This is a genomic window from Roseicyclus persicicus (assembly GCF_012395815.1).
GTDB lineage: Bacteria > Pseudomonadota > Alphaproteobacteria > Rhodobacterales > Rhodobacteraceae > Roseicyclus > Roseicyclus persicicus.
In genome coordinates this window covers 1-333,017 of sequence record NZ_JAAZQQ010000004.1, presented here as the reverse complement: position 1 = coordinate 333,017, position 333,017 = coordinate 1, and the positions used below count along the sequence as shown (strand labels likewise).

326 protein-coding genes, 3 tRNA genes and 3 pseudogenes are annotated in these 333,017 nt (G+C 69.9%); 213 read left to right on the top strand and 119 right to left on the bottom strand.

The features are described from left to right. Positions 1-119: 119 nt before the first annotated feature. A complete protein-coding gene (locus tag HCU73_RS13770; RefSeq protein WP_168624032.1) occupies positions 120-1,100 on the bottom strand; it encodes a LacI family DNA-binding transcriptional regulator in 981 nt (326 codons plus the stop codon). 155 nt (positions 1,101-1,255) lie between these two features. Between HCU73_RS13770 and HCU73_RS13765 the strand changes: the two genes are divergently transcribed. From HCU73_RS13765 to HCU73_RS13710, 12 genes are all read left to right on the top strand, one after another. Further along, positions 1,256-1,332, top strand: a tRNA-Arg gene (locus HCU73_RS13765). Positions 1,333-1,507: 175 nt separating this feature from the next. After that, positions 1,508-3,925 (top strand): sulfatase-like hydrolase/transferase, encoded by a 2,418-nt coding sequence (locus HCU73_RS13760; RefSeq protein ID WP_210730643.1) that lies wholly within the window; start codon positions 1,508-1,510, stop codon positions 3,923-3,925. A gap of 180 nt (positions 3,926-4,105) precedes the next feature. After that, on the top strand, positions 4,106-5,137 hold the full coding sequence (locus tag HCU73_RS13755) for a UDP-glucuronic acid decarboxylase family protein (protein ID WP_168624030.1): 1,032 nt from the start codon (positions 4,106-4,108) through the stop codon (positions 5,135-5,137). 4 nt (positions 5,138-5,141) lie between these two features. Continuing rightward, positions 5,142-6,140, top strand: coding sequence for a UDP-glucose 4-epimerase GalE (galE, locus tag HCU73_RS13750; protein WP_168624029.1), 999 nt, complete (start codon positions 5,142-5,144; stop codon positions 6,138-6,140). Beyond that, the gene (locus tag HCU73_RS13745; protein WP_168624028.1) at positions 6,124-8,007 is read left to right on the top strand and encodes a glycosyltransferase family 2 protein; all 1,884 of its coding nucleotides are present in this window, start codon (positions 6,124-6,126) and stop codon (positions 8,005-8,007) included. Before galE ends, HCU73_RS13745 begins: the two co-directional genes overlap by 17 nt. Then, entirely contained in the window at positions 8,004-8,894 is an 891-nt protein-coding gene (locus HCU73_RS13740) for a glycoside hydrolase family 26 protein (protein WP_168624027.1), read from the top strand. The genes HCU73_RS13745 and HCU73_RS13740 overlap by 4 nt, the downstream gene beginning before the upstream one ends. Positions 8,895-9,442: 548 nt before the next feature. After that, the gene (locus HCU73_RS13735) at positions 9,443-9,700 is read left to right on the top strand and encodes a hypothetical protein (RefSeq protein ID WP_168624026.1); all 258 of its coding nucleotides are present in this window, start codon (positions 9,443-9,445) and stop codon (positions 9,698-9,700) included. A 22-nt stretch (positions 9,701-9,722) separates the two neighbouring features. After that, the gene (locus tag HCU73_RS13730) at positions 9,723-10,583 is read left to right on the top strand and encodes a glycosyl hydrolase (RefSeq protein WP_239025570.1); all 861 of its coding nucleotides are present in this window, start codon (positions 9,723-9,725) and stop codon (positions 10,581-10,583) included. A 119-nt stretch (positions 10,584-10,702) separates the two neighbouring features. After that, the gene (locus HCU73_RS13725) at positions 10,703-11,701 is read left to right on the top strand and encodes a Gfo/Idh/MocA family protein (RefSeq protein ID WP_168624025.1); all 999 of its coding nucleotides are present in this window, start codon (positions 10,703-10,705) and stop codon (positions 11,699-11,701) included. A 3-nt stretch (positions 11,702-11,704) separates the two neighbouring features. Next, positions 11,705-13,276 (top strand): acyl CoA:acetate/3-ketoacid CoA transferase, encoded by a 1,572-nt coding sequence (locus HCU73_RS13720; protein ID WP_168624024.1) that lies wholly within the window; start codon positions 11,705-11,707, stop codon positions 13,274-13,276. Beyond that, positions 13,273-14,040 carry an enoyl-CoA hydratase-related protein gene (locus tag HCU73_RS13715; protein ID WP_168624023.1) on the top strand — a complete coding sequence of 256 codons (768 nt, stop codon included), beginning with the start codon at positions 13,273-13,275 and terminating at the stop codon, positions 14,038-14,040. Before HCU73_RS13720 ends, HCU73_RS13715 begins: the two co-directional genes overlap by 4 nt. 3 nt (positions 14,041-14,043) lie before the next feature. Further along, on the top strand, positions 14,044-15,564 hold the full coding sequence (locus tag HCU73_RS13710) for an aldehyde dehydrogenase family protein (protein WP_168624022.1): 1,521 nt from the start codon (positions 14,044-14,046) through the stop codon (positions 15,562-15,564). Positions 15,565-15,566: 2 nt separating this feature from the next. Here the strand turns inward: HCU73_RS13710 and HCU73_RS13705 are convergent, their stop codons facing one another. Further along, on the bottom strand, positions 15,567-16,595 hold the full coding sequence (locus HCU73_RS13705) for a LacI family transcriptional regulator (protein ID WP_168624021.1): 1,029 nt from the start codon (positions 16,593-16,595) through the stop codon (positions 15,567-15,569). A 240-nt stretch (positions 16,596-16,835) separates the two neighbouring features. On the opposite strand from HCU73_RS13705, the gene HCU73_RS13700 reads away from it, so the two are divergent. The 11 genes from HCU73_RS13700 (at position 16,836) to HCU73_RS13650 (ending at position 28,817) form a co-directional block, all read left to right on the top strand. Continuing rightward, positions 16,836-18,086, top strand: a complete 1,251-nt coding sequence (locus HCU73_RS13700; RefSeq protein WP_168624020.1) for an ABC transporter substrate-binding protein — start codon at positions 16,836-16,838, stop codon at positions 18,084-18,086. A 96-nt stretch (positions 18,087-18,182) separates the two neighbouring features. Next, the gene (locus HCU73_RS13695) at positions 18,183-19,082 is read left to right on the top strand and encodes a carbohydrate ABC transporter permease (RefSeq protein ID WP_168624019.1); all 900 of its coding nucleotides are present in this window, start codon (positions 18,183-18,185) and stop codon (positions 19,080-19,082) included. Further along, on the top strand, positions 19,082-19,963 hold the full coding sequence (locus HCU73_RS13690; RefSeq protein ID WP_168624018.1) for a carbohydrate ABC transporter permease: 882 nt from the start codon (positions 19,082-19,084) through the stop codon (positions 19,961-19,963). The genes HCU73_RS13695 and HCU73_RS13690 overlap by 1 nt, the downstream gene beginning before the upstream one ends. A gap of 103 nt (positions 19,964-20,066) precedes the next feature. Next, complete coding sequence (locus HCU73_RS13685) at positions 20,067-21,182, top strand: ABC transporter ATP-binding protein (protein ID WP_168624017.1); 1,116 nt, start codon at positions 20,067-20,069, stop codon at positions 21,180-21,182. Positions 21,183-21,278: 96 nt separating this feature from the next. Next, positions 21,279-22,754 (top strand): FAD-dependent oxidoreductase, encoded by a 1,476-nt coding sequence (locus tag HCU73_RS13680; protein WP_168624016.1) that lies wholly within the window; start codon positions 21,279-21,281, stop codon positions 22,752-22,754. Next, positions 22,751-23,491, top strand: a complete 741-nt coding sequence (locus HCU73_RS13675) for a 3-ketoacyl-ACP reductase (protein WP_168624015.1) — start codon at positions 22,751-22,753, stop codon at positions 23,489-23,491. Before HCU73_RS13680 ends, HCU73_RS13675 begins: the two co-directional genes overlap by 4 nt. A gap of 9 nt (positions 23,492-23,500) precedes the next feature. Continuing rightward, entirely contained in the window at positions 23,501-25,087 is a 1,587-nt protein-coding gene (locus tag HCU73_RS13670; protein WP_168624014.1) for a GMC family oxidoreductase, read from the top strand. Between the two features lie 2 nt (positions 25,088-25,089). Continuing rightward, on the top strand, positions 25,090-26,253 hold the full coding sequence (locus tag HCU73_RS13665; protein WP_168624013.1) for a dihydrodipicolinate synthase family protein: 1,164 nt from the start codon (positions 25,090-25,092) through the stop codon (positions 26,251-26,253). A gap of 9 nt (positions 26,254-26,262) precedes the next feature. Next, positions 26,263-27,276, top strand: coding sequence for a LacI family DNA-binding transcriptional regulator (locus HCU73_RS13660; RefSeq protein ID WP_168624012.1), 1,014 nt, complete (start codon positions 26,263-26,265; stop codon positions 27,274-27,276). After that, on the top strand, positions 27,273-28,505 hold the full coding sequence (locus HCU73_RS13655; protein ID WP_168624011.1) for a glycerate kinase type-2 family protein: 1,233 nt from the start codon (positions 27,273-27,275) through the stop codon (positions 28,503-28,505). The genes HCU73_RS13660 and HCU73_RS13655 overlap by 4 nt, the downstream gene beginning before the upstream one ends. A 3-nt stretch (positions 28,506-28,508) precedes the next feature. Further along, a complete protein-coding gene (locus tag HCU73_RS13650; RefSeq protein ID WP_168624010.1) occupies positions 28,509-28,817 on the top strand; it encodes a Dabb family protein in 309 nt (102 codons plus the stop codon). Positions 28,818-28,907: 90 nt separating this feature from the next. Here HCU73_RS13650 and HCU73_RS13645 read toward each other — a convergent pair whose 3' ends face one another. After that, positions 28,908-29,831 carry a ribokinase gene (locus HCU73_RS13645; RefSeq protein ID WP_168624009.1) on the bottom strand — a complete coding sequence of 308 codons (924 nt, stop codon included), beginning with the start codon at positions 29,829-29,831 and terminating at the stop codon, positions 28,908-28,910. A 122-nt stretch (positions 29,832-29,953) separates the two neighbouring features. Here HCU73_RS13645 and HCU73_RS13640 point away from each other — a divergent pair, with 122 nt between their 5' ends. Together HCU73_RS13640 and HCU73_RS13635 are read left to right on the top strand one after the other, a co-directional pair. Further along, entirely contained in the window at positions 29,954-31,468 is a 1,515-nt protein-coding gene (locus tag HCU73_RS13640; RefSeq protein ID WP_168624008.1) for a class I adenylate-forming enzyme family protein, read from the top strand. Continuing rightward, positions 31,465-32,268, top strand: coding sequence for a 3-hydroxybutyrate dehydrogenase (locus HCU73_RS13635; RefSeq protein WP_168624007.1), 804 nt, complete (start codon positions 31,465-31,467; stop codon positions 32,266-32,268). The genes HCU73_RS13640 and HCU73_RS13635 overlap by 4 nt, the downstream gene beginning before the upstream one ends. Before the next feature lie 7 nt (positions 32,269-32,275). On the opposite strand, the gene HCU73_RS13630 is transcribed toward HCU73_RS13635, so the two are convergent. Then, positions 32,276-33,487 (bottom strand): TIGR03862 family flavoprotein, encoded by a 1,212-nt coding sequence (locus tag HCU73_RS13630; protein WP_168624006.1) that lies wholly within the window; start codon positions 33,485-33,487, stop codon positions 32,276-32,278. On the opposite strand from HCU73_RS13630, the gene HCU73_RS13625 reads away from it, so the two are divergent. Further along, positions 33,486-33,791 (top strand): HNH endonuclease, encoded by a 306-nt coding sequence (locus tag HCU73_RS13625; protein WP_168624005.1) that lies wholly within the window; start codon positions 33,486-33,488, stop codon positions 33,789-33,791. The genes HCU73_RS13630 and HCU73_RS13625 overlap by 2 nt on opposite strands. Here the strand turns inward: HCU73_RS13625 and HCU73_RS13620 are convergent. Both HCU73_RS13620 and HCU73_RS13615 read right to left on the bottom strand, forming a co-directional pair. Then, positions 33,788-34,414, bottom strand: a complete 627-nt coding sequence (locus tag HCU73_RS13620; protein WP_168624004.1) for an enoyl-CoA hydratase/isomerase family protein — start codon at positions 34,412-34,414, stop codon at positions 33,788-33,790. The genes HCU73_RS13625 and HCU73_RS13620 overlap by 4 nt on opposite strands. Further along, positions 34,411-35,169: an SDR family oxidoreductase gene (locus tag HCU73_RS13615; protein WP_168624003.1), complete on the bottom strand. Its 759-nt coding sequence runs from the start codon at positions 35,167-35,169 to the stop codon at positions 34,411-34,413. Before HCU73_RS13615 ends, HCU73_RS13620 begins: the two co-directional genes overlap by 4 nt. A 168-nt stretch (positions 35,170-35,337) precedes the next feature. Between HCU73_RS13615 and HCU73_RS13610 the strand changes: the two genes are divergently transcribed. The 5 genes from HCU73_RS13610 to lpxK all read left to right on the top strand — a co-directional run bounded on the left by HCU73_RS13610 (position 35,338) and on the right by lpxK (position 41,734). Next, positions 35,338-36,834: a DUF2125 domain-containing protein gene (locus HCU73_RS13610; protein ID WP_168624002.1), complete on the top strand. Its 1,497-nt coding sequence runs from the start codon at positions 35,338-35,340 to the stop codon at positions 36,832-36,834. Positions 36,835-36,955: 121 nt separating this feature from the next. Continuing rightward, positions 36,956-38,302: a TldD/PmbA family protein gene (locus HCU73_RS13605; protein WP_168624001.1), complete on the top strand. Its 1,347-nt coding sequence runs from the start codon at positions 36,956-36,958 to the stop codon at positions 38,300-38,302. Next, entirely contained in the window at positions 38,289-39,074 is a 786-nt protein-coding gene (locus HCU73_RS13600) for a 3'(2'),5'-bisphosphate nucleotidase CysQ (protein WP_168624000.1), read from the top strand. The genes HCU73_RS13605 and HCU73_RS13600 overlap by 14 nt, the downstream gene beginning before the upstream one ends. A 369-nt stretch (positions 39,075-39,443) precedes the next feature. Beyond that, positions 39,444-40,739, top strand: coding sequence for a 3-deoxy-D-manno-octulosonic acid transferase (locus tag HCU73_RS13595; RefSeq protein ID WP_168623999.1), 1,296 nt, complete (start codon positions 39,444-39,446; stop codon positions 40,737-40,739). After that, on the top strand, positions 40,739-41,734 hold the full coding sequence (lpxK, locus tag HCU73_RS13590) for a tetraacyldisaccharide 4'-kinase (RefSeq protein ID WP_168623998.1): 996 nt from the start codon (positions 40,739-40,741) through the stop codon (positions 41,732-41,734). The genes HCU73_RS13595 and lpxK overlap by 1 nt, the downstream gene beginning before the upstream one ends. Here lpxK and HCU73_RS13585 read toward each other — a convergent pair. Genes HCU73_RS13585 through HCU73_RS13575 form a run of 3 tightly spaced genes read right to left on the bottom strand, consistent with a single transcriptional unit; the run spans position 41,731 to position 44,081 of the window. Beyond that, positions 41,731-42,867: a CaiB/BaiF CoA transferase family protein gene (locus HCU73_RS13585; RefSeq protein WP_168623997.1), complete on the bottom strand. Its 1,137-nt coding sequence runs from the start codon at positions 42,865-42,867 to the stop codon at positions 41,731-41,733. The genes lpxK and HCU73_RS13585 overlap by 4 nt on opposite strands. Then, positions 42,864-43,535: a DsbA family protein gene (locus HCU73_RS13580; protein WP_168623996.1), complete on the bottom strand. Its 672-nt coding sequence runs from the start codon at positions 43,533-43,535 to the stop codon at positions 42,864-42,866. Before HCU73_RS13580 ends, HCU73_RS13585 begins: the two co-directional genes overlap by 4 nt. Before the next feature lie 15 nt (positions 43,536-43,550). Then, complete coding sequence (locus HCU73_RS13575; protein WP_168623995.1) at positions 43,551-44,081, bottom strand: DUF721 domain-containing protein; 531 nt, start codon at positions 44,079-44,081, stop codon at positions 43,551-43,553. An 82-nt stretch (positions 44,082-44,163) separates the two neighbouring features. Between HCU73_RS13575 and mutY the strand changes: the two genes are divergently transcribed. From mutY to HCU73_RS13560, 3 genes are read left to right on the top strand one after another with little or no spacing between them, the layout of a single operon-like run. Then, complete coding sequence (mutY, locus tag HCU73_RS13570; protein WP_168623994.1) at positions 44,164-45,237, top strand: A/G-specific adenine glycosylase; 1,074 nt, start codon at positions 44,164-44,166, stop codon at positions 45,235-45,237. 56 nt (positions 45,238-45,293) lie between these two features. Next, positions 45,294-46,427, top strand: coding sequence for an alkane 1-monooxygenase (locus HCU73_RS13565; RefSeq protein ID WP_168623993.1), 1,134 nt, complete (start codon positions 45,294-45,296; stop codon positions 46,425-46,427). Between the two features lie 10 nt (positions 46,428-46,437). Beyond that, positions 46,438-47,061, top strand: a complete 624-nt coding sequence (locus tag HCU73_RS13560) for an NYN domain-containing protein (protein ID WP_168623992.1) — start codon at positions 46,438-46,440, stop codon at positions 47,059-47,061. A 21-nt stretch (positions 47,062-47,082) separates the two neighbouring features. Here the strand turns inward: HCU73_RS13560 and HCU73_RS13555 are convergent, their stop codons facing one another. From HCU73_RS13555 to HCU73_RS13535, 5 genes are all read right to left on the bottom strand, one after another. Beyond that, positions 47,083-48,318 carry a DUF6596 domain-containing protein gene (locus HCU73_RS13555; RefSeq protein ID WP_168623991.1) on the bottom strand — a complete coding sequence of 412 codons (1,236 nt, stop codon included), beginning with the start codon at positions 48,316-48,318 and terminating at the stop codon, positions 47,083-47,085. After that, positions 48,315-48,677 carry a YciI family protein gene (locus HCU73_RS13550; protein ID WP_168623990.1) on the bottom strand — a complete coding sequence of 121 codons (363 nt, stop codon included), beginning with the start codon at positions 48,675-48,677 and terminating at the stop codon, positions 48,315-48,317. The genes HCU73_RS13555 and HCU73_RS13550 overlap by 4 nt, the downstream gene beginning before the upstream one ends. Positions 48,678-48,700: 23 nt before the next feature. Then, a complete protein-coding gene (locus HCU73_RS13545) occupies positions 48,701-49,072 on the bottom strand; it encodes a YciI family protein (protein WP_168623989.1) in 372 nt (123 codons plus the stop codon). A 93-nt stretch (positions 49,073-49,165) separates the two neighbouring features. Next, positions 49,166-49,801, bottom strand: coding sequence for an NAD(P)-dependent oxidoreductase (locus HCU73_RS13540; RefSeq protein WP_168623988.1), 636 nt, complete (start codon positions 49,799-49,801; stop codon positions 49,166-49,168). A gap of 61 nt (positions 49,802-49,862) precedes the next feature. Beyond that, entirely contained in the window at positions 49,863-50,444 is a 582-nt protein-coding gene (locus tag HCU73_RS13535; RefSeq protein ID WP_168623987.1) for a YqgE/AlgH family protein, read from the bottom strand. Positions 50,445-50,571: 127 nt separating this feature from the next. On the opposite strand from HCU73_RS13535, the gene HCU73_RS13530 reads away from it, so the two are divergent. Then, complete coding sequence (locus HCU73_RS13530) at positions 50,572-51,396, top strand: protein-disulfide reductase DsbD domain-containing protein (RefSeq protein ID WP_168623986.1); 825 nt, start codon at positions 50,572-50,574, stop codon at positions 51,394-51,396. Positions 51,397-51,512: 116 nt separating this feature from the next. Here the strand turns inward: HCU73_RS13530 and HCU73_RS13525 are convergent, their stop codons facing one another. From HCU73_RS13525 to HCU73_RS13505, 5 genes are all read right to left on the bottom strand, one after another. Further along, positions 51,513-54,908, bottom strand: a complete 3,396-nt coding sequence (locus HCU73_RS13525) for an efflux RND transporter permease subunit (protein WP_168623985.1) — start codon at positions 54,906-54,908, stop codon at positions 51,513-51,515. A gap of 3 nt (positions 54,909-54,911) precedes the next feature. Further along, the gene (locus tag HCU73_RS13520) at positions 54,912-56,369 is read right to left on the bottom strand and encodes an efflux RND transporter periplasmic adaptor subunit (protein ID WP_168623984.1); all 1,458 of its coding nucleotides are present in this window, start codon (positions 56,367-56,369) and stop codon (positions 54,912-54,914) included. Positions 56,370-56,465: 96 nt separating this feature from the next. Beyond that, positions 56,466-57,008: a molybdenum cofactor biosynthesis protein B gene (gene moaB / locus HCU73_RS13515; protein ID WP_168623983.1), complete on the bottom strand. Its 543-nt coding sequence runs from the start codon at positions 57,006-57,008 to the stop codon at positions 56,466-56,468. Beyond that, positions 57,005-57,622 carry a LysE family transporter gene (locus tag HCU73_RS13510; protein ID WP_168623982.1) on the bottom strand — a complete coding sequence of 206 codons (618 nt, stop codon included), beginning with the start codon at positions 57,620-57,622 and terminating at the stop codon, positions 57,005-57,007. The genes moaB and HCU73_RS13510 overlap by 4 nt, the downstream gene beginning before the upstream one ends. Continuing rightward, positions 57,619-58,416, bottom strand: a complete 798-nt coding sequence (locus HCU73_RS13505; RefSeq protein WP_168623981.1) for a uracil-DNA glycosylase — start codon at positions 58,414-58,416, stop codon at positions 57,619-57,621. The genes HCU73_RS13510 and HCU73_RS13505 overlap by 4 nt, the downstream gene beginning before the upstream one ends. A gap of 54 nt (positions 58,417-58,470) precedes the next feature. On the opposite strand from HCU73_RS13505, the gene HCU73_RS13500 reads away from it, so the two are divergent. The 8 genes from HCU73_RS13500 to HCU73_RS13465 all read left to right on the top strand — a co-directional run bounded on the left by HCU73_RS13500 (position 58,471) and on the right by HCU73_RS13465 (position 64,169). Then, entirely contained in the window at positions 58,471-58,923 is a 453-nt protein-coding gene (locus HCU73_RS13500) for a hypothetical protein (protein WP_168623980.1), read from the top strand. A 63-nt stretch (positions 58,924-58,986) separates the two neighbouring features. Next, complete coding sequence (locus tag HCU73_RS13495) at positions 58,987-59,937, top strand: aspartate carbamoyltransferase catalytic subunit (protein WP_168623979.1); 951 nt, start codon at positions 58,987-58,989, stop codon at positions 59,935-59,937. Further along, positions 59,934-60,437, top strand: coding sequence for a hypothetical protein (locus tag HCU73_RS13490; RefSeq protein WP_168623978.1), 504 nt, complete (start codon positions 59,934-59,936; stop codon positions 60,435-60,437). Before HCU73_RS13495 ends, HCU73_RS13490 begins: the two co-directional genes overlap by 4 nt. Beyond that, positions 60,437-60,889: a hypothetical protein gene (locus HCU73_RS13485; RefSeq protein ID WP_239025569.1), complete on the top strand. Its 453-nt coding sequence runs from the start codon at positions 60,437-60,439 to the stop codon at positions 60,887-60,889. The genes HCU73_RS13490 and HCU73_RS13485 overlap by 1 nt, the downstream gene beginning before the upstream one ends. Continuing rightward, positions 60,886-61,494 (top strand): hypothetical protein, encoded by a 609-nt coding sequence (locus tag HCU73_RS13480; RefSeq protein WP_168623977.1) that lies wholly within the window; start codon positions 60,886-60,888, stop codon positions 61,492-61,494. The genes HCU73_RS13485 and HCU73_RS13480 overlap by 4 nt, the downstream gene beginning before the upstream one ends. Next, positions 61,491-62,774, top strand: a complete 1,284-nt coding sequence (pyrC, locus tag HCU73_RS13475) for a dihydroorotase (protein ID WP_168623976.1) — start codon at positions 61,491-61,493, stop codon at positions 62,772-62,774. Before HCU73_RS13480 ends, pyrC begins: the two co-directional genes overlap by 4 nt. Next, the gene (gene plsY, locus HCU73_RS13470; protein ID WP_168624049.1) at positions 62,774-63,382 is read left to right on the top strand and encodes a glycerol-3-phosphate 1-O-acyltransferase PlsY; all 609 of its coding nucleotides are present in this window, start codon (positions 62,774-62,776) and stop codon (positions 63,380-63,382) included. Before pyrC ends, plsY begins: the two co-directional genes overlap by 1 nt. Positions 63,383-63,494: 112 nt before the next feature. Further along, a complete protein-coding gene (locus HCU73_RS13465; protein WP_168623975.1) occupies positions 63,495-64,169 on the top strand; it encodes a DUF805 domain-containing protein in 675 nt (224 codons plus the stop codon). A 42-nt stretch (positions 64,170-64,211) separates the two neighbouring features. Here the strand turns inward: HCU73_RS13465 and HCU73_RS13460 are convergent, their stop codons facing one another. From HCU73_RS13460 to HCU73_RS13445, 4 genes are all read right to left on the bottom strand, one after another. Then, positions 64,212-64,556: a hypothetical protein gene (locus tag HCU73_RS13460; protein ID WP_168623974.1), complete on the bottom strand. Its 345-nt coding sequence runs from the start codon at positions 64,554-64,556 to the stop codon at positions 64,212-64,214. A 110-nt stretch (positions 64,557-64,666) separates the two neighbouring features. After that, positions 64,667-66,037, bottom strand: a complete 1,371-nt coding sequence (locus HCU73_RS13455; protein WP_168623973.1) for a glutamate--cysteine ligase — start codon at positions 66,035-66,037, stop codon at positions 64,667-64,669. A gap of 54 nt (positions 66,038-66,091) precedes the next feature. Further along, positions 66,092-66,613, bottom strand: a complete 522-nt coding sequence (locus HCU73_RS13450) for a hypothetical protein (protein WP_168623972.1) — start codon at positions 66,611-66,613, stop codon at positions 66,092-66,094. After that, positions 66,610-67,365 carry a 16S rRNA (uracil(1498)-N(3))-methyltransferase gene (locus tag HCU73_RS13445; RefSeq protein WP_168623971.1) on the bottom strand — a complete coding sequence of 252 codons (756 nt, stop codon included), beginning with the start codon at positions 67,363-67,365 and terminating at the stop codon, positions 66,610-66,612. Before HCU73_RS13445 ends, HCU73_RS13450 begins: the two co-directional genes overlap by 4 nt. Before the next feature lie 12 nt (positions 67,366-67,377). On the opposite strand from HCU73_RS13445, the gene ubiA reads away from it, so the two are divergent. The 3 genes from ubiA (at position 67,378) to HCU73_RS13430 (ending at position 70,698) form a co-directional block, all read left to right on the top strand. Next, positions 67,378-68,340: a 4-hydroxybenzoate octaprenyltransferase gene (gene ubiA / locus HCU73_RS13440; RefSeq protein ID WP_168623970.1), complete on the top strand. Its 963-nt coding sequence runs from the start codon at positions 67,378-67,380 to the stop codon at positions 68,338-68,340. Positions 68,341-68,407: 67 nt separating this feature from the next. Next, on the top strand, positions 68,408-70,360 hold the full coding sequence (locus tag HCU73_RS13435) for an OmpA family protein (protein WP_168623969.1): 1,953 nt from the start codon (positions 68,408-68,410) through the stop codon (positions 70,358-70,360). A gap of 5 nt (positions 70,361-70,365) precedes the next feature. Further along, on the top strand, positions 70,366-70,698 hold the full coding sequence (locus tag HCU73_RS13430) for a hypothetical protein (RefSeq protein WP_168623968.1): 333 nt from the start codon (positions 70,366-70,368) through the stop codon (positions 70,696-70,698). A gap of 103 nt (positions 70,699-70,801) precedes the next feature. Here the strand turns inward: HCU73_RS13430 and HCU73_RS13425 are convergent, their stop codons facing one another. The 13 genes from HCU73_RS13425 to HCU73_RS13365 form a co-directional block, all read right to left on the bottom strand. Beyond that, positions 70,802-71,263: a molybdenum cofactor biosynthesis protein MoaE gene (locus HCU73_RS13425; RefSeq protein WP_168623967.1), complete on the bottom strand. Its 462-nt coding sequence runs from the start codon at positions 71,261-71,263 to the stop codon at positions 70,802-70,804. Positions 71,264-71,268: 5 nt separating this feature from the next. Beyond that, positions 71,269-71,520: a molybdopterin converting factor subunit 1 gene (gene moaD, locus HCU73_RS13420; RefSeq protein ID WP_168623966.1), complete on the bottom strand. Its 252-nt coding sequence runs from the start codon at positions 71,518-71,520 to the stop codon at positions 71,269-71,271. Then, on the bottom strand, positions 71,517-72,182 hold the full coding sequence (gene pgsA, locus HCU73_RS13415) for a CDP-diacylglycerol--glycerol-3-phosphate 3-phosphatidyltransferase (RefSeq protein ID WP_168623965.1): 666 nt from the start codon (positions 72,180-72,182) through the stop codon (positions 71,517-71,519). The genes moaD and pgsA overlap by 4 nt, the downstream gene beginning before the upstream one ends. A gap of 53 nt (positions 72,183-72,235) precedes the next feature. Beyond that, complete coding sequence (gene uvrC / locus HCU73_RS13410) at positions 72,236-74,116, bottom strand: excinuclease ABC subunit UvrC (protein ID WP_168623964.1); 1,881 nt, start codon at positions 74,114-74,116, stop codon at positions 72,236-72,238. Positions 74,117-74,418: 302 nt separating this feature from the next. Further along, a complete protein-coding gene (locus tag HCU73_RS13405; RefSeq protein ID WP_168623963.1) occupies positions 74,419-75,195 on the bottom strand; it encodes an SDR family oxidoreductase in 777 nt (258 codons plus the stop codon). 10 nt (positions 75,196-75,205) lie between these two features. Next, the gene (locus HCU73_RS13400) at positions 75,206-76,153 is read right to left on the bottom strand and encodes a calcium/sodium antiporter (protein ID WP_338052122.1); all 948 of its coding nucleotides are present in this window, start codon (positions 76,151-76,153) and stop codon (positions 75,206-75,208) included. Positions 76,154-76,160: 7 nt separating this feature from the next. Beyond that, positions 76,161-76,352, bottom strand: a complete 192-nt coding sequence (locus HCU73_RS13395) for a hypothetical protein (RefSeq protein ID WP_210730641.1) — start codon at positions 76,350-76,352, stop codon at positions 76,161-76,163. Continuing rightward, complete coding sequence (locus tag HCU73_RS13390; RefSeq protein WP_168623961.1) at positions 76,352-77,155, bottom strand: S49 family peptidase; 804 nt, start codon at positions 77,153-77,155, stop codon at positions 76,352-76,354. Before HCU73_RS13390 ends, HCU73_RS13395 begins: the two co-directional genes overlap by 1 nt. 90 nt (positions 77,156-77,245) lie before the next feature. Further along, positions 77,246-77,839, bottom strand: a complete 594-nt coding sequence (locus HCU73_RS13385; RefSeq protein ID WP_168623960.1) for a glutathione S-transferase family protein — start codon at positions 77,837-77,839, stop codon at positions 77,246-77,248. 73 nt (positions 77,840-77,912) lie between these two features. Then, positions 77,913-78,935: a DNA polymerase III subunit delta gene (gene holA, locus HCU73_RS13380; RefSeq protein WP_168623959.1), complete on the bottom strand. Its 1,023-nt coding sequence runs from the start codon at positions 78,933-78,935 to the stop codon at positions 77,913-77,915. After that, the gene (gene lptE / locus HCU73_RS13375; RefSeq protein ID WP_168623958.1) at positions 78,932-79,423 is read right to left on the bottom strand and encodes an LPS assembly lipoprotein LptE; all 492 of its coding nucleotides are present in this window, start codon (positions 79,421-79,423) and stop codon (positions 78,932-78,934) included. The genes holA and lptE overlap by 4 nt, the downstream gene beginning before the upstream one ends. Next, positions 79,410-81,977: a leucine--tRNA ligase gene (gene leuS / locus HCU73_RS13370; RefSeq protein ID WP_168623957.1), complete on the bottom strand. Its 2,568-nt coding sequence runs from the start codon at positions 81,975-81,977 to the stop codon at positions 79,410-79,412. Before leuS ends, lptE begins: the two co-directional genes overlap by 14 nt. Positions 81,978-82,071: 94 nt before the next feature. Next, on the bottom strand, positions 82,072-82,584 hold the full coding sequence (locus tag HCU73_RS13365) for a DUF3576 domain-containing protein (protein WP_168623956.1): 513 nt from the start codon (positions 82,582-82,584) through the stop codon (positions 82,072-82,074). Positions 82,585-82,833: 249 nt separating this feature from the next. Between HCU73_RS13365 and HCU73_RS13360 the strand changes: the two genes are divergently transcribed. Beyond that, positions 82,834-83,805, top strand: coding sequence for a porin (locus HCU73_RS13360; protein WP_168623955.1), 972 nt, complete (start codon positions 82,834-82,836; stop codon positions 83,803-83,805). 73 nt (positions 83,806-83,878) lie between these two features. Beyond that, entirely contained in the window at positions 83,879-84,538 is a 660-nt protein-coding gene (locus HCU73_RS13355) for a YggS family pyridoxal phosphate-dependent enzyme (RefSeq protein WP_168623954.1), read from the top strand. A 22-nt stretch (positions 84,539-84,560) separates the two neighbouring features. Here the strand turns inward: HCU73_RS13355 and HCU73_RS13350 are convergent, their stop codons facing one another. Both HCU73_RS13350 and ribA read right to left on the bottom strand, forming a co-directional pair. Beyond that, complete coding sequence (locus HCU73_RS13350; RefSeq protein WP_168623953.1) at positions 84,561-85,073, bottom strand: L,D-transpeptidase family protein; 513 nt, start codon at positions 85,071-85,073, stop codon at positions 84,561-84,563. Further along, complete coding sequence (ribA, locus tag HCU73_RS13345) at positions 85,070-86,161, bottom strand: GTP cyclohydrolase II (RefSeq protein ID WP_168623952.1); 1,092 nt, start codon at positions 86,159-86,161, stop codon at positions 85,070-85,072. The genes HCU73_RS13350 and ribA overlap by 4 nt, the downstream gene beginning before the upstream one ends. 142 nt (positions 86,162-86,303) lie before the next feature. Between ribA and HCU73_RS13340 the strand changes: the two genes are divergently transcribed. The 6 genes from HCU73_RS13340 to HCU73_RS13315 all read left to right on the top strand — a co-directional run bounded on the left by HCU73_RS13340 (position 86,304) and on the right by HCU73_RS13315 (position 90,290). After that, the gene (locus HCU73_RS13340; RefSeq protein WP_168623951.1) at positions 86,304-86,990 is read left to right on the top strand and encodes a response regulator transcription factor; all 687 of its coding nucleotides are present in this window, start codon (positions 86,304-86,306) and stop codon (positions 86,988-86,990) included. 272 nt (positions 86,991-87,262) lie between these two features. Then, positions 87,263-87,589 carry a hypothetical protein gene (locus tag HCU73_RS13335; RefSeq protein WP_168623950.1) on the top strand — a complete coding sequence of 109 codons (327 nt, stop codon included), beginning with the start codon at positions 87,263-87,265 and terminating at the stop codon, positions 87,587-87,589. 64 nt (positions 87,590-87,653) lie between these two features. After that, complete coding sequence (locus tag HCU73_RS13330) at positions 87,654-88,442, top strand: exodeoxyribonuclease III (RefSeq protein ID WP_168623949.1); 789 nt, start codon at positions 87,654-87,656, stop codon at positions 88,440-88,442. A gap of 70 nt (positions 88,443-88,512) precedes the next feature. Next, positions 88,513-89,436 (top strand): thioredoxin family protein, encoded by a 924-nt coding sequence (locus HCU73_RS13325; RefSeq protein WP_168623948.1) that lies wholly within the window; start codon positions 88,513-88,515, stop codon positions 89,434-89,436. Positions 89,437-89,463: 27 nt separating this feature from the next. Further along, positions 89,464-90,108: an LON peptidase substrate-binding domain-containing protein gene (locus tag HCU73_RS13320; RefSeq protein WP_168624046.1), complete on the top strand. Its 645-nt coding sequence runs from the start codon at positions 89,464-89,466 to the stop codon at positions 90,106-90,108. 29 nt (positions 90,109-90,137) lie between these two features. After that, a complete protein-coding gene (locus tag HCU73_RS13315) occupies positions 90,138-90,290 on the top strand; it encodes a Trm112 family protein (RefSeq protein WP_168624047.1) in 153 nt (50 codons plus the stop codon). Between the two features lie 69 nt (positions 90,291-90,359). Here the strand turns inward: HCU73_RS13315 and HCU73_RS13310 are convergent, their stop codons facing one another. Next, positions 90,360-91,586, bottom strand: a complete 1,227-nt coding sequence (locus tag HCU73_RS13310) for an FAD-dependent monooxygenase (protein WP_168623947.1) — start codon at positions 91,584-91,586, stop codon at positions 90,360-90,362. A gap of 87 nt (positions 91,587-91,673) precedes the next feature. Here HCU73_RS13310 and HCU73_RS13305 point away from each other — a divergent pair, with 87 nt between their 5' ends. The 4 genes from HCU73_RS13305 to HCU73_RS13290 all read left to right on the top strand — a co-directional run bounded on the left by HCU73_RS13305 (position 91,674) and on the right by HCU73_RS13290 (position 97,909). Next, complete coding sequence (locus tag HCU73_RS13305; protein ID WP_168623946.1) at positions 91,674-93,023, top strand: amidase; 1,350 nt, start codon at positions 91,674-91,676, stop codon at positions 93,021-93,023. Between the two features lie 111 nt (positions 93,024-93,134). Then, entirely contained in the window at positions 93,135-94,313 is a 1,179-nt protein-coding gene (locus HCU73_RS13300; RefSeq protein ID WP_168624045.1) for an aminotransferase class I/II-fold pyridoxal phosphate-dependent enzyme, read from the top strand. 12 nt (positions 94,314-94,325) lie between these two features. Further along, positions 94,326-97,238, top strand: coding sequence for a DNA translocase FtsK (locus HCU73_RS13295; protein WP_168623945.1), 2,913 nt, complete (start codon positions 94,326-94,328; stop codon positions 97,236-97,238). A 74-nt stretch (positions 97,239-97,312) separates the two neighbouring features. After that, positions 97,313-97,909, top strand: coding sequence for a LolA family protein (locus tag HCU73_RS13290; RefSeq protein WP_168623944.1), 597 nt, complete (start codon positions 97,313-97,315; stop codon positions 97,907-97,909). A gap of 10 nt (positions 97,910-97,919) precedes the next feature. On the opposite strand, the gene HCU73_RS13285 is transcribed toward HCU73_RS13290, so the two are convergent. Next, on the bottom strand, positions 97,920-98,504 hold the full coding sequence (locus tag HCU73_RS13285) for a transglycosylase SLT domain-containing protein (RefSeq protein WP_168623943.1): 585 nt from the start codon (positions 98,502-98,504) through the stop codon (positions 97,920-97,922). 84 nt (positions 98,505-98,588) lie between these two features. Then, positions 98,589-99,470, bottom strand: coding sequence for an AEC family transporter (locus HCU73_RS13280; RefSeq protein WP_168623942.1), 882 nt, complete (start codon positions 99,468-99,470; stop codon positions 98,589-98,591). 86 nt (positions 99,471-99,556) lie between these two features. Between HCU73_RS13280 and hspQ the strand changes: the two genes are divergently transcribed. Next, a complete protein-coding gene (gene hspQ, locus HCU73_RS13275) occupies positions 99,557-99,883 on the top strand; it encodes a heat shock protein HspQ (RefSeq protein WP_168623941.1) in 327 nt (108 codons plus the stop codon). A gap of 7 nt (positions 99,884-99,890) precedes the next feature. Here hspQ and HCU73_RS13270 read toward each other — a convergent pair whose 3' ends face one another. From HCU73_RS13270 to HCU73_RS13255, 4 genes are all read right to left on the bottom strand, one after another. Next, positions 99,891-100,271 carry a rhodanese-like domain-containing protein gene (locus HCU73_RS13270; RefSeq protein ID WP_168623940.1) on the bottom strand — a complete coding sequence of 127 codons (381 nt, stop codon included), beginning with the start codon at positions 100,269-100,271 and terminating at the stop codon, positions 99,891-99,893. A 12-nt stretch (positions 100,272-100,283) separates the two neighbouring features. Then, complete coding sequence (locus tag HCU73_RS13265) at positions 100,284-101,867, bottom strand: gamma-glutamyltransferase family protein (protein ID WP_168623939.1); 1,584 nt, start codon at positions 101,865-101,867, stop codon at positions 100,284-100,286. Between the two features lie 190 nt (positions 101,868-102,057). Next, positions 102,058-102,585, bottom strand: a complete 528-nt coding sequence (locus HCU73_RS13260; RefSeq protein WP_210730638.1) for an ATP-binding protein — start codon at positions 102,583-102,585, stop codon at positions 102,058-102,060. A gap of 7 nt (positions 102,586-102,592) precedes the next feature. Then, positions 102,593-102,937: an STAS domain-containing protein gene (locus tag HCU73_RS13255; protein WP_168623937.1), complete on the bottom strand. Its 345-nt coding sequence runs from the start codon at positions 102,935-102,937 to the stop codon at positions 102,593-102,595. 83 nt (positions 102,938-103,020) lie between these two features. Here HCU73_RS13255 and HCU73_RS13250 point away from each other — a divergent pair, with 83 nt between their 5' ends. Beyond that, positions 103,021-104,199 carry an acetyl-CoA C-acyltransferase gene (locus HCU73_RS13250; protein ID WP_168623936.1) on the top strand — a complete coding sequence of 393 codons (1,179 nt, stop codon included), beginning with the start codon at positions 103,021-103,023 and terminating at the stop codon, positions 104,197-104,199. A gap of 73 nt (positions 104,200-104,272) precedes the next feature. On the opposite strand, the gene HCU73_RS13245 is transcribed toward HCU73_RS13250, so the two are convergent. From HCU73_RS13245 to HCU73_RS13215, 7 genes are all read right to left on the bottom strand, one after another. Next, entirely contained in the window at positions 104,273-105,760 is a 1,488-nt protein-coding gene (locus HCU73_RS13245) for a DNA recombination protein RmuC (RefSeq protein WP_168623935.1), read from the bottom strand. A gap of 3 nt (positions 105,761-105,763) precedes the next feature. Further along, a complete protein-coding gene (gene mutL / locus HCU73_RS13240; RefSeq protein ID WP_168623934.1) occupies positions 105,764-107,584 on the bottom strand; it encodes a DNA mismatch repair endonuclease MutL in 1,821 nt (606 codons plus the stop codon). Positions 107,585-107,632: 48 nt separating this feature from the next. After that, positions 107,633-108,946 (bottom strand): M16 family metallopeptidase, encoded by a 1,314-nt coding sequence (locus HCU73_RS13235; protein ID WP_168623933.1) that lies wholly within the window; start codon positions 108,944-108,946, stop codon positions 107,633-107,635. Further along, positions 108,943-110,307 (bottom strand): M16 family metallopeptidase, encoded by a 1,365-nt coding sequence (locus tag HCU73_RS13230; protein WP_168623932.1) that lies wholly within the window; start codon positions 110,305-110,307, stop codon positions 108,943-108,945. The genes HCU73_RS13235 and HCU73_RS13230 overlap by 4 nt, the downstream gene beginning before the upstream one ends. Before the next feature lie 85 nt (positions 110,308-110,392). Further along, entirely contained in the window at positions 110,393-110,911 is a 519-nt protein-coding gene (locus tag HCU73_RS13225; RefSeq protein ID WP_168623931.1) for a DUF3035 domain-containing protein, read from the bottom strand. A gap of 45 nt (positions 110,912-110,956) precedes the next feature. Continuing rightward, on the bottom strand, positions 110,957-111,439 hold the full coding sequence (gene lspA / locus HCU73_RS13220) for a signal peptidase II (protein ID WP_168623930.1): 483 nt from the start codon (positions 111,437-111,439) through the stop codon (positions 110,957-110,959). A 71-nt stretch (positions 111,440-111,510) separates the two neighbouring features. Then, a complete protein-coding gene (locus HCU73_RS13215) occupies positions 111,511-111,996 on the bottom strand; it encodes a VOC family protein (RefSeq protein ID WP_168623929.1) in 486 nt (161 codons plus the stop codon). A gap of 160 nt (positions 111,997-112,156) precedes the next feature. Here HCU73_RS13215 and HCU73_RS13210 point away from each other — a divergent pair, with 160 nt between their 5' ends. Next, complete coding sequence (locus HCU73_RS13210) at positions 112,157-112,777, top strand: YitT family protein (protein WP_168623928.1); 621 nt, start codon at positions 112,157-112,159, stop codon at positions 112,775-112,777. A gap of 14 nt (positions 112,778-112,791) precedes the next feature. Here the strand turns inward: HCU73_RS13210 and purH are convergent, their stop codons facing one another. The 3 genes from purH to HCU73_RS13195 are packed head-to-tail and all read right to left on the bottom strand — an operon-like array spanning position 112,792 to position 117,459. After that, positions 112,792-114,375, bottom strand: a complete 1,584-nt coding sequence (purH, locus tag HCU73_RS13205) for a bifunctional phosphoribosylaminoimidazolecarboxamide formyltransferase/IMP cyclohydrolase (protein ID WP_168623927.1) — start codon at positions 114,373-114,375, stop codon at positions 112,792-112,794. 16 nt (positions 114,376-114,391) lie between these two features. Beyond that, a complete protein-coding gene (locus HCU73_RS13200; RefSeq protein WP_168623926.1) occupies positions 114,392-116,149 on the bottom strand; it encodes a heparinase II/III family protein in 1,758 nt (585 codons plus the stop codon). Positions 116,150-116,208: 59 nt separating this feature from the next. Then, positions 116,209-117,459 carry an RsmB/NOP family class I SAM-dependent RNA methyltransferase gene (locus HCU73_RS13195; RefSeq protein ID WP_168623925.1) on the bottom strand — a complete coding sequence of 417 codons (1,251 nt, stop codon included), beginning with the start codon at positions 117,457-117,459 and terminating at the stop codon, positions 116,209-116,211. Positions 117,460-117,537: 78 nt separating this feature from the next. On the opposite strand from HCU73_RS13195, the gene HCU73_RS13190 reads away from it, so the two are divergent. After that, complete coding sequence (locus HCU73_RS13190) at positions 117,538-117,717, top strand: DUF1674 domain-containing protein (RefSeq protein WP_168623924.1); 180 nt, start codon at positions 117,538-117,540, stop codon at positions 117,715-117,717. Between the two features lie 37 nt (positions 117,718-117,754). On the opposite strand, the gene HCU73_RS13185 is transcribed toward HCU73_RS13190, so the two are convergent. Beyond that, on the bottom strand, positions 117,755-118,132 hold the full coding sequence (locus HCU73_RS13185; RefSeq protein WP_239025568.1) for a dihydrodipicolinate reductase: 378 nt from the start codon (positions 118,130-118,132) through the stop codon (positions 117,755-117,757). A gap of 91 nt (positions 118,133-118,223) precedes the next feature. Further along, positions 118,224-119,036: a 4-hydroxy-tetrahydrodipicolinate reductase gene (gene dapB / locus HCU73_RS13180; RefSeq protein WP_168623923.1), complete on the bottom strand. Its 813-nt coding sequence runs from the start codon at positions 119,034-119,036 to the stop codon at positions 118,224-118,226. Between the two features lie 121 nt (positions 119,037-119,157). Between dapB and rbfA the strand changes: the two genes are divergently transcribed. From rbfA to HCU73_RS13150, 6 genes are all read left to right on the top strand, one after another. Beyond that, positions 119,158-119,574: a 30S ribosome-binding factor RbfA gene (rbfA, locus tag HCU73_RS13175; RefSeq protein ID WP_168623922.1), complete on the top strand. Its 417-nt coding sequence runs from the start codon at positions 119,158-119,160 to the stop codon at positions 119,572-119,574. Beyond that, positions 119,571-120,317: a phosphodiester glycosidase family protein gene (locus tag HCU73_RS13170; RefSeq protein ID WP_168623921.1), complete on the top strand. Its 747-nt coding sequence runs from the start codon at positions 119,571-119,573 to the stop codon at positions 120,315-120,317. The genes rbfA and HCU73_RS13170 overlap by 4 nt, the downstream gene beginning before the upstream one ends. Before the next feature lie 33 nt (positions 120,318-120,350). Further along, positions 120,351-121,256, top strand: a complete 906-nt coding sequence (gene truB, locus HCU73_RS13165; RefSeq protein ID WP_168623920.1) for a tRNA pseudouridine(55) synthase TruB — start codon at positions 120,351-120,353, stop codon at positions 121,254-121,256. Positions 121,257-121,361: 105 nt separating this feature from the next. Beyond that, the gene (locus HCU73_RS13160) at positions 121,362-121,643 is read left to right on the top strand and encodes a PepSY domain-containing protein (protein WP_168623919.1); all 282 of its coding nucleotides are present in this window, start codon (positions 121,362-121,364) and stop codon (positions 121,641-121,643) included. Between the two features lie 46 nt (positions 121,644-121,689). Beyond that, positions 121,690-122,199: a DUF1643 domain-containing protein gene (locus HCU73_RS13155; RefSeq protein ID WP_168623918.1), complete on the top strand. Its 510-nt coding sequence runs from the start codon at positions 121,690-121,692 to the stop codon at positions 122,197-122,199. Position 122,200: 1 nt separating this feature from the next. Further along, positions 122,201-123,094 (top strand): alpha/beta fold hydrolase, encoded by an 894-nt coding sequence (locus HCU73_RS13150; protein WP_168623917.1) that lies wholly within the window; start codon positions 122,201-122,203, stop codon positions 123,092-123,094. A gap of 6 nt (positions 123,095-123,100) precedes the next feature. Here the strand turns inward: HCU73_RS13150 and HCU73_RS13145 are convergent, their stop codons facing one another. Further along, complete coding sequence (locus tag HCU73_RS13145; RefSeq protein ID WP_168623916.1) at positions 123,101-124,654, bottom strand: calcium-binding protein; 1,554 nt, start codon at positions 124,652-124,654, stop codon at positions 123,101-123,103. 411 nt (positions 124,655-125,065) lie between these two features. Here HCU73_RS13145 and rpsO point away from each other — a divergent pair, with 411 nt between their 5' ends. The 3 genes from rpsO to HCU73_RS13130 all read left to right on the top strand — a co-directional run bounded on the left by rpsO (position 125,066) and on the right by HCU73_RS13130 (position 128,368). Continuing rightward, complete coding sequence (rpsO, locus tag HCU73_RS13140) at positions 125,066-125,335, top strand: 30S ribosomal protein S15 (protein ID WP_168623915.1); 270 nt, start codon at positions 125,066-125,068, stop codon at positions 125,333-125,335. 257 nt (positions 125,336-125,592) lie between these two features. Beyond that, a complete protein-coding gene (gene pnp, locus HCU73_RS13135; protein WP_168623914.1) occupies positions 125,593-127,731 on the top strand; it encodes a polyribonucleotide nucleotidyltransferase in 2,139 nt (712 codons plus the stop codon). Between the two features lie 346 nt (positions 127,732-128,077). Continuing rightward, a complete protein-coding gene (locus HCU73_RS13130) occupies positions 128,078-128,368 on the top strand; it encodes a DUF1330 domain-containing protein (protein ID WP_168623913.1) in 291 nt (96 codons plus the stop codon). 127 nt (positions 128,369-128,495) lie between these two features. Here HCU73_RS13130 and HCU73_RS13125 read toward each other — a convergent pair whose 3' ends face one another. Then, positions 128,496-130,424 (bottom strand): PhoX family protein, encoded by a 1,929-nt coding sequence (locus HCU73_RS13125; RefSeq protein WP_168623912.1) that lies wholly within the window; start codon positions 130,422-130,424, stop codon positions 128,496-128,498. Positions 130,425-130,675: 251 nt separating this feature from the next. Here HCU73_RS13125 and HCU73_RS13120 point away from each other — a divergent pair, with 251 nt between their 5' ends. Then, the gene (locus tag HCU73_RS13120) at positions 130,676-131,308 is read left to right on the top strand and encodes a L,D-transpeptidase (RefSeq protein ID WP_168623911.1); all 633 of its coding nucleotides are present in this window, start codon (positions 130,676-130,678) and stop codon (positions 131,306-131,308) included. A 63-nt stretch (positions 131,309-131,371) separates the two neighbouring features. Here the strand turns inward: HCU73_RS13120 and HCU73_RS13115 are convergent, their stop codons facing one another. Further along, complete coding sequence (locus tag HCU73_RS13115) at positions 131,372-132,025, bottom strand: peroxiredoxin (protein ID WP_168623910.1); 654 nt, start codon at positions 132,023-132,025, stop codon at positions 131,372-131,374. Between the two features lie 246 nt (positions 132,026-132,271). On the opposite strand from HCU73_RS13115, the gene HCU73_RS13110 reads away from it, so the two are divergent. Then, positions 132,272-133,705, top strand: a complete 1,434-nt coding sequence (locus HCU73_RS13110) for an aldehyde dehydrogenase family protein (protein WP_168623909.1) — start codon at positions 132,272-132,274, stop codon at positions 133,703-133,705. A gap of 89 nt (positions 133,706-133,794) precedes the next feature. Then, positions 133,795-134,592: a hypothetical protein gene (locus HCU73_RS13105; protein WP_420853585.1), complete on the top strand. Its 798-nt coding sequence runs from the start codon at positions 133,795-133,797 to the stop codon at positions 134,590-134,592. On the opposite strand, the gene HCU73_RS13100 is transcribed toward HCU73_RS13105, so the two are convergent. Genes HCU73_RS13100 through HCU73_RS13090 form a run of 3 tightly spaced genes read right to left on the bottom strand, consistent with a single transcriptional unit; the run spans position 134,510 to position 136,175 of the window. Beyond that, a complete protein-coding gene (locus tag HCU73_RS13100; RefSeq protein ID WP_168623908.1) occupies positions 134,510-135,172 on the bottom strand; it encodes an RluA family pseudouridine synthase in 663 nt (220 codons plus the stop codon). The genes HCU73_RS13105 and HCU73_RS13100 overlap by 83 nt on opposite strands. Beyond that, positions 135,169-135,465 (bottom strand): DUF1244 domain-containing protein, encoded by a 297-nt coding sequence (locus tag HCU73_RS13095; RefSeq protein WP_168623907.1) that lies wholly within the window; start codon positions 135,463-135,465, stop codon positions 135,169-135,171. Before HCU73_RS13095 ends, HCU73_RS13100 begins: the two co-directional genes overlap by 4 nt. 23 nt (positions 135,466-135,488) lie before the next feature. Continuing rightward, the gene (locus tag HCU73_RS13090) at positions 135,489-136,175 is read right to left on the bottom strand and encodes an N-formylglutamate amidohydrolase (protein WP_168623906.1); all 687 of its coding nucleotides are present in this window, start codon (positions 136,173-136,175) and stop codon (positions 135,489-135,491) included. Positions 136,176-136,399: 224 nt separating this feature from the next. Here HCU73_RS13090 and pyk point away from each other — a divergent pair, with 224 nt between their 5' ends. From pyk to HCU73_RS13075, 3 genes are all read left to right on the top strand, one after another. Then, positions 136,400-137,848 (top strand): pyruvate kinase, encoded by a 1,449-nt coding sequence (gene pyk, locus HCU73_RS13085; RefSeq protein ID WP_168623905.1) that lies wholly within the window; start codon positions 136,400-136,402, stop codon positions 137,846-137,848. Beyond that, positions 137,845-138,372 carry a hypothetical protein gene (locus HCU73_RS13080; protein ID WP_168623904.1) on the top strand — a complete coding sequence of 176 codons (528 nt, stop codon included), beginning with the start codon at positions 137,845-137,847 and terminating at the stop codon, positions 138,370-138,372. The genes pyk and HCU73_RS13080 overlap by 4 nt, the downstream gene beginning before the upstream one ends. Before the next feature lie 64 nt (positions 138,373-138,436). Beyond that, positions 138,437-138,670 carry a hypothetical protein gene (locus HCU73_RS13075; RefSeq protein WP_168623903.1) on the top strand — a complete coding sequence of 78 codons (234 nt, stop codon included), beginning with the start codon at positions 138,437-138,439 and terminating at the stop codon, positions 138,668-138,670. On the opposite strand, the gene HCU73_RS13070 is transcribed toward HCU73_RS13075, so the two are convergent. Continuing rightward, positions 138,667-139,146, bottom strand: coding sequence for a type II 3-dehydroquinate dehydratase (locus HCU73_RS13070; RefSeq protein WP_168623902.1), 480 nt, complete (start codon positions 139,144-139,146; stop codon positions 138,667-138,669). The two genes, HCU73_RS13075 and HCU73_RS13070, sit on opposite strands and share 4 nt — an antisense overlap. Before the next feature lie 189 nt (positions 139,147-139,335). On the opposite strand from HCU73_RS13070, the gene rpmI reads away from it, so the two are divergent. The 12 genes from rpmI to mscL all read left to right on the top strand — a co-directional run bounded on the left by rpmI (position 139,336) and on the right by mscL (position 155,141). Continuing rightward, positions 139,336-139,536, top strand: coding sequence for a 50S ribosomal protein L35 (gene rpmI / locus HCU73_RS13065; protein WP_168623901.1), 201 nt, complete (start codon positions 139,336-139,338; stop codon positions 139,534-139,536). A gap of 12 nt (positions 139,537-139,548) precedes the next feature. Beyond that, positions 139,549-139,908: a 50S ribosomal protein L20 gene (gene rplT / locus HCU73_RS13060; protein ID WP_168623900.1), complete on the top strand. Its 360-nt coding sequence runs from the start codon at positions 139,549-139,551 to the stop codon at positions 139,906-139,908. A gap of 78 nt (positions 139,909-139,986) precedes the next feature. Continuing rightward, the gene (locus tag HCU73_RS13055; RefSeq protein WP_168623899.1) at positions 139,987-140,718 is read left to right on the top strand and encodes a class I SAM-dependent methyltransferase; all 732 of its coding nucleotides are present in this window, start codon (positions 139,987-139,989) and stop codon (positions 140,716-140,718) included. Between the two features lie 74 nt (positions 140,719-140,792). Beyond that, positions 140,793-141,863: a phenylalanine--tRNA ligase subunit alpha gene (gene pheS, locus HCU73_RS13050; RefSeq protein ID WP_168623898.1), complete on the top strand. Its 1,071-nt coding sequence runs from the start codon at positions 140,793-140,795 to the stop codon at positions 141,861-141,863. Positions 141,864-142,425: 562 nt separating this feature from the next. Further along, positions 142,426-144,834, top strand: a complete 2,409-nt coding sequence (pheT, locus tag HCU73_RS13045; RefSeq protein ID WP_168623897.1) for a phenylalanine--tRNA ligase subunit beta — start codon at positions 142,426-142,428, stop codon at positions 144,832-144,834. An 89-nt stretch (positions 144,835-144,923) separates the two neighbouring features. Continuing rightward, positions 144,924-145,370: a YtoQ family protein gene (locus tag HCU73_RS13040; protein ID WP_168623896.1), complete on the top strand. Its 447-nt coding sequence runs from the start codon at positions 144,924-144,926 to the stop codon at positions 145,368-145,370. Between the two features lie 136 nt (positions 145,371-145,506). After that, on the top strand, positions 145,507-148,854 hold the full coding sequence (locus tag HCU73_RS13035) for a transglutaminase family protein (RefSeq protein WP_168623895.1): 3,348 nt from the start codon (positions 145,507-145,509) through the stop codon (positions 148,852-148,854). A 17-nt stretch (positions 148,855-148,871) separates the two neighbouring features. Continuing rightward, positions 148,872-151,244: a circularly permuted type 2 ATP-grasp protein gene (locus HCU73_RS13030; protein WP_239025566.1), complete on the top strand. Its 2,373-nt coding sequence runs from the start codon at positions 148,872-148,874 to the stop codon at positions 151,242-151,244. An 11-nt stretch (positions 151,245-151,255) separates the two neighbouring features. Further along, positions 151,256-152,131, top strand: coding sequence for a transglutaminase family protein (locus HCU73_RS13025; protein ID WP_168623893.1), 876 nt, complete (start codon positions 151,256-151,258; stop codon positions 152,129-152,131). 89 nt (positions 152,132-152,220) lie between these two features. Next, a complete protein-coding gene (locus HCU73_RS13020; RefSeq protein WP_168623892.1) occupies positions 152,221-152,964 on the top strand; it encodes a lysophospholipid acyltransferase family protein in 744 nt (247 codons plus the stop codon). Between the two features lie 49 nt (positions 152,965-153,013). Further along, a complete protein-coding gene (locus HCU73_RS13015) occupies positions 153,014-154,624 on the top strand; it encodes a GMC family oxidoreductase (protein ID WP_168623891.1) in 1,611 nt (536 codons plus the stop codon). A 91-nt stretch (positions 154,625-154,715) separates the two neighbouring features. Beyond that, positions 154,716-155,141 (top strand): large conductance mechanosensitive channel protein MscL, encoded by a 426-nt coding sequence (gene mscL, locus HCU73_RS13010; protein ID WP_168623890.1) that lies wholly within the window; start codon positions 154,716-154,718, stop codon positions 155,139-155,141. A gap of 38 nt (positions 155,142-155,179) precedes the next feature. Here the strand turns inward: mscL and ald are convergent, their stop codons facing one another. Further along, positions 155,180-156,298: an alanine dehydrogenase gene (gene ald / locus HCU73_RS13005; protein ID WP_168623889.1), complete on the bottom strand. Its 1,119-nt coding sequence runs from the start codon at positions 156,296-156,298 to the stop codon at positions 155,180-155,182. A 116-nt stretch (positions 156,299-156,414) separates the two neighbouring features. Between ald and HCU73_RS13000 the strand changes: the two genes are divergently transcribed. Further along, complete coding sequence (locus HCU73_RS13000) at positions 156,415-156,894, top strand: Lrp/AsnC family transcriptional regulator (protein WP_168623888.1); 480 nt, start codon at positions 156,415-156,417, stop codon at positions 156,892-156,894. A 109-nt stretch (positions 156,895-157,003) separates the two neighbouring features. Here HCU73_RS13000 and HCU73_RS12995 read toward each other — a convergent pair whose 3' ends face one another. Then, positions 157,004-158,053, bottom strand: a complete 1,050-nt coding sequence (locus HCU73_RS12995) for an ABC transporter ATP-binding protein (protein ID WP_168623887.1) — start codon at positions 158,051-158,053, stop codon at positions 157,004-157,006. 36 nt (positions 158,054-158,089) lie between these two features. Further along, positions 158,090-158,878 (bottom strand): IclR family transcriptional regulator, encoded by a 789-nt coding sequence (locus HCU73_RS12990; protein ID WP_168623886.1) that lies wholly within the window; start codon positions 158,876-158,878, stop codon positions 158,090-158,092. A 147-nt stretch (positions 158,879-159,025) separates the two neighbouring features. Here HCU73_RS12990 and HCU73_RS12985 point away from each other — a divergent pair, with 147 nt between their 5' ends. From HCU73_RS12985 to HCU73_RS12945, 9 genes are all read left to right on the top strand, one after another. Next, on the top strand, positions 159,026-160,279 hold the full coding sequence (locus HCU73_RS12985; protein ID WP_168624043.1) for an ABC transporter substrate-binding protein: 1,254 nt from the start codon (positions 159,026-159,028) through the stop codon (positions 160,277-160,279). A 142-nt stretch (positions 160,280-160,421) separates the two neighbouring features. After that, positions 160,422-161,342, top strand: coding sequence for a carbohydrate ABC transporter permease (locus tag HCU73_RS12980; RefSeq protein ID WP_168624042.1), 921 nt, complete (start codon positions 160,422-160,424; stop codon positions 161,340-161,342). A gap of 10 nt (positions 161,343-161,352) precedes the next feature. Further along, positions 161,353-162,201, top strand: a complete 849-nt coding sequence (locus tag HCU73_RS12975; protein ID WP_168623885.1) for a carbohydrate ABC transporter permease — start codon at positions 161,353-161,355, stop codon at positions 162,199-162,201. Beyond that, on the top strand, positions 162,198-163,541 hold the full coding sequence (melA, locus tag HCU73_RS12970) for an alpha-galactosidase (protein ID WP_168623884.1): 1,344 nt from the start codon (positions 162,198-162,200) through the stop codon (positions 163,539-163,541). The genes HCU73_RS12975 and melA overlap by 4 nt, the downstream gene beginning before the upstream one ends. Further along, positions 163,538-164,302, top strand: a complete 765-nt coding sequence (locus HCU73_RS12965; RefSeq protein ID WP_168623883.1) for an SDR family NAD(P)-dependent oxidoreductase — start codon at positions 163,538-163,540, stop codon at positions 164,300-164,302. The genes melA and HCU73_RS12965 overlap by 4 nt, the downstream gene beginning before the upstream one ends. After that, positions 164,299-165,222, top strand: coding sequence for a 2-dehydro-3-deoxygalactonokinase (locus tag HCU73_RS12960; protein WP_168623882.1), 924 nt, complete (start codon positions 164,299-164,301; stop codon positions 165,220-165,222). The genes HCU73_RS12965 and HCU73_RS12960 overlap by 4 nt, the downstream gene beginning before the upstream one ends. Beyond that, positions 165,219-165,839, top strand: a complete 621-nt coding sequence (locus HCU73_RS12955) for a 2-dehydro-3-deoxy-6-phosphogalactonate aldolase (protein WP_168623881.1) — start codon at positions 165,219-165,221, stop codon at positions 165,837-165,839. Before HCU73_RS12960 ends, HCU73_RS12955 begins: the two co-directional genes overlap by 4 nt. After that, on the top strand, positions 165,836-166,696 hold the full coding sequence (locus HCU73_RS12950; RefSeq protein WP_168623880.1) for an SMP-30/gluconolactonase/LRE family protein: 861 nt from the start codon (positions 165,836-165,838) through the stop codon (positions 166,694-166,696). The genes HCU73_RS12955 and HCU73_RS12950 overlap by 4 nt, the downstream gene beginning before the upstream one ends. After that, on the top strand, positions 166,693-168,648 hold the full coding sequence (locus HCU73_RS12945; protein ID WP_168623879.1) for a beta-galactosidase: 1,956 nt from the start codon (positions 166,693-166,695) through the stop codon (positions 168,646-168,648). Before HCU73_RS12950 ends, HCU73_RS12945 begins: the two co-directional genes overlap by 4 nt. Before the next feature lie 35 nt (positions 168,649-168,683). Here HCU73_RS12945 and HCU73_RS12940 read toward each other — a convergent pair whose 3' ends face one another. The 8 genes from HCU73_RS12940 to HCU73_RS12905 all read right to left on the bottom strand — a co-directional run bounded on the left by HCU73_RS12940 (position 168,684) and on the right by HCU73_RS12905 (position 176,320). Further along, a complete protein-coding gene (locus HCU73_RS12940; protein WP_168623878.1) occupies positions 168,684-169,607 on the bottom strand; it encodes an isopenicillin N synthase family dioxygenase in 924 nt (307 codons plus the stop codon). Further along, positions 169,604-170,230 carry an NAD(P)H-dependent oxidoreductase gene (locus HCU73_RS12935; RefSeq protein WP_168623877.1) on the bottom strand — a complete coding sequence of 209 codons (627 nt, stop codon included), beginning with the start codon at positions 170,228-170,230 and terminating at the stop codon, positions 169,604-169,606. Before HCU73_RS12935 ends, HCU73_RS12940 begins: the two co-directional genes overlap by 4 nt. Further along, on the bottom strand, positions 170,230-170,811 hold the full coding sequence (locus HCU73_RS12930) for an NAD(P)H-dependent oxidoreductase (protein WP_168623876.1): 582 nt from the start codon (positions 170,809-170,811) through the stop codon (positions 170,230-170,232). The genes HCU73_RS12935 and HCU73_RS12930 overlap by 1 nt, the downstream gene beginning before the upstream one ends. 97 nt (positions 170,812-170,908) lie before the next feature. Continuing rightward, positions 170,909-172,321: an FAD-binding oxidoreductase gene (locus tag HCU73_RS12925; protein WP_168623875.1), complete on the bottom strand. Its 1,413-nt coding sequence runs from the start codon at positions 172,319-172,321 to the stop codon at positions 170,909-170,911. Beyond that, positions 172,322-173,599 carry a cytosine deaminase gene (locus tag HCU73_RS12920; protein ID WP_168623874.1) on the bottom strand — a complete coding sequence of 426 codons (1,278 nt, stop codon included), beginning with the start codon at positions 173,597-173,599 and terminating at the stop codon, positions 172,322-172,324. Beyond that, the gene (locus HCU73_RS12915; RefSeq protein ID WP_168623873.1) at positions 173,599-174,462 is read right to left on the bottom strand and encodes an ABC transporter permease; all 864 of its coding nucleotides are present in this window, start codon (positions 174,460-174,462) and stop codon (positions 173,599-173,601) included. Before HCU73_RS12915 ends, HCU73_RS12920 begins: the two co-directional genes overlap by 1 nt. After that, positions 174,459-175,253: an ABC transporter ATP-binding protein gene (locus HCU73_RS12910; protein WP_168623872.1), complete on the bottom strand. Its 795-nt coding sequence runs from the start codon at positions 175,251-175,253 to the stop codon at positions 174,459-174,461. Before HCU73_RS12910 ends, HCU73_RS12915 begins: the two co-directional genes overlap by 4 nt. 68 nt (positions 175,254-175,321) lie before the next feature. Continuing rightward, the gene (locus HCU73_RS12905) at positions 175,322-176,320 is read right to left on the bottom strand and encodes an ABC transporter substrate-binding protein (RefSeq protein ID WP_168623871.1); all 999 of its coding nucleotides are present in this window, start codon (positions 176,318-176,320) and stop codon (positions 175,322-175,324) included. 239 nt (positions 176,321-176,559) lie between these two features. On the opposite strand from HCU73_RS12905, the gene HCU73_RS12900 reads away from it, so the two are divergent. The 5 genes from HCU73_RS12900 to HCU73_RS12880 all read left to right on the top strand — a co-directional run bounded on the left by HCU73_RS12900 (position 176,560) and on the right by HCU73_RS12880 (position 179,789). After that, complete coding sequence (locus tag HCU73_RS12900; protein WP_168623870.1) at positions 176,560-176,976, top strand: RidA family protein; 417 nt, start codon at positions 176,560-176,562, stop codon at positions 176,974-176,976. 57 nt (positions 176,977-177,033) lie between these two features. After that, positions 177,034-177,110: transfer RNA gene (locus HCU73_RS12895), tRNA-Met, on the top strand. A 125-nt stretch (positions 177,111-177,235) separates the two neighbouring features. Further along, positions 177,236-178,162 (top strand): aminotransferase class IV, encoded by a 927-nt coding sequence (locus HCU73_RS12890; protein WP_168623869.1) that lies wholly within the window; start codon positions 177,236-177,238, stop codon positions 178,160-178,162. 290 nt (positions 178,163-178,452) lie between these two features. Then, positions 178,453-179,457 (top strand): TerC family protein, encoded by a 1,005-nt coding sequence (locus tag HCU73_RS12885; RefSeq protein WP_168623868.1) that lies wholly within the window; start codon positions 178,453-178,455, stop codon positions 179,455-179,457. After that, on the top strand, positions 179,454-179,789 hold the full coding sequence (locus HCU73_RS12880; protein WP_168623867.1) for a hypothetical protein: 336 nt from the start codon (positions 179,454-179,456) through the stop codon (positions 179,787-179,789). The genes HCU73_RS12885 and HCU73_RS12880 overlap by 4 nt, the downstream gene beginning before the upstream one ends. 18 nt (positions 179,790-179,807) lie before the next feature. Here the strand turns inward: HCU73_RS12880 and HCU73_RS12875 are convergent, their stop codons facing one another. Then, complete coding sequence (locus HCU73_RS12875; protein ID WP_168623866.1) at positions 179,808-182,054, bottom strand: molybdopterin-dependent oxidoreductase; 2,247 nt, start codon at positions 182,052-182,054, stop codon at positions 179,808-179,810. A 118-nt stretch (positions 182,055-182,172) separates the two neighbouring features. On the opposite strand from HCU73_RS12875, the gene HCU73_RS12870 reads away from it, so the two are divergent. Then, positions 182,173-183,165 carry a type I glyceraldehyde-3-phosphate dehydrogenase gene (locus HCU73_RS12870; RefSeq protein WP_168623865.1) on the top strand — a complete coding sequence of 331 codons (993 nt, stop codon included), beginning with the start codon at positions 182,173-182,175 and terminating at the stop codon, positions 183,163-183,165. After that, positions 183,162-184,610 (top strand): NAD-dependent succinate-semialdehyde dehydrogenase, encoded by a 1,449-nt coding sequence (locus HCU73_RS12865; RefSeq protein WP_168623864.1) that lies wholly within the window; start codon positions 183,162-183,164, stop codon positions 184,608-184,610. Before HCU73_RS12870 ends, HCU73_RS12865 begins: the two co-directional genes overlap by 4 nt. A 150-nt stretch (positions 184,611-184,760) precedes the next feature. Here HCU73_RS12865 and HCU73_RS12860 read toward each other — a convergent pair whose 3' ends face one another. The 12 genes from HCU73_RS12860 to HCU73_RS12805 form a co-directional block, all read right to left on the bottom strand. Further along, complete coding sequence (locus HCU73_RS12860) at positions 184,761-185,447, bottom strand: GntR family transcriptional regulator (RefSeq protein WP_168623863.1); 687 nt, start codon at positions 185,445-185,447, stop codon at positions 184,761-184,763. A 51-nt stretch (positions 185,448-185,498) separates the two neighbouring features. Further along, positions 185,499-187,496, bottom strand: a complete 1,998-nt coding sequence (locus tag HCU73_RS12855; protein WP_168623862.1) for a 3'-5' exonuclease — start codon at positions 187,494-187,496, stop codon at positions 185,499-185,501. Between the two features lie 84 nt (positions 187,497-187,580). Continuing rightward, complete coding sequence (locus tag HCU73_RS12850) at positions 187,581-188,114, bottom strand: hypothetical protein (RefSeq protein ID WP_168623861.1); 534 nt, start codon at positions 188,112-188,114, stop codon at positions 187,581-187,583. A gap of 10 nt (positions 188,115-188,124) precedes the next feature. Beyond that, positions 188,125-189,939 carry a DUF294 nucleotidyltransferase-like domain-containing protein gene (locus HCU73_RS12845; protein ID WP_168623860.1) on the bottom strand — a complete coding sequence of 605 codons (1,815 nt, stop codon included), beginning with the start codon at positions 189,937-189,939 and terminating at the stop codon, positions 188,125-188,127. 101 nt (positions 189,940-190,040) lie between these two features. After that, the gene (locus tag HCU73_RS12840) at positions 190,041-191,810 is read right to left on the bottom strand and encodes a sodium:solute symporter family protein (RefSeq protein WP_168623859.1); all 1,770 of its coding nucleotides are present in this window, start codon (positions 191,808-191,810) and stop codon (positions 190,041-190,043) included. Positions 191,811-191,825: 15 nt separating this feature from the next. Further along, the gene (locus tag HCU73_RS12835; protein WP_168623858.1) at positions 191,826-192,086 is read right to left on the bottom strand and encodes a DUF4212 domain-containing protein; all 261 of its coding nucleotides are present in this window, start codon (positions 192,084-192,086) and stop codon (positions 191,826-191,828) included. A 95-nt stretch (positions 192,087-192,181) separates the two neighbouring features. After that, positions 192,182-192,871, bottom strand: coding sequence for an adenylate kinase (locus tag HCU73_RS12830; RefSeq protein WP_168623857.1), 690 nt, complete (start codon positions 192,869-192,871; stop codon positions 192,182-192,184). An 8-nt stretch (positions 192,872-192,879) separates the two neighbouring features. After that, positions 192,880-194,823: an acetate--CoA ligase gene (acs, locus tag HCU73_RS12825; RefSeq protein ID WP_239025564.1), complete on the bottom strand. Its 1,944-nt coding sequence runs from the start codon at positions 194,821-194,823 to the stop codon at positions 192,880-192,882. Between the two features lie 536 nt (positions 194,824-195,359). Further along, a complete protein-coding gene (locus HCU73_RS12820) occupies positions 195,360-196,355 on the bottom strand; it encodes a LysR family transcriptional regulator (protein ID WP_168623856.1) in 996 nt (331 codons plus the stop codon). Continuing rightward, complete coding sequence (locus HCU73_RS12815; RefSeq protein WP_168623855.1) at positions 196,355-196,990, bottom strand: Ldh family oxidoreductase; 636 nt, start codon at positions 196,988-196,990, stop codon at positions 196,355-196,357. The genes HCU73_RS12820 and HCU73_RS12815 overlap by 1 nt, the downstream gene beginning before the upstream one ends. A 45-nt stretch (positions 196,991-197,035) precedes the next feature. Beyond that, positions 197,036-197,974 (bottom strand): hydrogen peroxide-inducible genes activator, encoded by a 939-nt coding sequence (locus tag HCU73_RS12810; protein WP_168623854.1) that lies wholly within the window; start codon positions 197,972-197,974, stop codon positions 197,036-197,038. A 255-nt stretch (positions 197,975-198,229) separates the two neighbouring features. Further along, positions 198,230-199,150 (bottom strand): hydrogen peroxide-inducible genes activator, encoded by a 921-nt coding sequence (locus tag HCU73_RS12805; RefSeq protein WP_168623853.1) that lies wholly within the window; start codon positions 199,148-199,150, stop codon positions 198,230-198,232. Positions 199,151-199,251: 101 nt separating this feature from the next. On the opposite strand from HCU73_RS12805, the gene HCU73_RS12800 reads away from it, so the two are divergent. From HCU73_RS12800 to mnhG, 8 genes are all read left to right on the top strand, one after another. Next, on the top strand, positions 199,252-200,217 hold the full coding sequence (locus tag HCU73_RS12800; protein ID WP_168623852.1) for a universal stress protein: 966 nt from the start codon (positions 199,252-199,254) through the stop codon (positions 200,215-200,217). Positions 200,218-200,300: 83 nt separating this feature from the next. Next, positions 200,301-202,607: a putative monovalent cation/H+ antiporter subunit A gene (locus HCU73_RS12795; protein WP_168623851.1), complete on the top strand. Its 2,307-nt coding sequence runs from the start codon at positions 200,301-200,303 to the stop codon at positions 202,605-202,607. Further along, complete coding sequence (locus HCU73_RS12790) at positions 202,604-203,035, top strand: Na+/H+ antiporter subunit B (RefSeq protein WP_168623850.1); 432 nt, start codon at positions 202,604-202,606, stop codon at positions 203,033-203,035. The genes HCU73_RS12795 and HCU73_RS12790 overlap by 4 nt, the downstream gene beginning before the upstream one ends. Positions 203,036-203,037: 2 nt before the next feature. Further along, entirely contained in the window at positions 203,038-203,400 is a 363-nt protein-coding gene (locus tag HCU73_RS12785) for a Na+/H+ antiporter subunit C (protein ID WP_168623849.1), read from the top strand. Then, positions 203,397-204,941 (top strand): Na+/H+ antiporter subunit D, encoded by a 1,545-nt coding sequence (locus HCU73_RS12780; protein ID WP_168623848.1) that lies wholly within the window; start codon positions 203,397-203,399, stop codon positions 204,939-204,941. The genes HCU73_RS12785 and HCU73_RS12780 overlap by 4 nt, the downstream gene beginning before the upstream one ends. Continuing rightward, positions 204,938-205,417 carry a Na+/H+ antiporter subunit E gene (locus HCU73_RS12775; protein ID WP_210730637.1) on the top strand — a complete coding sequence of 160 codons (480 nt, stop codon included), beginning with the start codon at positions 204,938-204,940 and terminating at the stop codon, positions 205,415-205,417. The genes HCU73_RS12780 and HCU73_RS12775 overlap by 4 nt, the downstream gene beginning before the upstream one ends. A gap of 3 nt (positions 205,418-205,420) precedes the next feature. Further along, positions 205,421-205,747: an MrpF/PhaF family protein gene (locus HCU73_RS12770; protein ID WP_210730636.1), complete on the top strand. Its 327-nt coding sequence runs from the start codon at positions 205,421-205,423 to the stop codon at positions 205,745-205,747. Continuing rightward, complete coding sequence (mnhG, locus tag HCU73_RS12765) at positions 205,740-206,069, top strand: monovalent cation/H(+) antiporter subunit G (protein WP_168623847.1); 330 nt, start codon at positions 205,740-205,742, stop codon at positions 206,067-206,069. Before HCU73_RS12770 ends, mnhG begins: the two co-directional genes overlap by 8 nt. A 120-nt stretch (positions 206,070-206,189) precedes the next feature. On the opposite strand, the gene HCU73_RS12760 is transcribed toward mnhG, so the two are convergent. Genes HCU73_RS12760 through HCU73_RS12750 form a run of 3 tightly spaced genes read right to left on the bottom strand, consistent with a single transcriptional unit; the run spans position 206,190 to position 210,265 of the window. Continuing rightward, entirely contained in the window at positions 206,190-206,987 is a 798-nt protein-coding gene (locus HCU73_RS12760) for a metallophosphoesterase (protein ID WP_168623846.1), read from the bottom strand. Between the two features lie 60 nt (positions 206,988-207,047). Beyond that, positions 207,048-209,573: an ABC transporter permease gene (locus HCU73_RS12755; RefSeq protein WP_168623845.1), complete on the bottom strand. Its 2,526-nt coding sequence runs from the start codon at positions 209,571-209,573 to the stop codon at positions 207,048-207,050. Next, entirely contained in the window at positions 209,570-210,265 is a 696-nt protein-coding gene (locus HCU73_RS12750) for an ABC transporter ATP-binding protein (RefSeq protein ID WP_168623844.1), read from the bottom strand. The genes HCU73_RS12755 and HCU73_RS12750 overlap by 4 nt, the downstream gene beginning before the upstream one ends. Between HCU73_RS12750 and HCU73_RS12745 the strand changes: the two genes are divergently transcribed. Beyond that, entirely contained in the window at positions 210,264-210,956 is a 693-nt protein-coding gene (locus tag HCU73_RS12745) for an arylesterase (RefSeq protein ID WP_168623843.1), read from the top strand. The two genes, HCU73_RS12750 and HCU73_RS12745, sit on opposite strands and share 2 nt — an antisense overlap. Here HCU73_RS12745 and HCU73_RS12740 read toward each other — a convergent pair. Next, positions 210,931-211,701, bottom strand: coding sequence for a DeoR/GlpR family DNA-binding transcription regulator (locus HCU73_RS12740; protein ID WP_168623842.1), 771 nt, complete (start codon positions 211,699-211,701; stop codon positions 210,931-210,933). The two genes, HCU73_RS12745 and HCU73_RS12740, sit on opposite strands and share 26 nt — an antisense overlap. A gap of 104 nt (positions 211,702-211,805) precedes the next feature. Between HCU73_RS12740 and glpD the strand changes: the two genes are divergently transcribed. The 8 genes from glpD to HCU73_RS12700 all read left to right on the top strand — a co-directional run bounded on the left by glpD (position 211,806) and on the right by HCU73_RS12700 (position 222,162). Then, positions 211,806-213,374, top strand: a complete 1,569-nt coding sequence (gene glpD / locus HCU73_RS12735; RefSeq protein WP_168623841.1) for a glycerol-3-phosphate dehydrogenase — start codon at positions 211,806-211,808, stop codon at positions 213,372-213,374. A 54-nt stretch (positions 213,375-213,428) separates the two neighbouring features. Next, complete coding sequence (gene glpK, locus HCU73_RS12730; protein WP_168623840.1) at positions 213,429-214,916, top strand: glycerol kinase GlpK; 1,488 nt, start codon at positions 213,429-213,431, stop codon at positions 214,914-214,916. After that, entirely contained in the window at positions 214,913-215,764 is an 852-nt protein-coding gene (locus tag HCU73_RS12725) for a carbon-nitrogen hydrolase family protein (RefSeq protein WP_168623839.1), read from the top strand. The genes glpK and HCU73_RS12725 overlap by 4 nt, the downstream gene beginning before the upstream one ends. A gap of 63 nt (positions 215,765-215,827) precedes the next feature. Then, on the top strand, positions 215,828-218,170 hold the full coding sequence (locus HCU73_RS12720) for a tetratricopeptide repeat protein (RefSeq protein WP_168623838.1): 2,343 nt from the start codon (positions 215,828-215,830) through the stop codon (positions 218,168-218,170). Between the two features lie 140 nt (positions 218,171-218,310). Beyond that, positions 218,311-219,735, top strand: a complete 1,425-nt coding sequence (locus HCU73_RS12715; RefSeq protein WP_168623837.1) for a mannose-1-phosphate guanylyltransferase/mannose-6-phosphate isomerase — start codon at positions 218,311-218,313, stop codon at positions 219,733-219,735. A gap of 7 nt (positions 219,736-219,742) precedes the next feature. Then, entirely contained in the window at positions 219,743-220,522 is a 780-nt protein-coding gene (locus tag HCU73_RS12710; RefSeq protein WP_168623836.1) for a class I SAM-dependent methyltransferase, read from the top strand. A 100-nt stretch (positions 220,523-220,622) separates the two neighbouring features. Further along, the gene (locus HCU73_RS12705; protein ID WP_338052113.1) at positions 220,623-221,516 is read left to right on the top strand and encodes a WcbI family polysaccharide biosynthesis putative acetyltransferase; all 894 of its coding nucleotides are present in this window, start codon (positions 220,623-220,625) and stop codon (positions 221,514-221,516) included. Positions 221,517-221,535: 19 nt separating this feature from the next. Then, positions 221,536-222,162: a glycosyltransferase gene (locus tag HCU73_RS12700; protein ID WP_168623834.1), complete on the top strand. Its 627-nt coding sequence runs from the start codon at positions 221,536-221,538 to the stop codon at positions 222,160-222,162. Between the two features lie 27 nt (positions 222,163-222,189). On the opposite strand, the gene HCU73_RS12695 is transcribed toward HCU73_RS12700, so the two are convergent. Genes HCU73_RS12695 through HCU73_RS12685 form a run of 3 tightly spaced genes read right to left on the bottom strand, consistent with a single transcriptional unit; the run spans position 222,190 to position 226,938 of the window. After that, positions 222,190-223,029: a hypothetical protein gene (locus HCU73_RS12695; RefSeq protein WP_168623833.1), complete on the bottom strand. Its 840-nt coding sequence runs from the start codon at positions 223,027-223,029 to the stop codon at positions 222,190-222,192. Between the two features lie 2 nt (positions 223,030-223,031). Continuing rightward, on the bottom strand, positions 223,032-223,745 hold the full coding sequence (locus HCU73_RS12690) for a sulfotransferase family protein (protein WP_168623832.1): 714 nt from the start codon (positions 223,743-223,745) through the stop codon (positions 223,032-223,034). A gap of 13 nt (positions 223,746-223,758) precedes the next feature. Next, positions 223,759-226,938 carry a glycosyltransferase gene (locus HCU73_RS12685; protein ID WP_168623831.1) on the bottom strand — a complete coding sequence of 1,060 codons (3,180 nt, stop codon included), beginning with the start codon at positions 226,936-226,938 and terminating at the stop codon, positions 223,759-223,761. 260 nt (positions 226,939-227,198) lie between these two features. Between HCU73_RS12685 and HCU73_RS12680 the strand changes: the two genes are divergently transcribed. The 3 genes from HCU73_RS12680 to HCU73_RS12670 all read left to right on the top strand — a co-directional run bounded on the left by HCU73_RS12680 (position 227,199) and on the right by HCU73_RS12670 (position 229,622). Beyond that, on the top strand, positions 227,199-228,356 hold the full coding sequence (locus HCU73_RS12680) for an NADH:flavin oxidoreductase/NADH oxidase (protein WP_168623830.1): 1,158 nt from the start codon (positions 227,199-227,201) through the stop codon (positions 228,354-228,356). 87 nt (positions 228,357-228,443) lie between these two features. Further along, positions 228,444-228,971 (top strand): universal stress protein, encoded by a 528-nt coding sequence (locus HCU73_RS12675; RefSeq protein ID WP_168623829.1) that lies wholly within the window; start codon positions 228,444-228,446, stop codon positions 228,969-228,971. 9 nt (positions 228,972-228,980) lie between these two features. Continuing rightward, the gene (locus tag HCU73_RS12670; RefSeq protein ID WP_168623828.1) at positions 228,981-229,622 is read left to right on the top strand and encodes a phosphoribosyltransferase family protein; all 642 of its coding nucleotides are present in this window, start codon (positions 228,981-228,983) and stop codon (positions 229,620-229,622) included. 29 nt (positions 229,623-229,651) lie between these two features. Here the strand turns inward: HCU73_RS12670 and HCU73_RS12665 are convergent, their stop codons facing one another. Then, entirely contained in the window at positions 229,652-230,428 is a 777-nt protein-coding gene (locus tag HCU73_RS12665; protein ID WP_168623827.1) for a Crp/Fnr family transcriptional regulator, read from the bottom strand. Positions 230,429-230,846: 418 nt separating this feature from the next. Between HCU73_RS12665 and HCU73_RS12660 the strand changes: the two genes are divergently transcribed. Together HCU73_RS12660 and HCU73_RS12655 are read left to right on the top strand one after the other, a co-directional pair. After that, positions 230,847-231,653, top strand: coding sequence for a helix-turn-helix domain-containing protein (locus tag HCU73_RS12660; RefSeq protein WP_168623826.1), 807 nt, complete (start codon positions 230,847-230,849; stop codon positions 231,651-231,653). A 109-nt stretch (positions 231,654-231,762) separates the two neighbouring features. Then, the gene (locus tag HCU73_RS12655; protein ID WP_168623825.1) at positions 231,763-232,410 is read left to right on the top strand and encodes a BON domain-containing protein; all 648 of its coding nucleotides are present in this window, start codon (positions 231,763-231,765) and stop codon (positions 232,408-232,410) included. A gap of 32 nt (positions 232,411-232,442) precedes the next feature. Here HCU73_RS12655 and HCU73_RS12650 read toward each other — a convergent pair whose 3' ends face one another. Further along, entirely contained in the window at positions 232,443-233,339 is an 897-nt protein-coding gene (locus HCU73_RS12650) for a helix-hairpin-helix domain-containing protein (RefSeq protein WP_168623824.1), read from the bottom strand. 174 nt (positions 233,340-233,513) lie between these two features. Between HCU73_RS12650 and secE the strand changes: the two genes are divergently transcribed. The 47 genes from secE (at position 233,514) to rplQ (ending at position 272,000) form a co-directional block, all read left to right on the top strand. Continuing rightward, complete coding sequence (secE, locus tag HCU73_RS12645; RefSeq protein ID WP_168623823.1) at positions 233,514-233,705, top strand: preprotein translocase subunit SecE; 192 nt, start codon at positions 233,514-233,516, stop codon at positions 233,703-233,705. A 181-nt stretch (positions 233,706-233,886) separates the two neighbouring features. Further along, a complete protein-coding gene (gene nusG, locus HCU73_RS12640; protein ID WP_168623822.1) occupies positions 233,887-234,420 on the top strand; it encodes a transcription termination/antitermination protein NusG in 534 nt (177 codons plus the stop codon). 97 nt (positions 234,421-234,517) lie between these two features. After that, a complete protein-coding gene (locus HCU73_RS12635) occupies positions 234,518-235,720 on the top strand; it encodes an MFS transporter (protein ID WP_168623821.1) in 1,203 nt (400 codons plus the stop codon). A 179-nt stretch (positions 235,721-235,899) separates the two neighbouring features. Next, a complete protein-coding gene (gene rplK, locus HCU73_RS12630; RefSeq protein ID WP_168623820.1) occupies positions 235,900-236,352 on the top strand; it encodes a 50S ribosomal protein L11 in 453 nt (150 codons plus the stop codon). Between the two features lie 3 nt (positions 236,353-236,355). After that, on the top strand, positions 236,356-237,057 hold the full coding sequence (gene rplA, locus HCU73_RS12625; protein WP_168623819.1) for a 50S ribosomal protein L1: 702 nt from the start codon (positions 236,356-236,358) through the stop codon (positions 237,055-237,057). A 251-nt stretch (positions 237,058-237,308) separates the two neighbouring features. Beyond that, on the top strand, positions 237,309-238,397 hold the full coding sequence (locus HCU73_RS12620; RefSeq protein WP_168623818.1) for a Hint domain-containing protein: 1,089 nt from the start codon (positions 237,309-237,311) through the stop codon (positions 238,395-238,397). 313 nt (positions 238,398-238,710) lie between these two features. Beyond that, complete coding sequence (rplJ, locus tag HCU73_RS12615; RefSeq protein ID WP_168623817.1) at positions 238,711-239,223, top strand: 50S ribosomal protein L10; 513 nt, start codon at positions 238,711-238,713, stop codon at positions 239,221-239,223. 63 nt (positions 239,224-239,286) lie between these two features. Continuing rightward, positions 239,287-239,661, top strand: coding sequence for a 50S ribosomal protein L7/L12 (gene rplL / locus HCU73_RS12610; RefSeq protein WP_168623816.1), 375 nt, complete (start codon positions 239,287-239,289; stop codon positions 239,659-239,661). Between the two features lie 265 nt (positions 239,662-239,926). Next, the gene (gene rpoB / locus HCU73_RS12605) at positions 239,927-244,063 is read left to right on the top strand and encodes a DNA-directed RNA polymerase subunit beta (protein ID WP_168623815.1); all 4,137 of its coding nucleotides are present in this window, start codon (positions 239,927-239,929) and stop codon (positions 244,061-244,063) included. 96 nt (positions 244,064-244,159) lie between these two features. Continuing rightward, complete coding sequence (gene rpoC, locus HCU73_RS12600) at positions 244,160-248,374, top strand: DNA-directed RNA polymerase subunit beta' (protein ID WP_168623814.1); 4,215 nt, start codon at positions 244,160-244,162, stop codon at positions 248,372-248,374. Between the two features lie 147 nt (positions 248,375-248,521). Next, a complete protein-coding gene (locus HCU73_RS12595) occupies positions 248,522-249,370 on the top strand; it encodes a glycosyltransferase (protein ID WP_168623813.1) in 849 nt (282 codons plus the stop codon). Further along, complete coding sequence (locus HCU73_RS12590; protein WP_338052109.1) at positions 249,367-250,296, top strand: DMT family transporter; 930 nt, start codon at positions 249,367-249,369, stop codon at positions 250,294-250,296. Before HCU73_RS12595 ends, HCU73_RS12590 begins: the two co-directional genes overlap by 4 nt. Then, on the top strand, positions 250,289-251,122 hold the full coding sequence (locus HCU73_RS12585; protein ID WP_168623812.1) for a glycosyltransferase: 834 nt from the start codon (positions 250,289-250,291) through the stop codon (positions 251,120-251,122). Before HCU73_RS12590 ends, HCU73_RS12585 begins: the two co-directional genes overlap by 8 nt. 253 nt (positions 251,123-251,375) lie before the next feature. Then, entirely contained in the window at positions 251,376-251,747 is a 372-nt protein-coding gene (rpsL, locus tag HCU73_RS12580) for a 30S ribosomal protein S12 (RefSeq protein ID WP_085835153.1), read from the top strand. Positions 251,748-251,759: 12 nt separating this feature from the next. After that, on the top strand, positions 251,760-252,230 hold the full coding sequence (gene rpsG / locus HCU73_RS12575; protein ID WP_168623811.1) for a 30S ribosomal protein S7: 471 nt from the start codon (positions 251,760-251,762) through the stop codon (positions 252,228-252,230). 64 nt (positions 252,231-252,294) lie between these two features. Further along, a complete protein-coding gene (fusA, locus tag HCU73_RS12570) occupies positions 252,295-254,418 on the top strand; it encodes an elongation factor G (protein WP_168623810.1) in 2,124 nt (707 codons plus the stop codon). Between the two features lie 81 nt (positions 254,419-254,499). Beyond that, a complete protein-coding gene (gene tuf / locus HCU73_RS12565; RefSeq protein WP_168621663.1) occupies positions 254,500-255,675 on the top strand; it encodes an elongation factor Tu in 1,176 nt (391 codons plus the stop codon). Positions 255,676-255,881: 206 nt separating this feature from the next. Further along, a complete protein-coding gene (gene rpsJ / locus HCU73_RS12560; protein ID WP_168624037.1) occupies positions 255,882-256,190 on the top strand; it encodes a 30S ribosomal protein S10 in 309 nt (102 codons plus the stop codon). A 14-nt stretch (positions 256,191-256,204) separates the two neighbouring features. Then, on the top strand, positions 256,205-257,035 hold the full coding sequence (rplC, locus tag HCU73_RS12555; protein ID WP_168623809.1) for a 50S ribosomal protein L3: 831 nt from the start codon (positions 256,205-256,207) through the stop codon (positions 257,033-257,035). Next, a complete protein-coding gene (gene rplD / locus HCU73_RS12550) occupies positions 257,032-257,652 on the top strand; it encodes a 50S ribosomal protein L4 (protein WP_168623808.1) in 621 nt (206 codons plus the stop codon). The genes rplC and rplD overlap by 4 nt, the downstream gene beginning before the upstream one ends. Beyond that, the gene (locus HCU73_RS12545; RefSeq protein ID WP_168623807.1) at positions 257,649-257,945 is read left to right on the top strand and encodes a 50S ribosomal protein L23; all 297 of its coding nucleotides are present in this window, start codon (positions 257,649-257,651) and stop codon (positions 257,943-257,945) included. The genes rplD and HCU73_RS12545 overlap by 4 nt, the downstream gene beginning before the upstream one ends. A gap of 145 nt (positions 257,946-258,090) precedes the next feature. Continuing rightward, positions 258,091-258,933 (top strand): 50S ribosomal protein L2, encoded by an 843-nt coding sequence (gene rplB / locus HCU73_RS12540; RefSeq protein WP_168623806.1) that lies wholly within the window; start codon positions 258,091-258,093, stop codon positions 258,931-258,933. A 3-nt stretch (positions 258,934-258,936) separates the two neighbouring features. Then, positions 258,937-259,215 carry a 30S ribosomal protein S19 gene (gene rpsS, locus HCU73_RS12535; RefSeq protein WP_168623805.1) on the top strand — a complete coding sequence of 93 codons (279 nt, stop codon included), beginning with the start codon at positions 258,937-258,939 and terminating at the stop codon, positions 259,213-259,215. A gap of 3 nt (positions 259,216-259,218) precedes the next feature. After that, the gene (gene rplV / locus HCU73_RS12530) at positions 259,219-259,599 is read left to right on the top strand and encodes a 50S ribosomal protein L22 (protein ID WP_168623804.1); all 381 of its coding nucleotides are present in this window, start codon (positions 259,219-259,221) and stop codon (positions 259,597-259,599) included. After that, positions 259,599-260,303: a 30S ribosomal protein S3 gene (gene rpsC / locus HCU73_RS12525; RefSeq protein ID WP_168623803.1), complete on the top strand. Its 705-nt coding sequence runs from the start codon at positions 259,599-259,601 to the stop codon at positions 260,301-260,303. Before rplV ends, rpsC begins: the two co-directional genes overlap by 1 nt. Positions 260,304-260,315: 12 nt before the next feature. Further along, positions 260,316-260,729 carry a 50S ribosomal protein L16 gene (rplP, locus tag HCU73_RS12520; RefSeq protein WP_168623802.1) on the top strand — a complete coding sequence of 138 codons (414 nt, stop codon included), beginning with the start codon at positions 260,316-260,318 and terminating at the stop codon, positions 260,727-260,729. A gap of 183 nt (positions 260,730-260,912) precedes the next feature. Beyond that, positions 260,913-261,533 carry a TIGR02466 family protein gene (locus HCU73_RS12515; RefSeq protein WP_168623801.1) on the top strand — a complete coding sequence of 207 codons (621 nt, stop codon included), beginning with the start codon at positions 260,913-260,915 and terminating at the stop codon, positions 261,531-261,533. Positions 261,534-261,634: 101 nt separating this feature from the next. Next, positions 261,635-261,910 carry a BrnT family toxin gene (locus HCU73_RS12510; protein WP_168623800.1) on the top strand — a complete coding sequence of 92 codons (276 nt, stop codon included), beginning with the start codon at positions 261,635-261,637 and terminating at the stop codon, positions 261,908-261,910. Positions 261,911-261,932: 22 nt separating this feature from the next. Beyond that, entirely contained in the window at positions 261,933-262,121 is a 189-nt protein-coding gene (locus tag HCU73_RS12505) for a BrnA antitoxin family protein (RefSeq protein ID WP_239025562.1), read from the top strand. A 129-nt stretch (positions 262,122-262,250) separates the two neighbouring features. Further along, positions 262,251-262,457 (top strand): 50S ribosomal protein L29, encoded by a 207-nt coding sequence (rpmC, locus tag HCU73_RS12500; RefSeq protein ID WP_168623798.1) that lies wholly within the window; start codon positions 262,251-262,253, stop codon positions 262,455-262,457. 4 nt (positions 262,458-262,461) lie between these two features. Further along, on the top strand, positions 262,462-262,695 hold the full coding sequence (gene rpsQ / locus HCU73_RS12495) for a 30S ribosomal protein S17 (protein WP_168623797.1): 234 nt from the start codon (positions 262,462-262,464) through the stop codon (positions 262,693-262,695). Between the two features lie 82 nt (positions 262,696-262,777). Continuing rightward, entirely contained in the window at positions 262,778-263,146 is a 369-nt protein-coding gene (gene rplN, locus HCU73_RS12490; protein WP_107975769.1) for a 50S ribosomal protein L14, read from the top strand. Further along, a complete protein-coding gene (gene rplX / locus HCU73_RS12485; protein ID WP_168623796.1) occupies positions 263,146-263,457 on the top strand; it encodes a 50S ribosomal protein L24 in 312 nt (103 codons plus the stop codon). The genes rplN and rplX overlap by 1 nt, the downstream gene beginning before the upstream one ends. After that, positions 263,450-264,010, top strand: a complete 561-nt coding sequence (rplE, locus tag HCU73_RS12480; protein ID WP_168623795.1) for a 50S ribosomal protein L5 — start codon at positions 263,450-263,452, stop codon at positions 264,008-264,010. The genes rplX and rplE overlap by 8 nt, the downstream gene beginning before the upstream one ends. Before the next feature lie 18 nt (positions 264,011-264,028). Continuing rightward, positions 264,029-264,334 carry a 30S ribosomal protein S14 gene (rpsN, locus tag HCU73_RS12475; RefSeq protein ID WP_168623794.1) on the top strand — a complete coding sequence of 102 codons (306 nt, stop codon included), beginning with the start codon at positions 264,029-264,031 and terminating at the stop codon, positions 264,332-264,334. Positions 264,335-264,346: 12 nt separating this feature from the next. After that, a complete protein-coding gene (gene rpsH, locus HCU73_RS12470; protein WP_168623793.1) occupies positions 264,347-264,739 on the top strand; it encodes a 30S ribosomal protein S8 in 393 nt (130 codons plus the stop codon). A gap of 13 nt (positions 264,740-264,752) precedes the next feature. Then, positions 264,753-265,286 (top strand): 50S ribosomal protein L6, encoded by a 534-nt coding sequence (gene rplF / locus HCU73_RS12465; protein WP_168623792.1) that lies wholly within the window; start codon positions 264,753-264,755, stop codon positions 265,284-265,286. Between the two features lie 11 nt (positions 265,287-265,297). Next, positions 265,298-265,657 (top strand): 50S ribosomal protein L18, encoded by a 360-nt coding sequence (gene rplR, locus HCU73_RS12460; protein WP_168623791.1) that lies wholly within the window; start codon positions 265,298-265,300, stop codon positions 265,655-265,657. A gap of 149 nt (positions 265,658-265,806) precedes the next feature. Then, positions 265,807-266,418 (top strand): 30S ribosomal protein S5, encoded by a 612-nt coding sequence (gene rpsE / locus HCU73_RS12455; protein ID WP_168623790.1) that lies wholly within the window; start codon positions 265,807-265,809, stop codon positions 266,416-266,418. A 5-nt stretch (positions 266,419-266,423) separates the two neighbouring features. Then, on the top strand, positions 266,424-266,612 hold the full coding sequence (rpmD, locus tag HCU73_RS12450) for a 50S ribosomal protein L30 (protein WP_168623789.1): 189 nt from the start codon (positions 266,424-266,426) through the stop codon (positions 266,610-266,612). 124 nt (positions 266,613-266,736) lie between these two features. Continuing rightward, positions 266,737-267,210, top strand: a complete 474-nt coding sequence (rplO, locus tag HCU73_RS12445) for a 50S ribosomal protein L15 (RefSeq protein ID WP_168623788.1) — start codon at positions 266,737-266,739, stop codon at positions 267,208-267,210. A gap of 133 nt (positions 267,211-267,343) precedes the next feature. Continuing rightward, positions 267,344-268,717 (top strand): preprotein translocase subunit SecY, encoded by a 1,374-nt coding sequence (secY, locus tag HCU73_RS12440; RefSeq protein ID WP_168623787.1) that lies wholly within the window; start codon positions 267,344-267,346, stop codon positions 268,715-268,717. 2 nt (positions 268,718-268,719) lie between these two features. Then, a complete protein-coding gene (locus HCU73_RS12435) occupies positions 268,720-269,292 on the top strand; it encodes an adenylate kinase (RefSeq protein WP_168624036.1) in 573 nt (190 codons plus the stop codon). Between the two features lie 227 nt (positions 269,293-269,519). Further along, positions 269,520-269,888: a 30S ribosomal protein S13 gene (gene rpsM, locus HCU73_RS12430; RefSeq protein WP_168623786.1), complete on the top strand. Its 369-nt coding sequence runs from the start codon at positions 269,520-269,522 to the stop codon at positions 269,886-269,888. Between the two features lie 15 nt (positions 269,889-269,903). After that, positions 269,904-270,293 carry a 30S ribosomal protein S11 gene (rpsK, locus tag HCU73_RS12425; protein WP_168623785.1) on the top strand — a complete coding sequence of 130 codons (390 nt, stop codon included), beginning with the start codon at positions 269,904-269,906 and terminating at the stop codon, positions 270,291-270,293. Between the two features lie 110 nt (positions 270,294-270,403). Next, positions 270,404-271,420 carry a DNA-directed RNA polymerase subunit alpha gene (locus tag HCU73_RS12420; RefSeq protein ID WP_168623784.1) on the top strand — a complete coding sequence of 339 codons (1,017 nt, stop codon included), beginning with the start codon at positions 270,404-270,406 and terminating at the stop codon, positions 271,418-271,420. 157 nt (positions 271,421-271,577) lie between these two features. Further along, positions 271,578-272,000 carry a 50S ribosomal protein L17 gene (rplQ, locus tag HCU73_RS12415; RefSeq protein WP_168623783.1) on the top strand — a complete coding sequence of 141 codons (423 nt, stop codon included), beginning with the start codon at positions 271,578-271,580 and terminating at the stop codon, positions 271,998-272,000. 66 nt (positions 272,001-272,066) lie between these two features. Here rplQ and HCU73_RS12410 read toward each other — a convergent pair whose 3' ends face one another. After that, the gene (locus tag HCU73_RS12410) at positions 272,067-272,255 is read right to left on the bottom strand and encodes a hypothetical protein (protein ID WP_168623782.1); all 189 of its coding nucleotides are present in this window, start codon (positions 272,253-272,255) and stop codon (positions 272,067-272,069) included. Positions 272,256-272,346: 91 nt separating this feature from the next. Between HCU73_RS12410 and HCU73_RS12405 the strand changes: the two genes are divergently transcribed. The 11 genes from HCU73_RS12405 (at position 272,347) to HCU73_RS12355 (ending at position 282,853) form a co-directional block, all read left to right on the top strand. Beyond that, the gene (locus HCU73_RS12405) at positions 272,347-272,958 is read left to right on the top strand and encodes a helix-turn-helix transcriptional regulator (RefSeq protein ID WP_168623781.1); all 612 of its coding nucleotides are present in this window, start codon (positions 272,347-272,349) and stop codon (positions 272,956-272,958) included. 84 nt (positions 272,959-273,042) lie between these two features. Next, on the top strand, positions 273,043-273,630 hold the full coding sequence (locus HCU73_RS12400) for an acyl-homoserine-lactone synthase (protein WP_168623780.1): 588 nt from the start codon (positions 273,043-273,045) through the stop codon (positions 273,628-273,630). A gap of 44 nt (positions 273,631-273,674) precedes the next feature. Further along, positions 273,675-274,988, top strand: coding sequence for a replication-associated recombination protein A (locus HCU73_RS12395; RefSeq protein ID WP_168623779.1), 1,314 nt, complete (start codon positions 273,675-273,677; stop codon positions 274,986-274,988). Positions 274,989-275,123: 135 nt separating this feature from the next. Next, positions 275,124-275,498, top strand: coding sequence for a fluoride efflux transporter CrcB (crcB, locus tag HCU73_RS12390; RefSeq protein ID WP_168623778.1), 375 nt, complete (start codon positions 275,124-275,126; stop codon positions 275,496-275,498). Continuing rightward, entirely contained in the window at positions 275,495-276,538 is a 1,044-nt protein-coding gene (locus tag HCU73_RS12385; protein ID WP_168623777.1) for an RluA family pseudouridine synthase, read from the top strand. The genes crcB and HCU73_RS12385 overlap by 4 nt, the downstream gene beginning before the upstream one ends. Continuing rightward, positions 276,535-277,215: an HAD-IA family hydrolase gene (locus tag HCU73_RS12380; protein ID WP_168623776.1), complete on the top strand. Its 681-nt coding sequence runs from the start codon at positions 276,535-276,537 to the stop codon at positions 277,213-277,215. The genes HCU73_RS12385 and HCU73_RS12380 overlap by 4 nt, the downstream gene beginning before the upstream one ends. Further along, the gene (locus tag HCU73_RS12375; protein WP_168623775.1) at positions 277,212-277,928 is read left to right on the top strand and encodes an ATP12 family chaperone protein; all 717 of its coding nucleotides are present in this window, start codon (positions 277,212-277,214) and stop codon (positions 277,926-277,928) included. The genes HCU73_RS12380 and HCU73_RS12375 overlap by 4 nt, the downstream gene beginning before the upstream one ends. A gap of 236 nt (positions 277,929-278,164) precedes the next feature. Beyond that, positions 278,165-279,187, top strand: a complete 1,023-nt coding sequence (locus tag HCU73_RS12370) for an amino acid ABC transporter substrate-binding protein (protein WP_168623774.1) — start codon at positions 278,165-278,167, stop codon at positions 279,185-279,187. Between the two features lie 140 nt (positions 279,188-279,327). Next, on the top strand, positions 279,328-280,542 hold the full coding sequence (locus tag HCU73_RS12365; protein ID WP_168623773.1) for an amino acid ABC transporter permease: 1,215 nt from the start codon (positions 279,328-279,330) through the stop codon (positions 280,540-280,542). A 1-nt stretch (position 280,543) separates the two neighbouring features. After that, positions 280,544-282,040, top strand: a complete 1,497-nt coding sequence (locus tag HCU73_RS12360) for an amino acid ABC transporter permease (RefSeq protein WP_168623772.1) — start codon at positions 280,544-280,546, stop codon at positions 282,038-282,040. Between the two features lie 12 nt (positions 282,041-282,052). Then, a complete protein-coding gene (locus HCU73_RS12355; protein WP_168623771.1) occupies positions 282,053-282,853 on the top strand; it encodes an amino acid ABC transporter ATP-binding protein in 801 nt (266 codons plus the stop codon). 106 nt (positions 282,854-282,959) lie between these two features. Here HCU73_RS12355 and HCU73_RS12350 read toward each other — a convergent pair whose 3' ends face one another. The 8 genes from HCU73_RS12350 to ttcA form a co-directional block, all read right to left on the bottom strand. Beyond that, the gene (locus HCU73_RS12350) at positions 282,960-283,460 is read right to left on the bottom strand and encodes a SixA phosphatase family protein (protein ID WP_168623770.1); all 501 of its coding nucleotides are present in this window, start codon (positions 283,458-283,460) and stop codon (positions 282,960-282,962) included. Then, positions 283,457-284,110, bottom strand: coding sequence for a ferredoxin (locus HCU73_RS12345; RefSeq protein WP_168623769.1), 654 nt, complete (start codon positions 284,108-284,110; stop codon positions 283,457-283,459). Before HCU73_RS12345 ends, HCU73_RS12350 begins: the two co-directional genes overlap by 4 nt. An 84-nt stretch (positions 284,111-284,194) precedes the next feature. Then, positions 284,195-285,055, bottom strand: coding sequence for an acetylglutamate kinase (gene argB, locus HCU73_RS12340; protein ID WP_168623768.1), 861 nt, complete (start codon positions 285,053-285,055; stop codon positions 284,195-284,197). 91 nt (positions 285,056-285,146) lie between these two features. Continuing rightward, entirely contained in the window at positions 285,147-285,803 is a 657-nt protein-coding gene (gene yihA, locus HCU73_RS12335) for a ribosome biogenesis GTP-binding protein YihA/YsxC (protein WP_168623767.1), read from the bottom strand. After that, on the bottom strand, positions 285,800-286,543 hold the full coding sequence (locus tag HCU73_RS12330) for an MOSC domain-containing protein (RefSeq protein ID WP_168623766.1): 744 nt from the start codon (positions 286,541-286,543) through the stop codon (positions 285,800-285,802). The genes yihA and HCU73_RS12330 overlap by 4 nt, the downstream gene beginning before the upstream one ends. Then, positions 286,540-288,363: a membrane protein insertase YidC gene (gene yidC / locus HCU73_RS12325; protein ID WP_168623765.1), complete on the bottom strand. Its 1,824-nt coding sequence runs from the start codon at positions 288,361-288,363 to the stop codon at positions 286,540-286,542. The genes HCU73_RS12330 and yidC overlap by 4 nt, the downstream gene beginning before the upstream one ends. Before the next feature lie 318 nt (positions 288,364-288,681). Beyond that, complete coding sequence (locus HCU73_RS12320) at positions 288,682-290,238, bottom strand: putative bifunctional diguanylate cyclase/phosphodiesterase (RefSeq protein ID WP_168623764.1); 1,557 nt, start codon at positions 290,236-290,238, stop codon at positions 288,682-288,684. Positions 290,239-290,309: 71 nt separating this feature from the next. Beyond that, positions 290,310-291,200: a tRNA 2-thiocytidine(32) synthetase TtcA gene (ttcA, locus tag HCU73_RS12315; protein WP_168623763.1), complete on the bottom strand. Its 891-nt coding sequence runs from the start codon at positions 291,198-291,200 to the stop codon at positions 290,310-290,312. Positions 291,201-291,334: 134 nt separating this feature from the next. Here ttcA and HCU73_RS12310 point away from each other — a divergent pair, with 134 nt between their 5' ends. Then, the gene (locus tag HCU73_RS12310; protein WP_168623762.1) at positions 291,335-292,252 is read left to right on the top strand and encodes an alpha/beta hydrolase; all 918 of its coding nucleotides are present in this window, start codon (positions 291,335-291,337) and stop codon (positions 292,250-292,252) included. Between the two features lie 62 nt (positions 292,253-292,314). Then, positions 292,315-292,842 carry a DUF3833 domain-containing protein gene (locus HCU73_RS12305; RefSeq protein WP_168623761.1) on the top strand — a complete coding sequence of 176 codons (528 nt, stop codon included), beginning with the start codon at positions 292,315-292,317 and terminating at the stop codon, positions 292,840-292,842. Between the two features lie 6 nt (positions 292,843-292,848). On the opposite strand, the gene yidD is transcribed toward HCU73_RS12305, so the two are convergent. The 4 genes from yidD to HCU73_RS12285 all read right to left on the bottom strand — a co-directional run bounded on the left by yidD (position 292,849) and on the right by HCU73_RS12285 (position 294,229). After that, on the bottom strand, positions 292,849-293,070 hold the full coding sequence (gene yidD, locus HCU73_RS12300) for a membrane protein insertion efficiency factor YidD (RefSeq protein ID WP_168623760.1): 222 nt from the start codon (positions 293,068-293,070) through the stop codon (positions 292,849-292,851). Further along, a complete protein-coding gene (gene rnpA, locus HCU73_RS12295; RefSeq protein WP_338052107.1) occupies positions 293,067-293,450 on the bottom strand; it encodes a ribonuclease P protein component in 384 nt (127 codons plus the stop codon). Before rnpA ends, yidD begins: the two co-directional genes overlap by 4 nt. 14 nt (positions 293,451-293,464) lie before the next feature. Then, complete coding sequence (gene rpmH, locus HCU73_RS12290; RefSeq protein WP_168624034.1) at positions 293,465-293,602, bottom strand: 50S ribosomal protein L34; 138 nt, start codon at positions 293,600-293,602, stop codon at positions 293,465-293,467. Between the two features lie 123 nt (positions 293,603-293,725). Continuing rightward, positions 293,726-294,229, bottom strand: a complete 504-nt coding sequence (locus HCU73_RS12285; RefSeq protein ID WP_168623759.1) for a 2-thiouracil desulfurase family protein — start codon at positions 294,227-294,229, stop codon at positions 293,726-293,728. A 164-nt stretch (positions 294,230-294,393) separates the two neighbouring features. Here HCU73_RS12285 and HCU73_RS12280 point away from each other — a divergent pair, with 164 nt between their 5' ends. The 4 genes from HCU73_RS12280 (at position 294,394) to HCU73_RS12265 (ending at position 298,086) form a co-directional block, all read left to right on the top strand. Continuing rightward, positions 294,394-295,128, top strand: a complete 735-nt coding sequence (locus tag HCU73_RS12280) for a TVP38/TMEM64 family protein (RefSeq protein ID WP_168623758.1) — start codon at positions 294,394-294,396, stop codon at positions 295,126-295,128. Then, complete coding sequence (locus HCU73_RS12275; protein ID WP_168623757.1) at positions 295,128-296,540, top strand: dihydrolipoyl dehydrogenase family protein; 1,413 nt, start codon at positions 295,128-295,130, stop codon at positions 296,538-296,540. The genes HCU73_RS12280 and HCU73_RS12275 overlap by 1 nt, the downstream gene beginning before the upstream one ends. Before the next feature lie 27 nt (positions 296,541-296,567). Next, entirely contained in the window at positions 296,568-297,953 is a 1,386-nt protein-coding gene (locus HCU73_RS12270) for an ATP-binding protein (protein ID WP_168623756.1), read from the top strand. A 56-nt stretch (positions 297,954-298,009) separates the two neighbouring features. Next, positions 298,010-298,086: transfer RNA gene (locus HCU73_RS12265), tRNA-Arg, on the top strand. Between the two features lie 139 nt (positions 298,087-298,225). Here the strand turns inward: HCU73_RS12265 and xylB are convergent. After that, complete coding sequence (xylB, locus tag HCU73_RS12260) at positions 298,226-299,683, bottom strand: xylulokinase (RefSeq protein ID WP_168623755.1); 1,458 nt, start codon at positions 299,681-299,683, stop codon at positions 298,226-298,228. Between the two features lie 212 nt (positions 299,684-299,895). Here xylB and HCU73_RS12255 point away from each other — a divergent pair, with 212 nt between their 5' ends. The 7 genes from HCU73_RS12255 (at position 299,896) to HCU73_RS12225 (ending at position 307,440) form a co-directional block, all read left to right on the top strand. Next, positions 299,896-300,927 (top strand): LacI family DNA-binding transcriptional regulator, encoded by a 1,032-nt coding sequence (locus HCU73_RS12255; RefSeq protein ID WP_168623754.1) that lies wholly within the window; start codon positions 299,896-299,898, stop codon positions 300,925-300,927. Positions 300,928-301,024: 97 nt separating this feature from the next. After that, positions 301,025-302,341, top strand: coding sequence for an ABC transporter substrate-binding protein (locus tag HCU73_RS12250; RefSeq protein ID WP_168623753.1), 1,317 nt, complete (start codon positions 301,025-301,027; stop codon positions 302,339-302,341). A gap of 105 nt (positions 302,342-302,446) precedes the next feature. Next, a complete protein-coding gene (locus HCU73_RS12245) occupies positions 302,447-303,325 on the top strand; it encodes a carbohydrate ABC transporter permease (RefSeq protein ID WP_168623752.1) in 879 nt (292 codons plus the stop codon). A 10-nt stretch (positions 303,326-303,335) separates the two neighbouring features. Continuing rightward, positions 303,336-304,166 (top strand): carbohydrate ABC transporter permease, encoded by an 831-nt coding sequence (locus tag HCU73_RS12240; RefSeq protein ID WP_168623751.1) that lies wholly within the window; start codon positions 303,336-303,338, stop codon positions 304,164-304,166. Between the two features lie 12 nt (positions 304,167-304,178). Next, on the top strand, positions 304,179-305,183 hold the full coding sequence (locus HCU73_RS12235) for an ABC transporter ATP-binding protein (protein WP_168623750.1): 1,005 nt from the start codon (positions 304,179-304,181) through the stop codon (positions 305,181-305,183). Then, the gene (locus tag HCU73_RS12230; protein ID WP_168623749.1) at positions 305,180-305,953 is read left to right on the top strand and encodes an L-iditol 2-dehydrogenase; all 774 of its coding nucleotides are present in this window, start codon (positions 305,180-305,182) and stop codon (positions 305,951-305,953) included. The genes HCU73_RS12235 and HCU73_RS12230 overlap by 4 nt, the downstream gene beginning before the upstream one ends. Further along, positions 305,941-307,440 carry a mannitol dehydrogenase family protein gene (locus HCU73_RS12225; protein ID WP_168623748.1) on the top strand — a complete coding sequence of 500 codons (1,500 nt, stop codon included), beginning with the start codon at positions 305,941-305,943 and terminating at the stop codon, positions 307,438-307,440. Before HCU73_RS12230 ends, HCU73_RS12225 begins: the two co-directional genes overlap by 13 nt. Before the next feature lie 19 nt (positions 307,441-307,459). Here HCU73_RS12225 and HCU73_RS12220 read toward each other — a convergent pair whose 3' ends face one another. After that, complete coding sequence (locus tag HCU73_RS12220) at positions 307,460-308,113, bottom strand: response regulator (protein ID WP_168623747.1); 654 nt, start codon at positions 308,111-308,113, stop codon at positions 307,460-307,462. Continuing rightward, positions 308,110-310,308 carry an ATP-binding protein gene (locus HCU73_RS18880; RefSeq protein WP_168623746.1) on the bottom strand — a complete coding sequence of 733 codons (2,199 nt, stop codon included), beginning with the start codon at positions 310,306-310,308 and terminating at the stop codon, positions 308,110-308,112. Before HCU73_RS18880 ends, HCU73_RS12220 begins: the two co-directional genes overlap by 4 nt. 184 nt (positions 310,309-310,492) lie before the next feature. On the opposite strand from HCU73_RS18880, the gene HCU73_RS12210 reads away from it, so the two are divergent. After that, positions 310,493-310,909, top strand: a complete 417-nt coding sequence (locus tag HCU73_RS12210) for a hypothetical protein (protein ID WP_168623745.1) — start codon at positions 310,493-310,495, stop codon at positions 310,907-310,909. 96 nt (positions 310,910-311,005) lie between these two features. Next, positions 311,006-311,608 (top strand): hypothetical protein, encoded by a 603-nt coding sequence (locus HCU73_RS12205; protein ID WP_168623744.1) that lies wholly within the window; start codon positions 311,006-311,008, stop codon positions 311,606-311,608. Between the two features lie 13 nt (positions 311,609-311,621). On the opposite strand, the gene HCU73_RS12200 is transcribed toward HCU73_RS12205, so the two are convergent. Then, the gene (locus tag HCU73_RS12200; RefSeq protein WP_210730634.1) at positions 311,622-312,107 is read right to left on the bottom strand and encodes a hypothetical protein; all 486 of its coding nucleotides are present in this window, start codon (positions 312,105-312,107) and stop codon (positions 311,622-311,624) included. A 142-nt stretch (positions 312,108-312,249) separates the two neighbouring features. Next, positions 312,250-312,918 carry a TetR family transcriptional regulator C-terminal domain-containing protein gene (locus HCU73_RS12195; protein WP_210730633.1) on the bottom strand — a complete coding sequence of 223 codons (669 nt, stop codon included), beginning with the start codon at positions 312,916-312,918 and terminating at the stop codon, positions 312,250-312,252. 119 nt (positions 312,919-313,037) lie between these two features. Between HCU73_RS12195 and HCU73_RS12190 the strand changes: the two genes are divergently transcribed. From HCU73_RS12190 to HCU73_RS12140, 11 genes are all read left to right on the top strand, one after another. Continuing rightward, positions 313,038-314,438 carry an aminotransferase gene (locus tag HCU73_RS12190; protein ID WP_168623741.1) on the top strand — a complete coding sequence of 467 codons (1,401 nt, stop codon included), beginning with the start codon at positions 313,038-313,040 and terminating at the stop codon, positions 314,436-314,438. A 452-nt stretch (positions 314,439-314,890) separates the two neighbouring features. Beyond that, positions 314,891-317,386 (top strand): hypothetical protein, encoded by a 2,496-nt coding sequence (locus HCU73_RS12185; RefSeq protein ID WP_210730632.1) that lies wholly within the window; start codon positions 314,891-314,893, stop codon positions 317,384-317,386. A gap of 104 nt (positions 317,387-317,490) precedes the next feature. Continuing rightward, entirely contained in the window at positions 317,491-318,888 is a 1,398-nt protein-coding gene (locus HCU73_RS12180; protein WP_168623739.1) for a hypothetical protein, read from the top strand. Continuing rightward, positions 318,881-321,127, top strand: coding sequence for a glycosyltransferase family protein (locus HCU73_RS12175; RefSeq protein WP_210730631.1), 2,247 nt, complete (start codon positions 318,881-318,883; stop codon positions 321,125-321,127). Before HCU73_RS12180 ends, HCU73_RS12175 begins: the two co-directional genes overlap by 8 nt. Positions 321,128-321,254: 127 nt before the next feature. Next, a complete protein-coding gene (locus HCU73_RS12170; protein WP_168624033.1) occupies positions 321,255-322,250 on the top strand; it encodes a KpsF/GutQ family sugar-phosphate isomerase in 996 nt (331 codons plus the stop codon). Continuing rightward, a complete protein-coding gene (locus HCU73_RS12165; RefSeq protein ID WP_168623737.1) occupies positions 322,247-323,041 on the top strand; it encodes a 3-deoxy-manno-octulosonate cytidylyltransferase in 795 nt (264 codons plus the stop codon). Before HCU73_RS12170 ends, HCU73_RS12165 begins: the two co-directional genes overlap by 4 nt. Further along, on the top strand, positions 323,038-323,874 hold the full coding sequence (gene kdsA / locus HCU73_RS12160; protein WP_168623736.1) for a 3-deoxy-8-phosphooctulonate synthase: 837 nt from the start codon (positions 323,038-323,040) through the stop codon (positions 323,872-323,874). The genes HCU73_RS12165 and kdsA overlap by 4 nt, the downstream gene beginning before the upstream one ends. 40 nt (positions 323,875-323,914) lie before the next feature. Continuing rightward, positions 323,915-324,610, top strand: coding sequence for a glycosyltransferase (locus HCU73_RS12155; RefSeq protein WP_168623735.1), 696 nt, complete (start codon positions 323,915-323,917; stop codon positions 324,608-324,610). Positions 324,611-324,614: 4 nt separating this feature from the next. Then, positions 324,615-325,766, top strand: a complete 1,152-nt coding sequence (locus HCU73_RS12150; protein ID WP_168623734.1) for an NAD-dependent epimerase/dehydratase family protein — start codon at positions 324,615-324,617, stop codon at positions 325,764-325,766. Between the two features lie 173 nt (positions 325,767-325,939). Beyond that, complete coding sequence (locus HCU73_RS12145) at positions 325,940-326,656, top strand: glycosyltransferase family 2 protein (protein WP_210730630.1); 717 nt, start codon at positions 325,940-325,942, stop codon at positions 326,654-326,656. Positions 326,657-326,733: 77 nt separating this feature from the next. Further along, positions 326,734-327,492 carry an IS5 family transposase gene (locus tag HCU73_RS12140; protein WP_168623732.1) on the top strand — a complete coding sequence of 253 codons (759 nt, stop codon included), beginning with the start codon at positions 326,734-326,736 and terminating at the stop codon, positions 327,490-327,492. Positions 327,493-327,519: 27 nt separating this feature from the next. On the opposite strand, the gene HCU73_RS12135 is transcribed toward HCU73_RS12140, so the two are convergent. After that, the gene (locus HCU73_RS12135) at positions 327,520-328,032 is read right to left on the bottom strand and encodes a polysaccharide pyruvyl transferase family protein (protein WP_168623731.1); all 513 of its coding nucleotides are present in this window, start codon (positions 328,030-328,032) and stop codon (positions 327,520-327,522) included. Positions 328,033-328,683: 651 nt separating this feature from the next. Beyond that, a complete protein-coding gene (locus HCU73_RS12130; protein WP_168623730.1) occupies positions 328,684-331,101 on the bottom strand; it encodes a tetratricopeptide repeat protein in 2,418 nt (805 codons plus the stop codon). Between the two features lie 151 nt (positions 331,102-331,252). Between HCU73_RS12130 and HCU73_RS12125 the strand changes: the two are divergent. Then, a pseudogene (locus tag HCU73_RS12125) lies at positions 331,253-332,402 on the top strand (IS3 family transposase). 58 nt (positions 332,403-332,460) lie between these two features. Here the strand turns inward: HCU73_RS12125 and HCU73_RS12120 are convergent. Together HCU73_RS12120 and HCU73_RS12115 are read right to left on the bottom strand one after the other, a co-directional pair. Beyond that, a pseudogene (locus HCU73_RS12120) lies at positions 332,461-332,703 on the bottom strand (transposase); the annotation flags it as partial. Positions 332,704-332,825: 122 nt separating this feature from the next. Then, positions 332,826-333,017: pseudogene (locus HCU73_RS12115) on the bottom strand (glucose-1-phosphate thymidylyltransferase); the annotation flags it as partial.

The window sequence follows — 333,017 nt, the reverse complement described above, 5'->3', positions numbered from 1 at the left end:
CCGGGCCCATTCCGCGTCGCTCATCCAGTAGTGCCCCTTGCCCATGATCCCCCTCCCGGATGGTCGCGGACACTGAATCACCACAGGAGATACTTGGGAATCCCTATTGAGTACGGAGCCTAGCGGATGGTGTCGCCCGGCAGGAACTGCGGCTCCAGCGTCAGGATCTCGTCGGTCAGGGCATTGGCGGCGACGAGTTCCGCGGCGCGGCGGCCGATCTCGTGGCGCTGGCTGTCCATGGTGGCGATGCGCATCGGCAACCCGTCCAGCACCTCGAAGGAGTTGAACCCGGCGAGTCCGATCTGCCCCGGGATGCTCATGCCCTTTTCCAGACAGTAGAGCAGCCCGCCGGCCGCGTTGATGTCGCTGTTGTAGTAGAGGAAATCGAGGTCGGGCGTGCGCGTCAGGATCTCGGCGGTCATGCCCCGGCCGGTGCCGAAGCCCGAGGCGCCGGCATAGAGGCAGGTGTCGGCCAGCGACAGACCCGCCTCAGCCAGCCCCTGCTCGAAGCCCTGCCGCCGCTTCTGCGCGCGGTGGTCGGCGATGGAGGACGACCCGCAATAGCCGATCCTCCGGTAGCCGCGGGCGGCGATCTCCTGCGCCATCTGGCGGCCGGCCTCGATGTGGCTGATGCCGACGCAGGCGGCGACCGGGTCGCCGTCGACGTCCATCACCTCGACCACGGGAATGCCGGCGTTGGCCATCATCGCGCGGGCGGCCTCGTTGTGCTCGAGGCCGGCGACGATCAGGCCCGAGGGGCGCCAGCTGAGCATCTCGTAGATGACCTTCTCCTCCAGCGCGTCGTCGTATTTCGACGTCCCGATGACGGGCTGGAGCGGCGTCTCGTCGAGCACCTCGCCGATGCCGGCCAGCACGTCGGGGAACACCATGTTGGACAGGGACGGGATGATGACGCCCACCAGGTTCACCCGGTTCGAGGCCAGCGCGCCCGCGATCTTGTTGGGCACGTAGCCCAGCTTGCGCGCGGCGGAATAGACCCGGTCGCGGGTCTGGGCCGAAACGTCGCCGCGGTTGCGCAACACCCGGCTGACCGTCATCTCGGACACGCCCGCGGCCTCGGCCACGTCGCGGAGCGTCATCTGCGGTTTGCCGTCGAAAGGGTTGCGTCCGCGCAAGAAATCGGTCCTTCAGGCTGGGCCCCTGAGCTTTTGGTAGGGGATGCCCGGGGCGCCTGCAAGCGCCGCGCGAATTGCGGGTTGCCCGGGGGCGGCGAATGCCCGAGAAGGACACCGGCGGCCCCGTGGCTCAAATGGATAGAGCAATCCCCTCCTAAGGGATAGGTTGCAGGTTCGAATCCTGCCGGGGTCACCAGGCGCATCCCTTGGCGATCCCGACGCGCCCCGCCCACCCCCGAGCCAGCCGTTGCCGCCCGCCGGGCCGATGATCCGCGTCAATGCAGGGGGCACGTCCGCTCCGCTATCCTCCCCGCTTGGGAACATGTGCCGGGGGCAGCCGTTGGCGTTTGCCCGGCATGGGGGAGGCATCTGTGGACCAGTACCTGGCAGCTTGGCGCGCCTGTCGTGCGCAGCGGGAACGGATGCTGGCCGCGGCCGTCCTCCTGGTGCTGGCCGCCGTGGCGTGCCGCTGGGCGATCCTGGGCGAGAATGTCCCGCCGGCGGGGCCGGTCACGCGGCTGGCCTGGCTGCTGACGGCGGTCCAGGCGGATGTGCTGGTGGTGGGGGCTCTGCTCCTTGTGGGCGTTCTGGTGGCGCCGGCGCTGCCCGCGGGCTGGGCCCGCCAGGTCTGGGGCGCGGTCTGGATGGCGCTGGCGCTGGTGCTGCTGATGACCGGCTTCGCCAACATCTTCGCGGTCGAGATCCTGGGCGGCCCGGTCACGCGCGACTGGATCCGCTATTCCGACATCGGCAACACCGACGTGATCCTCGATTCGGTGCTGTTTCTCGCCACCCCGTCCCGGCTGGGGCTGCTGGCGGCGGGCGTGGCGGTGTTTGTCCTGGGCGCCCGCGCGCTGCCCGCGCTGGTCCCCTCGCCCGAGGCGCGGCGGATGGTGCCGGTGGTAGGGCTGGCGCTCGTGACGCTGCCGGTCTTCGTGCCGGCGGACAGGCTCGGGGTGCCCGAGGGGCGGCTGGCCAACCCTGTGCTGGCGCTGGCGCTGTCCTACCTCGACCCGGGCGGCTTTCCCCTTGGCGAGGTCGCGGGGGACACCGCGCCGCGCGACCCGCCGGACATGGGCCGCGCCGACCTGATCCCGCGCCCCGAGCTGCCCGACGGCGCCATCCGCAACGTCGTCGTCATCGCGATCGACGCGGTGTCCACGCGCTACATCGAGGGCTTCGGGGGCGAGTACCCGATCACCCCGAACATCCGGCGCTACCAGGCGCAGGGGATGACCTTCGACAACGCCTACGCCCATGTGCCCGCGTCGAACTATTTCCTCGTGACGCTGCTGGCGGGCATGGTGCCCGAGCTGACGCCCGACAGCATGACCTACGCCTACGAGGCGCTGGAGCTGCCCACGCTGTCGGGGGCGCTGGCGGCGCGGGGCTACCGGACCGGCTTCTTCAACTCCAGCGACAACCGCTTCCAGAATACCGAGACCTTCGTCCGGCAGGCCGGGTTCGGGCTGGTGCGCGACTACCGAGACTGGGACTGCGACCAGGGCGTCTACGAGACCGAGGGCTTCGCGGACAGCTTCCTGAACACCTCGAACGACCACTGCACGGTCGACGCGATCACCGGCTGGATCGCCGAGGCGCCCGATGACCCGTTCTTCGTCGTGATGCGGACGGGCATGTCGCATTACCCCTACTACCCGGGCGAGAACCCGCAGCGCTTCGTCGAGGACGACACGCTGAACAACTACCTCAACGCGATCCGGGTCAGCGACGCGGCCTTCGGGCAGCTGATGGGCTGGCTGGAGGCCGAGGGGCTGGCCGACGAGACGCTGGTGATCGTGCTGGGCGACCACGGCGAGGCCTTCGGCGAGCACGGCACCCACGGCCACGCCTCGGGCATCTACGAGGAAAACGTGCACGTGCCGCTCCTGTTCGTGAACCCGGTGGCCTTTTCCGGCGAACGGGTGGCGCAGATCGTGGGGCTGTCCGAACTGGCGCCGACGATGGCGGACCTTCTGGGCCTGCCGCCCTCGCCGCGGTGGCAGGCGCGCAGCGTCTTTGCCCCGGGCCGCTCCGACGGGGTGATGCTGTTCTCGCCGTGGAACGGGTTCCTCATCGGGTTCCGGCAGGGCGACCGGAAGTTCATCTACAACGGCAACACCGACGAAAGCTGGCTGTTCGACTTGGCCGCGGACCCGGGCGAGACCGTGAACCTGGTGGCCGACGACCCCGAGGCCGACGCCGCCGCCCGGCAGCTGGTGGCCGACTGGGTGGCCTATCACACCGGCTGGGTCGCGCGGGTGATCGGGGGGCAGGTCACGCCCACCAGCGCCGCGCCCGTGCCCGAGGGCCCGGGCGAATTGGTCCTCTGGGCCACCGGCACCTACTACGAGACGCCGCCGGAGGCCGACATCTACCTCGACGGGGCCTACCTCGGGCGGGCCACCGTCTCGCAGGCGCCGTCGAACGCGGGGGGCGCCGTGCCGGCGGAGCAGGTCGTGGCCGCCGTCGCCGGCTTCCGGTTCGACATCCCCGAGATCCGCTGCGCCACCCGGGTCGAGATCCGGTTCCTGAACGACGCCTGGGCGGGCGAGGGCCAGACCGGCGACACCGACTTCTACATCGCCGGGCTGGAGGTCGCCGGGCAGGGCTACGCACCCGCCCAGGTGCGGCCCCTGACCGAACGCGCCGGCGGCCTGCGCGACGGCTACTTCGTGCTGTGGCGCAACGGCGCCGCGGCGCTCGACCTCTACGTGCCGCCCGAGTGCGTCACCGAGCGCCTCGCGGCGGGGGCGCCGGCCGACGCCGAGGGGGTGCCTGGGGAGTGACCGGATTGACTGATTGTCGGTCAGTAAATTTGACAGAATCAAATATGGTGACAAGTTGTGGAAAACTGATAAACTCCTGAAATTCAAGGGAAGGCATTGCCAACTTCCGGGGGGGAGGGGCGGGCGCGACCAAGCACCCGATCATCTGTCACCCGCGCCGGAGGGCAACGGGGGAACATGATGAACAGAACCACAGACGTGGAGTTCACCACAAGACTGCGGGCCGTGCCGACGCAAGGCGCGGCCGGTCGGACCGTGCTGATCGCCGGGGGGGCGGGCTTTCTCGGCTCGCACCTGTGCCGCCAGCACATCGACCTGGGCGCGCGGGTGCTGTGCGTCGACAACCTGTCGACCGGGCGCATGGCCAACATCGCCCTTCTGCTGGATCACCCCAGCTTCCGGTTCCTGCGCCACGACATCGTGACGCCCTTCGATCCGGGCGAGCCGGTGCATTTCATCTTCAACATGGCGAGCCCCGCCTCGCCGCCGAAATACCAGATCGACCCGATCGCCACCTTCGAGACCAACGTCATCGGCTCGGAGAACCTGCTCAAGCTGGCCGAGCGGACGGGCGCGCGCATCCTGCAGGCCTCCACCTCGGAGGTCTACGGCGAGCCCGAGGTCACGCCGCAGGCCGAGGGCTACCGCGGCAACGTGCAGACCATGGGGCCGCGCGCCTGCTACGACGAGGGCAAGCGCGCCGCCGAGACGCTGTTCTACGAGTTCCACGCCCGGCGCGGCGTCGACATCCGGGTGGCGCGGATCTTCAACACCTACGGGCCCAACATGGACCCCGACGACGGGCGCGTGGTGTCAAACTTCATCGTGCAGGCCCTGTCGGGCGAGGACCTGACGATCTACGGCGACGGCTCGCAGACGCGGTCCTTCTGCTATGTCGACGACCTCGTCGCGGGGCTGATGACGCTGATGTACCACGACGAGGGCGACATCGACCGCCCGGTCAACCTGGGCAATCCCGGCGAGTTCACGGTGCGCGAGCTGGCCGAGATGGTGCTGAAGGTCACGGGCAGCCGCTCGGGCCTCGTCTCCCGCGACCTGCCGGCCGACGATCCGACCCAGCGCCGGCCCGACATCGACCGCGCCCGCAAGCTCTTGGGCTGGGTGCCCAAGGTGCCCCTGCGCGAGGGGCTGGCGCTGACCGCCCCCTATTTCGCGGCCGAGCTGAAGCGCAACGCCCACGTGGGGAGTTGAGGCCATGGCCGCGCCCGCCGTCCTCGTCACCGGAGGTGCCGGCTTTGTGGGCAGCCACGCCTGCAAGGCGCTGGCCGCGGCGGGCTACCTGCCGGTCACGGTCGACAACCTCAGCACCGGCCATGCCGACGCGGTGAAATGGGGGCCGCTGGAGCGGGTCGATGTGCGCGACCGCGCCGGGGTCGAGGCGGCGCTGCGCCGCCACGGGGCGCAGGCGGTGATGCATTTCGCCGCCTTCGCGGTGGTGGCCGAATCGGTCGCGCATCCCGACCGCTACTATGACAACAACGTGGGCGGGCTGATCGCGCTGCTGGCCGCGATGCGGGCCGCGGGCGTCGGCCGGCTGGTGTTCTCGTCGAGCTGCGCGACCTACGGCGTCCCGCCCCAGCTGCCGATCCGCGAGGACAGCCCGCAGGCACCGATCAACCCCTACGGGCGCACCAAGCTGATGGGCGAGCAGATGATCCGCGACCATGCGGCGGCCTTCGGGCTGCGGTTCGCGCTCCTGCGCTACTTCAACGCCGCGGGCGCGGACCCCGGCGGCGAGCTGTCGGAACGGCACGACCCCGAGACGCGGTTGATCCCGCTGGCGCTGATGGCGGCGGCGGGGACGCATCCGGCGCTCAAGGTCTACGGCACCGACTACGCCACGCCAGACGGCACCTGCATCCGCGACTACATCCACGTGGCCGACCTGGCCGAGGCGCATCTGCGGGCGCTGCGGCACCTGGAGGCGGGGGGCGAGGATCTGGCCCTCAACCTCGGCACCGGGCAGGGGCGGTCGATCCGCGAGGTCTGCGCCGCCGTCGCACGCCTCACCGGCAAGACCGTGCCAGTGGAGGACGCCCCGCGCCGGCCGGGCGACCCGCCCGAGCTGGTGGCCGACCCCTCCGAGGCCGCGCGCCTCCTGCGGTTCCGCGCGCGGATGTCGGACCTCGACAGCATCGTCCGGGATGCGGCGCCGCATTTCGGGCTCGAGGTGCGCCATGGTTGCGATGCCTGACACGCTGCCGGGGTCCGTCGCGCCGCCGCTGCGGGCGCAGGCCGGACCGCCGCGTGCCACGCGCCGGCTTCTGACCGGGTGGGCGCGGGTGCGCTACGACGCGCTGGTCCTGTTCTGGGCGGCGGCGACGCTGTGGTTCTGGGACTGGTGGCTCGACCCCGCCCATATCCTGCCCGGCCCGCAATACTGGGTGGCGACGGTGGCCTTCGGGTGGCTCCTGTTCATGCAGGCGTACTTCGTGCTGATCTTCCGCCGCGCCGTGGTGCCCGCCGCCGACCCGCCGGATCCGGCCGTCACCCGCGTCGCCATGATCGTGACCAAGACGCCGTCCGAGCCCTTCGCCGTGGTGCGGCGCACGCTCGAGGCGATGCTGGCGCAGACCTATCCGCACGACACCTGGCTCGCCGACGAGGACCCGCAGCCCGAGACCATCGCCTGGTGCGCGGCCCATGGCGTGCGCATCTCCACCCGCAAGGACCGGCCCGACTACCACAGGGCCACCTGGCCCCGGCGGACCCGCTGCAAAGAGGGCAACCTTGCCTTCTTCTACGACCATTTCGGCTACGACCGGTACGACTTCGTCTCGCAGCTCGACGCCGACCACGTGCCGAGCCCCACCTACCTGGCCGAGATGCTGCGCGGCTTTGCCGACCCCGCCGTGGGCTATGTCAGCGCGCCGTCGATCTGCGCCGCCAATTCCTCCATCAGCTGGGCCGCGCGGACGCGGCTGCACACCGAGGCGGGGTTTCACGGCATCTTCCAGGCGGGCTATGCCGCGGTGCTGGCGCCGATGTGCATCGGGTCGCACTACGCCGTCCGCACCCGCGCGCTGCGCGAGGTGGGGGGGCTGGGCCCCGAGCTGGCCGAGGACCATTCCACCTCGCTTCTGCTGAACGCGGGCGGCTGGCGGGGGGTGCACGCACTCGACGCCATCGCGGTGGGCGACGGGCCGGCCACCATCGCCGACCTCTGCACGCAGGAATTCCAGTGGTCGCGCAGCCTGCTGTCGCTGCTCCTGTCGCACACGGCGCGTTACCTGCCGACGCTGCCGCCGCGGCTGAAGTTCCAGTTCGTGTTCTGCCAGATGTGGTACCCGCTTTTCGCGGTGTTCATGCTGGTGCTCTACCTCATGCCGATCGCCGCGGTGGTGTTCGACATGCGCTATGCCGACGTCACCTACCCGGCCTTCCTGGTCCACGCGATCTGGCCCGCGGTCGCCGTCACCCTGATGGCCTACACGATCCGGGCCGACGGGCATTTCCGGCCCCGCGACGCCAAGGTGCTGGGCTGGGAAAAGGCGCTGTTCCTCGCGATCCAGTGGCCCTGGGTGCTGTGGGGCTGCGCCATGGCGGTGCGCGACCGGCTGGCCGGCGGCTTCGTCGATTTCCGCATCACCCCCAAGGGCGAGGCGGCCGAGGCCGTGCTGCCGCTCCGGGTGGTGGCGCCCTACGCGGCCCTGGCGCTGGGCTGCATCCTGCCCGTGCTGCTGGTCGACGAGGTCGACGAGGCGCTGGGCTTCTACTTCCTCACGTTGCTGAACGGCTCGATCTACGCCGTCATCACGCTTGTCATCGTCATCCGGCACCTGCGGGACAACCACGTCCCGCCGGGCCGCGCCGTGGCGACCCTTCCCCTCCAGATCCTCGCCGTGCCGGTGCTGTCCGTGCTGGTGGTCTGGGCCCTCGTGTTCCGCGGGCCCGAGAGCATCCTCGCGCTCAGCGTCGGTTTGGTGGACGCCGATCTCGTGACCTACGAATACGTGGTTTCGGGCGCCGGCATGGGGGGCAACGACAATGTCAGGTTCCGATGGGATCCGGAATTCTGGCGCAACCTTCTGGGCCACACAGGGGAGGAGGATATCCCATGACCCTCAACTCACGAAAAAGGCTGTTCCCGGCCGTGCTTGCCGGGTCGCTCCTGTGGACGGCCGCAGGCCTCGCGGCGCCCCCCGGCACCCTGCCCTTCGGCGTCTACGACCCCTACGGCGCGTTCAGCGACGATCCGGATGTCAGCATCGAGCACCTGTTCCTGCCCTGGCAGGACGTCTACCTGCCCTCGCTGGCCGAGGCCGACGCCTATGCGAGCGAACGGGGGCGGTCGGTGCTGGTGACGATCGAGCCCTGGACCTGGACGCGCGACGAGCGCAACCGGCCCGAGGTGCTGATCGCCGGCATCCAGGCCGGCGACTTCGACGGCAACATGGCCACGATCTGCGGCATCCTCGGCGGCTTCCAGAGCGCGGTGACCGTGCGCTGGGCGCACGAGATGGAGGACCGCTCGGGCCAGTTCATCTGGGCCGGCTGGACGCCCGAGACCTACATCGCCGCCTACCGGCGCATGGTCGACGTCTGCCGGGCCGAGGCGCCCGAGGTCGATTTCATGTGGTCGCCGCTGGGGCTGGACCGGTTCGAGGAGTATTACCCCGGCGACGACTACGTCGACGTGGTGGGCCTGTCGGTGTTCGGCCTGCAGCCCTGGGAACAGCGCGTGCTGGGCGGGGAGCGCAGCTTCCGCGAGATCCTCGAGCCGCGCTACGAGCGGGCGCTGCAGTTCGGCCGGCCGATCGTGGTGGCCGAGCTCGGCTATGTCGGCGACCAGGCCTATGTCGACCGCTGGACCGACGACGTCCGGCAGGACATCGAGGGGATGCCGGCGCTGGTCGCGGTGATCTACTTCAACCAGACCGAGGTCTATCCCTGGCCCGACGGGTTCGGCCTGCCGGACTGGCGGATCGGGTTCAACGTGCTCGACTGAGTCCCCCGGACCGGGCATTCGGCGGGCATCGGCAGGATTTCGCCGATGCCGCCGCGCCGCCCCGGCGCGGAATACGGGCGATTGTAAAGCAATGACTTGGTAAACAATCGGCAGGTCCCTCGCGGCCTGCGCGACCGGAGCCTCGCGCTCCGGGCGGCGGGATTTCCGCCCATCCCCTCGGCAAGAAGCGGACAGACCTGCGCGCGGCCCTAGCTCCGTGCTAGGCTGAGGCATCGGCAATGAGCGTGCAGCGGTGAAAACCGACTGTGCCGGTCGAGGTAGGACCGAGAGGGACAGGCATGAGAGCAGGCACCGCCTGCGCGCTGCTGCGCGCATCCGGTAGGGTGACTCAACACCCGACTGTTTCCAGATCATCATCAATGCGCGGCAGACAGCCGCCGTCCGCCCTGTTCCCCACAGAGCCGCGACGGGGCCTCTGCCCCGGTTTTGCCGCCCTTTCGCCCGTGAAAGGGCGCCCCTCCCTGCTTGGCTTCAGGGGGGCTGCCGCCACCCGTGCCAGGCGCGCAGATCAACCGGAAAGGACTTCCATGACCCGCATCCTCCTTCTCGCCCTCGCCCTGGCCGCCGCGCCGATTGTCGCCGCCCCGGCAATGGCCGACACCGTGTCCAAGCCCGCCACGCCGCTGCAGACCACGACCTCGACCCGGTCGCCGGCCGCGGGCCTGAACCTGCTGGCCGCGCCCCGCGAGGGCGCCCCCGTCGTCCGCGTCAGCCGGATGGGCAGCGGCAGCTGGGTCTGCTCGCCCGCGGGCTTCGGGCAGCGCTCGCGCTGCTACCGCAACTGATCCGGGCACGGGGCGCGACGCCATGGGCCTCGGTCTCATTCGCGCGGGTCTGGCCTGCGTCGCGGCGGTGATGCTGATGGCGCAGGCGGCCCTTGCCCAGCAGGCCGGCGTCGGCGCCTGGGAGAATTCCCGCTACACCACGCTGGATTGGATCGAGAGCCAGCCGGGCCTCGATTGGTACTACAACTGGCGCACCGACGAGATCCGGCAGAACGGCAACCGCCGCCGCACGGTGGAATTCGTGCCGATGATCCACAGCGCCGACAACATCGGCGACGCGATCCGGTCGAGCCGGCGGCCCCGCGTGCTGCTGGGCTTCAACGAACCCGACGGGCATGGCGGCGACCACCAGGCGGGGATGAGCGTCGAGCAGGCCCTCGCGCTCTGGCCGCGGCTGGAGGCGACGGGGCTGCGGCTCGGCAGCCCCGCCACCACGCAGGCCGGCACGCTCGGGCCGAACTCGTGGCAGGGCCGCTTCATGGCCGAGGTCGAGCGCCGGGGCCTGCGCGTCGATTTCATGGCGGTGCACTACTATTCCACCAACGGCGACGTGACCGCCTTCCGCAACTGGCTGGTCGCGGTCCACAACGCCTACCGCCGCCCGATCTGGGTGACGGAATTCGCCTACATCGACTGGTCCCGCCCGCGCCGGGCAACCTACGAGGCCAACGCGCGCTTCGCCCATGAGGCGATCCGCATGATGGAGACGCTGCCCTTCGTGGAACGCCACGCCTGGTTCGCGGCCAACCCCTACCGCTGGCAGGGCACGATCCCCGAGATCAACCTCGTCGACAACGACATGCGGCCCACCCCGCTCGGCCGGGCCTTTGCCCAGGTGCTGGCGGGCGGTGCCCCCGGCGATGTCGCAAGCCTGACCGACTGATCCCCCCGCCCGCCCGAACCGCGCAGTTCCTGTTGACACGGGAATTGGAACGATCCAAAACGCAGGTGACAGGATCACGGCCCGCCGAGTCGGGGGCCGACGAAAGGGGAGGGCCGCCCATGCGGTGGGGATTGATCGGGGCGAGCAACATCGCGGCGAACCACATGATCGGGGCGATCCGGGCGGCCGGGGGCGAGATCCGCTCGGTCCTCAGCGCCAGCGCCGACCGGGCTGCATCCTACGCCGCCCAGCACGGCATCCCGCACGGCTACGCCGATCTCGACGCGATGCTGGCCTCCGACGACCTTGATGCCGTCTACATCTCGACCACCAACGAAAAGCATCTCGCGCAGGCGATGGCCGCCATCGCCGCGGGCAAGCACGTGCTGTGCGAGAAGCCGCTGGCGATGACGGTCGCCGACGCCATCACCATGGTGCGCGCGGCCGAGGCTGCGGGCCTCGTCTTCGCCACCAACCACCACCTGCGCAACGCGGGCTCGCACATTGCGATCCGCGAGGCGGTGCAGGCCGGCCGGATCGGCAAGGTGTTGAGCGCGCGGGTGTTCCACGCGGTCTACTTGCCGCCGGTGCTGCACGGCTGGCGCCTCGACAACCCGGCCGCGGGCGGCGGCGTGATCCCCGACATCGTGGTGCATGACGCCGACACCGTGCGCTTCCACCTCGGCGAAGACCCGGCCGAGGTCGTGGCGATCAAGGCCGCCTCGGGCCTCGGCCAGGGGGTCGAGGACAGCTGCATGTCGGTCTGGACCCTGCCCTCGGGCGTGATGGTGCAGACCCACGAGAGCTTTACCCACGCCTACGCCACCACGGGCTTCGAGCTGCACGGCACCGAGGGGTCCATCGTCGCCCGCAACGTGATGACGCAACAGCCGGTGGGGCAGATCACGCTGCGCACCGAGGCGGGCGAGGCGGCGCTGCCCTTCGCCGACCACAACCTCTACGTCCGCGCGCTGAACCTGTTCCATGCCGCCATCCGGGGCGAGGGGCGGCCCGCCGCCGACGGGGTCGACGGGGTCAAGTCGCTGGCCGTCGCCGCCGCCGTGGCCGAGGCCGCGGAAACCGGCCGCCGCGTGGCGGTGAATTACGGGGGCATCTGAGCCATGGGCAAGCAGGTCAGTGCCGCCGAGGCCGTCGCGCGCATCCCCGACGGGGCGGTCGTGACGGTGTCGTCCTCCTCCGCGCTGGGCTGCCCGGACGCGGTGCTGAAGGCGCTGGGCGCGCGCTTCGACGCCGAGGGGCACCCCCGCGGCCTGACCACGCTGCACCCCATCGCCGCGGGCGACATGTACGGCGTCAAGGGCGTGGACCACATCGCCAAGGACGGGCTGCTGGCGCGGATCATCGGGGGCAGCTACCCGTCGGGGCCGTCCTCGCTGCCCATGCCCGAGATCTGGAAGATGGTCGTGGAGGACCGCGTCGCGGCCTACAACGTGCCCTCCGGCATCCTGTTCGACATGCACCGCGACGTCGCCGCGCGGCGGGCGGGCGTGCTGACCAAGGTGGGGCTGCAGACCTTCGTCGACCCGGTGCGCGAGGGCTGCGCGATGAACGCCCGCGGGGCGGCGGCGCCGATCGTGTCCCGCGTGGAATTCGGCGGCGAGACGTGGCTGCATTTCCCCAACATCGTGCCCGAGGTCGCCATCATCCGCGCCACCACGGCGGACGAGAAGGGCAACCTGACCTACGAGCACGAGGGCGCCTATCTGGGCGCGCTGGATCAGGCCATCGCCGTGCGCAACCACGGCGGGCTGGTCATCGCGCAGGTCAAGCGGATGACGGCGGCGGGGTCGCTGCGGCCGCACGACGTGCATGTACCGGGGCACCTGGTGGACCTGATCGTGGTGGCGCCGGACCAGAAGCAGACGACGGAAACCGTCTATGACCCCGCGATCTCCGGCGAGATCATGCGGCCGTGGGACTCGTTTTCCCTCGCCGAGCACGGGGTGGAAAAGGTCATCGCGCGGCGCGCGGCGATGGAGCTGAGGCGCGGGCAGACGGCGAACCTCGGCTTCGGGATTTCCGCGATGGTGCCGCGGGTTCTTCTGGAAGAAGGCCACGCGCAGGCGGTGACCTGGGCCATCGAGCAGGGCGCGGTGGGGGGGATGCCGCTGACCGGCTTCGCCTTCGGCTGCGCGTCGAACGCCGATGCCTTCGTGCCGTCCCCGAACCAGTTCACCTATTTCCAGGGCGGCGGCTTCGACCTGACCTTCCTGTCCTTCCTCGAGGTGGACGTGGAGGGCAACGTGAACGTCTCGAAGCTGGGCAAAAAGCCCTACCTGACGGCCGGTTGCGGCGGGTTCGTCGACATCACCGCCCATGCGAGAAAGATCGTGTTCTCGGGCTATTTCGAGGCCGGGGCGGAGCTGGAGCTGAGCGACACGGGGCTGCGCGTCGTCAAGCCGGGCAGGTTCACCAAGATGGTCGACGCGGTGGAGCACGTCACCTTTTCCGGCGCCCGCGCGGTCGCGCAGGGGCAGGACGTGATCTACGTCACCGAACGCTGCGTGATACGCCTGACGGCCGACGGGCTGGTGGCGACCGAGATCATGCCGGGGATCGACCCGGCGCGCGACATCGTGGCGGCGAGCGAGGGGCGCGTGCGCGTGGCCGAGGCCGCGACAGTCATGCCCCTGTCGCTCCTGCGCGACGCGCCGATGGGGCTGTCGCTGTGAGCGCGGTGCACCTGCATGTCGACGGCGCGCTTGCGCGGATCGTGCTCGACAACCCCGGAAAGCTGAACGCCTTCACGCCCGCGATGCTGGCCCAGCTGGAGGCCCATTGCGCCACGCTGGAGCGCAGCCCCGAGGTGCGCGGGGTCATCCTCCGGTCCGAGGGCACCCGCGCCTTCTGCGCCGGGGCGGACATCACCGCCTGGGCGCCGCTATCGCCCTTCGACTTCGCCCGCCACTGGGTGCGCGAGGGGCACCGGGTGTTCGACCGCCTCGCGCGGCTGTCCAAGCCCACCATCGCCGTGCTGCAGGCCCATGCCTTCGGCGGCGGGCTGGAACTGGCCGCCTGCTGCGACATCCGCGTGATGGCGCCGGGTGCGACGCTCGCCCTGCCCGAGGCGCAGGTCGGCATCGTGCCGGGCTGGTCGGGGACGCAGCGGCTCGCCCGGCTGATCCCCGAGCCGGTGTTGAAGGAAATGGCGCTGTTCGGCCGCCGGATCGACGCCGCCCGCGCGCAGGCGCTGGGATTTGTCGCCGAGGTCGCCGACGACCCGCTGGCCGCCGCCGAGGCAATCGCCGGGGGTCTGGCGAAAGCGTCGCCGCGCGCCGTCGAGGTGGCGAAATACCAGATCCACGCCGCCGTGGGCGAAGACCCCGCTGCCATGATCGAGGCGCTGGGCGCGGGCATGATCGGCGCCAGCGCCGACAAGGCCGAGGGCGTCGCGGCCTTCGCCGCCAAACGCAAACCCGAGTTTCCCGGAAGTTAAGCCATGCAGGACCTGACCGTCATCCCCGCCACCAACGCCGCGCTGCCGGATGCGCCGAAGCGCCTGCAGCACTGGATCGGCGGCGGCTGGGTCGACAGTGCCGACGGGGCAACGTCCGAACGCCGCTCGCCCGCCCATGGCGTGCCCGTGTCCGTCGCGGCCAAGGGCGGCGCGGCCGAGGCCGGGGCCGCCATCGCCGCCGCGCGGGCGGCCTTTGACGCGGGGCACTGGTCGCGGTCCTCGGGCAAGGACCGGGCGACGCTGCTCCTGAAGGTGGCCGACCTGATCGACCGCGACCGGGACGCCATCGCCCGGCAGGAGGTGCTGGAATCGGGCAAGCCGATCACGCAGGCGCTGGCCGAGATCGAGGGCGCCGCCGACCTCTGGCGCTATGCCGCGGCGCTGGCGCGCACGATGCATGGGGACAGCCACAATTCCCTCGGGCCCGACATGCTGGGGCTGGTGCTGAAGGAGCCCATCGGGGTCGTGTCCCTCATCACGCCGTGGAATTTCCCCTTCCTCATCATCTCGCAGAAATTGCCCTTCGCGCTGGCCGCGGGCTGCACGGCGGTGGTGAAACCCTCGGAACTCACGCCCGGCACGACCGTGATGCTCGGCCATCTTCTGCAAGAAGCGGGCCTCCCCGCCGGGGTCTGCAACATCGTGCTGGGCTATGGCGACCCGGTGGGCGAAATCCTGTCGTCGGATCCACGGATCGACATGGTGTCCTTCACCGGCTCCACCGGCGTCGGCAAACGCATCAGCGCGGCGGCCTCCGCGACGCTGAAGAAGGTCTCGCTGGAGCTGGGCGGCAAGAACCCGCAGGTGGTGTTCCCCGACGCCGACCTCGACGCGGCCGCCGATGCCATCGCCTTCGGCGTCTATTTCAACGCCGGCGAATGCTGCAATTCGGGCAGCCGGATCATCGTGCACGAAGACGTGGCCGAGGCGCTGGTCGCCAAGGTCGCCGCCCTCAGCCGCCGGGTGCCGTTCGGCGAGCCGCTCGACCCCCGCACGCAGGTGGGCGCGATCATCTCGCCCGAGCACCTCGCCAAGATCGACGGCTATGTCCGCGGCGCGGTGGCGGCCGGTGCCCGTGTCGCGCTGGGCGGGGCGGCGCTGGAGGTGGGCGGCCTCGGCGCGCAGTTCTACCAGCCGACCATCGTCACCGGCGTCACCCCCGACATGCCGATCGCGCGCGAGGAGGTGTTCGGCCCGGTCCTGTCCGTCCTGACCTTCCGCGACTTCGACGAGGCCATCGCGCTGGCCAACGGCGCCGCCTATGGCCTGTCGGCGGGCGTCTGGAGCCGCGATGTCTCCACCTGCCTCGACTTTGCGCGGCGGGTTCAGGCGGGGACGGTCTGGACCAACACCTGGATGGACGGCTTTGCCGAGCTGCCCTTTGGCGGGTTCAAGGAAAGCGGGCAGGGGCGGGAGCTGGGCCGCTACGGGCTCGAGGAATTCCTCGAGGTCAAGACGGTGCAGATGCGCATCGGCGCCACCCGGGGGGCCTGGGTGGCATGACCTCAGCCGACCGGATCGGGCTGGAACAGGCGGTTGAGCGCCTCGGGCGGTTCGCCCGCCATGCGGCGCAGCAGCATCTCGGCCATGGCGCGGCCGGTTGCGCGCAGGTCCTCGAACACGGTGTCGATGCGGGGCCGGATGTTGTCGAAGATCGGCGAGGCGCGTTTCGCCACGATGTCGGCGTCGACGCCATGCACCGCCCCGGTGTCGGCCAGCGCGGCCAGCGCCACCAGCGCGGTCACCTCGCCGACGCAGACATAGCCGTCGGGCGGCGCGGGGCTGCGGCGGGTGCGCATCAGCGCCTCGGCGATCATGGCCGTGGGGCTGTCCAGTGTCACGCCCGGCACGATCTCGTGCTCGATCCCCGCCGCGCGCGTGGCCGACAGGAAGCCGTAGCGCAGGTGCTGGGTAAAGGTGAACTGCTCGCCGGGCAGGACCAGGCTGAGGCGGCGGCGGCCCTTGGCGACCAGGTGCTCCACCGCCTGCCGGGCAAAGGCCTCGTTGTCGAAATCGACCCAGGGGTGGGGCGTCGTGAACTCGGTCCGGCCGTGGCTGACAAAGGGGAAATCCGCCTCCATCAGCAGCCGCACCCGGGGGTCGAAGGCCTCGGTCCGCGTGAACAGCAGCCCGTCGGCCAGGTTGTTGCGCAGGATGGTGCGCACGGGCGCCAGCCGGTCGTCGCCCGGGCTGTCGGGCACGACCGTCACGGAATAGCCGGTGCCGGCCAGCACCTCGGTGATTCCGGTCAGGAATTCATGGGTGAAGCCGAGGAATTCATGCTCGGTGTTCAGCAGGAGCGAGATCACCTGCGTGCGCCCCGTGCGCAGGCGCCGCGCGGCGCGGTCGGGCACGTAGCCCAGCCGTTCGGCCGCCTCGGCGACCTTGGCGCGCGTCGCCGCGGCGATTCGCGGATCGCCGGACAGGGCGCGCGACACGGTGGCCACGGCGAAGCCCGTCGCCTGCGCGACGGTGCGCAGCGTGGGCTTGTCGCCCTGGTTCTGCGGCAGGAGGCCCCGGCCCTCGTCGCTCATCTGGATGCATCGCCCTCTGGTTGTAGCCGGGGCCATATTGACCCGTATTTCAAACGTTTCAATACCCAAGATGAAGCCGCAGACAATGCTGCGCTGCAGAAAAATGCTGCGTTACCGAAGGGTTCGCGGTGCAGATGTGTCTGTCCGCCATGCAATTTATGGTTGACGTGACGCCGATTTATAACGTTTTAATCTCGCAAGCCCGATAAGGGCGATGGTCTGACAGGGAGGAACCGAACCATGACCATGATGAAGAAACTGCACATGACCGCCGCCGTGGTGGCGCTGTCGACCACCGCGGTCGCCGCGCAGGAAGTGGAAGTCCTGCACTGGTGGACCTCGGGTGGTGAAGCCGCCGCCGTGGGCACGCTCCGCGACACGCTGGCCTCGGGTGGCGTGGGCTGGCTCGACATGCCCGTCGCCGGTGGCGGCGGCTCCGACGCCATGACCGTGCTGCGCGCCCGCGTCACCGCCGGCGACCCGCCGACCGCGGTGCAGATGCTGGGCTTCTCGATCCAGGACTGGGCCGCCGAGGGCGCGCTGGCCAACCTCGACGCGCTGGCCGCCGAGCAGGGCTGGGCCGACGTGGTCCCCGCCGCGCTGCAGCGCTTCTCGACCTATGACGGCAGCTGGGTTGCCGCGCCCGTGAACGTGCACTCGACCAACTGGGTCTGGGCGAACACCGCGCTGATGGCCGAGCTGGGCATCTCGCAGCCCACCACCTGGGAAGAGTTCGTGGCCGCGATGGAGGCCGCCGAGGCCGCCGGCCATATCGCGCTCGCCCATGGCGGCCAGGCCTGGCAGGACGCGACCATCTTCGACTCGATGGTGATGGGCGTCGGCGGGCCGGAGTTCTACCAGGCCGCGATGGTCGATCTCGACCCCGAGGCGCTGGGCTCCGACACCATGGTCGAGGTGTTCAACCGCATGGCCACCCTGCGCGGCTTCGTCGATGACAACTTCTCGGGCCGCGACTGGAACCTCGCCACCGCCATGGTCATCAACGGCGACGCGCTGTTCCAGATCATGGGCGACTGGGCCAAGGGCGAATTCGTGAACGCGGGCCTGACCGCCGGCAACGAGTTCACCTGCTTCCGCGTGCCCGGCACCGAAGGCACCGTGACCTTCAACTCGGACCAGTTCGCCATGTTCAACGTGACGGACCCCGAGGCGCAGGCCGCGCAGCTCGCCATGGCCTCGGCGGTGATGAGCCCCGAGTTCCAGGTCGCCTTCAACCTCGTGAAGGGCTCGGTGCCCGCCCGCACCGACATCCCCAGCGACCAGTTCGACATGTGCGGCCAGATGGGCATGGCACAGCTGGCCGAGGCCGCCGCGGCCGGCACGCTGTTCGGCTCGATGGCGCATGGCCACGCCAACCCGCCGTCGGTGCAGAACGCCATGTATGACGTGATCACCGCCCACTTCAACGGCGAGTACGACGCCGCGACCGCCGCCGCGGAGCTCGTCACCGCCGTCGAGATCGCCCAGTAATCCTGGGTCGACCGGACCGGCCCCCCCGCGGGGCCGGTCCATCCCGGCACCGGCCGCGTGCCGACCATCACACCGCGAAACAGGGGAGGGGGCCCGATGGCCGCAACAACCGACACGGGGGCGGATTTCCGCACGCGTCTCCAGACCTGGCTGCCCAAGCTGGTCCTGTCGCCGTCCCTCGCGATCATGCTGGTGTTCGTCTACGGCTTCATCGCCTTCACGATCTACCTCAGCTTCACCGACAGCCGGATGCTGCCGTCCTTCGGCTGGGTCGGCTGGGAAAACTACGACCGCCTGTTCCGCATCCGCGAATGGAACGTGGCGCTGACCAACCTCGCCATCTTCGCCTCGCTCTACATCGTCATCTCGACCGCGATCGGCCTGTCGCTGGCCATCTTCCTCGACCAGAAGATCCGCGGCGAGGGCGTGCTGAGGCCGATCTTCCTCTACCCGATGGCGCTGTCCTTCATCGTGACCGGCACGGCGTGGAAATGGTTCCTCGACCCCGCGATCGGGCTTGAGAACACGATGCACCTGTGGGGCTGGGAAAGCTTCACCTTCGGCTGGATCAAGGACCGCGAGATGGCGATCTACACCGTCGTCATCGCCGCGGTCTGGCAGTCGTCGGGCTTCGTCATGGCGATGTTCCTCGCGGGCCTGCGCGGCATCGACAACGAGATCCTCAAGGCCGCCCAGATCGACGGCGCGTCGAACTGGAACCTCTACCGCCGGATCATCCTGCCGCAGCTGCGCCCCGCCTTCCTGTCGGCCTTCGTGATCCTGTCGCACCTGGCGATCAAGTCCTACGACCTGGTCATCGCCCTGACCGGCGGCGGGCCCGGCAACGCCACCGCGCTGCCCGCGACCTTCATGTATTCCTACACCTTCACGCGGAACCAGATGGGCATCGGCGCGTCCTCGGCCGTCATCATGCTCATGACCATCGCCGCGATCATGGTCCCCTACCTCTATGCCGAACTGAAGGAGAAGAAGTGATGGCCGTCGCCTCTCCCGAGACCGCCATCCGCACTTCCCGGATCACGCGGGCCTTCATCTACCTGTTCCTGCTGCTCTTCGCGCTGTTCTACCTGCTGCCCTTCGGGATCATGCTGATCAACTCGGTCAAGCCGCTGTCCGAGATCACCGGCGGCAACATGATCGCCCTGCCGCGGGACTGGACCATCCAGCCCTGGCTGTCGGCCTGGTCCACGGCCCAGATCGGGGTCGAGCCCACGGGCCTGCGCCCCTACTTCATCAACTCGCTGATGATGGCGATCCCGGCGGTGATCCTGTCGACCGTGGTGGGCGCCCTGAACGGCTACGTCCTGACCAAGTGGCGGTTCCGCGGCGACACCATCATCTTCGGGCTCTTGCTGTTTTCCTGCTTCATCCCGTTCCAGATCGTGCTGATCCCGATGGCCCGCATCCTCGGCATCCTGCAGATCGCGGGCACGACGCCCGGCCTGATCCTGGTGCATTTCGTCTACGGGATCGGCTTCACCACGCTCTACTTCCGCAACTACTACGCCGCCTTCCCGACGGAACTGGTGCGCGCGGCGCAGATCGACGGGGCGGGTTTCTTCCAGATCTTCTGGCGGATCATGCTGCCGTCGTCCGGGCCGATCATCGCGGTCAGCTTCATCTGGCAGTTCACCAACATCTGGAACGACTTCCTGTTCGGCGCCTCCTTCGCCAGCGGGGACGCCGCGCCGATGACGGTGGCGCTGAACAACCTCGTCAACTCGTCCACGGGGGTGCGCGAATACAACGTGCATTTCGCCGGCGCCATCATGGCCGCCGCCCCCACGCTCCTCGTCTACATCGTCGCCGGCCGCTACTTCGTGCGCGGCCTGATGGCAGGGAGCGTGAAAGGATGAGCCACCACCCCCCGCAGACCCTACAAAATCTTCTAGAAGATTTTGCCCGTCCCGAGTTTTCTAGAAAACTCGGTCCTGCCCGAGACAAGACCGGAGAACGCTGATGGGTTTCCTCGACATCGACAACGTCACCAAGTCCTACGGCGCCGTCGAGGTGCTGCACCGCGTCGACATCGACGTGCAGGAGGGCGAGTTCCTGGTCCTCGTCGGCCCCTCGGGCTGCGGCAAGTCCACGCTCCTCAACATGATCGCGGGGCTGGAGGGCATCACCTCCGGCGAGATCCGCATCAAGGACCGCGTGATGAACGGGGTCCACCCGTCCAAGCGCAACATCGCGATGGTGTTCCAGTCCTACGCGCTCTACCCGAACATGACGGTGGGCAAGAACATCACCTTCGGCCTCGAGATGCACGGCACGCCGGCGCCCGAGCGCGAGAAGGCGATGAAGGAGGTCGCGCAGCTGCTGCAGATCGAGCACCTGCTGGATCGCAAGCCCGGCCAGCTGTCGGGCGGTCAGCGCCAGCGCGTCGCGATGGGCCGGGCGCTCGTGCGCAATCCCGACGTGTTCCTGTTCGACGAGCCGCTGTCGAACCTCGACGCGAAACTCCGCGTCGACATGCGGACCGAGATCAAGAAGCTGCACCAGCGGCTGGGCACCACCATCGTCTACGTGACCCACGACCAGATCGAGGCGATGACCCTCTCGACCCGGATCGCGGTGATGTACGACGGCTACGTCCAGCAGCTCGGCACGCCCAAGGAGATCTACGACAGCCCCGCCAACCTGTTCGTGGCGACCTTCATGGGCAGCCCGGCGATGAACGTGCTGCCCGCGAAGCTGGCCGAGAGGAACGGGGCGCTGCACGCGGTGCTGACCGGCGCCGACGGGCAGGAGCGCGCGCTGAGGATCGAGAACGCGCCGGCCGCCTACGCCGCCTACAAGGACGCGCCCGTCATGCTGGGCATCCGCCCCGAGGCGATCACGGACCCCGAGGGCGCGGACCGCAACGCCCGCAACATCCAGATGCTGACCAACCGCGTGACCGTCACGGAACCCGCGGGCGCCGACACCTTCGTGACCATGACCCTGTCGGGCAAGGACTGCATCGCGCGGATGCGGGCCGATGCCGACGTGCACCCGGGCCACGACTTCGAGTTCGCGATCAACATGGACAAGGCGGTCCTGTTCGACCCCAAGACCGAGGACCGCATCGCCTGAGCCAATGCCGCCCGCGCGCCCCGGCCCGCGGGCGCATTTTTCCGCTAGAATTGGAACGATCCAATAGCTATGAAGAAGCCGTCAGGGGAGGACAGGATGGGCGACGCCGACATCCTCATCATCGGCTCCGGGATGGGGGGCGCGACGCTGGCCGCGGGGCTGGCGCCGACGGGGCTGCGCGTGCTGATCCTCGAACGCGGCGAGCGGCTGGAGGATAGCGCCGAGGCGCGCGACCCGGTGGCGATCTTCGGGCGCGGGCACTTCCGGCCCGCCGAGACATGGCTGGCCCCGGACGGCACCCGCTTCAACCCCGGCAACTACGCCTGCGTCGGCGGCAACTCCAAGTTCTACGGTGCCGTGATGATGCGCTACCGGGCGGCCGATTTCGGGCCGCTGCGGCACATGGGCGGCACCACCCCCGGCTGGCCCTTCGACTACGACACGCTCGCCCCGTGGTACGACCGCGCCGAGGCGCTCTACCAGGTGCGGGGCGACACGGGGACGGACCCGACCGAGCCGCCCCATGGCGCGCCCTACGCCTTCCCGCCGGTCCCGCACGAACCCGCCATCGCCGACCTCGCCCGCCGCCTGACCGCCGCCGGCCTGCACCCCTCGCCCCTGCCGCTGGCCGTGGACCTCGACCGCTGGCTCGCCCGCGCGGCGACGCCCTGGGATGCCTTTCCCGACACCACCGGCGGCAAGCTCGACGCCGAAACCGCCGCGCTGACGCTCGCGTTGCAGCACCCCAATGTCCGCCTGCAGACCGGCGTCCGCGTCGACCGGCTGGAGGTGGAGGGCGGCCGCGTCACCGGCGTCCTGACCGACAAGGGCCGCTTCACAGCCCCGCGGATCGTGCTGGCGGCCGGCGCCGTCCACACCGCCGCCCTGCTCCTGCGCTCGGCCGATGAGGTGCATCCCCGCGGCCTCGCCAACCGCTCCGACCAGGTCGGGCGCAACTTCATGAACCACAACGCCTCGGCCGTCCTCGCCCTGTCGCCGCGCCGGAACAGGTCGGTCTACCAGAAGACGCTGCAGGTCAACGACTGGTACCTCACCGGCGGGCCGAAGGGCGAACCCCTTGGCAACGTGCAGCTTCTGGGCCGCGTCTCGGCCCCGATCCTGGCCGCGCAGACCGGCCTGCCCGGCCCGCTCGCGCGCCTGATCGCCGACCGCGCCATCGACTTCTACGCCATGTCCGAGGATCTCCCCGACCCCGACAGCCGCGTGACCCTGAAGGGCGGCGAGATCGTGCTCGACTGGCGCCGCTCGAACTGGGACGCGCATCTGGGGCTGGTGGCGACGCTCAAGGGCGCGCTCAAACGCGCCGGCTTCCCCGTGGTCCTCGCCCGCGCCTTCGACCGCTCCACGCCGTCGCACCAGTGTGGCACCGCGCGGCTGGGGTCCGACCCGGCGACCAGCGTGGCCGACCCCTTCGGCCGCACCCACGACCACCCAAATCTCTGGATCTGCGACGCGTCCCTCCTGCCGACCTCGGCGGCGGTGAACCCGTCGCTCACCATCGCGGCGCTGGCGCTGAGGCAGGCCGACCGCATCGCGGAGGAAGCGGCATGAAACGTGCGCTCATCACCGGGGGGCAGCAGGGCATCGGTCTGGGCATCGCGCAGGCGTTGCACGGCGCGGGCTGGCAGGTGGCGCTGGCCGCCGAGCAGCCGGCGGACGCGCCGGCGGTGCAGGCGGCGCTGGCCGCGATGCCGGGCGCGACCTACCACCGCCACGACCTGTCCGACATCTCGTCGGTCGCGGCGCTGATGGAGGCGGTCGGCCCGGTGACGACCTTCGTCTCCAACGCCGGCGTCCCCGCGATGGTCCGCGGCGACCTCCTCGACATGACCGCCGAGAGCTTCGACCGCTGCATGGCCATCAACCTGCGCGGCGCCTTCTTTCTTGCACAAGAGGTCGCGCGCCGGATGCTGGCCCTGCCGCCCGACCCCTTCCGCTCCATAATCTTCGTCACCTCGGTCAGCGCCACCATGGTCTCGCCCGACCGCGCGGAATACTGCATGTCCAAGGCCGGTGCCGCGATGATGGCGCAGGCCTTCGCCGCCCGCCTCGCCGCCGACAACATCGGCGTCTACGACATCCGCCCCGGCATCATCGCCACGCCGATGACCGCCCCCGTGGTCGACCGCTACGACCAGCGCATCGCCGACGGCCTTGTCCCCGCCCGCCGCTGGGGCACGCCCGCCGACATCGCGCAGACCATCCTGCCGCTCGCCCGCGGCGATTTCGCCTTCGCCACGGGGGCCGTGATCCCCGTCGATGGCGGGCTGTCCATCCCCCGGCTCTGAGGAAAGACCATGGCCGACGGCTACGACTACATCATCATCGGCGGCGGCAGCGCCGGCTGCGTGCTGGCCGGCCGCCTGTCCGAGGACCCCGCCGCGCGCGTCCTGCTGCTCGAGGCCGGGGGGCGCGACCGGCACCCCTTCTACCACCTGCCCGCGGGCTTCGCGAAGATGACCAAGGGCATCGGATCCTGGGGCTGGGAGACGGTGCCACAGCGGCACATGAAGAACCGCGTGTTCAACTACACGCAGGCCAAGGTGATCGGCGGCGGCTCGGCCGTGAACGCGCAGATCTACACCCGCGGTGCCGCGCAGGATTACGACGACTGGCGGCAGATGGGCTGCGACGGCTGGGGCTACGAGGATGTCCTGCCCTATTTCCGCAAGGCCGAGGACAACGACACCTTCGACAACCTGTATCACGGCAAGGGCGGCCCCCTGGGCGTGTCGCAGCCCATCGCGCCGCTGCCGATCTGCGAGGCGTATTTCGAGGCCGCCGCGGCGCTGGGCATCCCGCGGAACATGGACGTGAACGGCGAACGGCAGGACGGGGTCGCCTACTACCAGCTGACCCAGCGCAACGCCCGACGGTCCTCGGCCGCCATGGCCTATGTCGCGCCGAACGAGGGCCGGGCGAACCTGACCGTCCGCACGGGTGTGCAGGTCCGGCGGATCACGGTGGAGGCGGGGCGCGCGACGGGCGTGGAGCTGGTCGACGGCACGCGCATCACCGCGACGCAGGAGGTGCTGCTGTCCTCCGGCGCCATCGGCTCGCCGCGGCTGTTGCAGCTGTCGGGGATCGGGCCTGCTGATCATCTACAAGATCTTGGGATCCCCGTCGTCCTCGACCAGCCGCAGGTGGGCGAGAACCTGCAGGACCACCTCGACCTCTACTGCATCGTCGAGCTCAAGGGCCCCTACAGCTACGACCGCTACGCCAAGCCCCACATGGCCGCGCTGGCGGGGCTGCAATACCTGCTGACGCGCAAGGGCCCCGTCGCTTCGTCCCTCTTCGAGACCGGCGGTTTCTGGTATGCCGACCCCGACGCGCGGTCACCCGACATCCAGTTCCACCTCGGCCTCGGCACCGGCATCGAGAAGGGCGTCGCCGCCATGCCGCAGGGCGGCGTGACGCTGAACAGTTGCCACCTGCGCCCCCGGTCGCGCGGCACCGTGCGGCTTGCCTCGAGCGACCCCGCCCGCGCCCCGCTGATCGACCCCAACTACCTGCAGGACGCCCGCGACCGCGAGATGTCGATCCGCGGCCTCAAGCTGACGCAGGAGATCATGGCGCAGGCGCCACTTGCCAAATACGTCAAGGCCGAGCGCCTGCCCGGCCCCGACGTGCGGACCGAGCAGGACTACTACGACTTCGTCTGCGAGCATTCCAAGACCTCGCACCATTGCGCGGGCACCTGCCGGATGGGCTCCGACCCCGCCGCCGTGGTGGACACGCGCCTGCGGTTCAACGGGATCGACCGGCTGCGCGTGGTGGACAACTCCATCATGCCGACGGTGATTTCCTCCAACACCAACGCCGCGGCGATCATGATCGGCGAAAAGGCCGCCGACATGATCCGCGCAGACGCGAGGGCCTGACGATGCTGTTGCCGACCTATGCCGGGACGCTGGAGGACTACCGCCTGACGGGCGCGCCGCTGGTGCCGCGCGCGCCATCCGTGCCGCTCACCCGCACCGCCTTCGCCGCTGCCCACGTCATCTCCGACCCGCTGGCCGAACGCGCCCCGTGGCAGGGCCGCCCGGCGGTGGACTGGGACGCGACGCTGGCCTTCCGCCACGGCCTCTGGGACCAGGGGCTGGGGCTGGCCGAGGCGATGGACACCGCGCAGCGCGGGATGGGCGTGGACTGGCTGACCGCGAAGGAGCTGATCGAGCGCACCATGCGCGACGCCAGGGCCCACCCGATGAAGCCGCGCGTCGCCTGCGGGGCGGGGACGGATCACAAGACGCTGGCGGAGCTGACCAGCCTCGACACCATCCTCGACGCCTACCGCACCCAGATGGCCGCCATCGAGGCCGCGGGCGGGCAGCTGATCCTGATGGCCACCCGTGCGCTGCCCGCGCTCAAGGCCGGGCCCGAGGACTACGCCCGCGTCTACGATACTCTTATAGAAGAATCGGCAAGCCCGGTGATCCTGCACTGGCTCGGCGACATGTTCGACCCGGCGCTGACCGGCTACTGGGGCGCCTATGACATCGCCACCGCCAACACCGTCGTGCTCGACCTGATCCGCCGCCACGCCGCCAAGGTCGACGGCATCAAGATCAGCCTCCTCGACCAGTCCCACGAGGAGGCGTTCCGCGCCCAGCTGCCCGAGGGCGTCCGCCTCTACACCGGCGACGATTTCAACTACGCCGCCCTCATCGAGGGCGACGGCACCCACTTCTCCCACGCACTTCTCGGCATCTTCGCTGCCATCGCGCCGGCCGCCGCGCAGGCGCTGGAGGCGCTGGCGACAGGCGACCGCGCCACCTACCACGCGCTCCTTGCCCCCACCGTCCCGCTCAGCCGCGAGATCTTCAAGGCGCCCACCCAGTTCTACAAGGCCGGCGTCGCCTTCCTCAGCTGGCTCAACGGCACCCAGTCCCACTTCGTCATGCCCGCAGGCTTCCAGTCCTCGCGCGAGATCACCCATTACGCCGAGGTCTACCGGCTTGCCGACCGTGCCCGCCTGCTGCGCGATCCCGACCTGGCGCAGGGGCGGATGCGAACGCTCTTGGCGCTGCACGGGATCGGCGGCTAACAAGGGCGCATGAAACGCCGCCCCACCATCATGGATGTCGCCGCCCGCGCGGGCGTGTCGAAATCCACCGTCTCGCTCGTGCTGCAGGGCTCGAAGCAGGTCCGGCCCGAGACCCGCAAGACCGTCGAGGCCGCGATGGCCGAGATCGGCTACGTCTACAACCGTGCCGCCGCCAACCTGCGCTCGGCCTCGGTCGGGCTGGTGGGCCTCGTGATCAACGACCTGCGCAACCCCTTCTTCACCGAGTTCGCCACCTCGCTGCAGATGGCGCTGGCCGCCGAGGGCTACGCCACCGTCATCGCCAATTCCGACGAGGACCCCGAGCTGCAGGCGAAACTCGTCGGCTCCATGATCGAACACGGCGTCGCCGCGCTGGTGATCTCGCCCGCCTATGGCGAGGCGTCCGACACCTTCGACCAGCTGGCCCGCACCGGCCTGCCCGTGCTGCAGGTGCTGCGCCGGATGGACGAGCGGACCGACCTGTTTCCCTTCGCCAGCTTCGACTACGCCGCCGGCAGCGCCGAGGCGACGCGGCATTTGCTGGACCAGGGCGCGCGGCACATCGCCTTCGTCGGCGGCTTGCCGGGCCGGGCGATCACGCGCGAACGGAAATCGGGCTGGCGCGAGGTGCTGAAGGCCGAGGGGCTGGACCAGGTCGCGCTGCACGGCAAGTCCACCCGCGCCTTCGGGATGCAGGCCGCCGACACGCTGCTGGCCGATCACCCCGAGGTCGACGCGGCCGTCTGCTTCAACGACCTCGTCGCGCTCGGCCTGATGGCCGGCTTCGCCCGCGCCGGGCGGCCGGTGGGGCAGGGGTTCCGCGTGGTCGGCTTCGACGACATCGAGGAGGCCGCGCAGAGCTGGCCGCAGCTGTCCTCCGTCTCCTGCGACATCGCCGGCTTCGCGCGGGACACCGCCGCGCGGCTGCTGGCCTGGATGGTCGAGGGGCAGCGGCCCGAGCCCGAACTGCGCATCCCCGTGCGCCTCGTTCCCCGCGCCTCCAGCCTCGGACCCGCCGCATGACGCCCGACAACCTGCTCCGCGCCCTCTTCGCCAAGGCGGTCGAGGTGGCCGACCCGATGCAGAGCCTCGCCCGCGCCCTGCCTGCCAAGCCCGAGGGCCGTGTCGTCGTGGTCGGCGCCGGCAAGGCCAGCGCCCGCATGGCCGAGGCGGTCGAGGCCGCCTGGGGCCCCTGCGAGGGGCTGGTCATCACGCGCTACGGCTATGCCCGCCCCTGCGCAGGCATCGAGATCGTCGAGGCCGCGCACCCGGTGCCCGACGCCGCCGGCGTCGCGGCGACGCGCAGGATGCTCGACCTGCTGGCGGGCGTGGGCGAGGGCGACTTCGTGCTGGCGCTGATCTCGGGCGGTGGCTCGGCGCTGCTTTGCGCGCCTGCGGACGGGATCACGCTGGCCGAGAAGCAGGCGCTGACCCAGGGGTTGCTCGCCTCGGGCGCGCCGATCGGCGAGATCAACGGCATCCGCAAGGAGATCTCGGCCGTGAAGGGCGGCCGCCTCGCCGCGGCGGCCTACCCCGCGCGGATGCTCGCCCTGATGATCTCGGACGTCCCCGGCGACAACCCCGGCGACATCGCCTCGGGCCCCACCGTCGGCCACCGCGGCGATGCCGCCCGCGCGCTGGCCGCCCTTGCCCGCTGGGGCGTCGCGCCCGCGCCTGCCATCCGCGCCTTCCTCGAGGCCGGCGGCGACCCCGTCCTGCCCGACGATCCGCGCCTGTCCCGCGTCGAGAACGTGATCTACGCCGCGCCCGCCCAGTCGCTCGCCGCCGCCGCCGATCTTGCCCGCGCCCATGGCTATACCGTTGAGATCCTCGGCGACGCGCTGGAGGGCGAGGCGCGCGAGGTCGCCGGAGCCCATGCCGCGCTCGCGCTCAAGGCGACGGGCCCCCGCCTGATCCTGTCGGGCGGCGAGCTGACGGTGACGAAACGCGGCGACGGCGTCGGCGGGCCCAACGCGGAATACGCGCTGGCCCTCGCCCTCGCGCTGAACGGCGCACCCGGCATCCACGCCATCGCCTGCGACACCGATGGCGTCGACGGCGCGGCTGAGGTCGCGGGCGCGGTGATCGGCCCCCACACGCTTGCCCGCGCCGCTGCGGCGGGCGTCGATCCCGCGCTGGCCCTCGCCCGCAACGACGCCCACACATTCTTTGACAAGATTGACGCGCAGGTCGTCCCCGGCCCCACGCTCACCAACGTCAACGACTTCCGCGCCATCCTGATCGAGGGCTGAGCCATGCTGCACCACATCGTCCTGATGGACCCCGACGGCCCCGAGGGCCTCGCGCGGATCGAGGCCGCCATGCCGATCCTCGCCGCGGTCTGCGACGCGCTGCCCGGCGCCTCGCACTTCACCCACGGCCCGAACCGCGATTTCGAGGGCAAGTCCGCGCGCTATGCCTACGGCTTCTCGGTCTTCTTCACGGACCGCGCCGCGCATCTGGCCTACAAGGCGCACCCCGACCACGTCCGCGCCGGCGGAATGCTGGTCGCCGCGTCGAAGGGCGGCCACGCGGGCATCTTCGTCGCCGATCTTGAGCTCTGACGGGCGGGCACCGCAGAGCCGTCGCCGGCGGCCCGGCTTCATCTTTCCCCAAATACGCACTCCCGGCGGCGCCGACCGCGCGCCGCCGCTTCAGCGCGCCAGCAGCGCCTCCACCTCCGCCCGCGTCGGCATGGACGCCGCCGTGCCGTGTCGCGTCACCGACAGCGCCGCCACCGCCGTGCCGAAGCGCAGCGCGGCGTCCAGGTCCATGCCCGCCGCCAGCCCCGCCGCGAAGCCGCCGTTGAAGGCGTCGCCCGCCCCGGTCGTGTCCACCACCGGCCCCGCCTGCATAGCCGGCACATGGCGCACGCCGGCCGCGTCGCGCACCAGCGCCCCGTCGCCGCCCAGCGTCACGATCGCCGCCCGTCGCACGCCCTGCGCCAGCAGCGCGTCGGCCGCCACCGCCGCGCTGGCGCGGTCGGTGACCGGGATGCCGGTCAGCTCCGCCGCCTCGGCCTCGTTCGGGGTGACGTAGTCGCAGAGCGCCAGCATCCCCTCGGGCAGGGGTGCCGCGGGCGCGGGGTTCAGGATCGTCGCCGCCCCGCCGGCCGCCGCGATCCGCAGGAACCGCTCGGCCACCGCCACCGGCTGCTCCAGCTGCGTCACCGCCACCTTCGCCCCCGCGATGGTCGCCGCCTGCGCCTCCACGTCCGCCACGGTGATCGCCGCCGCCGCGCCGGGGCTGATGACGATGGCGTTCCGCCCCTCAGTCTCCTCGATGAAGATGCCCGCCGCCCCCGTGGCGCGCGTGGCGTCGCGGATCACCAGCGGCGTCACCCCCGCCGCCTCCCAGGTCGCCATGCCCATCGCGCCGAAGGTGTCGTCGCCGATCCGGGCGAGGAACCCCACGTCGCCCCCGGCCTTGGCCGCCGCCACCGCCTGGTTCGATCCCTTGCCGCCGGGGCCGAGGGTAAAGCCCGTCCCGATCAGCGTCTCGCCCAGCCGCGGCAGCCGGTTGCAGCGAAAGGCGGCATCGGCGACGAAGACGCCGAGGATCACGATGTCATGCGGCATGGGCCCTCCCGGTTCGCGGTGTCGCACGGAACCCTAGCCGGGCGCCCGCGGCCCCGCCAGCACCCCCTTGCGCCGTCGCCGCGCGCGCGGAACACTCGGGGCAGGAGAGGAGAGGCCACGCCATGAACATCGCCCATTGGCTCGCCCGCACGGCCCAGGTCGCCGGCGACGGCCCCGCGATCCTGATGGGCGGCGAGGTGGTGGAGAGCTACGCGCGTTTCCACGCCCGCGCCGGTGCGCTGGCCCGGTCGCTGGCGGCGGATGGCCTCGCCCCCGGCGACCGCGTGGCGATCTTTTCCAGGAACTGCCCCGACTACCTCGTGGCGATGTTCGGCATCTGGGCCGCCGGCGCCGTCGCCGTCCCGATCAACGCCAAGCTGCACCCGAAGGAGGCGGCGTTCATCCTGCACGACAGCGGCGCGGCCCGCGTCTTCACCAGCGCCGACCTGACCGCAGCCCTCGCAGCGGAAACCGGCCTCCCGATGACCGCGCTGCACTCCGATGCCTTCGCCGCCCTCACCACCGGCGCGCCCCTGCCCGTGGCCGACCGGCAGGCCACCGATCTCGCCTGGCTCTTCTACACCTCGGGCACCACCGGCAAGCCCAAGGGCGTGCAGATCACCCACGGCATGATCGCCGCCACCTCCACCTGCTACCCCATCGAAGTCGACCCCGTGTCGCCCGCCGACGCCGCCCTTTACGCCGCGCCCATGAGCCACGGCGCGGGCCTTTACGCCGCGATCCACGTTCGCATGGGCGCCCGCCACATGGTCCCGCCCTCGGGCGGCTTCGACCCGGCCGAGGTGCTGGCGCTGTCGGCCGACCACGGCCCGACCTCCATGTTCATGGCCCCCACCATGGTCCGCCGCCTGACCGATACGGCCAGGGCCACCGGCCAGCGGGGCGACGGGATCAAGACCATCGTCTACGGCGGCGGCCCGATGTACCGTGCCGACATCGAGGAGGCGGTGGACTGGTTCGGGCCGCGCTTCGTCCAGATCTACGGGCAGGGCGAATGCCCGATGGCGATCACCGCGCTGTCCCGCGCCGACGTGGCCGACCGAAGCCACCCGCGCTGGCGCGAGCGTCTCGCCTCGGTCGGCCGCGCGCAATCCCTCGTCGAGGTCGCCATCGGCGACGCCGAGGCCCGCCCGCTGCCCCCCGGCGAGATCGGCGAGATCATGGTGCGCGGCGCGCCCGTCATGCCTGGCTACTGGCGGAACCCCGGGGCGACCGCCAAGGCACTCAAGGACGGCTGGCTGATGACCGGCGATGTCGGCCATCTGGATGCCGACGGCTACCTGACGCTGGCCGACCGCTCCAAGGACGTGATCATCTCGGGCGGCACCAACATCTACCCCCGCGAGGTGGAGGAGGTGCTGTTGACCCATCCTGCGGTCCACGAGGTGTCGGTCGTCGGCCGCCCCTCGGAGGAATGGGGCGAGGATGTCGTCGCCTTCGTCGTCGCCACCCCTGGGCAGACCCTCGACCCCGCCACGCTCGACGCCCACTGCCTGTCGCAGATCGCCCGGTTCAAGCGGCCAAAGGCCTACTACCCGCTGCCGGACCTGCCCAAGAACAACTACGGCAAGGTGCTCAAGACCGAGCTCCGCAAGCTGCTGGAGGACATGACATGACCGACCTCACCGGCAAGACCGCGCTTGTCACCGGCTCCGTGCAGGGCATCGGGCTGGCCATTGCCGAGGCCTTCGCCCGCGCCGGCGCCCGCATCGCCGTCCACGGCCTCGCCGGCGACGCCCAGATCGAGGAGGTCTGCACGCATCTCCGCCGCATCGGCAGCCCGCAGGCCGAATTCTTCCCCGGCAACCTGCAGAACCCCGACCGCATCGCCGAGCTGATGGCCGCCGTCGCCGCCTGGGGCGGGGCCGACATCCTGGTCAACAACGCCGGCATCCAGCACACCGCGCCGCTCAAGGACATGCCCCGCGATGCGTGGGACCGGATCATCGCCATCAACCTGTCGGCCGCCTTCCACACCATGCAGGCCGCGCTGCCCGTCATGGCGGCGCGGGGATATGGCCGCGTCATCAACATCGCCTCGGTCCACGGCCTCGTCGCGTCGAAGGACAAGGCGCCCTACGTCGCCGCCAAGCACGGCCTGATCGGCCTGTCCAAGGTCGCCGCCCTCGAATACGCCGCCGCCGGCGACCGGGCGAAGGGCGGTGTCACCGTCAACTGCCTCTGCCCCGGCTGGACCGAGACCGCCATCCTGACCCCCCAGATCGAGGCCCGCGCCGCCGCCCATGGCGGCGACCGCGCCGCTGGCATCGCCGACCTGCTGTCGGAAAAGCAACCCTCCCGCCGCATGTCGGACCCCGCGGAGATCGGCGCGCTGGCCCTGTGGCTCTGCGCCCCGGTGGCCCACAACGTGACCGGCACCGCGATCCCGGTGGACGGGGGCTGGACGGCGCAGTAGCGCGCCCTCAGCGTCCCCAGCCGGCCGCGTGCCGCCCGGCCCACAGCCCCGTCGCCAGGCAGCCGGTGATCAGGTAGCCGCCCGTCGGCGCCTCCCAGTCCAGCATCTCGCCCGCCACGAACACGCCCGGCAGCGCGCGCAGCATCAGGCCCTCGTCCACGGCGGCCCGCGTCACGCCGCCCGCGGTGGAGATCGCCTCGTCCATCGGCCGCGGCCCCGCTTGGCGCAGCTCCAGCCCCTTGATCAGCCGCGCCAGCGCCGCCTCCTCGGGCAGGGGCCGGCCGAATTCCTGCAGCAGCGCCCGCTTCACCGGGTCGAGCTTCAGCGCCTTGTCCAAGTGCTGCGCCAGCGTCCGCTTCCTCGGACGCTCGGCCAGCCGCCGCGCCACCTCCGCCTCGGTCAGATCGGGCAGGAGGTCCACCACCAGCGGCGCCCCGTCGCGCACGTCTGCGGCGACGGCGTAGATGCCCCCGCCCTCGACGCCCCGAGCCGAGACCACGAACTCCCCGCGATGCCAGCCGCCGGCCGCGTCGCGCAGGGCGACCCCCTTCACCGGCTGGCCGAAGACCGGGCGCATGTGCGGCGACCAGTCCACGACGAACCCCATGTTCGCCGGCCGGAACGGCGCCACCTCGACGCCGCGCGCGGCCAGCAGCCCCGCCCAGGCCCCGTCCGAGCCCAGCCGCGCCCAGCTGGAGCCCCCCAGCGCCAGCACCACCACGCGCGGGGCGATCCGCCGCTCCCCCCCGCGCGTGGCGAATACCCAGTCGCCGCCGTCCCAGCCGGTCCAGCGCCATCCGGTGCGGGCCTCCGCGCCGATGCGCCCGAGCCAGGCGCGGAGCAGCGGGCTCGCCTTCATCGCCACCGGGAACACCCGCCCCGACGACCCGGTGAATACCGGCTGGCCCAGCGCCTCGGCCCAGCCTTTCACCTCCTCGGGGCCCATGTCGGCCAGCATCGGCCCGAGCCACCCGGCCGCCGCGCCGTAGCCGGCGACGAACCGCTCGGCCGGCTCGTCCTTGGTCAGGTTCAGGCCCGACTTGCCCGCCATCAGGAATTTCCGCCCCATCGACGGCTTGCCCTCGGCGATCACGACCGCGCGCCCGGCCCGCGCCAGCACCTCGGCCGCCATCAGCCCGGCGGGCCCCGCCCCGATCACCAGCGCGTCGACCGGCTCGCCCTTGCCGCCGCCCGCCCCCGCGCCAATCTCACCGCCCATGGACGACATGCCCCTTTGCCCGCTCTGCGACCGCCCGATCCCGCCCGGCGCGAAGCAGAGCCTGCACCATCTGACGCCCAAGCTCCGCGGCGGCAAGGGCGGGCCCACGGTGCTGCTGCACCAGATCTGTCACAACGAGATCCACGCCACTCTGTCCGAGGCCGAGCTTGCCCGCAGCTACAACACCGTCGCGGCGCTGCGCGCCCATCCGCGGCTGTCGACCTTCCTGGCCTGGGTCGCGAAACGCCCGCCCGACTTCCATTCCAAGACCCCCGGCGCGCGGCGCGGCTGGAAGCGGCGCTAGCGGCCGCCGCACATCTCCTTGATCCGCTGCAGCACCTCGGGCTTGCCGGCCAGCGCGTCGGCGGCGAGGTGGCGGGCCTGGTCCATCAGGTGCTCGGGCAGGGTGATCCGGTCGACCAGGCCGAAGGCATAGGCCTCGTCCGCCGTCAGCTTCTGCCCGCCCATCAGCAGCAGTTTCGCCCGCGCCGGCCCCATCAGCGCCACCAGCCGGCCGGGGTCTGACGGCTGCGGCAGGAAGCCCAGCTTGGCCACCGGGTAGAAGAACCGCGCGTCGGGCACCGCAAGGCGCAGGTCGCAGGCCAGCGCCATCCCGAAGGCCCCGCCCGCCAGCGTCCCGTTCAGCGCCGCGATGGTGAGGCAGGGCAGCGCGGCGATCCCGCCCGACACCTGTTCCCACAGCGGCGAGGTGGCCAGCCCCGCCCGCGCCTCGTCGAGGTCGGCACCGGCGGAAAACACCTTGTCCCCCGCGCCGGTCAGCACCAGCGCCTTGATGTGCGGGTCGACCGTCGCCTCCATCACGATGTCGGTCAGCCGCTCCAGCATCGCGGCGGTCAGCGAATTGGCCTTGTCGGGCCGGTTCAGCGTGACGACCCACAGGTCGCCCTCGCGGTGGCAGTCGATCATGGCCCCACCCCCACCAGCGCGCGCACCTTGGGGTCGCGCAGCGAGATGTCGTCGCCGAGCCACGGGTCCGCCCCCGGCCCGCACATCCAGACCAGCGCCTGCGCGGGCCACTCGGGCGGGATGTGGTCCGTCCACTCCAGCTGGCTCACCGGGTTCACGCCCGAGGCCTTGATCTCTCGCTGCATGTCGGTGGCGACCGTGCCGGGCGACAGGCCCAGCGCCCGGATGCCGCGCTCGCCCAGCTCCTTGTGCAGGCAGGCGGTGAACATCTTGGCCCCCGCCTTGGAAGAGCAATAGGCGCTCCAGGCCTCCAGCGGGTTCACCGCCGCGCCCGAGCTGACGGTGATGATCGTGCCGCCGCCCTGCGCCAGCATCAGCGGCACCGCGGCGCGGGCGCCGTGGAACACGCCCTTGAGGTTGATGTCGATGAGCTGCCCCCACGCCTCGGGGTCGGCGGCCTCGATCCGGGCGATCGGCTCGATCACGCCGGCGTTGTTGATCAGCACGTCGAGCCCGCCGAAGGTGTCCGCCGCGGCGCCCAGCGCCGTCTCGACCTCGCGGTAGCGGGTCACGTTGCAGGGCACCGCCAGCGCCGCCGGCCCGATCTCGCCCGCCAGCGCCGCGATGGCGTCGCCGTCACGCGCCATCAGCACCACGTTCGCGCCCGCGGCGGCAAAGGCCCGCGCCGCCGCCGCGCCGATGCCGCGACTCGCCCCGGTGATCGCCACGGTCTTTCCGCTCAGTGTCGCCGCCATCGCCCCGGCCCTCCCTGCGTCCTGATCCACCTTGCCCCAGTGCTAGCGCCCCGCGCCGCGCGGGGCCAGACCAAAGCCGCCGGGGTCGGGGTATCCCCACTTGACCCAAGGGGGCCGGCCCGCGAACATCCCCGCCATCGCGCGTGCCCAACTCCCCGGAGGGACCCCATGCCCCAGACCACAGCCTTTTCCGTAACCCTGTCCGTGCTCGCCCTGACGGCGGCCACCCCCGCGCTGGCCGTCACGGCCGAGGAGCTCTGGGCGGAGTGGCAGACGCAATCGGCCGCCATGGGCCAGGTCCTGTCGGCCGCCTCGGTCACGCCCGGCGCGGGCAGCCTGACGCTGTCGGGGTTCACCTCCAGCTTCACCGACGGCGAGGTCTCGAGCGTGGGCCGCATCGACGAGATCGTGATGACCGAGAACGCCGACGGCAGCGTCACGATCACCATGTCCGACACCTACGCCTTCACCATCACCTTCGTGCCGGAACCGGGCATTCCGCCGGTGAACCTCGGGCTCAACCTGATCGCCCCCGACCTCGTGATGACCGCCAGCGGCGAGCCCGGCGCGCGGCTCTACGATTACAGCGCGTCCCGCATCACCATCGAGGACGGCCCGATCTCGGGCGGCGACGGCCCGCCGCCCACCATCGACCTGAACATCGGGATCGTGGATTTCGCGGCGACCTACCAGATCGACGGCACCGATCCCGCCAACATCGGCTATGCCAGCACCACGACGATGGGGGGCATTGCCGGGGCCGCCGACATCCTGCCGCCCCCGGACGAGATCGGGCGGATGAAGCTGTCCTTCTCCGTCGGCGCGACCACCGCCTCGGGCGAGGGCCGGCTCGGCAACTTCATGGAGGTCGCCTCCAACCCCGACCTCGTGCCCTCGGGCTTCGACCTCAACGGCGAATTCGTCTATGACAGCGCCCGGATGGAACTGACCTTCGAGCATCCCTCCGACGGCTTCAGCCTGTTCGCCTCGAACGCCGGCGGCAGCCTGTCGGCCACCTTCTCCGAGACCGAGATCGACTACCGCGTCAGCGCCCGGCGCAGCGCGACCTTCTTCGCCGGGCCCGACCTGCCGGTGCCGATCCAGTTCTCGGTCGGCAGCGCCGAGATCGCCTTCGCCTTCCCGCTGGTCGCCGCCGCCGATCCGCAGCCGATCTCGGCCCGCCTCGCCTACCAGGACGTCGCGGTCAGCCCGCAGATCTGGGCGATGGCCGACCCGGCCGGCAACTTCCCCCGCGATCCGGTGACGGTGATCGCCGACCTGACCGGCTCGGTGCAGGTGCTGGCCGACCTGATGACGATGGACCCCGAAGGCATGGGCCCGCCCCCGGCCGAACTGCGCGACCTCACCCTGAACGAGCTGCGCGTCTCGGTCGGCGGCGCGACGCTGACCGGCACCGGCAGCGCCACCTTCGCACCGGGGCCGGTCCCGATGCCGGTCGGCTCGGTCGACCTGCAGCTGGCCGGCGGCCTCGGCCTGATCGACCGCCTGCAGGCCACGGGGATCGTGCCGATCGAGCAGCTGGCCATGGTGCGCGGGATGCTGGGGGCCTTCGCCCGGCCCGGGGCCGCGCCCGACACGCTGGAATCGACCATCGAGTTCACCGAGGGCGGCGGCATCAGCGCCAACGGCGTGCCGCTGCAGTAACGCCCCCCCGAACCCTTGCCGCGCCCCGCCCGCCGACCCGGGCGGGGCGCGGCTTGTCTTGCGCAGGCGCCCCCGCGGCACTAGGTCCGAAGGCACGCCACCCCAGCAGGTCCGAAGCCCCATGACGCAGCCCCTCGCAACCCTGACCGAAGCGGCCCTGGACGCCGCGCGCCGCGCCGGCGCCGAGGCGGCCGACGCCATCGCCATCGACGGCACCTCGCTGTCGATCGGGGTGCGCGCGGGCGCGCTGGAACAGGCCGAGCGGTCCGAGGGGGTCGAGATCGGCCTGCGCGTGCTGGTTGGCCGGCGGCAGGCCTGCGTCTCCGCCTCCGACACCCGGCCCGAGACGCTGCGCGAGATGGCCGAACGCGCCGTCGCCATGGCCCGCCTCGCCCCCGAGGACCCGACCGTGGGCCTGGCCGACCCCGACCAACTGAGCCCTATGCGCGACGGCGCGGGCCTCGACATGTCCGACCCCGCCGCCGACCCCGACCCCGCCGCGCTGGAGGATGCCGCCCGCCGCGCCGAGGCCGCCGCGCTGGCGGTCAAGGGCATCAGCCAGGTGCAATCCGCCACCGCGGGCTTTTCGCGCCGGCGCGTCCATCTGGCCGCGACCAACGGGTTTTCGGGCGGCTACGCGCGGTCCGATCATGGCCTTGGCTGCGTCGCCATCACCGGCGAGGGGCTGGGGATGGAGCGCGACTACTACGGCGACGGCCGCATCCACGCCGCCGACCTGATGGCGCCCGAGGAGGTCGGCCGCCTCGCCGGCGAGCGCACCGTCGCCCGCGCCGGCGCGCGCAAGCCCAAGACGGGCGCCTACCCGGTGATCTACGACGAGCGCATCTCCTCGGGCCTGATCGGCCACCTGCTGGCCGCGACCAACGGCACCGCCGTCGTGCGCGGCGCGTCCTGGGCGCGCGGGCTGATGGGCGAGCAGGTGCTGCCCCGCGGCCTGTCGCTGGTCGAGGACCCGCACCGCCCCCGCACCTCCGGCTCCCGCCCCTTCGACGGCGAGGGGCTGCCGACCGCGCGCCGGCTGCTGGTCGAGGACGGCGTGCTGCAGAGCTGGACGCTCGACCTCGCCACCGGGCGCAAGCTGGGCCTGCCCTCCACCGCCAACGCGAGCCGCGGCATCTCGGCTCCGCCCTCCCCCAGCGCGGGCAACCTCGCGCTGACGCAGGGGGACCAGAGCCTCGACGAGTTGATGCGCGAGATGGGCACCGGCCTTCTGATCACCTCGATGATCGGCGCCTCGATCAACGCGACCACGGGTGACTATTCCCGCGGCGCCTCGGGCTTCTGGGTCGAGAACGGCGAGATCGCCTATCCGGTCAACGAATGCACCGTGGCGGGCAACCTGCGCGACATGCTCCTGACGATCCGCCCCGCCAACGACGCGCGCCCGCACCTCAGCCGGGTCGTCCCCTCGCTCCTCGTGGAAGGGCTCACCCTTGCCGGCGCCTGACCCACGGGAGGACCTCGGGCTGCTGATCGACGCGGCCCGCGGCGCCGGCCGGATCGCGGCGCGTTATTTCCGCGACGAGCCCGAGGTCTGGGACAAGCCCGGCGGCGCCGGCCCCGTGACCGAGGCCGACCTTGCCGTCAACGACATGCTGCGCGACCGGCTGACCGATGCGCGGCCGGGCTACGGCTGGCTGTCCGAGGAAACCCCCGACGACACCGCGCGGCTGGGCAAGGCGCGGGTCTTCGTCATCGACCCGATCGACGGCACGCAGGCCTTCATCGAGGGCTCGTCGTCCTTCGCCCATTCCCTCGCCGTGGTCGAGGAGGGCGAGGTGATCGCCGCCGTCGTCTACCTGCCGATCCGTGGCAAGCTCTACGCCGCGGCGCGCGGCCACGGCGCGACGCTGAACGACACGGCCATCCGCGCCTCGGCCACCCGGCACCTCTACCAGGCCGAGGTGCTGGCGACCAAGCACACCCTCAGCCCCGCGCACTGGCCGCAGGGCGTGCCGCAGGTGACGCGCGCCTACCGCCCGTCGCTGGCCTATCGCATGGCGCTGGTGGGCGAGGGTCGCTTCGACGCGATGGTGACCTTTCGCCAGACCTGGGAATGGGACATCGCCGCGGGCGCGCTGATCATCGCCGAGGCCGGCGGGCGGGCGACCGACGCCACCGGCGCGCCGCTCAGCTTCAACCGGGCCACGCCGCAGGTGCCCGGCGTGCTGGCCGCCGCCGCGGACCTGCACGGCGCGATCCTCAAGGCGCGCGGCTGACGCGGCTCAGGGCTGGGCGGCCGCAGCGACCGGCGCGGCCGCGGCGGGCTGCGCCGACGCCCCGTCGATCAGCAGGAGCGTCAGCAGCGCGACCACGGACACGAGCGAGACAAGGGTGCGGATCATGGCAGGGCCTCCGGGGGCGGATACCTCTCCGGGATACGCCCTTGGGGGCCGTGCGGCGATTGCGGGAAACCCCACCGGCGGGCCTGCGGCGGGTGCGGGTTTCCCCACCGTCCCCGCCCACCTTGACCCCGCCGCCCCGTTGCCTAGGGTGCGCCGCGATCGCCCGCCCGCCCGGCGGCCCGGAAAGGACATGGCCATGACCCATCCCGCCCCCGCCCGCGCCCGCCGCCCAAGGGCCCGCGCATGAGCCGGTCCCTCACGCTCGGCCTCTACCTGGCGTGGTCCGCGGGCCGCGGCCGGCGTTTCGCCGAGCGCAAGCTGGCCGAGCGCGTCGCCGAGGGCAAGGAGGACCCCGCCCGCCTGGACGAGCGCCGCGGCATCGCCGCCCGGCCCCGCCCCGAGGGCAAGCTGATCTGGTTCCACGCCGCCAGCGTGGGCGAGTCGCTGGCCCTCCTCGAGCTGATCCGCCAGCTGCTGGCCGAACGGCGCGACCTCACGATCCTCGTCACCACCGGCACCGTCACCTCGGCCGGGGTGATGGCCGAACGCCTGCCGCCGCGCGCCCTGCACCAGTACGTGCCGCTGGACGCCCGCGCCTTCGTGCGGTCCTTCCTCGACCACTGGCGCCCGGACATCGCGGTCTGGACCGAGAGCGAGCTCTGGCCCAGCCTGATCTGCGAGACGCATTCCCGCGGCATCCCCATGCTGCTCCTCAACGCGCGCATGTCCAAGGCCAGCCACGACCGCTGGCGCTTCCTGCGCGGGATGGTGCGCAGCCTGCTGAACCGCTTCGAGCGGGCGCTGGTGCAGGACGACCTGACCGAGATCTACCTGCGCCGCCTTGGTCTGCCGTCCGACCGGATGGAGGTCACCGGCACGCTCAAGGAAGGCGCCGCCGCCCTGCCCGTGAACAACGCCGAGCTGGAGAGCATGCGCGCCGAGATCGGCGGCCGCCCGGTCTGGGTCGCGGCCTCGACCCATCCGGGCGAGGAGGAGAAGGTGCTGGAGGCCCATCGCCTGGCGATGAAGACGAACCCGCGGCTCCTGCTGATCCTGGTGCCGCGCCACCCCAACCGGGGCGACGAGATCGCCGCGCTGCTGGACGCCGGCGGCTGGGCCTTCACCCGCCGCAGCATCGGCGAGGGGCCCGAGGCCGAGGCGCCGGTCTACCTGGCCGACACCATGGGCGAGCTGGGCCTGTGGTACCGCCTCGCGCCCGTCAGCTTCGTCGGCGGGTCGTGGGAGCCGATCGGCGGCCACAACCCGTTCGAGCCCGCCGCGCTGGGCTCGGCCATCCTGCACGGGCCCTACGTCACCAACTTCGTCGACATCTACCAGCGCCTGACGGAATCGCGGGCCGCGCGCCTCGTCTCGGCCCCGCAGCGGCTGGCCGAGGCGGTGGACGAGCTCCTGTCACCCGACCGCGCCGCGGCGATGGCCCACGCCGCGTGGGAGGTGGTCTCGGCCGGCGCCGACGTGACCGAGCGGGCGAAGACGGTCCTGCTCGCGCGGCTCGACGCGGCCGGGGCGCAGGGCTGATGCGCGCGCCCGGGTTCTGGACGCAGGAGCCGGGGATCCTGTCGGCGCTGCTGTCGCCGCTCGGGGCGCTCTATGCTGGGGCCACCCGGCGGCGGCTGGCACGGGGCCCGCGGGACCGCGTGGGCGTGCCGGTGATCTGCGTCGGCAACCTGAACGCGGGCGGCACCGGCAAGACCCCCACGGTGATCGCGCTGGCCGAGCGGCTGCGCGACCGCGGCATCGCCGCCCACGCGGTGACGCGCGGCCATGGCGGGGCGCTGGAGGGGCCGGTCGCGGTCGACCCCGTCCGGCACCGGGCGGACCAGACCGGCGACGAGGCGCTGCTGCTGGCGGCCTTCCTGCCGACCTGGGTGGCCAAGGACCGCGCGGCGGGCGCGCGGGCGGCGGTGGCCGCGGGGGCGCAGGCGATCCTGCTCGACGACGGGTTCCAGAACCCCGGCCTCGCGCATGACCTGTCGCTGGTGGTGGTGGACGCCCATGTGGGTTTCGGCAACGGCCAGGTGATCCCGGCGGGGCCGCTGCGCGAGCCGGTGGCAGCGGGCCTCGCCCGGGCCGACCTCGTGCTGTCGATCGGTGACGCCGCGGCGCAGGCGCGGTTTGCCGGGCGCTGGGGCGATGCGGTCGGGGTGCCGCATGTGACCGGCGCGCTGGAGCCGTTGCCGACCGGCCTGCCGATCAAGGGGCTGAAGGTGGTGGCCTTCGCCGGGATCGGACGGCCCGAGAAGTTCTTTCAGACGCTCCGCGCGATGGGCGCCGACATCCGCGCGGCCCATGCCCTCAGCGACCACCAGCCGCTGACCGACGCGCTGATGGCGCGGATGCTGCGCGAGGCCAAGGCCATCGGTGCGCAGGTGGTGACGACGGAAAAGGACGCGGTGCGCCTGCCGACCGCGCTCCGGGTGCAGGTGATGACGGTGCCGGTGCGGTTGCGGATTTCGGATTGGGCGGCGGTGGATGCGGCGCTGGACCGGGTGGTCGCGCCGCGCCGACCCTAACGCTCGGACCAGCCGGCGATCCCGTCGTGCTGCCCGAGCGCCGGCCCCGGCCGCTCCAGCGCCACCTCGGCGTCCGAAAACCGGAACGGCGGCCGCACGCCGGGCACGCCGCCCAGCTCGATCCGCATTCCGCGCGCCTGCACCTGCGGGTCGGCGAACACCTCGGCCAGGTCGTTGATCGGCCCCGCCGGCACGCCCTCGGCCTCGCAGGCCGCCAGCAGATCGGCCTTGCCCCAGCCCAGCGTGGCCGCGGTCAGCCGCCGGGTCATCTCGTCCCGGTTGGCAATGCGGTCGGCGTTGCTCAGGAAGGCCGGGTCCGCCGCCATCTCCGCCACCCCGAGGATGCCGCAGAGCCGCCGGTACTGCGCGTCGTTGCCGGTGGCGATGATGATCCAGCCGTCGCGGCAGTCGAACACCTGGTAGGGCGCGAGGTTCTGGTGCGCGTTGCCGATCCGCTGCGGCGCGACGCCCGTGGTCAGGTAGTTCATCGCCTGGTTCGCCATGAAGGCCGTGGCGACGTCCATCAGGCTCATGTCGATGTGCTGGCCCCGGCCGGTCGACTGCCGCAGGTGCAGCGCCGCGAGGATCGCGTTGACGGAATAGAGCCCGGTCAGGATGTCGGTGACCGCCACCCCCACCTTCTGCGGCTGCCCCTCGGGCGCGCCGGTGACGGACATCAGGCCCGACATGCCCTGGATGATGTAATCGTAGCCCGCCCGGTGCGCATAGGGCCCGGTCTGGCCGAAGCCGGTGATCGAACAGTAGACGAGGCCGGGGTTGATCGCCCTCAGGCTGTCGTAATCCAGCCCGTACTTCACCAGCCCGCCGAGCTTGAAGTTCTCGATCACCACGTCCGCGCCGGCGGCCAGGTCGCGCACGCGGGCCTGCCCCTCGGGCGTGCGGAAATCGGCGATGACCGATTTCTTGCCGCGGTTGCAGGCGTGGAAATAGGCGGCGGTCCTGTCGCCCTCTCGCTCGACGAAGGGCGGGCCCCATCGGCGGGTGTCGTCGCCCTCGGGGGCCTCGACCTTGATCACCTCGGCGCCGAGGTCGGCCAGCGTCTGGCCGGCCCAGGGGCCGGCCAGGATGCGCGCGAGTTCCAGGACGCGGACGCCCGTCAGCGGTGCGGTCATTGCGCGGCGGCGATGGCTTCGTCGATGAGCGCCGACATGTCGGCATAGCTCATGTTGGAATGCAGCGTGCCGGCGATGACGAAGGCCGGCGTGCCCGAGATGTCGTGCTCGGCCATGTTCGCCTCGTAGGTGTCGATCATCGCCTGCGCCATGGCGGCGTCGGTCATGCAGGCGTCGAGCTGTTCGTTGGTCAGCCCGGCGATGCGCCCGATCTGGCGCAGGTTCTCGGCCACCTCGGCGGGCGAGCCCTGGGTCCAGTCCGCCTGCCGCTCGTAGATCAGGTCGGAGATGCCGAAGTAGCGCTCGGGCCCGCCGCAGCGGGCGACCATGCCGGCCCAGAGGCCGAAGCGGTCGAAATACACCTCGCGGTAGACGAAGCGGATCAGCCCGGTGTCGATGTAGTCGGCCTTGAGCAGCGGCAGGGTGTTGTCGTGGAAGGTCTTGCAATGCGGGCAGGTGAAGGAGGCGTATTCGATCACCTCGACGGCCGCGTCGGGGTTGCCGAGCACCATCTCGACCACCTCGGGCGCGGGGCCCTCGGCGGTCTGCGCCCGCGCCGGCTGCGGCAGGAGCGGCAGCCGCGCCGCCTGCTCGGGGCGCAGCAGCGCGTAGGTTCCAAGGGCCATGGCGCCGGCACCGGCGCCCATCAACAGGGTCCTGCGATCCATCGTCGGGTCGTCTCCTTAGGTTTCCCGCGGGGTTAACACGTTCCGGGCAAGGCGCGTAAGGGCCTGTTTCAGCCCCTCGTCCTCGACCCCCTCGACCCCTTCCAGCACCCGGGCGAGCCGCGCCGGGTCGGGCTCGGGCCGCGGCGTCAGTGCGGCGGGGCGAAAGGCGACCTGCCCCTCGGCAAAGCCGGTGGGCGCGGTCTGGGTGATGTGCACATGGGCGACGGCGCGGTAGCCGTAGCTGGCGTTCACGCGCTCGGCGATGCGGTCCTTCTGCATCTCGAGCACGGGGGCATGGCCGCCCGTGGTCAGCAGCACCAGCGTCCCGCCGAAGCCCCGGCCCCAGGTGATCTTGACCGGCCGCGCGATCGCCGCGATCTCGGCGCCGACGATCTCGGGCCAGTGGGTCAAGAGCTTGGCCTCGCCGAAGCCGCGCTTTTCCGCCGGCGCCTTCAGCTCGCGCGCCAGCAGCGCGGACGCCGCCTCGAACCCGCGCTTGCGGCGCGCGGGCGGCTCGGGCTGGCGGGGTATGGCGGGGCGTGGCATGGGTTGCTTTCCTGACGTTGCAGGCAATCTATGCCGTAACGCGATGCTAACCAATAACAGGCGGCCGGGGGGCAGATAAACCTTGCGTGACGGGTTTTCCGATCGGGCGCCGGCGGCGGCGCTGCTGCCATGGTACGACCGCCACGCCCGCGCGCTGCCCTGGCGCACCGGCCCCGAGGCGCTGGCCGCGGGCGAACGGCCCGATCCCTACCGCGTCTGGCTGTCCGAGATCATGCTGCAGCAGACGACCGTGGCGGCGGTGAAGGACTACTTCCGCCGCTTCACCGACCGCTGGCCGACCGTCACCGCGCTGGCCGGGGCCGAGGACGCCGCCGTCATGGCCGAATGGGCGGGCCTCGGCTACTACGCCCGCGCCCGGAACCTCCTGAAATGCGCCCGCGCGGTGGCGGCGGACCATGGCGGCGTCTTTCCCGACACCGAGGACGGCCTGCGCGCGCTGCCCGGCATCGGCCCCTACACGGCCGCCGCCGTCGCGGCCATCGCCTTCGACCGCCCGGCGGCGGTGATGGACGGCAACGTGGAGCGCGTGCTGGCGCGGGTGTTCGCCGTGCAGACGCCGCTGCCGGCGGCGAAGCCCGAGCTGCGCGCGCTGGCCGAACGCCTCACGCCCGCCACCCGCCCCGGCTGCTACGCGCAGGCGGTGATGGACCTCGGCGCCACGGTCTGCACGCCGAAATCGCCCGCCTGCGGCATCTGCCCCCTGATGGGGATGTGCCGCGCCCGCGCCCTCGGGATCGCCGCCGAGCTGCCCCGCAAGGCGCCGAAGAAGGCCAAGCCGACGCGGCAGGGCATCGCCTATCTCGTGCGGCGGACGGACGGCGCGGTGCTGCTGGAAACCCGGCCCGACAGCGGCCTTCTCGGCGGAATGCTCGGCTGGCCCGGCACCGTCTGGGCCGAGGACGCGCCGCAGGAGGCGGCCCCGATCGACGCCGCGTGGCATGACCCCGGCCTCGAGGTGCGCCACACCTTCACCCATTTCCACCTGCGCCTCGCGCTCCGCCTCGCCACCGTGCCGCCCGATGCGACACCGGAGCGCGGCGAATTCCATCCCCGCGCCACATTCCGGCCCGCGAGCCTCCCCACCGTCATGCGAAAGGCGTGGGACATCGCGTCAGGCGCCTGGCCCGAGGATTGACGGGCCGCGCGCCCCAAGCGATTCTGCAACCCGTGGGAGACAAGGAGAGACCGGCCATGATCCCCGCCGCACAGGTTGCCCGGCTGACCCGCGCGCTGCCCTTCTGGATGTCGCTGGGGCTGTTCCCCCTGATTCTCGTCGTCGCGCAGACGGGGGGCTGGTGGCTGCTGCTCCTGCCCGCCTCGACCTGGTGGCTGTTCACCGCGCTCGACGCCGCACTCGGGCTGGAGCTGGAGAACGCCGACCTCGACACGCGCGAGGACCAGCTGCGCTGGTATCGCCTCGTCACGCTGATCTGGTTCCCCCTGCAGCTGGTCACGATCTTCGGCCTGATCTGGTACGCGACGCGGGCCGAGCACCTGTCGACGGTCGAACAGGTCGGCCTGTTCTTCGGCGTCGGCATCCTGTCGGGGACCATCGGCATCAACTACAGCCACGAGCTGATGCACCAGCGGAACCGGCTGGAGCGCACGCTGGCCGACCTGCTGCTGGCGACCGTCCTCTATTCCCATTTCCGGTCCGAGCACCTGCTGGTCCACCACCGCTACGTCGGCACGACCCGCGATCCGGTGACGGCGCGCTACAACGAGGGGTTCCACCGCTTCTTCCCCCGCGTGCTGCGCGAAAGCCTGGTCAGCGCCTTCGCGGCGGAAAAGGCGATGCTGGCGCGCAAGGGCAAGCCCTGGACCGACCCGTCGAACCCGTTCTGGCGCTACTGGTCGCTGCAGGTCGCCTGCCTCGCGCTGGCCTACGCGCTGGGGGGCGGCCTTGGCGTCGCGCTGTTCATGGTCCAGGCTTTCGTCGCCGTCTGGCAGCTGGAGCTGACCAACTACATCGAGCATTACGGCCTGACGCGGAAGCACCTTGGCGACGGGAAATACGAGCACGTCCTGCCGCGCCATTCGTGGAACGCGGCGCAGAAGGCGTCGAACTGGCTCCTGATCAACCTGCAGCGCCATTCCGACCACCACTACAAGCCCGACCGGCGCTTTCCCTTGCTCCAGAACTACACCGAGGACGAGGCGCCGCAGCTGCCCTACGGCTACCCGGTGATGACGCTGGCCGCGATGGTGCCGCCGCTCTGGCGCCGCGTGATGAACCCGCGCGTGCGGGCGTGGCGCAAGGCGTATTATCCCGAGATCACCGACTGGACGCCCTACAACAAGGGCCTCAACCCCGCGCCGCGCTGAAGGTCGGGCGATGGTCGTTCCGCTGATCCTCCTGGCGCTGTCCGCCGCGGGCCTCGCGGCGGCGCTGATGGTGCCGGGGCTGTCCGACCTCGTCCTTCTCGCCGCGCCGATGGTGGTGGCGAGCCTCTTCCTCCTCCTCCGCGCCGCGCTGGCCCGCCGCCGCCCGCAGAAGGCGCCGCAGCCGCCCGGCACGCGCAGCTGGCGGGTCAAGCCGCCCCGGGCGAAATGGATCGTGGTGGACGGCTCGAACGTGATGCACTGGGCCGACGAGACACCGCGCATCGAACCCCTGCGCGAGGTGGTGGCCCATCTCGAGGCGCAGGGCTACGCGCCCGGCGTCGTGTTCGACGCCAATGCCGGCTATCTCGTCGAGGGGCGCTATCGCCATGACGGGGCCTTTGCCAGGCTGCTGGGCCTGCCCGAGGACCGGATCATGGTGGTGCCCAAGGGCACGCCCGCCGACCCGATGATCCTGACCGCCGCGCGCGATCTCGGCGCGCGGGTCGTGACCAACGACCGTTACCGCGACTGGGCGGCGGAGTATCCCGAGGTCAGGCGCGACGGGTTCCTGGTGCGCGGCGGGTATCGGGACGGGCGGCTGTGGCTGGACCTGGAGACGCAGCCGGCGGGGTGAGCCGGCGGGACACGTCCCGCCCTACCGCGCCTTGAGCCAGGCCTGCACGGCGGGGTCGTCGGTCAGCGCGATGGCATGCGCGCGGGCGGCCTTGGCGCCGGCGCTGTCGCCCGCCTGCAGGCACAGCTCCAGCCGCGCGGCCCACCACGGCTGGTAGCCCGCCACCCGGTCTGCGGGCATCGCGTCGAGCAGTTGCAGGCCGCGTTCCGGCCCGCGGGCGGCGGCGTGGACCACGGCGCGGGCGACCTCGGCCCCGAGGCTCGGCCAGCGCGTCACGAGGTAGTCGTAGAGCGCCGACAGCACGGCCGGATCGCCCGCCTGCCCGCGCGGGGCCTGCACCTGCACCGACTGGATCGCCGCCTCGGTCTGGAACCGCCCCGGCCGGCCCAGCCGCGCCGCGGCCTCCAGCACCCGTTCCGCCTCGGCCACCATGGCCCCGTCCCACAGCGCGCGGTCCTGCTCGGCCAAAGGCACGAAGCCGCCGTCCTCCGCACGACGCGCCGAACGCCGGGCCTCGCAGTAGAGGATCAATGCCAGGAGGCCCAAGGGCTCCGGCTCCCCCGGCATCAACGCGGTGACGAGCCGCGCGAGGAACAGCGCCTCCTGCGCCAGATCCTCGCGCGCCCGGCCCGCGGGCAGCCCGCCCGGCACCTCCCAGCCCAGACCATAGGCCGCGTAGACGGCCATCAGCACGTCGTCGAGCCGCCCCTCCCGCTCCTCGGCCTCGGGCACGCGGAAGGGGATGCCGGCGGCGCGGATCTTGGCCTTGGCCCGCGACAGGCGCTGGCCCATCGCGGCGGGCTGCACCACGAAGGCGCGGGCGATGCGGGCGGCATCCAGCCCCAGCACCGTCTGCAGGATCAACGCGCTGCGCACCGACCGGTCGATGGCCGGGTGGGCGCAGGCGAACATCAGCTTCAGCCGGTCGTCGGGAAACTCGGGCGCGGCGGTCTCCATCGCCTCCTCCATCAGGATGTCGAGCGTCGCCTGCGCCGCCTGCGCCGTGCCGCGGGCGCGCGCGCCCTTGCCGGCGGCCCGCCGCGCCACGGTCAGCAGCCACGCCTCGGGGCTGTCGGGCACGCCCGTTTCGGGCCAGCGGCGCAGCGCGGTGGCGAAGGCGTCGGCCAGCGCGTCCTCGGCGGCGGCGATGTCGCGGGTGCGGGCGGCCACATAGGCCAGAAGCCGCCCGTAGCCGTCCCGCGCGGCGCGCGCGACCGCGGCCTGGGCCGCGGCGTCACGCGCCGCGCCGTCACTCACAGGAGCATGTCGGCCGGCATCACCGGCCGCACCTCGACCGACCCGACCAGCGCCGCGGGCGACCGCCCGGCCCAGTCGATCGCGGCATCGAGGTCGGGCACCTCGATCACGAAATACCCGCCGAGCTGCTCCTTCACGTCCGGGAAGGGGCCATCCTCGATCAGCCGGGCGCCCTCGCGCTGGCGCACGATGGTGGCGGTGGCGGGCGGCAGCAACCCGTCGCCCTTCACGATGATCCCGGCCTCGCGCATGGCGCCGATGTAGGCCCCCCAGGCGCCCCAGTAGTCGCCCATCTGAGACGGGTCCTCGCGCTTTTCGAACTCGGACATCGGTTCGCGGAAGACGATCATGTACTGCATGGCGGTTACTCCTTCCGCACGGGTCACTGGGACATGCCGGGCACCGCGAGGTGCGGCACGACGAGGGTCTGCCCGCCGCGCGTCGCGGTGGGGGCGAGGGCGGCCAGCGCCTCGGCCTCGGCCAGGCTGGGGGCCTCGAGGATGAAATACCCCGAAAGCGTCACGCCGTCTGCCCCCGTGATGGCCAGCGGCGCACCGCCGCGGACGGTGCCCGACTGTTCCAGCGCGGCACTGAAGGCAGCCCATTCCGCCCAGTAGGCGGCGCCCGCCTCGGTCCTGTCGGCGCGGAGCGCGATGTCCTCGGGCGTCTCGTAGATGAACATGGTGAAGGGCTCGGCCAGCGCTGGGCCGGCGAGGGCCAGCAGCGGAACGGCGAGAAGGGTCTTGCGGATCATGGGTCAGCTCCCTGTGGGTGGCGACGGCACCGCGCCGTCATGACAGAGAGCCGGGGGGCGGGGGCATTTCGACAGCCCGCCCGAAAAAAATCATCAGCGCTGGATCGCGGGGGTCTGGTGGACCCAAAGCCCTTCCTCCGCCGCGCGGACGAGGCAATGGGCGACGTCGGCCCGCGAGATGAGCCCGTTGCGCCAGCTGTCGGGCTCGACCAGCACCTTGTAGCGCCCGGTCATCGCGTTGTCGGTCAGGAAGCCCGGGCGCAGGATCGTCCAGTCGAGGCCCGAGGCGCGGATCAGTTCCTCCTGCCGGGTCTTGTCGGCATAGGCCCGGCCGAGGAACGCCGATTGCCCCGCGCGCTCCAGCGCCGACAGCTTCGCCCGGCTGTCGCCCGCGCCGAACCCCGTGACGGCCAGCAGCCGCCCGACGCCCGCCGCCTCCATTGCCGGGATCAGCGCGCGGGTCGCGTCCGAGAACAGCGTCGTGGCCTTCAGCGCGCGCAGGTCGCGCGGCACGCCGAGGGTCAGGATCACGGCGTCGGCCCCGGCCACGGCGCGGTCCAGCAGCGCGGGGTCGGTGGCGTCGCCCGCCACGGCGTCGAACCCGGGCGCGTCGATCCCCATGGCCCCGGCGCTGCGGGCGACGGCGCGGACGCCGTGGCCGCGGGACAGGGCGTGGTCCACCACCTTGCGGCCGATGCCGCGGCTGGCGCCGATGACGGTGATCTGCATGGTCGGTCTCCACTTTCCCGGTGAAGGTAGCGCGCCGGCGCGCGCGACCCAGCCCCGGGGGTCAGGCGCGCCCGGCCTGCGCGGACAGGGTCAGCGGCGAGATCCCGAGCGAGGCCAGCGCCGCCTCCCACTTGGCCGCCATGGGCCGGCCGAAGACCAGCTCGGGCGTGGCGTCGGCGGTGAGCCAGCCGTTCTGCCGGATCTCGTCCTCCAGCTGCCCCGGACCCCAGCCGGAATAGCCCAGCGCCAGCAATGCCTCGGCCGGGCCGGCGCCGCGGGCGATGTCCTCGATCACGTCCAGCGTGGCGGTCATGGCAAAGCGGTCGTCGATGCGCAGCCCGTCCTCCATCCGCCCGCGATAGCCGGCGGCGTGCAGCACGAAGCCGCGGCGCAGTTCCACCGGGCCGCCGTAGCAGACGGGCAGCTCGGGGGTATCGGGGCCGCGGGGGATGTCGAGCTGTTCCAGCATCTCGCCGAAGGTCACCTCGGACATCGGCTTGTTCACGATCAGCCCCATCGCGCCGTCCGCCGAATGGGCGCACAGGAACACGACGCTGCCGTGGAACCGCGGGTCGCCCATGTCGGGCATCGCGATCAGCAGCTTTCCGGTCAGGTCTTCGCGGGGGGGCGGTGTGTCGGCCATATGTGACAGGATGGGCCTTCGCCCGCGCGCGATCAAGCGCCGCCCGCGCGGCGCCGCGGCCACAGCGGGCGCGGCGTCGCCAAAACGTGACTTCCCATTTCAGGCGGCGCTTCCTACCTCGGTCGGGATGATTGACGCTGCCCGCCATAGCCTCGCCGCCCTGTTCGCCTGCGCCGTCGCGCTGACCGCCACCCCGTCGCTTGCCGATTTCGAGGGGCGGACGGCGGACGACGTTGTGCAGGTGTCGCTGCTGCCCGGCTGGCGGCTGCCGAACGGCAACCACATGGCCGCGATCCACATCGCGCTGGCGCCGGGGTGGAAGACCTACTGGCGCGCCCCGGGCGAGGGCGGCGTACCCACGGTGCTGCGGCTGACCGAGGCCGACGGCGTGACCGGCATGGCGATCCACTGGCCGCGGCCGCAGGTCTTCGTCACCAACGGGATGCGCTCGATCGGCTACCGCGACGACGTGGTCCTGCCGGTGGAATTCGCGCTGAGCGGGACCGGCGCGGTGGAGATCGCCGGGCGGCTGGACCTCGGCGTCTGCCTCGACGTCTGCATGCCGGTGACGCTGGAGGTGTCGGGCGTGCTGCCGCCGGGGACGGAGCGGGTGCGCGAGATCGGGCTGGCCCTGTCGGACCGGCCCCTGACCGCGGGCGAGGCCGGCGCGGGCGCCGCGACATGCTCGGTCGAGCCGATCAGCGACGGGCTGCGGGTGACCGTGACGGCGCCGATGCCCGCGCTCGGCAACGACGAGACGCTGGTGCTGGAACACCGCGACCCGGACGTCTGGGTGTCGGAGGCGACGACCCGGCGCGACGGCGGCACGATCCGCGCCGTCGCGGACGTGGTGCCGCCCGACCACGGGCCTTTTGCCCTCAGCCGGTCGGACCTGCGGATCACGGTGATCGGCAGCCGCATGGCGGTGGAGCTGGACGGCTGCAGCGGGTGACGTGGTTTGGCGGGCCAGAGGCCCGCCCTGCGGGCCGGTGATGGCCGCAGGCGCTACGCTGGCGCGGCGCAATCCCAGGGCAATCAGGGCGTGAGATCGACGGGGGGGCCGCGCTGTCAGGACCCGCCCGTCGCCGCGGGCCGGCGCAGGACGGCATGGACGGCGACCGCCACCAGCCAGCCGGCGACACAGAGCGCGGCGGTGCCCCCCAGGAACACGGCGAAGGCCGCCATCTGGCCCGACCCCAGCGCCGCCAGCGGCCCCGCCATCGCCCCGGTCAGGAGCGCGCTGCCCAGCGTCGCGGCGAAGAGGGCGGCCACCGCCACGGCCAGCGCGCCGATGCCCAGCGCCACGCCGGGCCGCCGCGACAGGGTGCCGAAGGCGCGGCGCAGCGCGGTGACCTGCTGCTTCACGTCCTGCTGCATGGCAAGGATCGCGGGCACCACCAGCAGCACGATCACCATGCCGAAGCCCAGCCCGTAGACCAGCGTGATCACCGTGGGCCGCAGGAACTGCGCGTCCTGCGAGCCCTCGTAGAGCAGCGGCGCGAGGCCCAGCACGGTGGTCAGCGTCGTCAGCAGCACGGGCCGCAGCCGGTCGCAGGTGCCGTCGATGATGGCCGGGATCAGCCCGCGTTCCTCGGCGTATTCGTCGACCGTGGTCACCAGCACGATGGAATCGTTGATGATGATGCCCGTCATCCCGATCAGGCCCACCACGGTGAACATCGACAGCGGCACGTCCCACAGCGCGTGGCCCCAGATCGCGCCGACGAGGCCGAAGGGGATGATCGCCATGACCACCAGCGGCCGGGTCCAGCTGGCGAAGATCCAGGCGAGGACAAGGTAGATGCCGACAAGGCACAGCACGAAGCCCGTGGCCGCGTCGCCCAGAAATTCCTGCTCCTGCTCGGCCAGGCCTGACAGGCGGGTGGCGACGCCGTAGCGTTCCTCGATCCGCGGGATGATGACCTCGGCCAGCTCGGCCATGATCTCGGCGGCGCGGGCGGGGTCGTCCTCGGACAGGTCGCCGGTGACGGAGATCAGGCGCACCCCGTTCTCGCGCTGGATGGTGGAAAAGCCCTGCCGCGCGGTGACGGTCACGATGTCGGCGAGCGGCACATACTGCCCCGAGGCCGAGCGCAGCAGCGTCCGGTCAAGGAAATCGGCGGTCAGCTCGCCGGCCGGCAGCTCCACCCGGATCGCGGCGGTGCGGGGCCCGTCGGGGTAGGTCGCGGCCTCGATCCCGCCCAGCCGGTCGCGCAGCACGCGACCCAGCGCGCCGATCTCGAAGCCCAGCGCCTCGCCCTGCGGGGTCAGTTCCAGCGACAGCTCCTCACGGTCGTAGGCCATGCTGTCCTCGACGCCCGAGACCTCGGGAAAGCGCGCCAGTTGCGCCTGCAGCGATACCGCGGCCTCCTTCAGCGTCGCGGTGTCGGCGCCGTAGATCTGCACGTCGATGGCGTCGCCCCCCGGCCCGCCGCGGAAGCCGCGGAAGCTGACGGTTTCAGCCAGCGGCAACTGCCGCACCTCGTCCTGCAGATCGGCCACGAAGGCGAAGGCGGAATAGGGGCGCAGGTCGGCGTCGACCAGTTCGATGGCGATGGAGCCGAGCAGGTCGGGGTCCTTGTCGTCGACGCCGGACAGGCCGCCGCCGGTGTTGCCGCCGACCTCGGCCAGCACGTAGAGGATCGGGTTCAGCCCGTGCTCGGCCTCGAGCCGGGCGGCGACGGCCTCGGCCGCGCGCTGCATCTCGCGCATCATGGCGAGGCTGTCCTCGCGGGTCGCGCCGTCGAGCATGGCGAAGTTGCCCGAGACCGAGCTGAGTTCCGGCGCGTTGAAGAAGCGCCAGGTCACGTCGCCGCGCAGGAAGCTCGCCACCTGCGTGGACAGGAGCAGGATCATCGCCGCCAGCACCGGGTAGCGGGCCCAGATCACGGCCCGCATCGCGGGGCGGAAGGCGCGGTCCTTGATCCAGTCGAAGCCGCGGTTCACGACCCGCGAGGGCAGGTCGTACCAGTGCGTCTTGGCGGAATGCGCCAGCGCGTGGGCCATGTGGTTCGGCAGCACGAGGAAGCATTCCACAAGGCTTGCCAGAAGCACCACGATCACCGTGAACGGGATGTCGGCGATCAGGTCGCCGAAGCGGCCGCCGATGGCGATGAGGGCGGCGAAGGCGAGCACCGTGGTGATGGTGGCCGAGAACACCGGCGCGGCCATGCGGCGGGCCGCGTTCTCGGCGGCCGTGACCGGGTCCTCACCCAGATGGCGCGCGCGGTAGTCGGCGTGTTCGCCCACCACGATGGCGTCGTCCACCACGATGCCCAGCGTGATGATCAGCGCGAAGAGCGAGATCATGTTGATCGTCAGCCCCGCCACCCACATCAGCGCGATCGCCGCCGTCAGCGCCACGGGGATGCCCGCCGCGACCCAGAAGGCGGTGCGCGCGTTCAGGAACAGGAACAGCAGGCCCACCACCAGCGCGAGGCCCATGATGGCGTTGTCCATCAGGATGTTGAGCCGCCCGGTGATCGCCTCGGCTCGGGTGCGGATCAGGTCGATGGTGGTGCCGGCGGGCAGCGTCGCCTCCATCTCGGCGGCGACCCCCTCGACGAGGCGCTGGATGGCGATGGCGTCGCCGTCGGGCGAGCGGTCGACGCGGATCGAGACGGCGGGGTTGTCGCCGACGAAATAGGCGCGCTCCCGGTCCACGCCCTCGACCCGGACCACCGCGACGTCCCCGATGGTGAGGGCAGATCCGTCGGCGTTGGTGCGCAGCGTGAGCGCCGCGATCTCGGCGGCGCTGCGCTGGGCGGCGCCGGTGCGGATGCGCGCGTTGGCGGCGTCGATGTCGCCTGCCGGCGCGGTCGAGGCCGCGGCGGCGATCACCGCGGCGATCTCGGCCATCGACACGTCGTAGCGGACCAGCGAGGCCGAGGGCACCTCGACCACGGTCGAGGGGGCGGCGACGCCGCGAATGGTGGCCCGCGTCACGCCCGCGTCGAACAGGCGGGCGACGAATTCGTCGGCGAAGCGGCCCAGCTGGTCGGGCGCGACGGGGCCGGTGATGACCACGTCGGTGACGCGGTCCCACCATGCGCCGCGGCGCACCTCGGGGTCGTCCGCATCCTCGGGCAGGTCGGTGACGGCGTCGAGCGCGGCCTGCACCTCGTCGGCGCCGCGGCCCATGTCGTAGCCGGGCTCGAACTCCAGCGCGATCGAGGCGCGGCCCTCGCGGCTGGTGGCCTCGGAGCCGACGACGCCGGGCACGGCCAGCAGAACGGGCTCCAGCACGGCGACGATGGCCTCGTCCACGTCCTCCGCCCCGGCGCCCTGCCAGGCCACGACGATGTCGACCTCGTCCGAGATCACGTCGGGAAAGAACTGCGCCCGCATCTGCGGGATTGCGGCCAGCCCCGCGACCAGCATCAGCATCAGCAGCAGGTTCGCCGCGGTGCGGTGGCGGGTGAAGTAGCCGAGGATGCCGACGCCTGCGGGGGGAAGCTGGCGCATCGGTCAGCTGCCCATCCGGCTTTCGAGGCGGGCGACGACCTGCGCCGGCACCTCGTCCTGGTTCAGCTGGTTCAGGAGCCGCGCGCGCACGTCGTCGGGGATGAAGCCGTTGCCCTCGACATAGGCGATCAGCCGCGCGCGCCGCTCGGGGTCGAGCGCGATGGTCTCGGGCTCGGCGGGGGCAGCGGCGCCGGCGTCGCGGATCGGGTTCACGCGGATGCCGTCGCCCAGCACCGGGGTGCGGGCCAGCACCACCTCGCGGCCGGCCAGCCCCTCGGCGCGGATCAGCACGTCGTCGCCCTGCCGGCGCAGCAGCGTCACGGCCACGGCCTCGATCCGGTCCTCCGCGCCCAGCACCAGGATGCGGCCGTCCGAGCCATAGGCGGTGGCGGGCAGGCGGGCGACGCCCTCCAGCGGCGGCTCCTCGACCTCGACCCGAACGAAATCGCCCACGCGCAGGCCGCGCGGCGCCTCGATCCGGGCAAACAGCAGGCGGCCCGACTGCCCCTCCTCCACCGCGCCGCTTTCGCGCGTCAGCACGGCGGTCGCGGTCAGGTCGAGGCCGAACACATCCAGGATGACGCGCACCGGCGCGGCGGGGAGCGCGCCGTTGTCCCCCAAGAGCTGCGCATATTGCGCGGTCGAAATGCGGAAGGCGACCTCGAGCGCGTCGGGGTCGATCAGCCGGGCGACCTGTTCGTTGCGGTTGACCAGACGGCCGGCGACCACGTCGACCTCGGCCAGCACGCCGTCGAACTCTGCCCGCAGTTCCGTGCGCGCCAGCATCCGCTCGGCCTCGGCCAGCGCGATGCGGCGGCGGTCGAGGGCGGTTTCCGCCTGCGCCAGCCGCGCCTCGGCCTGCGCCAGCGCCTGGCGGCGGGACAGGACCGACTGCGCGGCGTTGGCGGCGGCCAGCTCCGCCTCCTCCACCGCCGAGGCGCTGCCGACGCCGCGGGCGGCGAGATCCTGCTGGCGCGCCAGCGCGCGGTCGCGCAGCTCGGCCTGGGTGCGGGCGGCGGCCACGTCCTCGCGCGCAAGCTCCAGCGCGCGGGCGGCCTCGGCCAGCTCGTTCTCGGCATCCTGCAGGTCGGCGGCGGCGGTGTCGCGGGCCGATTGCGCCTCGGCCGGGTCGATCCGCATCAGGAGCTGCCCGGCGGTCACGGCGCCGCCGTCCTCGAAGCCATCGGCCAGCGCGATCACCGTGCCCTCGGCCGGCGCGCGCAGTTCCAGCGTGCGGCGCGAGCGGACCTCGCCGAAGGCGGTCAGCACCGGTGTCTCGGTGCCGAAGGTCAGCGGCGCCACCTCGGCCGAGAACACCCGTTCGCGCACCGGCGGGCTGCCGCCGTCCTGCGCCATGCGGGTCTGCACCGCGTCCCACACGGTGTTGCCCGCCAGCGCGAGCAGGCCGGCGGTCAGCGCCAGAAGGAACAGGCCGACGAGGGCACGGCGGAAGAAACGCATCGGGTCAGGGCCTCACGGGGGTGGCTTCACACAACCTAGGCCCGCGGCGGGGCAGGTCCAAGTGACTCTGTCACCGCACACGCACGCGTGAGGCGATCACTTCCGTCGGAGGTGTTCGTCCAGCCGCGGCAGGATTTCCACGAAGTTGCAGGGCCGGTGCCGGTAGTCGAGCTGCCAGCGCAGGATCTCGTCCCAGGCGTCCCTGCAGGCGCCCGACGACCCCGGCAGCGCGAAGAGGTAGGTGCCGTTCGCCACCCCGCCGGTCGCCCGCGACTGCACGGCCGAGGTGCCGATCTTCTGGAAGGACACCATCGTGAACACGGTCGCGAAGGCCTCGATCTCCTTCTCGTAGACGTCGCGGTGCGCCTCGATGGTCACGTCGCGGCCGGTCAGGCCGGTGCCGCCCGTGGTCAGGATCACGTCGATGCCGGGATCGGCGACCCAGGCGCGCAGCTGCGCCGCGATCTCGGCGCGCTCGTCGCGCAGGATGTGGCGGGCGGCGAGGATGTGGCCGGCCGAGGTCAGGCGCTCGACCAGGAGGTCGCCCGACTTGTCCTCGGCCAGGCCACGGGTGTCGGAGACGGCCAGCACGGCGATGCGGACGGGGTGAAAGGGGCGGGTGTCGTCGATGCGGCTCATGCGCGGAGGGCCTCCCAGCCGATGCGAGCGGCAAGCGCCGCGAAGATGCCGGAGCTGGCGCCGCGCAGGCCGCGCTCGGCGCGGGGCGACTGCAGGAGCGCGCGGCCGATCCGGCCGGAGAAGACGCCGACGAGCCCGTTGATGACGAAGCCCCCCACCGCCAGCACCGCGCCGCAGGCGAGGAACTGCGGCAGGACGGGCAGGTCGGGGTCGATGAACTGGGGCACGAGGGCGAGGATGAAGAGGATGACCTTGGGGTTCGACAGGTTCACGATCAGCCCGTCGCGGAAGGCGCGGGACGAGGCGCGGACGGGGCCCTGCGCCATCAGGGGTGTGGCCCATGTCTTCCACGCGAGCCACAGGAGATAGGCCGCGCCCACCCACCTGATCGCGCCGAACAGCCACGGAAAGGCCGCGACCAGCGCGCCGAGGCCGAGACCTGCGAGCAGGACATGGACCAGCGACCCCGCCGAGATGCCAGCGGACGCGGCCAGCGCGGCCTTTGGCCCGCTGCGCACCCCCTGGGCAAAGCAGAACATCATGTCGGCCCCCGGCGTCAGGTTCAGGGCGAGCGCGGCGGGGAGGAAGGCGAGGAACAGGACCGGGTCGATCACGTCAGGCTCCGCAGGCGGGCCTTGAGGGACAGGAGGTCCTCCCAGGCCTTCGCCTTGTCGTGGGGTTTGCGCAGCAGGTAGGCGGGGTGGAACATGGGGATCGCGGGGCGGCCCATGACCTCGGCCCATTGCCCGCGCAGGCGCGTGATGCCCTTGCGGCCCATGAGCCCCTGGCAGGCGTGGTTGCCCATCAGGACGAGGATATCGGGGTCGGCAAGCTCGACATGGCGGCGCACGAAGGGGCCGAGCATCGACAGCTCCTCGGGCGTCGGGTCGCGGTTCTGGGGCGGGCGCCAGGGCAGCATGTTGGTGATGTAGACGGCCTGCGCGGCGTCCCCGGCCGTGCGCGACAGGCCGATCGCGGCGAGCATCCGGTCGAGGAGCTGCCCGGCGCGGCCGACGAAGGGCTTGCCCTGCAAATCCTCCTCCCGGCCCGGGGCCTCGCCCACGATCATCACGCGGGCGGCCGGGTTGCCGTCGGCGAAGACCAGCTGCGTCGCCGTCTGGCTGAGGGGGCAGAGACCGAAGCCCTCCATCGCGGCGCGGAGCGACGGCAGGTCGGTCGCCGCCGTGGCGGCCGCGCGCGCGACCTCGGTCGGGTCGACGGCCATGGCGGCGGCGGGCGCCGGGGCGGCGGGCGGGATGGCGGCGGGGGCGCGAGCGGGGGCACGGGCGGGGGGCGCGTCGTCCAGCGCGAAGCGGTCGACGGGGTCGTCGAGGATCGCCTCGTCGGCCCCGAGCTCGATCTGCCAGTCGAGCAGCGCCAGCGCGTCGTGGTAGCCCATGTCGTCCATGGCGCGAAGCTATGCCTGCTGGACGCCAAGGGAAAGGGGTGTCACGACTGCCCCATGCCGAAGGAACTGACCGTCACCGCCCGCTATTCCCGCAACCCCGACGCCGTGTTCGCAGATGCGCTGAGCTTCGCCGAGATGGCCGAGGCGACGCGCCGCGTGGCCGTCTACAAGGACATGCCCGAGGGCGAGATGGAGGAGGGGCGGACCTACACCCTCAACGTCACCGTCTGGGGCGTGATGCGAAACCCCAACTACCAGGTGCACGTGGAGCGCGTGGACCGCGCCGCCCGCCTCGTGCAGAGCCGGGAATTCGGCTGGATGATCCGGCAGTGGGACCACACCCTGACGGTGGAGCCGGACGGCGACGGCTGCGTCTGGACCGACCGCATCGTGATCGATTGCGGCTGGGCCACGGGCTACATGGCGTGGGTCGCCAAGGTGCTCTACCGCACGCGGCACCGCAACCGGGGCGGGCGGGACATCGCCGCGCGGATGCGGCGGGTCTGACGCCTTGCCGGGGCGCGCCCGGCGCACCTATAAGCGGGAAACGCGCACGGCCGGGGCGAGCCCATGAAGTTCAGCCAGACCCATCTCTTGGGGATCGAGGACCTCCACCCGCTGGAGATCCGCATGTTGCTGGACCGGGCCAACGTCCATGCCGAGGCCGAGCGCGGCAGCCGGCAGCACGGCCAGCCGCTCAAGGGGCTGACCCAGATCAACATGTTCTTCGAGGCGTCGACGCGGACGCAGGCGAGCTTCGAGATCGCCGGCAAGCGGCTGGGCGCGGACGTGATGAACATGGCGATGTCGGCCTCCAGCCTGAAGAAGGGCGAGACGCTGATCGACACGGCGCTGACGCTGAACGCGATGCACCCCGACCTGCTCGTCGTGCGACACCCCCATTCGGGGGCGGTCAAACTCCTCGCCGACAAGGTGACCTGCGCGGTCCTGAACGCCGGCGACGGGCGGCACGAGCACCCGACGCAGGCGCTGCTCGATGCGCTCACGATCAAGCGGGCCAAGGGCCGGCTGCACCGGCTGACCATCGCGATCTGCGGCGACATCGCCCACAGCCGCGTGGCGCGGTCGAACATCCACCTGCTCGGCAAGATGGAGAACCGGGTGCGGCTGATCGGGCCGCCGACGCTGATCCCGGCGGGCGCGGCGGACTGGGGCGTCGAGGTCTACGGCGACATGGCCGAGGGGCTGAAGGGCGCCGACGTGGTGATGATGCTGCGCCTCCAGAAGGAGCGGATGGACGGCGCCTTCATCCCCTCCGAGCGGGAATATTTCCACCGCTTCGGCCTGAACGCGGAAAAGCTGGCGCACGCCAAGCCCGACGCCATCGTGATGCACCCCGGGCCCATGAACCGGGGCGTGGAGATCGACGGCACCATCGCCGACGACATCAACCGGTCGGTGATCCAGGAGCAGGTCGAGATGGGCGTCGCGGTGCGGATGGCGGCGATGGAGCTTCTGGCCGAGAACCTGCGGGAGCGGCGGGAGAAGGGCGCGGCATGACCGAGGCGCTCTACGTCTTCGCGGTGAACGGCGACAGCGCGGTGCGGCACACCCACCTGACGCGGGCGCAAGGCGAGACGCCCGACCTGCCGCCCCTGACCGATTGGCTGGGCGCCGAGGTGGACACGGACGAGATCGAGATGTTCCCGGTCCGCGACATCGCGCCGATAAGCCTGACCGACTACGTGACCATGGCCTTCGCGCCCGAGGCGATCCCGGCGCAGGCTGCGCGCCGCATGAACGCGCTCAAGGGCAGCGTGCTGCTGGTGCCCGAGCGGGCGCTGGCTGAGGAACCCGCGCCGGGGCGCGAGGCGACGCTGATCGCCACCCTGAGCCTCGGCGCCGCCGACCATTCGGCCGACCTGCCCAAGGCGCCCGTCACCCCCATGCCCCGGCCCGCGCCGGCCGCGCCCCCCGTGGCGCGGGGCGGCGGGCAGGCGTGGCTCTGGGCGCTGGCGGCGGCGGTCGCGGTCCTCGTCCTGCTGATGGTGGTCCTGTGATGGACGATCCGATCTCCACCCGCGCGGACTTCGTGCCCGAGACGCCGCTGGAGCCGGGTGAACGGGTGCTGGCCGAACTGCACCCCGCCCGCGCGACCTACTGGCGCGAGAACGCGTGGCTTGCCGCCTTCGCGATGGCGGGCGGTATGGGCATCCTGTGGGGGATCGGCAACCCGCATGTCTGGACCGGCGCGGTGGGCGGGCTGCTGGCCATCTCGGTGCGGGCCTTCTACCTCGCCTCGGACGAGACCAGGATGCGCTGGGACCTGACCGACCGGCGGCTGCTGGGGCCCGGACGGCGGGCCATCGCGCTCGACAACATCGCCGCCGTGAACACCGTGTTCTCGGCGGTGCAGGTCGTGACAGTCACCGGCGACAAGCATCTGCTCAAGTATCAACCCGACGCCAGGGCCACCAAGGCCCGGATCGACGCCGCGCGGGGGCAGGCATGACGCAAGGGGCGGGCTGGGACGGGCTGCTGGAACCGGGCGAGACGATCCTGTGGCAGGGCCAGCCGGTGCGCGGCCTCCGCTGGCGCGACATGATCGGCGGCCGCCTGCCCATCGGCATCTTCTTCACCCTGTTCTCGCTGTTCTGGATCTGCATGGCGGTCGCCATCCTCAGCGAGATCGGCGGGCCGCTGATGGTCCTGTTCCCGATGTCGGGGCTGCCGTTCCTGGCCATCGGGCTCTACATGCTGGCGGGCCACGTCGTCTGGGACGCGATGGTGCGCGCGGGCACATGGTACACGCTGACCGACCGCACCGCCTTTGTCGCCACCGACATCCTCGGGCGGCGGCGGCTGCAGAGCTGGCGGCTGGCGGATATCGAGTCGCTCGACCTGGTGGACGGGGAGCCGGGCGACGTGCTCTTCGCAAGCTCCGCGCTGTCCTACCCCGCGCCGGTGGCGGCGACGCGGCGGAGCCGACACCGGATGGTGCGGGACGGGACGACGCAGACGGGGTTCCGCCGCATCGCCGAGGCGCGCAGGGTCTGGCGGATGATGCGCGACCGCCGCGCGGCGCTGCGGCGCACGGAAGGGGACGGGACGGAATGACGAACGCGCTGCTCAGGAACGCACGGCTGGTCGACCCCGAGGCGGGGACAGTCACCGAGGGCTGGCTCCGCATCGAGGGCGGGCGCATCGCCGAGACCGGCGCCGGCCCCCGCGCGGGCGGCATCGACTGCGGCGGCGCCTGCCTCGCGCCCGGGATCGTGGACATCGGCGTCAAGGTCGGCGAGCCGGGCGAGCGGCACAAGGAAAGCTTCCGCACCGCGGGCCGCGCGGCGGCGGCGGGCGGGGTGACCACCATGGTCACGCGCCCTGACACGGCGACGCCCATCGACACGCCCGAGGTGCTGGAATTCGTGAACCGCCGCGCCCGCGACGACGCGCGGGTCAAGGTGCGGCCGATGGCGGCGCTGACCAAGGCGCGCGCGGGCCGCGAGATGACCGAGATCGGGTTCCTGCTGGACGCCGGCGCGGTCGCCTTCACCGACGGCGACGCGGTGGCCACCGACACCAAGGTGCTGTCGCGCTGCATGACCTATGCCCGGTCCCTCGGCGCGCTGATCGTCGGCCACCCGCAGGAGCCGGGGCTGTCGGCGGGCGCGACGGTGACCGCGGGCAAGTTCGCCTCGCTCAAGGGGCTGCCGGCGGTGTCGCCCATGGCCGAGCGCATGGGGCTTGAGCGCGACCTCGCGCTGGTGGAGATGACGGGCGTCCGCTACCACGCCGACCAGGTGACGACGGTCGCCGCCCTGCCCGCGCTGGCCCGCGCCAAGGCCGCGGGGCTGGACGTGACGGCGGGCGTGTCGATCCACCACCTGACGCTGAACGCGCTCGACGTCGGCAACTACCGCACCTTCTTCAAGGTCAAGCCGCCGCTGAGGGACGAGACCGACCGGGTGGCGATGGTCGAGGCGGTGCGCGAGGGTCTGATCGACATCATCTGCTCCATGCACACGCCGCAGGATGAGGAAAGCAAGCGCCTGCCCTTCGAGGCGGCGGCATCCGGCGCGGTGGCGCTGGAAACGCTCCTGCCCGCGGCGCTGCGCCTCTACCACGCCGAGGCGCTGAGCCTGCCCGAGCTGTTCCGCGCGCTGGCGCTGAACCCGGCGCGGCGGCTCGGGCTCGACGCCGGGCGGCTGTCGGTGGGCGCGCCCGCCGACCTCGTGCTGTTCGACCCGGACGTCCCCTACATCCTCGACCGCTTCGCGCTCCACTCCAAATCCAAGAACACGCCCTTCGACGGGCAGCGGATGCAGGGCCGCGTGCTGCGCACCTGGGTCGACGGCGCGGTGGTGTTCGACCGGGTGCAGGAGATGGCCGGATGATCCCCGCGCTGGAGACCGCGCCCGCCCTGCTGGGCCTGACCGCGCTGGCCGCCTACCTGCTAGGCTCGGTGCCCTTCGGGATCGTGATGGCGCGGCTGTTCGGGCTGGGCGACCTGCGCAAGATCGGCTCGGGCAACATCGGGGCCACCAACGTGCTGCGCACGGGCAACAAGCTGGCGGCCTTCCTGACGCTGGTGCTGGACGCCGGCAAGGGCGGCATCGCCGTTCTGGTCGCCCGCGCCACGCTGGGCGAGGACGCGGCGCAGGTGGCGGGCTTCGCGGCGTTCCTCGGGCATTGCTACCCGGTGTTCCTGGGGTTCCGCGGCGGCAAGGGGGTGGCGACCTTCCTCGGCACGCTGCTGGCGCTGGCCTGGCCGGTGGGGCTGGCCGCCTGCGCGACCTGGGCCGCCGTGGCGGCGGTGACGCGGATCTCGTCGCTGTCCGCGCTGGTCGCCGCGGCCCTGAGCCCCGTCTGGGCGTTCCTGCTGGGGCGGGGCGACGCGGTCCTGCTCCTCGTCCTGCTCGCCGTCCTGATCCTGCTGCGCCACGAGGCCAACATCCGCCGCCTGGTCGCCGGGACCGAGCCGCGGATCGGCCGCAAGTCCTGACCGGGGCGCCGGGCCATCCCGGCTTTTTCCCGAACCCGCCCAGCTTCGGCCATCATTGCGCGCGACGCTCCGTCCATCCGTCGGAGTGTCAGGCCAGAGAGGGTACGAGGAGATGGGACCGATCCGCGCTATCGGCAGCTGCTACCGCAACATGTTGAACTTCTCAGGCCGCGCCCGGCGGGCGGAATACTGGTGGTTCGCCCTGTTCCTGACGCTCGTGGGTGTCGGCCTGCAGGTCGGGCTGGGGGCCTACCTCGCCGGCGACCCGGCGCTGATGTTCAGGTTGGACGACCCCGCGGCCTTCAAGGACCTGGCGGCGGTGGACGCCGATGTCCTGCCCTATGTCGGCGCGGCCGTGCTGGCGGCGTTCGTCCTGGGCTGGCTGCCCCAGCTTTCGGTGACGGTGCGCCGCCTGCACGACACCGACCGCAGCGGCTGGTTCATCTTCATGCCGCTCGTGGTCTCGGTCGGCGCGGTGGTGGCGGCGCTCTTCCTCGGCGTGGCCGGTGCGGGCGCATCGGCGGCGCTGCCGATCCTGCTGATGCTGGCCGTGGTGCCGCTGCTGGCCAACCTCTGGTTCCTCGTGGTCCTGTGCCTGCCCGGCACGGCGGGCGACAACCGCTTCGGCCCCGACCCGGTGCCGGGCCGCAGGCGCCGCGAACCCGACCACCCCGCCTTCGCCACGCGGCTGGAGCCCGCGGACCAGGCGGCCGTCGCCGCCCAGCGCAAGGCCGAGATCCGCGACTACTACCGCAAGCACGTGCTGCCGAGCATCCAGAAGGCCTGAGGCGGCCGGGCCGTCCCGCGGCCGGCCGCCCGGCGCCCCGGCTCAGCTGCCGCGACGGCCGTTGCCGGCCTGATCGGCCAGCGCGCCGCCGTCGGAATCGGTGAGGCCCGAGCCCCAGCGCCCGCCCCCGGCCGGATCGCAGGACGCGCCGCTGTCGGCGTCGGTCAGCCCGGTGAGAACCCCGGCCCGGCCGTAGCCCGCCGGATCGGCGCAGGCACCGGTGTCGCTGTCGGTGGGCCCGGACTGCGCCATCGCCCCGCGCCCGCCGGCAAGCAGCCCGAGCGTGAGCGCCCCGCCCCCGGCCGCGGTGCCGAGCAGGCGGCGCCGGCTGACCCGACGCGTGCGGATGTCGCCGTCGCGCAGCGTCGGCGTCTTGGTATCGGACATGATCGGAAGGCTCCAACGTCGGGGCGCAGCCAACCTGCGTCCCGCGTTCCGCCATGATACGCCCGCGCGGCGCGCCTGTCGCGGGAATTCCGCGTGCCGCGCGCCCGCGCTCAGTAGCTGTAGCCGGCGTAGACCTGCGTCAGGTCCCCGCCCCAGTCGCCGTGGTAATGGGCGAGCAGGTCGTCGGCGGGCACGCGGCCGGTTTCCACGCTGTCCCTCAGCGCGTTCAGGAAATGGGTCTCGTCGGGAATCATCCCGTCGGCGCCGGGCCGGGCGCGGGCCTTGAGCCCCGCCTCCGAGATCGCCAGAGCCTCGCGCGCCAGGTCGTGCATACGGATCGGCCCGACCTGCCCCTGCAGCCCGGAGACCGACGCCGCCACCCGCAGTGCCTCGCGGGTTTCGGCATCCCAGCCCTTCGCCAACTCCCAGGCGGCATCCAGCGCGCCCTGGTCGTACATCAGCCCCACCCAGAAGGCCGGCAGCGCGCAGAGCCGCCGCCACGGGCCGCCATCGGCGCCGCGCATCTCGATGTATTTCTTGATCCGCGCCTCGGGAAACAGGGTGGTCAGGTGGTCGGCCCAGTCGCTGAGCGTGGGCTTCTCGCCCGGCAGCGCGGGCAGCTCGCCCTTGAGAAAATCGCGGAAGGACTGGCCGAGCGCGTTGATGTAGGCGCCGTCGCGGTAGACGAAGTACATCGGCACGTCGAGCGCGTACTCGACCCAGGCGTCGAAGCCGAAGCCGTCGTCAAACGCGAAGGGCAACATGCCCGTCCGCGCCGCGTCGAGGTCGCGCCAGACGCGGCTGCGCCACGACTTGTGGCCGTTCGGCGCGCCGTCGATGAAGGGCGAATTGGCGAAAAGCGCGGTGGCGACGGGTTGCAGCGCCAGCGCCACGCGCAGCTTCTGCACCATGTCCGCCTCGGAGGCGTAATCGAGGTTGACCTGCACGGTGCAGGTGCGGCGCATCATGGTGGTGCCCATGGTGCCGACCTGCTGCATGTAGCCGTCCATCAGCTTGTAGCGGCCCTTGGGCATCAGCGGCATGTCCTCGTGCCGCCAGATCGGGGCCGCGCCGAGGCCGATGAAGCCGACGCCGATCTCGTCGGCCACGCTGCGCACTTCGCGCAGGTGCTCGTTCACCTCGTCGCAGGTCTGGTGGATGGTCTCGAGCGGCGCGCCCGACAGCTCCAGCTGCCCGCCGGGTTCCAGGCTGACGTTGGCGCCGCCCTTCTGCAGGCCGATGATGTTGCCGCCCTCCAGCACCGGCGCCCAGCCGAAGCGGTCACGCAGGCCCTCCAGCACGGCCTTGATCGAGCGCGGGCCGTCATAGGGCAGCGGGCGCAGCGTGTCGCGGCAATAGCCGAACTTCTCGTGCTCGGTGCCGATGCGCCACTGGTCCTTCGGCTTGCAGCCCGAGGCGAGGTATTCGGCCAGCTGCTCGTACCGCTCGATCGGGCCGCCGCCGGACTGGGGGATGGACATGGGGGTCTTCTTCCGCGCTCAGGATCACCGGGGCCGAGACGTGGCCCGGTGGGGTCACTCTGTCAAGGCGGGAACGGTCTGCCGCCGCCACAGGGTCTGTGTGCCCGTCCGCACCGACTGGCGCGCGGACAGCAGGCGCTGGGCGCCGAGGCCCGGCAAGGCGGTGAAGGCGTCGAACAGCGCCTCGGCCCCCGCGGCGTCGACGGGAATCACCAGAAGCTGGCCGGGCTCGGTCAGCACCCAGGCGGCGCGGCCGTCCTCGTCGCGGCGCAGCGACAGCGAGGTCAGTTCGCGCACCGACACCGCGCCGCCCGTCACCGGGCCCATGTAGAGGATGCGCCCCTCGACCACCCGCACCACGCCCGGCCCCTGCCCGCCCGGGGCGAAGCGCGCGCGGCGGATCGCCGGGACGAGGGCGATCGCGGCCAGCGCGGCCAGCACGTAGCCCGCGCCCTGCAGGACCGGGCCGGGGCTGGTGGCGATCCAGAGGCCCAGCGCGACGAGGCCGAGGGCGGCGATCACCTCGCGCCAGCGCCGCAGGACGGCGGCGGCCTCGGGGCGGAGAAAGCCGCTCATCGCCAGTCGCCCAGCGTGGCCTGCACCAGCGCCAGCGCGGCGACGGCGGCGGTATCGGCCCGCAGGATGCGGGGGCCGAGGGGCAGGATCGTGACGAAGGGCAGCGCGCGCAGGCGGGCGCGCTCGGCGGGGGAAAAGCCGCCTTCGGGGCCGATCAGGATGGCCGCTCCTCCGCCCGGCCGGACGTCATCGCCCGGGTCCGCGACAAGGCTCGGCAGAGCCGCGGAGCTGCCGGCCTCGGCCTCGTCGCAAAGGATCAGGCGGCGGTCCCCGGGCCAGGCCGCCAGCACCGCGTCGAGCTTGCGCAGCGCCTCGACCGGCGGCACCACGGTCGCGCCGCACTGTTCCGCCGCCTCGACGGCATGGGCCTGCAGCCGGTCCTGCCGGGTGCGCTCGGCGTTGGTGAAGTCGGTCTGCACCGGCAGGATGCGCGACGCCCCCATCTCCACCGCCTTCTCGACGATGAAATCCGTGCGCGCCTTCTTGATCGGCGCGAACAGGAGCCACAGGTCCGGCGGCGGCTGCAGCGGCGCCGTCTGCGCCTCGCACAGCAGCTGCCCGCCGCGCTTGCCGGCGGCCTCCACCACGGCCCGCCATTCACCGTCGCGCCCGTTGAACAGCGCCACGGCATCGCCCGGCCCCAGCCGCATCACGTTGAACAGGTAATTCGCCTGCTCCCGCGACAGGTCGACCGTTTGCCCCGCGCGCAAGGGCTGGTCTACAAAGAGGCGTATCCGGGGGCGGTCCGACATGGGGGCGAGACTATGAGCGAGGTCGGCGGAACGCCAGAGGGTCAGGTCGCCGACGCGGTGCGCGGCAACTGGGTCGACCGGCTCGCGCCGCCGGCGACGCGGCCCTACCTGCGCCTCAGCCGCGCCGACCGGCCGATCGGGACCTGGCTCTTGCTGCTGCCCTGCTGGTGGGGCCTGTTCCTGGCCGCGGCCTCGGACGGCGGGGGCCTCGGGGCCTACGACCTGTGGCTCTTCGCGGGCTGCGCCATCGGCGCCTTCCTGATGCGGGGCGCGGGCTGCACCTGGAACGACATCACCGACCGTGACATCGACGCCGCGGTCACGCGCACCCGGTCCCGCCCGATCCCGTCGGGGCAGGTCACGGTGAAGCAGGCGCTGGCCTGGCTGGTGGCGCAGTCGCTGGTCGCCTTCCTGATCCTCCTGACCTTCAACCTGAATGCCATCCTGCTCGGAATCGCGTCGCTGGCGACGGTCGCGGTCTACCCCTTCGCCAAGCGCTTCACCTGGTGGCCGCAGGTGTTCCTCGGGCTCGCCTTCAACTGGGGCGCGCTGCTCCTGTGGACGGCGCAGGCCGGCAGCCTCGGCTGGCCGGCCGTGCTCCTCTACCTCGGCGGGATCAGCTGGACGCTGTTCTACGACACGATCTACGCCCACCAGGACCGCGAGGACGACGCGCTGATCGGCGTCAAGTCCACCGCGCGTCTCTTCGCCGAGAACACCGGCCTCTGGCTGCGCGGTTTCCTGATCGCCACCGTCCTGCTGCTCGGCCTCGCGGCCCTGATGGCGCTGGGTCAGGCGTCGATCCTGGCGCTGGTGCTGGCGCTGGCGGGGATCTGGGGGATGGGCTGGCACATGCTGTGGCAGCTGCAGCGGCTCGACATCGACGATCCGGGCGTGTGCCTGCGGCTGTTCCGGTCGAACCGGGACGCCGGCCTGATCCCTGCGCTGTTTTTCGCTCTCGCGGCGCTGGCTTGATTGAACCCGCGGGCGGGAGCCTGTAACCCCGTCGCAACGCCGCAAGGCCCCCCTGCCGAACCGATCCATGATCCGCAGCCCTCTCCTCCTCACCCTCGGTGCCTTCGTCCTTGCGGGCGCGCTCGCCGTGGTGACCGCCGGCTTCCTCGCGCTGACGATGGAGCGGCGCTCGATCGAGGCGGTGGACACCATCCTGGACGCGGGCGGCATGGCCTGGGTCGAGGTCGACGCCGACGGGCTGCGGGTGTTTCTCGACGGCACCGCCCCGAGCGAGGCCGCGGCCTTCCGCGCCGCCTCGACGGCGGGCACGGTGGTCGATGCCGACCGGGTGGTGAACCGGATCGAGGTCGCCCGCCGCGAGGCCGTGGCGCCGCCGCGCTTCTCGGTCGACGTGCTGCGCACCACCGACGGGATCCAGGTGATCGGTCTGGTGCCGGCGGCGACCGGGGTGGAGCCGATCACCGGCGCCATCGCCGAGATCGCGAACGGGCTGGAGGTGGCGAACCTTGTCGAGACCGCCGATTTCCCCGTCCCCGCGACCTGGGAGACGGCGCTGGCCTACGGGCTCCGGGCGATGCAGGCGCTGCCGCGGTCCAAGGTCACCGTCTATGCCGACCGGGTCGAGGTGCAGGCCATCGCCGAGAGCGCCGAGCAGCGCACCCGCTTTCTCCAGACCCTGCAGGGCAACCAGCCGTCCGGGGTCGAGGTGGTGCTCGACATCTCGGCGCCGCGGCCGGTGATCACGCCTTTCGCCCTTCGCTTCGCCATCGATGCCGGGGGCGCGCGGTTCGAGACCTGCGTGGCCGACACCGTCGCCGCGCGGGACCGCATCCTGGCCGCGGCCACGGCGGCGGGGGCCGCGGGGCCGCTGACCTGCGTGGTGGGCCTCGGCGTGCCCTCGCCGCAATGGGCCGACGCGGTGACGGCCGGCATCGGGGCGCTTGCGGGGCTTGGCGCGGGGACCATCGCCTTCTCGGATGCGGACGTGACCCTGATCGCGGCCGAGGGCACCGGGCAGGACGAGTTCGACCGGGTGATCGGCGAGCTGGCCGCCGCGCTGCCCGACGTGTTCTCGCTGGAGGGCGTGCTGCCGCAGACGGTCAGCGAGACGTCGGCCGCCAGCGCGGGGCCGGCCCGGCTGATCGCGACGCTGGAGTCCGGGGGGCGGATGCAGCTGCGTGGGCGGCTGCCCGAGGGGCCGGTGGGCCGTTCGGTCGAGGCCTTCGCCCGCGCCCTGTTCGGCGGCCAGACCACCGACATCGCCACGCGGCCGGTGTCCGACCTCCCCGAGGGCTGGGCGGTGCGGGCGATGGCGGGCCTCGAGGCGCTGTCGCAGCTGAACGACGGCACGATGACGCTGGAGCCCGAGACGCTGATCCTGCGCGGCAACACCGGCAACCCCGAGGCGGTGTCGGACCTGACGCGCTTCCTGAGCGCGGAGCTGGGCCAGGCGGCGGCTTTCGAGCTGCAGGTGACCTACCTCGAGGCGCTGGACCCGATCGCCTCGCTGCCCTCGCCCGAGGAATGCGTGGAGCGGGTCCGGGAGATCCAGGCCGAGACCAAGATCATCTTCGACCCCGGCTCGGTCGAGATCAACGAGGCCGCGGGCGAGATCCTCGACCGCATCGCCGCGGTGCTGCCCGACTGCCGCCACGTGCGGATGGAGATATCGGGCCACACCGACAGCCAGGGCCGCGAGGAAATGAACCTGAACCTCAGCCAGTCCCGCGCCGACGCGGTGCTGAACGGGCTGCTCGCGCGCAACGTGCTGGTGTCGAACCTGACCGCGCAGGGCTATGGCGAAAGCCAGCCGATCGCCTCGAACGAGACCGAGGAGGGCCGCGAGCAGAATCGCCGGATCGAGTTCCGGCTGCTGACCGAGGCGACCGTGGGCGGCGACCCGGAGGAGGATCTGGCCGAGGGTGCGGCCGAGGGCGGCGCCGCGGAGCCGGGCGCCCGTCCGACGCCGCGGCCCGACAGCGTGGTCGAGGCGGCGGCGCGCGCCGCGGAAGAGGAGTAGCGCCGATGAACCGGCTGGAATTCGTCATCGCCATCGCGGCGATCCTGTTCGTGGCCTTCGTGCTGGGCTGGCTGGCGCACTGGCTGCTGGCGCGGTTCAACCAGGTGTCGAGCGCCGACCTGAACGAGATGGAGGCGCTGGCCAAGGCGCTGCACGACGCCGAGGAGACCCGCGACCAGGCCATCGCCTACCTGCAGCAGCGCGAGGCCGAGCTGACCGGCCAGCTCAGCCAGACCGAGGCCGAGCTGCGCGCGGCGATGGACGGGCTGCGCGAGGCGCGGCACGAGTCGGAAGAGCTGCGGATCTACATTGAGCGGATGAACCAGGGCCAGGGCTGAGCCCGTGGTGAGGGCGCTGGGGGGCCAGCCCCCCGTCGCCTTTGGCGACTCCCCCCGGAGTATTTTCGAAGCAAAGATGAGGGGGCCTGCGCCCCGATCGGACTCAGCCGCCGCGCGACCAGCGCGCCAGCGCGTCCTCGTCCTCGTCGCGGGCGGCGACCCAGGCGGCGCCCTTGGCGGTGACTTCCTTCTTCCAGAACGGGGCGCGGGATTTCAGGTAGTCCATCAGGAACTCGGCCCCGGCGAAGGCGTCGGCGCGGTGGCGGGCTGCGGTGGCAACCATCATGATCGGGTCGGCCGCCTTCAGCGGGCCATAACGGTGCAAGATCATCGCATCCGTCAGCCCGAAGCGGGCGATGGCTTCGTCGCGGATGGCAGAGAGCGCGGCCTCGGTCATGCCGGGGTAGTGCTCGATCTCCATCACCTCGAGCGTGCCGTCGGCGAGGTCGCGGGTGATGCCGGAAAAGCTGACCACCGCGCCCGCGCCGGGGACGGTTGCGGCGAAGGCGTTGAGCTCGGCGCCCATGTCGAAGGGCGCCTGCTGCACGCGGACGGGGGCGGGCATGGCCCTCAGCCCCCGGTCATCGGCGGGAAGAAGGCGACCTCGCGCGCGCCGGACAGCGCGGCGTCGAACTCCACCAGCTCGTGGTCCACCGCGGCGCGGATCGCCCCGGTGTCGGAGAAGGCGTAGGCGTAGCCTTCGTCGCGGGCGCGCAGCTCGGCGATCAGGTCGGCGACGGTGGCGGCCTCGGTCTCGACCTGCTCGGCGGCCGTGCCGACACGCTCGCGGAGCCAGGCGAAGTAGCGGATGTCGAGTTTCATGCCGGGTCCCTCAGGTAAGGCAGGGCCTTGCGGAAATAGTCGAAGCCGGTGACCAGGGTCAGCCCCGCGGCGAGCCACAGGAGCACAAGCCCCCCGTAGGAGGTGAGCATCAGGCCGTTGTATTTCCAGATCAGGCCGACGCTGTCGTCGATGTCGCCATTCAGGATGCCCGACACGATCTCGCCGTTCATGCCGAAGGTCTGCATGATGAAGTAATGGTCGAACAGGCCCCAGGCGAACAGCATGGTGATGGCCACCATCTGCACCATGGTCTTCCACTTGGCGAGCGGGGTCACCTTGAGCGTCGCCGCCTGGTGGCCGAGGAATTCGCGCAGCCCCGAGACGAAGACCTCGCGGAACAGGATCGCGACGACGGGGATCAGGGTCCAGCCGGTGATGCCGTGCAGCCCGAGGACCACGGCCAGCGCGATGACCACCACGGCCTTGTCCGCGATCGGGTCGAGCATCGCGCCGAAGCGGCTGATGAGCTGGTAGCGGCGGGCGTACCAGCCGTCGACGTAGTCGGTCAGCGAGGCCGACAGGAACAGGATCATCGCCACCCAGTCGGCCCAGGGCCGCGGCAGCAGCAGGAAGACCAGCCCCACCATGGGGGCCGCGATCATCCGCGCGACGGTCAGGATGTTTGGCAGTGTCCAGCGCATGGCGCAGGTGTAGCGCGGGCGCAGGGGGGATGGAAGCGCGAGGGAGGCCGCCCTTACCCGCGCTCGTGGAAATAGTCGTAGATCTTCTGCGCCAGCCCCTCGTTGATGCCCTCGACCGCGGTCAGGTCGGAGAGGTTGGCGCGGCTGACCGCCTTGGCGCTGCCGAAATGGGCGAGCAGCGCGCGCTTGCGTGTGGCGCCGACGCCGGGGATGTCGTCGAGCGGCGTGGCGCTGACCGCCTTGGCGCGTTTCGCCCGGTGCGCGCCGATGGCGAAGCGGTGCGCCTCGTCGCGCAGGCGCTGGACGAAGTAGAGCACCGGGTCGTTGCGTTTCAGCGCCATCACCGGCTGGCCGGGGCGGTGGAACTCCTCCTTGCCCTGGTCGCGGTCGATGCCCTTGGCGACGCCGATGAAGGGCACGTCGTCGAGGCCGAGGTCGTCCATGATCTCCTGCACGGCGCTGACCTGCCCGGCGCCGCCGTCGATCAGCAGCAGGTCGGGCCACGCCTCGGTCTCGCGGTCGGGGTCTTCCTTGAGCAGGCGCTGGAAGCGGCGGGTCAGCACCTCCTTCATCATGCCGAAATCGTCGCCGGGGGTCAGCTCGTCGCCGCGGATGTTGTACTTGCGGTACTGGGATTTCAGGAACCCGTCCGGCCCCGCCACGATCATCGCGCCGACGGCGTGGGCGCCCTGGATGTGGGAGTTGTCGTAGACCTCGACCCGGCGGGGGGGGGCGTCCAGCCCGAACGCCTCGGCCAGCCCCTCCAGCAGCACCGCCTGCGCCTGCCCCTCGGCCATGCGGCGCGCGAGGCTTTCGCGGGCGTTGCGCATCGCGCTGTCCACCAGTTCGGCCTTTTCGCCGCGCTGGGGCACCAGCAGCTCGACCTTGCGGCCCAGCTTCTGCGACAGGGCGTCGGCCATCAGGTCGGGGTTCTCGACCGGGTGGGACAGGATGATCTGCCGCGGCGGGTCCTTCTGGTCGTAGAACTGGCCGAGGAAGGCCTCGAGCACCTCGGGCGGCTCGATGTCGGGGCCGATCCGGGGGTAGTAGTCGCGGTTGCCCCAGTTCTGGTTGGCGCGGATGAAGAACACCTGCACGCAGGCCTGCCCGCCCTCCATGTGGAGCGCGATCACGTCGGCCTCGGACACGCCGCGGGGGTTGATGCCCTGGGCCGACTGCACGGTGGTCAGCGCGCGGATGCGGTCGCGGAGCGCGGCCGCGCGCTCGAACTCCATCGCCTCGGCGGCCTCGGCCATCTGGGCGGCGAGCTGCGCCTGCAGCTCGGTGGTGTCGCCCTTGAGGAAGCGCACGGCGTCGGAGACCGCGGCGCCGTATTCCGCGGCGCTGATGTAGCCGGTGCAGGGCGCGCTGCAGCGCTTGATCTGGTAGAGCAGGCAGGGGCGGGTGCGGCTCTCGAACGTCGCGTCGGTGCAGTTGCGCAGCAGGAACACCTTCTGCAGCTGGTTCAGCGTGCGGTTCACCGCGCCGGCGCTGGCGAAGGGGCCGAAATACTCGCCCTTTTCCGTCTTGGCGCCCCGGTGCTTCTTGATCTGCGGGAAGGCGTGGGTGCGGCTGACGAGGATGTTGGGGAAGGACTTGTCGTCGCGCAGGAGCACGTTGTAGCGCGGCTTGAGCTGCTTGATCAGGTTCTGTTCGAGCAGCAGCGCCTCGGTTTCCGTCCGCGTGGTGAGGAACATCATCGAGGCGGTCTCGCGGATCATCCGCGCGATCCGGGGCGAATGGCCCGAGGGCTTGGCGTAGTTCGAGACGCGCTTCTTCAGGGCGCGGGCCTTGCCGACGTAGAGAACGCGGCTCTGGGCATCGAGCATCCGGTAGACGCCCGGCGAATTGTCGAGCGTCTTGAGGTAGGACTGGATCACCTCGTGGCCCGTTTCGGGGCCGGTTTCGGCGTCGGTGTCAGGCGTGTTGGACATGTTGGGCGGGGCCTGCGCGATTCCCGGTCTGGCTGCACCGGAAAACGGGGTTGATCAAGGGGTCAGCTTTCCACGAAACCTGTGGATAAGCTTGCGGAGAAATCTTGGGCGGGCGGAAATTTTCCTTGTTCCTAGGCTGGTTCTGCGACTTGCCTAAAATTTAGGCGATTATTCAAGACGTTGTTTTTGCTAGAAATTTTTTTCCGAACGCAGCTACATCGCAGGGTTGTTACCCAACGTTAACAAAAGCTTCACACGGACGGGCCCAGTGGAAAACTGTCGGTTTCAGCTGAAACGAGGCGCTATTCGACGCCCAGGACGTCGGGGGTCTGCCAGGCGAGGTGCTGGCCGCCGTCGACGCAGATCAGCTGCCCGGTGACGGCCCGCGCGACCAGGAAGTAGCGCAGCGCGTCGCAGATGCCCTGCGGGTCGGCCCCGCGGCCCAGCACGGTTGCCGCGCGCTGCCGGGCGAAGTGGTCGGCGGACTGGCGCGCGCCCTGCAGGGTCGGGCCGGGGCCGATGGCGTTGACGCGGATCTTCGGGGCCAGCGCCTGCGCCGAGGTGCGGGTCAGCGCCCAGAGGCCCATCTTGGCGATGGTGTAGGTCATGAACTCTGGCGTCAGCTTGTGCACCCGCTGGTCGATCATGTTGACGACGAGGCCCTGTGCCTGCGGCTCGCCGTTTTCGTCGGTCAGCGGGTCGGGGATCTGCGCGGCCAGCGCCTGGGTCAGCACGAAGGGCGCGCGCAGGTTCGATTCCATGTGCCGGTCCCAGCTGGCCCGGGTGGCGGTGTGGATGGTGTCGTAGTCGAAGATCGAGGCGTTGTTGATCAGGACGGTGATCGGCGCGCCCAGCGCCTCGGCGGCGCGGGGCAGGAGCGCCTGGGTCTCGGCCTCGACGGTGAGATCGGCCTGCAGGGTGACGGCGCGGACGCCCAGCGCGCGCACCTCCTCGGCGGCCGTGGCGGCCTCCTCGGCGCTGCCGGCGTAGTGGATCGCGACGTCGTGCCCGGCGCGGGCCAGTTCCAGCGCCATGGCGCGGCCGAGGCGCCGGGCGGCGCCGGTGACGAGGGCGGTCATCGGGAATTCCTCACGCAAGGACCATCAGGAGATAGATGACATAGAGCGCGGTGAACCCCGCGCCCACCAGCCGGCCCATCGGCCAGCTGCGGAACACGAAGGGCGCCAGCACCAGCGAGGCCGCCAGCATCACCCAGAGGTCGAAGCGCAGGATCTCGGGGTCGACCGGGATCGGCCCGACCAGCGACGCGATGCCGATGATGCCGAGCAGGTTGAACATGTTCGACCCGATCACGTTGCCCAGCGCCACGTCGGCGTGGCGGCGGAGCGCGGCCATCACCGTGGTCGCCAGTTCCGGCAGCGAGGTGCCGATGGCGACCAGCGTCAGGCCGATCACCGTCTCGCTGACGCCGAACTCGCGGGCGATGGCGACCGAGCTGTCCACAAGCAGGTCGGCCCCGAGCGGCAGGCCGACGAGACCGAGGCCGAGGTAAAGGCCGATCTGCCACCAGGGCATGTCGGGGTCGGCCTCCTCCAGCTCGTCCGGCTCGGGCGCGCCGTTGGCGGCGCGGCGATGCGCCTGCGCGGCGCGGGCGGCGTCGACGAGGATCAGGACCAGGACGCCAGCGAGGATCAGGCCGTGCCACCACGTGAACGGCCCGGCAAAGGCCAGCGCGATGAACAGGAGCGTGCCCGCGATCATGAACAGGTAGCTGCGGCGCGTGTCGCTGCCGGCGGACAGGCCGAAGACCAGCGCCGGCAGGCCGAGGATCAGGAGCACGTTGGCGGTGTTCGACCCCACCACGTTCCCGAGCGCCAGCCCCGGCACCCCGTCGAGCACCGCCTTGATGGAGATCAGCAGCTCGGGCGCCGAGGTGCCGAAGGCGACGACCGTCAGGCTGACGATCAGGGCGGGGATGCCGAGCCGCAGGCTGAGGTTCACCGCCCCCTTCACCAGCACGTCACCGGCAAGCAGCAGGATGACGAGCCCGAGGGTCGCGTAGAGGAATTCCAGGATCACGGTCTCAGCCTTGTCCCTTGGTGCAGTGGCGGCAGGGACCGCCGCGCAGGTTGTAGCGCCCGCAGTCGGGGCAGAGGCGCGGTTTCGGCAGGCCGCCGGCCCGGTCGCCGCGACGCCCGATGCGCGGCCAGCGCAGGCGGCCGAACATGGCGAGTACCGCCATGAAGATCAGGAACAGGCTGACGATCTTGAGCATCACGAGAGGCCGAACCGGGACCACAGGGCGCGGTCCTCGATCCCGGCGGTCATCTCGGCGGCAAGGCCGGCGCCAAAGCGCTGGAACAGGCCGCGCCGCGCGCCGTAGTCGCGGAAGCGGACCTTGTCGCCGTAAAGCGCCTTCATCTTCGGGACGAGGTGGGCGATGCCGTCGGCCAGCCCCAGCTCGACCGCGCGGGCGCCGACCCAGAATTCGCCGGTGAACAGGTCCTCGGCCTCGCTCAGCCGGGCGCCGCGGCGGGCGCGGACATGGGCGATGAAGCTGTCGTGGATCTGCCGTTGCAGGCCCAACAGGCGCTCGACGTCCTCGGGGCGTTCCGGGCGGAAGGGATCGAGCATCGACTTGTCCTTGCCGGCGGTGTGGACGCGGCGCTCGATGCCGAGACGCGCGATCGCCTCGTGCAGGCCGAAGCCCGCCGAGATCACGCCGATCGAGCCGACGATCGAGCTGTCGTCGACCCAGATGTCGTCGGCGGCGCAGGCCAGCCAGTAGCCGCCCGAGGCCGCGACGTCCTCGACGAAGGCATGGACGGGGAGCTTCTTTTCCGCGGCCAGCCGGCGGATGCGGGCGGCGATGAGCGAGGATTGCGCGGGGCTGCCCCCGGGCGAATTCAGCACCAGCGCGACGGCGGCGGGCTTGCCCTTGGCAAAGGCCCGCTCGATGGCGGGGGCCAGCGCGCTGTCGCTGAGGGTGCCGCCACGGGCCGAGGCGGCGATCACGCCCGAGAGGCGGATCACCGAGACGGTCGGGTCCTTGGCGACGAACGGGATGAAGCGCTTCATGCAGCGCGACATAGAGTGCGGGTCGGCGGGGAACAAGGCGCAGGCCGCGCGGCGGCCGGGGAATGTGCCCTGCCGGCACCGCGCCGCGGCCTACCCCCTGGCCAGCGCGCGCTTGAAGGCGGGGCGGTCGCGCATCATGGCGATGTGCTCGCGCAGGCGGGGTTGGGTGATCTCGAACTTGGCGTTGATGGCCCAGCCGCCGCAATGCGCGAACAGGATGTCGGCGATGGTCATGGTCTCGCCCATCAGGAAGGGGCCGTCCTCGGCCATGCGGCTGACGAGATGGGCCTCGGCGCGGGCGAATTCCCAGCGCAGGCTGTCCTTGATCTGCGGCAGGCGGAGGTCCTCGGGCAGGACGAAGCTGTGCTTGGCCGCCGACCAGAGGGTCGCGTCGACCTCGTCGAGAATGAGGTGGGTCAGGCTGTCCTGCCGGGCGCGGTCGATCGTGCCGGCGGGGAAGGTCAGGGCGCCGTGGCGGTCGGCGAGGAAGGTCATGATGGCGACCGAATCGGTGATCGGCACGCCGTCCACGACCAGCACGGGCACCTTGCCCGCGGGGCTGATGCGGGTGACGGCCTCGGAGCGCGGCGGGGCGTCGACGTGCTCGTAGGGAACGCCCAGTTCCTCCAGCGTCCAGAGCACGCGCATCGCGCGGCTGCGCACATTGCCGATCAGGGTGTACATGCCGGGCTCCTCCTGCCTGCCGTTGCGGCGGCATAGGGCCCGCGCGGCCGGGCGGCGTCAAGATGCGCCGGCACTACCGGCGCGGCATCATCGCAAGGCGAATGAGCGCGCGTTCCATCAGCGCCATCTGCGGCGCGGACTGGGCCGACCGCAGCGTCAGGTCGGTCTCGACCAGCAGGCTCAGGGCCTGCTCCAGCTTGTCGCGGCCCCAGCGCTGGGCCTGCCGCAGCATCCGGTCGCGGCGGGGGCCGAACACCGGCGGGCGCTGCGCCTGCAGGCCGGCGGCGGGGCCGCCCGGGTGGCAAGCGGCGGCGTGCAGCGCGCGGAAATGGCGGGTCGCGGCGATGCAGAGGCTGACCGGCGTGACCCCCTGCCCGGACAGGCGGGCGAGGATCGGGCCGATGGCCTGCTGGTCGGCCTCGGCGGCGGCGTTCACGATGTCGTCTAGCGCGGCCTCGAGGGTGAGGGGCGCCACGGCGGCGATGTCGGCGGGGCTGACGGGGCTGGCGTCGCCGCGCTTGTAGAGGCCGAGCTTTTCCACCGTCTGGCGCAGGTCGCCGGGGGGCAGGCTGCGGGCGAGCGTCTCGAGGTCCTCCATCGCGGCGCGGGGCACCTCGGGCAGGCCCGCCTCGGCCAGCAGCGCCTCGATCTCGGCGCGGGAGGGGGGCTCGTCGTAGATCGCGGCGGCCCGCGCGGTCGGGTGCTTCTCGAACAGGACCCGAAGGGCAGATTTCGCGGTCAGCCGGGCGGCCGTGGCGACGATCTGCGCATCGCCCGGGCGCCATTCGGCCAGCGCGGCCTCGAACACGGGCGCGAGGCCGTCGGTCGCGCCCTCGACGAAGACGGCGCGGGGGCCGGGGAAGAAGCCGACCGCCTTGACCGCGTCGATCAGCTGGGCGGGGTCGGAGCGCAGGTCGGCGGCGGCGAGGCGGGCGAGCCGCATCTCTTCCTCGGCGCCGGGGCCGAGCAGGGATTTCAGGAGTTCCTGCCGGCGGTCGGCGACGCGCAGCGCGTCGTCGCCGAAGATCAGGCAGCCCGCCGCGGCCGGATCGGGCCTGCGGACATACGGCGCGACGTCGCGGCCCTGGAGCTTCATGCCCAGCTGGCCGCGCCGGCGAGCAGGCGCGAGACGAGCTGGTCGGCCAGCGCCACCATCAGCCGGTCCTCGGCGTCGCGGCGGGCGGCGGCGGTGGCGACCGGCGAACCGGTCGTGGAATAGGCGGTGAAGGTCGAGACCTCGCCCGCCTGCACCTGCAGGTCGGTGGCGACCTCGGTCACGCGGAACCGCAGGCTGCCGTTCAGGTTGACGCGGGTGATGTCGTCGGTGCCGGTGATGGCGAGGTCGCGCTGCGAGGTGGCGATCTCGTAGCTCAGCCGGTGGGTGGGCGCCTGCGACCGGCCCAGCCGGTCCTCGAGCCGGGCGACGAGGACGAAGCCCAGCCGCGTGTCCGGCGCCGCGATGGCGAGCCGCCCGCGCACCGCGGTGCCCGGCCCCCCCGGCGCATAGACCGGGGTGAAGCCGCAGGCCGCGAGCGGGGCTGCGGCCAGCAGCAGGAGCAGGGTGCGGCGGTCAGACGACGACATTCACGATCCGGCCCGGGACGACGATGAGCTTCTTGGGCTGGCCGCCGGCCAGCGCCTTGACCACAGCGTCGTCGGCGAGCGCGATCTTTTCAACCTCTTCCTTGGCGGCGTCGCGGGGCACGGTGATTTCCGACCGGCGCTTGCCGTTGATCTGGATCGGCAGGGTCACGGTGTCGGAGACCAGCATCGCCTCGTCCGCCTTGGGCCAGGGGGCGTTGGCGACCAGGCCCGCGCCGCCGAGCATCGCCCAGATCTCCTCGGCGAGGTGCGGGGTCATCGGCGACATGAGCTGGGCCAGCGTCTTCATCGCGCTGCGTTTCGCGGCCGAGCCGGCCTGCGATTTCTGCAGCGTGTTGGTGAAGGCGTAGAGCTTGGCGATGGCGGCGTTGAAGCCGAAGCTCTCGATGCCGTTCGTGACGTCGAAGATGGTCTTGTGCATCTCGCGCAGGAGCGCCTCGTCGGCCTCGGGCGAGCCCTCCTCGGTGCTGGCGGCGATGTCGGTGGCGATCCGGTGGACGCGGGCGAGGTGCTTGTTCGTCGCCTCGGCGCCGGCGGCGGTCCATTCCACGTCGCGCTCGGGCGGCGAATCGGACAGCACGAACCAGCGCGCGGTGTCGGCGCCGTAGGTCTCGATGATGTTCACCGGGTCGACGACGTTCTTCTTGGATTTCGACATCTTGGCCGAGGGGATGATCTCGGCCTCGGTGCCGTCCTTGAGGAACGCCTTCCCGTCCCGCAGCTCCACCTCCTCGGGGAAGTGGTAGACCGGGCGGCCGGCCTCGTCGCGGGTCTGGTAGATCGCGTGGGTCACCATGCCTTGGGTGAACAGCGCGTCGAAGGGTTCGATGCTCTTCTCGGGCAGGTGGCCGCAGATCTGCATCGCCCGCGCGAAGAAGCGGGAATAGAGCAGGTGCAGGATCGCGTGCTCGATGCCGCCGATGTACTGGTCGACGTTCATCCAGTAGGCGGCCTCGGCCATGTCCGTCGGCGTCGCCGCGTGGGGCGCGGTGAAGCGGGCGAAGTACCACGACGAATCGACGAAGGTGTCCATCGTGTCCGTCTCGCGCTTGGCCGGCTTGCCGCAGCGCGGGCAGGGCGTGTCGCGCCAGGTGGGGTGGCGGTCGAGCGGGTTGCCGGGCACGTCGAAGCCCACGTCCTTGGGCAGTTCGACCGGCAGGTTTTCCTTCTTCTCGGGCACCACGCCGCAGTCGGCGCAATGGACCACGGGAATCGGGCAGCCCCAGTATCGCTGGCGGGAAAGGCCCCAGTCGCGCAGGCGGAACTTGGTCACGCCGTGGCCGACGCCCTTCGATTCGCAGAACGCGATGGCGGCCTCGATCGCGGTCTCGCCGGTGGCTTCCTCGTCCCAGGCGAAGGGCAGGGTCCAGCGCACGGTCTCGGATTTCGGGGGCACATAGGCCGCGCCGCCGTCCTCGGGCGTCACGTGCTCGCCCCGGAGCGGCACGAAGGTCGAGATCACGGGCAGGTGGTATTTCCGCGCGAAGTCGAGGTCGCGCTGGTCGTGCGCCGGGCAGCCGAAGATCGCGCCGGTGCCGTAGTCCATCAGGATGAAGTTGGCGATGTAGACCGGCAGTTCCCACGCGGTGTCAAAGGGATGGCGCACGCGCAGGCCGGTGTCGAAGCCCAGCTTCTCGGCCTTCTCGATGGCCTCCTCGGTGGTGCCGCCCTTGCGCGCGAGGGCGCAGAACTCCGCCACCTTGGGGTCGTGCGCCTCGAGCTCCTTGGCGATGGGGTGGTCCGGCGAGATGCCGACGAAGGACGCGCCCAGCAGCGTGTCGGGCCGGGTGGTGTAGACCTCGACCCGGTCGTGGCCGCGGGTGGGCTCCACCAGGCCAAAGGCGAATTGCAGCCCGCGCGACCGGCCGATCCAGTTCGCCTGCATCAGCTTGACCTTGGCCGGCCAGTCGTCGAGCCGGTCGAGCGCGTCCAGCAGCTCGCCCGAGAAATCCGAGATGCGGAAGAACCACTGCGTCAGCTCGCGGCGTTCCACCTCGGCGCCGGACCGCCAGCCCTTGCCGTCGATCACCTGCTCGTTCGCCAGCACGGTCATGTCGACCGGGTCCCAGTTCACCACCGCGTTCTTGCGGTAGACGAGGCCCTTTTCGAGGAAGTCGAGGAACAGCGCCTGCTGCTGGCCGTAGTATTCCGGGTCGCAGGTCGCGAACATGCGCGTCCAGTCGAGGCCGAAGCCCAGCGGCTTCATCTGCGCGACCATCGTATCGATGTTCTGGTAGGTCCAGTCCGCCGGGTGCCCGCCCGAGGCCATCGCGGCGTTCTCGGCCGGCATCCCGAAGGCGTCGAATCCCATCGGGTGCAGCACGTTGAACCCGTTGGCCAGCTTGTAGCGCGCGATCACGTCGCCCATCGTGTAGTTGCGCACGTGGCCGATGTGGATGCGCCCCGACGGGTATGGGAACATCTCGAGCACGTAATACTTGGGTTTGTCCGCCGACCGCGTCGCAAGGAAGGTTCCGGCCTCGTCCCAGGCGGCTTGCCATTTCGGTTCCAGGGTCGCGGGGTCGTAGCGGGACATGGCGGGCGGTCCTTCGGGGGTCGGAAACAAAAGCGCCGGGCGCGGGGCCCGGCGTGTTGATTAGGTGAGGCGCGGGGCCGCGTAAAGACGCGCCTCAGAGATCGCCGTCGCGGATGCGCAGCTGGCGGGCGCGGGTGAGGATCGCATCCTCGATCTGGCGCGCGGTCTCGCGGCTGACGGCGCCGCCCTGCGACTGCACCGCGACGCGGAGCGACCGGGCCTCGAGCGCGGGGTCCTGCACGTAGACGGTGGCGCGGTAGGCGCGGCTGCCGCCCGGGGGCGTGCCGTAGCCGAACTGGATGATGCCCGAGAACGGATCGGCCGCCTCGATCGGCATGAAGTCGAGGATCTCGAGCGACGCGTTCCACAGGTAGCGGTTGACCTGCACGGTGTTGTTGGGGTCGTCGCCGCCATCGAACAGGTCCCAGATGGTCTCGCGCTGGGGGTCGACGATGACACCCTGCTCGATCAGGTTCTGCTGCTGCGCCGCCTCGCGCTGGGCGTCGAAATCGGCGTCACGCGGACCGCCGAACAGGCCGCCGCCGCAGCCTGACACCAGCGCCACGAGGGCGCAGCTTCCCGCGATCCTAGCCAGCCGCACGCTCATCTGCTGGTCCTTTTCCTTCGTCCACCTTGCCGCTTCTAGGTATAGGAGCCCTCCGGAAGCGGCAAGACTCATTGGGGCCGCAGCGGTCGCGAGGGGCACTGTGGCATGTCTGCACCACGACTCGGCCAAGGAACGACGCGGTGCGAGGGCTTTCTTGCAATCAGGGGGGCGAGAAGCGAGAGAAAGGCATACTCAATGCGGATTCCCCGTTTTGAGGTGCACCTTGAATATCAACACGAGGGAAAAACCATGAAAAAGGTTCTCTTCGCTACGACGGCGCTGGTCGCGACCGCAGGCGTTGCCGCCGCGGACGTCGCGCTGTCCGGCTCGGCCGAGATGGGTATCGCCACCGATCGCGCTGGCGACACGTTCTTCTTCCAGTCGGTCGACGTTCGCTTCTCGATGACCGGTGAAACCGACAACGGTCTGACCTTCGGCGCCACCGTCGACCTGAACGACGCGGCCGAGCAGGGCGATGTCGTCGACATCTCCAACGACTTCGCCGACTTCACCGTGTTCATCCGCGGCGCGTTCGGCACCCTGACCATGGGTGACACCGACGGCGCCTACGACTGGGCGATGACCGAAGTCGCAGCCGGCTCGCCGGGCTCGATCGCCGACGACGAAACCTCGCACGGCGGTTACAACGGCAACTCCGGCTACGACGGCGACCACAATGGTCAGGTCCTGCGCTACGACTACACCGTCGGCTCGTTCGGCGTGGCGGTCTCGGCCGAAATCGGCGACCTCTCGTCCGGCTCGGCGAACACCGATGACCCGATCCTCGGCCTCGGCTTCCGCTACGGCCTCGACTTCGCCGGCGGCACCGTCAACTTCGGCCTCGGCTACCAGACCGGTGACCACGGCGGCCCGAACGTGTCGGACCTGATCGGTGTGTCCGTCAGCGTCGCGCTCGACGCCGGCCTGACCGCGACCGTCAACTACTCCGAAGGTGACCTGACCCTCGGCACCGTCGACGAGACCCACATCGGCGTGGGCGTTGCCTACGAGTTCGACGCCTTCACCGTCGCGGCCAACTGGGGTCGCTACGAGGAAGACGGCGGCGCCGTCAACGAGGGCTGGGGCCTCGCGGCTGCCTACGATCTGGGCGGCGGTGCCTCGCTGCACCTCGGCTACGGCGACACCACCGAGTGCGGCGGCGCCATCGGCGGCTGCAACCTCGGCGACACCTGGTCGTTCGGCCTGGCCATGTCCTTCTGATCCAACCGGATCAACGGATAAGGAAAGAGCGGGCCTTGCGCCCGCTCTTTTCTTTTGGCCTAAGCTTTGCGCCATGGGACTACAGGACATCCGTGACCGCATCGCCGCCGCCACCGCCGAGGCCGGGCGCCCGCCCGGGTCGGTGGACCTGATCGCCGTGAGCAAGGTGCAGCCGCCCGACCGGGTCGAGGCCGTGCTGGACGCCGGCCACCGCGTCTTTGGCGAGAACCGTGTGCAGGAGGCGCAGGAGCGCTGGCCGCCCTTCCAGGCGCGCTACGACGGGATCGTCCTGCACCTGATCGGCCCCCTGCAGACCAACAAGGCCCGCGCCGCCGTCGAGATGTTCGACGTGATCCAGACGCTGGACCGGCCCAAGCTCGCCACCACGCTCGCCCGCCTCGCCGACGAGCGCGGCACCTGCCCCGACCTGTTCATCCAGGTCAACACCGGGGCCGAGCCGCAGAAGGCCGGTGTCCTGCCGCAGGACGCCGACGCCTTCATCGCCGAGGCGCGGCGGCTGGGCCTGCCGGTGGTGGGGCTGATGTGCATCCCGCCGGTGGAGGAGGAGCCGAGCCTGCATTTCGCCCTGCTGGGCAAGATCGCGGCGCGCAACGGCCTTTCCGGCCTGTCGATGGGCATGTCCGCCGATTTCGAGACGGCGATTCGGCTGGGGGCGACCCATGTCCGGGTCGGCTCGGCGATCTTCGGGGAACGGGCCTACGAGCTGACCTAGCCGCGCCGTCGCGGCGGGCCGGTCACGCCAGGGTGTCGGGCACCACCACCCGCGTCTCGTAGCCGATCCGCGGCACGATCCAGCGCAGCGCCGCGGGCGCCAGCGCCACGCAGCCCGCCGTGGGGTGGCCCGGCTTGCGCCAGGCATGGACGAAGATCCCCGATCCGCGCCCGCGCTCGGCCCGGGGCCAGTTCCAGTCGAGGATCAGCACGATGTCGTAGAGCGGGTCGGCCCGGCGCAGCGTCTCGTGGTTGGCGCGGAAGGGCGCGCGGACCATCAGGTTGTAGTCTTCGTCCTTGGGGTCGTCGCACCACAGGTCGCCGGGCCGGATCGGCACCGCCCAGTCGCAGGGCCGCGCCAGCCGGTCGGGGCGATACAGGCAGCCGACGATCCGGTGCACCCCCGCGGGCGTGCCGCCGTCGCCCTCGCGCTTGGCCTCGGCCGCGACCACGCCCGCGCGCCCCAGCGTGCAGGGAAACACCCGGCCCATGAACCGCACGCCCATCGGCGTGACCACCATGTCCGTGGTCTTCACAGCATGTGCCCCGACTTGTCGCGCTTGACCGCCAGGTAATGCGCGTTGTGGCGGTTGCTGCCCGTGACCAGCGGCACGCGCTCGGCCACGGCCACCCCCTCGGCCTCCATCATGGCGACCTTGCGGGGGTTGTTGGTCATCAGCCGCACGGCGGAAAAGCCCATCCGGCGCAGCAGGTCGGCGCCGATGCGAAAATCGCGCTCGTCGTCCTCGAAGCCCAGCCGATGGTTCGCCTCGACCGTGTCGAAGCCCTGGTCCTGCAGGGAATAGGCGCGCATCTTGTTCGCCAGCCCGATGCCCCGCCCCTCCTGGTTGAGGTACAACAGCACCCCCGCGCCGTCCTGCGCCATCGCCGCCAGCGCGGCGTGCAGCTGCGGGCCGCAGTCGCATTTCAGGCTGCCCAGCACGTCGCCGGTGAAGCAGGCGGAATGCAGCCGCGCCAGCACCGGCGCGGTGCGGTCGGGGCGGCCGATCTCGATGGCGTAATGCTCCACCCCGCCGTTCTCGGGGCGGAAGATGTGCAGCCGTCCGGCCTCGGCGGCGGCCATCGGCAGCCGCGCGGCGGCGACAGGCAGCAGCGGGTGGTGCAGCGCCAGGTCCGCGGCCAGCGCGGCGGGGGCAAGCCGCGTCGCCCCCAGATCGGCGGCCAGCGCGGCGGGCCGTTCGGTCTCCACCGCGACCACGGCGGGCAGGAGCTGGGCCGACTTCGCCAGCAGGAGCGCGAGGCGGTGCAGCCCGGCGGCGCCCTCGCGCTCGGTCACGAGCGGGCCCTTCATCGGCTCGGCGAGGTCCAGCCCCGGGTCGGCCAGCGCGCGGACCCAGCCGGCCCCGACATCGGCCGGCAGCCGCACGCGGGCAAGATCGCCGTCATAGGCGCGCGCCTTGAGCGTCTCGGCGCGGCGGCCGGTGATCGCCACCGCGGGCCGGCCGGGCAGGGCGCGGAGCGCGTCGAGCCGCGGCCCGGTCAGCGTCTCGGCGGCGAGCGCGACAAGCCCCTCGGCCCCGTCGCCGATGACGACGGGCAGGCCGACGCGCAGGTCGGACCGCGCGCGCGCGACAAGCTCGGACGGGGTGGGCAACAGGCTCATGACGCCTCCTTACTTCGGCCGAACGGGATTTGAAACAATCCCCCGCGCTGCGACACGACGCCGTGAGATTGTCTTTCAGCGGGTTGCGCCGGGGCGCCCGCCGGCCAATCTGCCCCGAAAGCCGCGAAGAGGAGCCGCGACCATGGCCAATCTCAAGAAGATCCTGCTTGTCGACGACGACGACGACCTGCGCGAGGCGCTGTCCGAACAGCTGGTGATGACCGAGGACTTCGACGTGTTCGAGGCCGCCACCGGCGCCGGCGGGATGCAGAAGGCCAAGGAGGGGATCTACGACCTCGTGATTCTCGACGTCGGTCTGCCCGACACCGACGGCCGCGAGCTGTGCCGGCTGATGCGCAAGCAGGGCGTGAAATGCCCGGTGCTGATGCTGACGGGGCACGACAGCGACGCCGACACGATCCTGGGTCTCGACGCGGGCGCCAACGACTACGTGACCAAGCCGTTCCGCTTCCCCGTGCTGCTCGCCCGCATCCGCGCCCAGCTGCGCCAGCACGAGCAGAGCGAGGACGCCGTGTTCCAGCTCGGCCCCTACACCTTCAAGCCGGCGATGAAGATGCTGGTCACCGAGGACGACAAGAAGATCCGCCTCACCGAGAAGGAAACCAACATCCTCAAGTTCCTCTACCGGGCGCAGGAGGGCGTGGTCGCCCGCGACGTGCTGCTGCACGAGGTCTGGGGCTACAACGCCGGCGTCACCACCCACACGCTGGAAACCCACATCTACCGCCTGCGCCAGAAGATCGAGCCCGACCCGTCGAACGCCCGTCTCCTCGTCACCGAGAGCGGCGGCTACCGGCTGGTGGCGTGACCGCGGGTCGCCGGCGAAAATCCCGCCGCCGCATCCGGTTGATTCAGATCAATGAACAACCCTGAGTTGTTCCCGTAGAAAGTGTCCATTACCTCCCTGTTGGACTTGGCCCGGACTTCGGTCCGGGCCTTCTTTTTTCCGGCCCGGCCAGGGGCCCCGCGTTGTGGTGCCCCCCGGCCGCATGCTAGCCAGCAGCGGGGTGGTCCGCCGGGTCCCGGCCGCCCTGCCGGCCGCGTGGCGGACCGGCGGACCGGGCCCTGGAGTATGCCAAGATGCCGTTCCGTTCCCCCGCCCTGCTGGCCGGGGCTGTCCTGATCGCCGCCGCGACCGCCGCCTCGGCCCAGGACGTCGAGTACACTCTGATCAACTCCTCCTCGGCCACCGTGCTGGAATTCTACACCTCTCCGGTCGAGGACGACATGTGGGGCGAGGACCTGCTCGCCATGACCGACCTGCTGCCCGGCGAACAGGGCTCCGTCCTGATCGCGGACGGGTCGCAGAGCTGCGTCTACGACATGCTGTTCCTGTTCGACGACGGCACCGAACTGACCGACACGGTCGATATCTGCGAACTGGCCAGCTACCAGCTGACCGACTGACCCGACCCCGGCGCATGGCCGCCCCGCGCGGCCATGCCCCCCCACAAGGGAGACCCCCGGCCCGATGCCCTTTACCCTCGCGACCTGGAACATCAATTCCGTGCGCCTGCGCGCCGATCTCGTGGGCAGGCTCCTGCGCGAGGAAGCCCCCGACGTCCTGTGCCTGCAGGAATGCAAGTCGCCGGTCGACAAGATCCCGGCCGAGGTCTTTGCCGCGCTGGGCTACCCCCACATGGTCGCCCGCGGGCAGAAGGGCTACAACGGCGTCGCCATCCTGTCGCGCCTGCCGCTGGAGGATGCAGGCCACCGCGACATGTGCGGCAAGGGCGACGCCCGCCACGTCGCGGCGCGGCTGGAGACCGGCGTGACGATCCACAACTTCTACGTCCCCGCCGGCGGTGACGAGCCCGACCGCACGGTGAACGAGAAGTTCGGCCACAAGCTCGATTTCCTGACCGAGATGCGCGACTGGTTCCGCGACGGCCGGCCGGAAAAGTCGATCCTTGTGGGCGATCTGAACATCGCCCCGCGAGAGGATGACGTCTGGAGCCACAAGGATCTGCTCAAGGTCGTCAGCCACACGCCGATCGAGGTGGACCATCTCGGGCAGGTGCAGGAGGCGGGGGCCTGGGTCGACGTCACCCGCGCCGATTTCCCCGATGGCAAGCTCTACAGCTGGTGGTCCTACCGCGCGCGCGACTGGGACGCCGCCGACCGCGGCCGCCGGCTCGACCATGTCTGGGCCTCGGCCGACATCGCCGCCGCCGGGCACGGCAGCCGCATCCTGCGCGCGGCCCGCGGCTGGGACAAGCCGTCGGACCACGTGCCGGTCTTTGCCACATTCGACCTCTGAGCCCTTGGCGCGCCGGGCCCGGGCGCGCATATAGGGCGGAACCACACCCATTTGTGACGGAGATGACGCGATGCTGGAGCTGGGACAGACCCAAGGCGCCGCCGCCCCGGCCGACCTGATCAAGGACGGCACCGAACGGACCTTCATGGCCGACGTGATCGACGGCAGCCAGGAGGTGCCGGTGATCGTCGATTTCTGGGCCACCTGGTGCGGCCCGTGCCGGACGCTGGGGCCGATGCTCGAAGAGGCCGTCAAGGCCGCCAAGGGCAAGGTCAAGATGGTCAAGATCGACGTCGACAAGGAACAGCGCCTCGCCGGCGCGCTGGCCCAGCAGGGCCTGCCGCTGCAGTCGATCCCGACCGTCGTCGCCTTCTTCCAGGGCCGCCCGGTGGACATGTTCCAGGGCGCGATCCCGCAGTCCCAGATCAAGGAATTCGTGAACCGCCTCACGTCGATGGGCGGTGACGGTGGGTTGGCCGAGGCGCTGGAGGCGGCCGAGCAGATGCTGGCCGAGGGCGCCGCGGTCGACGCCGCCCAGACCTTCGCCGCCATCCTCGAGGAAGAGCCCGAGAACGCCGCCGCGATGGGCGGGCTTGCCCGCGCCTACGTGGCCATGGGCGAGATCGACCAGGCCGAGGGCATCCTGAACACCGCGCCCGACGCCATCGCCAAGGCGCCTGAGCTGGAAGCCGTGCGCGCGCAGATCGCGCTGGCCCGCCAGGCCGCCAAGGCCGGCCCGCTGGCCGAGCTGCAGGCGGCGGTGGACGCCGACCCGTCCAACCACCAGGCGCGGTTCGACTACGCCCAGGCGCTCCATGCCGCCGGCAAGGTGCAGGAGGCGGTCGACCAGCTGCTGGAGCTGTTCCGCCGCGACCGCGAGTGGAACGACGGCGCGGCCAAGGCGCAGCTTTTCACCATCTTCGAGGCGCTGAAGCCGCAGGACCCGATCGCGCTCAACGGCCGGCGCAAGTTGTCGTCGCTGATATTTGCCTGACGGGGCGCCGGGCCTAGCTCCATGCCCATGATGTCCGCTGCCGACCTCCCCGACACGATCGCCGTGTTCCCGCTGCCCGGTGCGCTGCTGTTGCCGCGCGCCCGGTTGCCGCTGCACATCTTCGAGCCGCGTTACCTCGCCATGCTCGACGACGCCCTCAAGACGCCGCACCGCCTGATCGGGATGGTGCAGCCGCGCGAGGTGCCGGGCTCTGAGGTCAAGCGCCTGCACGCCATCGGCTGCGCGGGGCGCGTCACCCAGCTCTCGGAAACCGAGGATGGGCGCTACCTGATCACGCTGTCGGGCATGTCGCGGTTCCGCATCCGCGAGGAGGTGACGGGCTTCACCCCCTACCGCCGCTGCGACGTGTCCTGGGACGGGTTCGCCGCCGATCTCGGCCCGGTCGAGGAGGACCGCAGCTTTGACCGCCCGCGCTTCCTCGACCTGCTCGGGCGCTACTTCGACGCGATGTCGCTGTCGACCGACTGGGACAGCCTGAAGGAGGCCGAGGACGAGCTGCTGATCAACTCGCTCTCCATGCTCTGCCCCTTCGACCCCGAGGAAAAGCAGGCGCTGCTCGAGGCGCCGTCGCTGACCACCCGGCGCGAGACGCTGGTGACGCTGATCGAGTTCGCCCTGCGCGGCGGCGGACCCGAGGAGAAGATGCAGTGACCGACGGCGAGGCGCCCATCGACCGCCGGATGCTGGAGGCGCTGGTCTGCCCGGTGACCCACGCGCCGCTGGCCTACGACCCCGACCGGCAGGAGCTGGTGTCGAAGGCCGCGCACCTCGCCTTTCCGATCCGCGGCGGCATCCCGATCATGCTGGAGAGCGAGGCGCGGAAGCTTGATTGACCCCGCGCGGGCGGGGAGGCTGCGCCGTGAAGGCGCACCCTACGGATCACCGGCGCACCTGTGGTCGCCTCACAACGCGCGCCCCTGCAACAGCCGCGGCACATCGCCCGTCAGGCCCGCCGCCTCGCGCATGAAGGCCCGGCGCAGCGCGGGCACCGCGCTGACCACGCCCATGCCCACGTCACGCACCAGCCGCAGCGCCGGGTTGTCATTGGAAAACAGCCGGTTCACCCCGTCCGTCGCCAGCGCCAGCGCCGCCGTGTCGAAGCGCCGCCAGCTCTGGTAGCGCGCCAGCACGTCCGCCGCGCCGATCTCCTCGCCCCGCCGCGCGGCGTCGGCCAGCACCTCGGCCAGTGCGCCCACGTCGCGGAGCCCGAGGTTCAGGCCCTGACCCGCGATCGGGTGCACCCCGTGCGCCGCGTCGCCCACCAGCGCCAGGCGCTCCGCCACGAAGGCGTTGGCGATGGTCAGGCTGAGCGGGTAGCTGTAGCGCCGCCCGGCCAGCGCGATCTGCCCGAGGAAATCGCCGAAGCGGGGCCGCAGGTGGTCGAGGAAGGCGGCATCGTCCGCCGCCATCAGCCGGGCGGCATCGGCCTGCGTCTCGGACCACACGATGGAGCTGCGGTTGCCCGGCAGCGGCAGGATCGCCAGCGGCCCGGGCGGCATGAAGAACTGGTGCGCGATGCCCTCATGCGGCTTCTCGTGCGCGATGGCGGCCACCAGCGCGGTCTGGCCGTAGTCCCAGCCGGTCCGCCTGATCCCGGCCCGCGCGGCGGTGCCCGAGCGCCGCCCGTCGGCGCCGACCAGCAGCCGCCCGGTCAGGACCGTGCCGTCGTCCAGCGTCACCCGCGCCGCGGTGGCGTCGGTTTCCTGTGCCGTGACGGTGGTGCCGGGGCGGTAGGTGATCAGCGGGGTCTCCGCCATCGCCGTCAGCAGTGCGCGGCGCAGGTAGCGGTCCTCCAGCATGTGGCCCATCGGGCCCTCTTCCAGCTCGGCGCTGTCGAAGTGCAGGAAGAAGGGCGCGGCGCCCTCGCCCGCGCGGCCGTCCGATGCCTTGATCTGCAGGATGGGCTGCGCGTGGCCCGCCAGCCCCTCCCACAGCCCCAGCGCGCGCAGCATCCGCACCGAGGCCAGCGCCAGCGCGTAGGACCGCCCGTCGAACGCCTCGCCCGACAGCTCGCCCTCGCTCAGGGCGTCGATCACCACCGAGGACAGGCCCGCCTGCGCGCAGGCCAGCGCAAGGCAGGGGCCGTTCAGGCCGCCGCCGACGATCAGGATATCCGCATCATGTGCCATGGCCCGACTATGGGTCGCGGGGCGGGATTGTCCATGCGACCGACCGGCTGTAGCGTCGCCCGCGACAGTTTGGGGCAGGGGGCGGCGATGGACGACTGGCTGTGGATGAGTGCAAGCGATCTGGGGCGCGGCATCGGCGCGGGTCGGATCGATCCGGTGGAACTGACCGAGGCGTATCTGGCGGCCGCGGCGGCCCATCAGCACGGGCGGCGCATCTATGTGCGGATGACCGAGACCCGCGCCCGGGCCGAGGCCGAGGGCGCGCGGCGCCGGGCGAAGGACGGCGTGCGGCGGGGCCTGCTCGACGGGGTGCCGGTCAGCTGGAAGGACCTGTTCGACACCGCCGGCGTCGTGACCGAGGCCGGCACGCTGCTGCTGGAGGGGCGCACGCCCGACGCCGACGCCGAGGTGCTGGCCGCGGCGACCCGCGCCGGCACCGTCTGCCTTGGCAAGACGCACATGTCGGAACTGGCCTTTTCCGGCCTCGGCCTCAACCCCGCCTATGGCCATAACACCGACCCCGCGCCCGGCACGCCGCCGAACGTGCATGACCCCGCGCTTGCGCCCGGCGGCTCGTCCTCCGGCGCGGCGGCCTCGGTCGCCTTCGGGCTGGCGCCCGCGGGGATCGGGTCGGACACCGGCGGCTCGGTCCGGGTGCCCGCGGCATGGAACGACCTTGTCGGCCTCAAGACGACCCATGGCCGCCTCAGCCTCAAGGGCGTGGTGCCGCTGGCCGAAAGCTTCGACACGGTCGGCCCGCTCTGCCGCACGGTCGAGGATTGCGCGGAGCTGCTGGCGGTGATGGAGGGCGGCAAGCCGGCCGACCTGCGCGGCGCGACGCTGGAGGGAGCGCGCTTCCTGCTCCTGCAGCCCTACGCGACCGATGTCCGCGACGCCCCCGGCACCGCCTTCGCCTCGGCCGTGGAGCGGTTGGGCAACGCGGGGGCGCGGGTCGAGGCGGGGACGGTCTCCTGCATCGCCGAGGCGATGGACCTGTCGCCGGTCCTGTTCGCCACCGAGGGCTACGGCACCTGGCGCGACGTGATCGAGGCCGCGCCGCACAAGATGTACCCCCGCATCCTCGAACGGTTCCGCGGCGGCCGCGACTTCAGCGCGCCCGACTACGTCGCCGGCTGGCGCCGCCTGCGCGAGCTGCGCGCGGTCTGGGCCGGGGAAACCGCCGCCTACGACGCGGTGCTTCTGCCGACGGTCGCCAACCTGCCGCCGAACGTGGCGCGGCTCATGTCCGACCCCGACTACTACGTCACCGAGAACCTGCTGACGCTGCGCAACACCCGCGTGGGCAACCTGATGGGGCTGTGCGGCCTGACGCTGCCCACCGGGGTGCCGTCCTGCGGGCTGATGATGCTGGCGGCCCCCGGCTCCGAGGAACGGCTGCTGCGGCTGGGCGCCGCCGCCGAGGCCGCGCTGTCGTGACGGGCAGGGGCCGCCCGGGCCCGCGCGGCTTTTTCTGGACCGGGGGACGGGGACGCTGTAGGTTTGTCACGAACGGGGCGTGAACGACCCCGGCATTGAGGCAGACAGATGGTGTTTCCCGAGCGGTTCTCGAACCTGCCCGAGTATGCGTTTCCGCGCCTGCGGAAGCTTCTCGACGTGCATGCACCGGGCGGGCCCGTCGTGCACATGACGATCGGCGAGCCGCGCCACGCCTTTCCCGCATGGGTCGGTGACGTGATCGCCGACAGCCTCGAGGGCTTCGGCCGCTACCCGCCGAACGAGGGCACGCCCGAGATGCAGACCGCCATCGCCCGCTGGATCGCGCGGCGCTACGGCGTCACGGTGTCCGCCGACCGGCAGATCACGCCGCTGAACGGCACCCGCGAGGGGCTGTTCAACGCCTGTCTCGCGCTCTGCCCCGAGACCAAGGGCGGCAAGAAGCCCGTCGTCCTGATGCCCAACCCCTTCTACCAGGTCTATGCCGTGGCCGCGCTGGCCGTGGGGGCCGAGCCCGTCTACGTGCCCGCGACCGCCGAGACCGGCGACCTGCCGGATTACGCCAGCCTGCCGCCCGAGATCCTCGACCGGACGGCCATCGCCTACATCTGTTCGCCCGCGAACCCGCAGGGCGCCGTGGCCGACGAGGGCTGGTGGAAGACCCTCATCGCGCTGGCGGAGCGCCACGATTTCCAGATCTTCGCCGACGAGTGCTATTCCGAGCTCTACCGTGACCGGCCGCCGCCGGGCGCGCTCGAGGTGGCCGACCGCGTGGGCGCGCACCCCGAGCGGGTGGTGATCTTCCACTCGCTGTCCAAGCGGTCGAACATGCCGGGCCTGCGCGCGGGCTTTGCCGCCGGCGGCCCCGAGAGCGTCGCGCGGATGAAGCAGCTCAGGAACTACGCCGGCGCGCCGCTGCCGATGCCGCTGCAGGCGGTGGCGACGCGGGCCTGGTCGGACGAGACCCATGTCGAGGAAAACCGCGCGCTCTACCGCGCGAAATACGCGATCGCGGACGCCATCTTTGGCGACGTGCCGGGCTACCAGCCGCCGCAGGCGGGGTTCTTCCTGTGGCTGCCGGTCGCCGATGGCGAGGCCGCCGCGCTGAAGCTGTGGCAGGAGACGGGGGTCCGCGTGCTGCCGGGCGCCTATCTCGCCCGCGCGGTCGATGGCGTGACCCCCGGCGCGGATCGCATCCGCGTCGCGATGGTCGCGGAACAGGATGAAATGCGCGACGGGCTGACCCGGCTCCGCGCGTGTCTCTACGGATGAGGACGGACGGCGATGGCCTATCAGACCAGACAGCGTGACCCCCTGCTCGACGACCGGATGCACGAGATCCTCGTGCGCTTCGGCCAGCAGGCGGCGGGCTTCGCGCTGCTCGGTCTGGGCGCGGCGCTGACCGCGCTGCTGGTGTCCTACGCGCCGGACGATCCCAACTTCATGGCGGCGACGGATGCCGTGCCGCAGAACCTGCTCGGCCGCTTCGGCGCCTCGGTGGCCGCGATCCTGATCATGATCATGGGCTACGGCGCCGGGCTCCTGCCGGTGGCCGCCACAATCTGGGGCCTGCGCTTCCTGTTCCAGGTCGGCCACGAGCGCGCCATGGGGCGCAGCCTGTTCCTGCCCATCGCCGCCGCGCTCGGGTCGATCTACATGGCCAGCGTCGCGCCGCCCGAGGACTGGAGCCACAGCTTCGGCCTCGGCGGGCTGTTCGGCGACACCATCCTCGGCGCGGTGCTGAACGCGCTGCCGATGTCGCCCGAGGCGGGGCTGAAGCTTTTGGCCGCGCTGGCCTTCGTGGTGGGGCTGGGGCTGTCGCTCTTCGTGCTGGGCGTGAACCGCACCGAGGCGCGGGCCGGCCTGCGCTTCCTGCTGCTGGGCCTGTTGTCGGTCGGCGCCATGGTCTCGGGCGGGCTCCGCAACGCGGGGCAGGGGGCCGGCCACGCCGCGAGCCGCCTGGCCGAGCTGCGCGCGCAGCGGCGCGACATGCGCGCCCCGCAGCCCCTGGCGCCCGACCCGGCGCTGCGCACCGTGCCGATCGTGCACGACGACGAGGACGAGGCGCTGGCGCCCCGCCGCGGCCCCGGCGCGCTGTTCGGGCGCGTGCCGCTGCTGCGCGCCCGCGCGCCCGAGGCGATGCCCGAGCCGGAACTGCCGCCGCGCCGCACGCCCCGCGTCGAGGCGCCCGAGCCGCTGGACGAGGACCGGATCCGCGCGCGCATCACCGACGTCATCAAGTCGCGCGTCCGCCGCCCCAACGTGATCGCCGAGGCCGCCACCCGGCGCCGTGGCGTGCTGCCGGCCGCCGCCGCGGGCCTTGCCGCCGCCGTTCCCGCCGCCGCCGCCGCGCCCCGGGTCGAGCCGCCCCTGACCGCCGCGCGTCGGACCGAGCCGCCGCTGACCGCCGCCCGCCGGCCCGCCGCCGTCGCCCAGCCCGTGCCCATGCCCGCGCCCGCCCTCGCGCCGGAGCAGGAGGACGACGCCGAGAACATGTTCCTCGAGGACGACGCCGACGACGCCATCGCGCCCGGCCCGCTCCGCGGCCCCGTGGCCCTGCCGCAGACCGAGTTGCAGCGCCGCGTGATGCAGCGCGCCATGGCGAAGAAGCCCGCCCCGTCGCGGCAGGCGCAGGCCGACGCCCAGCCCTCGCTGCCCCTGCAGGCCAAGGCCGAGCCCAGCTACGAGCCGCCGTCGCTGTCGCTGCTCGCCAACCCCGCCTCGATCCAGCGCCACCACCTCAGCGACGAGGCGCTGGAGGAAAACGCGCGGATGTTGGAGAACGTGCTCGACGACTACGGCGTGAAGGGCGAGATCGTCAGCGTCCGCCCCGGCCCCGTCGTGACCATGTACGAACTGGAGCCCGCGCCGGGCCTCAAGGCGTCCCGCGTGATCGGCCTGTCCGATGACATCGCCCGGTCGATGTCGGCGCTGTCGGCGCGCGTCTCGACGGTGCCGGGCCGGTCGGTCATCGGCATCGAACTGCCGAACCAGCACCGCGAAAAGGTGCTGCTGCGCGAGCTTCTGAGCCACAAGAGCTTTGGCGACGGCAACCAGCGCCTGCCGCTGGCGCTGGGCAAGGACATCGGCGGCGACCCGGTCATCGCCAACCTCGCCAAGATGCCCCACCTGCTGATCGCCGGCACCACCGGCTCGGGCAAGTCGGTGGCGATCAACACCATGATCCTGAGCCTGCTCTACAAGCTCAGCCCCGAAGACTGCCGGATGATCATGATCGACCCCAAGATGCTGGAACTCAGCGTCTATGACGGGATCCCGCATCTGCTATCCCCGGTCGTGACCGACCCCAAGAAGGCGGTCGTCGCCCTGAAATGGGTCGTGGGCGAGATGGAGGAGCGCTACCGCAAGATGTCGCGCATGGGCGTGCGCAACATCGAGGGCTACAACGGCCGCGTCCGCGAGGCGCTGGCCAAGGGCGAGATGTTCAAGCGCACCTACCAGACGGGCTTCGACGACGAGACCGGCGATCCGGTGTTCGAGACCGAGGAATTCCTGCCCGAGCCGATGCCCTTCATCGTCGTCATCGTCGACGAGATGGCCGACCTGATGATGGTCGCCGGCAAGGAGATCGAGGCCTGCATCCAGCGCCTCGCGCAGATGGCGCGCGCCTCGGGCATCCACCTGATCATGGCCACGCAGCGCCCGTCGGTCGACGTCATCACCGGCACGATCAAGGCGAACTTCCCGACGCGGATCTCGTTCCACGTCACCTCCAAGATCGACAGTCGCACCATCCTGGGCGAGCAGGGCGCCGAGCAGCTGCTGGGCATGGGCGACATGCTCTACATGGCCGGCGGCGCCAAGATCACCCGCGTGCACGGCCCCTTCGTCAGCGACGAGGAGGTCGAGGAGATCGTCCGCCACCTCAAGTCCTTCGGCCCGCCGTCCTACGCGGCCAGCGTGCTGGACGGCCCCGACGACGACAAGGAGGCCGACATCGACGCGGTGCTGGGCCTGAACACCGGCGGCAATACCGACGGCGAGGACGCGCTCTACGACCAGGCGGTGGCGATCGTGGTGAAGGACCGCAAGTGCTCCACCTCCTACATCCAGCGCAAGCTCGGCATCGGCTACAACAAGGCCGCGCGGCTGGTGGAACAGATGGAGGAGGCGGGGCTGGTCAGCATGGCCAACCATGTCGGCAAGCGCGAGATCCTCGTGCCCGAGCCCGAGTGACCCGGGGCGATGACGGTTGCGTGACCGGCGCGGTCGCCCCTTCACCCGCCCCGCGAAACGCATATCTTGAGGCCATGACACGGCTTGCCCTCACCCTCGCCCTGATCCTCTGCACCGCCGCCCCGGCGCTGGCCGACCTCGTGCCGCTGGCGCAGCTGTCGCGCTACCTCAACGACATGCGCACGGCCGAGGGAACCTTCACCCAGATCAACGCCGACGGGACGATCTCGACCGGCGACATCTACCTGCACCGGCCCGGCCGGGTGCGGTTCGAGTATGACGGCGACGACCTGCTGGTGATCGCGGGCGGGCAGCAGGTGGCGATCTTCGACGGGCGGTCCAACACCCGGCCCGAGACCTACCCGCTGGGCGAGACGCCGCTGAACCTGATCCTCGCGCGCAACGTCGACCTGGCGCGGTCGGGCATGGTGGTCGGGCACGAGTTCGACGGCACCGCGACCCGCGTCCTGGCGCAGGATCCCGACCGCCCCGAGATCGGCACCATCGAGCTGGTGTTCACGGATGCGCCGGTGGAGCTGCGCCAGTGGGTCATCACCGACAGCACCGGGGCCGCGACCACCGTGGTGCTGGGCAACCTGGAGGAGGGCGGCTCGATCCCCGCCCGGCTGTTCAACATCACCGCCGAGATCCAGTCGCGCATCCGCGACTGACCGCACCGGCTCAGCGGCAGGTGGCCAGCTGCGCCTCGTAGACGGCCGCGCGCTGGGCGACCCGGTCGGCGACCTGCAACAGCCAGGGCTTGGCGTTGTAGCTGCCCCGCGCGTAGCCGGCGTGGCCCTCGTGGTAGGCGAGGTACTGGTTGCGCGCGTCGGTCAGCGGCACGCCGTTCCGTTCGCGGGTGAGCGTCATGTACCAGCCCATGAAATCGGCCGCGTCGCGGATGTCGGTGCGGTCTGCCCGGCGGTTGCCGGTGTCGGCGAGGTATTCGTCCCAGGTGCCGTCCAGCGCCTGGCTGTAGCCGAAGGCCGAGCTTTGCCGCCCCATCGGGATCACGCCCAGCGTGTAGCGGAACGGCGGCCGCGCGTCGCCGTCGAAGCGGCTTTCCTGGTGGAAGGTGGCCATCTGGACATGGACCGGCACGCCCCAGCGCCGCTCGGCGCGCTGCATCGCCTGGAAATAGCGCGGCCGCTCGGCCGCCAGCGCACAGGCGTTGTCGAGGTTGCGCGGGGCGCTGAACTCCCTCTGGCCGCAGCCCGTGGCCACGACGACGAGGGACCCCAAAAGGAAGGATCTGCGTTTCAACATCACTGCTCGTGCCCGATTTCTTCGGTTCTTGGCGGGCAGCATAGCCCGAATTGGCGGCGGAGGGAATGCCGGGTGGCCCGCGCCCTAGAGCAGGAACGACAACGTGATCGGCAGGGCGGCCACCGACATCAGCGTCGACACCATCACCAGCCCCGCCACCGCGTCGGGGTCGGTGCCGTAGCGTTCGGCCATCAGGTAGGAGGTGACGGCCACCGGCGTCGCCAGCTGCAGCACCAGCACCCCGAAGGCCACCGGCTCCAGCCCGAAGGCGCGCCCCGCCACCGCGCCGACGACCAGCCCCAGCGCCAGCTTGGCCGCCGACAGCCACACCGCGCGGCCCACGCGCCCCGGCTTGAGCCGCGCCACCGCCACGCCCAGCGTGATCAGCAGCAGCGGGATCGCCATCTGCCCGACCAGCGCCAGCGATCGCGTCAGCCATTCGGGCGTCTGCCAGCCCATGGCCAGGAACAGCCCGCCCATGAGCGTCGCCCACAGCATCGGCTCGCGCAGCACCCGCCCGGGCGACGCGCCGCCGGCCACCAGCCACAGCCCGATGGTGAAGCTCAGGATCGCCATCACCGCGAACACCACGACGGCCAGGCCCAGCCCCGTTTCCCCGAAGGCGAACAGCGCCAGCGGCAGGCCGAGGTTTCCCGTGTTGCCGAAGGCCAGCGGCGCCACGTAGGCCGCGCGGTCGAGCCGGAGGGCCGCCACCACCGCCCAGCTGAGCGCGATCACCACCGCGTAGGCCGCCAGCGCCGCGAGGCTGAGCGCGGTCAGGGCCGCCGGCGCGATTTCGGTCTGCATCAGCGCGGTGAAGATCAGGCAGGGCACCGCCAGCGTCATCGCCAGCCGCGTCACGAACTCGGTCGGGTAATCGAACCCGGCCTTCGACCAGACGAACCCCGCGCTGCCCAGCAGGAACACCGGCGCCACGATGCCGAGCACCGTCAGGAGCATTTCCACAGATTGTTTCTCCCCCGACTCGCGACGGCTTATGGACAAGGCCCCCATGCGGGGGTTAACACCGCTGTTCAAGGGGGCTTCGCGTCATGCTGAAGAGCACGGCAAAATACGGCTTGGGCCAGGTGGTGCGTCACCGCAAGCACCCCTTCCGCGGCGTGGTGTTCGACATCGACGCGGAATTCGCCAACACGGACGAATGGTACGACGCCATCCCCGAGGAGGCGCGGCCGTCCAAGTCGCAGCCCTTCTACCACCTGCTGGCCGAGAACGATCACACCTACTACGTCGCCTACGTGTCCGAGCAGAACCTCGTGCCCGACGAAAGCGGCGAGCCGGTGGATCACCCCGACCTGCCCGACCTGTTCGGCGAGTTCACCGACGGCCGCTACCCGCTGGAATTCCAGCTGAACTGATCGCCCGTCAGTCGACCGGCCGGCCCTCGGCCTTCCACGCCGAGAACCCGCCCTCCATCTCCGCCACGTTGTCCATCCCCATGTCCTGCAGGGTCTTGGTGGCGAGCGCCGAGCGCCAGGCGCCGGCGCAGACCAGCACCAGCCGCTTGTCGGTGGCCAGCGCCTCCTTGTGGTAGGGGCTGGCGGGGTCGACCCAGAACTCCAGCATCCCCCGCGGCGCATGGATCGCGCCGGGCAGGCGGCCGTCGCGCTCCAGCTCGCGCACGTCGCGGATGTCGACGAAGACGGCGCGGCCGGCGGCCACCTCGGCCGCCGCCTGCTCCGTCGACAGCGAGGTGATGGCCGCCTTGGCCGCCATCACCATGTCCTTCACCGGCGTGATCGCCATGGGGCCCTCCCGTCAATAGCCGAGCGCGATGCCGTCCTTGCGCGGGTCCGACCCGCCCTCGAGCGTGCCGAGGTCGTGGTGGATGCGGATCGCCTGCGCGCCCCCGATGCCCACCGGCGGGATGGAGACGGAATGGCCCATGTCGGCCAGCTCCTGCCGGACCTGGTCGGAATAGCCCTTCTCGACCTTCATGTCGCCGTATTCGCTGAAGCAGCGGGGCGCGTCGATCATGCCCTGCGGGTCCATGCCGTAGTCGACCATGTTGGTCACCATCCGGGCGTGGCCGGTCGACTGGTACTGCCCGCCCATCACGCCGAAGGACATCATGACCTTGCCGTCCCGCTTCAGCATCGCCGGGATGATCGTGTGCATCGGGCGCTTGCCGCCGTTGGCCTCGTTCGGGTGGCCTTCCTCCAGCGTGAAGCCCGCGCCGCGGTTCTGGAACAGGACGCCGAACTTGTCCGACGCGATGCCCGAGCCGAAATCCTTGAACACGGAATAGATCAGCGACACCGCCATGCGGTCCTTGTCGACGACGGTGAGGTAGATCGTCTCCTTGTGGACTTCCTCGGTCAGCGGCTTGGCCGACGCCATCGCGCGGGTCGGGTCGATCAGTGCGGCGAGTTTCCTGGCGGTCGCCGGGTCCAGCATGTGGGCAAGCCGCGTCATGTGGTCCATGTCCGCCACGAAGCGGTCGCGCGCGTCATAGGCCAGTTTCGTCGCCTCGGCCTCGATATGGGCGCGCAGCGTGCCGAAGGGGTCCATCGCCGGCAGGTCGAACTCCGCCAGGATGTTGGCCAGCAGGATCGCCGTCGCGCCCTGGCCGTTCGGCGGGTGCTCGACCAGCTCGATCCCCTTGTAGGTGCCGCTGATCGGGGTGCCGTAGTCGCAGCGGGTGTTGGCGAAATCCTCCAGCGTGTGCACACCGCCGAGCGCGCGCAGCGAGGCGACCATGTCCTCGGCGACCTCGCCCTCGTAGAAGCCCGCGCGGCCCTGCTTGGCCACCCGGCGCAGCACCTCGGCCTGCCCCTTGTGGACGAAGCGCTGGCCCAGCCGCGGCGGGGCGCCGTCGAACAGGTAGAAGCGCTGCGCCGCCGGCCCGAGGTTGTCGTGGTGGTGCAGCCAGTCGAACCCGGCGCGCGGCGCCACGGGAACGCCGGCCTCGGCGTAGTGGATCGTCGGCGCGAGCAGCCGGTCGATGCCGAGCCGCCCGTGATCTTCGGCCAGCCGGCAGAAGGCGTCGATCGCGCCCGGGATGGTGACGGCGGCGGGGTGCCCGAAGACCGGCATCTTGCTGTGGCCCTGCGCGCGCAGGTCGGCGCCCTTAAGCGCGGCGGGCGCGCGGCCCGAGCCGTTCAGCGAGATCACCTCCTCGGAGCCCGCGGGCTTGACCAGCACGAAGCAGTCGCCGCCGATCCCGGTCATCGCCGGTTCGCACAGGCCCAGCAGGACCGCGCCCGCGATGGCGGCGTCGACGGCGTTGCCGCCGGCCTTCAGGATGTCGATGGCCGTCTGTGCCGCCAGCGGGTGCGACGTGGCGCACATCCCCTGGTCGGCGAACACGCCCGACCGTCCCGGCATATGGAAATCGCGCATGTCCTGTCCCTCCATCGCGCTGCTGTCCCCGGGCGGCACCGTAGCCGGGGGCGCGGCGAGGGCAAGGGGGGACGCGCCGAAGGAGAGGGGGAAGTGGTAGCCGAGAGACCTCGACGCCGCACACTGGGTGGGGGCTTTGACGCACGGCGCCGAGGGAAGCCTCTGCAGCTACGGGATCATGTATCGCCGGTCATGCGGGCGGGATTGCGGAGGGAATCTGGCAATCGCGTGGCAATTCGCCCGGCTTGCGGGGTTTCTCGACCGCCGGCAGCAGGAATCGCAGCGTGTTGCGGTCGCCGGTCCGCTCGTGGTGCAGGTCCTCCGCGATGCGCCGCAGGAGCGCCCAGCCGAATCCCCCCTCCGGCAGGTCCATCGGGTCGCGGCCGGACAGCTCGGGCATGGCGTCGCCGGGCAGCGGGCCGGGCGGCATCGCGCGCCCCTTGTCGCGCAGCATCACCCTGAGGCCCCCGGCCTCGACCAGGATGTCGAGTGCGATGGGCCCGGGCCGCGGGCGCGCGGGGCCGTAGGCATGTTCCACGATGTTGTTGCAGGCTTCGGCCAGGGCGATCTGGGCCCGTTGCCGGAGCCCGTCGCCCACCCCCGCCGCGGCGAGCCCGGCCTCGACCTCGGCCAGCGACCGGCGCACCGCCGCGTCCTCGCCGGCGAAGCGCAGCGACAGGCGTGGCGGCGCGGACTGGCGACCGGTCGGCCCCGACATCGCCCCCTCAGCCCGATCCGGCATGGGCCGCCAGCGCGGCGGCAAGATCGGCATGGATCGGGAACACCGTGTTCATGCGTGTGAGCGTCATCACCTTGTCGACCGTCGGCGTCAGCCCCGACAGCGCCAGCTGCCGCCCGGAGCCGAGCAGCTTGCGCGCCGCGACCACCGCGCCGAGCCCGCTCGAATCGAGGAACTCCACCCGGGCGAGGTCGAGGATCACGTCGCCCTCGGCGCTGCCGGCGAGGTCGCGGAACCTGTCCTTGAACTGGATCGCCACGCTGGCGTCGATGCGCGGTTCCTCGACCCGGAGGACACCGACCGCGCCGCGCGCCTCGAACGTCATCTTCATCCCGTGGCCTCCGTTTGCAGATTTGCTATGGGATAGGGGACAAGTCTTACCAATCGGTGAGCGGCGACGAGGGAGGACCGGAGATGGACGAGGTTGTGATCGCGGGCGCGGCGCGGACGCCGATGGGCGGGTTCCAGGGCGCGCTGTCGGGGGCCACGGCGGCCGAGCTGGGCGGCGCAGCCATCGCGGCGGCCCTGGCGGATGCGGGCGCGGCGGCGGACCGGGTCGAGGAGCTCCTGATGGGCTGCGTGCTGCCGGCCGGGCAGGGCCAGGCGCCCGCGCGGCAGGCGGGGTTTCACGCCGGGCTGCCCAAGGAGGTGCCGGCCACGACGCTCAACAAGATGTGCGGCTCGGGCATGAAGGCCGCGATGTTCGCCTGGGACCAGTTGGCGCTCGGCCGGTCGGACCTGGTGGTCGCGGGCGGCATGGAATCGATGTCGAACGCCCCCTACCTCCTGCCCGCCATGCGCGGCGGCGCGCGGATGGGGCACGCCCAGGCGCAGGACCACATGTTCCTCGACGGGCTGGAGGACGCCTATGACCGTGGCCGCCTGATGGGCACCTTCGCCGAGGACTGCGCCGAGGCGTTCCAGTTCACGCGGGCCGCGCAGGATGCCTATGCGCTGGGTTCGCTGGAGAACGCGCTGGCGGCCATCGCCTCGGGCGCCTTCGATGCCGAGGTCACGCCGGTGACGGTGAAGGGCCGCAAGGGCGAGGCGGTGGTCTCGGTCGACGAGCAGCCCGGCAGCGCGCGGCCCGAGAAGATCCCGACGCTGAAGCCCGCCTTCCGCAAGGACGGCACGGTGACGGCGGCCAATTCCTCGTCGATCTCGGACGGCGCGGCGGCGCTGGTCATGGCGCGGACGGCGGCGGCCGAGGCGCAGGGGTTGCGCGTGCGGGCCCGGGTGCTGGGCCATGCCTCCCACGCGCAGGAGCCGAACCTGTTCCCCACCGCGCCGGTACCCGCGGCGCGCAAGCTGCTCGACCGGCTCGGCTGGTCGGTCGAGGACGTGGACCTGTGGGAAGTGAACGAGGCCTTCGCCGTCGTGCCCATGGCCTTCATGCACGAGATGGGCGTGCCCCGCGAGAAGATGAACGTCCACGGCGGGGCCTGTGCGCTCGGCCACCCCATTGGCGCGTCGGGGGCGCGGATCATGGTGACGTTGCTCAACGCGCTGGAACGGCACGGGCTGAAGCGCGGGGTCGCGGCGATCTGCATCGGCGGGGGCGAGGGGACGGCCATCGCGATCGAGCGGGTCTGAGGGGGCGTTTTCCTGCAGGAAAACGTGTCGGAAAACTGCAGTTTTCCCACGCGAAAAACTGCAGTTTTTCGCCCTATTCCTCGCCCTCGTCCGAGGTCAGCAACTCCGGCGCCGTCAGCCGCCGGGGCACCGTTTCCACCCGCGGCGCGTCCTGCAGCTCGGCCGCGGCCGACTGCACCACCTGCATCGCCTCGAGCTTGCGCGCCGACGGCAGCACGCGGGCCTCCAGCGACCCCATCGCCTTGTTATAGCTGTCGACCGACCGGTTCAGCGCCACGCCCACCCGCTGCAGGTTGCCAGCAAAGACGGCGAGCCGACCATACAGCTCCTTGGCCTCGCGGTGGATCGCCACGGCATTCTCGGCGACGGCTTCCTGCTGCCAGCCAAAGGCGATGGTCCTGAGCAGCGCGATCAGCGTGGATGGCGTCGCGATCACCACCCGCGCCTCCATCGCGCGCTCCAGCAGCGCCGGGTCGCTTTCCACCGCCGCCGACAGGAACACGTCGCCGGGGATGAACATCACCACGAAATCCGGCGTGTCGGCCAAGAGGTCGTGGTAGCGCTTGGACGACAGCATCCGCACATGGTCGGCCACCTGCTTGGCGTGACGGCGGATCGCCACGTCCCGCGCCTCGGGCGTCTCGGCCTCCAGCGCGTCGAGGTAGCCGTCGAGCGAGGTCTTGGCGTCGATCACCAGTGACCGCCCGCCCGGCATCCGCACGATGGCGTCGGGGCGCTGCAACCCGTCCTCGGTGCGGTGGCTGGTCTCGGTCTCGAAATCGACATGCTCGGCCATGCCGCTCAGCTCGAACACCTGCCTCAGCTGCATCTCGCCCCAGCGCCCGCGCGTCTTGGGCGCGCGCAGCGCCTGCACCAGTTTCCGCGTCTCGCCCGACAGCTGCGCCTGCCCCAGCCGCAGCTGCTCCACCTGCTCGCGGATCGCGCCGTAGGCGTCGGTGCGGTGTTTCTCCATGTCCCGCAGCACCGCGTCGAAGGCGCCCAGCTTCTCGTTGAGCGGCTTCACCATCCCGTCGATGGCCTTCTGCCGCGCCTCAAGCTCCGCCTTGGCGGTCTCGGAATGGGTGGCGAAGCGTTCGGTGACGCGGTCGAGGAAGGCGCGGGAATTGCCCTCCAGCACCTCGGTCGCCAGCGTGCGGAACTTCGCCTGCAGCGCCTCGTTCAGCCCGCGCAGCTCCTCCAGCCGGGCGGCCTGCGCGGCCTCCACCGTCTCCAGCCGCGCCTCGGCCTGGTTCAGCGCGCCCAGCAGCCCGTCACGCTCCTCCCGCGCCTCGGCCAGCTGTTGCTCCAGCTGCGGCAGGCGTTCCGCCCGCGCCTCCAGCACGGCGACCTGCCGCCGCAGCGCCTCGGCCTCGGCCAGATCCCTGTTCGCCCGCCGGAGCCGCGCGCCGCGCAAAAGATGCGCCACGACCAGCCCCGCCGCCAGCAGCAGCGCAAGCACGAGGTAGACCGGCAACGGGTCGACCGCCGGGCCGAAGGGCGAGGTCTCGCGCAGCCGGGCGGCGAGGGTCTCAAGCAGGGTGACGAGGGGCGCGGTTTCCATGGCTCAGCTCCGCCCGAACAGCCGGTCGATGTCGGCCAGTTTCAGCGCGACGAAGGTCGGGCGGCCGTGGTTGCACTGGCCGGAATTCGGCGTCGCCTCCATCTCGCGCAGCAGCGCGTTCATCTCGTCCGCGCTCATGCGGCGGCCGGAGCGGACGGAGCCGTGGCAGGCGATGCGGCTGAGGACCGCGTCGAGCCGCCCCTTCAGCGCCTCGGAGCGGCCGAGGTCGTCGATCTCGTCGAGGATGTCACGCAGGAGCGGCTCCACGGCGACGGCACCGAGGAGGGCGGGTGTCTCGCGGACAGCGAGGGTGCCGGGGCCGAAGGGCTCGATCGTCAGCCCGAGGGCGGCGAGGTCGTCGGCGTGGTCGAGCAGGCGGTCGGCGTCGGGGCCGAGGGTCACGATCTCGGGGATCAGGAGCGCCTGCCGCGCGACGCCGGTGTCGGCCATCTGGCGCTTGAGCCGTTCGTAGACCAGCCGTTCGTGGGCGGCGTGGGCGTCGACGATCACCATGCCGCTGTCGGTCTGGGCGACGATGTAGGTCTCGTGGATCTGGGCGCGCGCGGCACCGAGGGGGCGGGCGGTCTCCTCCACGGCGGGGGCTGCGTCCTCGACGCGCGCAGACGGCGGGGCGGACCAGAGGGCGGGGGCTTCTTCCATCGCGGGCGCCTGCCAGTCGCGCGCGCGCGTCAGCGTCGCCGTGGCGGGCCGATCCATCTGGTAGACGCGCGGCGCCCCGCCGAGCGCCGCCCCGAGGACAGCCTCCCCGAGGCTGGACGAGGCGCGCGGCCCCGACCCCGCCAGCGCCGCCCGCAGCGCCGACACCACCAGCCCCCGCACCAGCGCCGGGTCGCGGAACCGCACCTCGGCCTTGGCCGGGTGCACGTTCACGTCCACCCGCTCCGCCGGGCAGTCGAGGAACAGCGCCGCCGCCGGGTGCCGGTCGCGCGCCAGCACGTCCATGTAGCCCGCCCGGAGCGCGCCGTAGAGCTGCTTGTCCCGCACCGGCCGCCCGTTCACGAAGAAGAACTGCGCCACCGCGGCCCCGCGCGACCACACCGGCAGCGCGGCGTATCCGGTCAGGCGCACGCCCTCGCGCTCTGCCTCGACCCGGATCGCGTTTTCCACGAAATCCCGCCCGATCAGCCCCGACAGCCGCGCCCCCAGCGCGTCGAACAGGTCGCCCGTCTCGGGTTCGGCGCGCAGCACCACGCGCTCGCCCTCGGTCACGTCCTTGAGCGTGATGCCCACCCCCGGTGCCGCCATGGCGAGCCGCTTCACCACGTCCGCGATGGCCTGCATCTCGGCCCGGTCCGTGCGCAGGAACTTCAACCGCGCCGGCGTGGCGTAGAACAGGTCGGCCAGCTCCACCACCGTGCCGCGCGACAGGGCCGCGGGCCGCACCGGCGACATCTCGCCCCCGGTCACCCGGATCTCGTGCGCGTCCCCGCCCGCCACCCGGCTGACGATCCTGAGGCGCCCCACCGCGCCCAGCGACGGCAGCGCCTCGCCGCGAAAGCCGAAGCTGGTGATGTTCAGGAGGTCCGACCCGTCGATCTTGGACGTCGCGTGGCGGCTCAGCGCCAGCGGCAGGTCCTCGGGCCCCATGCCGCAGCCATCGTCGGTGACGCGGATCAGGCCCTTGCCGCCCTGGGCCACCTCGACCAGCACCCGTGTCGCACCGGCGTCCAGCGCGTTCTCGACCAGCTCCTTCACCGCCGAGGCGGGGCGTTCCACCACCTCGCCCGCCGCGATCCGGTTGATCGCGGCCTCGTCGAGCTGCCGGATGACCGGACGGCTTATCTTGGGGTCATCGAGGGACATGCCACCAAACCTAGCATGTCCCCCGGCCACGGGCCAAGGCCCGCGCGGTCAGTTTCCGGGGGATAACCCCTCGGGCCGGCCGACCACCACGAAATGCAGGTCCTCGGGCCGCAGAAGGCGGGCCGCGACGCGCCGGACGTCCTCGAGCGTGACCGCCTCGACATAGGCGTTGCGGTTCTCGATGTATTCCACCGGCATGTCGTCGGACTGCATGGCGGCGAGGATGCCGGCGATGGTGGCGTTGCCGTCGAAGCGCAGCGGGTATTCGCCGGTCATGTAGCGGATGGCGGCGTCCAGCTCGTCCTGGGTGATGCCGTTCTCGGCAAGGTCGGCCCATTCGGCCTGCACCACCTCGATCGCCTGCGCGACGAGGTCGTTGGAGGACGAGAACTGCCCCAGCAACGTCGGGGACAGATCGGCCAGCGACAGGAAGGTGCCGATGCCGTAGGTCAGCCCGCGCTCCACCCGGACCTGTTCCATCAGCCGCGACCGGAAGCCGCCGCCGCCCAGCACCTGGTTCAGCACGAAGGCCGCGAAGAAGTCGGGGTCGTCCCGCGCGATGCCGGCATGGCCGAAGAACACCGACGCCTGCGGAGTGGGGAAGTCGACCACGGTGACCCCGCCCTCCAGCCCGAACTCGGCCGGGCCGGGGCGCGGCGGCGCCTCGGCGGGCAGGTCGCCGAGGATGCGGTCGATCAGGAGGCCCAGCTCCTCGGGCGTGATGTCGCCGGCGGCGCCCACCACGACCCGGTCGCGCGTCAGCGTGGCCCGGTAGGCGGCCACGATGTCCTCGCGGGTCAGCCGCGACACGACCTCGACCGTGCCCTCCTGCGTGGTGCCGTAGGGGTGGTCGCCATAGGCCAGCCTGTTGAAGGTGGTGGTCGCGATGTCGCTGGGGTCGCGCTCGTTGCTCTCGATGATCGAGATCACCTGCCCGCGGGTGCGCTCGATCGCGTCGGCGTCGAAGCGCGGTTCGACCAGCGCCGCGCGCAACAGGTCGGCGGCGGCGTCGCGGTTCTGGGTCAGCATCTGCGCGCTGACCACGATCGCGTCGCGGAAACTGTCGACGACGAAGCTGGTCGCCAGCGCCTCCTGGGCGGCGGCGAAGGCCTGCGCGTCCATGTCGGCGGCGCCTTCCTCCAGCAGCCCGGTCATCAGGTAGGTCGCGCCCCGCGCCTCGGCCGGGTCCAGCCCCGAGCCGCCGATGAACCAGAATTCCAGCGCGACAAAGGGGATCGAGTCGTCCTCGACCAGCCAGGCGTCGATGCCGCCCGGCGAGGTGACCTCCTGGATGTCGATGTCGGCGGTCGCCGGCAGGGGGACGGCCAGCGCGACGAGGGTCGCGGCGATGCGGGCGATCATTGGTTCACCTCCGTGGGCTGGGCCTCGGGCGCGGGCTCGGCGGGGCGCTGCAGGTAGCCGGTGACGGTCGAGGGGTCGTCGAACAGGCGCCGGGCGGCGTCCATCACGTCCTCGGGCGTCACGGCGGCCAGCGCCGCGGTCCAGCCCTCCACGTCGGCCACGGTCAGCCCGGTGGTCAGCTCGACCCCCCAGGACCGGGCAAGGCCCTGGGTGTCGTCCTCCTCGTAGATCTCGCCGGCCTCGATCTGGAACTGGATGCGGGCGAAATGGTCGGCGTCGATGCCCTGTTCGAGGAAGGTCTCGACCATGCGCCAGATGTCGGCCTCGGCCTCCTCCAGCGACACGCCGGGCACCGGCACGTTCACCAGCGAGAAGCCGGACGGATCGACGCTGGTCGAATCGTAGAAGGCCGCGGCGTAGAGCGAGCGTTCCTCCTCGAACTGCAGCTGCCGGCTCATCAGCGCGCTGGGGCCCCCTCCGCCCAGCAACTCGGCCAGGTAGACCAGCGCCGCCGCCTCGCGCTGGTCGCCGGGCTCGCGCACCGGGGCCAGCATCTGGATCGAGACATAGGGGTTGGCGACGCGCTCGTCCTCGTAGATCACGCGGCGGTCGGCGATGTGCGGCGGCTCGGTCGGGCGCAGGCGCTCGGGCAGGGCGGCCGAGGCCGGGATCGGGCCGTAATGCTCCTCGGCCAGCGCGCGGACCTCCTCGGGCGTCACGTCGCCCGCGACGATCAGGATCGCGTTGTTGGGGTGGTACCAGGTCTCGTAGAAGGCGCGCGCGTTCTCCAGCGTCAGCCCCTCCATCTCGTGGCGCCAGCCGATGATCGGGATGCCGTAGGGGTGGTTCAGGAACAGCGCTGCGCGCATCTGTTCGTTGAACAGCGCGCCGGGCGACGAATCCGTGCGCTGCGCCCGTTCCTCCAGGATCACGCTGCGCTCGGTGGCGACCTCGACCGGGTCGAACACCAGGTCGCGCATCCGGTCGGCCTCCATCTGCATCATCAGGCCCAGCCGGTCGGCCGCGACGCGCTGGAAATAGCCGGTGTAGTCCCAGGCGGTGAAGGCGTTGTCCGACCCGCCGTTGGCCTCGACCACCTCGCTGAACTGCCCCGAGGCCATGTCGTCGGTGGCCTTGAACATCAGGTGTTCCAGGAAATGCGCGATGCCCGACTGGCCGGGGGGCTCGTCGGCGGCGCCGACGCGGTACCAGACCATGTGGGTGACGGCGGGCGTGCGGTGATCCTCGATCACCACCACCTGCATGCCGTTGTCGAGAAAGAATTCCTCGACCTCGCCGGCGGCCTGCGCGGCCAGCGGTGTCAGGGTCAGCCCGAGGGCCAGCGCGAGACGGTGCAACATGCACGTCCTCCGGTTCGGATGCGGTTGCCTGTCAGATAACGGCGCCGGGCCCGGGATCAACCGGGCTGACGGCGACGTGAGCGTCCTATTCCAGAACGATGCCTTCGGGCGGCGCGGCCGGGGTGCGGACGCCGGCGCGGCGCAGGCGCTCCAGCTCGGCGTAGCGGTCCAGCCACATCGACCGGTAGGCGCGGAAATAGACGTTGTTGCCGAACAGCCGTTCCAGCAGCCGGCCGTTGTTGTCGCGCCGGTATTCCAGATCCTCGGCGGCCAGCACGCCGCGGATGTCGGGCGAGGTGCCGAAGCGCGAGGCATAGCCGACGATGTCGCCGGCCTGGCTGGTGGCGCGCTCGGGGTTGCCGCCCAGCGCGCGGATCGCGTCGCCCTCGGGGTCGGGATCGGTGCGGTTGGTGCCGCCCGGCGTCGGCGGGGGCAGGGTGCGCAGGTCGGCGGGGATCGCGATGGGCTCGGTCGGCAGGACCGAGAACTCGTCCGGCCCCGACTCGGTGTTGCGCAGGTTCATCAGCCGCGGGTCGCCCGACCCGCAGGCCGCCAGCGCGACCGTGGCGGCGGCAAGCGTCAGGGTCGTGAACAGGCGCGGCATCGGGCGGTCCTTCGTCATCCTCGGGGCCGGGGTCTATCGCAAATCTCAGGCCCCGTCACGCGGCATCTTGCTGTCATTGGAGAAGATCAGCAACCCGAAGGCGCCCGCGAAGATGCCGATATCGGCCACGTTGAAGGCGAACGGGTTCACGATGCCACAGCAGGACATGTTCAGGAAATCCGCGACCGCCCCGTAGACCAGCCGGTCGAGCGTGTTGCCCATCGCCCCGCCGATCACCGCGCCCGCCGACACCAGCGTGATCGATCGCGTCAGCCCGTGGCGCGCCCACCACAGGAGCCAGCCGGTGATCGCCACCGCCAGCCCGATCAGGATCCAGCGCGTCACCTCGGGCCCGCCCGAGAACAGGCCGAAGTTGATGCCGGTGTTCCAGCCCATCTTGAAGGTCAGGAGCGGCGGAAACACCTCTATCACGCCGCGCTCGATCAGGCCCATGGCGTGGACGACGAGGTATTTCGACAGCTGGTCGAGGGCGAACCAGACCGCGGCGGAGATCAGGACAAGACGCATGGGCGGGGGCCTCGGGGAACACTCCCCGGCTCGATAGGGCATGGCCGCCGCAAAGGCCAGTGGGGGCGGCCTCAGCCCGCCGCCCAGGCCGCCTCCAGCGCGGCGAGGTCGAGCCGCCGCATCGGCTGCATCGCCCGCAGGAGGGCCGAGACCTTCGCCCGGTCGCCGCTGGCGGCCATCTCGGTCACCCGGCGCGGGACGATCTGCCAGGCCACGCCCCAGCGGTCCCGCAGCCAGCCGCAGGCCATCTCCTGCCCGCCGTCGGCGGTGAGCGCGTGCCACAGCCGGTCGGTCTCGGCCTGGTCCTCGGTCGCCACCGCGATCGACATCCGGTCGGTCGGCGGGTGGTGCGGCCCGGCCTCGAGCAGGGTGTAGGGCGTCCCGGCCAGCTCGATCTCGATCACGCGGACGCCCTCGGGTTCGTTGGTCAGCATGTGCTCGAAGGCCCGCATGTCGAGGATGCGCGAGCCGGGCAGGAGCGCGGTGTAGGTCCGCGCCGCACCGGCGACGTCGCGGTCGATCCAGATGCAGGTGCGGACCCGGGCGGGCGTGGTCATGGCGGATGGCCCCTGTCTTGGGTCCGTCCTGCCGCGAAAGCAGGCGGACCTGCCTCATGATACGGCGGCCGGGGTCTTTTCACAGCCCCCGGCGCGCCGCCGCGGCCCTTGCGCCGGGCGCGGCGTTGACGGCGCGCGAAAAGGTCATAATACCTGACCCATGATGCTTCTCGCCAGACCGCCCGCCGACCGGCACACCCCCGTGGAGGATGTTCAGGGAATCCTGATCGGCGCCACGCTGGTGGCGCTGTCGATCCAGTTCCTGCGCGCCTCGGACCTGATCACGGGGCAGATCGCGGGGCTGGCGCTGGTGGCGACCTACGCCGCGGACTGGTCCTTCGGCGTGACCTTCTTCGTGATGAACCTGCCGTTCTACGCCGTCGCCCTGCGGCTGCTGGGCTGGAGCTTCGTGCTCAAGAGCGCGTCGGCGGTGGCGCTGATGTCGGCGCTGGCCGACACGCTGCCCCTTGTCCTGACGATCACCGATCTGCACCCGGCGCTGGGCGCGGCGCTGTTCGGGGTGCTGGCGGGCGTCGGGCTCCTGTCGCTGTTCCGGCACGGGGCGAGCCTTGGCGGCGTGGGCATCGTCGCGCTTCTGCTGCAGGAACGGCGGGGCATCCCCGCGGGCTGGACGCAGCTGGGCTTCGACCTCTGCGTCTTCGCGGCCGCCTTCGCCCTGCTGCCGTGGCCGGCGGTGGCGTGGTCGCTCCTGGGTGCGGTGATCCTGAACGCGATCATCGCCACGAACCACCGCCAGGACCGCTACATCGCCCGGTCCTGACGGCCCGCCCGCCCTCAGTGGCGGAAGTGGCGCATTCCCGTGAACACCATGGCCAGCCCCGCCGCGTCGGCCGCCGCGATGACCTCGTCGTCGCGCATCGACCCGCCCGGCTGGATGATGGCCGTCGCCCCGGCCTCGGCCGCGGCCATCAGCCCGTCGGCAAAGGGGAAAAAGGCATCCGAGGCCACGACCGACCCCTTGGCCGGCGTCTCGGCCAGGCCCAGTTCCGCCCCCATGCGCCCCGCCTTGAGCGCGGCGATGGTCGAGCTGTCGACCCGGCTCATCTGCCCCGCGCCGACGCCCACGGTTGCACCGTCCCTGACGTAGACGATGGCGTTCGACTTGACGTGCTTGGCGACCGTCCAGGCAAAGCGCAGGTCGTCCATCTCGGCCGCGGTCGGCGCGCGTTTCGTCACCACGCGCAGGTCGGCCTCGGGCACGAAGCCGGTGTCTTTGTCTTGCACCAGGAAGCCGCCCGCCACCTGCTTGTACGCGGTGACGGCCGCGCGCGGGTCGGGCAGGGCGCCGGTGGTCAGGAGGCGCAGGTTCTTTTTCGCGGCAAAGATCGCCTTGGCTGCCTCGTCGGCCTCGGGCGCGATGACGACCTCGGTGAAGATCTTCACGATCTCCTCCGCCGTCGCCGCATCGAGCCGCTGGTTCAGCGCGACGATGCCGCCGAACGCGCTGGTCCGGTCGCAGTCGAAGGCCTTGCGGTAGGCGTCGAGCAAGCTGCCCCCCCGCGCCACGCCGCAGGGGTTGGCGTGCTTGATGATCGCGCAGGCGGGGCCGTCGGCGGGGTCGAACTCCGCCACCAGCTCGAAGGCCGCGTCGGTGTCGTTGATGTTGTTGTAGCTCAGCTCCTTGCCCTGGTGCTGCACGGCGGTGGCGACGCCGGGGCGGTTCGAGCCGTCGACGTAGAAGGCCGCCTGCTGGTGCGGGTTCTCGCCGTAGCGCATCGTCTGCTTGAGCGTGCCGGCAAAGGCCCGCCGCCGGGGCGCGGCATCGCCCTGCGCCGCGGCCATCCACGACGACACGGCCGCGTCATAGGCCGCCGTCCGGGCGTAGGCGGTGCGCGCCATCTTCTGCCGGAACGCGAGGCTGGTGCCGCCCGTCGCCTCCAGCTCGGCCAGCACGTCGGCGTAATCCTCGGTGTCCACCACCACGGTGACGAAGGCATGGTTCTTGGCCGCCGCGCGGATCATCGCCGGGCCGCCGATGTCGATGTTCTCGATGCAGGTGTCGTAGTCGGCGCCCGAGGCGACCGTCGCCTCGAAGGGGTAGAGGTTCACGACCAGCAGATCGATCGCCCCGATCCCGTGCGCCTCCATCGCCGCGACATGCTCGGCGTTGTCGCGCAGCGCGAGCAGCCCGCCATGCACCATCGGGTGCAGCGTCTTGACCCGGCCGTCCATCATCTCGGGAAAGCCGGTCACCTCGGCCACGTCGCGCACCGCGATCCCCGCGTCCCGCAGCGCCTTGGCCGTGCCGCCGGTCGACAGGATCTCCACCCCCCGGCCCGCCAGCGCGGTGGCAAACTCGATCAGCCCGGTCTTGTCGGACACGGAAATCAGCGCGCGGCGCAGGGGCACTTCGGTCATAAGGGATTGTCCTCTTTCAGTCCTCGGTCTCGCCCTCGCCCGGGGCGGGCAACAGGCCGACCGGGCGGGCGAGCGTCCAGCTCACGGCGCCGCCATAGCCGGTCAGCGCGGCGGAGAGAACGATCTGTTTTGTCGCGCGCGGCTTCAGCCGCCCGCCGTCGAGGTAGACCGACGGCTCCAGCGTCAGCACCGCCTCGCCCCCGTAGCGGAACACCCAGGTCTCCCGGTTGGGCAGCTGGATCGACACGGCGGTGCCGCCCATGTCGATCTCGGCCGCCGCATCGGGGTGCAGGTGAAGCCGCACGGCATAGCGCAGGCCCACGTCGCCCGGCAGCCGCGACAGCACCCGGTCGAGCGTCGCGCGGTCCTCGGCCGTCATCGCCGCCAGCCCGTCCTCGCCCCGCAGGAGGCTCCCGTCGCGGTCGAGCTGAAGCGAGCGCAGGTGCACCAGGCCATGCGTCCGCCGCCAGCCGTCATGGGACAGGGCGATGCCGTCGGCCGTCGTCATCTCGGCCTGCTGCACCTCGACCGTGCCGGGGCCGGTGACGAAATCCTGTTTCTCGGGCTCCTCGGCCGTGGCGCCGCGGGCCAGCCGCGCGCTGGCGTAGCCCATCAGCGACAGGGTGGAATGGCTCGCCGTCGCGCGCCCCGCCCGCCGCCACGCCGCGCCGAAGCGCCGGCCCGATCCGCAGGACACCACCACCGGCTGCTGGCCCGACACCAGCTCGAAGGCCAGCGTCGAGGCGTGGGCGTCGAAGCTGCCGGGCCCCAGCATCGGCGGCGCGGCGTCCACGATCAGCGACACCCGCCGCCCGCCCAGCCGCGCGTAGCCCATGGCCAGCCCCTTCACGCGGCTGGGCCGCACGTTCGACCGCGCCAGCGCCGCGTCCAGCCGCCCCGGCGCCCCGCGGCCGCCGCCCTGCATCCGCGCCAGCGACCCGTCTGCGTGGCGCAGGCTGCGCAGCGTCGGCGCGATGCGCAGGATCGCGGTGTCGATGGCGGGGTCGGGGGCCTTGCCGATCTCCTTCAGGATGGCGGCGACCCATGTCAGCAGGTGGAACACCTCGAGCAGTTCCTCGGGGTTGCGCGTCACGATCCCGCCGGTCGCGTCGATGTCGTTGGCGCATTCCTGCGCCAGCGCCGTCAGCGCGGGGCGCAGCGCCGTTTCCATCCCGGTCAGGGCGCAGGCGGAATAGACGAGGCCCGTCAGCGCCTCGAACCGCGGCAGCCCGCGCCGCGTGTGGCGCCAGCGGTCACCCAGCATCCCGGCCTGCCGCGCCAGCGCCGCGACGAAGCGGCGGCGGTCCTCGGGGGCCTGCCCGTTCATCAGGAACAGCGCGTGGGTGATCCACCGCATTTGCCGCCGCCCGGCAAGGTCGGGGGTCCAGCCGGGGCCGCGCCCGCGCCCGTAGCGTTTGAGCCACTCCGCCAGCCACGCCTGCGCCGTCGCCCGCCCCGCACCCCCCGGCACGGTGGCGAGGTCGTCGAGCCAGTCGAAGCCGTGCAGCGCCTCTAGGAACCCCTCGGTCGGCGGCGCCACGTCCCAGGGCAGGCGGCCACTTGCCTCGACCAGCCGCCCGCCGAGCACGAGGTTGCCCGCCATCAGCTGCCGCCCCCGCGCCTCGGACCCGGCAAAGCTGGGCTGCGGCTGCCACAGGAAGCCGCGGATGCGCGGGCCGGTCAGCCCCGCGCGCCAGGCCGCCCAGCGGTCGGCCAGGCGCACCCGGTCCTCCGGGGGCGGGGCGGGGGCGTCGGTCTCCTCGGGCTCGGCCATGACGGATTGCTGCTCGGTCTCGGTCTTTGCGGGCAGGATAGGGGCGGGCCGCCCAGCTGTCACGGGCGGGTGAGGGCGGCCATGTAGAAGCCGTCCAATCCGCCGATCTCGGCCCACATGTCGGGCCGGAGGCGCAGGCCGCCCTCGGGGCTGCGCCACGCGTCGTCGCCGCCGAGCGCGACCGGGTCGGCGGGGATCACGCACAGGCCGTCATGGCGTTTCAGGGCGGCGGTGATCTGGTGCTCGCCCTCCACAGGCAGGAGCGAGCAGGTGCAGTAGACGAGCGTGCCGCCTGGCTTCAGCAGGGTCAGCGCGTGGTCGAGGAGGCGCATCTGCAGGCGGGTCAGGGGCTCGACCTCGGTCCAGCTTTTCACGTGCGGCAGGTCGGGGTGGCGGCGGATGGTGCCGCTGGCGGTGCAGGGCGCGTCGAGCAGGATCGCATCGAAGGGGGCGGCGGTGTAGTCGAGGGCGTCTGCGACGACCAGCTCGGCCGTCAGGCCCGTGCGCGCGAGGTTCTCGCGCACGCGGCCCATGCGGCTGTCGGACAGGTCGACCGCGGTGACATGGGCGCCCAGCGCCGCCAGCTGCATCGCCTTGCCCCCCGGCGCGGCGCAGAGGTCGAGCACGCGGGCGCCCGCCACGTTGCCCATCAGCCGCACCGGCAGCGCGGCGGCGGCGTCCTGCACCCAGACGTCGCCCGTGGCGTAGCCCGGCACGGCGCTGACCTGCGTGCCGGCGGGCAGGCGCAGGCTGCCGGTGGGCAGGCGGGTGGCGCCCTCGATCTCCACCGTCGCGCCCGGCTTGACGGTCAGGTCGATCGGCGGCAGGGGCACATGCGCGGCCTCGATGGTGCGCAGAACCTCGGCGCCCCAGCGCTTCTTGACCGGCCCGCCGATCCAGCCCGGCAGGCGCTGCGGCGGCTCGGCGGCGAAGCGCTCGGGGCCTTCGACCGCGACCTTGCGCAGCACCGCGTTCACCATCCCGGCCATGCGCTGGGTGGGCCGCCGCGCCTTGGCGAGCTTGACCGCGCTGTCCACCACGCCATGCGCGTCGCCGCCCGCCACCAGCAGCTCGGCCGCGGCAAGGCGCAGGATGTTGAGCGCGGGCAGGGGCGGCTTGCGGTCGAGGTAGGGGGCGATCACCGCGTCGAGCGGCTGGACATGGCGCAGGGTGAGCGAGGCGAGCCGCGCCGCGCGGGCGGCATCGCCGGGCGACAGCCGCGGATCGGCGGGCAGATGCGCCAGCATCCGCCCCTCGCGCAGCACCCAGTCCAGTGCCTTCAGTGCCGCTTGCCGTGCCTCGAGCGCCATGGCCTTGCCCTTGTTCCTGAAGCCCCGCCGCGTATATCACGGGGGCGAGCATCACAAGAACGAGCTTCCGGTTTCCCGATGAGCGACGACCCAAAGACCGACCTTCCCCCCGCCGCCCAGCGTGCGCTGGCCGAGGCCGAGGCGCGGCGCAAGGCCGCCAAGGCGCTGGACCTGCCGGTGGAGCTGGGCGGGCGCGACGGGCCCGAGCCCGTGCGCTACGGCGACTGGGAGAAGAAGGGGATCGCGGTCGATTTCTGACCGTTGAAGCTGCGCCCTGATGGCGCAGCGCAGGCCATCACCGCAGCGTCAGGTCCGCGAACATCCCCGCGCCGCGGTCGGAGGTAAAGCGCAGCGTGTCGCCGTTTTCCTGCACCAGCTGGCAGTTGTAGCCCAGGTCGTCGCCGCCCCAGTAGAGGTCGCGGCAGAAATAGCCGCCCTCCCAGGTCCATTCCCCGGTGACGGGCGAGCCGAAGGCCTGCCCCTCGATCTGGCCCTCGGACGTGACGTTCAGCCGGATGCCGAAGCGGCGCAACTCGCGCCCGTCGACCAGCGACACGAAGCGGTCGGCGCTCTGCACGACCGAAAAGCCCTCGGCCCCGGCGGCGTCGGCGGTGGCGACGCTGAGCAGCGCGCCGGTCAGGAGACCCGGCAGGGTGGCGTCCATGCGCGGCATGTCGGTCAGGTCCTCTTTCGGTGGTCGGACGGTGTCTGGAACGCCTCAGGAGCTAGCCACCGCCCTGCCGAAATCAAGCCGGTCGGCGGTTTCACGCCAATCCCAGCACGCTCATCATCGAATAGTGACCGGGCGCCTGCCCCTGGCCCCAGAGCGCGGCCCTGAGCGCGCCGCGGGCGAAGATGCCCCGGTCGGTCGCCACGTGCCGCAGCACGATGCGTTCCCCCGCGCCGGCAAAGATCACGTCGTGTTCGCCCACCACGTCGCCACCCCGGATCGCGGCAAAGCCGATGTCGCCGCGCCGCCGTTCCCCGGTCATCCCGTCACGGCCCCGGTCCGAGACCTCGGCCAGATCGACGCCGCGGCCGCGCGCCACCGCCTCGCCCAGCATCAGCGCCGTGCCCGAGGGCGCATCGACCTTGTGGCGGTGGTGCGCCTCGACGATCTCGACGTCGAAATCGGCGTCGAGGGCGTGGGCCACCTCCTGCGCCAGCCGCACCAGCAGGTTGACCCCGAGGCTCATGTTGCCCGCCCGCACGATCACCGCGTGGCGCGCGGCGGCGTCCAGCGCGGCGATCTGGCCGTCGGTGAAGCCCGTCGTCCCGATGACGTGGACGCAGCGCGCCTGCGCGGTCAGCTGAGCGTGGGCCAGCGTCGCCTCGGGCGTGGTGAAGTCGATCACCGCCTGCGCCTTGACGATCACCTCGAGCGGGTCGTCATGCACCATCACGCCGGTGCGCGCCCCGCCCGTCGCCTCGCCGAGGTCGCGGCCCACCCAGGGATGGCCCGGCCGCTCGGTCACGCCGACGAGATGCGCCTTGTCCGAGGCCGTCACCGTCTCGACCAGCATCCGCCCCATGCGCCCCGAGGCGCCCATCACCGCGATCCCGATGCTGTCGGCCATGTCCCTGAACCCTCCGTCTTGCGCCCGCCCTGATAGCGGATGCCGGCCCATGCGGAAAGCCGTCGCTTGCAAGGGGGCCGCGCATCCCATACGTGCGGGTCAGGGATAGACAGGCACCGCCATGGCACGACACCGGCAATCCGAGGGCTCCGGCCCGTCGCAGCGGCAGCTTCGCGTGGGCGAGCTGATCCGGCGCACCCTGTCGTCGGTGCTGGCCAAGGGCGAGGTGCACGACCCCGAGTTGAACGCCATGTCGATCACCGTGGGCGAGGTGCGCACCTCGCCCGACCTCAAGATCGCCACGGTCTACGTGATGCCGCTGGGCGGCGCCGGGCGCGACGAGGCGATCCAGGCGCTCAAGCGCAACCGGGGCGAGCTGCGCCGGGCGCTGATGCGCGACATGACGCTGAAATACGCGCCCGACCTGCGGTTTGTCATCGACGAGACCTTCGACCGGATGGACGAGACCCGCGCGCTGTTCGACCGCGCCGAGGTGCGGCGCGACATCGAGGGGGGCGACCCGGAGACCGAGGCGTGAGGCGCGCCCTCGCGCTCCTTCTGGCGCTTTGCTGCGCCGCGCCCGCCGCGGCGGCGACCTGCGCGCAGGTGGATTTCGAGGGCGCCGCCTTCACCAGCTGCCGCATCGACCTGGCCGAGGAGGAGGTGCGCCTGTTCCTGCGCGACGGCGACGGCGCGATCTACGGCAGCTTCGGCCGGATCGACGAGGCGCTGGCGCCCGGCCGCCGCCTCGGGGTGGCGATGAACGCGGGCATGTTCCACGAGGACCGGCGCCCGGTCGGGCTCTACATCGAGGACGGGACGCAGGAGATGCGGGTCGTCACCTCGGCCGGGCCCGGCAATTTCGGCCTGCTGCCCAACGGCGTGCTGTGCCTGAACGGCGACCGCGCCGCCGTCGTCGAGAGCCGCGCCTACGCCGAGGCGCCGCCGCCCTGTCGCCATGCCACCCAGTCGGGGCCGATGCTGGTGATCGACGGCGCGCTGCACCCGCGCTTCATCGCCACCAGCGCCAGCCGCAATATCCGCAACGGCGCCGGCGTGGACGCGAGCGGGCGCGTCCTGCATCTGGTGATCTCGGACGTGCCGGTGAACTTCCACCATTTCGCGCGCTTCTTCCGCGACCACCTGCAGGTGCCGAACGCGCTCTACCTCGACGGGCGGGTGTCGCGGCTCTGGGCGCCGGAGATCGGCCGGGCCGACATCGGCCTGCCGGTCGGGCCGATCATCGGCACGGTGGTTGACGCCGCGCCCTCGGGCGGATAGCCCGCGCACCTCTCGCCGTCCGAGGAGGAAACCATGGGGCGCAAGCGCAAGGGCCGCGACATCTCGGGCTGGGTGCTGGTGGACAAGCCCGCCGGCCTGACCTCCACCGCCGTGGTGAACAAGCTCCGCTGGGCCTTCGAGGCGCAGAAGGCCGGCCATGCCGGCACGCTCGACCCGGACGCGACGGGGATGCTGCCGGTGGCGCTGGGCGAGGCGACCAAGACCATCGCCTACCTGGGCGACGCGCTGAAGGGCTACGACTTCACCGTGCGCTGGGGCGCGGCCACGACCACCGACGACGCCGCGGGCGAGGTGATCGCCACCTCGGACCTGCGCCCGACCGATGACCAGATCCGCGCCGCGCTGCCGGCCTTCCTCGGCGACATCCGGCAGGTGCCGCCGCAGTTCTCGGCGGTGAAGGTCGACGGCGAACGCGCCTACGACCTCGCGCGCGAGGGCGAGCGGCTGGAGTTGCAGGCCCGCGACCTCTACGTCGACGCGCTGGAGCTGACCGGGCGGCCCGATGCCGACCACGCCACGCTGCATTTCACCTGCGGGTCGGGCGGCTACGTCCGCTCCATCGCGCGCGACCTCGGGCAGGCGCTGGGCTGCCTCGGCCACGTGGTGTCGCTCAGGCGGACCTGGGTCGGGCCCTTCGACATCGAGGCGGCGGTGACGATGGACCGGATCGAGGCGCTGGCCCGCACCCCCGAGATCGACGCCCTGCTGCACCCCGTCAGCCTCGGGCTGTCCGACCTGCCCGAGCTGACCGCGACCGAGGCGGGCGCGGTGCGGCTGCGGAACGGCAACCCGGGGCAGGTGCTGCCGGGGCCGGTGGAGTACGGCGACCTCGCCTGGGCGTCGCTGGGCGGCGTGCCGGTGGCGGTCGGCCGGTTCCGCGCGGGCGAGCTGCACCCCGAGCGGGTGTTCCACCTCTGACCGGTCGTTGCGGCCACAATGGTGCCAAGATCTGGGGGTATGCAGTCCGGCAGTCCCCCTGAAACGGACCGCCCGCCGCCCCGGCGGGACGGAAAGGAGCACCAGATGATTCGCACCCTCACCGCCGGCCTTCTCGCCCTGCCGATCCTGTCGGGCGCCGCGATGGCCGCCCCCCCGCCCGAGTCGCTTTTCCTCGGCACCGACCTGACCACCGTCCGCAAGACCCTCGAGTCGATGGGCTACCGCGTCCGCGAGATCGGGCAGGACGAATCGGGCTTCGAGGCCGAGATCGTCGATGGCGGCATCGTCTACGACGTGTCGGTCGACCCGGAAACGGGCCTGATCATCTTCGTCGAGCCCGACACCGACCAGGACGGCGACGCCTGAACCACGGCGGGTTCCCCGCGCCGCGGTCCCGCGGCATAAGGCGGGGATGATCACCCGGACCCACCAGAAGGGCGACGCCGCCTCGGTCGCCGAATATTCCGATTGCGAGGCCTATCGCTACACGCTGACCCGCGTCTGGAACGACGCGGGGCGGCGTGCGGTGTTCGTCATGCTGAACCCGTCGACCGCGACCGAGGTGCAGAACGACCCCACGGTCGAACGCTGCGAGCGGCGGGCGCGGGCGCTGGGCTTCGGCGCGTTCCGGGTGCTCAACATCTTCGCCTTCCGCGCCACCGACCCGCGTGAGATGCGGGCCGCCGCCGACCCCGTCGGCCCGGCCAACGACGCCGCCATCCTGCGCGCGCTGCCCTGGGCCGACCGGGTGATCTGCGCCTGGGGCACCCATGGCGCGCACCTGGGCCGGGGCCCCGCGGTCGAGGCGATGCTGCGGGGGGCGGGCGTGCCGCTGCATCACCTGGGGCTCAGCAAGGACGGGCACCCCAAGCACCCGCTCTACATCGGCTACCATGTCCAGCCGCAGCCCTGGGAGGGGTGAGATGTCGGGAATCGAGGGGTTCACCAGCCATCGCGTCGCCGCGAACGGGATCACCCTGTCGGTGCACCGGGGCGGGGCGGGGCCGGCGCTGATCCTGCTGCACGGCTACCCGCAGACGCACATGACCTGGCACCGGGTCGCGCCGGCGCTGGCGCGGCATTTCGACGTGATCGTGCCCGACCTGCGCGGCTACGGCGACAGCGACGCGCCGCCCGACGACCCCGACCACCGGACCTATTCCAAGCGCGAGATGGCGCGCGACATCGTCGGGCTGATGGACGCGCTGGGGATCGCGCGCGCCCATCTCCTCGGCCATGACCGGGGGGCGCGGGTGGCCTACCGCTTTGCCTTCGATCACCCCGATCGCATCCTGCGCCTCGGCCTCGTCGAGATCGTGCCGACCGCCGCCTTCTGGGACGCGTGGAACGCGGAACTGGCGCTCAAGGCGTACCACTGGACCTTCCTCGCCCAGCCAGCGCCGTTGCCCGAGAGCCTGATTGCCGCCGACGGCCCCGGCTACATCGCCCGCACGCTGGCCAGCTGGACCCGCAGTGGCGACCTGTCGCCCTTCGCCCCTGCCGCGCTGGACAGCTATCTGCGGCAGGCCGGCGACCCGACCCGCATCGCCGCGATGTGCGCCGACTACCGCGCCGGCGCCACCGTCGACCGCCGCCTCGACATCGCCGACCGCGCCGCCAGCCGGCGCATCGCGGCGCCCCTGCGCTTCGTCTGGGCCGAGGCCGGCTTTCCGGCGCGCACCGGCGACCCGCTGGGCCTGTGGCTGGGCTGGGCCGCCGAGGTCAGCGGCCACCCGATCCCCGGCTGCGGCCATTTCGCGATGGAGGAGGCGCCGGACGCGGTGCTCGACGCCATGCTGCCGCATTTCCTGGGCTGATCCCGGTCAGGCCGTCGCGGGCACCCCGTCAAGCTCCACCTCGCGCAGCTCGATCAGCGACGGGTCGAGCCCCTGCGCCCCCTCGACGCTGAGGATCAGCTGGCCGTCGAACAGGATGTTGGCGCCGGTGCCGTCTGCGAAATCCTCCACCGTGATCACCGGGTCGGGCGTCAGGCCGGGGTCGTAGATCACCTCGATCACGTCCTGCCCGGGGTCGAAATCGGTGACGTGGCCCGCCACCTCGGCGGTCTCGATGTAGCTGCCGGTGACGAAGGTGTCGGCGCCCGCGCCCCCGGTCGCCACGTCCTCCGCGCCGATCACGATGGTGTCGTCGCCGTCCCCGCCGTCGAGCACGTCGCCCGCGTCCTCGTCCTGCGGCCCGAACAGGCCGGTGCCGTGCGAGAAGGTGCCGTCGAGCCGGTCGTCGCCGTCGCCGCCCGACAGCGTGTCGGCCCCGAAGCCGCCCTGCAGGAAATCGTCGCCGGCATCGCCCGACAGGCTGTCGTCGCCGTCGCCGCCGAACAGGAGGTCGCCCTGCGCCCCGCCCGACAGCACGTCGTCGCCCGCGCCGCCGGCCAGGAAATCGGCGCCGGCGCCGCCTTCGAGCGTGTCGTCGCCCTCGTCGCCATAGGCCTCGTCGTTGCCGGCGCCGCCGCGGATCAGGTCGTCGCCCTCGTTGCCGAAGAGCGCGTCGTTGTCCGCGCCGCCGTCCAGAAGGTCGCCGCCGATGCCGCCCGTGATCGCGTCGTTGCCGCCCGAGCCGAACAGGCTGTCCATGCCCGCGCGGCCGCGCAGCAGGTCGTCGCCGGTGCCGCCGTCCAGCAGGTCGTCGCCGGCATAGCCGTCGAGCGTGTCGTCGCCGTCGCCGCCGGTGAGCGTGTCGTCGCCGTCGGTGCCCTCGATCAGCGCGCCGTCGTCCTCATCCTCGTCGCCGGGCGCCTCGCCGCTCATCCGCACCTCGACATCGCCCGGGTCGAGTTCGCCGACGCCCTCGAGCACCGCCACCGCGACCCCGCCCGCCAGCACCACCACCGACCCCGGCACGCTGTCGGCATCGACACCGATCTCGGGCGCGTCCGCCTCGGCCCCGTCGAATTCGAGCACCAGCCTGTCCACGCCCTGCTGGAAATCGGTGATCGTGGCCGGCCCGTCGCCGTCCGAGCCGAGGTCGATGCCGAACTCGTCCGCGCCCGCGCCGCCGGTGCCGTGGTCGCCCGCGCCCAGCTGCAGCAGGTCGTCGCCGTCGCCGCCGTCCAGCGTGTCGGCGCCGTCCTCGCCGTCGAGCCGGTCGTCGCCCGCCCCGCCGCCCAGCCAGTCGTCGCCGCCGCCGCCCGACACAGTGTCGTCGCCGTCGCCGGCCGCGATGGCGTCGTCCTCGTCGGTGCCGAACAGGAGGTCGGCGAGGTCGCCCGCCTCGCCGTCCGGGTCCTCGGGCTGGTCATCGGACAGGTCCTCGGGCGGCGTGTCCGCGCCCGTGGCGTCGTCGTCGCCGTCCGACATCAGCCCGCTGACCGCGAAGCCCATCGCCAGGAGTATCAGGAGGCCACCAGCCGCAAGCATCGCAAGTCCCCGATCGTGCTGAACCGTCACGTCACGTCTGCGCGTTCTGCGCCGCAGATCGTCTTCTGACGACGGCACCGGCCGCGGGCATTCCCGGGAACATGGTGCGCACGGGGACGCCGATTCGGCACCCCCTGCTGTTCCACGATTATGCACCGGCCTTGCGGAAACCTGAAGGGCGCGGCCGGGAATCCCGCCAAGACGTCACGAATTTCCCTCGAATCCGGGGCAGTTCCGGGCCGCAGGGGGCCGAACCCCGCGGGAATCCGCCCCCGCGCCCGCGGCGCCCCCTTCCCAAGCCCGCCCGACCGGCCTATACGCCCCCATCCGCGCCACGACGGCGCGCGACCCCTCCACGGGCCTTGCTGGACGACATCCCGGCTTGTGCCATCACCCTGAAAGGAGACCCCGATGTCGATCACGGTCGAAGAAAAGCAGCGCCTGATGAAGGACTACGCGACCAAGGACGGCGACACCGGTTCGCCGGAAGTGCAGGTCGCGATCCTGACGAGCCGCATTTCCACGCTCACCGAGCACTTCAAGACGCACAAGAAGGACAACCACTCGCGCCGCGGCCTGCTGAAGCTCGTCGCGCAGCGCCGGAAGCTCCTCGACTACCTCAAGGCCAAGGACGAGGGCCGGTACACCGACCTCATCGGCCGCCTCGGCATCCGCCGCTGAGCCGACCAAGGCCCCCGCGGCCGCACGGACAGGGCCCGCGCAGCACCCGCTGCGCGGGCCTTTTCCATGGCGCCCCGGCGCGGCGCCGATCCTCAAAGCGCTTTCCAATCGGGCCAAAACACGGTAGACGGCCGGCATCTGAGACGTGACGCTCTGGCCCTGGCGCATGGGATGATGAAGGGGTCGGCGGCAATGGGGCCGCCAGATGATGGGAGACCCGGCAGGGGCCGGGAGTGCTCCCCGATAGGAAACGATAGATGTTCAATATCACGACGAAAAGCATGCAGTGGGGCGAAGAGACGCTCACACTGGAAACCGGGCGTGTGGCCCGCCAGGCCGACGGCACCGTCATCGCCACCTATGGCGAGACCTCCGTCATGGCCAACGTGACCTTCGCCAAGGAAGCGAAGCCGGGGCAGGATTTCTTCCCGCTCACGGTCCACTACCAGGAAAAATACTACGCCGCGGGCAAGGTTCCGGGCGGTTTCTTCAAGCGCGAGGCGCGCCCGACCGAAAAGGAAACGCTGACCGCGCGCCTGATCGACCGGCCGATCCGCCCGCTCTTCGTGCCGGGCTTCAAGAACGAAGTGCTGGTGATGTGCACCGTCCTCAGCCATGACCTCGTCAACGATCCCGACATCGTGGCGATGATCGCGGCCTCGGCGGCGCTGACGCTGTCGGGCGTGCCCTTCATGGGCCCGATCGCCGGCTGCCGCGTCGGCTTCACGGATGGCGAGTACGTCCTGAACCCGACCGTCGACGACATGCACGACCTGCGCAACAACCCCGACCAGCGCCTCGACCTCGTGGTCGCGGGCACCAAGGACGCGGTGATGATGGTCGAGTCCGAGGCCTACGAGCTGACCGAGGACGAGATGCTGGGCGCCGTGACCTTCGCGCACGAGCAGATCCAGCCGGTGATCGACCTGATCATCGACCTGGCCGAGGACGCCGCCAAGGAGCCCTTCGACTTCCAGCCGCCGGATTACTCGGCGCTCTACGAGGTCGTGAAATCCGCGGGCGAGGCCGGCATGCGCGCCGCCTACGCGATCCTCGACAAGCAGGAGCGCGTCGCCGCCGTCGCCGCCGCCAAGGCCGCGATCAAGGCGGGCCTGACCGAGGAGCAGCTGGCCGACCCGAACCTCGACAGCGCGCTGAAGAAGCTCGAGTCGATGGTGATGCGGTCCGACGTGGTCAAGCATGGCCGCCGCATCGACGGCCGCGCGCTCGACGCCGTCCGCGGGATCGACTGCCAGACCTCGGTCCTGCCGCGCACGCATGGCTCGGCGCTGTTCACCCGCGGCGAGACGCAGGCGCTGGTCGTGACCACGCTGGGCACCGGCGACGACGAGCAGATCATCGACGCGCTGCACGGCAACTTCCGCTCGAACTTCCTGCTGCACTACAACTTCCCGCCCTACTCGGTCGGTGAAGTGGGTCGCGTGGGCAGCCCCGGCCGCCGCGAGATCGGCCACGGGAAACTCGCGTGGCGCGCGCTGCAGGCCGTCCTGCCGGCGCCGACCGACTTCCCCTACACGATCCGCGTCGTGTCGGAGATCACCGAATCCAACGGCTCCTCCTCGATGGCCTCCGTCTGCGGCGGATCGCTGTCGATGATGGACGCGGGCGTGCCGCTCAAGGCGCCGGTCGCGGGCGTGGCCATGGGCCTCGTGCTCGAGGATGACGGGTCCTACGGCATCCTGACCGACATCCTGGGCGACGAGGACCACCTCGGCGACATGGACTTCAAGGTCGCGGGCACCGAGAACGGGATCACCTCGCTGCAGATGGACATCAAGGTCGCGGGGATCACCCCCGAGATCATGAAGACCGCGCTGGCCCAGGCCAAGGCGGGCCGGATGCACATCCTGGGCGAGATGGCCAAGGCGATGACCGCGCCGGGCGAATTCTCGATCCACGCGCCGCGCATCGAGACCATGCAGATCCCGACCGACAAGATCCGCGAAGTGATCGGCTCGGGCGGCAAGGTGATCCGCGAGATCGTCGAGGTCTCGGGCGCCAAGGTCGACATCAACGACGACGGCATCATCAAGATCGCCTCGCCGAATGCCGACTCGATCCAGAAGGCCTACGACATGATCTACTCGATCGTGGCCGAGCCCGAGGTCGGTGGCGTCTACAAGGGCAAGGTCGTGAAGATCGTCGATTTCGGCGCCTTCGTGAACTTCTTCGGCAAGCGCGACGGCCTCGTGCACGTCAGCCAGATCGAGAACCGCCGCCTGAACCATCCCTCCGACGTGCTGAAGGAAGGCCAGGAGGTCTGGGTCAAGCTGCTGGGCTTCGACGACCGCGGCAAGGTGCGCCTCGCCATGAAGATGGTCGACCAGGAGACCGGCAAGGAGCTGGAGAAGGAAAAGGAAGACGCGGCCGAGTGATCGCCGCCGTCTGACCTGTCACGACAAAACAGCGGGCGCGTTCGGAAACGGACGCGCCCGTGGTCTTTTCGGGGGGCTGCGCGCCGGTTGCGGGTCCCCGCCCTCGCTTCGAATGCGGGTGGGGGGGCAAGTCGTTGGCCTGAAAGTTGACCGTCAACCTCCTCGCCTTACGCCAAGGGTTCCGGCCTGTCGTGCGGGGTGGCCCCTGTGCGGACGAAGCGGTCTTCGCAGTTCACCCCGGGAACTCACGTCAACAACGGACGCATTGCATCTCCATGGGCTGAAGAGAAGCTGGCCCAATGGTCTCTGAGACCTTAGCGTCATGGCTCGGCAACAGGAGGACGCCATGGCCAAAGGATATTGGATCGTTCATATCAGGGTGACCGACCCAGACACCTATCGCCGCTACGCCGAGGTGGCACCCGCAATCGTCAAACGACTGGGTGGACAATACACGGTGGATGCAGGACGTGCCGAAACCGCCGAAGGCGATGCATCCCTTGACCGGCACGTCGTGGTGGAGTTCCCAAGCTATGAAGCTGCGCTGTCGGCCTTCCGGTCGGACGCATACCAATCCATCGTCCACCTCCGCCATTCTAGCGCAGATTGCTCCTTCACACTTGCCGAGGGCGCCTGACACCGAACGCGCACAAGTCCCGCTTTGGGCTCGAAGCGGCCATCTGCTGCGCCGTGTGGACCGCCCAGGAAAGACGCCCCCGGATCACTCCGGGGGCGCGGCACCGCCTACAGACACGGATCGGGCGTCAGCCGACCAGCCCGCCATCCGCGCGGCGCACCGCCACGATGGCCGAGCGCGCGAGCGAGCCGCCGTGGTCCGGCCAGTCGCCGCCATTGTCGCCGGGGTGCTGGATGCCGACGAACATGGTGCGGCGGTCGGTCGACCAGCACAGGCCCGTCACCTCGCAGCCGTTCGGGCCGGTCAGGAAGCGCTCGATGCGGCCCGTGACCGGGTCGCCCGCCAGCATCTGGTTGTTGCCCATGCCGGCGAACTCGCCCTCGTTGCTGTCGTCGCCGTCGGTCTGGATCCAGATCAGGCCGGTGCTGTCGATCACCATCCCGTCGGGCGAGTTGAACAGGTTGCCCGCGTTGATGTTGGCCGAACCCGCCATCGGGCCCTCGGCCACGGTCGGGTTGCCGGCCATCACGTAGAGGTCCCAGGCGAAGCTGTCGGCCGCGTGGTCGCCGCCCGCCGGGCGCCAGCGCACGATCTGGCCGAAGTTGTTGGCCTCGCGCGGGTTCGGGCCGTTCGGGGCCATCGGGTCGCCGCCCGCGTTGGTCCGCACGGTGCCGGCATCGGTCAGCACGCCGCGGCGCGCGTTGTTGGTCAGGCAGCAATAGGCCTCGGCGGCGTTCGGATGCACCGCGATCCACTCGGGGCGGTCCATCGTCGTCGCGCCCACGCGGCTGCCGGCCATGCGGGTGAAGACGGCGATGCTGGCCGCGTCCATGCCGGTGGTGGCCGGCGTCAGCGGCACCCAGCGGCCGGTCAGGTCATCCTCGAACACGGCGACCGAGAGGGTGCCCTCGGACAAGAGCGTCGCGGTGTCCCCGCCGGGGACGTAGACGTCACGGCTGAGCCAGCGGTACATGAACTCGCCCCGCTCGTCGTCGCCCATGTAGACCGCCACGCGGCCGTCGGCGGCGATGGCATAGGCGGCGTTCTCGTGCTTGAAGCGGCCGAGCGCGGTGTGCTTGACCGGGGTGCTGTCGGGGTTCGCCGGGTCGATTTCCACGATCCAGCCGGCGCGGTGCGGCTCGTTCGGGTTCGCCGACACGTCGAAGCGCGGGTCGAAGCTGTGGTAGTTGTAGCCGAAGCCGTCGGCGTTGATGCCGTAGCGCTGGTAGCCCGCGGCCACCACCGGGTCCGACGGCAGCTCGGCGGTCGAGCCGAAGTAGCCGTTGAAGTTCTCCTCGCAGGTCAGGTAGGTGCCCCAGGGCGTCCGGCCCGAGCCGCAGTTGTTGAAGGTGCCGAGCGAGGCCATGCCCGTCGGGTCCTCGGCGGTCTGCAGCAGCGCGTGGCCGGCGGCGGGGCCGTCGAAGGTCATCGGCGTGTTGTGGTGGATGCGGCGGTTGTAGGGGCTGTCGACCACGACGGCCCAGCCGGCCTCACCCTCGGCGATCTCCATCACGCTCACGCCCTGCAGGTGCTGCAGGATGCGCACGTCGTCCAGCGAGGCGGGGGTGCCGTCCGCGGCGTGGGGCAGGTTGACCTCGTTGTTGGTGTATTCGCTGTTCACCACGAGGATCTCGCGGCCGTCAATGTTGAACAGCTCCATGCCGTCGGTGTTCTCGCCGAACACGCGGTCGGCGAACTCGACGCTCACGCCGGCGGCCGGGTCGAAGGCGCCCTCGGCGTCCGAGAACAGCGGGTCGCCCCAGCGCACCAGCACGTCCCAGGTGTAGCCCTCGGGGACGTGGACGGTGCCATCGGTCTGCGCCGCGATCGGCGTGAAGGGGAAGCGCGAGGCGGGCTGCGCCATCGCGGTGGTGCCTTTCAGGAGCCCGGTGCCCATCACCGCGGCGCCCGAGCCGAAGGCCAGAACGCCGCCGAGGAAGCCGCGGCGCGAAATGGCGCGCTCGACCACGCGGTCGAAGTCCTGTACCTCGGGGCGGGGGAAATGCAGCTCGTCCCAGTCGTCGGCGCTGAGCTGCCTGGTGTCGATGTCTTTCATGGAATGCGTTCCCTGGCTTTGTTGACAAGGCTAGGCCTGTGCCGCGTGGCTTAGGGAGGGGGCGTTACGCTTTTGTGACGCGCGGGGCGCTGTCCACAGGAATAGGCGGACCGTATCGGCGGCCTCCTGCCGGGCCTATCGCCCGCTGACCAGAACGTGAGGACCAAGGGACTTGTCCACAGGTCGCGGAGATTCCACAACGAAGGGTGATCCGCCGGGCGATTCTCGCCCGTGAGCAAGGAGTTGGGGCCATGCTGACCCGCCGCCATTTCATCGTCACCAGCGCCGCGCTGTTTTCCGGCGCCCTCGCGGCGCCTGCGGTGGCGCAGGATTCTGTCGGCTTCGACGCGCAGGTGACCCGCCCCGACCCCGACCCGAACGCCAACAACCCCTGGGGCCTGCACCCGCGCTTCATGCCGACCCGGGTGCAGCACCGCGCCGGACTGCGCGCGGGCGACATCCACGTCGACGCGGTCGCGCGCTACCTCTACCACATCGGCACCGACGGCACCGCGATGCGCTACGGCGTGGCCATCGGCCGCCCCGGCCTCTACCAGCCCGGCACCTTCCGCATCGGGCGCAAGGCGGAATGGCCGTCCTGGACCCCGACCGCCAACATGATCGCCCGCGAGCCGCACATCTACGCGCAGTTCGCCGAAGGCGTGCCCGGCGGCCCCGACAACCCGCTGGGGGCGCGTGCCTTCTATCTCTACGAGGGCAGCCGCGACACCTACCTGCGCATCCACGGCACGCCGCAGCCCTGGTCCATCGGCACCTCGGCCTCGTCGGGCTGCGTGCGGATGGTCAACGCCCACGTCATCGACCTCTACGACAACGTCGAGGTCGGTTCGATGGCCTACCTCTACCAGCAGCGCATAGCCTGACGGGGCGCCGGAACGGGAAAGGCCCCCGGGATTTCCGGGGGCCTTCCTGCGTTTCGCGCCGCGTCACGCCGGCATCTTGGTCGTGCGCAGGTAGGGCAGCTTCTTGTCGATCTGGCCGAACTTCGCGGTCGCGGCGGCGTCGTCGAGGCTGAGGGCGACGATCACGTCCTGTCCGTGCACCCAGTTGGCCGGGGTGGCGAGCGGCACGCCGTAGGTGGCCTGCAGCGCATCCAGCGCGCGCAGCACCTCGGCGAAGTTGCGGCCGACCGACATCGGGTAGGTCATCATCAGCTGCACCTTGCGGTTCGGCGCGACGATGAACACCACCCGCACGCTGGCGCTGTCGGCGGCGGTGCGGCCGTCGGGCAGGTAGGCGTCGGCCGGCAGCATGTCGAGCGCCTTGGACACCGTCAGGTCGTCATCGGCGATGATCGGAAAGCCCGCCTTGGCGCCCGACACGGTTTCGATGTCGGCCTTCCATTTGACGTGCTCCTCGGCCTTGTCGACGGACAGGCCGATCACCTTGGTGTTCCGTTTTGCCCATTCGTCGGCCAGCTGCGCCACGGCGCCGAATTCCGTCGTGCAGACCGGCGTGAAGTCCTTGGGGTGCGAGAACAGGATCAGCCAGCCGTCGCCCTGGTAGTCGTGCAGCGCGAAGCTGCCCTGGTCGGTCGTCACGGTGAGGTTGGGAAAGGTGTCGTTGATGCGCAGGGCCATGGGGGTATCTCCTTCTGCTGCGGTCGGCGCCGACATATGCCCTCGGGCGCCGGCCCGCACGGGGTCCGCGCTGTCACGCCGCAGAAAAGGAGGGGCATTCCGCCGCCCTTGCCACCCCGGAACCCGCGTTCCGCCGATCGGGCGCCGGCAGGACCGTCGTTTGCGGCGCGCGGCATGTCGCCGGCCCGGCTTGCGGCCCGGGATGGGGAGTGCGAGTGTCGCCCCCAAGGACAAGGAGGGAGCTCCATGCAGAACAGCCGCCATTTCTACATCGACGGGCGCTGGGTCGCGCCGGCCGTGCCGAACGACCTGCCCGTGATCGACCCCTCGACCGAGGAGGTCTGCGCCACCATCTCGCTGGGCGGGCAGGCCGACACCGACGCGGCCGTCGCCGCCGCGCGCCGTGCCTTTCCGGGCTGGGCCGCGACGCCCCTGGCCGACCGCATCGCCGCGCTGGAGCGGCTGCTGGCGGCCTACCTCAAGCGGTCCGAGGACATGGCGCAGGCGATCAGCGCCGAGATGGGCGCGCCCATCGACTGGTCGCGCCAGCAGCAGGTGACCTCGGGCGACTGGCACATCGAGGGCTTCATCGCCGCCGCGAAGGAGATGGAGTGGGACCGCCCGCTGGGCCCCCACGCGCCGGGCGAGCGGATCTTCCACGAACCGATCGGCGTCTGCGCGCTGATCACTCCGTGGAACTGGCCGATGAACCAGATCGCGCTCAAGGTCGCGCCGGCGCTGGTCGCGGGCTGCACCATGGTGCTGAAGCCGTCCGAGGTGTCGCCGCTGTCGGCCCTCGTCTTTGCCGAGATCGTGGATGCCGCGGGCCTGCCTCCGGGCGTGTTCAACCTGGTGAACGGGGACGGGCCGGGCGTGGGCAGCCAGCTGTCGGCACACCCCGATGTCGACATGGTCAGCTTCACCGGCTCGACCCGCGCCGGCCGCCTGATCTCCAAGGCGGCGGCCGACACGATCAAGCGCGTCAGCCTCGAGCTGGGCGGCAAGGGCGCCAACATCATCTTTGCCGATGCCGACGACAAGGCGGTGAAACGCGGCGCGACCCGCTGCTTCAACAACTCGGGCCAGTCCTGCAACGCGCCGACCCGGATGCTGGTCCACCGCGACCGCTACGAGGCGGCGGTGGAGATCGCCGCCAAGGTGGCCGAGGACACGCCGGTCATCCCCGCCAGCCAGGAAGGCCGCGGCATCGGCCCGGTCGTGTCCGGCGTGCAGTTCGACAAGATCCAGGCCCTGATCCAGACCGGCATCGACGAGGGCGCGCGGCTGGTCGCGGGGGGCACCGGGCGGCCCGGCCACCTCAACCGCGGCTATTTCGTGCGGCCCACGGTGTTCGCCGACGTGACGCCCGACATGACGATCTACCGCGAGGAGATCTTTGGCCCGGTCCTGTCGATCATCCCCTTCGACACCGAGGAAGACGCGGTGCGGATGGCCAACGACACCGAGTACGGCCTGACCAACTACATCCAGACCAGCGACAAGGACCGCCTGCGCCGCGTGGCGCGGCAGCTGCGCTCGGGCATGGTGGAATGCAACGGCAAGGGCTTCGGCAAGGGCTCGCCCTTCGGCGGCATGAAGCAGTCGGGCAATGGCCGCGAAGGGGGCGTGTGGGGCATCCACGAGTTCCTCGAGGTCAAGGCCGTCAGCGACTGGGAGTGACGCCTTCGCGCCGCGGTGACGCCGCGGCGCGGACATCTGTCGTGGTCCCGTGATCCGATGGGCCTATCTCCTGCCGTAGACGGCAAGGGATGGGCGCCATGGACCCGATCGTGTTGATCCTCGGCAGCGGGCCCGCCGCCGTCGCCGTGCGCGGCTGGGGCCGCGCCGCGCTGACCCACATCGTGGCCATCAACAACGCCTGGCGGCTGCGCCCCGACTGGGACGTGTCGATCCACCCCGAGGATTTCCCGGTGGAACACCGCCCGCCGGTCCTCGCGCCCGGGCAGCGCCGGGTCGAGGCGGCCGAGTATGTGCCGATCCAGAACGCCCATGGCGGCTTCGTCTACGCGGGCGGCACCATGGCCTTCACCGCAGGCTACTGGGCGCTGGGCGCGCTGCGGCCACGGGTGATCGCCTATTTCGGCTGCGACATGGTCTATGCCGCCACGGGGCGGACGCATTTCTACGGCACCGGCACCGCCGACCCCCTGCGCCCCGACGTGACGCTGCAGAGCCTGGAGGCCAAGGCCGCGCGGTTGCAGCTGATCGCGGCGCGGCAGGGCTGCGCGGTGGTGAACCTCTCCGCCGGCCCCAGCCGCCTGGTGTTCCCCCGCGCCGGGCTGGAGGAGGTGACCACGGCCCTGCCCATCACCCCCGACACGGCCACGATGCAGGCGGCCGAGGCGCGCGAGGCCGCGCTTGGCTACATGGTCCCCTCGGGGCGCTACTGGGACGAGGCCGACCGCTTCGACGCCGCCGCGCTGCGCGATCTTGACGCGCTGTGGCTGGCCGCCCACGCCGCCGTCAGAACGGCACCGGCGCGCGGAACAGCATCCCTTGCCCGCCCTCTGGGTGCTTCAGCTTCAGGCTTTCGGCGTGGAGCATGAGGCGCGGGAACGCCCGCGCCGCGCCCTCGGCATAGAACGGATCGCCCAGGATCGGGTGCCCGATCTCCTTCATGTGGACGCGCAGCTGATGCGACCGCCCGGTCCTGGGGTAGAGCCGCATCCGTGTGGTGCCATCCTCGACCCGGATCCGCCGCCACGCGGTCTTTGCGGGCTTGCCCTTCTCCCAGTTCACGTGCTGGCGCGGGCGGTTCGGCCAATCGACGCAGAGCGGCAGGTCGATCTCGCCCTCGGCCTCGGCCACCGCGCCCCAGACGCGGGCGACATAGACCTTTTTCGTCTGCCGGTGCTCGAACTGCTGCCCGAGGTGCCGCTGCGCGTGCGGCGTCAGCGCGAAGACCATCACGCCCGACGTGTCCATGTCGAGCCGGTGCACCAGCAGCGCGGTGGGAAACGCCGCCCTGGCCCGTTCCATCAGGCAATCGGCCAGGTGCTCGCCCCGCCCCGGCACCGACAGCAGCCCGGCGGGCTTGTTCAGCACCAGCAGGTGGTCGTCCGCGTGGATCACGTCCAGCGGCGCGTCGGGGGGCGCGTAGGCGAAGGCGGGGTTGGGGTCGGTCAATGGCCGGGGTGCGACTTGTCGAAGGCGGCCTTCTGCTCGGCCGACGCCTCGGTCTGGTGCTGCGCCTTCCAGTCGTCGTAGGGCATGCCGTAGACGACCACGCGCGCCTCCTCCTTGCCCATCTCGATCCCACGCTCGGCCGCGGCCTCCTGGTACCAGCGCGACAGGCAGTTGCGGCAGAAGCCGGCCAGGTTCATCAGGTCGATGTTCTGCACGTCTGCGCGCTCGTTCAGGTGCTGCAGCAGGCGGCGGAAGGCGGCGGCCTCAAGCTCGGTCTTGGTCTGGTCGTCCATGGGATGTCCTTTCGGGGCTTTCCTCAGACCTCGGCATTCCGAAGCGCCGCGTCAAGCATCGGCGCAAGCCGGAGGCCCCAGGCGCGCTGCTCCTCCGCCGTGCCGATCAGGTCGTTGCGCACCTCGACCAGCACATGCGGCAGGCCCCGTTGCACCCCGTGCCGGTCCAGCGCGTCGCCCGGCAGGTGGCCGGAATAGGGCTGGTTGTCGCCCACGCAGAGGTCCGGCTCGGCGTTCAACCGCGCGAGCAGCGGGTAGGCGAGCCGCGTGTCGCCGGCATAGAGCACGCCGACATGCCACGGGCGCGGTGGGCGGCCGACGAACTGTGGCGTGAAGGAATGGACCGCCACGATCACCGGGTCGGGCCGCGCGGCCAGCAACCGCTCGATCCCGCGGTGGTAGGGGCGGTGGAACAGCTCCAGCCTGCGCTCCACCTCGGCCGCGTCGGCATGGCGGTTCGCGGGGATGATCGAGCCGTCATAGATCTTCATGCACAGCGTCGGGTCGTCCTCGCCCCGGTTGGGGTCGATCACGAGGCGCGAGAAATCCGACAGGATCACCGGGGCGTCCAGCGCCTCGGCCAGCGCGCGGGCCACGCCCGCCGCACCCACGTCGTAGGCGATGTGGCGCGCCATGTCCTCGGGCGGCAGGCCCAGGTCGCCGCCCGCCACCTCCGGCGGCACGCGGTTCGAGGCGTGGTCGCAGGTCACGACCCAACGCCCGTGTCGCGTTTCCCCTTAGATGTGGTAGGCTGGCGTCATGCCGCGGCCCTGCCTTCTGCCCGGAACGCGGGCGGAAATAGGCCCTTTCGCCGCGCTTGGCCAGTGGGACGGGGCAAGCCTGTTGTCCGAACCCCCGAATTGCGCCATGAAGCCGGAAGGACAGGGATGTTTGCGCTAACAGCGCGCCGACCGAACAGGCGGGAGACCGACAGATGAAACGCGACCGCAACGTCAAGATCGTGGCCACGCTGGGCCCCGCCTCGGACGGCGAGCACATGATCCGCAAGCTCTACCAGGCCGGCGCCGACGTGTTCCGCCTGAACATGTCGCACGGCAGCCACGCGGAAATCGCCGCGCGCCACGCCGCGATCCGCAAGGTGGAAAAATCGGTGGGCCGGCCCATCGCCATCCTCGCCGACCTGCAGGGCCCGAAGCTGCGCTGCGGTGTCTTCGCCAGCGACGACGGCCACGTCCTGAAGAACGGCGCCTCGTTCCGCTTCGACCTCGACGAGCGGCCGGGCGATGCCAAGCGCGTGCAGCTGCCCCACCCCGAGATCTTCGCCGCGCTGGAACCCGGCGCGCGGCTCCTGGTGAACGACGGCAAGGTGCGGCTGCGTGTCGACGACTGCGGGCCGGATTACGCCGACTGCACCGTCATCGCGGGCGGCCCGATCTCGAACCGTAAGGGCGTGAACGTGCCCGACGTGGTGCTGCCGCTGGCGGCCCTGTCGGAAAAGGACCGCGCCGACCTCGAATTCGTCTGCGAGCTGGGCGTCGACTGGCTGGCGCTGTCCTTCGTGCAGCGCGCCGCCGACGTGACCGAGGCCCGCGCGCTGGCCCGCGGCCGCGCCGCGATCCTGTCCAAGATCGAGAAGCCCGCGGCGGTGAAGGCCTTCGACGAGATCCTCGCCGCCTCGGACGGCATCATGGTGGCGCGTGGCGACCTCGGCGTCGAACTGCCCGTCCACGCGGTGCCGCCGATCCAGAAGCGGCTGGTGCGCAAGTGCCGCTCGGCGGCCAAGCCCGTGATCGTCGCCACCCAGATGCTCGAGTCGATGATCGAAAGCCCGATGCCCACCCGCGCCGAGGTGTCGGACGTGGCCACCGCGCTCTACGAGGGTGCCGACGCGGTGATGCTGTCGGCGGAATCGGCGGCCGGCTCCTACCCGGTCGAGGCGGTGCAGACGATGCACAACGTCGCGCTCGAGGTCGAGAACGACCCCAACTTCCACACCATCATGGCCGCCTCGCGGCAGGTGGCGCGGTCCTCCACCGCGGACGCCATCGTCGCCGCGGCGCGCGAGATCGCCGAGACCGTCGACATCAAGGCGATCTGCTGCTTCACCCAGTCGGGCGGCACCGCGGCGCTGGTCGCGCGCGAACGCCCCCGCGTTCCGATCATCGCGCTGACCCCCATCGTGGGCGTGGCGCGGCGCATGTGCCTGACCTGGGGCTGCCACTGCTACATGACCGGCGAGCTGACCCGCTTCAAGGGCGCGGTGGTCTCGGCCGCGCGGGCCGCGCGGGACGGCGGCTATGCCTCCGAGGACGACCAGATCATCGTCACCGCCGGTGTGCCGTTCAACGTGCAGGGCTCCACCAACATCCTGCGCGTCGCCCCCTGCGCGGAACGCCTGATCTACGCCACCGACCCGGAATGATCCGGGCGCTGGCCGTCCTTCTCCTGCTCGCCGCCCCTGCCGCGGCGCGGGTGGTGGAGGGCGCCATCGTCGCGCAGGACGGGGCAGGGGCGTTCGTCCTCCTGCCCGAGCCGCCCTTCGCCGTGGGCGAGGACATGATCGACCGCCCCGACCTGATCGCCTTCGACGAGGCGCAGGGCGTGCTGCTGGAGGCGCCGCTGGTTCTCGACACCGGCGTCGTGCCGGCGGGATCGGTGGTCGCGCTGCACCACGTCCTGTTCGACGGCACCGGCGGGCGGCACATCGGCTGGGTCCTGTTCGACGCGCCGATCCTTGGCCTTGCCACTACGCCCGAGACGCTGGCGGCCACCGACGCGCTGTCGGGCGTCGAGACGCTGTTCCTCGGCCATGACCTGCGCGGGCTTGAACCCCGCGACCGCGCCTGGATCGACCCGGCCGACCCCCGGCGCCTGTGGGTCGACTGGGCCGGCTCCTCCCCCGGCGACCACCTGCGCGTCGTCACCGAGGCCGCGCCGCTGATGTGAGCCACCCTTTCCGTGCCCGCCCCGCCGTGGCACTGTGGCCCCGCCCAGGACCCCGAAGGCCAAGATGCAGGTCGACCCCGACATCCTGATCGTCATCGCCACGCTGGTGAGCGTGGTCGCCACGGCCTCGATCGTGGCGGCCTGGGCCGACCGCGTGGTCCCGCGCCTGCCGCTCTTGTCGCTGGCGATCGGCCTCGGCCTGTTCGCCTGGGTCCACCTCGGGCTCCGTCCCGGCGGGCTGACGCCGCGGGACATCCCCGACGCCTTCATCCACGTCGCCGCGATGATCCTGAACTAGACCCCCGGCCCCAAGAGCCAGCCCGGCAACGGGTCCGCGCGGTGGCCGATCAGGTCGAGCGCCGCCAGCATGGCGACCTGGTAGCCGTAGGGGCCGAGCCCGCAGATCACGCCCGTCGCCGCCGCCGACTGGATCGAGTGCCGGTGCGCCGCGTCGCGCGCGTGGATGTTGGACAGGTGCAGCTCGATCACCGGGCCGCGGAAGATGCGGATCGCGTCGAGGATCGGCACCGAGTGGAACGACAGCCCCGCCGGGTTGATGATCAGCGCGTCCGACCGTATCCGTTCCTCCTGGATCGCGTCGACCAGCACGGCCTCGCTGTTGGACTGCTCGAAGCGCAGCGACAGGTCCAGCGCGCCGGCCAGCGCCAGGCACCGCGCCTCGATCTCGGCCAGCGTCGTGCGGCCGTAGATCTCGGGCTCCCGCTCGCCCAGGAGGTTGAGGTTGGGACCGTTGAGAAGGGTGATCCGGGGCATGGGCGGTGTCCTTTCGGCTCGGGTGGCTGGTCCCGCCCAGCATAGCCGCCGATCCCGCCCCGCGCCTCTCCGTTTCGCGGGCTGGACAGGGGGTCCGATTGGCCCTATACGGCGCGCTCCAACGGTGCGGCCGGCCACAACGGCATGCCGAGTCGCGCCCGAACCTCTCTACCAAGACAGGAGACGGAAATGCCGAAGATGAAGACCAAGTCGAGCGCCAAGAAGCGCTTCAAGGTGACCGGCACCGGCAAGGTGGTGGCGGCGCAGGCCGGCAAGCGGCACGGGATGATCAAGCGGACGACCAAGTTCATCCGCAATGCACGGGGCACGACCACGCTGTCCGAGCCCGATGCGAAGATCGTCAAGACCTACATGCCCTACGACCGCTGAGGAGCCTGAGACATGTCCCGCACCAAAGGTGGAACCGTCACCCATCGTCGCCACAAGAAGGTCCTCGACGCGGCCAAGGGCTACTACGGCGCCCGTTCGCGCAGCTTCAAGACCGCGACGCAGGCCGTCGACAAGGCCAACCAGTACGCGACCCGCGACCGCAAGGTCCGCAAGCGGCAGTTCCGGGCGCTGTGGATCCAGCGGATCAACGCCGCCGTCCGCGCCCATGACGCCGACCTGACCTATTCGCGCTTCATCAACGGGCTGGCCAAGGCCGGCATCGAGGTGGACCGCAAGGTTCTGGCCGATCTGGCCATCCACGAGCCCGAAGCCTTCGGCGCCATCGTGGCCCAGGCCCGCGCCGCGCTCTGACGCGCGCCGGCCTCGCTTGAGTTCAAACCCCCGCCGGGCGATGGTCCGGCGGGGGTTTTCCGTTTCAGGGGTGCGCGCATGGCCGATTTCTTCGCCGACTATCTCAGGACGACCGACGACCGGCTCCTGTCGAAATGGGTCCACTATTTCGACGTCTACACCCGCGAGCTGACCCGGTTCCGCAGCCGCCCGGTGTCCTTCCTCGAGATCGGCGTGTTCAAGGGCGGCTCGATCCCGATGTGGAAGGCGCATTTCGCGCAAGGCTCGCGCCTCGCCTTCCTCGACATCGACCCCGCCTGCAAGGCGCTGGAGGTTCCCGGCACCACGGTCGAGATCGGCAACCAGGCCGACCCCGCCTTCCTCGCCGAGCTGGCCCGGAAACACGGCCCCTTCGACGTGATCCTCGACGACGGCTCCCATGTCTGCGCCCACCAGGTGGCCAGCTTCGACGCGCTCTGGCCGCACCTGGCCGACGGGGGCGTCTACGTGGTCGAGGATTGCCACACCTCCTACTGGCCCGGCTTCGGCGGCGGCTACCGCAACGAGGCGTCCTTCATCGAATACGCCAAGCGCCTCGTCGACCGGATGCACAGCTGGTACACCGACCAGGACGCGCTGTTCCCCTTCGATCCGATCGCGAAGGATCTGCACTCGGTCCGCTTCTACGATTCCATCGTGGTGGCCGAGAAACGGGTCAAGGCCGAGCCCCCCACCACCCTCTACGCGCAGAACGGCAAGGTGCAGCTGTCGCGCCGCGCGCTGGAGATCCGGGGCCGCAAATCCGCCTTCGCGGGGCGCGACGGCACCTGAGGCCCTGCGGCTTGCAATCCGGGCCTTCCGTGATAGGTGAGGGCGCGGATTTGACGGGCGGAAGGCGCGGGATCATGAACCTCGATCAGCTGAAATCGGACTGGCTGGCACGCATCGGGCAGGCGGCGGACGAGGCCGCGCTGGAGGAGATCCGCGTCGCCGCGCTGGGCAAGAAGGGCGAGATCAGCCTCAAGATGCGCGAGCTCGGCGGCATGTCCCCCGAGGAGCGGCAGGTCGCCGGCCCCGCGCTGAACGCGCTGAAGGACGAGGTCACGGCAGCACTGGCCGCCAAGAAGGCCGCGCTGGCCGACGCCGCGCTGGACGAGCGGCTGCGGGCCGAATGGCTCGACGTGACGCTGCCGGCCCGCCACCGCCGCGCGGGCACGATCCACCCCGTCAGCCAGGTGACGGAGGAGGTCACGGCGATCTTCGCCGACATGGGCTTCTCGGTCGCGGAAGGCCCGCAGATCGAGACCGACTGGTACAATTTCGACGCGCTGAACATCCCCGGCCACCATCCCGCGCGGGCCGAGATGGACACCTTCTACACCCACCGGAGCCCTGGCGACGACCGCCCGCCGCACGTGCTGCGCACCCACACCAGCCCGGTGCAGATCCGCTACATGGAGGCGCACGGCGCCCCCTGCCGCGTCATCGCGCCCGGCCGCGTCTACCGCGCCGACTACGACCAGACCCATACGCCCATGTTCCACCAGGTCGAGGGGCTGGCCATCGACCGCGACATCTCGATGGCGAACCTGAAATGGGTGCTGGAGGAGTTCTTCTCGGCCTATTTCGGCACCAAAGTCCGCACCCGTTTCCGCGCCTCGCATTTCCCCTTCACCGAGCCGTCCGCCGAGGTCGACATCCAGTGTTCCTGGGAAGGCGGCACCGTGAAGGTGGGCGAAGGCAACGACTGGCTCGAGGTGCTGGGCTCGGGCATGGTCCACCCCAAGGTGCTGCAGGCGGGCGGGATCGACCCGACCCAGTGGCAGGGCTTTGCCTTCGGCATGGGCATCGACCGGATCGCGATGCTGAAATACGGGATTCCGGATCTGCGGGCGTTCTTCGACAGCGACCTGCGCTGGCTGCGGCACTACGGGTTCAGCGCGCTGCAGATGCCGAGCGTGCACGCAGGGGTTTGAGGCGGTGCGGAAGACGGTTCTGCTCCTAGTCTCCGTTCTTGTGTTTCTCTTCAATGGCGCAGCTTTGCGGGCCCAAGGCTTCTGTGAGGCCGCCTACGGCCTAGCAATCGTGGCCTCAGACGGCACATTTCTGGGTTCTGTACTCGGTAGGTTTGAAGCCGAGAGCATCTTCAACGAGTATGGCGAGTACGGCTCGCCATACCAAATGAACAGCATACTCAATGAGTATGGCCAGTACGGGGGGCAGTTTTCTCAACTTTCACCCTTTAATCCGTACACAATGGATCCGCCTTTCTTGGTTCACAACGGGCAAGTAGTTGCACGTTTGAGCGTTAACTCGGCGCTTCAAGACGCCGTCAATCCTTTCGCTCTCCTTTCCTGCCGGTACTAAGGTGCGCGCAAGCGCGTAGCGAGTAGGGTGGGGTTCCACCCCACCACGGCCCGCGCATGGTGGGGTAGAACCCCACCCTACATCCCCGCATGGCGCATCGCCCCTTTCCCCGGTGGACACCGCGCGCAGAGACGCTAGAACGCGGGCAACCCCGCGACGGAGCGCAAGCCCATGAAATTCACCCTGTCCTGGCTGAAAGAGCACCTCGACACCTCCGCCACCCTCGACGAGATCACCGAGGCGCTGACCGACCTCGGCCTCGAGGTCGAAGGCGTGGAGGACCGCGCCGCGCGGCTGAAGCCCTTCACGCTGGCCAAGGTGCAATCCGCCGAGCAGCACCCCGACGCCGACCGCCTGCGCGTCTGCATGGTCGAGACCGACGAAGGCGTGAAGCAGATCGTCTGCGGCGCGCCCAACGCGCGGGCGGGGATCACCGTGGTGCTGGCCAAGCCCGGCGACTACGTCCCCGGCATCGACGTGACGCTGGCCGTGGGCAAGATCCGCGGCGTGGAAAGCCATGGCATGATGGCCTCCGAGCGCGAGCTGGAGCTGTCGGACGAGCATTCCGGCATCATCGAGCTGCCCTCGGGCGAGGTCGGGCAGCGCTTCGTCGACTGGCTGGCCCAGAACGACCCCGCCAAGGTCGATCCGGTGATCGAGATCGCCATCACGCCCAACCGGCAGGATGCGCTGGGCGTCCACGGCATCGCCCGCGACCTCGCCGCGCGCGGCCTCGGCAAGCTGAAACCGCATGACCCCCAGCCGGTGCCGGGCGCCTTCCCCTGCCCGATCGGGGTGACGATCGACGCCGACACGCTGGACGTGGCCCCGCACTGGGCCGGCCGCGTGATCCGGGGCGTCAGGAACGGCCCCAGCCCGCAGTGGCTGCAGGACCGGCTGCGCGCCATCGGGCTGCGGCCGATCTCGGCGCTGGTCGACGTGACCAACTTCTTCACCTACGACATGGGCCGCCCGCTGCACGTCTTCGACGCCGACAAGGTCAAGGGCGACCTCCGGGTGCATCGTGCCAAGGGCGGCGAGACGCTGCTGGCGCTGGACGAGAAGACCTACACAGCCAAGCCGGGCCACACGCTGATTTCCGACGACCACGGCGTCGAGAGCCTGGCCGGGATCATGGGCGGCGAGTCGACTGGCTGCACCGAGGCCACGGTGAACGTCTACGTCGAGAGCGCGTGGTGGGACCCGGTCCAGATCGCGCACACGGGCCGTGACCTCAAGATCAACTCCGACGCCCGCTACCGGTTCGAGCGCGGGGTCGATCCCGACTACACCCTGCCGGGGCTCGAGGCCGCGACGCGGATGATCCTCGATCTCTGCGGCGGCGAGGCGTCCGAGGTGTCCGAGGCCGGCGCACCGATCCGGACCGCGCGCAGCTACCCGCTCGACACCGCGCGCGTGATCTCGCTCGTCGGCATGGACATCCCCAAGGCGGAACAGGTCCGCATCCTGACCGCGCTGGGCTTCTCGGCCACCGGCCCCGGCGACGTGCTGGAGGTCTGGGTGCCCTCCTGGCGCCGGGACATCCAGGGCGAGGCTGATCTTGTCGAAGAAGTGGCGCGGATCGCCAGCCTGACCAAGCTGGAGCCGAAGCCGATGCGCCGCCCGCGTCCCGGCGTGCCCAAGCCGGTGCTGACCCCGATGCAGATGCGCGAGCGGATGGGCCGACGCACCGCCGCCGCGCTCGGCTACAACGAGTGCGTGACCTACAGCTTCATCGACAAGGCCGCGGCCAGCCTGTTCGGCGGCGGCGGCGACGACACGATGCTGGAAAACCCGATCTCGTCCGAGCTGAGCCACATGCGCCCGGCGCTCCTGCCGGGGCTGATGCAGGCCGCCGCCCGCAACCAGGCGCGCGGGATGATGGACCTCGCGCTGTTCGAGGTCGGCCACGCCTTCCACGGCGGCGAGCCGGGCGAACAGCACCTGCAGGTCACGGGCCTGCTGGTCGGCCACAGCACCCCGCGCGGGCCGCACGGCGACCGCCGCCCGGTCGACGCGTTCGACGTGAAGGCCGACGCCGAGGCGATCCTGTCGGCGATGGGCGCCCCGGCCAGGACGCAGATCCTGCGCGGCGCCCGCGACTGGTGGCACCCCGGCCGGCACGGGATGCTGTGCCTCGGGCCCAAGAAGGTGCTGGGCATCTTCGGCGAGCTGCACCCGCGCATCCTGCGGGCGATGGACGTGAAGGGCCCCGCGATGGCCTTCACCCTGTTCCCCGAGGAGATCCCGCTGCCCAAGGCGGCCGGCGCCAGCCGCGGCGCGGTCGAGATGCCGGAATTCCAGGCCGTCGAGCGCGACTTCGCCTTCGTTGTCGAGGCGGGCGTCGAGGCCGCCGTGCTGGTCAACGCGGCCGCCGGCGCCGACAAGGCGCTGATCGAGGAGGTGCGGGTGTTCGACGAATTCGTCGGCGGCGCGCTGGGCGAGGGGCGGAAATCCGTCGCCATCACCGTGCGGCTGCAGCCGCGCGACAAGACGCTGACCGAGGACGAGATCGAGGCCGTCGCGGCGAAGATCGTCGACAAGGTGGCCAAGGCCTCGGGCGGCACCCTCAGGGGGTAGCACGATCCTTCGCACGAAGGATCGCGCGCCCTGAATTTTCGCACGAAAATTCAGGGTCTTCCCCCCGCAGACACGGGAAAGGAGACCCCATGCTCACCGTCTACCTGTCGGGCGAGATCCACACCGACTGGCGCGAGGAGATCGAGGCCGGCGCCGAGGGCCTTGGCGTCACCTTCACCGCGCCGGTGACCGACCACGAAGCCAGCGACGATTGCGGCGTCGCGATCCTCGGGGCCGAGCCGGACAAGTTCTGGCACGACCACAAGGGCGCCAAGCTGAACGCCATCCGCACCCGCCACGGGATCGAGACCGCCGACATCGTCGTCGTGCGCTTCGGCGAGAAGTACCGCCAGTGGAACGCCGCCTTCGACGCGGGCTATGCCGCGGCGCTGGGCAAGCCCCTGATCGTGGTCAGCCTGCCCGAGCACCAGCACGCGCTGAAGGAGGTGCACGCCGCAGCACTTGCCGTCTGCGACCAGCCCGGGCAGGTGGCGCAGATCCTGCGCTACGTGCTGACCGGCAAGCTGCCGGTTTAGGGGGCGGCGGCGCCCCCGGTGCACGCCTCGTAAGCCTCGGGATCGACTTTCTTTCGTCGGTGAACCTGCCGTGCTGGGCGCGGCGGCGGAAACCTGCAATAACGGGCCGGACTGACCACGGAGCCGCCCGGACCACATGTCGATCTACGCCAGCCTGCACCACCTCACCCAGTACCGCTACGACCGACCGGTCTCGCTCTCGCCGCAGATCGTCAGGCTCAGGCCCGCGCCGCACAGCCGGACGCGGATCATCTCCCACAGCCTCAAGGTGTCGCCCGGCGGGCATTTCGTGAACCACCAGCAGGACCCCTACGGGAACTGGATGGCGCGCTTCGTGTTCCCCGAGCCGGTGCGGGAATTCCGCATCGAGGTCGACCTCGTGGCCGACATGACGGTCTACAACCCCTTCGACTTCTTCGTCGAGGACAGCGCCGAGCACTGGCCCTTCGACTATCCCGCCGAGCTGCGCGAAGACCTCGTCATCTACCGCACGCCCGAGGCCGAGGGGCCGCGGCTGGCCCAGTTCATCGGCGGGATCGGCTTCGACCGCACCCGGACGGTGGATTTCCTCGTCGCCCTGAACGCCCGCGTCGCGCAGGAGATCGGCTACACGATCCGCATGGAGCCGGGCGTGCAGAGCCCCGAGGAAACCCTGGAAAAGCGCTCCGGCTCGTGCCGGGATTCGAGCTGGCTGCTGGTGCAGGTGCTGCGCCACCTCGGCTTTGCGGCGCGCTTCGTGTCGGGCTACCTGATCCAGCTCAAGCCGGACGTGCAGGCGCTCGACGGGCCCAGCGGCACCGACCACGACTTCACCGACCTCCATGCCTGGGTCGAGGTCTATGTTCCGGGCGCCGGGTGGATCGGCCTCGATCCCACCTCGGGCCTGCTGACCGGCGAGAGCCACATCCCGCTGGCCGCGACGCCGCATTACCGCAACGCCGCGCCGATCAGCGGCACGGCGACCTTCGCCGAGACCGAGTTCACCTTCGACATGCGCGTCGACCGCGTGTCGGAACATCCCCGCATCACCAGGCCCTTCTCGGACGAAGCCTGGGACAAGCTGAACCAGACCGGCCGCACCGTCGACGCGGCGCTGCGGGCAGGCGACGTGCGGCTGACCATGGGCGGCGAGCCGACCTTCGTCTCGATCGACGATTTCGAGAGCGCCGAGTGGAACACCGCCGCCGTCGGGCCGACCAAGCGCGGCCTCGCCGACACGCTGATCCGGCGGCTGCGCGACCGCTTCGCGCCGGGTGGCTTCTTGCATTACGGGCAGGGCAAGTGGTATCCGGGCGAGAGCCTGCCGCGCTGGACCTTCTCGCTCTACTGGCGGCGCGACGGCAAGCCGATCTGGAAGGACCCCGACCTGATCGCCGAAGAGCGCGCCGACACCGGCGCCGGGCCCGAGGCGGCCGAGGCGATGATGCGCGGCATGGCCGACCGGCTGGGGCTCGAGGCCGATTTCGCCGCGCCGGTCTACGAGGACCCGGCCGAGTGGATGCTGAAGGAGGGCCGCCTGCCGCCCAACGTCACGCCCGAGGACAGCAAGCTCAAGGACCCCGAGGAACGCCACCGCTTCACCCGCGTCTTCGAGCGCGGGCTGGACAAGCCGGTGGGCTACGTGCTGCCGATCCAGCGCTGGCAGGCCGCCGCAAGTGGGCGCCGCTGGCGCTCCGAGCGCTGGCGGACCCGGCGCGGCCGGCTGTTCCTGATCCCCGGCGACAGCCCCGCGGGCTTCCGACTGCCGCTGGGCGCGCTCCCGCATGTGCCGCCGGCGCAGTACCCCTACCACTACGTCACCGACCCGACGATCGACCGGGGCGACCTGCCCGACTTCCACGCCGAGATCGCCGCGCGGCTGCCGGCGCAGACGCCGGGCCGGACCCAGCCCGTGACCGAGGCGCAGTCGGCAGAGCCCGGGCAGGAGATCGTGGAACAGGATCTCGACACCGTGGGCGGCGTGGTCCGCACGGCGATCTCGGTCGAACCGCGCGACGGGCGGCTCTGCGTGTTCATGCCGCCGACCGAAAGCCTCGAGGACTACCTCGAGCTTGTCGCCGCCGCCGAGGAAGCCGCCTGCGACATCGGCCTGCCCGTCCACATCGAGGGCTACGGCCCGCCCCCCGACCCGCGCCTCAACGTGATCCGCGTGGCGCCGGACCCGGGCGTGATCGAGGTCAACATCCACCCCGCCCACAGCTGGGAGGATTGCGTCGCCACCACCGAGGCGATCTACGAGGAGGCCCGGCTGTGCCGCCTCGGCGCCGACAAGTTCATGATCGACGGCCGCCACACCGGCACCGGCGGCGGCAACCACGTCGTCGTCGGCGGGGCGACGACCAACGACAGCCCGTTCCTGCGCCGCCCCGATCTGCTGAAATCGCTGATCCTGCTGTGGCAGCGGCACCCGTCGCTCAGCTACCTGTTCTCGGGCCTGTTCATCGGCCCGACCAGCCAGGCGCCGCGCATCGACGAGGCCCGCCACGACACCCTCTATGAGCTCGAGATCGCGCTGGCGCAGATCCCGCGGCCCGGGGCGGGCGACGCGCCCGCGCCGTGGCTGGTCGACCGGCTGCTGCGCAACATGCTGACGGATGTCACCGGCAACACCCACCGCGCCGAGATCTGCATCGACAAGCTCTACTCGCCGGACGGGCCGACCGGGCGGCTGGGCCTCGTCGAGTTCCGCGGCTTCGAGATGCCGCCGCACCCGCGCATGAACCTTGCCCAGCAGCTGCTGCTCAGGGCGATCGTCGCGCGGGCCTGGGCCGACCCGGTCGAGGGCCGGCCGGTGCGCTGGGGCACCGTGCTGCACGACCGCTACATGCTGCCCCATTTCCTGTGGCAGGATTTCCTGACCGTCCTGCGCGACCTGCGCGACCACGGTTTCGAGCTGGACCCGGTGTGGTACGAGGCGCAGGCCGAGTTCCGCTTTCCGTTCTGCGGCGAGATCGAGGTCGAGGGCGTCCACCTGGAGCTGCGGCAGGCGCTGGAACCCTGGCACGTGCTGGGCGAAACCGGCGCCATCGGCGGCACCGTCCGCTACACCGACAGCTCGGTGGAGCGCCTGCAGGTCAAGATGACGACCGCCGCCGCCGGTCGATATCGCGTGATGTGCAACCGCCGCCCCGTGCCCCTTGCCGACAGCGGCACCTCGGGCGCGCAGGTCGGCGCCGTCCGGTTCAAGGCGTGGCAGCCCGCAGAGGCGCTGCACCCGGTTCTGCCGGTGAACGCACCGCTGACCTTCGACATCTACGACACCTGGGCCGGGCGGCCGATCGGCGGCTGCGTCTACCACGTCGCGCACCCGGGCGGGCGCAACTACGACACCTTCCCGGTGAACGGCAACGAGGCCGAGGCGCGGCGCCTCGCCCGGTTCGAGCCGCACGGCCACACGACCGGCGGCTACACGCCGGTTATGGAAACCCCGCATCCCGAGTTCCCGATGACGCTCGACCTGCGGCGGGCGCCGGGGCTGGGATGACCGGACAGGCGGACCCGATGCGGCCTGCCTCCGTCCTGGCGGACTACGCCGTCAAGCCGGGCGTCGCCGACGAGCTGTTCGACGGGCAGGGCGTCATGCGCCCGGTCTGGGCGTCCTTCATGGAGCAGTTCGCCCGGCTGTCGCCCGAGCAGGTCGCCGAGCGGTTCGCGCGCGGCAACCAGTACCTGCGCGACGTCGGCGTCTTCTACCGCCAATACAGCGCCGACCCCCTGCAGGAGCGCGAATGGCCCCTCAGCCATGTGCCCGTGATCCTGCACGAGCGCGACTGGGACGAGATCTGCGCGGGCCTCGCGCAGCGGGCCGAGCTGCTGGAACGGGTGGTGGCCGATCTCTACGGCGAGGCGCAGCTTGTCCGCGACGGGCACCTGCCCGCCATCCTGGTGGCGCAGAACCCCGAATGGCACCGCCCGCTGGTCGGGATCGCGCCGGCCTCGGGCCATTTCCTGCACCTCATCGCCTTCGAGATCGGCCGGAGCCCGGACGGCTCGTGGCTGGTGCTGGGCGACCGGACGCAATCGCCCTCGGGCGCGGGCTTCGCGCTGGAAAACCGGATGGCGACGGCGCGCATCTTTCCCGACCCGTTCCCGCGCGCCAACGTCCGCCGCCTGGCGGGGTTCTTCCGCGCCTTCCGCGGCGCCATGGACGCCCTGCCCGGGGCGCACGGGCGCCGGGCCGCCGTGCTCTCGCCCGGCCCCGGCAACGACACCTATTTCGAGCACAGCTACATCGCACGCTACCTCGGCCTGCCGCTGCTGGAGGGCGACGACCTGATCGTCCAGAACGGCGAGGTGCGGGTGCGCACCGTCTCGGGGCCGCAACCCGTGGGCGTGCTCTGGCGCCGGCTCGACACCGCCTATGCCGATCCGCTGGAGCTGGACGAGAGCTCGCACATCGGCACCCCCGGCCTCGTCGACGCCGTGCGCCAGTCGAACGTCAACATCGTCAACGCGCTGGGCTCGGGCATCCTCGAGACGCGCGCCTTGCTGGCCTTCCTGCCGAAGATCGCCGAGGTGCTGCTGGGCGAACCGCTGCGCATCCCCAACATCGCGACATGGTGGTGCGGCCAGCCCTCCGAGCGCGAGGTGGTCAAGGCCAACGCCGAGGGCATGTTCATCGGCGACGCGCTCAGCCGGGCGCTGCCCTTCGACATCGGCAGCGCCGGGCCGCTGGCCGAGGCGGCCCGCACCCTGTCCGGCGACGCCCTGTCCGACTGGATCGACGCGAACGCGCCGAACCTCGTGGGGCAGGAGGCCGTGACGCTGTCCACGACGCCATGCTGGGTCGAGGACCGGCTGATGCCCCGCCCGATGAGCGTGCGCGTCTTTGCCGCCCGGACGCCGCAGGGCTGGTCCTTCCTGCCCGGCGGCTATGCCCGCGTCGGCCGGACCGGCGACGCCGCCGCGCTGTCGATGCAGCAGGGTGGCTCGGTCGCAGATGTCTGGATCATGTGCGACGGGCCGGCGGCGCCGGACACGTTGCTGGACCGCGAGAGCTTCCGCCGCGAGGACACCGGCGCCCTGCCCAGCCGGACCGCCGACAACCTCTACTGGCTCGGCCGCTACGTCGAGCGCACCGAGGGCGCGATCCGGCTGCTGCGCGGCTATCACCTGCGGCTGGCCGAGACCGGCGATCCCTTCGACGGCAGCCTGCGCGAGGTCGCCGACCTGCTTGCGGCGCTGTTCCTCGACGTGGGCCAGCCCGCCCCTGCCGCCATCGCCCCCGCGCTTGGCGCCGCGCGCGTCTGCGCCGGCCGGGTGCGCGACCGGTTCTCGGTCGACGGCTGGGCCGCGCTCAACGACCTGGTCAACAGCCTCGAGGCGATGTCTGGCACCTTCCAGCCCGGCGACGAGAGCGCCCGGCAGCTCAGCGTGCTGCTGCGCAAGATCACGGGGTTCAACGGCCTCGTGCACGAGAACATGCACCGCACCTCCGGGTGGCGGTTCCTGACCTTCGGGCGCGCGATCGAACGCGCCGATGCTGCGGCCGCGGCGGTCGCCGCCTGCATGGAGGGCAACGGGGCGGCCACCGGCCTGCTCGACATGGCGCTCGAATACGGGGACAGCCGCGTCACCCACCAGCGCCGCTACCGCATCGACCCCACGCGCGAGACCGTGGCCGACCTGCTGGCCCTCGATTCCCACAACCCGCGCTCGATCCTGTTCCAGGTCACGTCGATGCGGCGCATCGCCGAAGACCTGCCCCGCGCCCGGGTGCAGGGCCGCGTGTCGGACCTGCTCGGCGCGCTCCTGCGTCTCGAAACCGACCTCGTCGTGTCCCGGCCGGGCGACGTCACCCCCGAGCGGTTGCGCGCGGTGCGCGCGGCGCTGGCCGGGGTGTCGACGGCGCTGTCCGCGGCCTACCTGGCCTGAGGAGGCGGACGATGCGCTACGACATCCGCCTGTCCATCGGCTACCGCTACGGCGCGCCGTCCGACCACGCCCGGACGGTGGCGCGGCTCCTGCCCTCGGACCTGCCCGGGCGCCAGGTCGTGACCTCGCGCCATCTCGCGGTCGACCCGGTGCCGGCGGCCCGCCGCGACACGACGGATTTCTTCGGCAACACCATGAGCGTGCTGACCTTCGACGACCCGATCGACCGCATCGAGTTCACGCTGCAGGCCCGGGTCGAACGGCTTGCCGCCGCCGACAGCCTCGACCTGTCGCCCTGCCTCGGCGCGCTGGCCGCCGAGCTGTCGGACTATCGCGGCCTCGACCCGGCCTCGCCGCATCACTTCCTGGGCGCGTCCCGGCGCGTGGGGCGCGACCCCGCCATCACGGCCTTCGCCACGGCGCTGGCCGACCCGCGGCTCACGGTGCGGCAGACGGTCGAGGCCATCGCCACGGCCATCCATGACGAGATGCGCTTCGACCCGACCGCCACGACCGTCGACACGCCCCCCGCCGAGGCCTTCGCCAACCGCCACGGCGTCTGCCAGGATTTCTCGCACGTGGCCATCGCCGCGCTGCGGGCGCTGGGCATCCCGGCGGGCTACGTGTCGGGCTTCCTGCGCACCATCCCGCCGCCGGGCCAGCCCCGCCTTGAGGGCGCCGACGCCATGCATGCCTGGGTGTCGGCCTGGTGCGGGTCCGAGGCGGGCTGGATCGAGGTCGACCCGACCAACGCCTGCGTCGTCGGCACGGACCACATCGCGGTCGCCCATGGCCGCGACTACGCCGATATTGTCCCGGTCAAGGGGGTGCTGCGGACCTCCGGCGCCCAGACCAGCCACCAGAGCGTCGACGTGGTGCCGATCTGACCGGGCCGGGGCCGGTGCAGCCTGTTGCAATTCCCCCCGATGCGGTCAGGATGGCCGACCTGACCCCACAGGACGGGACGGCACGGCCCTTGAGCGCGATCACAGACACCTGGCGCGGCGGACGGGCGTCGCTGGCCTTTCTCCTCGGGGCGCCGCTGGCCTTCGGCCGCACCGCCGCGGGGTCGGAGCGCGGCGTGGCGGCCCGGGTGCCGGTCACCGGCCTGTTCTCCCGCTTTCTCGACGCCTGCGGGATGACCGTCACCGTCGAGGGCGATCCCCCCGCGCCCGGCACGGGCTGCGTCATCTGCCACAACGAGACGTCCTTCGCCGATGTCGCGGCCTATTTCATGGCGGTCTGGCCCCATGTCGACCGGCTCGCCGGGGCCGACCTCTACGGCTACATCCCCTTTGCCCGCAGCGCCTGCCGCAAGGTCGACATCGAGATGGTGGCGCGCGGCAACCGGGGCGCCACGACGCTGTTGCTCGACCGCATGGTCGCCGCCGTGCAGGACGGGGAAAGGGTGGGCTGGGGCGGCGAGGGGCGGCTCGTGGGGACCGACGGCGTCGGCCGCTTCAAGCTCGGCAGCAGCCTGATCGCCATCCGGGCGCAGGCGCCTCTGGTCCCGGTGGCGATCCACGGTGGTCACCGGGCGTTGCCCCTTGGCACCATGCGCGCCCGGCCGGGCGAAATCCGCGTCCGGTTCTGCCCGCCGGTGCCGACCGCCGGCTGCGCCGAGGCCGACGCCCGCGACGTCGCCGACGCGCTGCAGGCGGTCGTCGCCCGGGCCTACGGCGACCTTGCGGCGCGTCGCCCCGGCCCGCCCGTGCCCTGACGCCGCGTCCCTCTTCCCGCCTGCCCCCCGCCCAAGCTAGGCTCCGCCCATGGAGGCCGATTACATCATCGTCGGCGGCGGCTCCGCGGGCGCGGTGCTGGCCGCCCGCCTGTCCGAGGACCCGGGCACCTCGGTCCTGCTGGTGGAGGCCGGCGGGCCCGGCCGCGACCTCCTGATCCGCGCGCCCGCGTTGGTCGCCGCCATGGTGTCCGGCCGGCCGCCGATCAACAACTGGGCCTTCCACACGGTGCCGCAGCCGGGGCTGAACGGGCGCCAGGGGTTCCAGCCGCGAGGCAAGGCGCTGGGCGGGTCCTCGGCGATCAACGCCATGCTCTACGTCCGCGGCCACCCGAAGGACTACGACGAGTGGGCGGACCTCGGTGCCGAGGGCTGGGACTGGGCCGGCGTGCGCCCGTTTTTCCACGCCGCCGAACGGTTCCAGAACGGCGAGGGCCCCCACCACGGCGGCGGCGGCCCGCTTCAGGTGCGCGCGCAATCCGAGCCGCGGCCAATCACCCACGCGTTCCTCGACGCCTGCGCGGACGCCCAGATCCCCCGCACCGACGACTTCAACGGCGACCGGATGGAGGGCGCGGGCCTGTTCCACGTCACCCAGCATTTCGACGGGCCCCGCGCCGGCGAACGCTGCTCCGCCGCAGCGGCCTACCTGCACCCGGTGATGGCCCGCCCGAACCTGCGCGTCCTGACCCGCGCGCTGGCCGAGCGCGTGCTGGTCGAGGACGGCCGCGCCACCGGCCTCCGCTTCCGCCGCCGCGGCGAGACCTTCGAGGCCCGCGCGCGGCGCGAGGTGATCCTGTCGGCCGGCGCCTTCGGCTCACCGCAGTTGCTGCTGCTGTCCGGCATCGGCCCGGAGGATGAGCTGCGCGCCCACCGCATCGCGCCGGTCCATGTCCTGCCCGGGGTGGGCCGCAACCTGCAGGACCACCTCGACTACACCGTGTCCTACCGCTCGCTGCGGCCTGACGTGGTGGGCCTCGGGCCCGCGGGCCTTGCGCGCCTGCTGCGCGCGGGGCTGCACTGGCGCAAGACGGGCGCGGGCCTCTTCGCGTCGCCCATGGCCGAGGCGGGCGCCTTCCTGTCCTCGCGCCCCGGCCTCGACCGGCCCGACCTGCAGCTGCACTTCGTCGTCGGCATCGTCGACCAGCACATGCGCAAGCTGCACTTCACCGACGGCTATTCCTGCCACGTCTGCCTGCTGCGCCCGCATTCCACCGGCCATGTCGGTCTGACCTCGGCCGACCCGCTGCAGCCGCCCCGCATCGACCCCGCCTACCTGTCCGACCCGCGCGACTTGCCCCCCCTGATGGCGGGCGCCCGGATCATGCAGCAGATCCTCGACGCCCCGCCGCTTGCCCCGTGGCGGGGCCGTCGCCTCTACCCCCATGACGGCAGCGACGCCGCGCTCGAGGCCGACATCCGCGCGCGGGCCGACACCATCTACCACCCCGTCGGCACCTGCCGCATGGGAACCGACGACATGGCCGTGACCGACCCGCAGGGCCGCGTGCATGGCATCGACGGCCTCCGCGTGGCCGACGCCTCGCTGATGCCGCGGCTGGTGGGCGGCAACACCAACGCCCCCACCATCATGATCGGCGAGAAGATCGCCGCCGCCATCCGGTCCGCCGTTTTCGCTTGAAACCGTCCCGCCTCTGTCGTCACCCTATGGTTGCGCGGCGCGGCAGGGACGCAAGCGGGGCGCAGGCACCAAGCATGGGTGGGACGACAAAATGATAAACGAATTCAAAAGCTTCATCGCGCGCGGCAATGTGGTGGACATGGCCGTGGGCATCATCATCGGCGCGGCCTTCACCGCCATCGTCAGCTCGATGGTGGGCGACCTGATCAACCCGATCATCGCGCTGCTGACCGGCGGCATCGACTTTTCCGGCTGGTTCTACGCCCTGAACGGCGAAAGCTACCCCTCGCTGACGGCCGCCACCGAGGCCGGCGCGCCGGTTTTCGCCATCGGCAACTTCGTGATGGCGGTGATCAACTTCCTGATCATCGCCTTCGTCGTGTTCATGCTGGTCAAGATGGTGAACCGGATCAAGGAAGCCGCCATCAAGAAGGAGGAGGCGGCGCCGGCCGCCCCCGCCGGGCCGACCGAGCTGGAGATCCTGATCGAGATCCGCGACGCCCTGAAGAAGGGCTGAGACTGCGGCGCCCCGGCCCACAGGGCCGGGGCCGCCCGTCACGCCTTGACGATCACCGCGGGCGAGGTCACGTCGAGACCCAGCGCCTTGCCCACGGCATAGTTCGTCAGCTTGCCCGCATGGGTGTTGAGCCCCGCCAGCAGGTGCGGATCGTCGGTGCAGGCCTGCCGCCAGCCCTTGTTCGCCAGCGCGATCAGGAACGGCATTGTCGCGTTCCCCAGCGCGATGGTCGAGGTCCGCGGCACCGCGCCCGGCATGTTGGCGACGCAGTAGTGCACCACCCCGTCCACCTCGTAGATCGGCGCCTCGTGGGTCGTGGCCTTCGACGTCTCGAAGCAGCCGCCCTGGTCGATCGCCACGTCCACGATCACCGCGCCGCGCTTCATGGTCGACAGCTGCGCCTTGGTCACCAGCTTCGGCGCCGCGGCCCCGGGGATCAGCACCGCGCCGACCACCATGTCGGCGGTCTGGATCAGCTCGGCCGTGGCGTCCGCGCTGGCATAGCGGGTCTTGAACACGCCCCGGTAGACGTCGTCGAGATAGCGCAGCCGGGGCAGGGACCGGTCGAGCACGGTCACCTCGGCCCCCATCCCCGCCGCGACGCGGGCGGCCTGCGTACCGACCACGCCGCCGCCGATCACCAGCACCTGCGCCGGCCCCACGCCCGGGACGCCGCCCATCAGCACGCCGCGCCCGCCGTTGGCCTTCTGCAGCGCCCAGGCGCCGACCTGCGGGGCCAGCCGCCCTGCCACCTCGGACATGGGCGCCAGCAGCGGCAGGCCGCCCTGCGCATCGGTCACCGTCTCGTAGGCGATGGCGGTGACGCCCGAGGCGAGCAGGTCGCGGGTCTGCTCCGGGTCGGGGGCGAGGTGCAGGTAGGTGAACAGGATCTGCCCCTCGCGCAGCTGCGCGCGCTCCACCGCCTGCGGCTCCTTCACCTTCACCACCAGATCGGCGCGGGCAAAGACCTCGGCCGCGGTGCCGACGATCGCGGCCCCCGCGGCGGTGTAGTCCGCATCCTCGAAGCCGGCGCCATGGCCCGCGCCGGTCTCCACGATCACCGCGTGGCCGTGGGCCACCGCCTCCCGCGCCGCGGCGGGGGTCAGGCCCACTCGGTATTCCTGCGGCTTGATCTCTTTCGGGCATCCGATCAGCATCGGGGTCTCCTCCGTTTCCTTGGCCCCATGATGCGGCCGGCGGCGCGAAATTGCTTTGATCTTTCGGGCGGGGTTCCGCATATCCGTGCAAGGATTTCCGAAGATCAGGCGTTTCCATGAAAGACTCTGCCGCCGATGCGGTCCTCGACGACATGGACCGCGCCATCCTGCGGGTGCTGCAGCGCCACGGCCGCATGACCCATGCCGAGCTGTCCGAGCGCGTCCACCTGTCGCCGTCGGCCTGCCACCGCCGGGTGCAGCGGCTGGAACAGGCGGGGGTGATCCGGGACTACGTCGCGCTCCTGAACCCGCGGGCGGTGGAGCGGGTGACGACGGTCTTCGTCGAGATCCGGCTGTCGGGGCAGTCCGACGAGATCCTCGACGCCTTCGAAAAGGCGGTGGCCCGCGTGCCGGACGTGCTGGAATGCCACCTGATGGCGGGGACGGCGGATTACCTGCTGAAGGTCGTGGCCCGCGACAGCGAGGATTTCGCGCGCATCCACCGCCAACATCTCGCGCGCCTGCCCGGCGTGGCGCAGATGCAGTCGAGCTTCGCCCTCAAGACGGTGTTCAAGACGACCGCGCTGCCGCTGTAGACCGGGCCTTGGCCCGGAGCGCGAAACTGCAGTTTCGCGTGACGGAAAACAGCCGTTTTCCGCGCGGGAAACCTCGAGGTTTCCCGCGCGTTTTCCTCGAGGAAAACGCCTACCTCAGCCGCAGCCCGCTGCCGCCATCGAAGAAGAACGCCCGCGCCGGGTTGAAGCGCAGCCCCACCCGGCTGCCGGGCTTCGGCGCGCGCTGGTCATGCGCCTCGACGATGATCTTCGCGCCGTCCGGGCCGGTCAGGTAGTGGTAGCTGACCCCGCCCAGCTGCTCCGACAGCTCGACCATGTGGGTCGCGCCCTCGGTCAGCTCCAGGTGGTTCGGCCGCACGCCCACCGTCACGGTGCCGGTGGCCGTCCGTGGCGCCGGCACGGTCACGTCGCCCAGCCCCGGTACCCGCACCCCGCCCTCGGCCGGCTCGCCGGCGAAGAAATTCATCGCCGGCGAGCCGATGAAGCCCGCCACGAACTGGTTGTCGGGGTCGTTGTAGAGGTCGAGCGGCGCGCCCACCTGCTCGATCCGCCCCGCACGCAGCACCACGATCTTGTCGGCCAGCGTCATCGCCTCGACCTGGTCGTGGGTGACGTAGATCATCGTCGCCCCGATCTCCTGGTGCAGCCGGGCGATCTCCACCCGCATCTCGACACGCAGCTCTGCGTCGAGGTTCGACAGCGGTTCGTCGAACAGGAACACCTCGGGCCCGCGCACGATGGCCCGCCCGATGGCGACCCGCTGCCGTTGCCCGCCCGACAGCGCCTTGGGCTTGCGGTCGAGGTAGTCGCCCAGCTTCAGCACCCGCGCGGCTTCGTCCACCTTGGCCTTGATCTCGGCCTTGGGATGGCCCGTCATCTTGAGGCCGAAGCCCATGTTCTCGGCCACCGTCATGTGCGGGTAGAGCGCGTAGGTCTGGAACACCATCGCCACGCCACGTTCCGCCGGGTCCAGCCGCGTCACGTCGCGCCCGCCGATGGCGATGCGCCCCGCGCTGGTTTCCTCCAGCCCCGCGACCATGCGCAGGAGCGTGGATTTCCCGCAGCCCGAGGGTCCGACGAAGACGCAGAACTCCCCGTCCTCGATGGTCAGGTCGACCCCGTGGATCACCTGCGTCGCGCCGTAGCGCTTGATCACCCCGTCCAGTTGCAGACCCGACATCGGCCCGTTCCTCCCCTGTGTTGCCGGTTGTCCCGGCTATTCCGCCGCGTCCGGAAAGCGCCAGTCCTGCGCCTCCGCCGCGATGGCCTCGGCCGCGGCGCGGATGCGCGGCAGGTGTCGCTCGAGCCCCACCAGCGTCTCGCGCGCCGTGGTGGACGTCACCGACATCGCCCCCAGAACCCGCCCCGCGCGGGTCAGGATCGGGACGGCGACGCAGATGATGCCCGGCTCGTGCTCCTCGCGGTCATAGGCATGTCCCCGCGCCCGGATCGCGGCCAGCTCGGCTCTGAGCGCCGTCTCGTCGGTGTAGGTGTGGCCGGTGAAGCGGTGGAAACTCTGCTGCGCGATGGCGCCGGCCAGCTGCGGCTCGGGCAGGAAGGCGAGCATCGCCTTGCCCACCCCGGTGCAATAGGCCGGCCCCACCTTGCCCGCGGCCGAATACATCTCGACCGGCTGGCGCGCGTTGCGCTTGTCGACGTAGAGCACCTGCGCGCCGTCCAGCTGCGCGAGGTGCACCGTCTCGCCCACCGCCTGCGACAGCGCGTCGACATGGGGCCGTGCGATCGGCGCGAGCGACGAGGTCTGCCAGGCCGCGTGCGCCAGCCGCACCAGCCGCAGCCCCGGCGCGTAGGTCTGGCGGTCGGGGTCGTAGTGCAGCATCCCCTGCTTGGTCAGCACCTGCATGAAGCGGTAGAGCGTCGCCTTGGGGAAGGGCGAGCGGTCGAGGATCTCGGAAAACCGCACCGGGCGGCCGAATGCCGCCACCTCGTCCATCACCGCCAGCGCCTTGGCGACGGTGCCGTCGCCGCTGCCGTGCTCGGCCATGCCTCACGTCCTCCCCGCACCCGCGCGACAGGTCACGGGTTTGCTGTTGACAAACCTAGGCTGACTCGCGCTAGGATTTCAACATAAGAAACCAAGTTTCAAATAATGAAACTGCACATCGTGATCTGGATCAGTCGGGAGGACACCATGCGATCCATCTTCAAGACCGGCGCCGCGGCGCTGGCCGCCACCACGCTCCTGGCCGGCGCCGCCGCCGCGCAGGAGCTGTCGGGCGTTCTGCGCATCATCTCGGACATGTCGGACCCCGCGCCCCGCGCGGTGATGGAGGGTCTCGCCTCCGAATTCGACGCGCTGCACCCGAACCTGTCGGTCGAGCTGACCGTGGTGGACCGCGAGGCGTGGAAGACCCAGATCCGCAACGCGCTGTCGGCGAACCCGCCCGACGTCGTGAACTGGTATGCCGCCAACCGCATGGCACCGTTCGTGAACGCCGGGCTGTTCATGGACATCACCGAGTGGTGGGACGCCGGCGATTTCGCGGGGCTGGAATCCGTGCGCGGCGCGCTGACCCAGGATGACCGGGTCTGGGGCGTGCCCTACACCTACTACCAGTGGGGCATCTACTACCGCGAGGACATCTTTGCCGAGCTTGGCCTGTCCGAGCCCGAGACCTGGGAACAGGAGCTCGCAAACTGCCAGGTGATCGTCGATTCGGGCCGCCATTGCTACGCCATCGGCAGCCGGTTCCTGTGGCCCGCGGGCGGCTGGTTCGACTACCTGAACATGCGCACGAACGGCTTCGACTTCCACATGGCGCTGGCCCGCGGCGAGATCGCCTGGACCGATGACCGGGTGCGCGCGACCTTCGCCAACTGGCGGCAGCTGATCGACATGGGCGCCTTCATCCCCGACCACCAGACCTACGACTGGCAGGAGGCGCTGCCCCTGATGGTCAGCGGCGAGGCCACGGGCTACCTGATGGGCAACTTCGCCGTCGACCTGATGCGCAGCGGCGGGCTGACCGACGACCAGCTCGATTTCTACCAGTTCCCGATCATCACCCCCGGCCTGCCGCAGGGCGAGGACGCGCCGACCGACACCTTCCACGTCGCCGCCGGCGCGCAGAACGTGGACGCGGCCCGCGCCTTCCTGCAGTTCGTCACCTCGGCCGAGGTGCAGACCCGCATCAACGGCCCCGAGGGGCTGGGCCAGCTGCCGGTCAACGCCAACGCCTCGGTCGCGGACGACGAGTTCATCCAGCAGGGCTTTGCCATGCTGAGCCAGAACGCGCCGGGCGGCATCGCCCAGTTCTTCGACCGCGACTGGCCGGCCGAGATGGCGGCGATCGGCATGGAAGGCCTGCAGGAATTCATGGTCTTCCCCGACAACCTCGACGACATCCTCGAGCGCCTCGAGGCCGCCCGCCAGCGGATCTACTGATCTTGTAGAAGACATGCTCGCGTCCCTTCCGGGGCGCGGGCGCCCCTCCGCAAGCCGGGGCCGCGCCCCCGGTTTCCGCAGGGGCCAGACCCAGACCCGAGCCAAGGACGCGCCGGACATGAGTTCCACCGCCACGCCCGCCATGGCCCAACGCGAGGCCCGCGCCGAAGCCACCTGGCTGCAGCGCAACCGCATGACGGTGACGCCGATCCTGTTCCTGCTGCCGGGCTTGCTGTTCTTCCTCGTCTACGTCATCGCGCCGATCTTCCAGAGCTTCCACATCTCGCTCTACGACTGGGACGGGCTGGGCGAGGCGCGCTACGTCGGGCTGGCGAACTACGAGGAGCTTCTGGACGACCGCAACTTCGAGGTGTCGCTCTGGAACAACGTGAAGTGGCTGGCGCTCTACCTGCTCGCCATCCCCGCGGGCCTGTTCATCGCGCTGTTCCTGAACCAGACGGTCACCGGCATCCGGCTCTACAAGTCGCTGTTCTTCTTTCCCTTCGTCCTGTCTCAGGTCGTCGTGGGCCTGGTGTTCAGCTGGTTCTACCTGCCGCGCGAGGGGCTGCTGAACGCGACCCTTGCGGTGTTCGGCCTCGGCCCCGTCAACATCCTGGGCGACCCCGATCTCGCCACCTACGGGATCATCGCCGCGGGCCTCTGGCCGCAGACGGCCTATTGCATGATCCTCTATCTCACCGGCCTCAACGCCGTGGACCCCGAGCAGGTCGAGGCCGGGCGGCTCGACGGCGCCAAGGGCTGGAAGATGCTGTGGTACGTCATCCTGCCCCAGCTCAAGCCCGCCACCTTCATCGCCTTCGTCGTGACGATCATCGGCGCGCTGCGCAGCTTCGACCTGATCTCGGTGATGACCAACGGCGGCCCCTTCGGCTCCACCCGCGTCCTGTCCTTCTACATGTTCGAGAAGGCGCTGGGCGAGTTCGGGTTCCGCATGGGCTACGGCTCGGCCATCGCGGTGGTCCTCTTCCTCATCATGCTCGTCTTCATCGCCTATTTCCTGTGGCAGATGTGGCGCGACGAGCGCACGGCCCGGCACGGGTAGGGAGGCGCCGATGTTCCCGACCCCGATCCAGAACCGGTCCCGCGCGGCGCAGATCACCTACCAGTCGCTGCTGCCGCTCGTGCTGATCCTCTGGCTCCTGCCGCTGATCGCGGTGATGCTGTTCTCGATCCGGCCCTTCTCCGATTTCGGGCAGGGCAACTACTGGGGCATGCCGTCGAGCTTCGAGTTCTTCACCAACTACGGTCGCGTCTTCTTCGAGAGCGACATGCCCCGCTACCTGCTGAACTCCGTGTTCATCACCGTGCCCACGGTGATCGGTGCGGTGGCCCTGTCCTGCATGACCGGCTTTGCGCTGGGCATCTACCGGTTCCGCGGCAACCTGTTGATCTTCTTCATGTTCATCGCGGGCAACTTCGTGCCGTTCCAGATCCTGATGGTGCCGGTCCGCGACCTGACCGTGGACCTCGGCCTCTACAACACGAAGCTCGGGCTCGTGCTGTTCCACATCGCGTTCCAGACCGGGTTCTGCACGCTGTTCATGCGCAACTTCATCCGCGCGCTGCCCTACGAGCTGATCGAGGCGGCCCGTGTCGAGGGCGTCGCGGAATGGCGCATCTTCTGGTTCGTCGTCCTGCCTCTGATGCGTCCCGCCATCGCGGCGCTGTCGGTGCTGATCTTCACCTTCATCTGGAACGACTATTTCTGGGCCGTCGTGCTGACGCAGGGCCCGGGCGCCCAGCCGGTGACGGCGGGCATCACCTCGTTCAACTCGCAGTTCGTGGCGCAGTTTCACCTGATGAGCGCGGGCAGCATCGTGGCTGCCATCCCGCCCGTGGTGATCTTCTTCCTGATGCAGCGCCACTTCATCGCGGGCCTTACCCTCGGAGCCGTCAAGTGACCGTCAAGCTTGCCTTCATCGGCGCAGGATCCACGATCTTCATGAAGAACATCGTGGGCGACATGCTGCATTTCCCCGCGCTCCGCGACGCGCGGATCGCCCTCATGGACATCGACCCGCAGCGGCTGGAGGAAAGCCGCATGGTGGCCGAGAAGATGATCGCCACCATGGGCACCGGCGCCACGGTCGAGGCCACCACCGACCGCGCCCGCGCGCTGGACGGCGCGGATTTCGTGGTGACCGCCTTCCAGATCGGCGGCTATCGCCCGTCGACCGTGATCGACTTCGACATTCCCAAACAATACGGCCTGCGCCAGACCATCGCCGACACGCTGGGCGTGGGCGGCATCATGCGGGGCCTGCGCACCGTCCCGCATCTCTGGGCCGTGGCGGCGGACATGGCGCGGCTCTGCCCGGACGCGACGCTGCTGCAATACGTCAACCCGATGGCGATCAACACCTGGGCGCTCGCCGAGCGGTTCCCGCGGCTGAAACAGGCCGGGCTCTGCCATTCCGTCCAGAACACCGTCGAGGAAATCGCCCATGATCTCGACCTGCCCGCCGACGAGATCCGCTACCGCGTCGCAGGCGTGAACCACGTCGCCTTCTTCTTAAAACTGGAGCACAGGGGCCGCGACCTCTACCCCGCGCTGCGCGACGGCTACCGGGCCGGGCGCCTGCCGAAGCCGCCGCTCCTGATGCCGCGCTGCTGGAACAAGGTCCGCTACGAGGTGATGGATCACCTCGGCTATTTCTGCACCGAAAGCTCCGAGCACCTGGCCGAGTATGTCCCGTGGTTCGTCAAGGACGGGCGCGATGATCTGATAGAAGAATTCAGGATCCCCCTCGACGAATACCCCCTGCGCTGCGTCGAACAGGCCGAGGGCTGGGCCGCGCAGGCCAAGGCGCTCAAGGCCGCCGCCGGGATCGAGGTGAAGAAGTCCCACGAATTCGCCGCCGAGATGATGAACGCCATCGTCACCGATGCCCCTTACGTCGCCTACGCCAACCTGCCGAACCGCGGCCAGATCCCGCAGCTGCCGATGGGTGCCGCCGTCGAGGCGCCGGCGCTGGTCGACGCGAACGGGGTGCAGCCGACCACCGTCTCCGACATCCCGCCGCAACTGGTGGCGCTGATGCGGACGCAGATCAACGTGCAGGAGCTTGTCGTCCGCGCTCTGGTCGAGGAGAACGTCGATCACGTCTACCACGCCGCCTACATGGACCCGCACACCGCCGCCGAGCTCGACCTGCGCCAGATCCGGTCGCTGGTCACCGACCTACTGGCCGCGCATGGCGACATGCTGCCGGCCTTCGCGCGGGTGAGGAAAGCCGCATGATCCCCTCCTTCCCCGACCTCGAAGGCCAGTCCGTCTTCATCACCGGCGGCGGCTCCGGCATCGGCGCCGCGCTGACCGAAGGGTTCCTGCGGCAAGGCGCCCGCGTCGCCTTCGTGCAGCGCTCCGACGCCACGCCCTTCTGCGACGAGATGGAGGGCAAGACCGGCCACCGCCCGCACGCCATGCGCTGCGACATCACCGACATCCCGGCGCTGAAGGCGGCCATCGCCGAGGCGGCCGAGGTGAACGGCCCCGTCACCGTGCTGGTCAACAACGCCGCCAACGACCAGCGCCACACCACCGCAGAGGTGACCGAGGAGTTCTGGGACTGGTCGCAGGCGATCAACCTCAAGTGCTACTTCTTCGCCTGTCAGGCGGTCGTCGACGGCATGCGCCGCGCCGGCGGCGGGTCGATCATCAACGTCTCGTCGATCTCCTACATGATGGGCAACGCGGGCTACCCGGCCTACACCACCGCGAACGGCGGCATCACGGCGATGACCCGCAGCCTTGCCCGTGAATTCGGGCCCGACCGGATCCGGGTGAATACGCTGATGCCGGGCTGGGTGCTGACCGAGAAACAGCTGAAGCTCTGGGCCAAGCCCGAGGACCTCGCCGCGCACATGGAGCGCATGTGCCTGAAGGAACACCTGAAACCCGAGGACATCGTGGGCGGGATGCTGTTCCTCGCGTCCGCGGCCTCGAAGGCGATGACCGGGCAGGCGCTGGTCATCGACGGGGGCGTGGTGGTCACGGGATGAGCGGGCAGGCCGCATACGCCGACTGGATCGCCGTCGACTGGGGCACCACCCATCTGCGGGCCTGGGCGATGGGCCCGGACGGCACGGTGCGCGCCTCGGCGCAGTCCGAGGACGGGATGGGACGCCTCGCGCGCGACGGGTTCGAGCCGGCGCTCCTCGATCTGATACAGGATTGGCTCGGCGCCGGTCCCACGCCCATCCTCGCCTGCGGCATGGTCGGCGCCAAGCAGGGCTGGCAGGAGGCGCCCTATGTCCGCGTCCCCGCCAAGCCCGCGGAACTCGCGCCCATGCGCGCCACCGCCCCCCGCGACCCGCGCCTGCGCCTGTCCATCGTTCCCGGCCTCAGCCAGGCGGCGCCGCCCGACGTCATGCGCGGCGAGGAGACCCAGGTCGCGGGTTTCCTCGCGCGCGAACCCGGCTTCGACGGCGTGCTCTGCCTGCCCGGCACCCACACGAAATGGGTACAGCTCAGCGCCGGCGAGGTGGTCAGCTTCCAGACCTGCATGACGGGCGAGCTGTTCGACCTCCTGTCGCATCACTCCGTCCTGCGCCATTCCGTCGACGCCCCCGCGCTCGACCCCGCGGCCTTCCTAGAGGCGTTGGCCGACACCCTGTCGCGCCCCGAGCGCCTTGCCCAGCGCCTCTTCGCGGTCCGCGCCGACGCCACGCTGAACGGCACCGGCGCCACGGTCTCCCGCGCGCGGCTGTCGGGCACGCTCATCGGCGCGGAACTGGCCGCGACGCGCCCCTACTGGCTGGGCCAGCAGGTCGCTGTCGCCGCCGCCCCGGCGCTTGCCGATCTCTACGCCCGCGCGCTGCAGGCCCAGGGCGTTCCCGCCCGCAGCCTCGACGCCGGCCCCCTGACGCTCGCGGGCCTCGCCCGCATCCGCGCCGCCCAGACCGAGCCGTCCCTGCCATGACCGACCGCAACCTCATCGCCATCCTGCGCGGCCTCACCCCCGAGGAGGCGCTGCCCGTGGGCGAGGCGCTGCTGGCCGCCGGCATCACCCGCATCGAGGTGCCGCTGAACTCTCCCCGGCCGCTGCACAGCATCGCCATCCTGGCGGAGCGTCTCGGCGACCACGCCCTGATCGGGGCCGGCACGGTCCTTGCCCCCGACGAGGTGCGCGAGGTCGCCGATGCGGGCGGTCGCCTGATCGTGTCACCCAACTTCGACGCCGAGGTGGTGGCCGAGACCAGGCGCATGGGCCTCCTCAGCTTTCCCGGCGTGCTGACGCCCAGCGAATGCTTCGCCGCGCTCAAGGCCCGCGCCGACGGGCTCAAGATCTTCCCGGCCTTCCAGATGGGGGTCGAGGGGCTCAAGGCCGTCCGCGCCGTCCTGCCGCGCGGCGCGCAGCTCTACATGGTGGGCGGCGTCGGGCCTGAGAGTTTCGCCGACTGGCTGGCGGCGGGCGCCAACGGCTTCGGCCTCGGCACCTCGCTCTACCGTCCGGGCCTGGAGGCCGCCGAGGTCGCCCGCCGCGCCGCCCGCATGGTCGCCGCCTGGGACGACGCGACCAAGGGCGTCGCCGTATGAGTGTCGCCGTCTTCGACGCGCGCGCCTGCATCCTCGGCGAGGGGCCGCTCTGGCACCCGGCCCGGCGGCAGCTGTTCTGGTTCGACATCATGGGCAAGCGCCTGATGACCCGCGATGCCGACGGCCCGCGGGAGTGGCGGTTCGACCGCCACGTCTCGGCCGCGGGCTGGGTGGACGACGCGACCCTGCTCGTCGCCACGGAAACCGACCTTGTCCGGTTTTCCCTGGCGGACGGCAGCTCCGAGCGCCTCGTGCCGCTGGAGGCCGACAACCCTGTCACCCGCTCCAACGACGGCCGGGCCGACCCGCAGGGGGGCTTCTGGATCGGCACCATGGGCAAGCACGCCGAGCCCGGCGCCGGCGCGCTCTACCGATACCACCGCGGCGAGCTGCGCCGCCTGCGCGATGGCATCACCATCCCCAACGCCACCAGCTTCGCGCCCGACGGCCGCACCGCCTATTTCGCCGACACCGCGCAGCACCTCGTCTGGCGCATCGCGCTCGACGCCGAGGGCTGGCCGCAGGGAGACTGGACCGTGTTCCTCGACCACCGGGAAACCGGCCTCAACCCCGACGGCGCCGTGGTGGACGCCGACGGCCACCTCGTCGTCGCCGAATGGGGCGCCTCGCGCCTCGCCCGCTACACCCCCGATGGAAACCTTGCACAAGAATTCCCGCTCCCCGTTCCGCAACCCACCTGTCCGGCCTTCGGCGGGGCCGACCTCTCGACGCTGTACGTCACCTCCGCCCGCCAGGGCCTGCCGAACGATGCGATGGACGCCGCGCCGCTCTCCGGGCAGACTCTGTCACTGCAAACCGCCCTCACCGGCCAACCCGAACATCGCGTGATCCTGTGACCCTCAAGCGCACCCTCGGCACCTGCTACTACCCCGAGCACTGGCCCGAAGAGATCTGGGCCGAGGACGCCGCCCGCATGGCCGGCCTCGGCCTGACCTGGGTCCGCATCGGCGAATTCGCCTGGTCGAAGCTGGAACCCGCCCCCGGCGACCTCCGCCTCGACTGGCTGGAGCGCGCCATCGACACGCTGCACGGCGCGGGCCTCAAGGTCGTGCTCGGCACCCCCACCGCCACGCCGCCGCGCTGGATGCTTGACCGCCACCCCGACATGTTGGCCGTCGACGCCGAGGGCCGCCCCCGCGGTTTCGGCTCGCGCCGGCATTACTGCTTTTCCCATGACGGCTACCGGGCCGAGGCGGTGCGGATCGCCACGATCCTGGCCAAGCGCTTCGGCCGCAAGGTCGAGGCCTGGCAGACCGACAACGAATACGGCTGCCACGACACGATCTACAGCTACTCCGACGCCGCCCGCCGCGCCTTCCGCGACTGGCTGGCGCAGCGCTACCAGTCGACGGACGCGCTGAACCGCGCCTGGGGCAACGTGTTCTGGTCGATGGACTACACGGCCTTCGACGAGATCGACCTGCCGAACCTGACCGTGACGGAACCGAACCCGTCCCACGCCCTCGACTTCCGCCGCTTCTCCTCGGACCAGGTGGCGCGCTTCAACGCGGCGCAGGTCGCCGCGATCCGCCAGCATTCCGACGCGCCCATCAGCCACAACTACATGGGCCGGATCGTCGAGTTCGACCATTTCGCGCTGGGCCGGCAGATGGAGATCGCCACCTGGGACAGCTACCCGCTCGGCTTTCTCGAGGACCGGCTGGAGGACAGCGCCGAGCACAAGCGCCGCCATGCCCGCCAGGGCGACCCCGATTTCCAGGCCTTCCACCACGACCTCTACCGCGCCGTCGCGGCACAGTTCCCCGAGGCAGAGACGCCGCGCTGGTGGGTGATGGAACAGCAGCCCGGCCCGGTGAACTGGGCCCCCCACAACCCCGCGCCGCTGCCCGGCATGGTCCGCTTCTGGACCTGGGAGGCCTTTGCCCACGGCGCCGAATGCGTGAGCTACTTCCGCTGGCGGCAGGCGCCCTTTGCGCAGGAACAGTATCACGCGGGCCTTCTGCGCCCCGACAGCGTGGCCGCCCCGGGTTTCCACGAGGCGGCGCAGGTGGCCGCCGAACTGGCCGCCGCGCCCCGGGTCGAGGTGGCGCAGGCCCCCGTCGCGCTGGTGTTCGACTACGCCTCCGCCTGGGCCTGGGCGGTGCAGCCGCAGGGCCGCGGCTGCGACTATTTCCGGCTGGTGTTCGAGATGTATCGCGGCCTGCGCAAGCTGGGCCTTTCGGTCGACATCCTGCCCCCCGACACCGCCTCGCTCGCGGGGTATCGCCTCGTTCTCGTCCCCGGCCTCGTCACCCTGTCCGAGCCGCTGAAGCAGGCGCTGCAAACCGCCGGGGCGCAGGTTCTCCTCGGCCCCCGCACCAACGCCAAGACCGCCGCGCTGTCGATCCCGGTGCCGCTGCCGCCCGCGATCCCCGGCCTCGACGTGACCGTCGCGCGGGTCGAGACGCTGCGCCCCGACATGCCCTTGCCCCTGCACGGCACCGGCCATGTCACCCTTTGGCGAGAGGAACTGGACGGCACCGCCGAGGTGCTCGACCGCGACCATCAGGGCCGCCCCGTCACCATGCGCGCGGGCAACCTCACCTATCTCGGCGGCTGGCCCGACCCCGATTTCCTGCGCCACCTCTTGCTGCGCGCCTCGGCCGAGGCCGGGGTCGACACGCTGGACCTGCCCCCCGACATCCGCATCCGCCAGGCGGGCGCCACGCGCTTCGTGTTCAACCACGGCCCCGAGGCGGTACCCTTCGAGGGGATCACCCTGCCACCTGCCGGGGTGGCCGTGGGGCGGGACGTCTCCCGCCTCGCGCCCCTGTCCGCCTCCGCGTGATCTTCTACAAGAATTTTGGCGGGACAAGTCCCGCCCTACCGGACCTTCTCGTTGTAGGTCGCATCCAGCCGCGACTGCAGGTAGTCGGCGGCCCGGATCGGCGCATATTTCGGCGCGCCGGTCCCCGGTAGCGCCTCGACCACCACGTCCGGGTTCGCCTCCACGAACATCGCCACCGACCGCCGCTGCCGTTTCGGCGGCAGCACCCGGTGCGGGGTCGACACGTAGATGTCGTTGGTCCAGCGCATCAGGCAGTCGCCGATGTTGACCACGTAGGCCCCCGCGACATGGGGCACGTCCGTCCAGTCCCCGCCGCGCGGTTTCACCTGCAGCCCCGGCTCGCCGTCGGTCATCAGCAGCGTCACCACCCCGTAATCCGAATGCGCCCCCGCCCCGATCTCGCCGGCCGCGCCGGTGCCGGGCGGGTAGTGCAGCACGCGCAGCGCCGCCAGCGGCTCGTGAAAGGCGCTGTCGAAATGATCCTCGGGCAGCCCGAGGTCCAGCGCGATGGCGCGGCTCAGCCGCACGCCCAGCTCCAGAGCCGCGTCGTAATAGGCCAGCATCGTCTCGCGGAAGCCCGGCAGGTCCGGCCACTGGTTCACGCCCCGGAACGGCTCGCCCGCCACGACGCGCGGGTCGGCGGGGTCCATGTCGAAGCCGATGTTGAAGCTTTCCTTCCGGTCCTTCTGCCCGCTCGTCTCATCGAGGCTCTCCAGCCCGTCATGCGCCCAGCCCCGGTAATGCGGCGTCTTCAGGATCGAGACCTTCTCCTTCTCCGTCCCCGGCAGCCCGAAGAACGCGTCCGCCTGCGCGAAGACCGCCGCCTGCAGCCCCGGGTCGACCCCGTGGCCCGTCAGCAGGAAGAACCCCGGCCCCCGCGCCGCAGCGCCGAGGTCGGCGACGAAACCGTCGCGGTCGGTCGCTTCGGCAAAGCGCCGGAAATCCAGCACCGGGATCATGCCACCGCCTCCTTCGCGCGGACCTGCCCGCCCAGGAACCGGTCCATCTTCGCCGCCACGCGGTCGAGGTGCCGCGCCCGGCTCTCCGGCGTCGAGCTGTCCATCAGGTAATGCGCCGCAAAGGCCGTCCGGCACCCCTTGGCGCACATCAGCCGCACCCCGCGCAGCAGGGTCCGCCGCCCCGGCGCCCCCACGATCCGCGTCAGCCACCAGCTTGCCCCGCAGGTCGTGAACACGCCCAGCCGCGTCACGTTCGTCAGCCCCGGCCGGATGTTCGCGTTCACCGCGTCCGGCATCAGGAACGCGACGCCCGGCAGCATCACCCGGTCGAGCCAGCCCTTGATCATCGCCGGCAGCCCGTACCACCAGGTCGGGTAGACGAAGATCAGCGTGTCGCACCACATCAGGTCGGCGACATGCCCCTCCACCGGCAGCCGGTTGGCGGGCTCCGCCTCGTAGCCCTCGTGCTCGGGCGCCGACAGCACCGGGTCGAACCCCTCGGCGTAGAGATCGCGCAGCCGCACCTCGGCCCCGGCGGCCGCCAGCCGCGCCAGCACCACGTCGCGCACGGCCTCGGTGAAGCTGCCGGTGCGCGGGTGGCAGTAGACGACCAGCGCCCGCATCAGAACGCCGCCATCTCGCGGTCGACCCGGTCGAGGAACGCGTGCCGCCGGTCCTCCGTCGCCCGGTTCATGTCGTAGAGCGCGAGGTAGCGCATCTTCTCGGGCCGGCAGACATGCCACACCGCCCGCGTCACGCATTTTCGCGGCGGGTCGCCCACCAGCAGCGCCCGCATCCGCGTGCCGCCATAGGTGGTCACGGCGGCGAGCTTGCGGATATGGGTCAGGTTCGGCTTCACGCGCCCGTTCTCCAGCCGGAACGACACGCCGGGCAGGAACACCCGGTCGAGAAACCCCTTCAGGATCGCCGGGTAGCCGAAGTTCCAGACCGGGAACACCATCACCAGCGCATCCGCCGCGCGCAGTCGCTCGACATAGCCGGCCACCGGCGCGATGTTCGGCCCGACCTCGTGATACCCCCGCCGCTCCGCCTCGGTCAGCACCGGGCTGAACCCCTCGGCGTTCAGGTCGCAGTCATCGACCTCCCAGCCCGACGTCCGCAGCCGCTCCACCACGCGCTTGTGCAGCGCCGCCGAAAAGCTCTCTGGGCAGGGATGGGCGAACAGCACCAGCGCCCGGCTCATGCGCCCCTCCCATCTTTGCTTTCCAAATACTCTCGGGGGAGCGCGAGGGGGCAGACAGCCCCCTCGCACGGGTCGACGCCGAAGGCGGCGAAATCCCTCACTCGGCAGCCTCCGGTTTCGGCGTCATCGCGGGGTATCGGTACATCTCCGAATAATCGAAATCGGGCGTGTCCCAGCTCACCATCTTGCCGGGGTTCAGCAGGCCCTTGGGGTCCGCCTCGCGCTTGAAATCCAGTTGCCGCTGGTCCGCCGACTGCCGCCCGCCTTCCTCCAGCGTGTAGCGGTGCGGGTTGAAGATCAGCGCGCCCGCCTCCTCGTGCATCCGCACGATCTCGTCCAGCCGCTCCTTGGTGGTGAACTTCACGAGGCTGAGGCCGGCAAAGGCGATCTTGCCCTCCATCCGGATCGCCTCGAGGTGCTGCAGCACCTCGGGGCTCAGCGCGTCGCGCATCTTCTCGATCAGGGCCAGGTGCTCGGGAAAGCCGTAGCGCACCTGCAGGTAGGTGATCGACGGGTCGACCTTCAGCGCGCGCAGCGTGGTGTGGTTCCAGCCGTACTCGAACACCGGCCCCGGCGTCCGCGGCCAGTCGTTCGCGTCCGACCGGTAGATCATCCGCGCGTCGGGGTGCCGCCCGAGGAAGGTCAGGAACCCGTCCATCGAATGCGGCGCCACCATCAGGCCGATCAGCGTGTCGTCGGCCTCGATATGCGGCTTCACCCGGGTGAAGTAGTCGTAGGGCGCCGGCGCCTCGTAGACGCTCGCCAGCTTCAGCAGGATGCCGTCCTGGTTCGCCAGCGCGTCGGTGAACCGCGTGGCGGCCATGAAGTCCTTCATGGCGACGAAGATCTCGACCCAGTCGTAGGCCGGGGCCAGCGGCATCTCCAGCTCGGTGATGATCCCGTTGGTGCCGTAGGCGTGGGACACCCGCGCCAGTTCCTCGCCGCGGAATTCCAGCACCCGCGGTTCGGCTTCCATGGTCACCACGCGCAGCCGGATGATGTTGCCGAGGTCGCGCAAGCTGCCCCAGTGCACCGACCCGACGCCGCCCGAGCCGCCGGCGATGAAGCCGCCGATCGTGGCCGTCGCCCAGGTGCTGCTGAACATCCGGATCTCCTGGCCCGAGTGTTCCTTGCAGTAGGCATCCAGATCTTTCAGAAGAATGCCCGGCTCGCAGATCACGCGCCCCGGATGCACCTCCTTCACCGCCGCCATGTGGCGCAAGTGCATGACGCAGCCGCCGCGCATCGGCATGGCCTGCCCGTAGTTGCCGGTGCCCGCGCCCCGCGTCGTGACCGGCACGTCATGGGCGTAGCAGACGCGCAGCACCTCGATCACCTCGGCCTCGGATTTCGGGTTCACCACGAAATCCGCCTCGAGGTGGTCCATCGCCTCCTTGAGCACCGGCGAATACCAGAAGAAATCGCGGCTCTTGGCGCGGATCGTGGCCGGGTTCTCGTCCTGCTCGATATGGGCGAGGGCGGCCTTGGCCGCGGCGACGTTGGGTTGCATTCAGGTCCTCATCAGCTCGTCGAGTTCGGCATAGTCGGGCAGCGTCCGGTCGATCTGGCGGCCGCCGCGCAGCACGATCCGGTCGGCCTGCGGGCGGGCGAACAGCTCGGTCCAGCTCCGCGCCTTCACGATCACGAGGTCCGCGGGCGCACCCTCCGCCAGCGACGGCGCGTCGAAGCCGCAGGTGGCGGCAGGGTCGGTCAGGAAGCTGGTGGTCCAGTCGGCCCGCGAATGGTCGAGGTGCCCGATCCGCGTCGCCTCGCGCATCACCTCCAGCATGTCCATGTCGCCATAGGCGTAGAACGGATCGCGCGTGTTGTCGGAGGCAAAGCTCACGCGGATGCCGCGCGCCCGCATCTCGTGCACCAGCGTGATGCCCCGGCGGCGCGGGGTCCGGGCGGTGCCCTGCGGCGTGCGGTCCTGCAGGTAGAGGTTGCACATCGGCAGGCTGACCACGTCGATCCCGGCCCTGGCCACCAGGTCGAGCGTGTCCATCGCGCGGTCCTCGTCCTGCGCCGACAGCGAGCAGCAATGGCCGACGACGACGCGGCCCGAGAACCCCGTTTCCATCTTCAATTCCGCGATGTCGCGCAGCGTCTCGACGCTGGCGTCCATCGTCTCGTCGACGTGGAAATCCGCGTTCAGGCCCCGCGCCTCGGCCTGCGCAAAGAAGCCCCGGATGCGGTCGCGCAGGTCGGCCATGGGGTAGGTCACCATCCCCAGCACGCCGCCCTTCGTGGCGGCCACCAGATCGGCGGTATGGCCGAAGGCGCCGCTGTCGTCCGTCCACTTGTCGCAGCCGATCAGGCAGGCCGCCTGCAGGTCGATCCGCCCCGCCCAGTCGGCCTGCAGCTCGCGGAACACCGGCCAGGTGATGTCGTCCTGCGGCGCGATGCTATCCAGGTGTGTGCGGATCGCCCGCGTGCCGTGGGCATAGGCGCAGCGCAGCGAGAACGACATGCGCGGGCGCAGGTCGGCGGCGCTCCAGCGGGCTGAACTGTCGGCGCGCACGGTGGTCAGGGCGCCCATGAAGCTGCCGTCGGGGTTGGGGCTGCGCGGCCAGATGTGGCCCTTGTCCAGATGCGTGTGCATGTCGACGAAGGCCGGGAACACCATCGCGCCCTGCATGTCCACCGCGATGGCCTGCGGCGGCCCGATCCGGCCGCCGGTGATCGAGATGTCGGTGCGGACAAGGTCGCCGTCCTGCCCCAGCAGGCAGGCGGGCACGGTGACGTTGGCCAGCGTCACGTCGCCGTGGGGCAGATGGGTGAAGTCCATCATCCCTCCCGGCTCAGGGCGCTTTCGTGCCACTTGCGCAGCAGCAGGTGCGACAGCAGGCTGAGGGCCGCGAAGATGAACACGCCCATCGCCGCCACCAGCGCCAGCGCCGCGAACATGCGCGCGATGTTGAGCCTATAGCCCGCCTCCTGGATGCGGAAGGCAAGGCCGGTGCCGATGCCGCCCGTGCCCGCCACCAGCTCGGCCACCACCGCCCCGATCAGCGACAGGCCGCCGGCGATGCGCAGGCCGCCGAGGAAATAGGGCAGCGCCGAGGGCAGCTGCAGGTAGCGCAGCCGCTGCCAGCGGTTGGCGCCGTAGATGCGGAACAGGTCGCGCAGGTTGTGGTCGACCGAGTTCAGGCCGAGGGTGGTCGAGGACAGCACCGGGAAGAAGGCCACCAGCCACGCGCAGAGCAGCATCCCCGCGATCTTGCTGTCGACGTAGATGAAGATCAGCGGCGCGATGGACACGACGGGCGTCACCTGCAGGATCACCGCGTAGGGGTAGAAGGACAGCTCCAGCATCCGCGACTGGTTGAACAGGATCGCAAGGCCCGCGCCGCCGACCACGGCCAGCACCAGCGCGACCAGCGTGATCCAGCCGGTCAGGTAGGCGGCCTCGAGCAGGATGCCCCAGTCGGTGACGAGGCTGTCCCAGACCCGGTCGGGCCCGGGCAGGATGTAGTGCGGGATCTCGTTGGCGGTGACGATCCAGCCCCAGCCGAGGATCGCCAGCACCATGATGACGAGGGGCAGCGCCCATTTCGCCGTCCTCTCGACGCGGGCGGCGCGGGCGCGGCGGATCTCGTCCTCGTCGCGGGTGCCGCCGAGGGCGAGGCCGCGGTCGTCTGCCAGGCTCATGCCGGTTCTCCCATCGCTTCCCTCAGCGCCTCGGAGGCGCGCCGCGCATGGGCGGCGTAGTCGGCCGAGGTGCGGAACGCCTCGCCGCGCGGATAGGGGGTATCGACCTGCAACTCGGTCAGCACCCTGCCGGGCCGCGCCGCCATCACCACGATCCTGTCCGACAGGAACACCGATTCAAAGACCGAATGGGTGACGAAGATCACGGTGCAGCCGATCTTGGCCTTGAGCTGCAGCAGGTCGTTGTTCAGCTTGTGCCGCGTGATCTCGTCCAGCGCGGCAAAGGGCTCGTCCATTAGGATCAGGCGCGGGTTGGTCACGATGGCCCGCGCGATCGACACGCGCATCTTCATGCCCCCCGACAGCTCGCGCGGGTAGGCGTTGAGGAATTTTTCGAGGCCGACGAGGCGGAGCACCTCCAGCACGTCGTCCTTGACCTCGGCATAGCTCTTGCCGGCCAGCCGGAACGGCAGCCAGACGTTCTGCGCCACCGTGGCCCAGGGCATCAGGGTCGGTTCCTGGAACACGACGCCCAGGTCGCCCTGGCCCTGGCCGCCCTCCCACTCCACGCGGCCGCGGGTGGGGTGCATCAGGTCCGAGATGATCCTGAGCGCGGTGGACTTGCCGCAGCCCGAAGGGCCGAGCAGCGAGATGAAATCGCCCTGGTTCACCTGCAGGGTCATGTCACGCAGCGCGACCACGTCACCGCCGAAGACCTTGTCCACGTGGGACAGCCTCAACAGCGGCGGGCGCTGCCCGAGCGGCAGGGTATCGTGGTGGCGGACGGCCATGATGCCTCGGAGGGTAGGGAAATTGGGCGGCCCGCCGCAAGACGGACCGCCCGGAGCCGCTGCTCAAATCACTGCGGGCGGAGGTCCAGGCCGAGGCCCTGGTTCACGAACTGCGTGGTGTAGGAGGCCTGCCAGTCGAGGCCCGCCTCGACCACGCCGGCCGCGACCATGTCCTCGTAGAAGCCGCCGATCACCTCGTCGGTCATCGCGCCGATGCCCAGCGTCAGCGCGTCGCCCGAGTCGACGATGCCCCATTCCAGCATCTTGGAGATCGCGTAGTCGATCTTGTCCTGGGTCATGTCGGGGTTGGCTTCGAGGATCATCGCGTTCGCGGCCGCGTTGTCGCCGTAGAGGTAGTTGTACCATCCGAGGATCGAGCCGTTGACGAAGCACTCGACCACCTCGGGGCTTTCGTCGATGGTCTGCTGCATGGTCTCGATCGTGGTCGCGTAGGAGGCAAAGCCGTTGTCCGCGATCAGGAACACGTTCGGGACGAAGCCGCCCTCGCGCTCGACCAGGTAGGGCTCGGAGGACAGGTAGCCCTGCATCCCCACCTGCGTGTCGGCGAGGAAGGGCGCGGGGTTGAAGGTGTAGGGCTGGCGCTGTTCCACGGTGAAGCCGTGCGCGGCGATCATCCACTGGTAATAGGAGGTGAAGCCGTTGTCGCCGATCAGCAGCGTCAGGTCGCGCAGCTCGTCCCAGGTGTCGGCAACGCCGGGGTGGGCCAGGATCACCTGCGGGTGCTTCTGGAAGATGGCGGCCACGGCCACGACCGGGATGCCCTCGGCGACGGCGTTGAAGGCCTGCAGCATGTCGCCGCCCATGTGGAACTGGATCCGGCCGGCCAGCATCAGCGCGCGGTTGTTCACCTGCGGGCCGCCCGAGATGATGTCGACGTCGAGGCCGCAGGCCGCGTAGGTGCCGTCGGCGACGGCCTGGTAGAAACCGCCATGCTCGGCCTGGGCCAGCCAGTTGGTGCCGAAGGTGACGGGCGTCAGATCCTGCGCACCGGCGGTGCCGGCGGCGGCAAGGCCCGCGATCAGTGCAAGTGTGGAGGTGCGACGCATCCCTGGAAACTCCCCGCTGTGGTGCTTGTTCGATTGACGGCAGCCTAGGGGGCCCCATGCGGCGGGAAAGCGGCGCGCCACCTGCCGGCCGCCAGATGCAGCGCGGGCGCCCAGATTCGCGGCAGGCGCGACGGATCTGCCCGGAGTTTGCGCAGCGCCCGCATCGGCGGGGTGCCGTCGGGCTGGACAGGCGGGGCCGCCTGCCGCTTGTCTGGCGGCCGAGACTCAGGGAGCCCGCCATGCCCGACCGCCCGTCGCTTGCCGCCCTCGTGCCCGCCACGATCCGCCCGCCCTTTGCCGCCTATGCCCACGGCACCCATGTGCCGGCGGGGGCCGAATGGGTGTTCACCTCGGGCCAGCTGGGCATCACGACCGACGATGCCATCCCCGGCGACGCCCGTGCGCAGGCCGAGCTCTGCTTCGCCGCCTGCGAGGCGATCCTGGCCGAGGCGGGGTTCACCCGCGCCGACACGGTGCGCATCAACGCCTTCGTCACCGACCGGGCGCACATGGCCGGCTACATGGCCGCGCGCGACGCCTGGTGCGCGGGCCTGGCGCGGCTGCCGGCCTCGACGCTGGTGATCGTGTCGGGCTTCACCCGGCCCGAGTTCAAGGTCGAGGTCGAGGTCACGGCGGCCCGCCTCCCGCCCGCCTGAGCCCCGCGTTTTTTGCGGTTGACGGGGCAGGGCGCTTGTCATACCTCCACGCCCCGTGGCGGAGTAGCTCAGTCGGTTAGAGCAGAGGAATCATAATCCTTGTGTCGGGGGTTCGAATCCCTCCTCCGCTACCACTTCCCCGCAGACAGACAGGCCGCCGCGCGCCCCCGGGCTTGCGCGGCGTTTTCATGTCGCGCGGCGGCTTGACCGGCGCGTGGTGCGGGGGCAGGCAGGGGCGGAGCCAGAGGGAGCGCCGCCGATGCAGACCGACCACCAGACCACCCACGACGCGCTGGAGGACCCGCGCAACCGGGACATCCTGATCTACGTCAACGGCGAGCTGAAGCCGCGCGACGAGGCCAAGGTGTCGGTCTACGACAGCGGCTTCCTGCTGGGCGACGGCATGTGGGAGGGGCTGCGGCTCTACGATGGCGTCTGGGCCTTTTTCGACGAGCACATGGACCGCTTCTTCGACAGCTGCAAGGCGGTGTCGCTGGACGTGGGGCTGGACCGTGCGGGGATCTTCGAGGCGCTGGAGATGACCCGCCGCGCGAACGGGATGCAGACCGACGTGCATTGCCGGCTGATGCTGACGCGCGGGGTCAAGGTGCGGCCGTTCCAGCACCCGTCACTCAGCCGCTCGGGACCGACGCTGGTGATCATCCTGGAGCATTCCAAGCCGGTCGACCGGATGGCGGGCCCGGGCATCCAGCTGGCGACCGTGCCGCAGGTGCGCGGCCTGCCGATGAGCCAGGACCCGAAATACAACAGCCACTCCAAGCTGAACTGCGTGATCGCCTGCCTGCAGGCCGAACAGGCCGGCGCGGACGAGGCGCTGATGCTCGACCCGCATGGCTTCGTGAACACGACGAACGCCTGCAACTTCTTCATCGTCCGGCGGGGCGAGGTTTGGACCTCGACCGGCGACTACTGCATGAACGGGGTGACGCGGGGCAAGGTGATCGAGCTGTGCCGCCGGGACGGCATCCCGGTCTTCGAGAAGAACTTTTCCCTCTACGAGACCTACGGCGCCGAGGAGGCGTTCCTGACCGGCACCTTCGGGGCGCAGACGCCGGTGGCCTCGATCGACGGCAAGCCGGTGGGCGACGGGTCGCGGCCCGTGACGCGGCGGATCCGGGAGCTCTACAAGGCCGAGGTGGCGGCCTACGTGGCGGCGCGGCGATAGGCGCGTCATTGCGGACAACGCACCCGGCAAACCCGGGTTTTCCGCGTGCGCAGGACCGCCGTCCTGCCCCCGTCCCGCGAAGGCCGACGCCCGCCCGACAGCCCCGCGCGGGAATATTTTCGGCGGGCCCTTGAAGGCGCACCCGCCCTCCCGATCTACTGCGGGCGGCCCGGGCCCCTCTGACGACGGAACCCCCTCGTGATGTCGGACCGCACCTCTCCGCCCGGTGTCGCGTCCGCAATCCCGCGTCCGTGACCTCCCGCGCGTGAAGTGCTGCAAGGTCACGCATCTTGGACATTCTGCTCCTGCTGTTCCTGGGCAAGCCGCTCTGGATGTGGCTGCTGTTCCTCACCCTTGTCATCGCCCTGCTGGTGTTCGACCTCGGCGTCCTGCACCGCGACGACCACGAGATCGGCGTCGCCGAAAGCCTCCGGCTCTCGGCCATGTACATCGCCCTCGGCCTGTCCTTTTCGGGCTTCATCTGGTGGCAGATGGGCGGCGAGGCGACGGCGCAGTACCTGACCGCCTTCGTCGTCGAGAAGACGCTGGCGATGGACAACATCTTCGTCATCGCCCTGATCTTCGGCTTCTTCGCGATCCCGCGTCAGTACCAGCACCGGGTGCTGTTCTGGGGCATCCTCGGCGTGATCGTGCTGCGCGGCATCATGATCGGCCTCGGCGCCACCATCGTGGACCAGTATCACTGGGTCCTCTACGTCTTTGCCGCCTTCCTGGTGTTCACCGGCATCAAGATGCTGGTCGTGTCCGAAAAGGACCACAGCCTGCACGACAGCCGGCTCCTCGGCTTCCTCAAGCGGCGGATGCACGTCACCGACGAGATCCGGGGCCACGCCTTCTTCGTCCGCGAGCCGCACCCGGTGACCGGCCTGCTGACGCGCTTCGCCACGCCGCTGTTCCTGGCGCTGGTGCTGATCGAGATCGCCGACCTCGTCTTTGCCGTCGACTCGGTGCCGGCGGTGTTCACGATCACCACCGACCCCTACATCGTCTACACCTCGAACATCTTCGCCATCCTCGGGCTGCGGGCGCTCTACTTCGCGCTGGCCGCGATCCTGCACCGCTTCGCCTACCTGAAATACGCGCTGTCGCTGCTGCTGGTGTTCATCGGCTCCAAGATCTTCGTGGCCGACCTGATGGGTTGGGAGAAGTTCCCCCCGGCCTGGTCGCTGGGCATCACCTTCGCGATCCTCGGCGCCGGCGTCGCCTTTTCGCTCTGGAAAACCGGCCGTGGTCCCCGGCACCCCGACCCGGCCGCACAAGGAGGTGTGTCATGACTGCCGTTCCCGTCTCCGGCGGGTCCACCCCGCCCCGCGCCGCCGATGGCCCTGCGCCCGCCGGCGCGCCCTGGCCGCAGCCGGTCCCGTTCCTGACCGGCGATCTGGCGCCGCCGCCGCCCAAGCTCGAACGGGCGGCGGGGACGGCCCGCGAGGGCGGGGCCTGCATCACCTGCGGCGGCGAGGCCCCGGCCGGCGAGGCGGAGTGCGGCTTCTGCGTGCAGGCCCGCGCGGCGCAGGCCACGCCGACGCGGACGCTGCTGCTGCACTGGCTGGTCTTTCTCGCGGCGATGGCCGTGGTCTTCGGGGCCGGCTGGATCCTCACCCCCTGACCCCGCCCGCCCGCCGCGTCAGTCGAGGCGGGCGACCTCCACCAGCGCCGAATGCGCGCTGGTGCCCTGGCCAAGCCGCGAGGTGCCCACGTCGCGCGTCAGCACGTTGGGGTTGCCGTTGGGGTCCATGTTGCCCCGGCCCGCCCCGAACCAAGCGCCCGTGGGCAGCGCCACGACGCCGGGCAGGATGTCTGACGTCACCCGCGCCCGCGCCCGCACCGACCCGCGCCGGTTGAACACGCGCACGAGGTCGCCCGTGGCGATGCCGCGGGGCTTCGCGTCCTCTTCATGTATAAGGACGGTCTCGGGCCTTGCGCCCTCCACGTCCGCCAGCGCGGCCTCGAGCTGGGAATGCAGCTTGTCGCCCGGCTGCGGCGAGACGAGGTGCAGGGGCGCCTCGGCCGTCGCCGCGCCCTGCCATTCGGCGGGGGGCAGCCAGACCGGGTGGCCGGGGCAATCGTCGTAGCCGAAGCCGTCGATGGTCTCGGAGAAGATCTCGATCCTGCCCGACGGGGTGCGCAGCGGCGCCCCCTCGGGATCGGCGCGGAAACGGCGGAGGATGGGCTTGGGCTGTTCCTCGGCGGCGATGTCCAGCTTGACCCAGTTCCGCGCGCGCAGCTCGTCCAGCGTCGGCACCGCAACGCCCGCCGCCCCGGCCCGGTCGCGGAAGCCCGCGTAGAGGTGGTCGATCCAGTCCGCCGCGCTGCGCCCCTCGGTGAAGGCCGGGCCGAGGCCCATGCGCCCGGCCAGCCCCGCGAAGATCGCGTAGTCATCCCGCGCCTCGCCCACGGGCGGGATCAGCGCGGGCATGTGGAACAGGTAGTCGTCGAGCGGGCTGCGGCCGATGTCCTCGCGCTCGTAGGGGGTGGTGGCGGGGAACACGATGTCGGCACGCTGGGCGGTGGCGGTCCACCAGGGTTCGTGCACGATCACGGTTTCGGGCCGGGTCCAGGCGTCGTGCAGGCGGCTCAGGTCCTGGTGGTGGTGGAACGGGTTGCCGCCCGCCCAGTAGACGAGGCGGATGTCGGGGTAGGTGCGGCGTTCGCCGTTGAAGTCGTAGGGTTGGCCGGGATGCAGGAGCATGTCGGCCACGCGGGCGACGGGGATCACGTCGGGCACGGCATTGCGCCCCTGCGGCAGGGTCATGCCGCCGATGGGGCGGAAATCCTTGCCGATGCCGCCGATGGCACCGTAGCCGTAGCCGACGCCGCCGCCCGGCAGGCCGATCTGGCCCAGCATCGCGGCCAGCACCGCCGACATCCAGTAGGGCTGTTCGCCGTGTTCCTGCCGCTGCAGCGACCAGGCGACGGTGATGAGGGTGCGGGTGGTGGCCATGCGGCGTGCAAGGGCGCGCACCTTGTCCGGGCCGACGCCCGTCAGCGGCGCGGCCCAGTCCGGCGACTTCGGTTGCCCGTCCGTCTCGCCCATCAGGTAGGGGCGGAACCTGTCCCACCCCGTGCAGTGGCTGGCGAGGAAGGCGTGGTCGGCCAGCCCCTCCGCCTCCAGCGTGTAGGCGAGTGCCAGCATCAGCGCGGTGTCCGACCCCGGCCGGCACGGGAGCCACTCGCAGCCCTCGGGCGCGTCGCCCCTCTGCGGGCCGATGTTGATGCGCACCATGCCCTTTTCGGCGAAGCGGTCGAACCATCCCGCCGTCGCATGCTCGGTGATGCCGCCCATGGAGACCTGGGAATTCTTGGGGTTGATCCCGCCGAACATGACCAGCGTCTCGGTGTGGTCGGCGATGGTCGCGTAACTGTCCTGCGTCTCGTAGGTGAGCGTCAGGAAATTCTCGCCGAAGACATGGGGCATGATCGACTGCGCGCAGCCGGTGGAATAGCTGCCGAAGCTCGCCACGTAGCCGCCGATGGTGTTGAGAAAGCGGTGGATCTGCCCCTGCGCGTGGTGGAACCGGCCCGCCGACGCCCAGCCGTAGGAGCCGCCGTAGATCGCGCCGTTGCCGTGGGTCTTGCGGACGCGGTCGATCTCCGCTGCGGCGATGTCCAGCGCCTCGTCCCAGGGCAGGTCGACATAGTCGCCGTCGCCCCGGCCGCTGCGGTCGCGGGTGGCAAGCCATGCGCGGCGGATCGCGGGCCGGGCCACGCGGCTGCGGTGATGCACCGCGGCGGGCAGGATCGCGGGGATCGCGGGCGGGTGCGGGTCGGGCGCGAAGGGGCGGGCCGCGACGATGCGGTCGCCCTCGGTGTCGACCTCGAAGGCACCCCAGTGGCTGGAGGTCACGCGCGTCTGCCGGGTGCTGCCGTCCATGGTCCGTCTCTCCGCCTGGTCCCGCGCCCTGCATAGCGCCAGTGCCTTGGCGGGGGGAAGGGGGCCTTGCGCCGGCGTCGGGGGGCGGGCATCACTGGGGTCGAGCGGGGAGAGACGCATGACCATCAGGGTGGCGATCAACGGCTTCGGGCGCATCGGGCGGTCGGTCCTCCGGGCCTGGCTCAAGGGCGGCTGGCCGGGGATCGAGATCGTGGCGCTGAACGACATCGCGCCGCTCAAGACCTGCGCCTACCTGTTCCAGTACGACAGCGTCTTCGGCCCCTGGCCCGAGGAGGTGGAGGCCGGCGAGGGCGTGCTGCGCGTGGGCGGGCGGGTGCTGCCCTTCACGCAGGTGGCGGACCTGGCGCTGCTGGACCTGTCGGGGATCGACGTGGTGATGGAGTGCACGGGCCTCGCGCGGACGCGGAGCTTTGCCGAGGCCGGGCTCGATGCCGGGGCGGGGCGCGTGCTGGTGTCGGGGCCCTCGCCCGAGGCGGACGTGACGATCGTGCTGGGCGCGAACGACGCGGCGCTGCGGCCGGACCACCGGATCGTGTCGAACGCGTCGTGCACCACCAACGCGGTGGCGCCGCTGGCCGCGCTGATCGACGCGGAATGGGGGCTCGAAAGCGCGCTGATGACGACGGTGCACTGCTACACCGGCAGCCAGCCGACGGTCGACGCGCCGATGGGCGAGGATTTCGCCCGGTCCCGCGCGGCGGCCCTGAGCATGGTGCCGACGACGACGAGCGCGGCCAAGCTGGTCGACGTGGTGCTGCCGCATCTCGCGGGCCGCATCACCGGATCGGCGGTGCGGGTGCCGGTGGCGTCCGTGTCCTGCGTGGACCTGGCCGTCATCACGCGGGACAAGCCGCAGGCCGAGGCGGTGCAGGACTATTTCCGCGGACGGGCGGACGGGCTGATCGGCTACACCGACCGGCCGCTGGTCTCCACCGACCTCCGGGCGCGGCCCGAGTCGGTGATCTTGCAGGGGCCCGAGATCCGGCGCGCCAAGGGCGGGATGCTGCGGGTCTTTGGCTGGTATGACAATGAATGGGGCTTTTCCTGCCGGATGCTGGACCTGGCCCAAAGAATGGGAGCGATGACATGAGCGATTGGCAGAGCTGGATGCGGCAGGCGAACTACGTCGGCGGCGCGTGGATCGGGGCGGACAGCGGCAAGACCATCGACGTGACCAACCCGGCGACGGGCGAGGTGATCGGCACCGTGCCCGCCTGCGGCGAGGCCGAGACGATGCGCGCCATCGACGCCGCCTCGGCGGCCTATCCGGCCTTCTCGGCGATGGACCTGATGACCCGCGTGAACCTGCTGTGGAAGCTGCACGACGCGCTGATGGACAACCAGGCGGCGCTGGCGGAACTGCTGACCGTCGAGATGGGCAAGCCGCTGGCCGAGGCCAAGGGCGAGATCGCCATCGGTGCCCAGTACGTGCGCTGGTTCGCGGAGGAGGCGCGGCGCGCCAAGGGCGAGATCGTGCCGGCGGGCGTGAACGGCCGGCGGATCCTCGTCACCAAGCACCCGGTGGGCGTGGTGGGCATGATCACGCCGTGGAACTTCCCGTCCTCGATGCTGGCGCGCAAGGTGGCGCCGGCGCTGGCCGTCGGCTGCCCCATCGTGGCCAAGCCCGCGACGGCGACGCCCTATTCCGGCCTCGCCTGGGCGGCGCTGGCCGAGGAGGTGGGCTATCCCGCGGGCGTGGTCAACGTGGTGACGGGCTCGGCGCGCCAGATCGCGGGGGCGCTGATGGCGCGGCCCGAGGTGCGCAAGGTGACCTTCACCGGCTCGACCGAGGTGGGCAAGGAGCTGATCCGGCAGTCCGCGGACACGGTCAAGAAGGTGTCGATGGAGCTGGGCGGCAACGCGCCCTTCATCGTCTTCGACGATGCCGACCTCGATGCCGCGGCCGAGGGGGCCATCGTGTCGAAATACCGGAACTCGGGCCAGACCTGCGTCTGCGCGAACCGCATCTACGTGCAGAAGGGCGTGCATGACGCCTTCGTCGCCAAGCTGGTGGAGAAGACCCGCGCGCTCAAGGTGGGCGACGGGCGCGAGGCGGGGGTGGCGCAGGGGCCGCTGATCGACCTCGCCGCGGTGGCCAAGGTCGAGGAACTGCTCGACGACGCCAAGGGCAAAGGGGCGACCGTGGTGCTGGGCGGCTCGCGGCACCAGCTGGGTGGAACCTTCTTCCAGCCGACGGTCCTGACCGGGGCGACGCAGGAGATGGCCTTCGCGAAGGAGGAGATCTTCGGCCCGCTGGCGCCGGTCTTCGTGTTCGAGACCGAGGAGGAGGCCATCGCCATGGCGAACGACACGGTGTTCGGGCTTGCGTCCTACGTCTATACCCGCGACCTCGGGCGGGCCTTCCGGCTGAACGAGAAGCTGCAGTACGGGATGATCGGCATCAACTCGGGGCTGATCACCACGGTCGAGGCGCCCTTTGGCGGGGTCAAGGAATCCGGTCTCGGCAAGGAGGGCGGGAGCCAGGGGCTCGAGGACTACCTCGACACCAAGTACGTCTGCATCGACGGGATCTGAGCGGTCGTCCCGGGGGGCGTCTTTTTCGGGCAGGGCGCCCCTGTCCGCCGGAGCGCCCGCGGGCACCGTCGGACGCCTCCGGCGGGAGTATTTGGAAAGCAAAGATGGGGCGGGCGCGCGTTGACCTTGACGGAAGGTTAAGGGCGGAGGTCAGGCGTCGTAGGTGATGCCGTCTGCGACCAGGCGCAGGGTCTGGCGGGCGAGGGGGCGGCCCTCGGCGTCGCGGGCGGTGCGGGTGAGGATGAGCAGCGCGGTGTAGCGGTCGCAGGCGAGGGCGACGGAGTCGCCCATGCTGGTCACCGCGGCGGCGATGCGGTCGTCCATCCCGGCCGGGGCGAGGCCCGCGTCCTGCAGGAGGTCGGCAAGGTCGACGGCGGCGTCCTCGTCGAGCGCGTCGATCAGCGCCTCGGGAACCACGATCTCGTCCAGCGCGACGCGGCTGCCGGCGCGGCGCAGCGTGCGCTCCAGCGACGACAGGCGCCCGGTGCCGAACAGGGCGGCCTCGGCCGGGGTGGCCCCGCGCAGGCCGGCGCGGCTGCGGTAGACCTCGAGCGCCAGCGGCCCGCCGTCGGGGCCGGTGAGGCGACCGGCGCGCGGCGCGGCGGGTGCGGGGGCGGCCCCGGGGTCGGCAACCAGCGTGCCGCGGCCGGGCTTGCGGCTGAGCAGGCCCATGCCCTCGAGCGTCATCAGTGCGCGGCGCATGGTGCCCTGGCTGATGCCGAATTCCGCGGCCAGCACGAACTCGTTCGGCAGGCGCAGGCCCACGGGCCAGTCGCCATCGCGGATGCGGCGGATCATCTCCGTCTCGGCGGCCTTGTAGAGCGGCGTGCGGGCCATGCGGTCAGCGGTCTCCTTTGCCCGGAGCCATGGCGGATGCGGGCGCCGGGGTCAATTCAGATGCTCGATCAGGCGGCTGTGGCGGTCGAAGGCCTTGATAAGTGCCCCCAGATTGGGCAGCTCCGCCGCCTCAAGCATCGGGATCATCTTGCGGAACGCCTCGGCCGTGCCGATGGCGTCGCCGATGGCGGTGTGGCGGGCCTCCTCGGGGATGCGGATGTGCAGCCGGTCGCAGAGCGCGTCGAGCGTGTGTTCGGCGGACTGGCCGTAGAGGATCGCGGAGCACAGCACCGTGTCGAGGATCGGCTGGTCGAAGCGCTTGCCGATCTCGGCCTCGCGGCGGCGCAGGAAGCTCATGTCGAAGGGCGCGTTGTGGGCGACCAGCACCGAACCCTCGGCGAAGGCGTGGAAGCGGCGCAGCGCCTCGGTCACGGGCGGGGCGCCGGCCACCATCTCGTTGGTGATGTGGTGCACGGCGGTGGAGGCGGCGGGGATCTTGCGGCCGGGGTTCACCAGCATGTCGAAGCGCTCGCCCGCCACGATGCGGCCGTTCACCACGCGGACGGCGGCGATCTGGCAGACCTCGTCGACCTGCGGGTTCAGGCCCGTGGTCTCGGTGTCGAAGATCACGAAGCTGAGGGATTTCAGCCGGGCGGCGGCCAGATCCTCGGGGATCTCGGCGTTGAGCAGGTCGAAGTCGTACATCACCACGCGGGTGGGGCCGGCGGCGTGGGGCTCGGCCAGCGGCAGCGACAGGCGCAGGGCGTGGCGGCCGGGGCCGGCGGGCTCCGGGCTGAGGCGGGTGCCGTGGCTGAGCAGCACGTCCGCGCCCGAGAAGCCGGACAGGCCGGGCGAGAGGGGCGCGTCGAGCCAGTGGGCGAGGGTGTCGGCCGCGGGCGCCTTGCCCTCGGCCTCGAGGCTGAGGACGGCGGCCTCTGCCCCCTCGGAGGCCATGGTCAGGATCAGGCCGCTGGCGCCGTCGCCGGCCCAGTCGAGGGCGAGGCGCTCCAGCATCCGGGTGATGGCGAAGCCGTCGCAGCGCAGCCGCGTGTCGCCGAGGTCGGCGCCGAGCGGCACCCCCTTGCGATCGAGGCGGGCGGCGAGGCCGGCGCCCAGGTCCTCGGCGGCCAGCGCCTCCATCGGCCACCACTCGGTGTCGGTCGCGGTCTTGCGGGCGGCGGTCTCCTGCGCCAGCGCCGCGAGCGGGTGGCCGGCGGGCAGGTCGGGCAGGGCGGCGGTGACGCCGTCGAACAGGCGGTTCAGCAGATGGGCGCGCTCGGCCTGCACCTTGAGGTCGGCGGTGACGTCGCGGAGCGTGAGCACGTAGCCCGGCCCCTCGGTCTCCTGCCCCTCGAGGCGCAGGAGGCGCAGGCGCGCCTCGAGCAGGCGGGCGCCGGCGCGGGTGGTGACGAGGATGTCGGTGCCCTCGTCGGCGTCGCGGGCGGCGAGGCGGTCATACGCCTGCCGGATCGGACCCATCCGCAGCAGCCCCGAGACCGGCCGGCCGAGGCCGAGCGCCTCGCTTTCCCCAAGGATGTCGCGGCAATGGCCGTTGTAGAGCGCGATGGTATGGGAGGGCGTGCAGAACAGGACGCCGTCGGGCACCTCGGCTAGCAGGGTCTCAAGCCGGGTCTTCTCGGCCGCCAGCCGCGCGGTCTCGCGGCCCACGGCCAGCGCCATGGCGTTGCGCGTCTCGGTCAGGTTGGCGGCCACCGCGTCGGCGGCGGGCGCAAGGTCGCCGAGGTAGCGGGCGATCTGGTGGTCGATGCCCTGGTCGACGTCGGAATGGGCGCGTGCGCGCAGGTCGGCGGCCAGCCGTTCCACGGGCCGGGCGACGTGCTCGTCGAACAGGACCCAGATCCAGGCCGTAAGCCCGCCGATGGCGAACACCGCGACGAGGCCGGCGATGACGAAGGAATTGAGGGCGTGGGCCTCGCCCAGCCGGATGTAGCCGACGGTGAGACCCGCGATCACCAGGGCGGAGCCGCCGAAGGCGATCAGGGCGAAGAACAGGAAGATGCGCAGACGCAGGGACAGACGGGTCAGCATGGGCCGGGGCCTCCTCCTTGCCCCTTCTTCTGTGATGCCCCGGGCGGCGGTCCGCGCGACGCCGCCGGGGACGGGGGTGGACGGTCAGCCGCTGGCGGTCTCCCCTCCGCAGACGGCGGTGATGATCGGGTCGTCGGGGCCGGTCTCGCGCCAGCGCACGTCGATCGGCTGGCCATCCTCGGCAAAGGTCAGCTCCGGCGTGATGTCGGTCCAGCGGGCATTCGCGCAGTCGACCAACGCGGGGCGCACCATCTGGGGCTGCCAGCGTTCCTGGATGCGCAGCTGCACGGCCAGGAGGCCCGAGCCGGGCGCGGTTTCCACCGCCTCGGACGGCGAGTAGCCGATGAAGCCTCGGGTCCAGGGGCGGATGAAGGTCCAGGGCTGGTACCATGCCTGCTGCTCGCGGGTGGACACGATCACGAGGTCCTCGGCCATGGTCGCGCGCACGCCGCGTTCCCAGCCGTATTCCTGGCCGATGGTGGCCGCGATCATGGTCAGGCCGGCGCAGATCGGGACGACCCCCTTGGGCAGCCGCTTGCGCGTGATGTTGCGCAGGAGGAGGCCGATGCCGGCGCCGGCGAAGCCTGCGATGAAGACGGTGACGAGGGTCCAGAACATGTGGGGTCTTTCAGCTCAGGTAGCCGCGCCCGGAGGTGGCGGCGTTCTGCATGGTCTTGACCACCACGAAGGCGTCGCGCAGGTGGCTGCGCTCGAAATCGCTCAAGTCGCCGGGGGCCATGAAGTTGTCGGGTTTCTCGCCGCGCTTGATCTGCGCGGCCTGGTGCTGCAGCCGGGTGTCGGCGATCATGTCGTAGGCATCCAGCAGGTCGCGCCCGCCCGAGGCCGACACGCTGCCCTTGTCGATCCCGCCCAGCAGGCGGGCGCGGGTGTTGGCGACGGTCAGCTGCCCGGTCAGCGCGTAGATGCGGCCGAGGTCCACCACCGGCACGACGCCGTTGTGCTTGAGGTCGATGACGTTGCGCCGCTCGCCCGAGCGCACGGTGGCGAAGCCGCGGAACAGGCCCAGCGGCGGGTGATGCTTGAGCGAGTTCGACACCATGTGCGCGACGAAGATCGAGTTCTTCGCGGCCGCGGCCAGCGTGTCCTCCTGCAGGTGGGCGAACAGGCTTTCGGTGCCGCCGATCGGGCGCAGGTCGAACATGACCGAGGCCAGCATCTGCGCCTCGGGGTCGGGCGTGGCGATCCAGCCGCGGAAATACTGCCGCCACACGCGCAGCGGCTGCCGCCACTTGGGGTTCGTCGCCATCATGTCGCCGGGGCAGTAGAAATAGCCCGCCTCGTTCAGCCCGTCCGACACGATCCGGGCCAGCTCGGCGAAATAGGCGTCGTCTTCGGGCGTGGCGGCGTCGTCGAGGATCAGGCAGTTGTCCTGGTCGCTGACGCCGGTCTGTTCCTGCCGGCCCTGCGACCCGCAGGCCAGCCACAGGTAGGGCACGGGCGGCGGGCCCAGCCGCGCCTCGGCCAGCGCCATCAGGCGCCGGGTGGTGGCGTCGGCGATGTCGGTGATCAGCCGCGTCACCGTCTGGTGCGGGTTCTGCGCGCCGACGAGCTGCACCAGCAGTTCGGGAATGCGGCCGACGATGCGGGCCAGCGCCGCGCTGTCGGGCGCGCCGGCGATGTCGCGGATCAGCGCGGCCGACGAGGTGGCCTGGAACCGCGTCAGGTCGGTCTGGGTCAGGATGCCGACGAGGCGGCCGCCCTCGACCACGGGCATGTGGGTGATGCCGCGCTCCACCATCTTGTGCAGCACGTCGGCCACCAGGGCCGTTGGGGGCAGGGCGATCGGATCGGGGGTCATCACGTCGCGCACGGGCGTCTCGGGCGGGCGGCCCTCGGCCACGGCGCGGGCGGTGATGTCGCCCGAGGTCAGGATGCCGCGGACGGCGTCGCCCTCGGCGGCGATGATGCACGACACGCCGAGGCCGCGCATGGCGCGGGCCGCCTCGATCAGCGGCGTGTCGGGCGTGCAGGTCAGCGGCTTCGGCGTCATCAGCTCCGACAGCGGCAGGGTGGTGATGTCCTGCCGGCGGGCGCTGGCGGGCCGGGTCCGGTCGAAGAAGCGCAGGACGCGGGGGTAGTCCTTGACCAGCCGGTGGAACACGGGCGCGGGGATGACCAGCAGGCGGCTGTCCTCGGCGGCGGTCGCGTTCACCGCGCCGCGGCCGTCCTTCATCAGGCCGCGCTCGCCGAAGGAGTTCCTGGGCCCGAGGATCGACAGGGTCTCGCCGCTGCCATCGGTGATGTCGATGCGGCCCGCGATGATCAGGTAGAGCGCGTCGAGCGGCTCGCCCAGCCGGTAGATGCTGGTGCCGGCGGCGACCTCGGTCACGCGCACCTCGGCGACCAGCGCCTCGCGCACCTCCATGGGGAGCACGTCGTAGGGGTGGGTCTGGGCGAGGATGGCGGCGATCTCGGTCGGCATGGGACCTGTCTCGGGAAAGGAAAAGGCGCACCCCGAAGGGTCGGGGTGCGCCGGGGGTTTGGCCAGAGCCCGCGGTGTCGCAGGCTCTGGTATGGGCTGGCTTACTTGCTCAGGGCAGCGCCGGCGCCGCGGGGGATACGGACGCTCTCGACGAGGTCCTGGATCTCCTTCGGCGGTGCGGCGGTGGCCTTCGACACGAAGTAGGCGACCGCGAAGTTCAGCACGGCCCCGATCGGCCCGAAGTGGGTCGGGGGGATGCCGAACAGGTAGTTGGCGGCCGTGTTCTCCAGCATGTTGGTGCCGGGGATGAAGAACCAGCCGAGGTAGGTGAAGAGGTAGACCGAGGTCACGACGAGACCCACGATCATGCCCCAGATCGCCCCGGCGGAGTTCATCCGCTTGGAGAAGATCCCCATCATCAGCGTCGGGAACAGCGTGGCCGCGGCAAGGCCGAAGGCCAGTGCCACCACCTGCGCCGCGAAGCCGGGCGGGTTCAGGCCGAGGTAGGTGGCCAGCACGATCGCGCCCGCCATCGACACACGGGCCCACATCAGTTCGGCCTTTTCCGAGATGTTCGGGTTGAACACCGACTTGATGAGGTCGTGGCTGATGGCCGAGGAGATGGCCAGCAGCAGGCCCGCCGCCGTCGACAGGGCCGCCGCGAGGCCGCCTGCCGCGATCAGCGCGATCACCCAGCCCGGAAGCTGCGCGATCTCGGGGTTGGCAAGCACGAGGATGTCACGGTTGAAGGTGACGAGCTCGTTGCCGGCCCAGCCGCGCTCGGCGGCCAGTTCGGCCATGCCCGGGCCGGTTTCGTTGTAGTACTGGATGCGGCCGTCGCCGTTCTTGTCCTCGACGCCGAGCAGGCCGGTGACCGACCAGGTCTGGAACCAGTTCGGCAGGTCCTCGGTCGCCACGGCTTCGCCCTCGACGCCCTCGGGCCACATGGTGGTCATGATGTTCAGGCGGGCCATTGCGCCCACGGCCGGGGCCGTCAGGTACAGCAGCGCGATGAACACGAGCGCCCAGCCGGCGGACCAGCGGGCGTCGGCCACCTTGGGCACGGTGAAGAAGCGGATGATCACGTGGGGCAGGCCCGCGGTGCCGATCATCAGCGACAGGGTGAAGAGCGCCATCAGCCACGGCGAGGAGCCGGTGGTGTACTCGGTGAAGCCGAGGTCCGTCAGCAGGCCGTTCAGCGTCACCAGCAGCGGCTCCCCCGTCCCGGTGTGGGTCGAGAACAGGCCGAGACCCGGGATCGGGTTGCCGGTCAGCTGCAGCGAGATGAAGACCGCCGGGATAGTGTAGGCGACGATCAGCACGATGTACTGGGCCACCTGCGTGTAGGTGATGCCCTTCATGCCGCCGAGAACGGCGTAGACGAACACCACCGCCGAGGCGATGAACAGGCCCGTGGTCGACGACACTTCGAGGAAGCGCGAGAAGGCCACGCCGGCGCCCGTCATCTGGCCGATCACGTAGGTGATCGAGATGACGAGAAGGCAGATCACGGCCACGACGCGCGCGGTCTGGCTGTAGTAGCGGTCGCCGACGAACTCCGGCACCGTGTACTTGCCGAACTTGCGCAGGTAGGGCGCAAGCAGCATCGCCATCAGAACGTAGCCGCCGGTCCAGCCCATCAGGTAGGTGGAGTTGTTGTAGCCGACGAAGGCGATGAGGCCGGCCATCGAGATGAACGAGGCCGCCGACATCCAGTCGGCCGCCGTCGCCATCCCGTTGACCACGGGGTTCACGCCGCGGCCGGCGGCGTAGAATTCAGAGGTGGAGCCCGCGCGGGCCCAGATCGCGATCCCGATGTAGAGGGCGAAAGACAAGCCCACCACGATCACGTTGAGGGTAAACTGATCCATGGTTCCGTCCGTCCCTTACTGCTCGTCCACGCCATGTTCCTTGTCGAGCTTGTTCATACGCCAGGCGTAGAAGAAGATCAGGACAAGGAAGACGAGGATGGATCCCTGCTGGGCAAACCAGAAGCCCAGGTCCGTTCCGCCCACCGCGATGCCGCTGATCAGCGGACGCAGCAGGATCGCGAGGCCGTACGAGACCACCGCCCAGATCACGAGGCAGATCGTGACGAGGCGGAGGTTCGCAGACCAGTACGCGTTGTTGTCAGGCTTTTGAGCCATTGCTTACTCCCTTCGAAGGTTTCTGCCCGTCGGTCCCTCCGTGGCCCGGCAGGCATTGGTCCGCCGGCGGGAGCCCCTCCCGCCGGCGAATGGGGTCAGGCGGCCGTGAGTTTCCCCACGATCGCGGCCATCTGCGTGCGCACCGCGTCGATCTCGGCCATCGCGTCGATCTCGGTCAGGGCGCCGCGCGCGGCGTAATAGTCGATGAGCGGCGCGGTGTCGGCGTGGTACGCCTTCAGCCGGGTGCGCACGGTCTCGGCGTTGTCGTCGGCGCGGCGCTTCATCTGGGTGCCGCCGCACTTGTCGCAGGTGCCCGCCGTGGCGGGTTGCTTGAACAGGTCGTGGTAGCCCTCGCCGCAGGCGGCGCAGGTGTAGCGGCCCGACACCCGCTCGACCATCGCCTCGTCCTGCACGGCGAGGCTGATGACGGCGTCGATCTGCTGCCCGCGGGCGGACAGCAGGTCGTCGAGCGCGGCGGCCTGCCCCGCGGTGCGGGGAAAGCCGTCGAGGATGATGCCGCGGGCCACGTCGGGCTGCGACAGCCGGTCCTGCAGGACGGCCAGCACGATGGCGTCCGAGACCAGCTCGCCCCGCTCCATCACCGCCTTGGCGGCCAGCCCGGCCTCGGTCCCCGCCGCGACGGCGCCGCGCAGCAGGTCGCCGGTCGACAGCTGCACGAGGCCGAACGCCTCCTCCAGCATCCGGGCCTGGGTGCCCTTGCCGGCCCCGGGGGGGCCGAGCAGGATCAGGTTCACGGGCCGGGTGGTCACGGCGGCGTCGGTCATGGCGGCGCTCACGTCTTCGCCCGGTTGGCGATCAGGTCGTCGACCACCGAGGGGTCGGCCAGCGTCGAGGTGTCGCCGAGGCTGCCGAAGTCGTTCTCGGCGATCTTGCGCAGGATGCGGCGCATGATCTTGCCCGAGCGGGTCTTGGGCAGGCCGGGGGCCCACTGGATGACGTCGGGCTTGGCGATCGGGCCGATCTCCTCGCGGACCCAGTCGCTGAGCTTCTTCTTCAGCTCTTCGCTCGGGGTCTCGTCGGCCATCAGGGTGACGTAGCAGTAGATGCCCTGGCCCTTGATCGGGTGCGGGTAGCCCACCACGGCGGCCTCCGACACGGCCTCGTGCGCCACCAGCGCGCTCTCGACCTCGGCGGTGCCCATGCGGTGGCCCGACACGTTGATCACGTCATCGACGCGGCCGGTGATCCAGTAGTCGCCATCGGCGTCGCGGCGGCAGCCGTCGCCAGTGAAGTAGTAGCCCTTGTAGTCGCTGAAGTAGGTCTTCACGAAGCGCTCGTGGTCGCCCCAGACGGTGCGCATCTGGCCCGGCCAGCTGTCGGCGATGACCAGCACCCCCTCGACGCCGTTGCCCTCGATCACCGTCCCGGCGGCCGGGTCCAGCACCAGCGGCTTGACGCCGAAGAACGGGTGCTGCGCGGCGCCCGGCTTGAGCGCATGGGCGCCCGGCAGCGGGGTCATCATGTGGCCGCCGGTCTCGGTCTGCCACCAGGTGTCGACGATCGGGCATTTGCCCTTGCCGACATGCTCGTTGTACCAGTTCCAGGCCTCGGGGTTGATCGGCTCGCCGACCGAGCCCAGCAGCTTGAGGCTGCTCAGGTCGTACTTGGTGACATAGTCCGGCCCCTTGCCCATCAGCGCGCGGATCGCGGTGGGGGCGGTGTAGAACTGGTTGACCTTGTGCTTCTCGCAGACGGCCCAGAAGCGGCCGGCGTCGGGGTAGGTCGGCACGCCCTCGAACATCAGCGTGGTCGCGCCGTTCGCCAGCGGCCCGTAGACGATGTAGCTGTGGCCCGTGACCCAGCCCACGTCGGCGGTGCACCAGAAGATGTCCCCGTCCTTGTAGTCGAAGGTGATCTCGTGGGTCATCGAGGCATAGACGAGGTAGCCGCCGGTGGTGTGCACCACGCCCTTGGGCTGGCCGGTGGAACCCGAGGTGTAGAGGATGAACAGCGGATCCTCGGCGTTCATCTCCTCGGGCGGGCAGTCGGACGAGACGCGGGCGGCGACATCGTCGTACCAGACGTCGCGGCCGCCGATCCAGGCGACCTGGGCGCCGGTGCGCTTGACCACCAGGCACTTGGTGTCGTGCACGACGTGCAGCAGCGCCTTGTTCACGTTGTCCTTGAGCTCGGTGATCCGGCCGCCGCGGGGGGCGCCGTCCGAGGTGATCACGACCTTGGCGCCGCAGCCGTTGATCCGGGCCGACAGCGCGTCGGGCGAGAAGCCGGCGAAGACGATCGAGTGGATCGCGCCGATCCGCGCGCAGGCCAGCATCGCATAGGCCGCCTCGGGGATCATCGGCAGGTATATGACGACCCGGTCGCCCTTCCTGACGCCGAGGTCCTTGAGGACGTTGGCGAAGCGGCCGACATGCTCGGCCAGCTCGTTGTAGGTGATGTGCTGCGCCGGGTCGGTCGGCTCGTCGGGCTCGAAGATGATGGCGGTCTGGTCGCCGCGGGTGGCGAGGTGGCGGTCGATGCAGTTCGCCGCCACGTTCAGGGTGCCGTCCTCGTACCAGCGGATATGGACGTCGTCATGGGCGAAGGAGGTGTCCTTCACCTTGGTGTAGGGCTTGATCCAGTCGATGCGCTTTCCGTGTTCGCCCCAGAACGCCTCGGGGTCGCTGATCGAGGCGGCGTACATCTTCTCGTAGGCGGCAGCGTCCACATGGGCGCCGGCGAGAAGGGCGGGGCCGGATTGGGTATCTTTGGCCAAGGTCTCTCTCCCTCTTAGGTTGCGCAACACAAGCGCAGGACAGGCACACGAAGAGCGGTCCCGAAACGTGACCGGTTCGCGGATCTTGCCGGGTCAACCGGGGCCGTCGGGCCCGGATGCCGGGTGCCCCGTCGCGGGGCGATGTGAAGATGGTCAGCCTCCCCTAACCTGCGGTCCGTGCCGTGGGGCGCGCCTTGGATCGGTCCTGTTGTCCCTTCTCCGATCCGGGCGCGCGGCCCTCGCGGTCCGCGTCTCCCGCGGGTCGCACCTGGTGTGACGCCACGGAATGTGCCCAGAACATGACAGGTCGGAGGCCAATTCAGAACATCTGTCTCTGGCCGTTGATCTTTTGTGTAAAGCGTTTTCTCATTGCGGCGCAGAAACTGTAAATTGATTTACAAAACACCGGATTCCCCGGGCTTTTCAAGGGGCCGGCAGCACCCGTTCGCGGGGAGTGACAGGCTGGCGCGCCCGGCCCGGGGCCGATCGCCCCCCGCAAGAGGCCGCCATCCCCCTTGAAACCCCGGGTTGTGCGCCTAGGGCCCGGCGGAATCGGGGGCGACGGTGTCGCGCCGCACCCGGAAGCTGTCGCCGAGCCAGGGCATCCGCGCGCGGCCGGGGGCGGCGAAGTGATCCTCGATCAGATCGCGCGCGCGGTCCGCGATGCGGGCGGGAATCGGGCCGGTCCAGTCGTCGGTGGCATAGAGCACGATCCGCCGCGAGATCGGCGCGCCCGGCAGGGGGTGGGCGTCGATGCCGCCGGCGAAACGGCCGGCGCGGATCAGGCTCAGCGGGGTGGTGATGGTCCAGCCGGTGCCCCCGGCGACCAGCGCGCTGATCGACTGGTTGCTGTCCATCTCGAACCGATTCGGCAGGGCCAGCCCCGCGCCGGCGAGGTAGCGCTCGATCTGCTGGCCCATCACCTGGTCGGGGTCGCGGCGCAGGAAGGTGAGCCGCGCCAGCGCCGCCAGCCCGCCCGACACGTCGGTGCCGGTGGGCACGGCCAGGATGTAGGGGTCGTCGATCAGCGGGTGCGTCAGGGTGCCGGCCGGGTCGGGGCTGCCGGCGGCGCAGATCGCGATGTCCAGCTCGCGGCGGCCGATCTGGGCGTGCAGCGCATGGCTCGCCCCGGTGACGAGACGAAAGGCGCATTGCGTCATCGCCTCGGCGAGGTCGGTGGCCAGGTGCGGCGTCACCTCGTTCTCGAAATCCTCGATCACGCCCATGGACAGCGCCGACAGCTCGGCGAGGTCGAGCATCGACAGGCCGCGCTGGCCGGCCCGCAGTGCCTGCAGCGCCGCCTTGGCCCGGCCGAGGAACAGCCGCCCCGCCGGGGTCAGCACCATCGGCCGGCGGGAGTGGTCGACCAGCTCGGCCCCCAACGCCTGACTGAGGTTGCGCAGCTGCTGCGACACCGCGGGCGCGCTCATGCCCAGCCGGTCGGCGGTGGCCGCGACCGAGCCGGTGGCGGCGAGCGTCTCGAACACCTCGAGGCCCTTCAGCGTCACCCCCCTGAGCAGCGTGTCGGGCATCAGGCGGTCACGATCCGGGCGATCAGGTCGGCGGGCAGGGCGATCCGCGCCACGGGCGGCGGGGCCTTGGCGACGGCGGCGGCGCCCTCCCAGGGCGGCAGCGCCAGCAGCGTCGCGCCATGGGCGACCGGCGGGCCGAGGGGGTCGTCGTCCGGCGCGCCGGTCTCGGCCGGCGCCTGCCGCACCGCGCAGGCCAGCGCCCCCGGGGCCGCGAGGTCGAGGCGCCGCGCGGCGAGGCCGTGGGCCGCCAGCGCCGCCAGCGCGCTGCCCAGCACGCCGGGATCGCTGGCGCGCTCCAGCCGCAGCATCGCCACGCCCGCGTCGCGCGCCATGCCGGCGAACTCGTCCAGCGCCGTGGCCAGCGCGGCGGCGGCAAAGCCGTGGCGGGCGTCAACCTCCAGCAGCCCGGGGCGGGGCCGGGTGATCGCGGGCGCCGCGGCGGCGTCGATCCGGCCATAGCGCAGCAGGCGGATGTCGCGCAGCAGCGCCTCCATCCCGTGCCGGCGCGCGCCCGCGGCCTCGGCGGCGGCGGTCTCGGCGGCGACGGCCTCGGCCACCCGGTCGGGCACGCCGGCGCGGGTCAGGCAATCGCGGGCCAGCGCATGCAGGTCGGGGAGGCTGAGAAGCTCGGTCATGGCCGCAGTCTTGCCCCCGCCCGGCCCATGGTCAATGCCGCAGCCTCACCCTTCGAGCACCAGCTGCGGAAACCGGCGCGCGGTGTCGCGGATCGCGGTCGCCAGCCGCTCGTAGGCCGGCCCCGCGCCCGAGGCCGAGCGCCACACCAGCCCTATCGACCGCGCGAAGCGCCGGCCGCGGAAGGGCCGGATCTCGACGTCGCGCGCACGGCCCTGGATCTCGCTTTCGACGTAGAGCGCCGGCAGGAAGGTGACGCCCATGTTCATCGCCACCATCTGCCGCAGCGCGTCGAGCGAGGTGCCCTCGTAATCGCGCGACATGTGGGCGCCGATCTCGACGCAGAGCGCCGAGATCATCTCGTAGAGCGCGTAGGCCGGCGACAGCGACAGGATCGTGGCGCCCACGAGGTGCTCGTTGTCGAGCGTCTCGTGCGCGGTCAGGGCGTGGCCCCGCGGCAGGGCCACGGCCAGCGGCTCGCGGAACAGCCGCGCGGTGGACAGGGTCGCGCCCGAGACCGGCAGCTGGGTCAGGATCAGGTCGTGCACGCCATCGTGCAGCTCGCGCAGCAGGTCGCGCGGCGCGGCCTCGCGGATGTAGAGCCGCAGGTCGGGGTGGGTGTCGCGCAGGTCGCCGACGACATGGGGCATCAGGTAGGGGCCGAGCGTGGCCGAGGTGCCGAGCCGGATGGTGCCGCCAAGCCCCGATTTCAGCGTCACCGACAGGTCGAGGATCCCTTGCGTCGCGTCGAGGATCTCGCGCGCGCGGCGGGCGACCTCGCGCCCCGCCAGCGTCAGGCGCACCGGCCCGCGGCCGCGTTCCACCAGCACGAGGCCCAGTGCCTCCTCCAGCGTCTTGATCTGCACCGACAGGGACGGCTGCGAGATACCGCAGCTCTCGGCCGCCTCGCGGAAATGCTGCGTTTCCTCGAGCGCCAGGAGGTAGCGCATCTGCCGCAGCGTGATCGGGGGGACGGAAATGGACATGGACGGAATATTAGGTTTTTCCAATCGAAACTCAATACTCTTCCATCTTTTTCCTATGCCGAGCCCGCTCTATCTACGGCTCATCCAAGCAATTGGGCGCACCGGACCGTGGGCACGCGCGGGTCGGTGCAGGAGGCTCGTCCGAGCTGGTGGTTGTCCCTTCCAGCGCTCACGGACCTGACGGGCTTCCCTTCCGGGTGCGTCGCATCGGTCCCTGCCGTCAACCGGCGCGGCGCACCCGGGTCTTGGATCCCCTCAGTCGATCACCGTCACCTCGGGCGCCGTCTGGCGCAGGATGCGGCGCAGGATCTGCGCCAGCTCCGCGTATTCGCCGGCCCGTGCGGCGTGGCGGCGCCAGACCATGCCGACGGTGCGGAACGGTTGCGGGCCGGCCAGCGGGCGGGCGGTGACCAGCCGGTTCGGCTGCACCTCGGACCGGACGTAGAGCGCCGGCAGGAGCGACAGGCCAAGGCCCATGCCGACCATCTGCCGGATCGTGTCGAGCGAGGTGGCGCCGTAGTCGAGACTGATCTCGGCGCCCGTCGCCTCGCAGATCTGGCGCACCTGCTCGTGCAGCTTGTGGCCGGGTTCGAGCGACAGGATCGTCTCGCCCTTGAGCCGCTCGCGCGGGACGGCGGACAGCTGCGCCAGCGGGTGGTCGTTGGGCGTGACCGCCAGCAGCGGCTCGCGGAACAGCCGGGCTGTGTCGAGGTCCGGGCCGCGCGCGGGCAGCGGCAGGAACAGCAGGTCGAGCGCCCCGTCGTCCAGCCGCGTCGTCAGGTCGGCGGCGGTGCCTTCGCGCACATAGAGCCTGAGGTCGGGGTGCGACGCGTGCAGGTCGGGGATCACCAGCGGCAGGAAATACGACCCGAGCGAGGCCACCACGCCGACGCGGATGGTGCCGCCCAGCGGCTGCCGGCCGCGGTGGGCAAGCTCGGTGATCTCGTCGACCTCGCGCAGGATGCGCCGGGCGCGGGCGGCGATCTCGTGCCCCTCGGGCGTCATCACCACGCGGGCGCGGGACCGTTCCACCAGCTGCAGGCCCAGCTTGGTCTCCAGCGCCGACAGCTGCGCCGACAGGGTGGGCTGGGTGACATGCGCCCGCTCGGCCGCGCGGCGGAAATGCAGCGTTTCGTCGAGGAGCGCGAGGTAGCGGAGCTGCTGCAGGGTGGGCATGGCGGCATCTTATAGAGCACTTCTATCAAAAGCCAGTTTCCTTTCGATTGGACCTATCTGTTTGCGCCGCCTATCTCGCCCTGGACCACGGGGAGAGGACGATGCAGCGATTCAAATCCATCCTGGCGGTGCTGACCGAGGACAGCCTGGCCGAGGTCGCCTTCGACCGGGCCATCCATCTGGCGCGGGTCAACGGCGCGGCGCTGACGCTGGTCGACGTGATCGACCAGTCGCCCGGCGAGATCGGCCGGCTGATGGCGGCCCTGACCGGCCAGCGCGGCGCCGAGATCGAGGAGGACGTGCTCGACTACCACCGCACCCGGCTGGCGGGCTTCGTCGAGCGCGCGCGCGCCGAGGGCATCGAGGCCAGCGAGGCGATCCTGCAGGGCAGCCCCTTTGTCGAGGTGATCCGCATGGTCCTGCGCGAAGGCCATGACATCGTGATCAAGGGCGCCACCGCGGCGCCGCACGGGCGCGGGGTGCTCAAGGGCTTCGACATGCACCTGCTGCGCAAGTGTCCCTGCCCGGTGTGGATGCTGACGGGGCCGGGCGACGGCCATTTCGACCGCATCCTCGCCGCGATCGACCCCGAGCCCACCGGCGACCCGGCGCGCGACCGGCTGGACCGGCTTGTGCTGGATCTCGCCACCTCGCTCGCGGTGCGGGACGCGGCCGAGCTGACGGTGCTGCACGCCTGGTACCTGCAGGAGGAACAGGCGCTGCGCCACGGCCGCTACACCAAGGCCTACAAGGGCGAGGTCGACGCGCTGATCGCCCGCGAGCAGGAGGCCGCGCAGGCCCGCGTCGCGGCGCTGATGTCCGACTACCCGCAGGTGCCGGCCGAGCGGATCGTGCTGGCCAAGGGGCACCCCGGCGACGTGATCGCGGACTACGCCGAGGCCGACAGGGCGGACGCCATCGTGATGGGCACGGTCGGCCGCACGGGGCTGAGCGGGTTCATCATGGGCAACACCGCCGAGACCATCCTGAGCCGCGTCCGCTGCTCGGTGATCGCGGTGAAGCCCGAGGGGTTCGTGTCTCCGGTGACGCTGGACGGGGCCGGTTGACGCTCCAGATTGACGGGTCAATACGACCGTAAACGGTGACAGGCGCGCCCGGGGCGGGTGGCGCAGGCGAGGGGTGAGCAAGGGTGGCGAAAACGGGCGCAGAGGTGCCGCGGGTCTACGGCGGCCCGGCGGGGTGGATCTCGGTGGCGATTCCCGCCGCGATCTTTGCCTTCATGCTGCAGTTCGTGGCCCCGGTCGCGGCAGGGCAGCCGGTGCTGCTGGGCCTCGACTGGGTGCCGTCGATGGACATCCGCCTGTCGGTGCTGATCGACGGGCTGTCCCTGACCTTCGCGCTGCTGATCTCGGGGATCGGCATGCTGGTCACGCTCTATTCCACGAAATACCTCGGCACCCACCCCGAATACCCGCGCTTCGTCCTGTTCCTCATGCTGTTCATGGTGGGGATGCTGGGGCTGGTGCTGGCCGACAACCTGATCGCCCTGTTCGTGTTCTGGGAGATCACGACGATCTCGTCCTACCTGCTGATCGGTTTCTCGTCGGACGAGGCGAAATCGCGCCGCTCGGCGCTGCAGGCGCTGCTCGTCACCGGCACCGGGGGGCTTGCGCTGCTGGCCGGCATGATCCTGCTCGGCAACGTCGCGGGCAGCTTCGAGCTGTCGGTCATCCTGCAGCAGGGTGACGCGATCCGGGCCCACCCGCTGTATGTGCCCATCGTGATCCTGTTCCTCGCCGGCGCCTTCACCAAGTCGGCGCAGTTCCCGTTCCACTTCTGGCTGCCCAACGCCATGGCCGCGCCCACGCCGGTGTCGGCCTACCTGCATTCGGCCACCATGGTGAAGGGCGGCGTCTACCTGATGGCGCGGATGAACCCCGCGCTGGGCGAGACCGACCTGTGGTTCTGGGCGCTGGTGATCGCGGGCGGGTTCACCACCGTCTTCGCCTCGATCCTCGCCGTGCGGCAGACCGACATCAAGCAGGTGCTGGCCTATACCACGCTGATGGCGCTGGGCGCGCTGACGCTGTTCATCGGCGCGGGCACGGCCGACGCGATCAAGGGGATGATGACCTTCCTCGTGGTCCATTCGCTCTACAAGGCGGCGCTGTTCCTGATGATCGGCATCGTCGACCACGAGACCGGCACCCGCGACGTCGACACCCTCCGCGGGCTCGGGCGCAAGATGCCGCTGACCTTCCTCGGCGGCGCCATCGCGGCGCTGTCGATGGCCGGCATCCCGCCGCTGGTGGGCTTCATCGGCAAGGAGTTCCTCTACAAGGCCGGCCTCGGCCTCGACACCGCGTCGCTGTGGGTGACGGGCTGCATCTTCGCCGCCTCGGCGCTGATGTTCGTGGCCGCCGGCATCTCGGTGCTGCGCCCCTTCACCGGCAAGCTCGCCCCCACCCCGCAGGCCCCGCACGAGGGCCCCTGGGCGATGTGGATCGGGCCGCTGCTGCTGGGCGCCTTCTCGCTGGGCTTCGGCCTGTTCCCGGACACCATCGAGGCGTGGCTGGTCGCGCCCGGCACCTGGGCCGTCTACGGCGACTACGGCTACAGCGTCGACCTCTACCTGTTCCGCGAGGTGAACGCCGCCTTCCTGCTGTCGCTGGCCACCTTCGCCACCGGCGCGGTGCTCTACGCGGTGCACCGGCCGATGCGCGACCGCCTCGGCCGGCTGTTCGAGGCCAACCCGATCAAGTTCGACCCCGGCTGGGACCGGGTGCTGGACGGGCTCAAGGCGCTGGCCGCGTGGCAGACGAACATCCTGCAGTCGGGCGTGCTGCAACGCTACATCTTCACCATCTTCCTCACCCTCGCCGTCGGCATCGGCGCGACGCTCTGGGCGCGGGACGTGCTGAACTTCTCCGTCGACTGGACGGGGGATCTGGACGGCCTCCTGTTCAAGCACTGGGCGGTGCTGATCTTCATCACCTCCGGCGCGATCCTGACCGCGCTGACCTCCAGCCGGATGACCGCCATCGCGGCGCTGGGCGTGGTGGGCATCGGCGTGGCGCTGATCTTCATCATGTTCTCGGCCCCCGACGTGGCCATCACCCAGCTGCTGGTGGAAACGCTGGTCGTCGTGCTGGTGGCCGTGGCCATGCTCAAGCTGCCGCATCTCGGCCTCGCCAAGGACCGCGGCCGCCGCCCGGTGCACGCGGCGCTGGCGGGCACGGTGGGCGTGCTGGTCACGCTGGTCATGGTGGCGGTGCTGCAAGGTGACATCGACCGCCGCATCACCGACTACTTCGAGGTCGCCAGCTGGCCCGAGGCCTACGGGCGCAACATCGTCAACGTGATCCTCGTCGACTTCCGCGCCATCGACACCTTCGGCGAGATCGCCGTGGTGGTGATCGCGGCGCTGGCCGCCTACGCCCTCCTGCGCGGAACCCGCTACGGCGCCCCCGCCGACAAGGAGGAGGACCGGACATGATCAACTCCATCATCCTCGTCGCGGCGACCCGGCTGCTGACCGCGCTCCTGCTGCTGTTCTCGATCTTCATGCTGCTGCGCGGGCACAACCTGCCTGGCGGCGGCTTCATCGGCGGGCTGATCGGGGCCACGGGCTACGTGCTCTACGCCATCGCCCAGGGTGCCGAGGCGACCCGCCGCGCGCTGCGCTACGAGCCGCAGAACATCGCCATGGTCGGGCTCGGCATCGCGCTGGCCGCGGGCGTCTTCGCCGCGTTCTTCGGCGACGCCTTCTTCACCGGCCAGTGGTGGTTCGCGGGCGCCGACCCGTCCGACCCCGACGACAAGGGCCTGCCGATCAGTTCCGTGCTGGTGTTCGACATCGGCGTCTACCTGGTGGTGTTCGGGTCGATCCTGACCCTGGTCCTCGCGCTGGAAGAGGAGGTCTGAGGGTGGAGCTTCTCATCGCCATCATGGTCGGCGTCCTCGTCGCGGCCTCGGTCTACCTGATGCTGGCGCGCAACGTGCTGCGCTTCCTGTTCGGGCTGATCCTGATCTCGAACGCGGCCAACCTGATCATCTTCGCCTCGGGCCGGCTGACGCCCGAGTCGCCGCCGCTGATCCCCGCGGGCGCCGACGCGCCGGTCGAACTGGTGGCCAACGCGCTGCCGCAGGCGCTGGTGCTGACCGCCATCGTGATCGGGTTCGGCCTGTTCGCCTTCGCCCTGACGCTGGTCTACCGGACCTACCAGAACCTCGGCACGCTGAACTCCGACGAGATGCGGCTGGCAGAACCGGAGGAGACCGGCAAATGAGCTGGGTTCTCGCAAGCCCCATCATCATCCCCTTCGCCACCGCGGTGCTGGCCTTCCTGTTCCGCGCCGGGCCCGAGGGGCGCTGGATCTCGGTGCTGGGGTCCGCCGCGCTGCTGGCGGCCTCGGCCATCCTGATGGTCGAGGTGCTGGACCAGGGCGTGATCGCCGCGCAGATGGGCGAATGGGCCGCGCCCTTCGGCATCACGCTGGTGGCCGACCTGCTGTCGGCGGTGATGGTCGTCATCACCGGCATCACCGGGCTGGCCGTGTCGGTCTACGCGCTGGCCGACATCGAGGACCGCAAGGAAAAGCTCGGCTACCACGCCCTGTTCCAGGTGCTGCTGGCGGGCGTCTGCGGCGCCTTCCTGACCGGCGACATCTTCAACCTCTACGTCTGGTTCGAGGTGATGCTGATCGCGTCCTTCGGGCTGCTGATCCTCGGCGGGCAGAAGATCCAGCTCGACGGCGGGATCAAGTACGTGACGCTGAACCTGGTCTCGACGATCCTGTTCCTGTCGGGCGTCGGCCTGCTCTACGGCATGACCGGCACGCTCAACATGGCCGACCTGCACGGCGCGGTGCGCGAGGTCGAGAACCAGGGCCTGCTGACCGTCATCGCGGTCATGTTCATGATCGCCTTCGGGGTGAAGGCGGCGGTGTTCCCGCTGTTCTTCTGGCTGCCGGCCTCCTACCACACGCCCGCGATCTCGGTGTCCGCGATCTTCGCGGGGCTGCTGACCAAGGTCGGCGTCTACGCCCTGATCCGCACCTTCACGCTGATCTTCACCACCGACGTGCCCTATACCCACACGATCCTGCTGTGGGTCGCGGGCTTCACCATGGTGACGGGGGTTCTGGGCGCGGCGGCGATGAACGACATGCGGCGCATCCTGTCGTTCCACATCGTCAGCCAGATCGGCTACATGATCCTCGGGCTTGCGCTCTATACCCCGCTCGCCATCGTGGGGGCCGTGTTCTACCTCGTGCACCACATCATCGTGAAGGCGAACCTGTTCCTCGTCGCGGGCGTGGCGCAGCGGATCGCGGGGTCGACCGACCTCGACCGGATCGGCGGTCTCTACCGCTACGCGCCGTTCCTGGGGCTCCTGTTCCTGATCCCGGCCTTCTCGCTGGCGGGCTTTCCGCCCCTGTCGGGGTTCTGGGCGAAATACGTGCTGGTCAAGGCATCGCTCGATGCCGAGAGCTATATCATCGCGGCCGCGGCGCTGGTGGTGGGCCTCCTGACCATCTACTCGATGACGAAGATCTGGGGCTACGCCTTCTGGAAGCCGCACCCGGCAGGCGTCGAGCCGCGGCTGTCGCGGCTGAGCCCGCGGGACCGCGCCGCCCTCCTGACCCCGATCGCGTCGCTGGCGGTGCTGACCTGCATCATCGGCTTCTTCCCCGAACCCTTCGTGCAGTTCGCCGAGCGCTCGGCGGCGCAGCTGCTTGACCCGACCGACTACATCGTGGCGGTGCTGGGCGAGGCGGCCGTGCCCGCCGCGCCGACGGGGCTGGCCCAGCTGGAGGCGACGGAATGATCAACATCTTCGCCCTCAACATCGCGCTGGCCTTCGCCTGGGCCGCCCTGACCGGCAACATCACGCTGCCCGGCCTGGCCGTCGGCTTCGCGCTGGGGTCGGCCTGCCTCTATCTCACGCGGTCGCTGTTCCCGGGCTGCGAGAGCTACTTCCGCCGCACCGGCAAGTGGCTCAAGCTGATCGTGCTGTTCCTCTACGAACTGGTGGTGTCGTCGCTGCAGGTGGTCTGGGACGTGCTGACGCCCGAGCACAAGGCGCGGCCCGGCATCATCTCGGTGCCGCTGACGGTCAAGCGCGAGATGGACGTGCTCCTGGTCACCAACCTGATCACGCTCACCCCCGGCACGCTCAGCCTCGACGTGACGGACGACTGCAACACGCTCTACATCCATGCCATGTTCGCCGACGACCCGGATGCAATCCGGCAGTCGATCAAGGACGGCATGGAGCGCTGGGTGATCGAGGCGACGGAGTAGGCGATGGATATCCTGGACCTGGCGATCGACATCTCCTTCGTGCTGGTGATGCTGGGCGTCGCCTTCGCCTTCGTGCGGCTGATCCTGGGGCCGAGCCTGCCCGACCGGATCGTGGCGCTGGACATGATGACGGTGCTGATCGTCAGCTTCTGCGGCCTCTACGCCATCCGCTCGGAGGATACGGCCTTCATCGACGTGGCGATCGTGCTGGCGCTGGTGGGCTTTCTGGCCACCGTGGCGCTGGCCCGCTTCGTCGAGCGCCGCAACAGCCAGGTGACCGACAGGACCAAGCGCGAGACCCCGGTGGCGGAGGGCGAGACCGATGGCTGAGTGGATCATGGCGGCGTTGGTGCTGCTGGGCGGCTTCTTCTGCTTCGTCGCGGGGCTGGGCATACTGCGGCTTCCCGACGTGCTGATCCGGATGCACGCCTCGACCAAGGCGGGGACGCTGGGCTCGGGGCTGATCCTCGCCGCGGGCGCGGTCTATTTCGGCGACACCGCCACGATCACCCGGGCGGTCGCGGCGATCCTGTTCCTGCTGGTGACCGCGCCGGTGGCCGCCCACATGATCGGCCGCGCCGCGTTCCGGCAGGGCGTGCCCCTGTGGAACACCACGATCGAGGAGGGGGCGGAGGAAAAGCTCCACCGCTGAGCGCAAGGCTCTTGCAAGAGCCTTGCCGGCGCCTTGCAAGGCGCCGCCCGCGATTTTGCAAAATCGCGGGCAGTCCCTTGCAAGGGACTGCGCACGTCCTTGCAAGGACGTGCCGCCGCGTCAGGTCTGCAGGAAGGCGTGGCCGCCGTCGGGCCGGATCGCCACCGCGGTCAGCCGCCCGGTCGACCAGGCCCCGGTGTCCACCCCGATGCGCCCCTCGGCAAAGACCGGCGCCTCCAGCACCACGTGGCCATGGGCGACCCAGGCGTCATCGCCGCGCGGCGCGCTGCCGAACTCGGGATGTCCCCAGAGCAGCACCCGCGCGGTCTGCTCCGCCATCGGCCGCGCCGGGTCGGCGCCGGCATGGACCGCCCAGAGGTTGCCCGAGCGCCAGCTCAGCGGCCGCGATTCCAGCCAGTCGCGGGTGTCGGGGCCAAGCGCCGCGTCCAGCCCCGCGGCCATCTCGCGCCAGGCCCTCGCCGGGGCGGCGGCCTCCAGCGCCCCGGTCGGGATGCCGTAGCTCGCCAGCGTCGCGCCACCCCCCTCCCGCAGCCAGCGCGGCCCGCGGGCGACGGGGTCGTTCAGCACGTCGAGCATCATGCGCTCGTGGTTGCCCATCAGGCAGGTCACGTTGTCCGGGAAATCCCGCGTCAGCTCCTGCAGGCGCGCGACGACGCCCGCGCTGTCGGGGCCGTGGTCCACCAGGTCGCCCACGAAGACCAGCTGCGGATCGGCACTGCCGGTGCCGCCGATATGCCCGTCGATCAGCTCCAGCATCAGCTCCAGGAGGTCCGCGCGCCCGTGCAGGTCGCCGACCACATAGGTGGTCGAGGCCGGCCGCGGCAGGTCCGGCGCGGCGGGGGCGGCCGGGGTCTCGGGGCCTCGGCGGCCGAGGAGGGAACGGAGCGGGCGCAGCATGAGGGGGAGGTGCGTCTTCGGGGGGCGCTTGGCAAGGGCCGGCCGGCGGACGGGTGCGGCTCAGTCGCGCGCGCGCAACACGAGGGCGGGCCGCGCCGCCAGCGGGCGGAGCGCGAAGGCGAGGCCGGCCAGCAGCGTGGCCAGCGCGCCGCCGAGGATGATGGCGACGGCCGAGACCGGCTCGAAGGTATAGCTGGTGTCCATCACGAAGGTCATCACCGCCCAGCCCCCCAGCGCGCCCGCGAGGATCGCCACCGCCCCGGCCGCCGCGCCCAGGATCGCCGACCGCAGCGCGAAGCTGAGCAGGATCCGCCCGCGCGCCGCGCCCAGCGTCTTCATCACCGCCGCCTCGAACACGCGCCCCCGTTCCCCCGCGGCCGCCGCGCCGATCAGCACGATGAACCCCGTCACCAGCGTCGCCGCCGCCCCGTAGGAGGTCGCCGCGGCCAGGCTGCGCAGCGCATCGGCCACCTGGTCCAGCGCGTCGCGCACCCGGATCGCGGTGATGTTCGGCGCGGCGCCCGCCACGTCGCGCAGGATCGCGGCCTCGGCCTCTTCCTCGGCATAGACGGTGGCGATGTAGGTGTGCGGCGCCCCCGCCAGCGCGTTCTGCGACATGGTCACGACGAAGCCGATCCCGGCATTCTCGAAGCTCACCTCCCGCAGTGCCGCGATCTCGGCCTCGATGTCGCGGCCAAGGACGTTCACCGTGATCCGGTCGCCCAGCGTCAGGCCGATCTCGCCCGCCTCCTCGGCGGCGAAGGCGATCAGCGGCGGGCCGGCGTAGTCGTCGGGCCACCAGCTGCCCGCCACGATCTCCTCGGCGGGCGGCGCGGTGGTGGTGTAGGTCAGCCCGCGGTCGCCGCGGATGACCCAGTGGTCCCCCGCCACGTCCTCGGCACGCTGGCCGTTGATGCGGGTGATGACGCCCCGCAGCATCGGCGCGGTGTCGACGCGGCTGACGGCGGGGTCGGTCGTCACCCGATCAAGGAAGGGCTGCAGCTGGTCGGGCTGGATGTCGACGAAGAAATAGGTCGGCGCCACGGTCGGCAGGTCGCGCTGGATCGCGGCGCGCAGGTTGCTGTCGATCTGGCCCACCGCGGCCAGCACGGCGAGGCCGAGGCCGAGGGACAGGACGACGCTGGTCGCCTCGGACCCCGGCCCGCCGACGGCCCCCAGCGCGGTGCGGAGCGCGGTGCGCCCGCGCAGCGCCCTGGACCGGGCGAGGCGCCGGGTCAGCGCGCGGATGCCGCGGGCGGCGAGTGCCAGGAGGAGGAGGGATCCGAGGATGCCGCCGGCCGTGCCGAGCGCGAGGCGCTCGATCCCCGAGAGCCAGGTGGCAAGGCCCACGAGCGTGACGGCCAACGCGACGGTCAGCGCAAGCCAGACCGGCCGCGGCCAGGCGCGGGTCGGCCCCGAGGCGTCGCGGAACAGCGCCGCGGCGCGAACCTGTTCGGTGCGGGCCAGTGGCCAGAGGGTGAAGATCAGCGCCGTCAGCGCGCCGTAGAGCGCGGCCTCGGCCAGCGGCCCGGGGTAGACCGAGATCGCCAGCGGCACCGGCAGCTGCGCCGACAGGAGCGGCGCGATGGCGAAGGGGATCGCCGCGCCGAGCGTAAGGCCGAGGGCGAGGCCCACCAGCGTCAGCAGGCCCACCTGCGCGAAATAGGCGGCAAAGATCGTGCGCCCCTCGGCGCCCAGCGTCTTGAGGATGGCGATGGTCTCGACCTTGCCGTCGAGATAGGCGCGCACCGCCGCCGACACGCCGACGCCGCCCACGGCCAGCCCGGCGAGGCCGACCAGCACCAGGAAGGCGCCGATGCGGTCGACGAACTCCTGCACCCCCGGCGCGCCATTGCGGCTGTCGCGCCAGCGCAGCCCGGTGTCCTCGAAGCGCGCGCGGGCCTCCGCCTCCAGCGCGCCAAGGTCCGAACCGGGCGGCAGGGCAAGGCGATACTGGCTGTCGAACAGCGTGCCGGGCGACAGGAGGCCCGAGCCTTCCAGCCCCTCCAGCGTCACGATGGTCCGCGGCCCGAGGCCGAAGCCGCCCGAGGCGCCGTCGGGTTCCTCCGTCAGGACGGCGCGGAGCTGGAATTCCTGCGTGCCGAGGCGGAACACGTCGCCCACCTCCAGCGCCAGCCGGTCGACCAGCAGCCGGTCCATCACCGCGCCGGGGCGGTCGGTGGTGGCCAGCGCGTCCTCCAGCGGGATCGCGGGGTCGAGGCCGACCGTGCCATACAGAGGATAAGCCCCGTCCACCCCGCGCACCTGCGTCAGCCCGCGTTCCGGCCCGCCGGCGCGGTCGACCACGACCATGGATCGGAAATCGACCGTCTCGGACACCTGCGCCGCGACGCCCGCCATGAAGGCGCGCTCGTCCTCGGTGGCGAAGCGGTAGGTGAACGACATCTCGGCATCGCCGCCGAGGATCGTGGCGCCCTCGCGCGTCAGCCCCGACTGGATCGCCTCGCGCACGGAACCCACGGCGGCGATGGCCGCCACCCCCAGCGCGAGGCAGGCAAGGAAGATGCGGAAGCCCCTGAGGCCCCCGCGCAGCTCCCGCCGTGCGATGCGCAGCGCGAGGTTCATTCCGCGGCGTCCCTCAGCGCGTCGGCCTCAAGCCGCCCGTCGCGCAGCCGGATTTCCCGGTCGCAGCGCGCGGCCAGTTCCGGCGCGTGCGTGACCAGCACCAGCGTCGCGCCGTGCCGGTCGCGCAGGCCGAAGAGCATCTCCATGATCGCCTGCCCGTTGGCCCCGTCGAGGTTGCCGGTGGGCTCATCCGCCAGCAGGATCCGCGGGCGCGGTGCCGCCGCGCGGGCCAGCGCCACGCGCTGCTGCTCGCCGCCCGACATCTGGCTGGGGTAGTGATGCGCGCGGGCGGCAAGGCCCACCGCCGCCAGCTCCGCCTCGGCCCGGTCGAAGGCGTCGCGGTGGCCGGCCAGTTCCAGCGGCGTGGCGACGTTTTCCAGCGCCGTCATCGTCGGGATCAGGTGGAAGGACTGGAACACCACCCCCATATTGTCCCTGCGAAAGCGCGCGAGCTGGTCCTCGTTCATCGCGGTCAGGTCCTGCCCCAGCGCCCGGACTTCGCCCCCGGTGGCCCGTTCCAGCCCGCCCATCAGCATGAGGAGAGACGACTTGCCCGACCCCGACGGCCCCGTCAGCCCCACGGTCTCGCCCGCATGGACCTGCAGCGTGATGCCGTGGAGGATGTCCACGCGCCCGGCGTTGCCGTCGAGCGACAGGCGGGCGTCGGTAAGGGTCAGGACGGGATCGGACATGGCTGAACGCTTCGGTTTACTTCGGTCTTTCGCATATGGGGCCTGGGCCCGGGCGGGCAAGGCGCTGGCGGTCGCGCTGATCGCCGCGGCGCCGGCCTCGGCCGATGTCACCATCGCGGCGCTGGGGGACAGCCTGACTCAGGGCTACGGCCTGATGCCCGAGGACGGGCTGGTGCCGCAGTTGCAGGCGTGGCTTGAGGCGCGCGGCCACGCGGTGACGGTGCTGAACGCGGGCGTGTCCGGCGACACCACGGCGGGGGGGCTGGCGCGGGTGGGCTGGACGCTGACGCCCGAGGTGGACGCGATGATCGTGGCGCTGGGGGGCAACGACCTGCTGCGCGCGATCCCGCCCGAGGCGAGCCGCGCGAACCTCGAGGGCATCCTGCAGGCGGCGCAGGCGGCGGGGGTCGCGGTGCTCTTGGTGGGGATGCAGGCGCCGGGGAACTACGGGCCGGAGTTCAAGGAAGCCTTCGACGCGATGTATCCCGAGCTGGCCGCGCAATACGGCGCGATCCATGTCGAAAGCCTGCTGGCCCCCATCGCGCAGGCGGCCGCGGCCGACCCGGCCGCCGCCTTCACCGCCTACATGCAGCCCGACGGCCTGCACCCCAACCCCGCGGGCGTGGCGCTGATCGTCGAGGCGCTGGGGCCGGCGGTGGAGAGCCTTATCGCGGCGGTCCCGCAATCGTGATCGCGGTGCGCGCCTCGGCGCAGAGCTTGCGCAAGGCGGGCGGCGGTGCGGCATCGGTCACCCAGCGGTCGAGGTCGCGGAGCGAGGCGATCCGCACCGGCGCGGCGCGGGCGAGTTTCCCCTGATCGGCCACCAGCATCGCCGCGCGCGCCTGGGACAGGATCGCGCGCGAAACCCGCACCTCGTCGGGGTCGAAGTCGAGCAGGTCGCCATCGGCATCCAGCGCCGAGGCGCCGATCACCGCCATGTCGACCTTGAACTGGCGGATCGTCTCCACCGCCATGTCGCCGGTCAGCCCTCCATCGGCCCGGCGCAGGCGGCCGCCGGTCAGGATCACCTCGGCAGTCGGGTGCGGCCCGAGGATCTGGGCGACGTTCAGGTTGTTCGTCACCACCATCAGGTTTGGCGTGTCGATGAGCGCCCGCGCCACCGCCTCGGTCGTGGTGCCGATGTTCAGGAACAGCGACGCGCCGGGCGGGATCAGGGCGGCGGCGGCCCGCCCGATGGCATCCTTGGCCTCGGCAGACAGGCGGCGGCGTTCCTCGTAGGCGATGTTGGTCACGCCCGAGGGCAGCATCGCGCCGCCGTGGGTGCGGGCGAGCAGCCCCGCCTCGCACAGCTCGGTCAGGTCGCGGCGGATGGTCTGGACGGTGACGCCGAATTCGGCGGCAAGGTCGTCGACGTTCACCCGCCCGGCAAGGCGGGCAAGGTCGAGGATGTCGGACTGGCGGGGCGTCATGGTCATGGCCTCTGCATAGCGAAAAAAAACGAACATGAAAATTGACAAAACGAACATGGGGTGAGACAGAGGACCCGCGCAACGAAACCCCGGAGAGGGAAGGATTCGCCATGGGCGCGCGCTACGACCTGTTCGTGATCGGCGGCGGCATCAACGGCTGCGGCATCGCCCGCGACGCGGCGGGGCGGGGCCTGTCGGTGTGCCTGGCCGAGATGGGCGATCTTGCCGGCGCGACCTCGTCGGCGTCGACCAAGCTGTTCCATGGCGGGCTGCGCTACCTGGAGTTCTTCGAGTTCAAGCTGGTGCGCCACGCGCTGCAGGAACGCGAGACGCTGCTGCGCGCCATGCCGCACATCAGCTGGCCGATGCGCTTCGTCCTGCCGCTGTCGCGGGACATGCGCTTCGACGCCAAGACGCCCACCTCGCGGCTGCTGACCACCGTCATGCCGTGGACGCGCGGCCGGCGGCCCGACTGGCTGATCCGGCTGGGGCTGTTCCTGTATGACAACCTCGGCGGCCGCGAGATCCTGCCGGGCACGAAAACGCTGCGCCTGCCCGGAACGCCCGAGGGCGCGCCGCTCAAGGACAAGTTCGTCAAGGCCTATGAATACTCGGATTGCTGGGTCGAGGACGCCCGCCTCGTGGTGCTCAACGCCCGCGATGCCGAGGCCCGAGGCGCGCGCATCCTGACGCGGACGAAGGTCACGGGCGCGGTGCGCGACGGCGACCACTGGCGCGTGACGCTGGACCGGGACGGCACCACCGAAACGGTCGAGGCGCGCGCGCTGGTGAACGCGGGCGGGCCCTGGGTGGCCGACATCGTGCAGGGCGTGATCCGGCAGAACAGCCGGGAAAAGGTGCGGCTGGTGCGCGGCTCGCACATCGTGGTGCCGCGGGTGGCCGAGCACGACAAATGCTATTTCTTCCAGGGCTCGGACGGGCGGATCATCTTCGCCATCCCCTACGAGACCGACTTCACCCTGATCGGCACCACCGACCAGGAACACCACGATGACCCCCGCGCGGCCACCTGCACGCCGGCGGAGCGGGACTACCTGATCGCGTTTGCCAACCAGTATTTCCGCAAGGCCCTGACGCCCGACGACGTGGTCTGGACCTATTCCGGCGTCCGGCCGCTCTACGACGACGGCGCGAAATCGGCCACCGCGGCGACGCGCGATTACGTTCTGTCGCTGGACGCGGCGGGCGCGCCGCTGCTCAACGTGTTCGGCGGCAAGATCACCACCTACCGCAAGCTGGCCGAGGATGCCTGGGACAAGCTCGCCGCAACGTTCCCGCAGGCGGGCGGGCACTGGACGGCGGGCGTGCCTCTGCCCGGCGGGGATTTCCCGGTCGATGGCGTCTGCCGCCTGGCGAACGACCTGCGCGCGCACCACCCGTTCCTGACCGACCGCTGGGCGCTCAGGCTGGTGCGGGCCTATGGCACCGAGGCGCGGCTGGTGCTGAACGGCGCGGTCGAGGCGGCCGACCTAGGCCGCGACTTCGGCGCGACGCTGACCGAGGCGGAGCTGCGCTGGCTGATGACGCGGGAATACGCGCGGACGGCCGAGGACGTGGTCTGGCGGCGGTCCAAGCTGGGGCTGCGCCTGAGCCCCGACCAGATCGCCGCGATCGACGACTGGATGGCGCGGGAGGCGCCGGCGCTGGCGGCGGAGTGACTTGCGGGGCGCGCGCGGGCGGCTAGGCTGGCGCGACAAGAAAGGGAGGGGCCGATGACCCAGGTTCTGGCCATCGATCAGGGCACCACGTCCAGCCGCGCGATCCTGTTCGGCGCGGACATGGCGCCGGGGGCAAGCGCGCAGCAGGAATTCACCCAGCATTACCCGGCCTCGGGCTGGGTCGAACATGACGCCGACGAGATCTGGGACAGTGTCGTCGCCACCTGCCGCGCGGCGCTGGAGAAGGGCGGCGTCGCGGCGTCGGACGTGGCCGCCATCGGCATCACCAACCAGCGCGAGACGGTCGTGCTGTGGGACCGCGAGACCGGCAAGCCCGTGCACCGCGCCATCGTCTGGCAGGACCGGCGGACGGCCGAGATGTGCGCCCGTCTGAAGGCCGCGGGACACGAGGCGATGGTGCAGGAGAAGACGGGGCTGCTGCTCGACCCGTATTTCTCGGGGACGAAGCTGGCGTGGTTGCTGGAGAACGTCGACGGCGCCCGCGCGATGGCCGAGGCCGGGCGGCTCGCCTTCGGCACGGTGGACAGCTGGCTGATCTGGAAGATGACCGGGGGTGCCGCGCATGTGACCGACGCGACCAATGCCGCGCGGACACTCTTGTATAATATCCGCGAGGGGCGCTGGGACGCGGAGATCTGCGACCTCCTGAACATCCCCATGGGCGTCCTGCCCGCGGTGAAGGACTGCGCCGCCGACTTCGGTGTCACCGACCCCGCGATCCTCGGCGCGGCCATCCCGATCCTCGGGGTGGCCGGCGACCAGCAGGCGGCGACCGTGGGACAGGCGTGTTTCCAGCCCGGGATGCTGAAATCGACCTACGGGACGGGCTGCTTCGCGCTCCTCAACACGGGCGACACGCTGGTGCGGTCGCAGAACCGGATGCTCGGCACCATCGCCTACCAGTTCGACGGCAAGCCGACCTATGCGCTGGAAGGCTCCATCTTCATCGCGGGGGCCGTGGTGCAATGGCTGCGCGACGGGCTGAAGATCATCGGCAGCGCCGCCGAGACCGGCCCGATGGCCGAAGCCGCGGACCCGGGCCAGCGGCTCTACCTCGTGCCGGCCTTCACAGGCCTTGGCGCGCCCTACTGGGACCCCGATTGCCGCGGCGCGATCCATGGTCTCGTCCGCAACTCCGGCCCCGCGGAATTCGCCCGCGCGGCGCTGGAAAGCGTGGGCTACCAGACCCGCGACCTGTGGGAGGCGATGACCGCCGACTGGCCGGGCGCGGGGGACGGCACGGTGCGCGTGGATGGCGGCATGAGCGCGTCGGACTGGACCATGCAGTTCCTTGCCGACATCCTCGGCGCGCCGGTGGACCGGCCCAAGGTGCTGGAGACGACGGCGCTGGGCGCGGCCTGGATCGCGGGGATGCGGGCGGGGGTCTACCCCGATGCAGACGGCTTCGCGGCGACCTGGGCGGTGGACCAGACCTTCACCCCGCGGATGGACGATGCGGAACGAAGCAGCCGCTACGCCGGCTGGCAGGACGCCGTCGCCCGCACCCTGAGCCGCCGATGACCCGGCCCACCCTTCGCGCCGCGCTGGCGCAGATGTGCTCGGCCGACACCCACGCGGCCAACATCGCCACCGTCGCCTCGCTCGCCGAACAGGCCGCGGGGCAGGGGGCGGAGATGCTGTTTTTGCCCGAGGTGGCGGGGCTGATGAACCGCGACCCCGAGACCGCGCGACAGCAGGTGGTCAGCGCCGAGGCCGACCCCTTCATCGCCGCCTGCCGCGAGATCGCGGCGCGGCATGGGCTGTGGGTGCACACGGGATCCACCCCGGTGCTGGGGCCGGACGGGCGGTTCCTGAACCACTCCACCCTGATCGACGCGACGGGCGGGATCGTAGCCGAGTATGACAAGATCCACCTCTTCGACGTGACGCTGGAGGGGCAGGCGCCCATCGGGGAATCGAAACGTTTCGCCCCCGGCACCCGCGCCGTGGTGGCCGACACCCCCTGGGGGCCCATCGGCCTGAGCATCTGCTATGACATGCGCTTTGCCTACCTCTACCGCGCCTATGCGCAGGCGGGCGCGGTGCTGATGGTGATGCCGTCGGCCTTCACCGTGCCCACAGGCCGCGCCCACTGGGAGGTGCTGCTGCGCGCCCGTGCCATCGAGACGGGGGCCTTCGTGCTGGCCGCGGCGCAGGCGGGGCATCATGCCGACGGGCGGGTGACCTATGGCCACGCGCTGGCGGTGGGGCCCTGGGGCGAGGTGCTGGCCGACCTTGGCGAGGACGCGCCGCAGCTGCGGGTGCTCGACCTCGACCTCGGCGCCGTCGGGCGCGCGCGGGCGCAGGTTCCGGCCTGGGGCATTCCGGCGCCCGAGGGTCTGACGGTGGAGCGGTCGGGCCGGCCCTGAGCCGCAAAGGATTGCCAAGCCCGCCCGATCCGGGACAGTCTGCCCGGAACGGGACGAGGCGGCATGGCGAAGGACAGCGGGGACGAGCCGGATCCGGGGCAGGTGGCGGGCGCGTTGCGCGACCTTGCCGCGTGGCTCGAGGGGGCGGACGGCGACGCGGGCTGGCTGGCGGCGCTGCGCTTCGGCGTGGCGGGAGGCCTGGCGCAGGCGGGCGAGGGCGCGCTGGCCGAGGGGGCCTATCGCCGGCTGTTGCAGGACAACCCCTCGCATCTCTGGGCCTGGGTCGCACTGATCGACCTCGCCATGGCGCGGGGCGACGCGCCCGCCGCCGCCGCCGCCGGGCGGGACGGGCTGGAACGGTTGCCCGTGGTCGCGCTCCTGCGGCGCAAGACGGCCGAGGCGGTCGAGGCGGCCGAGGGGCCGGGGCCGGCGGTGGCCGTGCTGACGGCGGCGGGCGAGGACGCGCTGGCCCCCGACGACGTGCCCTACGCCATCGGCCTGCACCGGGCGGCGCGCAGCGTGACCGCGGCCAGCGCGCTGTGCGACCGGCTGCTGGCGGAGCGCCCCGCCGACCCGCTGGCCCATCTCGCCCGCATCGAGGCCGCGCTGGAGCGGGGCGACGCCGCCGCCGCGCGGGCCGCGGCCGAGGCCGCCCTGCCGCATCAACCCGACCATCCCGAGATCCTGCTGCGCGCGGCGCAGGCCCACCGGCAGGCCGGCGACCGGGCGGGGGCGGCACAGATCGCCCGCCGCGCGCCGCCCGACACGCCCTTCGAGGCCGAGCTTCAGGCCCTGCGCGCCGGGGACGGCCCCGATGCGGCGCCCGCCGAGGCCCCGCCCGATCCGGGCACGCTCCTGCCCGATCTCGACGCGGCCCTTGCCGAGGAGGGCCCGGACCGGGCCGAAGCGCTCCTCCGGCGCGTGCTCGCCTGGCCCGACCTGCCCTGGTATCTCGCCTTTCGCCTGGTCGAGCGGGCCTGGGCGCAGGGCGCGGCCGCGCTGGCCGACCGCCTGAGCGCGGCCTTCGACGGGGCCGCCTGGGGTGCCGCCGACCGGCAGGCCTTCGCCATCGAGGACGCCCTGCTGCGGCAGGGGCCGCTGGCGGCGCTCGACTGGGTTCGGGCCAACCCCGCCCCGCGTCGGGACACGGAGGCGGCGGAGCGGCTGGGCCGGGTGTTGCTGGGCGCGGGCACCGGGGCGCTGGCGGCGCGTTACCTGCGCGCCTGCTGCCGGCGCTGGCCGGGCGACGCGGCGCTGTTCCGGCTGGCCACCGAGGCCCTGATCGTCAGCGGCCGGGCGGCCGAGGTGCCGGCGCTCGTCGCCGGTGCGGCTGCTGCGGTGCCGGCCGAGCACCGTCTTGCCGGCGCGGTGTCGGCGGCGCTTGCGGCCGGCGACATCGCGGAAGCACGCGCGCTCTGCGACCGGGCCGAGGCCGAGGCCATGGGCGCGCTGCCGGCGGTCGAGATGATCGAGGTCCAGCTGCTCGCCGGGGACCGCGCGGCCGCCGAGGCCAGCTTTGCCCGGCTGTCGCCCGAGGACGGGCCGCTGGTCGAGGCGCTGATCTGTCGTCCGCGGGCGACCCGGGTCGGGACGCTCCTGAACGAGGCCCGCATCGTCGACGCCGGCGGACCCGACTGGACCCGGGCCGACCCCGCCGACCTGCGGCGGCTGGCGCGGGAGTTCTTCCTGCCGGCCCGCGCCCTTCTGGACCGGCACGGCGCAGGGGGGGCGCTGCCGGCCGCCGCATCAGACCCGGTGCCCGAGATCATCCACCTGGTCTGGCCGGGCGCGGCGCCCCGCCCCGACGAGGCCGCGCGCCTGGTGGCGGCCTGGCGCGGCGCATCCCGCCGCGAGCTGCGCGCCCACGACCCCGGACAGGCCGCGGCCTGGCTGAGGGACAGCCAGCCCCCCGAGGTCGCGCGCGCCCACGCCCTGGCCCCCGACGCCGAGCAGAAGGCCGACATCCTGCGGCTGGCGTTGCTGCTGGCCGAAGGCGGGGCGGCGGTGTCGGGCGACCTCTGGCCGGCCGGCCCGGTCGACCCGCTGCTGGACGCGGGGCCGGGCGCGCGGCTCTACCGCGATGGCGGCGGCGCCATCTCGACCGAGCTGATCCTCGCCCCGCCGGCGCACCCGGTGATCCGCCTGGCCCTGGACATGGCGGTCGCCTCCTGCCTCGCGCGGGAGAACGACCACCGCTGGTTCAAGACCGGCCCCGGCCTCCTCACGCGGGCGCTCGCCGCCAGCCTCGACGCGGGCCCGGACCTGCAGGTCGGCACGCTGGACGAGGTCCGGCGGGTGATCCACCCCTGCCGCATCTCGACCGGACGGGCCGCCCTGCCAGCGCGCGACCGGTCCGGCAGCGCCTATGTCTCGGCCCTCGGCCGGCTCTTTGCCGAGGCGCCCTGAGCGGCTGTCGGCCTGCCGAGCGCCGGCTTTCCGGGCAACGGTGGATCCGGCCCGCATCCGCCCGCGGCGAAGGGTTTACATGGCGCGCCCGCTCGGGTCTTGTCCGGGTGCAAACTGTGTCAGGGACGGGCCCGCGGACGATGGCCAAGAGTACCAGGATCACCCCCATCCTCCTGTGCGGCGGGTCGGGCACGCGGCTGTGGCCGTTGTCGCGGCGGAGCTATCCCAAGCAATTCTCGGCGCTGATCGGGGACGAGAGCCTGTTCCAGGCCTCGGTCCGGCGGCTGACCGGCAAGGGCTTCGCGCGGCCCGTTGTGGTCACGGGCGCGGATTTCCGCTTCATCGTCACCCAGCAGATGGCCGAGATCGGCGCCGACCCGGCCGCCGTGCTGCTGGAACCCGCCCCCCGCAACACCGCGCCGGCGGTGCTGGCCGCCGTCCTGCACATCGCCGCGACGGACCCCGGCGCGACCGTCCTGATCGCGCCGTCGGATCACGTCGTGCGCGACGTGCCCGCCTTCCACGCCGCCATCGCCACGGCCGCCGCGGCCGCCGCCGAGGGGCGCATCGTCACCTTCGGCATCCGCCCCGACCGGCCCGAGACGGGCTACGGCTACCTCGAGCTCGACGCCGACGGTGACGGCGCGATCCCGCTCCGCCGCTTCGTGGAAAAGCCCGACCGCGCCACGGCCGAGGCGATGCTGGCCGACGGGCGCTACCTGTGGAACGCGGGCCTCTTCCTCGCCCGCGCCGACACGCTGATCGCGGCCTTCGAGGCCCATGCGCCCGGCCTCGTCGACCCGGTGCGGCGGTCGGTGGCGGGCGCGCGCGCCGATCTCGGCTTCCTGCGGCTCGACGAAGGCGCCTGGGCCGAGGCCGAGGACATCTCGATCGACTACGCGGTGATGGAGCGCGCGCCGTCGCTCAGCGTCGTGCCTTTCGACGGCGGCTGGTCCGACCTCGGCGGCTGGGAGACGGTCTGGCGCGAGATGCCGCGGGACGGGGCGGGGGTGGCGGCCTCCGGCCCGGTGCAGGCGCTGGAGTGCCGCGACACGCTGCTCAGGTCCGAGGCCGAGGGGCAGGTGCTGATCGGACTGGGGCTCGAGAACATGATCGCGGTGGCGATGCCCGACGCGGTGCTGGTGGCGCCGATGGACCGCGCGCAGGACCTGCGGCTGGCGGTGTCGGCGCTGAAGGCCGAGGGGGCGAAGCAGGCGACCGAGTTCCCCAAGGACCACCGGCCCTGGGGCTGGTTCGAGAGCCTGGCGCTGGGGTCGCGGTTCCAGGTGAAGCGGATCCACGTGAACCCCGGCGCGGCGCTGAGCCTGCAGAGCCACCACCACCGGGCGGAGCACTGGATCGTGGTGCAGGGGACGGCGAAGGTGACGGTGGACGGCGAGGTGCGTCTGGTCTCGGAGAACCAGTCGGTCTACATCCCGCTGGGCGCCGTGCACCGGATGGAGAACCCCGGCAAGGTCCCGATGGTGCTGATCGAGGTGCAGACGGGGACGTATCTGGGCGAGGACGATATCGTCCGGTACGAGGATGGGTATGGGCGGGGGTGAGAGGGTCATGATCGACGCGCGACTGGACTCTGTAAACGCATATCTCTCGACGGGTATCGCCAGCGTGAACGGCTGGTGCATTCCACAACTCTGGCAAACGCTCTGGCCGCTCTACCTTGAGATCGGGGATGGCCCGGTCGCGGAAATCGGCGTGTTCGAGGGCAAGTTCTTCATCGGCCTTTGCAAGACCTTCGGTACCTCGCCTGCCAACCGAGCGGCTGCGATCGACGTTTTCGACATGCAGCAGTTCAACCTTGATGGCGCGGGGGTGGGCAAGATGGACGTGGTCAGGCGCAACCTTGCCAGCCACGGCATCGCCGAGGGCGCCGTGGAGTTCGTGCAGGCGGATTCGCTCGCCTTGACACAGCGGGATGCGGACGCCCTCGTCCAGGACTTGGGCGCGTTCAACTTCTTCAGCGTCGATGGTTGCCACGAGGTCGTGCACACCGTGAACGATATCGAGTTCGCTATGTCGGTCACGGCCAACCATGGGATCATCGCAGTCGACGACTACACCAATCCCAATTGGCCAGGTGTGCAGGAGGCGATCGCGCGCATGTACCTGATGCGCGATTTCGCCTTCGTGCCGCTGGTTGTCACCTGCAACAAGCTGCTGCTTGCATCCTATTCCTACCACGCGAGATACCTGAAGGCGGTCGAGGTTTATTTGAAGGCCGCCCACCCCGATACGCGAATGAAGCGGGTGCGGCGGTTCGGATACGAGACGCTGACGGTGCAGCCAAATTTGCAGCGATGGGTTGACCTAGTGGCCGGGAATCCTCGCTGATCGGGTCTTCATTGTTGCTGCCAAGACAGACCGACGATCTCTCGAGAAAAAAGCGAAAGGCGTTGCAGCAAAAAAAGAACCTCGAATTGAGACATGCATCATGCCAGCAATGAAACTCTTGGTGACGGGAAACTGCCAGGCCCGACCCCTGATGAACTTGATGTGTGGGACGGGGTTGTTCGAGCCGCTTGATCCGATCATCCTGCACTTGGCCGATCCGGGCCATTCAAAAAAATACGAAGAAAGTCTTCAAGAGGCAGACCTGATTGTTGCCCAAAAGACCGACCCGAAATTCCGGGTCAAAGTCTTGTCCTCCGAGAATATCAATGAACTCTATAGTGGCAAGACCGTCATCTGGCCGAATATCTTCTTCTCCGGTCAGCAGCCTTTCCTCCGCTATTTCACCCATCGGGTTCAGGGCCGGCTTCTTGGTCCTTTCGATGCCTCGCACGATCTGCGGATTTTCGGTGACTGGCTGTCGGCCCGGAAGGGAATGGCCGGCCTAATCCCCAGAGATTCCGGGGACTATATCGCAGCTGTCCGCCGGTTGTCTCTGGACAGCCTGAGACGTCGGGAAGAAGGTTGCGGGGTCATTGTCTCCGATTTGATCGAAGCCAACCCCTCGGTGCCGCTTTTCTTCACCTTCAATCATCCCTCGAGGTTCCTGCTCGCGAAGGCGGCCGAGAGGCTCCTGGCCCGTCTGTCGATCGAGGGAGCCGTAGTCACTGAGGGAGATGGCGAGCCGCTGGCCGCTTATCGCGTGCCGTCGACCTGGATGACGGATGACCTCGGCGACCGATACCGCGGCCGGGCGGTCGTCTTGAAACCTGGCGGCGGTGTCGACCTCGGCGCGTTCAGGGAGTTCGACGCCGATGAGTTGCGCGCCGAATTCTTTCGCTGCTATGACCATCAGGCGGCCGTGCTGGATCCGTCGGATATCCGGGTCACCCCAAGTTACCCCGGGTTCGACCTCGACGGCCCGATGTCCCGTTAGAACGGACCGGAGGTTTTCCGTGCTCACCCGGATGATCGGATACTGGGATACCCGTCCGTGGCCTGACGACATCCGGGAAGTGAATGAGACTTGGCACGTTCACGGTCCTGAGGACATCACGGTCTATGACAGGGCCGAGGCCATTGACTTCATCAGCAAGGTCTACGGCCAACGTGAAGTCGATGCCTTTGCGGCCTGCAATGTGCCAGCCATGCAATCCGACCTGTTCCGCCTGCTGGAGATCGTCGCGCTCGGCGGCTTTTATGCGGACATGAGCATCGGGCTATTGCGGCGACCCGACGAGTTCCTGAGTCCCGGCGCCGACCTCGTGCTTTACCGTCGATGGCATGGGCGCATCGTCAACAACCTGTTCTCTGCCGAAGCCGGCAACGCCGTCTTGGCCGAGATCCTGGCGCGAGTGCTGCGGAACATCGAGGCCCGGATCGCGAATGACGTCTGGCATGTCACTGGGCCTAAGGTCTGGAACGAGGTCACCGATACCGGCCGCCTGACCGAGGGGATCAGGGTGGTCGAACATGCCGCCATCGCCGGCAAGACTGTCGTGTTCAACCAGGACCTGTTCCACAAGAAGGACGGCCGTCACTGGTCCGACGTCCAGCGGAGCCAGTCGATCTATCGCAACTGACGCGCGCCGTCGCAACGGGCGGGGCCGTCACGGCGCATCGGGTTTCAGCTGCAGCAGGAAGCGCCGCAAGGCCGGGCGTTCCTCAGGGTGCATGTCGGGCATGATCAGCTTGGCCATGTCGATCTGGCGTTGGTTGAGGCCGGAATTCGCGGCCCGGGCCGCTGTCAGGCGCGAGGTGTCGTCCACCGCGAGCTTCGCCCACTCTGCGAAGTTCATGAGGTACTGCATTTGCCCCTCACGGATGGTCTCGAAACGGACGCGATCGAACCTGGTACCAAACCTCTGTTGCCAGGGTGCCGCGACGCCGTCCCAGTCGAGATTGCCTTGCCGGACGGCCACGTCGAATTCGCCGAACGGCGTCGGCTCACGCAGCTTCGAGATCCAGTCGCCGTAGGCAGACCGAATCAGGCTTTCAACGTCCCTCGTGTACAGCCTGACCCTGACCGAGTGCTGGGCCAGCGCGTCGGCGAAAGCGGCCGAAATCGCATCGCTGGCGGGATAAAGCCCCCCCTGGATCTGGACAAGCTGCCCGGTGGGATGACCCGGCGTGTTGCCGAGGAGGTTCTCGTCGGACCAGACGACATGCCGTCCAGGCAGCCCTTCCACGAACCCTTGAACGAGCCGGGCCATCTCCGAGACCAGCGCGGGATCGACCGGGTTTCCTCGATCGAGCGCCACCAGCATCCGGTTGCGCAGATGTGTGTAGGTCGTCCGGAAGGTGCCGTAGTCATGCACGGGGTTGTGGATCGACAGCAGAACCGGATCCTCGGCAAGACGGGACCGGATGCCGGTCTCGCGCAAAAGGATGATCTGAATGGCGGTCGTCGCTGTCTTGTGGGCGCCTATGTGAAGGAATATGTCCTTCATAATTAATGATTTGCCAACCTCGCCTTCGTACGGCTCCGCACGAGGGACATGTCAAGACAATTGGCGTCCCGCAACAGTTCCGCGAACTCGGGACTGATGATCTCGGACCCGAGGCCGCGCGACTGGTTCGCCCGGACGTCAGTTGCGCCGAAGCCGCGCGACTCCCCGGAATACAACCTTGCCAGGTCGGCCATCGCTGCCCCGAGATCGCTCACCAGCCCCACGACGCTAAGCTGGCGGATCGCCGCCTGAGCCCGTTCCAGTTCCGTCCCCGCGCCCGGCACCATGCTGGCCAGCCGGTGGGTCTGGAAGTTGCGGCATTGCCGGTCCCCCGGCCTGTCCAGCCGCGCGCGCACGTAGCCCTCGAAGTCCAGCTCCTTGGCGAGACGGGCGCCCCAGGTGTCCGCGGCCTGGGTGCGCTCGAAGCGGTAGGCCGACCGGATGCGCTCAATCGGGTCGCGCAGCAGCAGGAAGGAGATCACCCGCACCCCCTCCACCCGGGGCAGCGGCCCGACCATCGTGTGCGAGGAATAGGCAACGGCCTCAGGGGTCTCGCGGATCCAGTCCTCCACCAGCGCGGTGTTGTTGCCGCCCCGCACGGGAAACTCGCGCGTGACCCAGCGGTCGCCGAAGTTCCGCTTCAGGATCGCATCGACCGACGTGCCCGCGTTCTTGAACAGGTGGTAGTGCAGGATGATGGTGCGTTCGTCCGCCAAGCTTCTCCGGCCCTTACATCGCTCCGAACAGGTCCACGGCCTCGAAGGCGGCCTTTATCTTGAGGCGTCCGGCCTCGAAGGAGAAGCGGTCCGCCGCGTAGGCCCGGGCGGCCTTCGACATCGCCGTCCAGAGCTTGTCATCCTCAGATAGGCGGAGGATCGCATCCGCCCAGTCCTGCGGGGTTTCCACGATGATGCTGTCATGGCCGCTGCGCAGGCCGATCCCCTCCGCCGCGACCGGGGTCAGGATGGTGGGGATCCCGTGCGCCAGCGCGCTCAGCACCTTGCCCTTGATGCCGGCCCCCGACAGCAGCGGCGCGATGAAGATGCGGTGGCGGTCGTAGGCGTCCGACACCTCCTCGATGAAGCCGGCGGGGTCGACCATGTCCGAGGCCAGCGCCTTAATGTCGGCGCCCATGCCCGAGCCGTAGATGGACAGGTGGGCGTCGGTGCCCTCCAGCATCGGCATCACCTCGGTGCAGAACCAGATGACCCCCTCGGCGTTCGGCGGGTGGCCGTAGTTGCCGAGGAAGGACATCCCCTTGCGCCCCTTGAGCGCGGGCACCTTCTCGGGGATCTCGACCACCCAGGGGCAGGTCATCACCCGCGCCTGCCCGTCGGTGTGCGACAGGATCACCGAATGCTCGACCTCGTTGTAGCTGAGCACGAGGTCGGCGGCGCGCATCATCTCCAGTTCTTTCTCACGCACCTGCCGCACGGCGGCGATCCTGGCCGGGTCCTTACTGCCGAGCGCGCTGCGCAGCTCGCGCAGGAAATGCAGGTCGGCGTTGTTGAGGATGATCTTCGCCTCGGGCGCCCAGCGGCGGATGTGCGGGATCGTCTCCTGCGCGACGTAGTAGCGGGTGATGTAGACCGCGTCGAACTCGGCCGCGCGCTTTTCGAGGAACTCGGCGACCGACAGGTAGAAGGGCGCGCGGATCACCTCGACGCCGGAGCGTTCGAGCTCCTCGGTGTAGCTGCCGAGGTGCGCCAGGTTCTGCGGCAGGAAGGTCACCTTGTAGCCCAGCGACTGCACCAGCTCGATCTCGCGGCGCGCGGCGTAGGAGCCGGCGTCGCGGTCCTCGCGCGGGATGCCGTAGTCGATGAACAGCACCCGCCCGACGATGCCGCGGTCCTTTTCCAGGTCGGGCTGCTGGCCTTCCTTGCCGAAGCCCGCATAGGCCCGCGCCCAGCGGCGCTTGAACTTGGGCCGGTTCACCTCCTGGTAGCGCTTGAAGCCGCTGGAGGTGTCGGTGCCGCTGGTCATCCCCTCGAAGTGGTAGACCACCGAGGACGGCACGAACCAGGTCGTGAAGCCCGCCTCGCGGACCTTGAAGGCAAGGTCGGTGTCCTCGAAATACATCGGTTCGAGGTAGTCCGACAGGCCGCCGACATGGTCCCAGATCGCGCGGGTGGTCATCAGGGCGGCGCCCGACAGGTAGTCGGCCTGCCGGGCATAGCAGAAGCGCGGATCCCAGGGGTTGGCGCGGTGGCCGTAGTTCCACGGGTTGCCGCTGCCCCAGACGATGCCGCCCGCGTCCTGCAGGGAGCCGTCGGGGTAGAGCAGCTTGGAGCCCACGAGGCCCACGTTCTCGAACCGCTCGAAGGCGTCGATCAGGGCGTCGAGCCAGCCCACGGTCGGCTCGGTGTCGTTGTTCAGGAGCACCACGTATTCGCCCCGCGACGCGGCCACGCCGGCATTGCAGGCGCGGATGAAGCGCTGCGCCTCGGTGTTGCGCACCACGCGGATGCCCGAGACAATGGTCTCCAGCTCGGCGGTCTCGTCGGTCGAGGCGTCGTCGACGACGATCACCTCGAAGCTGGCCCGGTTGTGCGCGACCAGCAGCGCGCAGAGCCCGTAGTAGGTGACCTCCACCTTGTTGTGGGCGGGGATCACCACGCTGACCTTGGGGTCCTCGACCTCGGGGAAGGCGATGGGTTTCAGCTTGAGGGTGTCGAAGGTCCGGTCGAGGGTCTGGATGGCGGTCGAGAGCGACGCCGGGTCGAGCCCCGGGACCGGGTGGTCGAGGTGCGCGCGCAGGCCCCGGTAGCGGTGGTTGGCGCGCACCGTCAGGTCGGTCGGGAAGGGGGCGCGGGATTCGCGCGACAGCACCTCGGCGGGCGTCAACATACGGGGCGCGAGGACCGGCAGGGTCAGGAACACCTGGCTGCCCGACAGGTCGCGGACCGAGACGGTCACGATCTCGCCGCGCATCAGCGCCGTGGGCAGCCGCACGAAGGTGTCGTCGGTGCGGATCTCGATCCGGTCGACCGGGGCGCCGTCGACATGCAGCAGCGCCGTCATCGGCGCGCGGGCCTTCAGAACGAGGGAATGGCCGTAGTCGTCGACGAGGGTCAGCTCGTTCTGCTCCGGCCCGAAGATGTCCAGCTGCTCGTCGCCGAGGCTGAGCGCCAGAGGCGCGTCGTTCGGGGACAGGAACGGCGTAACCGGGGCCCGGAACCAGGCGCCGCCGGCACCGTCACCGACGGACCGGTGCCGCGGCCGCATCCGCCCCCGGCCGATGTTGCCGGCGATGACCTCGGCGTTGGCGATGAAGACATAGGGATCGTCCTGGCTGCCGTCGGACCGGTAGCCGAGGTGCCGGACCGCCATCGTCACGGTGACCTCGGTGTCGCGGAACGGCGAGGCCAGCGACACCTGCTGGTAGCCCGCCGGCGACTGGCCGCCGCCGAAGGCCGGGTCGAAGCGGACCTCCACGGTCTCGGCCTTGCCGCCCGGGCCGGGGTCGAAGCGCACGACCAGCGCCACGTCGCAGCGGTGCGCGGCGACCAGCGCCTCGAACCGGCCGGGGCCGACGCCGGCGGGGATCACGATCGGCACGTCGATCCCGATCAGGTGCGGCTCGTCCACGCCGTCGACGCGCATCTGCAGCGTGCGGCCGTTGTCCACCGCCCAGTCGGGCAGGGCGTTCACATAGGCTTCCGAGCCGAAGGCCACCGGCGTTCCGTCGAACAGCTGTTCGTCCAGCGGCGCGCCGTCCTCGGGGTAGACGAAGGCCTTGCGGAACGGCAGGTCGGCGGGCCAGGCCACGTCGTCGTCCATCACCTCGAGCGGCACGGGCCGCCCCCCGCACACCACGCCGAGCCCGTCGGCGAGGGCCGTCGGCGCGGCATGGATGAACAGGTCGCCCTGCGAGAGAATTGCGCTTTCTACGAGGTCGGTGAGGGTCATGAAATCGTCTTTTCGGTTCTGAATGCCGCGTCGTTGGACCGGACCGAGGCCCCTGTGTCAAGCCCCGGCGCCGCCCGGCTGCGGTCGCCCGGCGGCGATCGGCGCGCTGCCTGTCGGCAAACGGGAAACGCGCTGGACTGCCCATGTTTTGGGCAGCCCCAAGCCGGCCGGCCAGCATCGCGCTTCGCCCTGGCCCGGGCCGGCGATTGCGCCCGCGCGCCGGGGGCCCTAGCACGGGTCCGTCGATACCGGAGGACCCCATGACCGACTTGCCGCACCTGTTCCGACCGCTTGCCCTGCGAGGGATCGAGACCCGCAACCGCGTCGTGATCTCGCCGATGTGCCAGTATTCCGCCCATGAGGGGCACCTCGAGGACTGGCACCTGGTGCACCTCGGCCGCTTCGCCATCGGCGGCGCCGGGATCGTGTTCACCGAGGCGACGGCGGTGCAGAAGGGCGGCCGCATCACCCATGGCTGCCCCGGCCTCTGGACCGACAGCCAGATCCCCGGCCACGCCCGCGTCGCGCAGTTCGCGCTGCGCCACGGCGCGATCCCGGCGCTGCAGCTGGGACACGCCGGGCGCAAGGCGGGGATGCAGCGGCCCTGGTTCGGAAACGGCCCCCTCGGGCCCGACGACCTCGCGCGCGGGGACATGCCCTGGACGCCGGTCGGCCCCTCGGCCCTGCCGGTCGCCGAGGGCTGGCCGGTGCCCCATGCCCTGACCCCGGCCGAGATCGTCACGCTGGTCGACGACTACGCCGCCGCCGCCCGCCGCGCGCGGGAGGCCGGCTACCGCATCGTCGAGATCCACGGCGCCCACGGCTACCTGGTGCACAGCTTCCTGTCGCCCTTGTCCAACACCCGCGGCGACGCCTATGGCGGCGACCTCAGGGGCCGGATGCGGCTGGCGCTCGAGATCGCCGAGGCGGTGCGCGCGGCCTGGCCCGAGGACCTGCCGCTGTTCTTCCGCACCTCGGCGGTCGACGGGCCGCCCGAGGGCTGGTCGCTCGACGACACCGTGGTTCTGGCCCGCGAGCTGAAGGCGCGGGGCGTCGACGTGGTCGACTGCTCGTCGGGCGGGATCGCCGGGGCCGCGACCGCCAGCGCCGGGCAGAAGCGCAAGCCGGGCTTCCAGGTGCCCTATGCCGAGCGGGTGCGCCGCGAGGTGGGGCTGCCGACCATGGCGGTGGGCCTGATCACCCACCCGGTGCAGGCCGAGGCGATCCTGGCCGGGGGCCGCGCCGACCTGATCGCCATCGCGCGCGAGGCGCTGGCCGACCCGATGTGGGCGCTGCACGCCGCCCGCGTGCTGGGGCACGACACCGGCTATGCCGACTGGCCGCAGCAGTCGGGCTGGTGGCTCGCCCTGCGCGACAGGACGTCCGAGTTCTACGACCCCGCCGCGCCCGCCGACTGACGGCGATTGACGCCCGACAATGCGCCCGCCCCGGCCCCGGCCGAGGATCCCGCCAACACGGCCGGTAGCACGGGAGGCGCAAGGGCGATGACGGACCGGATCCTGGTGGCGACCGACGGGTCGGAGGCGGCGGCGCGGGCGGTGGCCTGCGCGGCCGACCTGTCCGGCCGGCTCGGCCGCGGGCTGAGCATCGTGCATGTGCAGCTGCATGGCCGCCCCCTGGCCGAGCTGGCCCGGCTGGCCGATGTCGAGCACCTGCTCGACCAGATGGCCGCGCGGGAGCGGTTTCGCCCCCGCCCGGCGGGGCCGGGGCCCGACCCGGTCGAGGACGACGAGGCGGACGAGATCGCGCGCACCACCGTGGTCGCGGTGATCGGGGAGCAGATCCTTGCCCGGGCGCGCAGCGACGCCGAGGACGCCGGGGCGATCGACATCCGCACCGAGGCCTGCGCCGGCGACACCGCCGACGAGATCCTCGACATGGCCGAGGCCGAGGGCGCGGGCATGATCGTGCTGGGCCGGCGCGGGCTGGGGCGGCTGCGCGAGCTGGTGCTGGGCAGCGTCACGCAGAAGGTGCTCCACGCGACCGACGCCACGGTCGTGGTGGTGAGCTGAGGGCCCGCCGTGACCGATGACCGCTTTGCCGACCGCGCCGAGGCCGGCCGCCGCCTGCTGGCGCGGCTGCCGTCGCTGGACCCCGGCGCGACCGTGGTGATCGCGCTGCCCCGCGGTGGCGTGCCGGTGGCCCAACCCATCGCGGCGGCTCTGGGCGTGCCGCTCGACGTGGTCCAGGTGCGCAAGGTCGGCCTGCCCGGCCACCGCGAGCTGGCCGTCGCCGCCGTCACCGACGGGGCCGCGCCGGCGCTGGCCATCAACACCGGGATCGCGCGCCGGGCCGGGCTGTCCGAGGCCGACATCCGCGCGCTCGCCGAGCCCGAACTGGCCGAGATCGACCGGCGGCGCCGGCTCTGGCACGGCGCGCGGCCGCCGGTGCCGCTGCGGGGCAAGACCGTGGTGGTGGTGGACGACGGCATCGCCACCGGGGCCACGATGCGCGCGGCGCTCGACCGGCTCCGGGCCGAGGGGGCGGCGCGGCTGATCCTCGCCGTGCCGGTCGCGGCGGCCGACACGCTGGCCGATCTCGCGCCGCGGGTGGATGCGGTGGTCTGCCTTGCGACGCCCGAGCCGTTCCACGCCGTGGGCGCCCATTACGCGGATTTCCGGCAGGTCACGGACGCCGAGGTCGCCGCCGCGCTGTCGGTCTGAGCCGCCGCGCCGGGCCGCCTTCGCGCGCCTCAGCGCCCGGCGCCGCCCGCCGCCTGCGCCAGCGTCTCGACGGTCAGCCCGTCGCCGAGCTCGGGCTCCCCGGCCTCCTCGGCCAGGTCCTCGATGCTGCGGATCGCGACCAGGTCGGGGCGCAGGATCTCGAGGATGCCGTCGTCGGCCAGCGCATGGAAGGCACGGCTGACCGATTCGGGCCGGGCGCCCAGCAGGTGCGCGAGGTCGGGCCGCCCGATCGGGATGCGGATGGTCAGCCGCCCGTCGGCATCGCCGAACAGGTGCCCGACGTTCCGGTAGCGCGTGCACAGCATCAGCAGGAACCCCGCCAGCCGCCCCCGCACCTTGGGCGTGGCCAGCACGACCATCCAGTCGCGGGCGCGGTCCAGCTCGGTCAGGAAATGCAGCAGGACCAGCCGGTCCAGTTCCGGGAACCGCGCCAGCAGCGCCTCGAAGCGGGCGCGCTGGAACACGCAGACCTCGCTGTCGGCGGCGGCCTCGATGGCGAAGGGCGACGGCCCGTCGTAGACCCGGCCGAACATGTCGCCGGCCACCAGCAGGCCCACGACATGCTGGCGCCCGTCGGGCAGGGTTTTCTGCATCCGCAGGATGCCGTCGATCACGTAGCCGACCATCTCGTTGGTGTCGCCCACCTCGGTCACCAGCTGCCCCTGGGCGAACCGCCTGATCCGGCAGATGGTCTTCAGCTCGGCCCGGATCTCGTCGGGCAGGTCCGCGATCTCGGGAATCGTGGCCAGCGCATCCGCCGCGCCGTGTCCGCTGTCGTTCCGCATCGCGGTTCTCCCTGCCTGTCGGTCCGGCGCCGCGCGACCCCCGCGGCACGCCCGCGATGGGTCGGGGCGACGGTCCGGCCGCGGGATGCAGGATGCAGGAGCCCCCGCCGGTCCGTCCAGCCTTTCGTCGCCACCTTGAGCGAGATCAATGCCGTTGCACGCCAAAAGATTAAAACTCCGATTATTGACCATGCCCAATGTGGGAAATGCAATGAAAAACCCGCAAGTCCCGAATCCCTCGTCGGGCGGCGCCTGTGCGCCGGCCTGCCGTGGGGTGGGCCGCGGGTGCATCGGGGGGCAGGTCAGGCGGGATCCCCGGCCCGGGCGCACGCTGCACGCCCGGCCGGCGGGGGCCGTTCGGCGGAGGGAGACCGAAACCGGCGGCTGACACCCGCGCGCGCAAGGGGAGGACGCGACCGTGACACTGCCATTCGAGACCACGACCCGCATCGACCTGTGTGCCGGCTGCCCGCTGCGCAGCCGTCGCCTGTGCCGGGTGATCCGGGCCACCTCCTTCGGGAACGGGGCGGGCGGGCCGCGCCTGCGCCGGCTGCCGCAGGATCGCACCCTGCAGGAAGAGGGCGGCGCGCCCAACCTCACCGGGGTGCTGCGCCGGGGCTACCTGCGGGCCGAGCGGATGATGCCGGATGGCCGGCGCAGCATCCTCGGGCTGCTGGTGCCCGGCGATCTCGTGGGCGACTGGGCGGGGGCGGCGGGATCCTGCTCGCTCGCCGCGGCGACGGATGTCGAGATCTGCGCCATCGACCCGCGCCTCGCGCGGCGCGTCGCCGACGAGGACGCGGCGCTCCGCATCGAGATCCTGCACGCCACCGCCGCGCAGACCGCCCGCCAGCTCGAGATGGTCTGGCGCCGCGGCGCGCTGACCAGCCGCGAACGGATCATCGCCTTCCTCGTCATGGCGGCCGAGATCATGCCGGTCGCGCCGCAGGGCGACGGCAGCCTCGTCCTCACCATCCCGATCTCGCGCCGGGACTGGGCCGACCTGACCAACACCACCGTCGAGACCATCTGCCGGACGCTGGGCTATCTCGCCGACAAGGACATGGTCCGGCCCGAGGGGCCCGGCCGCTACCATGTGCGCGACCTCGACGTGCTGTGCCGGCTGGCCGGGCTCGACCCCGAGCACGACCGCGTGGCCCCCGGGCACGATGCCCCGGCGCCGGGGCCGGGGGACCGGCCGGCGCTGCGGCTCTGCCACGGCTGACCGGCGCCGGGCCCGCGGCGGGCCTTCCGGTTGCGCGGCGTCAATGTCCCCGGCGGGATGCGCCGTAGCCTTGTCGGTGTGCGCCAGTCGCAGCGCAGGGAGGACCGAGATGGGGGACCGCGAGCTGGAGCGCGACATCCGCGACGAACTGGACCTCGAGCCCGGCGTCGACGCCACCGCCGTCGCCATCGAGGTGGAGGACGGGGTCGTCACCCTGACGGGCCGCGTGCCGTCGCTCGCCGTCCACGACAGCCTGATCGGGATCGTCGAGTCGCTGCGCGATGTCCGCGCCATCGACGACCGGGTCGCGGTCCGGCCGCAGCCCCCCGAGGCCGTGGGCGATGCGGAGCTGGCCCGCCGGGTGCGGCTGCTGCTGGGCTGGATCGCCGGCCTGCCGCCCGAGGCCGTCCGCGTCGCCGTGGTGCAGGGCCGGGTGACGCTCGAGGGCACGCTCGGCTGGCGGCACCAGTCCGACGCGGCCGAGCGCGCGGTGCGGCAGCTGGCGGGCGTGACCGGCCTCGACAACGCCCTGCGCCTCACCCCCGCGGTCGCGCCGGATGACGTCTCGGCCCGGATCCTGCGGGCGTTGCAGCGCGACGCGGAGCTGGACGCAAGCCGCATCCGCGTGCGGGTGGAGGGCAGCCGCGTGATCCTGGAGGGGCGGGTCCGCTACCTCGGCGAGCGCCAGAGCGCCGAGCGCGCCGCCTGGGCCGTGCCCGGCGTGACCGAGGTGATCGACCGCCTGACCATCGCCTGATGAGGGGCGTTTGCCCGTCGCCGCCCCGTGCCCTATCCGTCGCCCTCCGCCGCCGGGCGCCCGTGCACGGCGGCGCAGTCGGCCTCGCGGCCCCGGACGACGCGCAGCCCGGCCAGCGGCCCCTGCGTTTCGGTGACCACGGTGCATTGCCGCTCGGGCTCGTCCTCCTCGTGGTAGAAGATCACGACCCAGTCCCGCGTCCGGCCCAGCTCGTGCGCGCGGGCGGTGTTGGAGTGCAGCAGCGTCAGGTGCCACGGCCCGCGGCGCGCGTGCAGGATCGGCAGCCACGCCTCGCCCGTGGGGTTGAACCGGCGCGGCGCGATGCGGCGCAGCTCCCCGGCCTCGGCCTTGCGGCGGTAGAGCGCGTCGGCCTCCAGCAGCAGGTCCACCGGCGGCTCGGGCCGGTGCCCGGGGCGCGGCCGCGCGCGGGGCAGACGGGCCAGCCGCTGGGCCAGCGCGGCGAGGATCGCCGCCCGCCGCCGCGGCCCCAGCCCGGGCACCTCGGCGTCGCCCAGCCGGAGCGCGGCCTCCAGCTCCTCCAGCGTGTCGCCGTCCAGCGCGTCGGCCAGCCGATGCGCCAGCACCGGCCCGATCCCCGGCACGGTGGCGAACAGGCGCTCGGGGGTCAGCTCGCCCTCCAGCCGGTCGAGCTGGCGCCAGCGCCCGGTGGTCAGCATCTCGGCGATGGCGGCGGCGATGCCGCGCCCGATGCCGCGCAGCCGGATCAGCGCCTCGGTCCCGCCCGTGCCCCAGATCTCGGCCAGCGGGCGGTCCAGCGCGGCGATCTCGGCGGCGGCGGCGCGGTAGGCGCGGACGCGGAACCCGTCGGCGCCCTGCTGCTCCAGCAGGTCGGCATAGCGCGCAAGCCGCGCGCCGATGCGGGCGTTGTCCTCGATCCGCTGGGGTGGTGGCTGGTCCGACGCGGGCATCCCGACCCCTCTTCCGGCGCGGGGGCGCCTGCGGCGAGGCTCCTCCGCCCCGCGCGGCGCCGCATTGACGGGGGTCAACGGCCCGTCCCGCCGACCGGCGCCGGGGCGTCCCGCCGCCTTGCGCGCCGGGCCCGACATGCGTATATGCGCCCCGACCGACAGATGAGATGACCGATGGCCAACCCGTTCCAGTTCCTCCAGCAGACCCGCGCCGAGATCGCCAAGGTGGTGTGGCCCACCCGCCGCGAGGTGCTGGTGACGACGGCGATGGTGTTCCTGATGGCCATCGTCTTCGCGATCTTCTTCTTCTTCATCGACTGGCTGATCCGGACCGGGCTGGAACTGATCCTCACGGTCTTCGGCTGACGGCCGCCGCCCCTTGATTTTCCGGGGGCAGGACGGTAAGGCCCGGAACAATTCCCCGAAATGATGGCGTGCATCGAGTCGAGATGCACGCTGTTTGTTTTTCGGGGGGCCCGCTCAGGGCACTGAACTGAAACGGAAATATCGTCCACCGCAGGGTGGCCGGGCAAGGAACGGGATCACGATGGCGAAGCGGTGGTATTCGGTCAGCGTCCTTTCTAACTTCGAGAAGCGGATCGCCGAGCAGATCCGGACGGCCGTGGCCGAGAAGGGTCTCGAAGAGGTCATCGAGGAGGTCCTGGTCCCCGAGGAGGACGTGATCGAGATCCGTCGCGGCAAGAAGGTCACCGTGCCGCGCCGCTTCATGCCGGGCTACGTGCTGGTGCGGATGGAGATGACCGACCAGGCCTACCACGCCATCAACTCGATCCCGCGCGTCACCGGCTTCCTCGGTCCGCAGGGCCGGCCGATGCCGATGCGCGACGAGGAGGTCAACGCGATCCTGAACCGCGTCGAGGAGGGCGAGGCGCAGCCCCGCTCCACGATCACGTTCGAGATCGGCGAGAAGGTCAAGGTCAACGACGGCCCGTTCGAGGATTTCGACGGCATGGTCGAGGAGGTCGACGAGGACCACCAGCGCCTCAAGGTCTCGGTCTCGATCTTCGGCCGCGCGACCCCGGTGGAGCTGGAGTTCACGCAGGTGTCCAAGCAAGGCTGACGCGGGGCCGGCGCCCCGCCGCGCGGCGGTATCGAACGGCACCCCGGCGGGTGCCGTTTTTCGTGGAACAGGGCAGATCGGCAGGGCAGGGCGGCGCATGGCGGGCGGGCAGGACGGGGCGAAAGCGGCGCGGCCGGCGCTCTGGGCCGACGCCGGCTGGCGGGCGGTCGCCGCGGCGTTCCTGTTCAACGGGCTCCTGTTCGGGGTCTGGGCCTCGCGGGTGCCCGCCTTCAAGGCGCGCTTCGACCTCGATCCGGCCGCGCTGGGGCTGCTGCTGCTGGCGCTGGCGGGCGGTGCGATAGCGAGTTTCCCGGTCGCCGGCATCCTGTCCGAGAAATGGGGTGCCGAGCGGCTGGCGCTGCGCTGTGCGCTGGCCTACGGCCCGGCGCTGATGCTGGTGGCGCTGGCGCCCTCGCCGCTGTGGCTGGGGGTGGCGCTGGCGGTGTTCGGGGCCTTCCACGGCGCGATGGACGTGGCCATGAACGGCTGGGCCGCCCGGGTCGAGCGCGGGCTGGGGCGCAGCACGATGTCGATCTTCCACGCCATGTACAGCCTGGGCGCCGGCCTCGGCGCGGCCAGCGGCTACGGCGCGGGGCTGGCCGGCCTGCCGCCCGCCGTGCATTTCGCGGCCGTGGCGGCGGGTGGCGCCGCGCTGTGCCTCGCCGTGATCCTGCGCGGCATGAAGGGCGTGGCCGCGCCCGCGCCCGCCGCCGGGGCGGCGCCGCTGCTGGCCTGGCCGTCCGGGGCGCTGGTGCTGGTGGGGCTGGTCGCCTTCGCCTCGTCGGTGGGCGAGGGCGCGATGGCGGACTGGAGCGCGGTCTACCTCGCCACCGCGATCGGCGCGACCGAGGCGCAGGCGGCGCTGGGCTACGCCGCGTTCAGCGCCACCATGGTCCTGACCCGGCTGGCCGGCGGGGCGCTGGTGACGCGCTTCGGCCCGGTCGCGGTGACGCGGGCCAGCGGCGCGACGGCGGCGGCCGGGATGACGCTGGCGCTGACGGCGCCGGGCCTCGGCGCGGCGCTGGCGGGCTTCGCGCTGGTGGGGGTGGGCTATGCCGTCCTGATGCCGCTGGTGTTCTCGCGCGCCGCCAACGACCCGGTGATGCGGCCGGGCCCCGCGCTGGCCAGCGTGGCGACGCTGGGCTACGGCGGGATGCTGGTGGGCCCCGCGGTGGTGGGCTTCATCGCCCAGGCCACCAGCCTGCCCGTCGCCTTCGCCGGCCTTGCGCTGCTGGCGCTGCTGCCGGTGGCGCTGGGGCACCGGATGGCCACGCCACCCTACCGCCCGGGCGGGCGCTAGGCCGCCCCGGCCGCGCCTTGCCCCTTGCAAATTCCGGCGCGGACCTCTAGAGCGCCGCAATCGTCCCCGGACGACATCGCCCGGTGGGAGGCGAGGGGCTCGCGAGTCCCGGACCGGACCACCTCAACGCAAGGCCAAGGGGCGCGCCCCGTGGCTGTTGGCAGAAAGGAGATGGCCAGATGGCCAAGAAAGTTGCTGGACGGATGAAGCTCCAGGTCAAGGCAGGCCAGGCGACCCCGTCGCCGCCGGTCGGCCCCGCCCTGGGTCAGCGCGGCATCAACATCATGGAGTTCTGCAAGGCGTTCAACGCCAAGACGCAGGACATGGAGCCCGGCGCCCCCGTGCCGACGCTCATCACCTACTATTCCGACAAGTCCTTCTCGATGGAGCTCAAGACGCCGCCGGCGTCCTGGTACCTCAAGCGGGCGGCCGGCCTGAAGCCGGTCGGCAAGCGGAACCGCCCCAAGGGCGCCGTCAAGCCGGGCCGCGAGACCATCGCGTCCATCACCCCCGCCCAGCTGCGCGAGATCGCCGAGGCCAAGATGAAGGACCTCAGCGCGAACGACGTGGAAGCGGCCATGCAGATCATCCTCGGCTCGGCGAAGTCGATGGGCATCGAGGTGAAAGGGTAAGTCATGGGTAAGATCGGAAAGCGCCTTACGGCCGCCCGCGCCGCCTTTGACGGCAAGAGCGAGATCAGCGTCGAGGAAGCCATCACGCTCATCAAGGCGAACGCCTCGGCCAAGTTCGACGAGACGATCGAGGTCGCGATGAACCTCGGCGTCGATCCGCGCCACGCCGACCAGATGGTCCGCGGCACGGTCAACCTGCCCAACGGCACCGGCAAGACGGTGCGCGTGGCGGTCTTCGCCCGCGGCGCCAAGGCCGACGAGGCCAAGGCGGCCGGGGCCGACATCGTCGGCGCCGAGGACCTGATGGAGACCATCCAGGGCGGCACGATCGATTTCGACCGCTGCATCGCCACGCCCGACATGATGCCGATCGTCGGCCGTCTGGGCAAGGTTCTGGGCCCCCGCAACCTGATGCCGAACCCGAAGGTCGGCACGGTGACCATGGACGTCGCCGAGGCCGTCAAGGCGGCCAAGGGCGGCCAGGTCCAGTTCAAGGTCGAGAAGGCCGGGATCATCCACGCCGGCGTCGGCAAGGCCAGCTTCGACGACGCCAAGCTCGCCGAGAACATCCGTGCCTTCGTGGACGCGGTCAGCAAGGCCAAGCCGACGGGCGCCAAGGGCACCTACCTCAAGCGCGTGTCGCTGAGCTCGACCATGGGCCCCGGCGTCTCGGTCAGCCTCGACAGCGCGACCGGCAACGCCTGATCGGCCACCGGCCACGGCACTCCTGAGGGGGCGCGTCCGCAAGGGCGCGCCCCTTTCGCATCCGCCCGCCCCGGGGCGCCCGGCACACCGCCGCCGCAATTCCCTCCGATTTGTCACGATTCCGCCGGGTGCGGGGCGCAGTCCTCCAGCATTTGTTCATTCGGACAGCGAATCCTCGGAGCAACCGGGGGCTGGCGCGCCGTGGCGGCACAGGGCCGCGGTCGCGGGCATGCGCGTGAGGTACCGAGCAGATGCCGACGACGTTCAACGTGATCTTTCTGGGCGTGTTCCCGGATCTCGACACGGTCGAGGGCAACAACACGGCCGAGAACGCCGCCGCGCTGGTGGGGACCACGGTGGGCGGCTACGGCGATTCGCTGATCAACCGGGTCCAGGTCCTCAGCCCCGGGCCGCCGGCCACCGACTTCGACAGCGACGGCAACACCTACTACGACCAGAACGACCCGACGCCCGAGACCTTCCGCATCAACGGGGGCCCGACGCAGGGCTTCGATGCGTCGGTCGTGTACAACGCCACGATCACCTACCTCGACGGGACGACGGCGACGATCACCGCGGTCGTGTTCCAGGACACGGCCGGGCGGACCTACCTCGCGCCCGAGTTCGAGAACAACGCCGACCAGGCCGCGCTCGAGGCCAAGCCGCTGCTGTCGATCACCTTCAACAGCCTGGTGGGCGACACCTACGTCGGGATGACCGGCAACCGGGAGAACCTCGATTTCGTGCCGTGCTTCACCGCCGGCACGCGGCTGGCCACGCCGTCGGGCTGGCGCCTGATCGAAGCGATGGCCGTCGGCGACCGGGTGATGACGCAGGACCACGGCTTTCAACCGATCCGCTGGATCGGCCGCACCACCTGCCGGGCCGAGGGGGCGCTGGTGCCGGTCCGCATCTCCCGCGGCGCGCTGGGCCATGGCCTGCCCGACCGCGACCTGATGGTGTCGCCGCAGCACCGGATGCTGCTGCGGTCCCGCATCGCCGAGCGCCTGATCGGCCAGCGCGAGGTGCTGGTGCCCGCCAAGAAGCTGCTGGGCCTGCCGGGGATCGCCCTGGCCACCGACCTCGAGACGGTCACCTACCTGCACCTGCTGTTCGACCAGCACGAGATCCTTTTCGCCGAAGGCGCGCCGACCGAGTCGCTCCTGCCCGGCCCGCAGGCCATCGGGGCGCTCGGCCCCGAGGCCGAGGCCGAACTGCGCAGCCTTTTTCCCGACCTCGAGGCCATGGGCGTGCTGCCGGCCCGCCCGATCCCGCGGGGCCGCGCTCAGCGTCACCTGGTCGAACGCCACGGCCGCAACGGCAAGCCGCTGATCCAGTGATCGCCGGGCCGCGCGGCGCGGCGGGCGGAAAAAACCCTTGACGGGGCCTTGGCAAATCGCCGCCGACGGACTAGTCAGCAGACCTGCATCGGAGCGCGCGATTCGTCACGCGCTCCTTTGCGTTTCGTCCGAGACGGTGGGTCGGTCCCGCAAGGGCCCAGTAATTCCTGCCTGAGACGGGATCAGACCGAACAGCCAAGGGCTCGACCGTCGAGCGCCTGGTGGTCTTGGTTCCGTACGTGACGGACCAAAACCGCCGGAGCGATCCGGTCAATAGAGCCGGCGGGGCAACCCGCCAAACTGGAGTAAACCTGTGGATAGAGCCCAGAAAGAGAAAGTGGTCGAGGAACTCGGCCAGATCTTCGAAAGCTCTGGCGTCGTGGTGGTGGCACACTACCAGGGCCTCACGGTTGCCGAGATGCAGGACCTGCGCGCTCGCGTTCGCGACGTGGGCGGGGCCGTGCGTGTCGCCAAGAACAGGCTCGCCAAGATCGCCCTTGAAGGCACCGATGTCGCCGGCATCGCGGACCTTCTGACGGGCATGACCGTTCTCACCTATTCCGAAGATCCGGTCGCTGCCGCCAAGGCCGCGGACGATTACGCCAAGGCGAACGACAAGTTCGTGATCCTTGGCGGCGCGATGGGCGGAACGGTCCTGGATGCCGACGGTGTGAAGGCCGTCGCGAAGATGCCCTCGCGCGAAGAGCTCATCGCTCAGATCGTGTCGTGCATCGGCGCGCCTGCCTCGAACATCGCCGGTGCCATTGGCGCCCCTGCTTCGAACATCGCCTCCATCCTCACCACGATCGAGGAAAAGGCGGCGTAAGCACCCGATCGAGACCCGCCCCTTGCGGCGTTGGAATACACCCTTACATACGGAAGCTGAAAAATGGCTGATCTGAACAAACTCGCAGAAGAGATCGTCGGTCTGACCCTCCTCGAGGCGCAGGAACTGAAGACCATCCTCAAGGACAAGTACGGCATCGAGCCCGCCGCCGGCGGCGCCGTCATGATGGCCGCTGGCCCGGCTGCGGCCGCCCCGGCCGAGGAAGAGAAGACCGAGTTCGACGTCGTCCTGAAGAACGCCGGCCCGAACAAGATCAACGTGATCAAGGAAGTCCGCGCGATCACCGGCCTGGGCCTGAAAGAGGCCAAGGACCTGGTGGAAGCCGGCGGCAAGGTCAAGGAAGGCGTGTCCAAGGCGGAAGCCGAGGACATCAAGGGCAAGCTGGCCGCGGCCGGCGCCGAAGTCGACCTCGCCTGAGGACCTCTTCACGGCGCGCCTTCCCCGCGGGGGCGTGCCGACACGAACCAAGGCTGGGCCCGGAGCGATTCCGGGTCCAGCCGTCCGCGTCTTGGCAAGGGCCCCGGAACGGGGGGCGTTTTCCAAGGCGGTGGCAACGGGATCGGGATTTGCCGGTGGGACGGCAGACAGATTGATCCGTCACGTCTTGTTTCATGGTGCGGCTCCGCCGAGGTCCCGGCGGCGTGAGCGGCGCAGCGAAACACATTGAAAGGTGCCGACGAGCATGGCTCAGACCTACGCAGGCCAGAAACGCATCCGCAAATACTTCGGCAAGATCCGCGAAGTCCTCGAGATGCCGAACCTGATCGAGGTGCAGAAGTCGTCCTACGACCTGTTCCTGAACTCGGGCGACGGCGAAAAGCCCGCGGATGGCGAAGGCATCATGGGCGTGTTCCAGTCCGTCTTCCCGATCAAGGACTTCAACGAGACCGCCGTGCTGGAGTTCGTGAAATACGAGCTCGAGGCGCCGAAGTTCGACGTGGAAGAGTGCCAGCAGCGCGACCTGACCTACGCCGCGCCGCTCAAGGTCACGCTGCGCCTGATCGTGTTCGATGTCGACGAGGACACCGGCGCCAAGTCGGTGAAGGACATCAAGGAACAGGACGTGTTCATGGGCGACATGCCGCTCATGACGCCGAACGGCACCTTCATCGTGAACGGCACCGAGCGCGTCATCGTCAGCCAGATGCACCGCAGCCCGGGCGTGTTCTTCGACCATGACAAGGGCAAGACCCATTCCTCGGGCCGGCTCCTGTTCGCCTGCCGCATCATCCCCTACCGCGGCAGCTGGCTCGACTTCGAGTTCGACGCCAAGGACATCGTGTTCGCGCGCATCGACCGCCGCCGCAAGCTGCCGGTCACCACGCTGCTCTACGCGCTGGGGCTGGACCAGGAAGGCATCATGGATGCCTACTACGACACCGTCACCTTCAAGCTCGAGAAGAACAAGGGCTGGGTCACCAAGTTCTTCCCCGAGCGCGTGCGCGGCACTCGCCCGACCCATGACATCGTCGACGCCGCCACCGGCGAGGTGATCGCCGAGGCCGGCAAGAAGGTCACCCCGCGGGCGGTCAAGAAGCTGGTCGACGAGGGCAACGTCAAGGAGATCCTGGTTCCCTTCGACCAGATCGTCGGCCGCTTTGCCGCCAAGGACATCATCAACGAGGACACCGGCGCGATCTACGTCGAGGCCGGCGACGAGCTGACCTGGGAGATCGGCCGCGACGGCGAGGTCTCGGGCGGCACCCTCAAGGAGCTGCTGGACGCGGGCATCACCGAGATCCCGGTGCTCGACATCGACAACATCAACGTCGGCGCCTACATCCGCAACACCATGGCGATGGACAAGAACCTCAACCGGAAGACCGCGTTGATGGACATCTACCGCGTCATGCGCCCGGGCGAGCCGCCGACCGTCGAGGCCGCCTCCGTCCTGTTCGACCAGCTGTTCTTCGACAGCGAGCGCTACGACCTGTCGGCCGTGGGCCGGGTCAAGATGAACATGCGCCTCGACCTCGACGCCGCCGACACCCAGCGCACGCTGCGCAAGGAGGACATCATCGCCTGCGTCAAGGCGCTGGTGGAACTGCGCGACGGCAAGGGCGAGATCGACGACATCGACCACCTCGGCAACCGCCGGGTGCGGTCGGTCGGCGAGCTGATGGAGAACCAGTACCGCGTCGGCCTGCTGCGCATGGAGCGCGCGATCAAGGAGCGCATGTCGTCGGTCGAGATCGACACCGTCATGCCGCAGGACCTGATCAACGCCAAGCCGGCGGCGGCCTCGGTGCGTGAGTTCTTCGGCTCTTCGCAGCTGTCGCAGTTCATGGACCAGACCAACCCGCTGTCGGAAGTCACCCACAAGCGCCGCCTCTCGGCCCTCGGCCCTGGCGGCCTGACCCGCGAGCGCGCGGGCTTCGAGGTGCGCGACGTGCACCCGACCCACTACGGCCGGATGTGCCCGATCGAGACGCCGGAAGGCCCGAACATCGGCCTGATCAACTCGCTCGCCACCTTCGCGCGGGTGAACAAGTACGGCTTCATCGAGACCCCCTACCGCAAGGTGAAGGGCGCGCAGGTCACCGACGAGGTGGTCTACATGTCCGCCACCGAGGAAATGCGGCACACCGTGGCGCAGGCCAACGCGAACCTGACCGAGGCCGGCCAGTTCGTGAACGAGATGGTCAACACCCGGCAGGCCGGCGAATACACGCTGGCCCCGCGCGAGAGCGTCGACCTGATCGACGTGTCGCCCAAGCAGCTGGTGTCGGTCGCGGCCTCGCTGATCCCGTTCCTCGAGAACGACGACGCGAACCGCGCGCTGATGGGCTCGAACATGCAGCGGCAGGCCGTGCCGCTCCTGCAGGCCGACGCGCCCTTCGTGGGCACCGGCATCGAGCGCAAGGTCGCCATCGACTCAGGCGCCGCGATCCAGGCCCGCCGCGCGGGCATCGTCGACCAGGTCGACGCGCAGCGGATCGTGGTGCGCGCCACCGAGGATCTCGCCATGGGCGACGCCGGCGTGGACATCTACCGCCTGCGCAAGTTCCAGCGGTCGAACCAGAACACCTGCATCAACCAGAAGCCTCTGGTGAAGGTGGGCGACATGGTGGGCAAGGGCGAGGTCATCGCCGACGGCCCGTCGACCGACATGGGCGAGCTGGCGCTCGGCAAGAACGTGATCGTCGCGTTCATGCCGTGGAACGGCTACAACTACGAGGACTCGATCCTGATCTCCGAGCGCATCGCGCGTGACGACGTCTTCACCTCGATCCACATCGAGGAATTCGAGGTCGCCGCCCGCGACACCAAGCTCGGGCCCGAGGAAATCACCCGCGACATCCCCAACGTCGGCGAGGAAGCGCTGCGCAACCTCGACGAGGCGGGCATCGTCTACATTGGCGCCGAGGTCGGCCCGGGCGACATCCTCGTGGGCAAGATCACCCCCAAGGGCGAAAGCCCGATGACGCCGGAGGAGAAACTGCTCCGCGCGATCTTCGGTGAAAAGGCGTCGGACGTGCGCGACACCTCGCTGCGGCTGCCGCCCGGCGATTTCGGCACCGTCGTCGAAGTCCGGGTGTTCAACCGCCACGGCGTCGACAAGGACGAGCGCGCCCTGCAGATCGAGCGCGAGGAAGTGGAACGTCTGGCCCGTGACCGGGACGACGAGCTCGCCATCCTCGAGCGCAACATCTACGCCCGCCTCAAGACCCTGATCCTCGGCAAGACCGCGGTGAAGGGGCCGAAGGGCATCAAGGCCGGCTCCGAGATCACCGAGGAGCTCTTGGACACGCTCAGCCGTGGCCAGTGGTGGCAGCTCGCGCTCGGCGACGAAAAGGACGCCGCCGAGGTCGAGGCGCTGAACCAGCAGTTCGAGGCGCAGAAGCGCGCGCTGGATCACCGCTTCGAGGACAAGGTGGAGAAAGTCCGCCGCGGCGACGACCTGCCCCCCGGCGTGATGAAGATGGTCAAGGTCTTCATCGCGGTGAAGCGCAAGCTGCAGCCCGGCGACAAGATGGCCGGCCGCCACGGCAACAAGGGCGTGGTGTCCAAGGTCGTCCCGATGGAGGACATGCCGTTCCTCGAGGACGGCACCCCCGTCGACCTGGTGCTGAACCCGCTCGGCGTGCCGTCGCGGATGAACGTCGGCCAGATCCTCGAGACCCACATGGGCTGGGCCGCGCGCGGCCTGGGCCTGAAGATCGACGAGGCGCTGGACGAGTACCGCCGCTCGGGTGACATGACCCCCGTGCGCGAGGCGCTGCGCCTGGCCTACGGCGACGAGGTCTACGACGAGGCCTTCGGCGGCATGGACGAGGACATGGTGATCGAGGTGGCGGGCAACGTGACCCGCGGCGTTCCGATCGCCACGCCGGTCTTCGACGGCGCCAAGGAGGCCGACGTGAACGACGCGCTGATGCGCGCGGGCTTCGACACCTCGGGGCAGTCGGTGCTGTTCGACGGCCGCACCGGCGAGCGCTTCGCCCGCAAGGTGACGGTCGGCGTGAAGTACCTGCTCAAGCTGCACCACCTGGTGGACGACAAGATCCACGCCCGCTCGACCGGCCCGTACTCGCTCGTCACCCAGCAGCCGCTGGGCGGCAAGGCGCAGTTCGGCGGCCAGCGTTTCGGCGAGATGGAGGTCTGGGCACTGGAGGCCTACGGCGCCGCCTACACCCTGCAGGAAATGCTGACGGTGAAGTCGGACGACGTGGCGGGCCGGACCAAGGTCTACGAGGCGATCGTCAAGGGCGAGGACAACTTCGAGGCCGGCGTGCCGGAATCGTTCAACGTGCTCGTCAAGGAGGTCCGGGGTCTGGGCCTCAACATGGAACTCCTGGATGCGGAGGATGAGGAGTGAGCCGGCTGCCGGGCTGACGCCCGGCCTACGGCAAACGGGCAGGCCGGGCTTCAGCCCGGCACGCCCCATCCTTCCCGCGATATTCGAGGTATCAAGATGAACCAGGAACTCACCAACAACCCGTTCAACCCGCTGACCCCGCCCAAGGCCTTCGACGAGATCAAGGTCTCGCTGGCGTCGCCCGAGCGGATCCTCAGCTGGTCCTTCGGCGAGATCAAGAAGCCCGAGACGATCAACTACCGGACCTTCAAGCCCGAGCGCGACGGCCTGTTCTGCGCCCGCATCTTCGGGCCGATCAAGGACTACGAGTGCCTCTGCGGCAAGTACAAGCGGATGAAGTATCGCGGCGTCGTCTGCGAGAAGTGCGGCGTCGAGGTGACGCTGCAGAAGGTCCGCCGCGAGCGCATGGGCCACATCGAGCTGGCCGCGCCCGTCGCCCACATCTGGTTCCTCAAGTCGCTGCCCAGCCGCATCGGCCTGATGCTGGACATGACGCTGCGTGATCTGGAGCGCATCCTCTACTTCGAGAACTACGTCGTCATCGAGCCGGGCCTGACCGACCTGTCCTATGGCCAGCTGCTGACCGAGGAGGAATTCCTCGACGCGCAGGACGCCTATGGCTCCGACGCCTTCAGCGCCAACATCGGCGCCGAGGCGATCCGCGAGATGCTGGCGAACATCGACCTCGAGGCCGAGGCCACCAATCTCCGCGAGGAGCTGAAGGAGGCCACCGGCGAGCTGAAGCCGAAGAAGATCATCAAGCGGCTGAAGATCGTCGAGTCCTTCCTCGAGTCGGGCAACCGGCCCGAGTGGATGGTGCTGACCGTCATCCCCGTGATCCCGCCGGAACTGCGCCCGCTGGTCCCGCTGGACGGCGGCCGCTTCGCCACCTCCGACCTCAACGACCTCTACCGCCGGGTCATCAACCGCAACAACCGCCTCAAGCGGCTGATCGAGCTGCGCGCGCCCGACATCATCATCCGCAACGAGAAGCGGATGCTGCAGGAGGCCGTCGACGCCCTGTTCGACAACGGCCGCCGCGGCCGTGTCATCACCGGCGCCAACAAGCGCCCGCTGAAGTCGCTGTCGGACATGCTCAAGGGCAAGCAGGGCCGGTTCCGCCAGAACCTGCTCGGCAAGCGCGTCGACTTCTCGGGCCGTTCGGTCATCGTGACCGGCCCGGAACTCAAGCTGCACCAGTGCGGCCTGCCGAAGAAGATGGCGCTCGAGCTGTTCAAGCCCTTCATCTACTCGCGCCTCGAGGCCAAGGGCCTGTCGAGCACCGTGAAGCAGGCGAAGAAGCTGGTCGAAAAGGAGCGCCCGGAGGTCTGGGACATCCTCGACGAGGTGATCCGCGAGCATCCCGTGCTGCTGAACCGCGCGCCGACGCTGCACCGTCTGGGCATCCAGGCGTTTGAGCCCGTGCTGATCGAGGGCAAGGCGATCCAGCTGCACCCGCTGGTCTGCTCGGCCTTCAACGCCGACTTCGACGGCGACCAGATGGCCGTGCACGTGCCGCTCTCGCTGGAAGCCCAGCTGGAAGCCCGCGTCCTGATGATGTCGACGAACAACGTTCTGTCGCCCGCCAACGGCGCGCCGATCATCGTGCCGTCGCAGGACATGATCCTCGGCCTCTACTACGTCACGCTGGAGCGCGAGAACATGAAGGGCGAGGGCATGGTCTTCGCCGACGTGGATGAGATCCGCCACGCGCTCGACGCCGGCGAGGTCCACCTGCACGCCCGCGTCAAGGCGCGGATCAAGCAGATCGACGAGGAAGGCAACGAGGTCTGGCGCCGCTACGACACGACGCCCGGCCGGGCGCTGCTCGGCGCGCTGCTGCCGCTGAACGCCAAGGCGCCCTTCGAGCTGGTCAACCGCCTTCTGCGGAAGAAAGAGGTGCAGCAGGTCATCGACACCGTCTACCGCTACTGCGGCCAGAAGGAGTCGGTCATCTTCTGCGACCAGATCATGGGCATGGGCTTCCGCGAGGCGTTCAAGGCCGGCATCTCCTTCGGCAAGGACGACATGGTGATCCCGGACTCCAAGTGGGAGCTGGTCGAGGAGACCCGCGACCAGGTCAAGGAGTTCGAGCAGCAGTACATGGACGGCCTGATCACCCAGGGCGAGAAGTACAACAAGGTGATCGACGCCTGGTCCAAGGCGAACGACCGCGTGACCGAGGCCATGATGGCCACGATCTCGGCCAAGAAGTTCGACGAGTCCGGCGCCGAGGTGGAACCGAACTCGGTCTACATGATGGCGCACTCCGGGGCTCGGGGTTCGGTCACCCAGATGAAGCAGCTGGGCGGTATGCGCGGCCTGATGGCCAAGCCTTCGGGCGAGATCATCGAGACGCCGATCATCTCGAACTTCAAGGAAGGCCTCACCGTGCTGGAGTACTTCAACTCCACCCACGGCGCACGCAAGGGCCTGTCGGACACCGCGCTCAAGACGGCGAACTCGGGCTACCTGACCCGCCGTCTCGTGGACGTGGCGCAGGACTGCATCATCCGCATGGAGGATTGCGGCACCGAGAACGTCATCACCGCGACCATCGCGGTGAATGACGGCGAGGTGGTGGCGTCGCTGGCCGAGCGCATCCTCGGCCGGACCGCGGGCGAGGACATCATGGTCCCCGGCACCGACGAGGTGATCGTCGCCAAGGGCGAGCTGATCGACGAGCGTCGCGCCGACGCCGTCGAGGCCGCGGGCGTGCAGACCTGCAAGATCCGCAGCCCGCTGACCTGCGAGGCCGAGGAAGGCGTCTGCGCCGCCTGCTACGGGCGTGACCTGGCGCGCGGCACCCGCGTGAACACCGGCGAGGCCGTGGGCATCATCGCGGCCCAGTCGATCGGCGAACCCGGCACCCAGCTGACGATGCGGACCTTCCACATCGGCGGCGTGGCGCAGGGCGGCCAGCAGTCCTTCCAGGAGGCCAACGTCGAGGGCGTGGTGAGCTTCGCCAACCCCAACCTGCTCAAGAACCCGAACGGCGAGCAGATCGTGATGGGCCGCAACATGCAGCTGGTCCTGACCGACGAGCAGGGCACCGAGCGGGCCTCGTTCAAGCTGGGCTACGGCACTAAGGTCCACGTGGCCGAGGGCCAGAAGGTCGGCCGCGGCGACCGCCTCTACGAGTGGGACCCCTACACCCTGCCGATCATCGCCGAGAAGGCGGGCACGGTGAAGTTCGTCGACCTGACCTCGGGCATCGCGGTGCGCGAGGAGACCGACGACGCCACCGGCATGACCCAGAAGATCGTGTCCGACTGGCGCACCGCGCCCAAGGGCAACGAGCTCAAGCCCGAGATCCTGATCGTGGGCGAGGACGGGGAGCCGGTGCGCAACGAGGCCGGCAACCCGGTCACCTACCCGATGTCGGTGGACGCGATCCTGTCGGTCGAGGATGGCCAGACCATCCAGGCGGGCGAGGTCGTGGCGCGGATCCCGCGCGAGGGCGCCAAGACCAAGGACATCACCGGCGGTCTGCCGCGGGTGGCGGAACTGTTCGAGGCCCGTCGTCCCAAGGACCACGCCATCATCGCCGAGATCGACGGCTACGTGAAGTTCGGGCGCGACTTCAAGAACAAGCGCCGGATCACCATCGTGCCGGTCGACGACAGCCTCGAGCCCGTCGAATACATGGTCCCCAAGGGCAAGCACATTCCCGTGGCCGAGGGCGACTATGTCCAGAAGGGCGACTACATCATGGACGGCAACCCGGCGCCGCATGACATCCTGGCGATCCTGGGTGTCGAGGCGCTGGCCGAGTACATGATCAACGAGGTGCAGGAGGTCTATCGCCTGCAGGGCGTGAAGATCAACGACAAGCACATCGAGGTCATCGTCCGCCAGATGCTGCAGAAGTGGGAGATCCTCGAAAGCGGGGAAACCACGCTGCTCAAGGGCGAGCATGTCGACAAGGCCGAGCTCGATGCCATGAACCAGAAGGCGGAGGCCGAGGGCCGCCGCCCGGCCGAGGCGCAGCCGATCCTGCTCGGCATCACCAAGGCCTCGCTGCAGACCCGGTCCTTCATCTCGGCCGCCTCCTTCCAGGAGACGACCCGGGTGCTGACCGAGGCCGCGGTGCAGGGCAAGGTCGACAAGCTGGTGGGCCTCAAGGAGAACGTCATCGTGGGCCGCCTGATCCCGGCGGGCACCGGTGGCGCTACCCAGCGGATCGAGCGCATCGCCAAGGCGCGCGACCTGTCGGTGATCGAGGCCGCCCGCGCCGAGGCCGAGGCCGCCGCCGCCCTGGCCGCGCCGATGCCCGAAGAGGCGATGACCGGGGACGACGCCGCGGAGTGATCCCGGCGCCCCGACCGACCCCATCGAACGCCCCGCCCCACCCGGCGGGGCGTTCCGCGTTCGGGGGGGCGTTCCCGCCGTTCCCGCCGTTCCCCTTGTCCGCGGTTTCGCCTAGACTGCGCGCAAATCGGGCAGCAGACAGCAGGCATGGCCAAGCGCGAGGACAACCAGATCGTCGGCGTCTGCCGCTTCTCCTATCTGGGCGAAGGCGGGTTCCAGACGCAGAAGCAGGATTTCGACACGGCGGCCGAGATCCTCTACGCCATCCCCCGGATGCTGCGCCGCTTCGCCTATTTCGAGAACATCTGCCTGCCCTCGCTCGCCGCCCAGACCGACCCCGATTTCCGCCTGATCGCGCTGATCGGCGACACCATGCCGTTCCGCTGGCGCAAGCGGCTGAAGGGGCTGATGGAGCAGTATCCCTTTCTCGAGATGTGCACGCTCGAGGCCGCGGGGCCGCTCAACTCCACCCGCCGCGCGTTCCGGCGCGGGTGGAACGGCACCTCGACCTACATCACCGGCTTCCGCATCGACGATGACGACGCCGTGGCGATCGACTACATCGAACGGACCCGGGCTATTTCCGACCAGCTCCTGACGCTGGGCTGGGCCGACGAGCAGACGCCCGCGGCGATCTGCTTTCACCGCGGCATCTACTGGGACATGGGCCGCCCCGAGGCCGACCAGTTCTGGGACTTCGCCGAGAAGGAGCCGCTGGGCTTGGCCTCGGCCATGATCACCACGCCCGACGGCATGGCTAACATCTACCGCTGGAACCACCGCAAGCTGGCCAGCCAGGTGCGCTGCTGGATCGATCCAACGGACCACATGTTCGTGCGCACCCTGCACGGCCACAACGACAGCGACCGCTCGATCCCGCCCGACGCCGAGCCGATGCCGGCGCTGCAGGCCAAGAAACTGTTCCGCGACCGCTTTGGCCTGGCCCCGCGCAGGCTCCTGCCGATGATGCAGCAGCTGATGGAAGAGACATCGTGACCGGACCCCGCAGCCCCAACCTCAGCGGGGCGCTCTACATGACGCTGTCGATGGCGGCCTTCACGCTGAACGACGCCTGCGTGAAGCTGGTGGCCGAGACCGTGCCGCTGTTCCAGATCGTGGCGCTGCGCGGGCTGGCGACCACCATCATGCTGGCGGTCTTCGTGCAGATGACGACCGGCCTGCGGTTCTCCATCCCGCGCCGCGACCGGCCGCTGGTGGCGGGCCGCACGCTGGCCGAGGTGGGGGCGATGGTGTGCTTCCTCCTCGCCCTGACCAACATGTCCATCGCCAACGCCACCGCCATCCTCGCCGCGCTCCCGCTGGCGGTGACGCTGGGGGCGGCGCTGGTGTTCGGCGACCCGGTCGGCTGGCGGCGGATGACGGCCATCGGCATCGGCTTTCTGGGCGTGCTGCTGATCGTCCAGCCGGGGACGGACGGGTTCAACGCCTGGTCCCTGCTGGTGCTGCTGTCGGTGGTCATCATCACCGGCCGCGACCTGCTGACCCGCGCCTTCAGCCCCGCGGTGCCGTCGATGACGGTGGCCGTGCTGACCGCCGGCGCGGTGGGCGTCTTCGGGGGCGTGATGTCGCTGTTCGAGCCTTGGCAGGCGCTGGACCCGCGTGAAGCCGTGCTGGTCTTTGCGGCCTCGGTCTTCATCATCGGCGGCTACGTCTTCGGCATCATGGCGATGCGGGTGGGCGAGGTCAGCTTCGTCTCGCCGTTCCGCTACACCTCGCTGGTCTTCGCGCTGGTGCTGGGCCTCACCATCTTCGACGAGTTCCCGAACGCGCTGGCGCTGCTGGGCGGCGTGATCGTGGTGGCCACGGGCCTGTTCACGCTGCTGCGCGAACGGATCGTGGCCCGCGCCGCCGCCCGCGCCGCGGCGCGCTCGGCCGCCACGCCGGGGGCGCCCCATGGGTAACGGGTTGCAGATCCAGGGCCTCTGCCGCTTCTCGCTGCCCTGCACCGGCGGCTTCAAGAAGTACCTCGGCAGCCTCGCCGAACGCCGCGCGGCGCTCTATGCCCCGGCCCGCCTCGACAGCCGCTGCCTGTGGTTCGAGGAGGTCGGCCTGCCCGGCCTGTCGCTGCAGACCGACCCCGACTTCACCCTCCACGTCGTGCTGGGCGAGGATTTCCCCGAGCCCTGGCGCTCGCGCATGGAGGGCGTCTTTGCCGAGGTGCCGCAGATCCGGGTTCACTGGCGCGCGCCCGACGATCACCGCGCGATCTGCCGCGACGTGCTCCTGCCCGCGCGCAACCCGGCCAGCGCGGCGGTGGCCGAGTTCCGCCTCGACGACGACGACGCCATCGCCATCGACTACGTCACGCAGCTGCGCCGGGCCTGGCCGAAGGTGGCGCGGCTCGCCGGGCCGAACGGGCGCGTGGCGCTCGACCACGGTCGGGGCATGGTGCTGCAGGCCCAGCCCGACGGGGGGATCGTCGTGCACCCGCTCCTGACCTATTGCTGGTCGGCCGGGCTGGCGGTGTTCCTCAAGCCCGACGATGCGGGAACGGTCATGGATTTCCCGCACCACAAGGTCTGGCAGCGGATGCCCTACGTGAACCTGTCCGACTCGATGATGTTCATCCGCGGCGACCACGCCACCAACGACGCCCGCACCCCCTTTGCCGCCGCGGCCCGCCTGCCGGTGCCGGAGACGGAATTCCCCGACATCCTGATGCGCCGCTTCGGGATCGACCTCGACGGGTTCCGCGCGGCCTGGGCGGCGCTGGGGCAGGGCGCCTGACGCCGCGGCGCGGCGCGGTTGACAGTCGGGGCGACTCCCCCTATACGCCGCGACACCTGCCGGGGTGCCCGAGAGACGTGCGCCGGCCCGATACAGAATTGTAGTGGTCATGATCCGGGCCATGTGAGCGCCCCGATCCTCTGAAACTTCCACCGCAGCGTCCTCCAGGTAGGGAAGGGATGCATGCGGTTTTGGTGTTTTCGCGCATGTCGCGGGGGCGCCGCCGACATGAGAGAGCAAGACGGGGAACCGAATGCCGACGATCCAGCAGCTGATCCGCAAGCCGCGGCAGCCCAAAGTGAAACGCTCCAAGTCCCAGCACCTGGAGTCCTGCCCGCAGAAACGCGGCGTGTGCACGCGCGTCTACACCACCACGCCGAAGAAGCCGAACTCGGCCATGCGGAAGGTCGCCAAGGTGCGCCTGACCAACGGTTTCGAGGTCATCAGCTACATCCCCGGTGAAAGCCACAACCTTCAGGAGCACTCGGTGGTCCTGATCCGGGGCGGCCGGGTCAAGGACCTTCCCGGCGTGCGCTACCACATCCTGCGCGGCGTGCTCGACACGCAGGGCGTCAAGGACCGTCGCCAGCGTCGTTCGAAATACGGCGCCAAGCGCCCCAAGTAAGAGGATACACCGATGTCCCGTCGTCACCGCGCCGAGAAGCGCGAGATCCTGCCCGACGCCAAGTACGGCGATCGCGTGCTGACCAAGTTCATGAACAACCTGATGATCGACGGCAAGAAGTCGGTCGCCGAGCGCATCGTCTACTCCGCGCTCGAGCGCGTCGAGGGCCGCCTCAAGCGCGCCCCCGTCGAGGTGTTCCACGAAGCCCTGGACAATGTGAAGCCCGCCGTCGAGGTCCGCTCTCGCCGCGTCGGGGGTGCCACCTACCAGGTTCCCGTCGAGGTCCGCCCCGAGCGCCGCGAGGCGCTGGCCATCCGCTGGCTGATCAACGCCAGCCGCGCCCGCAACGAGAACACGATGGAAGAGCGCCTCGCCGGCGAACTCATCGACGCGGTGAACGCGCGCGGCGCCGCCGTGAAGAAGCGGGAAGACACCCACAAGATGGCCGACGCCAACCGCGCGTTCAGCCACTACCGCTGGTAACCGACCGGGCGGTCCCGTCCGGGGGCCGCCTCCGACCGTTCATCCAAGCCTGAGGACCTCCCCCATGGCACGCCAATACCCGCTCCAGCGTTACCGCAACTTCGGTATCATGGCGCATATCGACGCCGGCAAGACCACGACGACCGAGCGCATCCTCTACTACACCGGCCGGTCCCACAAGATCGGCGAAGTCCATGACGGCGCCGCCACCATGGACTGGATGGAGCAGGAGCAGGAGCGCGGGATCACCATCACCTCGGCCGCCACCACCACCTTCTGGCAGTGGCAGGAAGACCCGACCCCGGAAGGGACCTCGGACACCAAGGTGCGCTTCAACATCATCGACACCCCCGGCCACGTCGACTTCACCATCGAGGTCGAGCGTTCGCTGGCCGTGCTCGACGGCGCGATCTGCCTTCTGGACGCCAACGCCGGCGTCGAGCCCCAGACCGAGACCGTCTGGCGCCAGGCCGACCGCTACGAGGTGCCGCGCCTCGTGTTCGTCAACAAGATGGACAAGATCGGCGCCGACTTCTTCAACTGCGTGAAGATGATCAAGGACCGCACCGGCGCGACCCCGGTTCCGGTGAACCTGCCGATCGGTGCCGAGGACAAGCTCGAAGGCATCATCGACCTCATCACCATGGAAGAATGGGTCTGGCTGGGCGAGGACCTCGGCGCGTCGTGGGAGCGCCGCCCGATCCGCGCCGACCTGCAGGACGTCGCCACCGAGTGGCGCGGCAAGATGATCGAGGCCGCGGTCGAGCAGGACGACGAGGCGATGATGGCCTACCTCGAGGGCGAGGAGCCCGACGTTCCGACCCTGCGCAAGCTGATCCGCAAGGGCACGCTGTCGCTGTCCTTCGTGCCGGTGCTCGCCGGTTCCGCGTTCAAGAACAAGGGCGTCCAGCCGCTGCTCAACGCAGTGATCGACTTCCTGCCCTCGCCGCTCGACGTGCCGGCCTACATGGGCTTCACGCCCGGCGACGAGACCGAGACCCGGAACATCGCCCGTTCGGCCGATGACGCGCAGCCCTTCGCCGGCCTCGCGTTCAAGATCATGAACGACCCCTTCGTCGGCTCGCTGACCTTCACCCGGCTCTACTCGGGCCAGCTGAAGAAGGGCGACGGCATGATGAACTCGACCAAGGGCCGCCGCGAGCGTGTCGGCCGCATGATGATGATGCACTCGAACAACCGCGAGGAGATCGAGGAAGCCTTCGCTGGCGACATCATCGCGCTGGCTGGCCTCAAGGAGACGACGACGGGCGACACGCTCTGCGATCCGAACCAGCCGGTCGTCCTGGAAACCATGACCTTCCCCGACCCGGTGATCGAGATCGCCGTCGAGCCGAAGACCAAGGCGGACCAGGAAAAGATGGCGATGGCGCTGCAGCGCCTGGCCGCCGAGGACCCGTCCTTCCGCGTCGAGACCGACCTCGAGTCGGGCCAGACCATCATGAAGGGCATGGGCGAACTTCACCTCGACATCCTGGTCGACCGCATGAAGCGGGAGTTCAAGGTCGAGGCGAACATCGGCGCGCCGCAGGTGGCCTACCGCGAAACCATCGGCAACAAGATCGAGCACACCTACACTCACAAGAAGCAGTCGGGTGGTTCGGGCCAGTACGCCGAGGTCAAGCTCGAGATCGCGCCGACCGAACCGGGCGAAGGCTACTCCTTCGAGTCCCGCATCGTCGGCGGCGCGGTGCCGAAGGAATACATCCCCGGCGTCGAGAAGGGCATCAAGTCGGTGATGGACTCGGGTCCGCTCGCGGGCTTCCCGGTGATCGACTTCAAGGTCGCGCTCATCGACGGCAAGTTCCACGACGTCGACTCGTCGGTCCTCGCCTTCGAGATCGCCTCGCGGATGTGCATGCGCGAAGGTCTCAAGAAGGCCGGCGCCAAGCTGCTCGAGCCGATCATGAAGGTCGAGGTGGTGACGCCCGAGGACTACACCGGCAGCATCATCGGTGACCTCACGTCCCGCCGTGGCCAGGTGACCGGCCAGGAGACGCGCGGCAACGCCAACGTGATCAACGCCTTCGTGCCGCTGGCCAACATGTTCGGCTACATCAACACCCTGCGTTCGATGTCTTCGGGCCGCGCGCAGTTCACGATGCTGTTCGACCACTACGAGCCGGTGCCGCACAACATCTCGGAAGAGATCCAGGCGAAATACGCATGACGGGGCGCCGGGCGACAGGCCCGGCCTACCCACAACCCGTAGGCCGGGATTCAGCCCGGCACCCCCATCAAGGAGGCCATCATGGCAAAAGGTAAGTTTGAACGCACGAAGCCGCATGTGAACATCGGCACGATCGGTCACGTGGACCACGGCAAGACGACGCTGACGGCGGCGATCACGAAGTACTTCGGCGAGTTCCGGGCCTACGACCAGATCGACGGCGCGCCGGAGGAGAAGGCGCGGGGGATCACGATCTCGACGGCGCACGTGGAATACGAGACGCCGGCGCGGCACTACGCGCACGTCGACTGCCCCGGCCACGCGGACTATGTGAAGAACATGATCACGGGCGCGGCGCAGATGGACGGCGCGATCCTGGTGGTGAACGCGGCCGACGGCCCGATGCCGCAGACGCGCGAGCACATCCTGCTGGCCCGCCAGGTGGGCGTGCCCGCGCTGGTGGTGTACATGAACAAGGTCGACCAGGTGGACGACGAGGAGCTTCTGGAGCTCGTCGAGATGGAAGTGCGCGAGCTTCTGTCGTCCTACGACTTCCCCGGCGACGACATCCCGATCGTGAAGGGCTCGGCGCTGCACGCGATGAACGGCACGCAGCCGGAGATCGGCGAGAACTCGATCCGCGCGCTGATGGAGGCGGTCGACGCCTACATCCCGACGCCGGTGCGCGCCGTTGACCAGCCGTTCCTGATGCCGATCGAGGACGTGTTCTCGATCTCGGGCCGCGGCACCGTGGTGACCGGCCGGGTCGAGCGTGGCGTGGTGAACGTGGGCGACGAACTGGAGATCGTGGGCATCCGCACGACGCAGAAGACGACCTGCACGGGCGTCGAGATGTTCCGCAAGCTGCTGGATCGCGGGGAAGCGGGCGACAACATCGGCGCGCTGCTGCGCGGCATCGACCGTGACGCGGTGGAGCGTGGCCAGGTGCTGTGCAAGCCCGGCTCGGTGAAGCCGCACACGAAGTTCGAGGCCGAGGCCTACATCCTGACCAAGGAAGAGGGTGGCCGCCACACGCCGTTCTTCGCGAACTACCGCCCGCAGTTCTACTTCCGCACGACGGACGTGACCGGCACGGTTCAGCTGCCCGAGGGCACCGAGATGGTGATGCCGGGCGACAACCTGAAGTTCACGGTCGAGCTGATCGCCCCGATCGCGATGGAAGACGGCCTGCGCTTCGCCATCCGCGAAGGCGGCCGCACCGTCGGCGCCGGCGTGGTGTCGAAGATCATCGAGTGACGCCGGCATCCGGTTCGCCGGACGTCTGGCCGGCCGCAAGGCGGTTTTGAAAAAACCACGCAAGCGGCATCGGTGACGACTTGAAAACCCGGGGGCCGCGCTGTAGAGCGCGGCCTTCACCGGCCCGAAGGCCGGAACAACGAAACCGGTTCGACGAGGGGCGGCGACCCGTCCCTCCTCTCAACTGAAAGGAACATGACATGGCGATTGCCAGCCAGAACATCCGGATCCGCCTCAAGGCGTTCGACTACCGGGTTCTCGATGCCTCCACCCAGGAGATCGTGAACACCGCGAAGCGCACGGGCGCGCAGGTCCGCGGGCCGATCCCGCTCCCCAACAAGATCGAGAAGTTCACGGTTCTCCGTGGCCCCCACATCGACAAGAAGTCGCGCGACCAGTGGGAAATCCGCACCCACAAGCGCCTGCTCGACATCGTCGATCCGACCCCGCAGACGGTGGACGCGCTGATGAAGCTCGACCTCGCCGCCGGCGTGGACGTCGAGATCAAGGTCTGAGGGAGGGTCAAGCCATGTTGCGCTCTGGTGTGATCGCCAAGAAGCTGGGCATGACCCGGCTGTTCATGGAAGACGGCCGGCAGGTTCCGGTGACCGTCCTCCAGCTCGACAAGCTCCAGGTGGTGGCTCAGCGCACCCCCGAGAAGGACGGCTACACCGCCGTCCAGCTGGGTGCCGGCACCGCCAAGGTGAAGCGGGTCTCCGCGCAGATGCGCGGCCACTTCGCCAAGGCCAGCGTCGAGCCCAAGCGGAAGCTCGTCGAGTTCCGCGTCGACCCCGAGAACCTCCTGCCCGTGGGCGAGGAGATCATCGCGGACCACTACTTCGAGGGCCAGTTCGTCGACGTGACGGGCACCTCGATCGGCAAGGGCTTCGCCGGTGCGATGAAGCGGCACAACTTCGGCGGTCTGCGCGCCTCGCACGGCGTGTCGATCAGCCACCGCTCGCACGGCTCGACCGGCCAGTGCCAGGACCCCGGCAAGGTGTTCAAGGGCAAGAAGATGGCCGGCCACATGGGCGCCGCCCGCGTGACCACGCAGAACCTGCAGGTCGTCCGCACGGACGCCGGCCGGGGCCTGATCATGGTCAAGGGCGCCGTCCCCGGCAACAAGGGCGGCTGGGTCACCGTCAAGGACGCGGTGAAGAAGCCGTTCCCCGACAACGCGATCCTGCCCGCGGCCCTGAAGTCCGCCTCCGAGGCCGCCGCCAAGGCCGCCGAGGAAGCCGCTGCTGCGGCCGCCGCCGAAGCCGAGGCCGCCGCGAAGGCCGCCGCCGAAGCCGAGCAGGCCGCGATGCAAGCCGCCGAGGCTCAGGCCGAGGCCGAGAAGAAGGACGGTGAGGCATGAAAATCGACGTCATCAAACTGGACGGCGGCACCGCCGGCTCGGTCGACCTGGGCGAGGACATCTTCGGCCTGGAACCGCGCGCCGACATCCTGCACCGCGTCGTCCGCTGGCAGCGCAACAAGGCGCAACAGGGCACCCACGCCACGCTGGGCCGGTCCGAGGTCAGCTACTCGACCAAGAAGATCTACCGCCAGAAGGGCACCGGTGGCGCCCGCCACGGCAGCCGCAAGGCCCCGATCTTCCGCAAGGGCGGCATCTACAAGGGCCCCGTGCCGCGCAGCCACGCCCATGACCTGCCCAAGAAGTTCCGGGCGCTGGGTCTGAAGCACGCGCTGTCGGCCAAGGCCGCCGAGGGCAACCTCGTCGTGCTGGACGCCGCCGTCATGGACGCGCCCAAGACCAGCCTGCTGGCCAAGCAGATCCGCGACCTCGGCTGGAAGCGGGCGCTCATCATCGACGGCGCCACCGTGAACGAGAACTTCGCGATGGCCGCGCGCAACATCGAGGGGCTCGACGTGCTCCCGTCGATGGGCGCCAACGTCTACGACATCCTCAAGCGGGACACGCTCGTCATCACCAAGGCGGGTCTCGAAGCACTGGAGGCTCGCCTGCAATGACCGCCAAGGCAGACCACTACGACGTGATCCGCAAGCCGATCATCACCGAGAAGACCACGATGGCGTCCGAGAACGGCGCGGTCGTGTTCGAGGTGGCGATCGACGCGAACAAGCCCCAGATCAAGGCCGCCGTCGAGGAAGTCTTCGGCGTCAAGGTGAAGGCGGTGAACACCGTCGTCACCAAGGGCAAGGTCAAGCGGTTCCGCGGGCGCCCCGGCACCCGCAAGGACATCAAGAAGGCCTACGTGACCCTCGAGGAGGGGAACACCATTGACGTGTCGACCGGTCTCTAATAGATCGCGGCATCCTTCCGGCTCTGGGTTCGCCCCGGGGCCGTGATTTTTCCCGGGCCTGGCCCGGGGCAAGAGCCGGGGACCTGCGGGGCCCTATACCAAGACAGGGGCCAAGCGCCCCGCAAAGCAACGGAAGACAGAAAGCATGGCACTCAAGTCGTACAAGCCGACGACGCCGGGCCAGCGCGGGCTGGTGCTGATCGACCGTTCGGAGCTTTGGAAAGGCCGTCCGGTCAAGTCCCTCACCGAGGGTCTGACGGGCAATGGCGGCCGGAACAACACCGGACGGATCACCGCTCGCCGCCGCGGCGGTGGCGCGAAGCGTCTCTATCGCATCGTCGATTTTAAGCGCACCAAGTTCGACGTGGTCGCGACGGTCGAGCGGATCGAATACGATCCCAACCGCACCGCGTTCATCGCGCTGGTCCGCTACGAGGATGGCGAGCAGGCCTACATCCTGGCCCCGCAGCGCCTCGGCGTCGGCGACCAGGTGGTCGCGGGCACCAAGGTCGACATCAAGCCCGGCAACGCGATGCCCTTCTCGGGCATGCCGATCGGCACGATCGTCCACAACATCGAGCTGAAGCCCGGCAAGGGCGGCCAGTTGGCGCGCGCCGCGGGCACCTACGCCCAGTTCGTCGGCCGTGACGGCGGCTACGCGCAGATCCGCCTGTCCTCGGGCGAACTGCGGATGGTCCGCCAGGAATGCATGGCGACCGTCGGTGCCGTGTCGAACCCCGACAACTCGAACCAGAACCTCGGCAAGGCCGGCCGCGTCCGTCACATGGGCAAGCGTCCGTCGGTCCGCGGTGTCGCGATGAACCCGATCGACCACCCGCACGGCGGCGGCGAAGGCCGCACCTCGGGCGGCCGGACGCCGGTCACGCCCTGGGGCAAGGACACCAAGGGCCGCAAGACCCGCAACCGGAACAAGGCGTCGCAGAAGCTGATCATCCGCTCGCGTCACGCCAAGAAGAAAGGGCGCTGATCGATGTCGCGTTCCGTCTGGAAGGGGCCTTTTGTCGACGCTTACGTCCTCAAGAAGGCCGAGAAAGCCCGTGAATCGGGCCGCAACGAGGTCATCAAGATCTGGTCGCGCCGCTCCACCATCCTGCCCCAGTTCGTGGGCCTCACCTTCGGGGTCTACAACGGCCAGAAGCATGTTCCGGTGAACGTCACCGAGGACATGATCGGCCAGAAGTTCGGGGAATACTCGCCGACGCGGACCTATTACGGCCACGCCGCCGACAAGAAAGCCAAGAGGAAGTAAGCCATGGGCAAGGATAACAATCCCCGCCGCGTGGCGGACAACGAGGCGATGGCCAAGCTGCGGATGCTGAAGACCAGCCCGCAGAAGCTGAACCTCGTGGCGGCGATGATCCGCGGCAAGAAGGTCGACAAGGCGCTCAGCGACCTGACCTTCTCCAAGAAGCGGATCGCCGTGGACGTGAAGAAGTGCCTCCAGTCCGCGATCGCGAACGCCGAGAACAACCACGGCCTGGACGTCGACGAGCTGGTCGTCGCCGAGGCCTACGTGGGCAAGAACCTGGTGATGAAGCGTGGCCGTCCGCGGGCGCGTGGCCGGTTCGGCAAGATCCAGAAGCCCTTCAGCGAGCTGACCATCAAGGTCCGCCAGGTCGAGGAGACTGCGTAATGGGACACAAGGTCAACCCGATCGGCATGCGCCTGCAGGTCAACCGGACCTGGGACAGCCGCTGGTACGCCGACACCAAGGAGTACGGCAACCTCCTGCTCGAGGACCTCAAGCTGCGTGAGTTCATCGAGGAAGAGTGCAAGCAGGCCGGCGTCAGCCGCGTGATCATCGAGCGCCCGCACAAGAAGTGCCGGGTGACGATCCACACGGCGCGTCCCGGCGTGATCATCGGCAAGAAGGGCGCCGACATCGAGACGCTGCGCAAGAAGCTCGCCGCGATGACCGCCTCGGAACTGCACCTCAACATCGTCGAGGTCCGCAAGCCCGAGCTCGACGCCCAGCTGGTGGCCGAATCGATCGCCCAGCAGCTCGAGCGCCGGGTCTCGTTCCGCCGCGCGATGAAGCGGGCGGTGCAGAACGCCATGCGCATGGGTGCGCTCGGCATCCGGGTCAACGTCGCGGGCCGCCTCGGCGGCGCCGAGATCGCCCGGACCGAGTGGTATCGCGAGGGCCGGGTGCCGCTGCACACGCTCCGCGCCGATATCGACTACGCGCTCGGCGAGGCGTCGACGCCCTACGGCATCATCGGCATCAAGGTCTGGATCTTCAAAGGCGAGATCATGGAGCACGACCCGTCGGCTCGTGATCGCCGCATGCAGGAGATCCAGGACGGCGGGGCCCCGCGCCCGCGCCGCGACCGGTAAGGAGCATCCATCATGCTGCAACCCAAGCGCACCAAGTTCCGCAAGATGTTCAAGGGCCGCATCAGCGGCGAAGCCAAGGGCGGGTCTGACCTGAACTTCGGCACCTTTGGACTGAAGGCGCTCCAGCCCGAGCGCGTGACCGCGCGTCAGATCGAGGCCGCCCGCCGCGCCCTGACCCGTCACATGAAGCGCCAGGGCCGCGTCTGGATCCGGGTTTTCCCGGACACCCCCGTGACCTCCAAGCCGGTCGAAGTCCGGATGGGTAAAGGTAAAGGTTCGGTCGATTACTGGGCCTGCAAGGTCAAGCCCGGCCGGATCATGTTCGAGATCGACGGCGTGTCGGAAGAGATCGCCCGCGAGGCCCTGCGCCTCGCCGCGATGAAGCTGCCGATCAAGACCCGCACCGTGGTCCGCGAAGACTGGTAATGGTCGAAAACGCCAAAGGCGTTTTCTGACTGGTGCGGTGTAGGCGGTTTCGCAGAAACCGTCCGGGCCGCACCCCGGTTCAGAACAGAAAGGCCCCGGCACTGCCCGGGGCCTTTTCCTTTTGACGTTGCGCCGGGGTGCGCCTGAAGGCACACCCTAACCGAACCCCGCAGGACCACGCCCATGCCCACCATCAAGTCGCTCTTCGTCACCCGCCTCTACCACGCGAAACTGGCCGAGCTCGGGCCGCCCGTGGACGCGGACGAGCTGCACGCCTCGTGCTTCTCCATCGCCGAGGACGACGAGGCCGGGCAGGACTGGTGCGAGGCGAACGGCTACCCCGGCTACACCTCCTACGCCTCGCTCACCGACCTGCCCTGGCGCTTCCCGGTCTTCGGCACGCTGGTCGCGGCACTCGACGCCCATGTCGCGGCCTTCGCCGAGGACCTCGAGTTCGACCTCGAGGGCCGCAAGCTGGTGCTCGAGGACATCTGGATCAACATCCTGCCCGAGGGCGGCATCCACACCAGCCACATCCACCCCCATTCGGTGATCTCGGGCACGACCTACGTGCAGGTTCCCCCGGGCGCACGGTCGATCAAGCTGGAGGATCCGCGCCACGCGATGATGATGGCCGCGCCGAACCGGCGGAAGGATGCCCGCGAGGAGCTGCGCGCCTTCGTCTACCCCGGGCCGCAGGCGGGCGACGTGCTGCTTTGGGAAAGCTGGCTGCGCCACGAGGTGCCGATGAACATGGACGAGGACGACCGGGTCAGCGTCAGCTTCAACTACAAGTGGGAGTGACGGCGGCGCCGTTAACCCCGCCTTAGCCAAACCCGCGCAGAACTCCCCGCATGGCCCTTGCCGGCATGGACGGGGATGCTTATTTATTGTAGTAACAGAAAATGAGGGTCGTCTTCGACCCTGAGAAGCGGGCGCGGACGCTCATCGAACGCCGTCTCGACATGGCAGATGCCGCCATCGTCCTGACTGGCCGTAACATGACCGTTGTCGACGACCGTCGCGACTACGGAGAGACTAGGTACTCGACCGTGGGCTATCTGGACGGACGCATGGTCTTCGTGATCTGGACCGAAAGGGACGGGGCGGCGCGGATCATCAGCATGAGGCATGCCAATGCAAGGGAACGAAAAGTCTACGATCCGATACTTGGGGGATGAGCCGGACGATGACATCCCGGACATGAGCACCCCTTACTGGGTCGAACGTTTCTCCAAGGTCGAGGTCCAGCGCGGCCGCCCGAAGGCCCTGCAACCCAAGGTGCAGACAACCATCCGGCTCGATGCCGACGTGATCGAGGCCTTCCGCAAGGACGGCCCCGGCTGGCAGAGCCGCATCAACGCGGCGCTGCGCAAGGCGGCGGGGCTCTGACCCGGCGGTTTGTGCTTGCCTTCCCGGGCAAAAGCGCCTATCCGCGCCCTCTATTCACCGACCTCCACGGGAATCGGCGTGACCCTGCGTGGCATGGGGCGTCCCCGTGATGTTGAAAGGACCAAGGCGATGAACGCCAGCGAACTTCGCGAGAAGACGCCGGACCAGCTGCGTGACCAGCTCGTCCAGCTCAAGAAGGAGGCCTTCAACCTCCGCTTCCAGCAGGCCACCGGCCAGCTCGAGAACACCGCGCGCATGCGGGCCGTCCGCCGTGACGCCGCGCGCGTCAAGACGATCCTGAACGAAAAGGCGGCCGCCGCCGCAGGGGAGGCCTGAGTCCATGCCCAAGCGTATCCTGCAAGGCACCGTCACCTCGAACGCGAACGCCCAGACCGTCACCGTGTCGGTCGAGCGCCGCTTCAAGCACCCCGTCCTCGCCAAGACGATCCGGAAATCCAAGAAGTACCGGGCGCATGACGAGAACAACCAGTTCAACGTGGGCGATACCGTTCGTATCCAGGAATGTGCGCCCAAGTCGAAAACCAAGCGCTGGGAGGTGATCGAGCGCGTCTGACGCGCCCGGACACCATCCGGTTTGATCGAAACCCCGGGGTCAATGTCCTGACAAGGCGGCCCCGGACGTCGGGAGAAACCAAATGATCCAGATGCAGACAAATCTGGATGTGGCTGACAATTCCGGGGCCCGGAAGGTTCAGTGCATCAAGGTCCTCGGCGGTTCGCACCGCCGGTATGCGTCGGTCGGCGACATCATCGTCGTCTCCGTCAAGGAAGCCATTCCGCGCGGCCGCGTGAAGAAGGGCGACGTCCGCAAGGCCGTCGTCGTGCGCACCGCCAAGGAAGTGCGCCGTGAAGATGGCACCGCCATCCGCTTCGACCGCAACGCCGCCGTCATCCTGAACAACAACAACGAGCCGGTCGGCACCCGTATCTTCGGGCCCGTGGTTCGCGAGCTGCGCGCGAAGAACTTCATGAAGATCATCTCGCTCGCGCCGGAGGTGCTGTGATGGCTGCGAAGCTGAAGAAGGGCGACAAGGTCGTCGTGCTGGCCGGCAAGGACAAGGGCAAGGAAGGCGAGATCACCGCCGTCATGCCCAAGGACGGCAAGGCCATCGTCGACGGCGTCAACATCGCCATCCGCCACACCAAGCAGAGCGCCAATTCCCAGGGCGGCCGCCTTCCGCAGGCGATGCCGATCGACCTGTCGAACCTCGCGCTGCTGGACAAGAACGGCAAGCCCACCCGCGTCGGCTTCAAGATCGAAGACGGCAAGAAGGTGCGCGTCGCCAAGACCACGGGGGACGTGATCGATGCTTGATACCGCGACTTATACCCCGCGCCTGAAGGCCCACTTCCGCGAGACCGTCAAGGCCGCGCTGAAGGAGGAATTCGGCTACAAGAACGACATGCAGATCCCGCGGCTCGACAAGATCGTGCTGAACATCGGCTGCGGTGCGGAATCGGTGCGCGACTCGAAGAAGGCCAAGGCCGCCGTCGAGGACCTGACCGCCATCGCCGGCCAGAAGGCCGTGCCGACCATCGCCAAGAAGTCGATCGCCGGCTTCCGCGTGCGGGAAGGCATGACGCTGGGCGCCAAGGTCACGCTCCGCGGCGACCGCATGTACGACTTCCTCGACCGCCTGATCACGGTCGCGATGCCCCGAATCCGCGACTTCCGCGGCGTGAAGCCCGCCTTCGACGGCCGCGGCAACTTCGGCATGGGCATCAAGGAACACATCGTGTTCCCCGAGATCAACTTCGACAAGGTCGACGAGGTCTGGGGCATCGACGTGGTCATGGTCACGACGGCCAAGACCGACGCCGAGGCGAAGGCGCTGCTCAAGCACTTCAACATGCCGTTCACGGCCTGACGCGAGGGGAATAGACACATGGCAAAAGTCTCCATGGTGGAACGCGAACTCAAGCGTCAGAAGCTGGTGGCCCGCTACGCCGCCAAGCGCGCCGCGCTGAAAGAGATCGCAACCGATGAATCGAAGCCGATGGAAGAGCGCTTCAAGGCCCGCCTGAAACTGGCGAAGCTGCCGCGCAACTCGTCGCCCACCCGGCTTCACAACCGCTGCCAGCTCACCGGGCGCCCCAAGGCGTACTACCGCAAGCTGAAGATGTCGCGGATCATGCTGCGTGACCTGGCCTCGAACGGCCAGATCCCCGGCATGGTCAAGTCGAGCTGGTAAGGAGAACGTCCGATGAATGATCCTATCGGCGATATGCTGACCCGCATCCGCAACGCGCAGATGCGTGGCAAGTCCACCGTCCTCACCCCGGCCTCCAAGCAGCGCGCCCGCGTGCTCGACGTGCTGGCCGACGAGGGCTACATCCGCGGCTACGAGCCCAAGACCGACGACAAGGGCCACCCGGCCTTCGAGATCAGCCTGAAGTACTACGAAGGCGCCCCGGTCATCCGCGAGCTCAAGCGCGTCTCGAAACCCGGCCGCCGCGTCTATCTGGGCGTTGGCGACATTCCGCAGGTCCGCCAGGGCCTGGGCGTGTCCATCGTCTCCACGTCCAAGGGCGTGATGACCGATGCCTCCGCCCGCGCGCACAATGTCGGCGGCGAAGTGCTCTGCACCGTGTTCTGAGGAGGAACGGCACATGTCTCGTATTGGGAAAAAACCGGTCGAGCTGCCGTCGGGGGTCACCGCCTCCGTCTCCGGCCAGACCATCGAGGTGAAGGGGCCCAAGGGCACCCGCACCTTCACCGCCACCGACGACGTCACGCTGAGCGTCGCGGACAATGCCGTGTCGGTCGTGCCGCGCGGCAAGTCCAAGCGCGCGCGCCAGCAGTGGGGCATGTCGCGCTCCATGGTGCAGAACCTGGTGACCGGCGTCACCCAGGGCTTCAAGCGCGAGCTTGAGATCCAGGGCGTCGGCTACCGGGCGAACGCCCAGGGGCCCGTGCTCAAGCTGGCACTCGGCTACAGCCATGACGTCGACTTCGATGTTCCGGCCGGCGTGACCGTCACGACCCCGAAGAACACCGAGATCGTCGTCGAAGGCATCGACCAGCAGCTGGTCGGCCAGGTGGCTGCGAACATCCGCGAGTGGCGCGCGCCGGAGCCCTACAAGGGCAAGGGCATCCGCTACAAGGGCGAGTACATCTTCCGCAAGGAAGGCAAGAAGAAGTAAGGGCGACGCAAATGGCACTGAGCAAGAGAGAGCTGTTCCAGAAGCGCCGCCTGCGCAACCGGAACAAGATCAAGGCGATGGCAAACGGGCGTCCGCGCCTGTCCGTCCACCGCTCCAACAAGAACATCAGCGTCCAGCTGATCGACGACCTGCAGGGCGTGACCCTGGCCTCGGCGTCGACGCTGGAGCCTTCGCTGGGCGTGGTCGGCAAGAACAACGTGGAGGCCGCCGCCAAGGTGGGCGCCACGATCGCCGAGCGCGCCAAGGCGGCTGGCGTGGAAGAAGTGTTCTTCGACCGCGGCGGTTTCCTGTTCCACGGGCGGGTGAAGGCTCTGGCCGACGCCGCGCGCGAGGGCGGGCTGAAGTTCTGACGGGGATGGCGGGCAGCTTGCCCGCCCACCCCATTTGCGTGGGCCGGACCCCGGCCCGCCGATGATCGAGGGTCGGGATGTTCCCGCCACTGCGATCGGATCCACAGGCGCGCCGCTCGCGCGTCATCGACCAGGAAGGATGCCATCCCATGGCAGAACGTGAACAGAGAGACCGCGGCGAGCGTGGAGGCGACCAGCGTCGCGGCCGTCGCCGGGAAGAGCGCGAGGAAACCCCGGAATTCGCGGAGCGCCTCGTCGCGATCAACCGCGTGTCCAAGACCGTGAAGGGCGGCAAGCGCTTCGGCTTCGCGGCCCTCGTGGTCGTCGGCGACCAGCGCGGCCGCGTCGGCTTCGGCAAGGGCAAGGCCAAGGAGGTCCCCGAGGCGATCCGCAAGGCGACCGAGCAGGCCAAGCGCCAGCTCATCCGCGTGCCGCTGAAGGAAGGCCGCACGCTGCACCATGACGTGCAGGGCCACCACGGCGCCGGCAATGTCGTGATGCGGACCGCGCCCGAAGGCACCGGCATCATCGCCGGCGGCCCGATGCGCGCCGTGTTCGAGATGCTGGGCATCAAGGACGTGGTCGCCAAGTCGACCGGCTCGCAGAATCCCTACAACATGATCCGCGCCACGCTCGATGGCCTGACCAGCGTGACTTCGCCGCGCCTGGTCGCCGCCCGCCGTGGCAAGAAGGTGGCCGACATCCTGCCGAAGCGTGAAGACGCCCCGGCGTCGTCCAGCCAGGTTGCCGAGGAGGCCTGAGACCCATGGCAAAGACCATCGTCGTCAAGCAGATCGGCTCGCCGATCCGCCGCCCCGAGATCCAGCGCCAGACCCTGATCGGCCTGGGCCTGAACAAGATGCACAAGACCCGCGAGCTGGAGGATACCCCCTCGGTCCGCGGCATGATCGCCAAGATCCCGCATCTGGTGGAAATCATCGAGGAGCGCGGCTGACCCAGCCCGCCTTCGGACAGAACGGGGCGGGGGCCGCGCATGGCCCCAGCCCGATCCCGTCAACGAACACACGCCGCGTCTGCCCATCTCGCTTCGGGGGCAGTTCCGGCAGAGGAGAAGCGACATGAAACTTCACGAACTCCGCGACAATCCCGGCGCCGCCAAGAAGGCCAAGCGCGTCGCCCGCGGCCCGGGCTCGGGCAAGGGCAAGACCGCCGGCCGCGGCATCAAGGGTCAGAAATCCCGCTCGGGCGTGGCGCTGAACGCCTACGAGGGCGGCCAGATGCCGCTCTACCAGCGTCTGCCCAAGCGCGGCTTCAACAAGCCCAACCAGAAGAAATACGCCGTCGTGAACCTGGGCCTGATCCAGAAGTTCGTCGACGCCGGCAAGCTCGACGCCTCGGCCGCGATCACCGAGGACGCGCTGGTGGCCTCGGGCCTTGTGCGCCGCAAGCTCGACGGCGTCCGCGTGCTCGCCAAGGGCGACGTGTCGGCCAAGCTGACCATCGCCGTGACCGGCGCCTCCAAATCGGCCGTCGAGGCCGTGGAAAAGGCCGGCGGCACGCTGACCACCGCGCAGGCAGCTGCGGCGGAGTGATCCGGTGCGGGGGGCTGCGGCCCCCCGACGCTTGTGGGCCGTGACGCCACAGCCTACATAGCCCTGAAGGATTTTGCGCGCCGCTGGACCGCCCAACCCGGTCCCGCGGCGCACTGCGCATGAGAGAGGCCACATGGCATCAGCAGCGGAGCAAATGGCCGCGAACATGAGCTGGAGCGCGTTCGGTCGGGCGACCGAGCTGCGTCAGCGCATCTGGTTCACCCTCGGTCTCCTGATCATCTACCGCATCGGCACCTACATTCCCGTGCCCGGCATCGACGGCGTGGAACTGCGCGCCTTCTTCGACCAGGCGGCGGCGGGCCTCGGCGGCGTGCTGAACATGTTCACCGGCGGCGCCCTGTCCCGTATGGGCGTCTTCGCGCTCGGGATCATGCCCTACATCTCGGCCTCGATCATCGTGCAGCTCATGGCGGCCATGGTGCCGGCCCTCGAGCAGCTGAAGAAAGAGGGCGAGGCCGGGCGCAAGAAGCTCAACCAGTACACCCGCTACGGCACCGTGCTGCTGGCCACCGCGCAGGCCTATGGCCTTGCCGTCAGCATGGAATCGGGCGGCCTCGCCTCCGATCCCGGCTGGTTCTTCCGCGCGGCCTGCGTGATCACCCTGGTCGGCGGCACCATGTTCCTGATGTGGCTGGGCGAACAGATCACCCAGCGCGGCATCGGCAACGGCATCTCGCTGATCATCTTCGTCGGCATCATCGCGGAAATCCCCGCGGCGCTGGCGCAGTTCTTCGAATCCGGCCGCTCCGGCGCCCTGACCACCCCGGCGATCCTCGGTGTCATCGTGATGCTGACCGCGACCCTGTTCTTCGTGGTGTTCATGGAGCGCTCCCTGCGCAAGATCCACATCCAGTACCCGCGCCGCCAGGTCGGGATGAAGGTCTACGACGGCGGCTCCAGCCACCTGCCGATCAAGGTGAACCCGGCGGGCGTGATCCCGGCGATCTTCGCCTCGTCGCTGCTCCTGCTGCCCACCACGCTGACCACCTTCTCGGGCGGTCAGGCAAGCGGGCCGGTGATGTCGTGGATCCTGGCGAACTTCGGCCCGGGCCAGCCGCTGTACCTGGCGTTCTTCGCCACCATGGTGGTGTTCTTCACCTACTTCTACACGCTCAACGTGTCGTTCAAGACCGATGACGTGGCCGACAACCTGAAGAACCAGAACGGTTTCATCCCCGGCATCCGCCCCGGCAAGAAGACGTCGGAATACCTCGAATACGTGGTGAACCGGATCCTCGTGCTCGGCTCGGCCTACCTCGCGCTGGTCGTGCTCCTGCCCGAGATCGTGCGCACGAACCTGGCCATCACGGCCTATTTCGGCGGCACCTCTATCCTGATCATCGTGTCGGTCGGCATGGACACCGTGCAGCAGATCCAGTCGCACCTGCTGGCGCACCAGTACGAGGGCCTGATCGAGAAATCGCAACTGCGCGGCCGCAAGTCGACGGCCGACCGCAAGCCGCGGAAAGGGCCGGCGCGCAGATGAGCCTGAACATCATCCTCCTCGGCCCGCCCGGCGCGGGCAAGGGCACCCAGGCCCGCATCCTCACCGAGACCCGCGGGCTGGTGCAGCTGTCCACCGGCGACATGCTCCGCGAGGCGCAGGCGTCCGGCACCGAGATGGGCAAACGCGTGGCCGAGGTGATGGCCAAGGGCGAGCTGGTCACCGACGAGATCGTCATCGGCCTGATCCGCGAAAAGCTGGCGCAGGGCGGGCAGGGCTTCATCTTCGACGGCTTCCCGCGCACGCTGGCCCAGGCCGACGCGCTGGGGCGGCTGCTGGACGAGCTGGGGCAGGGGATCGACGCGGCGATCGAGCTGCGCGTCAACGACGAGGTGCTGGTCGACCGCATCGTCGGCCGCGCCGAGCAGGCCCGCGCCGCCGGCCAGCCGGTCCGCGCCGACGACAACGCCGAGAGCCTTCGGACCCGCCTGATGGCCTACTACAAGCAGACCTCGCCGCTGATCGGCTACTACCACGCCAAGGGGCTGCTCAAGGCCGTCGACGGGCTGGCCGAGATCGACGCCGTCGCGGCCGAGATCGCGGCGCTGCTGGACTGAAGCGCCGGGCTTCCGATTTCTCTTGACAGGCGGGCGCCCCGGCCTTGACGCCCGGGTCGAATCCGCCTAAACGGCGGCTTCCCTCGTGGAATCATGGATGGCGCGCGGACCCGGTCCCCGCCTTTCGACCTGAAGACCAGGGTCCTTCGGCCTGCACGGCCAGGGGCCCTCTGTTGTGAAAAAAGGGCCTGGCGCTACGGGCTCGCAACGTAAAGGACGAGATTACCTTGGCACGTATCGCAGGGGTCAACATCCCCACCGCCAAGCGCGTTCCCATCGCGCTCACCTACATCACGGGCATCGGCCCGACCTCCGCCAAAGCCATCTGCGACGCCGTCGGCATCGACCAGGCCCGCCGCGTGAACGAGCTCTCGGACGCCGAGGTGCTGCAGATCCGCGAGCACATCGACGCGAATTACACCGTCGAAGGCGACCTGCGCCGCGAAGTGCAGATGAACATCAAGCGCCTGATGGACCTCGGCTGCTACCGCGGCCTGCGCCACCGCCGCAACCTGCCGGTCCGCGGCCAGCGCACCCACACCAACGCACGCACGCGCAAGGGCCCCGCAAAGCCCATCGCCGGCAAGAAGAAGTAAGGGAGGGCACAGCAGATGGCACGCGATCGTCGTCCCGCCAAGCGCAAGGTTTCCAAGAACATCGCCGCCGGCGTTGCGCATGTGAACTCTTCGTTCAACAACACCAAGATCCTGATCTCCGACGTGCAGGGCAACGCGATCTCCTGGTCGTCCGCCGGCACGATGGGCTTCAAGGGCAGCCGCAAGTCGACCCCCTTCGCCGCCCAGATGGCCGCCGAGGATGCCGGCCGCAAGGCCCAGGAACACGGCGTCAAGACGCTGGAAGTCGAAGTGCAGGGCCCCGGTTCGGGCCGTGAGTCCGCGCTGCGTGCGCTGGCCGCCTGCGGCTTCCAGATCACGTCGATCCGCGACGTGACGCCGATCGCCCACAACGGCTGCCGTCCGCCCAAGCGCCGCCGCGTCTGATCTACGGGTTCTCTCCGGCGGGCTGCGCGTTTCGCGCGGCCCGCTGACGTCATTTTGATCCTCGAGCGTGGCGCGGATGGATCCCCGCGTCACAAGAATGGAGGCGACGCATGATCCACAAGAATTGGCAGGAACTGATCAAGCCGACTCAGCTGGTTGTCCAGCCCGGCACCGATCCGTCCCGCAAGGCCACGGTCGTTGCGGAACCGCTGGAACGCGGCTTCGGTCTGACGCTCGGCAACGCGCTGCGCCGCGTGCTGATGAGCTCGCTTCAGGGCGGCGCCATCACCTCGGTGCAGATCGACGGCGTCCTGCACGAGTTCTCCTCAGTCGCGGGCGTCCGCGAGGACGTGACCGACATCGTGCTGAACCTCAAGGGCGTCGCCATCCGCATGGACGTCGACGGCCCCAAGCGCGTCTCGATCTCGGCCAAGGGCCCCAAGGTCGTGACCGCGGGCGACATCTCGGAATCGGCCGGCATCGAGATCCTGAACCGGGATCACGTGATCTGCCACCTCGACGACGGCGCCGACCTCTACATGGAGCTGACCGTCAACACCGGGAAGGGGTACGTCTCGGCCGACAAGAACCGGCCCGAGGACGCGCCCATCGGCCTGATCCCGATCGACGCGATCTATTCGCCGGTCAAGAAGGTCTCCTACGAGGTGCAGCCGACCCGCGAGGGCCAGGTGCTGGACTACGACAAGCTGACCCTCAAGATCGAGACCGACGGCTCGGTCAGCCCGGATGACGCCGTGGCCTTCGCCGCGCGCATCCTGCAGGACCAGCTGCAGATCTTCGTCAACTTCGACGAGCCCGAGGCCGCCGGCCGCGCCGAGGCCGAGGACGAGCTGGAGTTCAACCCGCTCCTGCTCAAGAAGGTGGACGAGCTGGAACTGTCGGTGCGTTCGGCCAACTGCCTGAAGAACGACAACATCGTCTACATCGGCGACCTGATCCAGAAGACCGAGGCGGAGATGCTCCGCACCCCGAACTTCGGCCGCAAGTCGCTGAACGAGATCAAGGAAGTGCTCTCGGGCATGGGCCTGCATCTCGGCATGGACATCGTCGACTGGCCGCCGGACAACATCGAGGAACTGGCCAAGAAGTACGAAGACAACTTCTGACGTGGTGCCGGGCTGAAGCCCGGCCTACGGCAATGTCCAAGGGGTAGGCCGGGCTTCAGCCCGGCACGCGCCCCGGACGACCTGGGCAATCCCGCCCCACCAAGGAGGGTCCCGCAACGCACGGGACCCGGACAAAGCATGAAACGGAGATAGAGACATGCGTCACGGAGCTGGTTACCGGAAGTTCAACCGGACCCACGAACACCGCAAGGCGATGTTCGCCAACATGGCGGGCTCGCTGATCGAACACGAACAGATCAAGACGACCCTGCCCAAGGCCAAGGACCTGCGCCGGGTGGTCGAGAAGCTGGTCACGCTCGCCAAGCGCGGCGACCTGCACGCCCGCCGCCAGGCGGCGGCGCAGCTCAAGCAGGACGCCCACGTCGCCAAGCTGTTCGACGTGCTGGGCCCCCGCTACGCCGAGCGCAACGGCGGCTACATCCGCGTCCTGAAGGCCGGCTTCCGCACCGGTGACATGGCGCCGATGGCGATCATCGAGTTCGTGGACCGCGACGTCGACGCCAAGGGCGCCGCCGACCGCGCCCGCGTCGAGGCCGAGGAGGCCGCCGCGGAGGAGTGATCCGCCGCGCAGGCCGACCCGAGATCGCGCCCCCGTGCCCGGCACGGGGGCGTTTTCGCATCCGCCTCAGCCCGATCCGGTCGGGTCCGGCGGGGCCGGCGGCACCCCCGGCAACAGCGCCGGCAACCGGCCGGGCGACAACAGCGCACGCGCCGACACCGGGCCCTGGCCCAGGTATTCCAGTAGATCCTTGCGCGCCGGAGGGGAGAGCCTCATGAGACGCGCAAAAAGATCAGGATCGATCTTTTCGTCCATTCGTCTCACCGTTCAAAACCTTGGAAACAATACGGTTGACCGCATTTTCGGCAACCTGTCTAAAAGGACATGTCCTTTTCGGTAGGTGTTGATGTCCAAGGCGCCGGTTCTGGATCTGCTGCTGCATGAGCTGTCGCTGGCCGCGCCGGCCGGCTTTGCCGTGGGCCTGCACATCCGCTACGTGTCGCCGCTCATCATGGTGAACACCTACCCGGACGAATGGCAGGAGGTGTACACCGCCAAGCTCTACGGTCTGCGCGATCCGACGCTGGCCTGGGGCCTCAGCCACACCGGCACGCGGCGCTGGTCGCAGATCGGCCTGCCCGACCCGTTCGGGATCCTGCCCGAGGCGGCGGGCTACGGCCTCGTCTACGGCATGATCGCCTCGCTCGGCCCGATGTCGTCGCGCACCATCGCCGGGGCCAGCCGGGCGGACCGCGAGTTCACCGACGCCGAGATGGCCCATATCCTGAGGATCGTGCAGCGGATGCACGACCTGTCCGAGCCGCCCGCCCGGCTGAGCCGGGCGCAGGTGGATGCCTTGAGATGCATCGCGGAGGGGGACCGCCATGCAGCTGCCGCCGCCCGACTGGGCATATCCGAAAGCGCCTTCAAGGCGCGCCTGACGTCTGCCAGGCAAAAACTCATGGCGCGCACCACGGCCGAGGCCGTGCAGCGGGCCAAGGAGTACGGATTGCTCTGAACCGGGACTGACAGCTGAGCAACCTGGGGGTGCCCCCCTCGCGGTGCGGTCAAGACACGACCGGCCAACCGAGGGGATGTATCCATGGAAATGACGACCTTGTCCTTCGCCAACATGCACCAGCACGGGGTGCTGTTCTCGAACATGCTGCGGGCGCGCCACCGCACCTTCATCGAGGAGATGCGCTGGGATCTGCCCGCTGCCGACGGGATGGAATTCGACCAGTACGACACCGCCCAGAGCCGCTGGGTCTGCGTGCATGACGGCGACCGCGTGCTGGCGGGCGTGCGGCTCACGCCGACCACCGCGCGCTGCGGGGTCTATTCCTACATGGTGCGCGACGCGCAGCGCGGCCTGCTCGAGTCGATCCCGTCGAACCTGCTCGACCAGCCCGCGCCCATCGCCGACCACATCTGGGACGCCAACCGCCTGTTCGTGGCCGAGGGCGTCGAGACCGAGATCCGCCACGCGGTGCAGATGTCCCTGATGGGGCACATGGTGCGCTCGGCCCGGGAACTGGGCGCCTCGATCCTGATCGGCCTCCTGCCCATCGCGATCCCGCGGCTGGGCCGGCGCCTCGGCATCGACATGGACCCCGCCGGCCCGGTGATGAAGATCGGCGGCGTCGCGCACCGCTGCTTCTTCGTGTCCATGGCCTCCAAGATGCACTGAGGCGGATTGTGGTGGCGGGGCCGGGCGCATAGCTTGGCCCTGCCATGCCCGACCTGTTCGACAGCGCCCCCGGGGCCGAGCCCCCCGCCCGCGGCCCGCGCCCGCTGGCCGACCGGCTGCGCCCCGCGCGGCTGGCCGATGTCATCGGGCAGGACCACCTGCTCGGCCCCGAGGGCGCGCTGCGGGTGATGCTCGACAGCGGGGCGCTGCCGTCGCTGATCCTCTGGGGCCCGCCCGGGGTGGGCAAGACCACCATCGCCCGGCTTCTGGCGCAGGAGACGCAGCTGCATTTCGTGCAGATCAGCGCGATCTTCACCGGCGTGCCCGAGCTGAGAAAGGTGTTCGAGGCTGCCAAGCTGCGGCACGGAAACGGGCAGGGCACGCTCCTGTTCGTCGACGAGATCCACCGCTTCAACAAGGCGCAGCAGGACGGCTTCCTTCCGCACATGGAGGACGGCACCATCCTGCTGGTCGGCGCGACCACCGAGAACCCCAGTTTCGAGCTGAACGCCGCCCTCATGTCGCGCGCGCAGGTGCTGGTCCTGAACCGGCTCGACGCCGACGCGCTGGAGCGCATGATCGCCCATGCCGAGCTGGAGCTGCACCACCCCCTGCCGCTCCGCCCCGAGGCGCGGGCCGCGCTGGTCGAGATGGCCGACGGCGACGGCCGCGCGCTCCTGAACCTGGTGGAACAGGTCGCCGCCTGGAAGACCGACGGCCAGCTCTCCCGCGACCAGCTGGCGCAGCGCCTGCAACGCCGCGCGGCGCAGTACGACAAGTCGGGCGACGCGCACTACAACCTGATCTCGGCGCTGCACAAATCCGTCCGCGGCTCCGACCCCGACGCGGCGATCTACTGGTTCGCCCGGATGCTCGAGGGCGGCGAGGACCCGCGCTACCTCGCCCGCCGCATCACCCGCATGGCGGTGGAGGACATCGGGCTGGCCGACCCCGCGGCGCAGCGCCACTGCCTCGACGCCTGGGCCACCTACGAGCGGCTGGGCTCGCCCGAGGGGGAACTGGCGCTGGCGCAAGCGGTGATCTACCTCGCCCTCGCGCCGAAATCGAACGCGGCCTACGTCGCCTACAAGGCCGCCCGCGCCTCGGCCCGGTCCACCGGGTCCGCGCCGCCGCCCAAGCACATCCTGAACGCGCCGACCAAGATGATGAAGGCGCAGGGCTACGGCGCCGGCTATGCCTATGACCACGACGCCGAGGACGGATTCTCGGGGCAGGACTATTTCCCCGAGACCATGTCGAGGGCGAAATTCTACGAGCCCGTCGAACGCGGTTACGAGCGCGAGCTGAAGAAGCGGCTCGACTGGTTCGAGGGCTTGCGCGCGAAACGGAAGGGGTAGCGCGTTTTCCGCACGGAAAACGCACGGGAAAACTGCAGTTTTCCCGTGCGAAAAACTGCAGTTTTTCGGCGCCTTGCGGTCCCGGGCAAGAGCTGCCCATTGACTCGCTGCACGCCCCGACCCAAACCGGCAAATATGGTCCCTGTCATACAAGTCGCCCTCGGCGGCGCGCTCGGCGCCGTGCTCCGATACCTCACCGGCATCGGCCTCGTCCGCCTGTTCGGTCACACGCCGTTCCCGCTGGGCGTGCTGGCGGTCAACGTGCTCGGCTCGCTGGCCATGGGCCTCTTCATCGCGCTGGCGGCGCATCGCGGCCTGACGCACCTGTCGCCGCTGATGGCGACCGGCATCCTCGGCGGCTTCACCACCTTCTCGGCCTTCTCGCTCGAGGCGGTGACGCTCTACGAACGCGGCGCGCTCGGGCTGGCGGCGCTCTACGTGCTGGCCAACGTCACGCTGTCCATCGCGGCGCTCGTCGTCGGCCTCGCCCTCGGAAGGAGCTTCGCATGAGCGGCGTCCAGACCCTCACGGTGGCCGCGGGCGAGGGCGGGCAGCGGCTCGACCGCTGGTTCCGCCGGCAGTTCCCCCACATCCCGCAGGGCCGCATCGAGAAGATGTGCCGCAAGGGCGAGATCCGCGTCGACGGCGGCCGGGTCAAGCCCGCCACCCGCATCGAGGACGGCCAGCAGGTCCGCGTCCCGCCCCTGCCCGAGACCGAGGCGCCCGAGGCCCCGCCGAAACCGCGCATCTCCGACGCCGACGCGCAGATGATCCGCGCGGCCGTGCTCTACCGCGACGCCCACATCCTCGCCATCAACAAGCCGCCGGGCCTGCCCACCCAGGGCGGCTCGGGCGTCACCCGCCATGTCGACGGGCTGGCCGAGGCGCTGACCTTCGACGCCGACGAGAAACCCCGCCTCGTCCACCGGCTCGACAAGGACACCTCGGGCGTCCTCCTGTTGGCGCGCTCGCGCAAGGCCGCCGAGGCGCTGACCCGCGCCTTCCGCGCCCGCGACACCCGCAAGATCTACTGGGCCGCCGTTGCCGGCGTGCCCAGCCCGCGCATGGGCGTGATCCGCTTCGGCCTCGTCAAGGCGCCGGGCCACGGCAAGGGCGGCGAGGGCGAGAAGATGGTCACCGTCCACCCCGACGCCGTGGCCGCGACCGAGGGCGCCAAGCCCGCCGTCACCGACTACGCCGTGCTGTCGGCGCTGGGCGGCCGCACCGCCTGGGTGGCGCTGCAGCCGGTCACGGGCCGCACCCACCAGCTGCGCGCGCACATGGCCGCCATCGGCCACCCGGTCGTCGGCGACGGCAAGTACGGCGGCTCGGGGCAGGAGAACCTGGGCGACGGCTGGGGCGCGCAGCTCGGCGGCGAGATCAGCCGCAAGCTGCACCTGCACGCCCGCTCCATCAGCCTGACCCACCCCGTCACCGGCGCGCGCCTGACCGTCACCGCCCCGCTGCCGCAGCACATGCAGCGGACCTGGGACGCGCTGGAATGGCGCGCCGCCGACGTGCCCGCCGACCCCTTCGAGGAGGAGCCATGACCGACCTGCGGCTCGTGATCCTGGACGTCGACGGAACGCTGATCGACAGCCAGGACCATATCGTGTCGTCGATGGAGGTGGCCTTCGCCGCCAACGCCCTGACCCCGCCCCCGCGCGACCGCATCCGGTCGGTCGTGGGCCTGTCGCTGCCGGTGGCGATGGGGGTGCTCGCCACCGACCACCCCGACCGCGCCGACGCGCTGGTCGAGGCCTACAAGCACGCCTTCTCCACGCTGCGCGACCGCTTCGACGGCATGGTGCTGTCGCCGCTGTTCCCCGGCGTCCGCGCGACGCTCGACGCGCTGGTGGCCGACGACTGCACGCTGCTGGCGGTCGCCACCGGCAAGTCGCGGCGCGGGATGGACCATATCCTCGACCTGCACGGGCTGCGCGGCGTCCTGGCCTCGGTGCAGGTCGCCGACGACCACGCCTCGAAACCGCACCCCTCGATGATCGAGGCCTGCCTGCGCGAGACCGGCATCGACCGGGCCCGCGCGGTGATGCTGGGCGACACCAGCTTCGACATGGAGATGGCCCGCAACGCCGGCGTCGCGGCGCTGGGCGTGTCGTGGGGCTACCACCCTATCGACCGGCTGCGCGCCGCCGGCGCGATCGACGTGCTCGACCGCTTCTCCGACTTGCCCGCGGCGCTCGATCGGATATGTCCCGCGTCATGACGGGCGGATGGAAGGCACGGCGCTTCTGGCGCGAGGTCTCGGTGGGCGAGGCCGAGGGCGGGTTCTCCGTCCACCTCGACGCGCGCCGGGTGATGACGCCGGGCAAGCTGCCCCTCACCCTGCCGACCCGCGTGATGGCCGAGGCCATCGCCGCCGAATGGGCCGCGCAGGACGACGAGATCCGGCCGCTGACCATGCCCGTGACCCGCGCCGCCAACTCGGCGCTGGAGCGCGTGGTCCCGCAGCAGCCCGAGGTGGCCGCGATGCTGGCCGCCTATGCCGAGACGGACCTGACCTGCCACCGCGCCGACACGCCCGAGGCGCTGCAGGCCCGCCAGGCCGCCGCCTGGGACCCGCTGCTCGACTGGGCCGCCGAGACCCACGGCGCGCGGCTGCTTCCGACCGTGGGCATCCTGCCCGTGGCGCAGCCGCAGGCGTCGCTCGACGCGCTGGCGGCGCATGTGGCGGCGCTCGACGCCTTCCGCCTGACCGCTCTGCACGACCTCGTGACCCTGTCGGGCTCGCTCGTCATCGGGCTGGCGACGGCCGCGGGCCGCCTCGACGCCGAAACCGGGTGGTCGCTGTCGCGAATCGATGAGGACTGGCAGATCGAACAATGGGGCCCCGACGAGGAGGCCGAAGCCGCCGCCGCCCACAAGCGCGCCGCTTTCCACGCGGCCCGGCGGTTCTGGGACATGGCAGGCTGTGAATGACGCCGTCTTGGCCAGTTGTCGGCGGACATTGCAAAAAAACAGGGCAGGATGTGGAGTGATCGCTGATTGCTTGTGCTTGACGCAGGGAAAACCGCATCTGTTGCACTTGACCTCCTGCGTGGCTTTTGCCCATTTTGGCGGCGGTGAGGGGGCATGAGCCTCCCACGGACTTATGCCAAGGCCCAAAGGGCACAACAATCACAGCCCAACGGGCGGTCCATCAGGAAGAGGTAAACATGAAGAAATCCGTATTTCTCGGCACGCTCGCCGTCGCCGGTCTCGCGGCCGGCCTCGCGTCGGCGCAGTCGACGCTCGAGCAGGTCCAGGCCCGGGGGTCGCTGCTGTGCGGTTCCAACGAGGGTCTGGCGGGCTTCGCCGCCCCCGACGCCAACGGCGTCTGGCAGGGCTTCGACGTCTCGCTGTGCCGGGCCATCGCCACTGCGGTCCTCGGTGACCCGCAGGCCGTCGAGTTCGTCCCGCTGACCAGCCAGACCCGCTTCACCGCGCTGGCCGCCGGCGAAGTGGACGTGCTGGTCCGCAACTCCACCTGGACCTACTCGCGCGACACCGACCTGAACCTCGACTTCGTGGGCGTCAACTACTACGACGGCCAGGGCTTCATGGTTCGCTCGGACCTCGGCGTGTCCTCGGCCACCGAGCTTGATGGCGCCACCGTCTGCATCCAGACCGGCACCACCACCGAACTCAACCTCGCGGACTTCTTCCGCGTGAACAACATCACCTACGAGCCGGTCCCGGTCGCCACCAACGCCGAAGGCCAGCAGCAGTACCTCGCCGGTGCCTGCGACGTGTACACCACCGACGTGTCGGGCCTCGCCGCGACCCGCGCCACCTTCGAGAACGCCTCCGAGCACGTGATCCTTCCGGAAATCGTGTCCAAGGAGCCGCTCGGCCCGGTCGTCCGCCATGGCGACAACGACTGGGGTGACATCGTCCGCTGGACGCTGAACGCGCTGGTCGCCGCCGAAGAGTACGGCGTGACCTCGGCCAACGTCCGCGAACTGGCCGCCGCGCCGACCGCGAACCCCGAGATCAACCGTCTCCTCGGGACCGAGGGCGAACTGGGCGCCATGATGGGCCTGGCCAATGACTGGGCCGTCAACGTGATCGCCGCCGTCGGCAACTACGGCGAGGTGTTCGAGCAGAACATCGGCGAAAACACCCCCGTCGGCCTGGCGCGCGGCCTGAACGCGCAGTGGACCGATGGCGGCCTGCTGTACTCGCCGCCGTTCCGCTGATCTCGTGATGAGCGGGGCCCGGGCACTGCCCGGGCCCCGTCTCCTCTGACCGTCCTTCCGACCAAACGACACGCAGCCGTTCCGCCGGGCGTCCCGACGCCGACCGGCCGGACCTGTGTCCCCTACGTAGCGGAGTGCGCATGGCAGACGTGACCGAACCCCCGCGCGAATCCTTTCGCCTCAGCCAGCTGCTGTACGACTCGCGGTACCGTTCCCTGACGATCCAGGTCGTCGCCGCCATGCTGATCATGGCGCTGCTGGTCGAGCTGGTCGACAACACGGTGACCAACCTGGCCGCGCTGGGCAAGGACATCGGGTTCGGCTTCCTCTGGACCACCGCCGGCTACGACATCAACCAGCAGCTGATCCCTTTCTCCTCGCAGGACACGCACGCCCGCGCCGCGGTGGTGGGGATCCTGAACACGCTGCTCGTCGCCTTCCTCGGCTGCATCCTCGCCACCGTCATCGGCGTCCTCGCCGGCGTGCTGCGGCTGTCCAAGAACTGGCTGATCGCCCGCATCATGACGGTCTACGTCGAGGCGATGCGGAACACGCCGCTCCTGATCTGGATCCTCATCGTCTTCGCGGTGATGACCGAGGCCACCCCCCAGCCCCGCGAATTCCGCGAGGGCGGCAGCGCCTCGATGATCCTGTGGGACAGCGTCGCCATCTCCAACCGCGGCGTCTACATCCCGCGCCCGGTCTGGGCCGAGGGCTCGGGCCTCGTGGTGGCGGTGTTCCTGCTGTCCATCGTCGGCATCTTCGCCCTGCGCTGGTACGCCCGCCGGCGCCAGGAAGCGACCGGCCAGCAGCTGCCCGTCCTGTGGATCTCGCTGGGCCTGTTCTTCGTGCCCGCGCTCCTCGCCTATTTCGTGATGGGCCGGCCGGTGTCGCTGGAATACCCCGAGCTCGGCGGCTTCAACTTCACCGGCGGGGTGCAGATCCGCAACTCCTTCATCGCGCTGTGGCTGGCGCTGTCGCTCTACACCTCGGCCTTCATCGCCGAGATCGTGCGCGCCGGCATCCTCGCGGTGTCCAAGGGCCAGACCGAGGCGTCCTTCGCGCTCGGCCTGCAGCCCAACCGCACGATGCAGCTGATCATCCTGCCGCAGGCGCTGCGGGTGATCATCCCGCCGCTGATCTCGCAGTACCTGAACCTGACCAAGAACTCGTCGCTGGCCATCGCCGTGGGCTACATGGACGTGCGCTCGACGCTGGGCGGGATCACCATCAACCAGACCGGACGCGAGCTGGAGGGGATGCTGCTGCTCGGCATCTTCTACCTGATCACCAGCCTGATCATCTCGGCGCTGATGAACCTCTACAACTCCAGCGTCAAATTGAAGGAGCGGTGAGATGAGCGATACCCACGCCCACAGCGTCGCCTTCGCCCGCGACACCATGCTCCCGCCCGCGCCCCCGCCGCCGGGGGAAACCGGGGCGATCCGCTGGATCCGCGAGAACCTGTTCTCGTCCTGGTCCAACGGCCTGCTGACGATCGTCTCGATCTACCTGATCTGGTCGATCCTCTCGGCCATCCTGCCCTGGACCCTGCAGGGGATCTGGGACGCGGGCTCGCTCGGGGAATGCCGCGCGATCCGCGACGAGCGCGGGCTCAGCACCGCCGCCTGCTGGGCGGTGATCAACGAGCGCTGGCTGCAGATCCTGTTCGGCTTCTACCCCACCGACAACCAGCTGCTGGCCTCGTGGTTCTATTCCGACGAGCTGGCCGCGGCCGGCGGGCTCGAGGCGGTGTTCGGCCCCGGCTCGAACTCCACCGCCCGGATCGAGTTCATCGCCGCGATGAAGGCCGACATCGGCAACCTCGTCGTGTTCTTCTTCGGCTACTGGCGCCCGCTCATGGCGCTGGCGCTGCTGGTCGTCGCGGTTGCGCCGATCCTCTACTCCAGCCTGCCGCGCAAGCTGCTGTGGTTCTCGCTCGCCTACCCCTTCGTCGCCGTGTTCCTGCTCTGGGGCGGCACCATCTGGGGGCCGGTCTCGGTGGCCGTGGGCCTCGTCGCCGCGATCCTTGTCGGGCGCGTGGTGGCGGCCGCGTCGGGCGCGCTCCTGGGGATGCTGGCCGGCATCGTCGCCGTCCTCGCCATCTTTCTGAACCCGCTCCCCTTCGCGGACATCGGCCTGTTCCCGCTCCTGCCCCACGTGACCGGCGTGCTGAACGCGGCCATGCCGATCGGGCTCGAGGCGATCCCGTCCGACGATTTCGGCGGCTTCATGCTAGCCATCATCATCGGCACCTCGGGCATCGTGCTGTCGCTGCCCTTGGGCATCGTGCTGGCGCTGGGCCGGCAGTCGTCCATGCCGCTGATCAAGTGGATCTGCGTGACCTTCATCGAGGTCATCCGCGGCGTGCCCCTGATCGTGTGGCTGTTCACCGCCTCGCTCCTGCTGAATTACTTCCTGCCGCCGGGCACGAACTTCGACCTCCTGCTGCGCGTCATCATCATGGTCACGCTCTTCGCCTCGGCCTACCTGGCCGAGGTGGTGCGGGGCGGCCTCGCCGCGCTGCCCAAGGGCCAGTACGAGGCCGCCGACAGCCTCGGGCTCGACTACTGGAAGGCGATGCGCCTGATCGTGCTGCCGCAGGCGCTCAAGATCTCCATCCCGGGGATCGTGAACACCTTCATCGGGCTGTTCAAGGACACGACGCTGGTGGTCTTCATCGGCCTGCGCGACCCGCTGGGCCTGACCAACGCGATCCGCGCCACCGCGGAATGGAACGGCATCTACTGGGAGCTCTACATCTTCGTGGGCCTGCTGTTCTTCGTGTTCTGCTTCTTCATGTCCCGCTACTCCATGTATCTCGAGCGCAAGCTCCAGACCGACCGCCGCTGAGGAGGCCACCCCATGACCGAACTTCAGACCCCCATCGCGGAACGCGAGATCGACCGGTCGCAGATGAAGGTCTCGGACGAGATCGCCATCGAGATCAACAACATGAACAAGTGGTACGGGACCTTCCACGTGCTGCGCGACATCAATCTGACCGTGAACCGGGGCGAGCGCATCGTGATCTGCGGGCCCTCGGGCTCGGGCAAGTCGACCCTGATCCGCTGCATCAACGCGCTGGAGGAGCACCAGAAGGGCTCCATCGTGGTCGACGGCACGCTCCTGTCGAACGACCTCAAGAACATCGACAAGATCCGGTCCGAGGTCGGGATGGTGTTCCAGCACTTCAACCTGTTCCCGCACCTGACCATCCTCGAGAACTGCACCCTCGCGCCGATCTGGGTCCGCAAGATCCCCAAGCGCGAGGCCGAGGAAACCGCGATGTACTTCCTCGAGAAGGTGAAGATCCCCGAGCAGGCGCTGAAGTACCCCGGCCAGCTGTCCGGCGGCCAGCAGCAGCGCGTGGCCATCGCCCGGTCGCTGTGCATGCGGCCGCGGATCATGCTGTTCGACGAGCCGACTTCGGCGCTGGACCCCGAGATGATCAAGGAGGTGCTGGACACCATGATCCAGCTCGCCGAGGAGGGCATGACCATGCTCTGCGTGACCCACGAGATGGGCTTCGCGCGGTCCGTGGCGAACCGGGTGATCTTCATGGACCAGGGCCAGATCGTCGAGCAGAACGAGCCCGAGCCGTTCTTCACCGACCCGCAGAACGAGCGGACCAAGCTGTTCCTCAGCCAGATCCTCGGGCACTGACCGCCCCGCCGCGGCAGGGTCTTGCAAGACCCTGCCATGGCCTTGCAAGGCCATGCGCCAGACCCTTGCAAGGGTCTGGCCACACTCTTGCAAGAGTGTGGCGTCGCTACAGGTCGCGCGGCACCACGAAATCCACCACGCGCCCCGACCACCAGTCGACGTCGCCCCAGGTCTCGCCGGGGAATTCCGCCACCAGCGTGGCGCAGGTCGGGTAGTCCAGGAAGCGCGGGTGCTCGGCCGGGTCCTCGACGATGCGGTGCGCGAATTCCCCGATCCCCGGGTTGTGCCCGATCACCATCACCGTCCGCCCCTCGGCGCGGCGCAGCTGGCCCAGGATCTCGCCCGCCTCGGCGTGGTAGAGCGCCGGCACCACCGTCATCGGCACCGGCCGCCCCAGCTCGGGCGACAGCCGCTCCCAGGTTTCCTGCGTGCGCCGGGCCGAGGACACCAGCGCCCGGTCGGGCAGGTAGCCCTTGCTCCGCAGCCAGCCCCCGATCCTCGGCGCGTCGGCCTGGCCGCGGGCGTTCAGCGGGCGGTCATGGTCGTCGAGGGCGGGGTCATCCCAGCCCGATTTCGCGTGCCGCGTCAGGATCAGGGTCAGCGTCATGGGTGAAAGCTCCGCATGTGAAACGCCGACTGCTCGGTCCGGCGGCCGTATCCCGCGCTGACCGGGCAGGCCCGCCGCGCGCGGCAGCCCCGGTCGAGGCACTCCCGCCCCGCCCCGGTGTCGAGGAAGGCGTGGCAGGCCCCGACGTCATAGCCTGCCGGGGTCAGCGCGCCAACCGGGCAGGCGGTGACGCAGGGCCGGGCACAGCCGTCGCAGGGCGGGGCCGGGGGCGGCGCGGGCAGGTCGAGGCGCCCGCGCAGCGCCAGCGCCCCCCGGTAGGACACCATCAGCCCCGCCCGGTCGTGCACCAAGAGGCCCACCGGGCTGACCCAGGCCCGCCCGCTCCGCGTCGCCCAGGCGAGGAAGGGCCGCCAGGGCGGCCCGCCGAAGGGGAACAGCGCCTTGGCGCCGAGGTCGCAGGCCAGCCGCCCGATCACCCGGCGCGACCAGCGGTCCAGCGGGTCGGGGCGGCCGTCGGCGAACTCGGGCTCGGCGGTGACATGGGCCCAGAAGCCGGGCTCGTCCGGCCCGAGCAGCAGCAGCGTGGCGCAGCCCTCGGGCGCGCCGTCATCCGGGCCGGGGTGGACCCCGCCGAACACCGCGAGGCTGTGGGGGGCGAGGCGGGCCTCGATCTCGTCCAGCCCGGCCATCTCCGCCCTTTCCTCGCCTGTCCCGCCGCGGCGGCGTCGCCGTGCACGGGGTGTGTACGCCCTGTGTACGCCCGGTGCGCCCGGTCAGGCGCGGATCATCGACCCCGCGCCATGCTCGGTGAACAGCTCCAGCAGCACCGCGTGGGCCACGCGCCCGTCGACGATGGTGCAGGCCCGCACCCCGCCGCGCACCGCCTGCAGCGCGGTCTCGGTCTTGGGAATCATCCCGCCCGAGATCACGCCCGCGCGGGTCATCTCCTCGACCTCGGCGGCCTTCAGCTCGGTCACCAGCTCGCCGGCGGCGTTCTTCACGCCCGCGACATTCGTGAGCAACAACAGGCGGTCCGCCTTCAGCGCCGCGGCGATGGCGCCGGCGGCCGTGTCGCCGTTCACGTTGAAGGTCTCGCCCTTGCGGCCCACGCCGACCGGCGCGATCACCGGGATCATGTCGTCCTCGAACAGGTTGTGGACCACGGCCGGGTTCACCTCGACCGGCTCGCCCACGAAGCCGAACTTGGCATCCGCCGGCTCGCAGACCATGAGCGAGGCGTCCTTGCCCGACAGCCCCACCGCCTTGCCGCCCTGCGCGTTGATCGCCTGCACGATCCGCTTGTTCACCAGCCCCGACAGCACCATCTCGACCACCTCGACGGTCGCCGCGTCGGTGACGCGCTTGCCGTCGATGAACTCGGACTGGATGCCGAGCTTGTCGAGGAGGTCGTTGATCATCGGCCCGCCGCCATGCACCACGACCGGGTTCACGCCGACCTGGCGCAGCAGCACGATGTCGCGCGCGAAGCTGGCCATCGCGTCGTCGTCGCCCATGGCGTTGCCGCCGAACTTCACCACCACGATGGCGTCGTTGAAGCGTTGCAGGTAGGGCAGCGCCTCGCTCAGGGTGCGGGCGGCGGCCATGTAGTCGCGGGTCATGTCACGTTTCTTCATCTCGGGCCTCGTCGATGGGGCTTGAATAGGCGACCGGGGCGCCCGTGTGAAGCGGCGGGTTCGCGTATTTGGGGAAAGATGAAGGGGCCGGTCAGGCGATGGCCGCGATGGCGGCGCGCAGGGTCTCGATCCCCAGCCCGTCCTCCGAGGAGGTCAGGATCAGCTCGGGGTAGGCCGCGGGGTGCTTGGCTAGGGCCGCCCGGGTCCGGGCCAGCGCCGCGTCGCGGTCCTTCGGCTTGACCTTGTCGGCCTTGGTCAGGACCACCTGGAAAGGCACGGCGGCTTTGTCGAGGAGGCCCATGATGTCCTCGTCCACCGCCTTGGCGCCGTGGCGCGCGTCGATCAACACGAAGGCGCGGCGCAGTGTGGCGCGGCCGGCGAGGTAGGCGCGCAGCAGCGCCTGCCACTGTTTCACCACCGTGATGGGCGCCTCGGCATAGCCGTAGCCGGGCAGGTCGACGAGGTAGTGGCTGTCCGTCAGGGTGAAGTAGTTGATCTCCTGCGTCCGGCCCGGCGTGTTCGACGCGCGCGCCAGCGCCTTGCGCCCCGTCAGCGCGTTGATCAGCGTCGACTTGCCCACGTTGGAGCGGCCGGCAAAGCAGACCTCGGGGCGGTCGTCGGGGGGCAGCCCGTCCATCGCGACGACGCCCTTCAGGAACTCCGCGCCCTGGGCGAAGAGGAGACGGCCGGCCTCGCGGGCGGCGGCGTCGGGCTCGGGGGCGAGCGGGAAGGGCAGGGGCGTCGTCATGCGAGGGTCACCGTGTCGCCGACGGCCACGCGGCCGCCCTTGCGCACCATGGCGTAGGTGCCGAAATCGGTGTGGCCCCAGCCGTCCTCGAGCGCGGCCAGCGTCGCGGCGTCGCGGCGGCCGGTGTCGGGGTTGGCCTCGGTCGCGCGGCAGCGGGTGATCGGCTCGACCACGTCGAGTTCGGCTTCGCCGATGCACAGGCGCTTGCCGACGAGGTCGAATTCCTCCCAGGGCGCGAGGCCCTCGAGCCACAGGTTGCCGCGGAATCGGCGCGGGTCGAGCGCCATCCCGAGCTTCTGCCCCAGCGCGCGGAGCGACGCCATGTTGAGCACGGCGACCGAGGCGAAGGGCGCATCCGATAGCCCCATGTCGGGCGCCTTGACCAGCGCCGCCGGCGGTCGGCGGTCGGCGGGGTAGATCGGTTTCAGCCAGGGCAGCAGGGCCAGCTCGGCCGCGTCCTCGCCCGGCACGATGGACAGGGGCGGGCGGTCGGGGTGCGACAGGTGCACCGTGTCGCCCTCGACCCGCGCGGTGATCGCCATCAGCGACGGCCCCTTGGCCCCGCGGACGAAGTTGCGGCAGGCGCGCCAGCCCTCGGCCGCCTCGCCGCCCTCTTCGAGCACGGCCCAGGCGCGGTCCCAGGGCAGGGGGCGGTCGGGGCGCAGGCCCACGTGATCCAGCCGCTCGGTCCCGATCCCCTTGATCGGGTGGCGCCAGATCTGGGCCAGCGTCCCGATCATTTGCCCTGCGGCTTCTTGCGCTTGAAGCTCGACCGGATGTTGCCGAACAGGTCGGGCGTGTAGCCGTGCCGCTTCATGATGATGTACTGCTGGATGAAGGTGATCGTGTTGTTCGCGATCCAGTACACCAGCAGGCCGGAGGCGAAGCTTCCGAGCATGAACATGAACACCCAGGGCAGCCAGGCGAAGATCGCGGCCTGGGTCGGGTCGGTCGGCTGCGGGTTCAGCTTCTGCTGCAGCCACATCGAGATGCCGAGCAGGATCGGCAGCACCCCGATGAAGATGAGCGCGAGCAGGCTGTTGGGTTCGGGCGCGGCCCAGGGCAGCAGGCCGAAAAGGTTGATGATCGACGACGGGTCGGGCGCCGACAGGTCGTTGAGCCAGCCGAAGAACGGCGCATGGCGCAGTTCCAGCGTGACGAAGATCACTTTGTAGAGCGAGAAGAAGATCGGGATCTGCAGCAGGATCGGCAGGCAGCCCGAGGCCGGGTTCACCTTTTCGCGCTTGTAGAGCTCCATCATCTCGACCTGCATCTTCTGCCGGTCGTCGCCCACGCGCTCCTTGATCTTCTCCATCTGCGGCTGCAGCTCGCGCATCCGGGCCATCGAGGCGTAGGACTTGTAGGCGAGCGGGAACAGCGCAGCCTTGATGATCACCGTCAGCGCGATGATGGCGAGGCCCATGTTGCCGATCAGGACGTTCAGGTTGTGCAGCAGCCAGAACATCGGCTTGGTGATGAAGTAGAACCAGCCCCAATCGATCGAGTCGAGGAAGCGGTCGATGCCGGCGAGGTCCTGATAGTTGCGGATCGTCTCCCATTCCTTCGCGCCGGCGAAGAGCTGGGTCGTCACCTCGGCGCTCTGGCCGGCCTCGACGGTCATCGCGGGCAGGCGGGCCTCGGTCTGGTAGATGTCGGCCGACGCCACGTATTTGGTGACGCTGGTGAAGGGCTGGTCGGCGCCGGGGATGAGGGTCGTCATCCAGTACTTGTCGGTGAAGCCGATCCAGCCGTCGGACTGCACCTCGACCACCTCGGCGGCGGCGCCTTCGCGCTGCACGAAGTCGAGGTCGGGGATGTCGTCGTAGGCGATCTCGTCGAGCTGGCCGTCGACCTTGCGGACCACGCCCTCGTGCAGGATGAAGAAGTTCTGCAGGTCGTCGGGCAGGCCGTGGCGGGCGACGATGCCGTAGGGGGCCAGCCGCGCGGCGGTGGCGCCGGTGTTCTCGACCGACTGGGTGACGGTGAACATGAAGTTCGCGTCGACGGCGATGGTGCGGCGGAAGATGAGGCCGGCGCCGTTGTCCCAGACCAGCGTGATCGGGGTCTCGGGGGTCAGGGTCTCGCCGCTTTCGAGCGCCCATTCGGTGTTCGCGCCCGGCACGTCCTCGAAGCCGAGGTCGCCGCCCGGGGCCCAGCCGTAGAGGGCGTAGTAGGGCTCGTCCGAGCCGACGGGCGAGAGCAGGCGGACGATCGGGCTGCCCTCCTCCAGCGTCTCGAAGTAGCCGCGCAGCGACAGGTCGTCGATGCGGCCGCCGATCAGCGAGATGGACCCTTCCAGCTCGGGCGTCTCGATGCGGACGCGCGGGGCCTCGGCGGCGGGGTCGGCGGCCTCGACCTCGGCCAGCGCCGCGGGATCCCCGGTGGCCGCGGGCGGCAGGAGCGCCATGCCGGTCTCGGCGCTGCCGGCCTGGGTCTCGACGATGGCCGCGGCGTTGGGGTCGGTCTGCGGCTCCGGCGGGGGGAAGAGGAGGAACCAGACAAGGATGACGAGGAAGCTCAGCGCCGTGGCGAGGATCAGGTTTCTGTTCTGATCGTCCATGTCTCGGTGACCCCGCGGTTGATGTCCCCGCGGGTTCAACAGATCGGGGGACGAAAGGTCAAGGGGCGTTTTGGGCGCGGGGGGCAGGGGTGGCGGGCCTGTCCCTGCTGGGGCGGGCCGCTTGCGCGGCGGTCCGGCGTGCGGGCTGCATGGGGTGCGCCGCCGCACCGGGCGTGGGGGGCGAGGGGTCGAGCGACATGGGGCCACCTGCGGGGACGCCTGCCGGGCGGTCCGCCTCGGGCCGCCGGGACGGGTCGGGCGGTGGGGCGGTCCGACCCGGGATCGTCGGGGTGTCTCCTGCCCCGGCCCGGGCGGCCGTCAGCCGGCGCGGCGGCCGATGACCGGGGGCTGGGCGATGCGTTCGTTGTGGGCGGTGGCCCAGGCGATGGTGTCGTCCAGCGGCATCGGCCGCGCGATATGGAAGCCCTGCATGTGGTCGCAGCCCATCTGCGCCAGCAGCGCCTGCACCTCGCGGGTCTCGACCCCTTCGGCCAGGGTTTCGACGCCGAGGTGGCGGGCCATCGACAGGATCGCGGCGACCATGGCCCGCTGCTCTGGGTCGCCGTCGAGGCCCAGCACGAAGGAGCGGTCGATCTTGATCCGGGTCACGCCGAAGCGGCGGATCGCCGAGAGCGAGGCCTGCCCGATCCCGAAATCGTCGAGGTCGAGGTTGACCCCCTGCGCCCGGAGCGCCGAGAGCGTGGCGATGACGGCATCGTCCTCGCCCCGGGCGGCGACGGTTTCGAGGATTTCGACGGTCAGGCGGCCGGGGCGGAGCTCGCAGCGGTCGAGCTCCCAGGCGACCTGGTCGGCCAGCATCGGGTTGCGCAGCTCGCCCGCCGAGAAATTGACCGAGACCGAGGGCACCCGAAGCCCCGCCCGGTCCCAGGCCTGCAGGGCCGCCAGCGCGTGGACGAGGATGCGGTGCCCGAGCGCGTCCATGCGGCCCGCGTCCTCGACCGCGGGCAGGAAATCGGCCGGGGCGAGCACGCCGCGCCGGGGGTGGTGCCATCGGGCCAGCGCCTCGAAGCCCGATATGACGCCGGTGTCGGTGCAGATCTGGGGCTGGAACCAGGGCCGGATCTCGTCGGCGGCCAGCGCATCCTCGACCTCGGCGGCGAGGTCCGCGCGGTCGCGGCGTTGTCCGAGGAGGCCGGGGGCATAGGCGCGCACGGCGTTCGGCCCGTTGCGCTGCGCCTCGGCCAGCGCGGCCTCGGCGGCGGCCAGCGTCGCCTCGGGCACGGGGCCCGCGTCGCGCAGGAGCGCGCTGTGCCCGGCGCAGACGGTGAGGCGCGCGGCGCTGCCGTCGATGGCGACGGGTTCGCCCAGCACTGCCCGGAGCCGCGCGGTGATCGCCTCGCGGGTGCCGAGGCGGGCGGCCGGGATCGGGTGCAGCACCACGCCGAAGCGCGAATCGCCGAGCCGCGCCACGACATCGTCCCGCCGGAGCGCGGTGGCCAGCCGTTCGGCGCAGCGCAGCGCCAGATCCTCGGCCGCCTCGGCGCCCCAGCGGTCGGTCAGCCCGTCCCAGCCGTCGATCTGCAGCAGGATGCAGGCAGTGTCATGGTCGGGCGTCGCGGCGACCCGGTCGAGCATGGCCAGGAGCGCGTCGCGCCCCGCGAGACCGCCGCGCGGCCCGGGCACGCCGCCGCGGCCGGCGCCCACCAGCGCCGCGCCGCCGGCGCCGAGGCCGAGGCCACGCAGCGCCAGCAGCGCGGGCAGGAGGAACACCGTGACCGTCGCCACGTCGCCAAGCCCGAGCCAGACCGCGGACAGGGTCATGAGGGGAAAGAGCGCCAGCACCTCCACGCGCGACAGGGCCTGCCCGGTGGCCCGGGCCATCCTGACGGCCAGCGTGGGTCCTGCCTGTGCCATGATCCTGCACCTCGTCTGTCCGCCGCCCTGACTAGGGGCGACATCTTGACGGGGGCTTAACGCGCGCAGGCTCAGTCGTTCGACTTGTCCGGGTCCGGCCGCCGCGCCAGCCCTGCGAAGTCGAACAGCGACGGGTCGAGCAGGTGCGAGGGCCGCGCCGTCATCAGCGCCGAGAAGATCTTGCCCTTGCGGCCCGGTGCCTTGGCTTCCCACTCGTCGAGCATCCGGCCGATCGCCTGCCGCTGGAGGCCGTCCTGCGACCCGCAGAGGTCGCAGGGGATGATCGGGTAGCCCATGGCGCGGGCGAAGGCGTCGCAATCGGCCTCGGCCACGTGGGCGAGGGGGCGATAGACGAAAAGGTCGCCCTCGTCGTTCAGGAGCTTGGGCGGCATCGTGGCCAGCTTGCCGCCGTGAAACAGGTTGAGGAAGAAGGTGGCGAGGATGTCGTCGCGGTGGTGGCCGAGCACGACCGCCGAACACCCCTCCTCCCGCGCGATGCGGTAGAGGTTGCCGCGCCGGAGCCGGGAACACAGCGCGCAGTAGGTCCGCCCCTGCGGAACCTTGTCGACCACGATGGAATAGGTGTCGGCGTATTCGATCCGGTGCGGCACGCCCATGCGGGTGAGGAACTCGGGCAGCACGGTCGCGGGGAACCCCGGCTGGCCCTGGTCGAGGTTGCAGGCCAGCAGGTCCACGGGCAGGAGGCCCCGCCACTGCAGCTCGGTCAGGGCGGCGAGCAGGGTGTAGCTGTCCTTGCCGCCGGACAGGCACACCAGCCATTTCTGCCGGGGCGCGGCCGGGTCGCGGTCGACCATGGCGTAGCGGTCGATCGCCTCGCGGGTCTCGCGGATGATGCGCTTGCGCAGCTTGCGGAACTCGGTGGTCTTGGGCGCGCCGAAGAACAGCGGGTGGATGTCGTCCGCGGCGTCGTCGGTGTCGGGGGCGTCGTCACGGTCGAGCATGGGCGTCTCCTGTCGCGCGGGGCCGGGCATAGGGCCGCCGCCGCCCCGCCGTCAAGCGCGGCGTCGGGAATCCCGCACTGGGGCGGCGGGCCGAACCGGGGCAGGATGGGCGCGGATCCAGAAGGGAGACACCCATGCCCCTGTTTGCCACGCGCCGTGCCTACAACGCCAGCACCCGCCGCTTCACCCACAACCGCGCCAGCCTCACGCGCTACGTCTCGGTGCCCGAGGGGGTGTCGCCCGACGGCGACCACGTCGTCGACGCCGCGACCTGGCTGTCGCTGGTCAAGGGGCAGGCGGGGGCCGGCGAGATCCTGATCTACGTCCACGGCTTCAACACCGAACAGGCCGAGATGCTGGAGCGGCGCCGCAGGATCGAGCTGGGCCTCGCCGCCGAGGGGTGGCAGGGGCTGGTCCTGTCCTGGGACTGGCCGAGCGACGGCACCGTCTGGGCCTACCTGTCGGACCGCACCGACGCCAAGCACACCGCGCCGCACCTGGTGGTGGATGCCATCGGACCGCTGCTGAACCTGCGGCCGCAGCTGCGGGTGCATCTGCTGTGCCATTCCATGGGCGCCTATCTGACGCTCCGCGGCTTTTCCGGCGTGGGCGACAGCGGCGCGCCGGGGAGCACGCCGTGGGGCGTGCACGAGGTCGCCTTCGTCTCGGCCGACGCGGACAAGCCCTGGATGGAGGCCGGCGCCTGGGGCGCGCTGGTGATGGAGCGGCGCTGCGCGCGGCTGACCAACTACTATTCCACCTTCGACCGGGTCCTGAGCCTGTCCGAGGGCCTGGTGCACGGGGCCGAGCGCGCGGGGCGCGACGGGCTGCCGGTGGCGGTGCCGGCGCCGTTCCACGACGTCTATTGCGGGGCGCAGTACGAGGCCAAGGTGCCGGCCTCGGGCAAGACGCTGCGCGGCTCGCACACCTGGTATTTCGACGATCCCGGGTTCTACCGCGACCTCGCGGCCACGCTGGCGGGCGCGGACCCCGCCACGATGCAGACCCGGCGGCCGGTCGTGGGGTCGTCGGACCTGGCGCTGCTGACCTGAGGGGTTGCCGGGGGCGGGGTGCGGGTTAGGTCGCGGGTGAACCTGACCCGGGGGGCCGACCCATGCGACTGATCCTGATCCTCCTTGCGACGCTGACCCTTGCGGCCTGCGGCGGGCGGCCGTCGCTGGAGGACGAGCCCCTGAGCGGCGCGGAGCTGAACCTCGAGGAGTTCTTCGCGGGCGACCTTGTCGCCTACGGCCAGTTCCAGGACGTGTTCGGCACCGTCCGCCGCCGCTTCGTGGTCGAGATCGAGGGGACCTGGGACGGCGAGACCCTGCGGCTGGTCGAGGATTTCGTCTACGAGGACGGGAGCACGGAACAGCGCATCTGGACGCTCCGCAAGACCGGCCCCGAGACCTGGGAGGGCACGGCGCCGGGCGTGATCGGCGTGGCGACCGGCGAGGAGCGGGGCGACACCTTCAACTGGCAATACACCATCGACCTGCCCGTGCCGGGGGACGAGACGATGCGGGTGAGTTTCGACGATTGGATGTGGCTGATGTCCGAGGACCGGCTGCTCAATCGCGCCTACATGTACCGCTTCGGCGTGCGGATCGGCGAGGTCATCATCAGCTTCGAGCGCGACTGAGCCCGGTCAGTCCGGCACGTTGTCCACGCCCGACCCGCCCCAGGGGTGGCAGCGCCCGATCCGGCGCGCGGCGAGCCAGGCGCCCTTGATCGCACCATGCTTCTCCAGCGCCTCCATGGCGTAGGCGGAGCAGGTGGGGTGGTAGCGGCAGGAATGGCCGACCCAGGGGCTGAACACCAATCGGTAGAACCGCACCGGCAGCGAGACGACATAGGCGAAGGGGCTCATCGGTGCAGCGTCCTCAGCGCGCGGGACAGGTCGGCCTTGAGCTGGTCGAAGGGCAGGCTGGCCGTGGCCTCGGCCCGGCCCACCAGAACGTAATCCCAGCCCGGGCGCCCGTCTACCGGCAGGACGGCGCGGGCGATCTCGCGCAGGCGGCGCTTGGCGCGGTTGCGGGCGACCGCGTTGCCGACCTTCTTCGAGCAGGTGAAGCCGACGCGGATCGGCGTGCCCGCCGGCTCCTCCGGCGCGCGGCGGCGGGCCTGCAGCAGGAACCCGGGCAGCGGCACGCGCTTGGCGCGGGCGGCGCGCAGGAAATCGGCGCGCTGCGTCAGAACGGAAAAAGCCCCCGGCGGGCTTTCGCCCGGCGGAGGCGTGTCGGGGATCACCGTCCCGTCCGGGATCAGGCGCTCAGGCGCTTCCGGCCGCGGGCGCGGCGGGCGTTCAGCACCTTGCGGCCGCCCTTGGTGGCCATGCGCGCACGGAACCCGTGGCGGTGCTTGCGCACGAGGTTCGAGGGCTGAAAGGTCCGCTTCGACATCTGTCTTCTCCGTGGTTCGTCCGGGCCGGGTCGCGTGAGGCACGCGCCGCGGCGGCCCAAGGGAATCTCCGCTGAAGCCCGGCAGATACGGAAACCTGCGCGGGCTGTCAACAAACTGCGGGATCAGCCGCGCGGTTTTTCTGCGGCGTCGAGGGCCGCGGCCAGCGCCGCCGCCTCCTCGTGGCTGTAGACGGCGATGCCCGCGGCCCGGAGCGTGGCGGCGACCACGCCTTCGCCGGGCCGCGTCGTGCCGTCGAACCGCCCGGCATGGATGCGCCGCACCCCGCAGGAGGGGCTGCCCTCGGTCAGAAGCGCAAAGCGCAGCCCCGCGTCCCGCGCCAGCCGCAGCGCCGCCTGCGCGCCGTCGAGGAATGCGCCCGTCACGTCGGCGCCTGCGCGGTCGACGATCCGCGCCCGTCCCGCTGCCACGTCGGCGCCGGTGGCGCCCGCCTCGATCTCGGCCGGCAGCCGCGGCACCGGCAGCCCGCCCGCCAGTTCCGGGCAAAGCGCCACCAGCCGCCCCTCGGCCTGCCAGCGCGCGACCAGCGCCGTGCCGGGATCCTTGGCGCGGCCGTCGTAGCGCACCGTGGCGCCCATCAGGCAGGCGCTGACCAGAATCCGCTCCATCCCGTCCCCGACCCTGAAACCTTCGGCCCCGAGTGTTACAGCCCGGGCCCGGATTCGTCACGCGGGCGGCCGGATCGGTCACGCCCGATCAACCCCGCGTGACCCCCCTGTCGCCGGGCGCCCCGCCCCGTCATGTGACTTGTCAAAGCCCGAGGATCGTGACCATGACCGACATCGTGACAGAGACCACCCCCACCCCCCGCGCGCGGCTGGTGCCGCTGGCCGCCCTCGCGCTGGGCGCGGGCCTCGGCTGGTGGCTCCTGCGCGACTGGCTCAGCTTCGCCGCGCTGGCGGAGCACCGCGAGGCGCTGATCGCGTTCCGCGATTCCCACTACGCGCTGACCGTGGCGGGCTTCGTCGCCGCCTACACGCTGATCGTCGCCTTCTCGCTGCCGGGCGCGACCATCGCCACGCTGACCGGCGGGTTCCTGTTCGCAACCTTCCCCGGCGCGCTCTACAACATCACCGCCGCGACGCTGGGGGCGACCGCCATCTTCCTCGCCGCCCGCACCGGCATCGGCGCCCGGCTGGGCGCGCGGCTGGAGGGGTCCGAGGGGCTGGTCAAGCGGATCAAGGACGGGCTCGACGACAACCAGTGGTCGATGCTGTTCCTGATGCGGCTTCTGCCGGTGTTCCCCTTCTTCCTCGCCAACCTCGTGCCGGCCTTCCTCGAGGTGCCGGCCCGCCGCTTCGTCATCTCCACCTTCTTCGGCATCATGCCGGGCGCGGTCGTCTACACCTCGGTAGGCGCGGGCCTGTCCGAGGTCTTCGCCCGCGGCGAGACGCCCGACCTCGGCGTGATCTTCGAGCCGCATATCCTGCTGCCGCTGCTCGGCCTCTGCGCGCTGGCGCTGCTGCCGGTGATCGTCCGGGCCGTCCGCGGCCGGAGGGTGGCCTGATGCCCCGGATCGAGACGGACATCTGCGTCATCGGCGCAGGCTCCGCCGGCCTGTCGGTCGCGGCGGGCGCGGTGCAGATGGGCGCCCGCGTCGTGCTGATCGAGGGGCACGAGATGGGCGGCGACTGCCTCAACTTCGGCTGCGTGCCGTCCAAGGCGCTGCTCGCCGCGGGGCACAAGGCGCATGACACCGCACGGGGCGCCTTCGGCATCGCGGGCCATGATCCGGCGCCGGATTTCGCCGCCGCCAAGGACCATGTCCGCGCCGTCATCGACCATATCGCGCCGGTGGACAGCCAGGAGCGGTTCGAGGGGCTGGGGGTGACGGTGATCCGCGACACCGCCCGGTTCCTGTCCGAGACCGAGCTGCAGGCCGGCGACACCGTGATCGCCGCGCGCCGCTTCGTCGTCGCCACCGGGTCGCGGCCGCTGGTCCCGCCGATCCCGGGGCTCGACGGGGTGCCGTTTCACACCAACGAGACGATCTTCGACCTGCGCGAGCGGCCCGCGCATCTCATCATCATCGGCGGCGGGCCCATCGGGCTTGAGATGGCGCAGGCGCACCGCCGCCTCGGTTGCCGCGTGACGGTGCTGGAGGGGGCCAAGGCGCTGGGCCGCGACGACCCCGAGGCCGCCGCCGTGGTGCTGGAGGCGCTCAGGGCCGAGGGCATCGAGATCGCCGAGGGCGCGCAGGTGACCGCCGTGTCCGGCACCGAGGGCGCGATCAGGGTGGAGACCGGGGACGGTGCCACCCACGAGGGCACCCACCTCCTGATCGCCGTCGGCCGGCAACCCAACGTCGAGGCGCTCGACCTCGACAAGGCCCATGTCGGCCATGACCGCAAGGGCGTCACCGTCGACCGCGGGATGCGCACCACCAACCGCCGCGTCTATGCCATCGGCGACGTGGCGGGGGGCGCGCAGTTCACCCATGTCGCGGGCTACCACGCCGGCGTCATCATCCGGCCCATGCTGTTCGGCCTGCCCGCCAAGGCGCGCACCGACCACATCCCCTGGGCCACCTACACCGACCCCGAGCTGGCGCAGGTCGGCCTGACCGAGGCCGAGGCCCGCAAACGCCACGGCGACAGGCTGACCGTCGCCCGGGCCGACTTCGCCCACAACGACCGCGCCATCGCCACCGGGCAGGCCCGCGGCTTCGCCAAGGTGATGGTCGTCAAGGGCCGCCCCGTGGGCGCCACCATCGTCGGCCCGCAGGCGGGCGAGCTGATCCAGACCTGGGCGCTGGCGATCTCCTCCGGCCTCAAGATGTCGGCCATCGCCGGCATGATCGCGCCGTACCCGACGCTCGGAGAGATTAACAAACGCGCCGCGGGCGCCTATTTCTCCCCAAGGCTTTTCGAAAGCCCCCTCGTGAAACGGGTCGTGCGCTTCGTGCAGCGCCTGCCCTGAGCGCGGGAGGCAGGGCAGGGACGGCGCGTGGCGAACACACTTTCAGGACGGTTCCTCATCCTGACCATCATCTTCGTGATGCTGGCCGAGGTGTTCATCTTCGTGCCCTCCATCGCGCGGTTCCGCGAGGATTACCTGCTTGCCCGGCTCGAACGGGCGCAGATCGCCTCGCTGGCTCTATTGGCCACCGACGGGATGATCGACGACGAGCTGGAACGCGAGCTCCTGGAAAACGCCGAGGTGCTGAACGTGGTGCTGCGGCGCGACGCGGTGCGGCAGCTGATCCTGTCCTCCGACGAGATGCCGGTCATCGCGGCCACCTACGACCTGCGCGACCCGCCGGCCTGGGTGCTGATGCGCGACGCTCTGGCCCGGCTCGCCAACCCCGAGCCGCAGGTGATCCGGGTGATCGGCGAACCCGTCCGCGAGGCCGGGCTGCTGATCGAGGTCACCATGCCGGCCGCGCCCCTGCGCATGGCGATGATCGACTACGGCCTGCGCATCCTGGCGCTGTCGGCGGTGATCTCGATCTTCACCGCGGTGCTTCTGTTCGTGTCCGTCCGGCGCCTGATGGTGACGCCGATCAAGCGCGTGGTATCCAGCATGACCGCCTATGCCGAGGCGCCCGAGGATGCCTCGCGCATCATCGTGCCGCGCGGCCGGGTCAGGGAACTGCGCGACGCCGAGGACGCGCTGCAGTCGCTCCAGACCGAGCTGACCAGCGCGTTGAAGCAGCGCGAGCGCCTCGCGCAGCTGGGCGAGGCGGTGGCCAAGATCAGCCACGACCTGCGCAACATGCTGTCGGTGGCGACGCTGGTCGCCGACCGTCTGGAGACCTCCGAGGACCCGACCGTGCAGCGCATCGCGCCCAAGCTGGTGGCCTCGCTCAGCCGCGCGATCAACCTGACCGAAGCGACGCTGGCCTTCGGGCGCGCGCAGGAACCCGCGCCCAAGCTGGACCGGGTGGCGCTGCGCGAGCTTGCCCTCGACGTTGTCGAGAACGACCGGCTCGACGCGGGCGAAGCCGCGCCCGACTACCTGTGCGACGTGCCCGCGGGCCTGACCCTGCGCGCCGACCCCGAGCAGCTGCACCGCGTCCTGTCGAACCTCGTGCGCAACGCCCGGCAGGCGCTGGCCTCGGGCGACCGCCCGGGCCGCATCCGCATCGCCGGCCGGGACACCGACGAGGGCTGGGTGATCGAGGTCAGCGACACCGGCCCCGGCCTGCCGAAGAAGGCGCTCGACCACCTGTTCCGCCCGTTCCAGGGCGGCGCGCGCAAGGGCGGGTCGGGGCTGGGCCTTGCGATCTGCGCCGAGCTGGTGCGCGGCCATGGCGGGCGGCTGGAGCTGGCCGCAACCGGCCCGGACGGCACGACCTTCCGCATCAGCCTGCCCGCGGGACTTGCCGCCTGAGACGGCCGGTTTTTCCCTTGCAAGCCCCGGGAGCCGGCGCTAAACCCCGCCCTCACGCACCGGTAGCTCAGTTGGATAGAGTACTTGACTACGAATCAAGGGGTCGGGGGTTCGAATCCTCCCCGGTGCGCCACTCCTTCCCTCTCCGTCGAATTCGCTCAGGCTGACTGAAGCCGAGACGCGCCGCGCGCGGCCATCGGGCGTCGCCGTTTCCTGACCTGTCGCCAGCCTATGCGCGCCGCCGTTGGCCGCCGGGCCGACGCATCCGGGTCTCAGCGCGGCGGGGTGAGCGCCGCCTGCACGGATTTCAGCGCCGGATAGAGCGCGCGGTAGCCGGCGAGGCGGGCGCGGAGCCTCTCGCCCTCGTCGGGCCGCGGGGTGAACCAGCGGCGGATCTCGGGCTTGGTCACCGCCTCGGCCAGCGTCGCCTCGCCCGAGGCCACGCGGGCCAGCCGTGCGGCGCCGAGCGCCGGGCCGATGTCGGCGCCGTCGCTGCGCCCGATGGGGCAGCCGGTCACGTCGGCGATGGTCTGCATCAGCAGGTCGCTCCGGGTGCCGCCGCCGATCGCCATGAGCGCGCCGGGCGTCGTGCCCGCGGCGGCCAGCGCCTCCGTCGCGTCGGCGAAGGTGAAGGCCACCGCCTCGATCACGGCGCGCATCAGGCTGCCCTGCGAGGTGGTCTCGCCCAGCCCCGCAAACCCGCCGCGGATCGTGGCGTCGCCGTGCGGCGTGCGCTCGCCGGTCAGGTAGGGCAGGAACAGCGGCCCCGCCGGCGCGGTTTCGGCCTCGGCCAGCAGCTCGGCGATGGGGCGGCGCAGCAGGTCGGCAAGCCAAGCCATCGGCCGGGCGCCGTTCAGCATGGCGGCCATCTGGAACCAGTGGCCCGGGACAGTATGGGCGTAGGCGTGGATGCGGCTGGCGGGGTTGGGCCGGTAGGCGGCGGTGGTCACGAACAACTGGCCCGAGGTGCCGAGCGACAGGAAGCCGTCGCCGTCCGCGATGGCGCCGATCCCGACCGCGCCGGCCGCCGCGTCGCCCGCCCCCGCGGCGACGGGGATGCCGGGCGGCAGGCCGAGGTCTTCGGCAGGCCCGGGCAGGAGCGTGCCGGCCGCCTCGGTGCCGGGGCGGAGGTCCGGCAGCCAGGCGGGGTCGGTGGCGCTGATGGCGCACATCCGGTCGGACCAGCGGCGCGCCCCCTGGTCGAGCCAGGAGGTGCCGGCGGCATCGGAGGGGTCGGTGACGAGGCCCCCGTGCAGGCGGAACCCGATGTAGTCCTTGGGCAGGAGGACATGGGCGATGCGGGCGTGGGTTTCGGGCTCGTGCCGGGCGAGCCACAGGAGCTTGGGCGCGGTGAAGCCCGGCATGGGCAGCACGCCCGAGATCTGCCCGGCGGCGGGCTCGGCGGCCAGCATCTCGGCGCATTCGGCGGCGGCGCGGGCGTCGTTCCACAGGATCACGGGGCGCACGGGCCGGCGGTCGGCGTCGAGCAGCACGGCGCCGTGCATCTGGCCCGACAGGCCGATGGCGCGGACCGCGGCGCGGGTCTCGGCGGGCAGCGACGTGACCGCGGCCCGGACCGCCGCCCACCAGTCGGCGCAGTCCTGCTCGCTTGCGCCGTCGAAGGGGTGGGACACGGAAAGCGCCGCCGCGGCGGTGCCGACGACGCGGCCCCCGGCGTCGAGCGCGCAGACCTTGACGGCCGAGGTGCCGAGGTCGAGTCCGAGATACATGCCGTGCCTTTCCCGCCCTGTGGTGTCGCGTCCGGCTTTCCGTCCGCTCGCGTTCAAGCCATACAGGAAACCGGCCGCCGATGGGCAGCACCCAAGCGGCAGGCCGAAGAAAGTGCAAGAAAAATCTTTACTCGCGTCATGTTTTGCGGGTTTTCATGGGAAGGGGACGGGATGGCCGGCCAGCCGCCCGCAGCGACCCCGAGGGGCCAGACATGAGTGACCAGAAGATCCGCAACATGGAGGAGTTCGCCGCGGCAAGCGGGCTCTCGCGGCCGACGATCTCGAAATACTTCAACGACCCCGGCAGCGTCCGCGCCAAGACGCGCGAGCGGATCGAGGCGGCGCTGGAACGCTACGAGTTCCGCCCGAACATCTTCGCGATGAACCAGAACCGCAGCCTGACCAAGAACGTCGGGATCGTGGTGCCCTACCTGGCCGACCCGTTCTTTGCCGAGATCGCGCGCATCATCCAGCGCCGCTGCATCGACGCGGGGTTCACGCCGATCCTCTACAGCGCCCATGGCGAGCAGAAGCTGGAGGGCGAGATCCTGGAGGGCCTGACCGCGCTGAAACCCGCGGGTGTGTTCCTGGCGCCGCTGGGCCGGCTGTCGGACCGGGGCGCGATCGACCGGTTCTGCCGCAACGTGCCCACCGTGCTGTTCGACAGCAACATCGAGGGGATGGGCGAGGCCTTCGTGGGCTCGGACAACTTCAGCTTCGTCAAGCAGACGGTGGATTACCTGTGCCGCACCGGCGCGCCGCCCTGCTTCTTCGAGATGCGCACCCCCGCCAACCCCAACGCCAACAAGCGCCGCCACGCCTATCTCAAGGTCATGGCCGAGGCCGGGCTGGAGCCGCACGTGGTGCAGGTCGAGGGCGAGGGCTGGGGATTCGAGGAGATCGGGCGCCGCGGCGCGCACGAGGTGCTGGAGCGCCACACGCTCCCCACGAACACGGTGCTGTGCAGCAACGACCGACTCGCCATCGGCTTTCTCGCGGGCTGCTACGAGCGCGGGTTGCGCGTGGGCCGGGGCGAGGGATGCGCGCTGAGGGTGGCCTCGCACGACGATCACCCCTTCTCGCGGTTCACCTGCCCGTCGCTGACCACGGCCGCCCACCAGTACGAGCTGGTGGCCGACAAGTGCATGGAAACGCTGTTTTCCCTGATCGAGGCCGGGGGGCGCTTCGAGACCCGCGAGGAGACGCTGATCCCCGCCCGGCTGATCCTGCGGGCCTCTGCCTGACGATCACAAATTTACGCGCGTAAAGAAAAAACTTGACGCGAGGGAGGGGCGCGCCGTAGCCTCGCCGCACATAACATCCAAACCAGGGAGGATACGGATGTCTCCGAAAACCGCGCTTCGCGCGTCCGCTGCCCTTGCGCTCGGCCTTTTTGCCACCGCCGCCTCGGCCCAGGACACCACCATCACCATCGCCACCGTGAACAACGGCGACATGATCCGGATGCAGGGCTACACCAACCTGTTCACGGAGCAGACCGGCATCGCGGTCGAGTGGGTGACGCTCGAGGAAAACGTGCTGCGTCAGCGCGTGACCACCGACATCACCACCAACGGCGGCCAGTTCGACATCATGACCATCGGCATGTACGAGACGCCGATCTGGGGCGCGAACGGCTGGCTGGTGCCGCTCGACGGGCTGTCCGAGGCCTATGACGTCGACGACATCCTGCCCGCCATGCGCAACGGCCTGAGCCACGACGGCACGCTTTACGCCGCGCCGTTCTACGGCGAAAGCTCGATGGTCATGTACCGCACCGACCTGATGGAGGCCGCCGGCCTCGAGATGCCCGAGGCGCCGACCTGGGAATTCATCGCCGAGGCGGCCGCCGCCATGAACGACCCGGCGAACGAGATCTACGGCATCTGCCTGCGCGGCAAGCCGGGCTGGGGCGAGGGTGGGGCCTTCATCACCGTCACCGCCAACTCCTTCGGCGCGCGCTGGTTCGACGAGGAGTGGAACGCCCAGTTCGACCAGCCCGAGTGGGAACAGGCGCTGACCTTCTTCGTCGACCTGATGAACAGCTACGGCCCCCCGGGCTACGCGACCAACGGCTTCAACGAGAACCTGTCTCTGTTCCAGCAGGGCCGCTGCGGCATGTGGATCGACGCCACCGTGGCCGCGTCCTTCGTGACCAACCCCACCGACTCGACGGTCGCTGACAGCGTGGGCTTCGCGCTGGCGCCGAACCACGAGGGCGTGGAGCGCCGGTCGAACTGGCTCTGGGCCTGGGCGCTTGCGATCCCGGCGGGCACCCAGCAGGCCGACGCCGCGCTGCAGTTCATCGAGTGGGCCACCTCGCGCGAGTACATCGAGCTGGTCGCGGCGAACGAGGGCTGGGCGAACGTGCCCCCGGGCGCGCGCACCTCGCTCTATGAGACGCCGGAGTACCAGGCGGTGCCCTTCGCCGACATGACCCTGCGCTCGATCCTGGCCGCCGACCCGACCAACCCGACGGTCGACCCGGTGCCCTATGTCGGCATCCAGTTCGTCGCGATCCCGGAATTCGCGGGCATCGCCACCGAGGTCAGCCAGGAATTCGCCGAGGTCTATGCCGGGCAGCAGTCCGTGCAGGAGGCGCTGGCGAACGCGCAGGCCCTGACCAACGACGCGATGGAAGCGGCCGGCTACCGCTGAGCTTCCTCCCCGCGGGGGGCGGCCCGACGGCTGCCCCCCGTCCCCCCCCCCCGGTTTCCCCCCGACCTCCGCGGCCCCACGCGCCCCACAGGAAAGGTGCCCCCCATGGCGACCCAGCATTCCCGCTCTGCGGCCCGGCTGATGATGGCGCCGGCGGTGATCCTCCTGCTTGGCTGGATGCTCGTGCCGCTGACCATGACGCTGTGGTTCTCGTTCACGCGCTACCTGCCGATGCGCGGCGACAGCATCGAGCGCGGCCTCGAATGGGTCGGTTTCGAGAACTACGTCCGCTTCATCGGCTCCAGCTCCTTCTGGCCCAGCGTGCAGGCGACCCTGATGATCGTGGGCGGCGTGCTGCTCATCACCGTGGTCCTCGGCGTCCTGCTCGCCATCCTGCTCGACCAGCCGATGTGGGGGCAGGGCATCGTCCGCATCCTCGTGATCGCGCCCTTCTTCGTCATGCCGACCGTGTCGGCGCTGGTGTGGAAGAACATGATGATGGACCCGGTGAACGGGATGTTCTCCTACATCTGGCGCTTCTTCGGGGCCGACCCGGTGTCGTGGCTGTCGGACGCCTCGGTGCCGTCGATCATCCTGATCGTGTCCTGGCAGTGGCTGCCCTTCGCCACGCTGATCCTGCTGACCGCGATCCAGTCGCTCGACAGCGAGCAGCTGGAGGCCGCCGAGATGGACGGCGCCCCGGTGCTGGCGCGGTTCTGGTTCATCGTGCTGCCGCATCTCGGCCGGGCGATCACCATCGTGATCCTGATCCAGACCATCTTTCTTCTGTCGATCTTCGCCGAGATCTTCGTGACCACCGGCGGTTCCTTCGGCACCCGCACACTGACCTACCTGATCTTCCAGCGGGTCGTGGACAGCCAGAACATCGGCCTCGGTTCGGCCGGCGGCGTCTACGCCATCATCCTCGCCAACATCGTTGCCATCTTCCTGATGCGCATCGTCGGCAAGAACCTCGACCGGTAAGGGGACGACCATGGCACGCGCAGTTTCGACCCGCCGCAAGATCGCCACGACGACACTGGCGTGGCTTGTCGGCCTCCTGATCTTCTTCCCGATCTTCTGGACGATCCTGACCAGCTTCAAGACCGAGGCGCAGGCGATCAACAACCCGCCCCTGTTCTGGGGGTTCGAGTTCACGCTGGAAAACTACGCCGTCGTGCAGGAGCGGTCCGACTACATGCGGTTCCTGTGGAACTCGGTCATCATCGCGGGGGGCTCGACGCTCTTGGGCATCCTGATCGCGGTGCCGGCGGCCTGGTCGATGGCCTTCGTCCCGTCCAAGCGGACCAAGGACATCCTGTTGTGGATGCTCTCGACCAAGATGCTGCCGGCCGTGGGCGTGCTCTACCCGATCTCGCTGATCTTCGTGGAGCTGGGGCTTCTGGACACCCGCATCGGCCTGATCGTGATCCTGATGCTCATCAACCTGCCGATCATCGTCTGGATGCTCTACACCTATTTCCGCGAGATCCCGGGCGAGATCCTCGAGGCCGCGCGGATGGACGGGGCGGGCCTGAAGGAGGAGATCCTTTTCGTCCTCACGCCCATGGCGATCCCCGGCATCGCGTCGACGATCCTGCTGAACGTCATCCTCGCCTGGAACGAGGCGTTCTGGACGCTGAACCTGACGGCCGCCAATGCGGCGCCGCTCACGGCCTTCATCGCCAGCTACTCCAGCCCCGAGGGCCTGTTCTACGCCAAGCTGTCGGCGGCCTCGACCATGGCCATCGCGCCGATCCTCATCCTCGGCTGGTTCAGCCAGAAACAACTCGTCCGCGGCCTGACCTTCGGCGCGGTTAAGTAAGGAGCGACCGGAATGGGACGCATTACACTCGACAAGGTCCGCAAGGCGTTCGGTGACGTCGAAGTCATTCCGCCGCTCGACCTGACCATCGAGGACGGGGAATTCGTGGTCTTCGTCGGCCCCTCGGGCTGCGGCAAGTCCACGCTCCTGCGCCTCATCGCCGGGCTCGAGGACGTGTCGGGCGGCGAGATCCGCATCGACGGGCAGGACGCCACGATGGTGCCCCCGGCCAAGCGCGGGCTGGCCATGGTGTTCCAGTCCTACGCGCTCTACCCGCACATGTCGGTGCGCAAGAACATCGCTTTTCCGCTGCGCATGGCCGGCCTCGACGCGGCCGAGCAGGAGCGCCGGGTCAAGGCCGCGGCCGACGTGCTGAACCTGACCGACTACCTGGACCGCCGCCCCGGCCAGCTGTCGGGCGGCCAGCGCCAGCGCGTCGCCATCGGGCGGGCCATCGTGCGGGAACCGGCGGCCTTCCTCTTCGACGAGCCGCTGTCGAACCTCGACGCCGCGCTGCGGGTGGGGATGCGGCTGGAGATCAGCGAACTGCACAAGCGGCTCAAGACCACGATGATCTACGTGACCCACGACCAGGTCGAGGCGATGACCATGGCCGACAAGATCGTGGTCCTGCGCGCGGGCCATATCGAGCAGGTCGGCAGCCCGCTTGAACTGTATCGCGCGCCGCGCAACCTGTTCGTGGCGGGCTTCATCGGCAGCCCCAAGATGAACCTGATCGGCGGCGCCATCGCCAAGCAGCATGACGCGGCGACGATCGGCATCCGCCCCGAGCACATCTCGGTGTCGCCCGAGGCGGGCGACTGGAAGGGCCGCGTCGGCGTGTCCGAGCATCTCGGGTCCGACACCTTTTTCCACGTCACCTGCGAGGGGATCGGCGAGCCCGTGACCGTGCGGGTCGGCGGCGAGGTCGACCTCAGCTACGGGCAGACCGTGTGGCTGACGCCCGACGCCAACCAGCTGCACCGCTTCGACGACAAGGGCCTGCGCATCGCATGACACGACTTGCCGGCAAATCCGCCCTGATCACCGGGGCCGCCCGCGGCATCGGCCGCGCCTTCGCCGAGGCCTATGTGCGCGAAGGCGCGCGCGTCGCCATCGCCGACATCGACATCGCCCGGGCCCGCGCCACGGCCGCCGAGATCGGCCCGGCCGCCATCGCCGTGGCCCTGGACGTGACGAAGCAGGACAGCATCGACGCCGCCGTGGCCGAGACCGTGGCCGCGCTGGGCCGGATCGACATCCTGATCAACAACGCCGCGATCTTCAGCGCCGCCCCCATCGTCGAGATCGAGCGCGCCGACTACCAGCGCGTGTTCGACATCAACGTGGCCGGGACGCTGTTCACGATGCAGGCCGTCGCCCGCCACATGATCGACCACGGCATCCGCGGCCGCATCATCAACATGGCGTCCCAGGCCGGCCGCCGCGGCGAGCCGCTGGTCGCCGTCTACTGCGCCACCAAGGCCGCGGTCATCAGCCTGACCCAGTCGGCGGGGCTGAACCTGATCCGCCACGGCATCAACGTGAACGCCATCGCGCCCGGCGTGGTCGATGGCGAGCACTGGGACGGGGTCGACGCCTTCTTCGCGAAGTACGAGGGCAAGGCGCCGGGGCAGAAGAAGAAGGAAGTGGGCGAGGGCGTGCCCTACGGCCGGATGGGCCGGGCCGAGGACCTGACCGGCATGGCGATCTTCCTCGCCTCGGACGAGGCCGACTACATCGTGGCGCAGTGCTACAATGTCGATGGCGGCCAATGGATGAGCTGATGACCGTGGCCCGCCCCACCCCGCTCTCCGACGCGATGCTGGCCGACCTGCCCGAGGGCGTGGCCCGCCCGGCCTATGACCGCGCGCGCCTGACCCCCGGCATCGTCCACATCGGGCTGGGCAATTTCCACCGCGCGCACCAGGCGTGGTATACCCACCGGCTGATGCAGCAGGGGCTGGCGCAGGACTGGGCCATCCTGGGCGCGGGCGTCCGGCCCTACGACGCGGCCATGCGCGACCGGCTTCTGGCCCAGGATTGCCTGACCACGCTGATCGAGCTGTCGCCCGACCACCGCTCGGCCGAGGTGACGGGGGCGATGATCGACTACCTGCCGATCGAGGACGGCAACGGCGCCCTGATCCGCGCCATGGCCGACCCCGCGATCCGCATCGTCGCGCTGACCGTGACCGAGGGCGGCTACTACATCGACCCGGCCACCGGCGGCCTCGACACCACGCACCCCGACATCGCCCATGACGCGGCCCATCCCGACGTGCCGCGCACGGCCTTCGGCGCGATGGTGGCGGCGCTGGGCCTGCGGCGCGCGGCGGGGCTGGGGCCGTTCACGGGGATGTCCTGCGACAACCTGCGCGGCAACGGCGCGATCCTGCGGCAGGTGGTGGTGGGGCTGGCGCGGCTGACGGACCAGGGCCTTGCCGACTGGATCGAGGCCGAGGGCGCCTTTCCCAACTCGATGGTCGACTGCATCGTGCCCGCCACCGGCCCGGCCGAGCTGGCGCTGGTGCGCGAGATGGGCATCGCCGACGCCGCCCCGGTCACGCACGAGAACTACCGGCAATGGGTGATCGAGGATGCGTTCTGCGCCGGCCGCCCCGACTGGGACCGGGTGGGCGCGACCTTCACCGACGACGTGCACGGCTACGAGATGATGAAGATCCGCATCCTGAACGCGGGTCATCAGGTGCTGGCGAACGCGGGCGAGCTCCTGTCGGTGCCGACCATCGCCGACTGCATGGCGCATCCGGCGATCTCGGCCATGTTCCGCAAGGTGCAGACCGAGGAAATCCTGCCCTACGTCGCCGCCGTGCCCGGCACCGCGCCGGCGGACTACCTGTCGTTGATCGAGCGTCGATTTGCCAACCCCGCGATCCGCGACACGGTGCGCCGGGTGGCCTTCGACGGGTCGTCGCGGCACCCGGGCTTCGTGCTGCCGATCCTGCGCGACGCGCTGGCGGCGGGCGGCCCGGTGCAGGGGCTGGCGCTGGTCGAGGCGCTCTGGGCGCGGATGTGCGCAGGCACCCGCGAGGACGGCAGCGCGATCGAGGCGAACGACCCCGCCTGGCCCGATCTGGTCGCCGCCGCGCGGGCGGCCCGCGACCGCCCGCAGGCGTGGCTGGAGCAGGCCGCGATCTACGGCCCGCTGGCCGCCGAGCCGCGCTTTGCCGAGGCGTTTGCCGGCTGGCTGGCCCTGCTGGCGGAGACGGGCACCGGGGCGACGCTCGAGGCCTACCTGCAGGGACGCTGATCGCAGGCCCCGCCGCGCGTCAGTCGCGCCGGGTCCTCGAGGGGTCGTCCAGACCGTAGCGCACCGCGTGCCAGGACGCCTCGGCGCGGGACGAGATGCCAAGCTTGCGGTAGATCTCCTTGATGTAGCCGGCGACCGTGCTTTCCGCGAGGCCGAGCGCCTGCGCCGCCTCGCCGTTGCGCAGGCCGCGCCCGATCAGCGCCAGCACCTCGCGCTCGCGCTGGGTCAGCGTCTCCTCCTCGGCGATGGGTCCGGTGCGGCGGAAATGTTCCATGATCCGGCGCGCGACCGAGGGCGACAGCGCCGGGATGCCCAGCGTCAGCTGCCGCAGTTGCCGGGTCAGGAGCGCCTCGGGCTGTTCCTTGAGCAGGTAGCCCTGCGCCCCCGCCGACAGCGCGCCGACGATCGAGGCGTCGTCGCCCATCACCGTCGTCACCACCGCCAGCGTCTCGGGCGCGGTCTGGTGCAGCCGCCGCAGAACGTCGAGCCCCGAGCCGTCCGGCAGGCCGAGGTCGATGAGGGCGAGGTCGTAGGTCCGCGCCGCCAGCTGCGCGAGGCCCGAGCGGGTGTCGGTCGCCTCGTGCACGGTGCAGCCCTCGAAGGCCGCGCGCACGAGGCCGGCCAGCCACTGGCGCGTCTCGCTCAGGTCTTCCACGATCAGGACGTCCTTCATGGCGCTCCGGCCTCCGGGCGGGCGGGGATCCTGACCGCGACCGACGACCCGCCCGGGCCGCTCGCGATCTCGCAGGTGCCGCCGAGGCTTTCGGCGCGCGCCCGCATATTGGTCAGGCCGTTGCCGGGCACCGTGCCGGCGGTGTCGAAGCCCCGGCCGTCGTCCGCGACACGGATCGACAGGGTGCCGTCGGCCTGGCGGACCTCGACCTGCACCTCGTGCGGCGCGCCGTGGGCGATGGCGTTGCGCACCGCCTCGCGCACGATCGAGCGCAGCGTGTGCGCCGTGGCGATCGGCAGGGCGCCGGTGTCGTCGCTTTCGGCGACCCAGCGCAGGCCGACGCCGGCGGCGAACAGGTGTTCCGAGATCTGCGAGCGCAGGTCGGCCAGCAGCTCGTCGAAGGCCAGTTCGGGGCTGGAGGCGTTGTTGATGATGTCGCGCAGGTCGGTCAGCGTCTCGCGGATCATCATGTCCTTGCGGTCGGTCTCGCGGCTGTGCAGCGCGCCCATCAGCTGCACGCCGATGTTGTCGTGGATGTCGCGGGCGATGCGCTCGCGCTCCTCCTCGGCGCCCTGCTCGTAGGCGGCGCGGCTCCGCAGCGCGTGGCCCAGCATGGCGTGCAGCTCCAGCGCCACGTCGCGGTCGCGCAGCGAGAACAGCTTGCGCCCGTAGCCCGCGTATTCCAGCCGGTAGCCCGGCAGTCCGGGCGCGCCCGGAACCTCGAGCGCGACGCCGTTGTCGGCCACCGCCGCGGTGGCGATGCCGGCCTTCTGGCGCAGCGACAGCGGCTGGAACACGGTTTCCAGCAGGGTCCGCCAGCGCGCGGTCTGGTCCTCCTCGGGCGGGGTCAGCGCCACGTCGACCACGGCGCGGAACAGGTTCTCGCGGCTGGGCTCGCGGCGGCGCAGGATGCGGCGGGCCAGCTCCTCGCGCAGCGGCAGCCACAGGACGGTGATGATGACGAGCGACAGCGCGAAGGCGGGCACCCGGTCGTTGACGATGGTGACGATCAGCAGCGCGTCGAGCCCGAGCAGCAGCAGCGCGCCCACCACGTAGAACAGGATGCGGAAGGCCCAGTCGTCGAGCTGGAACAGCCGGAACCGCGCCACGCCGAGCGCGACGCCGACATAGATCAGGAGGAAGAACAGGAACGCGACCCCTTGCGGCAGGGCGGGGCGGAGGCCCAGGAGGTTCGGCGCGATGATGGTGATGACGAAGGCGCCCGCGCCGACCGCCACCGACAGGCCGAGCCAGCGCAGCGCCGCGCGCGCCACCGGGTCGCCGCGCGTCAGGCGGAACTGGATCGCCACCAGCACGACGATGGCCAGCATCGCCAGCACCACGGCCAGGTGAAAGCCGGTCGGCGGCCCGTCGGTCAGCTGCAGCACGTCGGCGGCCTGCCAGGCGGCAAGCACGACGGCCGGGACGGCGAGCCAGCGGTTGCCGACAAGGCGGCGCGGGTAGATCAGGAACAGGCCGATCATGCCCACCCCGAAGGCCAGCGCGCCGGCATGGTTGACCGCCGACAGCACGCGGAACAGGTCGGCCGGGATCGCCAGCTCGCGGGTGCTGTAGACCGAGGCGGCGAAGGCCGACAGCATCAGCCCCGCACCCGCCAGCGCCAGGCAGCGCGCCGCCCAGTCGCCCCGGCGCAGGATCCAGACCCAGGCGCCGATCCAGAACCCGGCAAGGCCGACGCCGATCTGGATCCAGAAGGTCGCGGGCAGGCTGCCGACAGGGCGCTGGCGCGTGGTGGCGACCTCGACCAGCTGCGGGGTGCCGAGATGCGGGGTGATCTCGACCACCACGCGCGACGCGCCCTGGATCGCGGCGATGGCGCCCTGCCGGTCGAGAAAGGCGTTGAAGTCCGCGTAGGTCGGCAGGGTGTCCGGTTCCTCCAGCTGGTCGCCCGGTACGAGGCGCAGGAGCGGGCCGTCGGCCGTGCCGATGGCGGTGAGCGCGGCGTAGGGCTCCGGGTCGGCGGGGTTCATGGCGGCGTCGAGGGGGCCGCCGGGGACGATCCGGTTGATCCAGGGGCCCGCGGTCTCGATCGGGATCTCCAGATGCGGTTCGACCGACAGCCGCAGCCCCAGCCAGCGCTGGTCCATCGCAAGCCCCAGCATGATCGCCGCCAGCACGAGGCTGGCCGCGACCGCGGTCGACAGGAGCACGATGGGGGCAAGGCGGCGCGGCACGGGCGGCGATCTCCTGGCGGCGGGGCGGCATGGGGCGCGCGCGCGTCTACCCGGCCCGGCCGCCCGGTTGTTCTACGGCACGCGCTCGGCGGCCCGAACCCCCCGGTTCCGGGGGGTGCCCGGCGCCCTGCGCTGCGGGATGGTTCCCGCACTCAGAACGACGGCATGAGGGCAGGAGGTCAAGATGCTGCGACGGGCATTCTGGGCCGCGGCGGCACTGGCGGTGCCGGTCGCGGGCGCGCTGGCCGAGGTGCCGGCGGACGGGGATGCCGGCGCGGCGCCCGACCTCGACTGCGCCGCCGTCTACCACATGATGGCCCTGTCAGGCCCGCCCGAGGCCATCGCGGCCCTGATGGCGGACCGCCGGGGCGGGGCGCTTGCGACCCATGCCGCCGCCGGCGGGCTCGACCTCGACGACCCCGACGACGTGGCCGGCATCGCCGAGACCTTCGGCGCACGGCTGGCCGGCTGGCTCGCCCGGTTCGACGCGGCGACGACGGAGGCGGCCGGGGACGCCCTGCTCGACGAGGTGCTGGCGGGGCTCCGGCTCTGCGACGCGCGCTACGGGCTGGCCGCGACGCCACTGGACTGGATCGACTGAGGGCAGGGGGCGGACCGATGGGACGATGGCAAGGTGCCGGGCGCTCGGGCGAGGGTTCCGGCCCCGCGCGGTCCGTGGCGACACCCGGGAGGTCCGATGCGCAGCCCTGAGACGCCCGCGCCTGTGCGCCACGAGGTGCGGCCCGGACGCCTTGCCGCGCCGCGCTGCTGGTGGCTGTCGGACGACGGCCTGCACTGGACCGCCGGCGGCCGGGCGGGCCACCTGCCCCTGTCGGCCATCGCCACGATCCGACTGCGCCTGTCGCCCGACGGGGCGCAGCGGCCTTCGGTCTGCGTGCTGACGGAGCGGTCGGGCCGGCGGCACCGGATCACCGACGCGCACTGGCCCCGCCGGTCCGAGGGCGGCGCCCCGGCGGCGGGGCCCCGGCGCCGCGGCGACAGCTTTCGCGCGCTGGTCGGCGCATTGGCGCGCCGGCTGGCCGACGAGGTGCCCGCCGCGCGGCTCCTGCAGGGGGCGGGCTGGGGCGAATGGATCGGCACGGCCGTGGTGACGGCGGCGTCCCTGGCGATCCTCGTGGCGGGCGTGTGGCTGATGTGGCGCGAGGGCCGCGTGTCCTGGGCGGCGCTGGCCTTCCTCGGGGTGGTCGCGCTGAACCTGCCGCTGCTGTGGCCGGTCCTGCGCGCGGGCGGGCCGCGGCCCCTCGGTCGTGCCACCCTCGACAGCCACGGCTGCGGCTGAGCCGCGGGCGGCCTCAGGCGGGGCCGGGCCAGCGCCGCGCCGCCCAGGTGCAGCCGAGCGCCCCGAGCAGATGGGCCGTCACGAGCGCCGCGATCCAGGCGGCCCGCGCTCCGGGCTCGACCAGGAGCACCACGCCCGCCGCGGCGACCAGCGCGCAGGCCAACGCGGCGGCCGCGGCATCGCCGTAGGTCAGTCCGCGCCCGCGCCTGTCGCATGCCGCCATCACCGCGCCGACGACGAGGGCAGGGGCCGTGCCGATGGCATAGGCCAGCAGCACCGCGAAGATCGACCCGCCGATGATCCCGCCCACGAGCCGGCGCGCGAGGTCTCCGGCCGCGCCGTCGCCGAGGCCCTGCGCCACCGAGACCGCCGTGAGCAGGAGGTTGACGCCGAGCCCGCCGAGAAGGGGCCCCGCAAGCGCGAAGAGGGCGACGATACCGAGGGACCGCCGCCATGACACCGACCGCGTTGGGACACTGAGGGACGGGCCGGCCTGCATCTGGGTCTCTTCGGGAGGCTTGCGGGGTACGCGCACCCTAGCCGAGCGCCGCCCCCGTTCCGCCCCCCGAAACAGGGGGGCTGTCGGCGTCGCTGGCGGACGTGCAGACGCCCCGCGGGTCCGGGCCCGCGCGGGCGCGGCCTCAGCCCTCGGCCATCGCCAGGAAGGTGGCCGTGCGCTCGGGGAAGAGGGCGGCGAGGAAGTGGCCGGTGATCGCCCGGGCCTCGCCGGCCTCCTGCACGCCGCTGGCAAGGTACATCTGCAGCCAGAGCCCGTCGGTCAGCCCCTCGATCCCCGCCGCCAGCGCCCGCGCCTGCCCGGTGTCGCGGCCAAGATCGGCCAGCAGCGCCTCTGTCGCCGCCGTCATCGCGTCGGAGCGCGCGCTGTCGAAGCGGTCGGCGATCTCGTTGAACAGGGGCCGCGCGCTCGCCTCGCCCCAGAAGGCGTGCCAGACGATCTGTGCCTCGCGGGCGCAGACCTGCGGCTGGAAATCGGCCCGGACGAGCGCGGCCAGCCGGAGCGCCGGGTCGTCGCCCGCCTCGGCCAGCGCGCCGCGCCAGTTCGCCTCGTAGCGTTCGTAGTGGCGTTGCAGCGCTGCGGCGAGCAGGCCCTCCTTGCTCTGGAAGTAGAACACGGCCGCGCCCTGGCTCAGCCCCGCCTCGCGCGCGACCGTGGCCAGCGTGGTGCCGGGCAGCCCGTTGCGGACGATCGACCGGAGCGCGGCGTCGACCAGCTGTTCCCGCCGGCGCGCCGCGTTCTCGGCGCGCTCCTTGCGCGGTCGCGGCTCCGCGTCCGACGCGGTGTCCGGCATCTTGTCCTCCGCCTGGGCCATCGCCCGGGAGTGTGCCGCGGCGCGGCGGCTTGTCAATGGCGGCGGGTTCGAGTAATTTGAGTGAGCGCTCAAATAAATTGTATTGGACCCGGATCGCCATGACCGCCACGCTGCCGCCCCCCCGCGCGCTCACCCGCCACGACCCCGGCACGATCGCCGCCTGGGACGCCGACCATGTCATCCACCCCTGGGAAAGCATGGGCGAGGAGGTCACGGACCGCGTCGTCGCGGCCAAGGCCGAGGGGATCCACCTCTACAATGCCGAGGGGCGGCGCTTCATCGACGGGCCGGGGGGCATGTGGTGCATGCAGATCGGCTACGGCCGCCGCGAGATGGCCGATGCCATCGCCGAGCAGGCGATGAAGCTCGCCTATCACAGCCCCTGGGCCTTCGCCTCGGAGCCCTCGGCGCTGCTGGCGCGCAAGCTGGCGCAGATGACGCCCGGCGACCTGAATTCGGTGTTCTTCACCACCGGCGGGTCGTCCGCGGTCGACACCGCCCTGCGCTTTGCCCAGTTCTACAACAACCTGCGCGGCCGGCCGGAGAAGAAGCTGTTCCTCGCCCGCGAGCGGGGCTACCACGGCTCCACCTACCTGGCCGCCTCTGTCACCGGCAAGGACCGCTGGAAGAACCCGATGGACGTGGAACGCCGCCTCGTCCGCTTCCTGCCCGACATCAACCCCTACCACCGCGCGCCCGGCCAGTCCGAGGCCGACTGGTGCGACGAGAAGGTCGAGGACCTGGCCCGCGCCATCCGGGTCGAGGGGGCGGACACCATCGCCGCCTTCATCGCCGAGCCGATCCTCGCCTCGGGCGGCGTGATCGTGCCGCCCGAGGGCTACCTGCGCCGCTGCGCCGAACTGTGCCGGGCCCACGACATCCTGTTCATCGCCGACGAGGTGGTGACGGGCTTCGGGCGCCTCGGGCACTGGTTCGCGTCGGAGGCGGTGTTCGGCGTGGTGCCCGACATCATCACCTGCGCCAAGGGGCTGACCTCGGGCTACGTGCCGCTGGGGGCCGCGATCATCTCGGACCGGCTGATCGCCGAGATCTCGGGCGAGGACCGGGCCGAGGTGCTGTTCAAGAACGGCTACACCTATTCCGGCCACCCGGTCTGCTGCGCCGCCGCCCTGACGTCGATCGAGATCATCGAGCGCGAGGGGCTGCTGGAGCATGTCCGCCGCGTCGCGCCGCATTTCCAGGCCCGCCTGCGCGACCTTGCCCGCCACGAGATCGTGGGGGACGTGCGGGGCATGGGGCTGCTTGGCTGTGTCGAGGGCACCGCGCGCCCCGACCTCCCCGAGGAGCGCCGATTCGCGATCGACCAGCATTTCGGCGAGCTGGTCGACGCCGCCTGCGAGGCACGCGGGCTGATCGTGCGCCCGCTTCTGAACATGTGCGTGTTCTCGCCGCCGCTGATCATCAGCGAGGGGGAGATCGACGAGATGTTCGACATTCTGGATGCGGCGATCGGGGAGGTGCAGGGGGAGATGCTGTAGGGGGGGTGGTGGATGGGGAGGTAGGTGATCTTGTGGTCGGGCAGCGCGCGTATGGCCTTGTTCCAAATTAGGAAATTGTAGTGCTCGGCCCGGCAGTTTGGACCGTGCCTCCGCCGACAAGGCGCTTGACTAACGCAACCGCCGCTCCTCGCTTTCGGCGTGCGCGAGATGCCACCTTTTTGATCGATAGGTTGGGAAGTTGCTCAACCTGTTGACGTGCTGTTCAACTCATCGGAATGGCACGCAGCGCGCTTGCCGCACGTGCCCATCATCGGCTAGGACCTGCCGGCGAGTGCGTTGTCAATCGTTTCCACACGCTTGACCCCTGGTTGCCAACCTGTAAACCGGGTCTAGCATTTGCGAGCGTTTTTCGACTCGCCGTGGCACCCGAGATGCCACTTATATGACAGTTGGAGATAGTTTCTCTTTTTTTATCGAATTGGGAGTGCAAGTTGCCAACGCTATTAAGACAACTCGGCATCTATTCTGACAAATGGACAAACCTTGTTGCCCGGATAGAAGTACCTGGTCCGGGCCCTATAAGTTTGACGTTTTTCTTGCCGCGTCTTCAAGAGGGGGTTGCCAAGACAGTCGTATGTTCACTCGGCGATCGCTCATACTCTGTGGTCGTCAATCGTGGCGAATTGAATCTACTTGAAATGGATTCGACTAACGAAGGCCCCTATATCGTCACATTGACTGCCGATGAGCCTGAGCCATGGACGCCTCATGACCAACGCGTCTTGGGGGTGCTGGTTGCATCGATAAAGCATGGTGGCGAGGAAGCGGTTTTCGATTTTGAGAACATGCTTCCGATTGAAAACCAATCGTACGCTGGCTTTTCCTCCAAGGCAACAACACAATCGACAGAAGAGCATGGCGCGCTCAATCCTGACTTTATAGAGATCGCCAGAATACCTGCGCCTCCTAGGAAAACTGACGTTCGAGTTGAGAACGGCTTTGGTATCATTGAAGCGCCATCAGATCTGCTAGTGATGGATGCTCGCAACCACGATCCGTCAACTGCCATCGTTGATCGGACATTCCTCCTATGCGATGGCAGTCGAGTTCTATCCGCAAAAGAACCGAAGTCTCTCACCTCGCGGCTTGATCGTTTGCGAACGTTCGTAAAGATGAGTGGCCATGATCCGGCGGTGAAGCTGCGCCTTGAGGCAGCCGCACGGGAGAAAATGGAGCTAGGCAATTACGGAGTACCTGATCCCGCTGATCTCTCAGATAGTGGGGACTGTGCCCTTACAAGTGCGATTAGGGATATTTGGTATGGATCGCAAACATCGCTAACGGTGTCTTTCTCAGAATTGGATCTCCTTTTTGGAGGTCGTGCGGCTCGCATTCGGGCATTCCAGTTTTCACCTGGTCCGACGTCAACTTTTCATTGTTTGACTGACGTCGAAATTGGGCGCTCCGGGCTAGATTTTGTTGAGTTGGAACTGGTGTGTCACTGGAAGCCGGTATTGCTTGAGCTGCGTGATCCTGCAGACTTTACCGTTGGACTTGCTGCCATATTGTTTCCGTCTCTCGCACGGGGTGGGCTGCATCATTCCGAGTTCGTAACAGGTTTCGTTGGCGCCTTTGGTTTGCAGCCGATGCTCTCCTACATGGAAGATCTGGCGCGGGCAGCTGCACGTCAGCGTAGTTCGGTCGAGTTTGCTGTTCGGCTGGATGGAGCCACGGGTGGTGAGGCGATATTCCAGCCCTCTCTGCGAGATTGGATCCAGGGTTTCGGCCACTCAGTGACCGCGGTGCTATCGGGGGACGCCGAGGACGCTGACATTCTAGCCTCCACGGGGCTTCCTCCCTCGCGGGAGTCGGGTCGGACATTGATGCTGCCAGCCGATGCGATCCCGACACTGTCGGCTGTCTGCGGTGTTGCATTCGATGAGGCGGATGAGGGGGCCGGCGTTCGTGTTCCTTCGCCTTTTCTCTTGGCAGAGGTGGGAACAGGTCGTCCTCGCTGGTCAATTGCTCTGCCAGCCGATCCCCTATTGGTGCACTGGCAAGATCACATCGGTCAGTGGGACTACCCTGTAGCTAGCGGTATGGGTAAACCATCGACACCAGTTGCAGTGCGTATGCCAGTCGAAGCAGGGGCCGATCGGCCCTTGTCGCACCTGTGCAGTTCTCCGCTGCCGCCCGTGGTAACCAAGGCTCAGGCAGAACGCACGTTCTGCGTGCTGGAGGTTGATGAGATCTCCCAAACGAGGCGCTGTCTGGTGGCGTTGAATACACAAGATCGCGCTGACGCATTACGAGTCCTTTTGAGCGTTCCACCGCGGTTAGCGGCGCACCAACCCGCTTTTCAAGCTCTGCTACAAGAAACTGGTGTCCTTGATGGCGAAGTCAGGGTGATGATCCCGGGTAGCCCGCCGATTGATTGGCTATTGTCTGCTTCCGAAGGTTTCTCATCGATCTTGCTTCTGCGGGATGGAGTCATCCTTCACGATCCACAAACGCTTGCAGTTCTTCAGCATTTCCTTTCAGAAGCTGGTACGGCGAGTGTGGCGCCCATGATCCTGCAGGAGGAAACCGTTCACAAATCCATTCGGATTTCTCATGCCGAGTCGGGCTACTTCCCTAGCCGCGTGCATTTCTCTGCTGGGCCACGACTTGTTGTAGCGACGTCTCCGGGGGTTCTCGAGGCGCTGCCAGTTAGTGTTTTCCCAGTCATCGCAAACACCCAGTCAGCGGTCCTGATAGGCCGTGAGGCTGTTTCTGGAAGTCACCTGCACCTACTAGAACCGGCTGCCTTTGGGCTTGAAGCTACGGCGCGAGGTTATCGTAACGTTTGCGTAGCGGCGTTGCGAGCCACGTCCGTCCGACGACTTCCCGCTCAGGAGGTTATGGACCCTGCCGGAACGAGGCTGATCGATCCATCTGCGTGGGGCGGCCTGCTGTCCGGTGTCGCGCGGATCGAGGAAATCCGCTGATGAGGATCACAGTAGTCATCCCGCATCGCGATCACCGCGCGTCCCCAGGGGTACGGATTCGTTACGATCGGATTCAAGATCAACTCTCCCGATTGGGTCATTCTATGGACTACGCACTCATCGACGAACTGCGAGCGTCGGCTGTTCCGAAGGGTGACATCTTCCTGTTCTGCAAGTGTCAGGATATCCGGTCGATCCTAATGGCCGAAGCGCTCCGTGCAAAGGGCAAGCGCGTCGGAGTGGACATCTTCGATGACTACTTCTCGCAAACAGGCGACATGCGCCTGTCCCATATCCGAGAGTGGATGAGGGAAATGATTGCGCGGGTCGATTTCCTGTTGTGTGCAACAGACACAATGAAGGCACGCCTCGGTCAAATGGCGCCCGATCTTCCGATCCATCGCATGAACGATCCTTTCGACGCTTTTGAGCCGGAACGGGTGGCTCGGTCGTTGGTTGAAAGATTGCAGCGCGTGCATGTGACGGGCCAAATCAACGTGGCCTGGTTCGGAACCGGCGACAATCCGTACTTTCCCGTTGGGCTGGATGACCTGTGCGACTTCGGAGAAGTGCTGGCAGGGTTCCGTCGGCGAGGTTTCAGGGCAAATCTCCGTGTGCTGACCAACACCCGGGCCATGACTCCGGCTCGTCTAGCCCGGTTGGGGCGGTTACCGCTTTCACCCATGATCGAAGAATGGACGCTGGAGGGCGAAGAACATCTGCTTTCCGACAGCTTTGTAGCATTCCTGCCTGTTGGGTCGCAGTCCTTTTCGACTGCCAAGTCCTTGAACCGCGCAGTGACAGCACTGACACGCGGGGCGCAGGTGTTGACGGTTGGTGCGCCAATTTATGAGGCATTGGAGCCCTTCCATTACCGGACGACGGATGAACTTGTAGATGACGTGCTGCGCGGTACCCTTAGACTACGACCTCAGGTCCTGCCATCACTCTCAGCGTCATTTGCCCGTATGTCGGATCCTGCAAACGAAGCAGCCGAACTCGCCGACTTCCTTGAAAGGGTTTCGCCCTTCCCCACACCCCGTACACTCGACGACGTAGTCATCGTGTTGCATGGAGCGGGAGATGGCGCAAAACAACACAAGTTCGCCCAGCGTTCCAAGATGTTCTCTGTGGCAAGCCCGTTTCAGACGGCGCCAATGAACTTCGACCTGAAGTTTGTCCCTGACGGAACAGGGGAGATCGTAGCGGTGATCTCCGACCGTATGTCCAAGGTGCTCGAGTCTGAGGCGCAGAAGATGCTCAGGCCTTGGCCGTCGGATGGACCGATTACCTTTCACGGCCTCTCCCTCGGGGCAGTACCAGGCCTTTGTCTGTCGATGCATCATGTAGCAGAGAAACTAGCAGCCTACGATCTTGGGATGCGCACCGCAGCTGCCATTCTGCAGCGCCTTATTCCCGATGCCCGCATTGTGATATCAGAAACGACTGCACCTTTTCAGCTACGTGCGCCCCTTGCTATCCCGGAGACCGTCGATGCGTAGGTCGGAGGTCATCTTTATCATCAGCTTGCTGCAGGACTTCAATACTGTCCGACCGCTTGCCTACCTTGCGGCCCGTGAGACGGAAGCCGACATCAGCTTTCTGATCAGTTGGCGGTTCGGCGATCGGGATACGACCGGCACTTGGCGTGGCGAGATAGAAGAGGCGGCACAGGAGTTATCGGCGAACGTCATCGAATGCGGTAACCTTTCGCGAGCGGCGATGTTGCTCCATGGAAGACGTGGAGCGCTCGTAGCTGGTGTGGATTCTGATATTCCGGGCGCGCACGGGGACGTCTACCAGATCTATAGCGTCGCACCTTCTAGCCTTATGAAAATCACGCTTCAGCACGGGCTGGAATGTGTCGGCTTTCGTCAGAACCGAGAGCATGTCATTGCACACGGGCGCAATATCACGTTCGGCGGGGACGTCGTCTGTGCCTGGCTGCCGTCGTCTGAACTGTCGGCCATGGTTGCCTCGCAACGGGCTCGCCTGTACGTCACCGGACCGCAAATGCTTCTGTCGCGTCCCCGCGTTGCAGCTGACCACCCCCCAGTCCTTGGTGGAATGGTTTGTGAAAACCTGCATTCGGTGCGGCTGCGTGCATCGGGAGACCATGGTCAGTCGTTCATGGCAACTTTCGCGGAGTACTGCCGCGTACTTGAAGCAGGTGGTGACGGACTCACCCTGCGTCCACACCCCGGCGGGCAATATGTCCTGAAGAACGGCGTGCCGCTTCCGCCGAATGCCGTTCTGAACAACCTGCCGATCTACAAGGTGAACCTGCCGGCCTATGAGTACGGTATCTCGGCTCCATCCACCGTGGTGCTCGACATGGTCCTTGCTGGTCTTCCGGTGGGCGTCTGGCGTGATTCTGCAGGTATCATGGACGCCAGCATGTACGATGGCCTGACCGCCATAAGCACTCTTGAGGACTGGATGGCATTCCTGCGCGACGTACGCCTCCGGCGCGACGCGATCCTTGAACGCCAGCGTTCATTCCTCGATGATATTGGAATAATCCGAGATCCGGCCGAGGTCTATCGCCGCTTCGCGCGCCTCCTGACGGCTGCGTTGGCACGGCAGGCCCCCGAACCGCTTCGCACTTTGTCTCCCTCGGTGCCGACCCCGCGTCGGGTTCTTTTCTTCGCGAATGGAGCGATCCCGACCCTTCAATTGTCGTTTCAAAAGCCGCTGCAGCCCTTGGTGGACGCCGGCCGCATGCGGCATTTTTTTGCTTACGAAGATGAGTTTCTGCGCCAGACTAAAGGTAAGCCTGCATCTCCTGATCGGGTCCGCGCATGGGTGGAAGATACATTCGACAAGGCGGTTCCTGATCTGGTGGTGGCCTGCCGGTACAGCGGCCTAGGTGCAGAGCAGATTGTCCAGACCTGCCGTGATCGGGGTGTGCCGCTCGTCTATCACATTGACGACGACTTGCTGAACCTTCCACGTGAATTGGGTGAGAAGAAGTATGCATTCCATATGAGCCCTGCTCGAACAGGTGCCGTGCGGACCTTCTTGGCCGAAGCAGATGTTGTCTACTGTTCAACGATACCGCTGCGCCGCAGGTTTCGTGAATATGGCTTCAGGACGGCCATGACCGTAGGTCCGATCTACTGTTCAGGTTCAGTACTCGTCCCGGCGGAGCTCCGCCCTGTTACTCGTATCGGCTACATGGGCTTTGACCACGCGCACGATTTCTCCATCGTCGTGCCCGCGCTGGTGCAATTGATGCAGGCCCATCCGCATCTGCAGTTCGAGTTGTTTGGGTCGATCCCGATGCCGCCCGAACTCGCAGCATTCGGCGAGAGAGTGACAGCCGTTCCACCTGTAAGGGTCTACGCTGAGTTCATGGATGCATTCGCTGCCCGCAGATGGGACATTGGCATCGCCCCGTTGGCTGACCTGCCCTTCAATCGCGTCAAGGCCAACACCAAGTGGGTCGAATATACTGCGATCGGCGCTGCAGTAGTTGCAACGGCCGGGACAATCTATGACGGGTGCGGGTCTGATGGCTGCGCTGTGTTGGTTCCGGATGACGGTTGGTTTGTAGCTCTGGACCGGTTGGTAAGTGATCCTGCTCTCAGATTCTCGCAGGTGCAACGTGCGCAGGCACGGCTTACTGCTGACTACGGCACAGACAGACTGCGTTCGCAGGTTCTGCAGGTCTTTTCGAAAGCCATTACACAGAGACAACACGAGTCGACTGGCAGAGCAGCCCCTTTGGAGAAGATTTAATGACTAATGGGCTTATGAACGCCTTGGGCAACAGGTTCGGTGTCAAAGCGCCCTGTGTTTCTAGAAGAAGGGGCACGCTATTGGGCTTCTGCCTCTGCTGTCTCAAGACGAACCGGCGGAGTTCATGATGCCAATCACTCGATTTTCAGCGGCGAGCGGCGCTTCCGATGCTGCTGAGGCAACCCTCTCGACGGCGCGACGGGTCTTGCAGACAGAAGCCGATGCCTTAGTGACGCTGTCGCGCGCGCTGCCTGCCGACTTCCTATCGGTTGTATCACTCATCCTTGAGGCAAAGGGTCGTGTGATATTTTCCGGTGTCGGAAAATCGGGGCACATTGCCAGAAAGATCGCAGCCACCTTCAGTTCTACGGGCACGCCATCCTATTTTGTGCATGCAGGGGAGGCTAGCCACGGCGATCTCGGTACGATCACAGAGGCCGACATCTGCATCGCCCTTTCGAACTCCGGCGAGACCCCGGAATTGAGTGACCTTATCGCGCACACCCGTCGCTTCTCTATCCCGCTGGTCGCAATAACCAGCCGGGGGGACAGCACGTTGAGCTCCGCTGCCGACTACCTCTTGTTGCTTCCACCTGCGCCCGAGGCCTGCATCATCGGCATGGCTCCTACCACCTCGACGACATTGGCGCTTGCGTTGGGTGATGCCCTAGCCATCTCTCTCATGGAGAGGCGCGGTTTCCTACCCGAACACTTCCGTACCTTCCATCCCGGTGGCAAGCTCGGCGCTCGGCTTGCTCGGGTAAGCCAGATCATGCGTGGGCCCGAGTTCCTTCCATTGGTTGCGCCTGATCAGCCGATGACTGAGACGATTCTAGTGATGACGGAGAAGGGTGTGGGGGTTGCTGGCCTCGTGGAAGACGGGCGCCTTACCGGGATAATCACTGACGGTGATCTTCGGCGGCATATGGACGGCCTTATGACGATGACGGCCAAGGATGTGGCCACGCGAAATCCGTTGACGGCCGATCCTACCATGCTGGCTGCCGAGGCAGTTGCCGCCATGAACGCCCGCAAAGTGCACATGATGTTTGTCGTTGATGAGGGCAAAAGGCCCCTTGGCGTCCTCCATATCCACGACTGCCTGCGAGCGGGGGTGGCATGAGGACCGTCATCTTGATACCGGCGCGCTACGCCTCAAGTCGCTTCCCTGGAAAGCCACTCGTTGACCTTCGCGGTCCAGACGGGACGAAGTCTCTTATCCGGCGAAGCTGGGAGGCTGCCAAGGCCGTTCAAGGGGTGGCCGAAGTTCATGTTGTGACTGACGATGATCGTATACGTATGGCTGCGGAATCTTTCGGTGCGTCAGTAATGATGACCTCGGAAGAGGCCGAAAACGGCACTGCGCGCTGCACTGAGGCTGTGGCTCGTTACGGCATCGAGGCTGACCTGATCGTGAACCTACAGGGGGACGCCCCATTGACGCCGCCTTGGTTTGTCGATGCGCTAATCGCTACGATGGCCAACGACAAAGTGGCGGATATGGTGACGCCAGTCATACGTTGCGATCGAGAGAGCCTGGAGCACTTCCTTGCTGACCGTAGGGCTGGTCGCGTCGGGGGGACGACAGCAGTCTTTGATCACGACAATCGCGCGCTCTATTTCTCGAAAGAGGTAATACCGTACACAGGGGGAGTGGTGCCTGAGCCGATCCCCGTATTCCATCATGTAGGCCTGTACGCATATCGTCCGGCGGCTCTTGCCGCTTATGCATCTTGGCGCATGGGCCCGCTGGAGGCGCTTGAGGGCTTGGAGCAATTGCGCTTCCTTGAAAACGGATTGACCTTGCGCTGCGTGCCCGTTGATGGGCGAGGGCGCGTGTTCTGGGAACTGAATAATCCTGTAGACGTGGAAAGAATTGAGATGGTCCTCATGGCACAGGAGGACATGTCATGATTCCCAACACACGCAGGATCCGGATCCGAGACTTCGAGGTGGGAGGGCCACTTCCCATCGCCTTGATCGCTGGACCCTGCCAGCTCGAAAGCCTCGACCATGCTCGGATGATCGCCGAAGGTCTATCTGAAGCCTGTGCGCCTACTGGCACACGTTTCGTTTTCAAGGCTAGCTATGACAAGGCCAACCGTTCGTCACTGTCAGGCACCCGCGGACTAGGCATGGACGTCGGGCTCGAAATTCTGGCCCGTATCCGCGAGGAATTTGGCTGTCCAGTATTGACCGATGTTCATGAGGTCCACCACTGCGCCCGGGCCGCTGATGTGGTGGATGTGCTGCAAATCCCTGCATTCCTCTGCCGGCAGACCGATCTTCTTCTCGCTGCTGGAGAAACTGGGCGCGTTATCAATATCAAGAAGGGGCAGTTCCTGGCGCCGTGGGACATGGCCAATGTAGCGGCCAAAGTGGAAAGCACCGGCAACCAGTCTATCCTTCTATGCGAACGCGGCACGTCATTCGGCTACAATACTCTTGTCACTGACTTTCGCGGGTTGACCACCATGGCATCTACAGGTTGGCCCGTTGTCTTTGATGCAACCCACTCGGTGCAACAACCTGGTGGTCGCGGCAGTTCAAGCGGTGGACAGCGTGAATTCGCGCCCGTGCTGGCTCGGGCCGCATGCGCGGTGGGCGTTTCAATGCTGTTCATCGAAACCCACGAGGACCCTGATCGGGCGCCCAGCGATGGCCCGAACATGATACCGCTGACCGAGATGAAGGACTTGGTTGCCCGTCTGTCCTCTATCGATCAGCTAGTTAAGGGTATGGTCTGATCCTTTCCCAATTCCAATTTCGCCTCTAGGAGACACGGAAATGAGTGAAAAATTGAAGGTATTTGTTGGCTACGATAGTCGGGAAGATATTGCTTGGCAGGTCTGCCGACATTCGATCCATCGCCACTCCTCGGCAGATCTTGAAGTCTACCCCCTCAAATTGACGACGCTGAGGGAGCTCGGGCTCTATACTCGTCAGGCCGACAAGGCCTCTACCGAGTTTTCCCTAACGCGATTTCTGACGCCGTATCTCGGCGCTCACGATGGCTGGTCAATTTTCGTTGATTGCGACTTCCTTTTCACTGTAGATGTCCGCAGCGTTCTGCAGAACGCTAATCGCGAAAAGGCAGTGTACGTCGTGCAGCATGACTACACACCTGCCAACGCCATCAAGATGGACGGGCAGGCGCAGACGACTTATCCGCGCAAGAACTGGTCATCCTTCATTCTTTTCAACAACGCCCACCCGGATGTAAAGGCGCTCACCCCGGAAGTGGTAAACACTGCCTCTCCCGCGCACCTGCACCGCTTCAACTGGGTGTCAGACGATGATCTGATCGGGGCTCTTCCACTGGAATGGAATTTCCTAGAGGGAGAGTATCCGAAGCCTGATCGTATCCCGTCGGCGATCCACTATACGAATGGCGGTCCTTGGTTCGACGACTGGCAGAACGTTGAATTCGCGGATCTGTGGCGTTCCGAACGCGACATGTATCTCAACTCCGTCAAGGCGTGACGCGATGTCTGACGGTCTTGTCCTAGTAACAGGGGGAGCGGGCTTCATCGGCTCGCACCTCGCCCCGCAATTGGTGGCCCTTGGTCGCCAGGTCAGGGTGCTCGACACACTGTCCCCGCAAGTGCACGGCCAAGTACCCGGCGACAACGTTGCTTGGCTCACCACAACCCCTGGCGTCGAGTTCCGCCGCGGCTCGGCCGGCACCCCGGCCGATCTGCGTTCAGCGCTAGAGGGAGTGAGTGCGGTCGTTCACTTGGCAGCCGAAACCGGGACGGGACAGTCGATGTACGAGATCGCGCGCTATTGCCGCCAGAACGTACAAGCTACAGCGCTCTTGATGGACTTGATTGCGAATGACCGCAGCCTGAATGTGGAGCGGGTGGTTCTTGCATCCTCTCGTTCGGTTTACGGCGAAGGCGCATATGTCCGCTGTGATACGAGCGACGGTGCCCGGCTCACGCCACCAACTCGATCGGCTGAAGCGCTGCGAGCGGGGCAGTGGGAGCCGGTTTGCCCGGATACAGGAGCCCCTCTCCAGGCCGTGCCGACGCGGGAGGATGATCGGACGGCACCAGCATCCATCTACGCCGCAACCAAGCTGATGCAGGAGGACTTGGTACGGATTGGTTGTGCAGCGGCCGGCGTGGGATATGCGATCCTACGGCTGCAGAACGTTTACGGCGAGGGCCAGTCGCTGGCTAATCCCTATACCGGCATTCTTTCGATCTTCTCGACCCGCATACGCAGGGGGCTAGAGCTTCCCGTGTTCGAGGACGGGCTGGAGAGCCGTGATTTCGTGCATGTCTCGGATGTATCGGCCGCCTTCGTAGCTGCCGTGCAAGCTCAGCAGGTCCTTGACACGGTCGTAAATGTAGGAAGCGGAGTGGCCACGCCAGTTATTGAGGTCGCACGCTCGCTCTGTCGTGCCTTCTCCGCGCCTGAGAAGGTACACGTTACTGGCCAGTACCGTGTGGGGGACATCCGCCATAACATGGCTGATGTTTCGGTCTTACGCAGAGTGCTGAAGGTCGACCCGCAGGTCCAGCTTGACGACGGCCTAAAACGGTTTTCGCGATGGGTCACGGATCAACCACTGCATGCTGACCGATTGGACGAAGCCAACGCAGAACTTGTGAAGCGGGGGATGATGGGGTGAGATTACCTGTTCCAAATCCTGGCAACACAGGAGCACGACCATCGTGGTGAGTGCCGGTAAAATCCAGAAAGACAATCGAGCATGTTAGTTCCTGCTTGCTCTTCGCAGCACATCCGCAGTTGCTGCATCAGTTCGCATGCACTATCCGACGCTTGCCGAAGGGGGGGCTGAGTATGCAACTGTCGATTGTGAGTCACTATTACAATAATGTTTCTGCGGTCGAGAAGATGATCGCATCGTTTGCCCAGATGGAACGGGATTTTCCTGATTACTTCGATTTCGTTCTCGTTGATGACCATAGTCACAAGCCAGTGCCGCTGAATATGTTCGAAGGTCTTAGGAACCTTCGCGTGTTTCGAATTAAGGAAGACGTTGCATGGAACATGCCCGCGGCCCGGAACATTGGTGTCCATGAGGCGCGTTGCGAAAAGATCGTCCTGCTGGACATAGATCATGGCTTCCACCGTGACGATACGCGATCTCTGATGCTCGATGCAGAAAGGCTGCAGCAGAACGAAATTGGCCACTTCCCTCGAATGAAGAAAGAGAAAGGGGGATGGGTTGAGATTAATCCACATATAAACAGCTTCTTGATTTGCAGGTCGGACTTTATGCGTGTTGGCGGGTACGATGAGAGCTTTTCTGGAAGTTATGGATGTGAGGACAAGTTCTTTCAGGTTTGCTGCCGGAAGAATGGAATTAAGCGAAAGTTAATGAGCACGATGGCATTCGTGGTCGCTAGCGCCACTCAAGATCTTGACCGCGACAAATCGATTAACCAAACTATATTGGAGCGCCTCATGAGCAAACCAGTTCCGCGAGCGGAAAAGTTTATGACGTACAGCTGGGAGAAAATCCATCCGAAGAGTGAGCTCTCCGTCAGTGCATGAGGTGAGTAGGGTTAGGCTCAGGACCCATTGATTTGAGCCGAAGGGCATGATTCACCGCACGAAAACAGAGCGGTGATATGTCTGATCTCTTCTGGCTGAGTGATGCGCAGATGGCGCGTCTGGAGCCCTACTTCCCGAAGTCCCATGGCAAGCCGCGCGTCGATGATCGGCGCGTGTTGAGTGGGAGTATCTTCACAAATCGTAACGGCTTGCGGTGGCGCGATGCTCCTGCCGCATACGGCCCCCACAAGACGCTCTACAATCGTTGGAAGCGGTGGAGCGACAAGGGCATCTTCGCGAAGATGATGGCGGGACTGGTTGCCGAGCACGGCGAGAAGAACACCGTGATGATCGACACCACTTACCTGAAGGGTCACCGCACGGCGTCCAGTCTGGGCGTCAAAAAAGGGGGGCGCGGTCGCCTGATCGGACGGACCAAGGGCGGCATGAACACGAAATTGCACGCCATCTGCGACAGCCAGGGACATCCACTCAACCTGTTCGTCACGGCCGGGCAGGTGAGCGACTACATCGGTGTGAGGGCTCTTTGCGACAGTCTGCCGAATGTCGATTGGCTGCTCGGCGATCGCGGCTACGACGCCGACTGGTTCCGGGAAGCGTTGAAAGACAAGGGCATACGAGCCTGCATCCCCGGCCGGAAACAACGGAAGACGCCGGTGAAATACGACAAGCGCCGATACAAGCGGCGCAACCGCAACGAGATCATGTTCGGCAGGCTCAAAGACTGGCGGCGGGTGGCCACGCGATACGACAGGTGCCTCAAGGTCTTCCTCTCGGCCATCGCTCTGGCCGCTATCGTCATCTACTGGCTATGAGTCCTGAGCCTAGTCTTCGATCAACATTCAGGCCTTAAGGTGAGACGGGAACGCTGCCGCAATACGGTTTTTGTATTCGCCGACGCGAGCAAAATGAGAAGTATCGATCAACTCTGGTGAGATGGCAGTAAGATTCCGATTGCAATGCAATATCTCGAGTCGTCTAAACTGCCTCCGGCGTATCGATGAAAAATAGTCGTAAAACTTGAACGCTTCGGCCGGATGAATATCCCGGTATGCGGCCCAGACATTCGGAATGCCGTATGCGTCGGCGAAAATTAGCCCGTGCAGACTTGTGCTGACGATCATCTCACATTTGCTGAAGAGATCGAATGTCCTGTTGATATCCGGGTTCGTCAGGTCGATCAGGATGGACGCGGGCGTCGCTTCATTCAGTGCCTTCCATAAAGGATCCCCGACCTGGCTCTGGTGCGGCACAAGGCCTACCGAGTAGGCCTTTTCAGCAGACGCTGCCGGCCAGATTTCGGAGACTAGAATGCCCGGATCGCCCATCGGCAGAGCCGGCATTCCCTCGACCATGCCCCGCGTAAGAGGTCCCCGCACGGCACTGAACCGGACTTCCGGACCGAACCGTCGCACCTGGGGCGTCATCAGGCCTGACCCCCACACGTCAACCGGCCGCGGGGTCGTTGCGAGCCGATTGTGAAGGGCTTGGAGCACACTCCCGATTGCCACGAGGTCACATGTGAGGAGATCCGCCTGCCGCACTCCACGCCTTGAGACGAACTCGACAACTTTTGCGTTGATCTCGTCACCCAAATTTATCTTGTTTCCACCCGGTGGCCTGTACCAATATACTAGAATTTCGTGCAAAGGATGGTTCTCCGATTGTCATCTCTGATGACGGTTCTGGCATGCTTCAATCGGGCGATCCGATTGCAGACGTAGCCGGTTATTGCCAAGTGGATACTGCTGAGTGCCAACCTGCCGTCGGAAACGCTACGTTGCAATGCTTTTCGAACTGGGGCTCGCTCCATGGCCACCGCTTGAGGTGCGACGCGGATCTGCTGCTGAATATTTTCACTTAGTATCCGCGGTGAAACCGCGGTTTATCAGGCGGCTCTGACAAAACGCCTACATCGGACCTTGGCGCGCAAGTCAGACTGTTCCTTCATTCTGCTCCAGAATGCGTCTCCCATTACGAAATCTACATTTCGTTATGTGGTTGCTTCATGCTGTGCTTCCCCAAATCTCTTTATATAACCGCTTTGTTTGGTCGTTATTCCAATACCTTGATCCCCGCTTGTACGGCAGCTTTAGGTGTGGCCGTACTTGGGCGAGCATGCTCTCCTGTGGCCGTATAGTTACACCATCGCCATCCGAAGCTAAGTGGCCTGCGATTGCCCGCGTGAGGGCTCCAGGCCCCGTCTTGAGCCAGACGCTGTCATTGTCGCGCCGTAGCAATGCGTCCTTAACCAACGCCACTGCCCGGCCCAGAGCAGGGTGACCTGGCGGCGCACAAATCAAATTGTTGCATATCGCCCCGAATATCTCAGTGAATACCACCATCCCCGACCCCTCCGAGACGATAGTGTCTGGGTGCCCCACCAGCAGGTCATCCGCGTCTGCATAAATGCCTCCTCCGTGGAAGAGTAAGCAATAACGCAAAAAATCAGCCTCTTCTGCCACATGCCGCGCCAAGCTAAAGGCTCGTGCGTGATCGCTCCCAAGCGTCGCCGCAAGCCAGTACCTTGCATCCCGCCGGTCCAGCCTAAGATATTTCCAACCCGCAACGCCCTGCCAGCTGCGCATTGCGGCCGAAATATCCGGTGGGGGAGATGAATCGTTCCAGTACTGCACTATACGCCGCGGGATGCTAGATTCGCGCAGTTTTGCGGGTGCCGTAGAAGAAATATGACTGCGAATTTCTTCGAACGCTGCATGGTAATTCGTCTCAATCAGTGCGAGCCGCTCATCGAGTGTACGCACGGAGGTCAGGGCGTGCCTATACATTCGTAGCTCGGTTAGCAGTGTTCCTGCCAAAGTAGAGCCAAAATGGGCAGCGCGTGACCTTCTTTGCCCGGGGTCCTGCCTCGCAGCGGTCTCGGCTTTCTCTGCATCCTCAAGGCGCCCCAAGGCGATGAGAAGCCGCAGACGCTGATCGAGAGATTTGGCATTTTGACCAGATTGCAGCTGCTGGTCCAAGAGACTGAGCGCTTCGTCGTATGCGTCCGTCTGGATCAGTATACGTAGGCGTAGTTTTTTGTACTCGGACTCAGCTAGAGAAGTTCGCTCGCGATCAAGCCAAGCCAGCGCTTCCGCATTCTGTCCATTCGCAACAAAGCTTGAAATTAGTTCGGACCTTATCCTGGCGGACCCTGGCCATCGGCGCGAACAGAACCGGAGATACCGCAATGCTAACCGCGTCCGTCCGGCCGCCAAGAGAAACCGTGAAAGTAGCTGAGCTTCACGGGCACTCCGACGGGCGCGTGGCTCTTCGAGAATGGCAGCCAGAGCATCAAGTGGGCCCACGGTAAGCATTCTCTCTTCTGCGCGAAACTGCAAGCGATCCTCAGGATGGATCCTGCGGGTCATCTCCTCCTGAGCTTTGGCAACCAGGTTAGGATCCTCTGTACTCAAAGCAAGCTGAAGTACGGCTAACGCGAGATTAAGTCTGATGCTACTCATCTCGAGCACCCGCATTACAAGGCCCGAAAGAACATCAATCTGACCGAGACGTTCCGAGAGCTGGATGAAAAGGACAAGTTCGTTTTCCGGAATGACTTGCTCGCTTTTTTCCAACGACAACAGAATTTGCGCAGCGCGTGTTTGGTCGCCAACCTTGATGCAGAGATTGGCAAGATGTAGTGACCATCTTGGGGCTGTTGGCATACATGGCGTGGCGCTTCCGCTGTCTGTGTTCGAAGCAGTCTGTCCGACGGCTGTTTCAAGGATCTTGATCGCTGCATTGGCGCCGTAGGTCGCCTCGGCAATTGCCACTATCCCTCGAAGCGCATGTGGTGAATCAGGCTCTGCTGCAAGTACTCTACGAAATAGCTGGTCTGCCGTGGCTAGGTCGCCGAGCTCTTGGCACGTCGTAGCTAATTCGATGGCAAACGAAATATTTTGGGGCTGCTCACTGAGCAGGCGTTCCAAGATCACCTTGGCCTCATTGGGTTTCCCTAATGAGCGCAGACAGCGCGCGTGTAAGTGGCGAATGCGTTGGTTCTCCGGAACTGCAACAAGTGCTTTCGTGCAACTAGAAAAGGCAGTAGGTATCTCGCCCCCAAAAAAAGCAATTTCGATGAGGCCAATATGGGCACGTTCGTTATTCGGTTGCATGTCGAGGACTTCGCGGTAGGTTGCCGCCGCCTTTTCCATTTGTCCAAGTCGTCTGAGTGCGTTGGCAAGCTGCATGGCTATGGAGGGGTTAAATCCGCCTTCCTGCAGCAGGGCTTCAAAAATCGGAACCGCCTCGGAATGCAGGCCCAAACGCAACATGCAGCTCCCCAGAAGCTTTTGTAGGGAAGCATTTGAAGGCCAAGTTCGGAGAGCTTGCTGTGCAAGTAACCTGGCGCCATCAACGTCTCCCTGTTCAAGCAGCTGCCGACACCGATTGACGGTCGCAAGGGCGGTCGGATCCTTCAAGTGGGCGTTTCCTCCAAGTTCAAAAAGCCTGATGGCAGTCTATGCCCCATGCGGCTTATCTTCTCAACACGATGAGACTAAGCGGTTGACCTGCTCCCCTGAAACCTCCCCACACTGAGGTTAGTCTGTTCCTCGACAGAGGAGACGGACGATGAAGCGCAGCAGACTTAGCGAAGAACAGATCATTGGCATTCTGAAGGAGCACCAGGCCGGGCTGAGCGCGGCGGAGCTCTGCCGCAAGCACGGCGTGAGCGAGCCGACGTTCCAAAAGTGGCGCTCGAAGTATGGCGGCATGGAGGTGTCGGACGCGAAGCGGCGGAGGGCGCTCGAGGAAGAGAACGCCAAGCTGAAGAAGCTCTTGGCGGAATCGATGCTCGACGTCTCGACGCTGCGCGAGATGCTCGGAAAAAACTTCTGAGGATGAGCCATGTCGCGCCATTGGTCCGAGCGACAAAGGCGAATGTTCGAGGAGATCTGCCGTGAACTGGGCCATCACCGAGAAGGGCTACTCCCAAAGGCGCGCATGCCGGCTCGTCGGGATCGATCCGCGGGTCTACCGGTATCGTTCGACGCGGGGCGATGACGTGCCACTTCGACGACGCCTGCGTGAGCTGTCGTCCGAGCGCCGGCGGTTCGGATACCGCCGCCTGCACATCCTGCTCCGCCGCGAAGGCTGGGAGGTGAACTGGAAGAAGCTCTACCGCATCTACCGCGAGGAACGGCTGACCGTGCGCAAGCGCGGCGGCCGGAAGCGTGCCTTGGGGACGCGGGCACCGATGGCGATCCCGCAGGGCCCGAACCAGCGCTGGAGCCTCGACTTCGTGTCCGACGCGCTGTCCTGTGGGCGGCGGTTCAGGGTGCTATGCGTCATCGATGACTTCAGTCGGGAGTGCCTGGCCGCGGTGGTCGATACCTCGATCTCCGGCGTTCGTGTCGCCTGGGAACTGGACCGTATCGCCGAGATCCGGGGCTATCCCTGCATGGTGGTCAGCGACAACGGAACCGAGCTCACCTCGAACGCCATCCTGAAATGGCAGGAGGAGCGCTGTGTCGAGTGGCACTACATCGCCCCGGGCAAGCCGATGCAGAACGGTCTGGTCGAGAGCTTCAACGGCCGGCTTCGCGACGAATGCCTGAACGAGCATCTCTTCACCGGCCTACGCCATGCCCGCCAATTGATTGCGGCATGGCGCGACGACTACAACCACCACCGCCCGCACACGAGCCTCGACGGGCTCACCCCGCGGGACTACTTCACAAGGTCAGAGAAGGACCAAACCCGGAACGGACTAAACTTCTGAACGAGGACAATCCGGGGAGCAGGTCAAACCCGGAAATCTGTCCAAGGATTGGGGAGTAGCTCAGCCCCTCCATCATCCGGGCGAAGACCCCCATGTCGCCCCACCGCTTCCGGCGATTGTAGAGGGTCTTCGGCGGGCCATACTCCCGCGGCGCATCGCACCAACGCAACCCGTTGCAATTGATGAAGACTATTCCACTCAGGACACGCCGGTCATCGATGCGCGGCTTGCCATGGCTCTTAGGAAAGAACGGCTTCAACCGCTCCATCTGGTCTTCGGTCAGCCAGAAAAGACTGCTCATCTTCACCCCCGTCGGTTCGAGTGCGTGGATCACGCGGTGACGGCAGCTTCAAGCAGATCAATGGGTCCTGACCCTAGTTTCTTTTCCACGAAACCTACGACAAACGAATGCGTTGGCCATTGTTACAACAGGGATTTAAGGTAGCGGCCGTAGTCGTTCTTTCCAAACATGCGGGCGCGTTTCGCGAGGTTGTCGGCGGAAATCCACCCCTGGGCGTAGGCGATCTCGTCGGGCGAGCCGGTCTGCATGCCCTGGCGCTGTTCCAGCGTGCGCACGAAGTTGCCGGCGTCGAGCAGGCTTGCGTGGGTGCCGGT

Coding starts and splice junctions, on each gene's coding strand:
- rpsQ (WP_168623797.1), top strand. CDS start 262,462: ATGCCCAAGCGTATCCTGCAAGGCACCGTCACCTCGAACGCGAACGCC.
- HCU73_RS13040 (WP_168623896.1), top strand. CDS start 144,924: ATGCTCACCGTCTACCTGTCGGGCGAGATCCACACCGACTGGCGCGAG.
- rplP (WP_168623802.1), top strand. CDS start 260,316: ATGCTGCAACCCAAGCGCACCAAGTTCCGCAAGATGTTCAAGGGCCGC.
- rplX (WP_168623796.1), top strand. CDS start 263,146: ATGGCTGCGAAGCTGAAGAAGGGCGACAAGGTCGTCGTGCTGGCCGGC.
- HCU73_RS13245 (WP_168623935.1), bottom strand. CDS start 105,760: ATGGAAACCGCGCCCCTCGTCACCCTGCTTGAGACCCTCGCCGCCCGG.
- HCU73_RS12890 (WP_168623869.1), top strand. CDS start 177,236: ATGCAGACCGACCACCAGACCACCCACGACGCGCTGGAGGACCCGCGC.
- HCU73_RS13610 (WP_168624002.1), top strand. CDS start 35,338: ATGCCCCAGACCACAGCCTTTTCCGTAACCCTGTCCGTGCTCGCCCTG.
- HCU73_RS13145 (WP_168623916.1), bottom strand. CDS start 124,654: ATGCTTGCGGCTGGTGGCCTCCTGATACTCCTGGCGATGGGCTTCGCG.
- HCU73_RS13745 (WP_168624028.1), top strand. CDS start 6,124: ATGGTTGCGATGCCTGACACGCTGCCGGGGTCCGTCGCGCCGCCGCTG.
- HCU73_RS13000 (WP_168623888.1), top strand. CDS start 156,415: ATGAAAGACTCTGCCGCCGATGCGGTCCTCGACGACATGGACCGCGCC.
- HCU73_RS13320 (WP_168624046.1), top strand. CDS start 89,464: ATGATGTCCGCTGCCGACCTCCCCGACACGATCGCCGTGTTCCCGCTG.
- rpsO (WP_168623915.1), top strand. CDS start 125,066: ATGTCGATCACGGTCGAAGAAAAGCAGCGCCTGATGAAGGACTACGCG.
- pyk (WP_168623905.1), top strand. CDS start 136,400: ATGAAACGCGACCGCAACGTCAAGATCGTGGCCACGCTGGGCCCCGCC.
- HCU73_RS12710 (WP_168623836.1), top strand. CDS start 219,743: ATGATCGACGCGCGACTGGACTCTGTAAACGCATATCTCTCGACGGGT.
- HCU73_RS13650 (WP_168624010.1), top strand. CDS start 28,509: ATGCTGCACCACATCGTCCTGATGGACCCCGACGGCCCCGAGGGCCTC.
- HCU73_RS13660 (WP_168624012.1), top strand. CDS start 26,263: ATGAAACGCCGCCCCACCATCATGGATGTCGCCGCCCGCGCGGGCGTG.
- HCU73_RS13670 (WP_168624014.1), top strand. CDS start 23,501: ATGGCCGACGGCTACGACTACATCATCATCGGCGGCGGCAGCGCCGGC.
- rpmC (WP_168623798.1), top strand. CDS start 262,251: ATGAACGCCAGCGAACTTCGCGAGAAGACGCCGGACCAGCTGCGTGAC.
- nusG (WP_168623822.1), top strand. CDS start 233,887: ATGGCGAAGCGGTGGTATTCGGTCAGCGTCCTTTCTAACTTCGAGAAG.
- HCU73_RS12230 (WP_168623749.1), top strand. CDS start 305,180: ATGACACGACTTGCCGGCAAATCCGCCCTGATCACCGGGGCCGCCCGC.
- HCU73_RS13560 (WP_168623992.1), top strand. CDS start 46,438: ATGGTCGTTCCGCTGATCCTCCTGGCGCTGTCCGCCGCGGGCCTCGCG.
- HCU73_RS12180 (WP_168623739.1), top strand. CDS start 317,491: ATGGACTACGCACTCATCGACGAACTGCGAGCGTCGGCTGTTCCGAAG.
- purH (WP_168623927.1), bottom strand. CDS start 114,375: ATGACCGAAGTGCCCCTGCGCCGCGCGCTGATTTCCGTGTCCGACAAG.
- HCU73_RS12385 (WP_168623777.1), top strand. CDS start 275,495: ATGAGCGGCGTCCAGACCCTCACGGTGGCCGCGGGCGAGGGCGGGCAG.
- rplA (WP_168623819.1), top strand. CDS start 236,356: ATGGGTAAGATCGGAAAGCGCCTTACGGCCGCCCGCGCCGCCTTTGAC.
- kdsA (WP_168623736.1), top strand. CDS start 323,038: ATGATTCCCAACACACGCAGGATCCGGATCCGAGACTTCGAGGTGGGA.
- HCU73_RS12170 (WP_168624033.1), top strand. CDS start 321,255: ATGCCAATCACTCGATTTTCAGCGGCGAGCGGCGCTTCCGATGCTGCT.
- rpoB (WP_168623815.1), top strand. CDS start 239,927: ATGGCTCAGACCTACGCAGGCCAGAAACGCATCCGCAAATACTTCGGC.
- HCU73_RS13480 (WP_168623977.1), top strand. CDS start 60,886: ATGACGCAAGGGGCGGGCTGGGACGGGCTGCTGGAACCGGGCGAGACG.
- HCU73_RS12240 (WP_168623751.1), top strand. CDS start 303,336: ATGGCACGCGCAGTTTCGACCCGCCGCAAGATCGCCACGACGACACTG.
- HCU73_RS12210 (WP_168623745.1), top strand. CDS start 310,493: ATGCTGCGACGGGCATTCTGGGCCGCGGCGGCACTGGCGGTGCCGGTC.
- HCU73_RS12805 (WP_168623853.1), bottom strand. CDS start 199,150: ATGCCCACCCTGCAGCAGCTCCGCTACCTCGCGCTCCTCGACGAAACG.
- lpxK (WP_168623998.1), top strand. CDS start 40,739: ATGCGCGCGCCCGGGTTCTGGACGCAGGAGCCGGGGATCCTGTCGGCG.
- HCU73_RS13395 (WP_210730641.1), bottom strand. CDS start 76,352: ATGCTCAAGATCGTCAGCCTGTTCCTGATCTTCATGGCGGTACTCGCC.
- HCU73_RS12355 (WP_168623771.1), top strand. CDS start 282,053: ATGACCGAACTTCAGACCCCCATCGCGGAACGCGAGATCGACCGGTCG.
- HCU73_RS12665 (WP_168623827.1), bottom strand. CDS start 230,428: ATGCGGAACGACAGCGGACACGGCGCGGCGGATGCGCTGGCCACGATT.
- HCU73_RS12515 (WP_168623801.1), top strand. CDS start 260,913: ATGCCCACCATCAAGTCGCTCTTCGTCACCCGCCTCTACCACGCGAAA.
- HCU73_RS13615 (WP_168624003.1), bottom strand. CDS start 35,169: ATGGCGGCGACACTGAGCGGAAAGACCGTGGCGATCACCGGGGCGAGT.
- HCU73_RS12975 (WP_168623885.1), top strand. CDS start 161,353: ATGTTCCCGACCCCGATCCAGAACCGGTCCCGCGCGGCGCAGATCACC.
- HCU73_RS13700 (WP_168624020.1), top strand. CDS start 16,836: ATGACCATGATGAAGAAACTGCACATGACCGCCGCCGTGGTGGCGCTG.
- HCU73_RS13305 (WP_168623946.1), top strand. CDS start 91,674: ATGGACGACTGGCTGTGGATGAGTGCAAGCGATCTGGGGCGCGGCATC.
- HCU73_RS12545 (WP_168623807.1), top strand. CDS start 257,649: ATGACCGCCAAGGCAGACCACTACGACGTGATCCGCAAGCCGATCATC.
- HCU73_RS13080 (WP_168623904.1), top strand. CDS start 137,845: ATGATCCGGGCGCTGGCCGTCCTTCTCCTGCTCGCCGCCCCTGCCGCG.
- HCU73_RS12955 (WP_168623881.1), top strand. CDS start 165,219: ATGACCGACCGCAACCTCATCGCCATCCTGCGCGGCCTCACCCCCGAG.
- HCU73_RS13385 (WP_168623960.1), bottom strand. CDS start 77,839: ATGTACACCCTGATCGGCAATGTGCGCAGCCGCGCGATGCGCGTGCTC.
- HCU73_RS13640 (WP_168624008.1), top strand. CDS start 29,954: ATGAACATCGCCCATTGGCTCGCCCGCACGGCCCAGGTCGCCGGCGAC.
- HCU73_RS13210 (WP_168623928.1), top strand. CDS start 112,157: ATGATGCTTCTCGCCAGACCGCCCGCCGACCGGCACACCCCCGTGGAG.
- HCU73_RS13425 (WP_168623967.1), bottom strand. CDS start 71,263: ATGCCCGCCCCCGTCCGCGTGCAGCAGGCGCCCTTCGACATGGGCGCC.
- HCU73_RS13725 (WP_168624025.1), top strand. CDS start 10,703: ATGCGGTGGGGATTGATCGGGGCGAGCAACATCGCGGCGAACCACATG.
- rpsH (WP_168623793.1), top strand. CDS start 264,347: ATGAATGATCCTATCGGCGATATGCTGACCCGCATCCGCAACGCGCAG.
- HCU73_RS12790 (WP_168623850.1), top strand. CDS start 202,604: ATGATCAACTCCATCATCCTCGTCGCGGCGACCCGGCTGCTGACCGCG.
- HCU73_RS13770 (WP_168624032.1), bottom strand. CDS start 1,100: ATGACGCTCCGCGACGTGGCCGAGGCCGCGGGCGTGTCCGAGATGACG.
- rplD (WP_168623808.1), top strand. CDS start 257,032: ATGAAAATCGACGTCATCAAACTGGACGGCGGCACCGCCGGCTCGGTC.
- HCU73_RS13295 (WP_168623945.1), top strand. CDS start 94,326: ATGGCCTATCAGACCAGACAGCGTGACCCCCTGCTCGACGACCGGATG.
- HCU73_RS12275 (WP_168623757.1), top strand. CDS start 295,128: ATGCCCCGGATCGAGACGGACATCTGCGTCATCGGCGCAGGCTCCGCC.
- HCU73_RS12750 (WP_168623844.1), bottom strand. CDS start 210,265: ATGTCCGATCCCGTCCTGACCCTTACCGACGCCCGCCTGTCGCTCGAC.
- HCU73_RS13545 (WP_168623989.1), bottom strand. CDS start 49,072: ATGATCCGCAAGACCCTTCTCGCCGTTCCGCTGCTGGCCCTCGCCGGC.
- HCU73_RS13235 (WP_168623933.1), bottom strand. CDS start 108,946: ATGATCGCCCGCATCGCCGCGACCCTCGTCGCGCTGGCCGTCCCCCTG.
- HCU73_RS12650 (WP_168623824.1), bottom strand. CDS start 233,339: ATGCCCGCGTCGGACCAGCCACCACCCCAGCGGATCGAGGACAACGCC.
- HCU73_RS13530 (WP_168623986.1), top strand. CDS start 50,572: ATGATTGACGCTGCCCGCCATAGCCTCGCCGCCCTGTTCGCCTGCGCC.
- HCU73_RS13430 (WP_168623968.1), top strand. CDS start 70,366: ATGAACCGGCTGGAATTCGTCATCGCCATCGCGGCGATCCTGTTCGTG.
- HCU73_RS12220 (WP_168623747.1), bottom strand. CDS start 308,113: ATGAAGGACGTCCTGATCGTGGAAGACCTGAGCGAGACGCGCCAGTGG.
- HCU73_RS12840 (WP_168623859.1), bottom strand. CDS start 191,810: ATGGATCAGTTTACCCTCAACGTGATCGTGGTGGGCTTGTCTTTCGCC.
- HCU73_RS13690 (WP_168624018.1), top strand. CDS start 19,082: ATGGCCGTCGCCTCTCCCGAGACCGCCATCCGCACTTCCCGGATCACG.
- HCU73_RS13465 (WP_168623975.1), top strand. CDS start 63,495: ATGGGACCGATCCGCGCTATCGGCAGCTGCTACCGCAACATGTTGAAC.
- HCU73_RS12900 (WP_168623870.1), top strand. CDS start 176,560: ATGCCCGACCGCCCGTCGCTTGCCGCCCTCGTGCCCGCCACGATCCGC.
- HCU73_RS12855 (WP_168623862.1), bottom strand. CDS start 187,496: ATGCTGACCCGTCTGTCCCTGCGTCTGCGCATCTTCCTGTTCTTCGCC.
- HCU73_RS13315 (WP_168624047.1), top strand. CDS start 90,138: ATGCTGGAGGCGCTGGTCTGCCCGGTGACCCACGCGCCGCTGGCCTAC.
- HCU73_RS12850 (WP_168623861.1), bottom strand. CDS start 188,114: ATGTTCTGGACCCTCGTCACCGTCTTCATCGCAGGCTTCGCCGGCGCC.
- HCU73_RS13665 (WP_168624013.1), top strand. CDS start 25,090: ATGCTGTTGCCGACCTATGCCGGGACGCTGGAGGACTACCGCCTGACG.
- mscL (WP_168623890.1), top strand. CDS start 154,716: ATGATAAACGAATTCAAAAGCTTCATCGCGCGCGGCAATGTGGTGGAC.
- HCU73_RS12935 (WP_168623877.1), bottom strand. CDS start 170,230: ATGCGGGCGCTGGTCGTCTACTGCCACCCGCGCACCGGCAGCTTCACC.
- HCU73_RS13200 (WP_168623926.1), bottom strand. CDS start 116,149: ATGGCCGAGCCCGAGGAGACCGACGCCCCCGCCCCGCCCCCGGAGGAC.
- HCU73_RS12225 (WP_168623748.1), top strand. CDS start 305,941: ATGGATGAGCTGATGACCGTGGCCCGCCCCACCCCGCTCTCCGACGCG.
- HCU73_RS13505 (WP_168623981.1), bottom strand. CDS start 58,416: ATGGACGACATGGGCTACCACGACGCGCTGGCGCTGCTCGACTGGCAG.
- HCU73_RS13595 (WP_168623999.1), top strand. CDS start 39,444: ATGAGCCGGTCCCTCACGCTCGGCCTCTACCTGGCGTGGTCCGCGGGC.
- HCU73_RS13625 (WP_168624005.1), top strand. CDS start 33,486: ATGGACGACATGCCCCTTTGCCCGCTCTGCGACCGCCCGATCCCGCCC.
- HCU73_RS13310 (WP_168623947.1), bottom strand. CDS start 91,586: ATGGCACATGATGCGGATATCCTGATCGTCGGCGGCGGCCTGAACGGC.
- HCU73_RS12365 (WP_168623773.1), top strand. CDS start 279,328: ATGGCAGACGTGACCGAACCCCCGCGCGAATCCTTTCGCCTCAGCCAG.
- rpmD (WP_168623789.1), top strand. CDS start 266,424: ATGGCAAAGACCATCGTCGTCAAGCAGATCGGCTCGCCGATCCGCCGC.
- ttcA (WP_168623763.1), bottom strand. CDS start 291,200: ATGCTCGACCGTGACGACGCCCCCGACACCGACGACGCCGCGGACGAC.
- leuS (WP_168623957.1), bottom strand. CDS start 81,977: ATGTCCCGCTACGACCCCGCGACCCTGGAACCGAAATGGCAAGCCGCC.
- HCU73_RS12380 (WP_168623776.1), top strand. CDS start 276,535: ATGACCGACCTGCGGCTCGTGATCCTGGACGTCGACGGAACGCTGATC.
- HCU73_RS12770 (WP_210730636.1), top strand. CDS start 205,421: ATGGATATCCTGGACCTGGCGATCGACATCTCCTTCGTGCTGGTGATG.
- HCU73_RS12695 (WP_168623833.1), bottom strand. CDS start 223,029: ATGAAGGACATATTCCTTCACATAGGCGCCCACAAGACAGCGACGACC.
- moaD (WP_168623966.1), bottom strand. CDS start 71,520: ATGAAACTCGACATCCGCTACTTCGCCTGGCTCCGCGAGCGTGTCGGC.
- HCU73_RS12200 (WP_210730634.1), bottom strand. CDS start 312,107: ATGCAGGCCGGCCCGTCCCTCAGTGTCCCAACGCGGTCGGTGTCATGG.
- HCU73_RS12740 (WP_168623842.1), bottom strand. CDS start 211,701: ATGACCATGACGCCCCGCCAGTCCGACATCCTCGACCTTGCCCGCCTT.
- HCU73_RS12870 (WP_168623865.1), top strand. CDS start 182,173: ATGACCATCAGGGTGGCGATCAACGGCTTCGGGCGCATCGGGCGGTCG.
- HCU73_RS13015 (WP_168623891.1), top strand. CDS start 153,014: ATGGAGGCCGATTACATCATCGTCGGCGGCGGCTCCGCGGGCGCGGTG.
- HCU73_RS12175 (WP_210730631.1), top strand. CDS start 318,881: ATGCGTAGGTCGGAGGTCATCTTTATCATCAGCTTGCTGCAGGACTTC.
- HCU73_RS12420 (WP_168623784.1), top strand. CDS start 270,404: ATGATCCACAAGAATTGGCAGGAACTGATCAAGCCGACTCAGCTGGTT.
- glpK (WP_168623840.1), top strand. CDS start 213,429: ATGACCCAGGTTCTGGCCATCGATCAGGGCACCACGTCCAGCCGCGCG.
- HCU73_RS12245 (WP_168623752.1), top strand. CDS start 302,447: ATGGCGACCCAGCATTCCCGCTCTGCGGCCCGGCTGATGATGGCGCCG.
- HCU73_RS12305 (WP_168623761.1), top strand. CDS start 292,315: ATGCGACTGATCCTGATCCTCCTTGCGACGCTGACCCTTGCGGCCTGC.
- HCU73_RS13580 (WP_168623996.1), bottom strand. CDS start 43,535: ATGGATCGCAGGACCCTGTTGATGGGCGCCGGTGCCGGCGCCATGGCC.
- HCU73_RS12410 (WP_168623782.1), bottom strand. CDS start 272,255: ATGGACGAAAAGATCGATCCTGATCTTTTTGCGCGTCTCATGAGGCTC.
- HCU73_RS12775 (WP_210730637.1), top strand. CDS start 204,938: ATGATCAACATCTTCGCCCTCAACATCGCGCTGGCCTTCGCCTGGGCC.
- HCU73_RS12585 (WP_168623812.1), top strand. CDS start 250,289: ATGGGTAACGGGTTGCAGATCCAGGGCCTCTGCCGCTTCTCGCTGCCC.
- mnhG (WP_168623847.1), top strand. CDS start 205,740: ATGGCTGAGTGGATCATGGCGGCGTTGGTGCTGCTGGGCGGCTTCTTC.
- HCU73_RS13710 (WP_168624022.1), top strand. CDS start 14,044: ATGCAGGACCTGACCGTCATCCCCGCCACCAACGCCGCGCTGCCGGAT.
- HCU73_RS12980 (WP_168624042.1), top strand. CDS start 160,422: ATGGCCCAACGCGAGGCCCGCGCCGAAGCCACCTGGCTGCAGCGCAAC.
- HCU73_RS13265 (WP_168623939.1), bottom strand. CDS start 101,867: ATGCGCGATTTCCATATGCCGGGACGGTCGGGCGTGTTCGCCGACCAG.
- HCU73_RS13655 (WP_168624011.1), top strand. CDS start 27,273: ATGACGCCCGACAACCTGCTCCGCGCCCTCTTCGCCAAGGCGGTCGAG.
- HCU73_RS13540 (WP_168623988.1), bottom strand. CDS start 49,801: ATGCAGATCACCGTCATCGGCGCCAGCCGCGGCATCGGCCGCAAGGTG.
- galE (WP_168624029.1), top strand. CDS start 5,142: ATGGCCGCGCCCGCCGTCCTCGTCACCGGAGGTGCCGGCTTTGTGGGC.
- HCU73_RS13455 (WP_168623973.1), bottom strand. CDS start 66,037: ATGTCCATCCCCCAGTCCGGCGGCGGCCCGATCGAGCGGTACGAGCAG.
- HCU73_RS13365 (WP_168623956.1), bottom strand. CDS start 82,584: ATGAGCGTGCGGCTGGCTAGGATCGCGGGAAGCTGCGCCCTCGTGGCG.
- HCU73_RS13160 (WP_168623919.1), top strand. CDS start 121,362: ATGATTCGCACCCTCACCGCCGGCCTTCTCGCCCTGCCGATCCTGTCG.
- rplC (WP_168623809.1), top strand. CDS start 256,205: ATGTTGCGCTCTGGTGTGATCGCCAAGAAGCTGGGCATGACCCGGCTG.
- HCU73_RS13185 (WP_239025568.1), bottom strand. CDS start 118,132: ATGCCGCGCATGGACGCCACCCTGCCGGGTCTCCTGACCGGCGCGCTG.
- dapB (WP_168623923.1), bottom strand. CDS start 119,036: ATGGCCGACAGCATCGGGATCGCGGTGATGGGCGCCTCGGGGCGCATG.
- HCU73_RS13635 (WP_168624007.1), top strand. CDS start 31,465: ATGACCGACCTCACCGGCAAGACCGCGCTTGTCACCGGCTCCGTGCAG.
- HCU73_RS12830 (WP_168623857.1), bottom strand. CDS start 192,871: ATGACCGACGCCGCCGTGACCACCCGGCCCGTGAACCTGATCCTGCTC.
- HCU73_RS13355 (WP_168623954.1), top strand. CDS start 83,879: ATGGGACTACAGGACATCCGTGACCGCATCGCCGCCGCCACCGCCGAG.
- HCU73_RS12720 (WP_168623838.1), top strand. CDS start 215,828: ATGGCGAAGGACAGCGGGGACGAGCCGGATCCGGGGCAGGTGGCGGGC.
- HCU73_RS12845 (WP_168623860.1), bottom strand. CDS start 189,939: ATGCCGACCGAGATCGCCGCCATCCTCGCCCAGACCCACCCCTACGAC.
- HCU73_RS13115 (WP_168623910.1), bottom strand. CDS start 132,025: ATGGCCCTGCGCATCAACGACACCTTTCCCAACCTCACCGTGACGACC.
- HCU73_RS12675 (WP_168623829.1), top strand. CDS start 228,444: ATGACGGACCGGATCCTGGTGGCGACCGACGGGTCGGAGGCGGCGGCG.
- mutL (WP_168623934.1), bottom strand. CDS start 107,584: ATGTCCCTCGATGACCCCAAGATAAGCCGTCCGGTCATCCGGCAGCTC.
- HCU73_RS13450 (WP_168623972.1), bottom strand. CDS start 66,613: ATGAGCGGCTTTCTCCGCCCCGAGGCCGCCGCCGTCCTGCGGCGCTGG.
- ald (WP_168623889.1), bottom strand. CDS start 156,298: ATGCTGATCGGATGCCCGAAAGAGATCAAGCCGCAGGAATACCGAGTG.
- HCU73_RS13405 (WP_168623963.1), bottom strand. CDS start 75,195: ATGACCGCCCTCGTCACCGGCGCCGCCCGGCGCCTCGGCCGCGCCATG.
- pheT (WP_168623897.1), top strand. CDS start 142,426: ATGAAATTCACCCTGTCCTGGCTGAAAGAGCACCTCGACACCTCCGCC.
- glpD (WP_168623841.1), top strand. CDS start 211,806: ATGGGCGCGCGCTACGACCTGTTCGTGATCGGCGGCGGCATCAACGGC.
- HCU73_RS13525 (WP_168623985.1), bottom strand. CDS start 54,908: ATGCGCCAGCTTCCCCCCGCAGGCGTCGGCATCCTCGGCTACTTCACC.
- HCU73_RS13325 (WP_168623948.1), top strand. CDS start 88,513: ATGCTGGAGCTGGGACAGACCCAAGGCGCCGCCGCCCCGGCCGACCTG.
- HCU73_RS12920 (WP_168623874.1), bottom strand. CDS start 173,599: ATGGACTTCACCCATCTGCCCCACGGCGACGTGACGCTGGCCAACGTC.
- HCU73_RS13120 (WP_168623911.1), top strand. CDS start 130,676: ATGCTGACCCGCCGCCATTTCATCGTCACCAGCGCCGCGCTGTTTTCC.
- rplK (WP_168623820.1), top strand. CDS start 235,900: ATGGCCAAGAAAGTTGCTGGACGGATGAAGCTCCAGGTCAAGGCAGGC.
- holA (WP_168623959.1), bottom strand. CDS start 78,935: ATGAAGCTCCAGGGCCGCGACGTCGCGCCGTATGTCCGCAGGCCCGAT.
- moaB (WP_168623983.1), bottom strand. CDS start 57,008: ATGAGCCGCATCGACGACACCCGCCCCTTTCACCCCGTCCGCATCGCC.
- hspQ (WP_168623941.1), top strand. CDS start 99,557: ATGCTGAAGAGCACGGCAAAATACGGCTTGGGCCAGGTGGTGCGTCAC.
- HCU73_RS12345 (WP_168623769.1), bottom strand. CDS start 284,110: ATGGCCGGGCTGGACGAGATCGAGGCCCGCCTCGCCCCCCACAGCCTC.
- HCU73_RS13520 (WP_168623984.1), bottom strand. CDS start 56,369: ATGCGTTTCTTCCGCCGTGCCCTCGTCGGCCTGTTCCTTCTGGCGCTG.
- HCU73_RS12860 (WP_168623863.1), bottom strand. CDS start 185,447: ATGGCCCGCACGCCGCTCTACAAGGCCGCCGAGACGGAGATGATCCGC.
- HCU73_RS13565 (WP_168623993.1), top strand. CDS start 45,294: ATGATCCCCGCCGCACAGGTTGCCCGGCTGACCCGCGCGCTGCCCTTC.
- HCU73_RS13685 (WP_168624017.1), top strand. CDS start 20,067: ATGGGTTTCCTCGACATCGACAACGTCACCAAGTCCTACGGCGCCGTC.
- HCU73_RS13150 (WP_168623917.1), top strand. CDS start 122,201: ATGTCGGGAATCGAGGGGTTCACCAGCCATCGCGTCGCCGCGAACGGG.
- HCU73_RS13730 (WP_239025570.1), top strand. CDS start 9,723: ATGGGCCTCGGTCTCATTCGCGCGGGTCTGGCCTGCGTCGCGGCGGTG.
- ribA (WP_168623952.1), bottom strand. CDS start 86,161: ATGAGCCTGTTGCCCACCCCGTCCGAGCTTGTCGCGCGCGCGCGGTCC.
- HCU73_RS13260 (WP_210730638.1), bottom strand. CDS start 102,585: ATGTCGGGGCCGACCGGTCGCCAGTCCGCGCCGCCACGCCTGTCGCTG.
- HCU73_RS12395 (WP_168623779.1), top strand. CDS start 273,675: ATGCCCGACCTGTTCGACAGCGCCCCCGGGGCCGAGCCCCCCGCCCGC.
- rpsL (WP_085835153.1), top strand. CDS start 251,376: ATGCCGACGATCCAGCAGCTGATCCGCAAGCCGCGGCAGCCCAAAGTG.
- HCU73_RS12405 (WP_168623781.1), top strand. CDS start 272,347: ATGTCCAAGGCGCCGGTTCTGGATCTGCTGCTGCATGAGCTGTCGCTG.
- HCU73_RS12905 (WP_168623871.1), bottom strand. CDS start 176,320: ATGCGTCGCACCTCCACACTTGCACTGATCGCGGGCCTTGCCGCCGCC.
- HCU73_RS13535 (WP_168623987.1), bottom strand. CDS start 50,444: ATGGCCGACACACCGCCCCCCCGCGAAGACCTGACCGGAAAGCTGCTG.
- HCU73_RS13095 (WP_168623907.1), bottom strand. CDS start 135,465: ATGGACGACCAGACCAAGACCGAGCTTGAGGCCGCCGCCTTCCGCCGC.
- HCU73_RS12910 (WP_168623872.1), bottom strand. CDS start 175,253: ATGGCCGTCCGCCACCACGATACCCTGCCGCTCGGGCAGCGCCCGCCG.
- truB (WP_168623920.1), top strand. CDS start 120,351: ATGGGGCGCAAGCGCAAGGGCCGCGACATCTCGGGCTGGGTGCTGGTG.
- HCU73_RS12250 (WP_168623753.1), top strand. CDS start 301,025: ATGTCTCCGAAAACCGCGCTTCGCGCGTCCGCTGCCCTTGCGCTCGGC.
- HCU73_RS13285 (WP_168623943.1), bottom strand. CDS start 98,504: ATGTTGAAACGCAGATCCTTCCTTTTGGGGTCCCTCGTCGTCGTGGCC.
- rpsS (WP_168623805.1), top strand. CDS start 258,937: ATGTCGCGTTCCGTCTGGAAGGGGCCTTTTGTCGACGCTTACGTCCTC.
- HCU73_RS13225 (WP_168623931.1), bottom strand. CDS start 110,911: ATGCCGCGCCTGTTCACGACCCTGACGCTTGCCGCCGCCACGGTCGCG.
- HCU73_RS13155 (WP_168623918.1), top strand. CDS start 121,690: ATGATCACCCGGACCCACCAGAAGGGCGACGCCGCCTCGGTCGCCGAA.
- rpsK (WP_168623785.1), top strand. CDS start 269,904: ATGGCACGCGATCGTCGTCCCGCCAAGCGCAAGGTTTCCAAGAACATC.
- HCU73_RS13190 (WP_168623924.1), top strand. CDS start 117,538: ATGAGCGACGACCCAAAGACCGACCTTCCCCCCGCCGCCCAGCGTGCG.
- secY (WP_168623787.1), top strand. CDS start 267,344: ATGGCATCAGCAGCGGAGCAAATGGCCGCGAACATGAGCTGGAGCGCG.
- rplB (WP_168623806.1), top strand. CDS start 258,091: ATGGCACTCAAGTCGTACAAGCCGACGACGCCGGGCCAGCGCGGGCTG.
- rplL (WP_168623816.1), top strand. CDS start 239,287: ATGGCTGATCTGAACAAACTCGCAGAAGAGATCGTCGGTCTGACCCTC.
- HCU73_RS12155 (WP_168623735.1), top strand. CDS start 323,915: ATGAGTGAAAAATTGAAGGTATTTGTTGGCTACGATAGTCGGGAAGAT.
- rpsG (WP_168623811.1), top strand. CDS start 251,760: ATGTCCCGTCGTCACCGCGCCGAGAAGCGCGAGATCCTGCCCGACGCC.
- rbfA (WP_168623922.1), top strand. CDS start 119,158: ATGGCACGACACCGGCAATCCGAGGGCTCCGGCCCGTCGCAGCGGCAG.
- rpsC (WP_168623803.1), top strand. CDS start 259,599: ATGGGACACAAGGTCAACCCGATCGGCATGCGCCTGCAGGTCAACCGG.
- HCU73_RS12715 (WP_168623837.1), top strand. CDS start 218,311: ATGGCCAAGAGTACCAGGATCACCCCCATCCTCCTGTGCGGCGGGTCG.
- pyrC (WP_168623976.1), top strand. CDS start 61,491: ATGACGAACGCGCTGCTCAGGAACGCACGGCTGGTCGACCCCGAGGCG.
- HCU73_RS12370 (WP_168623774.1), top strand. CDS start 278,165: ATGAAGAAATCCGTATTTCTCGGCACGCTCGCCGTCGCCGGTCTCGCG.
- rplN (WP_107975769.1), top strand. CDS start 262,778: ATGATCCAGATGCAGACAAATCTGGATGTGGCTGACAATTCCGGGGCC.
- HCU73_RS13550 (WP_168623990.1), bottom strand. CDS start 48,677: ATGCAGTACATGATCGTCTTCCGCGAACCGATGTCCGAGTTCGAAAAG.
- yidD (WP_168623760.1), bottom strand. CDS start 293,070: ATGAGCCCCTTCGCCTATGTCGTCTCGCTGCCGGTGCGGTTCTACCGA.
- HCU73_RS12960 (WP_168623882.1), top strand. CDS start 164,299: ATGAGCGGGCAGGCCGCATACGCCGACTGGATCGCCGTCGACTGGGGC.
- HCU73_RS13645 (WP_168624009.1), bottom strand. CDS start 29,831: ATGCCGCATGACATCGTGATCCTCGGCGTCTTCGTCGCCGATGCCGCC.
- HCU73_RS13755 (WP_168624030.1), top strand. CDS start 4,106: ATGAACAGAACCACAGACGTGGAGTTCACCACAAGACTGCGGGCCGTG.
- HCU73_RS12145 (WP_210730630.1), top strand. CDS start 325,940: ATGCAACTGTCGATTGTGAGTCACTATTACAATAATGTTTCTGCGGTC.
- HCU73_RS12835 (WP_168623858.1), bottom strand. CDS start 192,086: ATGGCTCAAAAGCCTGACAACAACGCGTACTGGTCTGCGAACCTCCGC.
- rpmI (WP_168623901.1), top strand. CDS start 139,336: ATGCCGAAGATGAAGACCAAGTCGAGCGCCAAGAAGCGCTTCAAGGTG.
- HCU73_RS13695 (WP_168624019.1), top strand. CDS start 18,183: ATGGCCGCAACAACCGACACGGGGGCGGATTTCCGCACGCGTCTCCAG.
- HCU73_RS13620 (WP_168624004.1), bottom strand. CDS start 34,414: ATGATCGACTGCCACCGCGAGGGCGACCTGTGGGTCGTCACGCTGAAC.
- HCU73_RS12635 (WP_168623821.1), top strand. CDS start 234,518: ATGGCGGGCGGGCAGGACGGGGCGAAAGCGGCGCGGCCGGCGCTCTGG.
- HCU73_RS12810 (WP_168623854.1), bottom strand. CDS start 197,974: ATGTCCATTTCCGTCCCCCCGATCACGCTGCGGCAGATGCGCTACCTC.
- HCU73_RS12990 (WP_168623886.1), bottom strand. CDS start 158,878: ATGGCCGAGCACGGCAGCGGCGACGGCACCGTCGCCAAGGCGCTGGCG.
- HCU73_RS13495 (WP_168623979.1), top strand. CDS start 58,987: ATGAAGTTCAGCCAGACCCATCTCTTGGGGATCGAGGACCTCCACCCG.
- HCU73_RS13360 (WP_168623955.1), top strand. CDS start 82,834: ATGAAAAAGGTTCTCTTCGCTACGACGGCGCTGGTCGCGACCGCAGGC.
- HCU73_RS13290 (WP_168623944.1), top strand. CDS start 97,313: ATGACACGGCTTGCCCTCACCCTCGCCCTGATCCTCTGCACCGCCGCC.
- HCU73_RS12940 (WP_168623878.1), bottom strand. CDS start 169,607: ATGATCCCGGTGCTGGATTTCCGGCGCTTTGCCGAAGCGACCGACCGC.
- HCU73_RS13195 (WP_168623925.1), bottom strand. CDS start 117,459: ATGGCGCTCGAGGCACGGCAAGCGGCACTGAAGGCACTGGACTGGGTG.
- pnp (WP_168623914.1), top strand. CDS start 125,593: ATGTTCAATATCACGACGAAAAGCATGCAGTGGGGCGAAGAGACGCTC.
- HCU73_RS13270 (WP_168623940.1), bottom strand. CDS start 100,271: ATGGCGATCACGCCGGTGAAGGACATGGTGATGGCGGCCAAGGCGGCC.
- HCU73_RS12400 (WP_168623780.1), top strand. CDS start 273,043: ATGGAAATGACGACCTTGTCCTTCGCCAACATGCACCAGCACGGGGTG.
- HCU73_RS12620 (WP_168623818.1), top strand. CDS start 237,309: ATGCCGACGACGTTCAACGTGATCTTTCTGGGCGTGTTCCCGGATCTC.
- rplV (WP_168623804.1), top strand. CDS start 259,219: ATGGGCAAGGATAACAATCCCCGCCGCGTGGCGGACAACGAGGCGATG.
- HCU73_RS12195 (WP_210730633.1), bottom strand. CDS start 312,918: ATGCCGGACACCGCGTCGGACGCGGAGCCGCGACCGCGCAAGGAGCGC.
- HCU73_RS13460 (WP_168623974.1), bottom strand. CDS start 64,556: ATGTCCGATACCAAGACGCCGACGCTGCGCGACGGCGACATCCGCACG.
- HCU73_RS13335 (WP_168623950.1), top strand. CDS start 87,263: ATGCCGTTCCGTTCCCCCGCCCTGCTGGCCGGGGCTGTCCTGATCGCC.
- HCU73_RS12235 (WP_168623750.1), top strand. CDS start 304,179: ATGGGACGCATTACACTCGACAAGGTCCGCAAGGCGTTCGGTGACGTC.
- HCU73_RS13330 (WP_168623949.1), top strand. CDS start 87,654: ATGCCCTTTACCCTCGCGACCTGGAACATCAATTCCGTGCGCCTGCGC.
- HCU73_RS12360 (WP_168623772.1), top strand. CDS start 280,544: ATGAGCGATACCCACGCCCACAGCGTCGCCTTCGCCCGCGACACCATG.
- HCU73_RS12985 (WP_168624043.1), top strand. CDS start 159,026: ATGCGATCCATCTTCAAGACCGGCGCCGCGGCGCTGGCCGCCACCACG.
- HCU73_RS12875 (WP_168623866.1), bottom strand. CDS start 182,054: ATGGACGGCAGCACCCGGCAGACGCGCGTGACCTCCAGCCACTGGGGT.
- HCU73_RS12680 (WP_168623830.1), top strand. CDS start 227,199: ATGACCGACTTGCCGCACCTGTTCCGACCGCTTGCCCTGCGAGGGATC.
- HCU73_RS12280 (WP_168623758.1), top strand. CDS start 294,394: ATGACCGACATCGTGACAGAGACCACCCCCACCCCCCGCGCGCGGCTG.
- HCU73_RS13445 (WP_168623971.1), bottom strand. CDS start 67,365: ATGTCGGACCGCCCCCGGATACGCCTCTTTGTAGACCAGCCCTTGCGC.
- rplR (WP_168623791.1), top strand. CDS start 265,298: ATGGCACTGAGCAAGAGAGAGCTGTTCCAGAAGCGCCGCCTGCGCAAC.
- HCU73_RS13735 (WP_168624026.1), top strand. CDS start 9,443: ATGACCCGCATCCTCCTTCTCGCCCTCGCCCTGGCCGCCGCGCCGATT.
- pheS (WP_168623898.1), top strand. CDS start 140,793: ATGAACCTCGATCAGCTGAAATCGGACTGGCTGGCACGCATCGGGCAG.
- lspA (WP_168623930.1), bottom strand. CDS start 111,439: ATGCGTCTTGTCCTGATCTCCGCCGCGGTCTGGTTCGCCCTCGACCAG.
- HCU73_RS12800 (WP_168623852.1), top strand. CDS start 199,252: ATGCAGCGATTCAAATCCATCCTGGCGGTGCTGACCGAGGACAGCCTG.
- rpmH (WP_168624034.1), bottom strand. CDS start 293,602: ATGTCGAAGCGGACCTTTCAGCCCTCGAACCTCGTGCGCAAGCACCGC.
- ubiA (WP_168623970.1), top strand. CDS start 67,378: ATGAGCGAGGTCGGCGGAACGCCAGAGGGTCAGGTCGCCGACGCGGTG.
- argB (WP_168623768.1), bottom strand. CDS start 285,055: ATGAAGAAACGTGACATGACCCGCGACTACATGGCCGCCGCCCGCACC.
- HCU73_RS13055 (WP_168623899.1), top strand. CDS start 139,987: ATGGCCGATTTCTTCGCCGACTATCTCAGGACGACCGACGACCGGCTC.
- HCU73_RS12285 (WP_168623759.1), bottom strand. CDS start 294,229: ATGGAGCGGATTCTGGTCAGCGCCTGCCTGATGGGCGCCACGGTGCGC.
- HCU73_RS12755 (WP_168623845.1), bottom strand. CDS start 209,573: ATGAACCTCGCGCTGCGCATCGCACGGCGGGAGCTGCGCGGGGGCCTC.
- pgsA (WP_168623965.1), bottom strand. CDS start 72,182: ATGCGCTGGACACTGCCAAACATCCTGACCGTCGCGCGGATGATCGCG.
- HCU73_RS13030 (WP_239025566.1), top strand. CDS start 148,872: ATGCGGCCTGCCTCCGTCCTGGCGGACTACGCCGTCAAGCCGGGCGTC.
- HCU73_RS12205 (WP_168623744.1), top strand. CDS start 311,006: ATGCGCAGCCCTGAGACGCCCGCGCCTGTGCGCCACGAGGTGCGGCCC.
- HCU73_RS13230 (WP_168623932.1), bottom strand. CDS start 110,307: ATGTTGCACCGTCTCGCGCTGGCCCTCGGGCTGACCCTGACACCGCTG.
- rpoC (WP_168623814.1), top strand. CDS start 244,160: ATGAACCAGGAACTCACCAACAACCCGTTCAACCCGCTGACCCCGCCC.
- rpsE (WP_168623790.1), top strand. CDS start 265,807: ATGGCAGAACGTGAACAGAGAGACCGCGGCGAGCGTGGAGGCGACCAG.
- rplT (WP_168623900.1), top strand. CDS start 139,549: ATGTCCCGCACCAAAGGTGGAACCGTCACCCATCGTCGCCACAAGAAG.
- HCU73_RS13605 (WP_168624001.1), top strand. CDS start 36,956: ATGACGCAGCCCCTCGCAACCCTGACCGAAGCGGCCCTGGACGCCGCG.
- HCU73_RS12965 (WP_168623883.1), top strand. CDS start 163,538: ATGATCCCCTCCTTCCCCGACCTCGAAGGCCAGTCCGTCTTCATCACC.
- HCU73_RS13070 (WP_168623902.1), bottom strand. CDS start 139,146: ATGCCCCGGATCACCCTTCTCAACGGTCCCAACCTCAACCTCCTGGGC.
- HCU73_RS12820 (WP_168623856.1), bottom strand. CDS start 196,355: ATGCCCGACACGCTGCTCAGGGGGGTGACGCTGAAGGGCCTCGAGGTG.
- HCU73_RS13720 (WP_168624024.1), top strand. CDS start 11,705: ATGGGCAAGCAGGTCAGTGCCGCCGAGGCCGTCGCGCGCATCCCCGAC.
- HCU73_RS13215 (WP_168623929.1), bottom strand. CDS start 111,996: ATGACCACGCCCGCCCGGGTCCGCACCTGCATCTGGATCGACCGCGAC.
- HCU73_RS12995 (WP_168623887.1), bottom strand. CDS start 158,053: ATGTCGGGTCTGCAACTGGACGGGGTGATCAAGCGCTACGGCGCGACG.
- HCU73_RS12930 (WP_168623876.1), bottom strand. CDS start 170,811: ATGAGCCGGGCGCTGGTGCTGTTCGCCCATCCCTGCCCAGAGAGCTTT.
- yihA (WP_168623767.1), bottom strand. CDS start 285,803: ATGACGACGCCCCTGCCCTTCCCGCTCGCCCCCGAGCCCGACGCCGCC.
- HCU73_RS12745 (WP_168623843.1), top strand. CDS start 210,264: ATGGCTGAACGCTTCGGTTTACTTCGGTCTTTCGCATATGGGGCCTGG.
- HCU73_RS13105 (WP_420853585.1), top strand. CDS start 133,795: ATGGGCGCCATGGACCCGATCGTGTTGATCCTCGGCAGCGGGCCCGCC.
- HCU73_RS12725 (WP_168623839.1), top strand. CDS start 214,913: ATGACCCGGCCCACCCTTCGCGCCGCGCTGGCGCAGATGTGCTCGGCC.
- HCU73_RS13680 (WP_168624016.1), top strand. CDS start 21,279: ATGGGCGACGCCGACATCCTCATCATCGGCTCCGGGATGGGGGGCGCG.
- tuf (WP_168621663.1), top strand. CDS start 254,500: ATGGCAAAAGGTAAGTTTGAACGCACGAAGCCGCATGTGAACATCGGC.
- HCU73_RS13035 (WP_168623895.1), top strand. CDS start 145,507: ATGTCGATCTACGCCAGCCTGCACCACCTCACCCAGTACCGCTACGAC.
- rplO (WP_168623788.1), top strand. CDS start 266,737: ATGAAACTTCACGAACTCCGCGACAATCCCGGCGCCGCCAAGAAGGCC.
- fusA (WP_168623810.1), top strand. CDS start 252,295: ATGGCACGCCAATACCCGCTCCAGCGTTACCGCAACTTCGGTATCATG.
- HCU73_RS12330 (WP_168623766.1), bottom strand. CDS start 286,543: ATGATCGGGACGCTGGCCCAGATCTGGCGCCACCCGATCAAGGGGATC.
- HCU73_RS13255 (WP_168623937.1), bottom strand. CDS start 102,937: ATGAAGATGACGTTCGAGGCGCGCGGCGCGGTCGGTGTCCTCCGGGTC.
- HCU73_RS12505 (WP_239025562.1), top strand. CDS start 261,933: ATGAGCACCCCTTACTGGGTCGAACGTTTCTCCAAGGTCGAGGTCCAG.
- lptE (WP_168623958.1), bottom strand. CDS start 79,423: ATGTCGTCGTCTGACCGCCGCACCCTGCTCCTGCTGCTGGCCGCAGCC.
- HCU73_RS12925 (WP_168623875.1), bottom strand. CDS start 172,321: ATGCAACCCAACGTCGCCGCGGCCAAGGCCGCCCTCGCCCATATCGAG.
- rplE (WP_168623795.1), top strand. CDS start 263,450: ATGCTTGATACCGCGACTTATACCCCGCGCCTGAAGGCCCACTTCCGC.
- HCU73_RS12165 (WP_168623737.1), top strand. CDS start 322,247: ATGAGGACCGTCATCTTGATACCGGCGCGCTACGCCTCAAGTCGCTTC.
- rpsN (WP_168623794.1), top strand. CDS start 264,029: ATGGCAAAAGTCTCCATGGTGGAACGCGAACTCAAGCGTCAGAAGCTG.
- HCU73_RS12880 (WP_168623867.1), top strand. CDS start 179,454: ATGACTGCCGTTCCCGTCTCCGGCGGGTCCACCCCGCCCCGCGCCGCC.
- HCU73_RS12310 (WP_168623762.1), top strand. CDS start 291,335: ATGCCCCTGTTTGCCACGCGCCGTGCCTACAACGCCAGCACCCGCCGC.
- HCU73_RS12760 (WP_168623846.1), bottom strand. CDS start 206,987: ATGCTGCGCCCGCTCCGTTCCCTCCTCGGCCGCCGAGGCCCCGAGACC.
- HCU73_RS12135 (WP_168623731.1), bottom strand. CDS start 328,032: ATGGTCGAGGGAATGCCGGCTCTGCCGATGGGCGATCCGGGCATTCTA.
- crcB (WP_168623778.1), top strand. CDS start 275,124: ATGGTCCCTGTCATACAAGTCGCCCTCGGCGGCGCGCTCGGCGCCGTG.
- HCU73_RS13125 (WP_168623912.1), bottom strand. CDS start 130,424: ATGAAAGACATCGACACCAGGCAGCTCAGCGCCGACGACTGGGACGAG.
- HCU73_RS13025 (WP_168623893.1), top strand. CDS start 151,256: ATGCGCTACGACATCCGCCTGTCCATCGGCTACCGCTACGGCGCGCCG.
- HCU73_RS13490 (WP_168623978.1), top strand. CDS start 59,934: ATGACCGAGGCGCTCTACGTCTTCGCGGTGAACGGCGACAGCGCGGTG.
- HCU73_RS13675 (WP_168624015.1), top strand. CDS start 22,751: ATGAAACGTGCGCTCATCACCGGGGGGCAGCAGGGCATCGGTCTGGGC.
- HCU73_RS12655 (WP_168623825.1), top strand. CDS start 231,763: ATGGGGGACCGCGAGCTGGAGCGCGACATCCGCGACGAACTGGACCTC.
- HCU73_RS13110 (WP_168623909.1), top strand. CDS start 132,272: ATGCAGAACAGCCGCCATTTCTACATCGACGGGCGCTGGGTCGCGCCG.
- HCU73_RS13250 (WP_168623936.1), top strand. CDS start 103,021: ATGGACGAGGTTGTGATCGCGGGCGCGGCGCGGACGCCGATGGGCGGG.
- HCU73_RS12780 (WP_168623848.1), top strand. CDS start 203,397: ATGAGCTGGGTTCTCGCAAGCCCCATCATCATCCCCTTCGCCACCGCG.
- HCU73_RS12950 (WP_168623880.1), top strand. CDS start 165,836: ATGAGTGTCGCCGTCTTCGACGCGCGCGCCTGCATCCTCGGCGAGGGG.
- HCU73_RS13575 (WP_168623995.1), bottom strand. CDS start 44,081: ATGCCACGCCCCGCCATACCCCGCCAGCCCGAGCCGCCCGCGCGCCGC.
- HCU73_RS12190 (WP_168623741.1), top strand. CDS start 313,038: ATGACCGCCACGCTGCCGCCCCCCCGCGCGCTCACCCGCCACGACCCC.
- yidC (WP_168623765.1), bottom strand. CDS start 288,363: ATGGACGATCAGAACAGAAACCTGATCCTCGCCACGGCGCTGAGCTTC.
- HCU73_RS12815 (WP_168623855.1), bottom strand. CDS start 196,990: ATGACCGAGCTTCTCAGCCTCCCCGACCTGCATGCGCTGGCCCGCGAT.
- HCU73_RS13500 (WP_168623980.1), top strand. CDS start 58,471: ATGCCGAAGGAACTGACCGTCACCGCCCGCTATTCCCGCAACCCCGAC.
- HCU73_RS13585 (WP_168623997.1), bottom strand. CDS start 42,867: ATGACCGCACCGCTGACGGGCGTCCGCGTCCTGGAACTCGCGCGCATC.
- HCU73_RS12685 (WP_168623831.1), bottom strand. CDS start 226,938: ATGACCCTCACCGACCTCGTAGAAAGCGCAATTCTCTCGCAGGGCGAC.
- HCU73_RS12150 (WP_168623734.1), top strand. CDS start 324,615: ATGTCTGACGGTCTTGTCCTAGTAACAGGGGGAGCGGGCTTCATCGGC.
- HCU73_RS13340 (WP_168623951.1), top strand. CDS start 86,304: ATGGCCAATCTCAAGAAGATCCTGCTTGTCGACGACGACGACGACCTG.
- HCU73_RS12595 (WP_168623813.1), top strand. CDS start 248,522: ATGGCCAAGCGCGAGGACAACCAGATCGTCGGCGTCTGCCGCTTCTCC.
- HCU73_RS13075 (WP_168623903.1), top strand. CDS start 138,437: ATGCAGGTCGACCCCGACATCCTGATCGTCATCGCCACGCTGGTGAGC.
- HCU73_RS13705 (WP_168624021.1), bottom strand. CDS start 16,595: ATGAGCGACGAGGGCCGGGGCCTCCTGCCGCAGAACCAGGGCGACAAG.
- HCU73_RS13390 (WP_168623961.1), bottom strand. CDS start 77,155: ATGAAGCGCTTCATCCCGTTCGTCGCCAAGGACCCGACCGTCTCGGTG.
- HCU73_RS12865 (WP_168623864.1), top strand. CDS start 183,162: ATGAGCGATTGGCAGAGCTGGATGCGGCAGGCGAACTACGTCGGCGGC.
- HCU73_RS12320 (WP_168623764.1), bottom strand. CDS start 290,238: ATGGCACAGGCAGGACCCACGCTGGCCGTCAGGATGGCCCGGGCCACC.
- secE (WP_168623823.1), top strand. CDS start 233,514: ATGGCCAACCCGTTCCAGTTCCTCCAGCAGACCCGCGCCGAGATCGCC.
- HCU73_RS13740 (WP_168624027.1), top strand. CDS start 8,004: ATGACCCTCAACTCACGAAAAAGGCTGTTCCCGGCCGTGCTTGCCGGG.
- HCU73_RS12375 (WP_168623775.1), top strand. CDS start 277,212: ATGACGGGCGGATGGAAGGCACGGCGCTTCTGGCGCGAGGTCTCGGTG.
- HCU73_RS13630 (WP_168624006.1), bottom strand. CDS start 33,487: ATGGGCGGTGAGATTGGCGCGGGGGCGGGCGGCGGCAAGGGCGAGCCG.
- rplF (WP_168623792.1), top strand. CDS start 264,753: ATGTCTCGTATTGGGAAAAAACCGGTCGAGCTGCCGTCGGGGGTCACC.
- HCU73_RS12705 (WP_338052113.1), top strand. CDS start 220,623: ATGCCAGCAATGAAACTCTTGGTGACGGGAAACTGCCAGGCCCGACCC.
- rplQ (WP_168623783.1), top strand. CDS start 271,578: ATGCGTCACGGAGCTGGTTACCGGAAGTTCAACCGGACCCACGAACAC.
- HCU73_RS13485 (WP_239025569.1), top strand. CDS start 60,437: ATGGACGATCCGATCTCCACCCGCGCGGACTTCGTGCCCGAGACGCCG.
- HCU73_RS12915 (WP_168623873.1), bottom strand. CDS start 174,462: ATGAGCCTGGCAGACGACCGCGGCCTCGCCCTCGGCGGCACCCGCGAC.
- HCU73_RS13130 (WP_168623913.1), top strand. CDS start 128,078: ATGGCCAAAGGATATTGGATCGTTCATATCAGGGTGACCGACCCAGAC.
- HCU73_RS13435 (WP_168623969.1), top strand. CDS start 68,408: ATGATCCGCAGCCCTCTCCTCCTCACCCTCGGTGCCTTCGTCCTTGCG.
- xylB (WP_168623755.1), bottom strand. CDS start 299,683: ATGTATCTCGGACTCGACCTCGGCACCTCGGCCGTCAAGGTCTGCGCG.
- HCU73_RS12140 (WP_168623732.1), top strand. CDS start 326,734: ATGTCTGATCTCTTCTGGCTGAGTGATGCGCAGATGGCGCGTCTGGAG.
- HCU73_RS12350 (WP_168623770.1), bottom strand. CDS start 283,460: ATGACGCTGACCCTGATCCTGACGCGGCACGCGAAATCGGGCTGGGAT.
- HCU73_RS12255 (WP_168623754.1), top strand. CDS start 299,896: ATGAGTGACCAGAAGATCCGCAACATGGAGGAGTTCGCCGCGGCAAGC.
- HCU73_RS12510 (WP_168623800.1), top strand. CDS start 261,635: ATGAGGGTCGTCTTCGACCCTGAGAAGCGGGCGCGGACGCTCATCGAA.
- uvrC (WP_168623964.1), bottom strand. CDS start 74,116: ATGTCCAACACGCCTGACACCGACGCCGAAACCGGCCCCGAAACGGGC.